The sequence below is a fragment of the Micromonospora sp. IBSANI012 genome (genome assembly GCF_052814045.1).
On the sequence record NZ_CP199933.1, the window covers coordinates 3562936 to 4024308 of the forward strand.

Here is a 461373-nt window from a genome sequence, read left to right on the forward strand (position 1 = left end):
CGGCGGACCGTGGCGCAGCGTTCGGCGTCGATGATGGTGAAGTCGAGGCCGAACTTCTCGGCCATCTCGTCGCGCCACTTGAGGGTCAGACCGGCCGGACAAACGATCATGATGCGCCGGGCCCGCTGGCGCAGCAGCAGCTCCTGGGCGACCAGACCAGCCTCGATGGTCTTACCCAGGCCGACGTCGTCGGCGAGCAGCAGGTTGACCCGGGGCGCGTCGACCGCGCGGGCCACCGGCTCCAGTTGGTAGTCCTCGATCGCGACACCGGAGCGGAACGGGGACTGCAACGTCTTCACGTCGGCGGAGGTGACCGCCGACCAGCGCACCGCGTCGAGGAAGGCGGCGAGCCGCTGCGGCGAGTCGAACTTTCCCTCGGTGACGTCGGGCAGCGAGCCGCTGGGCAGCACCTGGCGCCCCGGCTCGACCTCCCAGATGACGTCCAGGTGGTGGCCGTAGCGACCGTCCTCGACGCTCTGCAGGTTGACCAGGGTGCTGTGCTCACCCTCGTGCAGATCGCTGACCACCCACCGCTGACCGCGTACCGCGACCAAGGCGCCGATCGCCGGTACTGCCGTCGTCACGCTCGGCATCGTTCCCCCATTGTTGGTTCGCCCCACTCGAATCCGACCCGCACCGTACGCCCGTACTGACACGGCCGGAGTCCGCCGAAAGGTTTGTTTGTTCACTTCACAGACCGGCAGGACAGCAAGAGGATCATCCCGCCGGCTTCTCGTCAATTCGACTGGTCAGTCAGGTACGCGACACTGTTGGCCGCCGGGTCCGTCGCCAGGCTCGCCCCGGAAGAGCAGCAGCTCCACCAGCTCCGGCGTCCATCGCTCTCCCGACTCCGACAACTGCGCCGCGCCGCGACACATGAAGGCCAGGTAGACCTGATAGCGGCGGGGCGACCAGCGCGGTCCTCGCCAGAGCCACCGGGCCGCGGGACCGTTCACCGCATAAGCTTCGCCGGCGCGTCGCTCCCAGAAGCACCGCATCTGCCGCGCCAGCCGCTTGTCCAGAATCAGCGCCAGGCACCGCTCGTTCTCGGTCCTGCTGGCGAAGTAGAGGAACTTCGTGAAGAAGGCGGGCCCGAATCCGGGGATGGGTCTGCCTTTCAACAGCAACTGGTAGGCGGCACGGCCGCCCTGGTCGTCCAGCACCTGGACGGCAGCAGCCAGCCGGTTCTCGATCTCGCCAGGGGAATGACCGGGAAGAGGTCCTCTGCCGTTCAGGATCCAGGCGAGCCGGGCCGGGCCGAAACCCCGCTTGCCCCAGCCCCAGGCGAAGGAGGTGACCAGCAGCGGCAGCCAGGTTTCGTTCTCGCGACGACACCCTCGCGCAGCGTCCGTCACCGTGCCTCGACTCAGCGGCAAGCAGGCATGACTGCCGGCCCCGGAGGGCATGTACTCGGCGAACCTGGCCCAGCGGGACGGCACGACGTGGATCGTGTGACTGTCGACCAGTTCCTCAGGGCTGAGTGGCCCACCCCCGCACCGGGCCTCCCACTCGCGGCGCTGCCGCCTGAGCAAGTCCTGCTCCTCGGCGGTGAGGCCGCCCTCAACCACCCCCCTGTCGTAGTCCGACGCATCGCTGGGCAGCAACTTCCGCCAATCGCAGGGCTGCTCCCCTGCCGGGTCGTTCGGATGCGCGGTCACTGTGCACCATCCTCGGGCCGAAGGGTGCCGGCGGCCAGTCCATCCGCGGTGAGTCGCACCAGTTCGGCGCTGAGCGACCCCACCTCCGCGACCGCCGACTCGAACGTGACGAGACGCTGGAACGCCTCACCATGCGCCCGCTGCTCTGCCAGTGACAGCCGCCGGATCTGGGCCCGCCGGATGTCGATCCGGGTACCGGACAGGCTCGTCGTCTGCTTGTCATTGGTCGAGCTGCGCAGCTGCCCGGCCAGGAACCATGGATCCAGTGCGGCCGGGTTGGGCCGCAGCAGGTAGAGGTGGCCCCCCAGGAGCATCCCGTCCGAGGTGATCACCCGAGACATCAACTTCCGCGCCGCAACCGGCACGACCACGTCCCCGGCCATCAGCGGAACGCGTTCCGGCAGTGTGCCGTCGTCCCGCCCTGATGCTTCGACACCGGCGACCACGTCCCTACCCGTCAGCACCAGGCCACCTACCGGACCGCCCTCGACCGCACCGGATGCGGCACGGATTGGGCCGATCAGCTGTAGGGCGCCGGTGCGGGCAAGCTCGGCGACCGACAGAGTGTCTGCTGGCGGCGCGTCTGTGGGGGCTGCCGTGACCTGCGGCATCAGCGCCGACAGCTCCCCGACGACGGCGGCCAGCCGCTCCCTGGTGCGTACCAGATGCTCTCCCGAAGCCTCGCCCCCGACGGCGGGTTGCCGGCGCGCGGGGGTGAGATCGACCTCCTCGTCGAGCAGCTCGATGACCGGGACGGCGCGCGCGAAGCCGGCCTCCTCGACCTCGGCGTCGGGCGCGGCGGCGAAGGCCCGCCACGCGGCCAGCACGCGCGGGGCGGTCTCGGCCAGGTCGCCGCCGGCGGCGTCGACCAGCAACGCCCGCGCCGGTGGCGGCGCGTCGGCCGCGGCCCGCCGCAGCACCCACAGGTGCAGCGGTACGCCGTGCGGCGCGGCCACGCCTGGCGGAAGCGCGATGACGGCGCGCAGGTGGCCGCGGCGCAGCAGTTCGCTGCGGATCCGCTTGCCGGCCCGTCGGCTGGCCACCGTGGGCGGCATCAGCAGTACGGCGTGTCCGCCGACCCGCAGGCGGGCGAGCGCGTGCTGCGCCCAGGCCAGCTCCGGTTCGGTACGCGGGGTGGTGCCGACGATCCAGCGTGGGTCGTGACCAAGTTCCTCGTCGCCCCAGTTTGTGGCGCCGAACGGTGGATGGCAGACGACCGCGTCGAAGGCGCGACCTGCGAAGGCGTCCGCCCGCAGTGAGTCCCCGGCGACCACATCTCCCGGCACCTCGCGCAGGGCCAGCCAGAGTCGGGCGAGCGTCGCGAGGTCCTCGTCGAGCTCCTGCCCGTACGCGGAGGTGCAGCCGGCGCGGACGGCGGCCCGCAGGATGGCGCCAGAGCCGGCGGCGGGGTCGAGGACGGAGCCGCCGCCGACGTCGGCGAGCCCGACCATGAGGTCGGCCAGGTCGTCGGGGGTGGCGAACAGTCGGCCCGGGCCTGGTGCGGAGAACCGTTGCCACAACTCGTCGAAGGCGCCCTGCGGGCCCAGCTCGTCAGCCAGTGCGTCGACGTCGGGCAACAGGGGTGCCAGGTGCGGGTCGGCCCGGCGGGGACGGCCGCCGCGCTGGCGGGCCAGCAACAGGGCACCGACGGCGGCGAGGCCGGCGGCCGGGGATTCGCTGGCTGCCGCGAGGTGCCGCCAGAGCCGGTCGGCCATGGCGAGCTCGGGGAGCTTGCCCTGCGCGCGCAGCCACTGTTCGACCTGGATCAGGTCGAACTCTGGGCTGGCGGCGGTGCCGCCCACCGGGGCGGGGAAGTCGGCGTGCCGTTTGCGCCAGTTGCTGACAGCGGCCCGACCGACCCCGGCGAGCCGGGCGATCTCCGCCGCCGTGATGGTCGGGGTCTCCTGCACCTCCGAAGTGTGTCACACCTGTCAAGCATCATGCTTGTTGACAGTGTTCACGGATAGTGCTCTCATTGACGCCGCAACGTTCACATCAGGAGGACAACGATGCGCAAGACCACCACTCTCGCCCTGATCGCCACCGGCCTCGTCGCGCTGGGCTGCGGCTCCGGTGCCACCGACGACGCCGCCAGCAGCAAGGCCGACGCCGGGAGCGCCAAGGGCGAAGACAAGCCGGCGAAGACCGCGAAGATCGGCCAGGCGGCCCGGGACGGGAAGTTTGAGTTCACGGTGAAGTCGTCGAAGTGCGGCGTCGCGAAGGTCGGCACCTCGATGCTCGGCGACAAGGCCCAGGGCCAGTTCTGCCTGGTCACGATCAACGTCAAGAACATCGGCAAGGAGCCGCAGACCCTCGACGGCAGCAGCCAGAAGGCCTACGCGGCCGACGGCACCGAGTACTCGTCCGACACGGAGGCCGGCCTCTACGCCAACAAGGAGCAGAGCACCTTCTTCGAGGAGATCAACCCCGGCAACCAGGTGACCGGCGTGTTCGTCTTCGACATCCCGAAGAACGTGAAGCTCACCAAGCTCGAGCTCCACGACTCGATGTTCTCCGGCGGCATCGAGGTCGCCCTCAGCTGACCTCTCCTTCCGCACCGGGGCGGGCACCGATCCGCCCGCCCCGGCATGCCCGGCTGTTCACAGCACCACCTGTTCACAGAGGAGTCCTGCCGTGACCGACCCGACTACCCCGATGCCGCCGGGCGAGCCCGCCGACCCGTCGCAGCCCCCGTTCCCGCCCACTGGCGACCCGACGTCCACCACCCCTGCGGGCGGCATGCTGCTCGGCGCGCCTGTCCCGGCCACGCCTGGCAAGAGGTCCCACGTCCGGGCGTGGGCCGTGGGCGGTATCGCTCTGGTCATCGCCCTCTGCTGCGGCGGTGCGGTCATCGGGGCGGTCAGTAGCGATGACGGGAAACCCTCGACCGGCGCGAGCGGCCAGGACTCCAGCAGCCCCACCCCCGCTGCCACGACGGCGTCGCCGACCACCGCGGCCCCGACGACGGCGGCTCCGACCAGCGCCCCGCCGACGACGGCGGCTCCGACCACGACCCCGCCGGCGCCCAAGCCCAAGGTGATCAAGGGGCGAGGTGATGACGTGGTGCGGATTCCCGAGCTGACCGATCTGGCCGTCGTGAAGTTCACCTGTCGATGCAGCAGCAACACTGTCTTGCGCAGCGACGGGCCCGACGGCCTGCTGGTCAACGAGATCGGCTCGTACAGCGGCAAGCGCTGGATCAACCTTGAGGACGGCGCGCTCACCACTCAGTTCGAGGTCGAGGCGACGGGCAGTTGGACCCTGACCATCGGATCGGTCGACCAGATGGCCACCAAGGCCCTCTCGGGAAAGGCGTCGGGGAAGGGCGACAACGTCATCGTCCTCGGCGGAGACGCCACCGCGGTGAAGATCACCCACTCCCGGGGCAGCTCCAACTTCGTGGTGCACGCCTACTCCCTGGAGACCGGCGAGGGTGGCCTGCTGGTCAACGAGATCGGTGGCTACTCGGGAGTCCGTCCGCTGACGGCGCCCGCGCTCGTGCAGGTCACGGCCGACGGCAACTGGACCATCGCGCCCGCTTGATTCGTCTACGCCGTCAGCTCTGTAGCGCGCAACAAGCCCTCCCTCCCCCATCAGACGTCAGGAGGCGTCGTGCGTCCCGATGAGTTCCTCCGCACCCTGGCCCTGCTCCCCCCTCCCCTGCACGACCGCGCCCTCACCCTGCGCCCCTTCACCCGCCCCACCCGCTGCGACGACTGCCAGCGCATCGGCGACGCCGTCCGCCTGGCCCTCACCGCCGCCCACTACGACGAGCTGACCTCCGCCGGCGAACTGCTCGACACCGCCGACCGGCTCGCGGCCGACCACGGCATCCACAGCCGGTCCGGCGACGACCAGCAGCGCGGCCGCGGCCGGGTGGTCCGCTGGGCGACGACGTCCGCGCCGCTGGTGGCCGCGACCGACGCCAGCTGGAAGGGCCGCGTCGGCGGCATCGGGTACGTCGTCAGCGACGGCCACTACGGCCTGCTCGGCCGGGGCACCGGCCGGCTCGACCCGACCGGCGCCTCCCGGGTGCTGATCAACGAGCTGCGGGCGGTCGACTACCTGCTGACCGCGTACGACGAGCCGCCGGCGGGCATGACGGTGCTGCTGGACAACCTCACCGCCCTGCGCTACCTGCACCGCTGGCAGGCCGGCGAGACCGGCGCGATGCCGGCCGGCTACAGCCTGCGGCAGCGCCGCTGGTCGGACCAGCCCACCCTGGTCCGGCTCGCCGAGCAGGTGGCCCGCCGCCCCGACCTGATGTTCGCGCACGTCAAGGGGCACAGCGGCCACGCCCTGAACGAGGCCGCCGACGGCCTGTCGCACATGGCCCGCCGCCGGCGGGAGGAGTCCTTCGACCTGCGTCCTCGGGCGCACGCCCTGGTCGACGCGTTCCTGCGCGACTGGCACGCCACCGCCGTCGGCTGACCTGCTCGGCGGGGCAGCCGATCCGTCCACGTCATCAGCTCCACAGCGTCCCGGCAGCACCTCACCGTGCAACCCCGAGCGGACCGATGACCCGTCGGCCGTGCGGACCTCACCCGCCTGGAGATGACCATGACCGTCCCCCGTCAGGAGTTGACTCCCCCGCCCGCCGCCTGGGCCGGCCCCACCCACTGAGCCGCACCGCAGCCACGTCCACCGCTCATCCCGGGCGGGCCGCCCGGCCCGCGGACACCCTGCCCCTGGAGGCGACCATGACCGAGCCCGCACAGCCCTTGATCGAGCTGATCTTCGACCGGCTCGCCGCCGACAGCGACGTGAAGGCGGACACCGCCGAACTGGTCCTCGCCGCGCTCACCGGCGAGGATGACCTGACCGCCGCCCTCGCCGGCAACCCCACCCGGCTCGACCCGCGTTCCCCGGCGAACGACGAGCCGTCGGAGCGGATCTGGCTGAAGTCGGTGACCGTCGCCGGGTTCCGCGGCGTCGGCCCCGAGCGCACTCTCGACATCGCGCCCGGGCCGGGCCTCACCCTGGTCGTCGGCCGCAACGGCTCCGGCAAGTCGAGCTTCGCCGAGGCCGTCGAGCTCGCCCTCACCGGCGACAGCGCCCGCTGGGCCGACAAGACCAGCGTCTGGCGTACCGGGTGGCGCAACCTGCACGCCCCGGACCCGTGCCGGATCGGTGTGGAGCTGCGGGTCGACGGCGAGGCCGTGCCGACCCGGGTGGCGCGGGCCTGGCCCGCCGGGGGTGAGCTGGCCGACGCGGAGGTGACCGTGACCAGCGCGCGAGGGCGGCGCGACGGCCTCGCCGAGCTGGGCCTGACCCGCCCGCTGGAGCTGTACCGGCCGTTCCTCACCGCCGCCGAGCTGGGCCGACTCGCCGCCGGCACGCAGAGCCAGCTCTTCGACGCGCTCTTCGCCATCCTTGGCCTGGACGCCCTCACCGACGCCGACCAGCGGCTGATGCGCGCCGCCCGGCCGCACGACACGGCCGTCAAGGAGGTACGCGCACAGCGCGCCGCCCTGGCCGACCTGCTCGCCGAGGTCGCCGACGACCGGGCCCGGCGGGCCGCTGTGCTGCTGCGCGGCCGGGGCGCGGTCGACCTGCCGGCGTTGACGGCGATCCTCGACGAGCCGGACGAGGCGACCGCCGACGGGGCGGTGCTGCTGTGCCGGGAGCTCGCCGCCCTCGACCTGCCGCCGGTGGACGAGGTGACGCGGCTGGCCGGGCAGCTGCGGGAGGCGGCGACCGAGACCCTCCGGTACGACGGCGGTCGGTCCCGGGCGGCGCTGCGCAGCGCGGAACTGCTCCGCCTCGCGATCGAACACCACGAGGACCGGGGCGACGGGCCCTGTCCCGTCTGCGCCACCGGCGCCCTCGACGGTGGGTGGCGGGCCTCCGCCGCCGCGAGCCTGACCGAGTTGCGGCAGCGCAGCGTCGCCGCCCAGACCGCGGCGACCCGGCTCACCGCGCTGCTGCGCCAGGCGCACCACCTGATCGACGACCTGACCGTGCCCGACGGCCCCGGATCGCAGACGCCGACCGGGTCGCCGCTCAGGGGCATCGGCATGGAGGTGCCGCGCGCGGGTGACGGAGCGGAGGCGCTGCTCGGGGCGCTGCGGGAGGCCGTGGCCGCGCTGCGGGGCGTACCCGGGGAACCGGCCGACCTGGCGGACCACCTGGCCGCGCGGTACCCGGCGGTGGTGGCGGCGGCGGACGCGGCCCGTGCGTACGCCGAAGGGTTCCTGCGGCAGCGCGACACCGGGTGGCGGGCGGCGGCGGCCGAATTGCGCGAGTGGGTCGCCGCGGTCGGCGGGCTGGCGGCGCGGGAAGCGACGCTGGCCCGGGTGAAGGCCGCGCGCGCCTGGTTGCGGGAGACCGGCGCGGCGGTCCGCGACGAGCGGATCGCGCCGTTCGCCGCGCACTCGCAGCGGATCTGGAAGCAGCTGCGGCAGGAGAGCAACGTCGAGCTGGGCGCGATGGCCCTCGCCGGGACGAACACCCGGCGACGGGTGGTCTTCCCGGTGAGCGTGGACGGCGCCGACAACGGCACCGCGCTGGGCGTGATGAGCCAGGGTGAGATGCAGGCCCTCGGGCTGGCCACGTTCCTGCCGCGCAGTTGCGCCCCGGAGAGCCCGTTCCGGTTCATCGTCGTCGACGACCCGGTGCAGAGCATGGATCCGTCGAAGGTGGACGGGCTGGCCCGGGTGCTCGCCGAGTTGGCCGAGGACCGGCAGGTGGTGGTCTTCACCCACGACACCCGGCTGCCCGACGCGGTGGGCCGGCTCGACCTGGGGCGGGCGCGGATCGTGGAGGTGCAGCGCGCCGAGCGGTCCGTGGTGACCCTGCGGCCCGGCTCGGACCCGGTCACCCGCTACCTGGACGACGCGTACGCCCTGGCCCGCAACGACGAGCTGCCCGCCGACGTCCGCGGGCCGGTGGTGGCGGAGCTGTGCCGGTCGGCGATCGAGGCGGCCTGCCACCTGCGGGTGTGGCGGGTTCGGGTGACCCGGGGGGTGCCCCATGACGACATCGAGGCGGCGATCGTCGACGCGTCCCGCCGGCTGACCACGATCGTGGCGTTGGCCGTCTTCGACGACGCGGACCGCGGTGGCGACGTGCTCGGCTGGCTGGGACGCCACGGCGGCTGGGCGGTCGACGCGTACCGGGCCTGCCGGGAGGGCGTGCACGGGGCGTACCTGGCGGATCTGCCCGGCCTGGTCACGGACGCCCGCGCCCTGGCGAAGGTGCTGGCGTGACCGCGCCGACGCCCCGCCGCTGCCTGGCGGCGGCCGACCAGCTGCTGTGTGGCGCCGGCCCGCTCGGCGCGTCGGCGGTGACCGCCGGCTGGTGGCCGCGGGCCTGCGCCTGCCTGATCCGGCTCGCCCTCGAAGGCGGCATCGACGACTACTGGCGGCGGGTCCGGCCGGCCGTGGCGGCGTGCCGGCAGGGCCGGGCCAAGCAGCTGATGCTGCGCGGTCGGCTCGGGCCGGGCGCCGAGGTGGCCCGCCGGATCACCTACGCCTGGTCGACGCTGTCGGCCGCCACCCACCACCACTGCTACGAGCTCGCCCCGACGGCGGCGGAGCTGCGCCGCCTGCACAGCGAGGTCGCCGCCCTGCTCCACCGACTCGACCAAGGACAGGAATCCCGACGATGACCTACCCTCAGCCCGGCCACGAGCCGACCCGACCCCTGCCACCGGTCTCGGCCGTTCCCGCCGGCCCCTATCCGCCGGCCCGGCCCTACCCGCCGGCGGTGCCGTATCCGCCGGCCGTGCCGTATCCGGCGCCGCTGCTGATTGCGGCGCCGCCCACGTCCGGCAGCGCCACCGCCGCGATGGTGCTCGGCATCGTCGGCGTGCTCGGCGGATGGTGTGTGTTCGGCCTTCCCTGCCTGCTCGCCGTCATCCTCGGACACGTCGGCCTGCACGAGACCCGCGACGGCCTGAAGTCCGGGCGCGGCATGGCCGTCGCCGGGCTGGTGCTCGGCTACGTCTTCGTCGCACCCGCGATCGCGCTCACCGTCCTGGTCTTCTTCGGCGGCGTGATCGGCGCGGCCACCCCGACCCCTACCTCCACTCCATAAAAGGTGGATTCCTGATGACGTCCGACGAGACCGAGGTGCTCGCTGTCGACGCGTACCGGGTCATGGCGCGCAGGTACTTCGAGCAGCGCGTCGCCGAACTGCCCGACCCCGAGGGAGACGGTGAGGCGTACCGGCAGGGGCTGCGTGACATCCACGCTGACATCGCGGGGCGCGGCCATGCGGCGCCGCTCGACCTGCTGGCGAGGGTGGTGGGCGTACCGGTGCACACGCTCGCCGGGTGGCTGCGGACCACGGCCCGATCTGAGCCGACGTGAACGGGTGCTGATCCGCTACGGCCCGGTGGCGGTCGCCGTGACGCCACGGCGACCGCCACCGAAGGCTCAGTCCTCGGCCTGCCAGCGGTAGAACTCCTTGGCCACCGAGTCCTCCGGCCCACGCCACGTCTCCGGGTCGTACGGGCTGATGTACGGGCTCAGCTCCGCCATGATCTTGGCGAACACCGGCTGTTCGTGGTCCTGCCCCGCACCGTCGGCGGCCGCCGCGTCGGTGCGTTCCAACAGGTGCACGTAGACGTCGTCGATCGAGTACAGCCAGCGTCCGGTGACGCCGAGCTGGACCGGCAGCGACCCGGCGTCGGACTCGCCGAAGATGCGCGCGACGTCGGGCTCCGCGCCGGGCTTGATCCGTCCGATGATGACGGTGAGGTTCCGGCCTTCCGACTCCGGCGCCGGGTTCTCAGGGACCCAGCTGTAGAACTCCTTGGCGACGGAGTCGGAGGGGTTCTTCCAGTATTTCGGGTACGGCGTCACGTACGGGGCGATGGCTTCGGCGATCTTCTGAAACGCCGGCAGTCCCCGGGTCTGGCCGGAGATCCTCGGGTCCTCCCTGCGTTCGATCACGTGGATGTAGAGGTCGTGGAAGGACAGCAGCCGTCGCCCGATCACGCCGAGGTCCTGCGGTCGGGTCGACTTGTCGTAGTAGCCGAAGACATTGCCGACGATGTCATCACTGCCCGGAACCATGTGGCAGACGATCACGTTTCGGAAGACCATTACCGCTCCTCGGGTGTGTGGACGCGTGCTTGCGTGGACGGTGATCTCTGGCTGCCGATCGGGGGCGACGCTCCCGCGCCCCCGCCGATCGGGGGCGGCGCTCCGGCGCCCCCGGCGGTGAACTCGACCGGGAGTTCCAGCAGGCCACGGAACGGTGACCCGGCCGGCAGCCGGCGCAGCTCGGCGCCCGGCACCGCGAGTCGCAGCTCCGGTAGCCGGCTCAGCAGCGCCTCGATGGCGATCTGTGCCTCCATCCGGGCCAGCGAGACCCCGAGGCAGTAGTGGACGCCGTGGCCGAAGCCGATGTGCGGGCCCCGCACCCGGCGCAGGTCCAGCCGGTCCGGGTCGGCGAAGTGGGCCGGGTCGTGGTTCGCCGCGTTGATCACCACGCCGACGATCGACCCGCGCGGGATGGTGACGCCCTGGTACTCGACGTCCTCGGTGGCGATCCGGGGACTGGCGACCGGCAGCGGGCCGTCGAACCTCAGCAGCTCCTCGATCGCCGAGGGCAGCAGTTCCGGCTTGGCGCGCAGCAGGTCGAGCTGGTCGGGATTGGTCAGCAGTGCCACGGTCGCGTTGCCGAGGAAGTCCGCGGTGGTCTGGTGCCCGGCGAACAGCAGCAGGAACGTGGTGGTGACGAGTTCGGGTTCGGACAGCTGTCGGTCGTGTTCGCAGGCGTCGATCAGCGCGCTGATCATGTCGTCGCCGGGGTGCGCGCGTTTGGCCTGGATCAGGTCGACGAGATAGTGGTGCAGCCGCAGCTGGGCCTCCTGCACGGCCGCCCGGTCCTCCGCGGGGCTACGGCCGGACGACCCGGACGTCCTGATCACCTGGGTCCAGTCGAGGACCCGCTCGTGGTCGGTCTCCGGGATGCCGAGCAGTTGGCTGATCACCATCATCGGCAGCGGGATCGCGAAGTCGTGCATCAGCTCGGCCTGGCCCTGCGGGATGATCTTGTCGAGCAGGTTGTCCACGATCTCCGCCACCCGGGGCCGCAGGGCCTCCACCCGACGCGGCGCGAACGCCTGCGACACGATCCGGCGCAGCCTGGTGTGCTCCGGCGGGTCCGCGTTGAGCATGTTCTTGTTCAACGCCTCGGAGTTCGGCCCGAAGATCCGCAGGTACTCCTGACCCGGGCCGTAGAGGTCCTTGGACAGCCGGGGGTCGATCAGCGCGGCCTTGGCGTCGTCGAACCGGGTGATCAGGTACGAGTCGAACCGCGGCGAGCTGACCGGGCACACCGGCTTCTCCGCCCGCAGCCGGGCGAAGGCGGGATAGGGATTGGCGGCGAACTCGGGGGTGTAGAGCTCCGACGCGGGTACGGCATCCTCGGTCATCGCGACTCCTCGGGCTCGCTGCGTACGCTGTGCAGAACCTGGTAGGTGTGCCGCTGCGCGGATTCGCGAAGCTCGCGGATCATCTGCAGCAGGCGGTCCCGGTGCTCGCTGCGGCCGAAGGCGTCCAGCCGTTCGCGGTCCGCCCAGTCGCTGATGATCAGATAGCTGCGCGGGTCGTCGGCGTCGCGGACCAGGTCCTGGTTCAGGCACCCGTCCAGCGCGCGGATCTCCTCCGCCGCCGAGCGCCACTCCGCCTCGAACCGTTCCTCGCAGCCCTCCTTGGTACGCATGGCGAGCACGGTGCGTACCGTCGTCATCGCGCGCCTCCGAAGACCAGTTGCAGGTGCTTGCCGAGCGCGTCGGCGTCGATCGGCTGGCTGCGGAACCCGACGTGCCCGTCCGGGCGGATCAGGTAGAGGCCGCTGCCGTTGACGCCGTAGGTGGCGCGGAACCCGCCTTCGGCGTCGTGCACCACCGGCGGATCGAGCAGCGCCGGCACCGGGGCGTCCGGGCTGAGCAGCAGGTAGATGTCGACCTGCCCGGACGTCTGCCGGCGGACGTCGGCGCAGAGCTTCCCCAGGGCGGTCGACGCCGCCAGGTTGGCGGAGCCGTCGGCGTAGAGCAGCAGCGTGTGCCGGGTGCCGTGGGTCAGCTCGTGCAGGCGCAGCGGGTGTCCGACGCCCCGCCGGTGCAGGCCACCGACGTCGGGGGCGCGGTCGCCCGGCCCGGGGCCGTCGCGCAGGGCGTCGGGAGCGGACAGCGACTCGCCGACCAGCGGGCTGTCCGCGTAGCTGAGCAGCATGGACATCTCCTGGAGGAACTGCCGCTTCAGGTCGTCGCGGTCCAGCTCGTCGGTGAAGGCCAGCCGCACCGCGCGCCCGACGATCTCCTCGCCCTCCGGGCGCCGTTCGGTCTCGTAGCTGTCCAGCAGCCCGGGGGCGGCGATCCCGCGTACCGCCAGGGCCAGTTTCCACGCCAGGTTCCAGGCGTCCTGGATGCCGGTGTTCATGCCCTGGCCGCCCGCGGGTGGGTGCAGGTGGGCCGCGTCGCCGGCCACGAACACCCGGCCGTCGCCGTACCGGTCCACGATGCCGTGGCTGATCCGGAACACCGACGACCAGCGCAGGTTCGACGCGCGGGTGCCGGGCGGGGCCAGCCGGTCCAGCGCGACCTGGAGGTCGGCGAGGGTGGGTTCGGCGAGTTCCTCGCTGAATCCCGGCGGGGCGTCCTGCCCGCCGGTCTGCGCGAAGAACCGGGGCGGCGCGAGGGTGGCGATCCGGTACCGGGACTCGCCGCGCAGCGGCACGCAGACCAGCATCCCGTCCATCTGGCCGTCGGTCTCGTGCATGAACCGGAGCAGGTGGCCTTCCGGCATGTCCCAGTCCACGTCCACGTCGCAGAGCATGAACAGCTGCGGGAACCGGCCCAGTCCGCCGGAGAACGTCAACCCGAGCAGCTCGCGGACCTTGCTGTGCGCGCCGTCGCAGCCGACGAGGTACTTCGCGCGTACCGTCTCCTCGCCGGCGGCGGTCGCGAGCGTGGCCAGCACGCCGTCGTCGTCCTGGGTGAACGCGACCAGCTCGGCGCCGCGCTGCGGGCGTACGCCGAGGGTGGCCAGCCGTTCGGTGAGGATGCGCTCGGTCTCGTACTGGGGCAGGCCGAGGTGCGCGTAGGGCAGCTCGGGCAGCTCCCAGCTCATCTGGTGGGTCTGCACCCCGTTGACGAAGACCATGTTGCCGGTCAGCCAGATCCCGGCGTCCATCGCGTCGCGCACGATGCCCTGGCTCTCCCAGATCTCCATCGTCCGGCAGTGCACGCCGATCGCCTTGTCGGCCTGCCCCGGCGGGGTGGCCTGCTTCTCGACCACCCGGCACTCGATGCCGCGCCGGGCCAGCTCGACGGCGGCGGTCAGCCCGGTGGGCCCCGCTCCGACGATGAGTACGTCCGTTGTCGTGTGCACGTCGATCTCCTTGCCCGTACTCGGTTCTCGCCTGGTGTCGGGATGAGCCGCGCTGTGGAACAGGCGGCGCCGGAAGTCGAGGAGGAACGGCGCGATCGGGCCGGCCTCCTCCTGCGCGTGTGCGGGGTTGCCGATCCAGCGGAAGAACTCCGCTTCGCTGCGCCATTCGGCGAAGATGTGGTGGACGTCCGAGTCGGGCTCGCGCAGCAGGTCCTCGCGCAGGTAGCCGGGCACTTCCGCCATCCGTGCCTTCACCTCGGCGTAGCCGCGGGTGAACTCGGCGAGCCGGGCGGCCGGCACGGTGACCTCGACGTCCACGAAAATGCTCCGCCCCGGCCCGCCGGGGTCGCGCATCACCCGGTAGCTGTCGGCCGAGGGCGGCTCCCGCAGCGGGCGGACGGCGGCGGAGAAGCGCGCGGCGACGGGGCCGCTCTCGTAGCCGCGCAGCGCCGACTCGTCGGTCCACTCGGTGACGACGACGACCGAGCGCGGGTCGTCGGTGTCGAGGAGCAGGGCCTGCACGAGGTTGCCGGGCAGCTCGCCGACCTGCCCGGCGACCGTTCGCCACGCGGCTGCCACGGCACCCTCGCAGCCCGGCCGCGCGCGTATTCGGCACATCGCTCTGATCATGGAAGCTCCTTCGACGGCCTGCGCGGGACGGTGCGGCGGTGGCACCGTCGGGGACGGCGCACGTCGGCCGTTGTCGGGCGGGAGTCGCGAGCGGCGAGCGTTCTGCGGATCATCACGGATTCCTTCCTGGGCCCCGCGGAGGTGGTTCCTCGGCCGGTCCGCCGGCCTCACGGTCGGGACGACGGCCGACGCGCGTCCTTTCTCGACCGGTCGCCCGGACCGAACGGCGGCACTCCCGGCTGCGCCGGGTGACAGGTCCCGGCCAGCGGCGCCCGGACCGCGACGCCGTCGTCCTGCGACCTTGCCGGACCTCGCGTCACCCCGCCGTCACCGGCGACCGGCGCCGGGTCCGGCCAAGTTGACGGGGCGGGGACGGGCCCGCGGGGCAGTGGCGCCCGCGCCGGCGGGTGGCCCGCCGTGGGCGCGGGGAGGAGGTTCGCCGGGCCGGGGTGGGCGCGCACGGTGGCGCGGCCGCCGGCCGGGCCGGGGACGAGTCGCGGAACACCGCGTGCCGGCTGGGCGGGGGCCTGTCTCGGCCGGTCGTGCGACGTGAGCACCTCGCTGATGAGCGCGCGCATCGCCGCGGACGGTTCCAGCTGCAACTCGCGCCGCAGGAGGTCGCGGTAGACGAAGTAGGCGTGCAGCGCCTCGTACGCGTTGCCTTCCGCCAGGTGCGTCTGGACCACCAGCCGGTGCGGGGTCTCGCGCAACGGTTCGGCCGCCATCGCCTCGAGCGCGGCCTGCAACGCCTCCCCGTGCTCGCCGGCGCGCAGGTGGGCCCGGGCCATCTCGTCGAGCAGGTGCAGCCGCAACTGTCTGAGCCGTTCCCGCTCCAGCAGGACCCAGTCGTCGTACCAGCCGGGCAGCAGGTCGTGGCGCCCGGCGGCGAGGACCGCCGCCGCCGGCCGGGGATCGCCGCCCTGGCTCACCCGGGCGTCCGCCCGGGCCAGCTCGTCGACGTCCACGTCGACCCTCGGGTGCAGCCGGACCGTGTCGCCGTCGGTGATCACCGGGCAGGACGGGTCCCGGCGCAGCCGCCACAGCGCGGTCCGCAACGAGGACAGGGCGCGCTCCTCCGGCACCTCCGGCCAGAGCAGGCCGGCCAGGTGGGCGCGGGTCGCGCCCGGGCGCAGCCCGATCAGCGCGATGGTGCGTTGCAGGCCGCGCGGCACCACCACCGGCCGCCTGCCGTGCAGCAGCCGGAAGCCGCCGAGCAGCAGGAGGCGGACTGTCGGCTCGGCGTCGGACGCCGACTCTGGTGTGCTGCCCCCTGCCGTGGACAACCGTGTGCTCTTGTCACAGTTCACGATCGACTCCCTGCACCGGGGGACCATGGGCGGCGAAGGCCCTGTCGGAGCCGACCGACCGCCGGCTGGACCGGTGAATGGGGGCCTCGGGTGACCCGTGGATCGCTCGCCTCAGCTGGAAGTCTGCGCAATCGGCGTCACCCCAGCGTCACCGCGCGCCAGAATCTGTGCGTCTCCTGTGACAGTCCGGTGACACGGCATCTGCGCCGGCACGCCGGCGGCCCGGCTGGTCGTCAGCCGGGCTGCGCGGGGTCGTACGATCGGCCGCCGGGACCGGCGGCGCGCGGTCAGCCGCCGAGACTGGCGGCGGCCGAGGCGATCGACGAGGAGAAGTAGCTCACCTGGGTGTAGACGCCGGGGTAGTTGGGCCGGGCGCAGCCGTTGCCCCAGCTGACGATGCCGACCTGGATCCAGGCGTTGGTGGCATCGCGGCGGAACATCGGGCCGCCCGAGTCGCCCTGGCAGGTGTCCGTGCCGCCGCTCGCGTACCCGGCGCAGATCTCCTCGGCGGTGATGATCTGGCCGCCGTAGTTGGCGTCGCAGGTGGCGTCGCTCACGAACGGCACGGTCGCCTTGAGCAGGTACCGCTGCTGGGAGCCGCCCTCTCGGGCCGCGCCCCAGCCGGCGACGGTGAACGTGCCGTTGTCGTAGGCGGTCGTCGTGGCGATCGGCAGGGTGCTCAACCCGTTGACCGGGGTGGCCAGCCGGATCAGGGCCCAGTCCTTGCCGTTGCCGTTGTAGCCGGGCGCGCGGTAGACGTAGTTCGACCGGACGGTGATCCGGCTGGACGACTGCAGGTCGACCACCCCGAGCGTCGCGGTGATGCTGGTGTTGGTGCCCGTGCCGCCGACGCAGTGCGCGGCGGTGAGCACCAGTCGGGGGCTGTACAGCGCCCCGCCGCAGCCCATCGAGAGTCGCACCATGAACGGGAACTCCCCCTGGGCGGCGCGGGTGCCGCCGACGACGTACGGGGTCGGCGTGCGGTCGGCCGCGGCGGCGGGCGCGGCGAGGGTGAGGCTGCCCGCGGTCACCGCGGCCAACGCGGCGGCCAGCAGGCCGGTGAGGGTGCGCCAACGAAGCATGTGTTCCTCCGCATCAGGACCGGCACGCCTCGAGCGCACCTGATTCACCATTGCGGACATCATATTGATGGCAGTCGATTGACTGGCCCTACCCGCTGGGTCATACCCCGGCGGTATGGCTGCCACGGCGACCCGCCCAAAACGGGCGGGGCTCAGCTAAATCGGACCGTCGGGGTCAACCCTGGCCGGGCTCGCCGGTCTGCTCCCACATCGACTTCATCTCGTCGAACGCCTGCTCCATGATCCGCACCATGGCGTCCCGGGCCCGTTCGCCGTCCCGTCGCTGGATCGCCTGGGCGACGTCGGCGTGCAGTTGCAGAGCCTGCTCGTCCGGGTAGTGCGGCATCAGGTGGTAGTGGTGCCGGCCGGTGAGCACCTCGGCGACCAGTTCCTGGAGTTTCACGAACATCTCGTTGCCGGAAGCGACCAGCACCCGCCGGTGGAACTCGATGTCAAGGCTGAGGAAGCGCTCCTCGTCACCGGCCTTCCCGGCGGCCCACATCTTGGCGGCGAGCCCGACCAGTTCGCTCGCCTCGTCGTGGTCGACGCGGCCGGCGGCCAGCCACGCGGCGTGTGGCTCGACGGCGGTCCGCAGTTCGGTGATCGAGCGCATCTGCGCCATGCGGCCGGCCGAGGCGAGCCGCCAGCGGATCACCTGCGGATCGAAGACGTTCCACACCTCGGCCGGTCGGATCATGACCCCGACCCGGCGTCGGGTCTCGACGAATCCCATGGACGCGAGCACCCGCAGGACCTCGCGGATCACCGAGCGGGACACGGCGTACCGCTCGACGAGGTCGTCGATGTTGAGGACGGATCCGGCGGCCACCTCGCCGCCGCAGATGGCGGTGCCGAGGTGGTCGAGAACGCGGGCGTGCAGCCCGGCCTCGGCAGGGGCGGGCGGGATGCGTGCGACCCCTGGGGAGGACTGATCCACGGTTCGGAGCATATCAGTTGGAGATCACCTCTTGAATAAGTCGGCTTTTTCGGCCTAGCATCCGGTCGTTAAGCGGACGTTACAACGATGTGGCGCTCCTCCCCCGGGCGGCGGCCACGACAGAAGGAGAGATGGACGTGCGGCGTCGATCGATAATCGGAACTTCGCTGGCCGTGGTTGCCGCCATGGGCCTCAGCGCGTGCGGCGGTGGCGGTGAGGACAGCGGCGCCTCCAAGACCGTCCGCGTGACCCTGGCCAACCACGTGTGGACGGAGAACATCAAGAAGGCCCTGCCCGAGTTCGAGAAGCAGACCGGGCTCAAGGTCGAGCTCACCCAGCTCGGCGAGGACCAGCTCTCCGACCAGTACAACGTCAAGCTGAACGCCGGCTCCGGCGACATCGACGTGATGATGTACCGCCCCCTGCAGGAGGGGAAGCTGTTCGCCAAGAACAAGTACCTCGCCGACCTGTCCGACGAGGTGAAGTCCAACAAGGACTGGGACTTCAGCGACTTCCAGGCCGGCCCGGTGCAGGCCACCTCGTACGAGGGCAAGGCGGTCGGGGTTCCGATCATCACCGAGCAGGAGGTCCTGTACTACCGCAAGGACCTGCTGGCCAAGGCCGGCCTGACCGCCCCGCCGAAGACGCTCGACGAGCTCAAGGCGGCGGCCACGAAGATCAAGGCGGCCGATCCGAGCGTCGCCGGCTTCGTCGCCCGTACCGGCAAGTCGCCGGCGGTCACCCAGTTCTCCAGCTTCCTCTACAGCTTCGGCGGTGACTTCGTCGACAGCAGCGGCAAGGCCACCGTCAACACCGAGCAGGCCAAGCAGGCGTACGCGTACTACGGCGGGCTCATCAAGGACCAGGGCCCGGCGAACGTCAGCACCGACATGAGCTGGCCGGAGGCGATGGCCATCTTCACCCAGGGCAAGGCCGCCTTCTACACCGAGGCCAACTCGCTCTACAAGAACGCCACCGACCCGACCAAGTCGAAGGTCGCCGACACCGTCGGCTTCGCGCCGTTCCCGGCCGGCCCGGCCGGTTCGAAGCCCTACAACATCCCCTCCTGGGCGCTGGGCGTCAACGACGGCTCGAAGAACCAGAGCAACGCCTGGAAGTTCGTCGAGTGGGCGACCGGCAAGGAGCAGACGCTCGCGCAGCAGAAGGCCGGCGTGCCGAGCGCGCGTACCTCGGTCTGGGCCAACCCGGAGGGCACCGCGTCCTACCCGAAGGACCTCGTCGAGGCCATCGCGGCCAGCACCAAGGACGGCGTCGGTCACGACCGCCCGCTGGTCAACAAGGTCGCCCAGGCCCGGGAGATCGTCGGCCAGCCGATCGTCGACGCCATCGCCGGCAAGGACGCGGCGGCCGCGGCCGAGACCGCCAACACGGCGTTCCAGAAGTTCCTGGACGACGAGGCCAAGTAAGCCGAGCGCGGGGTGGCGGCGCCCTCCGGCTCCGCCACCCCACTCCCCCGTCCGGCCCGCCCACCCCGGAGATCTCATGGCAACAGTCACCACCCGCACCAGACCCCACGACGCCTCCGCCACGCCCGACACGCCCGGCTGGGCCCGCTGGGCCAATGACCATCGCAAGTGGCTCTTCGCGGCGCCCGCCATGGTGTTCGTCGCCGCGCTGATCGTCTTCCCGCTGGCCTGGACCGGGTATCTGAGCCTGACCGACGCCGAGGGTTCAGTGCGGGCCGAGTCGGAGTTCGTGGGCTTCCAGAACTACGTCGAGGTGCTCTCGGACACCGACCGGTTCTGGCCCGCCGTCGGACGGACCGCCGCGTTCACCGTCGTCGCGCTGCTGTTCGAGGTCGTCCTCGGCATGGCCGTCGCACTGCTGCTGTGGCGGCCGTTCCGGGGCCAGAAGTGGGTCCGGGTCGCCATCCTGATGCCGCTGGTCGCCACCCCGGTCGCGGTCGGCATGATGTGGCGGCTCATCTTCGACCCGAACATCGGTCTGGCCAACCAGGCGCTCGGCTGGATCGGCATCGGACCCCAGCCGTGGCTCGCCGGCCAGCACTCGGCGCTGCCCACGACGATCTTCATCGACGTCTGGCAGTGGACGCCGATGGTCGTGCTGATCCTGCTCGCCGGCCTGACCTCCCTCTCCGACGAGCCCCAGGAAGCGGCGCGCATCGACGGCGCCAGCAGCTGGCAGCGGTTCCGGCACGTCACCCTGCCGCTGGTGATGCCCACCGTGATCGTCGCGATCCTGCTGCGCGGCATCGACGCGCTGAAGACCTTCGACATCCTCTACGCCACCAAGGGCCGCGGCGGCGGCTCGTTCCACGAGGTCGAGACGCTCAACGTGTACGCCTACGGCCTGAGCTTCGACTACAACGAGTACGGCATTTCATCGACGGTCCTCATCATCTTCTTCCTGATCATCATCGGGTCGATGTGGGCCCTGACGTCCCGCAGGAAGGAGGCGCAGCGATGAAGGCCCGCTCCGCCTACCGGATCTTCCGCTTCGTGGCGCTCGCCGTCGTGGTGATCGCGCTGCTCGCACCGCTGTTCTGGATGATCGCCGCGTCGTTCAAGACCAACGTCGACATCTACGACACGGGCAAGGCGGTCGTCTTCTCGCCCACCGTGGACAACTACGCCAACGTCCTGAAGCAGGCGAACTACGTCCAGTTCATCGGCAACAGCCTCTGGGTGGCCTTCGCGGCCACCGCGCTCTCCCTGCTGCTCGGCGTGCCGGCGGCCTACTCGATGAGCCGCTTCAACATGCGCAAGTCGGCGCTGGTGGTGCTCATGGCGCGGGTCATCCCCGGCGTCTCGCTGCTGGTGCCCTGGTACTACGTCTTCTCCAACCTGCAGATGGTCGGCGGGTTCGGCGTGCTCATCCTCAGCCACATGTTCGTGTCGCTGCCGCTGGTGGTCTACATCATGATGGGCTACTTCGACGGCCTCCCCCTCGAACTCGAGGAGGCGGCGCTCGTGGACGGGCTGACCCACATCGGCGCGTTCCGCCGGATCACGCTGCCGCTCTCGGTGCCGGGCGTGGCCACCGCCGGCATCCTGTCCTTCATCTTCTCCTGGAACAACTTCATGTTCGCCCTGGTGCTCTCCGGCGCCGACACCAAGACCCTGCCCGTCGCGATCTTCGACTTCGTCGGCTACGCCAGCATCGACTGGGGCGGCTTGATGGCGGCGGCCACCGTCGTCACCCTGCCGATCATGCTGATCGCCCTGTTCGTGCAGAAGTACGTCGTCTCCGGGCTCACCGCCGGCGCGACGAAGGGCTGAGGACACCATGACGACAATCGCCCGCATCGAGACGTTCCTCGTCGCCCCCCGCTGGCTCTTCGTCCGCGTCGAGACCGAATCCGGGATCGTCGGCTGGGGCGAGGCGACCTGCGAGGGGCGCTCCGAAACCGTCCGGACCGCCGTCGAGCAGCTCGGTGAACTCCTGATCGGCCGGGACGCGCTGCGGATCGAGGACCACTGGCAGGTCATGACCAAGGGCTCGTTCTACCGGGGCGGCCCGATCCTGGCCAGCGCCGTGGCCGGCCTCGACCAGGCACTCTGGGACATCGCCGGCAAGCGGTACGGGGCACCGGTGCACCAACTGCTCGGTGGGCCCGTCCGGGACCGGATCCGGGTCTACGGCTGGGTCGGCGGCGACGAGCCGAACGAGGTCCGCGACCACATCGCCGCGCAGGTGGCGGCGGGCCTGACCGCCGTCAAGATGAACGCCTCCGGGCGGATGAGCCCGATCGCGTCGGTCGCCGAACTCGACGGGGTGGTCCAGCGGGTGGCTGCCGCCCGCGAGGTGCTCGGCGACGAGCGCGACGTCGCCGTCGACTTCCACGGCCGGTTCACCCTCGCCAACGCCCGCCGCCTCGCACCGCTGCTGGAGCCGTACCGGCCGCTGTTCCTCGAGGAGCCGGTCGTGCCGGAGAACTCCCACCTCATCGGCGACTTCGTCCGGTCCACCACCACCCCGGTGTCGACCGGCGAGCGGCTCTACAGCCGGCAGGAGTTCCTGCCCGTCCTCCAGGCCGGCATCGCGGTCGCCCAACCGGACCTCTCGCACGCCGGCGGCATCACCGAGGTACGCAAGATCGCCGCGCTCGCCGAGGTGTACGACGTGCAGCTCGCCCCGCACTGCCCGCTCGGGCCGATCGCCCTGGCGGCCTGCCTGCAGGTCGGCTTCGCCACGCCCAACTACCTGATCCAGGAACAGAGCATCGGCATCCACTACAACCTCGGCGCCGAGGTGCTCGACTACTGCCTGGACAAGACGCCGCTGACCTTCGTCGACGGGCACGTCGAGCGGCTCACCGCGCCGGGGCTGGGCATCGAGATCGACGAGCGGGCGGTACGCGCGGCCGACAAGCGCGGCCACGCCTGGCGCAGCCCCATGTGGCGGCACCGCGACGGCTCCTACGCGGAATGGTGACCATGACCCTCGACCTGACCACCGAACTCGCCGCGGCCCGCATCCTGGCGGTCATCCGCGGCACCGACACCGCCGCCGCGGTCGCCACCGGCATCGCGCTGCTGGAAGAGGGCGTACGCGTCGTCGAGGTGGCCCTCACGACGCCCGGCGCACTGCACGCCATCGAGGCCATCCGCTCGGCCGCGCCCGCCGAGGCCCTGGTCGGCGCGGGGACGGTGCTGACCGCCGGCGACGTCGCCGACGTGATCGCCGCCGGCGCGCAGTTCGTCGTCACCCCGGCCGTCGTCGAGTCCATCCCCGAGGCGGTCCGCCGCGGACTCCCGGTCGCCGCCGGGGCGCTCACCCCGACCGAGGCGTACACGGCCGTGCGGATGGGGGCGTCCGCCGTGAAGCTCTTCCCGGCGTCCCTCGGCGGCCCGGCGTACCTGAAGGCGCTGCGCGACCCGTTCCCGGACATCGCGTTCGTCGCGGTCGGCGGGGTGGGCCTGGCCGAGCTGCCCGCCTATCTGAGCGCCGGGGCGATCGCCGTCGGCCTCGGCGGCCCCCTGGTCGGGGACGCCGCCTCCGGCGGTGACCTCGACGGGCTGCGCCACCGGGCGCGGGCCTACCTGGCGGCGGCTGCCCGCCCGCCGGCCTCATGACCGCGGTCGATCTGCTCACCTTCGGCGAGGCGCTGGTGTCGCTGCGGGCGCCCGGCCCGCTGGCCGCCGGGGGCGCGCTGACCATGCACCTGGCCGGGGCGGAGTCCAACGTCGCGATCGGTCTGGCCCGGCTCGGGCACCGGGTCGCCTGGGTGGGCCGGGTCAGCGACGACGAGCTGGGCGAGTACGTGCTGCGGCAGTTGCGCGCCGAGGGCGTCGGCGTGGACGACGTGACCAGGGATGCCGACCGGCCCGCCGGTCTGCTGTTCCTGGAACGGCGCACCGCCGACCTGACCCGGGTGCGGTACCACCGGGCGGGCTCGGCCGGATCGGCCTTGCGCGTGGCAGACCTGCGCAGGCCGATCGGCGAGGGCGCCCGGGTGCTGCACCTGACCGGGATCACCCCGGCACTGTCCGACAGCGCCCGCGAGGCCACCCGGTGGGCGGCCGAGACCGGCTCCCGGTCCGGGATGCTCGTCAGCCTCGACGTCAACCACCGGAGCCGGCTCTGGACACGGGAAGCCGCCCGCGCCGTGCTGGCCCCGCTGGCCGCCCACGCGTCGGTCGTCATCGCCTCCGCCGACGAACTGGACCTCGTCGGCGAACCGGGGTCGGACGAGTCCACGGCCGTGGCGGGCCTGCTGGCGCGCGGCGTGGAGACCGTACTGGTCAAGCTGGGCGCCGACGGCGCCCGGGCGTACACCCGCGACGGCGTGCGGCAGGTCGCGGCGGTGCGCGTGACCGCGGTGGACACCGTCGGCGCGGGCGACGCGTTCACCGCCGGCTACCTCTCCGGGCACCTCGACGGACTCGACCTGGCCGGCCGCCTGCGCCGCGCGGTGACCCTCGGCGCCTTCGCGGTCGCCGGTCACGGCGACTGGGAGGGGCTGCCCCGCCGCGACGAACTGTCCCTTCTCGACGGCCACGAGACCGGAAACACCCTTCGCTGAGCACCACCTGAGAAAGGCACCCCGTGAAGATTGTCGCAGCGGACGTCATCGTCACCAGCCCCGACCGCAACTTCGTCACCCTGAAGATCACCACAGACGACGGGCTCACCGGCCTGGGCGACGGCACCCTCAACGGGCGGGAACTGGCGGTCGCCTCGTACCTGGCCGACCACGTCGTCCCGCTGCTCATCGGGCGGGACCCGCACCGCATCGAGGACACCTGGCAGTTCCTGTACCGCTCGGCGTACTGGCGGCGCGGACCGGTGACCATGGCGGCGATCGCGGCCGTCGACGTCGCCCTCTGGGACATCAAGGCGAAGGCCGCCGGAATGCCCCTCTACCAGTTGCTCGGCGGCGCGTCGCGGACCGGCGTCATGGCCTACGGGCACGCCTCCGGGCGGGACATCCCCGAGCTGTTCGACTCGATCCGCAACCACCTAGAGCTCGGCTACCGGTCGATCCGGGTGCAGACCTCCGTGCCGGGGATCAACGCCGTCTACGGGGTCGCCGCGCAGCCCGGCCCCGACGGCAAGCGGTACGACTACGAACCGGCGCAGCGCACCCCGCTGCCGGCCGAGGAGGACTGGGACACCCGGGCCTACCTGCGCCACCTCCCCGGCGTCTTCGAGGCGGTACGCAACGAGTTCGGCCCCGAACTGCCGCTGCTGCACGACGGCCATCACCGGATGACCCCGATCCAGGCCGCCCGGCTCGGCAAGGACCTCGAACCGTACGACCTGTTCTGGCTGGAGGACTGCACCCCGGCGGAGAACCAGGAGGCGCTGCGGCTGGTCCGCCAGCACACCACCACGCCGCTGGCCATCGGCGAGGTCTTCAACACGGTCTGGGACTACCAGACGCTCATCCGGGAACAGCTCATCGACTACGTACGGTCCGCCGTCACCCACACTGGGGGCATCACGGCCATGCGCAAGCTCCTCGACTTCGCCGCGCAGTACCAGATCAAGTCCGGTATCCACGGTCCGACGGACATCTCACCGGTCGGCATGGCGGCCGCGCTCCACCTCGACCTCGCCATCCACAACTTCGGCATCCAGGAGTACATGCAGCACGGGCCCCTGACCAACGAGGTGTTCCGGCAGTCGTTCACCTTCGCCGACGGCTACCTCCACCCCGGGGAGCAGCCGGGTCTCGGCGTGGAGCTCGACGAGCAGGCCGCCGCACGGTTCCCGTACACGGCGGCGTACCTGCCGTTCAACCGGCTCAAGGACGGCACCGTCCATGACTGGTGACGGGCGTCGCACCCACGGCAACCCGCGGCCGACCCGGCACGTCGTCGTGATGGGCGTGTCCGGTGCCGGCAAGACGACCGTGGCCAGGGGAATCAGCGAGCTGACCGGGCTGACGTTCGCCGAGGCGGACGAGTTCCACTCCGAGGCCAACGTGGCGCGGATGCGCTCGGGCGTACCGCTGGACGACGCGGCCCGCTGGCCCTGGCTACGCGACCTCGCCGCGTGGATGGCCGCCCGCCACGCCGAAGGAGTGTCGACGGTGCTGGCCTGCTCCGCGCTGAAGCGGTCCTACCGGGACCTGCTGCGGCAGGGGCCGCCGGACCTGGACTTCGTCCACCTGGACGGGCCGGCGCAGGTGATCCGGGACCGGATGTCCCGGCGCGCCGGGCACTACATGCCGGCGAGCCTGCTGGACTCCCAGACGGCGATCCTGGAGCCGCTGCGCCCGGACGAGTCCGGCGTGGTCCTCGACGTCTCGCTGCCGCCGGACGAACTCGTCACGGCGGCGGTCGCCCGGCTCGGCTTCGCCAGCACCGGAGCACCTGTCCCGCAGCTCGGGTAGGTCGGTCCGGACACCGCACCAGATCAAGGCCGTTACCCACCTGTACGCGGGTAACGGCCTTGATCGCGAAGATCAAACTGCCCGTCCCGCCGGCCTAGGCACGTGGCGGACCAGCAGCGGAAACACCTCTCGACACCTCACACCACTCCCCGCTGTCCGTCGACCACTGCCCGCTGCTCTGTGGCGACTATGATCCGGTAGGTAGTCTCCGCTCATGATCGCGCTGCCCCTCCCCCCACGTTCATGGCGACTCCGCGCGTTCATGGCGACTCCGCGCCGCAGCGGCTTTCGCCCCCGTTCTCGCGGGCTGCCTCGCGGTCCCGTTGGCTAGGCACGCCGTCAAGACGGTAGAAGCGGACCGGGGCGAGGCGACCCCTGTTGCTGTCGCCAACGCCTACCTTCTGGCGGTGGTCAGCGGCTGCTCCGTTCGGCGAGCCGCGCATCCTGTACCGCGACCGCGAATCGGAACTCCTGGCGGAAGTACTCGCGCCGAAGGCTGCCGCAGTAGATTCCGACTTCAAGGGGGAATCCGGATATTTTATTCGAAGGAGGATTAAGTGATGGAAGTCAATTCGAAGCTGCTAGGGCTGGTTATGAGCGTATTCTTCATCCCATTATCCTTGATTGGATGCACAGAGAACGGGGAGTCAAGCGGGGAAACAAAGGTTTTCGAAATCGCAAATACGGAAGAGATTGTCGGCAAGAAGGGCGAAGAAGTGTTGACGCTCAGGAAGCATTATATGATTCTGAATCCACCAGAAGATCTGATAGATTTGAAGGATTTAGCTGAAGGATACGTCAAGAATCATCCAGTCGAAAGCAAGGACAAATTCGTTGATCTGTCTTTCTACAGGGAAAGTAGCGATTTGCCAAGAAACTGGCAGCCTGATGAAAGTTACATGAATACCGATCGACTGGAACATCATAGAAGCGACCTCATTGCATCGATCACTTGGTCAGATACCCAACCGCAGAAAGAATACGATGTTTACGATAAAAGTAAGGAAGGGAAAATCCTGAAGCGGATGCGTTTCATTGAGGATCGGCTTGTTGAGTGAGTGCGCCAGACCGGCTCCGGCGGGTCTCATCCAAGCCCACAACCCACAACGGTTCCGGCTCCACGGGCAGCAACCGGACCACCGTCCGGCCACCATCACCGACCGCCGCCCCAGAAGACTGGTGAGATTCCACAACGCTCGCTGCTCGGCCTGGTCCTCGATTAGGTCGCCGAAGTCGTTGGTCAGTTCATCGGTGCGGGACAACCACTCGAACAGCACCAGCCCCTCATCGTGGCTGAGCCTGACCACAACCGCTTCCTGATCCACCCCGCAGTGTAGGTACCGCCAGTTTGGAAGAGCGTGCTCAACAGGCCGTGATGCCCGAAACGCCTGCGGGCCGGCGGCGGAGGTGCTTGCCCCTCGTGCCCGCTCATGACCGCTGCGCGCCACGGTTACTGGCCCGTGGATGGCCCACGGCGCCTCGGAGCTTGCCCAGCCTAAGGTGATGCAGATGAACGTCATCCCAACCCGCCTGGCCTTGGAGGTCGTCCGTGACGGTGGCGGGCGGTGGGATACGCGGACTGTCGATCTAGAACTCGGAAGGTGCGGCGCTCATATCGAGAGCGGGGTCATCGCGGATCTCCGTCGGCTCGCAGAGCGGAACTTGATTCAGGAAGACAACACCGACCCGCGCAACGTGATCGACCTCGGAAAACGGCGAAGCCCAGGCCGATGACCTGGGCTTCTGGACCGAGCCGCCTGACGGAATCGAACCGTCGACCTATGCATTACGAGTGCGCCGGGAACGGCTACCCGGACGCGCCCACCGCGGCGGGCAGGACGAGGACGTCGTCCAGGTTCGCGTACATCACCCGGTGGCCGAACTGGATCTGCACGTACCGGTTCGCGCCGCGGACCACCGTCCGGTCGCCCGGCGCCGAGCCGTCGAAGGAGACGGCGCGGTAGTACTCGCCCGGCAGGACCCCGCCGAGGGCGTACCGCTGGCCCGCCGCGAAGGTGTACTGCAACGGCGAGATCGGCTGGTACGGGATGGTGGACGGGTAGGCGGCCTGCTCGGGGTAGGCCCGCCCGTACACCGGGATGGTGGCCTTACCCGGCTTCGGGGTCACCACGAACCCCTGCGCCCACTTGGCCGTCGGCGCCGACGACGGGTTGAGGAACCAGGCCTTCTGCCCGAGGTACCAGATGGCGGTCCAGTCGCCCTGGACGCCGGCGAGGGCGTACGTCTGGCCGGCCGAGGCGCGGGCACCGTGGTCCTTGATGTACATGGTGTCCGGCGTGCCGTTCGGGCGCAGCCCACGGTCGTTGACCAGCGGGGCGTCCAGGCTGGGGGCGCTGTGCAGGATGACCGAGGACGAGCCGCGCAGCGGGCAGGGCTCGGCCGGCGGCGGCGGATCCGGGACGCCCGGCGGCTGCTGGTTGCAGCCGTAGAACGCCGGGCGGTTGGTGGCGAAGTCCGGGTCTATGGTGACCAGGCCGGTGTGCGGGGTGCCGGTCGACTGGAACGGCGCCTTCATCAGGTCGAAGTAGTGCGACCAGTCCCAGTAGGGGCCCGGGTCCCAGTGCATGCCGGCCACGTTCCCGGCCACCGTGCCGGGGACGTTGTCGTGGCCGAGGATGTGCTGGCGGTCCAGCGGAATCTGGAACCGCAGCGCCAGGTGCCGGACCAGCTTCGCCGAGGTCCGGTACATCGCCTCGGTGTACCAGGTGCCGTGGCCGGCGAAGCCCTCGTGCTCGATGCCGATGGACTTGGCGTTGACGTACCAGTTGCCCGCCTGCCAGCCGACGTTCTTCGCCTTGATGTGCTGGGCGACGTAGCCGTCCACCGAACGCAGCGTGTAGTGCCAGCCCAGGTAGGTCTTCGTCTGGACCAGCTTCACGCTCGGGCCGAAGTAGCCCTCGGTGTCGTGGATGATGATGTACTCGATCTTCTGCTGGGCCGGCCGGTCAGCGAGGTCGTGGTTGCCGTAGTCGCCCGGGTTCGGGCCGTACTTTTCGTAGGGGGCGGGGATCCACTCGCAGGCGAGGCGGACCGGGCACTCCAGGCCGTCCGGCCGCTCGGCGCGGCGCAGCCCGAGCCGGTGCAGCCCGGACTCGTCCGGCGTCACCGCCCGGGCGGCGAGGGTCACCCGGTGGCCGTCGTCGGTCGTCCGGCTCGCGCCGAGGCCGAGCTGGTCGTACACCTCGGCGGCGAAGGCCGCCGCCGCGTCCTCGGTGTCCGCGCCGGAGTACCGGGCCACCGCGCCGTACCAGGCCGCCGGGTCGCTGCCGGCACCGTCGGGCCCGCCGAGCTCCTGCTGGTACGACGCCAGCAGCGCCGCGCCACCACGGATGTTGGCGGCGGCGTCGGTGCGCAGCGCCTCCTCGGGTACGCCGGTGAGGGCCGCCGCCGCGTCGAGCGTCTGCAGGGAGGCCTGCGGCAGGGTGTCCCCGCTGGGCGCGGCCCCCAGCGCCGGGTCGACGGCCAGCGGGCGGGACTCGTCGCCCCGGGGGTCCTCGTTCTCGTCGACGTGACCGCTGGCGGGGGTCGACGCGACCTGCGCGGCGTCGGTCAGGTGCATCGGTCCGTAGCCGCCGCTGGTGCTCGGCTGCCCGGCGTGGGTGTCCCAACGGGACTCCAGGTACGACACGGCGAGCAGGACGCTCTCCGGCACGCCGTACTCGGCGGCAGCGGCGGCGTACTGCTGCTGCCGGTCGTCGGCCGCGGAGGTCCCCGCGGGGAGCGGATCGGCGGCGACCGGCCCGGTGGTGAGCAGGGCGGTGGCTGCGGCGACGGCGGCAGCCAGCAGGACACGTCTGCGTGGCACGGCGATGGGGCGCATCGAACCTCCAGGTGGGCGGGGGCCACTGCACGCCCACCCTCGCCCCGGGCAACGGCCGCTGTCAATAGCCTTCCTGCTAATCACGAGGCATGAAAAAAACCTTCACCGGCGGCTTCGGCCCGCGATCGGTCGTCGCGTCAGGATCAGCGGCGGTTGTACCGGTACATCGTCAGGGTGCCGAAGACCACGACGAACCCGGCGCTCCACAGCAGCGTCCACATCATGCTCGACGCGTCGGAGGACCCGGACATCGCCGCACGCACCGAGGCCACCAGCTGCGTGACCGGGTTGACCTTGACGAACGCCTGAAGCCAGCCGGGCATCGTGGCCGGCTCGACGAAAACGTTGCTCAGGAACGTCAGCGGGAACAGCACCATCATGCTGACTCCCATCACGGACTTCTCGCTGCGCAGGATCAGGCCGAAGAACGTCCACACCCAGGAGAACGCGAACGAGAAGACCACCAGCAGGCCGATCCCGGCCAGCACCCCGAGCAACCCGCCGCCGGGCCGGAACCCCAGCGCCAGCCCCACACCGAGGATGACCAGGGCTGCCAGGACGTAGCGCAGCACGTCGCCGAAGATCATGCCGACCAGCGCGGCCGGCCGCCAGACCGGCAGCGTACGGAAGCGGTCGAAGACGCCCTTCTCGATGTCGGTGTTGAGGCCGACGCCGGTGTACATGGTGATCATCACGACGCTGGTCACCATGATCCCGGGCAGGAAGAACTGCAGGTAGTCCCGCGGGCTGTCGGCGAGGGCGCCGCCGAACAGGTAGGTGAACATCAACACCATGATGATCGGGAACGCCGTCACGTCGAACAGTTGCTCCGGCACGTGCTTGATCTTCAACATGGCGCGCCAGCCGAAGGTGAGGGACGCTGACAGCGCCGTCGGCCGGGGCGGTCGCGCGCCCGGCGCGAGCACGGTTCCCAGGGCATCGGCGGACGGTACGTAGACGGCCGGGGCGGGCCCGGTCGTGGTGGTGGCGGTCTCGCTCATCGCGCTGCCTCCAGCTCGTTGTCCTGCTCGTCCACCGTGGCGGCGGGATGGTCGGTCAGGGCCAGGAAGACCTCGTCCAGGCTCGGCTGGCCGACGGAGAAGTCGTCCACGACGATGCCGGCGCTGGCCAGGTCACCGAGGGCGCGGGCGGCGTGCCGGCTCGCGTCGAGGTCGCTGCCGCCCTCACCGACCCGGGCCGTCATCGCGACCGGGTCGGCGTCGAGCTGGACCGGAACGCCCAGCGCCGCCTGCAGCACCTTCTCGGCCTCGGGCCGCTGCCCCGGGTCGCGCAGCCGCAGGTGGACGGTGCCGGATCCGACTGACGACTTCAGCTCACCCGGGGTACCCTCCGCGATCACCCGACCGTGGTCGATCACCGCGATCCGGCCGGCGAGATGGTCCGCCTCGTCCAGGTACTGGGTGGTCAGCAGCACCGTCGTGCCGTGCGCCACGACGGCCCGGATGATCTCCCAGACCTGGTTGCGGCTGCGGGGGTCCAGCCCGGTCGTCGGCTCGTCCAGGAACAGCAGGTCGGGAGTGTTCAGGATGCTCGCCGCGATGTCGATGCGCCGCCGCATGCCGCCCGAGTACTTCTTCACCTGGCGGTCGCCCGCCTCGGTCAGGCCGAACGCGGCGAGCAGGCTCTCGGCACGGTCGCGGGCCGCCGGCTTCTTCAGGCCCAGCAGGCGACCGAGCAGTACGAGGTTCTCCGTGCCGGTCAGGTCCTCGTCCACCGAGGCGTACTGGCCGGTCAGGCTGACCAGGGCGCGGACCGCGTCGGCGTCGGCGACCACGTCGTGACCGAAGACCCTCGCCGTGCCGCCATCGGGACGCAGCAGCGTCGCCAGCACCCGTACCGCCGTGGTCTTGCCGGCGCCGTTCGGGCCAAGCAGGCCGTAGACCGTACCGGCGGGGACCTGGAGATCGATGCCGTTGAGCGCCCGGGTCTCCCCGAACGTTTTGGTCAGGCCCTCGGCCTCGACGGCCGGGCCGGTGGTGCGTCTACTCATGATCTCAACCCTTCTCTCGCCCATTCCGGACAGCGCCTGCCGTCGCACCCCGCGGGCCTGACCATCGGGGCCGCTGTGCGGCGCCGTCACCGCGTTGAGGACCTGCGGAACCGGCCGACCGCGTGCAGGGCCGATTGAACGGCAGCCGTACGACACGAAATCGACCGCCGTGGCCGGCCACTCCGTCATACGCCTGGTGGATCGGCTTTTCAACGAGGCCGGGAGAGTGTGGTGGTACTCGGGGATCAGCCGGAAACCGCTGGGGCCACGTCCCCGGGTCGCGTCTCGCGGGTGCGCACCCACTCGGCGAGGGCGCGCTGACCGGTGATGTGGTCCAGCCCGACGATGGCGGCGCCGCGCAGCGAACCCTCGTCCCCGTGCGCGGCGTCCACGACGGACGGTGGGCGGGCGCGGTGCAGGGTCATCAGACCGTCGGTGTAGGCGGTGTCGAAGGCGTCGGCGGCGGCGTGCCGTAGGGCGGGGCCGAGTCCGCCGAGCGTGATCAGGTCGGGGTCGTGGATGTTGGCCAGACCCGCGATGCCGCTGCCGAGGGAGGTCGCGACGGCCCGGACCGCCTGCCGGGCGCGCGGGTCCACAGCGGAACGGTCGAGGACCTGCCCGGCGTAGCGCCGCGGGTCGGCGGGTGGGGGCTCGCCGAGGTGGCGGGCCAGGCCACGGCCGTCGACGTCGAGGTCCCAGCAGCCGCGGGCGCCACAGGGGCAACGCTGTTCCCGGTCGCCGAAGGGCAGGTGGCCGTACTCGCCGGCGGCGCCGTGCGCGCCCGTGACCGGCACCCCGGCGATGGTGAGCGTGCCGCCGATGCCGACCCCGACGATCAGGTGCAGGGCGGTGCCGGCCGCGACGGCGGCGCCGGTGCGGGCCTCGGCGACGCCGGCGAGGGTGGCGTCGTTGCCGAGCAGCAGCGGCAGGTCCGTGCCGGCGGTGATGGTGGTGAGGTCGACCGAGCGCCAGCCGAGGGTGGCGGCCTGTACGAGGTGGCCGTCATGGATGGTGCCGGCGACCGCCAGCGATACCGCGCGCAGGCGCGCGCCGTACCGCTTCCGGGTCGCCTCGACGTCGTGCCGTACGGCGGCCAGCACGGTGGCCGGCTCGCGGGTGCGGTGGGAGCGGCGCCGCACCTCGTGCAGCTGCCCGTCGATGGTCGCGACGGCGTGTCGCCAGTCCTCCTGCCGCAGGTCGACGGCGAGTACCACCGGCCCCTCGGGATGCGGTCGCAGGACGGTCGTGGGCCGGCCCCGCCCCCGTGCCGGCGCGGGTGTCTCGGTGAGCAGGCGCAGGTCGCGCAGCCGGGCGGTGATCTCGGTGGCGAAACCGCTGGTCAGCTGCAGCTCGGCGGCCATGGCGGCACGGGTGATGCCGGGACGCCGGTGCAGCGTGGCCAGCACCTGCGACGCGGTGAGCCAGCGCGCCGCCTCGGCGCGGTGTCGGGAAGGACTTGCCATGAGCGGGCCTCACCACCTTATCCTCGTCGTGCGAGTATATTACGGGAGGTGACCATGGACGTGTCGTCGGTCGGTGCGGTGCTGTTGGACATGGACGGCACTCTGGTGGACTCCGACGCCGCGGTGGAGCGGGCGTGGCGGGTGTGGGCGGCCGAGTACGGCGTCGACCCGGAGGCGGTGCTGGCGATCGCGCACGGCAGTCCTGCCGACCGCACGGTGCGTCGACTGCTGCCGGGCCTGGACGGCGCCGCGGTGGCCGCGGCAGCGGACTGGCAGCTGGCGTTGCAGTACGACGACCTGTCCGACGTGACCGCCACCCGTGGTGCGCCGACGCTGCTGGAGACGCTGGCGAGGCTCGGGCTGCCGTGGGCGGTGGTGACCAGCGCCGACAGCCGGCTGGCGAAGGCCCGGCTCGGCGCGGCGGGGATCGACGCGCCGGTGCTGGTCACCGTGGAGGACGTCACGGTGGGCAAGCCGGACCCGCAGGGCTACCTGCGCGCCGCCGAGCTGCTCGACGTGCCGCCGGCGCGTTGCCTGGTCGTGGAGGATGCCAACGTCGGCCTGCGGGCCGGGCGGGCCGCCGGCGCGATGACCGCCGCGCTGAAGGGGCTGGACGGCGACCTTCGCCTCGATGACCTGGGCCAGCTGGCGGAGCTGCTAGCCGGGGCGGGTCCGCGTCCGTAGTGGGGTGGACGCCGCTCGGACGGCTGCGCCGGGCCGTCGAGCGGGCAGCGGGATCGCCGCGGCGTCACGAGGGAAGCCAGCGGTCCAGGTAGGCCGTCAACCCCGCCAGGTCCGTGCCGCCCGACCGGTAGCCGACGTGGCCGTCGGGGCGGACCAGGTACGCAGCGCTGGCGCCGGGGGCGAGGCCGAGCCGGCGCAGCGCGCGAGCGGCGGGGACCGCTCCCCCCGTGCTGTCGGATTCGGTCAGCCGGTGCACGGTGAGCCGGCCCGGGTACCGCTGCGCCAGTCCGGCCGTCGCGCCCGTCGACCAGGCGGCCGGTGGCCCGCAGAGCAGCAGGTGCCACCCGGGCGCCGCCGTGAGCCGGTGGAGCGTGCCCCCGTCGGCGCCGGAGACCGGCGCGTCGGGCAGCCGGTCACCGGCCCGGGGGCCCTTGCGCGGCGGGCGAGGGCCGTCGGTCGACAGCGGGCTCCGCCGGTAGCCGATGCCCAGCTGCGACACCGTGCGGAAGGCGGTGGCCCGCACGAACCGGGGGGCGAGCACCGCGGGGATCAGCGCGGGGGCGACGCGGCCGCGGACGAAGCGGACGACCGGGTTGGTGGAGGTGGCCGCGGTGAACGCCCGGTCGGTGAAGCGCAGCACCATCCGGCCAACCGGCGCCCGCTCGGCCTGGTAGGTGTCCAGCAGGGTCGGATCGGCGCCGCCGTGCAGTGCGTGGGCGAGTTTCCAACCGAGGTTGACCGCGTCCTGGATGCCGGTGTTCATGCCCTGCGCGCCGGCCGGGCTGTGGATGTGCGCCGCGTCCCCGGCCAGGAACACCCGCCCGGCGCGGTAGCGGGTGGCGGCCCGGTGGTGCAACCGGAAGTTGGTCATCCAGACCGGGGCGTGCAGCCGCACCGTCGCGCCGGTGTAGGTGTCGGCGAGCGCCTGTACCTCCTCGAGGGTGACCGGCGACTCGGGCGGGGGCGCGTCGGCGGGTGGACGCATCACCAGGAGTCGCCAACTGGCCGGGTGCCGCAGTGGGAAGAGGAACAACGTCCCCTGTCCGGACACGAACGCGTGCGCCGCGCCGCCGGTGACGCCGTCGGCCTCCAGGTCGGCCAGGACGAACGTCTGCGGGTACGCGCCGCCCTCGAATCCGATCCCGGCGAGGTGGCGCACGGTGCTGTGCGCGCCGTCGCAGCCCACCACGTACCGTGCCGACACCGGTTCCTCGCGACCGTCGGCGTGCCGCAGGGTCGCCGCCACGTCGTCCCCGGGCTGGTTCATCCCCACCAGCTCGACGCCCCGCTCGACGCCGAGCCCCGCGGCCGCCAGGTGCTCACCCAGCATGCGTTCGGTCTCCGCCTGGGACAGGAACAGCAGATAGGGGTACGCCGTGTCCCCCAGGCCCAGGTCGAACAGCCGCACCGTCCGCACCCGGCGGTGGACGTGCAGGCACAGCCGTACCGCGGGGTTGCCGGCGGCCCGCAACTCGTCCGTCACCCCTAGGCCGGCGAGGACCTCCAGGGTGCGCGGTTGAATCGCCAGCGCCCGCGACTCGTGGGCCCGGTCGACCGCGCGGTCGACCACGCGGACCCGCACGCCGAGGGCGGCGAGCTGCGCCGCCATGGCCAGCCCGGTGGGCCCCGCCCCGACCACGAGCACGTCGACGTCGACGGCGGTCACGGGACGACGACCCGTCGGCGGCCGACGATCCCGGTCGATGGCGGCACGCGGTTGGTGGGGGCCCGGAGCCCGATCACGTACGAGATGGCGATCACCTCAGACCCTGGCGAATCCGGACTGCCCACGTCTCGCTCCGATCTCAAGCGCGCTGGCGCCGGTCGGGAACATCACTTCACAGAATAAAAACTTGCAGGCTCCGCAAGTTTCCTCGTAGCGTCGCCGGAGTGACCGTAACCGAACAGGCCGCCACCGGGCGTCGGGACCGCAAGAAGCGGCTGACGCGGGCAGCGCTGACCGCCGCCGCGCTGCGGCTGGTCGCCGAACGCGGCCTGGAGCACGTAACGGTGGAGGAGATCAGCGAAGCGGCGGACGTCTCCTCGCGTACCTTCTTCAACTACTTCACCTGCAAGGACGACGCGCTCATCGCCGACCTGGCGGTCGACCGCGACCGCGTCGTGGCCCGGCTGGTCGCCGCCGCGCCGCACGTGCCGGCGCTGCGGGCCGTCCGGATCGCCCTCGACGAGGCGATCGACACGATGGAGTCCGAGCGGGAGCTGTGGCGGCTGCGCCTGGCGGTCATCGCCCAGAATCCCGCGCTGCTGCCCCGCCTGATGGCCGGCAACATCGAGACCGAGCGGGCCATGATCCAGGCGATCGCCGCCCGCCTCGGTGTCGATCCCGATCACGGCCACCCGGCGCTGGTCACCGCGGTGGCCGGCGCCGCCTTCCGCACCGCGATGCTGCGCTGGGCCGCCGACACCGACGGCCGGCCACTGCGCGACTTCGTCGACGAGGCGTTCGCCGCGGTCGTCGCCGGCCTGCCGGATCCGTCGCCCACCTCCTGACCCACCAGTCCCCCGCCCCGGCGCGTCCGTTCCGGGGCCAGCCAATCCGGATCCACCCCGAAAGGGAGCAAGAATGACCACAACCGCCCCGCCCGCCGACCCGGCCGAGGTCGGCACGCGCATGTCGCGTCGGGAGGTTCTCCAGGCCCTCTCCGGCCTGATGGTGGGCATGTTCGTGTCCATCCTCGCCTCCACGGTGGTGGCGAACGCGCTGCCGCGGATCATCGCCGATCTGCAGGGCAGCCAGACCGTCTACACCTGGATCGTCACCAGCGAACTGCTCGCCATGACGGCGACCGTGCCGCTGTGGGGCAAGATGGCCGACCTCTACAGCAAGAAGCTGCTGATCCAGCTCTCGCTGGGGCTGTTCGTGGTGGGTTCGCTGATCGCGGGCTTCACGCCGAACGTGGAGGTGCTGCTGGTCAGCCGGGTCGTGCAGGGCATCGGCGCCGGTGGCATGACCGCGCTGGCCACGATCGTCATGGCGGCGATGATCCCGCCGCGCGAATTGGGCCGCTACGCCGGCATCTTCGGCGCGGTCTTCGGTGTCGGCACCATCGCCGGTCCGCTGATCGGCGGCCTGCTCGTCGACACGTCGTGGCTGGGCTGGCGGTGGTGCTTCCTGATCGGGGTGCCGTTCACCATCCTGTCCATCGTCCTGCTGCAGCGCACCCTGCACCTGCCGGTCGTCCGCCGCACGGTGAAGATCGACTGGTTGGGCGCGGTGCTGATCACCTCGGGCGTCTCCACGCTGCTGATCTGGTCGTCCCTGGCGGGCAACAAGTTCGCCTGGGCCTCGGGCTGGACGGCCGCGATGGTCGCCGGCGGCGTGGTCCTGCTGGCGCTGGCGGTCCGCGTCGAGTCGCGGGCGGCGGAGCCGATCGTCCCGCTGGACATCTTCCGCAACCGCACGGTCTCGCTGGCCACCGTCGCCAGCGTGCTGGTCGGTGTCGCGATGTTCGGCGGCACCGTCTTCCTGTCCCAGTACTTCCAGATCTCGCTGGGCAAGTCGCCGACCGTCGCGGGCCTGATGAGCCTCCCGATGATCTTCGGTCTGCTCGTCTCGTCGACGATCGCCGGCCAGCTCATCACGAAGTTCGGCCGGTGGAAGGCCTACCTGGTGGCCGGCGCCGCGGTGATGACCGTCGGGATGCTGCTCCTGGGCACCATCGACGCCCGCACCAGCGTGGTCGTCCTGTCGATCTACATGGCCGTGCTGGGCATCGGCGTCGGCATGCTCATGCAGAACCTCGTGCTCGCCGCGCAGAACGACGTGCCGGCCCACGAACTCGGCGCCGCCACCTCCGTGCTGACCTTCTTCCGCAGCATGGGCGGGGCCATCGGGGTCAGCGCGCTCGGCGCCGTCCTGGCCAACCGGGTGACCTCGCTGATGACCGAGAAGCTCGGCCCGGCCGCGGCGACCGGCGGCGGCTCCGCGGAGGTGCCCGACCTGTCCACCCTGCCCGAGCCGGTGCTGCGCATCGTGCAGGACGTGTACGGCATCGCCACCGCCGACCTGTTCCTGATCGGCGCGCCGATCGCGCTGCTCGCGCTGGTCGTCGTGCTGTTCATCAAGGAGAAGCCGCTGCACACCCTCAGCGGCGACGAGCGACGCGCTCAGGAGGAGGCGGCCGCGCAGGTGCCGGTGCACTGAGCGGTAGGACGGTGACGGGGGCGGGCCGGTCGGCCCGCCCCCGTTCCCTGTCCGCCGGCGGTCCGGCCGGAGCCGGGCGTGACCCATCCGTCCGACGGCACCCGCTCCCCCGGTCGATCGGGCTAGAGCGCCGCCAGGTCGGCCGAGGTGTCCACGTCGGCCGGCGAGCCGGCACCGTCGCACGGCACCGGGACGACCAGGTCGGGCCGGGCGCGCAGGAAGTCCCGGGCGCCCCGGTCGCCCACCGCGTGACGGGCGACCATCGGCCAGGTCGCCCGGGCCAGCAGCACCGGGTGCCCGGCCCGCCCGGCGTAGGTGGCCACCGCGACCGACGCTCCGGCCGCGTACGCCGCCCGGACCCGGCGGACCGCCCCCGGTTCGAGCGACGGCTGGTCCACCAGCACCACCACCACCGCGGCGGCGTACGCGGGCAGCGACGTCAGGCCGCAGCGCAGCGACGCCCCGAGTCCCGCACGCCACCGCCGGTTCAGCACCGGCACCGCCCCGGGCAGCGCCGGCAGTTCCTCCGCGCCCGCGCCGATCACGACGTGCACCGGCGTGCACCCCCCGGCCCGCAGCAGGCGCACCGCCCGCCGCACCAGCGGCTCCCCGTCGACCTCGACCAGCGCCTTCGGCCGACCGAAGCGGCTACCGGCTCCGGCGGCGAGCACCAGCCCGGCGACCGTCATCGCACCTCCACCGCCCGCCGGGGCGTGGCGGGCAGGCCGGTCCGGTGGATCGGGCCGGTCAGCCCGGTCAGCGGCCGCCCGCTCCCCCCACGCCGGAAGGCCACCAGCTCCGCCGCGATGGCCAGCGCGATCTCCACGGGGGTCCGGCCGTTGAGGTCCAGCCCGGCCGGCGCGGCCAGCCGGCTCAGCTGCGCCTCGGACACACCCTCGGCGCGCAGCCGGTCGACCCGCGCAGCGTGGGCGGCGCGGCTGCCCAGCACGCCGATGTAACCGGCCGGGGTGTCCAGCGCCGCGCGCAGCAGTGCGAGTTCGTGGCGGGGGTCGTGGCCGAGCAGGCAGAGGACCGTGCTGCTGTCCACCCCGACGGTGGGCAGCCATCGGTGTGGCCAGGCGCGGTGGACCTCGTGGGCGGCCGGGAAACGCCCGGCGCTGGCGAACGCCGGGCGCGGGTCGCAGACCGTGACCCGGTAGCCGAGGTCCACCCCGATCCGACCCAGCGCCGCGGCCACCGCGGTCGCGCCCACGAGCAGCATCCCCGGGGTCGCCGGGACGGCCTGGAGCAGCACTCGTACCGGCGGACGCCCGGCCCGCCGGAGCAGGACGGTCCCGCCCGTACGGAACAGGTCGGCAGCATGCCCGGCCACCCAGTCGTCCAGGACGGGGTCACCCAGCGTGCCGTCGCGGCGGTCGGGCCAGATCACGAGCTGGGCGGCGAACGGCGCCGGACCGCCGGTGACCGTGGCCACGCCGACCGGGCCGGCGCCGGCCAGGGCGCGCAGCACCCGCCCCGCCGGGTCGCCCGGGGCCACCCGCCGCACCAGCACCGACAGGCTCCCCGTGCAGCCGGGCCGGGACGGCCACGGGCCGTCCGCGCCCACGGCGTACCGGGCCAGCCGGGGTCGGCCGGTGCGCAGCGCCTCCGCCGCCGCGTCGAGCACCGCCGACTCGACGCAGCCGGCCGGGATCCCGCCACGCACCTCCCCTGCCGGGTCGACGGCCAGCAGGTCGCCCGGCGCCGGCAGGCCGGCGGTGCTGGACACCACGGTCGCCAGCCCGAACGGCACACCCCGTCGGTGCAGGTCGCAGAGCGAGGCGAGCAGATCCCGCATGCGCCGGTCACCCCTTCCACCTAGGAGCTATCTGCCCCGATTTGAAGGCCTATCCTACGGTTGTCGGTACGATGACCCGGTGCAGAACGGGCGCGCGGGCGTGGACCCGACCGACGAGTGGTCGTCCCCGGTCACCCTCACCGTCAACGGCACCACCCACGAGGTGACGCTCGACAACCGCACCACCCTGCTCGACGCGCTGCGGGAGCGGCTGGGGCTGACCGGGTCCAAGAAGGGCTGCGACCACGGCCAGTGCGGTTCGTGCACGGTGCTGCTCGACGGTCGCCGGGCGAAGAGCTGCCTGCTCCTGGCGGTGACCTTGGACGGCCGGGATGTGTCGACCGTGGAGGGGCTGGCCACCGGCGGGGAACTCTCCCCGCTCCAGGCGGCGTTCATCGCGCACGACGCGTTCCAGTGCGGATACTGCACCCCCGGGCAGCTCTGCTCCGCCCGGGCCATGCTCGACGAGGTCGCCGCCGGCTGGCCCAGCGCGGTCACCGCCGACCTGACGGGCCCGGTGGAGCTGACCGACGCCGAGATCCGGGAGCGGATGAGCGGCAACCTGTGCCGCTGCGCGGCATACCCCCACATCGTCGCCGCGGTCCGCGAAGCGGCGTCGGGATGAGACCGTTCCGCTACCACCGTCCGGCCGACGTCGCGGAGGCGGTCGCCCTGATCGACGCGGCCCCGGACGGAGCCTACCTCGCCGGCGGGACCAACCTGGTGGACCTGATGAAGCTCGGCGTGCAGCGGCCGGACCTGCTGGTGGACGTCAACCGGCTGGCGCTGGACACGGTGGACCCGCTGCCGGACGGCGGACTGCGGATCGGCGCCACCGTCCGCAACAGCGACCTCGCCGCCCACCCCCTGGTCCGGCAGCACCAGCCGATGCTCAGCCGCGCACTGCTCGCCGGGGCCTCGGGACAGCTGCGCAACATGGCCACCACGGCGGGGAACCTGCTGCAACGCACCCGCTGTGTCTACTTCCAGGACACCGGCCGGGCGTGCAACAAGCGGGAGCCGGGCACCGGGTGCGCCGCCCTGCACGGGCAGAACCGGGACCTGGCGATCCTCGACTGGTCCGAGGCGTGCGTGGCCACCCATCCGTCCGACCTGGCGGTCGCCATGGTCGCGCTGGACGCGGTGGTCGAGGCGTACGAGCCGGACGGGCCCCACGAGGTCCCGGTCACCGAACTGCACCGGTCACCCGGGGACCATCCCGAGCGGGAGACCACGCTCGCCCGGGGCGCGCTGATCACCGGCGTGCGGGTTCCACCGCTGCCGTTCGCGACGCGGTCGACGTATGTGAAGGTCCGGGACCGGGCGTCGTTCGCGTTCGCGGTCGGTTCGGTGGCCGCGGCACTGGACCTGGAGGGGGACATCGTCCGCGACGTCCGGCTGGCGTACGGGGCGGTGGCGCACCGGCCCTGGCGGGCGTACCGGGCGGAGGAGGCGCTGCGCGGCCGGCCGTTCACCGCCGAGCTGGCCGCGCGGGCCGCGGACGCCGAACTGGCCGCGGCCCGACCGCTGCACCACAACGCGTTCAAGGTCCCGCTGATCCGCAACATCACGGTCCGCGCCCTCACCGACCTGGCCGGCCCGGTGAACCGATGAACGCCACCGCAACGGGCGCGGTGGGGCGCGAGCACCCGCGGCTGGAGGGCCGGGACAAGGTGACCGGCGCTGCCCGCTACGCGGTCGAGTACCCGGCCGAGGCGGTGACCTACGGGTGGGTCGTACCCGCCGCCGCGACCCGCGGCCGGATCAGCCGGATCGACCCCGCCCCCGCGCTGGCCGTCCCGGGGGTGCTCGACGTGCTGCACCACGGCAACGCCCCCCGGCTCGCCCCCGACGTGGACCCGGAGCTGTTCCTGCTGCAGGACCCGACCGTGCACTACCGCGGCCAGTTCGTCGCGGTGGTGGTCGCGGAGAGCCTCGAGGCGGCGCGGGAGGGAGCCCGGCTGGTCCGAATCGACTACGACACCGTCGCGCACAGCACGGTGCTCTTCGAGCACCACCCCGGGCTGTACCGGCCGGACAAGGTCAATCCGAGCTACCCGACGGACACCGCGAGCGGTGACTTCGACGCCGGGTACTCGGCCGCCGAGGTCCAGGTGGATGTCACCTACCGCACCCCGGCCTACCACAACAACCCGATGGAGCCCCACGCCACCACAGCTCGGTGGCGGGACGGCCTGCTGCTGGTCCAGGACTCCACCCAGGGTTCGTCGCCGGTGCAGGCGACCCTCGCCCAGCTCTTCGGGCTGCCCGGGGAGGCGGTCCGGGTGGTGGCCGAGCACGTCGGCGGCGCTTTCGGCAGCAAGGGGAACCCGAAGGCCGCCGTGGTGCTCGCCGCGCTGGCGGCCCGCCAGGTGGACCGGCCGGTCCGGCTCGCCCTGACCCGGCAGCAGCTGTTCGGCCCGATCGGCTACCGCACACCCACCATCCAGCGGGTCCGGCTCGGCGCGGACGCCGAGGGCCGGATCGCCGCGATCTGCCACGACGCGATCAGCCAGACCTCGACGCTGACCGAGTTCGCCGAGCAGACCGCCGTCTACACCCGCAGCATGTACGCGGCGCCGCACCGACGCACCACCCACCGGCTGGTCCGGCTGGACGTGCCCACGCCGTTCTGGATGCGGGCGCCGGGCGAGTGCCCCGGCGCGTACGCGCTGGAGTCCGCGATGGACGAGCTGGCGATCGCCTGCGGCGTCGACCCGGTGGAGTTGCGCATCCGTAACGACCCGGCGGTCGACCCCGACGGCGGGCAGCCGTTCAGCAGCCGGAACCTGGTTGCCTGCCTGCGGGACGGGGCCCGCCGATTCGACTGGGCCGGACGTGACCCGACGCCGCGGGCCCGACGCGACGGGCGGTGGCTGATCGGCACCGGAATGGCCGGCGCCAGCTACCCGGCACGGAGCCGGGCCGCCGCCGCCGCGGTCACCGCCGCGCCGGACGGCAGCTTCGAGGTCCGGATCAACGCCACCGACATCGGCACCGGCGCCCGTACCGCGCTCTGGCAGGTGGCCGCCGACGCGCTGGCGGTGCCGCCGGAACGGGTCCGGATCCGGATCGGCGACAGCGATCTGCCACCGGCCGGCGTCGCCGGCGGCTCGATGGGCACCGCCTCGTGGAGCTGGGCGGTGATCCGGGCCTGCGAGACCCTGCGCGAGCGGCTCCGCGACACTCCCGGCGGGACGCTGCCGCCGGACGGGCTGACCGCCGAGGTGAGCACCGCCGACGAGGTACGGGCGCAGCACCCACTGCCCCGCTACGCGTACGGCGCGCACTTCGCGGAGGTCCGGGTCGACACGGACACCGGCGAGGTGCGAGTGGGGCGCCTGCTCGGGGTCTTCGCCGCCGGGCGGATCGTCAACCCGACCACCGCCCGCAGCCAGCTGATCGGCGGCATGACGATGGGACTGTCGATGGCGCTGCACGAGGAGGGCGTGCACGACGAGCGGTACGGCGACTGGGTGAACCACGACCTGGCGACCTATCACGTCACCGGCTGCGCGGACGTCGAGCGGATCGAGGCGTACTGGGTGGCCGAGGAGGACACCGATCTGAACCCGGCCGGGGTCAAGGGAATCGGCGAGATCGGGATCGTCGGTAGCGCCGCCGCCATCGCCAACGCCGTGCACCACGCCACGGGCGTCCGGGTACGCGACCTGCCGATCCGGCTGGAGAAGCTGCTCGGCCGGTGAGTCAGCCCGGACACCCGCTGCCGACGCCAACCAGCGGCATCAGCCGCCGTGGGTGAGGCGCGTCCGGTCGGCCCGCAGGCATGGATCAGCACAAGACACGCGGTCACGCGAGCTCGGCGAGGGCGTCGCGGGTCCCCGTATCAGGCTTGCGTTCACGAGGCGCTGACATGGGCGTCGCGGAGTTCCTCGTACGCCTGCATGATCGCCAGAGTCTGGTGTACCAGCTCGTCGGGCGTGCCGGGCCGGTCGTTGGTCGTCGAGGTGCCGGCGTTGGCCGGCGTCTGCTGCGGCTGCCGGGTGGCTTCGCGAGCCCGCTGTTCGCGGACGAACTCGTCGCCGGCGTTCGCGACCGCCGCCAGCCTGGTTCGCAGGTGGTCGATCTGGGTCCCGATGTCCTTCAGTTGCGCGGTGGCCCGATCCCGTTCGGCGGCGAGGTCGGCGGCGGCGGCGTCCGGCGACAGCTGGGTGCCGTCCTGACTCTTGAGGTCGTGGACCACCTGGCGGGTGTTCTGTTGCGACGCCACCAGGCGCGCCCCCTCCCAGAGGGCGCGCACCAGCGTCTCGTCGGCCTCGGCCCTCGGGACCACCTGCTGCAGGGCCCCGGCGTTGTCGTCGATCCGCCGCCCGAGGCGCTCCAGCTCGTTGAACTCCGCCCTGCTCTGCGGGGTCCGAAGGGTGACGTGCTCGTCGGGGAAGTCTGCGAGCCGCTGCAGGGTCACGCCACCCGAGGTGGAACGACCGAGCAGGACGAAGAGGAGAAGCACGAGCGCCAGGAGCCAGACTGTGACCGACCGACTGGCACCGCCGAAACAGGAGACGACCGTCGCGGCGATGGCGAGCAGCAGGAACGCGGCCATGACGTACTCCGGTCCGCTCCTGGGTTTCGTCCCGAGCGGTATGACGGTTCGGGACGGGCCCCCCGGCTTGGGATCCTTACCCTCCACGCTGCCGGGCACGATCATCGGTCGCAGCGCGACGACGGTTTGCTCCTCCAGCCGCCCAATCCACAGCGCGAGCGGCTGTTTCGTCCGGGACAAGGCTCTCCCCCTCAGGTTCATGTCGAGCCGGCGTGAAGACCACGCTCCACACCGGTGGTTGCTTCGCGTCGGGCGGTGCCATTGGGGCGGCCGGTCATCCGGTACGCGAACTGGTCGAGCGGCGAGCGCACGCGGCCGGACCGGGCGGCGCCGCGGTGTCGCGCGAGGCGCCGCCGCCCACCCCTCAGGCTTCGCCCAGCATGTGCCGGACCGACAGCAGCGCCGGGCCCTCCAGCACCCCCGTGACCCGCCCGTCCTTGTCCCACCTCTCCAGGGACCACCGCTCCTTGTCGCGGCGCACCGTCACCTGGACGTGCTTCCCGGCGCTGTGCCAGGCCGCCCCGCGCAGCGACACGCCGAACTTCCCCCGCTCCAGCAGCCCGACCTTCCGCAGGTGCGCGCACGCCGGGCAGCGGCCGTCCGGCGCGGCCACGCAGCTGCCACACAGGCGTCCGCCGCACAGGGCGCAGGGCCGTACGGCGTCGGGACACGCCGCGCAGGTGGCGGTCAGACACGTGCTGCACAGCTCCAGCCACTTGACGAGGTGGCGCCGGCGACACGCGGACGCCTCGTGCAACGGCTCGCCGGTCACCGCGTCGGGCAGGTGTCCCATGGTCTGTCCGGCTGGGACGACGTACCCGACGTCCACCAGGTCGCCGCTTGGCAACCGCCACTGCTCCTGCACGCCGAGGCCGACGGTGACGTCGACCTCGGTGAACCCGTGGGCCGCCGCCCTGGACCGCAGGTGATTCCGCAGTGGTTCGGGCAGTTCGGCGGTCGGTGCGGGGGCGGCCGGCCGGGCGTGGGGGATGATCGCGGCCACCGCTTCACTCGGCGACAGCGCCGTCCGGCGCGGCTGCCCGAACGGCTGTCGGCCCACCACCGGCGACGTACGACGGGACATCAGCTGCGCGCGCAGGATCATGGGGCCACGCAGCTGACTGACCGGCGTGTGCGCGACGACCGTGAGCAGCGCCTGCTCGCCCAGCAGGTCGGCGCCGAGCGCCGACCGCCACAGGTCCTGCCCGGTGTCGTCCGCGCTGAGCCCGCGCCAGACCGGCGGGTGGCCGTCCTGACAGATCCCCAGCAGCGCGTGTCTCCCCACCGCGGCGATGACGGCCGCGAAGCCATCCATGGTCGCCGCGGAGACGATCTGCGGCTGGGGAGACCAGCCGGCGACCGCCCAGGCCGGGGCCGCGTCGGGCACCTGCCATTCCGCCCGCTCCTCGAACACCTGGCGGCCGACCGCGCGACGGCGCACCAACCCGTCGGCCGTCAGGCCCAGTGCCGTCTCGGTGGGTTGCCAACGGCCGCTGGCCACGGTGCGCGCCCGCGTCGAGGTACGAGGGGCGGCCAGGCGTCGCACTGCCTGCCGTCGGGCCGGCGGCGCGGGCACCGGCACCGGCACGTCCGTCCCGGAGCGCAACGACGTGCCCAGGGTGGCGAGGAGCTCTGCGCCGGGGGTGCCCGCGCTCACCGCCCCCGCCAGGGCCGAGGTGTTGCCCGCGCGCCGGACCCCGTCGGTCTCCACCGACCACTGGAAGGTCCGGCCACGGTCGACGTCCAGCATCAGCCAGTCGTAGTGGGCGGGCACCGGCTCGGCGGCGGCGGCACGCAGGGCCACATCACCGTGCCCGGCCAGGCGCGCCGCACCGAGACGGACCCGGAGCACGTCCTCGTCGTCCTCGGTGACGGTCTCCCAGCGTTGCAGCCCGGCCGGCGTGACGACGGCAACCTCCGCACGCGTCGCGCCGTGCAGCACCGCCACCGTGCCCCCGTCGTCCACGCCGACGAGCACCGCGAGCCCCTCCGAGCACAGCTCGGCGGGCAGGCCACGGGCCTGCTCGTCGGTGGCCGGGGCCAGCTGCTGGCAGGTCAGGCACACCTTCTCCGGGCTGCAGGACCGGCAGACGTCACGGCCGCAGAGTTGGCAGGCGTGGACCGGAAGGTGCCGGGCGCAGTCGCCACACGACCGGTCACCGCAGCGGGCGCACCGGGTGGCGGTCACCGTGGCCGGGTCGGTACGCCGGCAGGCGCCGCACGCCGGTCGGGCACAGGACCGGCAGTCGCCGAAGGCGCCGTCGTCCCCGCAGCACGGACCGTACGCCCGGGCGCAGACCGGACAGCCGGCGACCTGCTCGTGGTCGACCAGGTGCCCGTGGCTGTCGACGTACACCTCACCGTCGAGGACGCGTCCGTCGTCGAGCGTCGCCGTGACGGTCCCACCAGAGGCGACCAGGGTGCGCCCGGCGAGCAGACCGGTGTCGAGCGGCGCCGCCGGGGCGAGCAGGTAGCGGCGTTCGGCGCTGCCGTGCGGCGACCGCCACCGTTCGTCGATGGTGACGCACTCGGCGGCGGCGACGCCGACCTCGGATCCGGTCAGCCCGCGGAGCACCGCCCGCAGGGCGCCGTCGTCCGTGCGCCGGGCGGCCCCGAACTCGCCGGCAGGCACGTCGTCGGCAAGGAACCCCGTCTCCGGGTCGCCCGTCTCCGCTGCGACCAGCGTCCGGATCGCGCCGACCGCGCGTTCCACGGTCACCTCCGGCGCGGCGGAGCTGTAGCCCCGCTCGGCCGCCGGCGGCGCGCTCCAGGGATGCCGCACGACGACCCGGTCCGGGGACAGGCCGGCCGCCGCCACCGTCCGGGCCAGGTGCTCTTCCGCCCGCGCCGTCGCGCCGGGCACTCCCGGTACGAACAGTGTGGTGCTGCGCGTGCCGTCGGTGAGCAGACAGAGGTACGAGCGGTGCAGCGCATCCACCTCCACGCTGACCGGTCCCACCACGGTCCCGGCGACCGGCCGGCAGTACGGCGCCACCTCGTGGCGGCTCTCCCGCAGGGGCTGGCTGTCCTCGTCGGCCAGCCGGGGCTCCCGGTCCCCGTCCTGCCACAGCTCGCGGTAGGCGAACTGTCCCTCGACCAGGTCGACCCGGCGCACCACGGCGAACGGCATCGCCGCGACCGAGGGCGCCGGCGGGGCCGGCTGGCGGCGGCGCAGATCGGTCAGGAGCGCGGCCAGGCCTGCCTCCTCCTCGCCGTCGACCGCCGGGGAGGTGAGTTTCGGCAGCAGATCGGTCAGTCCGGAATCGACGGCCGCGCCGGCACCGGACCGCCAGGTCCACCACGCCGACGGCGCAACGTCCGCCCATACGCTGCCGGCCGCGAGGTCGGCCGGCGCCACCCTGGGCGCTGCCGCCACCAGGCCCGCTCCGGCGGGCAGTCGCAACCGGTGGGCCAGCCCGCGCAGCCGCGCCCGGCTCGGGTCACGTACGTCGGCAGTGGGCACCACCGTCCGTCGCGCCCCGTCGGGATCGACGATTACCGCATGCCGTTCCCCGACGAGCAGGTGGGTGGTGCCGCCCAGGCGCCAGCCGATCTCCCACTCGCTGTCCAGCTCAGGAGCGCGTTCCGGCCGGGCGCAGCTGCCGCAGAGCGCACCGCCGGCGCGGCAGGTCCGGCAGGCGACCCGCCCGCAGCCGCGACACGCCCGCACCACCCGGTCGGGACCGCAGGCACCACACCAGTCGGCCTCACAGGTCTGGCAGGCCGACAGTGCCGACGGGTTGACCACGTGTCCCCCGCCGCACAGGCTCAGCGCGGTCAGCGGCCCGCCGGTGGCCTCGCACGTCAGGCCGTGCCGGGCGAGGCTGCCCGTCCACGGGTAGCGCAGCTCGCGGATGACGCCGCCGGTGTGTTCCCAGCGTTCGACCACGACCAACTGGTCGGAGCCGTGCATCTCGAGGGTGAGCAGCTCGGCCCGCAGCTCGGTGTCGGTGATCTGGGGCAGGGGTCGGCGGGCCGCCTCGATGGCGCGGGTGAGTTGGCGCTCCCGCTCGTGCATGTCGGCGTAGGACTCGGAGTCACGCCGCTTGCGCCAGGCCTTCTGCGCCGAGGCTAGCTGCTTCTCGAGGTTGGCGACGAGGGTCTCCTGCGCCTCCCGCTGCCGCCGCTGCTCGGCCTCCCTGGCCTCGCGGAGGTTGTGACGCAGTTGCCCGGCCGCCTGCCGGTCGACCACGTCGAGAACCGCCTTCTCCGGCAGGGCCGCCGGCATGGCCGCCCCGTCGGCCAGCGGCACCCGGTTCCGGTCGGTGACGACGGCCGGGCCGACGGCGACGGTCACCAGCTGCTGGTTGCCGCTGGTGGCACCCTCCTGCACCCGGTAGGTGGCGCGGGCGGCCCACTCGTCCGCGGGCTCGACGTGCCGTTTCACCAGCTGCACGTCCGGGCTGTGGGCGAAGGCCGGCTTCTGGTGCACGTCCGGGATGGCAGCCACCGTGCCCGCGAGGTCACCCCGCTCGCGGAGCACCTCCAGCAACTCGTCGAACAGCTCAGAGCCGACGACGCACAGCTGCGCCTCCGGATGATGGTCGAGGGCGGCGTTGGTGAAGGCGAGGATCAGCTCCCGACGGCCCCCCAGCGCGGCGGCGAGGTCGTCCGGGAGGCTGGCGACGGTGAGCCCCTCGGACGGCTGGGTCAGCGTCGCACCGGCCAGCGTCAGGAAGCGACCGATGAACCGTTCGAGGTCCTTCTGCCGACGGCGGGGACGTCCGGAAGCCTGCGGCAACAGCTCCCGCGCCTCCGGTTGCGCGGCGCGCTTGCGGCGCTCCTCCTGCCGTTGGGCCAGCCAGTCGCTGAGGCCCGCGTCGGCGCTCATCATGGTCATGGCTCGGCTGCGCGCCTGTTCCAGTTGGCTGCCCAGCTCGTCGAGCCGGCTCTGCATCGTGACGTCGCTCTTGGCGTAGAGAGCCTCCAGCACCCGGCTCTCCATGCTGGAGTCCTGGGTGCCCTCCAGCTCGCCGAGGACCGTGACCACCTGACCGAACAGCAGCTCGAACATGGCGAGTTTGTCGTGCAGCAGCCGGTAGACCGCCTCGTCGAGGGTGTCGCGGGCGAACAGGTTCGCGATGTGCACGTCCCGGGTCTGGGTGAGCCGGTGCACCCGGCCGATCCGCTGCTCGACCCGCATCGGGTTCCACGGCAGGTCGTAGTTGAGCACACAGTTGCTGACCTGGAGGTTCTGGCCCTCCGCACCGGCGTCCGTCGAGACGAGCACCTGCGCGCTGCCGGAACGGAAGTCGGCGACCGACGCGCTGCGGGCGGTGTGCGTCATGCCGCCGTGGAACGGCGCGGCGGTGATGCCGTCGGCGTCGAGCAGCCGAAGGATTCCGGTCAGCGTGTCGGTGTGCTGGGTGAACACGAGCACCCGTCCGTGCTCGTCGAGCCAACGTCTGACGACCTTGAGGGCGGTCTGTTCGCGGGAGGTGTGCCGAATGTCGCCGGCGAGGTGACCGATCTCGGTCAGGACCCGCCGCAACTGCCCGTCCGACTCTCGCTCGGCCATCCGCAGGGCGCTACGGGACACCGCCTGCGGCGAGGCGGTCAGCCGCAGGGCGAGTTGCCGCCGACGCATCGTGTCCGCCGGCCCGGTCATCCGGTGGCGCAGCGTGTGCAGCAGCATGTCGTACAGCTGGCGCTCCGGCGGGGTGAGCACGACACCGTGGTCCTGTGGGGGCATGCGGTGCACCCGATCGACCCCGGCCTGCTGACGGGTGGTCCGCACCACCACACTGCTGATCAGCTTGCGCAGCTCGACCGCGTTGACGGGCCGGCGCGGGTCATTCCGGTCGACGAAACGGCGGGAGAAGTCGTACTCGGAGTCGAACGTGCCCGGGCGCAGCAGCTCCACCAGTCGATAGAGCTCGAGCAGGTTGTTCTGTACCGGGGTGGCCGACAGGAACAGCGCGCGGGGCGCCTTGGCGATCAGGTCCCCCACCGTCTCCCGGGTACGCTTCGCGCCGGCGCCGGAGAGGCGGTGGGCCTCGTCGACGATGACCAGGTCGAAGCGCTTGCGGAACCGCTCCGCGTTACGCAGCACCAGTTGCAGGGTCATGATGACCCGGTCCTGGTCGAACGCCTTGGCGTTCAGTCCGCTGGCAACCACGGTGAAGTCCTCGTCGAACTTGTCGCGCAGCTCGTCGCGCCACTGGTCGCGCAGCGGCGCCGGGCAGATGATCAGGACCCGCTGGGCGAGCCCGCGCAGCATCAGCTCCTTGAGCACCAGGCCCGCCTCGACGGTCTTACCGAGGCCGACCTCGTCGGCGAGGATGCCGCGCCCGCCCATCCGGGTCAGCACGGTGCGGGCCGCGGCCTCCTGGTGGGGCATGTGCTCGATGTGCGCGGCGTCGATGGCCAGCAGCTCGTCGAACTGGTCCAGGGTCGCCAGCCGCTCCCCCTCCAGCCGCATCTCCACCGCCTCGGCCGGGTCCCAGCCGCGGTCCTTGAGGGCGCCGGAGACATGTGTGCGAGCGCTCTTGAGGAAGCCGATCTCGCCCTGCCAGGCGTACTCCTCGCGCTTGCGCAGGCGGTAACGCCCGCCGGTGCTGGCCCGACGCGGTGCCCGGGCGGTGGACCGTGCCGCGGCCGCTCCGACGGCGGCGGCGGCGGCAGCGGAGGTGAGAGTCACCGCGCCGGGCAGCCGCGCGGCGGACGACAACCGGGCTCCCGGTGCGGAGACCACGAGCCGCAGGGCGTCGCCGCCACGGCGCTCCAGCCGCAGCAACCCGCCCACCCGGGCCGTGTCCTGGAGGTACTCGGTCAGCGCCTCACCGTGCAGTCGGCGTCGTCCGGCGACCCACGCGACCGGCAGGGACTCGTCGTCGACCACGACCGTCAGGTCGGCGGAGTGGCTGGGCAGTCCCAGCCGGGTGTGTTCCACCGGCCCGAGGCTGATCTCCCCGTGCTCCAGCAGTTCGGCGGTGATGACCCGCTCGACGCTGACCGACTCAGCCACGACGGCCCCCCAACCTTTCGCGCCCGGCGTCGGTGATCGCCAGACTCGTGTAACTCCTGCTGTCCCTGCTGACCTCGTCGCGGACGAGCAGCCCGTCGGCGATCAGTCGGGCGGCCGCCTCGTCCCAACGCCGGTCGGCGGCGCGCACGTGGCGCAGCGCCCCGAACTGGGGGCAACGGCGCAGTCCCGCGCCGATCGGATGCCCACCGGCCAGCACCTCCGCCCCCAGCACGGCGGCCTTCAGGCCGACCGCGCCGTAGCGGCCCATGCGTAGCGTCGATGCCCAGGCCACCGCCTGCAGGACCGTCAGCTCCACGTTGACCAGCTGCTCCGGGTCCGGCACCGCCGAGGCGGGAAGATCATGCCACATCGACCGTCCGCCGCAGCCGTCGCAGGCGATCAGGTCGACGCCGCAGGTGTAGGCGGGAAAACCGAAGTAGCGGACGACGGCGGCGCGTCGGCATCCGGCGTCGCCGACGTAGGAGATGACCGCGTCCAACTGCTCGCGCTGCCAGACGTTCCACCGGTGGATCTCCCGGCTCAGCACCGCCGTGTCGACCTGGCGGGCCAACAGCCGCAGCCGTCGGTAGCGCTGCGACGAGGAGAAGGTGATGAGCCGTTCCAGCGACCAGGCGACCAGGTCGCGCTCCAGCTCGTCGGGGTCGATGCCGTGTTCCTGTTCGAGCCGGTCGAAGTCGATGCGGCTGCCGACCTGCGGCCGCATCCGCAGCAGCACCGACATGTGTCGGAACCGGCGCCGCTGCTGCTGGTCCTCCGGTTCCCGCACCCCGACGTGGACGGTGCCGCGCGCCGAGCAGTCCGGCAGCTGTTCCACCGCTTTGGCGCGTTCCAGCCAGCCCAGCAGCACGTTGAGTTCGTCGGCGTCCACGCCGGCCGCGGCGGCCAGTTCCTCCGGGTCGAAGACCACGTCCCCGCCGCGGCGGCGCTGCTCGCCCAGCAGCGCCAGCACCCGTCGGGTCTGCGCGAGTCGGTCACCGACGGCGGTGTCGGCAACCTGCGCCCGTCGGCGGGCGATGTCACCCCCGCTGTACAGCAGGAGGCACTCACCGCGAAGGTCCGGTGCGCGGGCCGCCCGGCCGGCCTCCTGCACGTAGGCGTCCAGCGAAGCGGGCAGGTCGTAGTGCACCACCCAGCCGACGTCCGGCTTGTTGACCCCCATGCCGAAGGCCTTGGTGGCGACGATGATCTGGGTGGTGCCGGCGAGGAAATCGTCCTGGACCGCTTCGCGCTGCTCCGGCACCATGCCCGCGTGGTAGTGCCGGGCCGCGATGCCGGCTCGTCGCAGCAGTGCCGCGATCTCCTCGGTGACGGCGCGCCGCGACGCGTAGACGATCCCTGGGGCGGACCCCATGGCGGTGGCGACGCGCAGCAGCTCGCGTGCCCGTTCGCGTTCACCGGCCACCTTCGTCACCTGGAAACGGAGGTTCGGCCGGTCGGAGGGTCGGCTGACCACCACCGGGTCACGCAGCTCAAGGGTGGCGATCAGGTCCTGCACCACCGGCGGGGTGGCGGTGGCCGTCAGGGCCATCCGCGGGGCCCGGTCGAGGTGGGCCACCGCCCGGGACACCTGGCGGAACTCCGGTCGGAAGTCGTGTCCCCAGTCGCTGACGCAGTGCGCCTCGTCGACGACGAGGCCGGCCAGGTCTTGTCGTTCCAGCGCCACCCGCAGGACGGGATCGCGCACCAGGCGCTCCGGCGACACGTACAACAGGCGCACCTTCCCCGCGGCGAGATCCCGGAGGATCTCGTTGCGGACGGTGGCCGGTGTACTGCCGGTAATGCCCTGCACGCCACGCAGCCCGCGACGACCGCGAAGATCGTCCAACTGGTCCTTGATCAGGGCTACCAGCGGGCTGACGACCACTGTCGCCCGGTTCTGCGGGCGCAGCAGGGCCGGCAGTTGGAAACAGAGCGACTTTCCGGTGCCGGTGGGCAGGATGCCGACCGTGTCGATACCGGCGAGGTTCGCCAGCATCAGCCGCAGTTGAGGCTCGCGCAGCTCCTCCACCCCGAACAGCAGGCGGGCCCCCTCACGCAGTTTCGGCTCCGGGTCTTCCCCGGGCACCAGGCGCAGACGCTCCACGATCGCGTCCACCTCGCTGCCCGCCAGGGCCAACGAGGCTGTCAGGTCCGGTTCCTCGCCGGTGACGAAGCGCAGGGCGAAGCGCCACGCGTCGTCCCGGTCGTCGGCGTGGTACATCGCAGGGCCGGGCAGCGTCGACAACAACAGCCGGTTGGCGCTGCTCGGTGACTGCATGCGCCGATCACAGATCAGCGCGACACCCCGGTCGCTCTCGGTGCGGATCAGCCGACCGAAGCCCTGCGCCAACAACACGGCCGTCTTGGGCACCACGTAGTCGAGGAACGGATCGCCACCGCGATCGGCGATGGCCCGCGCTCTGGCACTCACCACCGCGTCGTCCGGGTGCGGATAAGGCGGCTTCTCGATGACCAGGTAGCTCAAGGTGTCACCCGGCGCGTCGAAGCCCTGCCAGTAGGAGCGCAGGCCGTACACGACGCTGCCCGGATCGGCCCGGAACAGGTCGGAGATCTCGGCCCGTCCGGCCTCGCCCTGGACGAGCAGCCGCACGCCCCGCTCGGCCAGGGCGTCGCCCTGCTGCCGCACCAGGTCGGCAACGGCCCGCATGCGCCGGCGGGCCGCGAACAGCGTCATCGACCGGCCGCCGGTCAGGGAGAGCAGTCCGACCTGGTCGCGGGCGAGTTCCTCGACGAACTCGCGCTCCTGGCTGGGCACCGGGACCGGCAGGTGGTTGGTGAGCACCACGGCTGACTGCGTCGCGTAGCGGAAGGGGCTGGGCAGCTGACGACCGTCGAACACTCCGGGCTCACCGCTGCCCCGCTCGATGCGGATGCCCAGCCGGGCGGAGACGTAGTCGAAGGTGTCGCCCGTGGAAAGGGTGGCGCTGGTCAGGGTGACGCTGCGGGCGGGACGTACGACGGCGTCGGCGAAGGCCGGGCCGACGTCGATGGGGATGCACTCGAAAGTCCAGTCCGTGGGCGTCTCGTCGGTCTCCGACGCCGGTCCCGGGTCCGGCGTCGGGTCGGCGGACAGCCGGTAGACCCACAGATGTTCATCCGGCAGGTCTCGCAGCCGACCCAGCACATCTGCCGCGTCCCGGACCGCGTGGGCCAGCCCGGCGACCCGGGTGACCAATCCCTTCAGCAACAGGTGAGCGTGTCCGCCGGCCTCGGGCAGACACGCTCGGGCCGCCGTCTCCACCTCGGTCAGTACGGCGTCCAACTCCCGCAGGCGGCGGCCGATCTGGCGGACCTCCTCGACCAGCTGCCGGTACTCGGGGCGCGTGTGCACCACACCGCTGCGTGGCACCGCCGAGCGGGCTGCGCCCGCGTACTCGTGGAGGTACCGCAGTACCGCGCTGGTCAGGGTGTCGCAGTCAGCACGTAGCTGCCGGGCGAGGGCCGGCAGGTGACGTCCCACCCCCAGGTCCTTGCCGGAGGCAACGAGTCGGCGCAACTGACGGTCCAGTCCATGTCGTCCGTCCAGCCGCGCCGCCATGGCGAGCAGTTCGCGGCGGCCCACGACCTCCGTCCAGGCGGCCGTCAGCGAGTCCTCCAACTCATGGGCCTCGTCGAACACCAGGTCACCGGCGCCGTCGGCGAGCACATCCCCCGGGCTACGTTGCCCCTGCTGGGCGAGCTTGGCCCAGGTCGCGATCAGGGCGTGGTTGACCGCCAGAACGCCGGGCCGCTCCCGGATGTCGGCGAGCCGCTGGTACAGCGGGCACGTCGCCACCCAGGCGCACTGCTGCCGCTCGCAGGACCTCGCGTCGGTCCGGAGGGTGTCCCGGGTGGTTCGGTAGGAGGCTCGATCCCGGACCAGATCGGCGTCGGAGATGTCGTCCCACACCCCGGTCTCGCTGACGGCGAGCCCGCGGATCGCCACCGCCAGCGCAAGCCACTGATCCGGGTCCGTGGACTCGTCGGAACTGTCGAGGGCGGCGGCGACCTCCCGTGGGCAGATGTAGTTGGAGACCCCGAAGAGTTGGCGCAGCGGAGCGGAGAACAGCCCTTCGCTACGCAGGCGGGTGACGTCCCGCCGGAGCTGCTGCTGCAGGACCTTCGTGGCGGTGGCGACGAGCACCGGCCGGCCTCCGCCCGTGGCACGGCCCGCCGCCGGGGTGAGGTAGGCCAGGGACTTGCCGGTGCCGGTGGGCGCCTCGACCGCGAGCAGGCCGCCGCTGTCGAGAACCTCGCCGACCGCCCTGGCCATCTCCTGCTGCGACGGCCGGGCCGCGTAACCGCGTTCGGTGAGGCGGTCGAACACGTGACGTACCGCCTCGCCCGCGGACCGGTGTCCCTCGCCGACCGGCTCGAGGAGCGGATCCGGGGCACACCTCAACCCGTCCCGGACGCGCTGCGGCATGGCAGCATGCGGAAGCAGGCGCACCACGTCCGAGCCGGCGGCGGCCAGGCAGGCCCGGGTGAGCTGCCAGGACGCATCGGCCACATCCAGCTGGTCGGTGATGACACGCAGGCACTGGGCTGCCGCCAGAGCGTCTCCTCCGAGGTCGTCGCTTTCCCGGGCGACGCCCAGCGCCGCGCACAGTTCGCCGAGCCGGTCAGCCGGCCGCGTCGGCTCCTGCAGCAGCGCGAGCAGTCGCAGGTCGACCCGCGCGGACGGAAGGGCGGCGACGACCGGCAGCTGCCACCGGTCGACGTCGTGGCCCACCGCGCACGCCGCCCCAGCGGTGAACTCCCGCAACAGCGCGGCCTGGTCGACACCTGACGGGAACAGCCGGCACTGACCGTCGCTGAGCCGGACCACGGCGATGTTGCCGGCGGCCGTCGATGAGGCCTGGCCGTCGCCCACGGCCACGACGACACAGTCGGCGAGCGAAACGGGTGTCGCCGGCTCGGCCCGTCGCCACGCCGGAACTGACGCCGGACGCGGCTCGACCGGTCGGGTCTCCGCCACCGGGGCCGACTGGCGGGGCACGCCGATGCGGCCCTGTTCGTCGAGGACGAAGGCGTCCGGGAAACGCTCCGGTAGCTTCGCCAGCCTGGCGGCGGCGACCACGATGCCACCGTCGCGCAGAATCCTGGCGACTTCCTCCGGCGGCAGCGGACCCCGCTGCAGCAACAGATCACTCGCCGCCGTGAGATTCGGCGGCAACACCCGCGACACCATGTACCTGACCCCCCGTACCACGCCGACACCTCGGCGGCAGTGGGTCGAAGCGTCGGTCGGGTACGCCTCGGCGGGCCTCACCGTCCTCTGTTTCGGCCCCTGTCCGAAGCACCGCTCGCTGCCGATTCCTTACCCCAAGGGCCCGAATGAGGGGACCCCGGAGCCGCGAGCAGCACCAACCTAGTCATGCCGTCAGTGGGCCGGAACCCCCCGGACGGATCTTGTTCGTCGCCGCAGCGCTGTCGCGGAAAGGCCGAAGTGGTGACCGTCCCCGGGGGTGCGAGTCCGACTGCGTCCCCGCTGGTCACGCGGTGTTCGCGAGTTCAAACTCCGCCGTTGTCACGACTTCGGGGTGGGAAACTCACCGCCGATCGATGACTCATCGCACTTCGCACGCCTCTCGGCCGTCCGCAGGATGGACCTCAACCGATCAGGCGGCGGAGGCAGGCGACATGGACGAACGGTACGACTCGTACTGCGCGGTCGATCCGCTCTTCTACGACTCGTTGGCCAGCGCGAGCACCGTGGTCGCCGGCTACGCGACGGACCGCCCGGTGCCGGACGGCTGGGAGTGCGAGGTCAAGGACGACTGGCTGATCCACGGCCCGGTCGACGGCTCGCTCCCCCAGCAGGGTTGGAAGATCCACGTGTCGGCCCGGCTGGACAACGCCGAACGGGTGCTGACCCGGGTGATGGACTACTGCCAGCCGCGCGGCATCCCGTTCAAGCACCTGCGCGGGCCGCGGATGCTGCTCATGCGCAACAGCAAGTACGCCCGCCGTGCCGGCAGCGGCAAGTTCATCACGGTCTACCCGCGCGACGACGCCGAGCTGGAGCTGACCGCCAAGGAGCTCGCGGCGCTGCTCGACGGCGAGCAGGGGCCGTACATCCTCAGCGACCTGCGCTACGGTGACGGGCCGGTCTACCTGCGCTACGGCGGCTTCGCCGCCCGGTACTGCCTCTCCCCGGAAGGGCAGGTGGTGCCGGCCATCGAGGACGCGAGCGGCACCCTGGTGCCGGACCGCCGTGACCCGGTCTTCCACGTGCCGGAGTGGGTCACCCTGCCCGACTTCCTCGCCCCGCACCTGGCCGCGCGCAACGCGGCGAGCACCACCGAGCTGCCGTACCGGATCGAGAAGGTGATCCACTTCTCCAACGGCGGCGGCCTGTACGAGGCCCGGGACACCCGTACCGGGGAGCGGGTCGTGTTGAAGGAGGCCCGGCCGTACGCGGGACTGGACGCCACCGGCGCGGACGCGGTGACCCGGCTCCGGCGGGAGGCCGAGGTGCTGCGGCAGCTCGCGGACGTGCCGCACCTGGTGCGGGTGCACGACGAGTTCAGCTTCGGCGGGCACGAGTTCCTGGCCCTGGCGTTCGTCGAGGGCCGCCCGCTCAACCAACTGGTGGTGGAGCGCTACCCGCTGGTCCACCTCGACGCCGACCGGGCTGCCTACACCCGCTGGGCGTTGGACGTGCACCGGCAGGTGACCGAGGCGGTGGACGCCATCCACGCCCACGGGATCGTCTACGGCGACCTGCACATGTTCAACATCATGGTCGGCGACGACGGGACCGCCACGCTGGTCGATTTCGAGGTCGCCGCACCCGCCGACGCGGCGGGCCGGCCGGCGCTGCGCAACCAGGCCTTCGCCGCCCCGCGCGACCGCACCGGCTTCGCCGTCGACCGGTACGCCCTGGCCTGCCTGCGAGTGGCACTCTTCCTGCCGCTGACGGCGATGCTGCGGCTCGCCCCGGAGAAGGCGGCGCACCTGGCCGACGTGGTGGCCGAGAACTTCCCCGTGCCCCGCGAGCTGCTCGACGAGACCGTCGCCGTGATCGTCGGCGGCCGGGCCGAGGCGCCGGACGGCCACGCCGGGGCGCTGGAGGAACGGGCCGCGGTGCCGGACGAACAAGCCGCGGTGCCGGCGGGCACCAGCGGCGCCGTCCGGGTCGACCCGGACGACTGGCCGGGACTGCGCGACCGCCTCGCCGCCGCGATCGCCGCCAGCGCCACCCCGCACCGCGACGACCGGCTCTTCCCCGGCGACATCCGGCAGTTCTCGGGCAGCGACGGCGGGCTGAACCTCGCCCACGGCGCGGCCGGGGTGCTGTGGGCGTTGCACGCCAGCGGTGCGCCCACCGAAGCGGAGCACGAGCGGTGGCTGATCGACCGGGTACGCGAACCCGCCTCCGGCAGTCGGCTCGGCTTCTACGACGGGCTGCACGGCATCGCGTACGTCCTGGACCGGCTCGGGCACCGCGACGAGGCGCTGCGGCTGCTGGACCTCTGCCTGGAACAGCCGTGGACGGACCTTGGCAACGACCTGATGGGCGGCCTCTCGGGCGTCGCACTGAACCTGACCCACTTCGCCGGGCTCACCGGAGAGCGGCGGTACGCCGACGCCGCGCGGCAGGCGGTCGACCTGGTCATCGAGCGGCTCGGCGACGTCGACTCGGTCGCCGAGATCAGCGGCGGCCGACACCCGTACGCGGGGCTGACCCGGGGCGGGGCCGGGGTGGCGCTGATGCTGCTGCGCCGGTACGAGCTCGACCACGACCCGGTGCTGCTCGATCACGCCGCCACCGCGCTGCGGCAGGACCTGCGCCGGTGCGTGCAGCGCGACGCCGGCCACCTGGAGGTCAACGAGGGCTGGCGGACCATGCCGTACCTCGCCGAGGGCAGTGTCGGCATCGGGCTGGTGCTCGACCAGTACCTGCGCCACCGCCCGGACCAGCAGTTCGAGACCGCGGCGGCGGCGATCGGGCGCTGCGCCGACTTCCCGTTCTACGCCCAGTCCGGCCTCTTCGCCGGCCGGGCGGGGATCGTCACCTACCTGGCCGGACGGGGTGAGTACGACGCGGCACGGCAGCAGGCCCGGTTGCTGAGCTGGCACGCCCTGCCGTACCGGGGGCTGACCGCCTTCCCCGGTGACCAGTTGCTGCGGCTCTCCATGGACCTGGCCACCGGCACCGCCGGCGTGCTCACCGCCCTCGCGGCGACCCGCCCGGCGGAGGCGACCCGGCTGCCGTTCCTGACGCCGCTGCCGGAGGCGAGGCCACCGTCGGCGGCGGGGCCGCGGCAGGACCTGAGGCCCCTGCCGACCGCGACGCCGGCGGGATCGGCCGACTGACCGGCCCACGAAGCTCCCCGGGTCACCCCGGGGCCGACCGACCCGACTCATGTGGAAGGAGGTGCAACGACATGGCTCTGCTCGACCTCCAGGGGATGGAGCTGCCGGCCGCCGAGCGTACCGGTGGCGGCAGCCGCGCCAGCCTGCTGCTCTGCGGCGACAGCTCGCTGAGCGTCACGACCTGCAACTGAGGTGGCGGTCGTCGACCCGACGACCACCCGACCAGCCCGAATCCGCACCACGACAGAAAGAGGTACCGACATGGCTCTGCTCGACCTCCAGGGAATGGAACTGCCGGCCGCCGAGCGCACCGGTGGCGGCAGCCGCGCCAGCCTGCTGCTCTGCGGCGACAGCTCGCTGAGCGTCACGACCTGTAACTGACGATCAGTTCGCCTGGCCCCGGGCCGGTTCACACCGGTCCGGGGCCGCGCGTGAAAGAGGTGTGATGACCCCGGCCGACCGCCTCCTCCTGCGTGCCGTCGGGTCCGCCGGCTGGTGGACCCCGGTGCTGGCCGTGGTCGCCGTGGTCGGCGTGGCGGCCGAGCTGGCGCTGCCCGCGATCCTGGGCCGCGCCGTCGACGCCGCCGTCGGTACGGCGCCGGGCGCCTCGTCCGGCCACCTTCTCGCCGCGGTGGTCGGGCTGATCGCCGTACTGGTGGCCACCGACGCGGTATGGGACTACGGCACGGGCGCGGCCACCGCCCGTTCGGTGGCCGGGCTGCGGCACACGCTGGCCCGACACATCTTCGCCCTCGACCCACGGGTCGCGGCCCGCCGTCCGGTGGGTGACCTGGTGGGCCGGCTGGTGGGCCAGGTGGCCGACGCCGGGCAGGCCGCCCCGACCGTCATGCTCGCCGGCACGGTGCTGCTGCCGCCGCTGGGCAGCCTGGTGGCGCTCACCCTGATCGACCCGTGGCTCGGCCTGACCTTCGTGGTGGGGCTGCTGCTGCTCGGCGTGCTGCTGCGCGGCTTCGTCGCCGACGCCTCGGCCGCCGTCGCCGGCTACCAGCAGGCCCAGGGCGAACTCGCCGGCCGGATGGTGGAGGCGCTCGCCGGGGCGCGGACCATCGCCGCCGCCGGCACCGCCGACCGGGAGGTCGCGCGGGTGCTGACGCCGGTCGCGGCGCTGCGCGCGCACGGCGCGCGGACCTGGACCGTGCTGGCCGGCGCGGCGACCCGCGGGGCGGTGATCAACCCGTTGCTGCAACTGGCCGTCGTCGCCGTCGGCGGGCTGTCGCTGGCCGCCGGGCGGATGACCCCCGGCGAGCTGCTGGCCGCCCTCCAGTACGCAGCACTCGGCGCCGGCCTGGGCACCGTGGTCAGCACCCTGAACAAGGCGGTCCGGGTCCGGGCCGGCTGCCGGCGCGCGGCGGACGTGCTCGGTGAACCGGTCCGCCGGTACGGCACCCGGTCGCTGCCCCCCGGACCGGGCGAGCTGGAGCTGCGGGAGGTGACCGTGCGGGGCGACGGGGGGCGTCTGCTGCTCGACCGGGTCGACCTGCGGGTCCCCGGCGGGACGCTGCTCGTCGTCGTCGGGTCGTCCGGGGCGGGCAAGTCGCTGCTCGCCGCCGTCGCCGGTCGACTGCGGGACCCGGACTCCGGCGAGGTGCGCCTGGACGGCGTGCCGCTGCCCGAGCTGGCCCCGGCGGCGCTGCACGCGGCGGTGGGCTATGGGTTCGAGCGGCCGGTGCTGGTCGGTGACACGGTCGGCGAGGCGGTCGGGGGCGGCGCCGACCCGGTGCCGGTGAGCAGGGCGGCGGCCATCCACGACTTCGTCGAGCGACTGCCCGGGCGCTACCGCACGCCGCTGGCCGAGGTCGCCATGTCGGGCGGGGAACGGCAGCGGCTCGGGCTGGCCCGCGCGCTGCGCGCCGGACGGTTGCTGGTCCTCGACGACGCCACCTCCAGCCTGGACACCGTCACCGAGTACCGGGTGACCCGGACGCTGACCGGGCCGGGCGACCGGCGTACCCGGATCGTGGTCAGCCACCGGGTCGGCATGGCGGCACGGGCGGACCTGGTGGCCTGGATGGACGGTGGGCGTCTCCGCGCGGTCGGCCCGCACCGGGTGCTGTGGGACGACCCCGACTACCGGGCGGTGTTCCGGGCGTGAGCGCGGTCGGCGAGGTGACCCGGGCCGCGCTGCGGGCGCGCCGCGCCGAGCTGTGCCGGTTGGCGGGCTGGTCGGTGGCCGAGGCGTTGCCGGCGGGGCTGGCCGGGCTGCTCACCGCGCGGGCCGTCGACGACGGCTTCCTGGCCGGCCACCCGGCCACCGGGCTGCTCTGGTTGGGCCTGCTCGCGGCCGCCGTGCTCGTCGGCGCGGTGGGCACCAACCGGGCGTACGCGCTGCTGGGAGACGTGGTGGAGCCGTTCCGCGACGACCTGCTGCGCCGGGTGGTGGTCGGCGCGCTGGCCGGCGCGACGGGGGGTCGCGGCGACGACGCGGCGGTGGCCCGGCTGACCCATCAGGTGGAGATGGTGCGGGACACCTACGCCGGCCTGTTGATGGTGGTGCGCGGCTTCCTGTTCGCCGCCGGTGCCGCCGTCGTCGGCCTGTTCTCCCTGGCCGCGCCGGTCGCGTTGCTGGTGACGGTACCGGTGCTGGCCGGCCTGGCGCTGTTCGCGGCGGCCCTGCCGGCGATGATCGCCCGGCAGCGGCAGTACGTGCTGGCCGACGAGCGGCTGGGCCGGGTCGCGGTCACCGCCGTGGCCGGCCACCGCGACGTCACGGTCAGCGGCGCGCGGGACCGGACCACCCGGTGGGTCGGGGGGTACGTCGACGAGCAGGCGCGGGTGGAGCGACGGTTGGCCACCATGGCCGCCACCCGGGGATTGACGCTGGCCGTGGGCGGGTGGGTGCCGGTGCCGGTGGTGCTCCTGGCCACCCCGTGGCTGGTCCGGCAGGGTCTCGGGCCGGGCGCGGTGCTCGGCGCCCTGGTCTACGTCGTGCGTGGCGTGCAACCCGCCCTGCACACCCTGGTCCAGGGCGTGGCCGCCGGCGGGCTGCGCTTCGCCGTCACCCTCGACCGGCTGCTGCGCGCGGACGTCCCGGTGTGCACCCCGGCGCCGGCCACCGCCCGGGTCCCGCGACAGACCGGGCCGGCGCTGTCCCTGCGCGGGGTGACCTTCCGGTACGGCCCGCACGCCGACCCGGTGCTCGACGGACTCGACCTCGACGTGCCGGCCGGCGACCACCTGGTGATCGTGGGCGCGAGCGGAATCGGCAAGTCCACCCTGGCCGGGTTGATGGCCGGGGTGCTGTCGCCGCAGGCCGGCACGGTGCGCGTCGATGGGGTGCCGGTGGCCGGCGCCACGGCGGCGGAGTTGGCCGGCCGGCGCGTCCTGATCCCGCAGGAGGCGTACGTCTTCACCGGCACCGTGCGGGAGAACCTGACGTACCTCCGGCCCGACGTGCCGGATCCGGCGATCACCCGGGCGGCGACCCGGCTGGGGCTGACCGGGTTGGTGGACCGGCTCGGCGGCTACGACGCGACGCTGCGCCCGGCGGACCTCTCCGCCGGGGAACGTCAGCAGCTGGCCCTGCTGCGGGCCTGGCTCTCCCCCGCGCCCCTGATGATCCTCGACGAGGCGACCTGCCACCTGGACCCGGCGACCGAGGCGCGGCTGGAGGAGGCCTTCGCCGACCGGACCGGCACGCTGGTGGTCATCGCGCACCGGGTCAGCTCGGCGCTGCGCGCCCGCCGGGTGCTGCTGCTCGACGGGCGGGCCGCGCTGCTCGACAGCCACCGGGGCCTGCTGGACCGCTCAGCCGCGTACCGGGAACTGGTCGGCTACGGGGAGGCGGACCTGCTCAGATCCAGCCCGACTCCCGGGCGATCCGCACCGCTTCCAGCCGGGTACGCGCGCCGGTCTTCGCCATGATCCGGGACAGGTGGTTGCGGACCGTCCCGGCGGACAGGACCAGGCGCTCCGCGATGTCCCGCACCGGATGGCCCTCGGCCGCCACGTCGAGCACCTCCCGCTCGCGCGGGGTCAGCGGGCTGTCGGCGACCTCCAGCGCCGCGACCACCAGGTCGGGGTCGAGCACGACCTGACCGTCGGCGAGCTGCCGGACACCCTCGACGATCCGCCCGGGGGCCACGTCGTGGCTGAGGAAGCCGATCCGTCGACCGTGTTCGGCGAGCACGGGACCGAGCCGGGCGGCACGGCGCTGCTGGACCAGGACCAGCAGCCGCCCGGGCGGGCCGCCGTCCGGACAGCCGGCGGGCCCGGCGGACGCCAGGTCGCAGAGCTGGTTCGCCGTGACCAGGTCACCGTCCACGACGGCGACGTCGGGACGCTCCGCGCGCAGGGCGGACCGGAGCTCGTCCGGCGTGTCCGCCTCGCCGACGACATCGATGTCGTCCTCGGCGTCGAGCAGCTGGGCGAGCGCGCCACGGACCAGTGCGCCCTTCAGCGCGAGCAGGGTGCGGACCATGCAGACTCCCCGTCATCAACCCCCGTTGTTGACGTGCCGTGCGCGAACGATGACGCACGGTCAGGAATCCTATTGAAATCACCTCCGGCGCGACACCCCGGTCCGCGTGTCGTCAGATCCAGCCGGCGTCCTGGGCGCGCTGGATCGCGTCCCACCGGCTCCGCCCGCCCGTCTTGCGCAACAGTGTCGACACGTGGTTCCGGACCGTGCCCGGGGCCAGGTGGAGCCGGGCGGCGATCTCCTTCGTGCGCAGCCCGCGGGCGGCGGCGGCAGCGACCTCCCGTTCCCGCTCGCTGAGCGGGTTCACCGCCGCGTCGAGCGCGGCCAGCGCGGTTATCGGATCGATCATCAGCTGCCCGTCGGCGATCGCGCGGAGCTGGTCGATCAGCTCGTCCGGCGGCACGTCCTTGGCGATGACCCCGCGCACCCGGGCACCGAGCGCCCGGCGCAGCACCCGCGCGGTGCGCCGGGCGGTCAGCACGACCACGGCACATTCCGGCAACCGGGCGTGTAGGCGCCGAGTCAGGGCCGAGGCGTCCCGCACCGCGTCGAGGTCGACCAGGGCCAGGTCGGGCCGCCCGGCGGCGACCGCCTCCGCGACGCCCTCCGCCGGGTCGCACTCTGCCGCCAGCTCGAAACCGGGTGTGCCGGCCAGGACCGCCGCCACGGCGGTACGCAGCAGCCCCGGTTCCCCGACCACCACGACCCGGACCGTCGCCCGCTCCCCGACGTCCGCCGCCCAGGGCGTTGTCTCGTCCAGTACGTCGTCCACCGGGTCACAGTGCCCCCGGAGCCGCCCACCCATGCGTCCTTGACGGATCGCGGCGGACTGACGTTCGCCCAGGCGATTGACGCGGAACCCGCGTCTACGTGCCGATCCGGCGTGGTTCGAGCCGGGTGGCCGCCGGCCCGGTGAGCTGCCAGAACTCCTTCGGCAGTTGGGAGACGAAGTCCCCGTACTCCTTCTCGCTGACTGCCGCACGCAGCGTGTCCAGCACCGCGCGCGCACCGTCCGTCGCCGCCTGAAGATCCACCGCAGCCCGTGCCTGGATCCGCTCGAAGAATTCGGCGAGCCCGAACGGTACGGGCTCATCGGCCGGTTCGGACACGTAGACCTTCAGCTCCTCAGGAAGCTGCGAGGCGAGATCTCGTGCCTGGCCGCCACTGATCCGCTCCGCCAACGCCTCCAGCGTGGCACGGGTGATGGGCTCGGCCTGTGACGGTAAGACACCAGGTCGCGCCGCCACCGCCTGGATGAACTCCGCGTGGTTCACCTCGGACCCCCTCTCGCACCGGACCGTGCGGGTACCCGCGAGCGGATGGCTGAAACGCCCCGCGCGGGGCCGCCCGCCACCAGCGCCGCATCGCGGGCGGGGAAGCCCTCAGACCGAGGCCCGCGCCGCCGCGACGATGGCGCTGACCCCGATCCCCGCCTGGTCCATCAGCTCGGTCGGCGTCCCGGAGGTGGGCAGCCCGCGTACCGCCAGGTGGGTCAGCCGGATCGGTTCGGCGAGGTCGGCCAGCGATTCGAGGACGGCCGACCCCAGGCCACCCTCGGGGTAGTGGTCCTCGACGACCACCAGCCGGCCGCCGGTGTCCCGGACGGCGGCGAGCAACCGCTCCCGGTCCAGCGGCTTGACCGAGTAGAGGTCGATGACCCGGGCGTTGATCCCGGCGGAGGCCAGCTCGTCGGCGGCGGCCAGGCAGTTGTGCACGGTCACCCCGGCCCCGATCAGCGCGACCCGGTCGTCGTCGCCGCCGCGCAGCAGCTTGCTGCCGCCCACCGGGAAGGGTTCGTCGTTGTCGTAGAGCACGGGGTGCGCGCCCCGGGTGGTGCGCAGGTAGTTGACGCCCTTGCGGTCGACCATCTGGGCGACGAGAGCGGCGCAGGAGACGGCGTCGCTGGGATAGAGCACCGTGGAACCCTGGACGGCGCGCATGGCCGCCAGGTCCTCCAACCCCATCTGGGAGGGACCGTCCGCCCCGATCTCCACGCCCGAGTGTGACCCGGACAGGGCGATGTCGGCCCGGGAGATGCCGGCCATCCGGACGAAGTCGTAGGCACGGGAGAAGAACGCCGCGAACGTCGAGGCGAAGGGCCGGTACCCGCGCACCTGCAACCCGACCGCCGCGGCGACCATCTGCTGCTCGGAGATGAACATCTCGAAGTAGCGGTCGGGGTAGGCGTCGGTGAACCTGTCGGCGCGGGTGGAGTCGCTGACCTCACCGTCGAGGACGACCACGTCCGGCCGGACGCCCACCGCGCGCAGCGCGTCCCCGTACGCGTTGCGGGTGGCGACCTTCGCGCCCCGGTCGTATTGCGGCAACTGGAGCGGCTGAGCGGCGGGGGCGCCGGTGGGCGGGGCTGGCTCGGGCTGCGGCCCGGTGACGCGGATCTGGCGTACCCCGCCGAGAGCGTTGATGGCCCGCTCGGCGAGATCGGGTTTCAGCGGCTTGCCGTGCCAGTCCGGCTTGTTCTCGATCTCGGGTACGCCCTTGCCCTTGACGGTACGGGCGATCACGACGGTGGGACCGGTCGCCTGCCGGGCGCGGCCGAGCGCGTCGTCGATCGCGGCCAGGTCGTGACCGTCGACGACGAGCGCCTGGCAGCCGAACGCCTCGACCCGCCGCCGGTAGGTGTCCAGATCCCACTCCAGCTCCGTCGGCCCCCGCTGCCCCAACCGGTTCACGTCGACCAGCACGGTGAGGTTGCGCAGCCCGTAGTGGCCGGCCTTGTCCAGCGCCTCCCAGACCGAGCCCTCGGCCGTCTCGCTGTCGCCGCAGAGCACCCACACGTGGTACGGCAGCTGATCGAGGTACCGGCCGGCCAGCGCGATACCGACGCCGACCGGCAGTCCCTGACCGAGCGAACCGGTGGCGACGTCGACCCAGGGCAACGCCGGGGTGGGATGCCCCTGCAGACGCGACCCGAACTGGCGGTAGGTGTCGACCAGCTCCTGGTCGCTGATCGCGCCCACCGCCTTGAAGACGGCGTACAGCAGCGGCGAGGCGTGGCCCTTGGAGAAGATCAGGTGGTCGTTGACGCGATTGCGCGGCTCCGTCCAGTCGTAGCGCACGTGCCGGGAGATCAGCACCGCCAGCAGGTCGGCGGCGGAGAGGCTGGACGTCGGATGCCCAGACCCGGCCCTGGTGCTGCACCGGATCGCGTCCACCCGCAGTTGGGCGGCGACCTCAGCCAGCTGGGTGAGCTGTTCCTCGCCGAGAGTGCGCTCTGCTTCCATCGTCACCGCTGTCGCCTCCAGCGATCGGCTCCTTCGGCCAGCCCCTCGACGCCGGGCCGTCCGGCCGATCGACCGGGCCGCTCGCCGCTGACCGGCTCCGCACCTACGGTAGCCAGGAAACCGGTTCGCCATCCGGTAACCACCGATATGCCGGCCTGAGTCCCGAAGCTCACCTCGCGACCAGGCGGCGCGGGGCCGCCGGGGTGTCCGCGCGCGCAACGCCGTTTGCCGTGGTGGTGCACGGGTAGATGCCGCCATCGGCCAAGAGGAAGGCTCCGAACGTGGACAGCAACGACTTCATCGGCATGGTGGCGAAGCGGGCGAACACGTCATCGGCGCGAGCGACCGCCCTCACCCGGGCCACGCTGCGGACCTTGGCGGAACGGATAGACGGGGGCGAGGCCCGTGACCTCGCCACCCAGCTTCCCGAGGACCTCAAGGCGTACGCGTTCGCCTCCAGCGAGACCGGCGAGCGGTTCGGGCTCGACGTCTTCGTGCAACGGGTCAGTGGACGCGCCGAGGTGGAGCCGGCGCTGGCCGAGATCGGCATGCGGGCGGTGTTCGACACCCTCCGCGAGGCCATCCCACCCGGCGACTACGACGACGTCGTGGCCCAACTCCCGGCGGAACTCGAACAGGTCGCCGACCCGGTGGCGCCCTTCGACGGGCGGCGCGGCCGCGGTTAGGTGTGGCCTCCGGCGCGCGCCCGCGGCACCGTCCGTGGCGGCGGCTCAGCCGTCCAGTCGGCGGACCATGTTCATAATGGTCTCCACCTGCGCGCCACCCTTGATCGGGTAGTTGGTCGCGCCGAGGTAGCCCCACCAGTCCCAACAGCCGTTCGGGTTGCTGGCACTCGCGCTCGCCTGCGGGTAGAGCACGATCAGGTTGTTGGTGTCGGCGTACTGGTTGAGGTTGGCCCGGTCCACGAAGGCGGTGCCGATCTTGCCGTACCCCTGGAGACAGCCGTGCAGGGCGACCAGCAGCCGGCACGACTGCCCGGCCGCGCAGGACGACGGCACGTAGGCGAAGCCGTTGTCGTCCATGCTCAGGCCGGGCGCCCAGCCGTTGACCGCGTGGGTGTTCTGGCTGAACCGGATGAGGGTGCCCCCGAGCGGTCCGGTGTTCGGCGCGGAGACGCTGCCCAGCAGCTTGCGCAGCAGGCTGTTCTGCGGGTCGGTCCCACAGCTGTTGAGGAACGGCGACGCGGTCGCCGTGCACCCCACCGTCCCGTACGGCGAGACCCAGGCGTGCCCGGCCGACGAGGCGCTGTCGTACTGCACGCTGGCGCCGAAGTGCTGGTAGTAGCGGACCAGGTCGTCGGTGACCGACTTCTTCACCGTGTTGTCGTTGTTGCCGTGGAAGACGTACACGGGATCGCCGGAGAGGTTGCTCACCGGGTCGACCCAGCCGTAGGACGCCCAGGTCCGGGTGTACGTCTGCAGGGCGGACAGGTTGGTCGGGTACTGGTTGTCGCCACAGCCGTAGATCGCCTGGGACACGTTGTTCTGCGCGCAGTAGTACGGCCCGGCGGCGAAGATCGCTGCGCCCCGGATCCGGGACGAGTAGGCGACGTGCAGTTGGGTGGCCATGTAGCCACCGGAGGAGACGCCGGCGACGTAGACGCCGGAGACGTTGTAGGCGCGCAGCGACCCGGAGACCGGGGCCTTGGTGGACGGGGTGGCGGCCTGGGCGGGGGCGGCGGTGGTCAGGATCAGCAGCAGGACGGCGGCGAGGACGGTGGTGGTGGCCTTCAGCGGTGTCTTCAAGACGCTCTCCTCGTCCGGGAGCGCCGGCGGTGGTGTCGGCGTGCGCAGACGCTAACGTGACATAGACCTCACTGGATATGAGCGGGGCCGACATGTCGCGCGGTGCCGAGGTGTGGCCCGCACCTGTCTTCGGGCCGCCGACCGGTCCTTGGCATGGTGGCGCCGGGACAGGGAGCCGGGCGGCGCGGCTCCGCTGAGCCGTCAGCGCAGGAACGCGGCGAGCGTCCGCACGAACGACTCCGGGTCGTCGAGCCAGGGGTAGTGCCCGCCGCCCGGGTGCACGGCCAGTTCGCCCTGCGGGAACAGGCCGGCGTACTCGGCGGCGCGCTTCGGGGGGAGCGCCACGTCGTACTCGCCGGTGAGGAGGAGGACCGGCGCCTCGAGGCGGGTCAGGGCGGACCTGGTGGCATCCGGGTCGAGGGCGCCGGCGGCGTAGTACCCGGCCGCCGCGTCCGGGTTCCTGCCGCCCTCCTCCCGGGCCAGGTGGGCCTGCCGGGCGGCATCCCACCGGCCGTGGGTGAACGGGGTGATCGCCGCCCAGTCCTCGGCGGTGGGCGCACCGGACCAGATCCGTTCGAAGGCGGCGAAGGCCTCCGGGAACCACGGTTCCCCGCGGCGCAGTTCGGCGAGCTCACGGCGATCCAGGTCGGTGATCTCCAGACCGACGGGACGGGGGCTCGGGTTGACCAGCGCGAGCCGGGCCACCCGGTCCGGGTGGCGGGCGGCGTACAGCACGGCGAGGCTGCCGCCGGCCGAGTGCCCGAGCAGGTCGATCCGGTCCCGGCCCAGGTGCACGCGCAGCGCCTCGACGTCGTCGACCAGCCGGTCGCACCGGTAGGTCGCCGGGTCCGCCGGCACGGCCGACTCCCCGGTCCCCCGCAGGTCGAGGCGGACTAGCGACCGGTGCGCCGACAGTCCACCCAGGTCACCGAGGTACGCCGAGGCCAGCATCGGACCGCCGGGCAGACAGATCAGCGGATCGCCCGCGCCGACCCGGTGGTACGCCAGCCGGGTGCCGTCAGCGGTGTCGAATGTGGCCATGCGGAGATCATATCCGCGGGCAGTCCGGTCCAATAGCGACAGATTCCGGGGGTGGGTATACCAATCAGGGCCACCCCTTGAAAGGGGTGGCCCTGATCGAATGGTTGTCCGGCGGTGTCCTACTCTCCCACACCCTCCCGAGTGCAGTACCATCGGCGCTGGAGGGCTTAGCTTCCGGGTTCGGAATGTTACCGGGCGTTTCCCCTCCGCCATGACCGCCGTAACTCTATCGACATGTCAAACAACTCGACCAGCAATTGCTGGGTGTTGTTCGTTTGTCGGGAGTTGCACAGTGGACGCGTAGCAGCTTTGTAGTCAAGTCCTCGGCCTATTAGTACCGGTCAACTGAACCCGTTACCGGGCTTACATTTCCGGCCTATCAACCCAGTCGTCTAGCTGGGGGCCTTACCCATCCAAAGGATGGTGGGATACCTCATCTTGAAGCGAGCTTCCCGCTTAGATGCTTTCAGCGGTTATCCCTTCCGAACGTAGCTAACCAGCCGTGCCCCTGGCGGGACAACTGGCACACCAGAGGTTCGTCCGTCCCGGTCCTCTCGTACTAGGGACAGCCCTTCTCAAGTATCCTACGCGCACGGCGGATAGGGACCGAACTGTCTCACGACGTTCTAAACCCAGCTCGCGTACCGCTTTAATGGGCGAACAGCCCAACCCTTGGGACCTGCTACAGCCCCAGGATGCGACGAGCCGACATCGAGGTGCCAAACCATCCCGTCGATATGGACTCTTGGGGAAGATCAGCCTGTTATCCCCGGGGTACCTTTTATCCGTTGAGCGACACCGCTTCCACTCGCAAGTGCCGGATCACTAGTCCCGACTTTCGTCCCTGCTCGACCTGTCAGTCTCACAGTCAAGCTCCCTTGTGTACTTGCACTCAACACCTGATTGCCAACCAGGCTGAGGGAACCTTTGGGCGCCTCCGTTACCCTTTAGGAGGCAACCGCCCCAGTTAAACTACCCACCAGACACTGTCCCTGAACCGGATAACGGTCCGAAGTTAGATACCCAAATCAACCAGAGTGGTATTTCAAGATTGCCTCCACCCATACTGGCGTATGGACTTCACCGGCTCCCACCTATCCTACACAAGCTAATTCGGATACCAATGTCAAGCTATAGTAAAGGTCCCGGGGTCTTTCCGTCCTGCCGCGCGTAACGAGCATCTTTACTCGTAATGCAATTTCGCCGGGCCTGTGGTTGAGACAGTGGGGAAGTCGTTACGCCATTCGTGCAGGTCGGAACTTACCCGACAAGGAATTTCGCTACCTTAGGATGGTTATAGTTACCACCGCCGTTTACTGGCGCTTAAGTTCTCCGCTTCGCCCCGAAGAGCTAACAGGTCCCCTTAACGTTCCAGCACCGGGCAGGCGTCAGTCCATATACATCGAATTACTTCTTCGCATGGACCTGTGTTTTTAGTAAACAGTCGCTTCCCCCTGCTCTCTGCGGCCATACAACGCTCCACCCGCGTGGGGCTTCACGTCTCCGGCCCCCCTTCTCCCTAAGTTACGGGGGCAATTTGCCGAGTTCCTTAACCACAGTTCGCCCGATCGCCTCGGTATTCTCTACCTGACCACCTGTGTCGGTTTGGGGTACGGGCCGCTAAGAACTCGCTAGAGGCTTTTCTCGGCAGCATAGGATCACTGACTTCACCTGAATCGGCTCGGCATCACGTCTCAGCCTTCATGCACCACGGATTTGCCTATGGTGCGGCCTACACGCTTACCCCGGCACAACCACCGGCCGGGCTCAGCTACCTTCCTGCGTCACCCCATCGCTTGACTACTACCCGCCAGGTTCCCACGCTCACCAACATTGACCCGAAGGTCGCCGCCGGTTTGGGTGGTTAGCACAGCGAGGTTCGTCAGGGTCGCTCTTTCGCGGGTACGGGAATATCAACCCGTTGTCCATCGACTACGCCTCTCGGCCTCGCCTTAGGTCCCGACTCACCCAGGGCGGATTAGCCTGGCCCTGGAACCCTTGGTCATCCGGCGGAAGGGTTTCTCACCCTTCTTTCGCTACTCATGCCTGCATTCTCACTCGTGCCGCGTCCACAACTGGGTCACCCCGTTGCTTCACCCGCGGCACGACGCTCCCCTACCCATCCACACACCTGCACAAGGAATCAAGTCCAAGCGAGGTTGAAATGTGAATGCCACAGCTTCGGCGGTGTGCTTGAGCCCCGCTACATTGTCGGCGCGGAACCACTTGACCAGTGAGCTATTACGCACTCTTTAAAGGGTGGCTGCTTCTAAGCCAACCTCCTGGTTGTCTATGCGACCCCACATCCTTTTCCACTTAGCACACGCTTAGGGGCCTTAGCTGGTGATCTGGGCTGTTTCCCTCTCGACTACGAAGCTTATCCCCCGCAGTCTCACTGCCGCGCTCTCACTTACCGGCATTCGGAGTTTGGCTGATTTCGGTAAGCTTGTGGGCCCCCTAGACCATCCAGTGCTCTACCTCCGGCAAGAAACACGCGACGCTGCACCTAAATGCATTTCGGGGAGAACCAGCTATCACGGAGTTTGATTGGCCTTTCACCCCTAACCACAGGTCATCCCCCAACTTTTCAACGTTGGTGGGTTCGGCCCTCCACGCGGTCTTACCCGCGCTTCAGCCTGCCCATGGCTAGATCACTCCGCTTCGGGTCTAGAGCATGCGACTGAATCGCCCTATTCAGACTCGCTTTCGCTACGGCTCCCCCACACGGGTTAACCTCGCCACATGCCACTAACTCGCAGGCTCATTCTTCAAAAGGCACGCCGTCACCCCGCAAGGCTCCGACGGATTGTAGGCGAACGGTTTCAGGTACTATTTCACTCCCCTCCCGGGGTACTTTTCACCATTCCCTCACGGTACTCGTCCGCTATCGGTCACCAGGAAGTATTTAGGCTTACCAGGTGGTCCTGGCAGATTCACGGCAGATTTCAGGGGTCCGCCGCTACTCGGGAACACCCACAGAAGGTCAGCAACTTTCACGTACCGGACTATCACCGTCTACGGTTGGCTTTTCCACACCATTCGGCTAGCCACTGACTTTGTAACTCCTCGAGTGCATGTCAGTACACTCAGTAGGGTCCCACAACCCCGACCACGCAACCCCTGACAGGTATCACACGCAGCCGGTTTAGCCTCGATCCGCTTTCGCTCGCCACTACTCACGGAATCACTAAATTTGTTTTCTCTTCCTACGGGTACTGAGATGTTTCACTTCCCCGCGTTCCCTCCATACACCCTATGTGTTCAGGTGCAGGTGACACCACATGACTGGTGCCGGGTTTCCCCATTCGGACACCCTGGGATCACAGCTTGGTTGACAGCTCCCCCAGGCCTATCGCGGCCTCCCACGTCCTTCATCGGCTCCTGGTGCCAAGGCATCCACCGTTCGCCCTTGACAACTTGACCACAAAGATGCTCGCGTCCACTGTGCAATTCTCAACAAACGACCAACCCACAACCCGATCCGCCCCACACCTCGATCCCACAGGGATCCCGTTTGCAGGGCCAGGTCATGCCTGGCAACCGTCCCCCACCACAGGTGGGGTCATGGTTCTGAAAGACAACCGATGGTTGTTCTTTCAGGACCCAACAGGGTGCTTTGCGTTCCTCCTCAGCCGCACCAGGACTCCGTTCCCACCACCCGAGGGTGGCTGTACTAGGTGATCCCGGCCGTTGCCGAGCACGAACTCGCCAGTGTCTCCGCCATTGAGCACCCCACCATCGCATTCGGATGGCGCGGGCTCCTTGCACCCTTTCGGGTGAAGGTGCTCCTTAGAAAGGAGGTGATCCAGCCGCACCTTCCGGTACGGCTACCTTGTTACGACTTCGTCCCAATCGCCAGCCCCACCTTCGACGGCTCCCTCCCACAAGGGGTTGGGCCACCGGCTTCGGGTGTTGCCGACTTTCGTGACGTGACGGGCGGTGTGTACAAGGCCCGGGAACGTATTCACCGCAGCGTTGCTGATCTGCGATTACTAGCGACTCCGACTTCACGGGGTCGAGTTGCAGACCCCGATCCGAACTGAGACCGGCTTTTTGGGATTCGCTCCACCTCACGGTATCGCAGCCCATTGTACCGGCCATTGTAGCATGCGTGAAGCCCTGGACATAAGGGGCATGATGACTTGACGTCATCCCCACCTTCCTCCGAGTTGACCCCGGCAGTCTTCGATGAGTCCCCGCCATAACGCGCTGGCAACATCGAACGAGGGTTGCGCTCGTTGCGGGACTTAACCCAACATCTCACGACACGAGCTGACGACAGCCATGCACCACCTGTGACCGCCCCCGAAGGACCTCACATCTCTGTGAGTTTTGCGGCCATGTCAAACCCAGGTAAGGTTCTTCGCGTTGCATCGAATTAATCCGCATGCTCCGCCGCTTGTGCGGGCCCCCGTCAATTCCTTTGAGTTTTAGCCTTGCGGCCGTACTCCCCAGGCGGGGCGCTTAATGCGTTAGCTGCGGCACAGGGAACCGGAGAGGCCCCCCACACCTAGCGCCCAACGTTTACAGCGTGGACTACCAGGGTATCTAATCCTGTTCGCTCCCCACGCTTTCGCTCCTCAGCGTCAGTATCGGCCCAGAGACCCGCCTTCGCCACCGGTGTTCCTCCTGATATCTGCGCATTTCACCGCTACACCAGGAATTCCAGTCTCCCCTACCGAACTCTAGCCTGCCCGTATCGACCGCAGGCTTGGGGTTGAGCCCCAAGTTTTCACGGTCGACGCGACAAGCCGCCTACGAGCTCTTTACGCCCAATAAATCCGGACAACGCTCGCGCCCTACGTCTTACCGCGGCTGCTGGCACGTAGTTGGCCGGCGCTTCTTCTGCAGGTACCGTCACTTACGCTTCGTCCCTGCTGAAAGAGGTTTACAACCCGAAGGCCGTCATCCCTCACGCGGCGTCGCTGCATCAGGCTTCCGCCCATTGTGCAATATTCCCCACTGCTGCCTCCCGTAGGAGTCTGGGCCGTGTCTCAGTCCCAGTGTGGCCGGTCGCCCTCTCAGGCCGGCTACCCGTCGTCGCCTTGGTAGGCCATCACCCCACCAACAAGCTGATAGGCCGCGAGCCCATCCCAGGCCGAAAAACTTTCCACCCAGCCTCATGCGAGGCCAGGTCATATTCGGTATTAGCCCCGGTTTCCCGGGGTTATCCCAAAGCCTAGGGCAGGTTGCTCACGTGTTACTCACCCGTTCGCCGCTCGAGTACCCCGAAGGGCCTTTCCGCTCGACTTGCATGTGTTAAGCACGCCGCCAGCGTTCGTCCTGAGCCAGGATCAAACTCTCCAACAAAAACTTGTTGAAAACATGTCCTGACAACAAAAGTGTTGCCAAAGGAATCCCAACCAGCCAGACACAAAGCCTGACCAGTCCGGGGTATAAATCATAATTGGCACTGGCTTTTCAAGCACCCTGTTGAGTTCTCAAAGAACAACCACACACCGCCCGGAAACCCCCCGAAGAGGACCCCCGACCCGGGGCATTTTCGCTCTATCGTGACCGTCGCTTTCCGCGCCGGGCACTTTTACTACGTTACCCGCTGATATCCGCCGTGTCAAACCGCTCTGTCGCGATCCGCACCACTTCCACCACAATTACGGGCACCACAAAACCACCGGCTCTCACCGCTGTCCTCATGGCTTCCGACAGGCCGGCCGCTACGGTTTCCCGCACGCTCGCCCGGTTCCCTACCGGCGATGAACCATACCCGGTCGGTTCCGCCCCACCAAATCGACCCTCAGGCCGATCCGGGGCACCGCCCGGTCCCGGTTTCCGAGGAGTACCACCCCCAGAACCGGAAGCTCATTCCCGCGCCCGGCCTACCAGGTCTTTCGCCTGTTTCGTCCGTTCCGCGCTGGCAGAGAGAAAGCTACGCGGGCCGCGAGTTGATCGTCAAATTGGCGGCGTGCGTCCCCCGTCACATCGGCGCCGTCAGCCGTTTCCGCCGCTCCCCCGATCCCGGACGGGCCGGTCACCCAGAAACCAGGCCCTGCCCTTGCGACCTGAAGACGGCTCAGTCGAGGCCGAGGCCGCGTCGGCCGGTGGAGTTGAGGCTCTCGGCCGGGAAGCGGTCGGGCCAGCTGCGCTCGTAGTGCTCCTCGGGAAAGTCGGCGGGGCTGGACCCGGTGTGGAAGGCCTCCCGGACGCTGGCCGCATATCGCTCGTTGCGCGGGCACCAGGGGGCGGCGGGGATGTACATGACGTTGCCCCAGCCCTGCTGGTTCTGCACCGGCGCCACGCTGTGGATCATGTCGCAGTGCCACCAGACGGAGTCGCCGGCCCGGACGTCGGGGATGCCGACGAGAGCGCGCATCAGCAGCGGGTGCCAGGTCTGGTTGGCGGGGAAGACCTGGTTGACCGTCACCCCACACATGTCGTCCTCGGGCACGTCGGCCAGCAGCGGCCGGAGCATCAGGTACGCCATGGCCTCGGGGATCGGCACCGTGTGCAGCACCCCCTGGTCGTGGTCCATGTCGGACAGGGCGGTCCAGCCCTGGAAGGTGCGGAAGGCGGAGCACATGGTGGTGCCCGGGTACTGCGGTCCGGCGGTGCGGTAGGCGGCGTCCCAGGGGTCGTACCGCTCGACGGTGCCGTCGAAGAGGTGGCGGAAGGTCTGCTGGTAGGCCTCGGTCATCCACAGGTCGAGGGTGCCGGGGTCGAGGTGGGTGCCGAGGCCCTGGGAGTCCGCGCCCGGCGGCCGGCGGCGGATCCGGTCGGGGTAGAGCGAGTCGCGCTCCGGGTCGAACCACCGCACGCCCTCGGACTCGTGCTTCCACTGGCTGTTGAGGAACGCCTGCACCCGGGCCATCCGGTCGCTCTGGCGGGCCTGCATCTGCGCCGGCGACCAGTAGATCGGGTAGATCTCGGGCTTGGAACCCACGCTGCCGAAGAAGTCGTCGCCGGGGCCGCGGTAGGCGTCGAAGAAGCCGTTGCCCGCCACGTAGTCGACGATGTCGCGGTCCCAGCCGAGGGCCTGCTCCCGCTCGAAGTGGCCGCGCACGACGAGGCAGCCGCGCCGGCGCACCGCCCGCAGGGTCTCGGTCGACACCGTGCCGGCCTCGATGTCGGCGTACTCGATGACCGGCCAGACCAGCTCGCCGCGCTCACGCGCCGCGACGATCTCGTCGACCTCCGCCTGGATCCGCTGCTCGACGACGGCGAACACCTCCTCGACGGTCCGGCCGGAGGCCTCGATGCGGGCGCGCAGCGCCGCCTTGATCTCCCGGATGGCGCCGGGCAGATCGGTCGGGGTCGACTCCCAGTGCGGCAGCGGCGGGAGCGGGGCGGTGGTGAGGGCGGGCGGGGCGGTCATGGCAGGACTCCTTCTAGTTAAGGCTCCTTCTTTGAAACGACTGTAGGTCGCGGGACACTTTCTAGGCAAGACTCCTGACTAGAATCGTGCCGTGACCGCCGCCAAGCCCTCGCTGGAGCTGCTCCGCTCGCTGACCGACGAGCACGTACTCCGCGAGTTGATGCAGGCCAGGCGCCTGACCCGGGCCGACCTGGCGGCCCGCAGCGGCCTGTCCAAGCCGACGGTGGGCGAGAGCGTGCGCCGGCTGACCGAGGCGGGACTGGTCGTGGACACGGGAGAACGGACCCCGGGGGGACGCGGCCGGGGGCGCGTCGGCTCGTACTACGCGCTCGCCGACACGGTCGGCACCGCCCTGGTGATCGGCATCGCGCCCGACGGGGTGGTGGCCGAGTGCGTCGACGCCTACGGAGACACCCTGGCCCGGACGCACCACGAGATCAGCCGCCCGGCCCGGCCCGAGCAGGTCACGGCCGCCCTGCGCACCGCCGCCACGCAGGCCCAGCGGAGCACGGGACCGGCCACCCGACTGGCGGTCGTCAGCGCCGCCGACCCGGTGCAGCGCACCACCGGCCGGCTGATCCGGCTGCCCGACGCGCCGTTCCTGCTCGGCGAACTGGACCCGGTCGACGTGCTCGCGCCGCAGGTCCAGGGGCCGGTCGTCGTCGACAACGACGTCAACTGGGCGGCCCAGGCCGAGCGCGACACCGATCCGACCAGCCTCACCGACTTCGCGTACCTCTTCCTCGGCGAGGGACTGGGCTGCGCGGTGGTCAGCGACGGCCAGGTACGCCGAGGACACGGCGGCCTCGCCGGCGAGATCGCGCACCTGATCACCATCGGCCCGGACGGTCGGGCGGCCCGGTTCATCGAGGTGTTCGGTGATCTGGGGCTGCGCCGGCCCGGCAGCACGGCGATCGACGTCGACCGGCTCCGCCAGCAGGTTGACGCGTCGTCCGCCTCCCGCGAGGCGATCGGAGCGGCGGTGAGCGGCGTCCTCGCCGCCATCGTCGCGCTCACCGACCCGCAGGTGGTCGTCCTCGGCGGGCCGTGGGGCCCGGCGCTCCTCGACGCCGTCACCGCCGCCTTCGGCCGGCTGCCCCGACACGTCGACCTCCGCGCGGCCCGACTGACCCGGGAACCGTCCCTGACCGGCGCGCGCAACGACGCCCTGGCCCGCCTCCGCTCGGCCATCGTCGCGGCCCCTCGGCGAACACCCGCCTGACCCGACCGCCGAACCAGCACCCCGACCCCGCCCAAGGGACGAGCACCGTCGCCGACCGGACGACACTCCGACCGGGGCATCGCACTGCCGGCGCGGGAGCCACCCGCACCGGAGGCCGTGCCGCCGCGGGGCCACCGGCGGAACAGGGGCCCCTCACCGCGTCCCGATCACCGGGGCGGGCCTATTGTGCGGGGCCGGACGACGGTAGCGTTGCGCCACATCATGGCCCGTGGGCGTCCATCCGCGTGGCGTTCACACAGTACGGAGGGTGCGGCATGTCCAACGGCGAGGAGCCGTTCGCGCTGCGTGACGACGCGGCCGGACGGCCGCATTTCGAGACCGCCCTGCGCGGGTACGACAAGCGGCAGGTGGACCGGCACATCGAGCAGACCGACGGTCAGCTCGCGACGCTGTCGACCGAGCGGGACCAGGCGGCGAGCCAGGTGCACGGCCTCACCACGCACATCCAGCGCCTCCAGGCGGAGCTGACCGAGCTGCGGCAGCGCCCCGCCCAGGTGGACCGGGCGTCCTTCCGCGACCTGGGCCCGATGGTGGACCAGATCCTGGCGCTGGCCGAGAAGCAGGCCGGGATGATCACCGACACCGCGACGCAGCGGGCGACCAGCCTGCAGTCCGAGGCCGAGAAGGTGCTGACCGAGGCGCGGGAGCGGACCGTCCAGGCGCTGCGGGACCTCGACGAGGAACTGTCCGCGCGCCGGGCCGAGCAGGACAAGGTGTACGAGGAGCGCCGGTCGGCGGCCGAGCGGGAGCTGGCCGAGATCCACGAGCGGGCCGAGAAGCTGCGGGCGGAGGGTGAGGCCGCGCACGAGCGCGCCCAGCAGGAGGCGAAGCGGATCAGCGAGCAGACCGCCAAGCAGATCACCCAGACCCGTACGGCGGCGGAGGCGCTGACCAAGGCGGCTCGTACCCAGATCCAGCAGGAGATCCAGGCGGCGCGGGCGCAGAGCCAGCAGGAGCTGGCCCAGTGGCAGGCCACCGCCGAGAAGGAGATCGCCGAGCGGCGGGCCGCCGCCGAGCAGGAGCTGGCCGAGCACCGGGCGGCGGCCGAGCAGGAGCTGACCAACCAGCACAGCGCCGCGGAGCAGCAGATCCAGGCGCTGATTGCCGAGGCGCAGCAGTACGCCACCGAGGTGCGCCAGCGCGCCGACGAGCAGATGGCCGCGCAGCAGGAGCAGCTCACGGCGGTGCAGGAGGAGACCGCGGAGCGGCAGCAGGCGCTGGCGCAGGTGAGCGAGGAGTTGGAGACCGCCCGGCAGCAGCTCGCCGAGATCCAGCAGGAGGGCGACACCACCGAGCGGGACCTGGTGCAGACGCAGCGCCGGCTGGAGGAGACCCGCCGGAGCCTGGTCGCCGAGACCCGGCGGCTGGAGGAGGCGCGGCAGGCGGCCGAGTCGGTCGAGCGGCACGCCAAGGACGTCCGGGCGCGGGTGCAGCGGGAGGCCAAGCGGGTGGCGGACCTGGCGGCCGCCGCGGTGATGGCGGCCGCGGCCGGTGGCGGGGAGACCGCCGAGTACCCGATGCTGGCCGTCCGCCCCGGCGGGGAGCGGCCGACGAACGGGACGCCGGAGGAGCCGGAGACCGAGCAGCCGGCCGCCGAACCGCCGGTGGCGGTGCGGCCGGCGGCCGAGCGGCCGGCCCCCGAGCCGTACGTGCCGCCGGCGGCGCACCGGCCCGAGGTGGTCCCGAGCAGCTGAGCGGCGGCGGAGTGGCCGCGGGCGGTGCCGGGGGCACCGCCGGCGGTCGCTCCGGTCAGGGCAGGACGACGTTCTTGCCCCGGGCGTGGCCGCCGCGCAGGTGCCGGATCGCGTCGGCCGCCTCGGCCAGCGGCCAGCTCCGGTCGAGGACGGGCCGGAGCCGGCCGGCGTCGACCAGCGCGGTGAGGGCGTCGAGGTTCTCGCTGCTCTCCTTGGCCACCAGGGGGACCAGCCGCTGGCCGACCAGCGGGGAGAGCAGCAGCGCGCGCAGCTGCCGGTCGAAGCCCTGCAGCAGCTTGCCGGTGGCGGCCTCGCCGCCGACGAGGACCAGCGTGCCGGTCGGGGTGAGCGCGCGGCGCAGGTGGGTCAGGGTGCGGTTGCCGGCGGTGTCGACGATGACGTCGTATGTCACGCCCCGGTCGGTGATGTCCTCGCGGGTGTGGTCGATGACGTCGATCGCGCCGAGGGACGTCACGAGGTCGGGTTTGGTGGGTCCGCAGACGCCGGTGACGTGGGCGCCGGCCGCCGTGGCGAGCTGGACGGCGTACGAGCCGACGCCGCCGCCGGCGCCGATGACGAGCACCCGCTGGTCGGGGCGGACCGTCGCGGCGTCCCGGACGGCGGTGAGCGCCGTCTGGCCGGAGACCGGGATGGCGGCGGCCTCGGCGAAGGTGAGCGCGGCGGGCTTGCGGGCGAGCTTGTGCTGCGGCGCGAGGGCGTACTCGGCGTAGCTGCCGGCGCCGGTGCCGTAGACCTCGTCGCCGGGGGCGAAGCGGGTGACGTGGCGGCCGACGGCTTCGACGACGCCGGCGAGGTCCATGCCGGGGACGCGGTGGCGGGGGCGGCGCAGCCCGTAGCCGAGGCGGACCGGGTACGGCAGGCCGGTCATCAGGTGCCAGACGCCGGGGTCGACGCCGGCGGCGTGGACCCGGACGAGCACGTCGTCGTCGCCGACCCGGGGCGGGTCGATGTCCCGCAGTTCCCACACGTCGGCGGAGCCGTAGCGGTCCTGGACGATGGCTTTCATGAGCCCTCCCGGGGGTACTGGAACACGTCGGTGACGGGGACGTCGAACACGGCGGCGATCTGGAAGGCCATCTCCAGCGACGGCGAGTAGCGGCCCTGTTCGATGGCGATGACGGTCTGCCGGGTCACGCCGACGCGGCGGGCCAGTTCGGCCTGGGTCAGGTCGCCGTGCGCGGCGCGCAGGGCGCGGATGGAGTTGGTGATTCGGGTCGGTCTCACCACGACTGGAAGCCCCGCCGGTAGGCGACGATCTTGGCGGTGGAGCCGACCACGGCGGAGAGCACGAAGCACAGGTAGATGACGTTGGCGATCCAGAAGTGGTCCCAGCGGGCCAGCGCCATGCCGAGCGCGGCGACCGCGCCGACGACGACGAACGACTGGCCGATGTGCTCGCCGGTGCGGTGGATCTCCCGGTCGCGCTGGTCGGACTGGTTGGCGCCCTCGGGCGAGACGGTCGAGATGACGATGTGCGCGACGATCGACGCCGCGATCGCGCCGGCGACGGTCCAGAGCAGGGCGCCGGCGTACGGCACGTCGGCCAGCGGCCGGCCGTCGGCGCGGCCGAGGACGACGGCGGCGTACGTGGCGTAGCCGACGACCGCTACCACGGCCATCATCCAGGCGCGTTTCTCTTCGAACGCCACGGGCCCTCCCGGGTGTGTAAAGAATTCTTGACACCCGGACGGTATGCGCCGGCGACCAGGCATGTCAAGAATTCTTTACACGGCGGGACGGGGCGCACACGCAGACAAGGCGGGCCCGTGAGGACCCGCCTTGCCCTTGTTGAGCGACTACCAGAGGACTTGAACCTCTAGACCACATCCGCAATCCGCAACCGTGCTAAGTGGCAGTCACCGAAAGCGTAGGGCGGCGCGGAAGCCCACGCAGTCACCCATGTGACAGCTCAGCTCACGTTGCCCGCGTTCCGCGCTCCGCCCTCGACCCGGATCAGGCCGTCCATCGACACGTTGTCGGTCACCGACCAGAGGCGCTTCGCCGGGGCGCCCGACCAGAGCGGGTTGACCATGATGCCGGGGTTGCAGTTCTGCACCAGGTTGTCCCGCACGGCCAGGATCGGCCCCCCGGCGGCGAACGCCCAGATCCCCAGGCCGGTGCCGCCGGAGACGGAGATCCGGTTGTCCGAGACGAAGACGTTGCGCATGCTGCCGATCTTGATGCCGCGGATCGTGCCCTCCCCCCGCCACCAGGCCTTGACCAGGTGGATGTCGTTGCCGGTCACCCGGATCGTCCGGCCCTGGATGGGCGGACCGGGGTGGTACGACACCCCGATGTGGACGCCCTCGGCCACCTGGTCGAAGCGGCAGTCGGAGACCTCCACGTCGCCGACGGCCGTGCCGCCGCCGATCACCACCCCGCAGGCCCCGATCGACGCCTCGGCCGCGGCCGCCAGCTCCTTGCGGTACCCGGCGGCGTACCGGTCGCCGAACGCCGGCTCCAGCAGGATCCGGTCGGCGACCGAGCGCAGGTGCTTGGCCGCCGCCGACGGCGTCTGCACCGGACGCGACGGCGGCGACGCGGCCAGCGCCGCCTCCCAGGCGCCCTGGGCCAGGGCGGAGTCGAAACGCAGGCTCGCCCCGGGCGCCGGCAGGGCGACGTCCCGCCGGTCTCGCGCGATGTCGTCGGCCCGGCGCACGTTGACGCCCTCGCCGACCAGGTAGTCCCGCAGCGCCTTGCGACCCTCGTCGGTGTCGAAGATCCGCCCGGCGGCGTCGCCGAGGCGGCCCTTGAGCGAGGTGAGCTGCCGCTTGTAGCTGGGCAGCCGGCCCGGGTCCGCGGCGGCCAGGTCCGCCAGCCGGTGCAGGTACGCCCCGGCGCTCTGGTCCGAGCGCAGGTCCTCCGGCGTCGGCGGGTGCAGGGCGGCCAGGGTCTTCCACTCGCTCTCCGGCACCGTCGAGTTCATCCGCACGCCCCACTGCCCGACCCGGACCACGGTGTTGAAGTCGCCGCGTTCCAGCCGGTCCGCCCGGTCCAGCGCCAGCCGGCCGACCAGCTGGGTGGCCAGCTCGCCGCGGAACTTCTCGTCCTTGACCAGCTCCTGGAGGGTCAGCGAGAGCGGTCGGGGCGGGGTGCTGAACCGGCAGCGGGTGACGACGGCGTGGTCCGGGTTGACCAGGAGCACCCCCTGCTGGCCGTGACCGATCAGGAAGTCCGAGTCGAGCACCCGGACCCGGCCGGGCGGGGTGCCCTGGTCGTTCCGCACGGTCAGGCAGGTGCTGCGCGGGGCGGCGCCGGCGACCCCGGCCAGCCGGACGTGCTCGACGGTCACCTCCTTGCAGTTGATCGCGCTGATCGGACCGAGCCGCCCGGAGCTGTCGGCCGGCCCCGGGGTCTCCACGAACAGGTGCGACACCGACACCGAGCCGCAGTTGGCGAAGAACAGCGCGTACTCGTGGCCCTGCACCTGGATCCGGCTCGCGGGGCCGCTGCCGAGCAGCCGGATGTTCGCCCGGTTGCTGAAGGTCACCGGCGTGTTGCTGGTGTAGAGCCCGGGCGCGAAGCAGATCAGCGCGTCCCCGGCGGGCAGGGTGTTCAACGCCTGCACCCAGTCGATGCCCGGGCGGAGGGTCAGCGTCGCCCAGCCGCCCGTGGTGGCCGCGGCGAGCTGGTTGATGGCGGCCTGCACGGTGGTCGCCCCGGCCAGCGACGGCCGCCCGGTCGGGTCGTACGACACCCGGTCGGCTCGGGAGAGGCTGGCGGTGAAGGTGAGCGGCAGGTGGGCTGGCTGCTTGGCCTCGTTGAGGAGTTCGGCGGTGACCACCTGGGTGGCGGTGGCGGAGTCGAGCTGCCAGGCGCACCGGGCGCGGCCGTCCGTGCCGGTGTCCACCGTGACCGTGTTGTTGGTGATCGTGCCGGAGGTCAGCTTCCCCTGGCCCGTGGTGACGGTGAACCGCACCCGGGCCTTGGCCACCGGCTGGCCGCCGATGGAGACGCCGGCCACCAGGTCGTGGCCGAGCGGCACCAGCGTCGCCGGGCTGTTCGGCACCGGCACCGCCTCCTGGCCGTCCCCGCCGAGCAGGCTCAGGGTCAGTTGGCCGGTCAGCGGGGCGAAGACCGGGCGGCAGTCGCGCAGCACGCTCCACTGGCTGCCGTCGTACGCCAGGACGCCCAGCCGGCCGTGGGCCCGGCGCGGGCCGTGCGGGGTCTGCGGCACCGGCGTCGTGCCGGTCCGCGGCCACTCCACGTCGTGCACCGCCGAGCGGGCGGGGAAGGACCACCAGTCCCCCGTCCGGTAGCTGCCCGCCGCGCCGAACCGGATCTTGATGCCGAGTTCCAGGTCCAGCTCGGCGCCGCCGGCCGGGACGGTGCCCCGGCCGTCCCAGCGGCGCACCCGGGGCCGCCGGGGGAAGTCGGCGCGGTTCAGGCTGCCGGTGGCGGTGGTTGGGCGGATCACGATCCGGTCGCCCTCCACCCGGTCGACCTGCACCAGCGTGCCCGGCGTCGCGTTCTGCTCGCGGGTGTCGTCGGTCAGCTCCACCCAGGACCCGTTGGCGAAGCCCGCGCTGCCGTCGCGGCCGGGCACCTTCACCGTCAGCACGTCGACGTCGATGCTCTCCCAGGTCGCCACCGTGGAGCCGTTGTCCCGCGACCACACGTAGGTCGCGGCGCCGGGAGCGCCGCCGGCGAGGATCTCCACCCGGTAGCACTGGTTGTCCAGCCCGGTGTACGGGGAGCCGGTCGGGATGACGCAGTCGCCGCCCGGAGCGCCGGTGGGATCGGCACGGACCGCGAGGGTGCCGGTCGAGGTGGCGGTCAGCTCCGCCCAGCCGGGCGGGGTGTCGGCGCACCCCACCGGGGTGCTCGGCGGTCCGGCCTGCAGCAGCCGGACCTGCCAGACGGTGCGCAGCCGGGTGGCGGTGTCCGGGCCGCCCAGGGCCACCTCGCGCAGGCCGGCGTCCTCGATGGCGGTGACGTGCTGCGACCAGGCCTGGAGCCAGGCCACGTAGACCCCGGCGGGGACGGCGGCGCCGGCGGCCAGCCAGGTGCCGTCGAGCTTGCGCACGAACGGACCGGCGGCCGGCAGGTCGGGCTGGGCGAAGACGGAGACCTGCGCGTCGTTCTCGCAGAGCACCCCGTCGAGGTAGTAGCGGCCGGCCGACAGCTTCAGGTCGCCGCCCCCGGTCAGCGCGAACGCCCCGTTGGCCAGCGGCGCGCCGGCCGGGCCGACCAGGTCGGTCAGCGCGCTCGCCCGCAGGTGCGCCTGGATGTCCTGCTGCTCGTTCCAGTCCGCGTCCAGGTCCACCCGGCCCTGCTGTTTGCGCACGCTCGTCGCGTGCCGCCGCTGGTCGAACGTCGAGCGGCTGATGTCGCCCTTCATGGTGTGGTTCCTCCGGTCGGCAGCACGGGCAAGGGAGAGGCCACCCGCCCCAGCGGCAGGTACTCCCGCAGGGCGAGGGCCAGGTTGTTGAGTCGTTGCGGGGTGAGCGCGCGTCGGAACGCGCCCATCTCGGCACCGGACTCCGCGCCGGTGCGCAGCTCGGCGGCGGCGGTCTCGGCGAGCCGGCCGTACGTCGCGTCGCCGTACCGGGTGCTGGCGAAGGCCGGCCCCACCCGGGTGGCCACGTCCGGGTCGCCGGGGTGGGCCTGCACGGCCAGGTCCGGCTGGCAGCGGTAGCGGCGCGGGGTGACCGAGCCGGGCCGCAGGTAGCTGAACCGCACGTACCCCTGCTGCCGGCGGGCCACCGTGACCACCCCGTCGAGCAGGCAGTCCGTGGCGGTCAGCACCCGCGCGCCGGTCGCGCCGAGCACGGTCACCCCGGCCAGCTCGACCTCGGCGTCCGCGGCGCCGATCCCGCCGTGCACCAGGGTGTCGGTGACGGTGAGCGGGCCGTCGCCGACGGCCAGCGACCCGGTGACGCACCGGTGCAGCGCGACCTCGACCCGCTCGTTGCCGGCCGCCACGGTCAGCCCGGTCGCGCCGGGCCCGACCGTGCAGTGCCGCAGCTCCAGCCGTCCCAGCCCCGGGCCGCCGGCGGACGGCGCGGCCACCGTCACCGGGCCGGCCACCAGCAGGCCGTCGACGACCAGCCCGCCGGGACGGTCCCCCGCGCCGGCGCCGGTGACCGACAGGCCGCCCAGCAGGCAGGGCCGCACGCCGACCGGGTCCAGGTCGGTCTGCCGGCGGGGCCGGTCCGGCGGCCGGGGCCACTGGGCGGCCAGCAGGGTGAGCCGGCTGCCCTGCCCGATGCGCACCGCGACGGTCTCGGCGTAGCGGTGGCTGTCCAGCAGCACGATCCGGCCGGCGGTGCCGGGATGGGCCGCCTGCCAGTCGTGCCAGGCGGTGACGGCCTCGCCGAGCGAGGCGACCACCTCGCCCGCGCGGGGCGGCTCGGTTGCGCTCACCCCGAGCTGCCAGTCCACCGGGCCGTCGGCCGCGCCGAGGTCACCCCGGCGGGGGTACGGGCCGGCGCCGACGTCGGCGCTGAACGCGTACCACCAGGAGAGCGCCAGGCGGTGCACCGGCCGCCCGGCGGCGAGGGTGACCCGGCCGAGCACCGGGTCGACCCGGACCAGACTGCCGGTGGGCAGCTCCCACCCGGTCAGGTCGCAGATCCGCAGGTGCTCCAGGGGTACGGCGCGCAACTCGTCCGCCGCGGTCGGCTGGATCCACACCACGAACGAGGGGTCGTCCTCGCGGAACCAGCGCAGCTCCTCCGGGGCGGGCGGCGCGGCGGAACCCAGCGCGGCCAGCTCGTCGCGCAACGGGCGGCGGCGCAACGGGCCCGGCACGTTCGCCTCGTCGGCGCGGTGGTCGATGTCCGGCTCAGTCACGGTCGGCCCGGTCAACTGCCGGCCCACCCCGACCGGCTCGATCCACCACCGGCCGTCCGGCGGGTCGGCCGCCGGGGCGGCGGTGGCCCGGTCCAGCCGGTACGACGGCAGCGGCCACACGTACATGCCGATGTTGGGGATGTTCGGCCGGCCCTGGCCGGCGCCCATCGCCCGCACGTCGACCGTGCGGCAGACCGGTTCGAACGGCCCGCCGACCAGCTCCAGCGGCCCGGCGTCCCGGATCGCCGCGGTGGCCGGCGCGGTCTTCGGGTGGTTGACGTGCTGGGTGATCACCAGCCGCTCGAAGAACTCGACGGCGGCGGTGCTCCAGCCGGTGTTCGCCCGGGTCAGCTCCTCCAGCGCGGCGGCGGTGCCCTTGCGGCGCCGGAACCGGATGGTGTCGGCCACCCGGGCCCGGTCGGAGAAGGCGGCCGCGTCGGGCAGCGGGTGCAGCCGGCCCGCGCCCACCAGCTCGCCCAGGTAGGGCACCACCCACTCGGCGCAGGTCTCCACGAACCAGTCGTCGGAGAGCTGGTCGACGTCGGCGCCGAGCAGCGCGGCCTGCTCGGCCATCACCTCGACCAGGGCGCGCAGCACGCCCCCGGCGGCCTCGTCCTCACTGCGCAGCGCGGCGGGCAGCAGCCCCCAGATCTCCTCGGCCCTCACGATGCCTCCAGCAGGGTGACGTCGCCGGCGTCCGCGGTGAGCAGGTCGGCGGGGAGCAGCAGGTCGCCGGCGCGGCGAGCCGGCGCGGCCACGATCACGTCCGCCCGGCCCGGGGGCAGCTCCGCGTCGTGCAGGAGTTCCAGCACCACGCCGGCCACCCCGGGCACCCGGTGCAGCAGGGCCTGCACCTCGCTGGCGCGTACCGGTTGGGCGTAGTCCCGGGCGTCGAAGGACAGGCCGGCGACCAGGGCCGCGCGGGCCGCGGCGGCGACCGCGACGAAGCGGTGCCCGGGGGCGACCAGCAGCCGGGCGGTCACCGCGACCCGGCGGCGGCGGTGGCCGAGGATCCGGACCGGCACGGCGGGTTGCCGGGCGGCGTCCAGCGCGCGGAGCAGGTCCGTGCGCAGCTGCGCGCCGTCCGGGATCGCGGCGCCGTCCGGCCCGGCGACGGTGAGCAGGACGATCTGCCGCTCGCCGTCCCAGACCAGGTCCGCGCGGGCCTTGCCGACGCCGGCGAACGCCCGGGCGAAGTCGGCGTGGTCGTCGAGCGAGACGACCCGGCCGAGCGTACGCACCGCCAGCGGCGCGTTGCGCCGCGCCCGGTCCACGCCCTCCGGGTCGTCGGCGCCGGCCGCCGGGACCGGGTTGGTGACCTCCATCAGACCCAGCGGGCGGGACAGCGGGATGGTCAGCCGCCCCGCCGCCAGGTCGGCCGGCCGGCCGATGCCGGACCGGTAGGTGGCCACCACGTTGTCCTGCCCGGTGGGCAGCCGGGCGCCGGTGCGGCCGTCGCCGAAGGTGACGGTGACGGTGCCGTCGTCGGCCCGGCGGACGGTGTAGACCCGGGCGGTGGGAGCCTGGCCGAGCAGGGCGGGGACCTCCTGCCAGCGGACCCCGTCCACCCAGACGGCCAGGGTGGTACGCGCCCCGCTGGCGGTGGCGGCAGGCACGTGGGTCAGCGGCGCGTGCCGGAGGGTGAACCGCTGGAACGCCTGCCGGGCGTCGCCGCCGCCGAGCACCTCGGCCCGACTCTCCCCGTGGGTCGCCTTACCCACGTTGCCGAGGACGCGGACGCTGTCGCGCCGGTACGTGTGGGCGACGCTGCTCTCCAGGTCCACCGTGGACGGTCCGCGGACCCGCAGCACGGTGACCACCTCGGAGACCCCCGCGCCGGCCGGGTCGACGCCGGTGAGCACCAGCCGGCGGCCCGGCTCCAGGCCGGGAACCGGGCGGGCCAGCTCCAGGGTGGCGACCGTGGCCAGCGAGGCGGTCTCCGACCGCGGGGCGAGGGCGAGCTGCCGGCTGTCGCCGAGCACCGTGGTGTTCCGCCGGGAGAAGGTGTTGGAGTCGCCGCCGGTCACCGTGATCCGGGTGGTGCGGGCGGCGATGCCGAAGTCCGCCACCGGCATGTCGGCGACCGCGCTCACCCAGCGGACCTCCGCCGCCCCGGCAGTCTCCAGCACCACCCAGGACCCGGCGAGAATCGTCGGGTACGACTGGTCCAGGTGCAGGTCTCGGTCGGCGGCGGCGAGCGTGGCGTCGGCCCACGTGTTCTCCCGCTGCGCGTACGCGCCAGGGAGCACCTGGTTGGTGCCCGGGTTCAACTCGCCGACCCGCAGCGCCACGGGCAGCGCTTTCCACGGTTGGGCGTTGAACCCGAACAGCGCGGCCCGCTGGGCCAGCAGGTGCACCTGCACCCCGGTGACCTGGGGACGCAGCTCGGAGGGGAGGGCCTGGCCGTCCAGCGGCGCGTCCAGCGTCACCACCGTGTACGCGGGCACCACCTGCCGGCCGTCCCCGGCGGCCTGCGGCTCGGGCAGCACCGCCTCGGCGGCGCGGACCCGCCGCACGTCGAACCAGTCCGGGCCGAGCACCAGCAGCACGCTGCCGGCCGGCAGGACGGTGTCGGCGCCGGCCAGCGTCAGCGTCTCGTCGCCGGGGCGGGGCGGCCGGGGCTCGGTGACCCGCAGCCCCACCGCGTTGAGCTCCGGCCGGGCGAGCAGCGGCTCGACGGTCTCGAACACCTGCGGCAGCTCGCCCGGGCCGGGCACGCTCTGCGCCTGGCTGCCCGCCGGGATCGGCACCCCGTCCGGCGCGCCGGGGGTGGCGGTGACGGTGAACGACAACCAGGTTGTCGCGGCGACACCGGGGCGCAGCTCGTACCCGATGGCCCGGGCCAGCATCAGCACCGAGCCGCGCTCGGTGGCGGTGCCGAGGAAGCCCTCGTTGGCGATCCGCTCCTGATAGAAGGCGAGCACGTCCAGGGTGGTCGCCCAGGCGTGCAGCAGCGCCACGGCCGGGTCGTCGACCTCGCGGGTGGTCAGCCCGGCCAGCTCGGGACGGGTCCCGAGCCGGGCGAGCATGTCGGCGGCGAAGTCCGCCTGCCGGCCCAGCCGGTAGTTCACGCTGCCCCGGCCGGGCGGGTTGGGCCCACGGCCCGCTCGTGTCGTCACAGTCCACCCACCAGGTCGAGGTGCAGGATGCCGTGCTCGGGCACGCTGGGATCGTTGTCGAGGCGGATCACCTCGGTGTCGCCCGCGCGGAGCACCCGCGCGGTCAGCTCGCCGCCGGGCGCCACCCCGACCGGGTGCAGCTCGGTGACCCGTACGTCGGTGACGCCCGGGACGGTGACGGCGGCGGCGAGCAGCTGGCTGAGGTAGAGCGGCGTGCCGAAGCTGAACCGGTCCGGGTGGAAGAAGCCCCGGCTCCCGTCGGGCAGGTCCCGGTCGGAGAAGAGGTCCAGCAGGGCCCGCCGCACGTCGGAGCGGAACGCCCCGGGCGTGACGCACACCCACAGCCGCAGCTCGACCGGCAGGTCGACCGGGTCGCGCAGTTGCAGGTCGTACCCGGCCACCCGGAACCGGTCCAGCCGCCCGGCCAGCCGGCGGGCCAGCCCGGGCTCGCCGTCCAGCCGCTGCCCGCCGCGCAGGTCGAGGGTGAGGAACACCGTCCACCAGGAACCGGTCCAGCGGATCCGGGCGGTGGCGTTGTCCACCTCCGGCAGGCGCAGCGCCGCGGCCACCCAGTCGGCGGTGGTCACCGCCCGTTCCTGGGTGAGGAAGGCGACCGGGGCGTGCTGGCGGGCGTGCTCGGTGTCCTCCGGGTCGGTGCCGCCGACGGCGGGCAGCGGGTTGGTCACGGCGAGCACGCCGGAGCGGTCCGTGACCAGGGTGGTCAGCGCGTCGTGGCCGAGGTTGCCGGCCGCGCCGCCGCCGCGCCACCAGGTCACCTCGAACACCGTGCCGGCCGGCGGGCGGCGACCGGACACGTCGTCGCCGAAGCGCAGGACGACCCGGCCGTCGCCCTCGCGTTCGGGCACGAACCCCTGGTCGAACCGGTCGGCGTTGAGCAGGTCCCGGCGGGGCCGCCAACTGCCCTCGGTGGTCTCCAGCCGGATCAGCGGCAGCGCGGCGCGCGGGTCCTGGGTCAGCGCCTGGCTGGCCGGGGTGTCGGCCGGGAACGGGGTGGCCGCGGCCACCGGCTCGGCGGTCAGCAGCGGTCGCCAGCGGGTCTCCTCGGCGGGTGTGAGCTGGCCGCGTACCTGGATGGCGTGCTGGGCGGCCACCACGTTGGCCCGGGCGACCGCGCAGGTGACCAGGTGGTCGGTGCCGGAGCCGGCCACCGAGGCGGTCACGGTGAGCGGGAAGGCCAGCCGGTCGGCGGCGCTCCACCCGACCTCCAGCACGTTCACCCGCGCCACCGGGTCGGTGCCGGGGCGGACCGAGGTCAGGCGGACCACCTGCCGCCGCGTCGGGTCGGCGTCCGCCCGGCGACCGGTCGCCGGCGAGACCACCTCCTCCAGCAGCAGCAGGTCGCCGGGGGCCAGGCCGGTGGCCGGCTGGTCGAGCAGGGTCGCCCCGACCGCGCCGGCGGGCAGGCAGCAGTCCCGGCCGCCCCACACGTGCAGGGCGATCTCGTTGCGGCTGGCCCGCGGGGTGAGCGCGGTCAGCGTCTCGAACCCGGTGGCGCCGCCGGCCAGCAGCGCCACCGCGTCGGCGGCCGGCACCGCCGGGGTGGCCCGGTCGGCGGCCAGGACCGGGGTGCCCGCCGGGATGCCCTGGGTCTCGGCGTCCGACCCGGCGGTGACCCGCACGCTGAGCCAGGCGCGGGCGGCGCAGCCGTCGTGCACGGCGTAGTCGAGCAGCCGGGCGTGCCGGCGGACCGAGATCCGGCTGCGGGCGGTGCCCAGGTACGCCTCGGTGCCGGCGGCGTCCTGCCGGTAGGAGAGCCGGTCGGCGACGTGCGCCAACGCCTCCACCACGGTGATCAGCGGGTCGGCCGGGTTGCGTTCCGCCCAGCCGGGCAGGGCCGCCACCCGGTCCAGCATCAGCCGCCGGAACCCCGCGTAGTCCTTGGCGAGGTAGTCGGCCGGCGCGCCGGCCGGGCGGGGCGGCGGCCCGGCCCGGGCCGCCGGGGCCGGGTCCAGGTCGCTCGGGCAGTTCGCCTTGAAGGAGAACGTCGCCTCCGCCAGCACCGGGTCGAAACCGGCCGGCACCCGGTCGTCCACCGCCGAGCGCACCAGCCGCAGCGTGTACGGGGAGAAGTCGCCGGCCCGGTCCACCCGGACGGTCAGCTCCGCGCCGGCGGCGGAGACGCTGACCACCCGTACGCCGGTGATCCGCACTCCGCCCTCGACGACCACGTTGCCGGCGGCCAGCGCGGCGCCGGTGGGCACCCCGTCGGGCTGGCCCGGCAGCGGGTGCAGGAACCCCACCCGCAGCAGCTTCTGGTCGGCCGCGTCCACCTCGACCCAGTCGATGCCGTTGAACCCGCTGCCCGGTCGGGCCACCTCGGCCCGGCGCTCGTCGTCGGTGCACCGCACGGTCATCTGCTCCCCCTCACGATGGCGACCTCGGCCGGCCGGCCGGTGGCGCGCAGCCGGTAGCCGACGTGCACCCGGACCGTCGCCTCCGCCAGGTCGACCCGGACGTCGTCCACCTCGATCAGCTCGCCGAGCCAGCGCTGCAACGCGCTGCGGGCCTGCAACTCGGCCGCGCCGACCACCGCCTCGTCGACCGGGGCGAAGAGCAGCTGGCCCAGGCCGGCGCCGAAGTCCGGCCGGTTCACCCGCTCACCGGGCGCGGTGAACAGCACCGCCTCGACCAGGTCGGCGACGTGCCGCTGCGGGCTCGCCAGCCCGGAGCGGCCCCGGTTGTCGGGACGCCAGGGAAAGGCCGGGTAGGTCACGACGCCACCGCCCTGATCTGGAAGCCGGCCACCGTCGGTGGCCCCTGCGGGATGCCCTCGGCGCTCACGCCCAGCCCGACGCTGACGGCGAGCATCGCCGGCTGGCCGTTGACCAGCACCCGCGCCGCCGGGGTGGTCCACTGGATCCGGACGCAGGGCTGGGGTTTGGTGCCCGCGCCGACCGGCACCTGGAACGGGCAGCCGGTCACCGGGTACGCGTCGGCGACGGTCACCACCGGCAGGCCGCCCACCAGCACCCGGGAGTTGCCGGTCTGCGGGGTGACCGGCCCGGCGTGCGGGCAGGAGAGCACGGCGCCGACGTGCAGCAGCGGGCCGGGCATCAGGTCACCGTCAGCGCGGTCTGGTTGACGGCCACGGTCGGCCCGACCAGGGTGATCGAGGCGCCCTTGCCGTTGGAGATGACGATCCCGGTGTCGTTGATCGAGATCATCGCCCCGGTGAGCGTCTTGAGCAGGATGCCGCCCGCCGGCCCCGGGGCGTCGGAGACCATCACCGTGGCCTGCCCGGGGGTCTGCAGCACGATCGGCGGGGTCGGTGGTGGGGCGGCGGACACCAGGGCGGGGATCTCCGCCTTCGAGCCGTACCAGCAGCCGGTCCAGATCGGGTGGTCGGAGTCGCCCTGCTCGAACTCCACCCAGACCCCGGTGCCGGGCAGCGGCACCGCGTACATGCCGGACTGGATGCCGGCCAGCGGGAAGCAGGGCATCGCCCAGGTGGACGGCGGCAGCGTGACGTCGGGGACGGTCACCTGGATCCGGCCCTGCTGCAACGGGTCGATGTGGTTGACCACCGTGCCGCGATACTTGCCGTAGTACCTGGTCATGCGTCGACCCTTCCCGAGGTGGAGATCTGGGCGTTGCGGCTGAGGTTGAACCGCTGCTTGACCTCGCCGGCCTTGACCGTGGTGGTCACGCTCTTCACCACGTACTCGCCGTCGTAGGCGCGTCCGGCGCCGCGCACCCCGACCAGCCGGCGGCATTGCAGCAGGCGGCCGTAGCGCAGCACGTCCAGCGAGCCCGAGCCGGTGATCACGTTCGCCGACTGGGCGGCGCGGGCCAGGCCCCGGGCGAGGGTCTGCACCACGTCCATCCGGGCGGTGGCGTCGTCGGTGCGGCTCGGGTCCGCCCGGCCGATGTTCATCCGCCGGTACGACAGCGGGATCGGGATCTTGCGGCCCAGCGGCGGGTTCAGCGGGCTGACGTCCGGCACCGGCAGCGGGATCGGCACCCGGACCTGCTCCGGGAACGCGGTGAGCAGGTAGACGGTCTTCTGCACCCCGTCGAACGAGAAGGAGAGCGACTCCACGTTGGAGAAGGCGTCGGCGTTGACGGTCAGCGCCGGCTGCGCCTGCCCGGCCCGGACCTCCGGCCCCCAGTACGCGGTGTTCATCCCGGGCGTGGGACCCGGCTCCACGTAGAAGGTGTAGCCGACCTCGTCGGCCAGCTGCGACACGTACGCGAAGGTGGTGCCGCGCACGGCCGGGACCCGCTGGATCGGGTTCGGGGCGAACACCAGCACGCTGGGCACCAGCATCGGCACCACGCCGTACGCGGCGAACGGCGCCAGCAGGGTGAGCACCCGCGCCTCGGCGGGCATCGGCATGGGCAGGCCCGACAGGTCGATCAGGTCCATCATCTGGCTCACGTCGACCCCGGTCAGGGTCAGCGTCGACGCGCCGGCCTCGTTGCTGCGGGCCACGTCGTGGCGGGTCACCACGCCGTCGGAGAGCACCTGCGGGCGGCCGTCCAGGTGCAGGACCAGCAGCACCCGGGTCGGCGGGTCGAGGCTGCCGTCGGCGAGCATCCGCTCCACCAGCGAGCCCCGGCCGAGGGCGAACCGCAGCTGGAAGCCGGAACGCTGGCCGGCGTTCTGGGTCACCTGCGCCTCCTGCAACGCCTCGACGAGCTCGTACGGGGCGGGCCCGAAGGTCAGCGGTCCGACCAGCAGTTGCAGCCGCACTCCCCTAGGCATCGCCGGCTCCGGGGAACCCCTCGGGCAACGCGACCCGGACCACCCGGCCCGGCTGCTCCAACTCGGCCGGATCGAAGGCGCCGTTGGCGTCGCAGAGCTGCCAGAACGCGGTCGGGTCGCCGACCGTACGGGCGGCCAGCAGGTCGATCCGGTCGCCGTCGGCCACCTGCTCCCAGCCGGCGGTGGCGAGCCGCTCGGCGGGCGGTACGAACCGCCGGCGCAGGTGGACGACCTCCTGCCCGGTGTCCGGGTCCACGGTCACCGCGGTGCCCACCGTGGCGTACCGGCTCTCCGGCGCGATCGTGCCCGCCACCGGTACGCCGGCGGTGCTGCCGCCGTTGGCGGCGAGCAGCGTCTCGGCGACCCGGCTGCGGGCGGCGACCAGGGCCGGGTCGGTCTCGGGTGGCAGCGGCGCGGTCACGGCAGCCGGTCGATTCCGAGGTCGGTCAACCGGCCGCCGCGCGCCCGGCCGGCGAGCTGTTCGAGTTGCTGGTGGGCGGCCATGGCGAGGCCACCGGCCCGGCCGGCGGTGCCGACGTCGTTGACCGTCAGCACCCGCAGGCCCAGCCGGATCTTCGCGCGGATGGGGTTCAGCATCGGGTCGAACGCCTCCTCGGTGATGGTCAGCTCGGTGATCCGTACCGGCCAGAGCCGGCGCCGCCCGAAGGCCAGCAGCACCAGCGGCGCCGGTGGCGGCACCACCTCCAGGGTTCCGGCGGCCAGCAGCGCCGCGGCGTCCTGCACGGCGGTCAGGCTGGGATAGGCCAGCGACTCCAGGGCGGCCAGCTGCGCGGTGAGGCCGAGCTCCACCGCGTCGGCGTTGGACCGCGGTTCGGCGAGCTGGTCGGCGGCGTCCAGCTCGGCCTCCAGGGTGAGCGTCTGCACCGGCGGTCCGGTGATCCGCAGCGCCTCGCCCTTCGCGCCGCCCTCGGCGCCGCCGGTCTTGAGCTGGAAGCCCCGGGTCAGCGCGTCCGGGTTGTACTGCAGGGTGATCACCCGCCGGGTCCGGCCGCTGTCCGGGTCGAGGACCACCAGGCCGGCGCGGAGCAGTCGGGGGCTGAGCGGACTGGTCACGGGGTACCTCCTGTCGAGGGTCGCTGCCAGCGGATGTTTTCCGCGACGGCCCGGGTGATGCGGCCTTCGAGCAGTCCCGGGTTCAGCCCGTCGAAGGTGAGCGAGCAGTCGGTCAGGTCGGTGATCCGGATCTGGCCGGTGGACACGTTCAGGTCGCGGAAAAGCAGGTTCACCCGGGCCACTGTCGCGCTGCTCAGCCGGACCGGCCGCAGCGCACCGGGCAGGTCTTGGCCGCCGGCATCGCGGCCCATCCCGCCGAAGATCCGCAGACCCATCAGGGCGTCGGGGGCCAGGACGATCTCGTTGCCGCTGCCGAGGGGCAGGGTTATCTCGCGAGGGTTGTTCACCGACAGGTCGGCGTGGACGTTGCGGATCTCCATCTGGCCCGGGGCGGATGGCGTGTCGCTGCCGAAGTCGGCGATGGTGTGCAGCAGGTCGTCGCGGGACTCCGGGGTCGGCCGCAGTAGCCGGTTGAGCCGGATCAGGTGCTCTTCCCCGGCCTGCCGGACCTCGCCGGTGGGCAGTCGCCAGCGCAGCAGGTCGATGTCGGCCGGCGGCGGCGGGTTGGGATCCATCGGGTCTGCGGGAGCCGGGAGGGTCACCCGGTAGACCAGGTCCTCACCGTCGAGGGTGAAGCTGCCCGGTGTCCACCACGGCAGCGCGTCCGTCATCCGCCGGTAGTCCAGCGCGCCGTCGTGGAACGTCAGCCTGGCCTCCCAGGTCCGCTCGCCCCAGACGAACCCGGAGTGCACCACGTCGAAGTCGAGCCGGCCGTTGAGGCTGTCGAGGACCTCGCCCAGGTTGTAGGTGTTCAGGATGCGCAGCAGGGCGTCCCACTGCCGGGCCATGTCGTCGCGCCGTTCCCTGCTGGTGGTCCGGCCGGCCGGGGTGGGCGCGCCGAGCAGCGCGCCGACGTCCAGGGTGAAGCGGGCGTCGCGGATGTCCAGCCAGGGCAGTCGACCGGCGCCGGTGTTCAGGTCGTGGGTGACGTTGCCGAGCAGGCCTCGCTCGACGAAGACGTACAGCCCGAGGCCGGTGTCGGTGAAGGTGAGGCCCGTGACCTCTCCGCCGGCGGCGGTGACCCGACGTGCGGCCGGGGTCTGCTCCCCTTCGGGGCCCTGCTCGTAGCCGATCGAGGTGAACCGCAGCCCGTACTCCGGACGGCCTCCGGGTGCGCCGAGCAGCCGCAGCTCCCGGCCGGGATCGGCGGTGACCTGGGCCTGGATCGCGGTCAGGGTGGGCTCGCGCAGGTCGAGCCGCAGGCCGCCCTGGTCGAGGAAGTCCACGGCGAGCCCGGTGGCCGCGAAGTCGGCGGAGCCCCGGGACAGGAAGGTGCTGATGTCGAAACCGACCCGGGGAGCGCTGATCGCGCCGAGGTCCAGTCCGCCGAGCATCCGTACGTCCTCACCGCTCTGCTCGACGACGAAGCCCCCCTGGTCCGCGGCGGGGCGCACCCGCAGCTCACCGAGGACGGCCTCCTGCTCCGGGTCCAGCCGGATGGCGACGCCACCGGCGAGCGTCACCACCAGGCCGGTGGCGCGGGTCTCCGCGACGACCAGCTCGCGTAGCAGCAGCCGGCGCCGGCCGGGCGGGGTGAGGTCGATGCGGGCGCGGGCGGTGATGCCGCTCATGGTGATGGCGCCTTCGCCGGGCCGGATGAGCAGGCCGAGCGTGTCGTTGTGCCAGTTGAGGGCGTCCAGCGAGAGGATCGCCAGGGTCAAGCCGCGGGTGCCCTCCGGACCGATGTCGATCCGGTCGGGGCCGATGCGCACCACACCGGTGTCCAGGCCCTGGAAGCCCGCGTGGTAGGTGTGCTCGCCGGGATGCTCGCCGGCGCCGACGTGCCCCTCCGCCCCGGTCACCTCCGCCTCGATCCGGCCGCCCCGACCGAAGGCGAGACGCGTCCGATCCGCGCTCAGAGAGCCGTCGACACGCATCGCCGCGCTGACCCGTCCAGCGATCTCCGCACGGGAGGCGCCGGTGGTGAGCCGGCCCGCGACGATGCCGGCGCCGCGCGACCAGTGCAGCTTTTCCGCGTGGACGTTGAGGATCTCCAGCGGGGGCAGGTCCGGTTCCCCGGCCGGTACGGGCGTCGCGCGGCCGAGCCCGATGTCCAGGTCGCCCTGTCGGTAGCGCAGGTCACGGCCGGTGATCCGGTGGATGCGCAGGTCGGTGACATGCAGGTCGGCGGTGGCGGGGTGCTCGGTTCCGTGGTCGTCGCGCCGTGCCGGGGTGCTGTCCCAGCGTCCGGTGACGGTGACGCCGTCCAGGACGGTGGGGCCGCGGGAGACGATCCGCCCCGCCCCGGCCTGCCAGTCGATCGCGGCCAGCTCGATCCGGCTCGGGCCGACGTCCTCGAACCGCTGCCCGCCGCCCTGCTCGGTGACGATCCGGCCGCTCAGCCCGGCCCGGCGGATGGTGACCGCGCCGTCGGCCGTGCGGATGGTGGTGTCGGTCAGGGCGACCCCGTCGAGCTGGGTGCGGAACTCGTCGACTGGGTCGCTGATGATCCGGCCGGTGTCCGGGTCGACCTGGTGGTCGCCGACCTTTATCAGATCCACCGTGACGGAGGAGGCCGGTTCGCCCGACGCCCCGGGTGCCGGCCTGGTCGCGTGGCCGCCGAGCGTGCCGGTGATGGTGGTCGGCGGGCCCTGCAACGCCCGGGAGATCACGGTGAACCGCAACCGGTCGAGCTCGGTGATGCCGAGGCGTCCCGAGTAGACCATCTCCTCGCCGGTCAGATCCAGGTCGAGGTCGCGCATCCAGAAACCGATCAGCGAGCCGGAGACGGCCTCGACGGAGTAGCCGGGGGCGGGATCGACGACGTCCATGCCGAGCCGGTCGGCGTCGATCCGGTCGATGGTCACGGTGCGAATCCGCGCGCTGCGCACCCGCCGCTCGCTCGCCGCCCGCTCCGTATGCACCAGCACGGTCATGCTCAGCCGGCCGAGCCGGGTGCTGCCCCGGGTGTAGATGGTGCGTCTGGCCGAGCGGAAGGCGACCCCGCTCAGTTCGGTCTGTTCGACCACCAGGTCGGGCAGTTCCAGATCGTCGCCCCTGGGCACCACCCGGCCGTGAATCGCCTCTCCGGGGCTGCCGTCGACGCGGGTCGGGGCGGTGAAGGCGATCCGCCCGGCGGTCATTGCCGGACCGGACAGCCCGGTAACGGTGAGGTCGCCGATGCCGAAACCCGCAGCGGCCCGGTGAGCGGGCAGACCCGCCTCGGTGGCCCGGCCGGCCAGCTCGGCGGGAAGCGCGCGGTCGGCAGGCCGAACCGCCTCGGCGACGTCGGCGTCCAGCTCGGCGGGCGGCGCGGCGACGTCGATGTCCAGGTCGGCACGCACCCGCAGCCGGTGGGCCTGGACTCGGTCCACCGTGGTCGCGCCGGTGTGGACGTCCGTCGCGGTCACCTCGGCCAGCCGGATCTCGGCACCCAGCGTGGCCGGGGTCATCGCGGCGCTCAGGCCGGTGGCGGTCAGCCCGCCGATCGACAGCCCGAAGTAACGTCGGGCCCGTTCCCGCAGCTCCTGCAGTTCCTGCTCCTGGGCTGGGGTGCGGTGCCCGGGGATGTCCCGCCCGGCCGCGTCGACCGGCTCGGCGGGCAAGGATTCCAGCTCCCGCAGCCGGTCCAGGTCGGTCAGCCAGCGGGTCAGCTCGGCGCGACGGGCGGCCCACTGCGGCTCGTCGGGCAGGACGCGCAGCTGCGCGGCGATCTGCTCCCGGGTGGGCAGCTCGGCCGCGGTGACCCGCAGCGCGGGCTGCCCGTCCGCGGCGGGCAGCAGCCGTACGCCGGCGGCGGTGACCGAGGCGGTGCTAGCCCGCGCCAGGGTGGCGACGTCCGGTGCGGTGCGGTCCCGGCGGAACCGGGCGATCAGCTCGTCGTCGGGCAGGTACTCCCCGGAACGGGAGGGCACCGAGCCCTCGCCGTGGATCGGGTCGATCTCCAGGCCGGCCGCCTCGACCCGGCCGGTCAGTCCGGTCACCCGGATCCCACCGATGTCCAGGGTGCCGCCAGCCGACTGGCGCAGCTGGTCGGAGAGCTCGACCAGCCGGCGCCGCTCCGCCTCCGTGAGCGACTCGGCATGCCAGCGGTGCCGGCCCTCCAGCTGGTGCAACTCCTGCTCCAGCGGTTGCAGCCTGGTGAGCTCCGTGGTGACCATGGACAGTCGCTGTTCCAGGGCCGCCCGGCCCTCCCCGGTGGCCTGGCCGATTCGCAGCCGCAGCGACTCCTGCTCGGCGCGCAGCCGGGCCGGCAGGCTGTTGCCCAGGCCGATCAGGGTGCGGCCGACCTCGATCCGGCCGACCTGCTGCATCCCGGCGAAGGAGAGCCCCTCGGCGGTGGCGCTGGCGAAGCTGACCCGCAGCGAGTGCAGCATGGCCACGGCGTCGGTGGCCCGCTCCCCCACCGTGCGCGGCGGGCGGAACACCCCGTCGGTGAGCAGGCCGATGGTGGCGTTGGCCAGCGGGGTGAAGATCTCCCCGGCGGTGAGCGAGGTGAACTGCCGGGCCAGGAAGGGCGCGCCACCCGTCGCCGGGGCGAGCAGCGCGTCGCTGATCTTCGACAGGAACGGCAGGCCGCCGTAGAAGGAGATCACGTTGTGCAGCAGGTGGATCAGCGGATTGATCACCGGGATGCCGATCCAGCCCCGCCGGCTGGGCTCCTCGACGTCCTCCTGACCGGTCGCCCCGGTGCCGAAGGACAGGTGGGACAGTCCGAAGCGGGTCAGCCCGAGCAGCCCGCCTGGCAGGGAGTCGCTGGCGTAGACCACGTCGGAGACGTTGAGGGAGGTGACCCCGGCCTGCGCGCCCACCGGCCGCTCGTAGCCCCGGTCGGAGAAGGAGGCCACGATGTCCAGGCCGGTCAGGGTGACCCGGCCGGTGCGCAGGGAGCTGCCGGTGAACGTCCGGTTGACCCCGTCGAGCTCCAGTCGGGGCAGCCGGATGCGGAGGACGCCCTGCCGGGCGTCGACCGACATCGACAGCTCGTTGGTGTGCTCGCGGTCGGTGTCCCGCAGCCGGGCGCCGCCGAGGTCACCGCTGATCCACTGCGCGTCGTGCAGGTCGAACTCGCGGAGGGTGACCTCCTGGGTGAACATGCTCAGGGCCGTCCGGCTGAGGAAAATCAGTTTCAGGCCGACCAGGACCGCCCGGGCGAGCTCGCCGACCACGGTGGGGGCGCCGTCGGTGCGCAGCATCTCCGGGTCGAAGGACGGCCGGCGTTCGGCGTGGTAGAGGCGCAGGTCGTCAACGAGGGCGGCCAGCTCCGGGACCCGGTCGGCCCGCACGTCGCGGGAGCGCAGGAACACCCAGCGCCGGTCGTCCAGTGCGTACAGCTGGATGATCAGCGACCGCAGCTCGGTGGCACGCTCGGCCCGCCAGAGCCGGCTGTCGCGCAGCCGGTCGCGGAGCTGGTCGCGGGCCTCGATCCGGCGGGGACCGGAGATGGCGGTGACGGCGAGGGAGGTCCGCATCTCCGGGGTCATGCCCGAGCGCATCCGGGCCCAGCGGTCGGGGTCCTCGGCCTCCAGCCGGGCCTGGTCGGCGACCGGCAGGTTCCGGACGAGCTGGAAGGCCAGCCAGGCCTCGCGGGGGTTGACCGCCCAGTCGGTCAGCCCGATGTCGAGCAGCTGGCGGACCTGCCGTTCCAGGTGCGCGGGGTCACGCAGGGCGAGCAGCTCGAGCAGCTCCGTCCGCCGCAGCTCGTCGGTGAGGTACGCGTCGGGCAGCGCGTCGAGGATCCGGTCCAGGTCGCGCAGCGCGTCCAGGCGGTGGATCGCCGTGCGCAGCGCCTCCCGGCCGCGCCCGGTGGCGTCGGCGGGCGCGCCGACCGGCCGGTCGTACCCGATGAGCCGGCGGACCAGCTCGACGGAGGTGACGCCGTCGAGTTCGGTCCGCACGTTCTCGTGGATGTCGGCGACGAGCTGGTCGGCGTCGACCTGACCGGCGCTGCGGCGAGCCGGGTCGAGGGGCTCGGCGAGACCACCCACCCCGGTGTAGCGGCCGGCGAGGATGTCCTCGGCGGGGATGTTCTCCTCCAGCCGGTCGAACCAGCGGCCCTGCTCCAGCCGCCGCCACCGGTCCTGCGCCGGAAGGGGCAGGCTGCGCACCAGCAGGTACGCGAATCGGGCCTCGTGGTCACGGATCGCCCAGTCGAAGACCCCGTACGACAGAAGCCCCTCGATCCGGGTGAGGTTCTGGTGCTCCTCCCGGCCGGCGAGGACGACGAGCAGCCGGGGGCCGAGAGTGGCCCCGATCCGCTTCTCCTCCCAGGGCAGGTGGTCGAGGAGCGCGTCGATCCGGCCGGCCTCGTCGAGCCGGCGTACCACGTGCAGCAGCCGCGGTCCCGGCTCGGGCGGGCCGGCGCTGGCCGGGCCGGAGGCGGTGGGCGGGGCCGGGGCGAGGGCGGCGAGCAGGTCCAGCGCCTCGGCGGCCCGACGCTCGCCGATCAGGCGCTCGGCCCGGCGCAGCTGCTCCGCCAGGCCGGTGTCCCGGTCGAGCTCGACATCCCCGTCGTCCACTCCGCGCAGCGCCCTGACCTGCTCGCGCAGTGCGTCGGCGTCGGTGCCGCGCGGCGGCCGTCCGGTCAAAAGGCCGCGAAAGTACGCCTTGCGGTCGCCGGTGAGCAGTTCCCGCAGGACGCTGGTGCGCAGGGCGCGCAGCACGTTCAGCGCGGTGCGCTGCTCGACCGCGCCGAGCCCTTCGGTGCTGAACCCGTGCACGTTGCCGGCTTCAAGCACCCGCAGCAGGTAGGGCGTCTGTCCACCGAGCGCGGCGAGGGCGGCGCCCGGGTAGAGCCGGTGGTGGTCGTCGTCGAGGTTGCGGGCCAGGTCGGTGCGGCGGTTCGCGGGCAGGCTGTGCACCAGATTGCGGGCGACCAGGAAGGGCATCGTGTCGAGCACCCGCAGGCAGCCCCGCACGTCGTCGCCGGAGACCCACAACCCGTCGAGCAGGTCGATCAGGCGGGCCCGTTCCGCACGGTAGCGCCGGTCGACGATCTCGCTGAGCTGCGACTCCAGCAGTCCGGTCTCGGTCTCGGTCTCGCTCGCCGCCGCCGTGGTGGCCGGGGGCGACGGGGCGGTGCCGACGGCGCCGGTGTCGGCGGCGACCGCGCCGGTGGGCAGCCGCGCCGCCGGAGCCCACAGCGGCCGGCCGGCCGCGGCCGCCTCGGCGAGCTGCCGGGCCTCGGCCTCCGGGTCGGTCCGGTTCCGGTACGCCCCGGGCGCCGCGCTCGCCTGCGCCAGGTGCCCGAGTTCGTGGGCCAGCAGGGCCCGCCCGGCGGCCCGTTGCGGGTCGAAACCGGGGGCCAGGTAGAGCGCGCCGTCGGCGAAGAGGCCCCGGGCGCCGTGGTTGCCGGCCCGGCGCCCGGCGTCGCCGAGGTGCACCCGCACGGCGTCCGGCCGCAGGCCCAGCGCGGGAGCCCACCGGCCGACCAGGTCACTGGTCAGCGCGGCCAGCGCCTCGTCCCGCGCCGGGGCGTCGTCCCGGTCCGGGGCCGGCGCGGCGTGGAGCGCCGCCTCGCGCTCGGTCATCGGCCCGGCTCCGGGTGTCCGGGGCGGCCCAGCCCGGCCCAGATCGCCTCGGCCAGGGCGGCCGGCAGGTCGGCGTCGGGGCGGGCGCGCAGCGGCCCGGGCGCGGGGGCGGTCCTCGGCAGGCCCCGGTCGGTGAGCAGCCGGGTCAGCCGCGCGGTCACGGCGGCGGCGAGCGCGGCCGGGTCGGGCACCTCGACCCCGGTGAGGACCAGTTCGCGGACGTGCACCTCGATGTTCATGTCCACAGCCCCGGGTCCGCGGGCCGGTCGTGCTTGGCGTACTCGGCGGCGACCGCGTCGAGGACGTGTCGCATCCCCACCGGGGCGCCGTCACCGGACGCGACGAGCGCGGCGCGCAGGGCGATGGTGTGGATGTCCCCGCCGGTGAGGTCCAGCTCGGCGAGCCGAGCCAGGTCGAGGCCGTCGGTGGCCAGCCCGGGCGGGAAGGCCCGGCGCCACAGGTCGGCCCGCTCGGCCGGGCCGGGGTGTCCGAACGGGACCACCACCCGCAGCCGGCGCAGGAACGCCGGGTCGATCGCGGTGCGCATGTTGGTGGTCAGCACCGCCACGCCCCGGTACTGCTCCATCCGTTGCAGCAGGTACGACACCTCGATGTTGGCGTACCGGTCGTGGCTGTCCTTCACCTCCGAGCGCCGGCCGAACAGCGCGTCGGCCTCGTCGAAGAGCAGCACGGTGCCGCCGCGTTCGGCGGCGTCGAAGATCCGGCGCAGCTGCTTCTCGGTCTCCCCGATCCACTTGCTCACCACGGTGGCCAGGTCGATGCGGTGCAGGTCCAGGCCGAGCGCGCCGGCCACCACCTCGGCGGCGAGGGTCTTGCCGGTGCCGCTCGGCCCGGCGAACAGCGCGGTCACGCCCAACCCCCGGGCGGTGCGCTGTCCGAAGCCCCGCTCGGCGAGCAGCACCCGGCCCGCGGCGGCGGCGGTGAGCTGGCGCAGCTGCTCGCGCGCCGGCGCGGGCAGCACCAGGTCGTCCCAGCCGGCCCGGACTTCAATCCGCTCGGCGAGGCCGTCGAGGTCCCGGCGTACCCCGGCGCGGACCAGGTCGCGGGCGGCGGTGACCGGATCGGCGCCGGGCCGTCCGGCGGTGGCGAGGATGTCGCTGTGCGCCAGGTCGAACTCGCGGGCGAGTGCGGCGGCCGGCGCGCCGGCGCGGCCGGGCAGCACCCGCCGCCACAGCTCCCGCTGCTCGTCGCGGGTCGGCCGGTCCACGACGGGCCCGGCGCCGATTCCGTGCAGCGGCACAGCCCGTGGGGTGGAGACCAGGACGTCACCGACGATCCGGGTCAGCAGGTACTCCACGGTGGTCAGCAGCTCGGGCGGCTCGTCGCCCGCCAGCTCGACCACCAGGACCGGGTCGGCCAGGACCACCTCCCGGTTCCACAGCCGGGCGAAGGCGTCCCGGTCGGTGACGGCGCGGGGCAGGTCGGCGGCGGAGACCCGGTGACCGGTACGCCGCACCGTGGCGACGGCCAGCGCGACCACGTCGGTCCGGTCGGCCCGGTCCGGCCCGCAGATCCGCAGCGCGCGGCGGCCGGCCTGCCACGCCTCGGCCAGCTGGGTCGCGGCCCGCCGCCGGCTCGCCGGCAGGGTGGCCGGTGGGGCGGGCAGGTCCGCCAGGTACGGCCGGAGCCGCTCGTCGAGGCGGCCGGCCCCGCGCACCTCGTGCAGGATCCGCTCGTCGGGCCGGACCGGGGCGTGCGGCAGCGGCCCCTCGCCCAGCTCGACCAGGCGGGCGGCGCGCAAAGGCCGGTCGGCGGCCAGCGCGTCCCAGTGCGGGTTGGGCAGGGTGTCCAGGCACCAGGCGAAGCTGGGCGGGCGGTCCAGTAGCCCCAGTTCCCCGGCGACCGCGGCGACCAGCACGTCGCGTTCGAACCCGCTGAGCCCAAAGCCGGCGGCGATCCGGTCCAGCGCAGGGCAGCCGGCGGGCGGCGGGTCCGCCGGTTCGCCCTTGAGCAACAGCCGGATCCGGTCCACCTCGGCGGGCAGCCCGTCGTCGGCGGTGGCGGCGACCGGCGGGGCGGGCCAGCGGGCAGCGGGGCGCGGGGCGGGCATCACAGCACCACCGACGGTCCGGTGTACCGGCCGGAGGGGTCGGCGGTCAGCGGGCTGTCCACCCCGTCCACCCGCAGCCGGGCCAGGTACGTGCCGGCGGGCAGGTCGCGGAAGCCGAAGCGGATCCGGTCGGTGCTGTCGGCACCCGACGCGACGCCGTTGCCCGCCGGTGCGGGCAGCACGGTGCCGGTGCCGCCGGTCAGCGAGAGGGTCACCTGCTGGGTCGCGCCGACGCGCGGGTCGACGGTGACGGTGACCGCGCCGGTGCGCAGCGGCACCCCGTCGACGGTGCGGGTGGAGTCGATCACCACGTCGCCGGGCGCGACGGTGATCAGCGGGCGGTAGGTGACCGGCACGGCGTCGGAGCTGAGCGCCGGCCGAGGGCTGGGCGGGTCGCCGAGGTCGACCGCGTGCGTGACGACCAGGCCGGAGATCCCGGCCGGCACCGGCCGGTCGAAGGCGGCCAGCGGCACCCGCAGCTCCCCGGCGGTGGCGGACGCCGGGCTGGCGCTGGCCGCGCCGATCCGGATCCGGGTGTCCCGGCCGGACAGGTTGCGGCCGGTGACCACCAGGGTCGCCCCGGCGGTGACCGGGGTGCCGGTCGGGCCGTCCGCCCGCACCTGATCGACCTCGGGCCCGGCGACGTCGACGGTGCCGGCGGTGACCGCGCGGACCGGCAGTGGTTCCCGCGCGCCGCGCACCGGGTCGATCAGCACCACCGAGACGTCGAAGAAAACGCTGGTCCGGTACGGCGCGCTGAACGCCGACCAGAGCCGGAAGGTCTCCTCCCCGCCCGGGCTGTTGGTGGTGGCGATCCGCAACTGCTCGAACTGCTCGGCGAGGCGGGAGTCGGCGACCGGTGCGGGCAGGGTCGGGTCCGGCGGGTCGGGGGCGAGGGACCGGCGGATCGCCGTGCGGGTGAGCACCGGCGTCTCGTGCAGCATCGCCAGCAGGTGTCCGAGCAGGATCTCGCTGGTCAGCGGGTCGTGGCCGTAGACGCTCGCGACGTAGTGCAGGTCCACGCCGAGCGGCGGCGCGGCGACGTCGTCGCCGCCCGCGTCGCGCGGCGGCGGGCCGAGGTTGGCCCAGGACGGGTTGCGGGTGACCCGGTTCAGGAACAGGTTGACCTGGTTGCCCTCCTGGTTGCCCACGGTCACCCGGTCGGGCGGGCCGGCGGACACGGTGACCCCACCGACGGCCGAGGAGGCGCCGGTGGCGCGCAGGTAGGCCATCAGCTGGCCGCGCAGCACCGCGGTGACCGCGGCGAGGGCGTACGCGGTGCTCATCGTGGCCCTCCCGGGTCGCGCAGGTAGGCCTCCAGCTCGGGGGCCGGCCCCGGCTCGGCGGCGGGCGGCGGGGCGGCGGGCGGGACCGGCGACCCGGCGGCGGCGACCGGGCGCTGGCCGGGGGCGAGCCGGACGTCGATCCGGCCGATGTGGACGTGCACGGTGGGCCGCTCCGGTGCCCGGACGGCGGCCCGGGTCACCGGTGCGAGGCGCCCCGGCGGGACGGGCGGCGCGGGCCGTACCACGGTCGCCGTGACCGGGGGCGGTGCCGGCTGCGGCGGCGGGCCCGGCGCGGCGGGCGGGGGCGGCGGCTCCGCCGGCCCGGCCGGCGGGGGCCCGGTGACCACCCGGTCGAGGGTGACCTCCCGCAGCACCCGGGTCGTCTCCTCCCGGGTGACCGGTTGGGGCGCGGCCGGACGCGGCGACGCCGCCTCGCGCGAGGGGGCGGCGGACACGGCCGGCACGGCCGCCGGAACCGGCTCGACCGCCGGCGCGGTGGCCGCCGCCAGCCGCCCCACCGGCGGCACCGGCGCCGGCGCGGCGGCGGGCGGCACACTGCCGGGCGGCGCCGGCGGCGCGCCCGCCGGACGGGTCGCGGGGCGCGGTGGGACCGGGGCGTCCCGCTCGATGTCGTACGCCTCGAACCCGCCGCCCGCCTCGGGCTGCTCGGGTTCGAACCGGCCGAGGGTGCGCGGCTGGAGCCGGTGCGCGCTGCCCACGGCCAGGGCGGCCAGCGCGGCCAGGTAGCCGGTCATGGGACCTGCTCCAGGTACGCGGCCCGGCGGTGCGGGCCCAGGCCGAGCACCTCCGCCTCCGACCAGCCGTACGCGCGGGCCAGCCGGTGCACCTCGCCGAGCAGCCGCCGGACCCGGGCGTCGGCGGCCTGCCACGCCCAGGCGGGCAGGTCCAGCAGGGCCTCGGCGCCGGTGCCGCAGGCCGGGCAGGTCAGCGCCACGGCGACCACCCCGAGCGGGTCCCGTTCGGCCATCGCAGCCGACACGGCGGGCAGCAGCTCGGCCGGCTCGGCCACCGGCGGCTCGGCGGCGACCAGGCAGGCCTGGAGCAGCCGGCGCTCGGCGGCCGCCGGGTCACCCGCGCGTGCCGCCTCGGCCAGGTCGGCCGGGGTGGGCAGGCGCAGCGTCAGCCGGTGCCCCCGCCAGTCGAGGGTGAACGTACCGGTGGCCGGTTCCGGCGCGGCGGCCAGCAGCTCGGCCACGGTGAAGCCCACCTCGAGGCGTTCGGGGCAGGCCGGACAGTCCAGGATGGTCTCCACCCGCCCACCGGTCCAGTCCCCCGCGGTCCGCAGCAGCAGGGCCGCCACCGCACCCACCGGCAGCCGGTCGGCGTCGGGGCGGCCGAGCAGCACCAGCGGACGGTGTGCCGCCGGCCGGTCGAGCGCGTGGTCCCAGGCGGAGACCAGCTCCGCCTCGCTCAGCGGCCGCCCTCCGGTCACGACCCGAGCCGGGGCTCGGCCGGCTCGGCGACCGCCTCGTCGCGCTCCCAGCCCTCGTTCTCCAGCTTGATGTGCTCGATCGCCACCGCGTTGGCGTTGGCGTCCAGCTCCGGCAGCGCCTGGTACTCCGACACCCAGCACCGGAACAGCCGGTACGACTGGGCGACCTGGCCGGCCTCGTTGAGCAGCTCGATGGTGATGTCCCGGCGGAAGTCGGCCAGCGACACCTCGGAGCCGAGCCCGGCGTGCAGCGCCCAGATCTTCCCGGCCCACGCGGCGAACTCCGCGTCGTGGGTCAGCCCCCGCTCCAGCGTCACCGCCTCGAACTCGCTGCGCCCCGGCGACTTGCGGCTGGTGGACGGGTCACCGCCGTCGCGGTGCTTGACCACCTCGGTGGTCCGCTTCAACGCGCTGACCTTGCTCACCCCGGCCACGTACCTGCCGTCCCACTTGACCCGGAACTTGAAGTTCTTGTACGGGTCGAACCGGGTCGGGTTGACGGCGAACTGCACCATGACTCACACCTCTCAGGACGGGTTCTGGCCGGCGAGCTGCTGGATCCGGATGATCACGAACTCGGCGGGTTTGAGCGGGGCGAACCCGACGACCACGTTCACCACGCCGCGGTCCCGGTCGTCGCTGGTGGTCGTCTCCGCGTCGCAGCGCACCAGGTACGCCTCGCGCGGGGTCCGCCCGGCGAACGCGCCCTTGCGGAACAGGTCCTGCATGAACGACGTCAGGTTGAGCCGCAGCTGCGACCAGAGCGGCTCGTCGTTCGGCTCGAAGACGGCCCACTGGGTGCCCCGGAACACGCTCTCCTCGATGTAGAGCGCCAGCCGGCGGACCGGGGTGTACTTCCACTGGCTCGCCAGCACGTCCGCGCCGGCCGTCGTCCGGGCGCCCCAGTTGACCGTGCCGACCACCGGGAAGGTGCGCAGGCAGTTGAGCCCGAGCGGGTTGAGCACACCGTTCTCGGCGTCGGTCAGCGGGTACACCAGGGTGGTCACGCCGCGCAGCTGCGCCTCGGTGCCAGCCGGGGCCTTCCACACGCCCCGCTCGGCGTCCTGGCGGGCGTACAGGCCGGCGAGGGTGCCGCTCGGTGCCACGGTGCGCGGCTGGAAACCGTCGGCGGGGTCGGGGATACGCAGCCGGGGGAAGTGCGCGACCGCGTTCGGCCCCTTGACCCCGAGCTGGTTGATCCAGTCCAGGGCGCGGTCCGGGTCGTCCACCCCGGGCGGCGGGTCGACCAGCAGCATCGCCCGGCGCCGCTCGCACAGCTCGTATGCCGCCGACCAGATCGCCTCCGGGTCCACTCCACTGTCCACGGTGCTCGGATCGCCGTGCCGGGCCCGGGTGGCGTCGGGGATGCAGAGCAGGTTGAACAGGTCGGTCTTGAGCAGGGCGTAGAGGCCCGAGTAGGCGGCCTCGGAACCGACCAGCGCGCCGGTGCCGGGCAGCGTGCTGCCGTCGGCGCCGGTGACCAGGTCACCCTGGCCGAGCCGCTTCGCACCGACCGGCGTGTACCGGCCCACGTTGGCCGTCGCCCCGCCCAGGCCGAGCAGGGCGGCGCCGTCGGCGACGTCGCCGGAGGCGGTCACCCCGGCGACGGTGAAGGCGGCGTCCACGGCGGCCGGGGCGACCAGCGGGTCGACGTCGCCGAGCAGGCGTACCCCGCCGGCGGCGGTGGGCACGACCCGGACCCGCAGGCCGGCGGCCCCGTCGGCGGCGCCAAGCGCGGCGTTGACCTTGCGCTGCACCAGGGCGGCCACCCCGGCGGGCGAGGACGGCAGCCGCTCGCCCTTCTCCAGCACCGTGACCGTCACCGCCGCGACGGCCGGCACCGTCTTGGTGGCGTCGGCCGGGTCCGGCTTGGTCGGCCGGTCGGGCTGGACGGTGAGCCGGTAGTTCTTGCCGGCGTCGACGGTGGGGGTGCCGATCGCGGCCCCGACCGTGCCGCTGGGGACCGGCCGGCCGGCGCCGCTCGCGCCGGGGCGGGCCCGCACCAGCGAGGAGCCGCGGTCGGGATCGTTGAGCAGGGTGACGGCGTAGGCGGCGCTGGTCGGGTCGGCGGAGAGGCCGGTGAACCGCTCGGTGACACCGGTGGACCCGTCGCGCACGCTGAGGTTGAACACCTTGGGGTCGGCGGCGCCGTCGTGGTCGACGTCGACCAGCAGGCTGCTGCCCCACTGGCCGGTGCTGGCGGCGTCCAGCACGAGCGCCGACTTCGGGCCGGTGCCGACCTTGTCCAGCAGCGTCACCGACGCCGCGCGGGCGTCGCTCTTCGGCACCCGGACGACCAGGGCGGCCGAGCCGCCGTTGCGGAAGAACTGCTGCACGGCCAGGCTCAGCTCGGAATCCCGGTCCACCCCGCCGAAGCGGCGCTCGAACTCGCCGAAGCTGTCCACCCGGACGGCGCGGTTCTCCGGCCCGGTGCGGACGTATCCCACGAACGCGGTCACGCCGGTCGCCACACCGATCACGGGACGGACGCCGCTCGGGACTTCCTCGATGTAGACGCCGGGGTAGCTCGGAGTCACGGGCATGACTACCTCGTCTCGGAGTGCGGGGTGGGCTGGTCACACCCTCCGCCCCCGGGCCGGGCCGCTCTAGCGCGGAACCGACTGCGCCGAGACGCGTACCCGACACGCGGTGCCGATCCGGTCACTCCCCGCCGACCACACCGGCCGGCGTCGGACGCCGATCGTCGCGCGGCCCGGCACCGCCGGCCGATGCGCCGGCGTCGCGCTACCCGTGGTCGTAGACGGTGACCGCGATGTCGCGCGCGCAGAGGGCGCCGATGACCAGCGGCTCGACCCGGCTCCAGGTGCCGCCGGCCAGCCCGCAGCCGATGCGCGGCATGTGCACCGACGCCCCCAGCGCCTGGACCTCGTCGCCGAGGGCGGTCAGGCAGCGCTGCACCGCGTCGTAGCGGATCGGCGGACCGCCGCTGCCGGCCCGGATGCCCCGCTGGCCGACCATGTTCGCCACCCACACGTCCGGGGCGACCCGGACCAGGCGGACCGCCCCGAGCCCGAAGTCGTTGCCCGCCCGGTGCCGGTGCCAGTCGCGGTAGTCCCGTTCCGGCTCCGGCCAGCGACGGGACACGGCCAGCACGAAGCCCTTACCCCAGCCGCCGAGGTCGTTGCAGAGGTGCGCGATCACCTTGCGGCCCTTGGCCTGCGGGCTGGTCGCGTCGCCCTTGATGATCATCAACGGGGTCACGGCGGCCATGATGGCAACCGGGTACGACACCCGGACAGCCGTTTTCCCCGGCCGGGTCAGCTCCCGGCGGCGATCTCCGCCAGCACCCGCCGCTGGAAGGCCCGGGCCTCGGCGCCGCTGGGCGGGACGCCCCCGGCGCGCGCGGCGACACAGCGCCCGATCAGCTCGTCCTCGTAGCCGGCGTCGGCCAGCCGGCTGCCGGCGGCGACCTTCGACAGCCACACCCCGTCCCGGGCCTTCACCAACGAACGGCAGGCACCGAGCACCGCGTCCTCGGCACCCGGGGCGGGCGCGTCGTCGGCGGGGGTGGGCAGGGCGAGCCACCAGCGCAGCGCCTCGACGAGCAGCCGGCGCAGGTCGGCCGGGGCCAGGGCGGCGAAGACGTCGGCGGCGGGCGGGCCGAGCAGGGCGTACCCGTGCTCGTGCAGGATGTCGCGGTCCAGGCCGTACCAGAAGCGGCCGTCGGCGGCGGGCCGCTCGGCCGGGTCCCAGGTGGCGCGGAACGGCATCTGCGCCCCGGTGTTCAGCTCGACCTCGAAACCCGGTTCGGGGGTGCCGGAGCCGGCGACCGCGCGGGTGTAGGCGACCAGTTCCAGGCCGCGCGCCGGGCAGGGCAGCGCCTCGTGCCGCAGCCGGGCCACCAGGTCGCGCTTGCGTCGGGCATCCAGCGGTCCGGCGACGACCAGCGCCACGTCGACGTCGCTCCGGCCCGGCTGGTACGCCCCCATGCCCACCGAGCCGGCCGCGTACGCCCCCACCAGGTCGTCGTCGAGGACGTCGCGGGCCGCGTCGACCAGGTCGTCGAGATAGCGCCGTACGGTCGGGTCCATGGCGGTCATCCTGCCTCGGCCGGGTCGGCCGGCCGCATGCAACCCCGACGGGCACGGCGGGACCGCTCAGCTCGGGTCCGCGCCCACACCGCTGCCGTCTCGGATGATCGCCTCGCCCTTGACCAGCCACGCCACGCCGAAGGCGAGCACGGCGACCGTCTCGCACCAGAAGACCGGCTTCACCGCCTCCTGCACCGCCTCGGGAAGCAGGGTGCTCGCCGGCGCGAGCGCCACCGCCACGACGATGATCGCGCCGCAGACCCGGTAGACGCGGTTGCGGACCAGCTTCTCCGGGGTGACCGGGCCGGCGGCCGGGTCGGTCCGGGTGAACAGGAACAGGCAGAAGCCGGCCAGCAGCAGGAACAGCGCGGCAGCGCAGACCTGGTGCACCCGGCCGACCAGGATGTCGCTGGCGCTGACCGGGTCGTCGCGGGCGCCGGCGGCGGTGGGGAAGAGCGCGACCGTGACCGACAGCGCGCCGGCGACGCTGCTCAGCACGTCGTCGAGGGGTCGGTACCGGTAGCAGACGAGGAAGACGCCGATGGCGCACATGCTGCCGACGAAGACGTCCCGCATGGCCGTGTGGTACGCCCCGCTGATCGATTCGAGCAGCGTCAACCGGCCGGCGAACAGGGCGTTGCCGGCGGTCAGCACGATCGGCATCGCGATCCCGACGACGCCGATGCCCAGGCGCAGCCGACGGACGGTCAGGACGTCCTGTGCCGGGCCCATCGCCCCTCCCCCGGGTCGCCCGTCAACTGTCCGCCGCGGGGCAGCACACCGTCAACGCCCCCGGCACCACCCTGACCTTCAGCCGGGTCGTCTCGCCCCGCGCGCCGCCGTCCAGCTCGTACGTCTTCGGCACCGCGAAGCGGACCTTGACCCGGCGACCGCGGGTGATCCGGACGAACGGCGAGTCCTCGGAGCGGCCGGCGGCCATCCGGCCGAGGGTGCGCGCCCAGTCGATCGCGCCGCTGGCGGTGGAGACACCGATCTCCAGGGCCCCGTCGTCGGGGCGGGCGTCGTCGAAGGCGGGCACTCCCCCGGTGATCGTGCCGACGTTGCCGAAGAGCACGCAGCTCGCCTCGCCGTCGAACCAGTCGGACCCGTCGACCCGGATCCGGGTACGCACCAGCTCGCCCCGGACGTGGCGCAGGCCGCTCCACAGGTACGCGGCCCGGCCGAGTCGGCCCTTGAGGGTGCGGTCGGCCTCGCGGATCAGGTCCCCGTCGAAGCCGGCGCCGGCCATCACCGCGAAGTGCTCGCCGTTGAGCCGGCCCAGGTCCAGCCGGCGGCGGTGGCCGTGCAGGCCGACGCGGACCGCCTCGGCGAGGTCGGTGGGAATGCCGAGGTTGGCGGCGAAGAGGTTGGCGGTGCCGGCGGGCAGGATCGCCATGGCGGCGTCCGATCCGGCGAGGGCGTCGGCGCAGCGCTGCACCATGCCGTCACCGCCCCAGACGAAGACCAGCTCGGCGCCCTTCTTCAGCGCCTTCCGGGCCTTCTTGGGCGCCTTGCGGCTCTTGGGCACCTCGTACCAGAGCAGGTCCTCGACCCCGGCGGCGACGAGGGTCGCGCGCAGCTCGTCGAGGCCGCCGCCGAGGGTCTTCTTCCGGTGGGCGACGACCGCGACCGTGCCCACGTTCGCGCTGGTCGCCGGGCGCTCGTCGGTCGCCGTGCTGCTCGTGCTCATGACCAGAGGTGATACCCAGACGGCCGAACTCCCACGCGTCGCGCCCAGAGCCGGTGACCCAGGGCCGCGCGGCGGCGGTGTTGGCCGCTCGGTAACGCCCCGTTCACAGTTTCGACGCCAGCCGGCGGGACCTGCTGCCGGCCGGCGAGTCATGGCTGGCGCGGCCGCAACACCTGGGACACACTTGAGGCCCGACACCCAGGGACGGGGGCATGGACGGCTCCACACAGGACGATGCGGCCGCGGCTTTCGTACGGGAGCTCACGCACTGGCGACACCAGCGCCGACTGTCCAAGAAGGAACTGGCGGAGCGGACCGGCTTCGACCCCTCGTACGTCAGCCACATCGAGAACGGCCGGCACCAGCCGACCGAGGAGTTCGCCCGCCGCGTCGAGCTGGTGCTCGACAGCGGCAACCGGATCTGGCAGCGGTACGTTGAGTTCGCCGGCGCGCGCGGCGACGACCGGCTGCCCGCCCTGGGCCCCACCGCCGTGCCGCCGCCCGCCGGGCCGCACCTGGTGATCGACGACGAGCAGGCCACCCTCGCCCTCATCGACGGCTGGTACGAGTGCCGGTTCCGGCGCGTCCTGCACAGCGTCGGCACCGAGCCGATCATCCGGCACACCGTGCAGATCGACATCGACCGGTTCCCCGACGACCCGGCCCGCTCCACGGACTTCCACAGCCGCCACCCGCTCACCCTGGACGAGGTCGACTTCACCGCCGCCGTCGGCGCCGACCGACCCGAACCGATGCGCTGGCGGGTGACCCGCAGCCGGGACGCCTTCCTGAAGATCGCCCTGATGTTCGACACCGGCGGCGCGCCCGTGCCGCTCTACCCCGGGCAGCGCACCGTGCTCGCCTACGCCTACCGGGTGCCGGCGTGGAAGTTCGGCGACTGGTTGCAGCGCGACATCCGGCTGCCCACCCGCCGCCTCGCCATCCGGCTGGACCTGCCCGCCGCCGCCCGTCCCACGGTCTGGGGCAGCGAGACGTCGTTCACCTCCGAGACGACCGCCGACGTGGTCCCGCGCCGCCAGGAACGTGAGGGCGTCGTCGCGTACGAGTGGCAGGTGCCGCGGCCCCGGCTGCGCGCCCAGTACCGGCTGCACTGGCGCTACGGCGACCCGAGCGCCGCCGGCGCCGACCCGGACGCGGCCGGCGGGTGGGCCACCGACGCCTGGCCACAGGCGTGCGGCGCGGGCCGCCCGGGTGCCGACCGGTGACCCGTCGGGCGCCCGTACCGGCCGGTCAGGGCGTCGGCGGAAGTTTCAGGAGAAGGGACCGGACGGGTGTCGTTTCCGACAGATCCGGCCCCTTGTCGATGCTCTCCGTAGCGACGCGACCGGCCCGACCGTTAGGCTCGACTGCTGAGTGAGGTTGTCGCAGCCGGATCAGCGGCCTCACCCACCGGGTTACGCACGTTGGCTGAACGCAGCACCGGAAGGCAGGCTGGAGTGACCCGAGATGGCGAGCCAGGGGCCGAATTCGCCCACCGCGCGGACAACAAGCGCGTGGCGTACGAGGTCACCGGCGCGCCCGACGGGTTTCCGGTCTTCCTGCTCCACGGTACCCCCGGCAGCCGCCGTGGTCCGAAGCCACGCGGCATCGTTCTCTACCGGCTCGGCGTCCGGCTCATCGCGCACGACCGTCCCGGGTACGGCGACTCCGACCGGCGGGAGGGCCGCGACGTCGCCGACGCCGCCCGCGACGTCGAGGCGATCGCCGACCAACTCGGGCTGGAGCACTTTGCCGTCGCCGGCCGCTCCGGCGGCGGCCCGCACGCGCTGGCCTGCGCCGCCGACGGCGCGTTACGTGGCCGGGTGACCCGGGTCGCGGTGCTGGTCAGCTTCGCCCCGTCCGACGCCACCCAGCTCGACTGGTTCGCCGGGATGAACAGCGACAACGTGCGCGGCTTCGGCGGCGACGGCAACCGCGACACCGCCTCGGTGATCGAGCAGATCCGCCGCCGCGCCGCGCGGGCGGTCGAGGATCCACGGTTCCTGCTGGAAGAGCTGATGGTGGAGATGAGTGCGGCGGACCGGCGGGCGGTCAACGACGCGGCGCTGCGCCGGCTCATCACCGACACCTACGAGGAGGCGCTGCGCGCCGGCCCGTACGGGTGGATCGACGACGTGCTGGCGCTGCGGCGGAGCTGGAAGTTCGACCTCGGGGCGATCGACACCGCGGTGACGCCGGTGCGGCTGTGGCACGGCGCGGAGGACACCTTCGCCCCGGCCAGCCACGCACGGTGGCTGGCCGGTCAGATTCCGGGCGCCGAGGTGGAGGTCCAGCCCGGCGCGGCGCACTTCGACGCCGTCGAGGAGCTGCCGCGCATGCTGCGCTGGCTCACCGACGTCGGCGCGCCGGTGGGCCGGGACGTGCTGATCGGCAGCCGGCCCGATCAGTAGGGGTGCGGGTCGACGACCCGGCGCACCAGCCGGCCGTCGCGCAGCACCACCACGCTCGGATGCCGCTGACCGATCCGGTCGGCCAGCCGGTCGGCGATCCGGGTCCGGCCGATGCTCACCAGCCCACCCGACGCCATCTGGTGGACGACCTCCAGGTTGCCCAGGCCGCGCAGGGTGTCCGGGTGTTCGGGGCCGAGCACCTCGACCATCCGCTCCACGACGGTCCGCAGTCGCGCCCGGCCCTCCTCCAGCTCGCCGGAGTAGATGTCGAAGACCGCGGCGTTGTTCGCCGCCGCCATCGCGAACGGATGCCGCTCCTCCAGCGCCGCGCGCAGCGCCTCGGCCGCGGACTCGGCGAGCGTGCGGGCCGTGGCGTGCTCCCCCGCGTCCCAGGTCGCCACCGCGAGGTTGTTGCGGCAGACCAGCGCGTACGGGTGCTCGGCGCCGAACACCTGGGCGAACATCTGCCCGACCTCGGCCAGCTCGGCCCGGGCCCGGGCGCCCTGCCCCTGGAGCATCATGTTCGCCGTACGGCTCAGCCAGCTGAACAACGTGTCCGGGCTGGTCGGGCCGAAGCTGCTCCGCAGCCGCTCGTAGGCGACGTCGAGCAGCTCGGCCGCCTCGTCGATCTCCCCGGTGCTGCGCAGCGAGACGGCGAGGTTGGCCTGGGCGACGAGCGCGTCGCGGGAGTGCTCGCCGAAGAGCCGGCGGTAGCCCTCCACCACGCCCCGCAGCAGCGACACCGACCGCTCGTACTCGCCGACCTCGCGCAGGTCCCGGGCCAGGTTGCTGGCGGAGAAGAGGGTCCGCGGGTGCTCGGCGCCGAGCACCAACCGCAGCCGGCGGTAGGTGCTCTCGTCCAGCTCCCGGGACCGGGCGAACTGGCCCATCAGCTGGTAGGAGGCGGCCAGGTTGTTGGCGGCGACCAGGGTGCGCCGGTTGTCCTCGCCGAACACCTCCACCGAGGCGGAGTAGGTGCGCAGGTCCCGCTCCAGCGCCTCCCGGTAGCGGCCGAGGGCGCGCAGGTCGCCGGCGTAGCTGCCGGCCGTCATCAGCGTGTACGGGTGGCTGGCGCCGATCAGCTCCTCCTGCTGGCGCAGGGTGTCCTCGTCGAGCTGGCGGGCCTCCTCGAACCGGCCCAGGCCGCGCAGCAGGTTCGCCCAGTTGAACCGCAGATGCAGCAGCTGCACCCGCAGCGCCCGGTGCGGCGGCGAGTCCGGGGACAGCTCCTCCAGCCGCGCCGACCAGGTCTTGTCGGCCTGCCGCGCGTACTGCTCGCCCTGCTCGAAGCCGCCGTTGAGGTAGATGTACCGGATCCGGTCGATCACCAACTGGCGGACGTTGTCGTCCTGGCAGGAGACGGCGTCGGAGCCGTCCAGGTGCGGCCAGAGGATGCGGAACCGGTCCTGCACGGCCGGGTCCTCCACCTCGCCCGACGGGCGCGACCCGGCGAGGATCCGGTGCACGTCGTGCTTGATCTCGTTCAGCTCGGTGTCGGACATCCGGACCCGCAGCGCGGCCTGGAGCAGACGGTGCACCTGCACCCGCTGGGCGTGCAGGTCCACCTTGATCAACGCGAGCCGGTTGATCCGCTGCACCAGGGCCGCCGCGATGTCCCGCTCGGACACCCGGTCGGCGACCCGGGCCGCCACCACCGGATCGTGCGGCGCGATGACCCGGGCCACCTGGTCGCCGTAGAGCAGGTCCAGGGAGATCTCCGGCGCCAGCACCGAGGAGAGCTGCAGCAGCCGGTACGCGCCGGCGGACTGCTCCTTGAGCCGCTGCAGGGAGTGGCCCCACACGTCGGTCTCCGGGCCGGTGCGCTCCAGCCCGGCCAGGTAGTCGCCCACCGGGGTGCCGGTGTCGGCCAGCCAGGCGCCGGCCATCGCGACCAGGATCGGGATGTTCTCCACCGCCTCGGCGACCTGCTCGGCCTCGGCGACGCTCATCAGCTGCTCGCCGATGCGGGCGCGCAGGTGCGACACGCTCTCCGTCCGCTGGAACGCCTCCACGTCCACGGCCCGGGCCAGGTCTCCCCAGTCCGGGTTGCGGGTGGTGACCAGGACGTGCCCGTTGCCCTGCGGCAGGAAGTCCTTGACGTGCTCGTACTGGTCGGCGTTGTCGAACACCAGCAGCCACCGGGGTGGCTGGCCGCCGTCCTCGTGGCGCTCGGCGCGGCTGAGCCACTGCCGCACGGCCCGGGTCTTCTCCGGGATGGTCGGCAGCTCCGGCAGGCCGAGTTCGCGGCCGAGGTCGGACACCTGCACGTCGACGAACTGCGGCGGGTCCGCGTCGATCCACCAGACGATGTCGTACGCGCCGCGGAAGCGGTGCGCGTACTCGATGGCCAGCTGGGTCTTGCCGATGCCGGCGCCGCCGAGCAGCGCCACCGGGGTGCGCTCGTTGCCGCCGGCCTTCAGCTCCTCGCGCAGCCGGCGCAGCAGCTGCTCGCGCCCGGTGAAGCGGACGTTGCGGCCGGGCGGGTTGAACACCTCCGCCCCGACGGCCGGGAAACGGGCGCCCGGCAGGCCCCGTCCACCGTCGCCGGTGGGCCGCCCGACGAGCTTGAGCAGTTGCTCGGTGGCGGCCTCCACGCTCCGGTTGTGCACCGAGGTCCAGCTGCCGACGGGGACGTCCGGGGCGGGCGGGGTGTCGTCGAGGTGCACGGCCAGGGTGGCGCCGCCGCGCCCGACGACGTCCGGACCGAGCCGGTCCCGCGCGGCGACGTACGCCCGGGAGACCAGCCGCAGTTCGCGGGAGGCGGTGTCGGCCTTCACCGGCGCGACGGCGCCCGGCGCGACGGTCAGCACCCGCAGGTCCGCCCCGGTGAGCACCGCCTGCACCCACTCCGCCCAGGCCTGGTCCTCGGCGGCGTGCCGCAGCACGATCAGCTCGTCGGGGACGGCCGGCTTGCGCTCGAAGCGCTGGACGGTCTGCCGGCGCAGCGCCTCGTCGAGCCGGGGCAGCGAGCCGATCCGGCCGTTGGTGATGTGACTGGTCAACGTCTCGTACGCGGACAGCAGGGTGGTCCGGCCGCCCGGCTCGTCGCCGAAGGTCGCCAGCGTCTCCTCGTAGGCGTAGTACGCCCGGTAGGGCACCTCGACGGTCAGCCAGTACTCCTGGCGTTCGGCGTCGGTCATGCCGCTGGGCAGGCCGGCGAAGCGCTGCATCGCCAGCGTCCGGCCGGCGTCCCGCTTGCCCTTCTCCCCGTCGTCGACCCGCATCGGCACCGGCAGCACCCGCCGCGCGCGGCGTCCCTCGTAGCCGCGGACCCGGCGGGCGACCGCCGAGGCGCCGTCGATGCCCTGGTCGCTGAGGGTGAAGCAGTCCACCAGCACGTCCGGCAGGTGGATGGTGCAGATCTCGGCGACGTCGCTGATGCCGGTGCGGCTGTCGATCAGCGTGTAGTCGTAGTGCCGCTTCATGTCCTCGCGCAGGGCGTCGAAGAACTGCGCCCCGCCGAGACGGTTGTAGAAGTTGTCCCAGTTCAGGCCGGTGACGCTGGTGGCGTAGTCGGGGTTGTGCCGGCCGGCGAGCAGCAGGTCGAGGCTGCCGCCGCCGGGGAACTCCCAGTTCACCGAGAAGGCGTACTTGTGCACCCGGGCGAACTGGCGGTGCCAGTCACCGGGGCGGGCGGCGGCGTCGGACTCGGCGCGCCGCCGGGCGTTCTCCCACTCGTACTCCAGGATCAGGTCCATCACCCCGCCGGTGGAGGCGACCTGCTCCGGGTCGAGGAACGGCGCGTAGAACCGGTGCAGGCCGGGGGATTCCAGGTCCCAGTCGGCGACGAGCACCCGCTGCCCGTTCGCGGCCAGGATCCAGGCCGTGTTGGCCAGCGCCATCGTGCGGCCGGTGCCACCCTTGTATGAGTAGAAGGTGACGACCTGGCCATCGCGCGGTCCCGTCATCGGTCTTCCTTCCCTCGCCCTACGTCTGATGTGCCGGCCGGACGCAGGCTCGGCCGGGGCACGGCCGGGCCGTCGGGCGGATCGACCGGACCGTGTCGGAGGAACTGCTTACGGGCCTCGATCACCAACTGCGGCGCGCAGCGCTCGAACTCCGCGATGTCCCGCACCGGCAGCACCTGCGGAAAACGCGCGTCCTGCAACGTACCGGCGATCGCCTCGGGCGTCGTCTCGCCGCGCTCACCGTCGGCGGCGATGACCAGCGGCACCGCCCAGCGGGGCAGCCCGTCGACGGCGTCGCGCGCGGCCTCCGCGCCGATGGCGGCGTCCACCAGCACGACGGTGGGGCACTGCGGCGCCTGGGCGCGGGCGTCGGCGAAGGCGACCACCCGGGTGGACAGGCCCAGCCGCTCGGCGGTGGCCGCGACGTAGTCGGCGACGGCCAGCTCGTGCTGGTCGCCGTACGGCCGCCAGCGCGGGTCGTGCGGGGTGAGCGTGGTGACCACCAGCGCGGTCTCCCCGCTGTCGGTCACCGGGTTGCTGGTCACCGTCGCGGCGCGGGACGGGGCGAGCGGCTCGGTCTCCGCCACCGTGATGATCCGTTCGGCGAGCACGGACAGGATGCTCTCGTACTGCCGGCGGTAGGCGCTGAGCTTGCACAGCGCCCGCAGCCCGTTCTCGGCGTAGTCGGCCCGCTCGGCGCCGCCGCCGACCAGCTCCAGCGCCTGCGCCGTCTCGGGCCGCTCCTCCCAGGGCGACAGGGGCAGCCAGAGCACCGGCAGGATGTGCCGCGCGGCCCGGCCGGGCGCCAGCCGGGTGAGCCGGCTGCGGAACGAGTCCCGCTCGCCGACCGCCCAGGCGTTGCTGAAGTACTTGGGTGAGTAGAGCGGCACGAAGACGTGGGCGACGCTGAGCGCGTCGGTGAGCGTCTGCTTGAGGTCGGCGCCGGGGCTGACCAGCCCGTCGAAGAACCCCACGTCCAGCTCGCCGGTGCGGCGGGCGCCGCGTCGCACGGCGGCGCCGAGGTCCTGGAAGAACCGGTTGACCCAGAAGTCGGTGTCGGGGCGGGCCGACGCGGACAGCGGCACCGAGTGGGCGTAGCTGAGGAAGAAGTACGTCTGCCGCCCCGGCGGCGCGCCGGACGAGGAAGCGTCAGACCATGTCATGCCCGACCTCCTCGAACGTCGCGCGGAGCTGCTTCATGTCGGCGGGGACCTGGGCCTGCACCCAGTGCGTGTGGTACGCCCGGGCGACCCGTTGCGCCAGGCGCCACACCACCGCGTCGTAGGCGTCCTTGCCGTTCTTGCCGAGGCTGAGCAGGCCGTAGATGCCCTCGTCGTGGTACTGGGGGGCGATGTCCGAGGGTAACCGGGTGGGGGTGAACATCTGCCGCTGCGACACGACCGGCGGCACCCGCTGCCGTTCCACGACCGACCAGTTGACCGGGATGATCGGGGTCTCCCCCGGGGTGGCCGTCGCGCCCGGGCGCAGGGTGAACCGGCGGCGGGCGAAGGCGTCCCACTCGCGGGCGCACCAGGCGCTGTTGAGGTACTGCGGCGAGATCAGCGGGATGAAGATTTGGCTGTGGCCGGCGGCGAAAGCCAGGTCCTCCGTCCAGAGCTGCCCGCCGTCGATCAACCGGTCCATGAAGCCGGCCGGGCGCCCCGGCGGCAGGCCGAGCAGCTCGACCACGTGGTCGGAGAGGTCGACGAAGAGCTGGAACACCTTGCTGTTGGTGTCCCGCGGGGGCGCGGCGACGCGGTTCTTCGTCCGGGCGTAGCTGAGGAAGAACACGGGCGCCCCTGGGTCGACCCGGAACTCTTCCTCGGCCACCTGCCGCTCCCGCCCGACGTGGGACATCCTGAACCGTCCACAGTATCGGCGTACGCAATACCGGGGTGTCCCCGTCACCCGCGCCCGGGCCGGTCGGTGCCCGGAGCGGTGACCGCGGCGGCATCGGGGGTCACGACCAGCTGTCCAGTGTGTCGCGCATCCGGTGCGCGAACCGCTCGCCGGCGGCGGTCAGCGCACCGAGTTCGAGCAGCGCGTCCAAGGCGCCGTCGGTCCAGTCGCGGTAGCGGCGGAAGGTGGTCGCCGCCGCGCCGCCGGGCCGGCGACGCCACACGTCGGCGACGGCCAGGTGGGCGTACGTGCCGTGCAGGACGCCCTCCACCGGTCGCGGGTCCGCCCGCCAGGGCACGGTCAGCCGGCGCCGGTCGTGCCGGTCGAACAGGTCGCAGACGTCCAGCACCGCGTGCATCTTGAGGTGCTGCACCTCGTGCACCAGCAGCACCGCGAGCGCCGCGTCGTCTCCGACCGGCGCCACGGCCACCGCGCCGAAGGCGGCTCCAGCGGCGGCGCTGCGCTGCATCCCGCCCTCGTCGGCCCGCAGCGGCACCACCGCGCGCAGCAGCGTCCGCAGGCCCGGGGCGTACCCGCCGGCCTCGACGTCGACGCGGCGCAGCGCCCGGGTCAGCTGCCGGGTCCATCCGTCGGCGGCGGCCGCCGGCAGTCGGGCCGCGACCGGCACCGCGAAACAGTCCCGGTACGGGTCGGTGTCCTCCAGCAGGACGTGGTGCCCGTCGGCGACCGCCGCCCGCACCGGCCGCCAGCCGTCCGGGAGGTCCGGCCGGCCGGGCCGCACGGTGATCCGGCGCCCGCCGGCCCGCGCGGTGAACCCCCCGTCGTGGACGGACAGGAGCACCGCCTCCTCGTCGGCGTCCACGGTGAGCGCGCCGAGCGTGGGCAGGCTCAGCGCCCCGTCGCGGGCCGGCACGGTGAGCTCGGCGTCGGCTCCGGCGCGGATCGCGGCGGCGGCCGCCACGCAGGCCAGGTACGCCAGGTCCGCGGTCTCGTCGTCGCGGCACCGCTGCGCCCAGCGGCGGACGAACGGGTGCTCCAGCACGGCGCGGACGGCCTCGGGGGCGGTGAGGTCGAGGTCGACCAGCAGCTGCCAGCCGGCCGCGGCCCGCTCGTCGTGCGCCGCGCGGGGGCTGAGGTCGACCAGCAGCGCGCGGACCAGCCCGAGGTGGACCGACGCGAGGTGGCGGGCCGACTCCACGGTGCCGTAGCCGGTGCCGAGGTCGTCGAGCACCGTCGGGCTCAGCGCGTCGGTGGGCTGCCGCTGGGTGGGTACGTCGGCGGGCGTCATCGCGTGGATCAGTTCCTTGAGGTCTGCGCAGTAGGCCGAGGGGTTGTCGAAGCCGGTGTCGGGACGGTAGCGGTGGGCGAAGAGCCCGCCGCCGCACTGCCGCACTACCTCGCACTCCCGGCAGGTGGCGCAGAGGCCGGCGAGGCCGGTCTGCCGGATGGCGATCATGGGGTGGGCGGCGGCGTCGTCGACCCGGTGGCGGAAGATGTCCAGCCCGGTGGCCGGGGCGCCGTCGTAGGCCGACTTGAGGGAGTCGACCTGCTCGAAGGTCCCGTCCGTCTCGATGACGACCAGGTCGGCGAAGCCCAGCCCGACCGCCTCGGTGCGGGTGGCCCCGCCGGACGCGGTGGAGAGCAGGGATTCCAGCAGCCGGATCGGCACCGGCCGCCCGTCGGCCAGCCACCGCCGGTGGATCGCCAGCAGCCAGTCGGCGTACGGGGTGGGCACCCCCTCGGGGCGCACCGGCGGGCGCTCCCAGTTGGCGTGCGGGAGCAGGAAGTCGATCTGCGGCGGCTCCTGCGCCAGCAGCGCCTCGTAGACCGTGACCGGGTCGTTGGCCAGGTCGATGGTGCACAGGATGCCGGCGTAGCTGGGCCGGTATTCGGGGTGGCGCAGCAGCGCCAGGCCGCGCAGCACGGCGGCGTGGCTGCTCTGGCCGCTGGCGTAGCGGCGGTGCAGGTCGTTGGCCGCCAGGTCGCCGTCGAGCGAGATACCGACCTTCACGTCGTACGCGACCAGCACGTCGCAGATGCGCGGCGTGAGCAGCACGCCGTTGGACTGCATCCGCAGGTCGAGCCGCGCCACCGGGTCGATCCGGCGGCGCAGCTCGGCGGCGGCGGCGGCCAGTCCGTCCGCGCCGGCCAGCAGCGGCTCGCCGCCGTGCAGCACGACGCGGACGGTGTCGAGCCCGTGCGCGGCGGCGTGTTCGGCGATCCGGCGCGCCGCCTGGTCCAGTGTGGACGCCGCCATCACATGGGGCTGGTGGCGCCAGGACTGGTCGGGATGCTGGTAGACGTAGCAGTGGTCGCAGGCGAGGTCGCAGCGGCTGGTCAGCTTGAGCACGTACTGACTCAGCGGGCTGACCCGCCCGGGCGGCTTCCTGCCCGGCCCGCCAGCGTCAGATCGAAGAGCCGAAGCCTGCGACATCGACGCCGGTCGGGCGGTCGACCCTGCGGTCGTGGACACGGGCGACGGCACGCGCTCGGGAGAGGGAGATCTGACCGAGCGGCGTGTGCCGCAGGTCGTCCAGTGGCGGCGGGCTCGGGGTCGGGTCGGGACGGACTGCGATGCGATCCACGTCGGTTCCCCCATATGCGGTTGATGGCCGGTCGACATCCACAGTCGACGCACCATCGAAGATAATATATTGCACTCGCTGTGATGTCACTGCTGCGCTGCGCCATCTTCTTCGATCATCTTCGCCATCCAGCCCTCGTTGGAGAGCGAGATGATCCGCTCGGCCTCGGCGACGAACGCGTCGTCGTCGGTCCAGCCGTGCCCGGTCTCGCGGGTCGCGCACAGCCGGGTCAGCTGGTCGGCCGTCCGGGCGAACTCGATCTGCTGGGCCTCGTACTGCTGCGCGGCCTCGTAGCCGACCAGGGCGGTCGTCACGGTCGCCGCGACCCCGAGCCACGCGGTCAGGCCCAGCCCGTCGCCGAGCACCCCGACGGTCGCGGCGAGCAGGGCGCTGGCCACGGTCACCGCCGTCGCGGCCCACCGGACGCGCGCGGCCAGCCGGGCCATCCGCCGCGCCATCGGCGCGTAGTAGCCGGTCACCTGCCCCCGCACCCGGGCGGTGAGATAGCTCGGCACGTCCTGGACGTCGGGCAGCGGCCGGGCGACCGGCGCGAGGCCGACGGTCCGCCCGACCAGGTCACCCGAGTCGTCGAGCAGGGTGTCGGCGCGCCGCAGCAGCACCCGGTCGCGATCGGCGCCAGCGAACGGCGCCACCCCGGCCAGGTAGCGGTGGACGTCGGCCTTCAACGCCTCGGAGACCGACCGCAGCCGGGTCCACGCGTGCACCGTGTCCCGCGAGGTCCACCTCGCCGCCACCGGCACCAGCAGCAGCGCGGCGGCGGCGAGGATGGCCAGCGCGCGGCCGGCCGTCCGGTGCGGCTCGCCGAGCTGGGTGGCGAGGGAGCCGGCGACGGCGGCGCCGATGGTGAGGCCGGCCACCGTGCGCCGCGCGCGCACGACGCGCCGTTTCTCGGCCACCGCGGCCTGCGACCAGACGCTCTGCCGCTGCCAGACCATCGTGACCGCCGCCGACGCATCGAAGTTCGCCACGCCCGCATGGTAGGTCAGCCGCGCCCACGGCCCCGGGACACCGGGCGGCGGACGGCGGACGGCGGACGGGTCTAGGGAGTGTCTCCTGGATCTTTCGTGGCGACCGACAGATAGTCCGGCAGATCCTCCAGCGCGGGGTCCTGCGGCAGGCGCGCGGCGGCCCCGGCAACTGCGGGCAGCCCGGCCAGAGCGTCGCCGTCGAAGATGTCCCAGCCGCCGCTGCTGCGCTGCGGCTCGACACCGTCGACCGCATAGGCAGGGCGGGATCGTCGCAACCAGCTCATGACTCTCACGATCAAGCGACGTTGGAGTACCAGGGCCTAGCCGCGGGTCAGCCGCTCGAGGTGTTCCGCCTCCCGGGGCGACGGCTCGCTCGGTCCGCTCAGCCGCAGCCGCCACCGGGTCGTCGTACCGTCGGGACCACGCAGCTCGCCGCGCGCCAGGGCGCGGTCGATGTCCTGCCGCACCCGCTCCTCCAGCTGCGGTTCGGTGGCGAAGAGGATGTGCAGGCGTACCTCGTCACCGGACCGCTCGACGCGGGTGTGGTGGGACGCCACCGGACAGGGCGGCTCGTGTTCCCAGTGGCCGCACAGGACCGTGGTGATGGCCGCCCCGGGCGCGCCCGGATCGGCGTCCGGCGCCATGTCGAGAACCGCCTGGTGAGCGAACCCCTGCCGCATGGCCACCATTGTGCCCCTGCGGGGCGATGGTCGGGCCAGGTCAGGCGCTGCTCTGGTGATCTCCGCCACCATGACGGACAGGGCGAACATGACGGATTGCCGCCGCTCTGCACCTGTGCCCGCATCGTGCACCTAGCGGCAAAACGCGCGAGCCGGGCAGCGGTCGTCCCGAGGCCCCGGCAGAGATCACCTGTTCAGACCGCGACGGATCGATCCCTGTTCACCTGGCCGAAACAACCGGATGAGCCCCACCACCATCGGTTGCCTGAGTCAACCCATTGATATCAATGCTTGCGCGTGTGATCGTGCCTCCAGCACGTCGCCAACCCCCGGCGACGCGCGACGGCCGGTCGTCACTCCGGGCACGCCGGCAGCTCCGGAGACCGGCCGTCGCACCTGCTTTCGCTCGACCGGCGCGCCACCCCACCGGGCACCGGACGCGCCGACCCAGAACAGGAGCGCCCCTTTGAAGATCTCACCTCGCCTCGTCGCGCTCTCCGGCGCGGCAGCGGCCGGCCTGCTCGCCGCGGGAACCGCGGCGGCCGTCCAGGCCGCACCCCCGAGCCCGGCCCCGGCACCCGCCGAGGCCCGCGCGCTCGCCGCCAGCGCGGCCGGTTCGCTGGTGGCCAGCCGGCCGCAGTACCTGCACGCCGGCGCCAACGACGGGTTCGTCCAGAAGCCGGTCATCTCCTCCGACGGCACCCAGTACGTGCCGTACGAGCGCACCTACAAGGGCCTGCCGGTGGAGGGCGGCGACTTCGTCCTGGCCACGAACTCCGCCGGCCAGGTCACCTACGCCTCGGTGGCCCAGCAGCGGCCGCTCGGCGAGATCGCCACGACGCCGAAGCTCACCGCCGCGAGGGCGGAGAAGACGGCCCGCGCCCAGCTGCGCACGGTCGCCGGGGTCGAGGGCACCACCCTCGTCGTCTACAACCTCGCCGAGACGCCCACGCTGGCCTGGCAGACCACCCTCACCGGCACCTCGGCCGAGGGCCCGAGCCGGCTGACCGTGGACGTGGACGCCGCCACCGGAAAGGTGCTACGGACCCGGGAACGGGTCATGGACGGCACCGGCACCGGTTACTACAACGGGCCGAGCCCGCTGGCGCTCAACACCACCCTGTCCGGGAGCACGTACTCGCTGAAGGACCCGAACGTCACCAACCAGAGCTGCCAGGACGCGGCCACCAACACCACGTTCTCCGGCTCGGACGACGCGTGGGGCAACGGCAGCGGCACGAGCAGGGAGACCGGCTGCGTCGACGCGCTCTTCGCCGCGCAGACCCAGCACAAGATGCTCTCCCAGTGGCTGGGCCGCAACGGCGCCAACGGCACCGGCGGCGCCTGGCCGATCCGGGTCGGCCTCAACGACCAGAACGCCTACTACGACGGGACCCAGGTCCAGATCGGCAAGAACACCGCCGGTCAGTGGATCAGCTCGATCGACGTGGTCGCCCACGAGATCGGCCACGGCATCGACGACAAGACGCCGGGCGGCATCTCCGGCGGCAACACCCAGGAGTTCGTCGCGGACACCTTCGGCGCCGCCACCGAGTGGTTCGCCAACGAGCCGTCCACCTACGACGCCCCGGACTTCCTGGTCGGCGAGAAGATCAACCTGGTCGGTAACGGCCCGATCCGCAACATGTACAACCCGTCGGCGGTGGGTGACGCCAACTGCTACTCCAGCAGCATCCCGAGCCAGGAGGTGCACGCCGCGGCCGGCCCCGGCAACCACTGGTTCTACCTGCTGGCCATGGGCAGCAACCCGACCAACGGCCAGCCGACCAGCCCGACCTGCAACGGCAGCACCGTGACCGGCCTCGGCATCCAGAAGGCCATCAAGATCATGTACAACGCGATGCTGCTGAAGACGTCGTCCTCGTCGTACCTGAAGTACCGCACCTGGACGCTCCAGGCCGCCAAGAATCTCTACCCGGGCAGCTGCGCCGAGTTCGACACGGTCAAGGCCGCCTGGAACGCCGTCAGCGTCCCGGCGCAGACCGCCGACCCGACGTGCAGCACCAGCCCGACGCCGACCCCGACCACCACGACCACCCCGCCGTCGGGCAGCTGCTCCGGCCAGAAGCTGGCCAACCCCGGCTTCGAGTCCGGCGCCGTCAGCTGGACCGCCTCCTCGGGCGTGATCACCAACTCGACCAGCCAGGCCGCGCACGGCGGTTCCTACAAGGCCTGGCTGGACGGGTACGGCTCCACCCACACCGACACCCTGTCGCAGTCGGTGAGCATCCCGGCCGGGTGCCGCGCCACACTCAGCTTCTGGCTGCACATCGACACCGCCGAGTCGGGCACCACCGCGTACGACAAGCTGACCGTCAAGGCCGGCAGCACCACCCTGGCGACGTACTCCAACGTCAACGCCGCCGCCGGCTACGTGCAGAAGACCTTCGACGTCTCCTCGCTCGCCGGCACCACCGCGACCATCTCGTTCAGCGGGGTGGAGGACAGCTCGCTGCAGACGTCCTTCGTGGTGGACGACACCGCGCTCACCCTGAGCTGATCCGACCCGTACCACCGGCGGTCGGTCGTCGCGTCCCGCGGCGGCCGACCGCCGTCGTTCGCGCCGGCGCCCGTCGGGCACACGGCCGCACCCGCAGCTGCGGCCGTCCACCCGCCATCACCCTCGGGTACGCGAGGCAGATCGCCGCTTCCGCCACGCAGACGCGAGCCGCTAGGGTGACCCGGTGACCGTGTTCCGGATCAGCGAGGCCGCCGAGCTGTTGGGCGTCAGCACCGACACCGTGCGGCGCTGGGTGGACGCCGGACGCCTGCCGGCGACCCGGGACGAGCACGGCCACCGGCTGGTCGACGGCGTCGAGCTGGCCGGCTTCGTCCGGGCCCAGGCCGCCGAGCCGGACGGGCGCGCCGAGTTCTCCTCGGCCCGCAACCGGCTGCGCGGGATCGTCACCGCCGTCGTCCGGGACACGGTGATGGCGCAGGTCGACATCCAGGCCGGCCCGTTCCGGGTGGTCTCGCTGATGAGCCGGGAGGCGGTCGACGAGCTGGGCCTGACGGTCGGCTCGGTCGCGGTCGCCGTGATCAAGTCCACCACGGTCGTGGTCGAGCGGGCCGCGCCGCTGCGCGGGAGGAACAGCTGGTGACGAGGATCCGGGCCGTGCTGGCCGTCCTGCCGATGGTGGCCGCCCTCGGCCTCGCCGGCTGCGGCGACGCCGACGACGGCGACACGAGCGGGGTCACCGGCACGGTGACCGTCTTCGCCGCCGCGTCGCTGACCGAGTCCTTCACCACGCTGGGCCGCCAGTTCGAGGACGCGCACCCGGGCGTGCGGGTCATCTTCAACTTCGCCGGCAGCTCGGCCCTGGCCACCCAGATCACCCAGGGCGCCCCGGCGGACGTGTTCGCCTCGGCCGCCCCGAAGAACATGGCCACCGTCACCGACGCGGGCGCCACCGTCGGCTCCCCCACCGTCTTCGCCCGCAACCAGCTCGTCATCGCCGTGCCGAAGGGCAACCCCGCCGGGGTCGCCGGGTTGGCCGACCTGACCAGGCCGGGCGCCAAGGTGGCGCTCTGCGCCGAGCAGGTGCCCTGCGGCGCGGCCGCCACCAGGGTGCTCGGCGCGGCGGGCGTGAAGCTGACCCCGGTGACGCGGGAGCAGGACGTCAAGGGCGCCCTGTCCAAGGTGACCCTCGGCGAGGTCGACGCCGCGCTGGTCTACCGCACCGACGTCAGGTCCGCCGCCGCGAAGGTCGACGGCGTCGAGTTCCCCGAGTCCGCCGGCGCCATCAACGACTACCCGGTGGTGATGCTGAAGCACGCGCCGAACCCGACCGCCGGCCGCGCCTTCGTCGACCACATCCGCTCCGACCAGGGCCGGGCCGTGCTCACCAGCGCCGGCTTCCAGCCGCCCACGGGGTCGTGACCGCCCTACCGGACGCCCCGGCGCCGCGTGCCCGGCGGCGGCCCGGCCGGCGGGTGCCGGTCGCGCTGCTCGTACCGGCCGGGCTGGGGCTGCTCTTCCTGGTGCTGCCGCTGGCCGGGCTGCTGGCGCGTACCCCGTGGGCGACGCTGCCGCAGCGGCTGACCGCGCCGGGCGTGCTCACCGCGCTACGGCTGTCGGTGCAGTGCGCCACCCTGGCCACGCTGCTCTGCCTGGCCTGCGGCGTACCCCTGGCCTGGCTGCTGGCGCGGGTGGAGTTCCCCGGCCGCCGGGTGGTGCGGGCCCTGGTCACCGTGCCGCTGGTGCTGCCTCCGGTGGTCGGCGGCGTGGCGTTGCTGCTGGTGTTCGGCCGCAATGGGCTGCTCGGGCGGTGGCTGGACGGCGCCTTCGGCCTCACCCTGCCGTTCACCACCACCGGCGTGGTGCTCGCCGAGGCGTTCGTGGCGATGCCGTTCCTGATCATCGCCGTCGAGGGCGCGCTGCGCGGCGCGGACAGCCGATACGAGGAGGCGGCCGCCACCCTCGGTGCGGGCCGGTGGACCACCTTCACCCACGTGACCCTGCCGCTGATCGCTCCCGGGGTCGCCGCCGGCGCGGTGCTCTGCTGGGCCCGGGCGCTGGGCGAGTTCGGGGCGACCATCACCTTCGCCGGCAACTATCCGGGCCGCACCCAGACCATGCCGCTCGCCGTCTACCTGGCCCTGGAGACCGATCTGGACGCGGCGATCGTGCTCAGCCTGATCCTGCTCACCGTCTCGGTGGCGATCCTCGCCGGCCTGCGCGACCGCTGGATCACCAGCCCGTGAGCGCTCCGCTGCTGGACGGCCACCTGGTCGTCGACCGGGGCGCCTTCCGACTCGACGTCCGGCTGACCGTCGGCGCCGGCGAGGTGGTCGCGCTGCTCGGCCCGAACGGCGCCGGCAAGACCACCGCCCTGCGCGCCCTCGCCGGGCTCCAGCCGCTCACCGCCGGCCACGTCCTGCTCGACGGCGTCGACCTGGACCGGCCCGACCGGGCCAGCTGGATCCCGCCGGAGCGGCGCCGGGTCGGCGTGGTGTTCCAGGACTACCTGCTCTTCCCGCACCTGAGCGCGCTGGACAACGTCGCGTTCGGCCCCCGCCGGCAGGGCCTCGACCGGCGGGCCGCCCGCGAGCAGGCGGCCGGCTGGCTGGACCGGGTCGGGCTGTCCGGGCACGCCCGGAGCCGGCCGCGGCAGCTCTCCGGCGGGCAGGCCCAGCGGGTAGCCCTGGCCCGCGCGCTCGCCGTACGCCCGCGGTTGCTCCTGCTCGACGAGCCGCTGGCGGCGCTGGACGCCCGGACCCGCCTGGACACCCGGGCCCACCTGCACCGGCACCTGGCCGACCACGACGGCGCGACGCTGCTGGTCACCCACGACCCGCTGGACGCGCTCGCCCTCGCCCACCGGCTGGTCATCGTCGAGGACGGCCGGGTCGTGCAGGAGGGGGACGCCGCCACCGTCACCGCGCGGCCGCGCACCGACTACGTCGCCCGCCTCGTCGGGCTGAACCTCTACCGGGGCCACGCCGACGGTCACCGGGTCCGCCTCGGCGACGGCTTCGCCCTGGCCACCGCCGACCGGCTGGACGGCGACGCCTTCGTGGTCTTCCGACCCGCCGCCGTGGCCCTGCACCCGCGGCAGCCCGACGGCAGCCCCCGCAACACCTGGCCGGCCACCGTCGCCGGGGTGCAGCGGCACGGGGACAACCTGCGGGTGCAGCTCGCCGGCCCGGTCCCGGCCGCCGCCGACGTCACCCCGGCCGCCGCCGCCCAGCTGCGGCTGGAGCCCGGGCAGCGGGTGTGGGCGGCAGTCAAGGCCAGCGAGACCCGGGCGTACCCGGCCGGGCCAGCGCAGCCGGACGGCTAGCGGTCCGCCTTCGGCTCGAAGACGTCCGGGACGCCGTCGTGGTCCTCGTCGAGGGTCTCGATCTCGTGCACCCGCCGGTAGACCCGGGTGCGGGCGCGCAGGATCACCGTCGCCAGCAGCGCGGAGAGCAGCGAGCCGGTGAGCACCGCGACCTTGACGTGGTCGTCACGCGCGCTGCCCAGGCCGAAGGCCAGCTCGCCGATCAGCAGCGAGACGGTGAACCCGATCCCGCCGAGCAGCGCCAGGCCGAGCACGTCGAGCCAGTTCAGCCCCTCGTCGAGGTGGGCCCGGGTGAACCGGGACACCAGCCAGGTGGCGGCCAGGATGCCCACCGGCTTGCCGACCACCAGGCCGACCACGATGCCGGCCGCGACCCGGTCGGTCAGCGCGGTGGCCAGCCCGGCCAGGCCGCCGACCGTGACGCCGGCGGAGAGGAACGCGAAGATTGGCACCGCCACCCCGGCGGAGATCGGCCGGAACCGGTGCTCGAAGTGCTCGGCCAGGCCCGGCCCGGCGTTCGGCCCGCCAGCGGCCTCGCTGCGCAGCACCGGGACGGTGAAGGCGAGCAGCACCCCCGCCACCGTGGCGTGCACCCCCGAGGCGTGCACCAGCGTCCAGGTCACGGCGGCCAGCGGCAGCAGCAGCCACCAGGACCGGACCCGGCGCTGCACCAGCACGGCGAAAAGCGCGAGCGGCACCAGCGCGGCCAGCAGCGGCGGCACGGCGAGGCTGGAGGTGTAGAAGACGGCGATGATGACGATGGCGAGCAGGTCGTCGACGACCGCCAGGGTGAGCAGGAAGGTACGCAGCGCCGACGGCAGCAGCCGTCCCACCACCGCGAGCACCGCCAGGGCGAACGCGATGTCGGTGGCCGTGGGGATCGCCCACCCCCGGGCGCCGTCGACCCCGGCGATGAGGACGAACAGCACCGCGGGTACGGCCACCCCGCCGACCGCCGCCGCCACCGGCACCGCGGCCCGGCGCGGATCGCGCAGGTCGCCGGCGACGAACTCGCGCTTGAGTTCCAGCCCGGCGACGAAGAAGAAGACCGCCAGCAGCCCGTCGGCGGCCCAGGTGGCGAGGGTGAGATCGAGGTGCAGCGACGCCGGGCCGACGGTGAGGTCGCGCAGCGCCCGGTAGCCGTCCGCCCAGGGTGAGTTCGACCAGAGCAGCGCGAGCAGCGCCCCGACGAGCAGGAGCGCCCCGCCCACGGTCTCCTTGCGCAGGATGGCGGAGATGCGGCTGGTCTCGCCCCAGGAGCGGCGGGCGAACAGGCTGGTACGGCGCCGGGCGGCGTCGGTCACGGGATCTCCTCGTCGGCAAGGGTCGCGTCGTCCATCGCCGACCAGACTTCCCGGCACACCAGGACCAACCCTATCCCCGCGCCCCCGCCGCGGCCCCGACGACCGGCGACGCGGACGCGCCGGCGGGCCGGTCCACGTGCGCCCGGTACCCCGTCGCCGGCGGCCCGAACCCGCGCCGACCATGCCGCGGACGCGGCGACGCCCGGCCGGTCGTCCGGCCGGGCGTCGTCAGGGTGCCTGGGTGCTGGGTCAGAGGCTGAGCTTCTGACCGGGGAAGATCAGCCCCGGGTCGGCGCCGACCACGCGCTTGTTGCGCTCGTACAGCGCCTGCCAGCCACCGGCCAGGTCCAGGGCGTCGGCGATCTGCGACAGGGTGTCACCCAGCCGCACCACGTACACGTCGCCGGTCCCGGCCGGCGCGCTGCGCCGCTGGCTGCGGGTGCTGTGCTGCTCCCGCGAGGACCGCTCGGTGGAGGTGGCCTTCGACGAGCCGGAGCGCCGCTGCGACTTCTGCGACTTCTCCGACTTCTCGGAGGGGGTGGAGTAGCTCTTGGTGGAGCCGCCCTTCCGACCGCAGGTCGGCCAGGCCCCGATGCCCTGACCGTCGAGCACCTTCTCGGCGATCGCGATCTGCTCGCCACGGCTGGCCAGGTCGGCGCGGGAGGCGTACTTCTTGCCGCCGTAGCCGGACCAGGTGCCCTGCGAGAACTGCAGGCCGCCGTAGTAGCCGTTGCCGGTGTTGATGTGCCAGTTGCCGCCGGACTCGCACTGGGCGATCGCGTCCCAGTTGACGCTGGCGGCGCTCGCCGGCGACGCCGGCGCCAGGACGGCGGCGACCCCGGTGACCGCACCGACGGCGAGCGTGCCGACGGCGATGCGGCGCGAGCTGACCCGTCGATGACGGGCGGTGTATTCAGTTGCCATCTGGATTCCTCCACGCCGACGAGGTGAGCTGTCGGGTTCGGGCCGAGGAGCCCGGCCGCCCATGGGCGGCTTCACCCCGAGGTGACGTGCACCGAGGAACGTGTGGGTCCCCCGCTCCATGCCCGCTGAAAAGGTCCCACCGGCCGGCGGCATGGATTAGGCGTTACCGGCCGTGGTGTCCGCGATCGCGGACACGAACGACGTTACGAACTGTTTGGGGCGATTGCCCACTTCTTGTGAAGTTCTTCACCCGGCTGAGCGACGGCGCCGTCCTTCGAGTTGCGGGCCGGTCGGCGGTGCTCTACAAGGGCCGGTCGGGAATCTGTCACGACTGGGCCGAAAGCCTCGCCCCGAGCGGCGGATCAGGTGCGTCGCCTCCCCGTTTTCGCTGGTCAGGCGGCCTCGATCAGCGTTCCGCGCCGCCGGACGGTCAGCGTTGCCGCTGATTGGCGACTCATGTCTGGGCAGCCCGGCCGCCGACTCGGACGGTAGGGAGCAGAGCGCGCCGCGGCGTCGACGCTTCGGACCCGCCGACCGCCGGATGCCGGTCGCCGGCGCCCTGGCCGTCACGGTCCGCCCCGGTTCGCGGCGGCCGGCCATCCGCGAGAGGAAGGACCTTCATGGACACCGTCAGCATCGACACCGACTACCTCGTCGCCACCCTCGACGAGGACGACGACCCGGAGAGCCTGGCCGGCGACGAGGTCGACTTCGACCTGGCCGCCGCGCTGGAAGAGGAGGAGTGAGATGGGCGTGCACCTGGCGCCCGCGCTGCGGGTGCTGCGCGAGGAGATAGACACCCGCTGGCCGCAGCGGGACCGCAAGTCCGACGGCTGGTTGGGCGATGCCAGTCACCAGGCGCGCCGCTCGGACCATAATCCGGACAATGACGATCAGTCGGTGAACGCGGTGGACGTGGACGTCGACGGGATCGACCCGCTGCTGGTCGTCCGGCAGGCCGTCAACCATCCGTCCACCCAGTACGTCATCTACGACCGGAAGATCTGGAGCCGTACCCGCAGCTTCCGGCCGGCCCGGTACACCGGGCCGAACCCGCACGACAAGCACCTGCACGTCAGCGTCAGCCACCAGCGGAGCCTGGAGGACAGCCGCCACCCGTGGGGCATCGCCACCGCCACGACGGCCCGGCTGGGCGACCGGCTGCTGCGCGCCGGCTCCCGGGGCGGCGACGTCCGGGAGTTGCAGGCCGTCGCCAACCGCCTCGGGGCCCGACTGACGGCCGACGGGGTGTTCGGGCCGGCCGTGGCCGCCTGGGTACGGTCGTTCCAGACCGCCCGAAAGCTCACCCCCGACGGGGTGGTCGGCCCGCGTACCGTGGCGGCCCTGCGCGCGGCCGTCACGCCGGCCCCGTCGGTGCCCAGCGGCCGGCCGGCGTCGCCGGTGTCCGGGGGCAGACCGGGCTCGCGGACGCTGCGGCGCGGCAGCACGGGCGGGGACGTGGCCTTCGTCCAGCGGTTCGTCGGCGCGAAGCGGTGCGGCCCGGCGAGCGGCGCCTTCGACGCGAAGACCGAGGCCGGCGTCCGCTGGTACCAGGGCATGCGGGGGCTCACCGTGGACGGGGTGGTCGGCCCGGCCACCTGGGCGGCGATGGGCGTGCGGGTCGGTTCCTGAGCAGGCGCCCCCGGCCCGGTGCTCCCCCACCGGGCCGGGGCCGTCGTCGCGTCAGAGGGTGCGGGCCAGCCGGTCGGCGAGGACCCGGGCGAACCGGGCCGGGTCGGCCAGGTCGCCGCCCTCGGCGAGCAGCGCCATGCCGTACAGCAGCTCGGCGGTCTCGGTGAGGGCACCGGAGTCGCCGCCGCGCTCGTGCGCCGCGCGCAGGCCGGTGACCAGCGGGTGGGTCGGGTTGAGTTCGAGGATGCGCTTGACCTTCGGCACCTCCTGCCCCATCGCGCGGTACATCTTCTCCAGCGTGGGCGTGATGTCGTGCGCGTCGCCGACGATGCAGGCCGGCGAGGTGGTCAGGCGGGAGGAGAGGCGCACCTCCTTGACGCTGTCGGCCAGCGCACCGCCGAGGAAGGCGAGCAGGGCGGCGTACTCCTTGGTCTGCCGCTCCCGTTCCGCTTCCGCCTCCTCCCGTTCCTGCTCGGTGTCCAGGTCCACCTGGCCCTTGGCGATCGAGCGCAGCGGCCGGCCGTCGAACTGCGCGACCCGCTCCACCCACACCTCGTCGACCGGGTCGGTGAGCAGCAGCACCTCGTAGCCCTTGGCGCGGAAGGCCTCCATGTGCGGCGAGTTCTCCAGCATGGCCCGGGTCTCGCCGGTGGCGTAGTAGATCTCCTCCTGGCCGTCCTTCATCCGCTCGACGTACTCGCGCAGCGTGGTGGGCTCGGCGGCGTCGTGGGTGGAGGCAACCGAGACGATGTCGAGGATCGCCTGCTGGTTGTCCGGGTCCTCCAGCAGCCCCTCCTTGACCACCCGGCCGAACTCCGACCAGAAGGTCCGGTACCGGTCGGCGTGCTCGGTGCGCATCTCCTTGACGGTGGCGAGCACCTTGCGGACCAGCCGGCGACGCACGATCTGGATCTGCCGGTCCTGCTGGAGGATCTCCCGGGAGATGTTCAGCGACAGGTCGTGCGCGTCCACCACGCCCTTGACGAAGCGCAGGTAGTTGGGCATGAGCGCGGCGCAGTCGTCCATCACGAACACCCGCTTGACGTACAGCTGCACCCCGCGCCGGCCGTCGGCCATGAACAGGTCGAACGGGGCGTGCGTGGGGATGAAGAGCAGCGCCTCGTACTCGAAGACGCCCTCACCCCGCATGTGGATGGTCTCCAGCGGGTCGGCCCAGTCGTGGCTGACGTGCCGGTAGAAGTCGCGGTACTCCTCCTCGGCGACCTCGTCGCGCGGCCGGGCCCAGAGCGCCTTCATCGAGTTGAGGGTGACCGGCTCGGCGTCCGGCGTGACGAGCCGGATCGGCCAGGCGATGAAGTCGGAGTACCGCTTGACGATCTCGCGGATCTTGCCGTGGTCGGTGTAGTCGGCCAGGTTGTCCTCGCTGTCGGCCGGCTTCAGGTGCACGGTGACCGAGGTGCCCTGCGGGGCGTCGTCGACCGTCTCCACGACGTAGGTGCCCTCGCCGGTGGACTCCCAGCGGGTGCCCTCGGTCTGGCCGGCCCGGCGGGTCAGCAGGGTGACGGTGTCGGCCACCATGAACGTCGAGTAGAAGCCGACGCCGAACTGGCCGATCAGGTCCTGGGCGGCCGCCTCCCGGGACTCCTTCAGCTTGCGCAGCAGCTCGGCCGTGCCGGAGCGGGCGATGGTGCCGATCAGGGAGACGACGTCCTCGCGGGACATGCCGATGCCGTTGTCGCGCACGGTGAGGGTGCGGGCCGCCGGGTCGGTCTCGATCTCGATGTGCAGGTCGGCGGTGTCGACGTCGAGGTCGCCGTCGACCAGCGACTCCAGCCGCACCTTGTCCAGCGCGTCGGAGGCGTTGGAGACCAGCTCCCGCAGGAATACGTCCTTGTGCGAGTAGATCGAGTGCACCATCAACTGCAGCAGTTGACGCGTCTCGGCCTGGAACTCCAACGTCTCGGTCCGGCTGCTCACACCAACCTCCTCATCTCCTCGTCACGGGTCCCCGGTCGGAATCCGCGGGAGAAGGATACGAGCCGTCGTGGCCCTCCGGTCACCGCCGGTCGTCACTGGGGCGGCGGGCCAGCAGGCACGCCTGCGGCGTGGATTCCCGCCGCCCGTCCACCTCCCGCGGCTCGCGCCACAGCCGGGCGTGCACGTCCAGCCCGGCAGCGTGCAACAGCCGCGCCACCTCCTCGGGCCGGCGGCGGTGGAAGGTGAGGGAGACCGGGCGCCCCCACATGTCGGTGCGGTGCATCGGCTCGTCGCCGACCTGGAAGGCCAGCAGCAGGTGCCCACCGGGAGCGAGGACCCGGTGGAACTCGGCGAAGGCGGCCGGCAGCCGGTCGTCGGGCAGGTGGATGACCGAGTACCAGGCGACCAGGCCGGCGAGCGCGCCGTCGGCCAGGTCGAGCTCCAGCATGGACCCCTCGGTGAAGCGCAGGTCCGGGTACGCCCGCCGGGCCTGCGCGATCATGCCCGGCGACAGGTCCAGGCCGGCGGCGTCGAGGCCGAGGTCGTGCAGGTGCCGGGTGATCCGTCCGGGGCCGCAGCCCACCTCCAGCACCGGCCCGCCCCCGTCGGCCAGCACCAGCTCGGCGAAGGCCGCCAGCATGGCCCGGTCGAGCGGCAGGGCGGCCAGCTCGCCGCGGATGAACTCGGTGTAGTCGGCGGCCATCGTGTCGTACGAGGTGCGGGTGGCGGTGAGGAAGTCCGGTTCGGTCACGACCGCCGACCCTACCGGCGGGCGGGTGGCGGCAGGGTCCGGCTGGACCTGCCGCCCGTCCTCGTCGCGCCCCGCCGACCCGAGCGGCGCCGGCGGGTATTCTGCACCGGTCCGCAGCCCACCCGCAGGAGGTCGTCGTGTCCAGGGACACGGAGCGCAAGCTCATCGCCTCCAACAAGAAGGCCCGGCACGACTACACCGTCCTGAAGACGTACGAGGCGGGGATCGTGCTGGCCGGCACCGAGGTGAAGTCGCTGCGGGAGGGGCGGGTGTCCCTGGTCGACGCCTTCGCTCAGGAACGCGACGGCGAGATCATGCTCTACGGCCTGCACATCGCCGAGTACGGCTTCGGCACCTGGACCAACCACCAGCCCCGCCGGACCCGGAAGCTGCTGCTGCACCGGGTGGAGATTGCCCGGATCCTGGAGAAGCTGCGCGACGGGGGCGTGACGCTGGTGCCGCTGTCGATGTACTTCAGCAACGGCTGGGCCAAGGTCGAGCTGGGCCTGGCCCGCGGCCGCAAGTCGTACGACAAGCGGCAGGCGCTCGCCGAACGCGACGCCAACCGGGAGATCGCCCGCGAGCTGGGCCGCCGTCTCAAGGGCCGTCGCCCCGCCTGAACCACCCGCGCCGTCCACCGCGGCGACGTTCAACAAGACTTCTTGTACATCACATCTTGTACGTCTAGCCTGTCCCCATGTCCGAGGACGAGTCGACCCTGCACCTGACCGACCCGCGCGCCATGCGCGCGCTCGCCCACCCCACCCGCCTGCGGCTCCTCGGCGAGCTGCGGGTGCGCGGCCCGCAGAGCGTCGGCATGCTCAGCGAGCTGGTGGACGAGGCGGTCGGGTCGGTCAGCTACCACCTCGGCAAGCTCGCCGAGCACGGCTTCATCCGGGAGGCCCCCGAGCACGCCCGCAACCGCCGGGAACGGTGGTGGCGGGCGGCGCACGACCGCACCAACTGGGAACCGGTCGAGGTGCTGCACGACCCGGAGCGCAAGCTCGCCTCCGACCTGCTGCGCCGGGCCGCCTTCCAGCGCTACGTGGAACGGTTCCAGGCCTACCTCGACAGCGAGGCCACCCTCGACCCGGACTGGGTCCGGGGCACCACCAGCAGCGACCAGATCATGCACCTGACCCCCGACGAGCTGCTCGAGTTGCGCGCCGAGCTGGCGGAGCTGGGTGCCCGCTGGCGGGCCCGCAGCGACCCCGACCGGCCCGGCGCCCGCACCGTCACGCTGATCTGGCAGGCCTACCGGGGGCCGCAGTGAACGCCGCGCCCCGCCGCTGGGGCCCGCTGCTCGGCCTGCTGGTCGGCCACACGATCTCGCTCACCGGCAACATGCTCACCTACATCGCCCTGCCGCTCTACGTGCTGGCCGAGACCGGCTCACCGGCGGCGACCGGCCTGACCGGGGCGTTCGCCGCCGCACCGGTGGTGCTCGGCGGCGCCCTCGGCGGCGTGGTGGTCGACCGGATCGGCTACCGCCGGGCCAGCGTCGTGGCCGACCTGGTGTCCTGCGTGACGGTCGCCGCCATCCCGCTGCTCGACGCGACCGTCGGCCTGCCATTCTGGGCGCTGCTCGCGCTGGTCTTCGCCAGTGGGCTGCTCGACACGCCGGGGCAGACCGCCCGGACCGCGCTGCTGCCCGAGGCGGCGACCGCCGCCCGGGTGCCGATCGAACGGGCGATCGGCTGGTTCGAGGCCACCGAACGTGGCTCCCGACTGCTCGGCGCGCCCGTGGCCGGGCTGCTGGTCGCGGCCGTCGGCGCGCTGCCGGTGCTGGCCGTGGACGCCGCCACCTTCGCCGTCTCCGCGCTGGTGGTGGCGCTGCTGGTGCCCCGCGCCATGCGCCCGGCCGAGCCGGCGCCGGAGGAGTCCGGCGGATACTGGCGGAACTTCGCGGCCGGCGTGCGGTTCCTGGTCCGGGAGCCGCTGCTGCGCGCGGTGGTGCTGCTGGTGCTGATCACCAACTGCTTCGACGCGACGAAGAGCAGCGTCCTGCTGCCGGTGGTGGCGACCCGCGAGCTCGGCGGGGCCACCGCGTTCGGCCTGCTGGTCGGCGCGATGGGGGGCGGCGCGCTGGTCGGCTCGCTGCTGTTCAGCGCCGTCGGCCACCGGCTGCCCCGCCGCGCCACCTTCGTCACCACCTTCGCGGTCGCCGGCGGGCCACCCTTCTGGGCCCTGGCCGCCGCGCCGCCGCTGCCGGTGGTGGTCGCGATCTTCGCGGTCTCCGGTCTCGCCGCGGGTGCGATCAACCCGCTGATCGGCGCGGTCAAGCTGGAGCGGGTGCCCGCGCACATGCGGGCCCGGGTGTACGGGGTGGTCGGCGCCGGCGCCTGGGCCGCCATGCCGCTCGGCGCTCTCGGCGCCGGCCTGGCCGCCGACCGGTTCGGCACCACCGCCACCCTGGTCACGGTCGGCACCGCCTACGTCCTGGTCGTGCTCACCCCGCTGCTGGGCGGCCCGTGGCGCCGGATGGGCCGGCCGACGGCGGTGGACGAACGGCCGGCCGACCTGGCCAGCACACCCGGCTGAGCCCCCGGCCTACCGGCGGGGGCCGGTGCGGGGGCGGTCAGCCGGCCAGCGCGACGCTGATCGCGCGGACCTGCTCCGGCGCGACGGACGTCCAGAACCGGCCGTCGTGACAGCCCGTGGAGATCCGTACCACCTTCGGGTCGGGCAGCCGGTCCCGCCAGGCGCGTACCGCCGGGGTGAACGGGTCGGCCGCGCCGATCGCCACCCGCAGCGGCAGCCCGGCGAACTCCCGCGCCCGGGCCAGGACGTCGTAGCGGTCCCACTCCCCCGCCGAGTCGTACGCGCCGGGGTTGACCGCGCGGGCGTCGGCGTAGGAGTGGAAGATCGCCGGGGAGGTGGCGACGACGGCCCGGAACAGCTCGGGGCGGGTCAGCGCGCAGAGCAGCGCGCCGTAGCCGCCCATCGACCAGCCGGCCACCGCGACCCGGTCGGTCCGCAGCCCACGGCTGGCCAGCAGGGGCAGGAACTCCCCGGTCAGCATCGTCAACGGGTCGTCGTCCGGGTGCGGGTGCCAGTACCCGTCACCGCCGTCCACGGCGGCCAGCACGAACGGGGCGGCCCCGGCCCGGACCGCCCCGGCGATGAACGCGGGATAGTCGCCGTTGCGCACCGTGGCCGCGGCGTCGCTGGCGTACCCGTGCAGGGCGAGGCAGACCGGCAACCGCGCGCCCGGCGCGTACCCCGGCGGGTAGGACAGCGCGAAGGCGACCTCCCGGCGGCGCGCCGGCGAGCGGAAGGTGCCGCTCACCGACGGCCCCGGGGTGGCCCGCAGCTCCCGCGCCGGGTCGTCGGCCGCGCACCGGCCGAGGGCCTGGTTCAGCACGGACCTGCCGGGCAGCACCGCCGCGTCGACGAGGGCAGCTCCGCCGGCGCAGGTCGCGGCGGCGCCGAACGCGGCACCCAGCCAGGTGAGCGCGCGGCGTCGGGTGATCGGCATCGGGCCACGGTAGACGCCGTCGCCCGGGCGTGGGGCCCCGCGCGCGGCGGCCGGGCCGCGCGCACCCCGCCGCCGCGGCTTAGACTCCGGACATGAGGCGTAGAGCTTGACCAGCGAATCAGTGCGTTCCGTGCCGCCCGGACACGTCTGCTGGACCTTCGACGACACGACGGTCTTCGACGACCGGGCACAGCGGTTCCTCCTCGCCGGCCTCGACGCCGGCGAACGGGTCCGCTACGTCACCGCCGAGCCGGGGGACGTCGCCGTGGCCCGGTGGCAGGGCGTCCCGCGCCTGCGCGAGGCGCTGCGCGGTGGGGCGGCGGAGGTGGTGTCGGTGCGCGACACCTACGGCGAGCGGCATGTCGTCGACCCGGCCGCCCAGGTCGCCACCTACGCCGCGTTGACCGACGCGGCCCTGGCCGACGGTCACGCCGGCCTGCGGGTGGCCGCCGACGCGACGACGCTCGTGGTCACCGCGGAGCAGCGCGCCGCCTTCACCCGCTACGAGCACCTGGTCGACAGCTTCATGCGGGTCCGCCCGATGTCCGCCGTCTGCGGGTACGACCGGCGGGTGCTGGACGGGCGGGCGATCGAGGAGCTGGCCTGCCTGCACCCCGCGGCCGACCCGGGGACCACCCTGTTCCACCTGTACGCCGAGCGCGACGAGCTGATCCTCGCCGGGGAGTTGGACACTTCCAACCACGACGTCTTCGACACCGCGCTCACCCGCGCGAACGTCGACGACCCCACCGGGGAGCTGGTGGTCCGCGCCGACGAGCTGCGCTTCATCGACCACCGGAACCTGATCCACCTGCACCGACACGCCGCCCGTCGCGGCGGCACGGTGGTCCTGCACACCCCGCTGACCTCCGCCGCCCGGCTGGTCGAGCTGCTGGGGCTGTCCCGCGTCCGGGTCGCGGTGGTGGCACGATGAGGACCGGCGCGGCCGCCGAGCATCGCGGCTACTTCCACGAGGCAGTCTGCTACGGCTCCGACGACGATCTGCTCGCCGTCGTGGTGCCCTTCCTCACCGACGGGGTCGCCGCAGGTGAGCCGACACTGGTCGCCTTCGGCGAGCGCAACACCGCACTGGTGCGCGCGGCGCTCGGCCCGGACTCCGGGGTGTCGTACCTCGGCGGCGGCGACCTGTACGCGCGCCCGACCGCGGCGATCAGGTCGTACCGCCAACTGCTGGCCGACCACGTCGCCGCGGGGGCGGGGCAGATCCGCATCATCGGCGAGCTGCCTCCGTCGGCCTTCGGCGCGACCTGGGACTGGTGGGCCCGCTACGAGTCGGCGATCAACCACGCGTACGACGACTTCCCGCTGTGGAGCATGTGCGCGTACGACACCCGCACCACCCCGACCGCGATGCTGGCGGACGTGCTCCGCACCCACCCCCGCACGGCGATGCCGGACGGGCGGCACGTGCCGAACGAGGGCTACACCCCGCCGGAGACGTACCTGCTGGAGAACCGGCCGATCACGCCCGACCCGTTGCAGGCGAGCGCTCCGGCCGTCGAACTGCACGACCCGACACCGGCGCGGGCCCGCGAGGCGGTGCACGAGGCCGGTCGCGGCCGGCTGAAGGTCGACGACGTCGACGACCTGGCCGTGGCGGTGAGCGAGGTGGTGACCAACGCGCTGCGACACGGGCGGCCACCGGTGCGGTTCCGGCTCTGGACCGGCGAGGACCGGATCGTGGTGAGCGTCGACGACCGCGGCGCCGGGCCGAGCGACCCGTACGCCGGTCTGCTGCCTGCCGGGGGCGCGGCGCCGGGCGGGCTCGGGCTATGGATCACCCATCAGTCGTGCAATTACGTCGCGATGCACCGCGGCGCGGACGCCTTCACGCTGCGCCTGACCGCCGGCAACCCGCACGTCACACCCTGACGGGCCGCGGCCGGCCCGGCGGAGCCGGTCAGTCGCGGAGCAGGTCGGCGTGGACGGCGCGCAGCCGGTCGAGGGCCCGGTCGGTGCCCGGTGGGACGCGCTGGTCCAGCTCGGCCCAGACCTCGGCGAGGGCGGCGGTGACCGCGCGCAGCTCGGCGGCGTGCCGGCGGGCGCCCTGCCGGTGCGCCTCCTCCAGCCGGCGGGCCCAACCGGCGGTGACGGCGGCGAGGCGCTCACCGTCGGCCCGGGCCTGGGCGGCGGTGCGAGCCGCGGCGGCGGGGACGATCGCGGCGACCGGGCGGGAATCGCCGTCGCGGGTGACCAGGGTGACGGTGTCGGTCAGCTCGGCCATGGCGATCAACTGGGTCAGCCGGGTGCGCAGCTCGCGCAGCGGCAGGGAACGGGGTCGACCACTGTGGTCGGTCAGCGCGGGGGCAGCCATGCCGTCATGCTCAGCCGGGGGTATGACATTTATCGTCGTGACGCTCCAGCGGGCCGTTCGGGCGCGGGCCGTGGGGGGCGGGGCGGGCGGCGGCCCGCCCCGCCCCCGGTCGGTCAGCTCGCCTGCAGGGTCACGTCGTCGATGACGAAGCTGGTCTGCAGCGACGAGTCCTCGGTCCCGGTGAACTTGAGGGTGACGGTCTGGCCGGCGTACGCGCCCACGTTGAACGAGCGCAGCACGTAGCCGCTGGCGGCGTTGAGGTTGGAGTACGTCGCCAGGGTGGCGGTGCCGACCTGCACGGTCAGCTTGTCGTACGCGGTGCCGGTGGTGGTCTCGGCGGTGTCGATGTGCAGGTAGAAGGCGAGGGTGTACGTCGAGCACCCGGCCGGCACGGTCACCGACTGGGACAGCGTGTCGGTGTGGGTGCTGCCGTAGCCGTCGAGCCACGCCTTGTACGACCCGGTGCGGGCCGGCTGGCTGGCCGAGTTGGTGATCACGCCCGAGGTGGCGGTCCACGGGGTGGTGCCGGACTCGAAGCCACCGTTGCCGATCACCTGGCCGCCGGCGCACCCGCCGGTGCCGGTCACGGTGAGGCTGTAGGTGGCGGTGCGGGTGACCGACCCGGTGCCGGTGACCGTGATGGTGAAGGTGCCGGTGGTCGCGGTCGACGAGGCGCTGACGGTCATCGTGGCGGAGCCGCCGGAGGTGACCGACGCGGGACTGAACGACACCGTCACGCCGCTGGGCGCGCCGGTCGCGGAGAGCGCCACCGTCTGCGGGCTGCCGCTGGTGGTGGCGGTGCTGACGGTGGCGGTGGTGGACGCGCCCCGGGCCACGCTGCCGGAGGTCGGGCTCACCGACACCGAGAAGTTGTTGGTCGGGGTGCCGGTGCCGACCGCGAGCTGCCAGATGGCATACGCGACGCCGTCGGCGCTGCGGTTGAGCACGGTCGCGCTGATGTTGCTGGTGGTGTCGCAGGAGCGGTGGTAGCAGGGGTCGTACGCGGCGTTGGCGGTGCCGCCCCACTTGGTCGCCTGGGCGCTGGTCTTGCGGGCGCTGGCGCCGGCGGCGTACCCGGAGGTGGGGATGCCGCCCTGCTGGAACGAGTAGTCGTCGGAGCGGCCCTGTCCCTCGACGTTCTCCTCCGGCTGCAGGCCCAGCGAGTCCCAGTACGCCTTGAGCGGCGCGGCGGTGGTGGAGGTGAGCCGGTTGATGAAGTAGCCGCCGTTGGTCGAGCCGACCATGTCGAAGTTGTAGTAGCCCTTGATGTAGCCGCGCTGGGTGGCGTTGAGCGAGTTGACGTAGAACTCCGAGCCGTTGAGGCCCTGCTCCTCGTCGGTCCACCAGGCGAAGCGGACCCGCTTGGTCATTGACGGGTTCTGCTGGGCCAGCACCAGCGCGTTCTCCAGCAGGGTGGCCGAGCCGGAGCCGTTGTCGTTGATGCCCGGGCCGGCGGAGACGCTGTCCAGGTGCGCGCCGAACATGACGACCTGGTCGGCTGGGCCCTGCGGCCACTCGGCGATCAGGTTGTTCGACGGGTACGTGCAGGAGGAGCAGTACTGCTCGCTGACCGTGTAGCCGGCGGTCTGGAGCCTGGTCTTGAGGTAGTTCACCGACGCGGTGTAGCCGGCGGAGCCGGCCCGCCGGGTGCCGCCGTTGCTGGTGGCGATGCTGTTGAGCTGGGTCAGGTGGGCCTGGACGTTGGTCACCGAGATGTCCGGCGCCGCGAGGGCGGCGAGCGGGGCGGCGGCCGGCGGGACCGCCGTGGCCGGCTGCGCGGCCAGCGTCATCGTCACGGCGGCGAAGACGGCGAGGGCGAGGCCCTTCGTCGGCGTGCTACGTCTCATGCGAACTCCTCGTGGGGGTCGGCGGGCGTGCCCGGATCCCTGGCGCGGGTCAGGTCGGGGTGTGGGATCTCGCGGCCCGGGGGTGAGGTCGCGGCGGTCACGCCGGGGAATGAAACACTGACATGTATCAATCTCCCGGTCAACCGGCCGAACGGTGTCACAATCCCGGCCCGTCGACCGGCACGTCCCACCCCCGCGCCAGGAAAGCCCCGGCGACCTGCGGTGACGCCGCCGCCAGCCGAGTAGCCACCCCGCGTACACACCACGCGTATACTCGGTGTGTATAGTCGCCGCCATGTCCATCGGTCAGACCTTCCTCGGCCTGCTGGAGGAGACTCCCCGGCACGGCTACGACATCAAACGCCTCTACGACGAGCGCTTCGGCCACGCCCGCCCGCTGGCCTACGGCCAGGTCTACGCGACCCTGTCCCGGCTGCTGCGCAGCGGCCTGGTCCAGGTGGAGGCGGTCGAGCCCGGCGAGGGCCCCGATCGCAAGCGGTACGCGATCACCGAGGCGGGGGTGACCGACGTCCAGCGTTGGCTGGCCACGCCGGAGAAGCCCGAGCCCTACCTGCAGAGCACCCTCTACACCAAGGTGGTGCTGGCGCTGCTGACCGACCGCGGCGCGGCCGACCTGCTCGACGTGCAGCGCGCCGAGCACCTGCGGCTGATGCGGGAGCTCACCCGCCGCAAGCGCGACGGCGACCTCGCCGAGCAGCTGATCTGCGACCACGCCCTGTTCCACCTGGAGGCGGACCTGCGCTGGCTGGAGCTGACCGCCGCCCGCCTCGACGAGCTGGCCGCGGAGGTGCGCAAGTGAACCCGACCCCGCTGCTGGCCGCCGAGGACCTGCACCGTCGCTTCGGCGCCACCGTGGCGCTGGCCGGCGCGTCGCTGCGCGTCGACCCCGGCGAGGTGGTGGCCGTGATGGGCTCCTCCGGTTCCGGCAAGTCGACCCTGCTGCACTGCCTCGCCGGCATCGTCCGCCCGGACGGCGGTCGGGTCCGCTATGACGGGCGGGACCTGGCCGAGCTGTCCGACGCCGAGCGCAGCGCCCTGCGCCGGGAGAGCTTCGGGTTCGTGTTCCAGTTCGGCCAGCTGGTGCCCGAGCTGACCTGCCTGGAGAACGTGGCGCTGCCGCTGCGGCTGGCCCGGGTCGGCCGCCGGGAGGCCGAGCGCCGGGCGCTGGACTGGCTCACCCGGGTCGAGGTGGCCGAGGTGGCGGGCAAGCGGCCCGCCGAGGTCTCCGGCGGCCAGGGGCAGCGGGTCGCGGTGGCCCGGGCGCTGGTCGGCCGGCCCCGGGTGGTCTTCGCCGACGAGCCGACCGGCGCGCTGGACTCGCTCAACGGCGAACGGGTGATGCGGCTGCTCACCGGGGCCGCCCGGGAGACCGGCGCGGCCGTGGTGCTGGTGACCCACGAGGCGCGGGTGGCCGCGTACTCCGATCGGGAGGTCGTGGTGCGCGACGGCCGCACCCGCGATCTCGAGGCGGTCGCGTGAGCGCGGCGCGACGCTTCCGGGGCGGGGCGGCCGACCTGACGATGGGCGCCCGGATGGCGGTCGGCGGCGGCCGCGACGGGTGGACCCGCGCGGTGCTCACCGCGCTCGGCGTCGGCATCGGGGTGGCGCTGCTGCTGCTCGCCGCGTCGGTGCCCGGCGCGCTGGACGCCCGCCAGGCGCGCGGCGACGCCCGCGACGACCTGCGGATGGGCCAGGAGCTGGCGCCGGCGGCGAACACGCTGCTGGTGTCCATGGTGGAGACCGAGTTCCGGGGCCGCCCGGTGCGCGGCCGGCTGGTGCGTCCGGAGGGACCCGACGCGCCCGTCCCGCCGGGGTTGACCCGGCTGCCCGCGCCCGGCGAGGCGGTGGTCTCCCCCGCCCTGCGGGACCTGCTCGACTCCCCCGACGGCGCGCTCTTCGCGCCCCGCCTGGGCGGGGCCCGGGCCACCGGCACCATCGCCGACGACGGTCTGGCCGGCCCCGGCGAGTTCGCCTTCTTCGCTGGCGACGACCGGCTGAGCACCGACCGGGGCGCCACTCGGCTGGACCGCTTCGGCGGCGGGCTGCCCGGGGAGGGCTTCGAACCGGTACTGATCCTGCTCGTCGCGGTCATCTTCGTGGTGCTCCTGCTGCCCATCGCGGTCTTCCTCGGCGCCGCGGTGCGCTTCGGCGGCGAGCGCCGCGACCGGCGCCTGGCCGCGCTGCGCCTGGTCGGCGCGGACGCGGTGATGATCCGGCGGATCGCCGCCGGCGAGGCCGCCGCCGGCGCGCTGCTCGGGGTCGCCGTCGGGGGCGCGCTGTTCGCCCTCGGCCGCCAGCTCGTTCCGCTGGTCACCCTCTTCGACCTCAGCGTGTACGCCTCGGACGTGCGCCCGCCCCTGCCGCTGGTGGCGGTCGTCGCCGTCGCCGTGCCGACGCTGGCCGTGCTGGTGTCCATGGTGGCGCTGCGCGCGGTCGTGGTGGAGCCGCTCGGGGTGACCCGGCGCGGCGTGCCGGCGCGCCGTCGGCTGTGGTGGCGGCTGCTGCTGCCCGCCGTCGGGCTCGCCCTGCTCTACCCGCTCACCGGCATCCGGGACGACGGCTCCGCCACCACCCGCTACCAGGTGGCGGCGGGCGCCGTGCTGCTGCTCGTCGGCACGGTCACCCTGCTGCCCTGGGCGACGGAGCTGCTGGTCCGCCGGCTGCGCGGCGGGCCGGTCGGCTGGCAGCTCGCGGTGCGGCGGATGCAGCTGGACAGCGCCACCTCCGCCCGGCTGGTCAACGGAATCGCCGTGGCGGTGGCCGGCACCATCGGGCTGCAGATGCTCTTCGCCGGGGTGGCCCGGGAGTTCACCACCGCGACCGGGCAGGACACCTCCCGGGCGCAGGTCCAGGTACAGCTGCCGGCCGGCCCGGACACCGCCGCGGCGGTCCACCGGTTGGTCACCGCCGCCGGGGTCAGCGGCGCGATCAGCACCCTGACCACGGTGGCCGACGCCGGCGACCTGGTGCAGTTGCGCGTCGGCGACTGCGCCGCGCTGGCCGAGTTCGCCCGGCTCGACCGCTGCGCCGACGGCGACGTCTTCCTGGTCCAGGCGCCGGAGGCGGCCGCCGTCGCGCCGGGCGCGACGCTGACCGTCGACGGGGCGGCACGGTGGCGGGTGCCGGCCGACGCCCGCCACGTCCCGTCCCGGCCCACCCCGGCGGGATGGGAGCAGCGGGAGGTGCTGATCACCCCGGCCGCGCTGGCCGGGGCGAGCCTGGGCGAGCTGCGCGGCGAGGTGTTCCTCCGGCTCGACCCGGACGCGCCGGACGCGGTGGAGCACGTCCGCAACGCCGCCGCGACGATCGACCCGACCATGGCGGTCACCACGCTCACCGCGGTCAGGGAGAGCGACCGGTTCGCCGACGTCCGGCGCGGCCTCTACATCGGCGTGATGGTCACCCTGCTGCTGATCGCCGCGAGCATGCTCGTCGGCACCCTGGAACAGCTACGGGAACGCCGCCGGCTGCTGGCCATGCTGGTCGCCGTCGGCACCCGCCGTACCACCCTCGGCTGGTCGGTGCTCTGGCAGACCGCGGTGCCCGTGCTGGTCGGGCTGGCGCTCGCGGTGGTCTTCGGGCTCGGCCTCGGCGCCGCGCTGCTGCGCATGGTGCAGGCCCCGGTGACGGTGGCGTGGCCCGTCGTCGGGCTCTCCGTCGCGCTCGGCGCGCTGACCGTGCTGCTGGTCACCGGGCTGAGCCTGCCCGTGCTGTTCCGGCTGACCCGGCCGGACGGGCTGCGTACCGAGTGACCGCCTCCCCCGGGGCCGCACCGCGCCGCGCGGGCGGCCCAGGGCAGGATGGGGCCATGCGCCTGGTCTCCCTGCTGCCCTCCGCGACCGAGATCGTCTACGCCCTCGGCCTCGGCGGGGACCTGGTCGGGGTGACCTTCGAATGCGAGGTGCCGGCCGCCGACCGGGCCGGCAAGACCGTGGTCGTGGGCGGCACGGACACCCGGGGGATGACCCCGGGCGAGATCGACGCGCACGTCCGGGCCCGGCTCGCCGCCGGGGCCGACCTCTACACCCTGCACGCCGACGCGCTCGCCGGGCTGGACCCCGAGCTGATCCTCACCCAGGACCTGTGCCGGGTCTGCGCCCTGCCCTCCGGGCACGTCGCCGACGCCCTCGACCACCTGGGCTGCCGCGCCGACGTGCTCTCGCTCGACCCGTACACCCTGGACGAGGTGCTGGCGAGCATCCTCGCGGTGGGCGACGCCGCCGGCGTACCGGAGCGGGCGCGGGCGCTGGTGGACGGTCTACGCGACCGGCTCGCGGCGGTCGCGGCGGCGGTCGGCGACCGGCCGCGGCCCCGGGTGGCGGTGGTCGAGTGGACCGACCCGCCGTTCACCGCCGGGCACTGGATCCCCGACCTGGTACGCGCCGCCGGCGGCGAGCCGGTGGCCACCCGCCCCGGCGCCCGCTCGGTGCAGGTGCCCTGGTCCGAGCTGCGTGCCGCGGCACCGCAGGTCGTGCTGGTCACGCCCTGCGGTTTCCGCCTCGACGGCGCGGTCGGCCAGGCCGAGGCGGTGGCGGAGCACTTCCCGGGCACGCCGGTCTGGGCGGTCGACGCCGACGGACTGGTCGTCCGCCCCGGCCCGCGTCTGGTCGACGGCGTCGAGGCGATCGCCGCCGTCCTGCACCCCGACGCGGTGCCCGACCCACCCGCCGGCGCGGTGGCCCGGGTGGCCTGACGGCCCGGCCGGCGCGACCCCCGGTCAGCCCGCCCCCGCGAGCAGCGCCTCCGCCGAGGTGGTCCGCGCGTAGAGCAGGAACCGGCCGACCCGGTGCGTGCCCACCAGACCCGCGTCCCGCAGCGCGGTGAGGTGCTGCGAGACCGTGCCGGGGGCCAGCCCGCAGCGGCTCGCCAGCTCGGTCGTCGAGGACGGCACGGCCAGCTCGTGCAGCAGCATGGCCCGGGTACGGCCCAGCACCCGGCTCAACGCCTCCCCCGGCGGCAGCGCGGCGCGTTCCCAGAGCGTCGCCACCGCCCCCGCCGGGTAGCGCAGGGTCGGCTGCCCGGACGCCTCCACCAGGTTCGAGAACGGCCGCGGCCAGGTGAAGACCGACGGCACCAGCAGCACTCCGCGACCGTCCAGCCGCACCGACCCGGAGGTCGTCAGGTGCTCGACCAGGAGCGTGCCGTCGTCCCAGGAGACGTAGCGGTCGAGGTGGTTGAGCAGGCCCCGCACCCCGTCGACGGCCATCCGCCGGGCGCCGAGCAGCACCTCCCGCTCCAGCAGGGTCCGCATCCGCGGCCAGTACGGGGCGAGCGCGACGTCGGCGTAGGCGCGGATCTGCGCGGCGAGGTCGGCCAGCCCGGCCTCCGGGTCCGCGCGTAGGGCGGCCGTCCGGGACGTGCGCGGCACCGGATCCCGGTCGAGGCAGGCGCGGACCGCCTCCGGCGGGGTCGCGGCCAGCGCGGCCAGCTCCAGGTCGAGGGTGGGCCCGGTGGTGGTCGGCGGTGGACAGACGAACGACGGGATCACCACGGTGGGGACCGGCACCAGGTCGGCCAGGAGCCCCCACCGCACCGCCGCCAGCCGGGGCACCACCTGGCGCGCCCAGGGCAGGTGCGCGGGAAAGCCGGCCGGGTTCTTGACGATCCGTACGCTGGCCACCACCTCCCACAGCGGCGACACGGCGAACCTGGTGTTGGCCAGGTCCGCCACCGACAGCGCGGCGCGCAGCACCCCTCGACCCCCGTCCTTTCGTCGCACGCGGATTTGCCCTGGGCCGAATTCATCGACCCCGGACCGGGCGTCCGGGCACCGTGACCGGCATGATCACCGACCCGCGCCCGACCGCCCGCTGGTCCCGCGCCTTCCGTCAGTTGTACGCCGTCAGCGTCGTCGGTGGCATCGGCCAGCAGGTGGCCCTGCTGGCCGTCCCGGTGCTCGCCGTCGACGTCCTGCGCGCCACCCCCGGGCAGGTGGGCCTGCTGGGCGTGCTCGGCACCGCGGCCTTCCTGCTGATCGGCCTACCGGCCGGGGTGTGGGTGGACCGGGCCGACCGCCGGACCGTCATGATCTTCGCGGATCTCGTCCGGTCCGTGCTGTTCGCCTCGGTCCCGGTGGCCTGGTGGGCCGGTTGGCTGACCATCGGGCAGCTCTACCTCGTGGTCCTGCTCGCCGGGGCCGGCACGGTCTTCTTCGACGTCGCCGAGCAGAGCTACCTGCCGGCGGTGGTCGGCCGGGAGCGGCTGGTGGCGGCGAACTCGCTGCTGGTGAGCACCGGCGCGACCATCCAGATCGGTGGGCGGGCCCTCGGCGGATTCCTGGTGCAGCTGCTCAGCGCGCCGGTGGCATTGGTGCTCAACGCCCTCGCGTACCTGGTCTCCGCGCTGGTCCTGGCCCGGCTGCGACCGGACGCCGCGCCGGCGCGGCAGGCCGGCCGGCGCGACGGCTTCGGCCGCCAACTCGCCGAGGGGGTACGGCACGTGCTGGGCAACCCGCTGCTGCGGCCGCTGGTGCTCTCGCTGGCGAGCATCAACCTCACGGTCAACCTGATGACCACCATGCTGCCGGTGGTCTTCCTCCGCGAGCTGGGGCTCGGCGCCGGGGAGCTCGGGCTGTTCCTCGGCGCCGGCGGTGTCGGGGCGCTGCTCGGTGCGGTGACCGCCCGGCCGCTGGCGGACCGGATCGGCCACGGTCGGGCGCTCTGGCTGCCCGGGCTGATCGTGGCGCCGCTGGGCGCGCTGGTGCCGCTGCTGGACACCGGTCCGGCGCTCTGGCTGGCCGGGTTCGGCTGGCTGGCCATCGCCTGGCGCACCGGGATCGGCAACGTCATCGGGGTGAGCCTGCGCCAGCGCTGCACCCCGGACGCGCTGCTCGGGCGGATGAACGCGGTGTTCCGCTTCCTGCTGTTCGGCGCGATCGCGGTCGGCGCCGCCCTCTCCGGCCTGCTCGGCCAGTACGCCGGTGTCCGCACGGCGCTCTGGCTCGGCGCCGCGGGTGCCGCGCTGACCTGGCTGCCGATCTTCTGCTCCCCGCTGCGCGCCCTCGCCGAGCCGCCGACGCTGGCGTCACCGCAGGGCCCGGCGACCGTGGCGGACGCCTCCGCACCGCCGGCCCGGACCGGCCGTTGAGGACTGTTACCCCGCTGTTACGCCCCGGTGGGACGGCTGTGGCGGATCGGCCCGACCGTCGAACCCGAACCGGTCCACCGAACGGGCCGGGACGGAACAGGCAGGGAGGACACCATGCGATCCAAGAGGACACTGGGGGCGGTGGCGGCAGTCATGCTCGCCGTCCTGCTCACCGCCGCCACGGCGGCCACCGCGGGGGCGCGGCCCACGACCACCGGCACGCAGGTCGCGCCCCGGGCGGTCACCGGCGCGCCGTACTGCGGGATCACCTGGGGCAGCCTGGAGAAGACGACCGGCCCGCTCAGCAGCGCCCCGCTGACCCAGGTGCGTACCGGTCGGCACGACTGCTACGACCGGGTGGTGTTCGAGTTCGCCGGCCCGGTGAGCGGCTACTCGGTCGCCTACGGCGAGACCTGGACCGAGGGCGAGGGGCTGGCGCTGTCGCCGTACACCGCCGGGGACGCGCTGCTGCGGGTGTCGCTGCGGGCGCCGGCGTACAACGACCAGCACGTCGCCACCGTCCCGTACCGGGTCGGCGAGCACGCCGCGAACGTGCTGCGCTACTCGACGCTGCGCGACGTCGTCTTCGGCGGCAGCTTCGAGGGCTACACCACCTTCGCCGTCGGGGTGCGGGCCCGGCTGCCGTTCCGGGTGTTCGTGCTCGCCGGCCCCGGCACGCACAGCCGGATCGTGCTGGACGTCGCGCACCAGTGGCAGGAATGACCAGCCGTCGGGGCGGGGGTCCGGCGTCGACCGGCCCCCCGTCACCGGCCGTTGCGGCAGGACCGTCCGATGACCTCCCGGGGCTACCCTGAGGGCGTCATGGACGGCCGCGTGCTGCTGGTCGAGGACGATGCCTCCATCAGGGAGGTCACCGCCCTCGGTCTGCGGCGGGCCGGCTTCCGGGTCAGCACCGCGGTCGACGGCCGCGCCGCGCTGGCCGCCTGGCGGGCCCAGCCGGTCGACCTGGTGGTCCTCGACGTGATGCTGCCCGGCCTCGACGGGCTGGAGGTGTGCCGGGAGATCCGGCGCACCAGCTCGGTGCCGATCCTGATGCTCACCGCGCGCACCGACACCATCGACGTGGTCGTCGGGCTGGAGTGCGGCGCGGACGACTACCTGCGCAAGCCGTTCGACCTGCCGGAGCTCGTCGCGCGGGTACGCGCCGGGTTGCGCCGGGCCAGCGCCGTCGTCGAGGAGACCATCCTGACCGTCGGCGGGCTGGAGATCGACCCGAACCGGTTCGTCGTCCGCAAGGCCGGCCGGGAGCTGACCCTGACCGCCACCGAGTTCCGACTGCTGTTGGAGCTGGCCCGCCGGCCCGGCCAGGTGTTCACCCGCGAGCTGCTGCTGGACCGGGTGTGGAACCACTCCCACCTCGGCGACTCCCGACTGGTCGACGTGGCGGTGCAGCGGCTGCGGGCCAAGGTGGAGGACGATCCCGCCGAGCCCCGGCTGGTCCGCACGGTGCGCGGGGTCGGCTACAAGCTCGCCACGGCATGACGGGAGGATGGCGCGATGGCCACGGGCGCCGTACCGCCGGGTCGGCTCCGCCGCCGGTTGACGGTGGCGTTCGTGCTGGTCGCCGGGGTCTCCGCCGGGGTGCTCGCCGGCGGGTCGTACCTGATGCTGCGGCAGGCCCGGCTGGACGGCTCGGTGCAGCGGGCGGCGGCCGACGCCCGCTACCAGCTCGTCCTGGCCGGGCAGTTCGTGCCGCTGACCGACACCCGCCGCGCCGAACTGCTGACCAGCTTCGAGGGCAGCGGCCGGCACGTGCTGCTGGTCGCCGGTGACACCCGCGCCTCCCACCCCTCGTACGCCCCCACCCCCGGCCCGCAACTGCGGGCCGCCGTCGCCGACGGGCAGCTCGGCTACGAGCGGCTGGACGGCACCGGCGGACGGCACCTGCTGGTGGTCGGCGGACGGATCCCCGGCTCGACCGCCGAGCTGTACGCCGTCACCGACGAGAGCGACCTGGTCGGCGGGCTGGACCAGCTGCGCACCGCGCTGGCGGTCGGCTGGTTGGCGGTGGTGGCGCTCGCCGCGGGCGTCGGGCACTCCCTGGCCCGGCGCACCCTCGAACCGGTGGGCCGGGCCAGCCGGGCCGCCCGGGCCGTGGCGGAGGGACTGCTGGCGACCCGGCTGCCGGTGCGCGGCCGGGACGAGTTCAGCGACTGGGCCGCCGCGTTCAACGACATGGCGCAGGCGCTCCAGACGAAGATCGACGACCTGTCCCGGGCCGAGGCCCGGGAGCGGCGGTTCACCGCCGACGTCGCGCACGAGCTGCGTACCCCGGTCACCGCCCTGGTGGCGGCGGCCTCGCTGCTGGCCGACCGGCTCGACACGCTGCCCGACGACTCCCGCCGCGCCGCCGAGCTGCTGGTCGCCGACGTGGTACGGCTGCGCACGCTGGTCGAGGAGCTGATGGAGATCTCCCGGCTGGACGCCGGCCGGGAGGCGGTCAGCCTGACGTCGGTGACCGCCCTCGCCCCGCTGCGCGACCTGGTCGCGGCGCACGGCTGGGCCGGCCGGGTCGTCGTCACCGGCGACGAGGCCGTCCTGCGCACCGACCCGCGCCGGCTGGAACGGGTGCTGGCCAACCTGGTCGGCAACGCCGTCACGCACGGCCACGGCGAGGTCCGCGCGAGCGTGACCCGCGCCGGCCCGCTGCTCGTGTACGAGGTGAGCGACCAGGGGCCGGGGATCGCCGCCGAGCACCTGCCGCACGTGTTCGACCGCTTCTACAAGGCCGACCCGGCGCGCTCCGGTCGGGGCAGCGGGCTCGGCCTGGCCATCGCCCGGGAGAACGCCCGACTGCTCGGCGGCCGGCTCACGGTCCGCAGCACCCCCGGCGTCGGCACCACGTTCCAGCTGGCGCTGCCGGTGACCCCGCCCGACGCCGACCCGGGAGGAGACCCGTGAACCGGCTGCCCGCCCTGCTCGCCGCGCTCGCGCTGCTGCTCGCCGGCTGCGCCGACGCCCGCTCGGGCACCCTCGGACCGGCCCCCCGCGCCGCCGCGCCCGGCACCGCCACCGCCCCGGTGACCGCCCCCACCGCCTCGCCGGGCACCCCTACCGGCGTCCCCGGGCCCACCGCCACCCGGTCGACCGCTCCGGTGACACCGCCCCGGACCGGGACGCCGTCGCCGGCCGGCACCGGCAGTGTGACCGTGCAGCTCTGGTTCACCCGGGCCGGGGTGGTGGTGCCGACCCGGCGTACCCGACCCACCACCGTCGCCACCTCGCGGCTGGCGCTGACGGAACTGGCCGCCGGACCCACGTCCGCCGAGGCCGCCGCCGGCCTGGCCACCCTGGTTCCCGCCGGCGTCGAGATGGTCCGGATAGCCGAGGGCACCGCCACCGTCGCCCCGCCCCCGTCGTTCGCCGACACCGACGCCCGGACGCTGCGGTTGCGGCGGGCGCAGGTGGTCTGGACGCTCACCCAGTTCCCCACCGTGCGCCGGGTGGCCTTCGCCGGTAGCGGCGTCGTGCTGGCCCGCACCGACCTCGCCGACCTGCTGGCGCCGATCGTGGTCACCGAGCCGGCGATCGGCCAGCGGGTCGCCGGGCCGGTCACCGTCGCCGGCACCGCCGACGTGTACGAGGCGACCGTCTCGATCCGGATCCTCGACGGCGCCGGCCGGGTGGTCGGCACCGGCTTCACCACCGCCACCTGCGGCAGCGGCTGCCGCGGCGACTACCGCGGCGGGGTCGCCTACCGGTTGGCGACCGCCGGCCCCGGCACGGTCGAGGTGTACGAGGTGTCACCCCGCGACGGCTCCCGGACCCACGTGGTGGTCGTGCCGGTCCTGCTGGCCGCCACCACCTGACCTCGGCACGAAACGGGCTCGTTTCCCGGCCCGACTGCGAGACATCTCATAAAAGTGGATGGCAGCCGAGACCGAGACGGGATTTGAACCCGTGTGTACGGTTTTGCCCCCTGGCCACTCGGGCACTCGGTCGGGTTGGTGGAGCAGTGCCCCCGGCTGGATTCGAACCAGCGCCCCCCAGATTCGGAATCTGGTGCGCTCTCCACTGCGCCACGGGGGCATGAGCAGCGCGGACGGGATTCGAACCCGCAACGTGTCCCGGGTGAAAGCCGGGCGACTCTCCCACTTCGTCCACCGCGCCATTTCGCGTACCCGGGGTGCGATTCGAACGCACACTGTCGGTTTCCTGAAAACCGCGCCTCCTGCCTGATTGGGCTACCCGGGCCTGACCATTGATCAATTCGTGCCCTCGCCGCGATTCGAACGCGGAACCTGCGGCACCTCATGCCGCCGCCTCTTGCCAGTTGGGCCACGAGGGCTCATGCTGCGAGCGGAAGACTCGAACTTCCAACCTCCCGTTCCAGAGACGGGCGTGCTGCCTGTTGCACCAGCTCGCATGGGCTTCCGCTCCCGCTGTGCGGGATGCGGACCGTGCCCCGACCAGGATTCGAACCTGGGATCTTCGGCTTCGTAGACCGGCGCTCTCTCCGCTGAGCCATCGGGGCGTACGACCGGCGCCCGCCCCCCGCGGACGCCGGTCGTGGCCTAACCCTTCACGCAGACCACCTGCTTGAGGTGCGCCACCACCTCGACCAGGTCGTCCTGCTGCGCCATCACCTTGGTGATGTCCTTGTACGCGCCGGGAATCTCGTCAACCACCCCGGCGTCCTTGCGGCACTCCACCCCGGCGGTCTGCCGGACCAGGTCGGCGGTGCTGTACGTCCGCTTCGCCTGCCCCCGCGACATCCGCCGCCCGGCGCCGTGCGACGCCGAGCAGTACGCGTCCGGGTTCCCCTTGCCGCGCACGATGTACGAGCCGGTGCCCATCGACCCCGGGATGATCCCCAGGTCCCCCCGACCGGCCCGGATCGCGCCCTTGCGGGTCACCAGCACGTCCACCCCGTCGTAGCTCTCCTCCGCCACGTAGTTGTGGTGGCAGCTGATCGGCTCGCCGTAGGCGACCTGCGGGAACTGCTCCCGGACCACGCCGCAGAGCAGCGCCAGCATGACCGCCCGGTTGCGCCGCGCGTACTCCTGCGCCCACCAGAGGTCCCGACGGTAGGCGTCCATCTCCGGCGTGCCGGCGAGGAACACCGCCAGGTCGCGGTCGGGCAGGTCGGTGTTGTGCGGCAGCTTCCGCGCCACCCCGATGTGCCGCTCGGCGAGTTCCTTGCCGATGTTGCGGGAGCCGGAGTGCAGCATCAGCCAGACCTGGCCGGCGTCCGGCCCGCCCTGCTCGACGCAGACCTCGATGAAGTGGTTGCCCCCACCGAGGGTGCCCATCTGGTGCTGGGCCCGGCTCTCCAGCTGTGCCACCCGGCGGTCCAGCTCGCCGAACCGCTTCCAGAAGGCGTCCCAGCCGGCCTGCTCCAGGCCCCGGATCCGGCGCGGGTCGACCGGGTCGGCCCGCTTGGCGAAGCCGACCGGGACGGCCGCCTCGATCGCCGCGCGCAGCGGCGCCAGGTCGTCCGGCAGGTCGGCCGCGGTGAGCGAGGTACGCACCGCGGACATCCCGCAGCCGATGTCCACGCCGACCGCCGCGGGCGAGACGGCCTGCCGCATGGCGATGACGGAGCCGACCGTGGCGCCCTTGCCGAAGTGCACGTCGGGCATGACCGCGACGCCCTGCACCCAGGGCAGCGCGCCGATGTTGCGCAGCTGCTGCGCGGCCTGCGGCTCGATGCCGTACGGGTCGGTCCAGACCCGTACCGGCGCCCGGGTCCCCGGCAGCGGGGTGAATGCCATCGTCGTCTCCTGGTGTCGTGGGGTGCCGCCCCGGGTGGGGGCGGCGGAAAGCTCGTGGACCGCCCGGGAATCGAACCCGGCGGGAGTGGCTTGCAAGGCCTCTCTGCGCCCCAGCGCGCAGCCCGTGTCCAGCTCCGTGCCCGTGTCCCTGTGTGGGACGGGCGGCTTCCGAGCGGCTGGCCGGATTCGAACCGGCGATCTTCGCCATGGCAAGGCGACGCGCTACCACTGCGCCACAACCGCGTGTCGTCACTACGTAGGCCGTACGGGGCTCGAACCCGTAACCTCCCGGCTGAGAACCGGGTGAGCTGCCAGCTTGCTCCAACGGCCCGCGCGGGGTGCTGGTCGCACCCCGTGTCGTATCCCCGGCCGACGCGCTCGCGGCGCCGGCCGGGGTTCGTACTCATGCCATCCACTGTGGAGTTGAGAAGAAGCGACGTCGCCGGCGGTGCCGGGACATGAGGCAGGGGTGACAGGACTCGAACCTGCAACCGTCGGGTTTGGAATCCGGTGCTCTTCCGGTTGAGCTACACCCCTCGGACGGGCGCCGGGTGACGAAAAAGCCGCCCGGTCCCCGGTGGGGTGGGCGGCTGCGCTGTCGCGCTGGCGCTATCCGCGCCGCCACCCTCGTCGCCAGCCACACCGGCCCTGGAGCAGGCCCCGGGCTCGTTCGCCCGCGGGCAGCATGGCACCGCCGCGCGGCATGGACCGCGTGGTCTCGGTGCTGGTCTGCTGCTGCACGGCGGGCTCCCCGGAGTGATCGGTGTGACGTTGCGGCATTGACGGTAGGCGAGGCCTCCCGGGGCCCGCAACGGATATTCCGAGAATCCTTCGGCGGCTGCCGAACGATTCCGCCGCTACCGTCGCAGCCCGATGCGAGGAAGGGGACGTCGATGGGGCTGGCGGAGCAGGTGGCCGAACGCTTTCGGGAGGTCAACGGGGACCATCCGATGACTGCGGCCGACGACGCGTACGTCGACGCGCAGTTCGTCGTCCTCGAGGAGCTCTGCGCGGCGCACGGGCGCGACGTCGACGCCGTACGCCGGCTGATGCTGGACCGGCGGTTGCCGCTGCCGGGCTACCTGCGCTCGGACGGCGCACAGATGGTGCCGGCGGACCTGTTCTCGCTGGCCGACCGGGCGGGCGGGCCGGCGGCGCTGCGCGCCTGGTTCACCGCGCACTGGGCTGACCCGAGACAGGGCGCGGCGGAGTGGGACGCCTACCTCAGCGGCCGGTACGTGTGCCTGCGGTCGGTGACACCGGAGACGATCCGGCGCAAGGACGCGCTGACCGCGGCGATCCGCGCGACGGTGGACCGGCCGGAGCCCGGCGCGGGGTGGGCGCGACGGCTGCACGCGCTGGTGGACGAGTTGGACGCGCTGGAGCCGGCCTTCACCGGCTACGACCGGCTGCGCTTCGGCGGCCCGACCTCCCGGGACAGCTGTGTCGACGCGGTGCGGGCGCGCTTTCCCCGGCCGCCGGCCGGCGGGTGCGCGCCCGGCCCGGCCGGCTCAGCGGGGTGATCGCAGGACCTCGTCGCGGACGAGCCGGACCAGGCCGGGCTTCACGGCGGTGGTGGCCACCCCCATCGCCCGGCGCGGGAAGCGCCGCTCGTCCAACTCGCGCAGCATGGCGGCGGCAAGGTCGGCCCGGGCGGTGAACACACCGTCGGCGCTGCCGTCGGCGACGAGATGGTCGGTGACCGTGGGATGTTCGAAGAGGCCGGACGGGCGGACGACCGTCCAGTCCAGGTCGCTGGCCCGGACCACCTCCTCCATCCGCCGCATGTCCTGGTGCACCTGCCGGACCAGCACCCGGTTGACGTACGGGTCGAGGACGTGGTTGAAGAAGAACGCGTTGCTGGGTCGCCAGCCGGGGTCCAGCACGCTGGAGCTGACCACCATGAGCCGCCGTACGCCGTGGCGTCGCATCGCGGTGACGACGGCGGTGGCCGCCGCCGAGTAGGTGGTGACCGGTTTCCGGCTGGGCGTGACGCCGAGCGCGGAGAGCACGGCGTCGGCGCCGGCGACCGCCGGTGCGATCGCGGCGGGGTCGGTGGCGTCGGCGGCCACCACGGTGAGGTGGTCGTGCCGGGGCAGTCCCCGGGGGCGGCGGCTCACCGCCGTGACGTGATGGCCGGCGGCGAGGGCCTGGCCGGTGAGCTGCCGGCCGGTGGGTCCGCTGGCGCCGATGACGACGATGCGCATGTGTCCACTCCTCCTCCGGGACCCGGGCGGTCCGGGTCGCTCGGTACGCGTTGACACTGCGGGTCAAGGGCGGCATGTTCAACGGTGATGAATAAATCCCGAGGACGCCCACGCGGCAATCCGCCGACCCGCGCGCGCATCGCGGAGGCGGCGCGGACGCTGTTCCTGGAACGGGGCTACCAGGGCTCCACGCTGCGGGCGGTGGCCGCCGCGGCCGGCGTCGACCAGGCCCTCGTCAGTTACCACTTCGGTTCCAAGCAGGGCCTGTTCGGCGAGGTGATGCGGGTGCACTGCGCGCAGTCCCGGGCGCTGGCCGAGGCGCTGCCGGGCGACCCGGCCGGGCTGGCCGACCGGCTGCTGCAGGCGGTGGTGACCCTGTGGGACGACACCTCCGCCACGGACGAGCCGACGCCGGACGACCAACTGCTCGGCCTGGTGCGCGAGTACCTGGACCGGGAGGTGCTGGTCCGGCTCGCTGAATTCCTCGGCGGCCCCGACGCGACCGAACGCGCCACCGCGGCGGTCACCGTGATCGGCGGGCTGATCTACACGCGGTACCTCAATCCGCTCTCGGCCGCGTCCGGCCTGTCCGCCGCCGACGTTCGGCGGATCCTCGGTCCGGCACTGCGCGCGGCGCTGGCGCCCCGGCACCGGTCCGGCCGTCTCCGGCCGCCCGTGCGCGGCGCGACGGGGCACCCGCTCAGCCGGGAATCGCGTTCCCTGCCGGTGGGGTGAGCAGGCGGCGCATCACCGACGCCGGCAGTGCCGGGTTGGCCGCCGCGGCCTCCACCACCGCCGGGTGGTGGAGGTCGGTCCCGCAGGTCGACGGGGAGGGCCCGGTTACGGGCCAGCCCGGCCAGCGCCTCGTCCGTCACCCGTCACCCGTCACCCTTCGGTCATGATCGCTTCGCGAGCATCTCGAGGTAGTGCGGGTTGGTCATCACGCCCAGCACGTTTCCGAACGGGTCCACCACCGACGCCGTGACGAACCCGGCACCGCGCTCCCGGACCGGGTCGTGCTCGCGGGCACCGGCCGCCAGCAACCGGGCCACGGTGGCCGGCAGGTCGTCGACGTGCCAGTAGACGATCGCCCCGCCCGGCCCGGTCGTCGCGCCGGGCGGGGCGAATCGGCTGTCGATCAGGCCGAGTTCGTGCTGGTGGTCGCCGAGGCGGAACTCGTAGTACCCGGGCCGCCCGTCGGCGCCGGCCCGCTCGAAGTACGGCTCGACGCCGAGCAGGTCCGCGTACCAGGTCTTCGCGGCCGGCAGGTCGTCGGCCCAGAAGCTGACGGTGGCGATGCCTCGCAGCATGGTGGTTCCTCTCCTCGATCGGTTCCTCGCCACGCACGCTACGAGGGATTGCGGAAGGTGCGGTTCCGCAATGGCGGGCAGACTGTCCGGCATGGTGGAGACGTCGGTGCGGTTGCTGCGGTTGCTGTCGCTGCTCCAGTCCGGGCGGGACTGGCCCGGTGGCGAACTGGCCGCCCGGCTGGGCGTGACCACGCGGACGGTGCGCGCCGACATGGAGCGGCTGCGCGCCCTCGGCTACCGGGTGGACTCCCGGCCGGGGGCAGCGGGCGGCTACCGGCTCGGGCGGGGCAGCGCCCTGCCGCCGCTGCTGCTCGACGACGAGGAGGCGGTGGCGGTCGCCGTCGGCCTGCGGGCCGCCGCGGCGGGCACGGTCACCGGCATCGAGGAGATCTCGCTGCGGGCGTTGGCCAAGCTGGAGCAGTCGCTGCCGTCCCGGCTGCGGCACCGGGTGGACGCGCTGCGGACGGCCACGGTCTCGGCGGCCGGGGGCGGTCCGACGGTGCCGGCGGCGACGCTGACCGAGGTCGCGGCGGCGATCCACCGGCGGGAGCGGCTGCGCTTCGACTACGTCCGCCGCGACGGTGCCGACAGCCGGCGGGAGGTCGAGCCGCACCGGCTGGTCTACACCGGACACCGCTGGTACCTGCTGGCCTGGGACCCGCAGCGGGCCGACTGGCGGACGTTCCGCGCGGACCGGATCCGCCCGCGATCGCCCAACGGTCCGCGCTTCGCGCCCCGGGAGGTGCCCGAGGCCGAGGTCGACTGGCGGGTGCGGCGGGGCGTCGGCTCCGTCGCGTGGCGGCACCCCGCCCGGGTACGGCTGCACGCGCCGGCGGCCGTGGTCGCCGCGCTGCTCACCCCCGCGGCCGGCCTGCTGGAGCCGCTGGACGAGGGCACCTGTCTGCTGGAGACGGGCGGGAACTCGCTGCCCGAACTGGCCGGCTTCCTGGGCAGCCTGGACGTCGACTTCGACGTGCTCGACCCGCCGGAGCTGCGGGAACTGCTCGCCAGGCTGGCCGCCCGCTACGCGGCGGCGGCCGCCGGCGCCGGGCTGCTCCACGGCACTGTCGACACGAGCGACGGCGGCCGGCTCAGCGGACGATCTTGAACTGGAACCTCGGGGTGTTCAAGGTGCCCATCAGGCGCAGCCAGACCGGCAGCACCATCTCGGTGCCCCGGGCGCCGGTGATGTCGCCGAGATCGATGATGTCGGTGTGCCCGAAGCTCTCCAGCAGCGTGGTCACGGTCCGCTTGGCGTCCGCGTCGTTGCCGGCGACGAAGACGGTGTGCTCGCCACCGGCGAGCGCCTTCGGGTCGACCATCAGCTCGGCGGTGAGGGTGTTGAGGGCCTTGACCACCTTCAGCTCCGGGTACGCGGCCTGGATCCGCTCGCCGAGGGAGTCGGTGTCGAAGACGAACAGGCTGGGCGGGAAGCCCCGGGAGAAGTCGAGCGGGTTGGAGATGTCGAGCAGCACCTTGCCGGCCAGGCGCTCCGCGCCGGCGGCGGCGAGCGCGTCCAGCGACACCGCGCCGGAGGTGGCGTTGACGACCAGCTCGGCGCCGGCGACCGCCTCGGCGAAGGTGGTCAGGCCGACCTGCGGGTGGGCCTGCGCCCACCGGGGGTAGGGCGGGTTGCCCATGCCGTCGGGGTCGGTGCGGGCGAGGGTGGCGGCGACGTCCCGGGTGCCGACCGCGACCTCGTGGCCGAGCTGCGCCAGCCGTCCCGCCAAAGCCTGCCCGACCATGCCGGTGCCCAGTACCGCGATCTTCATCGTGCGCTCCTGCCGTTGTCGAAAGCCGGCCGCCCGGCCGATGACGAAGCTAACAGACAGGTCTGTCTACCCACAAGGGACCTCCGGACAAAGACCGCGCCGCCACCACACCGTCCGGGTGGACAGACCAGTCGGTATGCTGGCTGACCAGCAGCGACGGAGGTGGTGACGATGGCGGCGACCGGCTCGACGGCGGGGGCGCGGCAGTGCGCGCGCGACCGCATCCTGGACACTGCCTTCCGGCTCTTCTACGCCCACGGCCCGCGCGGCGTCGGGGTGGACACGGTGATCGCCGAGTCCGGGGTGGCCAAGGCGACCCTCTACAAGCACTTCCCGCGCAAGGACGACCTCGTCCTGGCGTACCTCGACAAGGTGGACCAGGCCTGGTTCGGCGCGCTGCGCGCCGCCGCCCGAGAAGCCGGCGACGACCCCCGCGACCAACTGGTCGGGATGTTCGACGCGCTGGGCTCGGCGTGCCGGCGGGAGGGATACCACGGCTGCGCGTTCATCAACACCGCCGCGGAGAGCCAGCCCGGCAGCGACGTGCACGCCCGCACGGTGGAGCACAAGGCCGTGGTCCGGGCCTGGGTCACCGACCTGGCCCGCCGGGCCGGCGCCGCCCACCCCGACCGACTGGCCCGGCAGCTAACCCTGCTGCTCGACGGCGGGCTGGCCGCCGGGGTCCTCGACGCCGACCCCGCCGCGCCGGCGGCGGCCCGGGCGGCCGCCGAGGCCGTCGTCGCGGCCGCCTGCCCGCCGCGTCGAGCCGACTGAGCCGGCCGACCGGGCGTCACCCACCACCGGGCCGACGGCCCCGGCACGTCGGGCGGCGGCGGTGGAATGGCCGGCGGCGGCGCGTAGCATCCACGCCCATGGCGCGGATCCGCTGTGACTTCTTCTCCGAGGCGCTGGGCATGGGTACGTCGATGACGGTGCTCCTGCCGGAGCGCACCTCGACGCAGATCGGCATGGACGGCGCCGCGCCGGCCGGCGATCCGCCGGTGCTCTACCTCCTGCACGGCCTGACCGACGACGACACCATCTGGACCCGGCGCACCGCGATCGAGCGGTACGTCGCGCCGCTCGGCCTGGCCGTGGTGATGCCCCAGGCGGGGCGGAGCTTCTACGCCGACGAGGAACACGGCAACCGCTACTGGACGTTCCTCACCGAGGAACTGCCGCAGGTGTGCCGGTCGTTCTTCCGGCTCTCCGAGCGCCGGGAGGACACCTTCGTCGCGGGCCTGTCGATGGGCGGGTACGGCGCGGTGAAGTGGGCGCTGCGCCGACCGGACCGGTTCGCCGCCGCCGCCAGCCTCTCCGGGGCGCTGAACGTGGCCCACCGGCGGGACCACCCGACCCGGCCGGTCGATCCGGGCGTGTGGCACACCGTCTGGGGTGACCGGGACGTGCCGGGCGGCGACGACGACACGGTGGCGCTGCTCGGCCGGGCCGGCGCCGACCTGCCGGCGCTCTACGTCGCCTGCGGCACCGAGGACTTCCTCCACGAGGACAACGTGCGCTTCGTCGAGGCGGCACGGGCCCGGGACGTCCCGGTCACCGTGGACTTCTCCCCCGGCGATCACGACTGGGCGTACTGGGACGACAAGATCCGCGACGTGCTGGCCTGGCTGCCGCTGCCCGGCGCGGCACCGACCGGTGCCGAGGCCCCGCCGGCGGGCAGCGCCCGGCACTGAGCCGGGACGCCGCACCGGCGACGGCGGGGCAGCAGGACGGTCACGCCCCGACGGAGCCGTCGATGCCCTCGCGGAGGAAGTCGGCGTGGCCGTTGTGCCGGGCGTACTCGTGGATCATGTGCAGCATCACCAGCCGCAGCGAGACGTCCTCACCCCACCGCGCCTGGTGCCCGGTGACGTCGAGAGACTCGGCCTCCCGCTCGATCCGGCGGGCGTGCTCCACCTCCCGCTGCCACACCTCGAACGCGTCCGCGCCGGTCGAGCCGGTCGGGTCGTACGCCTCCTGGAAGTCGCCCGTCTCCGACCAGATCAGCGGCACGTCCTCGGCGTCGATCACCCGCCGGAACCAGGTCCGCTCCACTTCGGCCAGGTGCCGCAGCAGGCCGAGCAGCGTCAGCGTCGAGGGCGGCATGGACCGACGCCGCAGTTCCTCGTCGGACAGCCCCTGGCACTTCATCACCAGGGTCGCCCGGTGGAAGTCGAGGAACGCGCGCAGCGTCTCCCGCTCCCCGGCGCGCAGCGGCGGGCCGATCCGTTCCATCTCCACAACGGCTCCTCGGACGCGGTCGACGGGGCGGCGGTGACCGGCCCGTCGAGGGTTGGCAGGGGTCGGCGGGAAGCCTAGTCTCGGCGGATCGATCCGCCCTCGAAGGGATCATGAGATGCCTCCCCACCTCGCCAGATCCGCGCTGGTCGCCTCGGCGGTCACCGCGGCGCTGGTCGCCGGCGGCACGACCGCCTCGGCCGCCGGCGACCCCTACGACCACACCGCCACCGCGACGGTCTTCGCACCCAACCCCGTGCAGCAGCTCGGCGACCAGTCGCTGACCGACCAGAAGGACGCCGACTACGCCGCGCTGGCCGGGGCGTACCGGTCGGTAAGGCTGACCAACCTGGACGGTTCCGGCACCCTCACCGGCCGGTACGTGGCGGTCAAGAGCAAGACCGGCACGCCCGCCCGCACGGTGGCCGGCGGCTACCCGGCCTGGCACCGTGACGCCGACCAGTTCGAGCAGGTGATGGGCTACCACTGGGTGAACACCGCCCAGGCGTACCTGCAGTCGCTGGGCTTCGGCAACACGCTGCGCCCGGTCAACCAGCGGCAGATCGAGCTGCGCATCGACCAGTTCGGCGGCGACAACTCGTTCTTCCGCGACGACAAGGCGAACATCACGCTGGGCAAGGGCGGGGTGGACGACGCCGAGGACGCCGAGGTGATCGTCCACGAGTACGGCCACTCGGTGCAGGACGGGCAGGTGCCGGGCTTCGGCACCACGCTGGAGTCCGGCTCGATCGGCGAGGGCTTCTCCGACTACCTGGCGGTGGTGGTGACCAGCTGGGCCACCGGCACCCCGACCCGCACCCCGGAGGCCTGCGTGGCCGACTGGGACGCGGTCTCCTACACCCGTACCGCGCCGCACTGCCTGCGCCGGCTCGACGAGGCGAAGGTCTACCCGGGCGACGTGCAGGGCGAGGTGCACGCCGACGGCGAGATCTGGTCCGGGGCGCTGTGGGACATCCGCGCCGCCCTGGGTGACCGCCGCGCCACCACCGCCATCGTCGAGGCGCAGTTCGACTTCGCCGCCGACACCACGTTCCGGGACGCGGCGCTGGCCACCGTCTCCGCCGCCGGGCGGCTTTACGGCGCCTCCGCCGCCGCCGCGACCCGCACGGTCTTCGAGGCCCGCGGCATCCTCTGAGCCGACCGGCCGGGGCGCCCGTCGAGGCGCCCCGGCCCGGGCTCAGCGCGGGCGCAGCGACGACACCGCCACCGGGAAGTCGAAGTACGTCTGCGGGTGCGGCTCGTCGGCGTACCGGTAGTGCCACCACTCCCGGTCGTAGTTGACGAACCCGGCCTGCTCCATCAGCCGGCGCAGCAGCTGCCGGTTCTGTCGGGGCGTGCCGGTGACGCGCGGGTCGGCGGTGTGCGCCCGGGGGTCGAAGCAGTCGAAGCCGGTGCCCATGTCGACGCCGCCGTCGGCGAAGCGTTGACCGGCCGGTGCGGTGCAGGCCACCAGCGGCTGCCCCGGGTGATACGTGGCCCCGGGCGACGCCGGCACCGGCTCCAGGGTCAGGTCGAGGGTGCTGCCGCTGCTGTGCGAGGTGGGCGCGCCGATGTAGCCGTCGTCGAAGAGCTTCGACTTGGCGACGTGGGGATAGAACTCGGCCTTCGTCTTCTCATCCGCGGGGTCCTTCGCCCAGCGGACGAAGTCGTCGGCCGCCCGCTGGGGTCGGTAGCAGTCGTACACCCGCAGGCTGCGGCCCTGCGCACGGGCGGCGGTCTGCACCCGGCGCAACGCCTCGGCCGCGGTGCGGGTGAGCAGGCAGAGCGGTTCGGGGTAGCCGTCGACCGGCCGGCCCACGAAGTTGTGCGCGGTGGCGTACCGGATGTCCACCGTGATGCTCGGGTCGACCTCGGAGAGCAGCACGAAGTCGGCCGGGGCGGGCGAGCCGCTCGGCGACGGCGTGACCGCGCTGGGCCGCGGCGCCGGGCCGGGAGGCCGCTGGCAGCCGGCGACCGCCGCCACCGCCAGCAGCAGGGCCAGCACCCGGGCGACCCGCCGCGCGCCGGACGGCGGCACCGCGCCGGGCCGCACCCGGGACGCGGGTGTCACCGCGCGGGTGCGGGCCCGGGCGGAAGTCACGCCCGACGCCCCGCGGCCGCCCGTCGGCGACGCCGCCCGGCCAACGCGCCGACGACCGTCGCCCCGACCAGCAGCAGCGCCGCCCCGGCGAGCGGCCCGGGCCGCGCCCACCGGTGTCCGAGCGGGTCCACCCGCGCCGGTCCGCCCGCCGCGGCCAGCGGCGGCGGGGTGCCGGTGGCCGTGGGCGGCGGCGAGGCCAGCTCACCGGGGCGGACCAGCCGGCCGACGGCGGCGGCGCGGGGCAGCGCGAAGCCCCAGTCCAGCAGCGCGGCACCCTGCTCCCAGCCGCGCCGGTCGGTCGCCTCCGCGCCGAGCAGGGTCACCACCAGCCGCCGCCCGTCGCGCTCCGCGGCGCCGACATAGGTGTGCCGGGCCAGGTCGGTGTAGCCGGTCTTGCCGCCGAGCGCGCCCGGATAGCGGTAGAGCAGCTGGTTGTCGTTCTGGATCTGGAACGCCTTCTCCCGCAGCGTCGGCTGCGCGGGCACGACCGCCTCCCGGGTGGCGTCGTAGCGGCGGAAGTTGGCGTCGGCGAAGCAGGCCCGGGCGATCAGGGCCAGGTCGTAGGCGCTGGTGAACTGGCCGGGCCCGTCCAGCCCGGACGGGGTCACCGCGTGGGTCTGCAACGCGCCCAGGCGGTGTGCCTCCGCGTTCATCGCCCGGATGCCGCCGGCCTGTCCGTCGGGGCCACCGCCGAGCCGGGCGAGCGCATTGGCCGCCTCGTTGCCGGACTTCAGCAGCAGCCCCAGCCAGATCGTCTCGATCCGGTAGCGACCGCCCTCGGCCAGCCCCACCGCGGAGCTGCCCGGTTCGATGTCGAGGTCCCCGGCGGTGACGGTGACGACCTGCCGGGGGTCGAGCCGGGGCAGCATGGTGGCGGCGAGCAGCAGCTTCTGCACGCTCGCCGGGGTGGCGTACTCGTGGGGCCCGCAGCCGCCGAGCACGGCGCCGCTGTCCAGGTCCGCGACCAGCCATGAGGTCGCCGGCACGGCCGGCGGCGCGGGCGACCCGGCGGGCGTCGCCAGGCCCGGGGTGGCCAGGGCGGCCCCGCCGACGGCCCGCTGCGCCGGGTCCGCCCGGGGTGGCGCCGGCCGGGGCGGCCGGGACCCCGACGGTACGGACGGGCACGGGCCGGTCCTGACGGCGCCGGTCCCGGTGGTGGCGACAGCGGTGCGGGCGGGGACGGCGACGGCCGGGGTGCCCGCCGGCGACAGCAGGACGGCGGCGACGGCGGCGACGATCCGACTGGTGACTCTCACTCTGTCGCACGGTAGTGAGGCGCGGCGGTCCGCTCCCCCCTTCCGCGCAATCACCGCCGGCGGGCGGGGCCGGGCCGCTAGGATCCCGGCCCCGCCGCGTCCGGGTCAGTGCCGCCGGGCGACCTTGCAGATCTCCACCGGCTGGGCGGGCGCCCCGTCGACCGGCGCCGGGTCCTCCGGGGTGGGCGCGATCCCGCCGGCGGCGATCCGGTCGAGCGTGGCCAGACCGGCCGCGTCGACCGAGCCGAAGACCGTGTAGTTGGGGCGCAGCGCCGAGTCGGCCTGCACCAGGAAGAACTGGCTGCCGTTGGTGTCCGGCCCGGCGTTGGCCATGGCGAGGGTGCCGCGCGCGTAGAGCCGGCGGACGCCGGTCGGGTCGGTCGGCGCCGGCGGCAGGTCGGTGGGCAGTTCGTCGGCGTACCGGTAGCCGGGGCCGCCCTCGCCGGTGCCGGACGGGTCACCGCACTGGAGCACCTTGAGCGTCGGGTACGCGGTCAGCCGGTGGCAGGGCGTGCGGTCGTAGAACCGGTGCCGGGCCAGGTGCAGGAAGCTCTGCACTGTGCACGGGGCCTGCTCCCGGTCCAGCGTCAGCCCGATCGGGCCCTGGTTGGTGCGCAGGGTGACCCGCACGGTGCCCCGGTCCGGCGTGCGCCGGGGGTCCGGGGGCAACGGCACCGGCCGGGCCGCGGGCTCGTCGGGCGTCTCGGTGTACGCGCACGGCCCGTTGGTCGTCCGCGGCGGCGCGGACGCGTCGGTGCCCGGCGCGGCGACCGCGGCGGTGCCGCCGGCGACGACCAGCGCGGCCGAGGCCAGCGTCACGCCGGCGAGGCGGCGCAGCGTCGGGGCCACGGACAGCCGCGGCGGGGTGGCGGGCGGTCGGGGTTCGCTCGACACGTGGGGTCCTCCCTGGACTCGTGGTACCAGAAAGACCGGAGTCTATGGAGGTGTCGGCCGGTTGTCGACGCCGGTCAATCCCACTGGACCGCGCGCCGCCGGGGCCGGCGACGCCGTCGCCCGACCGCCAGCAGCGCGGCGAGCAGCCCGACCAGCCCCGCCGAGCCGCCGACCACCGCCCCGCCGAGCCACTCCGGGGCGCCACCGGACGACCGGCCGGCGGCCACGGCCGCCCCGGCGTCCGGGCCCGCCGACGGGGTCGCAGCGGCGCCGTCCCCGGTGACCTCCCCCGGCTGCACCAGCCGGCCCACCGAGGAGTCCGGCGGCAGCGAGAAGCCCCAGTCGAGCAGCCGGGCGCCCTGCTCCCAGGCCCGTACCGGCCGTCGTTCGGCGTTGAGCAGGGTGACCACCAGCCGCCGGCCGTTCCGCTCGGCGGCGCCGACGTAGGTGTGCCGGGCCAGGTCGGTGAAGCCGGTCTTGCCACCGAGCGCACCCGGGTAGTCGTGGATCAGCGGGTTCTCGTTCTGGATCTGGAAGCCGCGCTTGCGCAGGGCGGGCTGGGCGGGGATCTGGGCGCGTTCGGTCAGCGCGTACCGCTGGAAGGTGGGGTTGGCGAAGCAGACCCGGGCGATCAGCGCCAGGTCGTAGGCGCTGGTGAACTGGCCCGGGCCGTCCAGGCCGGAGGGGGTCACCGCGTGGGTCTGCAACGCGCCGAGCCGGCGCGCCTCGGCGTTCATCTCCCGCACCCCGGCCTCCGCGCTGCCGGCGCCGAGCCGGGCCAGCAGGTTCGCCGCCTCGTTGCCGGACTGGAGCAGCAGCCCGAGCCAGACCGTCTCCACCGGGTACCGGCCGCCCACCAGCAGGCCCACCGCGGAGCTGCCGGGCTCGATGTCCAGGTCGTCGCGGGTCACCGTGGCCACCTGCTTCGGGTCCAGCTTCGGCAGCATGGTGGCGGCCAGCAGCAGCTTCTGCACGCTCGCCGGGGTGGCGTACTCGTGCGGGCCGCAGCCGCCGAGCACCTCGCCGCTGTCCAGGTCCGCGACCAGCCAGGAGGTGGCGGTGACCGGCGGCGGCGCGGGCGTGCCGGGCGGCACGACCAGGCCGGGGGTGGCCAGCGCCTCCCCGCCCACCGCACGTTGCGCGGGCACCGGCTCCGGTGGGGTCGGACGGGGCGGACGGGTCACCGCCGGCGTCGGCAGCTTCGGGCAGGGCGCGGTCACGCCGGGAGCCAGGGCCGTCGGCGGCGCGGCGTCCGCCGGGACGGCGGTCCCGGTGCTGAGGAGTACGGCGACGGTGGCGGCGGCCAGGACCCGGGCTCTCATGGTCAGGCACCCTACCGAGGCCGGCCGGCGGGCCCGGCGCGGCTCACCCCCGCCGCCCGGGGCCGGCGAGCCCGGTCTCGGCGAGGTAGTCGTACAGGGTGGCCGAGGCGCGCAGCCGCCGCAGGCTGCGCCGGTGCAGGTCCTGCTCGCGCCGGGCCAGCTCGGCGTGCACCCGTTGGGGCCGGCCGCTGGTGCGCATCTCGTCGAGGACCGCCGTCACGATCTCGAAGGGGTAGCCGCCCCGGCGCAGCAGCGCGACGACCTGCGCGGCGCGCAGCTCCGCCGCGTCGTACAGCCGGTAGCTCGTGCCCGGTTCGCGCGCCGGCCGCAGCAACCCCCGCTCCTCCCACAGCCGGAGCTGCGAGGTGCGGACGCCGACCAGGTCAGCGACCTCGCCGATCCGGGCGCCGCGCCGGGGCGCGGGCACCACGACCGGCGGGCTGACCACCACCGTCTCGAAGGCGCCCAGGACGCGGCGGATCTCGGTCCGCTCGCGGTCCAGTTCGGCGTGGCCGGCGTCCAGCGCCGTCAGCGCCGCCGCCAGGTCGCCCCGGTGGACCGCGAGCATCACCTCCCGGGTACGCGCCCAGCCGTGCCCCTCGGCCATCCGGCGCAGCACGGCGAGCGCCCGCACGTGCGCGACGGTGAGCACCCGGTAGCCGCTCGGGGTGCGCTCGACCGGAGGCAGGACCCCCTCGTCGAGATAGTTGCGCACCTGCTGGGTGGAGATCCCGGCGGTGGCCGCGACGTCGACCACCCGCAACCGCCCGTCCTTCACCGGGTCAGCCTATCGCCTGCTACGTGGTTTGAGACTTTCCCGCCCACATCGCGCGGCGCTGCTCGGGGAGCCGGCGTCAAAGCTTGCATAGGAACTTGAATGAGACGATCGAATCCATGGAACAGCCAGCGCGGAACGCCGCCGACAGCCACGACGTCATCGAGGTACGAGGCGCCCGGGAGAACAACCTCACCGGGGTCTCGGTCGACATCCCCAAGCGCCGACTCACCGTCTTCACCGGGGTCTCCGGATCCGGGAAGTCGTCCCTGGTCTTCGGCACCATCGCCGCCGAGTCGCAACGCCTGATCAACGAGACGTACAGCGCCTTCCTGCAGAGCTTCATGCCGAGCCTGAGCCGGCCGGACGTGGACGCGCTGCGCAACCTGAGCGCGGCGATCGTCGTCGACCAGGAGCGGATGGGCGCCAACTCCCGCTCGACGGTCGGCACCGCGACCGACGCGTACGCGATGCTGCGGATCGTGTTCAGCCGGCTCGGGCAGCCGCACGTCGGGCCGGCCGGCGCGTTCAGCTTCAACCTCGCCGAGGGGATGTGCCCGACCTGCGAGGGGCTGGGCCGGGTCTCCGACCTCGACGTGCAGGCGATGGTCGACGTGGAGCGGTCGCTCAACGACGGGGCGATCCTGGTCCCGAACTTCGCCGTCGACTCCTGGTACTGGCAGACCATCGTCGGCTCCGGCCTGTTCGACCCCGACGCCAAGCTGCAGGACTACACCCCGCAGCAGTGGCAGGACTTCCTGCACAAGCCGGCCACGAAGATCAAGATGGGCAGCAACAACTGGACGTACGAGGGGCTGGCGGTGAAGGTGCGCCGGCTCTACCTGGCCAAGGACCGCGAGTCGATGCAGCCGCACATCCGGGCGTTCGTGGACCGGGCGGTCACCTTCTCCACCTGCGCCGACTGCGGCGGCGCCCGGCTCAACCCGGCGGCGCTCTCCTCGCGGATCGCCGGGCGCAACATCGCCGAGTGCTCCGCCATGCAGATCAGTGACCTGGCGGAGTTCGTCCGCGCCGTGGACGACCCGTCGGTGGCTCCGCTGGTGGCCACCCTGCGCGAGACGCTGGACTCGCTGGTGGAGATCGGTCTCGGCTACCTCAGCCTCGACCGCGAGTCGGCGACCCTCTCCGGTGGCGAGGCGCAGCGGGTCAAGATGGTCCGGCACCTGGGCTCCAGCCTCTCCGACGTGACGTACGTCTTCGACGAACCGACCGTCGGGCTGCACCCGCACGACATCGCCCGGATGAACGACCTGCTGCTGCGCCTGCGCGACAAGGGCAACACGGTGCTGGTCGTGGAGCACAAGCCGGAGACCATCGCGATCGCCGACCACGTCGTCGACCTCGGGCCCGGCGCCGGCTCGGCCGGCGGCCGCATCTGCTACACCGGTGACGTCGCCGGCCTGCGCCGCTCCGACACCCTCACCGGGCGCCACCTCGACCACCGGGTCACCCTCCGCCACCCGGTACGCCGTCCGACCGGGCAGCTGCCGATCCGCGGCGCCGACCTGCACAACCTGCGCGACGTCGACGTCGACATCCCGCTCGGGGTGCTCACCGTGGTCACCGGGGTCGCCGGCTCGGGCAAGAGCTCACTGATCCACGGCTCGCTGCCGCGCCGCGGCGGGGTGGTCGTGGTGGACCAGTCCCCCATCCGCGGTTCCCGACGCAGCAACCCGGCCACCTACACCGGGCTGCTCGACCCGATCCGTACCGCCTTCGCCAAGGCCAACGGGGTCAAGGCGGCCCTGTTCAGCGCCAACTCCGAGGGCGCCTGCCCGACCTGCAAGGGCATTGGGCTGGTCTACACCGATCTGGCGATGATGGCCGGCGTCGCCTCGGTGTGCGAGAGCTGCGAGGGGCGCCGCTACACCGACGAGGTGCTGACGTACACGCTGCGCGGGAAGAACATCAGCGAGGTCCTCGCGATGTCGGTCACCGAGGCCCGGGAGTTCTTCCCCGGCGGCCAGCCCCGCGTCGTGCTGGACCGGCTGGCCGACGTCGGCCTGGGCTACCTCAGCCTCGGTCAGCCGCTGACCACCCTCTCCGGTGGCGAGCGGCAACGGCTGAAGCTGGCCATCCGGATGGCCGAGAAGTCGAGCACGTACGTGCTGGACGAGCCCACCACCGGCCTGCACCTGGCCGACGTCGACCAGCTGCTGGCCCTGCTGGACCGGCTCGTCGACGACGGCAACACGGTGATCGTCATCGAGCACCACCAGGCGGTGATGGCGCACGCCGACTGGATCATCGACCTCGGCCCCGGGGCCGGGCACGACGGCGGCCGGATCGTGTTCACCGGCACCCCCGCGGAACTGGTCGCGCAGGGCGACACCCTCACCGCTCGCCACCTGCGCGAGTACCTCGGCGGGTAGCGCGGCGGCCGGACCGGCTCAGCCGGTGGTCACCGGCTCCTCGGGACCGGCCCGGTCCCGCCACCGCTGCACGACAAGCACCACCGGGCCGACCATCAGCATGGACAGCGCGGCGGTCACCAGGAAGACGTCCAGGAAGAGCGTCGCCAGCACGCTGAGCACGGCCAGCGAGAGGGTGATCCGTCCGAGGTGGCCGGGGGTGGACAGCGGGCGGCGGTGCGTACCCCGGTAGTGGGGGTCGGCTGCGGCCATGGTGGTACCTGCCTTGCGTGGAGAGCGACCGGGGACGGCGACCGTCGCCGGCCGCCGGCCCTGGTGCCGCGCCGACCGGCGGCGCGGCCGATCATCGTGGCCGGGTTGTACCCGTTCTGAGCTGCGGGAACCGCCGAGGTAACCAGTACCACAGCCGGTGCACCGCCCGCCGGGTCACGCGCCGACGTCATCCAGCCGGCGCAGCCAGCGCCGCTGCCAGGGCGTCTCCACCGCCCGCGGGTGGTACCGCTCGCGTATCCAGCCCACCGCCCGGTCCGGCGGGAGGCCGTCCAGGATCGCCAGGGCGGCCAGCGCCGTCCCGGTCCGGCCGACGCCGCCCCGGCACGCCACCTCGACCCGCGCGCCGTCGTGCGCCCGGCGTAGGGCCTCCCCCAGCGCGTCGAGGGCGTCGGCGCGGTCGAGCGGCAACCAGAAGTCGGGCCACCGGATCCGGCGGTGCGGCCAGGCCGGGACCGGGCCCGCGGCCAGGAGCAGGGCGAAGTCGGCGGGCGAGGCGGGATCGCCGACGCGGCGACCGCGCACGGTCGCGCCGCTGGGCAGTACGACCACCCCGGTCGTCTCGGACCAGTCCACGCCGGTGATTCTGCCGCCCGAGGCGTACGAAACAGCGCCGCCCCCGGCCCTGGTGGGTCGGGGGCGGCGCTGGGGTGTCGGTGTGCAGGTCGCCTCTCGGCGAGTGGCACGACGCGGCTCCAGCCGAACGGTATTCCGCGAAGGCAATTTAGGTGAGGCCCGGGGACACTGGACACACCGACACCTGACTCAACAGGCTACCCGCTCCGGGTCTTCCACCCGCTCTGGTGACGCGTGCCACTGGTTGTTCCGGTCCGTGGGTTGCGCTGGTCGGTGGGTGGGGTGTGGCCCGCCGTGCCCGGCTCCGGGCGGTCAGGCTTGATCGCTGCGCCGGGCACGGCGGGCCACACCCCCGTCGTGGGCGAGCGCCACGCGGGCCCTCACCGCCCCGAACCCCACCCTCTCCTTGTTGGTTCGCGGGCCAAACACCGCTGGCCGGCACCCCGTTCGGGGTGCCGGCCAGCGTGATGGTTCAGGTGCGGGTCAGCTGTTCCAGTGCTTGGCGACCAGGTCGGCGGCCTGCTGCTCCCACTGGGCGTAGTGGTCCGGGTAGGCCGACACCTGCACGGTCTGCGCGGCCTCGGTCAGCGGCATGTCCTTCCAACCGTCGACCTGCTTCAGACCCTTCAGAAACGCCATCGTGGAGTACTCGGGGTCGGTGATCTGCTCGACCGTGCCCCAACCCGAGGACGGACGCTGCTGGAACAGACCCTGCGAGTCGTAGTCGTTGCGCTCACCCAGGTGACCCAGGTTCTCCAGCTTCGACTCCTGCAGGCTGGTCGCGATGGCCACGACGGCGGCCCGCTCGTCCATGCCCGACTTCTTCGTCGCCGCGATGATCGCCTTCACGTTCTTCGTCTGCTCGCCGCCCACGTCGATGCGGGACTGCTTGCCCTGCACACCGTGCGGGATCAGCTTGCCCTTGTCCACACCCGGCTTGTCGGCCTGCACCACGGCAACCGGCTTGGCGTCCATGGCCGGGGCGGCGTGGGCCTCGGTGACCGGGCCGGCGAAGACGCCACCGGCGAAGGCCAGACCAGCGATACCCAGCACGCTCTTACGCAGAATGGTGGTGTTCATGAGGGTGGCTCCATTCGGGGGTTGGCACCCAGGCTCGATGGGGGTCGAGCGGGCACAAGCACTACGACGGCGCTCAAAAGATCAAGGGAAAGTCTTCGCCCGGCAGGCTTCACGAGCGGGGGGCTCGGCGCCGGGTCCATGTGTAACGACCGGCGGCCCGCCATCATTCCGGGGGCCCATCCCCGGGCCGGCCACGTGATGGGGCCAGGCCAGCGGGGTTGCTGCTGCGATCGTCCAGGTGATGTAACGACCCCGGCCCGGCCATCATTCCGGCGTGCGGGTGCCGCCGGTCACGGGACGACCCGACACTGGCTGACCCAGACCCGGACATCCGGGCACGCCCAGCGGACCCGATAACCGGACATCCGGCACGCGGATGCCAAACCGGGAGCCAGACAACCGGGCACGCCGATCCGGCCGGAACCGGACATCCCGACACGGCGAGCCGACGGATCGGATCGGGACAACCCCGCGCGATGCCGCCCTCAGTTCGCAGCTCCGCCCGCAGGTCGCGGCCCGCCCTCAGGTCGCCGGCCGCCTGCACTCACGGCAAACCGGCGCCGGGCCACCTATAGGGGCGCACGGTTTGCGGCGTGTCCCGGGATCCCGCGCCCATGTCTCCGCAACACACCGCAAATCGCGGAGGCGACGAGTCGGCGGCGGGCTGGGGCCCGGGCGGGGCGATTCGCTTATCCGGGGGCAAGGGGTGGCCGGGCGGCGCGGACCTGCGGGGCGGGCGGGTCAGGAGGTGCGGGCGCGGACCTTGGCGGCGCACTCGGCGACCACCGACCGGGCGTCCAGGCCGAGACTCTCGATGGCGACCAGCGCGGTGAAGACCACGTCGGCGAGTTCGGCGGCGACGTCCTCGCGGGTGTGGGTGACCCCCTTGCGCGGATTCTGGCCGAGCACGCCGATCCAGGCGCCGGCCGCCTCGCCGGCCTCCTCGGTGAGCTTGAGGATGCGGCAGGTCAGCTCCGCCTGCCCGGTGCCGTTGGCGGCGTCCAGCCAGCCCCGCGAGGCCCGTACGGCGTTCCAGATCGACTCGTCCATCTGATCAGTGAACCGGACAGGGGTGACGATCCGTATCCGGGGACGGTCGGCGGGATGACGCCGGCCCGGTGGTGGCGACGATGCCGCCAGCTGGACCGGAAGGGACGTGCGGTGTGATGCCGGAGGCCGTCGAGTCGGTGTTCGCCAGTGTGGTCAGCCGGAACCCGGGCGAACCGGAGTTCCACCAGGCGGTACGGGAGGTGCTGGAGAGCATCGGCCCCGCCCTGGCCCGTCACCCCGAGTACGCGCGGGCGCGGATCATCGAGCGGATCTGCGAGCCGGAGCGGCAGGTCATCTTCCGGGTGCCGTGGGAGGACGACCACGGCCGGGTCCAAGTCAACCGGGGATTCCGGGTGGAGTTCAACAGCGCGCTCGGCCCGTTCAAGGGTGGCCTGCGCTTCCACCCGTCGGTCTACCTGGGGATCGTCAAGTTCCTCGGCTTCGAGCAGATCTTCAAGAACGCGCTGACCGGCCTGCCGATCGGCGGCGGCAAGGGCGGCGCGGACTTCGACCCGAAGGGCCGCTCGGACCGCGAGGTGATGCGCTTCTGTCAGAGCTTCATGACCGAGCTGTACCGGCACATCGGCGAGCAGACCGACGTGCCCGCCGGGGACATCGGGGTGGGCAGCCGGGAGATCGGCTACCTGTTCGGGCAGTACAAGCGGATCACCAACCGGTACGAGTCGGGGGTGCTGACCGGCAAGGGCCTGTCGTACGGGGGTGCGCAGGTGCGCACCGAGGCGACCGGGTACGGCGCGGTGTTCTTCGCCGAGGAGATGCTCGCGCAGACCGGGGACAGCCTGGACGGCAAGCGGGTGGTCGTCTCCGGGTCGGGCAACGTGGCGACGTACGCGATCGAGAAGGTGCACCAGCTCGGCGGGACGGTGGTGGCCTGCTCCGACTCGGACGGCTACGTGCTGGACGAGAAGGGCATCGACCTGGAGCTGCTGCGGGAGCTGAAGGAGCAGCGCCGGGTCCGGCTGGACGACTACGTGCGGCACGTGCCGCACGCGGTGGCGGTTTCCGGCCGTACCGTCTGGGAGGTGCCCTGCGACCTGGCCCTGCCCTGCGCGACGCAGAACGAGATCGGCGGCGCGGAGGCCGCGGCGCTGGTCGCCGGCGGCTGCGTGGCGGTGGTCGAGGGGGCGAACATGCCGACCACCCCGGAGGCGGTGCGCATCCTCGGCCGGGCCGGGGTGAGGTTCGCCCCGGGCAAGGCGGCCAACGCCGGCGGCGTGGCGGTGAGCGCGCTGGAGATGCAGCAGAACGCCAGCCGGGACTCGTGGACGTTCGCCCAGTCGGAGCAGCGGTTGCGGGAGACCATGCGGGACATCCACGCCCGCTGCTGGGCCACCGCCGAGGAGTACGGCCTGCCGGGCGACTACGTGGCCGGCGCCAACATCAACGGCTTCCGCCGGGTCGCCGAGGCGATGCTCGCGCACGGCCTGGTCTGAGCCCACCGTCCTGACCGGGCGGTCAGTCGGTATCGGCTGACCGTTCGGTCAGGAGGGCATTGACAGCGTTCGACGGCGGGGCCTAGCTTCAGGGCGCTACCGGCCGGTAGGCACCGTCCCGCCTGGCCGCCCGCGCACTGGGGCGGCACCGTCCCCGGGGGAGCATCGATGCTGTCCTCATCCACCCGACTCGTCCGCCGCCTGCTCGCCGCCGGCGCCACCCTCGCCCTGACCGTCGGGCTCGCCGGCGCGGCGCCCGCCGCCGCCGCCGACCGTGACGGCGACGGCTCCCAGCCACTGCCCGGCTACACCATCAGCAACCCGCCGCTCGCGCCGCTCGACGTGCGGGGCACCCCGTCGACCGTCCGGCAGGGCGTGCACCGGCACGCCGGCTACATCATCGAGATCCCCCCGGCGTGGAACGGCGAGCTGGTCATGTGGGCGCACGGCTACCGGGGGCAGACCACCGTGCTCTCCCCGGAGACCCCCAACTACGGCCTGCGGCAACGCCTGCTGGACCAGGGGTACGCCTGGGCGGCGTCGTCGTACTCCACCAACGGCTTCGACATCCGCTCCGGCGTGGTCAGCACCCGGGAGCTGGCCGATCTCTTCGCCGGGACCGTGCGGCGGCCACACCGGACGTACCTGACCGGGGTGTCGATGGGCGGCTACATCATCGGCCGCTCGCTGGAGCAGTACCCCGGCTACTACGACGGGGCGCTGCCGATGTGCGGCGTCCTGGGCGACCACCAGCTGCTGGACTTCTTCCTCGACTACAACCTGGTCGCGCAGGCCCTCGCCGGGGTGCCCGCCTACCCCACGCCGGCGGACTACCTGACCAACGCGGTGCCGCGGATCCAGGTCGCGCTCGGCCTCGCCGGGCTCACCCCGACCGGGCCGGACACCACCAACGAGCGCGGCAAGCAGCTCCGGGAGATCGTCATCAACCGCTCCGGCGGCCCGCGTCCGGGCGCCGACCGGGCCTTCGCGGTCTGGAAGGACTTCCTCTTCGGGATCAGCACCACCAACGGCGGCGACTCCCCCGCCCAGCGGCCGGGGCAGCTCGCCACCAATCTGCTCACCCGCTACACGCCGAACACGCCGGTGGACGTCAACGCCGCCGTCCAGCGGGTCGCGCCGGAGAACGTCCGGCAGCGGCTCTCCCCCACGTTGACCGAGGTGCCGCGGATCGCCGGGCGGCCCACCGCCCCGGTGCTCAGCCTGCACGACCTGGGTGACCTGTTCGTGCCGTTCTCGATGGAGCAGGCGTACGCCCGCGACGCGGCGTGGCACGGCCGCAGCCGGCTGGTCGTGCAGCGGGCCATCCGGGCCAGCCAGCACTGCGAGTTCACCCCGGCCGAGGCCGGCGCCGCCTGGGACGACCTGGTGTCCTGGGTACGCACCGGCGCCCGCCCCGGCGGTGACGCGGTCGCCGACCCGAAGGCGGTCGCGGCGGCGGACTTCGGCTGCCGGTTCAGCGACCGGGCCGCGTACGCCACCGGCGTGGGCACCCGTCGGCTCTACTCCGCGTGCCCCTGACCGGACCCGGACACGCCGCTGGCCGGCACCCCGCTCGGGGGTGCCGGCCAGCGCGTCGTTCAGGTGGGGTCAGCTGTTCCAGTGCTCGGCGACCAGGTCGGCAGCCTGCCGCTCCCACTGCGCGTAGTGGTCCGGGTAGGCCGAGACCTGCACGGTCTGCGCGGCCTCGGTCAGCGGCATGTCCTGCCAGCCGTCGACCTGCTTCAGGCCCTTGAGGAACGCCATCGTGCTGTACTCCGGGTCGGTGATCTGCTCAACGGTGCCCCAACCCGAGGACGGGCGCTGCTGGAACAGGCCCTGCGAGTCGTGGTCGTTGCGGTCACCCAGGTGACCCAGGTTCTCCAGCTTCGACTCCTGCAGGCTCGTGGCGATCGCGACGACGGCGGCCCGCTCGTCCATGCCCGACTTCTTCGTCGCGGCGATGATCGCCTTGGCGTTGGCGGTCTGCTCGTCGCCCAGGTCGATACGGGACTGCTTGCCCTGCACGCCGTGCGGGATCAGCTTGCCCTTGTCCGCGGCCGGCTTGTCCGCCCGCACCGCGACGGCGGCGGCCCGGGTGTCGACCGTGTCGGTGGTGCCGTGGTTCAGCGGACCGGCGGCGAGACCACCGGCGACGGCCAGACCAGCGATACCGAGAACGCTCTTACGCATCATCGTGTTCATGGGGTAGCTCCTTCGGGGGTTGGCGCCACGACTCGACGGGGGTCGAGCACGCGCGCAGGCACCACGACAGGGCGCTCAAAAGATCACAGGGGAAAGTCTCTGCCCGGCAGGTCATCGCGAGCGGGGGGCTCGTGGCGCCGGGACCATGTGTAACGACCGGCGGCCCACCATCATTCCGGGGGCCCCGCATCCCGCGGCGGCCACATCATCGGGCCAGGCCAGCGGGGTTGCTGCTGCGGTCGTACGGAGGATGTAACGACGCCGGCCCCGCCGCCATTCCGTCGCCGGGGTGCCGGCGGTCACGGGACACCGCGCACGGTCACCCGGATACCGGACATCGCTTACGAGCGGACCCGGACATCCCGCACCTGACGGGACATCGCGTCCGGCGACGACGAGGCCGCAGGGGACGCCCGCCCGTACCGAACGCGCCCGGTAAGGGACAGGCCGCAGTCGGCTTACCTCTCGTGCCGCCCGTGACCGCCCAGGCCCGTGGCGACGTTCTGCGGGCCGCTTGTCGTCGGGGATACCGAGGGAGGCTCGGCCACGTCGGCGCCCACCGCTGCGGCCGGCGATCGGTCGTCGGGCGGCTGCGGCGGTGAGATCCAGGTGACCAGCACCACCGAGATGATCATGAGGAGGAACCACGACGCGAGCTTCGTCGCCGAGACCGGGTGCCAACCGCCCACCTGGCTGGGATACAGCCAGGCATGCGACCAGGTGGCGATGTTCTCCGCGAGCCAGATGAAGACGGCGACGAGGAAGAAGGCCAGCAGGAGCGGCATGCGCCACCGGAACCGGAAGATCCGGAACTGCATGACACAGCGCCCGAACACCAGAGCGACGACGGCGACGAGCAGCCACCGCACGTCCCGGACGTAGTGGTTGGTGAAGAAGTTGGCATAGATCGCGGCGGCCACGACAGCCGTCACCCAGCGCCTCGGGTAGCGCACGAAACGCAGGTCGAACAGCCGGTTGACCCGGACCATGTAGGAGCCCACCGCGGCATACATGAAGCCGCTGAACAGCGGCACCGAGCCGAGCCGCAGGACGCCGTCGGGCGCGTAGGACCACGAGCCGATGTGCGTCTTGAACAGCTCCATCGCCGTGCCGACGAGGTGGAACAGCACCACCACCCGCAGTTCGCGCAGGGTTTCCAGGCGTCCGGCCACCATCGCGATCTGGATGACGACCGCGGCGAGAGTCAGGACGTCGTTGCGGGCGAACGGCGCGTCCTGCGGGAACCACAGATGCGCCGCGAAGGTGACCGCCAGCATCGCCCCACCGAACACGCACGCCCAGGCCTGTTTGAGCCCGAAGACCGCGAACTCGGTCAGCCAGCCGGCCGGGCCGCGCCGGGGCAGCCGGGCCAGGATCGCGCGCAAGCGGGCATCGATCGCGCGTTCGGCCGTGGTCAGGGTGGCCGGTCCGGAAGGGGTACGCATCGCCGCGACGCTATCGTGCCGGCGCAGCTCAACCGGCACCGACGGGGTGCAGCGGAGGCATCACGCCCGGCACGGTCGGCAGAGTCACGGCGAACCCGGTGGAGGAGGCGCCCACCCCGCCACTACGGTGCGGGGATGCCGCTGCACCCCGACCCCGAACCATCCGCCGGACACCTGCTGAGCACCGACGACGGCACACCGCTGGCCCGGCTGCGGCTGCGCGACGACGACGGTGAACGCGTGGCCGGGGAGGTGACACCGCTGCCGGGAGCGGACGTGCGGGTGCTCGCCGCCCAGGCGCGCCGGGACCTCGCCGGCGCGCGGCTGGAGACGCCGGACGACGCCCTGACCGCCGCGCTGGTCGCCGGGGGTCTGACGCTGCGCCGGGCCGCCACGGACATGCGGCACGACCTGACCGACGTACCGGAGCCGGTGCCGCTGCCCGCCGGCTGGTCCTGGGCACCCGCCGGGTGGGACGACGACCTGGCCGAGGGGCTGGCGGCGGCGTACGGGCCGGACCACCCGGACGGGCGGTGGCAACCGAGCGACACCGCCGAGGTGCGCGGGATGTTCGAGCGGGCCGAGCCGGTCCCACCGCTGCTGCCGGCCTCGGCGCGGGTGGTCGGTCCGGACGGGCGCAGCGCCGGTCACGTGCTCGCCGCCGGGCCGGTGCCGTGGACCGAGGACCTCTGCGCCTGGATCCTCAACCTCGGGGTGGCGCCGGCGGCGCAGCGGCGGGGGCTGGGGCGGGCGCTGCTCGGCCACGCGCTGCGCGGGGCGCATGCGGCCGGGCTGCCCCGGGTGGGGCTGTCGGTTGCCGACGGCAATCCGGCCCGCCGGATGTACGACGAGGCCGGCTTCCGCCCGGTGGCCCGGGTGCTCACGGTGCCACTGCCGGGCGACGACGAGTCGCCGGACGCGCAGCCCTAACCGGGCGCACCGGCATGCGCCCGTGAGCGCCGGAACACGTGCGGGCGCCCGCCGGAATCCTCCGACGGGCGCCCGCCCTCACTGTTCCGGGCCCTGCCCGGCGTGCGGGATCAGCGTGTCGACCCCATGCCGAAGCGGTTGCGCCGGCGCCACACCAGGCTGCCCAGCATCAGGACCGCCCCCGCGCCGACGAGACCGCCGCCGACCTTGAGCGGGGTGCCCATGCTGTCACCGGTGACGGGGAGCTGGTTCCCGCCGTGCTTCTTCGGCAGCACCGTGATGGTCACGCTGGCCGTCCGGTGGGAGTCGCGACCGGTCGCGGTGAAGGTGAGCTGGCCGACCTCGGTCGGCCGGTAGCTCTTGGTGTACCGGCCCGCCTCGTTGGTGTACGCGGTGAAGTGCCGCGGCGCCGGCTGCGGGTAGGCGACCGCCGCCATCGCGACGGTGCTGCCGTCGCTGCGGCGCGCCGGCTGACCGGGGACGGAGGCGGCGAGGGGCGTCACGCTCACGTCGATGTCGACGGTCTCGGTGCGACCGAAGTTGGTGCCGGTGAGCACCACGGTCTGGCCGATGACGATCGTCGTCCGGTTCGCCGTCAGGGCTGCCGGCTGCGGCACGTAGTCGGGCGGTGGCTCGGGCACGCCAGGGGTCGGCTGCGGCTGCGCCGCCCCCGCCGCGGTCGGCGCCAGCACGACGGCCAGGCCGGCCGTGAGCGCCATGATGATGCGGGATAGCCGCATGGTGGTCTCCTCCTACTGGTTGCAGCTTGGTGCGGAAACAACTTGGGTGGTCCATGGGGTGGCTGTGGGGGTGAGCCAGAGCTCGGGCGTACCGGCGGTGTTCCTCCCGGTCAGCAGGTCGACGTCGAGCGTCCGGGTGGCCCCGGGCGGGACCTCGACGTTCGCCACGCCCACCTGCCGGCGCCGCTCCGTGCCGCTGCCCAGGGCAGCGTCCGCCCCGTCGATCCGGGCGCCCATCACGGCGCCGCCGGCGGGGCTGAAGATGTACACCAACGTGCGGATGGTGTACGGGTCGCCGGCCTTCCCGGCGCCCAGCACCGACCTGGTCAGGCCGGACGTCGGCGCCGAGGAACGCAGGCTGAACCGCAGGCGCAGCTGACGGCGCCCCTCGCCCTGGCACTCACCGACGGTCAGTTGCGCCGCCGGCTTCAGGTAGTAGCCGAGCTTCGCGCCGCTGCCGTCGTTGAGGAACACCCCGACGCTGGGCACCGTCTCGCGCTCGGGCAGGATTCCGCTCACCCGGCCTTCGCCGAAGATGCGCTGTTCCTCTGACCGGGCACTCCAGAACAATATCCTTCTTTCCGCTATAGAGCGGTCGAAAGCGGACAAAACAGCCTTTGGGTCGACTTTCGCCGCGAGAAACGCGTCGAACACGGCGGCGGCGGCCGCCGCGTAGTAGGCGTCCTGCTCCTTCAGGCCCATGCTCCGGTAGGTGTCGGAGAGCAACGTGCGGACGACGGTGTCGGCGGCGAGCTTCGGCCCGCCCGGCACCGCGACCGGGCCGGTCGCGGCCAGCAGGTACGACAGCGCCACCGGGTCGACCGCCAGCACACCGTCCACGGTGGTGCCGGTACGGAGCCGGACCATCTCCCGGTAGAGCTTCGCCGCGGTCGGGAAGTGCGGGGTCAGGTTGACGTCCGCCGGATAGATCGCGGGCAGGTCGGTGTAGAGCCGGCGCATCTCAGCCGAGAGCGTGGCGACGGGCGGATCGAACCGCCGCAGGTCCACCGCACTGCCCTGCGTCACGATCTCGACCCGGCCGTTGTCGGCGCGGATCACCGCGTACGCCCCGAGCATCCCGCCGGTGGCGCGCAGCTCCGCCGGATTCTGCGAGACCAGCAGGTAGGTGCGGCGCCCGTCGGCCCCGAGCAGCGCCGGGAGCACCTTCGCCCCCTGGTCGGCCGCTCCGGTCAGGCCGGCCAGCCGGTCGATCTCCGCCCGCAGGTCGGTCAGCGCCGTGCGCACCTGTCCGACCAGGTCGGTGGTCGGCACCGCGTCGAGGCGGGTACGGGTCTCCCGCACCGCGGTGTTCACGTCGGCCAACTCGGTCGAGACGGCCCGCAGCCGCGCCACGTCCAGCCGCCCCTCCCTCGGCACCAGGGTGGCGAGGTCGGTACGCACCAGCGTGGGGAACGCGCGCCGGGCGAGGTCGTCGATGGCGACCGCGATCTGGCGTACCGCTCCCAGGTCGTCACCGGCGTACGGGGAGCGCTGCCCCAGCCACCAGCTCGGGTCGCCGGTGGCGTCCCGGGCGGCCCCGGCCTGCTCCTGGAGCGCGGCGAGGGTGCGCTGGGCCCGCGCGGCGTCCCCGCCGACGATCTGGGCGCTCAGCTCCCGGGCGAGACCGGCGGCGTTGAGCAGGTGGGCCCGCGCCTGCCAGCCCCGGAAGGCGACCCATCCGGAGCCGGCCAGGAGCAGGGACCCGACCACGAGTCCGACGAGCAGCGCCCGCCGGATGCGTGCCCTGGTCCGTCGCCGCAGGCGCCTGCGGCCGCGACGCGACACACCGCTCTCGGTCACACCGGTCTCCACTTCGAAACGGACACTAATGACGATTCATCCGTTTTCTAGCATGAATAACCACGCGGACCTGCGGCTTTCGCCGCTTTACGGCCTTAAAAAGCGTTCTGCGAGGATCGTTCGAGTGCTCAGCGGCTGCGGCGGGCCAGCGCCACCTGGTTGAGCAGGTCCTCGACCCGGTCCACCCCCGCCCGCAGCGACATTTCCCGCAGGTACGTCTCGCGCCCCCGCCGCCCCATTTCCGAGCGCGCGGCGGCCGGGATGGTCGAGGCGAGCCAGAACCGGTCGGCCAGCGTGGCCCAGTCCTCGGGCGGGCAGGACAGTCCCGCCCGGGCCCGCTCCACCAGCTCCGCGGTGTCCCCACCGGCCGAGGCGATCACCGGCGCGGCGCAGGCCAACGCGGCCTGCAACTTGCCGGGCACCGTGCCGCGCAGCTCGGGCAGGTCCCGGAGCATGACCAGCTGGTAGTCAGCGGCCGCGTACAGCTCGGGCATGTCCAGCGGCGACCGGCGCTCCACGAAGCGGACGTTCTCCGCCCGCAGCTCGGCGGCGAGCCCCCGCACCCGCCGCTCCTCCGCGCCCGAGCCCACCAGCACCAGGTCCATCCGTCCGTCCAGCGCCGCCGCCGCGCGCACCGCCGTCTCCAGCCCCTGCCGTACCCCGATCGTGCCGGCGTGCATCACCACGCACCGCCCGTCGCGTCGGACGAATCCCTGCGCGGCGCGGCTGGGCCGGACCGGCTGGAAGATCCGCTCGTCGGTCCAGTTGAGCACCACCCGCACCCGGTCGGGGTCGACGCCGTCGGCGAGCACCAGGTCCCGCATGGACGGCGCGGTGACCGCCAGGGCGTCCGCCTCGCGCAGCACCCGGCGCATCGTGATGGCGAGCCGTCCCGGCCCGCGTTGCCGCTGCGCGCCGTCGCCGGTCACCTCCTCCTCCGGCCAGAGGTCCTGCACGTGCAGCACGGTCGGCACCCGGCCGAGCATCCGCAGCAGCGCGGCGGTGGCGAACGTCGTCGCGGGCAGCTGGAAGACGTAGAGCACGTCAACGTCGGCCAGGTAGCGGCGCCCGACCATCGCCACGCTGCCGGCGAAGGAGAGGTGACTGGCCATCCGGGCGCCGGTGGAGCCGTCACCGCCGGCGTAGCGGGGCACCCGTCGTACGGTCAGCCGCTCGCTGCGGGTCAGGTGCCGCCAGCGCTGCCGCCAGCCCGGATAGACGTGCCCGCCGGGATAGTCCGGGAAGCCGGTCAGCACCCGCACCTCGTGCCCCCGGGCGGCCAGCTCCTCGGCGAGGCTGCCCGGGATGAAGGCCGGTTCGGGCGGGAAGTGGTAGGACAGGATGCCGACCCTCATCAGCGGGTCCCCCTCGGCGGGGCGGCCGACCCGCTGCCGGAGCGGGTCGACACGCTGCGGCGCGCCGCAGTGCGGGCCGCCGCCCGCGCCCGGGGACGGCGGCAACCAGCCGCCCCCGGCGCGGACGATCCCGGCGCTCCCAGCGGCATGCACCCGGCCGTACGACCAGCGGTGGCGCTCATCGGCGCAGCCGGGTGAGTTCCTGCGTGCGATCGGTGACCCCGTCGACCCCGTTCGACTCGCCGTGGCGGGCCACCGGTGCCCGGTCCGCGGGAACCTTGGTCTTGCCGGTGGTGGCGATCCGGTACGCCTCGTACTGGTAGGCGTCGGCCTTGGCCACCTTGGTCATGTTCAGCACGCAACCGAGCAGGCGCACCGAGACCGAGTGCAGCGACCGGGACGCCGCGGCGACCTGGGTCCGCGAGGTACGCCCCTGCTGGGTGACCAGCAGCGCGCCGTCGGCCTGCACCGCCACGACCACGCCGTCGGTGACGGCCAGCAGCGGCGCGGTGTCGATGACCACGATGTCCGCCGACTCGCGCAACGCGAGCAGCAGGTCCGCCATCGCCTTGGAGCCGAGCAGCTCGCTCGGGTTCGGCGGCGCCGATCCGCTCGGGAGCACCAGCAGCGACTTGTCGCCCCAGCGCTGCACCACGTCTCCGACCTGCACGTCGCCGACCAGCACGTCGGTCAGGCCGACACCGCCGTCGAGGCCCAGGTAGTCGGCGATCTTCGGCCGGCGCAGGTCGGCGTCGACCAGCAGCACCCGCCAGCCCGCCTCGGCCAGCGCGATGGCCAGGTTGCAGGAGAGGGTCGTCTTGCCCTCGCCCTGCAGCGCGCTGGTGACAGCGATGACCCGGGCGGGCTCGTGCACGTCCACGAACCGCAGGTTGGTCCGCAGCTTGCGGACCGCCTCGGCCCGGGCGGAGGTCGCCGCGTCGCCGACGATCAGCGGTGCCGCCTTCGCGCCGGCCTCGAACGGGATCTCGCCCAGCAGCGGGCTGCCGGTGACCCGTTGCAGCGCGGCGGCGTCGCGCATCCGGACGTCGAGCAGCCCGCGCAGCACGGCCAGCGCGGCGCCGAGCAGCAGACCGACCAGGCCGCCGACGATCAGGTTGCGGGTGGGCTGCGGCGAGACCGGGCTGGAACTCACCCGGGGACCACTGACCACCTCGATCTTGATGGGAGCGGCCTGCCCCTCGGCCGGCGTCTCGACCTTCTGCACCAGCTCCACGAACTTCGCCGCGAGCGTCTCGGTCACCCGCATCGCCCGGGTCTGGTCCGTGTCGGTGACGGTGGCGCGCAGCAGCACGGTGCCGGTCTCGGTGGAGGTGCTGAGGCGGCGCTGCACGTCGTCGGCGGTGAGGCCGACCTGCGTCTCGGCCACCACGCTCTGCGCCAGGCGGTCGCTGCGCAGCAGGTCCGCGTAGGACTTCACCCGTTGCTGGAGGAAGAGCCCGCCCTGGTAGGCGTCGGTGACGCCCTGGCTGGGCGTGGTCACGAAGAAGGTCACGGAGGCCACGTACCGGGGTGGCGTGCGAACGGTGATGAGGGCGGCTGAGCCGACCGCCACCATCAGCGTGACCAGGACGATCCACCAGTGTCGGCGGATCAGGCGCAGGCAGGTGCGTACGTCCATCACGCTCTCCGTTCCGCCGGGACAACTAGCCGGTGAAACTGCACGAAATCCCCCAATACTTCCCAAACGGCATGACAAGATCTATACGCCGCAAGATAGCCGTGACTCAACCAAACGAATGTAAGCCATCGAACATCCCCAGAGACCTGAATCCTCGCAATCAGGCAACAAACGCAGAGGACACCAATGGACGATGCAGCCTCCCCGGCCGGCACGAACATCCCGCGACGTGACTGGGTCACCCGACGTGCGAAGACCCTGTCTGTGCTAACGCTCGACACCGGCGCATGGTGCGCCGGATTTCTGGTCGCCGCCTGGGCCAGGTACGAATTCGGCCTCACGCCCGGGCAGTGCGCCCTCGCGCTGGGCACCGCCGCCGTGTGCGCGGTCGTCCACGCCGCCATCGAGCAGGTGCGCTTCACCGCCCGTGGCCGCCACCCGATCGGCAGCATCGGGGAGGCCCGTGACCTGGCCCTGACCACCCTCCTCGCCGCAGGGGTGATGCTGGCCGCCCTGGCGACGCTCACCGAACGCCCGGTGCCGGCCAGCGTCCCGGTGACCGGCGGGGCGGTGGCCCTGCTGGTGATGGCCGGCGGGCGGGCCGGCTACCGGTGGCGGCGCGACCGCGACGACCGCCCGGTCCGGGGCGCGGAGCGGGCCCTGATCTACGGCGTCGACGCCGCGAGCGAACGCCTCGTACGGGTGCTGGTCGGCGACCCGGGCGGCAGCTACCTGCCGGTCGGCCTGCTCGACGACGACCGCGAGCGGCAGGGGCTGCGCCTGGAGGGACTCCGGGTGCTGGGCGGCCGCGAGCAGATCGAGCAGGCGGTACGCCGCACCGGGGCCACCACGGTCATCTTCTCCATCGACGGCTCGGACGCCGAGCTGATGCGCGACGTACGCCGCCGCACCTTGCAGGCCGGCGCCGCCTTCAAGGTGCTCCCCCCGGTCCGGGAACTGCTCGACCGGCCGGTGCGGGCCACCGACGTCCGGGACCTGCAACTCACCGACCTGCTGGGGCGGGCGCAGCGGGTGGCCGAGCTGATGATCGAGCGCAACGGCCTGGCCGGCCGGCGGGTGCTGGTCACCGGGGCGGGCGGTTCGATCGGCTCGGAGCTGTGCCGGCAGATCGCCCGCTGCGAGCCGGGCGAGCTGATGATGCTGGACCGGGACGAGTCGGCCCTGCACGCCCTGCAGATGTCGCTGCACGGCCGGGCGCTGCTGGACGGGCCGGAGCTCATCCTCGCCGACATCCGCGACGCCGACGGCATCGCCCGGATCGTCGCCGACCGGCAGCCGGACATCGTCTTCCACGCCGCCGCCCTCAAGCACCTGACCCTGCTGCAACGGCACCCCGGGGAAGCGGTCAAGACCAACGTCCGCGGCACCCTGAACGTGCTGGAGGCGTGCCGGGACGTGAGCGAGTTCGTCAACATCTCCACCGACAAGGCGGCCAACCCGGTCAGCGTGCTCGGCTACTCGAAGCGGATCACCGAGCGGCTGACCGCCTACTACGCCGAGCAGGTCGGCGGGGCGTTCCTCAGCGTGCGCTTCGGCAACGTGCTCAGCAGCCGCGGTTCGGTGCTGACCGCGTTCCAGGCGCAGGTCGAGGCGGGGTTGCCGATCACGGTGACCCATCCCGAGGTGACCCGCTACTTCATGACCGTGCAGGAGGCGGTGCACCTGGTGCTCCAGGCGGCGACCATCGGGCGCGGCGGGGAGGCGCTGGTGCTCGACATGGGCGAGCCGGTGCGCATCGCCGACGTGGCGCGCCGGCTCGCCGCCGAGGCGGACCGCCCGACGGAGATCGTCTTCACCGGGCTGCGCCCCGGCGAGAAGCTGCACGAGGACCTGTTCGGCGTCGACGAGGTCGACAGCCGGCCGCTGCACCCGCTCATCTCGCACGTGCGGGTGCCCTCGCTGCACCCGGAGGACGTCCGCGGACTCGACCCGTACTCCGACGCGGACGAGCTGATCAAGTGGATGGCGGCGTACTGCGAGGACCTGCCGGTGCGGTCCTCGATGCTGCCCTCACCCCGCTGACGACGACGCCGCGGCGGCGGAGCCCGGTGGGGCCCGCCGCGGCGGTGTCAGGGTCGTACGGCGGGCTCAGCGCCGCTCGCGGGCCCGCTCCCCGTCTTCGCCCTCGGTCTCCTCCAGCGCGTCGGTGAACGGCTCGGTCAGGTCGTCGCCCGGCACGGCGACCGCCTCGGCGCGGTCCTGCTCGTCGGCCCGGCCGCCCGGCGGCGGCTGGGGAGCGGTGGCGTCACCGGCGAAGCCGTACTCGTTGGGCTCGTCATGCCTGCTCATGGGGTTATCCTCCCGCTATGTTCGCTTTGCGTCCTGCCGCTCACGGTAGGCGGTGATCGTCTTACCCGCAGCGCGCCTGCGATAGTCGGTGCCGGGGGCGGGCGGGGCGGCGGCGAGCCCGGCCCAGAGGAGCTGGCGCAGCAGAATGATCGCCGCGGCGGTCGCCAGCGCGGCCCAGCCGCTGCCCACGGAGAGCCGGAGCAGGCCGGCGGCGACGAGCAGGTCCAGCAGCACCCGCAGCGCGGTACGCCCGGAACGGACGGTGAGCAGGACGACCGCACCGCTGCCCAGCGCGAGGGCGGTCGCCACGCCGGCGAGGCCCTCCCTCACGTCGAGCTCCCCTGGTCCGGCTCGGCCTCGCCGACCTGCCGCTGTTCCTGGGCGATCTCCCGGCGCAGGAAGAAGTTCAGCGCGGTCCGGATGGTGGCGATGGCCGCCAGCTGCCCGATCTGGTCGAACGTCGGGGACACGGCGGTCCGCAGGATGTCCGCGGCGAGCTGGAACTCGAGTCCGAGCGTGAGGAACCGGCCGAGGGAGAGCCGGATCGGGGTGAAGACGGCGGCGCTGCGGTGTCGCAGTCCCTCGACCACGAACCGCAGCGCCGCCCAGAGCGCGCCGACGAAGATCACCACGGCCCCGGCCGTCTCCACCACGGCCACCGCGATCCGGTCGCCCTCGCGCAGGAGCTCGTCCAGGTCCACCCGGGGGCGTTACCCGCCCCCGCCGGCGCTAGTCGGCGCCGGGTCAGAGCTGGTCGACCGCCCCCAGGATCAGCCAGAGACCGCAGATGGCGAAGAGCACGGCGGCGCCGTACCGGATGGCCTTTTCCGGCAGGTGCCGGCCCAGCATCCGGCCCACCAGGATGGCCAGCGCGTCGGCGGCCACCATGCCCAGCGTCGAGCCGAGCCAGGTGCCAAACCAGCCGTACTTGGTGGCCAGCGTGATGGTCGCGAGCATCGTCTTGTCGCCCAGCTCGGCCAGGAAGAACGCGACACCGACCGCGATGACGGCCGACTTGCCGGTCTTCTCCGCCTTGCGCTTCTCCTCCTCGGTGAGCTTGTCGCCGCGCAGCGTCCAGACGCCGAAGCCGAGGAACGCCAGGCCGGCGATCAGCGAGATCCAGCCGGTGGGCAGGGCCGCGTTGAGCCCGTAGCCGATGGCCACCGAGGCCAGGTGGACGATCGCGGTGGCGATGGTGATGCCGATCAGCACCGGGACCGGCTTGAAGCGGGTGGCGAAGGTCAACGCCATCAGCTGGGACTTGTCCCCCAACTCGGCGACGAAGATGACGCCGAAGCTGATCACCAGCGCGGCAAGAAAACCGTCCATGAGAACCTTCCCGATCATGCCGGGAGGAGGTACGGGGCGCCCTCGACCCGGCTGCTACAGCCTGAGTCGAAGGTCTCGCCCGCCCCACCGGAGTGGGGCCGCGTGGCCGGATGCGGAACGCACCAGTGTGTCGACCACGACATTGGGGGCTACTCCCCTTCGCGCCCTCACCCTAGCCGATCACGCCGGCCGCCGGCCGGGTCGGGTGCCGCAGGTCACCGCGCGCCGGGCCGCCGAGGTCGCCCGGCGGGCCGGCGCGGCGGCCGCCGGTCAGTCGGCCCGGGCGAGGTTCACCCCGAACAGGCCGTCCGGATCGGTCCAGAACTCGCGTACGGTGAAGCCGGCCGCCGCCAGCTCCCGGGCGATCCCCTCCGGCCGGAACTTCGCCGACACCTCCGTGCGCAGCTCCTCGCCCGGGGCGAAGTCGACCGTCAGGTCCAGCACCCGGACCCGCATCGCCCGGTCGGCCCGCAGCCGCATCTCGATCCACTCCCGGTCCGGATCCCAGCGCGCCACGTGGGTGAACGCCTCCGGGTCGAAGTCCGCGCCCAGCTCCCGGTTGACCACCCGCAGCACGTTGCGGTTGAACTCGGCGGTGACCCCGGCCGCGTCGTCGTACGCCGGCACGATCACCGCCGGGTCCTTGACCAGGTCGGTGCCGATGAGCAGCCAGTCGCCCGCCTCCAACGTCGCGCGCATCGCGGACAGGAACGCGGCCCGCTCGGCCGGCAGCAGGTTGCCGATGGTGCCGCCGAGGAAGACCACCAGCCGCCGCCCGCCGGTGGGCAGCCGGTCGAGCTGGCGGGTGAAGTCGCCGACGATGCCGCGTACCCGCAGACCCGGATAGTCGGTGGCGATCTGCTCGGTGGACTGGCGCAGCGCGCTGACCGACACGTCCAGCGGCACGAAGGTGCCGAGCCCGCCCCGGCGGGTGAAGGCGTCCAACAGCAGCCGGGTCTTCTCCGACGATCCGGAGCCCAGCTCGATCAGCGTCTTCGCCCCGGTCAGCTCGGCGATGTCGGCGGCCCGTTCGGCCAGCACGGCCCGCTCCGCCCGGGTCGGGTAGTACTCGGGCAGTCGGGTGATCTCCTCGAACAGCTCGCTGCCCCGGGCGTCGTAGAACCACTTCGGTGGCAGCCACTTCTCCTCGGCGGTCAGCCCGACCCGTACGTCCTCCCGCAGGCTGCGCCCCAGGTCCTGTTCCTCGAGGTAGATCTCCAACGGCTCCGCGCCCATGAGGTGTCCCTTCTCCTTCGGCGAACGTCCCTGTCTCCACCTGCGACCCCGCTGCGGCGTCACGCTCCCGCCAGGGCGCGCACGCGCACCGAGGTCGAGGTCGCCACCACCAGGTGCCGGTCCGGCAACGACCGCCAGCCCGGGTCGTCGTCGTGCGGCTCGGAGGCCAGCAGCACCGAGTCCGGCGTCGCGAGGACGGACATCGCGTGTCCCGCCACGGTGGCCACCATCGTCCGGCCATCGGTCAGCAGCAGGTTCAGCCGCGACTCGGGCGCGGCCTCCGACACCACCGCGACCGTCTCCGCGACCGCCTCCGCCGGGTCGGCCCCGGCCCGCAACCGGTGCCGGACCAGCGCCCAGAGCAGGGCGGAGTCGGTCGGGGCGTCGAGGGTGAGCAGGTCACGGACGGGAAGGGTGTCGGCGAGCGGCACCAGCGCGTCGGGCCAGCCCCGCACGACACCGTTGTGGCTGAACAGCCACCGGCCCTCGGTGAACGGCGCGGCGGCGGACTCCTGCACCGGCATGCCGACGGTGCCGGAGCGGACGGCGGCCAGCACCGCGCCGGCAAGGGTCACCCCGGCCAGCGCCGGCAGCGTCACGTCGCTCCAGATGGGCTGGGCCCGCCGGTAGCGCACCGGATCGCCCTCGTCGGGGTACCACCCGACGCCGAAGCCGTCGGCGTTGACGGTCCCGCCGCCGCACATGTCCCGGGGTGCCCAGGACTGCCGGACCAGCGAGTCCGGCGGGTCGTACAGCAGGGCGCGCAGGCTCAGCGGAGGCCCCAGGTAGGCCAGGTGCCGGCACATCAGGCGGTGCCACCGATCACCCGTGCGCCTCCTCGGGCCGGGCGTCGCGGGCGCAGCGGAAGCCGCTGAAGATCTGCCGCCGGATCGGGTAGTCCCAGTTGCGGAACGTGCCCCGGCAGGCCGCCCGGTCGGTGCCGAACGAGCCGCCGCGCAGCACCCGGTAGTCGTCGCCGAAGAACACCTCGGAGTACTCCCGGTACGGGAAGGCCGTGAACCCGGGGTGGCCCCGGAAGGTGCTCGACGTCCACTCCCAGACGTCGCCGATCAGCTGGTGCACGCCCAGCGGCGAGGCGCCCGACGGGTACGCGCCCACCGGCGCCGGCCACAGGTGCCGCTGCCCCAGGTTGGCGTGCTCGCCGGTCGGGTCCTCGTCGCCCCACGGGTACCGGCGGGAGCGGCCGGTGCCCGGGTCCCAGCGGGCCGCCTTCTCCCACTCCGTCTCGGTGGGCAGCCGCCGCCCCGCCCAGGCCGCGAAGGCCTCCGCCTCGTACCAGCAGACGTGCACCACCGGCTCGTCGTCGCGGACCGGTGACCACCGCCCGAACCGCCGGTACGCCCAGCCGTCGCCGTCGCGCCGCCAGTGCATCGGCGCGGTCAGTCCCGCCTCGGTGCGGTGCCGCCAGCCGGGCCCGCTCCACCAGCGCGGGTCGTCGTACCCGCCGGCGGCGATGAACTCGCGGTACCGGCCGTTGGTGACCGGCCCCGCGTCGATGACGTACGCGGGCAGCTCGACGGTGTGCGCGGGGCGCTCGTTGTCCAGCGCCCACGGGTCGGTGGAGGTGCCCATGGTGAACGGGCCCGCCGGCACCAGCACCTCGTCGGCGACCCGTACCCGCGGCTCGGGCGGCGGGGGCGCGTCCAGGACCGCGGGCCCGGCGCGCAGTTGGTGGGTGGCGAGCATCGTCTCGTCGTGCTGCTGCTCGTGCTGCACGATCATCCCGAAGGCGAAGCCCTCGGCGACCAGCGGACGGTCGGTGAACCGGATGCCGTCCAGCAGGTCGAACACCTTGTCCCGGACCGTCGACACGTAGGCGCGCGCCTCGGCGGGAGGCAGCAGCGGCAGCGACGGGCGGTCCTTGCGGGGCTGCTTGAACGCGTCGTACAGGTCGTCGATGTCGTGGCGGACCGGCTCGCGCCGGCCGACGTCGCGCACCAGCCAGAGCTCCTCCTGGTTGCCCACGTGGGCGAGGTCCCAGACCAGCGGGGACATCAGCGGGGAGTGCTGGCGGGTCAGGTCGTCGTCGTCCACCGCCTCGGTGAGCAGGGCCGTCCGGGCCCGGGTCCGCTCCAGCTCCGCCGCGATCCGGCTGCGCAGCACCTCCGCCTGCGTTTCCGGCTGTTCGGTGGTGGTCACCGGTGCCCCCTCTCCGCGGCGGCCCGTCGCCGCCGGATTCCTCGGCTCGTCTCGTCGTGGGTGCCCGGCGGCAGGTCCAGCCGGGGCAGCGCCTCCAGCGCCAGGTCGAGCAGGGCGGCGGCCGCCGCGGCCAGCGGTGGGTCGGCCAGGCCGTACCGGGCGGCGGCGTGCCAGCGGTCGGCCACCGGCGCGGCGATCGCGCGGGCGGACCGCGCGGTGTCGGCGCGGTCGAGCAGCGCGGTCAGCACGGCGAGCGGGAGGATCCAGCCCGGACCGGGCTGGGCGTCCAGGTAGCGCACCTCCAGGTAGCCCCTCGGGCGGACCGGCGGGAACAGGGTGCTGACGTGGTATTCCAGGTCGTCCGTGGTCGGCGGGCGGGGCAGCGCCCCGTCGATCCAGTCGGCGAAGGTGATCCCCGGTGGCGGGGTCCAGTCCGGGCCGTCGTGGCGCAGGCAGAGCAGGGGCGCGGCCAGCGCGTACTCCGTCCAGGCGGCGACCGGGTCCTCGTCGGGCCGGCGCGGCGACCAGACCGGCCGGGTGCGGGCCGGGTCGATACCCAGCCAGGCGGCCATCCGCGCGGACGCCCAGCCGGTCCGCCGGCCGGCATGCCGGTCGGCGGTGGCGAACGCGGCCACCAGCGGCGGCCCGACCAGGTGCACGGTGGCCCAGCGGGCGGCCAGCTCGGCCGGTTCGCCGGCGTCCAGGCAGACCTGGAGGCCGGCGGTGCTGTACATCATGGTCCGCCCGGCGGGGCCCCGCCGGTCGAAGACGCAGCGCATCGCGCGGTAGCGGGAGGTCTCGACCACCGGCTGCGGGGGCCGCCACGGGTCGATGCCGCTGCAGCCGAGCACCAGCCCGGCGCGCTCCAGCAGCGCGCTCAGCTCGGCGATGTCGGCCTCGGTGGCCAGGATCAGCGCGGCGACCGACGGTCGGGGCGCGGTGGACACCTCCACCTGCCCGCCGGGCTCCACGGTCACGCTGCTGCCGTGCCGGAGCGGTTGGGCGGGGCTGGTGTCGTCCAGGGTGACGGGGCTGTGCCGCCCCAGCGCCGCCCGCAGCCGCTCCCGGTCAACCGGTCGGGCGGGGTCGGCGGCGTCGTGCACGGTCCATTCCAGTTCGACGCCGGTGTAGACCGGTGGCCCGGTCTTGAAGCAGATCCGGCCCAGGTGCGCCGCGGCGGCGGCCTTCTCGCCCAGCACGGTCGTCCGGTCGAGCTCCGGGGACGTCACCACGAGATGGTCTCCTCCCGACCCGGGGACCCGGCGGCACTGCCGGCGCGGGCGGCGTCGACCGTCACCGGCCGGCCGCCGCGTCTCACCATCTTCTGTCTAGCAGATGGAATCCGCCGCCCCGGGCGGGAAGAAATTTTTGTGAAGCCTTTTCGACTACTTCTTCCGACTTTGGCGGGCGTCCGGAGTCGGCGCGGCCGGGGCCGCGGGTGAGCGGGACGGCTTCACCTTCTGCGATTCCTCCACGTCCGGGGCCTGCTCCGGAAGCAGCTCCCGGCAGTACGCCTCGACCTTGTCCGCACTGCCGGCGGCGGCCACCAGATCGGCGAACGCGGGGCTGCGCAGCGCCTTCTCGCGCTGCGCCGGCGGCTTCGCCAGGTACGCCCGGCACTGCCCCGCCAGCTTCCCCTCCGAGGCCGGCTTGCCGGAGGCGCCGGGCCGGCCGGAGGGGGACCCGGCGGAGGGGCCGGCACCCGGCGTGGGCGCGCCGGTCGTCGGCCCGCCACCGGACGAGGACGGCGCCGCCGGATCGGAACCGGATCCGCCCGGCACGGAGGCGGGCGGCCGGGGCGCCCGGTCCGGCTCGTCGCCGCGGTCGAGGGTGACCGCGGCGAAGGCGGCGCCGGCCGTGGCGGTGGCGGCGATGCCGGCGATCCAGGCGACCACGCCCGTGGTCACCCGTCGCCGGCGCCAGGACGACGGCGCGGGCGCCGGGGCGGACGCGCCCGCCGCGCGGGCGGCCCGGAACGCGGCCAACGCGGCCTCCTCGCCGGCCAGCTCACCCGGGCGGGCCGGGGCGGCCGCGGCGGAGAGCAGCCGGGCGAGCGGGTCGTCGCCCGCGGGCGGCGCGTCGGCGGACCGGGCGGCGTCGAGCAACCGCTCGGCCTCGGCCCGGTCGGCGGGCCGCTCGGCGCCGTCGGAGCGGCGGAAGTTCATCCAGTTTCCCCTCACGTCATCCGTCCGCCGGCTCGGCGTGGGACGTGCTCGGCGTCTGCCGGCCCCGCCGCGGGTGGGGCGGGCCGGTCCGCTCGTCGCCACCGGACGGTTGGGGCAGGTCCTGACGTTCCAGCAGCGCGGCGAGCCGGCGCAGGCCGCGGTGCGCGGCGGTGCGGACGGCACCCGGGCGACGCCCGAGCACCCGACCGGCGGTCTCGGCGTCGAGCCCGATCACCGCCCGCAGCAGCACCGCCTCGGCCTCCCGGGGCGGCAGCGTCGCGATCAGCGCCAGCGCGGCCTCCGTACCGATGGTCTCGCCGGCCCGTTCGGCCGTGTCGGCGTCCCCGGCCAGTTCGCTCAACGCCTGCACCGGCACCGGCAGCGAGGGACGGCGACGCTGGCGGCGCAGGTGGTCCATCGCCCGGTTCCGGGCGATCGTCACCGTCCAGGCCCGGAACTCCCCGCCGGTGAAGCTGGGCAGGTCCCGGGAGATCTGCAACCAGGTCTCCGAGGCGACGTCCTCGGCGTCGGCGCCGACGAGGGCGGTGAGATACCGCAACAGGCCCGGCTGGAGGCTGCGGTACAGGAAGCGGAAGGCCTCCTCGTCGCCGGCCTGCGCCGCGGCCACCGCCTCGCTCAGCTCAGCGGTCATGCGTCCGCCGCCCCCGCCGTGACCGACAGGCCATGCGTGCCGCACCCCCGATGCGGCAGCTGGACCCCCTCGCGCACCAACAGCCCCCCGCTGACCCCGTCGCACCCTGCCGAGCGGCCGGGCGGCATGTCTGACACACGCCGCGACAATACGGCGGTCGGCCGAATGCCGCAGCGGCACCATGGGCTGGCCCGAGTCGCGCTAACGATAGGAGTCAATGGACGGGTGGACAAGTCAGCGCCTGGCGGGGAAAGAGTGAGATATATCTAGCTGAACAACCGGCGAGTCCGCGTGACGGAAAACGGCTGCGGGACGCTCCCGGCCAGGACATCGTGGTGCGGGCGTCCCCGGTGGGCCCGTACGCCCGGCTTGCTGCCGCCACCCGCGGCCATTGTGACAGTCGGTCCGGGTCTCGTCACCCCCCGTCAGCCGGGCCGTCGTGGCGGCGGCTCCGGTGCCGCCCGGCGCCGGACGCGAGCGGGGAGATCGCCATGAGTTCTTTTCTGCTCCTCTGGGTACGGTATTCGGGTGTTGTCATCGGAAGTCGTGCTCAGCGGTCGGTACCGCCTCGACGAACGTGTCGCCACCGGCGGCATGGGCGACGTCTGGCGTGCCACGGACCTGGTCCTGGGCCGCCAGGTCGCGGTGAAGGTGCTGCTGCCGGCGCTGGTCTCCGACCCCGACTTCATCGCCCGGTTCCGCGCCGAGGCGCGGATCATGGCCGCCCTGCGCAACCCGGGCATCGTGCAGGTCTTCGACTGCGGGGAGGACCGGCTCGCCGACGGCGGGCGCGCCGACTACCTGGTCATGGAGTTCGTCGAGGGCGAGCCGCTGTCCCGGCGGATCGAGGCCGCCGGCCACCTGGACGTCGCCGAGACGATGTCGATCGTCGCGCAGGCCGCCCAGGCGTTGCACGCCGCGCACGCCGGCGGGATCGTGCACCGCGACGTGAAGCCGAGCAACCTGCTGGTGCAGGAGGACGGCACCGTGGTGCTGGTCGACTTCGGCGTCGCCCGGTCCACCAACGTCACCAGCATCACCAGCACCAACGCGGTGCCGGGGACGGCGCTCTACATGGCGCCGGAGCAGGCGTCGGGCCGTCCCGTCTCCGCCGGCACCGACATCTACGCGCTCGGCGCGGTGGCGTACTGCTGCCTCACCGGCGAACCGCCATTCACCGGCGACAACCCGCTCCAGGTCGCGGTGCGGCACCTGGACGACGAGCCGCCGGCGCTGCCGGAGGAGATCCCGGCGACGGTGCACGCGCTGGTGTCGCGGGCCCTGGCCAAGGACCCGGCCGACCGGTTCGCCACCGGGGCCGAGATGGCCGCCGCGGCCCGGGCCGCGCTGAGCGACGGCGCCGCGGCGACCGCGTTCGTCCCCCCGGCGCTGCGGGGCGCGGCGGGCCCGGCGACCACCACCCGGGGCGACGTGCCGGTGCTCCCGGCGGCCGCCACCGTGGCGCCCACGCGGGGCCGCGGTCGGCGCGGCTCGCTGGTCGGCGCGCTCGCGGCGGTGCTGGTGGCACTCACCGCGCTGGGCGCGGCGCTCGGCGCCGCCAAGGAGACCGGCGACGGGGCGACCAACATCAAGAGCACCTCGCCGGCCGTGGCGCCCAGCGACCAGGGGGAACTGCCGGCGAGTCCCGAGGAGACCGGCGTGGACCAGCCGAGCCGGCCGGACCGCACCTGGAACCCGGGCAACCGGCCGTCGGCCACCGCCACGGTGACGCCGTCGCCGGGGCCGAGCGGGTCGGCCGATCCGCAGCCCACCTCGGCGCCGACGAGCACGCCGGCGAACCCGCCGACCACCACCACCGCGCCGGCCGACCCGCCGACCACCACCACCGCGCCGGCGGACCCGCCGACCACCACGACGGCGCCGCCGGGCGAGGGCCCGCCGCCGGCCGGCACCTGACCGGATCCTGACACCGCCGCCACCATTAGCCGCAAAATCGGACTTTAGACCTCATACAGGCCCTAAGCTCCCGGCCAGGAGTCACTTACTGCCACGGGAGCGAACGTGCGCGTTGAGAAGCTGGTCGTCATCGGTCAGGGGTACGTCGGTCTGCCACTGGCGATGCGTGCCGTCGAGGCGGGGCTGGACGTGGTCGGCCTCGACGTCGACGCCGACCGGGTCAAGCGGCTCGCCACCGGCGAGTCGTTCGTCGAGGACATCACCGCCGAACGGCTCGGCCGGGCGCTGGGCAGCGGCCGCTACCGGCCGAGCACGGAGTACACCGACGCCGAGGGCTTCGACATCTGCGTGATCACCGTCCCGACCCCGCTGCGCGACGGCGCTCCCGACCTCAGCTACGTCGAGCAGGCCGGCCACGGCATCGGCCGGTACGTCCGGGCCGGCTGCACGGTGGTCCTGGAGTCGACCACCTACCCCGGCACCACCGAGGACGTGCTCCGGCCGCTCCTGGAGTCGGCCAGCGGCCTGCGCAGCCCCGGCGACTTCCACCTCGGCTACAGCCCGGAGCGGATCGACCCGGGCAACCGCACCTGGCGGCTGGAGAACACCCCGAAGGTGGTCTCCGGCGTCGACGGCGCCTCGCTGCGCCGGGTCGACGACTTCTACCGGCGACTGGTGGAGCGGACCGTGCCGGTGGACTCGACCCGGGTCGCCGAGCTGACCAAGCTGATCGAGAACACCTTCCGGCAGGTCAACATCGCGCTGATCAACGAGCTGGCGATCGCCTCGCACCACCTGGGGATCGACGTCTGGCAGGCGATCGACGCCGCCTCCTCCAAGCCGTTCGGCTTCATGCCGTTCCGGCCCGGCCCGGGTGTGGGCGGGCACTGCCTGCCGATCGACCCGTGCTACCTGTCCTGGCAGGTGAAGCGGACGATGGGCCGGCAGTTCCGGTTCATCGAGCTGGCCGACGACATCAACCACCAGATGCCCGAGCACGTGGCCCAGCGGGTGATGGCCGGGCTGAACCGGGTGGGCCGCTCGGTGAACGGGGCCCGGCTGCTGCTGCTGGGCCTGGCGTACAAGAAGAACACCGGCGACATGCGCGACTCCCCCGCCGTGGACGTGGCCCGGCGGCTCAACGACCTCGGCGCCGACGTGCGCGCCGTCGAGCCGTACGCCGAGCCGCAGCACATCCCCGGCGGGGTGACGGTGGTCGACCTGACCGAGCGGGAGGTCGCCGAGGCCGACGCCGTGGTCGTGGTGACCGACCACGACAGCTTCGACTACGACCTGGTGGACCGGCACGCCCGGTACGTCTTCGACACCCGCGACCGCTGCCGGGGCGCGGTGGTGGAGCGGCTCTGACCCGTACGGCGGTGGCCGGTCCCGCCCGGGACCGGCCACCGCCGGGTCACTCCGCGCCGAGTGCCTCGACCACCGGCCGGCCCAACGCCCGGCGGGCCGGCAGCACGGAGGCGAGCAGCGCGGCCAGCACCGCCACCGCGAGCATCAGCCCGAGCCGCCCCCAGGGCAGCACCAGGGTGAAGTCCCCGCCGATCTTCGCCACGAAGGCCATCGCCCCGGCGCTGACCCCGGTGCCCAGCGCCATCCCGAGCACCGCCCCGACCAGCGCCATCAGCACCGCCTCGACGGCCAGCATGGCCCGCATCCGGCCCCGGGTGAGGCCGACCGCCCGCAGCACGGCGTTCTCCCGGGTCCGCTCCACCACCGAGAGGCTGAGCGTGTTCGCCACGCCGACCAGGGCGATCACCACGGCCAGTCCGAGCAGCGCGGTGACGAAGGCCAGCAGCATGTCGACCGTGCCGGTGAGCATCTTCTTGTAGGCGGCCTGGTCCATCAGGTTGACCGTCGGGTACCGCACGACGACGGCCTCGACCGCCGCCCGGGCCTGCTCGGCGGGGACCCCGGCGGCGGGGTCCACCTCGGCGAGGAAGCCCCGCTGCGTCGGGAAGAGCCGGGCGAAGTCGGCGTCGACCATGTCGACCACGTGTCCCTCGGCCACCCCGGGATCGGCCTGGGCGGCCTCGTCGGCGGTCACCACCGCGGCCACCCGGAAGGACCGGCCGGCGAGGGTCACCGGGGTGCCGACAGTCCAGCCACGCGCCTCGGCGAGCTGCCGGTGCACCAGCACCGCACCCGGGCCCAGGTCGCCGCCGTCGCCGGCCACCGTGCCGGTCAGGGTACGGCCGACCAGCGCCGGATGCGCGGCGCGGATCTCCACCCCGTCGACGACCCGGCTGCGCCGCTCGTGCACCACCCCCAGCTCCGGCCGGGCGGCCAGCTCGTCGGCGAGTGCCGCCGGCAGGTCGCTGCCGACGCCGGTGACCAGGTAGTCGACGCCGATCTGGGCGTCCACGGCGCGTTCGATGCCGACCTTGACGCTCCCGGCGCCGACCACGAACGCCGACACCAGACCGATCCCGATCACCAGCGCGGTGGCGGTCGCCGAGACTCGGCGCGGATTGCGGACGGCGTTGGCCACGGCCAGCCCGGCGGTGGCGCCGAGGAGCAGCCGGGCGGGCGCGCCGAAGAGCCGGACCAGGGCGGGCACCAGCACCGGGCCGTAGAGCACGATGCCGAAAAAGGTCAGCATCCCGCCGAGGGCGACCAGCGCGATCTGGCCGACGCTTGCGGCCACCGCGAGCGCGGCGACCCCGGCGGCGAAGACCAGCGCGCCGATCGTCAACCGGACCCGGCCGGCGCGGCGGGTCACCTGCACGGCGGCGTCGGTCAGCGCGGCCACCGGGGCGACCCGGGTGCCCTGCCAGGCGGGTACGCAGGCGGCGGCCACGGTGATCGCGGTGCCCAGCGCCACGCAGAGCAGCACCGTCGAGCGGGTCAGCGCGACCTCGCCGGTGAACGGCAGGTCCAGCGTGGACAGCCCCGCCGCCAGGCCGGCGGCCAGGCCGGCGCCGGCCAGCACCCCCAGCGCCGAGGCGGTCAGTCCGAGCACCGCCGACTCCAGCAGGGTGGCCCGGAAGACCTGCCCCCGGGTGGCGCCGACCAGCCGGAGCAGGGCGGTACGCCGGGTCCGCTGGGCGAGCACGATGGCGAAGGTGTTGGCGATGACGAACCCGGCCACCACCACCGCGACCCCGGCGAAGGTCAGCAGGATCATGCCGAACTGCTTCAGGTCGCGGACCGCGTCGTTCACCGCGTCGTCGAGGATCTGCTGACGGGACTTCACGGCGGCGCCGGCGGCGGTCACCCCGGCCAGCCGCTCGGCCACCGCCTCGCGGGACGTGCCCGGGGCGACGGCCACCATGATCCGGCCGTACCCCCGCTCCCCGGTCACCGCCAGGGCGTCGGCGTCGACCAGGCCGATGAAGGGTCCGCCGACGTCGCGGGCGGTGCCGGCCACGTCGACGGCGCCGACCAGGGTGTACGCCCGGGCCGCCCCGGTGGAGCCGCCCACCTGGACCGGCGCGCCGAGGGTGAAGCCCTCCTCGCGCACGGTGGACGCGTCGAGGACGACCTCGCCGGGGCGGTCCGGCAGCCGGCCGGCGGTCAGGTCGTACGAGCGCAGGGCCGGGTCGGTGGGGATCGCGGCGAGCACCCCGTAGCCGAGCACCGGGCGGCCGTCGGAGCCGACCACCCCGCCGGTACCGGTCAGCTCCCCCTCGGCGGCGGCCACCCCGTCGACCGCGCGCACCCGGTCGACCAGGGCGGGCGGGAGGGGATCCGTGCCGGCGTACACGCCGAGGTCGGTGTGCCGGTCGAAGGCGCCGGCCCGGTCGTACGCGCCGGCCCGCATGCCGTCGGTGAGCATCAGGGTGCCGGCGACGAAGGCCACGCCGAGCACGATCGCCAGAGAGGAGAGCAGCAGCCGCAGCGCGTCGGCCCGCAACGAGCGCAGGGTCAACCGGATCATCGCGGTCACCGCCCCCGCGCCGGGGTGACCGGATCGAGGCCGGCGAGCGCGTCCAGGATCCGCTCGGCGGTCGGCGCGGCCAGCTCGCGGACCAGCCGGCCGTCGGAGAGGAAGACCACCCGGTCGGCGTACGCGGCGGCCACCGGGTCGTGGGTCACCATGACCACGGTCTGCCCGAGGGTGTCCACGGCCTCCCGGAGCAGCCCCAGCACCTCGGCGCCCGAGCGGGAGTCCAGGTTGCCGGTCGGCTCGTCGGCGAAGACCACCCAGGGGCGGGTGACCAGCGCCCGGGCGACGGCCACCCGCTGCTGCTGCCCGCCGGAGAGCTCCGCCGGCCGGTGCCCCAGCCGGTCGGCCAGGCCGACCGCCGCCACGACCTGCCGCAGCCAGGCCGGGTCCGCCCGCCGGCCCGCGATGGCCAGCGGCAGGAGGATGTTCTCCTCGGCGGTCAGCGCCGGCAGCAGGTTGAACTTCTGGAAGACGAAGCCGATCCGGTCCCGGCGCAGCAGGGTGAGCCGCTTGTCGTCGAGGCGGGCGGTCTCGGTGTCGCCGAGCCGGACGGTGCCCGCCGTCGGACTGTCGAGGCCGGCCAGGCAGTGCATCAACGTCGACTTGCCCGAGCCGGACGGGCCCATGATGGCGGTGAACCGGCCGGCGGCGAAGTCGACGTCGACGCCGTCGAGGGCGACCACGCGGGCGGCGTCGCGCCCGTACTCCTTGCGCAGGCCGCGGGCGGTGACCGCGACACCGGTACGGGCCGGGACGGGTGGGGCGAGGGACATGCGGAGGCTCCCCGTGCAGTCGGTGACCAGGACGTCTCCGACGCTATGGAGCGCCGCCCGCGGTGGCGTCCGCCCACGCGGTCGAGGCCGGTACGCCCCAGGTCGCCCCCGACCGGGTGGACCCGTACGACCCAGGTCGTAGCGCCGGTCAGCCTCCCGGCGTGACCAGCCCGCTCTCGTAGGCCAGCACCACCGCCTGCACCCGGTCGCGGAGCTGGAGCTTGGCCAGGATCCGGCCGACGTGGGTCTTCACGGTCGCCTCGGCGACGTGCACCCGGCCGGCGATCTCGGCGTTGGACAGTCCCTGCGCGACGAGCAGCAGGATCTCCCGCTCCCGGTCGGTGAGCTGGGCCAGCCGGGGGTCCTCGGTGGGCCCCGGCCCCAACCGGTCGGCGAACCGGTCCAGCAGCCGGCGGGTGATCGACGGCGCGACCACCGAGTCACCGGCGGCGACCACCCGGATCGCGGCGAGCAACTCCTCCGGAGGCACGTTCTTGAGCAGGAAGCCGCTCGCCCCGGCGCGCAGCGCGGCGAACGCGTCGGCCTCGGTGTCGAAGGTGGTGAGCACCAGCACCCGGGGCGGGCCGGCCGGGCGGTCCTGGCAGATCCGGCGGGTCGCCTCCACCCCGTCCATGGTGGGCATCCGGACGTCCATCACCACCACGTCCGCCTCGGTGCGGGCGAGCAGTCGCAGCGCGTCCGCGCCGTCGATGGCCTCGCCGACCACCTCCAGGTCCGGCTGGGAGTCGAGCACCATCCGGAACCCGGCGCGCACCAGCGCCTGGTCGTCCACGATCACCACGCGGACCGTCATGCGGCCACCACCTCCGTCCCGGGGGTCGACGGTAGCGGCAGCCGCGCCTCGACCCGCCAGCCCCCGGCCAGCCGGGGGCCGGCGACGAGGCTGCCGTCGTACACGCCGACCCGCTCGCGCATGCCGACCAGGCCGTGCCCGCCGGAGGGCGCGGGACCGACCGGCGGGCGGCCGTGCCCGTCGTCGACCACCCGGACCACGACGGCGTCCGGGACGTGCTCCAGGGTGACGGTGACACTCGCGCCGACCCCGGCGTGCTTGAGCGCGTTGGTCAGCGCCTCCTGCACCACCCGGTAGACGGTGAGGTCCAGGCCCGGGGGCAGCGCGGCCGGTTCGCCGGTGACCGTGTGCCGCACCCGCAGCCCGGCGTCGCGGAACCGGTCCAGCAGCGCGGGCAGTTCGGCGACCGCCGCCCGCCGGTGCTCCGGGTCGGCGGCGACCCCGGCGTCGTCCGAGGCCTCCGCCGTGGTGGGCGGCTCCGCCGGGCTGGGCTCCCGCAGGACGTCCACCAGCCGGCGCATCTCCTCCAGCGCCTGCCGGCCGGTGTCCGCGACCACCTTGACCGCAGCGCGGGCGGTCTCCGGGTCCTGGTCGAGCATGTACCGGGCCCCGTCCGCCTGGACGATCATCACGGCCATGCTGTGCGCCACCACGTCGTGCAGCTCGCGGGCGATCCGGGCCCGCTCCCCCGCCACCGCGGCGCGGGCCTCGGCCTCCCGCTCGCGCTCCAGGGTGGCGGCGCGTTCCTCCAGGCTGAGCACGTAGAGGCGGCGGGTGCGCACGTTCAGGGCGGCGAGCCACACCCCGCCGGTGACCAGCGCGAAGTAGATGGCGGTGGCCCACCAGGCGGCGTTGCCGACGGTCTGCGAGGCGGCCAGCAGCACGCCGATCGCCGCGACGATCCCGGCCAGCACGCCGTCGCGCAGCCGCTCGGCGTACTTCACGACGCTGTAGAGGGCGATCAGCACGCCGATGTCGTAGGCCAGCGGCCCCCAGCCGGCGATCACCTGCACCATGGCGAGCCCGGCCACCACGGCGGCCACCGCCGACGGGTGGACCCGGCGCCACAGCAGGGCGACCGCCATGGCGCAACCGACCAGCGTGGCGGGCACGCCGCCGGGCTGGCTCACCACGGCGGCCACGGCGAGCAGCGCCACCACGCCGGCGACGAGGACGTCGAAGGCGAGCGAGCGCAGCGGGCGGCCGAAGACGGTGCGGTTCACGGTCACCCAGCGTACGGGGCAGGTCGCCGTCGATGGCGCTCGCCGACGGCCGGTCGCGGCCCGGGGCCGCGCGGCACCGAGGGTGGTCAGGCGGGCGGCCGGACCAGGTCGCGCATCCGGTCGATCTCGATCGACTGTTCGGTGGCCACCGAGTTGGCGAACTCGTTGAGCTGCTGGTCGGCGCCGACCGAGAGCAGGTCGGTGGCCATCGTGACGGCGCCCTGGTGGTGCGCGGTCATCATCTGCACGAAGAGCCGGTCGAACTCCGCCCCCCGGGCGTCGGTCAGCCGGCGGATCGCCTCCGGCGACTGCATGCCGCGCATGGTGCCGTGGTCGTGGCCGGGCACCTCGGCCGGCAGGCCGCGGGCGCTCAGCCAGCCGCGCATCATGCCGATCTCCGGCCCCTGCGCGCCCCGGATCCGGTCGGCCACCGCCCTGACCCGTGGGCTGCCCGCCCGCCCCTCGGCCAGCTCGGCCATCGTCAGGGCCTGCTGGTGGTGCGGGATCATCATCCGCACGAACCAGACGTCGAGGGAGTTGTAGCGCGGCGGGGCGGTGTCGCGGACCTCACCGGCCGGGCGGGCGACGGCCGACTCGCCGGGACGGCCGGGGACGATGACGGCGGGGCCGTCCGCCGGCGCCGGGGTGGGTGACGCGACGGCGGTCGATCCGGCGGTCGCCGGGGCGGGGCGGTCGGTGGGCCGCAGCGCGAGCCCGAGCGCCACCAGCACCACGGCCGCGACTGTGACGACGAGCAGGGTCCGTCCACGTCGGGCGGTCATGCGACTCCCCCTCCGGTCGAGGTCGCAGCGATCGTATCCATTGACGGAGGGCCTTTAATGTGACGTAGATCACATCGACGGTCCTCGCAGGACGGTAAGGTGTCCACAATCATCAACCCCTGTCGAAGGGCTCTGCCGATGATCAGATTCCCCCTTCCTCGACGACGCCAGCTGAGGATCGTGAGCCTGGCCGCGGCCGGCCTCCTGGTGGCGAGCGTGGCCACCGCCCCGGCCGGCAACGCCGCCGTGACGCCCGACGCGGAGGCGGTCGCCACGGCCACCACCGCACAGGCCGCCACGGCCACCCCCACGCTCGGCGTGGACGAAATCTCCAGCAGCCCCAACCTGCGACAGATCGCCAACCTGCCGAAGCAGGCGCCGTTCGACACCCTGGCCTCGCTCGGGACGGACATGGCCTTCCAGGGCCGGTACGCCTTCGTCGGCAACTACAACGGGTTCGTCATCTACGACATCGGCCAGCCCAGCGCGCCGAAGATCGTGTCGCAGGTGCTCTGCCCCGGCTCGCAGAACGACATCTCCATCTACGGCGACCTGCTCTTCCTCTCCACCGACTCCTCCCGCACCGACGACTCCTGCGCGAGCGCCGCGCAGCCGGCCTCGGTCAAGGAGTCCTGGGAGGGCATCAAGGTCTTCGACATCAGCGACAAGGCCAACCCGCGCTACGTCAAGGCCGTCGAGACCGCCTGCGGCTCGCACACCCACACCCTGGTCCCCGCCAAGGACCGCCGCTCGGTCTACCTGTACGTCTCGTCGTACAGCCCGCGGGCCGAGTTCCCGGACTGCCAGCCGCCGCACGACTCCATCTCCATCGTCAAGGTCCCGGTGAAGGACCCGACCGCCGCCGCCGTGGTGGCCACCCCGAACCTCTTCCCGGACGGCGGGTACGGAGGCATCCCGGGGCAGACCTCGGCGACCAGCGGCTGCCACGACATCACCGCGTTCCCGGCGAAGGACCTGGCGGCCGGCGCCTGCATGGGTGACGGCATCCTGATGGACATCTCCAACCGCGAGGCGCCCCGGGTGATCAACCGGGTGCGCGACACGGTGAACTTCGCCTTCTGGCACTCGGCGACGTTCAACAACACCGGCACCAAGGTCGTCTTCACCGACGAGCTGGGCGGCGGCGGCGCGGCCACCTGCAACGAGGTCGTCGGGCCGAACCGTGGCGCGGACGCCATCTACGACATCACCGGTCGCGGCGACGCCCGGACGATGGTCTTCCGCAGCTACTACAAGATCCCGCGGGTCAACGCGGACACCGAGAACTGCGTGGCGCACAACGGCTCGCTGATCCCGGTGCTCGGCCGCGACATCATGGTTCAGGCGTGGTACCAGGGCGGCATCTCGGTCTGGGACTTCACCGACTCGACCAAGCCGAAGGAGATCGGGTTCTGGGAGCGGGGCCCGCTGTCGGACACCCAGCTCGTGACGGGTGGCGCCTGGTCGACGTACTACTACAACGGGCACATCTACTCCAGCGACATCCAGAAGGGCCTGGACGTGCTGGAGCTGAACGACTGGCGGACCTGGACGGCCAACCTGGTCCGGTTCCGCGAGCTGAACGTGCAGACCCAGGCCGGCTACCTGAGCTGGTAGGGCCACGTCGGAAGGGCCCGGTCCCCGTCGGGGGGCCGGGCCCTTGCGCGTACGGCGCGGTCAGTCCATCGGCAGCTGGTAGCGCCGCTCCTTGCCGGTCGCGGTGACCAGGCGCACCTCGCCGCTGCGCAGCCCGTACGTCACCGACCAGCGGGTGTGGCCCTGCCGCACCTGGTCGAGGATCCGCAGCGCCGCCGGGGCGTCCACCCGGGCGCCGGCGCTCTCCAGCGCGGCCGCGATCGCCCCGTACCGGCGGTCGGCGCGCCGCTCCTTCTCGGACACCCCGACCACCGGCACGTTGGTCAGCGCCTGCCAGCGGCCCTCGCCGCGTTGGACCCGCATCGTCCCGTCCACGAACTCCACCACGGCCGAGCGGCCGGTCGCGTCGGCGAGCAGGTAGTGCAGCGGCGGCCCGCCGTCGAAGTCCAGGTTGTACCGGCCGAAGACGGCCACCGCCTCGTCCACCGTGGCGGCCCGGTCGAGCACCAGCCGCAGGATGCGCACCGAGCCGACCGTGGGGCGGCCCGGCACCGGCTTGACGGTCGCGTGGTCGTCGGCGGCCAGGCCGACCGCGAGCCCGCGCTCGTTCATGCCGTCGAAGGGCAGCAGCGGTGCGTCCAGCAGCCGCCGGTCACCGGTCGGGTCCGCGCCGATCCCGAGGTACGACAGGTCCACCAGGGACACCGAGGCGTAGCCGTCCGGCGGGTCGGTACGCAGCACCATCGCCGGATTGGCTTCCCAGTCGAAGTTGCGGGCGAACAGCGGCCGGGCCGGGTCCCCGCTGGCGGCGAAGAGCGAGCAGCCGAACGGGCTCGCCTCGGGCTCCGCGTCGGTGCCGACCGTCGCGTCGTACCGGCCGACGTAGGTCATCTCGTACAACGGCAGTTTGTCGACCCGGCGCAGGCTGGCCAGGGTGCGCCCGACCTCGTCGGCGTCCTGTCGGGAGGCGGCCGGCACCCGGTCGCCGGCCGGCGCGGGCGGCGTGTCGTCGGTGCCGGCGCAGCCGGTGGTGGCGAGCAACAGGGCGAGCCCGGCGCCCAGGAGAGTCCTCCGCATATCTCCGGAACGCTATGGGAGGGGCCGGGGGTTGTCCACCGGCCGAAGGCGACACCGGTTTTCCGTTTCGGGTATCCGGGTACCTGGATCCAGACGGACGAGAGGAGAGCGCCCATGAAGCGTAACGAATACCACGTGGTGCCGAACGACGGCTCCTGGAAGGTCGAGCAGGGCAGCCGGAGCCTCGGCTCGTACGACACCAAGCACCGCGCGGTCGAGGAGGGCCGCAAGGTGGCGCACGCCAACGAGCCCAGCCAACTCGTCGTGCACACGGCCGACGGGAAGATCGAGACCGAGTACACGTACCAGAACGACCCGTTCCCGCCCGCCGGCTGACCGGCGCTCCCCCTCCGGCGGCCTGCCGGGACCACCTGATCACAGGCGGTCTCGGCAGGCCGCCGTCGGCTGTCCGCCGGGGGCGCGACGATCAGCGTGTTCGGATACCGCGACCCCGGTTGCGGCGGGTCGCGGCATCGCCGTTCCCGGACACCGCGACACGCCGCAACCGGAGACGATCACGGGTCCCCACCCGTTGGGCGGGCGGCGGGTTGGGCCGGCCGGGCTCAGCGGACCGGCGCCCCGCGGGTGGGACGCGGCCCGACCAGCCGGCGGACCAGCGGGGCGGCGTTCCACTTCGCCGCCCCGACCAGGTCCCGGGCGTGCTCCAGCACGGTGTAGTCGGGTCGGGCCAGCCCGTCGGCGATGGCCCGGTCCAGGTCGTTGCCACAGCGGGTGAGCACGCTGTCGAAGTCCCGGCGGACCGGCTCCAGCAGGTCGTAGTCGAACCGCCGGTGCAGCCGGGAGAAGAACGGCTTGTAGAGCCGGGCCCGCTCGTGCAGACCCGAGGAGTACGACATCGGGGTCTTCGGTCGCCACCGGATGTAGTCGGGCAGCACGTCGGCGAACGCCCGCCGGACGATCCACTTCTCCTGCCCGTCGCGCATCTTGAGCGCCAGCGGCAACCGCATCGCCAGCTCCACCACGCTGAGGTCGAGAAAGGGCACCCGGGCCTCCACCCCGTGGCCCATGCTGGCGCGGTCGACCCGCTGCAACTCCGTACGGCATAGGTTGCGGATCCTGTGGAGGAAGAGCCGGCGGGCCCGGTCGGGGCCGACCTGGCGGTACATCGGGTAGCCGCCGAACAGCTCGTCGGAGCCGTCGCCGGTGAGCACCACCTTGATCCCCATCTCGCGCAGTCGCCGGAAGATCGGCACGGAGACCACCGCGTTGATGATGTCGCCGTACTCGGTCAGCTCGGAGATCCGGATCGCCTCTCGGACCTCGGCCAGCCGGATGTCGCGCGGGTGCAGCTGGACCACCTCGTGCGGTACGCCGAGGTCGGCGGCGAGGCGCCGCGCGTACACCACGTCGGGGCTGTCCGGTACCCCGACGGTCACCGCCACGCAGTCCGGGTGCAGCTCGCGGACGTGCAGCAGCGCCAGCGAGCTGTCCAGGCCGCCGGAGAGCACCACCCCGACGGTGAGGTCGGTGTCCACCCGCATCCGGATGCTGTCGCTGATCGCGGCCCGGACGAGCCGGGCGGCCTCGTCCGGGTCGTCCACCTCGGGCAGTCCCTCGCCGAGGGCGAGCAGGTCGAGGTACGCCGCCAGCTCCACCCGCCCGTCCGGGTCGGCCCAGCCGTGGTGCCCGGGCGGCACCTCGTCGACCGGGGCGCGCAGCCCCACCAGTGCCTTGACCTCCGAGGCGACGTGCAGGCAGCCGGGCGTGCGGGCCCAGTAGAGCGGCTTGACGCCGAGCGGGTCCCGGGCCAGGTAGACCCGGCCGGTGACGCGTTCGGCGACGGCGAAGGCCCACTCCCCGCGCAGCCGGTGCACCGCTCGCTCACCCCAGCGCAGGAACGCGGCGAACACCACCTCGGTGTCGCTCGCGGTGCGGAACGGGTGCCCGGCCCGGGTCAGCTCGGCGCGCAGCTCGTGGTGGTTGAAGACCTCGCCGTTGTAGCAGAGGACGTACCGGCCGTCGGCGGAGGTGAACGGCTGCACGGCCCGGTCCCGGTCGACGATCCGCAGCCGCCGTACGCCGGCGAGCAGGCCGGCCTCCTGCCGGGTCTCGGTGACCTCGCCCCGGGGGGTGAGGACGGCGAGCATCCGGCGGAAGATCGCCGGGTCGGCCTCGGGGCCGGCGCTGAGCGCGATGCCGCACATCCGCCTCAGGCCCCCATCTCCGCCTCGTAGGCCGAGCGCAGCCGCGCGCGGGCACCGGGTGCCAGGCACACGTGCCAGGCCTGTCCCTCGTCGACCACGTTGATCTCACCGGCGGCCTGCCGGGCGAGCAGGATCTCGGCCAGCGTGTCCCGGACGCCGAAGCGGGTGAACCAGGCCATCTCGACGTCCACCGCCCAGCCGAGGCAGTGCCCGCTGGGCACCATGGCGGCGTACCCGAGACGGCGCAGCTGGTACTGGTGTTCGGCGCTGCGCACCAGGCTGGTCACCCAGAGCGGCGGGGTGGCCGGCGGGGTGGCCCGGGCCAGCTCGCGGGCCAGGTCGTTGAGGAGTGCCACCACCTCGCGCCGGGTGCGCCGGAACTTCACCCCGGCGGTGCGCGGGGTGGCGTCCGGGCGGAGCTTGCGGCGCACCGCCCGTACGCCCCGGCCGAGCACGGTGGCGGGCTGCTCCTGGTAGCGGAAGGCGAGCAGCCCGCGCCGGCGCAGCCACTCCAGGTCGACCAGGTCCGGATGGGTGTCGACCTGGTCGTCGGTGAGGAAGGTGGTGGTGTCGCGCCACCACATCACGTCGATGCGGGAGAGCAGGTAGATCCGGACCAGCGCGGCGAGGTCGCTCGCCGAGGTCCGCTCGTTGGGCTGGTAGCGGGCCATCTCCAGCAGCAGCGTCTCGCGGGCGCCGATGAACCCCTGCGGGGTCGCGTCGAGCACCGCGGCGATCGCGGGCTCCCGCAACCGCTGGTCGAGCAGCACCTGGCGGGCCGCGCTGGAACTCGCGTCGGCGAGCGCCCCCACCTCCACCAGCAGCTCCGCCACGGCGTCGCGGTACGCGTCGAGGTCGGGCGGGGCGGTCGGCACCACGCGGGCCCGGCCCGACGCGGGCGACCGGCGTGCCGGGGCGGGCGAGGAGACGGACGGGCCGGGCTGGGGGCCGGAACTTCGGCTGGGCACGCGCATGGTCGGGTCCTCTCCCGGTACGACACGGTGCGGATGAACCTGAAACACACCGTAAGCACCCGGAACAGGGAAAGTACGAGCAATCCTCCCATCTACCCCTAAGGGCGACGACCGGTCGCTGTCATCCGCTGCACGTCCGCGTAGGACGGCAGCGCCGGATCCGGCTCGACCGTCCCCGCGCGGACGGCGTCGGCGGTGCGGACGACGGCGGCCAGCGCCGCCCGGAACAGCAGCGAGCCGGTGCTGACCCGGGCCACCCCGAGACGGCCGAGCGCCGCCGGCGACGGCCCGCCCGGCTGGGCCAGGACGTTCAGCGGCGCGTCGACCGCGTCGGCCAGCCGCCGGACGACGTCCGGGTCGCCGACCCCCGGCACGAAGACGCCGTCCGCCCCGGCCCGCCGGTAGGCCCGCGCCCGCGGCAGCGCCTGCTCCAGCGGGTCGGGCAGGCCGAGCCACCAGGCGTCGGTGCGGGCGTTGACGAAGAGCCCGGGCACCCGGGCCCGGACCGCCTCGATCTTCGCCACCACCAGGGCCGGATCGGCGAGGCCGCCGTCGGGCCGGCCGTCCTCCAGGTTGATCCCGACCACGCCGAGCGCCGCCAGCTCGGCGGCGTACCCGGCGACGGCCGACGGGTCGTCGCTGAAGCCGGCCTCGACGTCCACGGTCACCAGCACCGGCAGCCGGACCAGCAGCTCGGCGAGGCGGAGGGTCTCCTCGGCGGTGGCCGCCAGCCCGTCCGGCCGGCCGGCGGCCGCGGCCACGCCGAGGCTGGTGGTGCCCACCGCCGGGTGGCCGGCGGCGGCCAGGGCGGCGCCGGAGGCGTGATCCCAGGCGTTGGGCAGCACCAGCGGCCGACCGGGGCGGTGCAGGGCGCGGAAGGCGGCGTGGCGGTCGCTCATCGGGACACCGCCGGTCGGGTGCGCGCGGGTCCGAGTTCCGGTCGGGTCACCGTGTCGGCCCGGCGTTCGCGCAGCACGTCCACCACCCCGGTAGCCAGGGCCAGCGCGTGCCGTTCGCCCGGGCAGCCGTGCGGCCCGGCACCGAAGGTCAGCACCGACCGGCCCGGCGCGAACCGCTCCGGCGCGGTGACCACCGCCGGGTCCCGGTTGGCAGCGTCGAAACGCAGCACCAGCTCCGCGCCGGCCGGGACCGGCTGGCCGCCCACCCGGGCCGGGCGGACGGCGATCCGGCGGGTGGCGCGTACCGGCGGGTCGAGGCGCAGCACCTCGGCCAGCAGCGTCGCGGTGGGCACCGACGGGGGCACCGCCGGGGCGTACCGGGCGGCGGTGTCGATCAGCGCGGCGGTGGCGGCGCAGGCCTGCACCAGCAGCCCGATCCGGTTGGCCAGCGCCTCGGAGGGCCCCGCCGGGGACATCGCCACCAGCGCCGCCACCGCGCGGTCCGCGCGGCGCACCGCGGCCGGCCCGGCGCCGGGCTGGTAGGCGGCGGCCACCACGGTCACCGCCGGGACCGCCACCACCGGATCGGCCAGGCCGAGCCGGCCCGCCAGCACCCGCAGCGGTACGCCCCGAGCCAGCCCCGCCGACCCGGCGCGCGGGTCGCGGTCGAGTTCCTCGGCGGTCAGCCGGGCGGCGTCGCGCCGCAGCCCGTCCGGCGCGCAGTCGGCGAGCGCGGCGACGGCGGCGGCCCGCCGGGCGGGATGCCGGCCCGGCCCGCTGAACCGGGCGACGGTGCCGCGCAGCCAGGCGAGGGTGCCGGGCGGTCCCGGCGCCGCCTCGGGCACCTGGAAGTCCGGATCGGCGAGCACCGCGCAGACGTCCGCGTGGCGGGTCACCGACCAGACGCCGCCGTCGAGAGTCGGCGGGCCGCAGGCCGGGGTGTCGGGGCCGGGCGGGATCAGGGGTGTCGGGTCGCTCATTTGCCCGACGCTAGGGGCGGATCGCTTCGGCGCCGGCCGAACTCTGCCGGGCCGACGCCGGCCTCGGTGGCAGTTTCCGGGGCGGTGATGTCGGCCTCGTCCGGCTCAAGCGCGTCGGGGCGGCCCCGGTTCCGGCGCGACGACCGCGCGGCTCGGGCGTGACGACCGCGCGGCTCGGGCGTGACGACCGCGCGGGTCGGGCCGGCTGCCCCGGTTCGGGCGCGACGACCGGGCGGATCGGGCCGGCTGCCGCGGCTCGGGCGCGACGACCGCCCGGGTCGGGCCGGCTGCGCTGGTCAGGCGCGTCCGCCGCCACCACCGTCGCGGCGGGGCGGCACCAGCTCGCCGGCGTCGATCCCCAGCACCTCGGGCAGCGCCGCGACGCCGGCCGGGGTGACCCGCACGCTGCGCCCGGTGCCGCGCGTCGTCCAGCCCAGCTCGGTGAAGCGGTCGCACAGCGCGGCGCCGAGCGCGCCGGCCAGGTGGGGGCGGCGCTCCGTCCAGTCCAGGCAGTCCCGCACCAGGGGCCGCCGGCCGCCGGACAGCGGCGCGACGCCGAGGTCGGTCAGCCAGTCCCGGCCGGCCGGGGTCACCGCGAGACCGTCCGCGCCGTCGAGCAGACCGCGGGTCAGCAGGGCGTCGCGCAGCCGGACGCCGAGCCGCCCGGCGAGGTGGTCGTAGCAGGTCCGGGCGTGGGCCAGGGCGGCGTCGGCGGTGGCCACGCGCAGCGATCCGGCCGGGCGCGGCGCCGGCGACGCGTGCCCGGCCAGGTCCTCGATCAGCTGGGCCACCGCCGGGCCCGCCAGTCGCAGGTAGCGGTGCCGCCCCTGGCGCTCCTCCACCAGCAGGCCGCCCCGGACCAGTCGGGTGAGGTGTTCGCTGGCGGTGGAGGGCGCCACCCCGGCAGCGCGCGCCAGCTCACCCGCTGTCCACGCCCGCCCGTCGAGCAGGGCCAGGCAGATGCCGGCCCGGGTGTCGTCGGCGAGCAGGGCGGCCAGGTCGGCGAGGCGGCGGCCGTCGGTGGGCGCAGCGGTCATCCGCCGATGGTGCCACGGCGACGGTTCGGTGGGCACCGACCCGTGCCAACGTCTTTACAACGTTGTATTCATCGTTGTAGAAATGGACGGAATGACGCACCGACCACCAATCACCCCAACCGAGGCAGGTCTGATGGGTCAACTCCGCCGCGGCGGCGCGCTCGCCGCCGTACTCGGTCTGCTCCTGGCGGCGGTCGCCTCCGCGCCCGCCACCGCCGGAGCCGACACCCCCGACCGCTACCGCAACCCGGTCTCCGCCGGGTTCGCCGACACCTTCGCCGACCCCGTCGTCGTCCGCGGCGACGACGGCTTCTGGTACGCCTACGGCACCACCGACCCGCTGCGCGAGGGCGAGAAGCGGTTCCACCGGGTGCCCACCGCCCGCTCCGCCGACCTGGTCGACTGGACCTACCTCGGCGACGCCTTCGGCCCCGACCAACGCCCCCCGTACGCCACGGCCGACGCCGGCCTCTGGGCCCCCGACGTGCGCCGGGTCGGCGACCGGTGGGTCATGTACGTGACCGTCACCGACACCACCGTCTCCCCCGACGGCGGCGACTTCGCCATCGGCGCGGCGACCGCCCCCACCCCGACCGGCCCGTGGACCTTCGCCGACCAGCCCGTCGTGGCGCCCCGTCCCGGCGGCGGCGGTGGCTGGCTCTGGACCATCGACCCGTCGGAGTTCACCGACGTCGACGGGAAGCACTACCTCTACTACGGCAGCTACTACGGCGGCATCTCGGTCACCGAGCTCTCCGCCGACGGGCTGCGCGCGGTCGGCCCGCCCACCCTGGTCGCCATCGACAACAAGTTCGAGGGCAGCTACGTGCTGCGCAACGACGGCTGGTACTACCTCTTCGCCTCCACCGCCAACTGCTGCGCCGGCCCGGCCACCGGCTACTCGGTCCAGGTGGGCCGCGCGACGAGCCCGCGCGGGCCGTTCGTCGACCGCGACGGCATCCCGCTGACCGCCTCCCGGGCCGGCGGCACGCCGGTGCTCACCCAGAACGGCAACCGCTGGATCGGCACCGGGCACAACGGCTTCCTCACCGACCTGTCCGGGCAGGACTGGATCGTCTACCACGCCATCGACCGCGCCGACCCGTACCTGGACGAGCCGTTCGGCATCAACGAGCGGCCGATGCTGATCGACCGCCTCGACTGGATCGACGGCTGGCCGCGGGTCAACGCCGGCGCCGGCCCGTCCGACGGCGATCGCCGGGCGCCGGTGACCACCGCCGGGCTCGACGCCCGCTTCGACTCCCCCGGTCTGACCGGCTGGACCGGCAGCGGCGCGTGGCGGGTCACCGACGGCCGCCTCACCGGCACCGGCGCGCTGACCAGCCGCACGGTGACCGGCGGCGACCTGCGGGCGGAGGCCGACCTGCGGCTCACCGGCGCGGCGGCGGCCGGACTGACCGTCGGCCGGGTCGAGGTACGCCTCGACGCCGCCGCCGGCCGGCTCGTCGCCCGGGAGGCGGGCGGTGCGACGGCGAGCGCGCCCCTGCCCGCCGCTCTCGATCCCGCCGACCCGCACCACCTCGCCGTCGAGGTGCGCGGCCGGCAGCTCGTCGCCGAGCTGAGCCCGGCCCGGCTCGGTGACCAGCTCGCCGTGGTGTCGCTGCGACTGAGCCGGCCGACGGTCGGCCGGCTCACCGTCACCGCGACCGGCGGCGCGGCGGAGTTCGACAACGTCAGCGTCGCCCGGCTGCACCGGCCCGCCCCCCGGGCGGTGCCGGAGCCCCGCGTCGGCGGGGTGCTGCCGGCGTACTCCGACGAGTTCGCCGACGGCCTCGACCCGGCCTGGCGCTGGGTCCGCGAGGATCCGGCGGCAACCGTCTCCGGTGGCGCGCTGCGCTGGCCGGTGCAGGCGGCGGACCTCACCGGCACCGGCAACACCGCCGGGGTGCTGCTGCGCGACGCGCCAACCGGCGACTACGTGGTCGAGACGAAGGTGACCCTCGACCTGGGCGAGGAGACGGTCCGCAACTACCAGCAGGCCGGCCTGGTCGCGTACGTCGACGACGACCGGTTCGCCCGGCTGGCCCAGGTGGCGATCTGGAACACCCGCCAGGTCGAGTACGGCTACGAGCTGCCCTTCGCCGGCCAGCCCGTCTACGGCGGGAACATCGTCGGCACCCCGGCCACCACCACCTGGCTGCGGCTGGCCCACCGGGTCGACCCGGCCACCGGCGAGCACGAGTTCCGGGCCGGGTCTAGCCGGGACGGGACGCGCTGGACGTGGGGCGGGGTGTGGACGTTCCCGGCGGACGCGACTCCACGGATCGGCCTGGTCGCGCACGGCGGCGCGCAGCCGCCGGTGACCGCGGTCTTCGACTACGTCCGCTTCCACGAATGAGTCCCCGGGCGGGTGCGCGCCGACGTCGCGCCGCACCCGCCCGGCCGGCCCCTGCCCGGAGGCGGGCGCGCTTCGAGTCGGATTCGAGTCCGGTCTGGAATCCTGCATCGCGCCACAGCCGGTCCCGACTCGGCTAGAACGGAAGATGTCCACCGGCCCCGTGGGCCCGGCCAGCCGCCCCGGGCAGGCGTCGACCGGTGCCGTGATCGCAGCGCGCCGACGCACCCGACACGGCCCGCCGCGACGGCTCGACATCCAGGACTCTCGAGGTGAACATGACGCAGAACTCCCCCGGCACGATCCGGACGGCACCGACGCCCGACGAGGAACTCGTCGCGCTCCGGCGTGAACTCCGGGCACTCACCGACCACCGCGAGATCTCCGAGCTGGTGGCCCGGCTCGGCAGGTGGCTGGACGGCCGCTGCCTCGGCGACGCGGAGGCGCTGTTCACGCCGGAAGCGGTCGCCGTGACGCCGGGCGGCACCGACGAGGGCCGTACCCGCCTGGTCGAGCAGGCGCAGCAGCACCACGCCCACTACCACCGGCTCCAGCACTCGATGGCGCACCTGCTCGTCGAGCAGGACGGCGACCGGGCTTCGGGGCAGGCGAACCTGACCGCCGTCTTCGTCGAGAACGACCCGCCCGCCGTCCGGGTCCTCGCCGGCGACTACCGCTTCCGCTTCGTCCGCACCGCCGACGGCTGGCGATTCTCCCGCATCGAGATCCGACCCACGTGGATGTCGACCGCATCGCAGGTCGTGCTCATCCCCCAGCCCGCCGGGGCCTGACCGGTCTGGCCGCCCGGGCGATGGCACGTACGGCGCCGTCGCCCGGGCGGCCTGGCCGCCCCGCCCGGGCCGAGTGCGCCGGGCGACCGGCACGTCGCCGGTTCAGAAGAGCTGGTCGTGCTCGACCTTGCGGGAGCGCAGCAGCAGACCGCCGTCCTCGCCGCGCACGATCACGTCCCGGACGACGCAGCTCGGCGCGATGTCCGGCTTACCACCCGGGCGCGTCGTGATCACCAGCGCGTAGCAGGTCGAGCGGATGCTCCCGTCGTCCTGCGGTTCGAGGTCGATCATGTTGAACCAGTGCCGGCGCTGCACCGGGTCGTTCTCGAACCGCTTGTGGAACTCGTGCAGGTCGGCGGCGATGCCGGCCCGGGTCCGGGCGGGTTCGCGTCCGGGCGTGTGACCGAACTCCGCGTCCTCGGTGAACGTCTCGGCGTAGGCCTCCAACTTGCGTTCGTCGAGCTGGCGCATCTGCCGCGCGTAGAACTGCTGGACCTCCGTGTACAGCTCGGTGAACGAGGTGGACGTCGGCATGGGTGACCTCCGGGATGGCTGACCTGACAGGGGCACCGGAGGGCGGGCCCCGGCGGCACCACGATGACCGTCCGGACTCGAATCCGGCTCGAAGGCCGGGCGCGCGGCCCGGCCGCGACGCCCGGCTCTCCAGGCACCCTCGACCGGTGTTCGAGGACGGACGGTGATCCTCGGCGGCGTCACAGTCAGCCGTGCGGTGAAGGGAAGCCAATGTCGGAGCAGAGCCAGCGGGTGGCGATCGTGTCTGGGGCCACCAGCGGAATCGGGCTGGCGGTCGCCCGGTCGATCGCTCGCAGCGGGGCACGGGTCTACATCTGTTCCCGCCGCGAGTCGGCGGTCGCGGACACCGTCAAGAGCCTCCAGTCGGAGGGGCTCGACGTCGACGGCCGCAGCTGCGACGTGCGGTCCTCGGAGGACGTCGCGCGGTTCGTGGGCGCGGCGGTGGAGCGGTACGGGCCGATCGACGTCCTGGTCAACAACGCCGGACGCCCGGGCGGCGGCACCACCGCCGAGATCGACGACGAACTCTGGTTCGACGTCATCAACACCAACCTCAACAGCGTGTTCCTGATGACCAAGCAGGTCCTCACCACCGGCGGCATGTTGGCGCGCGGCTGGGGTCGCGTCATCAACATCGCCTCCACCGGCGGCAAGCAGGGTGTGGTCCACGCCGCTCCCTACTCGGCCTCGAAGCACGGCGTGGTGGGTTTCAGCAAGGCCCTCGGCCTGGAGCTGGCGAAGACCGGCATCACCGTCAACGCGGTGTGCCCCGGGTTCGTGGAGACCCCCATGGCCGAACGGGTGCGGGAGCACTACGCGGACATCTGGGGCGTCGACGAGGCCGAGACCCACGCCCGGATCACCGGACGGGTCCCGATCGGCCGCTACGTCGAGGTGGAGGAGGTCGCTGCGATGGTGTCGTACCTGATGGGTGACGGCGCCGCCGCGGTGACCGCGCAGGCGATGAACGTCTGCGGTGGGCTCGGCAACTACTGATGGGTCACGGGACACCGGCCCGGCCGGAGCCGGGTCGAGCAGCCGGAGCCGGCACGGTTTCGAGGAGAGGCACCGTCATGACGAGTGACACCACCCGGGCGCCGCACCGGGCGCCGGAGGAGACGCCCGACGACCACGACCCCCGGGCGATGCGGGACATGCAGGCCGCGCTGGACCTGGTCCGCAGCAGCACACTGGAACTGCTGACGGGGTTCGGCCGTACCCCGAGCGCCCTGCGCGTGCGGGCCGGCGGCGTGACGGTCGAGGCCGAATGGCCGGTGGAACCGACGACCCCCCACGCCGTCACCGACGCTCCCGTGGCGGTGACGGTGGCGGCGGCCCGTGGCTCCACACCCCTCGCCGTCGAGCCGGACGGCCACCAGGTCCGCTCACCGGCGGTCGGGATCCTGTTCCACGCGCCGTCACCCGGCGCCCCGCCGTTCGTCTCGGTGGGCGACACGGTGGCCCCGGGCCAGCAGCTGGCGATCGTGGAGGTGATGAAGTTGATGATCCCGGTCGAGTCCACGGTGCACGGCACGGTCAGCGCGGTGCTGCACGACAACGGCGAGCCGGTGGAGTACGACGACCCGCTCTTCCTCATCACCGTCACCGAGGGCTCCTGACCGGTCCGGCCCGCCCGGTCGTCGACGGCATCGTCGACGGCCGGGCGGGCCGGCTGGTCACCGGGAGGCCAGTCCGGCCAGCCGGCTGTCCTTTCCCTGCAGGACGGTCAGCTGCAAGCGTTGCACCTGGACGGTCGGCTCGACCCCGAGCTCACGGGCAAGAATGCCGCGCAGGTTCTGATATGCCTGCAACGCCTCCGCCCGGCGACCCGACTCGTAGAGCACTTCGATCAACTGAGCGTGGAAGGACTCATTGAGCGGATGGGCGGCGACGAGGGCACGCAGTTCCGCCACGAGTTCCAGGTGGCGGCCGAGCCGGCGCTCCGCGGTGATCCGCAGGTGGGTCGCCTGGAGTCGCACCTCGTCGAGGTGGGCGATATGCGCGGCCAGCACCTCCCCGACCGCCAGACCGGCGAACGCCGGGCCCCGCCAGAGGTCGAGTGCCGTGCGGAGTTCACGCAGCGCCGCCTCCGGCTCGTCGCCAACCAACAATTCACGCGCCCGCTGCACGAGTCGTTCGAAGACATTCACGTCCACGTCATGCGCCGCGATCCGCATGGCATAACCGGGCGCCCTGGTCGACACCAGGTCCTGACCGAGCGGTGACAACTCGCGCGCCAACATCCGCCGGCCGTGGTAGATGTACGTCTGAAGGGTGGTGACCGCGCTGCGCGGCGGCTTCTCGCCCCACAATTCCCTAATGAGGGTGTCGACCGCTACCGCATCGGGGCACCGGGCGATCAGCAACGCCAGCACCTGCCCGGTTTTCGACGGGCTCACATCGATCGACCTGTCGTCATCCGTGACGATTTCCAGTGGGCCCAGAACGTTGAACCTCATACGTCATTCCCCCGTCGCTCACGGTGCTTCTGCCGTCGGTCTCGACCGACCGGAAGGACAGCCGGAAAGCGGTCTGATCCGCACCGCCCCCACGCCGGTGAGAAGTCGGGACGTACAGCCGATCCCCCTTGTCACGGCCATGGCCACCCCCTCGGACCAGCAAAGTGGAGGACCCTCCACTTCCCGCTACTGGCGCCAGTTTACACATGCTCGCCACTCCTCAGCGCCATCTGTTTCCCGGTCGCCGAGGGCCCATCGGGGGACTGTTTTCGCAGGAAGAGGCGCGATTTCCCGGCCACCGGCGGGGTGATTGCGCAACTGTGACGAAGCGCACTGTCACATCGATGTCTGTGTCCATCGTATATCGCGTCCCGACATACGTAAAGAAGGGGAGGATTCGGACACCAGAATTGCTTTCATCGTCAGCTATTCACCACATCAACGAAGTGATGACGGAAAATCAACAGGACTCCTCCATTCGGGTGATCACATCGGACCTTCCGACGCTGTTTCGGAATTGACGTCGCGAATACCGTATTCCTAGCGGCTCAGTGTTCCGTCAGCACCCGATGCACACGGGACCGGGCGAGCATCCACGGGGGTGGAATTCGGCACTCGCTCTCGGCCCGATCGGGCCGACGGGCCACACGTGCGCCGGAAATCACACGCGAAATCCGCGTCTCTTCCCGAACGGTCCGCCCGACGCGACTTCCGGTCCCGCCGGACACGTCCGCGCACCCGAGAAATGCGAATGGGAAGGAACGGCATGGCACACATCAGCAGGAGAAGCCTGCTCAGCGGGACCGCCGCGGTCGCGGGCACCGCCGTGGCGGGCATGGCCACGGCAGCACCCGCGCAGGCCACCACGACCACCACGACGCCCGCGCTGACCGTCACCCCGGGCGACCCGCGCTACCCCGACCTCGTCGTCGGCAACAACCAGCGGTGGGTCGCGACGCCCGACGCCGTACGGCTGGTCACCTCGTCCGCCCAGGTGCTGCAGGCCGTGCAGGAGGCGGTCGACGCCGGCAAGCGGGTCTCCGTGCGCAGCGGCGGGCACTGCTACGCGGACTTCGTCTACCACTCCGCCAGCAAGGTCGTCATCGACATGTCGGCGATGAACCGGATCTCCTACGACCAGAACCGCCAGGCCTTCGCGGTGGAGCCCGGGGCCCTGCTCATCGCCGTGTACGAGACGCTGCAGAAGGGCTGGAACGTCACCCTGCCCGCCGGCGTCTGCCCGACCGTGGGCGTCGGCGGACACGCCACCGGCGGCGGCTACGGGCTGCTCTCCCGCAGCCACGGCGTGGTCGCCGACCACATCGAGGCGGTCGAGATGGTCGTCGTCGACGCGAACCGGGTCGCCCGGCTCGTGGTCGCCTCCCGCGCCTCCACCGACCCGAACCGGGATCTGTGGTGGGCGTGCGCGGGCGGCGGAGGCGGCAACTTCGGCATCATCACCCGCTACTGGTTCCGCTCGCCGAACGCCTCCGGCACCATCCCCGGTCAGCAGTTGCCCCGTCCGCCGCGCGAGGTGCTCGTCAGCAACGTGCCGGTGCCCTGGGTGGCCCTCGACCAGGCCAGGTTCACCACCCTCGTGCGCAACTTCGGCACCTGGTACGCGCAGAACAGCGCCGTCGACTCCCCGTACACCGCGCTGTCCGGGGTGGCGTTCATTCCGCACCGGTCCGCCGGGGGCATGGGGCTGCTGACCCAGATCGACGCGGCCGTGCCCGACGCCGAGAAGCTGCTGGCCGACTACCTCGCCGCCGTCACCCGGGACACCGGCATCACCGCCCCGTACCCGCCCCGGCGGCTGCGGTGGCTGGCGGCCACCCGGCTCATCGGCACCAGCAACCCGGCCACCATGCTGGACCCGACGATGCGCAGCGCGGTGAAGTCGGCGTACCTGCGCCGCAGCTTCACCGACACCCAGATCGCGGCCCTCTGGCGGAACCTGACCCGCCAGGACTACGCGAACCCCAACGCGACCCTCCAGCTCACCGGGGTCGCCGGCGGCAAGGTCAACAAGGTGCCCACCACCGCCACCGCGTACCCGCACCGCAACTCGGCGTTCCTGGCCCTCTACGAGAACTTCTGGATCAACCCGGCGGAGGACGCCCAGCACGTCGGCTGGCTCCGCGACATCTACGGCCAGACGTTCGCCGCCACCGGCGGTTACCCGGTGCCGAACGACCAGACCGACGGCTGCTACATCAACTCGCCGGACATGGACATCCGCGACCCCGAGATCAACCGCTCCGGCGTACCGTGGTCGACCCTGTACTACAAGGAGAACTACCCCCGGTTGCAGCAGGTGAAGGCCCGCTGGGATCCGACGAACTTCTTCCGGCACTCGCAGTCGATCACGCTGCCCTGACGCGATCGGCGCCGGCCCCGAGAGGGGCCGGCGCCGAGAGCCGCGCCAGGTAACGGCGGCGCCGGACCCCGGTCCGGCGCCGCCGTTACCGTCGGTCCATCAGCTGGTCGACAAGGGCCGTGGTGTGCGTGGCGGTCCGGAACCGGGGATCGTCGAGCACCTGACGCAGGAAATCCACCGTGGTGTGCAGGCGGGGCCCGGAGATGCGGAACTCGGCCAGGGACCGGAGCATGCGCGCGATGGCCTCGTCGCGGCGAGGCGCCCAGACCACCAGCTTGGCCAGGAGCGAGTCGTAGTTCGGCGGCACCTCGTAGCCGGCGTGCACATGGGAATCGACCCGGACGAACGGGCCGCCGGGTGGCACGAACTCCGTCACCAGGCCGGGCGCCGGGGCGAAGTCCCGCGCCGGGTCCTCCGCGTTGATCCGGCACTCGATCGCCACCCCGCGGGGCTGGACGTCGTCCTGCGTGAACGCGAGCGGCTCACCCGCGGCGATCTTGATCTGCTCCCGCACCAGGTCGATGCCGGTCGCCATCTCCGTCACCGGGTGCTCCACCTGGATGCGGCAGTTGACCTCCATGAAGTAGTAGCTGCCGTCCGGGTCGACCAGGAACTCGAAGGTGCCGGCGCCGACGTAACCGGCCGCGAGCGCGCCGTCGACGGCGGACCGTCCCATCCGCTCGGTGAGGTCGACGGGCAGCTCCGGCGCCGGCGTCTCCTCCACCAGTTTCTGGTGGCGTCGCTGCACGGTGCAGTCCCGCTCCCCCAGGTGCACGGCGCGACCGTACCGGTCGCAGAGCACCTGGATCTCCACGTGCCGGGCGTCGCGGAGGTACTTCTCGACATACACCCGGCCGTCGCCGAAGAGCATCTGGGCCGTGGCCTGGGTCCTGCGGTACTCGTCGAGGAAGCTGTCCCGGTCGTGGACGACCTGCATGCCGCGGCCGCCACCGCCCGCGGCGGCCTTGACGATGACGGGGAATCCGATCGTCGCCGCCAGCTCCTCGGCCGCCTCGGGGCTCAGCGGGTGGACGCTGCCCGGCAGCAGCGGCAGGCCGGCGCGGGTCATCAGGGCCCGGGCCGAGGTCTTGTCGCCCAGCTCCGCCATCACGGAGGCGGGCGGACCGATCAGGGTGACGCCGAGCGATTCGCACGCGTCGGCGAAGTCCGGTGACTCGGAGAGGAACCCGTACCCGGGATGGATGGCGTCGGCGCCCGACTGCTCGGCGGCCTGAAGCACGGCGGCCGCGTTCAGGTAGCTGCGGGTGGGCGGTGCCGGACCGATCTGCACCGCCTGGTCGGCGACCTGGACGACGGCCGAGTCACGGTCCCGGGTGGAGTGCACGGCGACCGTCGGGATCCCGAGCTCCCGGCAGCAACGGGCGATCCGCAGGGCGATCTCGCCCCGGTTGGCGATCAGGATCTTCTTGAACATGCTCAGTGCACCTCTCCGCTGATCGTCAACAGCTCCGCCTCAACCGTCACGGCCGAGCCGAACTGGCGGAAGCGGGCCCGCCGGTCGGCGCCGAGCTGGTCGGGGGCGAGCGCGCCCAGCTCGTGCAGGCTCGCCCGCAGGGCTGCGCCGAGCAGCTCGGCCGCACGCAGCGGGTCCGCCCCCGTGCCGCCCTCCGGCTCGACCAGTACGCCGTCGACCACACCAAGGCGCAGCAGCTCCCGGGCGTCCAGCCCGAGCGCCGCGGCGGCACGCGGGGCCGCGGCGAGATCCTTCCAGACGATCGCGGCGCAGCCCTCCGGGCTGATCACCGAGTAGACGCTGCTCGAGAACATCAGCACCCGGTTGGCCACCGCGAGGCCGAGCGCACCACCGCTGCCACCCTCCCCGATGATCACCGTCACCACCGGCACCGACAGGAAGGCCATCAGGCGCAGGTTCTCGGCGATCGCCACGGCCTGGCCCTGCTCCTCGGCGTCCGCTCCGGGATAGGCGCCAGGGGTGTCCACGAGCGTGACGATCGGCAGGTCCAGCTTCTCGGCCAGACGCATCAACCGGGCCGCCTTCCGGTAGCCGGCCGGCACCGGCATGCCGAAGTTGCGGCGCATCAGCTCGGCCGGATCGTGCCCCTTCTGTTGGCCGAGCACCAGCACCGGCCGGCCGTCCAGCCACGCGGTTCCACCCACCACCGCTGGACAGTCGCCGGAGATCCGGTCCCCGTGCAGTTCCTGGAAGTCGGTGAAGGCGAGGGACAGGTAGTCCAGCGTCGTCGGCCGGGTGAGGTCCCGCGCCTGGGAGACGTGCCGCCACGGGTCCGGCTCGGGCAGCGCACGGTGGTCACGGACGACCGGGTCCGCCGGCGCGGGGCCTCCGGAACGTACGCCGGTGAAGGTGGCCGCGCGCAGCAGCCGGCCCAGTTCCTGGCGCAGTCGCCCGCGCTCGACGATCATGTCGATCATGCCGCGGGCCAGCAGGAACTCGGCGGTCTGGAACCCCTCGGGCAGGACCTGGCGGATGGTCTGCTCGATGACCCGGCGACCGGCGAAGCCCAGCCGGGCCCCCGGCTCGGCGACGATCACGTCGGTGAGCGTCGCGAAGGAGGCCGCCACCCCGCCGTACGTCGGGTCGGTGATCACCGAGACGGTCAGCACGCCGGCCCGGTCCAGGGCGCCCAGCGCGGCGCTGGTCTTGGCCATCTGCATGAGCGACAGCGCCCCCTCCTGCATCCGCGCGCCGCCCGAGGCCGTCACGATGATCAGCGGCGTGTGCTCGGCCAGCGCCGTCTCGGCGGCGATGGTGATCAGCTCGCCGACGGCGCTGCCGAGGCTGCCGCCGAGGAAGCGGAAGTCCATCACCGCCATGATCGCCGGCACACCCGCCACCGTGGCCCGGGCGCAGAGCACCGCCTCGTTCAGTCCGGTGCGGGCGCGGGCGTCGGCGAGCCGGTCGGCGTAGGGCACCCGGTCGACGAAGCGCAGCGGGTCACTGCTGGTCACCGTGACGGCCAGCGGCTCGTAGCGCCCCTCGTCGGCCAGCATCCCGAGCCGCTGCTCGGCGGTGAGCGGCAGGTGCAGGCCGCATTCGGGGCAGACCCGGTGGTTGCGGATCAGGCGCTTGCCGTAGACCGGGGTGCGGCAACCCCGGCACAGCAGCCAGTCGGTGTCGGTGGAAACAGCTGTGGTGCGGGACATGGGGTTCTCCTCGCGACGGAAGCCGATCGGCGGGCGCAGGGCTCAGATCTTGAACACCTGGTCCGCGTAGGCGCTGGCGGCGGGCGGGAACTGCAGCGCCACGTGACTGCTGGCGGTGTTGACGTCACGCCAGGCGCGCTGCATCGGGCTGCTGGTCGCGTGCCCGGACGTGCCGGCCGCCCGGAACAGCCGGTTGACCGCCTCGACGAGCAGGTCCAGGGCGAGGGAGCAGTCCCGCAGGTTGCGGCTGGTCTCCAGCGGGGTGATGCCGGCGCCCTGGTCGGCGGCGGCGGCCGCCCGTTCCAGCAGCAGTTCCGCGGCGTCGATCTCGCCGGCGGTCCGGGCGAGGGTGACGTCCTGCTCGACGCGCCGGGGCGGCGCCGGGGTGGGCCCGGCGGCGGAGCGGATCTTCTCGGCGACGTGGCCGGTCCAGGCCCGTTCCATCCCGCGCGCCGCGCCGAGCACGGGGGCGACGAACGACAGCCCGTTGACCGCCGGCAGCGGCACCACGTGACAGGGCTCGGTGGAGGCGGCCGCGGCGCCGGTGAACAGGTGCGCGCGGTCGAAGGACCTGGCGTCCGGGACGAGGACGTCCCGTACGACGACGGTGTTGCTCCCGGTCGCGCCCATTCCCACGTTGAACCAGGTGTCGGTGATCTCGTAGGCGGCGCGCGGCACGGCGAACACCCGCGCCGCCGGCGGGCCGTCGGAGGGGACCTGGCCGCAGAGCAGCGCCCAGTCCGCGAAGCCCACGGCACTGATGTAGGCCCACCGCCCGGAGAGCCGCCAGCCACCGGAGACCGGCTCGGCACGGCCGGTCGGACTCAGCGACCCCACCACCACCGCGTCGGGACCGTCCGCCCACACCTCGGCCTGGCCCTCGGCCGGGAGCAGCCCCGCCATCCGGCCCAGGTTCGCCACCAGGGAGGCGCACCAGGCCGTCGCCGTGCAGGCCTCGCCGATCCGGGCGACGGCGCGGGTCAGGTCGGTGAACGTGCCGGCGTCGCCGCCGTGCCGAATCGGCGCGAAGTGACGCGCGAACCCGACGTCGATCAGGGCGTGCACGACGTCCGGGTCGAGCCGGCGGTCGGCCTCGGACGCGGCGGCGCAGCGCGCCGCCACCGCGGCGAGGTCCGCCACCGCGGTGGGCGTGAGACGCGTGGCCGGTGAACTCTGCTCGCGCATGGTGGATGCCTCCTCGGTCCGGGCGGGACATCCGACGGCACGGGCGGCGGGAGCGGTTGGTCCCGTCGCCGTGTCGTGTCCCGCTCCGGACCATCGCCGGGGTCGGTCGAAGACGACTCGACCCCGGCTGGAGCACCGACTACAGGCCCAGGCCCAGAAGGTCGTCGAGGCCGGCCTTGACCGCGTCGACCGCGAACCCGCGCTCCCGCCGCTGGAAGGTCAGGAACGTGGCGGAGAGGGGGGCCAGCAGCGCCGCGGCCACGAAGTGGGCGTCCACCCCGGGCCGGGCGAGGCCGAGCAGCGTGACCAGGTGGATGTGGTAGATGGTGTACGGGCCACTGGTGAACCGGGCCGTCGGCGAGCTGGTCTCCGCGGCGACCAGCAGTTCCCGCTGTGCCTCGACCCGGTCGACGAGCGCGTGCAGGAACGCGCGGACGCGTTCGGCGGGCGGGCCGCCGGGGCCCAGCGGCGGCGGGCCCTGCATGAAGGCGGACTGGAACTGCCGCTCCTCCTCGTCCAGCAGGGCGAAGATCAGCCCGGCCCGGTCACCGAACCTGCGGTAGACCGTGCCCACGCCTACCCCGGCCACCCGGGCCACCTCGTCGAGCGACAGGGCGGTGATGCCGGCCCGGGACACGATCCCCGTCGCCGCCGCCAGGATCTTGCGCCGGTTCCGCGCGGCGTCGGCGCGCTCGACCGGTCGACCGGCGATCGGCAGGCTGAGCGCCACGGGCGTCCGCTCGGCCGGAGGTTGTTCCACCTTTTGGCCCCTCCCTCGGTCGGCGCCGACCGGTGCCACCCGGGGCGCGGGTCGCTCCATTGTGCCGGTGCTGCGGGAAAACCACCCGCAGGACCCGACCACCGCCGATCGGAGGACGCCCGATCGGGCGACGGACGGGACGGCAGGACGAGGGTCGTTGCACCCACGCGCCACGACGGTTACTCTCGGCGCAAACGGAGGAGGTTCCGCTTAGCCTCGCGTGCTCCCCGCCCTCCTCTTCCCTCGCGTCGACAGCGGAAGGACGCCCATGACCACGAAGGTCGCCGTCATCTACTACTCCTCCACCGGCAACGTGCACGCCCTCGCGCAGGCCGTCGCCGAGGGCGCCACCAAGGCCGGTGCGGAGGTACGCCTCCGCCGGGTCCCCGAGCTGGCCCCGGACGCCGCGATCGACAGCAACCCGGCGTGGCGGGCGCACCTCACCGCCACCGCCGACGTCGAGGTCGCCACCCACGACGACCTGCGCTGGGCGGACGCCTACGCCTTCGGCACCCCGACCCGTTACGGCAACGTCTCCGCGCAGCTCAAGCAGTTCCTGGACGGCACCGGTCAGCTCTGGGCCGCCGGTGAGCTGTCCGGGAAGGCCGCGACGGCCTTCACCAGCGCGGGCAACATGCAGGGCGGCAACGAGTCGACCCTGCTCGCGCTCTACAACACGATGTACCACTGGGGCTGCCTGATCGTCCCGCCCGGCTACACCGACCCGAGCATCTACGCCGCCCACGGCAATCCGTACGGCACGGGCCACGCCGGCGGCAGCGGCCTACCGGGCGAGCAGGTGCTCGCCGCCGCCAACTACCAGGGGCACCGGCTGGCGACGGTCAGCGCCCGGCTGCTCGGCTCCGCCGTCTGACCCACGCCGCCCGCACGTCGCACGGTTCACCGTCGACGGACACCCCCGGCACGAGGGAGCACCCATGACAGACGTGGCACCGGCCCGGTCCATCGCGGAGGTTCCGCCTGTCCGCCTCTTCCACGACGAGTTCCACGACGGATTCCGCACCACCGGGCCGGACGCGCGGTGGTTCCACACCACCGCCGGCCCGCACGTCGCCGACGACGGCACGGTGCACACCTCGGCCGAGGGGCTGCGGGTGGTTTCCGGAGGGCCCGAGGGGCGCCCGGTCTTCACCCGCACCGTCGCCCAGGACACCACGCCAGGCGCCGTCCCCGGCGTCCTCGACCACGTCAAGTGGCTCGTCTACACGACCCACCGGACGGCGGACGGCACCCCGGGCTTCGAGGTACCGGCCGGCCAGGTCCTCACCGGCACCGCCGTGGTGTCCGGACGCACCCACGGCACCACCGGGCACCCCTTCGGTGACCAGGTCACCGACCCGGAGGACGACCTCCGGCTCGCCTCGACGGGGATCAACGCCGTCGATCCGGAGACGTACGTCATCTTCGACTTCCTGCTGACGAACCGGCGGGTGTACGCCTTCTACGAACGCCTCCCGTTCGCCCGCGCCGAGCTGGGCCGCTACGCGGCGTTCTCGTACGGCGTGCCGGTGGCCGACCGGTCACCGGAGGACGAGCACGAGCTCGTCCTCTCGTACGACCGGGACGCGGGCGTCGCCCGCTGGCTCCTCGACGGGCGGGAAGTGTTCCGGGTCGACCGGATCGGTCACCACCTGCCCGGCCGGGAGCACCTGATGCTCGACCACGGCGGCACCGAGGCCCTGGTCGTGCCCCGTCAGCTGAACTTCGGCATGGGGATGCTCACCCTGCTCGACGGCGCCCTGCCCGGGCACTCCCCCGTCGGCCTGGTCCGGCTCGTGGGTGACCCCGGCTTCTACGTCGATCCGGTGGCCGGCGAGCCGACCCCCCAGCGCTTCGTCGACGAGGCGAGCCGCCCGGGCAGTCGGCTCTTCGGTCAGGGGGCGGAGCTGTCGGTCCGTCGCTACACGGTGCAGCGCGGTCCGGCCCGATGACCGGGGCCGACACCGCCTCCCGGCCGGCGCCGGTCGCGGTGGGGAGGTTGGCGGGCGTGTGGCATCTCGTCTCCTACTTCGACCTGGACGACGAGGGACGCCGGTCGCCGGGCCCGCTGGGCGCAGCGCCGGCCGGCTTCCTCGTCTACACCGCTGACGGGCACATGTCGGTCAGCATGATGCGCACCGAGCGTCGCCCCGCCGGTCCCCCGTCCGGGGTGGCCGGGCGGGACGAGACGTTCATGGGGTACGCCGGCAGCTGGCGGCTGGTGGGCGACGAGATCCGCCACACCGTCCTGGTCAGCGCCCACCCGCACATGGTCGGCACCGAACTCGTCCGCGAGGCGGCCCTGGAGGGCGACCTGCTGGTCCTGCACGGCACGTCGCTGATCTCGGGACGCGCGCAGCGACGCGTACTCACCTGGCGGCGCGCCGCGCCGCCGCATCCGCCCGCCCGGCCGGTGCGGGCGACAACCACCGGTGCCACCGGCACCTCGGAAGGAAGCCGATCGACATGAAGGCCCTCATCGCACAGTCCTACGGACCCGTCGACCAGCTCGTGGTCGCCGAACTGCCGAAGCCCGACCCCGCACCCGGCCAGATCCTGATCCGGTTGCGGGCGGCGGCGCTCAACCCGCTCGACGTCAAGCTCGCCACCGGCGCCATGAAGGAGATCATGCCGGTCCGGCACCCTTTCGTGCTCGGCCTGGACGCGGCCGGCACCGTCGAGGCGGTCGGCGACGGGGTGACCCGTTTCCGCCCCGGCGACGAGGTGATCGCCTTCACCCACCCGGTCGGCGGCGCCGTCGCGGAGTACGCGTTGGCGCTGGACGGGCCCGAGGTGGTGGCCCGGCCGAAGGCGCTGAGCCCGGTCGCCGCCGCGGCGCTGCCGGTCGCCGCGATGACCGCGGCGAACATCGTCGAACTGGCCGATCCGGCCCCGGATTCCACGATGCTCGTCGTCGGCGCCACCGGCGGGGTGGGTTCGTTCGTCGTGCAGCTCGCCGCGCAGGCCGGCGTCCGGGTGCTGGCCACCGCCCGGCCGGACGAGGTCGACTACGTCCGCGGTCTCGGCGCCGCGGAGGCGATCGACTACACCGCCGCGGACACCGTGGAGGAGACCCTCCGGGCGCAGCCCGGCGGGGTGGACGTCGTGGTCGACCTGATCAACGCCGGGCCGGGGCTCGCCGCCACGGCGGCGGCGGTCCGGCCGGGTGGGCGCCTGGTGTCGCCGGCCGGCGGCCCGCCCGCCTTCGAGCGGGACGTCACGGCGGCCTACGCGCACATCGAGGCGAGCGAGGGGCTGCTGCAGCGCCTCGTCGACCGGGCGGCCGACGGCGGGCTCGCGGTGGAGGTCGGCGCGACGTACCCGTTCGCCGAGGCGCAGCAGGCGGTGGCCGACTTCGTCGGCAAGCACACCCGGGGCAAGTTCGTCGTCACCTTCTGAGCGACCACGCTCCCCACGCCGTCCACCGGGCCCACCCGGGTGCCGGTGGACGGCGCTTCCGGAACCGACCCGAGAGGCGGTAGGACGTGTACGCCTTCGATCCCGAGCTGACCGAGCCGGCCAGCCGGTTGCCGAGAGTCGACTACGCCGACCTCGGGACGGCGCGGGCAGCCGCCCGCGCCATCGCGGCCCACCAGCAGCCGTACCTGCCGGCGGTGCCGGTGCGGGTCACGGACACCCGGGCGCCCGGTCCACCGGGCGCGCCCGACGTGCCCGTACGGCTCTACCGCCCCGCCGCCGCCGGGCCGGTCCCGGCGCTGCTCTACCTGCACTGGGGCGGCTTCGTCATCGGTGGCGTGGACGGCGTGCACCACACCTGTGTCCGGATCGCCGACCAGGTGAGGGCGCTCGTCGTCTCGGTCGACTACCGGCTGGCCCCGGAACACCCGTTCCCGGCCGCGCTGGACGACTGTCACGCGGTACTCGACTGGGTAGCCAAGGAGGCCACCGAGCTGGGTGTCGACGCCGACCGGATCGGCGTCGGCGGGGAGAGCGCCGGCGGCGGCCTCGCCGCCGCGCTCTGCCTGGCCGTACGCGACCGTGGCGGTCCGGCCCTGCGGCACCAGTGCCTGCTCTTCCCCGCCCTGGACGACCGGCTCGACACCGTGTCGGCGCGGGCCTTCACCGACACCCCGATGTGGGACCGGGCCAACGCCCTGGTGAGCTGGGGTCACTACCTGCGGGGGCGGGCCGGCGCCGCCGACGTGCCGGCGCTGGCCGCGCCCGCCCGCGCCACCGACCTGTCCGGACTTCCCCCGGCCTTCGTGGTGGCCTGCGAGTTCGACCCGCTGCGCGACGAGGCGATCGACTACGCCCACCGGCTCATCCAGGCGGGGGTCCGCACGGAGCTTCGTTACTACCCCGGCACCTTCCACGCCTCGATCGCGGTCGCCGAGGCGGCCGTCTCCCGGCGGATCCTCGCCGACCAGGTGGCCGCCCTTCGTGCGGGCCTGGCCGCCTGACCGCGACGCCCTGCCGGTCGTCCCGGCCTCCACCCCTCCCTCGGTCCCACCGGTCGCGCGCCGACCGGGGTTAGGAGCACATCCGTGACCACCGTGTCGAACGCCGGCGTCCAGACCGTCGGCGAGGAGCCGTACCGGATCGTCTGGGACGACTTCCGGGACGGGTTCCAGTGCACCGGGCCGGACGCCCGGTGGAGCCTCTACGGTTTCGGCCCGCACGTCGGCGACGACGCGGAGGTCACCACCTCCGCCGACGGCCTGCGGGCGGTTTCCTCCGGCGTGCACCCGACCACCGGGGAGCCGGCCTTCGTCCGCACCCTCGGACAGGAGGCGCAGCACGGGCCGGTGGTGCCCGGCGCGCTGGACCACGTCAAGTGGCTGGCCTACCCGCAGCACCTGGCCGGTACGGGCGTGCAGGGCTTCGACGCCGTACCGGGGCGGGTGCTGTCGTTCGAGACGTGGCTCTCGGGGCGCACCTACGGCACGTCCGGCCACCCCTTCGGTGACCAGGTCACGGACTTCGAGGACGACCTGCGGCTGGCCTCCGTCGCGATGCCGGTCCTCGACCACGAGACCGCGATGGTCTTCGACTTCTTCCTCACCAACAAGCGGGTGTACGTGTTCTACGAGCGCCTGCCGCACGCGCGCGGTCAGCTCGGCGACTACGCCGCCTTCCTGCACACGGTGCCGGTGGCCGACCGGACCGTCGACGACGAGCACCACGCGGTGATCTCCTACGACCGGGCGGCCGGCACGGTGCGCTGGTTCCTCGACGGGGAGGAGGTCTTCTCCGTGGACCGCATCGGCCATCCCCTGCCGTCCCGCGAGCACCTGATGCTCGACCACGGCGGCGAGCCGACGACCGTCGCCCCCCGGCAGCTCGCCGGAGGGATGGGCATGTTCACCATCCTCGACGGCGCGCTCCCGGGCCGCAGCGCCAGAGGACTGGTCCGACTCACCACCGCGGACGCCCACTACGTCGACCCGGTCGCCGGCGCGCCGCGTCCGCAGGCCTTCGTCGACGGGAGCAGCCTGCCCGGCAACCGGTTGTTCGGCCAGGGCGCCGAACTGCGGCTGCGCCGCTACGTGATCTCCAGCCAGCCGTCACGACCGTGACGGTCACCGGAACCGAAGGGAAGACCCTGATGCAGAGCAGGACGCTCGGCGAGCGCCTCGTCACCTCCGCGCTCGGCCTCGGCTGCATGGGCATGAGCGAGTTCTACGGCGGCCGCGACGACGCCGAATCCGTCGCCACCATCCGTCGGGCCCTGGACCTCGGCGTGACCATGCTGGACACCTCCGACATGTACGGGCCGTTCACCAACGAGGAGCTGCTCGGGAAGGCCATCGCCGGGCGGCGGGACGAGGTGGTGGTGGCCACCAAGTTCGGCGTGGAGCGCCGCCCGGACGACGGCTACTTCGGCCTGAACAGCCGCCCGGAGTACGTGCGGCGGGCCTGCGACGCGTCGCTGCGCCGGCTGGGGGTCGACCACATCGACCTGTACTACCAGCACCGGGTGGACCCGACGGTGCCGGTCGAGGAGACCTGGGGCGCGCTGGCCGAGCTGGTGGCGGCGGGCAAGGTGGGGCACCTCGGAATCTCGGAGGCGTCGGCCGACGTGGTGCGCCGCGCCCACGCCGTGCACCCCGTCACCGCAGGCCAGTACGAGTACTCGCTGTTCAGCCGGGAGCCGGAGGCGGACCTGCTGCCGACGCTGCGGGAGTTGAAGATCGGTCTGGTCGCGTACAGCCCGCTGGGCCGGGGGATGCTGACCGGGTCGATCGCGAGCCTCGACCAGCTCGAGCAGGACGACTACCGGCGCGAGACCCCGCGCTTCCAGGGCGACAACCTCGACCACAACCTCGCCCTGGTGGCCCGGGTGCGAAAGCTGGCCGCCGAGCGGGAGGTGACCCCGGGTCAGCTCGCGCTGGCCTGGGTGCTGGCGCAGGGGCCGGACGTCGTGCCGATCCCGGGCACCAAGCGCCGCCGGTACCTGGAGGAGAACGTCGCCGCCCTGGACGTCCGGCTCTCCCCCGCCGACCTCGCCGCGATCGAGGCGTCGACCCCGCCCGGCGCCGCCGCCGGCGAGCGTTACCCGTCCCGCCCGCCGGTCGGTCACCGCTGACCCCGCGGCGGCGGCCGACCGGCCGCCGCCGCGCGGGGCGGTCAGCGGATGAGGTATTCCGACGGGTCGAACCGGCGGGTGCGACGCCAGTACTCCTGGGCCGGGAAGGGCCAGTTCTGGGCGGAGCGCCCGGCCCGGTTGACGAACCAGCTGCTCACCTTCGACCAGCCCCAGGCCCGCAGCGCGTTGGCCTCGTCGACCCAGGCGTTGTGCCGCTCGAAGACCTCCGGCCGGACCTCCACGGCGCGGTGTCCGCCGGCGAGCAGCTGACGGACCGCGTCAACCAGGTAGGTCACGCCGCACTCGGAGAAGTAGATGATGCTGCCGCCCTGCCCCGACAGGTTGGTGTTCGGCCCGTACAGGCTGAACAGGTTAGGAAACCCGGGCACGGTCAGACCGAGGTAGGCCCGGGCGTCGCCGTTCCACGTCTCGTGCAGGTCCCGACCGTCCCGGCCGGTGACCCGCATCGGGGCGAGGAACTGCGACGCCTGGAAGCCGGTGCCGTAGATGAGGACGTCGACGGAGTGCTCCGTGCCGTCCGCCGTGCGGACGCCCCGCGGCGTCAGCCGCTCGATCGGGTCGGTGACCAGGCGCACGTGGTCTTGCTTGAGCGTCGACAGCCAGGCGCCGTTGTCCCGCAGCACCCGCTTCGCGCCGACGGGGTAGCGGGGGATCACCCGGTCGCGCAGGTCCGGTCGGTCGGCGAGCTGGCCCTCCAGGTACGTCGCCAGGGTGGCCCGCAACTCCTCGTTGACCGCGGAGATTGCCCGCTCGGTGGGCGGGTAGTCCGGGTCGACGACCCACCCCTCCAGCACCCCGTGCAACCCCGGCGCCAGCAGCCAGAACCGTTGCCAGGCGGCGTAGTACGGCAGGTGCTCGTAGAGCCAGCGGGCGCCTTCGGGCACCGCGTGGTGGTAGTGCGGCGTGGGCCGCAACCACGGCGCGTTGCGCTGGAAGACGACCAGTTCCCGGGCCTGCGCGGCCACCTCGGGGATGAACTGGAAGGCGCTGGCGCCGGTGCCGATCACCCCGACCCGCTGACCGGTGAGGTCCACCGAGTGGTCCCAGCGCGCGGAGTGGAAGGCCGGGCCGGTGAAGTCGGTCCGCCCCGGAAGGTCGGGCACGTTCGGCCGGTTCAGTTGCCCCACCGCGGTGACCAGCACGGCGCATTCGGTGGTACGCGGACCGTCGGGGGTGTCGAGGTGGAGCCGCCAGCGGCCGGTCGCCTCGTCCCACTCGGCGCCGCGCACCTCGGTGTCGAACCGGATGCGCTCGTGCACCCCGGTCTGCTTCGCGAAGTCCCGGAAGTAGTCCAGCACCGCCTCGTGGGTGGCGAAGTGGTCCGTCCAGTCGAGCCGGGGCGCGAAGGAGTAGCTGTAGAGGTGGCTCGGCACGTCGACCCGGCAGCCCGGGTAGTGGTTCTCGAACCAGGTGCCGCCGACGTCGCTGTTCTTCTCGTAGACGGTGACCGGCACCCCGACCTGGCTGAGCCGGTACGCGGCGAGCAGGCCGCTCATGCCGGCGCCGACGACGGCGACCTCGACGTCGTGCCCGGGTGCCAGCTCGTCGCCGTGCCACTGCGGCGCCTTCGGGTCCTCCCCGGGCAGGACGACCTCCTGGGCGAGCAGGGGAAGCAGGTCGCTGGTGTCTCGGCCCATCGCCCAGCTGGTGATGTGCCGCAGGGCGGCCGGGTCGAGCGGCGGCACGGGGGCGCCGTCGCGCAGGCGGCGCAGCGCCCCGAACGCCAGCTCCCGGGCATGCGCCTGCTGCTCGGCGAAGAGCCCGCCCTGCGGCAGGAAGAGCCAGCCGTTGGGGCGCAGGTCGTCGCGGAGCACGGACAGGTCGCCGGTCAGGTGGGCCACGGTCATCAGCAGCGCGGGCGCCTCCCCGTCGCGCAGGTGGGCCCGCAACGTCTCGTCGTCGACGGTGACGGGTTTGATCGCCGAGGTGAACGTCATGGCAGGCGCCTTCCGGAAGAAAGTTCGGAGCGGATGAGTCAGGGCCGGCTCGCCCCGTCGGCCGGACGGCCGGAGCCGGGCTCCGCCGGGTGGGGGCACTCGCCGCCGCAGAGTGCGCGGAAGCCGCGGTCGAAGTAGACGACCGGCGACCCCTCGTCGGGCAGGACGACCCGCTGGACACCGCCGACCAGGATCACGTGGTCCCCGGCCACGTGGCGGCTGTCGATGACGCACTCGACGGCGGCGAGCGCCTCGCGCAGCACGCTCGCCCCGCCGGCGGTGCGGACGAAGCCGCCGGCGCCGAACTTGTCCGGGCTCTTGCTGGCGAACCGCTTGGCCAGGTCGACGTGGTGGGAACGCAGGAAGCTCACCGCGAAGTGGCGGCTGCGCTGGAAGACGGGGAACGAGTTGGCCGACCGGGCCAGGCAGACCAGCACCAGGGGCGGGTCGAGGGACACCGAGCAGAACGAGCTCGCGGTGAAGCCGTACGGGGTGCCGTCCTCGTCGTGCGTGGTCACGATCGCCACGCCGGTCGGGAAGCGCGCCATCGCCTCCCGGTAGGCCGCCGGATCGACCGGGCGGACTCCGTTGTCGCTGATGGTGGAATCAGTTGAGCGCATCGGAATCTCCCGGTCGTCCGCAGAATGGAGGGGTCAGGAGGCGGGCCGCGACACGAAGTCGGTCAGCGAGACGGTGATCTCCTGCCGGTTGGCCCGGTACGACATGCAGTAGCTGGTCGGGTACCAGCCGGCCTCCTTCCAGGCCGCGGGGAGCTTGAGCGGCCGGCAGGACGGCTCCACCCGCCCGGCGGCGAGGTCCGCCAGCCAGGCCCTCGTGATCATCGGCTCGTAGAAGGTGATGTCGCCGCCGTAGGCGCCGTACATGAAGGTGTGGGTGAACGGCTGGCCGTTGAACTCGGGGGCCGTGGGGTCACCGAGGTGGTTGCCCATGCCCGGCACCACGGCGTCGATGTCGAGGTAGTCGGCGGGCAGGTAGCGGGCCGGCACCGGCAGCCGCGCCTCGGCGTAGTCCGCGCAGTCGACCAGGTTGCCGCCGCCGCACGGCCCGGTGCCGATGGCCGCCGTCTCCGCCCGGTCCTGGAGGTAGAGGTGCAGGTCGAAGTGGGGGGTGCCGTAGATCTCGGCCGGGGCGTGCCCGCGCGGGTCCCAGTTCAGCATGGCCCACTGGAATGGGCCGCCGACCACGTCCCGGAAGCGCTGCGGCAGGTCGAGCAGGTACTCGTGCTCGTGGACGCACTCGGTGGCCGGGTCGGTCGTACCGTCGCCGTCGACGTCGTAGCAGTGCGCGCCGTCGGTCGGCTCGGTCGGCAGGCCGCCGAGCGCCCGACGGTCGAGGACGAAGCCGAGGCTCACCGGCCGGTCACCGGCGAGCTGGGAGTAGATCCGCACCGTCCCGTCGCCGAGCCGCTTCGGCGGCCCGTAGTCGGCGCACGGGCCGGGGTACGAGCGGGTGGCGCGGTATAGCCGCTCGGCCGCGGCGGGCGGCAGCTTCACCGTCCGCTCCTGCTCCGGTCGCCCGAGGACCAGGCAGACGTCCAGCGGAGCGTCCCCCTTCGCGCCGGACCGCTGCGGGCCGGCGACGAACGCGACCGGCACGGTCCGCGGGTCCAGCGGTGGCGGGGCGACCGTCGTCCGGGACGGCTCCCCGGTGGCGTGGCGGTGGGCGGCGCGGGCGGGCGCCGCCGCGGGGGCGGCGGACGATCCGCCGTCGGGCAGTTGGGCGGCGAGGGTGAGCAGACCGGCGACGGCTGCGGCTGCCGCGAACACCCGGCGGGCGCGCGGTGCGGTTGTCATGGACACAGCGACCGTTCCTAACGTGAGGGGTGCGGGTGGCGTGGGCGCCGGGTCAGGCCCGGCAGGTCGGCAACCGGCCGTCGTTGTAGGCGACCATCTCGCCGAAGATCGCGACGACGTCCAGCGGCCGGCCCGGCGGGCCACCGGCGATCTCGGCGTACGCGCGGTGCAGGTTGCCCACGATGCGCTCGCCGTCGAGCAGGTGCGCGAACGGCGCGAGGTCCGCCGACCGCGCGGCCGCCAACGGGGTGAGGCCCTCCGCGTGTGCCGTCGCGGCCAGGTCCCGGACCCAGCGCAGGTAGGCGATGTTGTCCTCGATGGCCTGCGGCCCGGTCACGGGCCCGTGTCCGCAGACCACGGTGCGCGGCTCCAGCTTCCGGAGCCGTTCGAGTGCGGTGAGCGCCCCGGAGACCGAGCCCATGAGGTTGAACGGGGCGGCCCCGGAGAGGACCACGTCCCCGGCGAACAGGACGCGCTCGTCGGGCAGCCACACCACCACGTCGTTGGTGGTGTGCGCCGGCCCGACGTGGACCAGCTCGGCGCGCCGGTCACCGATGTGTACGGTGAGCCGGTCGGCGAACGTCACCGCGGGCAGGGTGACCCGCACGTCGCCCCAGTCGACGTCGGGCCAGAGGCCGGTCAGGGCGAGCCCGGTGTCGGCCATCTCGGTACGGGCCAGTTCGTGCGCGACGACGGTGGCGCCCGGGCCGAAGACGTGGTTGCCGAAGTTGTGGTCGCCGTGATGGTGCGTGTTGACCACCAGGCGTCCGGGTCCCCCGCCGATCCCGTCGACGGCCGCCCGGAGGCGCCGGGCGCGTCGCTCGGTGGCCAGGGTGTCGATCACCAGGACACCGTCGGACCCGACGACGACGCCGGCGTTGCTGACGCACCAGCCGCCGGGCAGCTGGGTGTACGCGAAGACGCCGTCGGCCACCTCGGTCAGCGCGCCGTCCGCGTCACCGGTCGCCGGGGCGGCGACCACCGAGGGGACGCTCACCGGGACACACCCGCCCCGGTGTGCGGGGCCGGCTGCTCCCGCGCGTACCGGCCGGCGTGCTCGAGCGTGGCCCGGCTGTTGCGGCCGAGCACGTCCCGCAGGTGGCGGCGGGCGTCCGCCGGGGTGCTGCCGGCGCCGAGGACGGCGTCGATCGCCTCCGGGTCGACCGCCACGCTGTGTCGGGCGTGGACCTCCGCGCCGCCCGGACCGTCGGCGAACTCCCACGACCCGGCGTGCCCGAGGAGCATTCCCGGCGGGACGACCTGCTTGTAGACGATCTGCCCGGGCAGGCAGAGCCGGATCGAGCGGGTGGTGTGCGACCGGCCCTCGGCGGTCACCGTGTCCATCTCCATGTCCTGCACGTCCGGCTGCGGTTCGCTCAGCGACACCCGGCCGACGTGCGGCAGCCGCTGCGGCCACAGGTCGCTGCGCCGCACGAAGGCGTACACGTCGGCGGCGCTGACACCGGGCAGCACGACCCGGTCGGTGAAGGAGAAGACCAGATCGTCCACCGGGTGCCCGAGTTCGGCGACGCGGGCCAGCGCGGCCAGTTCCCGGGCGCTGTTGGTGTCCAGCGCCTGGTTCATCCACGCCAGCTGCTCCTCGCCGCCGTCGACGGTGAACCGGTGGGTCAGCACGACCTCGGTCCGCCCGCCGCCTACCGGCCGGAACGTCCAGTCGCCGCCCATCGAGGTCAACGGTGCCTGGCTGCGCTCCTGCCGGAAGGTGACCCGCAGGCCGGCCGGATCGAGGTCGCGCCGGGACGCCCAGGTGTTCACCCGACCGTTGACCTGCGCCCAGAGCTCGAACCGTTCGACGTCCGAGGTGCGCTCCAGGTGCCGTACGTGCACGGTCGGCTCGAAGATCACGGGCCACCGGCGTACGTCGGCGACCAGCTCGTAGACCACCTCCGGGGGCGCGGCCACGACGCGGGTGTGGACGGTCTGGTGCGGCCGGGACGGGCTCATCGGCTCTCCGACGGCCGGGGTCATGACGTCCGGGCCGCGGCGCCGTTGACGAGGTCGACCAGCTCGCGGGGGGTACGCAGGTCGGCGACGCGCTCGTCGGGGATGCGCACCCCGTACTCCTGCTCAATCCGCGCGGCGGTCTCCATCAGCGCCAGCGAGTCGTACCCCAGTTCCTCGAATTCGACGCCGTCGATGTCGCCGTCGAAGGCCGCCGCGTCCGTCTCGCCGGCGCAGGCGACGAGGATGCGGCGCACGTCGTCGATGGTCATCGTGCTCATGGATGGCTCCTTTGTGGTCGGGGTGTGCGAAAGCGGGCCGATCATCCGGCGGCGCGGACGACGACGGCGGAGTTGAACCCCCACCGGCCCCGGGCGAGCACGAGGGCGGTGGCGACCGGGGCCGGTCGGGGCTGGTCCAGGACCAGGTCGAGGGCGTACCGCTCGGGCACCTGGGTGGTGCCGGTGGTCGGCGGGATCACCCCGTCGCGGATGGCGAGCAGGGCGGCGACCAGGTCGGTGGGGCCGCCCCCGGCGTAGAGCCGGCCGAACATGGCCTTGGGCGCGGTCACCGGCACGCCGCGCGGGCCGAACAGACCGCTGATCGCCTCGGCCTCCACCCGGTCCAGCTCGGGCAGGCCCGCGGCGTCGGCGAACACCACGTCGACGGCATCTGGGGCGATCCCCGCGTCGGCGAGGGCCAGCTCGGCGGCCCGGCGCAGGGCGGGCGGGCGCGGCGACCCGGGGGGCGGGTCGAAGGTGGAGGCGTAGCCGGCGATCTCCCCGTACCGCTGCGGCACGCCGCGTTCGCGCGCCGCCGCGGGGTCCTCCAGCACCATGATCGCGCCGCCCTCGCCGGGAACGTAGCCGGCGGCCCGCCCGTCGAAGGGCAGGTAGGCCCGGTCCGGGTCGGTGGCGGCGCTGACCCGGCCGCTGGACACCTGAGACGTCCAGCCCCACGGGTCGAGCGCCGAGTCCACCCCGCCGGTGACCACGAGCGAGGTGCCGCGGCGTACGGTCCGGCGCGCGTGCCCCACCGCGTCGAGGCCACCGGCCTGCTCGGCGACCAGGGCGCTGCTCGGGCCGCGCATCCTGTTGCGGATGGAGATCTGACCGGTGTTCACCGCGTAGAACCAGGCGAACGACTCGTAGACGCTGACCGCCTGCGGTCCCTGCGACCAGAGCTTGTGGAACTCACGGTGGGTGAACTCGAAGCCGCCGGAGGCGTTCGAGGTGACGACGCCCATGTCGTAGTCGGTCAGCGTGGCCGGGTCGACCTTCGCGTCGGCGATCGCCCAGTCGGCGGTGGCCAGGGCGAGCCGGGTGGAGACGTCGGTCTGCGGCAGCAGCCGGCTCGGCAGGTGCTCCTCCGGCCGGAAGTCGAGGATCTGCCCGGCCAGCGCGGCCGGGTACGCGGAGACGTCGAAGCGGGTGATCCGGCTGATCCCGTTCCGGCCGGCGAGGACGTTGGTCCAGAACCGTTCGAGTCCCAGCCCGACCGGGGTCGCCACGCTCATGCCGGTGACCACCACCGTGCCCGTCATGCCCGCACCTCCGGCCGTCGCAGCACCATCGCGCTCTGGAAACCGCCGAAGCCGCTGCCGACCGTCAGCACGGTGTCGACGTCCTGCTCCCGGGCGACCAGCGGCACGTAGTCGAGGTCGCACTCCGGGTCGGCCTCGTGCAGGTTGGCTGTGGGCGGTACGACACCGTGCTCGATCGCCAAGAGCGAGGCGGCGATCTCGACGGACCCGATGGCGCCGAGCGAGTGCCCGACCATCGACTTGATCGAGCTGACCGGCACCTCGTACGCGTGCTGGCCGAGGCTGCGCTTGTAGGCAGCCGTCTCGTGCCGGTCGTTCTGCCGGGTGCCCGAGCCGTGCGCGTTGACGTAGTCGATCGCCGTGGGGTCCAGCCGGGACTCGTCCAGCGCCACCCGGATCGCCTCGGCCATCTCCCGGCCGTCGGCCTTGAGCCCCGTCATGTGGTACGCGTTGCACCGGGTGGCGTACCCGGAGACCTCGGCGTAGACGTGCGCGCCGCGGCGGCGGGCGCTCGCGTACTCCTCGAGCACGAACATCGCCGACCCCTCAGCGAGGACGAACCCGTTGCGGGAGCCGTCGAAGGGCCGGGACGCGTGCTCCGGGTCGTCGTTGCGGGAGGTGGTGGCCTTGATGGCGTCGAAGCAGGCCGCCACGATCGGCGTGACCGGCGCGTCCGAGGCGCCGGCCAGCATCACGTCCGCGCTGCCCTCACGGATCAGTTGGACGGCGTGGCCCACCGAGTCCAGGCCGGAGGTGCAGCCGTTGGAGATCATCGCCACCGGCCCCTCGGCCGCCACCGTCCAGGCCACCTCCGCCGGCATGACGCTGGGAATCAGGTAGTCGAACATGTGCGGCGAGACGTAGTCGGCGTCGACCTCCCACCGCCGTCCGCTGTCGGAGAGCACCAGGTACTCCCGCTCCAGGCTGGTGGCCGCGGCGACCGCGCTGCCCAGGCTCACGCCGACCCGGTGCGGGTCCAGCGCGCCGAAGTCCAGGCCACTGTCGGCGACCGCCTCCCGGGCGCAGACCACGGCGAACTGCGACGCCCGGTCCATCCGCCGGACCTCACGCGGCGTCAGCCCCTCCCGGGCCGGGTCGAAGTCGGCCTCCCCGGCGACCTGGGACCGGTACGGCGACGGGTCGAAGAAGGAGATCCGCCGGGTCGCCGTCCGGCCCGCGGTCAACAGGTCCCAGAATTCCTTGGTGCCGTTGCCACCGGGGGCGCGTACGCCTATCCCGGTGATGACGACGCGCCGCGTCACCGGACACCGTCCGGGCACGTGCAGGCCCTCGAACTCAACATCGCAGTACGTCCCTCACTGCCGGTCGACTACTACCGCGTCCGTGTTCAGCCGCGATGACGAGGGACAGCGTGCGTGGGCGTACTTGAGGCCGGCTTGAAGATCGATGGGGTCGGGGCGCCGGGCGGCGATGGCCCGGCGCCCCACCCGGTCGGTCAGTCGAAGGACGGGCCGAGGTCGCGGCTGCGCTTGAGCTCGTAGAAGCCGGACGTGCCGGCGACGAGGAGCACCCCGTCCCAGAGGCGACCGGCCGCCTCGCCGCGCGGCGCCGGCGTGACCACCGGGCCGAAGAACGCCACGGTCTCCCCGGCCACCGGGCCCGGGGCGTGGATGACCGGGGTGCCGACGTCCGTGCCGACCGGCTTCATCCCCGCGTCGTGACTGGCCCGGACCGCGTCGTCGTGCGTGGTGCTGTCCGCCGCGGCGGCGAGGGCCGGGTCGAGGCCGGCGTCGGCCAGCGCCGCCCGGTTGAGCGCGTCGCCGAGCGGCTGCCCACCCGGGTGGATCCGGGTGCCGAAGGCGGTGTAGAGGTCGCGGAGCACGCCCTGTCCGTGGGCCTGGGCGGCGGCGACGCAGATCCGCACCGGCCCCCAGGAGCGGCGGCGCAGTTCGAAGTACTCGTCGGGTCGGTCCCGGTACGGCTCGGGCACATCGTCGTTGCCCTCGTTGAGCACCGCCAGGCTCATCACGTTGAACCGGACGTCGACCGGGCGGACCCGCTCCACCTCCAGCAGCCAGCGGGAGCTCACCCACGCCCAGGGGCAGACCGGGTCGAACCACATGTCCACGGTTCCGCGGTCGTTCATGCTGATCCTTCCTGCACCGTCGCGGGCCCTTCAGCCCGTCCCTGTGGTGATCCTCCCCCGCCGGGTCGATCGCGCCGGACCCTCGTGGACCGCACGGCGGGTGACGTCGATCACCACGCTCGGTCATCGGCGATCGCGGGCCGGCCCGCCGTCCGCGCCGTCGCCGAGCGGGTACGCGCGCTGGCCGAGGGGCTGCCCGCCGGTCGCGGCGGGCGGTCGCCGCATATCGGCCCAGCGGACCGTGCGGGCCGTCCCGTCCACGGCGAAGCCGGCCGCGGTGGGGTTGTCGAAGTGGTGGCAGCGGCCGCCGGCGACGGGTCCAGGCCGGCGGGAGCGCTGGGGCAACCACGGACCGGCGTCAGTTTGCCGGAGAGCCCCTTCCCAGCGGGCTGACCGTCCGGGTGTCGCCGTCGTAGCTGCGGGCGGCCACGAACTCCCCCGCCGGCCGGTCGACGCAGGCCAGGGCCCGGGCCAGCCGCCGGTCGTTGTCGCGAAAGCGCAGCGCGAGACTCAGGTGGGGGATCCACCGCCCCGGGGCGTGCCACGGGTTCTGCCCGTCGGCGCCGGCGAGCACGTCCCACACCGCGGCGTGCAGGGCGGTCAGCTCGGGGGTGGGGCGGACCAGCCAGACCAACGGGGCGCTGCCGTCGAGCACCTCGACCCGGTCCAGGCGGACCGGCTGAGGCAGCGCGGCGTCGACGAGATCCGCGAGGCGGGCGGCGGCGCCGGGCGGGAACGCCTCGACCGAGGCCAGGGTCAGGTGCGGCCGGTTGCTGGGATGGGTGTTGCGGGCCAGGCTGGGCAGTCCGGCGGCGGCCAGCCGGTCCCAGGCGGCGCGCACCGCCTGCTCCAGGGGCGGGGAGCAGAGCAGTTCGACGGTACGCACGCCCGCCAGGCTAGTTGGCGTGTGGCGGCCGCCCCGGCGGGGAACCCGGCCGGGATGAGCGTGCTGACCGAGACCGACGAACGACACCTGCGCCGGGCCATCGCGCTGGCCGGCACGGCCCGGGCGGCCGGGGACGGCCCGTTCGGGTCGCTGCTGGTCTCCGCCGACGGGCAGGTGCTGGCCGAGGAGGTCAACACCGAGCGGACCGACGACGACATCACCGCGCACCCGGAGTTGAAGCTGGCCCGCTGGGCGGCCCGGCGGCTGGCCGCCGACGAGGCGGGCCGCGCCACCATGTACACCAGCTGCCAGCCGTGCGGGATGTGCGCCACCGCCATCGAACGCTCCGGCCTGGGCCGGGTGGTTTACGCGCTCAGCGCCGAGCAGCTGGCCGGGCTGCGACCGGCGGACGCGGCGCCGCCGGTGGCGTACGCCGGGCCGGCGCTGTTCGACGAGGCGCGGGCAGCGGTCGAGCCGGCCTAGAGCCAGCCGGCCTCGCGGGCGATCCGCACCGCCTCGGCCCGGTCCGCCGCGCCGAGCTTCTGCACGCTCGCCGACAGGTGGTTGCGGACCGTCCCGGCGGCCAGCCCGGTACGCCGGGCGATCACCGCGACCGGGGCGCCGTACTCGGCCAGCCGCAGCGTCTCCAGCTCCCGTGGGGTCAGCGGGCAGGGCGGCAGGGTGAGCGCGTCGGCGGCCAGCGCCGGGTCGACGTACCGGGAGCCGGCGTGGACCCGGCGGATCACGTCGGCGAGCGCGCCGCCCGGGGCGCCCTTGGGCAGGAAGCCGCGGGCCCCGGCGGTGAGCGCCTGCCGCAGGTGGCCGGGGCGGCCGTGGCCGGTGAGGATCACCACCGCGCACGAGGGCAGGGCGCGGCCCAGTTCCGCCGCGAGTTCGATCCCGCCCGGCGCCGGCATCTCCAAGTCGACCACCGCGACGTCCGGCCGGTGCGCCCGGGCCGCGTCGAGCGCGGTACGCCCGTCGGCGGCCTGCGCCACCACCTCGAGGTCGTCCTCCAGGCCGAGCAGGGCGGCGAGGGCCTGCCGGATCAGCTCCTCGTCGTCGGCGAGCAGAACCCGGATCACGCCGCCACCGGCACGGTCGCCCGGAGGGTGAAGACGCCGCCCGCCCGGTCGGTACGCAGCCCGCCACCGACCGCCGCCAGCCGCTCGGTCAGGCCGCGCAGCCCGTGGCTGTGCCGGTCCGGCCCGGCGTCCGCGCCGACCCCGTCGTTGCGCACCGTCATCGTGGCCACGTCGCCCTCCCGGGTGATCTCGATCCGGCACCAGCCGGCCCGGCTGTGCCGCAGCACGTTGGTGCCCGCCTCGCGCAGCACCGCGGCCAGGTCGGTGGCGGCGCCCGCCGGCAGGTCGGCCGGTGGCGGCACGACGTCGCACCGCACCCCGCAGGAGCGCAGCACCTCGGCCACCGCGGCGAGCTGCTCGGCGAGGTCGACCGCTCGGTAGCCGTGCACCGCCGCGCGGACCCGGTGCAGCGCCGTGCCGGCGAGCCGCTGCACCTCGGCGGCCTCCCGGCCGGCCCGGCCGGCGTCGACCGGGGCGAGCCGGGCGGCCAGTTCGGCCTTGAGCGCGATGACGGTCAGGTCGTGCCCGAGCAGGTCGTGCACGTCCCGGGCGAAGCGCAGCCGCTCCTCGGCGGCGGCGAGCCGGGCCCGGGCCGCCTGCCCCTGTCGGGCCTCGACGAGCAGGTCCCAGAACCAGACCTGTACCCGGTTGACGGCGGCGGTCCCGCCGCCGACCAGGCCGGTGACGAGCAGCGTGGTGCCGAGCGCGCCGCCGGTCCAGGCGGCCACGCCCAGCGCGACCGCCACGGTGGAGGCGGCGGCGGCCAGCGCGGCGACCGGCCGCAGCAGCAGCGGCGTCATGCCGATCAGCGAGGCGCCGAGCCAGGCCCAGGTCGGCCAGGCGCCGGCCGCCACCGGGCCGACCAGCGGCACGCTGAGCGCCGCGACGACGGCGAACGCGACCTCGGCCCGGCGACGCCGCCGCTGGTGCAGCCAGGGGGTGACCGCCGCGTGCAGCACCGCGCCCTGGGCGAGGGCGAACGCGACCACGCCCACCGCGCCGCACGCCAGCCGGACCGGGTCGGGCTCGCGGAGCAGGCCGATGCCGGGCAGCAGCAGGCTGGTCCAGAGGCTGGTGGCCAGCGACCCGAGGGTCACGACGCGGGCCCGGCGCAGCCGCCGGTCCGTCACCGCCGCGCCGACCGTCATGTCCGCCGATCCTAGGGCGTGTCTCCCGGATCTCGTCGTGCCGAGACGAGGCCCAGGCGGCGATCCGGCAAGGCGGCGGTTCGTTCGGATACCGGTGTCGTATCCGAACGAACCGCCAACGCCGCCGGGCGCCGTCTGGGTCCGTCGCAGGCCGGCGAAGATCCGGGAGACACTCCCTGGGGCGTGGCCGGCCCCGGCCACCCCTGCGGAACGTCACGGTCGGGCCGTGCGCCCCGCACGGGTTTTCCGTGACGGTCACGCCTGTCGCCCGGGTGCCGGTCGGCGGCAGGGTCGAGGCATGTCCGAGACGCTCGCCGTACCCTCGTCCCCGCCGACCCCCACGGACCGGCCCGGCCGCCGCCTGCTGCGGCACCTGGTCGAGATGACCGTCGCCATGGTGGTCGGGATGCTGCTGCTCGGTCCGCTCTGGCGCACGGCCGGCGCCGCGCTGGGCCTCGCCGGCACGCTGGCCCGGCCCGAGGTCGCCGCCCTGGTGATGGCCACCGACATGTCGATCGGGATGGCCGCGTGGATGTGGCACCGGGGCCACTCGGCGCGCGCCACCGCCGAGATGGTCGCCGCCATGTACCTGCCGTTCCTGCTGCTGCTGGTGCCCTTCGCCGCCGGTCTGGTCGGCGCGGACGCGCTGATGCTCGGCGGGCACCTGCTCATGGTCCCGGCGATGGTGCTGGTGGCGGTGCGGCACCGGCACGAGCACCCGGCGCCGGCGCCCCGGCACCCGGTGGTCGCCGCGCTGGCGCGCCGCTGGCCGACCTGGCTGGCGCTGCTGATGACGGTCGACAACTGGGTCTCCCCCACGGTCCCGCCGCCGGTGATGCTGCTCGTCCTGCCGGCCGGCTACCTGCTGATCGGCACCGCCCGCCGGCAGTGGCGCACTCCCGGCACGCTGCCGGTGCAGTTGGCCGGCCTGGCCGGCTGGACCGCGCTGGCCGGGCTCGCGGCGGTCGCGGAGGACGGCCCGGCGCGCTGGCTGGTGGCCGCCGGCTGGCTCGGGCACGCCGCCTGGGACATCGCGCACCACCGGGCCGGGCGGGTGGTGCCGCGCGGGTACGCCGAGTGGTGCGCCGTCCTCGACACCGTCGTCGGGGTCGCCGTGGTGCTGGCCATCCTCTGAGTGGCCCGTACGACGGTTGTGCCGGTCGCCGGAGCGGACCGGGGCCGGTGATGAAAAGCTTTGCCCATGAGTTCCGCACCCGCACCGACCGACCCGACCAACCCTGACAGCACCGACGAGGCGACCGCCTTCGCGGATCTCGGGCTGCGCACTGAACTGCTCGGCGCGCTCTCGGCCCTCGGCTACGAGGAGCCGACCCCGATCCAGCGGGAGGCGATCCCGCCGCTGCTGGCCGGTCAGGACCTGCTCGGTCAGGCGGCGACCGGCACGGGCAAGACGGCCGCGTTCGCGCTGCCGCTGCTGCAGCGGATGCCGGACGGGCGCGGCGGCGGCGACCCGGTGTCGCTGGTGCTGGTGCCCACCCGGGAGCTGGCGGTGCAGGTGTCGGAGGCGTTCCACCGCTACGGCAAGGACCTGGGCACCCGGGTGCTGCCGATCTACGGTGGCCAGCCGATCGGCCGGCAGCTGCGGGCGCTGGACGCCGGCGTGGACGTGGTGGTGGCCACCCCGGGCCGGGCCCTGGACCACATCGCCCGGGGCACGCTGCGCCTGGGTGAGCTGGCCACGGTGGTGCTGGACGAGGCGGACGAGATGCTCGACATGGGCTTCGCCGAGGACATCGAGGCGATCCTGGAGCACGCCCCGGCGCAGCGGCAGACGGTGCTCTTCTCGGCCACCATGCCGTCCCGGATCGACGGGATGGCCCGCCAGCACCTGACCGACCCGGTACGCATCCAGATCGGTCGGGAGCAGCCGGTCGCCGGCGAGGCGCCGCGGGTGCGGCAGAGCGCGTACATCGTCGCCCGGGGGCACAAGCCGGCCGCGCTGGGCCGGGTGCTCGACGTGGAGTCCCCCACCGCGGCGATCGTCTTCTGCCGCAGCCGGGAGGAGGTGGACCGGCTCACCGAGACGATGAACGGTCGCGGTTACCGGGCCGAGGCGCTGCACGGCGGGATGAGCCAGGAGCAGCGCGACCGGGTGATGGGCCGGCTGCGCGCGGGCACGGCGGACCTGCTGGTCGCCACGGACGTGGCCGCCCGGGGCCTGGACGTGGAGCAGCTCACCCACGTGGTCAACTACGACGTGCCGTCGGCGCCGGAGTCGTACGTGCACCGGATCGGCCGGGTGGGCCGGGCCGGGCGGGAGGGCGTGGCGATCACCCTCGCCGAGCCGCGCGAGCACCGGATGCTCAAGACCATCGAGCGGGTGACCGGTCAGCGGATCGGCATCGACAAGATCCCGACGGTGGCCGACCTGCGCACCCGCCGGCTGGAACTGACCCAGGCCGCACTGCGCGAGTCGCTGCTCGAGGACGACCTGGACCCGTTCCGGGTGATCGTCGAGACGCTCAGCGACGAGTTCGACCTGATGGAGGTCGCGCTGGCGGCGGTGAAGCTGGCGCACGAGGCGGCCGGCCCGACCAGCGAGGACGAGGAGGAGATCCCGCAGGTCGCGGTCCGGGCCCCGCGGGAGGGCCGGCCGGAGACCGGGGGCCGGGGTGAGCGGCGCGGCGGCGCCCGGCCGCGCACCGGCGGCACCACGCAGGTCTTCATCGGGCTGGGCCGGCGCGCCGGCGTGCGGCCGCAGGACCTGGTGGGGGCGATCACCGGGGAGACCGGGCTGAACGGTCGGGACATCGGTTCGATCGAGATCGCGGACCGGTTCTCGCTGGTGGAGATCCCGGTCGGCGTCGCCGACGAGGTGATCGCGGGGCTGCGCGGCAGCACCATCAAGGGCCGCAAGGCCACCGTACGGCGGGATCGTGACGGCGGCGAGGGCGGCGGCGAGCGCCGCTTCGACGGCGGTGACCGGCGCGAGCGCCGGGACTTCGCCGGCGAGCGCCGCCGCGACCGGCACTGAGGTACGCCGAGGCCCCCGGTCGGTCGGACCGGGGGCCTCGTCGTGTCCCGCCGCCTCGGGCGGCGCCGGTCAGGCGGCGGCGAGCGCCGGACCGGTGAGGGTGTCGGCGTCGGCCGGGCGCAGCGCCAGGGCGAGCACGTCGGCGACGTCGGCGAGGGTGTGCACGGTCAGCGCCTCGCGGACCTCGGTGGGCAGGTCGTCCAGGTCCGGCTCGTTGCGGGCCGGGATGATCACCTCGGTCAGGCCGGCCCGGTGGGCGGCGAGCAGCTTCTGCTTCACGCCGCCGATGGGCAGCACCCGGCCGGAGAGGGTCACCTCGCCGGTCATCCCGAACTCGGGCCGCACCGGCCGGCCGGTCACCAGGGACGCCAGCGCGGTGACCATGGTGATGCCGGCGCTGGGGCCGTCCTTGGGCACCGCGCCCGCCGGCACGTGCAGGTGGATCCGCCGCCCGGCGAGGGCGTTCGGGTCCAGCCCGTACCGGCGCCCGTTGGAGCGCAGGTACGACCAGGCGATGTGCGCGGACTCCTTCATCACGTCGCCGAGTTGGCCGGTGAGGGTCAGCCCCGGCTCGCCCTCCATGCTGGTCGCCTCGATGAAGAGCACGTCCCCGCCGGCGCCGGTGACCGCCAGGCCGGTGGCCACGCCGGGCACCGCGGTGCGCTCGGCCGACTCCGGGGTGAACTTCGGCCGGCCCAGGTAGCGGGCCAGGTTGCCGGTGTCCACCCGGACGGGGGCCGGGTCGGTGGCCAGCTCGACGGCGACCTTGCGCAGGATCTTCGCCAGGGCGCGTTCGAGCTGCCGTACGCCGGCCTCCCGGGTGTGCTCCCCCGCGATCCGGGCGAGGGCCTCGTCGGCCACGGTGACCTCGTCGGCGGTCAGGCCGGCCCGTTCCCGCTGCCGGGGCAGCAGGTGGTCCCGGGCGATGGCCACCTTCTCCTCCTCGGTGTAGCCGTCCAGGGTGACCAGCTCCATCCGGTCCAGCAGCGGGCCGGGGATGGTCTCCACCACGTTGGCGGTGGCCAGGAAGAGCACGTCGGAAAGGTCGAGGTCGACCTCCAGGTAGTGGTCCCGGAAGGTGTGGTTCTGCGCCGGGTCGAGCACCTCCAGCAGCGCGGCGGCGGGGTCGCCCGCGTAGCCGGCGGCCAGCTTGTCGACCTCGTCGAGGAGCACGACCGGGTTCATCGAGCCGGCCTCCCGCAGCGCGCGGACGATCCGGCCGGGCAGCGCGCCGACGTAGGTGCGCCGGTGACCGCGGATCTCCGCCTCGTCGCGGACGCCGCCGAGCGACACCCGGACGAAGTTGCGCCCGAGCGCCCGGGCGATCGACTCGCCGAGGCTGGTCTTGCCGACGCCGGGCGGGCCGGCGAGGGCGAGGACCGCGCCGGAGCCGCGACCGCCGACCACGCCGAGGTTGCGCTCGGCCCGCCGGTTGCGCACCGCCAGGTATTCCAGGATGCGGTCCTTCACGTCGGCCAGGCCGGCGTGGTCGGCGTCGAGCACGGCGCGGGCCGCGGCCAGGTCGGTGTTGTCCTGGGTACGCGTGGTCCACGGCATCTCCAGCACCGTGTCGAGCCAGGTACGGATCCAGCCCGCCTCCGGGGAGGCGTCACTGGCCCGCTCCAGCTTGCCGACCTCGCGCAGCGCCGCCTCGCGTACCTTCTCGGGCAGCTCGGCGGTCTCGACCCGGGCCCGGTAGTCGGCGGAGCCGTCGGGCTCGTCCTCGCCCAGCTCCTTGCGGATGGCGGCGAGCTGCTGGCGGAGCAGGAACTCCCGCTGGGACTTCTCCAGCCCCTCGCGGACGTCGCTGTTGATCCGCTCGGTGACCTCCTGCTCGGCGAGGTGGTCCTTCACCCAGCCGACGAGCAGTTCCAGCCGGGCGACGACGTCCGGCGCGGCGAGCAGTTCGGTCTTCTGCGCCAGGGTGAGCCAGGGCGCGTAGCCGGCCGCGTCGGCCAGCTCGGAGACGTCGGTCATCCGCTCCATGGCGTCGATGACCTGCCAGGCGCCGCGCTGCTGGAGGACCGAGGTCATCAGCGCGCGGTACTCGCGGGCGAGTTCCCGGGCCCGGCCGGCCGGGGCCGGTTCGTCGAGTTCGGTCGCCTCGACCCAGAGGGCGGCGCCGGGTCCGGGCACGCCGGAGCCGATCCGGGCCCGGGCGAGGCCGCGGATCACGGCGGCGGGCTCGCCGTCGGGCAGCCGGCCCACCTTCTCGATGGTGGCGATCGTGCCGACGGAGCCGTACTCGCCGTCGATGCGGGGCACGGCGAGCAGCTGCTTGTCTCCGGTGGCGCGGGCCGCGTCGACCGCGGCCTGGGTGGTCGGGTCGAGGGTCACCGGGATGACCATGCCGGGCAGCAGGACGGCGTCGGTCAGCGGAAGTACCGGAAGAGTTGCCATCGAACACCTGCTATCGCGTTGAGTTGAGCGTGACAGGCTCAAGTCACAAAGCGTTCCCCTTGTTCCTGGGTGTGACCCAGGCCACCCCGCCGACGGGACGGGACGGGACGGGAGCAGGTCGCGGGGTCGCCCACCGGCGAGGGCGACGGCCACCGGCACGGCGAGGCCGGTCAGCGCCAGCGCCGCGACGGTCGGGGCGGGCAGGCCGGACAGCAGCGCGACGACGGTCAGGCCAAGCTGCGGGTGTCCAGCCGCGCGGAGGCCGCCGCGCTGGCCGGACACGCCGGACTGCTCAGCGACTGACGCCGCCCGCCCATTGGCCGCGCGGATTTTCCACGATTCGCGCGACGCGTCAAATGAAAGCCACGCATATTGTTGCGGATTAGCCGGCCGATACGTCAAACTCTTGACCACACCCCGCCCGACACAGGGAGCAATGGCGATGGCAAGGAAAGTAATCACCGTTCTGAGCGACGACCTGGACGGCGGAAAGGCCGACCGGACCGTCGAGTTCAGCCTGGACGGGGTGGCGTACACCATCGACCTCTCCGACGAGAACGCGGGGGTGCTGCGCAAGGCGCTCGACCCGTACATCAGCGCTGGCAGGCGAATGGGGCGGGGCAACGTGGACGCCGGCCGCCCGGTCCGCCGCCCGGCCCGCGCCGCGGTCTCGGGAATGGACCGCGAGCAGAACCGGGCCATCCGGGAATGGGCCGCCAAGAACGGCTACGAGATTTCCGAGCGCGGCCGCATCCCGGTCAACGTCGTGGAGGCGTGGAAGAACCGCTGACCGGCATCGCCGGGGCATCACGATCCGCCGCGTAGGGGTCACGCTGAGAAATCAGCGTGACCCCTACGCTTTCCGCCACGTTCACAATTTCCACCCGGTGGTGCGCCCCGGTCGGTGCGGGAGCCCGGTCACTCGCCGGTGACCCCGTCCAGCAACTGCCGGGCCACGTCGAGCTGACCCAGGTGCCGGGCGTACTCCTGAAGCAGGTGGAACAGGATCCGGCCCAGCGACGGCGCGTCCGCGGCGGCGTGGAACCGGCCGCCGAGCGCGGCCCGCCGCGACAGCGGCACCCCGGCGACGATCCGGCGGGTGTGCGCCACCTCCGCCCGGTACGCCCGCCACACCTGCTCCAACGACAGGGCGTCCACCCGCCACTCGGCGTCGTCCTCGCCCGGCGGGCACGGCGCGACCTGCTCCGCGGCGAAGCCCCACCGGATCCAGCGCCGCTCCACCCAGCCCAGGTGCCGCACCAGCCCGAGCGGCGCCCAGCCGACCCCGTCGACGGGCCTGCGCAACTGCTCCTCCGACAGGCCGGCGGTCTTGCGGGCCAGCGCCTCCCGGTACCAGTCGAGATAGCCGACCAGCAGCTCCCGGGGGTCGTCGACATGGTTGCCCGGACCGTCGAGCAGGGGCCGGGAAGCGGCTGTCCGACATCCACCGACCCTACGGCCGGGCCGCGCCCCTCGCCACGGTCACGATCGGCCGGTGGACCGGGGCCGCCGGACCGCCTCGGGGCGCCGCTGCATTGCGCTACCCGCCAGCCGGTCGCGACGCTGGTCCGGGCGTACGGCCGCGGGCCGCCCGGATCTCTCCGGACGGCCCGCGGCGGTGTCGTACGACGGTCTAGTTGACCTCGATCCGCACCACGTCGAAGGCGGGGGTCTGGTTGGCCCGCTCCATCATCGGCACCCGGTGCGAGCCGTCACCGGCCCAGACCGCGCACTGCGCCGTGCCCGATTGCGGCAGGCCCGGGATCTGGATGGTCACCTCGTCGGCCTGGCCACTGCCCCGACCGTCCTCGGTGGCGACGAAGAACGCCGGCACGTCCTGCGGGTTCGACGGCGCCTCGCTGGTGCTCTGCAGCATCCGGCAGGCGGTGTGGAAGTGACCGCGGGTCAGCCCCTGGTCGTTGAGGACCGAGCTCTCCAGGTAGTAGCCGCCCTGGCCGGCGGCGAGGAACCGGTCGCGGATCAGGTTCCGGGTGGAGATCCGCAGCGCGAACGCCTGGTTGCGCTGCACCTGCTCCGGGAACTGGGTGATCAGCAGGGACGGGTTGTTGGCGGCCGCGCCGACCTCACCGAAGGCGGTGCTCACGCAGCGGTTGCCGTTCTGGAAACCGTCGTGGGGCTGCAGCCTGCTGTTGGTGCAGTCCTTGGCCAGCACGCCGAGGTTGTTCCCGCCGTTGTTGTTCCCGCCATTGTTCTGGCCGCCGTTCTGGCCGCCGTTGGTCGGGGCGGCGGTCGGAGCACCGGTCTGACCGCCGTTCTGGCCGCCGTTCTGACCGCCATTGGCGCCGCCGTTGTTGTTGTTAGCGGCGACGGTGCATTTCGCGAGCTGGTCCAGACCCTGCGGGCGGGGACCCACCCGGTCGATAGCGGTCGTGATCCGGTTCAACGTCGCCCGCCGCTTGTCCTCCAGCGGACGCAAAATGGCGTTGTCGATAAAGGCCTGACCGTTGCGGCCCTCGGCGGCGAGGCGCCGGTCGGCCTCGGCGATCTGGGTCTGCAACAGCGCGAGGTTCCGGTCGACCTCAGCCCGGGCACGGTCCGGGACCCGGGGCAGCTTGCCGGCGACGTCCGGGCAGGTCACGCCGGAGGCGACGGTGTTCACCGGCGCGTTGCCGTCCTTGACGGCCTGGCACTCGGCGACGGACATCTGGCCGTCGCCCCAGTGGTTGCGGACCCAGCGCCCGTTCTGCCACGTCTGGGTGGTGCTGCCGCGTCCGCTCGGCGAGGTGGCGCCGGGACTCGGCGCCACGCAGGCGGACGAGACGTTGCGGGTCGTCGTCCGCCGATTCTCGTGGGCCGACGAGATCTGGGTAACCGCGGCGATACCGCCGAAGACCGCGAGCGCGCCGACCGCCGCCAGCAGCCGCTTGCTCCGCGCGTTACCGGATGACCGGCGCGCCCCTGTGGACCTGCGCATCGAATTGCTCTCCTTCTCGATCCGGTACCTGACTCGTGACCCGTCGAGCGAACGGAATTCGGGGTGGGACGCCCTTCGGGATCACTGCGACGTTCCGGTCGCGCGTCGATGGCCGACGATGCCCTTTCCGCACCGTCCGCCGCGTCGGGTGGCGCGGCTGGGAAGATCTGTGTCCATTCCCGCTTAGGTACGGAGCGCCGCGGGCGATGGTTCAACGCGGATCGAGGAATTCGGAACGGGCTGGTGACGACGGCCCGATCGGGGTTCCGGAAAGACGCGGAGTCACCGCGCGGCGACGCTGCGGTCGGTTGTCAGTCGACGCAGAGGTGGTCGAAGGCGAAGCCGCCGACCAGCTCGTCCCGGCGGGCGCGCAGCCCCCGGATCTCCCGCCGCAGCTCGGCCCGGTCCACCAGCGGCGGTTCGTCGGTCTCCAGCGCCCGCAGCCGGTCCCCCACCGCGACGGCGGCCAGATCCTCGGCCAGCCGGGCGGCGTCCACCCCGCACCAGAAGCGGTGCTCCCGGAGGGTCACCCGCTCGACCAGGCAGCGACCGGGCCGCACCTCGACCCAGCTCCAGCCCTCGGCCGCCCCGTCCCGCCACCGCACGTGCAGCCCGCGCACGATGGGGTCGGCCAGCCGCCGGGACACGTACGCGTCGACGGCGGCGGCGCGGGTCAGCGCCCCGAGGTCGTTGACCGGGCCGGTGCGACCGTCGGGCAGCCGACCGACGATGTCGCGGAAGGCCACCGCCGTGTCGTACCCGTCGCCGTCCTGGCCGGCGGACGGGCCCGGACCGGCGTACGCGCGGGCGTCGATGACGTACCCGACGATCCGCGGGCCGTGCGCGGCGGACCGCAACGTCGGCGACTCGATCCGCAGCACGGGCAGGTCGACCGCGGCGCAGACGGCGTCGCGCATCCGCTCGGCGCGCTGCCGGGCCGAGCCGGGCGGCGCCGGCGCGCCGAGCACGACGGCGAAGAGCGGCCGACCGGTGTCGGCGGCGCAGACCACGTGGTCGAACTCCTCGCGGGTCGCCGAACTCCACTGGTGCCCGGTGATGCCCTCCGGGCGCCGGGCCACCAGGTCGCCGAGCCGGCGACCGGCGTGCACCACCTGATTGGCCCGGACGGGCAGCGCGGCACCGTCGAGCGGCAGCGGCCGCAGCCGGGAACCGTCGTCGGTGGCGGTACGCGTCATGGTGGTGCCGGATCCTCACGTGGTCGGTCGACCGGCCGAGTCTAGGGCGTCGATCCTGCTCGCCGCCTCGCCGGTGCGGTCGGATCCGGGGGCCGGCCCGACGGGACCGGCGACCGCGGGGACGATGGGTCGGACCGGCGCGGTCCGCGCCGGGGAGGGAGGTACGCCGTGCGGGTGGTCTCGCTGGTGCCGTCGCTGACCGAAGCGGTGGCGGTGACCGTGCCGGAGGTGCTGGTCGGCGCGACCGACTGGTGCACGCACCCCGCCGGGCTCGACGTGGCGCGGGTGGGCGGCAGCAAGTACCCGGACCTGGACCGGGTGCTCGCCCTGCGCCCGGACCTGGTGCTGCTCAACGTGGAGGAGAACCGGCTTGCCGACGCCGACGCGCTGGTCGCGGCCGGGGTGCCGGTCCGGGTCACCTACCCGCGTACCGTGCCGCAGGCGCTGACCGAGCTGGCCGACCTGCTCGCCGCGCTCGGCGTGACCGCCGAACCGGACTGGCTCACCGCCGCCCGCCGCGCCTGGGCCGCCCCAGTCACGCCGCCGGTGCCGCGCCGGGCCGTCGTACCGGTGTGGCGCCGGCCCTGGGTGGTGCTCGGCGGCGACACCTTCGCCGGGGACGTGCTGCGCCGGCTCGGCGTGGCGAACCTGTACGCCGACGACGCCGAGCGGTACCCGCGCCCGGACCTCGACGCGCTGCGCGCCCGGGAACCCGACCTGGTCGTGCTTCCCGACGAGCCGTACGCGTTCACCGCCGCCGACGGCCCGGAGGCGTTCCCCGGCACGCCCTGCGCGCTGGTCTCCGGCCGCCACCTCACCTGGTACGGCCCGTCGCTGGCGGAGGCGACCGGGCTGCTGGCCGCCCAGCTCGCCGACCCGGTGACCCACCCGGCCTAGACCCGGGGCGGGGCCCCGGGCGCGGCGGTTCAGGCGACCGGGGTGGCCCGGCCCGGCGGCAGCTCGACCAGGACGGTGTCGTCCACGTCGTACCCCATGAGGTCGACCACCCGGACCACGCCGCTGACCTGCCCGGCGAGCCGGACCGCGAGGTCGGCGGCGCTGCGCCGGTCCAGCCGGCCGTCCAGGGTCACCTCACCGTCGCGGACCCGCACGGTGACCAGCCCGTCCCGCACGGCGAGCACCCGCCGCAGCACCTCCTGCACCACGTCCTCGCGGATCTCCGCGTCGCTGCGCAGGTGCACCCGGAGCAGGTCGCCGCGGGTCACGATGCCGACCAGCCGGCCGAGGTCGTCGAGCACGGGCAGCCGCTTGACGTCCTCCCGGTCCATCAGCCGGGCCGCGGCCGGCAACGGCGACTCCGGGTACGTGGTGACCGCCGGCGCGGTCATCAGCTCCTTCGCGACCAGCGCGTCGGCCTTCTCCCGCGCCACCCGCCGGCGCCGGCCCTCGAAGACCCGGCGCTCGTCCGGGTTGCCCGCCCGCTCCACCTTGTGCAGCAGGTCGGCCTCGGACACCACGCCCAGCACCCGCCGGAACCCGTCCACCACCGGCACCGCGCTGATCCCGCGTCGGATCAGCACGTCGACGATGTCGCGGTACGGGGTCTCCTCCCCCACCGTCGCGACGTCCCGGGTCATCACGTCGCCCACCTGCCACGTCCTCATCACGACCTCCTCGGCTGTCTGCATCCGCACGGTATGGCGGCGCCGACCAGCGGGGGCAGAGGCGGAGGACCGGGTCGGCCGGGGGCCGAAGGTCCCTCCGGCGGGCCCGCGTTCGGGGTCCAAGGTCCCGGTCCCCGACGGCCCGACCGGCCCTGCCCGCGACCGCCGCGCGGCGGTGCAATGGATGTGCCACCGGAAAGCGCGGTGCCAGGCAGAGAAGGGACGTGGACACCATGACCGCGACGATCGAGCGGACCACCACCGCCACCACCATCGCTCCGGCGGCCGAAACCCCCCGTGAGCGCGCCGCCCGGTTCGTCTGGGCCGGCACCCGGATCGCCCTCGGCTGGATCTTCCTCTGGGCGTTCCTGGACAAGGCCTTCGGCCTCGGGCACGAGACCGCGGCGAAGAACGCCTGGATCAACGGCGGCAGCCCGACCAAGGGGTTCCTCACCTTCGGCGCGACCGGCCCGTTCAAGGGCATCTACCAGGACATCGCCGGCGCGACCTGGGCCGACTGGCTGTTCATGGTCGGTCTCGCCGGGATCGGCGTGGCGCTGCTGCTCGGCATCGGGATGCGAGTCGCCGCCACGACCGGCGCGCTGCTGATGGTGCTCATGTGGACCGCCGTCCTGCCTCCCGAGAACAACCTCTTCATGGACGACCACCTGATCTACGCCGCGGTGCTCGCCGGTCTGGCCCTGGTGGGCGCGGGCAACACCCTCGGCCTCGGTCGGGTCTGGACGAACCTCCCCGTCGTCCGGAAGTACGGCTGGCTGAAGTGACCGCACCGACCCGTAGGGGGCGCCACCGACCGGTGGCGCCCCCTACGGCGTGTCCGGGTCCGCGACGGCGCGCCCGGCGCGTCGTCGTCGGGACTGCCGGGGATCGGTGGGTCACGATCCGGCAGGATCGGAACCGACCGGACGATCGAGCCAGAACGGCAGGAGATCAGCAGATGAACATGCCCCAGGCAGGCAAGCCCGAGATCGGCCCGATCGAGGGCGCGCCCCCGGCCGACCTCGTCATCGAGGACATCACCGTGGGCGACGGCCCGGAGGCCCAGCCCGGCCAGCTCGCCAACGTCCACTACGTCGGGGTGTCCCACTCCACCGGGCGCGAGTTCGACGCGTCCTGGAACCGGGGCGAGGCGTTCGAGTTCCCGCTCGGCGGCGGCCAGGTCATCGCCGGCTGGGACCAGGGCGTGGTGGGCATGAAGGTCGGCGGCCGTCGCCGGCTGACCATCCCGCCGCACCTGGGCTACGGCAGCCGTGGCGCCGGCGGCGTCATCAAGCCGAACGAGACGCTGGTCTTCGTCGTCGACCTGCTCGGCGTCCGCTGACCGGAGGCGGGGTCGTCGGCGCAGTGCCGACGGCCCCGCACCATCGGGTGCGGGGTCGGTGCCGTGCCGGCGGGGTCGCGGCTCAGGCGCAGGCGACCAGCTCGCTGCGGGGGCAGGGCGGTGCGGGCATGCTCTGCACGACGGGGACGACCCGGTGCAGGCCGGTGGCCCGCAGCACCCGGGCGACCACCGGATCGGGGTCGGCCAGCACGAGCTCGCCGCCCCGGGCCCGCACCCGCAGGTGCGCGGCGACCAGCGCGCGGACCCCGGCGGCGGAGAGCAGCCGGACACCGGAGAGGTCGACCCGCAGCACCGGCCGCGCCGGCGCGGCCCACAGCGCAGCACGCAGCACACCGACCGAGGCGACGTCGACCTCGCCGACCACTCGCACCCCGACCACGTCGTCGCCCACGCTGAGCTGCACGTGGAGCCGGTCACCCCGCTGTCCCATACGGACGAATCTAGCCCCGGCCACCGACATTTCCGCCGTCCGACGGACCGAATCCGGGTACGCCCAGGGTCCCCCCCGGGGGAGTCCCCGATCCGTCTCAGGGACGAGGCGCCGTCGGCGCGACACGCCCGGCGGGGGGACGGGACCGGGATCGGCGGGTGACAATGACCCGATGGTCGTCCCGCGCCAGCGCCCCCGCCCGCCCCGCCTGATCCGGCCCGTCCGCGAGCCGGCCACCGTCCCGCCGCCGCTGACCGGGGTGTGGGCGGCCACCGACCGGCGGCTCGACGCGGTCGAGCTGCTGCCCCTGCCGCCCGGCGCGCACGGGCCGGAGGATGTGCTGGTGGCCCCGGACGGGCGGGTGGTCAGCGGCGACGAGGACGGCCGGCTCTGGTGGTGGCCCGCCGACGCGCCCAACGGCACGGCGCCCCGGCTGCTCGCCGAGACCGGCGGGCGACCGCTCGGCATCGAGCTGGACCCCCGCGACGGCAGCCTGGTGGTCTGCGACGCGTACCGGGGGTTGCTGCGGGTCACCCCCGACGGCGCGGTGCGCGAGCTGACCGGCACCGCGCCGCCGGTGCACCTGGCCGACAACGCCACGGTGGCCCGCGACGGCACGGTCTACTTCACCGACTCCTCCGACCGCTATCCGCTCTCGCACTGGAAGCACGACCTGCTGGAACACCGCCCCAACGGGCGGGTGCTGGCGTACGACCCGGGCTCGGGGCGCACCGAGGTGGTGACCGACGGGCTCTACTTCCCCAACGGGATCGCGCTGACCCCGGACGAGTCGGCGCTGATGCTGGTGGAGACCAGCACCCACCGGCTGGTGCGGGTGGCCCTGCCCGACGGGGCGGTCACCGTGCTCACCGACCTGCCGGCGTACCCGGACAACCTCACGGCGGTCGGCGACGGGACGTACTGGATCGCGTTGCCCAGCCCCCGGCTGCCGGTCGTCGAGCGGCTGCTGCCGCACCCTCGGCTACGCCAGCTGGTGGCGCTGCTGCCCGACGCGGTACGACCGCAGCCGCAGAAGTACGGCCTGGTCGCCCTCGTCGACGGCGAGGGGACGGTGCTGCGCACGCTGCACGGCCCCGACGGCGCCTACTGGATGATCACCGGGGTCCGGCAGCACGGCGACCGGCTCTGGCTGGGCAGCCTGATCGGCACCGGCATCGCCCGCGTCGACCTCACCTGACGTCCGCGTCACCGACCCCGACCGTCGCCGGCCGTGGCGGCGCACGGCAGAGGGCTCGGGAACACTACGGATCTGATGACGTCGATGACTCACGGGTGCACCGGTGAGTCGTTGGCGACATCAGATCCTCAGCATCTCTCGGGAGCCCTTCGGGGCGGCCATCGAAGCTGCCGGGTGCCCACCTCGATCGCGCACCGGCTCCGAGCCTGCCCGGACTGACGTACGACCGGCCCGCCGCGCGGCGGGCCGGTCGTACCCCGGTCGTTCCTCCCTCTGGTCTCAGCCGCCGCTGGCGGACGGCGCGGGTGCGGGCGACGATCCCCCGGCCACCGCCCCCGGGTGCCCCGGGCTCAGGGTGGGCGCCGGCTTCAGGCCGGGCGGCACGGGCAGCGCACTGCCCTTGGCGAACTCGTCCCAGCTGACGTTCCAGGCGGTCCAGCCGTTGCCCTGGTCCAACTGCACCTCGGTGCCCTTGACGGTCACCAGGTCGCCGACCTTGGTGATGCCCATCAGCCATTCCGCCGCCGCCACCGACACGTTGGTGCAGCCGTGCGAGACGTTGATGTTGCCCTGATCCCCCTCCGACCACGGCGCGGCGTGGATGAACTCGCCGCCCCAGGTGAGCCGCTGGGCGTCCTCGACGTCGACCACATAAGGGTCGGCCGAACCCCGGGTGTCGAACGTGGTGACGTCGTGCTTCTCCATGATCACCATCTTGCCGCTCGAGGTCGGGGTGCTCGACTTGCCGAGACTCACCGGGATCTTGCGGAGCAGCTTGCCCTCCTGGAGGACCGACATCTGCTTGGTGGCGTTGTCGATCTCGAGGGCCACCTGCCGGCCGATCTTCGAGGTGGACCGGTGGTCCTCGTCACCGATGAACTCCTTGCCGATCGGGAGTCCCGCCAGTCCCGACCGCACGCTGATCTTCGTGCCGGGCTTCCAGAAATCCGGCGCCCGGTATTCGACCTGCTTGCCGTCCTCCACCCATGACCAGGTACCCGGCTGCGGCGGGTCGGTCTTCACGAACAATCGCCGTTGCACGACCGCCCGGGCCTCTTTGGGAATAGGCGGATCGAATGCGACGCTAACCGGCATCGCGGTGCCGTACGTCTGATTTCCGGCGAAATACAACGTGGTCTTTATCGCCTGTCTGGTCGATTTGGGCGACGTGGTGAAGGTCGTCCGCCCGACGATGGTCCGCCCCTTCTTCCCGGTGGCGGTCACCTCCGCGGTGTAGGTCCGGCCGTTCTCCAGCGGGGTGCTCGGCACCCAGCTGGATCCGTCCTCGCGCGGCTCCCCCGCGACCTGCTTCCCCTTGTCGTCGGTGAGCTTGACGCCGGTGACCTTCCCGTGGCTCACGCTCGTCCCGACCTCCGCGCTGACCGGGACGTCCTTCGCCCGGTCGGCGGGGGTCAGCGTGACCGCGGGGTCCGCAGCCCTGCCCGGCGCCGAGCCGGTGGCGTCCTTCCGGTCCGCCGTGCACCCGCCGAGGATCAACGGTGTGGCTGCGATGGTCACCGCCATTAGCGTCAGTCGCCGCCTCACATCCATATTCAGCCCCCCGTTTCCATTTCCCTTGGCCATATTCTGTACGGCGCTTCTCGGGCCGTGGCGCACTTTCGCGGGAAATGCTCGGAAACGGCTGGGCTTTTGGACGCCGATGTGCTCGGCCGCGAATTCGCGGCCCGACCGTCCCGGAACAGGAGGCCTGGGTGGTCCGTGTCCCCGGCGTACCGACTCGGGTCGTTCAGTCCCAGTCGTGGTCGCCGTGGTTGCGGTCCCACCGGCCGCCGACCGGCGGGGTGTCCAACCGGGTGGCGCTCCCGGCGTTGCCGGCGAGGTCGTTGTCCTCGACCCGGCAGCCCACGCAGCTGCCCCGCTCGGTGATCCACAGCCCGTGGGTCTGGGTGCTCGGGTCGTGGTTGTCCCAGACGCGGTTGCCCCGGATCGTCGCCGAGTCGAAGGGCGCGTTGATGGTGATCCCGGCCCGGGTGCCCGGCGCGGCGGGCAGCTCGTACGCCGTCCCGGGCAGCGGGGTGTCACCGCTCCAGGCGCTGTGGGAGTCGGGGCGTACCGGGGCGAGGGTGAGTTCGGAGGCGGTGTTGGCGGCCACCACGGCCACCCGCTCGCCCACCCGCAGCACCTTGCCCCGGTGCCCGTCCGGCGGCCAGGTCGCCGAGCGGTCCACCAGCGCCTTGTCGCTGTACCGGACCGTCTCGCCGCCGCCGGCGCAGGCGCCGCCGCACTGCCGCCCGTTGTTGCGGATCCGGTTGTTGAGCAGCACCGTGTCGGTCATCGGGCGGTCGACGCGGATCCCGTCCAGGCCGTTGCCCCAGAACTCGTTGCTCTCGATCACCACGTCCATCGCCGGGTCCTGGTAGCCCCGGCCCAGGTTGTGCTCGTGGTAGCCGTACGCGCCGTTGCCGCTGATCCGGTTGCCCCGCACCGTGTACGGGCCGGGGGTGTTGCCCATGCTGATCCCGTCGCGGAGGTTGCCGTCGATCACGCAGTCGGTCAGCAGCCCACCCCGGCCGGCCACCCCCGATGTGCCGTTGGCCGAGACGTCGAAGCCCGCCTCCAAGTTGCCGGTCATCGTGCAGCCGGTGACGATCAGCCCGTCGGCGCCCCAGTCGGAGATGCCGAACCGGTTGCCCTGGCTGTGGCAGCCGACGATCCGGTAGCCGCGCGGCGGCGGCCAGTAGTCCTTCTGCAACTCCAGGAAGATGCCGTTGGTGCCGTTGCCCAGGGCGGTGCAGTTGGCGATGATGAGCCGCTCGACGGTGCCCCAGCCGCCGATGCCGATGCCGATGCCGGCCCCGCCCATCTCCTCGCCGTTGTCCAGCCGGCCGCAGCCGACCACCACCACGCCGTCGATGATGCCGTCCTGGAGGAAGTCGCAGCCGAGCCCGCTCGCCGCGGTGTGGTGGATGTAGAGGTTGCGGAACACCCCGCGCACCACGTACTGCAGGCCCAGCCCCTTGGCCAGGTAGTTGTACTCGGCCATGGCCACGCCGGAGCCGTCGATCTCGAAGTCGGCGAAGGTGCAGTCGGCGATGTGCCGGTCCCGGTCCGCGCCGTGCTGCAGGGTGGTCCAGAAGGCCAGCGGCGTCGGGTCCGACCGGTTGCCCTCGTTGCTGAGCAGGAACCGGGTCGCCGCCGAGCCGGCCCCGATCAGCGACACCCCGCTGCGCCACACCGTGCCGGCGTCGCGGATCGAGTAGATCCCCGGCGGGCAGTAGATCACCCGGGCCCGCCCGTCGGCGGCGTACCCGTCGCCGAGCCGGTCCACCAGGGCCGCCAGCGCCGGCTGGTCGTTGGTCACCCCGTCGCCGGTCAGCCCGTACTCGTGCGCGTCGCACCACAACGGCGCACCGGCGACGGACGGGCGACGGTCCCGCACGGTGGCGGGCAGGCCCTGGTACGGCACAGGGGCTCCTCTCGGCGGTCCGGTCGTTTCCCCGGCCGCCGATTTCCCGGCCCACCGACCGGAAAACGCCGTGCCCACGCCCCCGCCGCCCGCACCGATGGGCGGACGAAGCGGACAGCACGCCGTCCGGCGGCGGAGCCGGCCAGCGCGGCCGGCTCCGCCCGTACCGCTCAGACGTTGGCGACCAGCAGCGCCGGCTGCTCGACGCAGTCGGCGACGTGCCGCAGGAAGCCGCCCGCCACGCCACCGTCGCAGACCCGGTGGTCGAAGGTGAGGCTGAGCTGGGTCACCTTGCGCACCGCGAGCTGGCCGTCGACCACCCAGGGCTTGTCCACGATCCGGCCCACCCCGAGCAGGGCGGCCTCCGGGTGGTTGATGATCGGCGTCGAGCCGTCCACGCCGAATACCCCGTAGTTGTTGAGGGTGAAGGTGCCGCCAGTCAGCCGGGCCGGCGGCAGCGTGCCGGCCCGGGCCGCGGCGGTGGTCTCCGCCAGCGCGGCGGCCAGCTCCCGGGTGGTGAGCCGCTGGGCGTCGCGCAGCACCGGGACGACCAGGCCCCGGTCGGTCTGCGCGGCGATGCCCAGGTGCACCCCGGCCGACTGGACGATCCGCTGCCCCTCGGTGTCGACGTAAGCGTTGAGCTGCGGGAACCGCCGCAGCCCGCTGAGGCAGATCCGGGCCAGCAGGGCCAGGATGCTCACCGGCGCGCCCGGGGTGGCGGCGTTGATGGCCGCCCGGGTCTCCAGCAGCCCGGTGGCGTCCACGTCCACCCAGATGGTCACCTCGGGGATCTCCCGCCGGCTGCGGGAGAGCTTGTCGGCGATCACCTTGCGGATGCCGGTGAGCGGGATGACCACGTCCTGCCCCTCGGCCGGGGCGAGCCCGACGTGCGCGGCGGGCTGTTCCGGCACCGCCGCGAGCCGGGTGGCCGGCGCGGCGGCGGCCGCCTCCACGTCGGCGCGGCGGATCACGCCGCCGGTGCCGGTGCCCCGCACCGAGGCCAGGTCCACCCCGCTTTCCCTGGCCAGCCGGCGCACGATCGGCGAGATGACCAGCGCCGCCGTCGGCGTCCGCCCGGCCGCCGGGTCGGTCGGTGCCGCGGCCGGCTCCGGGGCGTTCTTCCCGTCGGAGGCGCCGGTCGCGCCGGCGGTGGGCTCGGGGGCCAGCGCCAGCCGGGGGCGGCGCCGGCGTCGGCCGGCGCCGGCGTGCCCGGTGCCGTACCCGATCAGCACGTTGCCGGAGCCGGCCCGCTCCTCCTCGCGGTAGGTGGCGTGGCCGGCGGGCTCGCCGCCGCCGTCGCCGTCGAGCGGCGCGATGGTGATCAGGGGTTGGCCGACCGGGCGCACCTCACCCGCCGCGCCGTGCAGGGCGACCACCCGGCCGGCGTACGGGCAGGGCACGTCGACGACCGCCTTGGCGGTCTCCACCTCGACCACGCTCTGGTCCACCGTGACCACGTCGCCCACGGCGACCCGCCACTCCACGATCTCGGCCTCGCTCAGCCCCTCGCCCAGGTCGGGCAGGAGGAAGACCTGCGTCCGGTCCACCGTGGTCACGCCGCGCTCCCCTGGGGCAGCCAGCGCGTGTCGGGCTGGTCGTCCCACTGGAGGCGGGCCACCGTGTCCAGCACCCGGTCCACCGAGGGCAGGTGGGTGTGCTCCAGCATCGGCGCCGGGTACGGGATGTCCAGGCCGGAGACCCGCAGCACCGGGGCGTGCAGGGCGTGGAAGCAGCGCTCCTGCACCCGGGCGGCGATCTCCGCGCCGACTCCGGCGAAGCCCTGCGCCTCCTGGATCACCACGCACCGGCCGGTCTTGCGCACCGACGCGGTGATGGTGGCGTCGTCGAACGGCACGATGGTGCGCACGTCGACGACCTCCAGGTCCCAGCCCTCCTCGCGGGCGGCCTCGGCGGCCTCCAGCGCGACCGGCACCGCCGGGCCGTACGCGACCAGGGTGGCGTCGGTGCCGGGCCGGCGCACGACCGCCCGGCCGAACGGCGCGGTGGTCGCGGGCAGTTCCGCCTCGGCGCTGGAGAAGTAGAGCTTCTTGGGCTCCATGAACACGACCGGGTCGGGGTCGTCGATCGCCTGGCGCAGCAGCGAGTACGCGTCCTCGACGGTGGCCGGGGTGACCACCTTCAGGCCCGGGGTGTGCGCGTAGTACGCCTCGGACGAGTCGCAGTGGTGCTCCACCCCGCCGATGCCGCCGGCGTAGGGCACCCGGATCACGATCGGCACGCTCAGCGCGCCGCGGGTGCGGTTGCGCAGCTTCGCCACGTGCGAGGCGATCTGCTCGAAGGCCGGGTACGCGAACGCGTCGAACTGCATCTCCACCACCGGGCGCAGCCCGGACATGGCCAGCCCGACGGCGAAGCCGACAATGCCGGCCTCGGCCAGCGGGGTGTCGAAGCAGCGCTTGTCGCCGAAGCGGGCCTGGAGCCCGTCGGTGATCCGGAAGACGCCGCCGAGCTGCCCGACGTCCTCGCCGAAGACGACCACCCGGTCGTCGTCGAGCATCGCGTCGGCGAGCGCGGCGTTGAGCGCCTTCGCCATGGTCATGGTGGCCATCAGGCGTCCCCCTCCTCGTCGCGGGCGGCGGCCAGCTCGGCGCGGACCTGCTCGCGCTGCTCGACCAGCTGCGGGGTCGGCTCGGCGTAGACGTGGTCGAAGAGGCTGAGCGGGTCGACCGTGGGCTGGGCGTTCATCCGGTCGCGGAGGTCGGCGGCGTACGCCTCGGCCTCCTCGGCGATCGCGGCCACCGCCGCGTCGTCGAGCGCGCCCCGGTTGCGCAGGTACGTCTCCAGCCGGGCCACCGGGTCGCGGTCGCGCCAGGCCTCGACCTCGTCGGCGTCGCGGTACCGGGTGGCGTCGTCGGCGTTGGTGTGCGGCTCCATCCGGTAGGTGTGCGCCTCGACCAGGAACGGCCCGTGACCGGCCCGGGCGTGCGCCACCGCGCGGGTGAGCACCGCCAGCACCGCCACCGGGTCGTTGCCGTCGACCTGCTCGCTGGGCACGCCGTAGCCGACACCCTTGTACGCCAGGCTCGGCGCGGCGGTCTGCCGGGACAGCGGCACGCTGATCGCGTACTTGTTGTTCTGCACGAAGTAGACGACCGGGGCCTTGAACACGGCGGCGAAGTTGACCCCCTCGTGGAAGTCGCCCTCGCTGGTGGCGCCGTCACCGATGAAGGCCAGCGCCACGGTGTCCCGGCCCTGGTACGACTCGCCGTAGGCCAGCCCGGCGGCGTGCACGCACTGGGTCGCCAGCGGGGTGCACTGCGGCGCGGTGTGCACCCGCGTCGGGTCGTACCCGCAGTGCCAGTCGCCGCGCAGCAGGGTGAGCACCTCGACCGGGTCGATGCCCCGGCTGACCAGCGCCATCGACTCGCGGTAGGTGGGGAAGACCCAGTCGGTGTCGCGCACGGCGAGGGTCGCCCCGACCTGGCAGGCCTCCTGGCCGCGCGAGGACGGGTAGACGGCGAGCCGGCCCTGCTTGGTCAGGGCGGTGGCCTGGGTGTCGAAGCGGCGACCGACCACCATCCGGCGGTACATCTCGCGCAGCGCCTCGACGGGCGGCTCGGGGTAGTCGGCGCGGGACGGCAGCGGCGTGCCGTCCGGGTCGAGCAGTCGGACCGGCTCGGCCTGCGGGAGCAGGCCGGCGGACGGGTCGGGCGCGGCCGGGGTGGCCGGCCGGCGGGTGCGCGGGGATGCCCTGCGGACCGCCTGGGGTGTGGTCGTCACGGCGGGGACCTCCTGGACGTGTGGTGGCCTTATGCTCCTGCTGTCGGATGATTGACTCAAGATGCGCGGTGAACGTGGGATGAATGGCATCCCGAGGGGGCTGATGTGAGCCAGGAGACCAGTCCGGAGGCGGGCCTGCCCGGTGGAACGGGACGTTCGGCCGGTCCGCTGGACGAGGTGGACCGGCGCATCCTCGACGAGCTGGTCCGCGACGGCCGGCTCTCCGTCCGTACGCTGGCCGAACGCGTGCACGTCTCCCGCACCAACGCGTACGCCCGGGTGGAGCGGCTGCTGCGCGACGGGGTGATCACCGGGTTCCGGGCGCAGGTGGCGCCCGAGCCGGCCGGGCTGGGCACCTCGGCGTACATCGCCCTGACGATCGAGCAGAACACCTGGCGGGAGGTGTCGGCGGAGCTGGCCCGGGTGCGCTACGTCGAGCACGTGGCGCTGCTCAGCGGCGAACACGACGTGCTGGCCCTGGTCCGCGCGCCGGACAACGCCACCCTGCGCGACGTGGTGCTGGAGCGGGTGCAGGGCATCGCCGGGGTGCTGTCCACCCGCAGTTGGCTGGTCTTCGAGGAGTTCACCGGCGCGCAGAGCCCCTGGCAGTGACCCCGCAGCGCCCCGGGAGTGATCGTCAGCGTTCCGGCGGGGCCGCCAACCCCTCCCGGTCGGCCAGCTCCAGCAGCGGCTCCAGCGAGAAGCGCCGCTCGTCCAGGCCGGCGTGCGGGTCGCCGCGCCCGGCGAACCGGGCCGGCATGCTCACCACGTCGAAGTCCTCGGGCCGGGCGTCGTCCAGCTCCGACCAGTCCAGCGGCGCGGAGACCAGCGCCGCCGGCGTCGGCCGGATCGAGTACGCCGAGGTCATGGTGTGGTCGCGGGCCATCTGGTTGTAGTCGACGAAGACCGGCCGGTCCCGCTGCTCGCGCCACCAGGTGGTGGTGACCAGGTCGGGGCGGCGCCGCTGCATCTCCTGGCCCAGCGCCAGCACCGCGCGCCGGCACTCGCCGAAGCTCCACCTCGGCTCGATCGACAGGTAGACGTGCAGGCCCCGCCCGCCGGTGGTCTTCGGGTAACCCACCAGGCCCAGCTCGTCGAGGAAGGCACGGACCTCGTGCGCCACCGGCACCACCTGGTCGAAGCCGACGCCCGGCATCGGGTCGAGGTCGATGCGGAGCTGATCGGGGCGTTCCACGTCCGCCGCCGAGACCGGCCAGGGGTGGAACCGCAGCGTCCCCAGGTTGGCCGCCCAGATGACCACGGCCAGCTCGCTCGGCGCGACCTCGTCGGCCGTCCGCCCGCTGGGGAACGTGATGTGCGCGGTGCGGACCCAGTCGGGCGCGCCGGCCGGCAGCCGCTTCTGGTAGAAGGCGTCGCCGCGGTTGTCCTGCCGGGTAGCGATCTTCGCGCCCTCGAAGACACCGCGCGGCCAGCGTTCCAGCATGGTCGGCCGGTCCCGCAGCGCGCGCAGGATGCCGTCGCCGACGGCGAGGAAGTAGCGCACCACGTCCAGCTTGGTCAGGCCTCGCTCCGGGAAGTAGGGCTTGTCCGGGCTGGAGACCCGGACCATCCGCTCCCCGACCCGGATCTCCTCCGCCGCCGTCGCCACGCTCACACGGTAACGGCAGCGGCCGACTCCCGCGCCCGGCTCACCGGCACCGCCCGGTGCAAGGGTGGACCCGGCCGACGAGAGGTCGGCGATGGCGACCGGCGGTTCCGGGTGGCGGGGCCCCGGCCTAGGCTTCCGGCATGGCGACGTACCTCGACGTGCACCCGGACAACCCGCAACCACGGACGATCAGCCGGGTGGTGGACGTCGTCCGCGGCAACGGACTGATCGCCTACCCGACGGACTCGTGCTTCGCCCTCGGCTGCCAGCTGGGCAACCGGGAGGGCATCGATCGCATCCGGGACATCCGCCAGCTCGACAGCCGGCACCACTTCACCCTGGTGTGCCGGGACTTCGCGCAGCTCGGCCAGTTCGTGCAGATCAACAACGCCCTGTTCCGGTCGTTGAAGGCGGCGACCCCGGGCAGCTACACCTTCATCCTGCCGGCGACCAAGGAGGTGCCGCGCCGGTTGCTGCACCCGAAGAAGAAGACCGTGGGGGTCCGCATCCCCGATCACGTCGTGACGCAGGCGTTGCTGGCCGAGCTGGGCGAGCCGCTGGTGTCGAGCACCCTGCTGATGCCCGGCGACACCGAACCGATGACGCAGGGCTGGGAGATCAAGGAGCGGCTCGACCACGTCGTCGACGCGGTGATCGACTCCGGCGAGTGCGGCACCCTGCCCACGACCGTGATCGACTTCTCGGAGGGCGAAGCGGAGATCCTCCGTCGCGGCGCCGGCGATCCGTCCCGCTTCGAGTAGGCCGTCGCAAACGGTGCCGGGCGCGCCCGGCGGTGGGTCAGGGCGTCTCGTCGTCCAACGACGGCAGCGGCAGCAGCACGGCGGTGCTGCCGGCGCCCCGCTCGGAGTGCGCGGGTGGCGGCCGGTCGCCGCCCGGTGCCCGGCTGTGCAGCCGGCCCGCCCCGGCCGGCCCGGCGCGGCGGGAGACCTCGCAGGTCACCTGATGGATCGGCGCGGGCGCGGTGCCGAACCGCCCCGGTCCCCAGCGCACCCAGATCGCGACGCGGCCGGCTGCCGCCTCGGCCGCCAGCTTGTCCCAGGTACGCCGCCGGTCCGTGTGGTCGACCTCGATGACCACGGGCGGCCCGTCCGGCCGGGCACACGCGACGTCGAGTACCGACTGCTGCCGGGACAGCGGCGGCGGTAGGGGCAGCACGCTCGGCGCCCGACGATAGACGCGCCAGCCCTGCTCACCCGCCCAGGCGACCACGGAATCGATGATCCGCGCCGTCACCGCGTCCGTGGTCAGGTCGACGAAGGTGAGCCGGGCGAGCGCGCGCCCGAGCGACGCCGCCAGCCGTTCGCCGTCCGCCACGCCGTCCATGGGCGCAGGGTAGCGGCTCACCGGGCCTCCGCCGTGACCGGCGGCCGCGGCCGGGCGTCCCCGCCAGCCGCGGACCGCCGCGACGGCCCGTGGTGCCGGCACCGCCAACCGCGTCGGGCCCGTCGTGCCGGCGCCATGACCGCGTCCACCGACAGGCTGCGGGAGCGGTCAGACGAGCAGCAGGATGCCCACCACGACGAGCGGAACGGAGACGAAGAGAGAGATGCCGATCCCGGTGAGCACCCGCCCACCGCCGGCGTCCTCCCGCTCCGGCGCCAGCCCGAACGTCGACCGGGCGTCCAGCATGCCGATCCGGCTCAGGGTGAGGTCGCCGGTGACCGCCAGCAGGAGACCGACCACCACCAGCGCGATGCCCAGCCGGTGGAGGAAGTCCCCACCGCTGACCGCCACCCAGATCCCCACCCCGACCGCGGCGACCGCCACCGCGATCACGATGAGCACCAGCGCCTCGCCCAGACCCTTGAGGACTGTCATCCGGCGTCACCCTCCCCGTCGTGGTCGACCGATTGACATCCTTCCCGGTCGATCGGCCCGCCGCTGCCCCGTAGGCGGCGGGCCGGTCGACAGCCGCCGTCAGGAGCGGTCCGGCAGCTGACGGTTGTCGGGCGGGGCGGCGCGGCCGGCCGACGGGGCGGCGGGAGCGGTGACCACGTCCGGCGCGACCGTGGCCGACGGCAGGGTGGCGCGGCCGGTGACGGGCAGGGTCAGCGTGCTGCGCCCGAGGTCCACCGAGACGGTGGCGTCCCGGTCGTCGGTCTCGGTGAAGCCCGGGTCGCTCTGGGCGAGGACGAGACCGAGCACGTGGCCGGCCGGCAGCACCGCGTCGTACGCGTTGAGCGGCAGGGTGACCGTGTACCAGCGGTCCGGGCGCAGCGGACTGGTGAACCGCAGGGACCGGTGGTGCGCCGCGTCGAGCCAGCCGCGGGTGAGGACGCCGTGATCGGTGACCGCGGTGATCTCGGCCGTGTCCCGGTAGCAGGCGTCGTCGGCCACGGTGGACTCCCCCCAGCACGACTCGGTGGCCAGCGTCCGGACCCCCTCCGAGCTGCGGTACTGGATCCGTTCCGCGGTGCCGTAGTCGACGAGTCGCGCACTCAGCGCGGTGGTCGGCCGGTCGACCTTGATCCGCAGGCGCACCGACGGCGTCCCGGAGATCCGCAGCGGCGCGGTCAGCGCGCCGGAGAGGAACACCAGCCGTCCGGCGCGGGCGGTCGTCGGCTCGGTGACCACCTGCGGCTCCGTCAGCGACTCGTCGGTGTACGCCCGCACCACGCCCGGCCGGGCGCCGGGACCGCCGAGCGTGCCGGTCGTGCCGTCGCCGGCGCCCAGGGCCACCGGGACGTTCCGGGTGCCCGGGGCCGGCCAGTCCCGCTGCTCGGTCCAGACCCCCGGGGCGGTCTCCAGGGTGGCCCGGGGCTCCCGCATGACGCCGCTGGGCAGGCCCTGCAGCCAGTAGTCGAACCAGCGGTGCAGGGTGGCGACCCACTCGGCCCGGCGGACGTCGAACGGATCCTCGTGCCCGGCCTGGTAGAGCCAGAGCTTGCGCGGCACCTGCCGGTCGGCGAGCGCGTCCCACCAGCGGGCGAACTGGCCGGTGGTGACGTTCAGGTCGTTGACGCCGTGCGCGACCAGCACGCTCGCCCGGACCTGCTCGACCGAGCGGCGGTAGTCCCGCTCCGCCCAGTACGCGTTGTAGTCGCCGGTGTCCTCCGCGCTGTCCGCGCGCAGCCGGGCGAGCACGGCGGCGCACGCTTCGGCGGGCCGGCCGTTGACCACCTGGTGCAGGTAGGCGGGATAGTCCGACGCCCGCAGCAGGCCCCGGTAACGCTGGTAGTCGTACCAGCTGGAGATCGCGGAGATCGGCACGATGGTCTCCAGGCCCCGGACGCCGGTGGCCGCCACGCCGTTGGCGACCGAGCCGTCCCACGACTTGCCGATCATGCCGACCCGGCCGGTGCTCCAGGTTGCGGTGACCGGCCGGCCGTCCAGGGTGAAGCCGCGGGCCCGGCCGTTCAGCCAGTCCACCACCGCCTTCGCCCCGGCCACTTCGGCCCGGCCGCCGACGTCCTCGCAGCCGGTGGCGCGGGCGGTGCCGCTGAGGTCGACCGTGGCGAAGGCGTACCCGCGGGGGACGAACCAGTTGTCGTAGAAGAGCGGGGCCTTGGCGATCACGCCGTTCGCGTCGTACGTCTTGCGTTCGCTCTCGTTGCCCCGGCCGCAGCAGTGGTAGTACGGCGAGGCGTCCATGATGACCGGCACCCGGACGCCGGCCTGCGCCGCCTCCCGGGGCCGGACGAGGTCGACCATGACCCGGTCCCGCACGCCGTCGCCGTCGGCGTCGGTCGGCGTCTCGACCTGGACGCTCTCCCGGACGGCGTAGGAGTAGGAGTAGACCGGCACGGTGTGGTCGCCGGCGAGGTGCGGCGGGGCGGCCGGCCGGGCGGGCGCGGCGTGGGTGGGGGCGGCGGGGGCGGCCGTGAGCAGCAGCGCCGTGAGGGTGGCGGCGGCCAGCGCCCGGCTTCGGGCAGGCGTCATCGTGGTCCTTCCGACGGGTACGGCAGGCCAGGCCATTCCATCCCATCGATATGGTTCCTGCCTAGTGTCTGGTGTCGATCCGGTCACCTTCGGCGACATCGGAGGGTTGACCATCGACATCCATCTTCGTAACGTTCGGCGGGACCGTCGACCCTCCCTCCACCGGCGAAGGGACCTCCGTGGCACGACGACGTACTCTCTCCCTGATCCTGGCCGCGACGCTGCTCTCCGGCGGCACCGTGGCCCTCTCCCCCACCGGCGCCGGCGCCTCACCGCCGCGTCCCGAGGACGAGTACCGGCCGGTGCGCGGGCCCTCCGCCCCCGCCGAGTACCGCTATCTCCAGAAGACCGTGCGCGGCGAGGCGCTGCCCCGGCACGCGTACGACACGGCGGCGAAGGCCGGGGCCCGGCTGCCCACGGTCGGCGGCCGGTGGACCTCGGTCGGACCGACGAACATCGGCGGCCGGATCACCTCGCTCGCGCTGGACCCGCACCGCCCCGACACCGTCTACGCGGCCGCGGCCAGCGGCGGGGTCTGGGTGAGCCGGGACGCCGGCAACCGCTTCGAGCCGGCCTGGCCGGACGGCTGGACCCAGGCGATGGGCGCGGTGGCGACCGGGCCGGACGGCACCCTGTACGCGGGCACCGGCGAGGTCAATCCGGGTGGTGGCAGCGTCACCTACGAGGGCACCGGCCTGTACGCCTCCCGCGACGGCGGCCGGAACTGGCAGTCGCTGGGCCTGCGTGACTCGGGCGCGATCGGCGCGATCACCGTCGACCCGGCCGACCCGAAGCGGATCTTCGTGGCCGCCGCCGGATCGCTCTACAACGGCGGCGGCGACCGGGGCGTCTACCGCTCCACCGACGGCGGTGTGACCTGGCAGCGGATCCTCGCCGGGGCCAACGAGTTCACCGGCGCGACCGAGGTGCTGATCGACCCGCGCGGCGCCGAACGGCTCTACGCCGTGCTCTGGGACCACCGCCGCACCCCGGACCTGCGCACCTACGGCGGTGTCGGCTCAGGGGTCTACCGCTCCGTCGACGGCGGAGCGACCTGGGCGCGCCTGGCGGGCGGGCTGCCGGCGGCCGGGCCGGAGGTGGGCCGGATCGGCCTGGGCCAGTCCGTCTCGGACCCGGACCGGCTCTACGCGATCGTCAACTCCACCGCCGGCCCGTTCGCCGGATTCTACGGCAGCAGCGACGGCGGGGACGCCTGGACGCGGCTGCCGGACACCCCGGAGCTGACGACCTCGCAGTCCACCTTCGGCTGGTGGTTCGGCAAGGTCTGGGTCGACCCGGACGAGCCGCAGCACGTGCACGTCGCGGGCGTGCCGCTGCTGACCACCAAGGACGGTGGGCGGACCTGGACGGCGGACAGCAGTTCCACCCACGTCGACCACCACGCGATGATCTGGGACCCGCGTCATCCGCAGCGGGTCTACCTCGGCAACGACGGTGGGACGTACCGCTCGGACGCCGACGGGGACGGCGGCTGGGTGAAGGCCACCCACGAGCCGTACACCCAGTTCTACAGCGTGGCGATCACGCCGCAGGACGTCAGCCGGATCTCCGGCGGCGCCCAGGACAACGGCTCGCTGCGCTCGTGGGGCGGCCCCGCCTTCAACGAGTACCTCGGCGGGGACGGCGAGGAGAACCTGATCAACCCGACCGACAAGGAGAACGTCTACGCCTGCTACCAGTACGGCAACTGCTTCTGGTCGACCGACGGCGGCGAGACGATGACGTACTTCGGTAACAAGGTCACCGCGGCCCGGCGCAACTGGTTCACCCCGGTGGTCTTCGACCCGCGCGACCCGACGGTGATGTACTACGGCGCCAACGTGCTCAACCGGTCGACCGACGGCGGCCGGACCTGGACGGCGATCAGCGGCGACCTGACCGGTGGACCGGGCCGCGACCCGATCTACACCAACTACGGCACCATCACCACGGTCGCCCCGGCCGGGGACGGTCGGACCGTCTACGTCGGCACCGACGACGGGCGGGTCTGGGTGACCCGGGACCTGGGCGCCTCCTGGCAGCTGCTGCTCTCCGGGCAACCGTGGGTCACCCGCGTCGTGGTCGACCCGCAGCGGGCCGACCGGGTGTACGTGACGCTGTCCGCGTACCGGTCGGGCTCCCACCGGCCGTACGTGCTCGGCTCGCTCGACGGGGGCCGGCACTTCCACGACCTCAGCGGCACCCTGCCCCAGGCACCGGTCAACGACCTGGCCATCGGCAAGGGGCTGACCCTCTACGTCGCCACCGACCAAGGGGTGTTCGTCAGCCCGACCGGCGGCGGGGTCTGGCTGCGCCAGGGCCGGGGCCTGCCGTTGGTCCCGGTCGACGACATCGAGTACGACGGCACCAGCCACCGCCTCGTGGCGGGGACCTTCGGCCGGGGCATCTACGCCGTCCAGGTCCCCTGAGTCTCGCGGCTGCCGGGGCCGGACGCGGCGAGCGGTCTGCGTCCGGCCCCGGCAGCGCCGGTGTCAGTGTCAGCGCCCTTCCTGCTGCAGCCGCGCCATGAGCATCTGCTTGGCCTGGTCACCCGCCTTGCGGTTGTTCTCCTGAATCTTGCGGAACCAGGTGGCCAGTTCCGAATCGCCCCGCTGCTCCGCGTCCGCGATGTAGGTGTCCATCCGGTAGATGTTGTCCAGCGACATCTGCAGAATGTGGATCAGGTCGTAGTTCTTGTCCTTCACCGGGCTGATCTGTTCCTTCACCATGGTCGCCACGGCGTACCTCCCCCTGTCTCGGCTTCCGAACGCGCCAGCGCTTACCCCGCCTCGATCCGTTCACGCCGGCAGCGCGCCGGGAGCTGCCCACCGGCCGGAACGGTTACCGGGCGGCCGGGTCGGGTACGGGGGGCCGCATGGCGGAACTGGCAGCCCTCTGGATCGTCCGACACGGCGAGAGCACCGCGAACGTCGCCGCGACGGCCGCGGAGACGTCCGGCGCCGAGCTGATCGACCTGACCCACCGGGACGCCGACGTGCCGCTGTCGGACACCGGCGAGGAGCAGGCCCGGGCCACCGCCCGCTGGCTCGCCGGCCTGCCGGCCGAACGCCGGCCCGACGTGGCGGTGGTCTCGCCGTACCTGCGGGCGGTGCGCACGGCCGAGCTGGCGCTGGCCGGCACCGGCATCCCGGCCAGCCGGGACGAGCGGCTGCGCGACCGGGAACTGGGCATCCTCGACGGCCTGACCGGGCACGGCGTGCAGCGCCGCTTCCCCGAGGAGGCCACCCGCCGCCGCCGGCTCGGCAAGTTCTACTACCGCCCACCGGGCGGCGAGTCCTGGACCGACCTGGCGCTGCGGCTGCGGGCGCTCCTGGGCGACCTGCGCCGCGACCACGAGGGACAGCGGGTGCTGCTGTTCGGCCACGACGCGCTGGTCTTCATGCTCCGCTACCTGGTGGACGGGTTGACCGAGGCGGAGCTGATGGCGCTCACCCGGGAGCACGTGATCGCCAACTGCTCGGTGACCGGCTGGTCGGCCGACCCCGAGGGCCGCCTCGTCCTGGACACCTTCAACGACGTGACGCACCTGCGCCGGCAGGGCGCCCGACCGACCAGGGAGGACGAGGTCCATGCCGAACCGGTCTGAGACGCGGGTGATCACCCCGGCGCTGCTGCGCGACTGGGCGCTGCCGGTGCCCACCGGCGGCAAGGAGCACCGGGGCACCGTGCTGGTGGTCGGAGGTTCCCGATCCACCCCCGGCGCGGTGCTGCTGGCCGGCGTGGCCGCCCTGCGCGCCGGCGCCGGGGTGCTCCAGCTGGCCGCCGCCGAGTCGACCGCCGCCGCGCTGAGCATCCAGGTGCCGGAGGCGCTGGTGATCGGCCTGCCCGAGACCGGGGACGGGGCGGTCGCCGGCGATCCGGGCGACCGGCTCGGCGAGCTGGTCGGGCAGGCCGACGTGGTGGCGGTCGGCCCCGGCCTCAACGACATCGACGAGACCCGGGCGCTGCTGCGCCTGGTCCTGGACGCCGCCGCGCCGGAGACGCCGCTGGTGCTGGACGCGTACGCGCTGGGCGCGCTCAGCTACCAGCCGGACCTGCTGGTCGGCGCGGGCCGGCCGGTGGTGCTCACCCCCAACGTGACCGAGGCGCGGCACCTGCTGGGCCGCGAGCCCGGCGAGGACCTGGACGCAGAGGCGCGCGAGCTGGCCCGCCGGTACGACGCGGTGGTCTCGCTCTACGGCCACATCGCCACCCCCGACGGCGAGTGCTGGCGGGAGGAGAGCGGCGACGCGGGCCTGGGCACCTCGGGCAGCGGCGACGTCCGCTCCGGGCTGCTGGCCGGGCTGCTGTCCCGGGGGGCGACGCCGGCGCAGGGCGCCTGCTGGGCCGCCTGGGCGCACGCGGTCAGCGGCCAGCGGCTGGTCCCCCGGTTCGGGCGGATCGGTTTCCTCGCCCGGGAGCTGCTGGACGAGATCCCGCACACCCTGGCCACCGTATGACGGTCAGCGACCGGCCGAACGGATGTGTGTAACGACACACCACCCTCCTACGCTGTTGGTTCGGAAGCGGGCATCCCGCCCTCTTCCCGCCGGCCGCTCCCCACCAGGGAGCGCAACCCGGCTGGAAACAGCCCCTGGGAGTCTGTGTGAAGAACCTTCGTCGCAAGACACTGGCTGCCGCGTCCGCCATGACCCTCGGTGTCGGCCTCGCCGTCGCCGGCGGGCTGGCCCCGGCCACGGCCGCCGGCCCGGACACCACGTTCCTGGTCCTGGCCCCGCAGGGCGCCACCACCGGGAAGGCGGCGGCCCGGGTGGCCGCGGCCAAGGGCACCGTGGTGGCCACGTACGACCAGATCGGCGTGCTCGTCGTCCGCTCGACCAACCCCGCCTTCGCCACCGACGTGGCGGGTGCGGGCGTCGAGTCGGTCGCGTCCACCGCCGGCCTGGGCACCGCGCTCGAAGACAGCGAGACCGTCGAGGTCTCCGCGGCCGAGGCGGCGAACATCACCGCCGACCCGACCAAGGAGCCCCTCTACGGTCAGCAGTGGGACATGCCGATGATCGACCTCCCGCAGGCCCACGCCGTCAACGCCGGCAACTCCGGCGTGGTGGTGGGCGTGCTGGACAGCGGCATCTCCAGCAGCCACCCCGACCTGGCCACCCAGATCGCCAAGGACAAGAGCACGTCCTGCATCGGCGGCACGGTGGACACGGCCGAGGCGGCCTGGAACCCGACCACCTCCGACCACGGCACCCACGTGGCCGGCACCATCGCCGCCGCCGTCAACGGCGTCGGCGTGGCGGGCATCGCGCCGGGCGTCAAGCTCGCCGCGGTGAAGGTGGTCAACGACGACGGCTACATCTTCCCGGAGGCCGCGGTCTGCGGGTTCATCTGGGCCGCCGAGCACGGGTTCCAGCTGACCAACAACAGCTACTACATCGACCCGTGGGAGCTGAACTGCCGCAACGACGCACGCCAGCGTCCGGTGTGGCAGGCGGTCCAGCGGGCCATCCGTTACTCCGCGAACAAGGGCGTGCTGAACGTGGCGTCCGCGGGTAACTCGAACTACGACCTCGCGCACAAGCTCAACGACTTCGGCAGCCCGAACAACGGGACGCCGGAGGAGCGCGAGAACCTCACCAACGCCTGCCTCGACCTGCCGGCCGAGGCGCCGGGCGTGGTGACCGTGTCGGCGGTCGGCCCGACCGGGCAGAAGAGCTACTACTCCTCGTACGGCCAGGGGGTCATCGACGTGACGGCGCCGGGTGGCGACACCCGTTACCGCACGCAGGGCGTCCGCTCCACGCTCACCGACGGCATTCTGTCGACCACCTTCAACACGGCGACGAAGACCAACGGTTGGGGCTACAAGCAGGGCACCTCGATGTCCGGCCCGCACGCCACCGGCGTGGCGGCGCTGGCGGCGTCGGCGCACCCGGGCATGAGCGCGGGCCAGCTCGCCTCGTTCCTGGAGCGCACCGCCGTGGCGCAGTCCTGCCCGGACGGCGTCTACAACCCGGTTCCGCTGATCTCGACCGGCCCGCACGCCTACGACGCGACCTGCTCCGGCGGCGAGCGCAACGGCTTCTACGGCGCCGGCATGGTCAACGCGTACAACGTGGTGAAGTAGCAGTAAGCACGACCAGTGGTGGGGCCCGGCGGAACACGCCGGGCCCCATCCGTTTTCGCAGCTCACCCTCGGGGTACCGGGGCAGACGTCAGTCGAACCAAGGAGGTCTGCCGGTGTCCACCGATGCCATCGTCCTGCTCAAAGAGGACCACAAGGAGATGCGCCGCCTCTTCAAGGAGTTCCAGAAGGCCGAGGAGGGCCCGGCCAGCAAGCGCCAGCAGCTGGTGAACCAGATCCTCGAAGCCCTGACGGTGCACACCTACCTGGAGAACGAGGTGATGTACCCGGAGGTCCGCAAGCTCCTGCCCGACCTGGAGGACGACATCCTCGAGTCGTACGAGGAGCACCACGTGGCCGACCTGCTCTGCGCGGAGCTGGCCGCGATGGACGCCTCCGACGAGCGCTTCGTCGCCAAGACCACGGTGCTGATCGAGAACGTCGAGCACCACATGGAGGAAGAGGAGCAGGAGTGGTTCCCGAAGGTGCGCGAGGCTCTCGGCCGCAACCAGCTCCAGGAGATCGGTGAGCGGATGATCGCGATGCGCAAGGACGCGCCGCGTACCCCCACCGCCCCCAAGGCGATCAAGAAGGCCGTCGACGCGGTGACCGCCTGAGCGCTTCCCGCACGGGGCCCGGCCGTCGGCCGGGCCCCGGCGCGCGTCACCAGGCGGTCGGCGGCACCCCGTCCGGCGCCGGCAGGATCTGCCGCACCCGCCCCGGGGGTACGCCCCGACGCCGCCACTCCCGGGGATAGCCCACCGAGACCTCCTCGAAGCGGACCCCGTCGTGCCAGGTGGTCCGGGGAATGTGCAGATGCCCGTAGACCACGGCGGCGGCGTCGAAGCGGCGGTGCCAGTCGGCAGTGGCCTCGGTGCCGCACCACTGGGCGAAGATCGGGTAGCGCAGCACCCGGGTCGGTTCCCGTACCAGCGGCCAGTGGTTGACCAGCACGGTCGGCAGGGCCGGATCCCGCTCGGCGAGGCGGCGGGCGGTCTCGGCGACCCGGGCCGCGCACCACTCGTGGCGGCTCGGGTACGGGTCGGGGTGCAGCAGGAACTCGTCGGTGCAGACGATTCCCGTCCGGTACGCCTCGGCCAGGGCGGCCTCGCGGGTGTCGAAGCCCTCCGGCCGCCAGCTGTAGTCGTAGAGCAGGAACAGCGGCGCCACCAGCACCGGCCCGCCCGGCCCCCGCCACACCGGGTACGGGTCCTCCGGGGTGAGCACGCCCAGCTCCCGACACCGTCGCACCAGATGCTGGTAGCGGGCCACGCCCCGCAGGGTGACCGGGTCGCCCTGCGGGGTCCACAGCTCGTGGTTGCCGGGCGCCCACACCACCGTGTCGAACCGCTCGGCCAGCAGACCCAGCGCCCACTCGACGTCGGCGGCGGTGTCGCCCACGTCCCCGGCGACGATCAGCCAGTCCCGGGGCGAGGCCGGGCGCAACGCCTCGACCAGCGCCCGGTTCTCCGCGTACCCGACGTGCAGGTCGCTGATGGCGACCAGGCTGCCGCCGGCGTCCTCGGATGGCATCCGCCGATCGTACGCAGAGCGCGCCGCGGGCGTGGGGGCCGCGCGGCGGCGGCGCGTCAGTCCGCCGAGCCCGGGCCCGGCCGCCGCCGCCCGCCCAACCACCCCCGTCCGGCGAGGTCGGGCGGGCCCCGCCACGGCGACCCGGTAGGATCGGCGCGGGCCGTGACTGGCGCGTGGGGATGGAGCACCATCGGGAAGCGGTCCCGTCATGAGGACGCACGCCGAGCGCCTGGGCCTTCCGCACGTCTGTAGGAGGTCGCATGTCGCTGAACGCCGAATCCACCGCATTCCGCAGCGCGCTCGAGGTGATCCGCGCCGTCGAGCCCCGGGTGGCCGACGCCATCGGCGCCGAGCTGGCCGACCAGCGCGAGTCGCTCAAGCTCATCGCCAGCGAGAACTACGCCTCCCCGGCCACCCTGCTGGCCATGGGCAACTGGTTCAGCGACAAGTACGCCGAGGGCACCGTCGGCCGCCGCTTCTACGCCGGCTGCCAGAACGTGGACACCGTCGAGGCGCTCGCCGCCGAGCACGCCCGGGAGCTGTTCGGCGCCGCGCACGCGTACGTGCAGCCGCACTCCGGCATCGACGCCAACCTGGTGGCGTTCTGGGCGATCCTGGCCGACCGGGTGGAATCGCCGGCGTTGAAGAAGGCCCAGGTACGCCAGGTCAACGACCTCACCGAGACGGACTGGTTCGCGCTGCGCCGGGAGCTGGGCAACCAGCGGATGCTCGGCATGTCGCTGGACGCGGGCGGCCACCTCACCCACGGCTTCCGGCCGAACATCTCCGGCAAGATGTTCGACCAGCGCAGCTACGGCACCGACCCGGCCACCGGCCTGATCGACTACGACCGGGTGGCCGAGGCGGCCCGGGAGTTCAAGCCGCTGATCCTGGTCGCCGGCTACTCGGCGTACCCGCGGAAGGTGAACTTCCGGATCATGCGGGAGATCGCCGACTCGGTCGGCGCCACCTTCATGGTCGACATGGCGCACTTCGCCGGCCTGGTCGCGGGCAAGGTCTTCACCGGCGACTTCGACCCGGTGCCGCACGCGCACATCGTCACCACCACCACCCACAAGTCGCTGCGCGGCCCGCGCGGCGGCATGGTGCTCTGCGGCCCGGAGCTGGCCGACCAGGTGGACCGGGGCTGCCCGATGGTGCTCGGCGGTCCGCTGCCGCACGTGATGGGGGCCAAGGCCGTCGCCCTGGCCGAGGCCCGCCGCCCCGACTTCGCCGACTACGCCCAGCGCATCGTCGACAACGCCCAGGCGCTCGCCGAGGGTCTGCTGCGCCGGGGTACGAAGCTGGTCACCGGCGGCACCGACAACCACCTGGTGCTGCTCGACGTCTCCGGCTACGGCCTGACCGGCCGGCAGGCCGAGCAGGCGCTGCTGGACTCCGGCATCGTCACCAACCGCAACGCGGTCCCGCAGGACCCGAACGGCGCCTGGTACACCTCGGGCATCCGGATCGGCACCCCGGCGCTGACCACCCGGGGCCTCGGCGTCGCCGAGATGGACGCCACGGCCGAGCTGATCCACACCGTGCTCAGCCAGACGCAGGCCGGCAGCAACCCCGACGGCACCCCGTCGAAGGCGAAGTACGTCCTCGACCCGGCGCTGGCCGACAAGATCAGCAAGCAGGCCAGCGAGCTGCTCACCGGCTTCCCCCTCTACCCCGCCGTCGACCTGGGCTGACCCCCACCCGCACCCCCGACGCCCCGCCCGGCCCCGCCCGGCGGGGCGTCGCCGTCCCTCCCCCCTTTCCGGCCCGCCCCGGCCCGGTGATCAAGAAGTTTGGGTCATGGGAATGCGCTCTCCCCGACGCAAAGCTCTTGATCACCGAGGGCGCCCGGCGGGGTGGGCGCGGGCCGGGCCGGGTCAGGGGGTGGGGTGGGCGCGGTTGCGGAGGGCGCGGAGGCGGTGCAGGACGTCGGTGCCGCCCCGGCCGAAGTGGTCGTGCAGGGCGCGGTACTCGGCGTACAACTCGTCGTAGGCGGCGGCGCGGGCCGGGTCCGGGTGGAACGTCTCGCGGTGCGGCGCACCCATCGCCTCCGACGCGGTCGACACGTCCGGGTACGCCCCGCCGGCCACCGCCGCGTGGATGGCCGCGCCCAGCGCCGCCGGCTGCGCCGCGTCCAGCACGTGCAGCGGCCGGCCGAGCACGTCGGCGTAGATCCGCAGCAGCAGCCGGTTGGCGGTGAGGCCACCGGCGGCGGTCAGCTCGCGCACCGGCACCCCGGCGGCGGTGAACGCCTCGACCACGGTCCGCGCCCCGAACGCGGTCGCCTCCAGCAGCGCCCGCCAGATCTCCTCCGGCCGGGTGGCCAGGGTCAGCCCGACCAGCACCCCGCTCAGCTCGTGGTCCATCAGCACCGAGCGGTTGCCGCTGTGCCAGTCCAGCGCGAGCAGCCCGTGCCCGCCGACCGGCTGCTCGGCCGCGAGCGAGTCCAGCAGCTCGTACGGGCTGACGCCCCGCCGCCGCACCTGTTCGGCGTACGACGCGGGCAGCGCCCGGTCGACGTACCAGGCGAAGATGTCGCCCACCCCGCTCTGCCCGGCCTCGTACCCCCAACTGCCGGCGCTCACCCCGCCGTCGACCACCCCGCAGACGCCGGGCACCTCGTGACAGTCGTCCGCGTTCATGATCAGGCAGGTGGAGGTGCCCAGCACCGCCAGCATCCGCCCGGGCGCGACGCAGCGGGCGGCCGCGGCGGTGACGTGGGCGTCGATGGCGCCGACCGCCACCGGCGTTCCCTCCGGCAGGCCGGTCCAGCCGGCCGCCTCGGCGGTGAGCGTCCCCGCCCGGGCGCCCAGCGCGGCCAGCGGCCCGTCGACCTTGGCCAGCAGCCCGGGCAGCGCCGGGTGCAGCGCGGCGAGGAACTGCGGGGACGGCTCGCGGTCGTCCTGGCGCAGCCCCTTGAAGCCGGCGGCGGAGACGTTGCGGGTCTCGCGCCCGCAGAGCCGCCACACGATCCAGTCGGCGGCCTCGATCCAGCGTTCCGCGGCGTCGAAGATTTCCGGGTCGGCCTCCAGCAGCTCCAGCGCCTTGGCCAGCTGCCACTCGGCCGAGACCCGGCCGCCGTAGCGACCCAGCCAGGTCTCGCCGCGTTCCCGGGCGACGGCGTTGATCCGGTCGGCCTGGGGTTGGGCGGCGTGGTGCTTCCACAGCTTGGGCCAGGCGTGCGGCCGGTCCCGCAGCCCGGGCAGCGTGCAGAGCGGGGTGCCGTCGGCGAGCGTCGGCAGCACCGTGCAGGAGGTGGCGTCCACGCCGACGCCGACCACGTCGCGCGGGTCGACCCCGGCGGCGGCCAGCGCGGCGGGCACCGCGACCCGCAGCACCGCCAGGTGATCGGTCGGGTCCTGCAGGGCCCAGTCCGGGGGCAGCGGCGGGCCCTCGGGCAGCCGGTCGGTGAGCACCCCGTGCCGGTACGGGTGCACCGCGCTGCCCAGCTCGGCGCCGTCCTCGACGGCGACCACCACCGCCCGGCCGGAGAGCGTGCCGAAGTCCACGCCGACGGCGTACCGCTTGCTCACCGCTGCCCCTCCCCCGGCGGATGCTCCCGCCTCCGGGGGCCACGCTAGCAACGAGGCCCGATCAGGCGAGCGGGCGCTTCAGGTGGTAGCGGTGCACCTCGGTGCTGCCCTGCACGTTGTTCACGTCCTCGACGGCGGAGACCAGTTCCCAGCCCTCCCGGCCGGCCCGGTTGAGGTGCGCGATCGCCGTGTCGCCGTACGCCGTGATGTCGGTGCGCGACCCGTCCGGGGCGTACCAGACGAACGAGACGTGGAAATTGCGTCCCTGCCCCTGGTAGCGGCGGACCAGCAGGGCGTACTCCCAAGCGACCATGGGTCCATTATGGTGGCCCGCGCCGGTCGTCGGAACAGCGGCCGGCCGCTGCTCCCGGAACGGTCAGCCCACGGCCGGGGATGCGGCGACGGCGGACCGGTCGGCCGCCAGGTCCGCCCGGGTGGGCGGGTCCGCGCCCCGTCGGCCGCAGGTCCAGGCGGCGACCCGAGCCGCCTCCCGGAGCACGGCCGCGACGATGTCGGGACGGACGGCGCGCAGTGCCGACCGCCGCGTCGCACCGAGCAGGTCCCGTTCCGCCAGCGCCGCCAGCAGCCCCGCCGTGAACGCGTCGCCCGCCCCGACGGTGTCCACCACGGCGACCGGCAGCGCGTCCACCCGCACCGCACACCGGCGGGTGGCGGCCCACGCCCCGCCGTCGCCCTGGGTGACCACCACCAGGGAGGGACCCGCCTCCAGCCAGTCATGTCCCACCCGCTCGTGCCGGCGGCCGGGACAGAGCCAGGCCAGGTCCTCCAGACTCACCTTCACGATGTCGCTCGCCGCCACCAGCTCCTCGACCCGCCGCCGCGCCGTGACCTGGTCGCCCATCAGCGATGGCCGGCAGTTCGGGTCGTAGCTGATCATGGTGGTGGCGCGCCGGTTCCGCACCAGCGCCAGTACGTCGTCGGCGCCCGGCTGCAGCACGGCGGCGAGGGAGCCGGTATGCAGGCAGACGCTCGGGGTGCCCGCGCCGGTGAGCACCCCGTCCGGAAAGGACCGCCACGTGATGTCGAAGTCGTAGCCGGCCTGTCCGTCCAGGCCCACCCGGGTCCGGGCCACGCTGGTGCGTGGCAGGTCGGACACCGACGCGGGGTCCAGCCGTACGCCGCTGCCGCTCAAGTGCTCACGCAGCGTCCGCCCGTGGGCGTCGTCACCGAGCTGGGTCAGCAGGGTGGTGGGCTGACCCAGCCGCGCGAGCGCGACGGCGACGTTCGCCGGGCTTCCCCCGGGACGTGCCACCACGTCCCGGGTCGCGTGCTCGATCAGGTCCACCAGAGCCTCGCCCACTACCGTGATCACGATGTTCCTTTCCTCCCGGGGCGCCGTCGGATTCCGTTCCCGTCTGCCACCGGCTCAGCCGGCCGCCCGCCCCGGGGTCTCCTCGAGGGTGGTCGCCCCGGTCATGATCGCTACCGCCTCCGGCATCGTGTGCGACCTCGGGGTGACCACCCCGGCGCAGCGGCCCAGCCGCTGGATGTGGATGCGGTCGGCGACCTCGAACACGTGCGGCATGTTGTGGCTGATGAGGATCACCGGCAGGCCCCGCGAGCGGACCTCCTCGATCATCCTCAGCACCTGGTTGGACTCCTTGACGCCCAGCGCGGCGGTCGGCTCGTCCAGCACGATCACCTTGCTGCCGAAGGCCGCCGCCCGCGCCACCGCCACCGCCTGCCGCTGGCCGCCGGAGAGGGTCTCCACCGCCTGTGCCACGTTCTGCAGCGTGCCGATCCCGAGGTCGGCGAGGGCCTGCGTGGCCTCGCGCCGCATGCCCTTCTGGTCGAGCATCCGGAACACCGCACCGAGCACCCCGCGCCGGCGCTTCTCCCGGCCCAGGAAGAGGTTGCTCGCGATGTCCAGCGCCGGCGCCACGGCCAACGTCTGGTAGACGGTCTCGATACCGGCGTCACGAGCGTCCTGCGGCCGCTTGAACTGCGCCGGCCTGCCCTCCAGGAACAGGTGTCCGGCATCGGGGGTCAGCGCGCCGGTCAGGCATTTGATCAGCGTCGACTTGCCGGCGCCGTTGTCGCCGATGACGGCGAGCACCTCACCCGGGTACAGGTCGAGGTCCACTCCATCGAGCCCGACGACCTTGCCGAACGTCTTGACCAGGCCGCGGGCCGAGAGCACCGGGGAGCGCTGGTCGCTGTCGGGGGCGTCCGGCCGGCTGGCGGGAACGTGCGTGGTGGCGGTCATGACCTCACCTTCCTGATCCACTGGTCGACGGCCACGGCGAGGATCACCAGCAGACCGACGGCGAGCACGCGGTACTGGTCGTCGACGCCGGCGAGGGAGAGGCCGCTGCGGAAGAAACCGACGATCAGCGCGCCGAGCAGGGTGCCCAGCACCGCACCCCGGCCGCCGAAGAGACTGGTGCCGCCGATGACCACGGCCGTGATGCTCTCCAGGTTGGCGTCGGTGATGGCGTTCGGGCTGGCCGCGCCGGCGCGTCCGATCAGGATCCAGGCGGTGACGCCGTAGATGGCGCCGGCGACGACGTACACGCTCAGCAGGACCCGGTCGACCCGGATGCCGGCGAGCCGGGCGGCCTCCTTGTCGTCACCCACGGCGTAGACGTGCCGGCCCCAGGCGGTCTTGGCCAGGGCGAAGCCCACCGCGAGGTAGAGGATGACGACCGCGACCACGCCGAAGGTGATCCGGAACCGGCCCAGCGGGAAGGATTCACCGGTCCAGCTGAGCACCGCCGGGAGGTCGGTGGCCTGGACGCTCTGGCCGCCGGAGTAGAGCAGCCCGATGGCGGTGAATACGCTGAGCGTGCCGAGCGTGACGATGAACGGCGGTAGCTTCAGCCGGGTCACCAGCGCCCCGTTGAGGGCTCCGGCGGCGGCGCCGACCGCCACGGCCAGGACGATGGCGAGGACGCCGGGCAGTCCCTGCCCCTCGGCCAGCTTGGCCGAGAGCATCATGGCCAGGATGACGATCGCGCCGACCGACAGGTCGATACCGGCGGTCAGGATGATCAGGGTCTGCCCGACGGCCAGCGCGCCGATGACGGCCACCTGCTGCAGCACCAGCGACAGCGAGTTGGGCGAGGCGAAGCGCGGGTTGAGCGTGGAGAAGACGACGAACGATCCGACCAGCACGAGGAACGGGCTGATCGCGGGGTGCGCGTGCAGCAGGTGCTGGACGCGTTGCAGCGGCGAGTGCCGGCGCAGGGCGAACTGCTGCGCGGCGGTGGTGGGTGGGGTCGTGGTGGTCACGGCGGGCTCCCTGCCGTTGTCGACGGTGGCGGACGAACCGCCCGGTCGAGGGCCCGGGGCGAGGTGTCCCGGGCGCCTCGACCGTGGCGGCGGTGGATCAGCCCCAGCAGCGCTGCGCGCCGTCGGTGCTGGTGATGCTCTCGACCCCGGCGGCCGCCTTGTCGGTGACCAGGGTGACGCCAGTGTCGAAGAAGTCGAGGCCCGCGGAGGCCTTCGGCTTCTCCCCGTCGTTCGCGATCTTCTTGATCGCCTGCACGCCCAGCTCCGCCATCTTCAGCGGGTACTGCTGCGAGGTGGCGCCGATGACGCCGTCCTTGACCTGCCGGACGCCGTCGCAGCCACCGTCGACGGAGACGACCAGCACGCCCTGCGTCTTTCCGGCCGCCTGAAGAGCCTTGTGCGCACCGACGGCGGCGGGCTCGTTGATGGTGTAGACCACGTTGATGTCCGGGTTCCTGGTCAGGCAGTTCTCCATCGCCGTACGGCCGCCGTCCTCGGCGCCGTTGGTCGGCTCGTTGCAGGCGATCGTGTAGGTGCCGCCCGAGTAGCTGCCGGTCTTCGCCTCGTCGCCGTTCTTCTTCCGGTCGGCGGTGCCGATGCCCATCCCGGTCAGGAAACCCTGGTCGCGGTCGTAGTCGACGGAAACCACCTTGTCATTGAACAGGTCCAGCAGGGCGATGGTCGCGGGCTTGCCGGCGAGCTGGTTCGCCGTCCACTTACCGATCAGCTCGCCGGCCTTGAAGTTGTCGGTGGCGAAGGTGATGTCCACGGTGTTCGCCGGGTCGGGCGGGGTGTCCAGCGCGATGACGTAGAGCCCGGCGTCCCGGGCCTTCTTGATGGCGGGGTTGACGCCCGGGCCGTTCGGGGTGATCAGGATGCCATCGTCACCGCGGGCGATCGCGTCCTCGATGGCCTGCACCTGGCCGGCCTCGTCGCCGTCCTCCTTGCCGGCGGCGAGGGTCAGCTTGACGCCCTCCGCCTCGGCGGCCTTCCTCGCGCCCTGCTGCATGGTGACGAAGAACGGGTTCGTGGAGTTCTTGGTGATCAGCGAAACGGCGACGCTCTTGTCACCGTCCGCGGAGCCCGAGCTGTCACCGCACCCGCTGACGACCATGCCGGTTGCCGCCGCGACGGCGACCAGCAGGGCCGCGCGCCGGCGGACGATGCGCTGAATCATGTGTTCTCCCTCAATGACTCCCCGTCGGAACCGTGGGGGGTGATGACAACGATGTCAGCGCAGTTTCGACTCAGGGCCAGAGAGATGTCAATGGTTCCTTGCTCGCTTTTTCCTAACCACGACGTAACTCCCGGGTAACCCTTGACATCGATGTCAGCGGCCGCGCAGGATGCGCCCACGTTCGGACGGCCGGCGCCGGGAGGGTGTGCGGACGTCCTCGACGGACGGAGGATGGGATGAGGATCCGCCGATGGCTGGCCGCGTGTGCGGCCGCGGCCCTCGTGACGGTGGCGCCGGGCGCGGCCGGGGCATCGACCGCGACCAGGGACGAGCCCTACCGACCGCAGATCCACTTCAGCCCCGAGCGCAACTGGATGAACGATCCGAACGGCCTGGTGTGGTACCAGGGCGAGTGGCACCTCTTCTACCAGTACAACCCAGCGGGCGCGCAGTGGGGCAACATGTCCTGGGGGCACGCGGTCAGCCGGGACCTGCAGCACTGGGAGGAGCTGCCCGTCGCCATTCCGTACTCGTCGGACGAGCACATCTTCTCCGGCTCGGTCGTGGTCGACGAGCGCAACACCTCCGGCTTCGGCAGCCCGGGCGCACCCGCGATGGTGGCCGTCTACACCAGCTGGTACCCGGGCACCGGCATCCAGGCGCAGTCGCTGGCGTACAGCACCGACCGCGGACGCCGGTGGACGAAGTACGCGGGCAACCCCGTGCTCGACCTCGGTTCCCGCGAGTTCCGCGATCCGAAGGTCTTCTGGGACACCAGATCCGGGCAGTGGACCATGGCGGTCGTGCTCGCCACCGAGCACAAGGTCAGCTTCTACGGCTCGGCCGATCTCCGATCCTGGCGCCACCTGAGCGACTTCGGGCCGGCCAACGCCGTCGGCGGGGTATGGGAGGTGCCGGACCTGTTCGAGCTGCCGGTGGACGGCGACCCGCACCACACGAAATGGGTCCTGGTCGTCAACCTGAACCCCGGGGCGGTGGCCGGCGGGTCGGGCGCGCAGTACTTCATCGGCGACTGGGACGGCACCAGGTTCACCGCCGAGAACGTGGTCACCGGCGAGCCGGCACCGCCGGCCGGAAGGCTCTTCGCCGACTTCGAGGGCGACTACGCCGGATGGACGGTCGAGAACGACCCGGCGCTGGGGCCCGGCCCGTTCGGAGCCGGCCCGTACCCCGGCACCGTGCCCGGTCAGCAGCAGGTCAGCGGCTTCCAGGGCCGGTCCCTGGTCAACAGCTTCCTGGGCTTCGACGCACCCAGGGGGCGGATGGTCTCCGCCGACTTCACCGTCGACCAGGACTACGTGAACCTGCTCGTCGGCGGGGGCGGGCACCCGCATCTGCCCGGCACCACCACCGCCTTCGTGCCGGCCGGGGCCGAACCGGTGCTCGACTTCGAGCTGCCCGACGGCCAGACGTACGAGCACGCCGGTTGGAGCGCGACCGGCGGGCTGCGTGACCGGGCGCCGGTGGTCGGACCGGCGCGGTCGGAGCGCGGGCACGTCGGCGACAAGCTGCTCACCACCTTCTTCGAGGCCGACTCGACGACCGGCACCCTGACCTCCCCCGGCTTCACCATCGACCGGAACCACCTGAGCCTGCTCGTCGGCGCCGGCGGCCACGTGGACGACGGCGCGGGCCGTACGGTCGTCGAGCTGCTGGTGGACGGGCGGGTGGTGCGCAGCGCCACCGGCAACTTCTCCGGCTTCATGAACTGGCGCGGTTGGGACGTGAGCGAATTCCGGGGTCGTAGCGCCCAACTCCGGATCGTCGACGAGAACACCGGAGGGTGGGGGCATCTGCTGGTCGACCACCTGATCGCCACCGACGAACCTGTGCTGCCCCGGTCGGTGGAGACCGCGGTCAACCTCGTCGTGGACGGGCAGGTGGTCCGGACCGCCACCGGCAAGGACAGCGAACACCTGGACTGGGTGGCCTGGGACGTACGCGACCTCGCCGGCCGGCGCGCCCACCTGGAGATCAACGACTTCAACTCCGGTGGCTGGGGACACCTCCTCGTCGACCAGGTCACGTTCGCCGACCGGCCGGCGCAAAGCGAGCTGGAGCGCTTCGACTGGGTCGACCACGGCAAGGACTTCTACGCGGCCGTCTCGTACGACAACGTTCCCGGTGGCAGGCGGATCGTGGTCGGCTGGATGAACAACTGGCAGTACGCCGGCAGCACCCCGACCTCACCCTGGCGCGGCGCGATGGCGCTGCCCCGGGAGTTCGCGCTGACCACCGTCGCCGGCAGGGTCCGGCTGGTGCAGCGTCCGGCGGCCCAGCCCGCCGGCCTCCGGGGCGACGGTCCGGCGTTCACGCTGCACCACGCCACGGTGCGGCCCGGGGTGCTCGACCTGCCCCCCGCCGCCGACGGCACCGTGCTGGAGATCCAGGCCGAGTTCGAACTCCGCGACGCCGATCGCTTCGGCATCCAGGTACGCGGCAGCGACGAGGAACGCACGCTGATCGGGTACGACACCGGGGCGCGGCGCCTCTTCGTGGACCGGACCCGCTCGGGCGAGGCCGAGGTCCACCCGCTCTTCCCGGGCGTGCACTCCGGTCCGCTGTCGGTCGACGGAAACCGGGTACGGATGAGCATCTACGTGGATCGATCATCGGTCGAGGTCTTCGGCGGCGGCGGCGAGACCACGATCACCGACCTGATCTTCCCGGCGCCCGGCAGCGATCAGACCCGCCTCTTCAGCGAGGGTGGGGACGTCGTGGTGCGTTCCCTCACCGTCCGGCCGTTGCGGTCGGTGTGGGGATAGCCTGGCGGTCGATCATCGGCGGTCGGGGGTGGCGCCTGTCGTCCCCGATCACCACCTCCGCACCTGCCCGGTAGGAGCGCCCATGCCCACCGCCGCCACCGAAACGGCGAGCAACGCCAAGGCACGCCCGACCCTTCGGGACGTCGCGATGCTCGCCGGTGTCAGCCCGAAGACCGTCTCCCGGGTCGTGAACGGCGAGGCGGGCGTGTCCGCGCCGAAGACGGCCGCGGTACAGCGGGCGATCGCTCAACTGGACTACCGACCCAATTTCACCGCCAGCAGCCTCCGGCGCTCCAGCGGTCGCAGCGCCGCGATCGCCGCGGTGCTGGAGGATCTGGCCAACCCCTTCTCGGCGGCGCTGCACCGGGCCATCGAGGACGCCGCGCGGGACCGGGGTGTGCTGATCTTCGCGGGCAGCGTGGACGAGAATCCGGAGCGGGAGCGGGAGCTCGTCCGAGCCTTCACCATGCGGCAGGCCGACGCCCTGGTCGTCGTGCCCGCCAGCGACGACCAGAGTTACCTCGCCAACGAGGTCAGCACCGGAACCCCGGTGGTGTTCGTCGACCGACCGCCGGTCGGTCTGCCGGTGGACGCCGTCCTCACCGACAACCACGACGGCGCGGCGGCGGCCGTGCACCATCTCGTCCGGCACGGGCACCGTGACATCGCCTACCTGGGCGACCTGCGCAACATCCCGACGGCCCGCCAACGGTTCCAGGGCTTCAAGGAGGCGCTCAGCGACCACGGCATCCGACCGTCGACCGCCGCCATCGTGCACGACCTGCACACCGAGCGCGCGTCCGAGGAGGCGGTGCGCAGGCTGCTGTCGGCCGGGTCACCGCCCACCGCTCTCTTCACCGCGCAGAACCTGGTCACCGTCGGGGCGATCCGGGCGCTGCAGCAGCTTGGTCGGCAGCACGAGGTCGCCCTCGTCGGCTTCGACGACTTCCCGCTCGCCGATCTTCTCCAGCCGGCGGTCACGGTCGTCGCGCAGGACCCGTCGGAGATGGGGCGCGTGGCCGCGTCGCTGATCTTCCGGCGGCTCGACGGGGAGCAGTGGCGGCCGACGACCCACCTGGTGGCGAGCCGGCTGATCCCGCGCGGTTCGGGCGAGATCACGGGGCCGCACCGGGGCTGACCAGCGTCCCGTCGGGGCCGGCGGAACCACCGGGTGCAACGGGCGAGCGCCAGCTCCACTGGTTCGTCCACGGCTCAACCTCCGGTCAGGGTACGCAGGTCGCGGGCCGCCGCCGGATCGGCGCAGCCGGCGAGGGTGAGCGCGTCGCGCAGTTCGGTGGCGAGCAGCGCCAGCGCGGTCTCCGCGCCGGCCCGCCCGCCGGCCGCCAGGGCCCAGAGCATCGGCCGGCCCAGCAGCACCCCGGTCGCGCCGAGGGCGAGCGCGCGCAGCACGTCGGTGCCGCTGCGGATGCCGCTGTCCAGCAGCACCTCGGCGCGGCCGTCGACGGCGGCGACCACCTCGGGCAGCACGGTGGCGGTGGCGGGGGCGCCGTCGAGCTGCCGGCCGCCGTGGTTCGAGACCACCACGGCGTCCGCGCCGACCTGCACCGCCCGCACCGCGTCGCGCGGGTCGAGGATGCCCTTGACCAGCAGGGGCAGCGGGGTACGGTCCCGCAGCCAGTCGAGGTCGGCCCAGGTCAGCGCGGGGGCGAAGACCGCGCCGGTGTGCGCGGCGATCGCCGACACCCCGGGCGTGCCGGTGTGGGCGAGGTCGTCCCGCCCGCCGGGCAGGTTCGCCGCGGTGACGTCCGGCGGCAGCGCGAAGCCGTTGCGCACGTCGCGCCGCCGCCGGCCGAGCACCGGCACGTCGACGGTCACCATCAGCGCGGCGCAGCCGGCGGTGTGCGCCCGGTCCAGCAGGTCGGCGACCAGCCCCCGGTCGCGCAGCCAGTAGAGCTGGAACCAGACCGGTCCGTCGCCGGCGGCGATCACCTCCTCGATGCTGGTGCTGCTCAGCGTGCTGAGCGCGTAGGGCACCCCGGCCGCGCCGGCGGCCGCCGCCAGCGCCGACTCGCCGTCGGGGTGCAGCAGTCGCTGGTACGCCATCGGCGCCACCGCCACCGGCATCGCCTGCTCCCGGCCCAGCAGCGTCGCCGCCGTGCGGGGATCGTCCACCCCGGTGAGCATCCGGGGCAGCACGGCCACCCGGTCGAGGGCGGCCCGGTTGGCGGCGAGGGTCGTCTCGGCGCCGCTGCCGCCGTCGACGTAGTCCCAGACACCCGGCGGCACCGCCGCCCGGGCCAGCTCGGCGAAGTCCCCGAGGCAGACCGGCGGCCGGTCGTCGGTGAGTCCCGTCGGGGCGGGCCGGGGGGCAGGCAGGTCGGAGCGCACCGGGTCAGCCATCGGCCGGCCCACCCGTTCCCGCCACGGCACGCGCGCCGGCCGGCCGGGCGCCGTCGGTCGGCGATCCCGCCGGCGCGAAGCGGTCCCGGAGAAACGCGGCGGCCTGGTCCTGCGCCCGCCGGCGGGCGTCGAAGACGCCGGGCATCGCGAAGAACCCGTGGACCATCCCGGGATACCGGCTGAGCGTGACCGGCACGCCCGCCTCGCGCAGCCGCTCGGCGTACCGCTCCCCCTCCGCGCGCAGCGGGTCGTACTCGGCGGTGACGACCAGCGCCGGTGGGAGGCCGGCGAGGTCGGCGGCGAGCAGCGGGGAGGCGAGCGGGTCGGCCGCGTCGGCCGGGTCGGGCAGGTAGTGCCGCCGGTACCAGTCGACGGAGTGCCGGTTGAACAGCAGCGGGTCCTCGTCGCCGGAGGGCGCGCGGTCGGCCCGCTGGTCGGTGTTCGGATAGACCAGCAGCTGCCCGGCGAGCCGGGGGCCGGTGGCGCGGGCCAGCAGGGTCACCGCCGCCAGGTTGCCGCCGGCGCTGTCGCCGCCGCCGAAGAAGTACAGCAGGGTGGGCAGCGGGCCGTCGCCGGCCGGCCGGTACACCCGTACCGGAAGGTCGCCGGCGGGGCCGGGAAGGTGCGTGTCGCGTACCTCGTTGACCGGCTCGACGTCGCCGCCGCCGGCGCGGATCGCGGTGGGGTCGGCGGCGCGGGCCTCGGCGAGGGTCTGGGTGTAGAGCGGCGGCGTGTCGGCCGCGGCCCGCACGGACCGGTACGCCACCACCTGGGGGTCGAGCGGCATGCCGTGTCTCCTATCCGCCGGTCGAGACGAAGAGCTTGTCGATGCCACGCAAGAAGAGGCTCCCACTGTAGGTCAGCGTCCGGGTGACCGTCAGCCGCGGGAAGCGGGCCAGCAGCCGGGGCAGGGCGAGCCGCCCCTCCAAACGGGACACCGCGGCGCCGAGGCAGAAGTGCGGGCCGACGCCGAAGGCGAGCGAGGGCGGCCCGTTGCGGCGCGGGTCGAACCGGTCGGGGTCGGGGAAGCGGGCCGGGTCGCGGTTGGCGCCGGCGATCATCAGCAGCACGTTCTCGTCGCGCCGGACCGCGTACCCGGCGGCGACCGCGGTGATCGTGCGGTGTTCGGCGCGGGCCGGCACGGTGCTGATCGGTCCGTGCCCGTGCAGGGCCGCGTACCACGGGTAGGGGTTCTGCCGACCCTGCTCGCAGTAGAGGCCGGTCAGGATCTCGTCGACGTCCACGGTGGTGCTTTCCTCCCCAGGATGGACGGTGGGGCGGCGGGTCACCCCGCCGCCCCACGCCGCCCGGGGCCGCGGCCGGAGGCGGGAGTCAGTCCAGGTCGTCGCAGACGTTGTGCGTCGTGCCGTGGACCATCGTGAGGGTCTTGTAGAACGTCGGGCTGAACTCGATGCGGTACACCCCGTCGACGAGCCAGTAGCCGCGCGGCAGCGTGCCGCCGTCCTGCCGGAAGCCGAAGAGCGCCGGGCCGTTGGCGTACCAGGTCTGCGACCCGTCCGGGTGGTACTCGATCATGGCAGTGCCGCTGGCGTCCACCTGGGTGCTCGCCCCGCTGTCGGTGTTGGTCACCTCGACGATCAGGTCCCCCGCGTACAGCTCGCGGCGGGGCGAGCCGTCTGGGTTGGTGTCCAGCACCAGCTTGCGGACCTCGTCGCGCACCGGCTCACTGTGGATGGCGAAGTCGCACCGGGCCCCGGCCGGCTGGTCGAAGGCTCCCTGCGGGGCGGGCACCCAGCCGCGCGTACCCCCGGTGGTCTCCGCGGACGCCGGGCTCGCCCCGGCCGCGACGACCGCGACCATGGCGGCCACGGCGGCGACGCTCGTTCTCCTACGCATCTCTGCTCCTCCATCGGTGTCAGAACGCCCCCACCCTCACCCCCTCCCCTCACCACTGCCTGACCATCCCGCTCCCTCGCGGTGACAACCGGGGTGGGGGGTCAGGGGGTCAGGACGGGTATGGAGTTTCTTCTGCTCGGGGCGTTCGAGGCGCGGCGGGACGGGGAGCCGGTCGAGTTGGGCTGTCGGCGGCAGGAGCGGTGCGTCCTCGCGGTGCTGCTGCTCGACGTCGGCCACCGGGTCGGCACGGACCGGCTCATCGACCTGCTGTGGAACGGCGACCCACCGGCCTCGGCCCGGGGCGCCGTGCACACCTACATCGGGCGGTTGCGGGCGTCGCTGGCCCCGTACCAGGTCCGGATCACCACCCGGGGCGACGGCTACCTGGTGGAGCCGGACGGGCACCGGGTGGACGCGGTGGAGTTCGTCCAACTGGTGGACCGGGCGGCCGCCACCACCGACCCCGCCGAGCGGGTCCGGCTGCTGGACCGGGCGCTGGCGCTGCGGCGGGGCCCCCTGCTCGCCGGCACGGCCGACGACGTGCTGCGGGAACGGCTGGACGGGCCGCTGGAGGAGCGCCGGCTCACCGGCGTCGAGCTGCGCGCCGAGGCGCGGCTCGCGCTGGGCCAGCACGCCCGCGTGGTGACCGAGCTGACCCCGGTGGTCGGCCGGCACCCGACCCGGGAGCACCTGGTCGCCACCCTGATGACCGCGCTGTACCGGGGCGACCGGCAGGCCGACGCGCTGCGGCTGTACCGGCGCACCCGCCGGACGCTGGTGGACGACCTGGGGGTCGAGCCGGGCGACCGGCTGCGGGAGGTGCACCGGCGGATCCTGCGCGCCGACCACCGCCTGGAGCGGACCGGCCGACCGGTGTACGAGGTGCGGGTCCGCGGCGAGTCCCTGCCGTGGAGCGTCGGCGGCCATCCGGCGCTGGAGTTCTGCAACACCTTCGCCGGCTGGGGCCACCAGCCGCCGATGCCGGGCGCGGAGTGGCTGCGCGGCTACCGCACCCTGGCGGTCTGGACCGGCCACGTGGGGCTGGCCGACGAGGTGACCGTGGGCCGCCTGCTCGACCTCGCCCGCCGGAATCCGGTCGGGGCGAACGCCGCCCTCGACGAGGCCCGCGCGCTGCGCGCCCGGCTGTACGCCTGCCTGACCGACCCCGAGGACCGGCGCGCCTTCGACGCCGTCGCCCGGTACGCCGAGGAGGCCGCGAAGACACTGGTCTTCCGGCGCGACGCCGACGGTCGCGGCCGGTGGTGGCCGGACCTGACCGCCGGTCTGCGGCTGCCCGTGCACGCGGTCGCCTGGAGCGCCGCCGAACTGCTGGCCGACCCGCGCCGGCTCACCGTGCGGGCGTGCCCGGACGAGCGGTGCGGGTGGCTGTTCCTCGACGAGAGCGGCCTGCGGCGGTGGTGCAGCCTCGCCACCTGCGGCCGGTCCGCCGCGGACGCCCCCTGCCAGGGCGCGTCGATACCCGCTGGCAGGCTGGCCGGGTGGACGCAGACGAGGTGACCGCCCTGCTGACCGAGTTCGCCGCGCACGGGCTGCGGGCCTGGGTGGCCGGCGGCTGGGCGGTCGACGCGGTGGTCGGCCGGCAGACCCGGCCGCACGGCGATCTCGACCTCGCCGTCGACGCGGCCCAGCAGGCGGAGGTCCTCGCCCTGCTGGACCGGCTCGGCTTCGCCGTGACCGTCGACTGGCTGCCGGTCCGCGCCGAGCTGACCGCGCCGGACGGCCGGCGGGTCGACCTGCACCCGGTGGCGTTCCGGCCGGACGGCAGCGGGGTCCAGGAGGGGCTGGACGGCGCCAGCTTCGGCTACGCCGCGGACGGCTTCGCCGAGGGCGCCATCGACGGGCGGCCGGTGCGCTGCCTGTCGGTGGCCCAGCAGCTGCGCTTCCGGGAGGGCTACCCGCCGCGCGCCGTCGACCAGCACGACATCGCCCTGCTCCGGGCAGCGGTGGGCTGAGTCAGCCCACCGCGCCCTGGCGCTCGTCGCCGGTGTCGAAGAACCGGGTCAGGTACTCGCCGGGCGGCAGGTCGCTGTCCCGCATCAGCGAGTACACCTCCGCGCCGTGGCCCGGCTCGTCGAACAGGTGGAACGCCTGAGCGAGCCCGGAGTAGGTGAAGGAGGCGCCGTCGGTGTACTCGACGGCCTCCGCCTCGGCCAGCGCGATCGCCTCGTCGAAGCTGCCCGCCCGCCAGATCGTGATGCGTTCCTCGTAGACGATCGGCTCCCCGGCGGCGTTGTGGAACACGCAGCGGACCGCGTACCACTGCCCGTCGGCATTCTCGTCCACCGGGCCAGTCTGCCACCGCGCCGCGACACCCCCGGGCCGGGAGTCAGAGGTACGCCCCGCCCTCCTCGGTGACGCGGGCGACCAGCAGACCGATCCGGGCGGGGCCGGGCAGCCAGGGGTCGACGCCGCCCACCTCGGCGCGCAGGTGCTCACCCTCGACCCGCGCACCGTCGCTCCAGGGTGCCGGCCAGCTGGCGAACCGCCGCACCTCCACCAGACCGTCGGCGGTCAGGCTCACCAGCGCCCCGGCGAGCGCCGGCACGGTCTCCTCGACCGTCGGGGACCTCGCCCCGTTGTCGAACCAGGCGTCGGCGATCTCGGGCAGGGGCGCGTCGCCGTCGCACTCGTGCAGTACGAAGTACTCCACCTGGGTCAGGCCGGTCCGCTCCCTCATTCGTCCATTTTCTCCTGTTCGCCGCCGCATCCGCAGTCGGCCCCACCCCGGCGGATCGCGGGGCTTCTGCACGTTGTGATCACCGGGATCAGCACGAGGATGGTGTACAGGCCGAGCGTGAGCGGCAGGAACTGGGACGGCCGGGCCCAGACTCCCGCGCGGATGATGGCCACGCCGGCGGTGACCAGGCCGGCCCCGGTCAGGATCGGGGAGACGCTGAACAGCACGTCGCCGAGGTCCCGGTTGCTCGGCCAGATCACCTCGGCCGCGGCGATGATGAGCTGACCGACGATCGCGCTGGCCAAGCCCACCCGCGCGACGCGGCCGTGGCCACCGGCGTCGGAGAGTGCCAGGGCGCTGCGGCGGTCGTGGGGGTCCGGCACCCGCCGGAGGTACCCGGCACGCTCCAGGCGGTCGAAGGATCTCAGCCCGCGGCGGACGACAAAACAAAAGGCAAGGAGATCTCACTCCTCGCCACTTCTAACGTATAGCGCACAGGGGGGCTTGCGGCAAGACCCGGGACTTGCCGCAGAATCGGCGGCCGGACACCGACGAGGACATGGGGGACACGACGTGGGTGTGTTGTCGATGTACGGGGGACGCGGCCACCTCGAACCGCTGATGAGATTGGCGGTGCAGTTGCGGGCGCTTGACGCGGAGGTGCGGGGGTGCGCGCCGCCCGAGGCGCCGGTGATTCGATCGGCCAGTGCAGTGCAAGGGAGCACGGCCGCCTCGGAGGTATCGCAATGATCGAGCAGTACGTGTTGGATCTTCAAGAGGTTGACGAGACGCAGGTCGCGGTCGTTGGCGGCAAGGCCGCGCACCTGGGCGGGCTGTCGCGGATCGAAGGCCTCCGCGTGCCGGCTGGGTTTTGCGTGACGACGGCCGCCTTCCGGCGGATCATGGCGGAAGCGCCGTCGATCGACGATCGGCTCGATCAGCTGTCGCGCCTGAACCCGGATGACCGGGAGGCGATCCGCACGCTCGGCGCGGAGATCCGCCGGACCATCGAAGGGATTGCCATCCCGGGCGATCTGGCGGCGGCGATCACCCGCGCGCTCGCCCAGCTCGGCGAGCAAGGCGCCTACGCCGTGCGATCCAGCGCGACGGCAGAGGACCTGCCGACGGCATCCTTCGCCGGCCAGCAGGACACGTACCTGAACGTCGTGGGGCCGGCGGCGATCCTCCAGCACGTCAGCCGGTGCTGGGCGTCGCTGTTCACCGAGCGGGCCGTGACCTACCGCCTGCACAACGGCATCGACCACCGTACGGTCCACATGGCCGTGGTCGTGCAGCAGATGGTCTTCCCGGATGCGGCCGGCATCCTGTTCACGGCCGACCCCGTCACGGGCAACCGGAAGGTCGCCACCGTGGACGCCAGCTTCGGCCTCGGCGAGGCCCTGGTTTCCGGCCTGGTGAACCCGGACGTCTTCAAGGTGCGCGACGGCGAGGTCGTCGCCGAGGCGGTCGCCGCCAAACAGCGTGCCGTTCACCCCCTGCCGGCTGGCGGGACGCAGGAAGTGGCGATCGACCCGCAGCGGCAGGAGCAGCCGGCGCTGACGGATGCGCAGGTCGTGCGGCTCGTGCAGCTCGGGCGGCGGATCGAAGCGCATTTCGGCCGCCCGCAGGACATCGAATGGTGCCTGGTCGACGATGACTTCCAGATCGTGCAGAGCCGGCCAATCACCACGCTGTTCCCCATCCCCGCAGCCCGCGACCGGGAGAACCACGTCTACGTCTCCGTCGGTCATCAGCAGATGATGACCGACCCCATGAAGCCACTGGGCGTCTCCGTGTGGCAGCTGACGGCCATGGCGCCGATGCACGAGGCCGGCGGGAGGCTGTTCGTCGACGTCACCCGGCGCCTGGCCTCGCCCGCGAGCCGCGCCGGCATCCTGGAGGTGGTGGGGAGGGGCGATCCGCTGATCAGGGACGCGCTGGAGACCGTCCTCGACCGCGGCGACTTCGTCCCGACGCTCCCGGAGGCTGGTCCCGGCGGGCCGCCGGCCAGCGGCGCGTCCGCCCCGATCGAGACCGATCCGGCCATCGTCACCGAGCTGATCGAGCGCAGCCAGGCCTCCATCGCCGCCCTGCGGCGCGACATCGCGACGTTGACCGGACCGGCGCTGTTCGACTTCCTGCTGGAGGCCTTCCAGGAGCACAAGCGAGTCCTCAGTGATCCATTGAGCATGCAGGCGATCATGGCGGGGATGGAGGCCACCTGGTGGCTCAACGACCAGCTGCAGGAATGGCTGGGCGAGAAGAACGCGGCCGACACGCTCACGCTGTCCGCCCCCGGCAACGTCACGTCAGAGATGGGACTGGCGCTGCTCGACGTCGCTGACGTGATCCGGCCGCACCCGGAGGTGGTGACGTTCCTGCAGGGCGTCGAGGACGACGGCTTCCTGGACGAGCTGCCGAAGCTCGCGGGCGGGACCGAAGCGCGCGACGCCATCGAGGCCTACCTCGACCGGTACGGCATGCGCTGCGCCGGCGAGATCGACATCACGAGGCCGCGCTGGAGCGAACGCCCCACCACGCTCGTGCCCCTGATCCTCGACAACATCAAGCTCTTCGAGCCGGGCGCCGCCGAGCGGCGCTTCGAGCAAGGGCGACAGGAGGCGCAGAAGAAGCAAGAGGACCTGCTGGAACGCCTGCGGGCCCTGCCGGACGGGGAGCAGAAAGCCGACGAGGCCAAGCGGATGATCGACCGGGTCCGGACCTTCATCGGCTACCGGGAGTACCCGAAGTACGGCATCGTCAGCCGCTACTTCGTCTACAAGCAGGCCCTGCTGGAAGAGGCCGAGCGCCTCGTGCAGGCCAACGTGCTCGCTGAGAAGGAGGACATCTTCTACCTCACGTTCCAGGAGCTCCACGACGTCGTGCGCTCGAACCAGGTGGATGACCAGCTCATCCAGCAGCGCAAGGACGCGTTCCGGTCGTACCACGCGCTCACGCCGCCCCGGGTGCTGACATCGGATGGCGAGGCCATCGCCGGGGCGTACCGACGCGACGACGTGCCGACCGGCGCCCTGATCGGCCTACCGGTCTCCGCCGGGACCATCGAAGGGCGCGCCCGCGTCATCCTGGACATGGCCCAGGCTGATCTCGAACCGGGTGACATCCTCGTCACGGCCCACACGGACCCGAGCTGGACGCCTCTCTTCGTCGCCATCACAGGCCTGGTGACGGAGGTCGGAGGATTGATGACACACGGCGCAGTGATCGCACGGGAGTACGGCCTGCCGGCTGTCGTCGGTGTGGTAGATGCCACCCGGCTGATTGCCGATGGGCAGCGGATCCGCGTGCACGGAAGCGACGGGTACGTCGAGATTCTGCCTTGACCGTCAGGATCGTCATCCCACGGCTCAAGGTCCCACTCAGCTTCAAGAGTCGGCCACATGCGCCACAACCCAGCCAGGGGCGGGGCCCGTGGAGACGACGAAGGACCCCGCCTCTAGGGTGGACCGATGGCGTCGGTCAAGCAGATCCAAGTCACCTTCGACTGCGCAGAACCTGAGCGCGTCGCTCGTTTCTGGTGCGAGGTGTTGGGGTACGTCGTACCGCCGCCACCGGAGGGGTTTGCTACTTGGGACGATTTCGATCGCGCGCTGCCGCCTGAGCATCAGGGTTCAGCGTTCGCATGCATTGATCCCTCAGGTGTGGGCCCGCGGCTGTTCTTCCAGCGCGTTCCCGAAGGCAAGGTCGTCAAGAATCGGCTGCATCTTGACGTGCGGGTCGGCACCGGGCTCGTGGGTGAAGAGCGCCTGGCCGCACTTGAGGCCGAATGCGCACGACTGGTCCCGCTCGGCGCGGTACGCGTGCGGCTACTGCCTGCCGATGGCGACAACGAGTCGTGCCTCGTGATGCAGGACGTCGAGGGCAACGAGTTCTGTCTCGACTGAGTGGCCGCGAACGTGGCACCTTCGCGAGTCGACTGGTGCAGTTCGCCATCACGAGGGTCGCCGTCCCGCGGCGCGCGATCGACGATTGACCGCGGGGGCCGAGACCGCCACGTCAGACGGCGGTGTCCGCACGCGCCGCCCGGAGACCGGCCCCGCCGTGCGGGCGTTCAGTGGGGAAACGCGCGGGGGACGCGTGCGCTGAGGAGTTCGTCGCGGAACGCTTGGATGCGCGTGATGACCTGTCGCCTGCCGATGGTGTTCTCGATGCGGTCGAGGTACAGGCATCGGGCGGCGAGTTTGTCGAGGTCGACGGTGAAGTAGATCGCCATCAGCGGGTTGATGAACAGGTCGCCGCCGTCGGTGCGCCGGGTGAACCGGACGTCTCCGAACGCGCCGCTGGTGGCGGCGGCGATCTGTCCTTGGACGATGCTCGGCCGGTCCGGGGTGGCGGCCTGAGCGTCGGCGACAGCATCGCGGTACAGCGCCGCCTCCCGGCTCGATCCGGGGATGGACAGGGCACCGAGGTAGCCGCCGTCGCGGTCGAGCGCGGCGAGGTTCTCCAGCACCTGGACGTGGTTGACGCCGTCGTAGGCGTCGATGCCGAAGCCGAGACTGGTCACCAGCTTGACCGGTACGTCCAGCGCGGCCACGGCGGCCAGGCTGGTGATGTCCTCCACCGGGGTGCCGAGATCGCTTTCGTCGCCGCGCAGCAGGACATCGGTGCCACCATCGACCAGCACCACCGCATCGATGTCGAGGTGTTCGACCAGGTGCCGGTACGCCGCCCGTAACGGCTGGACACCGAGCGGCGGAAAGGCGTACACGGTTGACGGCAGCTCCTGAGCCGCCAGCCACCGGGCGAGCGTCCGTTCGGGGAAGTACCAGTCCGGGCTGGTGGTGTCCGGTTGCACCGCCGCGACGTCCTTCGCTACCCACGCGTCCCGGTCGATCAACTCGAGCTGGGAGAAGGACAGGCTGGCCAGGTGCACCTGTGCGCCGCCGCGCCACAGGGCGAACGCCAAGGGCAGGCCGGCGTACACGTCGAACCCCCCGCCCGCTCCGGCGATGAGGATGCTCCGCGCCGGAGCCAGCGCGGCAAACAGCGGCGGAACGGCCAACGAGAACGCACCGGGGTCGGCCGGCAGCACGGCAGGGTTCATCACCGCTCAATGATCAGCCACGCCCGTGCTGTCCAAGCCACGTGGCCCATCGCGACGGGCAGCAACGATCGGGGTGTACGCACATGGCGCGATTGAGGCCGACGACCGATCGGTGGCCTCGTGGATCCGCTGCGCTGTCGAGCACGAGCTCAACCGGACGGCGTGACCGAGGACCACACGCCGAACCACTGCTCGGCGCCGTAGCCCTCGTACCGCTCCACCTCGGTGAACCCCAGCTTTGCCGCGAGGCGCATCGAGCGCTCGTTGGCGGTCTGGGTGCGCAGCACCACCCGCTCGCCGGGAAGCGCGTCGGCGAACCAGTCGAGTGCCGCTGCGCACGCCTCGGCGCCGTACCCGCATCCCCACGCCTCCGGCAGGAACAGGTAGCCGAGCTCGGCCTCCCCGACATCCGGACGGACGTGCCCCGGACTCTCCGCGTCGTGCCGATCGAGCTTGACCATGCCGATCATCGCTCCGTCGAGATCGATCACGAAAAGGCCAGGCCGCCCTTCGGATATCTCGGGCACCCCGTGCTCGAGCTCATCACGCGGTCGAGGGCCACCGAGGTAGGTATGCACCTCCGGTGAGGCGAGCAACTCGATGAACGCCGCACGGTCCCGGGCCTCGGGCTCACGGAGCACGAGCCGCTCGGTCCTGATCGGGGCAGGTGGCCAAGCGACGGGTCCGAGCTCAGTCATGGCGGGCAACCTACCAATGGATCTCCCGATCCGGCGCTCTCGTGCTCGGGGTCGGTCAGGCCCGCTCGGCCACCCGGGCGACGAACGCCCGCCAGGCGGCCGGCGAGAAGGTCAGCGCCGGACCGGCCGGGTCCTTGGAATCCCGCACCCCGACGACGCCGGGCACGTTGTCGGCGACCTCGACACACGCGCCGCCGTTGGTGGAAGAGCGGGATGACTTCCGCCAATTGGCACCGGTCATGTCCATGTCTTTGCCGCTTCCGTGAGAACGTCGAGAGTCAGGCCGAGCGGGAGGGCCTCGCCCCGGACCGCGTCCCAGGACAGCCCAAGGCTAGCAACCTCCTCGGCCTGTCCCACGATCTGCGCCGCAAGCTGGTTGTCGACGTAGCCGGCCCGAGACCCGTCCGGCAGGTCGGCGATGATGAACGCCCCGGCCAGGCCCGAGTACATGCCAGCCGACGTCGGGACGATGTGCAACTGGATATGCGGCTGTTCGGCGCATGCGATGAGGTGCTGCAACTGCTCGGCCATCACGTCCGCGCCGCCGCATGCCCGTCGGACGACCATCTCGTCCAGGACCACGAACAGCTGCGGGGCGGGTTCGCGGGCGAGGACGGCTTGCCGCTCCATGCGCGCCGCGACCCGCTGGTCGAGTTCCGAGGTGGGCACCCGTGCCGCCCGGAACGTTGCACGGGCATACCCCTCGGTCTGCAGGAGGCCGGGCACGAAAGCGTGCTCGTACCAGCGCAACGCGGTCGCCTCGCGCTCGATCTCGATCCACTCGCGTAGCCAGATCGGCGCGGCGTCGCCCGTGACCAACTCATCCCAGAGGGTCGCGAAGTAGCCGTCCGCGCCCAGCGCGTCGTCGACCGCTGTCAGGTAGGGCCGAGTGGGCGGCTTCGTACCGGTTTCGATCGCGCTCACCTGGGAGTCGGAGCAGAAGACGCGCTCGCCCAGCTGGGCTTGAGTCAGCCCCGCAGCCGTCCGCCGTCGCCGCAGCTCGCGCAGAAGGTACTCCGACGGCGAGATTCCCACGGCTTCCACGCCCTTCCACTGTCTCCCACGGGGTTCCTCACCCGCCTCCAACTGACCGCCACGCTCCGCGATCCTGCGGTCACTGTTTCGAGCGTATGGGGCGGCCGTCCAGGGTGGAAGCCAGGACGGCGCGGCCGGTGGAGGAGACGAAACCCGGCGGTCGCGTCCGTGGCGGGGCCGCCCCGGCGAGGGCGGGGTGGCCCCATCTCCAACGCCGACAGACAGGGGAGAACCGTGCCCAAGGACAAGCCGCAGCCCGAGCAGAAGCCGAGCCGGCCATCAGCACCGCCACCGCCACGCGTACCGGGTCCGATCGGTCCACTCGTCCCGCCGTTCCGAGGGCCCGGCCGGGTGAACGCAACACCCGGGGCACCGCTCGCTGCTGTCCTGGGACCGGCCATGAGGCCTGGAGCCACCATCACGGTCCCGGAGGCCGACTACGCCTTCGGTGCGGGCCCGTTGCGCATGCGCGTCGAGGAGGTGATCGGCCAGGCCACGCACGGCGGCGAGCGCTGGGCCGAGTTGCGTGGGCACGACGTACGGTCGGACGGGTCGGTGGACCCCCGCGAGCGGTACGCCTCCGTGCGGGTCGACCGGGTCACGGTGATCGCATGATCGAGCAGGCGACCCGGCACGTTCCCCTGCGGCCGATGTGGCTGTGTCGCGTCGACGCCCATCCCTGGCCGTGCGCCTCGGCGAAGCTCGACCTGCTCGACGCGTACGCGGACAACCGGCACGGGCTGCGGCACCACCTGTCGGAGCTGAAGGACGAGGCCGAGGACGACATCGCCCAGCTCGACAGCGGCAATCGCCCCCACCTGACCGACCGTTTCCTGTCCTGGGTCCGCCCGCACGGCTGACCCTCCACAGCCCCGTGAACGGTGGCACGGGACGGGTCTCGGGCCGGGGCGGTGCCGACGACGGCACGACCCGTCGACGTCAGGCGCCGGGGTCGTGGTCCACGTCGGAGCGGAAGTAGACGACACCGCTGGCCCGATCCAGCCAGTACCAGGCCGACGCGTCGTCCGCCCCCGCGTCGAAGCGCGCGTCCAGCGCCGGCCCCCACCACCAGTCGGGGCGGGACGGCAGCCACGGCGACAGCCGCGCGTCGGGCGCGACGGGATCCCCGGCGTCCGGTGCCGTCAGTCGTGTCAACGCGGCCACGTCGGCGACCCGGGCGACACCCTCGCGGGCCAGTCGCAGGGCACCCGGGCTGAGGTCGCAGAGGCCGCCGTCGACCCGCTGCACCCAGTGCACCTCCAGGATCGCGCCGAGCGGTGCCACCTCCCGGGCGACCGGCGCGACGTCGGTGTGTAGCGGCGCGGCGACCGCCGCCTCCCGCTCGGCGCAGCTCGCCCCCGAGAACGACGGGCCGAGTCCGACCGCGCAGAGCCCGACCATGACGACGGTCCAGAGCGCGACCGGCCACGCGCCACGGGCCCACCGCCTCACCGACACGGCCGCCGGGGAATCGCCGACCGACAACACCTGATCATGGGAGGAGGCTACGCCCGACGCGCCGGACCGGACTCGCCGTCGCCGGGCCGGTCCGCCAGCGCCACACCGACCGCCTCCTCCGGCGTGTCGACGTGGCGTGGGCCGGACACCGGCGCCCCGGTGGCGTCCACCACCCGCCAGCCGCCGAGCACCACCACCGGCACCCCGCTCCGGCGCATCGCCAGCGCCACCTCGCTGAGGGTGCCCCAGGAGCCGCCCACCGCGATCACCGCGTCGGCGCTCCACACCAGGACGGCGTTGCGGGCCTGTCCCAGGTTGGTCAGCAGCGTCGCCGACGCGTCGGCGACCGGGCCGGGGGCGGTGCCGTCGTCGGGGCGTACCGCGATGACCAGGCCGTGGTGGGCCCGGGCGCCGGCGGCGACCGCGGCCATCACCCCGCCGCCACCTCCGCAGAGGACGGTCGCGCCGCACGCGGCGAGCAGCTCCCCCACCCGGCGGGCGTGGGCCAGCTCGGCCGGCGTCGCCGACGCCGGGCCGCAGACCGCCACCTGCACCACCCGGCCTCACCCCCACGGCGAGATTAGCGCCGGGCGCGGCCACCCCGCCGGTACGCCACGAGAACGCCGACCGTAGACCGGCACTCGTACCATCCCCGGGCATGGGGCGTGACCTGGCGGAAACACCAGCACAACGGCGACGCGGTGGCTTCGATTGGCAGCTGTTCCTCATCGTCGGCGGGTTCGCCGGATTCCTCGGAGTGCTCGGCCTACTGCTGCTCGTGCAGGGGGTGGGCGCCACCCTCGCCGAATACGCCGGGTCGCCCGGCCAGGTGCGGGTCACCCGGTGTGTCCCGTTCGAAGGAAAGAACGAGGGGTGGACCTGCACCGGGGAGTTCGTGGCCGACGGCGGAGAGTTCCGCATCGCCGAGGTGACGATTGAGCCGTACCTGGAGGAACGCCCGGTCGGCCCGGTCCCGGCGCGAGTCGTCGACCAGAACTCCGACGATGCCTGGATCCCGAGCCTGGTGCCGCTCACCGCCGGCGGCGGCGGCCTCGCGTTCCTGGGTATGGCCGGGTGGGTCGTCTGGGGGGTGTTCCGTCCCGACGACCCGGAGGAGAACCTGTCGAAGCGGGCCCGCCGGCGTCTGGAACGGCAGCGGCGCGGCGCGGCCGGCCCGCCGCAGCTGGGCAACCGGGCCCGCAGCCGACGCCGCAGGCGACGCCGGTCCGCCACGTGAGGTGGCTCCCCGGTGTGCACACCGGGGAGCCACCTGGGCCGGGGTCAGAAGACGGCGACGCCGTACTTGCTCAGGGCCTCCTTGACCGGCTGGAAGAAGGTCTGGCCGCCGGTGCGGCAGTTGCCACTCCCGCCGGAGGTCAGGCCGAGCGCCGTGCTGCCGGCGTAGAGCGGACCGCCGCTGTCGCCCGGCTCGGCGCAGACGTTGGTGGCGATCATGCCGCGCACGGTGCCCTCGGCGTACCGGACGGTGGCGTTGAGGCCGGTCACCGTGCCGCTGTGGGTGCCGGTGGTGCTGCCGCGGCGGGTCACCGACTGGCCGACGTACGCGTCACCGGCGGCGGTGATGTCCTGCGAGCCGACGGAGCCGTCGATGGCGATCGAGGTGTTGGTGTAGCGGACGATGCCGTAGTCGTTGCCGGGGAAGCTGCTTCCGGTCCGGTCGCCGAGCTTGGTGCTCAGCGCCGAGTTGGCGTACCAGCTCGCCGACAGGTTGGTGCAGTGCCCGGCGGTGAGGAAGTAGTAGGTGCTGCCGCTGCGCACGTTGAAGCCGAGCGAGCAGCGGTAGCCGCCGCCGTAGATGGCGTCGCCGCCGGAGATCCGCATGCTCAGCGTCCCGGCCAGGTCGGTCGTGCGCGCGCTGCCGCCGGAGGCGGCCACGGCGGCCCCGATGCGGGCCCGGTCGGCGGCGCTGACCGTGCTGTCCACGCCGACCACGACCTGGTTGGTCACCGGGTCGACGTACGTCGCGGTGCCGGTGACGCCGAGGTCCACCCGGGACTGCGCGCGCTCCAGCGCGGCGGTGCTGCGGGTGACCAGGCGGGCCTGCCCGCCGGCGGCCCGGACCGTGGCGGCGGCCCGCGCGTCGGTCACGGCGACGACGGTACGCCCGGAGGCGTCGACGTAGGAGCCGGCGGTGCGGTCGGCGCCGAGCGCGGCCGTGAGGGTGGCGGCCCGGTCGGCGGACAGGGGTGCCGGGGCGGCGTGCGCCGGTGCCGCGGCGACGGCGCCGGTGAGCAGGGCGACGGTGACGGCGGACATCACGCCACGTCGAGTGAGTTCCACGCGTTCCTCCCGGGGAGGGCTGGACGGCCGGGTCGGCCGATCGATGACTGCACATGTTTCTCGCGGGTGCCGGGTCGGATCCAGGCTGCCGGCGCGGTTGTTCACCCGGGGTCGGACCGGACGTGGCCGCGTAACGCGCAAAAATCGATGGACGCTGTTGGAAGGGGTCCCTGCCGGATCCCGCGTGGAATTGATGAGCACATGACGACAGCCAGTGAGAGCCGGCATGAATGATTGCCGGGGTGCGGTGACACGAGCAGGCACATTGGGCTTGTCAGAGATAGTTGTGGCGCGGATGATGTGAGGCCACCACATGCCGTACCCACGGGGGGAGGTGGTGGGGATGGTAGCCGCGGCGGCATCTGTCGCACACCGCGCCATGGACGGCCGGCGGTTCCGGCTCAGCGGCCCACTCGATTTCAGCGCGCCGTTCACCTCGGTGGTCGAGCTGACCATCGCCGGCCGGCGGCACGAGTTCACGGCCGGCTCGGTCGGCCTGGCCGACGAAGTGGCACAGGCGCTCGGCGTCGACGACTTCGACGAGAAGCTGACCTATCAGGGCGGCACCCTGTTGACGGCGCGCGCCCGGTCGTACGACGCGCAGATCCGGCTGACCGAGGACCGGCTGGTGGCGGCGTGGCGAGGGCGCCGATACTGCTTCGTCACCCAGTTGTACGGCGCCTCGACCACGCAGCTGCTCGCGATGCTGCGGACACTGCGGATCACGGAGCACGACGACGGCGTCATCGTGCGCCCCGACACCAGGGCCGGCAGCCGGTTCGCGGTGCCGGCGACCGTGATCAAGCAGGTGCCCGGGCTCGGCCTGCTGGACATGACGCCGCTCACCGCGGAGCGCACGCGACAGTTGCCGTCGTGGCGAGGGTTGCGGACCCAGGCGGGAGAACTCTTCCGGGACACCCTCTCGGACGGCAGGCCCTACTTCGTGCTCGCCGCCTCGGACACCTGGGTGACTGTGCTGCCACTGGCCGACACGGTGCTCGACCGGGTACCGGACCTGGTGGGCCGGCTACGCGTCCAGTCGGCCGAGTAGGTCGTCGTGTCCGCTCTGGTGGCCAGCGTCGCGGCGTACACCGTGCTGCTCACCCTGCTCCTCGCCTGCGGTGAGCACCTCTCGAAGCCGGCGGCGCTGTCGACAGCGCTGGCCGCCCACCGGGTGGTTCCCGCGCCGTCCACCGTCGCGGCGGTGGTCATCGCGGCCGAGGGCCTGCTCGGCGTGGCCGGAGTCGTCGCCCTGCTCCGCGACGACGGTGGCCGGCTGCTGGGCGTGGTCCTGGCCGGCAGCGTCGCACTGCTCGCCACATACGCGGGTTACGGCTGGTACGTCCGGTCGACCGGGCGGGCCGTCCCCTGCGGGTGCTCACGGGTCGAAGTGCCGATGACCGGCTGGGTGGTGGCGCGCGCGTCCACGCTCGCCGGCCTGGCTCTGCTCGGATCACTTCTCTCCGGCGCGGTCGTGCCGGTGGGCCGAGCCGGCGCCTCACTCACCATCGTCCTGCTCGCCGCGGCGACGTTCACCGCGCTCCTGGCGCACCTGCCCGCCGCCATGCACGACCCGACCCCGGACCGGCCGGCGGCCGGGGTGACCCGAGGAGGCGTACCCGGATGAGTTTCCAGACGAGCGCGCTGATCCTGAGCTGGATCGCGATCCTGCTGCTGGCCCTCGTGGTGTCCGGCCTGGTACGTCAGGTGCACGCCCTGTCCACCGGCACCGTCGGCCGCCCCGGGTCCGTCGGCCTGCGGCCCGGCTCGCCGGCGCCCCGGTTCCGCGACCTGGCGCCGCCGTCCCCGGCCACCCTGGTCCTGCTCTTTCTGGATCCCGGCTGCACGACCTGCGACCAGCTGCTCGACGCGGCCGCCGAACACGTCCGACGGACCGACGTCGTGCTTCGGGTCCTCTACCGCGACACCGTCCCGCCACGAGCGGCGGACCTGCCGATGACCGTCCTCGGCGAGCAGGCGGACCTGTTCGACCGGTACGACGCGATCGCCACCCCGTTCGCGGTCGTGATCGACGCGACCGGCCGGATCCGACGGTCCGAGCCCGTCGGCTCCGGGGTGGCGCTGCGCCACCTGCTCGACGAGGTCGACAACCTGTCCGGCGACGACACCGTCCACTCGATCCGACGGGGAGGCACGCGATGACCACCCTCGACGCGGTGCCCGCGCTGCGGGGAACGGACCCGGGTACCGGCACCGCGTCCCGGCGGCGGCCGTCGGCGAGCCGGACCAGGAGTGGTCTGACCATGTCCTGGGCGTTGTCCCGCCGCACGCTGCTGCAGGCCGGCACCGCGCTGGGGATGGCCGCGCTGAGCATCTTCCCGGCGGCACGCCGCGCCTACGCCGACGGATACGACATCTACGGCAGCTGCCCGAGCTACGCCAGCGACCACAACTGTTCCCCCGGCTGCGGTCCGAGCCCGATCTTCGCCGCCGCCTGCAACACCAGCGGGACGAACACGGGCTTCCACAAGAACGACGGCACGACCTGGATCCTGCGGCCGAACCAGTGCTACGCCGGCACGTACGACGGCTGGCTGTGGCGCTACCAGGGCGCGTGCGGCGCGTGCGCCTGCTCGGTGGAGCGCCGCTGCCACGACGGGTACCGGCAGACCAGCTCGGGCTGGGTGCGGTCGATCTGCCGCTGGAACACCGACTGCGGGTGCCTCACCTCGGTCAGCTGGCCCACCACCAGGCGTGGCCAGGCCGGCCCGAACGTCTACACGGTGCAGCACCTGCTGACCGCGTGGCACTACTCCACCACGGTGGACGGCAGCTTCGGCAGCAGTACCGAGACCAGGGTGAAGCAGTTCCAGTCGGCCAGGGGAATCCCGGCGACCGGCGTCGTCGACGCCCAGACCTGGCCCGTCCTCGTGGCCACCGTGTCCACCGGCGGAATCACGGTGAGCCGGGTGGTCGACCCCCGGCCGCGGATGCCCATCCGCGGGGCCACCGTGCACCATCCGTACGCCGGACACGTCGTGCGTGGCGTGCAGCGGCAACTCAACAAGCACGCGTACGGGCTGGCTGTCGACGGGGTCTTCGGATCGGGGACGGAATCCGCGGTACGCGACTTCCAGCGGCAGAACGGGCTCGAGGTCAACGGCGTCGTGGGACAGAGCACCTGGCGTACGCTCACCGGCGGCGCCGTATGACGGGTCAGCCGCCACCCGTACGACCCGTTCGGCGGCTGCGCCGCTGGGCCACCGACCCGCTCGTACCCGTCCTGCTGCTCACCGCCGGCGCGATGCTCGCCGCCACCTCCGGGCACGTGCTCACCTGGGCGGTGCTCGGCGGGCTGGCCGGCTACACGCTCTCCGGCTCGGTTTGAACCCGCAACAGCGCGTACGCGCTAGCCTCGCCCGGGCGGCGAGATCGGCATCCGCAGGGGAAGCTCCTCACCCTGTTCGTCCTGGGGCTGCTCGCCGGTGGCCTGCTCAGCGGGGTGGTCCTCGGGGCGCTCTCCGGGCTGTCGGCGCCGCTGCCGGTGTCCTGGCGGTATGCGGCCGTCGTGGCGGTGGCGCTGCTGGGAGTGCTCCGGGACGCCAAGGTGGTGAGCATCCCCCTGCCGCAGAATGCCCGTCAGGTGCCGCAGGACGTGCTGCGGCCCAGCCCGCGGCGCGGAGCGCTGCGATTCGGATTCGAACTCGGCACCGGCGTGCGGACGTACCTGTCCGCCACCGCCCCGTACGTGCTCGCGGTCGCGGTCCTCCTCGCCGGTCAGCGCCTGGAGCTCGCCGCACTCGCCGGCATCGGTTTCGGCGCGGGACGCGCCGCCACCCCGCTCATCCGCCGCGCCTCCGGGGCGGTCGAGGGCTGGGACGGCGACCTGCCCGCACGACTCCGCACCATCACCGTCACCGGGTGCGCCGCGCTCGCCGCCGCCTTCGGCCTGCTCTTCCTGCACCAGGTGTAGCACCACCGCCGCCGCCTCCGGCAACTCACCCTTCACCGCTGAGCGTTGAGAAATCCGACGGCGGTGGCGGTCCACCAGCCGGCCTGGGAGATCACCATGACCAGGGTCGCCGTCAGCAGGACCCCGCGCGGTGGATCGTTTCCGTTCAGTTCCGCCAACCGCTCCTGCACCTGCCGCGCGAAGAGACCATTGATCGCCACGGCCAACACCGCGACCAGTTTGACGACGGTCCACGGTGCGGACGTGTCGGGGGCGAGAACCACACCGCTGGCCGTCAGGCCGCCCAGGCCGAGCCAGACCGGCGTGTGGACGCCGTACGCGACCTGCACGACGGTCGCCAGCTCCCGGCGTCGTAGCAGCCACATCAGAGCGAACCAGTCCAGCGTCAACACCGCGCCGAAGCCCAGCACCAGCGCGGCGAGGTGGACGAAGAGCGCGACCTGCCGAACGCTCGCACTCGTGCGCAGGTGCGGGGCGACAAGGAACACCGCCGCCCAGACAACCAACAGCGCCAGCGCCAGGAGACCCCACGTGGTCCGGCGCCAGGGCCGGGAGCGGCGCAACCGGGTGGCGGGGGCGCTCCCATCCAGAGCTGACATGGCACTCTCCGCAGGTCGGAACCGTCGTACAGGGCAAGGGTTGGTGGCTGACGCCGGAGGGGCATGGGCGGGCCGTGTACCGCGCCGGCCCGCCCACCCGAGGTCGGTCGATCGCGCCGTCAGCCCTTCGCGATCCAGCCGGTCATGATGCCCATGACGTTCTCGTGGGGATGGTCGGCGACGTAGTGGGCCGCGACCTCCAGGACATCACCCCGGTGGATGGTCGTGATCGGAGAGCCGGCGCAGGGTGGGGCGCTGGAGATCTCCGGGTTGCCGTGGGGGTCGATGAACTCCGGTGAGCCACCTGACACCACGGTGACCGCGCATATTCGTTGACCCGTGGTGACGTTGGTGGTCGTGATGGTCCTGCCGCCGTGGTGCAGGTGACCCTTCATGTAGACGATCCGACCGTTCACCGTCGACGTCCACCGTGAGGTTCGGGTGACACTGCCGGCGGGGACGTCGAAGGTGGGGTTGAGGCAGCTGACCACGTCCAACCACATCGGGGTGACCGGCGTCAGTCGCCGCGCGGCCTCGCCGGTGACATAGGTGTACTCAAGGGAGATGTAGACGCTCTTCTTCTCGTGGGCATGGTTCATCAGGTCGTACACCATGCTCCAGCGGTCGCCCGAGTCGATCCGCATGCCGTAGCCGGCGGGCAACGTCACCGGGGTCCGTTCGTTGCCCGTCGAGAACACGCGCTTCGGACCCAGTCCGCCGAGACGGCACACCAGGTCCGGCTCGCCGAGCTGGCCGATGACCGCGTGGTGCAGCATCGGACCGGTGTTGACGTTCGCGTTCCGGCCGTCCTCGTACACCAGGTTCGGCTTGATCGCCGTCACCATGCACTGCACGCACGGCTTGGCGATGTCGAGGGTCAGTCGGTTCCCGGTGGTGCCCATCTCGTCGTGGGTGTGGCCGGTGGCGGCGGGAAGAGTCCACGGGCCGTACCGGATGGTCCTCGTCTCAGTCGCGCCGACCTGCTGCTCGCGACTGTCCCCGGCGCTCGCCACCGGGATGTCGACGACCGCGGTACCGGCGACGGCGACCGCGAGAGCCACTGTCAATGTCAGCCTACGCACAGACACCATGTCCTCCTTTGGATGGCTCCACCCGAACGGCCCATATACGGACATACATGGCTACTAACCGTTCGGTAACTGCCTTCTGCCAGGATGGCCACCACAACGATTGATGTCAATGGATGGCGAGGTGCCGACACGGCGGAGGGAACCGCTGGGGCCCAGGGCTCGACGTCATGCGGGACCAGGTGACGACGGGCGGGAGGCGCTGGGAGGCGAGGACGGCGAGCCGGAAGTCCTGCCTGCCTACGCCCGATCCTCGTCCACCGGCAGCCCGTGATGGCGGGCGAGCGCCAGCAGGGCGACGCACAGCTGTTGTACGGGCAGCGGCGTCACCGGACCGTCGAACCAGCGCGCCATCGCGGTCCCGCCGACCACGCTCAGCATGAAGCGGGCGAGTTCGTCGGCGACGGCCGGGCGGTCGGCGAGGCCGAAGACGTGGCCGAGCGAATCGATGGCCCACTGCCGCAGGGCCAACCGGTACTGCCGCAGCTCCGCGATGGCCGCGGCACCCATGCCCTCCTCGAGCATGCCGAGACCGAGCAGCAGCCGTAGGTCGTGTGGATGATGCTCGAACGCGGCGCTGGCGCCGTCGAGGAACGCGGTGAGCCGCTCCCCCACCGTGTCGCCGGGCGGCCGGGCCCCCGGGAGCGAGCCGACGAGGTGCTGGCGGGCACGGCGGAGCACGGCGAGGTAGATCCCGTCCTTGCTGCCGAAGTGCCAGTAGATCGAGCTGACCGGTGCCCCGGAGGCGGCGGAGATCTTCGAGATGGAGGTACCGGCGTAGCCGAGCCGCGCCATCAGTGCCGTGGCGGCGTCGAGGATCGCGTCGCGGGAGGGCACCTGGGCGCCGTGGAGGGCGGCGTCCTGCATGGCCTCGAGCCTAGTGCCGCGGCCTTTCACCGGCCTGCTCCGCCGAGGTTCACCTGATCCAGATCCGCGATCGACGGCACCGTCCTCAGTGCGCGCCGCCGAGGTTGAGCACCACCACCCCGGCGATGACCAGGCCGACGCCGACCACCTTGGTCACGCTCAGCGGCTCGCCGAGGAAGACCGCGCCGATGGCCACGATCGCCGCGGTGCCGAGCCCGGACCACACGGCGTACGCCACCCCGACCGGGATGTCCCGCACCGCCAAGGCGAGCAGCAGGAACGCCGCCAGGTACGACCCGGCGAGGCCGAGCGTCGGCCAGAGCCGGGTGAATCCGTCGGTGGCCTTGAGCAGGCTGGTGCCGAACACCTCGGCGGAGATCGCGAGCAGCAGGAACAGGTACGCCATGCCCGCGATCCTCCGCCATCCCGGTCGGCGGCGGGTCACCTCGGGGCGCGGCCCTGGTGCCCTACTCCCCCGACTCTCTCGGCGCCGGTGGCGCCCCGCGCAGCACCAGCGCGCTGTTGAACCCGTCGAAGCCGCGCGCGCCCACCAGGGCGACCCGGTGGCGCGGCTGCCGGGGCATACGCAGGAAGTCCAGCTCGCAGCCGGGCGCCGGCTCCCGGGGCCCGGCCGACGCGGGCAGCTCGTCGTGCCGGAAGGCGAGCAGCGCGGTGGCCACGTCCAGCGCCGACCCGCCCTGGTGGGCCCGGCCGGTCAGCGGCTTCTGGGTGGTTACCGGCGGCGGCCGGTCGCCGAAGACGGCGCGCAGCGCCTCGGCCTCGCCGCGGTCGTAGCGGGGCACCCCCAGCGCGTCGGGCAGCACCACGTCCACCTCGTCGGCGGTGACGCCGGCCCGGTCCAGGGCCAGCCGCATCGCCCGGGCGTACTGGTCCGGGTCGCCGGCGGTGTCGGGGCCGGTGTGCGCGGCGTCGTGGGTGGCCGCCCACCCGCTGACCTCGCCGTAGATCCGGGCACCCCGGGCCAGCGCGTGGCCCAGCTCCTCCACCACGAAGACCGCCCCGCCCTCGGAGGGCACGTACCCACCGGCCGAGCGGTCGAACGGCCGGTACGCCTCCGGGTCGGCGCCGTCGCTGAGCAGCCCGGAGCGGAGCTGGCAGGCCAGCGCGTACGGGCTCAGCGGGCACTCGGTCGCCCCGGCGATCACCACCGGGGTGCCCCGGCGCACGGTGCGCACCGCGTGGGCGAGGCTGTCCAGGCCGCCGGCGGTCTCGGCGACCAGCACCCCGCACGGTCCCTTGAACTGGTGGTGGATGGAGAGCTGCCCGACGCTGGCGGCGTAGAACCAGGCGATCGACTGGTACGCCCCGACGGTGCGGGTCGACCCGCCCCAGAGCCGTTGCAGCTCCCGCTGCCCGAACAGGTTGCCCCCCGACGAGCTGGCCAGGGTGACCGCCCACCCGTACGGATCGGGGGCCCGCTCGGGCAGGCCGGCGTCGGCCAGCGCCAGCCGGGTGGCGGCGAAGCCGAGGTGGGTCCACCGGTCGGTCTGCACCAGCTGCCGGTTGTCGGCGTACGCCGCCGCGTCGAAGTCGGCGACCTCGCCGGCGACCCGGGTCGGGTAGCTCGCCGGGTCGAACAGGGTGATCGGGCCGGTGCGCCGGATGCCGTCGCGCACCGTGCGCCAGTGCGCGTCGACGCCGATGCCGCTGGGCGCCACCACCCCGATGCCGGTGACCACCGCCCGGGCGCTCACCCCGCCCGGGCCGGTCACGCCGCCACCGCCAGCCGGCGGAAGAGCATCGCCGACTGGAAGCCGCCGAAGCCGCTACCCACCGAGAGCGCCACGTCCACCGGCGTCTCCCGGGCCACGTTGGGCACGTAGTCCAGGTCGCACTCCGGGTCCCGGGTGGCCCAGTTGGCGGTGGGCGGCACCACGCCGTACTCGATCGCCAGGGCGCAGGCGGCCATCTCGATCGAGCCGATCGCGCCGAGCGAGTGCCCGACCATACTCTTGATCGAGCTGACCGGCACCCGGTACGCAGCCTCGCCGAGCGCCCGCTTGAACGCCGCCGTCTCGTGCCGGTCGTTCTGCCGGGTGCCGGAGCCGTGCGCGCTGATGTAGGAGACGTCCGACGGGGACAGCCGCGCCTGCCACAGCGTGTCGCTGATGGCCAGCGCCATCTCGACCCCGTCGGGCCGCAGCCCGGTCATGTGGAAGCCGTTGCTGCGGCTGGCATACCCGGCCAGTTCGCAGTAGACGTGCGCGCCGCGCCGGCGGGCGTGTTCCCACTCCTCCAGCACCAGCACCGCGGCGCCCTCGGCGAGGACGAAGCCGTGCCGGTCGGCGTCGAACGGCCGGGAGGCGTGCGCCGGGTCGTCGTTGTCCGGGCTGGTCGCCTTGATCGCGTCGAACGAGGCGACGGTGACCGGGGAGATGGGCGAGTCGGCGGCACCGGCGAGCACCACGTCGGCCTCGCCGTCGACGATCAGCTGGTGGGCGTACCCGATGGCGTCGATGCCGGAGGTGCAGCCGGTGGAGATCACCTGGGCGGGGCCGTGCAGCCCGTGCCGGCAGGCCACGTCGGCGGCCAGGCTGCTCGGCACCAGGGCCTGGTAGAGGTACGGCCCGCCGAGGGCGTGGTCGACCAGCCAGTGCCGGCCGGAGTCGCTGACCCGGACGTACTCCTGTTCCAGGGCCATGGTGCCGCCGACGGCGCTGCCGAGCACCACCCCGGTCACCTGCCGGTCGGCGTCGGTGAGGTCCAGGCCGCTGTCGGCCAGGGCCTCGGCGGAGCAGGCCAGGGCGAACTGCACGTACCGGTCGGCGCGCTGCCGCTCGGCGAGGGTGAGCCCGGCGGCGTCGGCGTCGAAGTCGCACTCGGCGGCGATCTGGGAGCGGAACGGCGACGGGTCGAAGAAGCTGATCCGCCGGGTCGCCGTCCGCCCCTCGGTGATGGTCTTCCAGAACCTGTCCCGGGTGGCGCCGCCCGGCGCGACCACCCCGACGCCGGTGACGACCGTGCGGCGCCCGGTCACGACGCGCCCCGCTGCTCGACCAGTTCGGTGTCGACGTGGCCGAGTTCCGGACGGGGCGCGAGGGGGCCGAGGTGGAAGACCACCTCGGCGGGCTCGTCGCCGGTGTTGCGCAGCCGGTGCCGGACGTTGCGGGGCACGAACAGCGCCTCGCCGGCCGCCAGCTCCACCGGCTCGTCGTCCAGGTCGACGGTGATGGCACCCCGCGCGACGTACAGGAACTCCTCGCTGTAGGGGTGGTAGTGCTCGGCGATCCGTTCCCCGGAGGCGAGCGCCGCCACCCCCATGAAGCCCGACGTGCTGCCGACGGTCTTCGGGCCGAGCAGCACCCGCAGTTCCCCGCCGCGGCGCCGGTCGGCGGTCACGTCGCGGGCGGCGACCAGTCCGGTGGTGATCTCACTCATCGTCGCCTCCCGCGTACGCCCGCTCGATCCGCTCCTTGATGACGGCCAGCTGCACCCGGCTGTTGGCGTTGATCCGGGCGGTCATGCCGGCGTTGTCCACCGGCGCGGTCGGCTTCATCGCGAAGTCCTGCACCCAGGTCATCCGGACGCCCTCGGGTTCCTCGGTGTAGCGCCAGTGGATCCGCATGTACTCGAACGGCCCGGTCTCCACCCGGTGCGCCCGCACCTGGCGGCTGGCCGGATCGGTGGTGCGTTCGCTGACCCAGCTCCAGGCGATCCCGTTCTCGTCCGGGTGCATGGTGAGCCGGAAGCGGACGGTGTCGCCCTCTTGGTGCAGGATCTCCACCGCGGCGTACTCGGTGAACAGGTCGGTCCAGTGCGCCACGTCGTTGGTGATCTCCCAGACCAGCGGCAGGGGCGCGGCGATGACGATGCTGTTCTCGGTGTGGCCGGGTGGCTGGGCGCGGCGGGCGACCAGGTCGGCGACGGCGGGGATGCTGAGCTGCCCGGCCTGCTCGGGGATCTGCACCCGCCACCGGTCGGCCACCACGGCGGAGAGTTCCAGCAGGGCCAGCGAGTCCATGCCCAGCTCCTCCAGTGAGGCGGCGGGGGCGCGGGCGGCCGCGTCGGCGTCCAGGCCGCAGTGCGCCACCAGGATGTCGGTGATCTCGGTGGTGAGCGGCTGGCCGTGGGTGACGGTCATCGGGGTCCTCCTCGGAAGCGGTCAGGACTGGTCGGTGGCCGGTGCCGCGGTGGCGGCGACCGGACGGGCGGTAGGGCGGGGTCCGGGTACGGTCCCGCCGGGTCGGGCCGGGAGCGCGGCCCCGACGACGGCGGGACGCGTGGCGGGGTGCGCCGGGGGTGGTGGCGCGGCCGGTGCCGCCGGTGCGCCGGCCTCGGACCGCGGCGCGCCGGCTCCGGCCGACGATGCCGCTGGCGGGCAAGCCTCGGGCGGAACGGCGACCGTGGGCGGTGGTGGGGTGGTCCCGGCCGGGTGCCGTTCGGCGAGCAGGCGGTCGACCAGGGAGGTGGTGTAGCGGCCCTTGCGGAAGGCGGGGTCGTCGAGCACCCGCCGGACGAACGGGATGGTGGTGCGCACTCCCGGCCCGGCGATGTCGAACTCCTCCAGGGCGCGTTCCAGCCGGTTCAACGCCAGCTCCCGGTCCGGCGCCCAGACCGCCACCTTGGCCAGCAAGGAGTCGTAGTACGGCCCGACCAGGTAGCCGGGGTGCCCGTGGGTGTCGACCCGGGTGAACGGGCCGCCGGGCGGCAGGAAGCGCTCCAGCCGGCCCGGGGTGGGGGCGAAGTCGCGGTCGGGGTCCTCGACGTTGACCCGGCACTCCACCGCCACCCCGTGCGGCCGGACGTCCTCCTGCCGCAGCCGCAACGGCAACCCGGCGGCGATGTGCAGCTGCTCGTGGACCAGGTCGATGCCGGTGATCATCTCGGTGACCGGGTGTTCGACCTGGATCCGGCAGTTGATCTCCAGGAAGTGGAACGCCTCCTCGGCGTCCACCAGGAACTCCATCGTGCCGGCGCCGGTGAAACCGACCTCGAGCGCGCCGCGCAGGGCGGTCTCCGCGATCGTCTCCAGCGTCCGGGCGGACAGCGCCGGCGCGGGGGCCTCCTCCACCAGCTTCTGGTGCCGCCGCTGCACCGAGCAGTCCCGGGTGCCCAGGTGCACGCCGTTGCCGTGCCCGTCGCAGAGCAGTTGCACCTCGACGTGCCGGGCCTCGGTCAGGTAGCGCTCGACGTACACCCGGTCGTCGCCGAAGGCGGCCTGCGCCGCCGCGCGGGTCCGGGCGTACGCCCGGGGCAGCTCGGCCGGGCACCGGACCACGGTCATCCCCCGGCCGCCGCCGCCGGCCGCCGCCTTCACGATCACCGGGTAGCCCACCTCGGCGGCGACCTCGGCCGCCCGTTCGGCGGTCGGCACCGGGCTGACGCTGCCCGGCGGCAACGGCAGCCCCGCCCGGCTCATCAGCGCCCGGGCCGAGGACTTGTCGCCGAGCGCGGCCATCACCTGCGGCGGCGGGCCGATGAAGACCAGCCCGTTGTCGGCGCAGATCTCGGCGAAGTCGGCGTCCTCGGAGAGGAACCCGTAGCCGGGGTGCACGGCCTGCGCCCCGACCAGGCGGGCGGCCTCCACGATGGCCGCGGCGTTGAGGTAGCTGCGCCGGCTCGCCGCCGGTCCGATCAGGACCGCCTCGTCGGCCAGCCGGACCGGGGCCGAGTCGGCGTCCGCGGTGGAGTAGACCACCGCCGTCCGCACGCCCAGCTCCCGGCAGGCGCGCAGCACCCGCAGCGCGATCTCACCCCGGTTGGCGATGAGCACCTTCTCGAACATCCCCACCACCTCAGACCGGGTCCAGCGCGACCAGCGGCTGGTCGTACTCCACCGGTCGACCGTCGTCGACCAGGACCTCGGCCACCCGGCCGGCCCGCTCGGCGGTCACCTCGTTCATCAGCTTCATCGCCTCGACGATCCCGACCACCTGCCCGGGCCGGACCAGGTCACCGACGGTGACGAAGGGCGCGGCGCCCGGCTCGGGCGCCCGGTAGAAGGTGCCGACCATCGGCGAGCGCACCTCGATCCGGCCGGCCGGCGGGGCGGGCCGGGGGGCCGGCGGCGGGGCGACGGGGGCCACCGCTGGGGCGTCGGGGGCGCGGCCGGTCTCCGTCACCGCGACCCCCTGCCCCGCCGCAGCGGCGTCGTGCCACTCCACCTCCAGCACCGTGTCGCCGCTGCGCAGCCGCACCCGGCGTACCGGGCCGGCGACCTCGGCGACGAGCTGCCGGGCGTGCCGGCGCAGGCCGGCCAGCACGGCGTCCACCTCGTGCGCCGCCTCCGCGCCGTCGGCGGCCGACGGTGCGCCGGCCGGGACCGTCCCGGCGCTCACCGGGCACCCGCCCGGGCGCCGGCACGGGCCGCGCCGAAGCGCCGGAAGCGCTGGCGACGGCGGCGCACCAGGGTGGCGGGCGGCACGTCGAGCAGCGGCAGCAGGTGCGCCAGCACCGCCTCCCGCAGCGCGCGGGCGGCCGCTTCCGGGTCGTGGTGCGCCGCCGGGACCGGCTCGGGGACGAGGTCGTCGACGACGCCGAGCCGGCACAGGTCGGGGGCGGTGAGGCGCAGCGCGCGGGCGGCCTGCGGAGCGGCCCCCCGGTCCGGCCAGAGGATGGCCGCGCAGCCCTCCGGGCTGATCACCGAGTAGACGGCGTGCTGGAGCATCAGCACCCGGTCGGCGACGGCCAGCGCGAGGGCCCCGCCGCTGCCGCCCTCGCCGGTGATCACCGCGACCACCGGGGTGGGCAGCATGCTGAGGGAGAGGATGTTCTCCGCGATCGCCGCCGCCTGGCCCTGCTCCTCCGCGCTCACGCCCGGGTCGGCCCCAGGAGTGTCCACCAGGGTGACCACGGGCAGGCCGAGGCGGGCGGCGAGCCGCATCAGCCGCAGCGCCTTGCGGTGCCCGGCGGGGCTGGCCATGCCGAAGTTGCGGGCCACCAGCTCGCCGGTGGTGTGGCCCTTCTGGTGGCCGATCACCATCAGGTACCGACCGTCGAGGCGGGCCAGGCCGCCGACCACCGCCGGACAGTCCCCGCCCAGCCGGTCGCCGTGCAGCTCGACGAACCCGTCGAACGTGGTGTCCAGATAGTCCAGTGTGGTGGGCCGGCCGGGGTGCCGGGCCAGCCGTACCGTCTCCCAGGCGTCGGCCGGCGCCGCGTCGACCACCGGCGGATCCGCGACGGCGGCCGGGCGCGCGGCGGGGGCGGGCTCCTGCCGGGGTACGGCGGGACGGCACCCCGGACGGCGGCCGGCCCGGGCGGCGGCGAGCAACGCCACCAGCCGCCCGCGCAGGGCGTGCCGGGGCACCACCATGTCCACCTGGCCGTGCCGCAGCAGGAAGGCCGCGGTCTGGAAGCCCTCCGGCAGTTCCCGGCCGGTGACCTGGCGGATGACCCGGGGACCGGCGAAGCCCATCCGGGCGCCGCTCTCGGCGAGCACCACGTCGGTGTTGGTGGCGAACGAGGCCGCCACTCCCCCGTACGTGGGATCGGTGAGCACGCTGACGGTGAGCAACCCGGCCTCGCGCAGCGCGGCGATCGCCTGGCTGACCGTGGCCATCTGCATCAGCGACAGCGCACCCTCCTGCATCCGCGCCCCGCCGGAGGCGGTCACCAGGACCAGTGGGACAGCCTCCTCCAGCGCCCGCTCCGCCGCCCGCGTGATCAGCTCACCGACGGCGGCACCGAGGCTGCCGCCGAGGAACCGGAAGTCCATCACGGCCAGCGCGCACGGGTGCCGGCCGATGGTCGCGGTGCCGCAGACCACCGCCTCGGCCAGCCCGGTGCCGGCCCGGGCCGCGCTGAGCCGGTGCGGGTACGACAGCACGTCGACGAAGTCGATCGGGTCCACCTCGGCCGCCCGGTCCGGCAGCGGGGTGAACGACTCCGGGTCCACCAACTGGCGCAGCCGCTCGGGTGCGGCGAGCCGGGCGTGCTCCCCGCACTCCGGACAGACGTCCAGGTTGCGGCGCAGCCGCTTGCGGTACAGCAGCGAGGCGCAGCCGGCGCAGCGGGACCACAGCTCCCCCTCGCGGGGGGCGGTGGCGGTCACGGCCGCCGCCCGACGGGCGCGCCCGCGTCGAAGCGGTAGAAGCAGTGGGCCATCGCGTCGCGGGGCTCCCGCCAGGTCGGCAGGTACGGCGAGATGTACGGGCGCAGCCGCGCGCTGACCCGCTCGAACTCCGGATGCCCCCGGGCCGCTTCGACCGCGCCCGGCGCCGGTGACTCCGTCTCCAACAGGTGCACGTAGAGGTCGTGCAGCCGGTAGAGCGAACGGTGCCGGACACCGACCAGGCGCGGCAGCTCCGTCGCGTCGGACTCGGCGAAGATCTCGGCGACGTGCGCCTCGGCGCTGGGTACCACCTTCGCGACGATCAGCGAACGGTCCATGGATGGGCCTCCCCCCACGGCCGCCGGCGCGGTGTGGACCGCGCCGCGAGCCGGACGACTGCCGACACGATGCGCGCGGCGGCGTCACGCCGGCGTCACCAGCCGGCACCGAAGGGCGCTGCCGCATCGTGACGGTGCGTTGACGCAAGCTGTGTAACCGCTGTGCGACGCAAGGCGGTGACCACGGCGTGCGCACAGTTCAGAAGGGGTTTCATGGTTGAGCGTGGCGAACGCCGGACGAAACCTCGACATTGACCGAGAGTGACCACAATTGATAATCTTCGTCACGGTCAGCCCGGTGGCCGTGGCGACACCGCCACGGCGCAGCGACCCGACAGTGCGGTCACGGGCGCCGCACCGGGACACACGAGGAGTCGGGACGCGCGTTCCGCCAGGGGGTGCCGCCGTGGCCGCTGATTCGTCCATGCCGACGACCGGGCGCCCACCCGGCACGGACATCTCGCTGCACCTGCTCGGCGGCTTCCGGCTGCTGCACGGCGACACCCCGATCGTGGTCCCCCGCGGGCTGCAACGGGTCATCGCGCTGATCGCGCTGCGCCAGGGCGCCACCCGCAGCCACCTCGCGGGCCTGCTCTGGCCGGACGCGCCGGAGGACCGGGCGTTGTCCTCCCTGCGCACCGCCCTCTGGCGGCTGCGCCAGGACCCGTGCTGCCCCTTCACCACCGCCGGCGACACGGTACGACTGGACCCGGTCGTCCGGGTCGACGTCGACGCGCTGGTCGGCACGGCCGCCCGGGTCCGCCACGGCGAGGACCCGTCCGCCGCGCTCGCCGCCGGCCGGCACGACCTGCTCCCCGGCTGGTACGACGACTGGGTCCTCGCCGACCGCGAGCGGCTGCGCCAGCTGCGCCTGCACATGCTGGAGGACCTGGCCGGCCACCACCTGGCGGCCGGCCGGCACGGGGAGGCGCTGCAGGCCGCGTTGGAGGCGATGGCCGCCGAGCCGCTGCGGGAGACGCCGCACCGGCTGGTGGTGCGCATCCACCTCGCCGAGGGCAACGCCTTCGAGGCGGTGCACGCCTTCTACGTCTACCGCGACCTGCTGCTGCGGGAGCTGCGGCTGGAACCCTCCGCGGCGATGACCGCGCTGCTCGACGAGACCCTCGCGCCGATCCGCGACGCCACCCGGGAGCGACCCGACCCGCCCGGTCGACCGCCGGCCGCCCGGGTCGCGCCCCAGGGCGGCTGACCGCCGTCACCATCGGCGCGGCACGCGTGACGGCCAGGTGACAGCCACCCCGGCAGGGTGGGCCGCACAGCAGTCCGTGGGCTCCGACCTCGACGGAGCGCCACCGGCGAGAGGGGTCCCATGAGCCGTCTACTGATCGTCAGCAGGATCCTCCCGGGCTCGGAGGGCCGGGTGGCGCAGATCTTCGCCGAATCCGACGCCACCGAACTGCCCGCCCTGACCGGCGTCCGACACCGGTCCCTGTACTGCCTGCACGACCTGTGCGTCCACCTGATGGAGACGGAGGACGTGGACCCGGACGCGCTGGCCGGCGCCCGCAACCACCCGCTGTATCTCCAGGTCAACGAGCGGCTCTCGGCGCACACCTCCCCGTACCTGCCGACCTGGCATTCCCCCCGGGACGCGATCGCCTGCTGCTTCTACCGCTGGGACGCCGCCGACGTCCCGGCGCCGCGCCCGGCCGGGTGAACGGGCGGACGCCGAAGAGGACCGAACCGCCCGGCCGGGTCGGACGACGGCACCTCGTCGCGGCCCGGCCGGGTCCACCCGCTTTCCGTACCGTCGGTCATCCCGCCGCCACCCGCCGACACCGTGCATCCCACCTGCGTCGCGATGACCCATCCTCCCTGTCGTCCGCCATACGCGTGTGCGAAGCTGCCGGCGAGTTTTCTTCGTGACTTTCACCGACATATGCAAGAGGGAGGTTTGCCGTGCCGTCGACTTTCGGGCAGTGGCTGATCGTGATCCTGGCCCTGGTGCTGGGCGGAGCCGGGGGCTGGGTGGCCCGCGGCCGGCAGGCCGCGGCGACCGCCGAGCGGCCGGAGCCCATGGTGGAGGGTGACCCGGTCGTCGGGCTCTCCGAGGAGGAGAAGGCCGCCGCCACGGTGACCGCCACCGTCGACACGCCCCAGCCGGCGGCCACCGTCGACGTCTCGCCGGCGCCCGCCGCCGTGCTCGACGCGCCCACCCCGCACGACCTCGACGCTCCGCCCGCCGCCGCGTCCCTGGCCGCCAGCCACACCCCGCTGACCGCCGACGACGACACCGCTGCGTCGGACACCGTCGCTTCGGTCGACCTGGACGCCGCCGGGGCCGACGTGGCGGCCGACCGCACCGACGCGCTCGACGCGGACGACGACCGGACCGACGCCGCCGTCGAGGCCGACGAGGAGCGGACGGTGGAGCCGGTCAGCGTCGCGCCGAGCGACTCCGACACCACCGCCACCGGCCACGAGGTGGACGCCGAGGCCGCGCCGGTTGAGGCCGTCGCCCCCGTCGCGCCGGTCGAGGCCGCGGAGCCGGTCAGCCCGGTGATCCCCGCTCCCCGTCGCGCGCTGGATGACGAGGCGCCGATCGCGTCCGACGAGCCGGCGACCGCCGACGCGGACGTCGTGGCCACGCCGGGCGCCGAGGCGCCGGACGACTTCCGCCGGATTCAGGGCGTCGGGCCGAAGATGGCCGCCGCGTTGCAGGCGGCGGGGATCCGCACCTACCGCCAGCTGGCCGAGCTGGACGAGGCGGCGCTGCGCGAGACCATCCGGGCCGCCGGGCTGCGTGCCGCGCCGAGCCTGGCGACCTGGCCGCAGCAGGCGAAGCTGCTAGCTGGTGCCGGCGCCGAGGCCGGTGCGGTGCTGCCCGAGCCGGCCGCCGACCAGGTCTGAGCACCACGTGGGCCGGTGTCCGCGCCGAGGCGCGGCCACCGGCCCACACCGTTTCCCCGGACCGTCACCGACCCGGGGCGGCGTACTCCTCGACGATGGCGGCGAGCGTGTGCCGGGCCTCCGCCGCGCGAGCCGGGTCGGTGTCGTCGAGCGTGATCAGCGCCTTCCACAGCGCCCAGCCGCGGCCCCGGTTCCAGGTCGCCTCGTCGACGGCGACCCCGGCGCGGAACGCGGCCCGGCTGCCGGCGGTGAGCAGCGTCCAGGCGACCGTCAGGTCACAGGCCGGATCCCCCACCCCGCAACAGCCGAAGTCGATCACCGCAGCCAGCCGGCCGTCACGGACCAGCAGGTTGCCGAAGGCGACGTCGCCGTGGAACCAGACCGGTGGGCCGGACCAGGTGCAGCGCAGCGCCAGCTCCCAGATCCCGGTGACCAGCTCACCCGGAACCCGGTCACCCAGGGCGGCGATCGCGGCCCGGGTTTCGGCGTCGTACGTCCGAAGTGGTCCCCCGCGCCAGGCGCTGTGCTCTCCGGCGGCCGGACCGGACGTGGCGTCGATCCGGTGCAGGGCCGCGAGGAAGCCGGCGAGGCCGGTGGCGAACGCGGTCAGGTCGGCGATCCGCTCCATCCGGGCCGGTCGGCCCTCGATCCACCGGTACACCGACCACGCGAACGGGTAGCCCTCGGCGGGTTCCCCCTGCGCGAGCGGGATCGGCACGGGCAGCGGCAGCTGGGGGGCGAGCACCGGCAGCCAGCGCTGCTCCTTGGCCACCTGCGCGGCGTAGCCGGGCGCGCTGGGCAGCCGTACCGTCATCTCGTCGCCGAGGTGGAAGGTGCGGTTGTCCCAGCCGCCCGCCGCCACCGGGCGGACCGGCAGGTCGGCCCAGTGCGGGAACTGCCCCGCGACCAGGCGGCGCACCAGCGCGACGTCGATGCGCGGCAGCGGCGCCGGTCGCCCGGCAGGGGCGGGGTGCGGGTCCATCCGGTCCAGGCTGCGTGGCCGGCCCCGGACGGGCAACCGGGATTCGCCGGGAAAGCGCCGAACCGGACACGGCGCCCGACGGCCGTCGCTACGGTCGGTGAGCGGGCCGACGGCGGCCCGCCGCGCCGACAACCCGGTACGCAGGAGCAGCACGTGCAGCCACTCATGCCGGAGCCGCCCGCCCGGCAGGCCGGCGTGCCGTTGCGTGACCCCGAGGGTCCCCGCCGGGTGACCCTGCTGGAGCTCTTCTTCGACCTGGTCTACGTCGTCGCGCTCGCCCTCATCTCCAATGGCCTGGTCACCGACCTGACCTGGCAGCACGCCGGCCAGTCCCTGATCATCCTGATGGCGCTCTGGTGGACCTGGGCGATCACCACCCTGGTCACCGACATGTACGACCCGCAGCGCACCGAGATCAAGCTGCTGATCACGGCGGTGATGTTCGGCGCGCTGCTGATGACCACGGCCATCCCGCACGCCTTCACCGACCGGGGCATGGTCTTCGCCGGCACCTACGTGGCGATCCACCTCGGCCGGGGCCTGTTCCTGATGCCCACGGTGCGCGGACACCGACCCACCCAGCGCCGGGCGGCACGGATCTTCATCTGGTTCGGCGTCTCCGCCATCCCCTGGATCATCGGCGGCACGGTGAGCGGGCACGCCCGGGAGGCGTTCTGGGCGCTGGCGCTCGCCATCGACTACGGCGGCTTCCGGCTGGCGTACCCGGTGCCCGGGCTGGGGATGGTCCCCGAGCGGCAGCGCAACGTCACCGCCGAACACCTGTCGGAGCGCTTCCAGCAGTTCTTCATCATCGCGCTCGGCGACGCCATCCTGGTCATCGGCACCATGTTCAGCCTCCAGCACTCGGAGGCGGAGAACCTCGGCGCGTTCGCCATCGCCTTCGCCACCACCCTGCTGCTCTGGCGGATCTACGTGCACCGCTCGGGTGAGCTGCTGCCGCACGCGATCCAGGCGGCGAAGGCGCCGAGCAGGTTCCTGCTGACCGCGCCGTACACCCACCTGACGCTGGTGGCCGGGGTGGTGACCACGGCGGCCGGATTCGACCTGGTGCTGCACGAGCCGCTGGGGCACACCCCGCCGTCGTGGGCGGCGGTCATCCTCGGCGGGCCGGCGCTCTTCCTGGTCGGCCGGTCCGCCTTCGAGTACGAGGTGTTCAGCCGGGTCTCGCTGTCGCGCACCGGTGGGCTGCTGGCGCTGCTGACCCTCGCCCCGGCGGTGCTCTTCCTGCCGCCGCTCTTCGCCGCCGCGGGCGCGATGGTGATACTCGCCGGCGTGGCGGTCGCGGACACCCTGCGCAGCCGGGGCAAGCCGCCGGAGACCCCTTCCCCGCCGCACTGATCCGGCCGGTGCGCCGGTGACCGTTCCGGATGTCGTTTATCCGCTCGTCGCCTCTGGGTACAAGTGCGTCACCTCGACCCACCACGACTCTGGAGGCACCCCATGCGCGGCACGTCGATTTTCGGAGTTCTCGTCGTCATCTGGTTGCTCATCGGCGCGATCGCCGCCGGGCAGCGCGGCTACTACAGCAACGACGACACCAACTGCGCCGAGGCCGGCACGATCCTGGTGACCATCGTGGCCGGGCCGCTGAACTACGTCGGCGCCAATCCCAAGGTCGACTGCAAGCTGCCCGAGCCGTCCAAGTAGGCCCACCGACCCCGGCCCGCGCCCGCACCCCCGGGGCGCGGGCCGGTTCGTGTCCGCTCCCGATCACCTCCGTCACCACTGCTACGGCGTCCTAGGAGGCTGGGTCGAGAGGGTGTGTTTGCCGGCGGACGGGCCGGGAAGGGCAGCGGCCCAGCGCCGGAGGGGACGGAGACGCCGCATGCAGATCGGCTACAAGCTGGCCTCGGAGGGGTACGGCCCGCAGGAGATCATCCGCCAGGCGGTCCGCGCCGAGCAGGCCGGCTTCGACTTCGTGGAGATGAGCGACCACTTCCACCCCTGGCTCGACGTGCAGGGCCACTCGTCCTTCACCTGGAGCGTGCTGGGCGCGATCGCCGCGAGGACGAGCAGCCTGGGCCTGGCGACCGGGGTCACCTGCCCCACCGTGCGGTACCACCCGGCGATCATCGCGCAGGCCGCGGCGACCATGGCGCTGATCTCCGACGGCCGGTTCACCCTCGGCGTCGGCGCCGGGGAACGCCTCAACGAGCACGTGGTGGGACAGGGCTTCCCGAGCGTACGGGGGCGACACGAGCGGCTGCGCGAGGCGCTGGAGATCATCCGCCTGCTCTGGCAGGGCGGCTACCACTCGTACGAGGGCAGGCACCTCCAGCTGGAGGACGCCCGGGTCTTCGACCTGCCGGACACCCCGCCGGTGATCGCCGTGGCGGCCGGCGGCAGATCCTCGGCCACCTTGGCGGCCGAGCTGGGCGACGGGCTGTTCGCCACCGAGCCGAAGTCGTCCATCGTCGAGCACTACCGGGCGGCCGGCGGCGCCGGACCCCGCTACGCCGAGGTCCCGCTCGCCTGGGCCGGCGACGAGGAACAGGCGGTGCGGGCCGCGTGGGAGACCAGCCGATGGGCGATCACCGGGTGGAAGGTGATGAGCGAGCTGCCCAACCCGGTGAACTTCGACGCGGCGACCTCCTGGGTGGAGGACCACCACATCCGGCGCCAGTTCGCCGTCGGCCCGGATCCGCAGGTGCACGTGGCGGCGGTCAAGGCGTTCGTCGACGCCGGCTACGACCACATCGTCCTGCAGAACGCCGGCCCCGACCCGGACGGCTTCCTCGACTTCTTCGCCGGCGACCTGGCCGGGCGGCTGCGGTCCCTGGGCTGAGCCGCGGCCCGGGCTAACCAGCGGCCGCGGGTGCCCTCAGCCGCCGACGTGGATGCCGGGTCGGCGCGACGGGTCCGGCTCACTCTTGCGGATGATCTCCCGGACCACCGGCGGCGTGTCGCCCCGGCCGAGGATGAGGTAGCGCAGCAGGTGGGCGAGCGGGTTGCCCTCGGACCACTCGAAGTGCGCGTGCGGGCGTACGCCGGTGCCGTCGCGCAGGGCGAGCAGGATGGCCGCGATGGCGTTCGGGACGGCCGGGCTGCTGGCCCGCAGCACCCGGTAACCGCCGACCTCGACGCCGTGCACCCGCAGCACCTGGCTGAACTGGGACGGGTCCACCACGTCGATCTCCAGGAACAGCACGTCGGCCGCGCCGGGCACCGGGTTCATGCCGCGCTGCGCCCGCTCCTTGACCCGGTACTCCTTGAGCGCCCCACTGTCGCGCTTGTTGGCGATCAGGTGCAGCCGGCCGTCGTGGGTCAGCGAGTCGGCGATGAACCGCCGGGCGGCCGGGTCGAACTCGATCCGCTCCGCCCGCAGCTCGGTGGTGCGGGACACCCGGGAGATCAGCGAGACGGCGATGATCCCGGCGATGAACAGGGCCGAGATGGCGATGCCGTCCGGCTTCTCGATCACGTTCTCGGCGAGCGCGTAGAGCAGGACGGCGGTGAGCAGGCCGAAGCCGGCCCCGGCGATCCGGTGGTGGGCCCGCACGGCCGCGATGGTCACCGCCACCGCGCCGGAGACCATCATCGCCAGGATCCCGGTGGCGTACGCGCCGGCCTGGGCGTTGACGTCCGCCCGGAAGGCGACCGTGATGGCGATGCTGATCAGCGTGTAGACGATCACCACCGGCCGGACCGCCCGGCCCCACTCCGGCGCCATCCCGTAGGACGGCAGGTAGCGCGGCACGATGTTGATCAGGCCGGCCATCGCCGAGGCGCCGGCGAACCAGAGGATCAGCACGCTGCTGATGTCGTAGACGGTGCCGAACGCCTCGCCGAGGTGTTCGTGCGCCAGCCAGGCCAGGGCCCGTCCGTTGGCGGCGCCGCCCGGCCGGAACTCCTCCGCCGGGATCAGCACCGTGGTGACGAACGTGGTGGCGATCAGGTACACCGACATGATCAGCGAGGCGACGGTGAGCAGCTTGCGGGTGTTGCGGATCCGCGCCTCCAGGCGCTGCGGGGAGTCCGCCCCCGCCCCCTTCACCAACGGCATCATGCTGACCCCGGTCTCGAAACCGGACAGGCCCAGCACCAGCAGCGGGAAGGCCAGCACCGCGGGCCCGAGCAGGTCGCCGAGACCGGTGCCGCCGGCGGTCAGCGCCTGCGTCCAGTCGCCCACCAGGGACGGGTTCGCGGCCACGTCGGCCAGCCCGACCACGACGATCACCGCGTTCAGCCCGAGGAAGACCGCGACCAGCGGGATGGCCACGCTGACCGCCTCGCTGAACCCCAGCAGGAACACCCCGCCGAGGACCAGCAGCAGCAGCACGGTCACCACCACGGCGGCGGCCGCGCCGTGCGGGAAGGACGCCGGCAGGTACGGGTTCTCCAGCAGGTGGACCGTCGCGTCGGCGGCGGAGAGGGTGATCGTGATGATCCACGAGGTGGCGACGAAGCCGAGCAGCACCAGGACGAAGATCTTGCCGCGCCAGAACGGCAGCAGCCGTTCCAGCATCGCCACCGAGCCCTGCCCGTGCGGGCTCTCCCGGGCCACCCGCCGGTACATCGGCAGCATCCCGAACAGGGTCAGCGCCACGATGAGCAGGGTGGCCAGCGGGGAGAGCGCCCCGGCCGCCAGCGCCGCGATGCCGGGCAGGTACGACAGGGTGGAGAAGTAGTCGACGCCGGTCAGGCACATCACCTGCCACCAGGGGTGGCGCTTCTGCTTACCCTCCTCCGCCTCGGGGCCGACCGGCTGCACCTGGTGGGCGAAGAGCCAGCGCCGCAGCGGGTCGGCCGCCGGGCGGGGGCGGGCGTGGCTCTCCACGCACTCCGGGACCGTCACCGCCCCCGACCGGGTGCGCTCCCCGTGCAGCGGATCGCGGGCCGCCCGCACCTCAGGCCCGAGACCCGCCGGCGTGCCACGCCGCCCCCGGGTACGCCGTGGCGTCGCCCCGTCCCGCCCGTCCACCATGCCCGTCCCACTCTCTACGGTCCTGCACCGACCGTAGGCGGTACCCACAGCACCGCTCGGCGGAACCGGTAAGCCGGGAGATCATCGCGGGCGCCGACCGCGTGGGCGGCTCGCCTCAGCCCGGCGGCGTCCGCAGGGCGTCCCGCAGGGCCTCCGGGTCGGAGACGGTGACCGTGGCGCCGGGATGGCGCGGCCACGGTCCCGGCACCAGGGCCGCGACGGGCTCGGCGAACCGCACGCACACCCCGGCGGCGGTGCTGCTGCCGAAGGTGACCCCGCCGTCGGCGAGCGACAGGTGCGGGCCGATCGCCCGCCACCACCGGTACGGCCCGCCGAGCTCCGCCCCGGTGACGTTGGCCCGGGAGGTGCGCAGCCGCCAGGGTCCGTACCGGATCTCCAGCGCCTCGTCGTCGACGAGCACCCAGGACGTCTCCGGGCGTACGCCGAGCAGCGCCAGCGGGGCCCGGAAGGCCGGGTCGAAGCGGAACGCGGAGCGGTGTACGGGCATGACCGGCGCGTACCCGGTGCCGGCCGGCCGACACCCCGGCTCACTCCAGCGCGCGGGTCCAGTCCTCGACGTGCGCGTCCAGGTGGGCGGCGGTGGCCCGCCAGTACGGGCCGTCGACGGTGAAGATCCGGGCCCAGGGCTGCACCCCGTCGCGGGCGCCGTCGCGCAGCAGCGCGTACATCGCCCGGGCCCGGCGGCCCAGGGTGGCGGCCAGCGCCGGGCGGTCCGCGCCGGCCAGGCCGTACCCGTCGACCAGGGCGCGCAGCCGGCGCGCGGACTCGGCGACCGGCCGGTCCGGCCGCATCCCCGCCATGGCCTGCGCGGCGTACGCCAACTCCCAGCGCCGGGTGCCGGGGCCGGCGCCGTCCCAGTCGATCAGCACCCAGCCGCGGTCGGCGCGGATCAGGTTCCAGGGCGCGGCGTCGTGGTGGCAGACGAGGTCGGCGCCGTCCGGGGCGATCGGCACCCGCCAGCCGGCCGGCTCCGGGGGCACGAACCCCGCCACCGCGTCGTGCAGGTCGGCCAGCAGGCGGCCGATCGAGGCCAGCTCCGCCAGCGGGTACGTCCCGGCCTCCGGCCCGCACTCCCCCGGCACGTACTCCAGCACCTGGCGGCCCTGCGCGTCGCGGCCCAGCGGCCGGGGCGCGCCGGTGAAGCCCACCGCGTGCAGGTGCGTCAGCAGCGCGTCGACGCTGTCGGTCCACGGGCCGACCGGCCGGCGCACCGTGTCGCCGACCCGGACGACGCCGGTGGTGACGTTGCCGGGCAGGGGCTGTTCGGTCAGCGGCATCGGGCCATCCTGCCCGGCGGGGACGCGTCCCCGCGCCCCGGTTTCCCGGAGCGCGGGGACCCCCCGTCCCCGGCTACTGCAGGAACGCCCCCAGCGGCGACAGCAGTAGCCGGCCGAGTGCCGCGGCGTTGTCGTCCAGCCGCGTGCGCTCGCAGTCGCGAGCGTGCGGGTCGTGCCGGCACCGCCAGATCTTCTGGGCGTTGCGCCAGGCCACGTCCCGGGTGTATTCCACCAGTTCGCCCTGGTACCAGTCGTCGACGTCCCCGTTGAGCATGTCGATCAGCAGCTGCCACCGCTCCAGGTAGCCGCGCCGCAGCGAGGGGATCTTGTCGGCGAAGATGTCGTTGATCTTGAGATAGTCGCGGTGCTGCTCGCTGCCGTCGACCGGCTCGGACTCCAGGTGGTCGAAGGTCGTCACCAGCGCGAACGGCAGGTCGAAGTTGATGTGCGCGTTCACCCCCGCCGCCGCCGACGGCAGCGGCCGGGCGTCCGGGCCGCGCATCCGCTTGAACAGGCACGACCAGGCCTTCGGGGTGGTCGGGCTGGACTCCGACCACAGCCGCAGCGCGTCGAAGTAGCGGGTGGCGAACTCCACGTCGAGCCGGGACAGGAAGACCGGGTCGGCGAAGAAGTCGTCGTACAGCCCCTCCAGCACGCTGGTGGTGATGGTCAGGTACAGCTCGTTGAAGTCGGCCAGCGGGCAGCTGCGCTCCAGCGGAGGCAGCCGCACCAGCAGGTCCTGGAGCTTGGTGAGGTGGTCCACCACCGCCGGCACGTCACCCGGGTGGTCCGCCAGGAGCCCGACGATGTCGGCGTGGACCGGGCCCCAGACCGGTTCCGTCATGTCTCCTCCACAGTGGTCGGGGCACCCCCGTGCCGTCGGCGTCGCTGGACAGCCTTCCAGCGACGCCGACGTACGGGATCAGTAGAACGACGTATTCGTGGCGGACCGGTGTGTGCGTCAGTCGAGGCGGTTGCGCAGGTGGATCGCGCTGGCCTGGACCCGGGTGCGCACCTGGAGCTTGTCGAAGATGTGCGAGACGTGCACGCCGATGGTCCGCTCGCTGATGAACAACCGCTGGCCGATCTCCTTGTTGGTCAACCCCTCGGCCACCGCGGCGAGCACCTCGCGCTCCCGGGCGGTCAGCACCGCCAACTCGTCGCTGACCGGCTCGCTGCGGGCCGCCCCCGGGCCGCCGGCCGGCTGGGCGCGCTCCTCCAGCTCCACCCGGGCCCGCCCGGCGAGGGTCTTGATCTCGCTGGTCAGCGGCACGGCACCCAGCCCCTGCGCCATCTCGTACGCCCGGCGCAGCAGCTTGGCCGCGGTCGCGCTGCGGCTGCGCCGGGCGAGCAGCGCCTCGGCCTGCCGCAGCCGCGAGTAGGCCGCCGGATACGGGTGGTTGCGCCGGTCCCACTCGGCGGCCGACCGGGCCCACAGGTCGGGGTCGCCCCGCCCGTCGAGCCGACTCAGCTCGGCCGTGCACAGCACCAGGAAGCCCTCCGCGCCCAGGCGCACCGGCCGGGCGGCGTGGCCGCTCTTGCGGGCCACCCGGTCGACCACCTCGCGCAGCCGCCGGACCACGGTCTCGTCGATCGGCACCGTCCGGCTGGCGTGCGCCTCCGCCTCGGCGCGCAGGCCGTGCCAGGCGAGGGTGGCCAGCAGCACCACGTCGTCCGAGCGGCTCTCGGTGAGGCCGCGCTGCACGGCCTGCCGGGCCACGTCGTGCCGGCCCTGCCACATCGCCAGCCCGGCCCGCAGGATCAGCATCGGCAGCACGTGCCGCGCCCCGCCACCGGCCAGCACCGTGGCCACCGCCTCCAGGTCGCGGTCGGAGGCCTCCACGTCGCCGTAGCCGACGGAGAGGCGGCACCGGGCCAGCAGCAGCTCGACCGCGTCCGCGCCGGACGGGCGGTGCCGCAGCGCCGCCGCGACGACCTTCTCCGCCTCGGCCCACTGCCCCACCCGGAACAGCCCGTTGGTGGCGATGGCCAGCAGCCGGGTCTCGTAGGTGCGCCCCAGGCCCAGCTCGGCGACCCGCTCGGCGCCCCGGCGGGCCACCACCACCCCCTCCTCGAGGATGTTCAGCGGCCCGGTGAGCAGCTCCGCCAGGTGCAGGTACGCGCAGGCCACGTCCTCGGGCCGGCCGGCCCGCTCGGCGATCTCCAGCGCCCGCCGCACCACGGCCAGGCCGGCGTCCGGGTCCTCCAGGAACGCCTCGCTGAAGCCGAGCGCCGAGCTGGCCAGCACCACCTCGGTGGTGCTGCCGTCGACCTCGGCCGCCAGCGCCAGCGCCTCCCGGGCCCGGGCGCCGGCGTCGGCGTACCGGCCCAGGTGCAGCAGCAGCTCGGCGAGGTGGGCGGCGGCGGTGGCCCGTTCCCGGGAGGTGCAGTCGGCGGCGTCCAGCACGCGCTGGTACTCGGCCTCGGCGGGGGCGGAGCGCCCAGCGGCGGCGAGGTAGCGGGCCCGCCGGATGCGCAGCCCGCAGGACGGCTCGGCGTCGTCGCCGCCGGCCAGCTCGGCCAGCAGGGAGAGCGCCCGGGCGTGCTCGCCGCACTGGTGGGCGGTCTCGGCCGCGTGCTCCAGCAGCGCCGCCCGGTCGACCTCCACCGGCGCCGCCTCAATCGGCCCGGCGGGCGGGGTGTCGGCGAGTTGCAACGCCACCGACCAGTGCCGATGCGCCTCGGCGAAACCGTGCAGCCGCTCGGCCTCGCGGGCGGCGGCCATCGCCGCCGGCAAGGCCCGGCCGGGCTCGCCGGCCAACCGCCAGTGGTGCGCCAACCGGGCCTGGTGCAGCTCCGCCGGCGCCCGGGTGAGCGCCTCGGCGTAGCGCCGGTGCAGGGCGGAGCGCTCGGCGGGCAGCAGCTCGTGGGCGAGCACCTCGGCGACCAGGCGGTGCCGGAGCCGGTAGCCGTCGTCGGCGCCGACCAGCAGCCGGTGCGCCACCGCGGCGCGGACCGCCTCGATCAGCTCCTGCTCGGGCAGGCCGAGCACCTCGGCCAGCAGCCAGTGCTCGACCGGCTCCACCCCGGCGGCCACGGCGTGCACCACCGCGTGCGCGTGCTGGGGCAGCGCGTCGACCCGGGACAGGAAGATCTCGCGCAGCGTGTCGGAGAGCCCGTCGCGGCCGTCGCGCAGGTCGCGGGCGAGTTCCTCGACCACGAAGGGGTTGCCGCCGCTGCGCTGCCAGACCTGCTCGGCGGCCTCCGGCGTCGGCGGCGTGCCGACGATCGCGGCGACCAGCCGGTCGGTGTCCGCGCGGTCCAGCGGGGCCAGGTCGACCACCCGGACCGAGCGCAGCCGGCGCAGCTCGGTGAGCACCCGGCGCAGCGGGTGGGCGCCCTGCAACGACTCGGCCCGCACCGCGGCGAGCACGGAGAGCTGGAGGTCGCCCAGGCCGGCGAGGAGGTAGAGCAGCAGCTGCCGGGTGCTCCGGTCGACCCACTGCAGGTCGTCGAGGACCAGCACCAACGGACGGCCCTCGGCGATCAGGCTCAGCCCACGGGACACCCGCTCCAGCAGCGCGCCGCCGTCGGCCGTGGCCGTCTCCTCGGCGAACGTCCGCAGCAGGCCGCGTACGGCCGACGAGGTCCGCGCCTGGGTGGCGGTCAGCTCGGCGTCGAAGCGGCGCAGCGCCTGGATCACCGGGTGCAGCGGCGAGGCGTCGCCGATGTCCAGGCAGGTGCCGGTCAGCACGACGGCTCCCCCGTCGCGCAGCCGTGCCCCGACCTCGTGCAGCAGCCGGGTCTTGCCCACCCCGCTCTCACCGCTGACGAAGACCGCCGCCGTCTGCCCGGGCCCGAGCTCGTCGAGCAGCGCGGAACGCAGCGCAGTCAGCTGGTCGGCACGGCCGACGAGCGGTGCATTGTCCACATCGCTGGCCATGTCCGCAGCCTAGTCACAGGTCCCCGCACCGTTCTACGGGCTTGATCCCGCTGTGGTACTCCTCGCGTCGACATTGCGACTAAAGGTTGCGACCGGCCGACATACGTCGTTCTGCAGATCCCCCGACGGCCCGGTGGTGACAGTGTCCGGATGTCGTAAGGCACCGCTGCTGGGGGGAAAGGTGGGTGCGATGCCACTGTCCACGGTCGCCACCGGTCGGGAGGACGTCACGTCGCCCTGGCCGGTCCGGGAGGAACGGCGCGTGGTCAGCGTGCTGTTCGCCGACATCGTCGGTTCGACGGCGCTGACCGAACGGCTCGACCCGGAGGACGTCCGCGCGCTGCAACGCGCGTACTTCGACACCGTCGCCGGGGTACTGCGGCACTGGCACGGCGTGGTCGAGAAGTACGTCGGCGACGCGGTGATGGCGTTGTTCGGCGCGCGCCACTCCGACGGGCTCGACGCGTACCGGGCGGTCCGGGCCGCGCTGGAGATCCAGCGTGCCCTGGACCGGCGGCCCATGCCGGGGGGCGTGCGGCTGCGGGTCCGGGTCGGGGTGGCCACCGGTGAGGCGGTGGTCGACCTGGCCGCCGCCCGCGACGGCGGCCACGGCGCGGCCAGCGGCGCGGTGACCACGACCGCCGCCCGGTTGCAGGAGTACGCCCCGGCGGGTGGGGTGGTGGTCTGCGCGGCCACCCACCGGGCCACCGCCGACCTGGTCGACCAGCGGGCGCTCGCCCCGGTGGCGCTGGCCGGCAAGGCGCTGCCGCTCGACGTCTGGCGGGTCACCTCGCCGGCCCGGCCGCGACGGCCCCGGCACGAGGGCCCGCTGGTGGGCCGGCGCCGGGAGCTGGCCACCGCCCAGGACCAGCTCGTCCGGGCCGCCCGCGAGCACCGTCCACGATGGGTGTCGCTGGTCGGGCCGGACGGCATCGGCCGCAGCCGGCTGCTGCACGAGCTGCGCCACGCGCTGCGGGAGGTCGACGGGGTGGCGGTCCGCTGGTGCGTGACGCACTGCCCGCCGTACCCGCAGGGGGCGCTCGGGCCGGTCGCCGAGCTGGTGCGCGACCTGGCCGGGGTGCGCGACAGCGACCCGCCGGCGGTGGTTTACCGGCGACTGGCCGCCCTGGTCGACGGGCTGGTCGCACCGGCCCGGGCCACCCGGACGGTCGCCGCGCTGGCGGCGCTGCTCGCCGCGCCGGAGGGCACGGCCACGGCGACCGGTGGCCCGGCTGCCTGCCGCCAGGTGCTGCTGGCCCTCGCCGCCCGGCAGCCGGTGGTGGTCGCGGTCGACGACCTGGACCGGGCCGGGCCGGAGCTGGACCGCTTCCTGCGGGCCCTCTTCGCGGCGGCCACCCTGCGCGGACTGCCGCTGGCCGTGGTCGCCACCCACCGGCCGCAGCTGGCCGACCCACTGCCCGTGCCCGACGACCGCCGCTGCCGGGTGGCGCTGGCGCCGCTGGGCGCGGTCGACAGCGGGCGGCTGCTGCGCCGGCTGCTCGGCCGCGCCGGCCGGCCGGCCGCGCTCGCCGGCCGCCTGCTGCCGCTGGTCGGCGGCATGCCCGGGTACGCCGGCGCGTACGTCGCGGCGAGCGGCGACGGGGAGCCCGGACTGCCGGAGGCGGTGCGCCGCACGGCCTCCGCCCGGCTGGACCTGCTCGACGACGCGCGGCGGGCGGTGCTGACGGCCGGCGCGGCGCTCGGCGTCGGCTTCACCGCGCCGGCCGTCGACCGGCTGCTCGGCTGGGCGCCCGGGCGGGCGGCGGCGCTGCTGCGCCGGCTCGCCACCGCCGACGCCCTGCTCCGGTGCGACCGGCACGGACGGTACGAGATCGTGGACCCGGCCCTGCGCCGGACCGCGTACGACCGGCTGCCCCGGGCCGTCCGCGCCGAGTTCGGCCGGCGAGCCGAGCAGTGGCGTGCGACGGCATCCGGACGGGTGGCGCCCACCGGCTCGGGTACGGCCGCTCCCCGCCTCGCCACGCCCCGCCCGGCCGACGCCGAGCCGACTCCCGCCCTCGCTGCCGAGCAGGTGTCCGCCCTCGCCGCCGAACAGCTTGCCGCCGTCGCCTCGGAGCCGGTTGCCGCCCTCGCCGCCTCGGCGGCAGCCTCCGACGGCGGGCGGGACCACCACATCGCCGGAACACGCCGCAACCTGATCGCGCCCGACCTCCGGTCCACCGTGGATGGCTCGGGGCGGTGGTCGATGCCACCGGCGTCGTCGGCCCGGAACCGGGCCCGGGACGGGGGCACCCGGGTAGCCGACGGCCTCCGCCCTGACCTGGGGTGGGGTCCGCGCTCCGGCGGTGGCCACGAGGGCCCTGTCGTGCCGATCCTCCCCCGGCTCGCCGCCGGGCCGCGCCGAGCCTCCGACGCCGTCGCGCGCCACGACCGGCCCCTGCGCAGCACTCCGGACGGGCGCGCGCCCCAGCCGCCGTCGCCGCCCGCTCCCACCGGCCGGGGCAGCGCCGCCGTCGTGCTGGCACTGCATCAGGCGGCAGCGGAACGCGCCGGTCAGACGCCGCCCCGCGGTGGCCCGCCGCTGAGACGGGTGGCCTGAACCGGTCCCCGCACGCGGGACGGCCGGCGGACCGGCACGCGCGGCGCGGTGGACGGCCCGGGTCAGTCGGCCGACGGGCCGGGCAGCCCGGCGAGGAAGGTCAGTGCCCGCTCCCAGGTCTGCTCGGCGGCCCGCGGATCGTGGTCCGGCACGTCCGGGTCGGTGAAGAGGTGCCCGGCCCCCGGGTAGCGGAACACCTCCAGCCGCGCCCCCGCCCCGGTCATCGCCCGCTGCCACTCGGCGACCTCCTCCGGCGTCTCGTACTCGTCGGGGTCGGCGAGGTGCAGTTGCACCGGCAGGCCCGGGCGGACCGCGGCCGGGTCGGCGCCGGTGCCGTGCAGGAGCAGCAGCGCGGCCGCGTCGGGCCGCTCGGCCAGCAGCGCCCCGGCCACCCCCGCGCCCATCGACCAGCCGGCCAGCACGGTCTCTGGCGGCAACGGGGCCAGCGCGGCGCGGCCCCGCCGCAGCACCTCGTCGCGGCCGATCTTGTCGAACAGCGCGAAGCCCGCCGCCACGGTGTCGGTGGGCGGCTCACCGTAGAGGTCGGGGGTGACGACCCGGTGCCCGGCCGCGCGCAACCGCTCGGCCTGGGCCAGCGCGGCCGGCCGGAGCCCGTACACGGAATGGAAGAGCACGATGTGTGTCATCCGGTCATCGTGCCGGAGACCGCCGACAGCGGCCGCGCGCCGCGCGGTCAGCCCCCGGTGCCGCGGGCCAGCGTCCGGCTGCGGCCCCGGAACTCGGCGACCACCTCGTCGCCCCGCGAGACGGTGACGTCGTAGATCCCGCTGCGGCCGTAGCGGGTCCGTTCGGTGGCCCGGGCGGTCAGCAGGTCACCCTCGCGGACCGGGCGCAGGAAGCTGATCTCGCCGCCGGCGGCGACCGTGGCCGGGCCGTGGCTGTTGCAGGCCAGCGCGAAGGCCGTGTCGGCGAGCAGGAAGACGAAGCCGCCGTGGCCGATGGCGTGCCCGTTGAGCATCGTCGCGGTCACCCGCATCCGGGCCACCGCGGCGCCGTCGCCGGCGGAGACCAGCTCGATGCCCAGGGCGCGGGAGGCCACGTCCGCGTCGAACATGTCGTGCGCGGCGGTACGCCCCGCCGCGACCCGGCCGTTCTCCGCCATCTCAGCCCACCCGCCGCTGGTCGACGATCCGCCGCATCTTGCCCATCGAGCGCTCCACCCCGTCCGGCGCGATGACCTCCACCGCCACGCTGACCCCGATGGTGTTCTTCACCTGCTCGACCAGGGCCCGGCCGGCGCGGGCGGCCTCCTCGACGCCCGCCCCGGCGCGCCGCTCCACCTTGACCGTCAGGGTGTCCATCCGCTCCTCGCGGGCCAGCACGCACTGGAAGTGCGGCGACAGCGCGGGGGTACGCAGGATCAGCTCCTCGATCTGGGTCGGGAAGACGTTCACCCCGCGCACGATCATCATGTCGTCGGTCCGACCGGTGATCTTCTCGATCCGGCGCATCGGCCGGGCGGTGCCGGGCAGCAGGCGGGTGAGGTCGCGGGTGCGGTAGCGGACCACCGGCATCGCCTCCTTGGTCAGCGAGGTGAGCACCAGCTCGCCCTGCTCGCCGTCGGGCAGCACCTCACCGGTGACCGGGTCGATGATCTCCGGGTAGAAGTGGTCCTCCCACAGGTGCAGGCCGTCCTTGGTGTCCACGCACTCGATGGCCACCCCGGGCCCCATCACCTCGGACAGCCCGTAGATGTCGACCGCGTGCATGTCGAGGCGCTGCTCCATCTCGCGGCGCATGTCCTCGGTCCACGGCTCGGCGCCGAAGATGCCGACCTTGAGCGAGGTGGACCGGGGGTCGACGCCCTGCCGTTCCATCTCGTCCACGATGGCCAGCATGTAGCTGGGCGTGACCATGATGACGTCCGGCTCGAAGTCGCGGATCAGCATCACCTGCCGCTCGGTCATGCCGCCGGAGACCGGGATGACCGTGCAGCCCAGCTCCTCGGCGCCGTAGTGCGCGCCGAGTCCACCGGTGAAGAGCCCGTACCCGTACGCCACGTGCACTCGGTCGCCGGGGCGGCCGCCGGAGGCCCGGATGGAGCGGGCCATCAGCTTCGCCCAGGTGCGGACGTCGTTGCCGGTGTAGCCGACCACCGTGGGGCGGCCGGTGGTGCCGGAGGAGGCGTGCAGCCGGGCGATCCGCTCCCGGGGCACCGCGAACATCCCGAACGGGTAGTTCTCCCGCAGCTCGGCCTTGCCGGTGAACGGGAACCGGGCCAGGTCGGCCAGCTCGCGCAGGTCGTCCGGGTGCACGCCGGCGGCGGTGAACGCCTGGCGGTAGTGCGGCACGTTGTCGTACGCGTGCCGCATCGACCAGCGCAGCCGGTCCAACTGCAGCGCCCGCAGCTCGTCCACGGACGCCCGCTCGATCGGCTCCAGCTCCTCCGGCCGTGGAGTCCGCTCCTGCACTGTGCCCTCCTCGGATGTGTCGGCGACGGCGCCGCAACCGCCGGCGACCAGCTCGTCGCGACGTACCGTACGCCTCGGAATTTCCGCTCGACCAGCGGCCTCAGCCGAGCCGTCCGGCGACGGCGGCGGCCGCCCCGATGACCCGTTTGCCCAGGTCGTCGGGGTCGCTCTGCGCCCCGACATAGACCACGGCCACGGCGGCGGCCACCTCGCCGCGGTCGTCGACCACCGGGGCGGCCACCGACCGCATCCCGGAGAGCACCTCGCCCTCCGAGGACGCCCAGCCGCGCTCGCGCGCCAGGGTGACCCGCTCCGCCTCGCCGGGCTGAGCGGGCCGCCCCGCGAGGACGGCGATGCCCGGGGCGCCCAGCTGCACCGAGTGCCGCACCCCCGGGCGGTAGGCGACGTGCACGTCGGTCCCGCGCGGCTCCACGCTGGCCAGGGTCACCACCTCGTCGCCGTCGGGGACCACCACGAACGCGGTCATGCCGACGTCGTCGGCCAGCGCGGACAGCGCCGGCAGCGCCGCGGACTGCACGGCGGGACGCACCGTGCGAGCCATGGCCGACAGCCCCAGGCCCAGCTCGTACCGGCCGTCCGGTCGCCGGCCGACCAGGCGATGATCTTCGAGTGTCCGCACCATGCGGTAGACGATCGAGCGATGTACGTCGATGACCTGGGTGAGTTCGGCGATCGACAGGGGGCCCTCGGCGGCGGCGAGCGCCTCCAGAATGCGCAGGCCACGATCCAACGTCTGCGAGTGCGTCACCGACGAAGAGCCCTTTCTCGTTCGGGCCCTTGTGTGCCCGGCCACATCATAATAGCCTCTCGACTCAATATCAGAACAGGGTGTTCGATTATCGGACGCCCTCGTGGCGGCGCAGCCCGGTGGACCCCCCGACCGGAGCCGCGACCAGAGGGAGCGAGTGATGGCCAGGACCCGCAGGGTCGGTGTCATGACAGCGGCGGCGGCGCTGCTGCTCACCATCGCCGGGTGTGCCGAGAAGGACGCCACCGGAGGCGGCGGCGACAGCAGCGGCCCGATCAGGATCGGCGCGGTGCTCGACATCACCGGCGCCGGCGCGAGCCTCGGCGTACCCGAGCGCAAGACGCTGGAGCTGCTGACCAGGCAGGTGAACGAGGCCGGCGGCATCAACGGCCGCAAGGTCGAGCTGATCGTCGAGGACAACCAGTCCACCGAGGACGGCGCCGCCAAGGCGATGAACGAGATGGTCGGCAAGAAGGTCGACATCGTGCTCGGCGCCAGCCGTACCGGCCCGAGCCTGGCGATGCGGCCGGTGGCGGAGTCGAGCAAGACCCCGATGATCTCGCTCGCGGCGAACGTCAAGGTCACCAAGGATGCCACCTGGGTCTTCAAGACGGCACAGAACGACGCCGTCGTGCTGGAGAACATCGTCGACCACGCCAGGTCCAAGGGCTGGAAGACCATCGGCCTGCTGCGGGACGCGTCCGGATACGGCGAGGGCGTGGCGGAGACCCTCACGGAGCTCGGCAAGGCCGACGGGATCTCGGTGGTGAAGGTCGAGAAGTTCGCCCCGGACGCCACCGACTTCACCGCCCAGATGATCAACATCCGCAACGCCAAGGCGGACATGAACCTCATCTGGGGCATCCCCCCGGCGGCCGGGCTCGCCCAGAAGGCCTACCGGCAGCTCAACATCAGCGCTCCCGTCGTGCAGAGCCACGGCATCGGCAACCAGATCTTCCTGGACAGCGCCGGTAGCACGGCGGACGGCCTGGTGGCCCCGCTGGGCCGGCTCCTGATCGCCGACCAGCTGCCCGATAGCGACCCGCAGAAGCCGGTGCTCACCAAGTTCCTGGCCGACTACCAGCAGGCCTACCAGGAAAAGCCGTCCACCTTCGCCGGGCACGCGTACGACTCCTTCCAGCTCGCGGTGGACGCGTTCAAGACGGTCGGCACCGACAAGCAGAAGGTCCGCGACCACCTGGAGAAGGTCGACGGATTCGTCGGCATCACCGGCGTCTACAAGATGACGCCGGAGGACCACTCCGGCCTGACCAAGCAGGCCCTGGAGCTGGTCACCGTCTCCGGGGGCAAGTGGCAGATCCTGCAGGACAAGTAGCCCCCCGACGATGAGCGATCTACTCCAACTCCTCCTGGCTGGCGCCTCCATGGGCGCCGTCTACGCCCTGATCGCGATGGGCTTCGTCGCGATCTACACGGTCAGCGAAGTCATCAACCTGGCCCAGGGCGAACTCGTGGCACTGGCGGGGCTGGTCGCGATCAGCGCGACGGGCAGCGGGATGCCGCTGCCCGTCGCCATCGTGCTGGCCGTCGTCACCGTCGTGATCGTGGGCGCGCTGCTGCAGCGGCTGGTGATCGCCCCGGTCAAGCGCATGACCACGCTGCTGTCGATCATCCTGACGCTGGGCGTCTCCACCGCGCTCAAGGCCGCCATGCTGCTGGTCTGGGGGCCGGAGGCGCGTGGCCTCACCCCGTTCCCCGGCAGCGACTTCACCGTCTTCGGCGTCGCGGTGCGCGCCCAGTACCTGTGGATCCTCGCCGTCACCGCCGTCGCCGCGGTCGCCGTGAGCTGGTTCTACGAGCGGACCCTCGCCGGCAAGGCGTTGCGGGCGTGCGCCGAGCAGGCAACCGCCGCGCGGCTGGTCGGCATCTCCATCTCCCGGGCGTCGCTGGTCTCCTTCGGCATCGCCGGGCTGCTCGCCGGGGTCGCCGGAGTGCTCGCCAGCCCGGTCTACTTCAGCGCCTGGGACTCCGGTCTCACGCTCGGGCTCAAGGGCTTCGTCGCGGCCACGCTCGGCGGGCTGACCTCGATCCGGGGCGCGATCGCCGGCGCCCTCCTGCTCGGGATCCTCGAGTCGCTGGTCGCCGGCTACGTCGACTCCGGCCTGCGCGACGCGGTCGCGTTCATCGTCCTGATCGTCGTCCTGGTGGTGCGCCCAGGCGGCATCCTCCGGCAGCGCGCCGTGGCGAGGGTGTGATGACGGTACGCGTACCGCGTCCCCGCGGTGGGACCCCGAGCACCCGGGCGCGCTCCCGGGGCCTCGGCCGAGGAGAACTGACCGGCTTCCTCGTCCTGGCGCTGCTGCTGGCGGCCTTCCCGCTGCTGGCCTCCGAGTCGCTGGTCAACGTCGGGGTGTACGCGCTGATCTACGGGCTCGCCGGGATCGGTCTGACCCTGCTCATGGGGCTGGCCGGGCAGGTCAGCCTCGGGCAGGCCGCCTTCTTCGCCATCGGCGCGTACGGGCAGGCGGTGCTGGTCACCCGGTACCACCTGCCGATGGTGGCCGCGGCGGTCATCGCGGTGGGCCTGGCCATGCTCGCGGCGCTGTTGGTGGGCCTGCCGCTGCTGCGACTGCGCGGGCACTACCTGGCACTGGCCACGCTGGGGCTGGGCATCATCGTCACCGTCGCCGCCACCGAATCCGAGTTCCTCGGCGCCACCTCGGGCATTTACGGCATCGACAAGCCGACCTTCGGCGGGCGCCGCTACGACAGTCCCGCCGAGTACTTCTGGCTGCTCGCCCCGGTCGTCTTCCTGGCGCTGCTGCTGGCCCGCAACATCGTCGCCGGGCGGATCGGCCGCGCCCTCGGCGCGGTCAACGACTCCGAGGTCGCCGCCGAGTGCCTGGGTGTCGACACGTTCCGCCTGCGGTTGCAGGTCTTCGTGCTCTCCGCCGGCTTCGCCGGCCTGGCCGGCGTCGCGTACGTGCACTGGATCGGGGTGGTCAACCCGAACGCGGCGAACTTCCCGCTGTCGGTGGAGTTCCTGCTGATGTCCGTGCTCGGCGGCCTGGGCAGCGTGTGGGGCGCGATCATCGGCGCGTTCTCGGTCGAACTGCTCGACGAGGGGCTGCGCAGCCTCATCCCCACGCTGCTCCCCGGCGCGCAGGGCGAGGTGCAGCTGATCGGGTTCGGCGTGGTGCTCACCGCGGTGATCCTGTTCGTACCGGGCGGCATCCACGACGTGTGGCGGCGGCTGCTCGCCCGCTTCCGGCGTCCGGCGCCGGCCACCGGCGAACCGGCCGCGGTCGGGGCCGACGTCGAGGTGGACACCTCGCCACTGCTCGCCCGGGAGGGCCGGCCCGCCGCGGGTGAGCCGCTGCTGGAGGTCCGCGACCTGACCCGCCGCTTCGGCGGCGTGACCGCCGTGGACGGGGTGTCCTTCGACGTGCGGGCCGGCGAGATCTTCGCCCTGATCGGCCCGAACGGCGCCGGGAAGACCACCTGCTTCAACATGATCAGCGGGGTCCTGGCGCCGTCAGCGGGCTCGGTGCGACTCGGCGACACCCGCATCGACGGGCGGAAGCCCCACGTCTTCGCCCAGGCCAGGGCGACGCGGACCTTCCAGAACCTGCAGATCTTCCGCTCCACCACGGTACGCGGCAACGTGTCGGTCGGTCGCCACCTGCGCAGCGGCGCGGGCATACTGCGCGCCGCGCTGTCCTTCCCGGCCCGCGCCGAGGAACGCGAGATCCGGCGTTCCGTCGACGACCTGCTCGCCCTCACCGGCCTGGCGGCGGACGCCGACCGGCCGGCGGCGGACCTGCCGTTCGGCCGGCAGCGGCAACTCGAGATCGCCCGGGCCCTCGCCGTCGAACCGGATCTGCTGCTGCTCGACGAGCCGATGGCCGGCCTGTCCGGCGCGGAGCGGCACGACCTGGTCCGGTTGCTGCGCCGGCTGCGCGCCGGCGGCATGGCGATCGTGCTGGTCGAGCACGACGTGGAGGCGGTGCTCGCCCTCGCCGACCGGGTCGCGGTGCTCGACGACGGACAGCTGATCGCCCTCGGGACGCCGGACGAGGTGCGGCAGGATCCGGCGGTGCTGGCCGCCTACCTCGGGGTGGACGACGATCAGGAGGAGCCGGTGCCGGCGGCGACCGGCGACGGCGAACGGGCCCGAAAGGACGGTGCGTGATGCTGGAGATCTCCGGGCTGTGCGCGGGATACGACAAACTCCAGGTCCTGCACGAGATCGACCTCGCCGTCGCCGACGGTCGACTGCTCGCCGTCATCGGGTCCAACGGCGCGGGCAAGAGCACGCTGCTGCGGGCGCTCTCCGGGCTGCTGCGCCCCACGGCCGGCCGGATCACCCTGGCCGGGCGGGACCTCACCGGGCTGAGCGCCGAGGCGATCGCCGCGGCCGGGTTGGCCCACGTACCCGAGAACCGCCTGGTCTTCCCGTCGCTCACGGTGTCGGACAATCTCGCGCTGGGCGGCTGGACCCGGCGCCGCGACGGGAAGGCCGTCGCCGCCCGCCGGGCCCGGGTGCTGGAGCTGTTTCCGCGGCTGGCCACCCGGCTCGACCAGCCGGCCGGCACGCTCAGCGGCGGCGAGCAGCAGATGGTGGCGATCGGGCGGGGCCTGATGGCCGGGCCGAAGGTGCTCGTCCTCGACGAGCCGAGCCTCGGGCTGGCGCCCCGGCTGGTCGGGGAGATCTTCGCCGCGCTCGCCCGGCTGAAGACCGAGCACGAGCTCGCCATCGTGCTGGTGGAGCAGAACGCCCGGGCCGCGTTCCGGGTCGCCGACGAGGTGGTCGTCATGGACCGGGGACGGGTGGTCGCCACCGGCTCGCCCGCCGCGCTCGCCGACGACGACCGGGTCCGCTCCGCGTACCTCGGTGGCAACTACTCGACCGCGACGTCCTGACGTCGACCGACAAAAAGGAGAGCCCGTGACTTCCGTGGCCAAGCCGTTCGCCTCGTCGGCGGATGTGCAGGAGAAGACCGAGACCCTCGAGGTGATCGCCGACGGGGTGTACGCCCTCACCGCCGAGGGCGACCCGAACGTCGGCGCGATCGAGGGCGAGGACTTCGTCGTCGCGTTCGAGGCCCGGGCCACGCCGGTGATGGCCCGCCGGTGGCTGGACCAGCTCCGCGAGCACACCGACAAGCCCGTCAAGTACCTGGTGCTCTCCCACTACCACGCGGTACGGGTGCTCGGCGCGTCCGCGTTCGACGCCGACGTGGTCATCGCCCACGACCAGACCCGGCGGCTCATCGCCGAGCGCGGCCGTGCGGACTGGGAGTCCGAGCGGGGCCGGATGCCGCGGCTCTTCACCGGGGAGGCGAGCATTCCCGGTCTGACCTGGCCGGACCTCACCTTCACCGACCAGCTCACCATCGACCTCGGCGGCGACCGCGGCGAGGTGGTGCTGCAGTACTGCGGCCGGGGGCACACCGCCGGTGACATCGTGCTGTGGCTGCCCCGGCAGCGGGTGCTGTTCGCCGGTGACCTCGTCGAGGCGCAGGCGGCGCTCTACACCGGGGACGCCTTCCACGCCGACTGGTCCACCGGCACCCTGGACCGGGTACGCGAGCTCGGGGCGGAGGCCCTGGTCGGCGGCCGGGGCGCGGTGGCGCTCGGGCGGGCGGCCGTCGACGCCGCCATCGACCAGACCCGGGACTTCCTGCTGGTGATGCGGGAGAAGGTGGGCGAGGTGCACGCCGCCGGCGGCTCACTCAGGGACGCCTTCCAGGCCACCCACGCCGCGCTGGCTCCCCGGTACGGGCGGTGGCCCATCTTCGAGCACTGCCTGCCGTTCAACGTGCAGCGGCTGTGGGACGAACTGGACGGTGTCGACTGGCCGCGGGTCTGGACGGCCGAGCGGGACCGTGAGGTGTGGAACGAGCTGCAGGGATGAGCAGCCTGGAGGTGGACCGGGTCGTCGTGATCGGCGCCGGCCCGGTCGGCCAGACGGCCGCCCTGCTGCTGGCCCGGTGGGGCGTACCGGTCACCGTGCTCGACGCGCGCCCGAGCCGGGACGAGGTCGGGTCGAAGGCGATCTGCCAGCAGCGCGACGTGCTGGACGTGTGGGAGGCGGTGGGCGCGGGCCGGTCGATCGCCGAGGCGGGCGTCACCTGGGAACGCGCCCGCACGTACCACCGGGACGCGGAACTGTTCTGCCTGACCTTCGCCGACCGTGGCCGGTCCCCGTTCCCGCCGTTCGTCAACGTCTCGCAGTGCTACACCGAGCGGGTCCTCGACCAGCGGATCGCTGCGACCCCGGCGATCGAGGTGCGCTGGGGGCACGAGGTCACCGGGATCAGCCAGGACGCGAACGGGGTGACGGTGACCTGCCGTACCGGGGACGGGGAGCGGCGGGTGCGAACGCCGTACGTCCTGGCCTGCGCCGGTGCCCGGGGGGACGCGGTCCGGCGGATGTTGGGGGTGACCTTCGCGGGCCGGTCCTTCGACGACCAGTTCCTGATCTGCGACATCCGGGCCGACCTCGGCGAGTGGGCGAACGAGCGGCGGTTCTACTTCGACCCGGCGTGGAACCCGGGCCGCCAGGTGCTCATCCACCCCTGCCCGGACTCGACGTACCGGATCGACTGGCAGGTGCCGGCGGACTTCGACCTGGACCGGGAACGGCGCAGCGGCGCGCTCGACCGGCGGATCCGGCAGGTGATCGGCGACCAGCCGTACGAGGTGGTGTGGTCGTCGGTCTACCGGTTTCATTCCCGGCTGGTCGACCGGATGCGGGTCAGGCGGGTGCTGCTCGCCGGTGACTGCGCCCACCTGGTGGCCCCGTTCGGCGCGCGGGGGCTGAACTCGGGCGTGCAGGACGCCGAGAACGCGGCCTGGAAGGTCGCCTTCGTGCTGCGTGGCTGGGCGCCACCGGCGCTGCTGGCGACCTACGAGGCGGAACGGCGCGCGGCTGCGGCGGAGAACCTCGCCGTCACCAGCGCCACCATGGACTTCCTGGTCCCGCAGGACGAGCCGGCGCGGCAGCGGCGGCAGGACGTGCTGGAGCGGGCGCTGACCGATCCGGCGGTCCGCGGCGAGGTCGATTCCGGCCGGCTGGCCGAGCCCTACTGGTACGTAAACTCTCCCCTCACCACCCCACACCCGGGCCGGCCCTTCCCCGGCCGGCCACCGCGCGGGGAGGCGCCGCCGGTCGTCCCCGGGGTGCTGGTCCCCGACGCGCCGGTGACCGTCCCCGACCGACCCGAGGTGACCCGGCTGCGCGAGCTCGTCCGCGACGGCGTGCTGGTGCTCACCACCGCGCCGGACCGGCTCGACGCCGTGCCGGACGCGGCGCGGCCGGCGCCGGTGCGGGTGCTGGCGATTCCGGAGATCGACCCCACCGGGCTGCTCGCCGAAGCGCTGGCGGCGCGGGCCGGGGAGGCGCTGGTGATCCGGCCGGACGGGCACCTCGCCGCCGTGGTCCGGTCCGACGACGTGGCGGCGGTCACCGCCGCGGTACGCCGTGCGCTCGGGCGCACCCTGCCCCGGCAGCGGGTCGTGCCGTCCCGCGCGGGCGACGAGGCACCGGCCGGTTAGCGGCCGCTCCCGCCGGGCGGCGGCTATGCTCGGCGCCGACCATGACACCACCCGAGTTCCGCGTCGACCCCGACGTCGACCTGCGCGTACCCGCCGACCGGGGCGAGCTGGCCGCCCATCCGGCGGCGGTGCTCGCCGCCATCGCTGCCGGGGGCGTGCTCGGCGCGCTGGCCCGGACCGGCCTGCAGGCGGCGTTCCCGCACCCGCCCACCGGATTCCCGTGGGCCACCTTCGGCATCAACGTGGCCGGCTGCCTGCTGATCGGCCTGCTGATGGCGGTGATCACCGCCCGCCCGACCGGCCCGCTGGTCCGGCCGTTCCTCGGTGTCGGGGTGCTCGGCGGCTTCACCACCTTCTCCACGTACGTGGTGGACGCGCAGCGGGCGGTGGCCGCCGGGGCGCCGGGCACCGCGCTGGCGTATCTGGCGGCGACCCTGGTCGGGGCGCTGCTGGCGGCCTGGACCGGGGACGCGGTGGCCGGCCGGCTGCTGGCCCGGGCCGGGCGCGGGGAGCCCCGATGACCGTCCTGCTGATCGCGATCGGGGCCGCGCTGGGCGCCCCGCTGCGCTACCTGACCGACCGGGCGGTGCAGGCCCGGCACGGCTCCCCCTTCCCGTGGGGCACGCTGACCGTCAACGTGGTCGGGTCCCTGCTGCTCGGCGCGGTGGCCGCGGTGCCGGCCGCCCCGGCGGTGACCGCGCTGCTGGGCACCGGCTTCTGCGGCGCGCTGACCACCTGGTCCACCTTCGGCTACGAGACGCTGCGGCTGGCCCGCGCCGGCGCCCGGCGGCACGCGCTGGCCAACGTGCTGCTCAGCGTGGCCGCCGGGCTGGCCGCCGCGACCCTCGGCTATGCGGTGGGCCGGGCGCTGGCGGGCTGACACCGACGGGGCCCCGTTGGGTAGACCACGGCGACCCGGCCCACCCGGTTCGGGGCAGCCGGTCGGGTGGGCCACGGCGACCCCGGCCCAGCCGGTCGGGCCGCCGGTCCGGGACTACGGAGCCGGCCGGGCGGGCCGGTCCAGCCCGACCACCGGGCCCACCACGAAGACGGCCGGCGGCCGGACGTCCTCCCGGGCCGCCAGCTCGCCCACCTCGTCCAGCCGGGACGACAGCGACCGCTGACCCGGCTGGCCGGCGTCCTGCACCAGCAGGACCGGGGTGTGGGCCGCCCGGCCGTGCTCGACCAGCACCGCCGCGATCTTCGGCACCGTGTCGACCGCCATCAGCAGCACCAGGGTGCCCCGGGCCCGGCCCAGCGCCGCCCAGTCCACCAGGGACTCCGGGTGCCCGGGCGGCAGGTGGCCGGAGACGACGGTGAACTCGTGCGCGACCCCCCGGTGGGTGACCGGCACACCGGCCAGGGCCGGCGCGGCGACCGCGCTGCTCACCCCGGGCACCAGCACCGTCTGCACCCCGGCCGCCGCGCAGGCCTGGACCTCCTCGTGACCCCGGCCGAAGACGTACGGGTCGCCGCCCTTGAGCCGGACCACCCGCCGGCCGGCGCGGGCGTGCGCGATCAGGGTGTCGTTGATGCTGTCCTGCCCCATCGACGGCCCGCGCGGCATCTTCGCCGCGTCGACCACCAGCACCCCGGGGCGCAGCCCGGCGAGCAGGCCCTGCGGGGCCAGCCGGTCGGCCACCACCACGTCCGCGGCGTCCAGCAGCGCCCGCCCCCGTACCGTGATCAGGTCGTCCGGGCCGGGCCCGCCGCCCACCACGGCGACCTGCCCCGGGCGCAGGCTGGGGCCCTGGCCGTGCTGGTGGTGCCCGTGGTGCTGGTGCCCGTCGTGGTGGTGGTGATGGTGGCCGCCCACCGGGTCGTCGGGGTGGTCGTGCGGGGTCTGCGGCCGGCCCACCTTGTCGGCGAAGCCCGGCATCAGCACCCGGTACGCGCAGGTGTCGCAGTTCATCCGGATGTCCCCGCGCAGCGCCTCGGCGTGCCGTTCCAGCACCAGGTCGGCCAGCGCGTCGCAGTCGCCGATCAGGTCGGCCACCCGCACGTCCAGGTCGGGGTGGGCGGCGGCGAACTCGGTCGACCGGGCGACGATCCGGTCCGGCAGCACCCCGGCGAAGAGGAAGTACGGGGCGACCACGATCCGCCGGGCGCCGAGCCGGCGCAGCCGCTCCAGCACCGCCGGCACGGACGGCTCGGCCAGGGAGACGAAGCCCGGTTCGACCCCGGCGTAGCCGCGCCCCTCCCAGAGCAGCCGGGCCACCTTCGCCACCTCGGCGTTGGCGTCCGGGTCGGTGGAGCCCCGGCCGATCAGCGCCACCCAGGTGCCGGCCCGGTCGGCCCCGGCCAGGGCGGCGTCGATCCGCTCCGCCAGGGCGGTGAGCAGCAGCGGGTGCGGCCCGAGCGGCCGCCCGTAGCGGTAGGTCAGGCCGGGGTGGCGCTCCTGCTCGCGGGCCATCGCGGCGGGGATGTCGCCCTTGCCGTGCCCGGCGGCGGTGAGCACCAGCGGCAGCGCCACCAGCGACCGGTGGCCCCGGCCGGCCAGCGCGCCGACCGCGTCGGTCAGCGGCGGGCGGGACAGCTCGATGAAGCCGCCCTCGACGTCGCCGACGCTGCTGGCGGCGCGCCGCCGGACCCGGTCGACGAGCGCGGTGAACTGGTCGACCCCGGCCGCGCTGCGCGTGCCGTGCCCGACGATGACCAGCGCGGTCATGGCGCCTCCTCCTGGTACAGCAGGGCGTTGAGCGCGGCGGCGGCGACCGCCGAGCCGCCCTTCTCGCCGACGTTGGACACGGCGGGCAGGCCGCTGGCCCGCAGCGCCGCCTTGCTCTCGGCCGCGCCGACGAAGCCGACCGGCAGCCCGACCACCAGGGCGGGCGCCGCGTCGAGGGTGATCAGTTCGGCCAGCGCGGTCGGCGCGCAGCCGACCACCCAGACGGCGCCCGGCCCGACCCGGTCCAGGGCGATGCGCACCGCCGCCGCGGAGCGGGTCAGGCCGGTGTCGCGGGCCAGCGCGGCGGCGGCCGGCTCGGCGACCGGGCAGACGATGTCCCGACCGGCCCCGGTGATCCCGGCGGCGACCATCCAGACGTCGGCCACGATGGGCGCGCCGGCGCGCAGCGCGGCCAGCCCGCCTTCCAGCGCCGCCTCGTCGCAGACCAGCTCGGTGACGTAGTCGAGGTCGGCGCTGGCGTGCACCACCCGCTCGGTGACCGCCCGGCTCAGCGGTGGCAGGTGGCGCAGGTCGACCCGGTCCCGCAGGATGCGGTACGACTCCTGCTCGATGGGGTGCACGACGCGGGTCACAGGTGCTCCTCGGCCGCGCCGCCGTAGCGCCGGTCGTGGCCGCGCAGCTTCCACAGCACCACCGCGCCGACCCAGGCCAGCACGAAGAGCAGCACCACCGCGTAGCCGAGCTGTTCGAAGTGGTCGCCCAGCGCGGCGTACCCGGACAGCGCGGTCAGCCCGAGCTGGTCGACCAGCAGGCTGGCCAGGTAGACGCTGGCGACCAGCGCGCCGACCAGCACGGTCATCCCGGTGGTGGCCAGGTTGTACCAGAGCCGCCGGGCCGGATGCCGGTACGCCCACGAGTACGCGCGGGCCATCAGCAGGCTGTCGGCGGTGTCCATGGCGGACATCCCGGCGGCGAAGAGCAGCGGCAGGGTGAGCAGGGCCAGCACCGGCAGGCCACCGCCGGCGGCGGTGCTCGCCGACAGCGACAGCAGGGTGACCTCGCTGGCGGTCTCCAGCCCCAGGCCGAAGAGGAAGCCGACCGGGGCCATGTGCCAGGAGGAGCGGACCAGCGACCGGGCGCGGGAGCCGAGGATCCGGTGCACCAGGCCCCGGTTGAGCAGCAGCAGGTCCAGTTCGGACTCGTCCAGCGCGCCGGCGCGCAGCCGCCGCCACAGCTTCGCCATCCCGGCCAGTACCGCCGCGTTGAGCACCGCCACCAGCAGCAGGAACGCGGTGGCGGTGGCCGCCGCGACCACGGCGCCGACCTCGCGGATCCCGGCCAGGCCGCCGTCGGTCATGGTGGCCGAGGCGAGCCCGATCACCAGGGCGAGCAGCAGCACCACCGCGCTGTGCCCGAGGGCGAAGAAGAAGCCGACGCCGACCGCCCGGCGGCCACGCAGCAGCATCAGCCGGGTGGTGTCGTCGATCGCGGCGATGTGGTCGGCGTCGAAGGCGTGCCGCACCCCGAGCAGGTACGCGAGGGCGCCGGCGCCGGCCAGCCCGCCGGCCGCCGCCGGCTGGTCGTTCCAGTACAGGTAGAGGCTCCACCCGGCGACGTGCAGGGCGGCGACGGCGGCCACCACGCCGCCGAGGCGTACCCGCTCGGCGCGACTCCACCGGCCGACGGGCGGGGCGGCGGTCGAGGTCGAAGTCATCGGTCTCCTCGTGGTTCGGCGGTGGCGCGGATCGCGTCCACCGGGCAGATCTCCAGGCACTCCAGGCAGCCGGTGCAGCGGTCGTCGCGGACGGTGAGGCCGCCGGGCGTCGGCCGGATGGCGTGCGTCGGGCAGGTGAGCAGGCAGGCGCCGCAGCCCTGGCAGGCGCCGATAATCACCGCCGCCACCGGTACCCCCTGGGCGTGACCATCCGGCCGGCGACCAGCCGGGTCTGGGTGCTGCCGACGACCACCACGCCGTACATGTCGACCACGGCCGGGTCGAAGGTGGCCAGGGTGGCCAGGTGGACCCGTTCGCCGGCGCGGCTGGCGTTGCGCACCACGCCGACCGGGGTGCCCGGCGGGCGGTGCGCGGCGAACAGCTCCAGCGCCGCGCCGAGCTGCCAGTCCCGGGCCCGGCTGCGCGGGTTGTAGAGCAGCGCCACCAGGTCCGCCTCGGCGGCGGCGGTGATCCGCCGGACGATGACCTCCCACGGGGTGTGCAGGTCGGACAGGCTCACATAGACGTGGTCGTGCCCGAGCGGCGCGCCGAGCAGCGCGGAGGCGGCCAGCCCGGCGGTCACCCCGGGCACGCCGACCACGTCGACGCGGGCGTCGGCGTACTCCAGGGCGGGGCTGGCCATCGCGTACACCCCGGCGTCGCCGGAGCCGATCAGCGCGACCGCGTGACCGGCGGTGGCCTCGGCGACGGCGGCGCGGGCCCGCTCCTCCTCCGCGCCGAGCCCGCTGGCGAGCACCCGGGTGCCCGGCCGCAGCAGGTCGCGGACCTGCGCGACGTACTGGTCGAGGCCGACGACCACGGCGGCCCGGCGCAGCTCGGCCACCGCGCGCGGGGTGCGCAGGTCGGGCGCGCCGGGGCCGAGCCCGACGATCGCCAGCCGGCCGCGCGGGGCGTGCCGTGCGACGGCGACCGTCGCCATCGCCGAGGCGGTCTTCGGCACCAGCAGGGTGGCGTCGCCGCCGCGCAGCGCCGCGGCCTCCGCGACGCTGGGCGTGCCGACGGCGGCGCGGACCACCTCGCTGGGGTGCGGCACGTCGACGGCGGCCAGCTCGGCCGCCGGCCAGGTCCGCAGGGGTACGCCGAGCGCGCGGGCGGTGTCCACGATGCCCGCCTCGTCGGCCTTGAGGTCGACGCTGGCCAGGCAGCGCAGGCTGGCCTCGGCCAGCCCGGCCCCGGCGAGCGCCCGGCGCAGCAGCCCGGCCACCTCGGCGGCGGCCACGCCCCGGCTGGAGCCGATCCCGGCGACCAGGGACGGCGGGCGCAGCACGGCGGTCCGCCCATCCAGCGGAACGACCCGGTCGGTGACCAGCAGCCGGTACCCGCCGTCCGGCGCGTCGGCGCGCACGTTGTCGGGCAGCGGCGGCAGCGGCCAGGTGGCGTCGGCGTCGAGGCGGACCGGCTCGCCGTCGAGGATCGCCCGGGAGACGGCGGCCACCGCCCCCTCGACCGGCCAGCCGAGGGTGTCCAGGCCGGGCAGGCCGACCGCGTCGGTGGCGGTGGTGACCACCGGGCGGGCGGCGAGCAGCGCGGCCACCTCGGCGGCGAGGGCGTTGGCGCCGCCGGCGTGCCCGCCGAGCAGCGCGACGGCGTGCCGGGCGGCCTCGTCGACGACCACCACGGCCGGGTCGGTGCGCTTGTCGCCGAGCAGCGGCGCGAGGATCCGGACCACCGCCCCGGTGGCCAGGAACGCCACCACCGCGTCGCACTGCGCCCAGGCCGTCCGCAGCGCGTCGGCGACTGTCTCTCCCGGGATCTCTTGGGCGTGCGGCCAGGCCTCGGCGAGGGTCCGGGCGTGCCGCCGCCCGGCGGCGGTGGCGGCGACCAGCCCGACGGTGCCGGGGCCGGTCGGGGGGCCTGCCGTCGCACTCGCGGTGGCGGCATCGGTCGCGGCCCCGGCCATGCCGGGCGCTGTGTCCGTCAGGTCGGGCGCGGTGGCCGTCAGGTCGGGCGTGGTGGCCGTCAGGTCGGGCGCGGTGGCACCCGAGCCGGTAGCGGTGGCGGGGCCGGTCGGGGCGGTGTCGGGTGGTGCGGTCTGGTGCACGTGCGCTCCCCGCGAGGGTCCGGTGTGGTGGGTGGGTGGTCTGGTCACCGGCGCTCCCCGGTCAGCACGACCACCGGGTTGGTGGCGGCCAGCCGCAGTGAGCCGCCGGGCAGGTCGGCGAGGCGGGCGGCGGCGAGCTGGCTGCCCTCGACCGCGTAGCCGGCGTCGCGCAGCAGGTGCACGGCCGGGGCGACCCGGTCCAGCGCGGCGAGGGTGACCACCACCCGGTCCGGCTGGCGGGCGGCCACCGCGGCGAGCACGTCCGTGCCCCCGCCGCCGACGAAGACGGCGTCCGGGTCGGGCAGCCCGCGCAGCGCCTCGGGGGCGTGACCGGTCACCAGCCGGACGTCGACGCCGTGCCGGGCGGCGTTGGCCCGCACGGGTGCCTGCGGGTCGCGTTCCACCGCGATCACGGCCGCGCCGAGCAGGGCGCACTCGATGCCCACCGAGCCGCTGCCGGCGCCCACGTCCCAGACCAGCCGGCCGAGCCGAGGGCGCAGCCGGGCCACCGCGAGGGCGCGTACCTCCGCCTTGGTGATCATCGAGTCGCGGTGGGCGTAGGCGGACTCCGGCAGCGCCCAGCCGCCGGCCGGCGCGGCGGCCGGCTGGTTGTCCGTGCGCATCCCGGCCCCGGCGTCCGCGTCACCGGCAGTCGGGGCGAGGCTGAGCAGGACGTGGGGGTCGGCCCAGCGGCGGCCGGCCGCCTCCTCCGGTCTGGTCCAGGTCACCCGCTCGTCGGGCGTGCCCAGGTGCTCGGCCACCATGAGCCGGCGGGACCAGCCGACCAGGCCCGCCCCGAGCTCGGCCGCCCCGGCGCCGGGCGCGGTGAGCACCGCGACGGCGGGCAGCGCGCGGCAGGCGTTGAGCGCCGGCCGGGGGTCGCGCCCGTGGGCGGTGACCACCGCCGCGCCGTCCCAGGGCAGTCCGGCCCGGGCGAACGCGGCAGCCACGCTGGAGACCGCGGGCAGCACCCGCAGCGGCAGCCCGGCCGCCCGTAGCCGCCGGACGATGCCGAAGAAGCCGGGGTCGCCACTGGCCAGCACGACGGCGTGCTCGCCGGCGGCGACGGCGGCGCGCAGCCGGTCCAGGGCGGGGGCGAGCGGCCCGAGGGTCACGGTCGGGCAGCCGGGCGGCACCGGCACGGCGGCGAGGTGCCGGGCCGCCCCGACCACCAGCCCGGCCGCGGCGAGCGCCTCGGCCAGCCCGGGGTGCGCCGGCCGACCGGCGGCGTCGATCCCCACCACGGTCACGGCTGCGCCGGAAGAAAGGTCTTCGGTGAGCGGTATTCCTGTCAGGCATAAATATGACTGGGAGTCATATCGGTCGCCGGTGGATCGCCGGGGCCGGCCACCACCCTGAGTGACCGGCTCACCGTTCCGCGACGGCATGGCGCTCATGCCGCCCACCGGCCCGAGGAGGCGACGACCCGGGAGCCGGCGAAGTCGACCATGGCCACGTCGACGGTGACCGCCCGCTCGGCGAAGCGGAGCAGCACCTGCCGGACCCGGTGGCAGAGCAGGTCCCCGGCGGGACCGAGCAGGCCGGCGGCCTCCCACAGCTCGTACGCGTGCCGCCCGGTGTTCGCCGCGGTGACCGCCGCGACCAGGTCGGCGTCGCCGCCGGCCTCGGCGGTGACCGCGCCGAGCAGCGACAGGTCCACCTTGGAGCGGGTGTAGTGGGTCATCAGGATGCCGGCGGCGAGCTTGGCCAGCTTGCCGGCCATCCCGACGAAGACCACCCCGGTCATTCCGTCGCCGACGGCGGCGGTGACCGCGGCGCCGGTGAAGTCGCCGACCTCGACGAAGCACACCTCGGGCAGCTCCGGCAGCAGGTCCCGGGCGGCCCGCTCGGTCCGCCCGCCGGTGCAGAGCACCACGGTGGACTCGCCCTGGGCGGCCATCACGTGCACCGCCTGCACCACGCTGGCCCGCCAGGAGGCGGTGGAGAAGGGCCGGACGATCCCGGTGGTGCCGAGAATCGAGATGCCGCCGAGGATGCCGAGCCGCCGGTTGGTGGTCTTGCGGGCCATCACCTCGCCGCCCGGCACGCTGATCACCACCCGGACGCCGACCTCGGTCAGGTCGACCACCTCGGCCACCGCCTGGCCGATCATCCGGCGCGGGGTCTCGTTGATCGCCGGGCCGCCGACGGCGAGGCCGAGCCCCGGCTTGGTGACGGTGCCGACGCCGGGGCCGCCGGCGAGGTCCAGGCCGGGCTCGGCGCGCCAGCCGACGGTGGCGGTGAGGTGCGCGCCGTGGGTGACGTCGGGGTCGTCGCCGGCGTCCTTGACCACCACCGCCTCGGCGCGCGCCTGGGGCGCCGGAGTGAGGTCGCACCGGGCGACCGGGAAGCTGACCCGCCGGCCGCCGGGCAGCCCGATCTCCACCTCCGGCTGCGGCACGCCGGTGACCAGGGCGGTCACCGCTGCCTTGGCCGCCGCCGTCGCGCAGGCGCCGGTGGTCCAGCCGGTACGCAGCGCGGTGGGCCGGACCTTCGCGGTACGCGGCAGGTCCGGCTCACGCAGCGGGGGCTCGGCGTACGTCACCGGGTGCCGTCCCCCGACCCGGCGGCGCGGGCGCGGCGCAGCGCGGCGCGGGCGGCCGGCTCGGCCCGGCGGAAGGTGTGGAAGTGCCCGGGGTGGTAGAGGTGCGAGCGGGTGCCGGTGGCGGCGAGCGCGGGCCCGACCAGGAAGAGGGTGTGCTTCCAGAGCCGGTGCTCCTTGACGGTGGCCTCCAGGTCGGCCAGCGCGCAGCGCACCACCAGCTCGTCCGGCCAGGTCGCCTGGTACGCCACCACGACCGGGGTGTCCGCCGGGTAGCCGCCGGCGAGCAGCTCGGCCTGCGCCTGCCCGGAGCGGGCGGCGGAGAGGAACAGCGCCATGGTGGTGCCGTGCCGGGCGAAGTCGCGGACCCGCTCCCCCGGCGGCATCGGCGTCTTGCCGCCTTCGAGGCGGGTGAGGATCACCGACTGGGCCACCTCGGGGATGGTCAGCTCCCGGCCGACGATGGCCGCCACGGCGGTGAACGAGGACACCCCGGGCACGATCTCGACGGCCAGGTCGAGCGCCCGGCAAAGGTCGAGCTGCTCCTGCACCGCGCCCCAGAGCGCCGGGTCGCCGGAGTGGATCCGGGCCACGCTCAGCCCCTCGGCGGCGGCCCGCCGGTACAGCGGCAGCACCCCCTCGATGGGCAGCTGCGAGGAGTCGACGATCTCGGCGTCGGCGCGGGCGTGGGCGAGGACGTCGGCGTGCACCAGGCTGGCCGCCCAGATCACCACGTCGGCGGCGCCGATCACCCGGGCGGCGCGCAGGGTGAGCAGGTCGGCCGCGCCGGGTCCGGCCCCGACGAACCAGACCTTTCCGGTGCTCGTCACAGTTTTCCTCCCCGGCGATCCCGGCGCGCCGGGACCAGCAGTGTCGACAGGTACGGCAGGTCGTCGGCGGCGGTGTCGACCGGCCCGATCCGCTCCCCGGGCAGGCCGACCGACCGGCCGAGCACGGCGTCCGGCAACCGGTCGTGGCGGCGCAGCTCGTCGACCAGCTCGGGGTGCCGCCGCCAGCCCTTGTAGACGACGACGGTGCCCGGCCCGGCCAGTGCGTCGGAGACGAGCGCCAGCCCGGCGGTGGCCGGCAGCAGGGTGAGCGGTTCGCGGCCCTCGCAGAGCGGCACGCCGCTGCGCGCGGCCAGCTCCTGCATGGCGGTGACCCCGGGCACGGTGCGCACCTCGACGGCCGGCCGCAGCGCCCGGACGCTCTGCGCCAGGTAGCCGAAGGTGGAGTAGACGTTCGGGTCGCCGATGGTGGCGAAGGCGATCGAGGCGGCGCCGCCGTCGAGGGCGGCCACCACGGCCCGGGCGGCGGCGTCCCAGGCCCGCTCCCGACGGGCGGTCACCCCGCCCCGGTCGTCCAGGGCGAACGGCAGCCGGCGCAGCCGGTCCGCGTCGACGTGCGCGAGCACGGTGGTCTCGGCCCGGCCCGGGGGCGCGTCGCCGTCCGCGGCCAGCCGGTCCATCACCGGTACGACCACCAGGTCGGCCTCGCGCAGCACCCGCACCGCCTTGAGGGTGAGCAGTTCGGGGTCGCCGGGGCCGACACCCACCCCGGTCAGCGTCGGCGCGCTCACCGGGCGGCCGCCTCGACCAGGCGGCGGGCGGCCGACGGGTGCGCCGCCCAGTGGGTGTGCAGGTAGGAGGCGTGCACCCGGCCGTCGACGAAGCCGTGCCGGCCGCCGTCCCAGCGCCACGCCGCCCGCTCCCCGTGGCCGGGGTCGGTGGCGGTGCGGTGGAACTCGTGGCCGCGGACCGGCTCGCCGGCCCGGTGCGGCGGGGAGTCGGCGGCGGCCACGGCCTCCCGGTAGCCGAGGGTGAGCGTGCCGGTCATCCGGGCGGCGTGCGGCAGCCGCCCGCACATCGGCACCCCGTCGAGGGAGCGCCCGAGGTAGAGCAGGCCGGCGCACTCGGCGACGATCGGCCCGTCGAAGTCGGCCAGTTCGGCGCGGAGCGCGGAGTTGGCCGCGAGGGCCTCGACGTGCACCTCGGGAAAGCCGCCGCCGACGACCACGGCACGGGTGCCGGCGGGCAGGGCGGGGTCCCGCAGCGGGTCGAAGCGGACCACGGTGGCGCCGGCCGCGGCGAGCAGTTCGGTGGTCTCGGCGTACGAGAAGGTGAAGGCCGGGCCGCCGGCCACCGCGACGACCGGACGGTCCCGGCCGGCGGGGCCGCCGACGGCCTTGGCCGGGTCCCAGGCGGGGACGGTCAGCGGCGGCGCGGTCCGGGCGAGGGCGAGCACCGCGTCGAGGTCCACGGTGGACTCGACCAGTTCGGCTAGGGCGTCGACGACGGCGAGCGACTCGGGGGCCCGTTCGGCGACCGGCACCAGCCCGAGGTGCCGCGACGGGGCGGTCACCTCGGCGGCTCGGGTGACCGCCCCGAGCACCGGTACGCCGACCTCGGCGAGGGCGTCGCGCAGCAGGGTCTCGTGCCGGGGCGAGCCGACCCGGTTGAGCACCACTCCGCCGATGCGCACGCCGGGGTCGAAGGCGCGCATGCCGAGCACCAGCGCGGCGGTCGAGCGGCCCTGCGTGGTGGTGTCGAGGACCAGCAGCACGGGCGCGGCGATCAGCCGGGCGACGTGCGCGGTGGAGGCGTACGACCGGCGGCCGACCGCGCCGTCGTGCAGCCCCATCACGCCCTCGACGACCGCCACGTCGGCGGGGGTGGGGACGCTCGCGCCGTGCCGCAGGAGCGGCGCGATCCGCTCCTCGCCGACCAGCCAGGGGTCGAGGTTGCGGCCGGGCCGGCCGGCGGCGAGGGCGTGGTAGCCGGGGTCGATGTAGTCGGGGCCGACCTTGTGCGGGCTGACGGTCAGGCCGCGCCGGCGCAGCGCGGCGAGCAGGCCGGTGGCAATGGTGGTCTTGCCGTGCCCGCTGGCCGGGGCGGCCACCACCAGCCGGGGCAGCGGCCACGGCGCGTCCGGGCTCACCACTCGATGCCCTTCTGACCCTTCTGGCCCGCGTCCATCGGGTGCTTGATCTTGGTCAGCTCGGCGACGAGGTCGGCGGCGGCGACCAGCCGCGGGTCGGCGTCCCGGCCGGTGATCACCACGTGCTGGAAGCCGGGGCGGGTGGCGAGGGTGTCGACGACCTCGTCGACGTCGACCCAGCCCCACTTCATCGGGTAGGTGAATTCGTCGAGCACGTACAGGCCATGGCGTTCGGCGGCCAGGTCGCGCTGGATCTGTCGCCAGCCCTCCAGGGCGTCGGCGGCGTGGTCGGCCTCGCCGCCGCGCTGGATCCACGACCAGCCCTCGCCCATCTTGTGCCAGGCGACCGGGGCGCCCTGGCCGGTGCGCTCGTGCACCTCGCCGAGGGCGCGGAAGGCGTTCTCCTCGCCGACCCGCCACTTGGCGCTCTTGACGAACTGGAACACCCCGATGGGCAGTCCGGCGGTCCAGGCGCGCAGCGCCAGCCCGAACGCGGCGGTGGACTTGCCCTTCATCTGTCCGGTGTGCACGATCAGCAGCGGGCGGTGGCGCCGCTGCCGGGTGGTCAGCCCGTCGGCGGGCACGGTGGACGGTTTGCCCTGCGGCATCAGGCGCTCCTTCTCGTCGTGGTGGCGGGTGCGGCCGCCGCGGTCGCGCAGTCGTGGTGGGTGCCGCCACGGCAGCCGCAGGCCGGACCGGTGGCGAGCTTCAGGAGGGGATCGGTGGCGACCGCGTCGAGGCGGTGGTGGTCGGCGCCGAGCTGGGCGGCGAGGCGACGGCCGAGGCCGAGCCGGACCGGGCCGGACTCGCAGTCGACGACCACGCTGGGCGCGCCGGTGGCGGCGAGCACCGCCGCGGCCCGGGCCGCCCGGTCCAGCGGGCGGTCCCCGGCGGTGGCCCGCCCGTCGGTGACGACCAGCACCAGCGGACGGCGCTTCGGGTCGCGCAGCCGCTCCACCCGCAGCAGCTCGGCGGCGGCGAGCAGCCCCTCCGCCAGCGGGGTGCGCCCGCCGGTGGGCAGCTCGGCCAGCCGGGTCGAGGCGGCCAGCACCGAGGAGGTGGCCGGCAGCAGGGTACGCGCGCCGGCGCCCCGGAAGGCGATCACGGCGACCTTGTCCCGGCGCTGGTAGGCGTCGGTGAGCAGGGCGAGCACCGCGCCCTTGACGGCGGACATCCGCTGCCGGGCGCCCATCGACCCGCTGGCGTCGACCACGAACAGCACGAGGTTGCCCTCGCGTCCCTCCCGGACCGCCTCACGCAGGTCGTCGGGGCGCAGCAGCAGCGGGCCGCCGCGCCGGCCCCGGCCCGGCTGGTGCGGGGCGGCGGCCCGCAGCGTCGCCGGCAGGTGCAGCGCCCCCGGCCGACCGGCCGGCACCCGCGCGCCGGTGGTCCGGCCGCGCCCGGTCCGGGCCCGGGAGCGCCGGCCCGGCACGCCGTCCCCGATCCCGGGCGCGGTGAGCAGCCGGGCCCGCAACCCACCCTGGGGTACGGCCACCGGCTGCGCCCCGCTCGCCGGCCGGCCCGCGCTCCGGCCCTCTCCCGCGTCGCCGTGGCCGTCGTCCGGCCCGCCGCCGTCGAGACCGCCGTCGAGACCGCCGTCGGGACCGCCGTCGGTACGGTCCGGCCACCGGTCGTCGTCCGCCGGCCAGCCGCCGTCACTGCGGCCGGCCGGGTCGGGGCGGTCGTTCCGTTCGCCGGAGCGTCCGTCGTCGTCGGTCTCGGTCGACCCGGGTTCGCCGCGCTCTGCCGGGCCCGAACCGCCGGGACCGTGGTCGTCGGCGTGGCCGCCGGCCGGCTGGCCTCCCCCGCCCCCGCCCGCGACGGGGCCGTCTGGACCGTCGTCGGGGCCGGGACCGCCGGGCGGGTCGTCGTCGGGCGGGTCGTCGTCCGGGTGCTCGTCCTGAGCCCGCCGCAACGCCTCGTCCAAGCGCTTCTCGTCCAGGTCGGGGCTGTCGAACGGGTCGCGGCGGCGGCGGTGCGGCAGCGCGAGCCGGGCGGCGACCCGGACGTCCTCGGCGCCCACCCGGTCCCGGCCCTGCCAGGCGGCGTGCGCGAGCGCGGTGCGGGCGGTGACGATGTCGGCGCGCATCCCGTCCACGTCGAACGCGGCGCACACCTCGGCGATCTGGCGCAGCGCGGCGTCGGGCAGCCGTACCCGGTCCAGCCGCCGCCGGGCGGCGGCGACCCGGCGGGCGATCTCGGCGTCGGCGTCGGCCCACCGGGCGGCGAACCCGACCGGGTTGGCGTCGGCGGCGAGCCGGCGGCGGACCACCTCGACGCGGACGGCCGGGTCGCGGCTGGCGCCCACGGCGACGGTGAGCCCGAACCGGTCGAGCAGCTGCGGGCGCAGCTCCCCCTCCTCCGGGTTCATCGTGCCGACCAGCAGGAACCGGGCGGCATGGCTGACCGAGACGCCTTCCCGCTCGACGTGGCAGCGGCCCATCGCGGCGGCGTCGAGCAGCAGATCGACCAGGTGGTCGTGGAGCAGGTTCACCTCGTCGACGTAGAGCACGCCGCGGTGGGCGGCGGCGAGCAGGCCCGGCTCGAAGGCGCGTACCCCCTCGCCGAGGGCCTTCTCCAGGTCGAGCGAGCCGACCACCCGGTCCTCGGCGGCGCCGACCGGCAGTTCGACCAGGCGGGCCGGGCGGCGCTCGGCCGCCGGCTCGGCCGGGTGCGGCCCGTCCGGGCAGGCGGGGTCGGCGGCGGCCGGGTCGCAGGCGAAGCGGCAGCCGGCGACCCGGTCGACCGGGGGCAGCAGCGACGCGAGGGCCCGCACGGCGGTGGACTTGGCGGTGCCCTTCTCGCCCCGCACCAGCACCCCGCCGATGGCCGGGGAGACGGCGTTGAGCAGCAGGGCCAGGCGCATGTCGTCCATGCCGAGCACCGCGCTGAACGGGTAGGCACTCACTGCGCCTCCTCCGATCGCGACTGCGGGGCTCGCAAGACCGGCTCACTCCTCGCGCTCACTGCGCCTCCTGCGATCGCGACTGCGGGGCTCGCAGACCCGGCTCACTCCTCGCGCTCACTGCCGGTCCTCCAGATCGCCCTCGCTGGCCAGGTACGTCTCGCGGAGCCGGTCGAGGGTGGCCGGTTCGGGCGCGGCCCACAGGCCCCGGTCGGCGGCCTCCAGCAGCCGTTCGGTGATGCCGCGCAGCGCCCACGGGTTGGACTGCTCCAGGAACTCCCGGGTGGTCTCCTCGAAGACGTACGCGGCGGCCAGGTGCTCGTACATCCAGTCGTCGACGACGCCGGCGGTGGCGTCGTAGCCGAACAGGTAGTCCACGGTGGCGGCCAGCTCGAACGCCCCCTTGTAGCCGTGCCGGCGCATCGCGGCGATCCACTTCGGGTTGACCACCCGGGCCCGGAACACCCGCCGGGTCTCCTCGCCGAGGGTGCGGGTGCGTACGTCGTGCGGCATCGCCGAGTCGCCCACGTACGCGGCCGGCGCGGCGCCGGTGAGGTGGCGGACCATCGCCACCATCCCGCCGTGGTACTGGAAGTAGTCGTCGGAGTCCACGATGTCGTGTTCGCGGGTGTCCTGGTTCTTGACGGCGACGGCGATGCGGGCGAAGGACCGTTCCATGTCGGCGCGCGCCTCCCGCCCGTCCAGGTCCCGGCCGTAGGCGTAGCCGCCCCAGACGGCGTACACCTCGGCGAGGTCGGCGTCGGTGCGCCAGTTCCGGGCGTCGATCAGCGGCAGCAGCCCCGCCCCGTACGCCCCCGGCTTGGAGCCGAAGATCCGGGCGGTGGCCCGGCGGGCGTCGCCGTGTTCGGCGAGGTCGGCGTCCACGTGGGCCCGGACGAAGTTCTCCCCGGCCGGCTCGTCGAGGGCGGCGACCCGGCGTACCGCGTCGTCGAGCAGCGCCACGACGTGCGGGAAGGCGTCGCGGAAGAAGCCGGAGATGCGGACGGTGACGTCCACCCGGGGGCGGCCCAGCTCCGCCAGCGGCACCACCTCGACGCCGGTGACCCGCCGCGACCGGTCGTCCCAGGTCGGCCGGCAGCCGAGCAGGGCCAGCACCTCGGCGATGTCGTCACCCTGGGTACGCATGGCGCTGGTGCCCCAGACGGTGAGCCCGACCGAGCGGGGGTACCCGCCGGTGTCGGCGAGGTGCCGGGCGAGCAGCGAGTCCGCCAGCGCCACCCCGACGTCCCAGGCGTTGCGCGACGGGATGGCCTTGGGGTCGACGGAGTAGAAGTTGCGGCCGGTGGGCAGCACGTTGACGAGGCCGCGGGTGGGTGAGCCGGAGGGGCCGGGCGGCACGAACCGGCCGTCGAGCGCGCCGAGCACCCGGTCGATCTCGTCGGTGGTCCGGGCCAGCCGGGGCACCACCTCGCGGGCGGCGAAGCGCAGCACGAGGGCGGCGTCGCCGATCGCCCGGCCGGTGACCTCCTCGACCACCGCGTCGACCTTGTCGGCGTCCCAGCCGAGGGTCTCCATGCCGACGACCAGCCGGCGGGCCAGGGCCTCGACCAGGTCGACGGCGTCGGCGGCGGTGGCGGCCGGCCCGTCCGCCGCCTCGGTCAGCGGCTCCGGCACGGCGATCCGCCGTCCCGGCTCGGCGAGCAGCTCCTGCTCGTCCAGCCCGTACGCGGTGGCGAGCGCCTGCCGCAGGCCGGGCAGGGCGCGGGTGCCGCCCCAGACCTGGGGGGCGCGCAGCACGGCGAGGACGAGGTTGACCCGGGCCTCGCCGGTGGGCGCCTCGGCGAGGATGTGCAGCCCGTCGCGGATCTGCACGTCCTTGACCTCGCAGAGGTATCCGTCGAGGTGCAGCACGAAGTCGTCGAAGTCGTCGGCGGCCGGCATGTCCGCGGTGTGCAGGTCGTGGTGCAGCTCGGCGGCCCGGACCAGCTCCCAGATCTGCGCCCGCACGGTCGGCACCTTGGCCGGGTCGAGCGCCTGGACGGTGGCGTACTCGTCGAGGAGCTGTTCGAGTTTGGCCAGGTCGCCGTACGTCTCGGCGCGGGCCATCGGCGGGACGAGGTGGTCGACGACGACGGCGTGCGCCCGGCGCTTGGCCTGGGTGCCCTCGCCGGGATCGTTGACGATGAACGGGTAGACCAGCGGCAGGTCGCCCAGGACGGCGTCGGGGGCGCAGTCGGCGGCGAGCCCGAGCCCCTTGCCGGGCAGCCATTCCAGCGTGCCGTGCTTGCCGAGGTGCACCACCGCGTCGGCGCCGAAGCCGCCGTCGGCCACCGGCGCGGCCAGCCAGCGGTACGCGGCCAGGTAGTGGTGGCTGGGCGGCAGGTCGGGGTCGTGGTAGATGGCGATCGGGTTCTCGCCGAAGCCGCGCGGCGGCTGGATCATCAGCACCACGTTGCCGAAGCGCAGCCCGGCCAGGACCAGGTCGCCGCCGTCGGCGTACAGCTCGCCGGGCGGCTCGCCCCAGTGGGTGCGCATCCGGTCCCGCAGCGGCGTCGGCACCCGGGCGAACCAGCGCCGGTAGGTCGGCCCGGGTACCCGCGCCTCGGCGGCGGCGAGCTGCTCGGGGGTGAGCCATTCGACGTCGTGCCCGCCGGCGGCGATCAGCGCGTGGATCAGCGCGTCCCCGTCGGTGGGGACCGGCTCGTCGCCGAGGTGGTAGCCGGCGTCGGCGAGGGCGGCGAGCAGTCGTACCGCCGAGGCGGGGGTGTCCAGACCGACCGCGTTGCCGACCCGGGCGTGCTTGGTCGGGTACGAGCTGAGCACCACGGCGAGGCGCTTGTCGGCGTTGGGCACGTGCCGCAGCCGGGCCTGGCGGACGGCGATGCCGGCCACCCGGGCGGCCCGCTCCGCATCGGCGGCGTAGACCGAGAGCCCGTCGGCGTCGATGCGCTTGAACGAGAACGGCACGCTGACGATCCGCCCGTCGAACTCGGGGATGGCCACCTGCATCGCGGCGTCCAACGGGGAGAGTCCGGCGTCGCTGCCGGCCCACTGCTCCCGGGTGCTGGTGAGGCAGAGCGCCTGCACGATCGGCACGTCGAGGGCGGCGAGCGCGCCGACGTCCCAGGCGTCCTCGTCGCCCCCGCCGGCGGCGTCCGCCGCGACGGCGCCGCCGGCGGCGAGGACGGTGACGACCAGGGCGTCGCAGCGGGCGAAGAGAGGCAGCGGCCCATCGCCGGGGGTGAGCCCGCGCAGCGAGCCGCAGAAGATCGGCAGCGGGTCGCCGCCGGCCGCCTCGACCGCGTCGGCGAGCACGTCGACGAAGCCGGTGTTCCCGGCGAGGGCGTGCGCCCGGTAGAAGACGATCCCGACGGTGGGGCGGGCCGCCGTGGCCGCTCCGGCCGCCGTCGACACCGCGGCGGCCCGGTCGCCGTGCACCCCGTACGCCGGGGTCGGTGCGGGCGGGTCGAAGCCCTCGCCGGTGAGCAGCACCGTGTCCGAGAGGAACCGGGCCAGCTCGGCCAGGTTCGCCGGACCCCCCTCGACCAGGTAGGACAACGCCTGGGTGGCCACCCCGGAGGCCACCGTGGAGGCCCCCATCAGCTCCGCGTCGGGCACCGCCTCGCCGCCGAGCACCACCGTGGGCACGCCCGAGCCGAGCACGGCGGCCAGCCCGTCCGGCCACGCCTGCCGGCCGCCGAGCAGCCGTACGACGGCGAGGTCGACGCCCTCGAGCAGCGCCGGCACGGCGTCGGCGGCGACCCGGGCGGGGTTGGCCAGCCGGTAGTCGGCGCCGCTGGCGCGGGCGGCGAGCAGGTCGGTGTCGGCGGTGGAGAGCAGCAGGATGCGCACGGACGGCTCCGGAGAGTGACGCTCGGACCGGCGCGGGGCCGGTCGGGCGAGGCGAGGGGACGGGCGCGGTTCAGCGGGTACGGCGGGCCGCCGGGCGGATCACCGGCGGTGAACCGGTGGGCGGCACGGTGCGGCGGTCAGCGGTGAACGGCGGAACGCGGGGCGCGGGCGCCGGACGGGGTGTCCGGGCGGTCGGCCGGCGCGACGGCGCGGCCGGGCAGGGGCGCGTCAGCGCGCCCGGAACGGGTACGACGGAGCTCGTCGACGGTGGGGACGCTGCGCGTCATCGGGGTCCTCCTCGGGTGTCCACGCCCTGGGGTCGCTCCGACGGCCGAAGTATCCTGGCTTCCGGATCAACGCTCTCCCCCGGCCTTCCAACCGCAGGAACACGGCCGTGACTCGCGAGGGGGGATCGCTCCCCGGTGACAGTGGCGGGACCGCGCCGGAATCGCACCGACTTCCTTCACTGCCGTCAGGGGGCGAATGCTGCCACACCCCTCGGCGCCGGGTCAACGCCGCCCCGGGTCGCGCCGAGCGGGCCAGCCCATCGAAGCCTGACGATCATCGGCGACCGTCCCCGCACTTCGGACAATGTCCGACCTCGATGCCGCCCCCGCTTTGCTCTGCTGCCCCGGAGGCAACACTGGGAGCGCTCCGCTGTTGCCGGGGCGGCAGCAGAGCAAAGGGGACGGCGCGGGCAGGTATCCGCCGGTCAGCGCCGACGGCGGGGCCATCGGCCGGGGACCGAACGCCTACGATCGGTCCTGCCGACCGAAGAGTCGCCGGTCGATCGGGAAAGGACCCAGCCATCGCCGAGCCCACGTTCCACCACCTCGCCGGACAGGTCTGGCTCTACCCGGGCGATCCCGACCCGGAGGCCATCCGGCCGAGCGTGGCGTTGATCACCGACGAGCGCGGCGGCGTGCTGGTCGACGCCGGGCACAGCCCGGGCCACGCCCGGGAGATCCGGGCCGCCCTGGTCGCGGCGGGGCTGCCGGAGCCGCGCTGGCTGGTCTACACCCACCACCACTGGGACCACGTCTGGGGCGCCTGCGCCTGGCCGGGCGTGGAAATCGTCGGTCACGCCGCCGGGGAGCCACTGCTGCGCGCCGAGGCGGCCCGCCCGTGGAGTCACCGCTACCTGCGCGAGCAGGTCCGTGCCGAGCCGCGACTCGGCCCCAGCTTCCGGGCCCGCGCCCTGGCCATGGACTCCTGGGACGACTTCGCGGTGCTGCCGCCCACCCGCACCTTCACCGATGAGCTGGAACTGCCCACCGGCGTACGGCTGCGCCACGTCGGCGGCCGGCACGCCCCCGACTCGACCGTGGTGCTGGTGCCCGACTCGGCGGTGATGCTGCTCGGCGACTGCTTCTACCCGCCGCCGGTGCACCTGCGCCAGGACGGGGACGGCCCCGACCTGGCGCTGGTCCGCCGGCTGCTCGACGACCGCTACCACTGGTACGTCTCCAGCCACGCCGACCCGATGACCCTCGACGAGGCCCGCGCCGCCGTCGAGGGGTGAGCGGTCAGCGCATCCGGCGTTCCGGGTGGGCCCGGTTCCAGACCCGCATCCGCTCCGGGTAGCCGGTCCGCGCCGCGTCGTAGAGCGGCACGGCGTGCCGGCCGGCCAGCTTCGCCGCCACCTGCGGCGAGCCGGTCCGGCGGCGGATCCACTCACCGTCGTGGGCGATCGCCACCACCGTGGTGTCCGTGGCGGTGGTCTCCGGCTCCAGGTAGAACTCCACGCCCTGCCGGCTCCTCACGAACTCCTCCAGCGCGGCCAGGTCCTCGCGGGTGGCCTCCCGGTCGAGCTTGGTCGGGGTGGGGACGGCGGCCCGGGACCGCCGGCTGAACCAGCCCATCTGCCCGCTCCTCTCCTCGGCGTCCCTCCAGTGGAGCACCGTCACCTGACAGTCGGCTGCGAGGACGGTGAGCGTGAGCTGACCGGGGGTGCTCAGTCGAGCGCGGCCAACTCCTCGGCGGAGAGCCGCAGCGCGCCGGCCGCGACGTTCTGGATCAGGTGCGCCTCGTCGCCGGTGCCGGGGATGGCCAGCACGTGCGGCCCCTGGTGCAGGGTCCAGGCGAGGCGTACCTGGTGCGGGGTGGCGCCGTGGGCCCGCGCGATCTGGTGGACGGCGGCGGCGTGCTCGGCCGCCGCGCCCGCCTCCCGCCGGGCGCCGGCGAGGGCGAAGAACGGCACGTACGCCACCCCGCGCGCGCCGCACTCGCGCAGCAGCGCGTCCTGGTCGCCCCGGTTGTCGACGGCGTAGCTGTTCTGCACGCAGACCACCGGGGCGATGGCCTGCGCCTCGTCGAGGTGGTCCAGGCGGACGTTGGACAGGCCGAGGTGCCGGATCAGCCCGGCGTCGCGCAGCTCGGCCAGCGCGCCGAAGAACTCCGCCACCGAGTCCCGACCCGGCCGCTTCACGATCCGCAGGTTCACCACGTCGAGGTGGTCGCGGCCCAGCCGGCGCAGGTTCTCCTCGACCTGGGCACGGAGCTGGGCCGGCGTGGCCTCCTCGCGCAGGCCGGTCGCCGGGTCGTACCCGAAGCCGACCTTGGTGGCGATCACCAGGTCCTCCGGGTACGGGGCGAGCGCGGCGCGGATCAGCTCGGTGGCGTATCGGGCGGGGCCGGTGCCCACGTTCAGGGTGCCGCCGGGCGAGACGTAGAAGGCGGCGGTGTCGATGTGGTTCACGCCCAGCTCGACGGCGCGGCGCAGCACCCGCACCGCGCGGTCCGGGTCGGGGTCGACGGTGGTCCGCATCGAGCCGAACCCCATCCGGCGGACGGCGCGGTCACCCAGGGTCCAGCCGCCCGCGGCGGCAGCGGTGATCTCTTCGGTAGGCATCCGGCGACCCTAGCCAGCACGGCTGGGCTGCGCAGTCGGCCGCGCACCCGATACCGCGCGCGTTCGACCGCTGTTAGGTTCTATGTGCTGGCGGGGTGCGCCGGCGGCCGGGTCACCGGCACCAGCGCCAAGGTGGGCAGCAGCAGCAGCGGCACCACCAGCAGCGCGTGCAGCGTGCCCACCCGGTCGCCGAGCAGGCCGAGCAGGGGCGGCCCGGCCAGGAACGACGTGTAGCCCAGCACCGCCACCACGCTGACCCGCGCCGGCGCCCGGTCCTCGTCGTCCGCGGCGGCGCTCATCCCCACCGGGAAGCCCAGCGAGGCGCCGAGCCCCCAGAGCGCCACCCCGGCGATCGCGACCGGCCCGGAGCCGGCCAGCACCGCCACCGCCGCGCCGAAGGCGGCGAGCAGGATGGTGGCGAACAGGACGGGCACCCGCCCCCAGCGGTCGAGGGCGACGGTGCCGGCGGTCCGCCCGATCGTCATGCCGGTGACGAAGACCCCGAAGACGGCGGCGCCGACGGCCTCGCTCGTGTCGTACCCGTCGACGAAGGCGACCGCGAGCCAGTCGTTCGCGCTGCCCTCGGCGAACGCCATCACCAGCACCAGCAGGCCGAGCAGCAGGGTGCGCGGCTCCCGCCAGGCGGCGAGCAGGCCACCGCGCCGGGTGGCGGCGGTGTCCGGTGCCGGCTGGGCGGGCAGGAAGGCCCGGGCGCCGAGGATGGTGCCGCCGAGCACGACCGCCGCCAGCACCGCCAGGTGCACGCCGATCGGCAGCCCGACGCGGGCCGCCCCCGCGCCGATGCCCGCGCCGGCCACCGAGCCGAGGCTCCAGGCGGCGTGGAAGCGCGGCAGGATGGTGCGCCCCAGCCGCTTCTCGACGGCGGCGCCCTCGACGTTCATCGCCACGTCGCAGGTGCCGGAGCCGTAGCCGAGGGCGAACAGGGCCACCGCCACGCCGGGCAGCGAGCCGGCCACCCCCGCGGCCACCCCGACGCCGGCCATCCCGACCGCCACCAGCACGGTGGACGCCACCACCGTGCGGGCCGCGCCGAGGCGCTGGGTGACCAGCCCGGCGGTGGTCAGGGCGAGCACCGCGCCACCGGACATGGCCAGTAGCAGCAGGCCGAGCCGGCCGGCGCTGAGCCCGAGCGCCTCGCGGACCGCGGGGACCCGGGAGAACCAGGACGCCACGGCGAGGCCGTTGAGGGCGAAGACCACCGCGACGCCGGTGCGGGCGGCCAGCACCTGCCGGGATACGGCGGGGCTCGGCGCGGTGACGAGTGGGCTCACGGCGGGCGGTCCTTCCGGTGGTACGGCGTCTCGCCGTCGATCACACACCGGTTTCGTCACGACCACAAGCCAGATGCGCTCCTTACCACATGCTGGTCAGAGCGCGGGCAGCCCGAGCGCCTCGTCGACCCGGGCCAGCACCGCCGCGTCGTCGTCGGCCCGTACGCCGCGCAGCAGGTCGATGGCGGTGGCCCGGACCTGCCCGACGATTATCGCCAGTGGCAGGGTCTGGCCGGGGGTGAAGAGCCGCCCGGCGACGCGTACCGCCGTCAGGGCGGCGGCCTCGGCGCGGGCGGCGTGCCGGTCGCCGGCCTCCTCCGCGCCGTCGAGGTCGGCGGCGAGCGCCTCGCCCGCCGCCCGGACCGCCTCGGCCAGCTCCCGCAGGGCCGCGCCCAGCTCGGGCGGCACCGGGGTGGGCAGCCGGTTGAACGTCACGCCGGCCCGGGCGAGGACCCGCACGCTGCGGACCGCGTAGTCGAGCTGGCCGACCGTGGCGTCGACGGTGCGCAGCCGGCCGATGTGCCGCCGGCGCCGGACGTTGAGCCGGACCGCCTCACCGGCGGCGAGCACCGCGGTGCGCAGCCGCTCCACCGCGGCGTCGAGGTGGCGGGCCCGGTCCAGGGCGGCCAACGCGGCGGGCTCGTCCCGGGCGTCGAGGGCCGCGGCGACCTCCTCCAGCACCTCGGCCATCCCCTGGTAGGTGCGGCGGAACTCGGCGACCAGCGGGGCGAGCGGCCGCCGGACGTCGATCAGCTGGCTGGCCACCACCGCGACCCCGCCGCCGATGAGCGCGTCGACGAACCGGAACGGCACCAGCGACTCGGTCGGTGGCGAGACCACCACCAGGTAGAGCGCGGAGACCGCAGCCTGCACCACGGCGACCGTGCTCGCCCCGACCGCCACCGCGAGCGCGATGGTGAGCAGGATGACCGTGAATACCGTCCAGCTGGTGCGCGGCCCGAGCGCCTGCACCACCAGGTCGGCGACGAGGACGCCGGCGGCGACCCCGAGCAGCACCTCGACCGCCCGGCGGACCCGCTGGCCCCGGGCCTGGCCGAGGACGATCAGCGCGGCGGCGGGGGCGAAGAACGGCTGCGGGTGGCCGACCAGCCGGGTGGCCAGGATCCACGCCACCGTCGCGGCCAGGGTCGTCTCGACCACCGGCAGCCAGCCCTGTCGCAGCCGCCCGGCGGCTTCCCGGAACGAGCCCCACCGGACCATCGCCGCCTCCTCGCCCCGTTCGGGCCCCACCGTAGCCCGGCCGGCGGGTCAGGGCCGCCAGGCCCCGGCCGCCTCCGCCGCGTACGCCCGGAAGTCGCGCGGCGACCCCGTTGACCGGTCCTGCCGGTGCCGCCGAGGACGGATGTCGTCAGGTGCTGGAGGCAGTCGACCGATCGGCGGTGAGACGCTGAATGGTTCGCCGTCGTGCGGGCATACGCGGGCGTCTACGCTCGCCACTGTGGATCTGCTGACCGGTCTGCTCGACGGCCCCCGCGCCCGGGGCGCGTTCCTGCTCCGCTCGCTGCTGGATCCACCGTTCGCGCTGCGGATCGAGGACCGCGCGCCGCTGACCGTGGTGGCCGTGGTGCGCGGCACCGCCCGGGTGGTGCCCGACGACAGCTCCGCCGAGCTGCTGCACCCCGGGGACGTGGCGGTGCTGCGCGGCCCGGACGCGTACACCGTCGCCGACGACCCGGCCACCGCGCCGCAGGTGGTCATCCACCCCGGCCAGCGGTGCACCACGCTGCGGGGCGAGCCGCTGACCACCACCCCGGCGGCCGGGGTGCGCACCTGGGGCACCGGCACGCCGGGCCACACGGCGCTGCTGACCGGGACGTACCAGTTGCCGGGCGAGGTCAACCCGCGGCTGCTCGCCGCGCTGCCCGCGTTGCTGGTGGTCCGGGCCGACGAGTGGCACAGCCCGCTGGTCGGGCTGCTCGCCGACGAGGTGGTGCGGGACTCCCCCGGCCAGGAGGCCGTCCTCGACCGGCTGCTCGACCTGCTGCTGATCGCCGTGCTGCGGACCTGGTTCGACCGGCCCGGCGCCACCCCCTCCTGGTACGCGGCGGCGGCCGACCCGGTGGTCGGACCGGCCCTGCGCCTGCTGCGCGACGATCCGGCGCGCCCCTGGACGGTGGCGTCGCTGGCCGCCGAGGTCGGGGTGTCCCGGGCGGCGCTGGCCCGCCGCTTCACCGAGCTGGTCGGCGAGCCGCCGATGGCCTACCTGACCGGGTGGCGGCTGAGCCTCGCGGCGGACCTGCTGCGCCAACCGGACGCCACCCTCGGCGCGGTCGCCCGCCGGGTCGGCTACGGCAGCGCGTTCGCGCTGAGCACCGCCTTCCGCCGGGTACGCGGCATCAGCCCCCGCGACCACCGCACCCACACCCCGGTCGCCTGACCGAACCTCACCGCCGGGCCGTCGCTCCACTGAGGACTCTCACGCGACCCGACCGTCATGGCCGGCCGAGACCGGACACTCGGCCGGTCGGACAGGTCAGGCGCCGGTGAAGGCGCGGAGCAGGGCGCGGATGGCCGAGCGCAGGTCCTCGCGGCTCTCCGGGCTGCCGGGCGGCGGCGCGCTGAGCGCACCGGCGCCGACGAGGCGGTCGAAGAGCAGCCCGTCGACGAAGGCGACGAACTGGTCGCCCTGCCGCCGTGGGTCCGACGCGCCGGCGCCCGCCAGCAGCGCCCGGGCCTGCTCGCGCAGCACGGTGCCGTGGGCCAGGATCGGCCGCAGCTCGGGTCGGTGCACGGCTTCCAGCAGGCAGGCGTAGCGGGCGAGGCTGCGGTCCCGGCCGGTGGTGAGCCAGCGGTCCAGCACCTGCGCCGTGGCCACCGCGAGCTGGTCGAGGTCGGCCGGGGTGAGCCGCGGCGGCGGCCCGGGGGGCGGCGCGTCGGTGGGCAGCTCGCGGTCCACCAGGTCGGCGCGGTCCAGGTCGACCAGGCGGCGTACCACCGCTTCGATCAGCGCCTGCCGGGTCCGCAGGTACGCCGACGTGGTGCCGACCGGCACCCCGGCCCGGGCGTCGACGGCCCGGTGCGTCAACGCCCGCATCCCGCCCTCGGCGAGCAGCGCGATCGCCGCGTCGGCCAACGCCGCCACCCGCGCGGACCGACCGTTCATCCGGGCCTCCTCGTCGGCGTTCTACAGCTGTAGTATGAACTTCTACAGTTGTAGAAGGGCGGTCGGGATGGACGGACACGCGGTGGTGGTCGGCGGCGGGATCGGTGGCCTGGCCGCCGCCCTCGCCCTGCACCGGGCGGGCTGGCGGGTCACCGTGCTCGAACGCGCGCCGGAACTCGGCGAGGTGGGCGCCGGGCTCACCCTGATGTCCAACGCGCTGCGGGGGCTGGACGCGCTCGGCGTCGGCGCGGCCGTCCGCGCGCACGGCCGGGCCGAGGCCCCCGGCGGGCTGCGCACCCGGAGCGGACGCTGGCTGTCCTGGGTGGACGGCGCCGACCTGACCCGGCAGCTCGGCACCGCCGCGCTCGGCGTCCACCGGGGCAGGCTGCACGGCGTCCTGCGCGACGCCCTGCCGGCGGCCGCACTGCGCACCGACGCCGAGGTGGTCGACGTGACGACCGGCCCGGACGGCGCCCGGGTGCAGCACCGCTGGCGCGGGGAGCCCGCCGAGCTCGCCGCCGACCTGGTGGTGGGCGCCGACGGGCTGCGCTCGGCCGTGCGCTCCCGGCTCTGGCCGGAGCACCCCGGACCCACGTACGCCGGAACGACGGCGTGGCGGGCGGCGATCCGCTGGGACGGCCCGCTGCCGACCGCGGTGAGCTGGGGCCCGGGCGCCGAGTTCGGCATGGTCCCGCTCGGCGCCGACCAGGTCTACTGGTACGCCGCGGTGACCGCCCCACCCGGCGGGCGGGCCCCCGACGAGCTGACCGCCGTGCGGGAGCGCTTCGGCGACTGGCACGAACCGGTCCCGGCGCTGCTCGCCGCCACCCGGCCCGAGCAGGTGCTCCGGCACGACCTGCACCACCTGGGCACGCCACTGCCGTCCTACGTGCGCGGCCGGGTGGCGCTGCTGGGCGACGCGGCGCACGCGATGACCCCGTACCTCGGTCAGGGCGCCTGCCAGGCGATCGAGGACGCGGTCACGCTCGGCGCGGCCTGCGCCGGCGGGCCGGCGAACCTCGACGCCGCGCTCGCCCGCTACGACCGGGAGCGCCGCCCGCGCAGCCAGGCGGTGGCCCGGGCCTCGGCCCGCGCCGGCCGCTTCGGCCAGCAGCTGCGCCACCCGGTGGCGGTCCCGCTCCGCGACACCCTGATCCGGCTCACCCCGTCCCGCGTCGCGCTGCGCCAGGCGGCCCGGTACGCCGACTGGCACCCGCCCCGCGACTGAGCGGACCGGCCCCGGCCCCGACCTACCCGGCGGCCTGAACCGGGCCCGGCGGTCAGCGAGTGACGGCGGCCAGGCCGGCGTATTCGGGCGAGGCCAGGAAGCGGGTCAACACCTCGACGGTGCCGGGGGTGTACGGGCGACCGTCGAGCACCTCGCCGGGCGGGACGAAGAGCATCGCCGCGCCCTCGCCGAGCACCACGTCCTCCTGCCGCGCCCGGGTGGCGGCGCAGAAGTAGTGCTTCACCCGGTCCAGCTCCGGCAGCTCCTGGCTGGCGAAGAGCCGCAGCTCGCCGTCGGGGCGCAGCCCGGTCTCCTCGTACAGCTCGCGGCTCGCGGTCTCCGCAACCGTCTCCCCCGGCTCCCGGTGCCCGCCCGGCAGGCCCCAGACGTGCGGGTGGTACGCGGCCTGCCCGTCCCGTAGCTGCAACAGCAGGCGGCCGGCCGGGTCGACGAGCAGCACGCAGGCGATGAGATGCACCCGCTCAGCCTAGTCGCCGGGCCCATGTCCAGGATTTGCTCGGCAAGCGTTCCGCGCAGCCGGGTGCCCGTGCCGGCCCCCGTCGTCGGGTCGGCCCGTCGGCGGCGCGTCGCGGGCCACCCGTCCACCCTGGCCGAATTCCGTCCCCGAGGCGGCGAGTTGAAATTGCGTCGGGCCAACCCTTCAGAATATCGATCGCGCCCATTTACGGCGTCAGCCGAAAGGGAGAACGGGCCGGTAAGATCGGTGACACCGTTGTGACTGATCGCTGACTGCGGATAGTGAGGGCGATCACACACACTGCTGGCATGAATACGAGACTCGACCGCGGCAGGGCATTCCGCCTCGCGGTGTGTCTCGCCCTGGTGGCGACGCTCACCGGGTGCATGCAGCTCAACATCGGCCTGACCGTCAACGCCGACGACACGATCGACGGGCAACTGCTCCTGACCGCCGACAAACGGTTCCTGACCACCGACAACAGGACCGTCCAGGTCGGCTTCGCCGAACTCCGGCAGAACATCCCCACGTTGCCACAGGGCGAGGAGCGCGTCTACGAGAACGAGGGCTTCTACGGCTCCCTGATCGCCTACCACCACACTCCGCTGAAGGAATTCACCAGCGAGAGCGTGAAACTGGTCCGGGAGGACGATCTCTACCGGTTCAGCCTCTCGCTCGACCCGAAGAAATACGGCGGGAAGGTGGCCGAACAGGATCCGTTGAACCAGGCGAGGTTCATGCAGTTGATGTCGTTCGAGATTTCGGTGACCTTTCCCGGTCGCGTGATCGACACGAACGGCACGATCACCGGTCGCTCGGTCACCTGGAAGGTCGGCTCCAACCGCGACAAGCCGACCGAACTGCGGGCGGTGGCCGAGGCGCCGGCCAAGCCATCGCCGTCCGCCACCGGAGCCGCCGCCACGGGCGGCGACACCGACGGCGGGTTCCCCTGGCTCCTGGTCGTCGGGGCCGTGGTCGTCCTGCTCCTGGTCGGCGGGGTCGTCGCCGTACTCCTGCTGCGCCGGCGCGGGCGTCCCGCGGCCGCCGCCACGACGCCGACGGGTCCGGCCGGCACGCCGGCGCCGACCCCGTCGGCGGAGCATCCGGGGCCGGTCTGACCCGCCTCGGGTCGGACCGCGCCACCACCCCGGGCGGCCGGCCCCGGGCCCGCCCTACCGGCCGCCGTACCTCACCACCACCACACCACCCTCCCGGCACCACCCCGAAGGGAGATCGCCGTGAACGATCTCTTCACCTGGCCCGCCCTCGGCAGCCTCACCGGCGCCAGCGCCGCCACCCTGCTGACCGCCAACGTCGTCGGCGGCCTGCTCGGACCCTCCGGCGACAAGGCCCGCAAGTGGATCGCGTTGGGCGTCGCCCTGGCGCTGTCCTACCTGACCGCGGCGTTCGCCACGGACGCCGGCGCCGAGAAGTGGATCATCGCCTTCTTCAACGGGCTGATCATCTTCTCTGCCGCCCTCGGCATCAACCAGCTGCCGCCGGGCAACCGGCAGGCGACGCAGGCGTCGCCGAGCCGGATCGCCCAGGGCGGTGGCGAGCCCCGCTACATCCGCTCCTGGGTCTGAGAGAGGTGAGCGTCATGGTCTTCGGAATCATCAGCGCCGCCGTCCACATCGTCCTCGGCGCCGCGCTCGGCGGCTGGGCCGGCGGCACCCTCGGCCTGCTGATCGGCGCCGTCGTCGGGCTGCTCGTCGGCGCCCCGTTCGGCTGGGCCGTCGCCTCCGCCCGGGTGTACGGCCCGGACGCCCGCGGCGTCTGGCTCTTCCTCGTGGACCACACCTGGAGCCTGCTGAACACCGCCGTCGGCGCGGTCTACCTCGCCGTACACCTGATCTTCGGCCACCAGCTCGACCGGACCACCTCGCAGCACAGCTGCCGGGTCAACGTCGTGGAGGGCGTCTCCCCGCGGTACGCCACCACCATCGGCACGGTCTGCGCCGGCTCCAGCCCCGGCATCCAGCGGCACGAGGACGTGCACATCTTCCAGGGCCGGCTGCTCGGCCCGCTCTACATCCCGCTGGTGCTGCTCAACTACGTGCTCTTCACCATCGCCCCGGTCTGGTGGCTCTGGCACGACCACACCAACGCGCCGATCAACGCCTTCACCCGGTACTTCGAGATCGGCGTCTACCCGCACGTCTGGAACGAGGCCATCGCGTACCGGATCCAGGGGAGCCCGCCGCGATGACCGACGACGGGCGTGGACCGGTCGAGGCGGCCACCGCCGACCTGGCGGCGTGGCTGGCCACCGCCGCGGGCGAGGTCGTCCCGGTCGGCCCGCCCGCCGACGGCGGACCCGCCGACGGGCTGACGGTCTGGCCGCTGGAGCTGCGGCCCGGCCGGCAGACCCGCGGCACCGGCAACCGGGAGCCGTACCGCTTCACGGTCCGCTACCTGCTCAGCGCCGCCGGCCCGGCGGCGCTGCCCCGGCTGGACCGGGTGCTCGCCGCCGCGGTCGTCGACGGGGAGCCGGAGGTGCTGCTGGAGGCCGGCGACCCGCAGCTGTGGCGGGCGTTCGGCGTGCCACCCCGGCCGGCGCTGCTGATCGACGTACCCGCGCAGGTGGCCCGGCCGCTGCCGGCGGCGCCGCCGGTGCTGCGCCCGCTGCGGCTGCGGCAGCTGCCGATGCGCACCCTCGACGGCCGGGTGGTCGGCCCGCAGGAGCAGCCCCTCGCCGCGATGCGGGTCGAACTGGTCGGCACCTCGCACGCCACGCACACCGACCCGGCCGGCCGGTTCCGGCTCACCGGCGTACCGGACGACCCCGAGCAGCCCGGCCCGGTCCGGCTGCGCCTGGTCGGCCGCGGCCACACCCTCACCGCCGACGTCGACCCCGCCGACACCGACCTCGTCATCGTCTGCGAACCCCCGGCCCGCTGACCCGGACCGCCCCGCGCACCAGGAGGACCGATGCCCAACTACTTCTCCCCCGGCATCTACGTCGAGGAGGTGCCGAGCGGGGCCCACCCGATCGGGCCGGTCGGCATGAGCACCGCCGCGTTCGTCGGCATCGCCCCGGACCGCGGCGCCCACGTGGACCGGGCGATGCCGGTGAACAGCTGGTCGGAGTTCCTGCGGTTCTACGCCGGCGGCGAACGCCCGGAGAGCACCCCGCTGGCCCGCGCCGTCTTCGGCTTCCTCGACAACGGCGGCACCCGGTGCTGGGTGGTCAACGTCGGCGAGGGCGGCCAGCTCACCGGCGGCGGCCAGCGCCGCGCCGGCCTGCAACTGCTGGAGGCCGTGGACGAGGTCTCCATCCTCGCCGCCCCCGGCTTCCACGACCCGGTCTCGCACGAGGCGCTGCTGAGCATGGCCGAGCGGCTGCGCACGATGGTGGCGATCTGCGACCCGCCCCCGGGCATCGACGACATCTCGGCGCTGACCCGGGTCGCCACCCCCAGCTCCGCCCGCGCCCCCCGCGCCGCCGACGGCAAACCCGCCGAGGGTACGGCGAAGCCGGCCGACGACGACGGCGGCACCGTCGCGTACCGGCCCCGGCAGTCGGACTTCGGCACCTGCTACTTCCCCTGGCTGCGCGTGCGCGACCCGCTCAGCGGCGAGCTGGTGCTCACCCCGCCGAGCGGGCACATGGCCGGCATCTGGGCCCGCACCGACGGGCTGCGCGGGGTGCACAAGGCCCCGGCCAACGAGCCGGTACGCGGCGCCGTCGACCTGGAGTACCTGGTCACCCGCCCGGAGCACGACGTGCTCAACCCCAAGGGCGTCAACGTGATCCGCTACTTCGCCGGCGAGGGCATCCGGGTGTGGGGCGCCCGTACGCTCGCCGCCGAGGCCAGCGAGTGGCGCTACCTCAACGTGCGGCGGCTCTCCATCTCCATCGAGCAGGCCATCGCCAACGGCACCCGGTGGATGGTCTTCGAGCCGAACGACTTCTCGCTGTGGCGCTCCATCCGGCGCGACATCGGCGCCTTCCTCACCCGGGTCTGGCGCGACGGCGCCCTGCTCGGGCGTACGCCCGAGGAGGCGTTCTTCGTCAAGTGCGACGAGGAGACCAACCCGGCCGACGTGCGCGACGCCGGCATGGTGGTCGCCCACATCGGCATCGCGGTGGTCAAGCCCGCGGAGTTCGTGGTGTTCAAGCTCAGCCAGTGGGCCGGTGGCACCGAGACCGAGACGATCGGAGGCTGACATGACGACCCCCGCCACGCCGCAACCGGGCGCGCCGGTCGACCCGTACCGGGCCTACAACTTCAAGCTGCTCATCAACGGCATCACCAACGGGCACTTCACCGAGGTCAGCGGCCTGGAGGTGACGATCGCCCGGCGGGCGTACCGGGAGGCCGGCAACGACCGGATCCGGGCCGTGCCCTGCCAGGTCGACTACGCCCCGGTGACCCTGCACTTCGGGCTCACCTCCTCCCGCGAGCTGTGGGACTGGGTGCAGGCCGCGGCCCGGGGGACGGTGAACCGCCGCAACGTCTCGGTGGTGCTGCTCGACGCCGCCGGCACCAGCGAGGCGCTGCGCTGGAACATGATCAACGCGTGGCCGATGCGGTGGCGGGGCGCGCACCTGCACACCCTCTCCCAGGAGATCGCCATCGAGGCGCTCACCCTGGCGTACGAGGGCCTGGAGCTGGAGTCGGGCAGTGCCGCCGCCGCGCCCAGGACCGCGTAGCTGGCTGGCCCGGCGGCTCCGCGACGCCGCCGACGCCGCCGAGCGATGGTCGGACGATGCCGCCTCGACCGCCGGTGGCTCGCCGGCCGGGACGACACCGGACCTGCCGCCGGCCCACGCGTCGCCGGGTCTGCCCGAGGCGAGGCCGGAGGTGCCGTCGGCCGAAGTGACGCGGGACGTGCCGCGCCGGCCGGGCCAGCCGCCGGAGCAATGGCTGCGCCTGGTCGCCGCGCACGCCCCCGGCCTGCTGCGCGGCCTCGACGTCGACCCGGACGCCCTGCCGGACGCCGGGCCGTCGCGGGTTGCGCGCGGCCCCCGGGGCGGGCCCGCCGACGGGATGGGTGGCAACCGGCCGGCCGCCCGCTCCGGTACGCCGGCGCTGCCCCCGACCGGCTCGGTCCCGCCGGGAATGGCCGAGGGCTCGTGGCCCCGCAACTCCGACGGGGTTCTGGGTTCGTGGCCTAGTGACGCCGACGCCACCGTGGACTCATGGCGCGGCGACCCCGACGGAGCACTGAGCTCATCGCACGGCTACCCCGACGGGACCGTGGGCACGTGGCCCCGTGACCCCAGCACAGGGGTGGGCTCCCGGCCCAGCGACCCCGGCACGAGTGTGGGCTCGTGGGCGAGCGACTCCGAGGCGGGCCTCCGTCCCAGGTCCACAACTGCGGGCTACTGGCCCGACGGCGTCAACGGCACAACCGGGCCGAGTTCTCCGGCTGCCGGCAGGTTGCCCGGCGTCCCCGACCCGAGCGGCCGGCCGGGAGCTGCAGCGCTGGACTCCCGGCCGGGACCGCCGCCCGCGCATTCCTCGCCCGGCCGGCCGGAACACCACCGGTCCCGACAATCTGAGCGACGGGTCAGGCAGCCCGCCGACGACGTCGACCGGTCACCGGGGCATAGCGCCGGCGCTCACCCCGGGCCGGGAGCTTGGCGGATCCGTCCGGCGGTACCCGGCCCCGCCGCCGGATTCGACGACCTGTCGCACACCGGACCGGGCGACGGCGGCACGCACCGGCACCGGGAGCCGCTGCCGCCCGCCGGTCCCGGCGAGCCCCGCGTCGGCCAGTCCAGGCCGCCCATTGGCCAGGATCCGGCGACCGTATCCGCCGAGGGGACGACAGCCGATGGGCGGGCGCGCACCGCCACCGACCCGGCGCACCGACGAGGCACGACCGGCGGAGACGACGTCGGTGCGCTCCGGTTCCCCGCCCCCTGGTCCGTCCCGACGGGAGCGCGGGCGGCCACCGGCCACCCCGGACCGCCGGCCGGCCCCGGGGCGGACCGGGTGCGCGGGGGGTACCCGGGTGACCTCGCCCGGACGGCCGAGCACCCCGGCGTCGCCACACCGACGCGCACCGGCCTCGACAGCGGATCCTGGTCCGCCGACCGGTGGCCGCCGGCACAGCCCGGCGATAAGTGGCCCGACGCCGCCCCGGCACCCGACCCGTGGCCGGTCCTGCCGGACGGGCCGGCGGGCGGCGGCGCCGGGGGCGTACCCCCGACGGGAGCGACCACGACGGGGCCGGCGGCGCGGTGGGCCGGGGATCCGTGGCCGGCGCTGCCCGACGACCCGGCGTGGCGGCCGGCCACCGGCGACGGTGACGGCGAGCGGCTGCGCCGCCTCGACCTTGAGCAGCGGGGGGCCTGATGGAACGGGTGGCCTTCCTGGTGGACTCCTCCGGCGCCCGGGTGGACTGCCTGCTCAACCCGGAGACCGTGCAGGTGACCCGGCTGGCCGGGGTACGCCCGCGCGGCGTCGGCGACGGGCAGCTCACCGGCGCCGGCCTCGCCGACGACCCACTGGTCTTCACCGGCGGCGGCCGCACCGAGCTGGTGCTCGACCTGCTCTTCGACACCGACCTGGTGGACGCGCCGACCCGCCCGGAGGACGTGCGCGCCCTCACCCGTCCACTGTGGATATTGGCGGAGAACTCCGCCACCGCGCATGGCTGGCTGCGACCGCCGCTGGTCCGGCTGGTCTGGGGCAAGACCTGGAACGTCCCCGGCGTGATCGTCGCGATCGCCGAACGGTTCGACGCGTTCACCCTCACCGGCTCGCCCCGCCGGTCCTGGCTGCGGCTGAAGCTGGTGCGGGTGGCGGAGTCCGCCGACGAGGCCCAGGAGGGCTTCGACGAGGAGCTGGCCGCCGCCTCCACCCCGGTGGCCGCACCCGGTTCGGCGGTGGTGGCCGCCGGAGACGGCTCCGCCGTGCCCGGGTACTCCGGGGTCCGCTTCGACCTGCTCGCCCACGACGCGCTCGGCTCGCCGCTGCGCTGGCGGCTGCTCGCCGAGCACAACCGGATCACCGATCCGCTGACCGTGCCGGCCGGCACCGCCCTCGCGGTGCCCCCGCTGACCGCCGCGACCACCCCGATCCCGCCGGGAGGTGCCCCGTGACCGCCTGGCCGACCGTGCTGCTCGACGGGGTACCGCTGGACGCCCGCCGGCTCCGGTCGGTGCGGATCGCCGGGCGGCTGGACCAGCCGACCCAGTGCGAGATCGGCTACGCCGCCGGCCCCGGCCCCGCCGCGCTGGACCTCGGCCCCGGCCCGGCGGTGCCGACCGGCGCGACCCTCGACGTCCGGCTGGACGACGCCGGCCTGTTCACCGGGGAGGTGACCTGCGTCGAGGTGGAGTACGCCGCCGACGGCGCCGCCCTGGTCCGGGTACGTGGCTACCAGTCGCTGCACCGGCTGCGCAAGCGGCAGCAGTTGCGGGTGTTCGAGTCGGTGACCGCCGCCGACCTGGCCCGGGACCTCTGCGCCGAGGTGGGCCTCGACGTCGACGCCGAGGAGGACGGCCCGCGCCTGGAACGGGTGCTCCAGCACCGGCACAGCGACCTCGACCTGCTGCTGGAGGTGGCCGGCCGGGCCGGGCTGCACCTCGCCGACGACGAGGACCGGCTGCGGCTGGTCACCCTGGACGGGCACGGCGAACCGGTCACCCTGACCCTCGGCCACACCCTGCACTCGCTGCGGATCGCGGCCAACCTGGACCGGGCCGCCGGGCAGAGCGCGGCGCTGGGCTGGCATCCGCAGCGCGCCGAGCCGATCAGCCAGCGGGCCGACGCGGCGCGCACCGGCCGGCGCATCCCGCTCGACCCGGACCCGGCCGCCGTCGGCGCGGACGGGGTGCGCACCGCCGTGGACCAGCCCGGCCGCAGCGACGACGAGCTGGCCGCCATCGCCCAGGCCGGCCTGGACGCCCGGGTGGCCGCGCTGGTCACCGCCGAGGGGGTCGCCGAGGGCGACCCGGCGCTGCGGCCCGGCCGCCGTGTCGAGCTGGCGGGCATCGCCGACCCGGTCGCCGGGGTGTACGTGCTGACCGAGGTGGTGCACACCATCGACGCCAACGGCCACCTCACCCGGTTCAGCACCGCCCCGCCGCCGGCCCCGGCACCCGCCCCGGTCGCCGGCGCGGCGGTCACCCTCGGCACGGTCACCGACGTCGACGACCCGGACCGGCTGGGCCGGGTCCGGCTCACCCTCCCCGCCTACGGGGACCTGGACGCCGGCTGGCTGGCCGTGCTCTGCCCCGGCGCCGGGGCCGGCAAGGGGATCGTGGCGCTGCCCGACCCGGACGACACCGTGCTGGTGGCGCTGCCCGGGGGCGAACCGGCCGCCGGGATCGTCCTCGGCTCGCTCTTCGGCGCGGTCGAGCCGTACGACGCGGGCATCGCCGACGGGCGGTCCGGCCGGTGGTCGGTGCGTACCGGCAGTGGCCAGACGATCGTGGTGGACGACGCGGCGCGCAGCCTGAGGCTCGCCACCGACGCCGGCAGCTTCCTGGAGCTGACGCCGGAGCTGACCACCCTGCACGCCGCCACCGACCTGGTGCTCTCCGCGCCGGGCCGGGCGATGGTGGTACGCGCCCGCAGCGTCGACTTCCTGCACGCCGAGACGACCGAGGACGCGCCGACCGCGCGGGAGCGGGCCGCCGCGCTCGCCCGCCAGAGCTCAGGAGGCGGCTGATGCGCTGGATCCACCTGCAATCCGTGATCACCTGCGACCACGACGGGCGGGTGACCAACCGGGCGTCGCAGCGCTGGGTGACCGTCACCGGCGTACCGGTCCTGGTCGACGACGACCCGCAGGGGCGGGACATCGTGGCCTGCCCGAACTACGGGCCGACGGTGAAGCCCTGCACGAAGACGCTGCCGGTGCGGGTCGGCTACAGCGACTGGCTGCGCGTCGACGGGCACCGGATCGTCCTGTCGCACCTGGACGGGCTCACCGACGGCACCCCGCCGGGCCTGGTCCACCACACCGTCCGCGACCCGCGGCAGAGCCTGGTGGAGGCGGACCGATGAGGGCGTTCCGCTTCGTGGGGGCCGGCTTCGACGCCGGCCGCACCGGGGGTCTGGCGTTGACCGCGGCCGGCGGGCTCGCGATGACCGAGGGCGACGAGACGGTACGCCAGGCGCTGTACCTGCTGCTCTCCACCACCCCGGGCGAGCGGCTGATGCGCCCCGGGTACGGCTCCCGGCTGCACCGGCTGGTCTTCGCGCCCAACGACGACACCACCGCCGGCCTGGCCATCCACTACGTCCGGCAGGCGATCCGGCGCTGGGAGCCGCGGGTCGAGGTGATCGACGTCGACGCCGGACCGGACCCGGACGACCCGTGGCGGCTGGTGATCCGGCTCGACTACCGGGTCCGGGCCAGCCTCTCCCCCGGCCAGCTGGTCTTCTCCGTCGACCTGCTCCCCGACGACGAGGAGACCGACGGGCCGGTCCGCGACCACGCCGAGGGAGACCCGTCATGACGCTGCCCGTGCCGCACCTCGACGACCGTGCCTTCCTCGACCTCGTCGCCGAGGCCCGGGAGCGGATCCGGCAGTCCTGTCCGGCCTGGACGGACCTGTCCGCGCACGACCCGGGAATCGCCCTGGTGGAGGCGTTCGCGCACCTCACCGAGGTGATGATCTACCGGCTGAACCAACTGCCGGAGAAGGCGTACGTGCAGTTCCTCAACCTGCTCGGGGTGGCCCGGCACCCCCCGTCGGCGGCCTGGGCGGACGTGCGGTTCACCCGTACCGGGGGCGAGCACGGCGCGGTGCGCATCCCCGCCGGCACCCGGGTCGCCGCGGCCCGGGGCGCCGACCCGAGACCGGTCGTCTTCGTCACCACCGAGCCGGCGACGCTGGCCGCCGGGCAGGCCGAGGTGACCGTGCGGATGCACCACTGCGAGCCGGTCGAGGCGGAACTGCTCGGCACCGGCACCGGGCAGCCGGGGCAGGCGCTGCGCGCCGCCCGGGCGCCGCTGGCCCGGACGGCGGAGCCGCTGGACCTGCTGCTCGGGGTGGAGGTGCCGCCGGGCTCGGTCGAGCTGGGCGCGGCCGCCCGGGAGCACGAAGGACGGACGTACGAGATCTGGCGGCCGGTGGACAGCTTCGCCGGGGTCGGCCCGCAGGCCAAGGTGTACCTGGTGGACCGCTGCTCCGGGGTGGTCACCTTCGCCCCCGCCCTGGACCTGCGCCCGCCCGGCGACGGGCCGGCCGGGGCGGCGGCGACCGGCGCGGCCGGCTCCGGACTGGTCACGGTGGCGGCCGTGCCCCCGGCCGGCGCGGGCATCCGGCTCTGGTACCGGGCCGGCGGCGGGCGCACCGGCAACGTCGCCGCCGGCACGCTGACCAGCCTGCGCGACCCGCTGCCCGGGGTACGGGCGGAGAACCCCGAGCCGGCCAGCGGCGGGCGGGACATGGAGACGCTGGACTCGGCGCTGGTCCGCGGGCCGTACGAGTTCTTCGCCCAGCAGCGGGCGGTGACCGCCCGGGACTTCGAGATCCTCGCCGCCGGCTCCGGGGCGGTGGCCCGGGCGCGGGCCTTCACCCGGGCCGCGGTCTACAGCTTCGCCCGGCCGGGCGAGGTCGAGGTGGTGCTGGTGCCGTACGTGCCGGACGAGGCGCGGCCCGGCGGCCGGCTGCCGGTATCGGTGCTGCGCGAGCACGAGGTGGAGGAGGCGCGCCGCCGGGTCGAGGCGGACCTGGACCGCCGCCGCGCCCTCGGCACGAGCTGCCGGGCCGGTTGGGCCCGCTACAAGGCGGTCTCCATCCGGGCCCGGGTGGTGGTGCGCCGGGAGGAGGACGCCGAGGCGGTGCGGCGGCGCATCCACGACCGGCTGCACCAGACGCTGAGCCCGCTGCCCACCACGCTGAACCCGGCCGGCTGGGCGTTCGGCGAGCCGCTGCGGGCCTCCAACGTGTACCGGATGCTGGAGCACGCCGAGCCGGGCGTGCGCTACGTGGAGTCGGTGCGCTTCGTGGTCGACGAGGCCCCCGACGCCGAGGTACGCACCCTCGCCGTCGACCAGTACCAGGCCCGCACCTGGTACGCGGGCCGCGGCGAGGTGCTGTTCCGCTCCACCAACGCCGGCGCGGGCTGGGAGCCGGCCGGCCGGTTCGAGGGCGAGACGGTGGTCCGGGTGTCCCCCGCCCCCGCCCCGGTACGCCCCGGCGTGACCGCCCGCCCCGGCTCGGTGGCGGCGGTGACGGTCCGGGCCGCCGGTGGCTCCCGGGTGCACCTGAGCACCGACCTCGGGGAGAACTGGTCGCTCCTGACCGACCTGGACTCCCGCATCTCCGACGTGGCCTGGATCGACCGGGACGGCGCGGGCGCGCTGCTGCTGGCCACCGACACCGGCCTGTACGAGGTCTCCCTGCTGCCCGGCTCGGTGCCGTTGCAGATCCTGGTCGACCCGGCCGACGCCGACCGCGGCTTCTACGCCGTGCGCGCCTTCGTCTCGGAGCGGGGCGCGCCCGGGGTGGCGGTCGCCGCGCAGGCCGGGTTCGGCGTCTACCTCTCCACCGCCGCCGGCCGCCCGGGCAGCTTCACCCACGTCGGCCTGGCCAACGTGGACAACCGGGTCCTCGCCGTGCAGTACGACGGCCCGGCCACCCTGCTCTGGTCGGGCGCCGGCGAGCCGGACCCGAAGAAGCCCGGGCAGGGCTGCCACCGCACCCGGCTGTTCGAGTCGGACGTGAAGTGGCAGTCGGTGCAGGCCGGCTGGATCGGCGGCACCTGCCGCGACCTGGCCTTCGCCGGCACCCTCGCGCTGGCGGCCACCCAGAGCGGCGGGGTGGTGCGACTGGACACCCTCGCCGTGCAGCCGCAGTGGCAGCCGGTGATGGTCAACTGCGGGCTGCCGCTGCGGGACCGGTCCCGGTTCGTACCGGTCGACGCGATCGCCGCCACCGGCGGCACCGACCGGCTGATCCTGGCCGGCGGCGAGCGCGGGGTGTACCGCAGCGGCGACGCCGTCGACTGGACGCCCAGCGCCAACCAGGCCACCGCCGACGTGGTGACCGTCCCCGACACCTGGCTGCTCTGCTCCGGCGAGCACGACATCGAGGTGGTGCGGCAGGATGCGCCGAGCGGCGATTGAGCGGCTGCTGCCCGCCGCGTACCAGCGGGCCAGCGTCCCCGGCAGCGTGCTGTTCGCGCTGCTGGAGGTGATGGAGGCGCTGCACGCCCCGGACGAGGCGGTGCTCGCCGACGTCGACGCCCTGTTCGCCCCGTACCGGGCGCCGGACGGGTTCGTCGGGTACCTGACCCGGTGGGTGGCGATGGACCACGTGCTCGCCTCGCCCCGCCCGGACGCGCCGCCGGCGCTGCCGGTGGGGCGGCTGCGGGACCTGGTGGCGCACGGCGCGCACCTGGCCCGCTGGCGGGGCACCCCGTACGGGATGCGGAGCGCCCTGGAGCTGGCCACCGGGGTGACCGGGTTCGTCCTGGACGAACCGGTCGACCGACCCTTCCACCTGGTGGTCCGGGTGCCGCCGGCCGCCGCCGGCTCCCTCGCCCTGATCAGCCGGATCGTGGCGGCGGAGAAGCCGGCCGCGGTGACCGCCGAGGTCGTCCTGCTCGGCGACGCCGACTCCGCCGACCCGCCGGCCGACCCGTCCCCGGACCAGCCGGCCCCCGGGCCCGCCACCGGTCAGCACGGACACGCCGCCGACCCGCCGGCCGGGGCCGTCGGTCGGCATCCGGTCGACCCGGAGCCCGACCACCCGGCCGACCCCGATCCGCCCGTCGACCCGCCGCCGCTGCCCACCGGGCCGGCGGTCGGCCGGGCCGCCGTCCCGCCCCCACGCACCCTTCCACCTCCGGGACCGTCCGCAGAGGAGCCGTCATGACCACCGAATGGGCCGTCGTCGCCGCCGCCGAGCAGTTCACCCTCGACACCGGCAACCACGGCGAACTCACCTTCACCGTCTCGAACCCCGGCGCGGCCCCGGACACGGTGGTCTTCGACGTCGCCCCCGGGGAGGGCAGCCAGCGGTCCTGGTTCACCGTCGCCGAGCCGCAGCGGGTGGTGCCGGGCCAGGGCTCGGTCTCCTTCCTGGTCCGCCTCGCCGTGCCGCCCGGCACCGCGCCCCGCCGCTACGACATGACCGGCTTCGCCTACTCGGCGAACACCGCGCCGGAGGAGAGTTCCCGCTCCAGCGGCCGGGTGACATATGAGGTCCGCGCCGTCGCCCCGCCCCGCCGCGCCCCCTGGCCGTGGATCGCCGCGGCCGTGGCGCTGGTGCTGCTGGTCGGGGCGGTGGTGGGCTGGCTGGTGACCCGACCGGAGGACGCGCCCGCCCCGGGCGAGCCGCAGGTGGTCACGCTGGAGGCGGAGAGCCTGGTGGCGCAGGCAAAGGTGGAGTCGCCGACCGGCGCCGCGGCGAAGGTGGTGGTCCAGCCGAACTGCTGCGGGGTCACCTGGTCGCAGGACAAGCAGCTGTGGTTCCAGGGCCTGGCGGTCGGCGACCAGGTGACGGTGACCGTCGACCTGCCGAAGGACGCCGTCTGGCGGTTCTCCGCCGCCCGCACCACCTCGTTCGACTACGCCAACACCATCTTCCAGATCGACGGCGTCCAGGTCGGCGGGACCTTCCTCGGCTTCACCCCGAACGTGGTCCGCACCGACTTCGAGGACGTGGGCACGCTGCGGCTCGGCAAGGGGCCGCACCAGGTGACCCTGGTGGCGGTGAGCAAGACGCAGGCCTTCGACCGGTACTTCGCCGGGATCGACCAGATCCGGTTCACCGAGGTCGGCGGGGCGGCGGCGGCCCGGCGATGAGCGGGCGGCGCAAGCTGTTGCTGGTGGGGCTGGCCGTCCTGCTGGTGGTGCTCTTCGTGGTGGCCGTCGGCGCGGGTCGGGGCGACCGGGGCGGCCCGGACGACGACGGCGCCGTCCGCTGGCTGGGCCGGCTGGTCGGCGACAGCGCCACGGTCGACCCGGCGACGGTGCGGGCCGGCTGCGACCGTACCGGGGACACCCTGACCGTGGTCGGCGGCTGCGTGCTGCGCGTCGCCGACCCGGACGGGCTGCGCACCCTGGTGCTGCGCAGCCCGGGCCGGTTCCGGGTCACCGCGCCGGCGCCCCGGGACGCCGGCTTCACCGTGGACGACGAGGTGGAGCCGGCCGAGGACGGCACGGCCGTGGCGAAGATCGCCGTCGACCGGGCCAGCGAGATCACCGTGAGCTGTGCGGGAGGTGTGGCGTGCGCGGTCATGATCGGATCCTGAGCCGCCGGGCGGCCGGGCCCGTGCCCTCGCCCCGTCGCGGCGGCCCGACCCGCGAGGAGGCCCGTCGTGGGTGAGCTGCGCAAGCCGTTCCTGCTGCTGGCGCTGCTGGCCGTGGCGCTGGTGGTCGGGGTGGAACTGGGCTCGTCGCTGCTCACCGGCGGCGGGGACGCGGGCGGCTCACTGCGGGCCAGCGCGCAGGACCTGGGGGTGGACGTCGGCGAGGTGGGCCGGGTCGACGAGCCCTCCGGTCGGGGCACCGGCTATCTGGCGCTGATCGACGTGGTGGCGCTCTGGACGACGGGGCTGTTCTGCCTGAGCCTGGTGGTGCCGGACCGGATCCAGGGGCGGGTGCAGGGCGTGGCGACACTGATCTTCTCGATCGTGCTGATCCTGGTGTCGCTGCTGATGCTGGTGCTCGCCTTCGTGGAGCTGTCCATCATGGTCTCGCTCTTCCTGGCCGCGCCCTTCGGCACGCTGGCGTACCTGGCATTGTGGGGCTTCTTCCCGGTCGGCGAGGCGAGCCTGCTGCTCGGCCTGGTGCTGCTGCTCAAGCTGGTCTGGGTGGTGCTGCTGCTGCTCGCCCAGCCCCGCTTCCTGCAGAACAAGGGCCTGGTGCTGCTGGCGCTGACCACGCTGCTCTGCACCGTGCTGCTGGAGTTCCTGCACAACCTGGTGCCGGTCGTCGTGGTGAGCATCCTCGACGACGTGGGGGCGCTGGTCTTCGCGGTGGTTGCGATCGTCTGGGGCCTGGTCCTCCTGATCGGCTCGATCCCCGCCATCGTCAAGGCGGTCCGGGTGACCGCCGCCCTCCCCACCCGCTGACCCGGACCCCGCCCACCCCCACCCCCAACGCGGTTGATCATGGACCGATCCTCAGGCCGTCTCACGCCGTCTCCCGCCGCCGGACCGAGCCCTCCCGGCGCGCCAACCTCCGGTAGCGCCAGATCCGCGCCAGCACCACCACGACCAGCGCCCCCAGCAGTGCCTCCCCGCCGAGCCCGAGCCGCCGCTCCACCACCTGGTACGACGCGCCGGCCAGGTAGCCGAGCACGCCGACCGCCACCGCCCAGAGCGCGCCCCCGGCGAGGTTCGCCAGGGTGAAGGTGCGCTGCGGGATGCCGCTGAGCCCGGCCAGGCCCGGAACCAGCGCCCGCAGCGCCGCCGCCCAGCGGCCGACGACCACCGCCGCCGCGCCACGCCTACGGAGCAGGTCGAGGGCTCGGCGCAGTTGCCCGGAGCGGACCAGCCGGCGCGGGGCCCGGGCCAGCAGCCGGCGGCCGTACCGGCGGCCGACGAGGTAGCCGACCTGGTCGCCGAGGGCGGCGCCGGCCAGCGCCGCCACCACCACCGCCCAGAGCGGAAGCCGCCCCTCGTGGGCCAGCACGCCGCCGACCAGGACGGCGACCTCTCCGGGCACGAGCAGGCCGAGGAAGGTCGATGCCTCCAGCGCGGGCAGCAGGAAGACCAGCGCCAGCACCAGGGCGGGCGGCAGCGCCAGCAACACCCCCAGCACCCGGTCCACCCGCCGATTGTCACCCCGGAGCGGCCGCAAGATCGCGGCACTTCCGGGAAGTGGTGGCCGACCGGTGACCGGCGGCCGTGACCGGCGGATCGAGCCCGATAACGGCCGGTATGTCACGACGCATCAACGCCCGTTCAGGTCACACCCGGGTCGAGGTTCGGATCCGCCGCCGAGCGGGGATACGGGGCCACCCGGGTGACGGCACAGCTTCCCGGGCGCCGGTTGACGAGGGACGGGAGGTGACCGTAGGTGACGGGTGGACCAGGTCCCGACGCGAGCGCAGACGACGCCGCGGCACGCCTGTGCCCGGGCGCCGATCCGACCAGCGCCGCGCACCGGGCGACCGATCGGTGTGCGCCCGCCCGAGCCCCGTGGCGGCTGGCCCTAGGATCGATGCCATGCGTGTCCTGGTGGTCTCCGCGCCGATGGTCGGTCACGTCTTCCCGCTCGTGCCGCTCGCCGCCGCGCTGCGCGACGCCGGCCACGAGGTGCTGCTCGCCACCGGGGGCGGGGGCCTGGCCGTCGAGCGCGCCGGCCTGCCGGTGCGGGACGTCGCGCCCGGGTTCGACCTCGGACGGATCGCCCTGCCCATCATGCTGCGCCACCCTCTGATCGCCCGCGCCGAGTTGGCCGGCACCGCCGGCACCCGCGGCGCCGGCCTGCTCTTCGGCGCGCTCAACGACCAGCTCACCGACCGGGTGGTCGCGCTGGCCACCGAGTGGCGACCCGACCTGGTGCTGCACGAGCCGTTCGCGGTGGCCGGCGCGGTGGCCGCCGCCCGGCTGGGCGTGCCGGCGGTCCGCCAGGAGAACGCCCTCTTCGACGGCCGGGACCTGGTCCGCGCCACCACCGACCGGCTCGGCGGCACGCTGCGCCGGCGCGGCCTGACCGAGCTGCCGCCGCCCGCCGCCGCCCTCGCCGTCGCCCCGCCCAGCGTGACCCACCAGGACGGCTGGCCGATGCGGTACGCCTCCTACGTCGGCGGCGGTGAGCTGCCGGACTGGTTGCGCGAGCCGGGCGCGCGGCCCCGGGTCCTGGTCAGCCGCAGCACCCTGACCGGCCCGGGCGACGAGGGGCCGATGCCCGCCGTGGTGGCGGCCGCCGCCCAGGTGGACGCGGAGTTCGTGCTGGTCCGGCCGGACCGCCGGTCGGCCCGCGCGCTGCCCGGCAACGTACGGGTGGTCGACTGGATCCCCCTCGACGCGGCCCTGCCGGCAAGCGCGGCCCTGGTCCATCACGGCGGGGCGGGCAGCGTCCTCGGCGCCCTCGTCGCCGGGCTGCCGCAGCTGGCCACGGTGGGGGCGGGCGACCGGCGGCACAACGCCGAGCTGGTGGCCCGCCGCGGCGCCGGCCTGGCGCTGCGCCCCCGGGACATCACCGCCGAGACGCTGACCCGCCTGGTCACCGACGCCGACCTGCGGACCGCGGCCGGTCAGGTCAGCCGGGAGATCGCCGCGATGCCGGCGCCGGCGGAGCTGGTGCCCCGGCTGGCCGCGCTGGTCTGACGCCGCCCACCGCCGACCAGCCCGCGCACGCGGTCCGGCGACCGGGTGACCGGTAGGGGGCGGCCCGCAGCACAGGCAAGATCACGTGCCGGAAGATGCCGAACGGGCTGGCGCGGTGGCCGACACCGGCGGGTGGCGGGAGGCCGGCGCAAACGGCGGGGAGCGGGGCCGGGGCCGGGGCCGGGGACGGGGCCGGGGACGGGGACGGGGCCGACTGATCATGGCTCGGCTGATGGACGAGGCGGTCGTCGACGGCACGCCGCAGGGGACGGTCGTCCGGCTGGCCAAGCGGCTCTCCGGCACCGCCTGAGCGGTCGCGTACGCGACGGCCGGGTCGGGCCGGTAGTGAAGATCGGCTATAAGTGGTGCATGGAGTTCCCGCCGTACCTCGCCACCATGCCGATGCACGCGATCACCGAGATCCACGGCGAACCCGGCCTGCTGGAACGGTTCCGGCTGGAGATCCGGGCGTTCGACCCGGCCGCGCGGGAGCGGCTCGGCGCCGCCCTCGACCTCGCCGCCGAGCTGCACCGCGACGACCGGCGGGTGCGCGAGCCGTACCTCAACCACCTGCTGCGGGTGGCGATCCGGATGATGCACCACTACCAGGTACGCGACGTGGACGTGATCGTCGCCGGCCTGCTGCACGACGCGGTGGAGGACCATCCCGGCGAGCTGGCCGGCACCGACGTCGCCGACCCGACGGCGGCGGCGCTGGCCACGCTGGCCGCGCGCTTCGGCCCGCGGGTCGCCCGGCTGGTCGCCGCGGTCACCAACCCGGAGTACGACCCGGACCGCGACCGCAACGCCCAGTACCGGGAGCACGTGGCGGCCAGCCTGGACCGGGAGCCGTGGGCGCGGGTGATCAAGGTGTCCGACTTCACCGACAACGGGGTGGGCGTGGTCTACACCATCGGGCCGAAGGTGGCCCGGTCGGCGGCGAAGTACCGGCCGCTGGTGCCCGTCTTCCGTGACCTGATCAGCCGGCCGGACACCCCGCTGTCGGCGCCGGTGAAGCGACACATCTTCGCCCAGCTGGACCTGGCCGAGGAGCGGTTCAGCGCGATCCTCGACCAGCCCAACTAGGGGCGGCGCAGGGCCCGGGTGGTGCCGGCGGCGATGGTGGTGACCAGGATCAGCCCGGCGGCGACCAACCCGTACGCCACCCACACCGTCTCCCCCGCCGGCGCGAAGGCCGACTCCTGGCGCAGGTCCACCAGCGGCAGCAGCAGGTCGATCGTGTAGACGGGTGCCAGGAACCGCACCGGACTCGTCGGGTCCAGCGGCGTCGGCGGTACGGCCGCGAAGACCGCGGTGCCGACGACGACCAGCGCCACCAGCCACATCGCGGCCAGGGCGGGCCGGTACCCGTACCCGACGGTGACGTCCTGGAGCAGGCCCCAGAACCGGTTGACCGGGGACTGCCCCGATCGTCGGTGCCGCTGCCCCTGCAACAGCACCGTGCGCGCGGCGTCCTCCTCGCCGCGCCGCCGGTACGTCCCCGCCAACTGCTCGTACGCCTGGGGTGAGTAGCCGTCCTCGTCGCGGCCGAGCCAGGCGAGGCGCTGGCGGACCTCGGCCCGGGAGTGGATGCTCTCGTAGACCAGGCCGTCGAGCCGCAGCGCCGCCGGCCAGCTCTCGGGGGCGTCGCGCAGCACCCCCAGCCGGGCGTGCCGGAGGTCCACCCGCCCCTCGACCGGCCCGTCGGTGGCGAGGACCAGTTCGGTCGTCTGGAGCTGCCGGCAGTCCAGCCTCGGCGTGCGCAGGCGGGCGTGCTCGAAGCAGACCTGACTGCCGACCCGGGCGAAGGAGATGTTGATCCGGCCCTCGGCCGTGAAGCCGTTGCAGCAGCTCAACGTGCCGCCGACGGCGAGGCCGATGGCGGCGAGGGCCTTCCCCTGCGGATCGGCCAGGGCGGCGCCGTGCATCCGTACCGATCCCCGGATGTCGGCGTGGTGCAGCGTGACCTCCCCGGTGCACCGCAGGCCGTCGCCCCGGACGTCGTGCCCGACCGAGAGCAGCCGGGCGTCGAGCGCCGGCGCGCCGGCCAACCGCGCCCGGTCGAGGACGAGCGCACCGTCTATTTTGGCCGCCGCGAGTCGGACGCCGTCGGCGCACCGGGCGTCGGTCAGTCGCAGATTGCCCTCCACGACCGCCTTGTCGGCCCAGACCCCGGCCAACCGCGAACCGGCGAGGTCGATCTCCCGGGTACGCGCGCCCACCAGCTCGAAGCGGTCGGTGAACACGCAGCGGGTCATCCGCACGGCTTACGGGATCTCCGCGTACGACAGGTCGAGGGTGCCGGTAATCTCCGCGCCCACCAGCGTCACGGCGGCCAGCTCACCCGGCTCGGGCGGCACCGCCCCGAGCAGCAGGGCCCGGATGACCGCCGCGCGGACGACCCGGTCCTCGGCGTCGGTCAGGTCCACCAGGCCGCGGCGCGGGAACGCCGTCCACAGCGCTCTCTCCGGGACGGTCAGCTCCAAGTCCACCCCGCCATGGTGCCCGCCGACCGCAACCGGCGCCGGGCCGCCCGCCCGGCGGGGGCCCCGACGCCGGCCCCGCCGGATCAGGCCGTCGCGGCGGCGACGCGGCGGTGCAGCGCGGGCAGCCGCTCGCCGGTGGTGCGCAGGACGAGCCGGAACGAATACCGGCCGTGCGACCACACGTCGTCGCAGAGCTGGAGCAGGGTGGCGAACTGCGCGGGCGGCTCGTCGGCGAGGAGCTGCTCGGCGTCCTCGACGCGCAGGGCGAGGCCGCCGTCCCGGTCGAGCAGGCAGTCGGCCAGCGCGTCCCAGTTGCGCCCGAACCACTCGGGCAGGTCGAGGGCCTGTGCCAGCAGCCCGAACAGGTCCGCGCGGCTGCGGGCGTCGGCGCCCGGCACGACCACCGTGCCGGCGGTCGGGTCGGCGATGGGGTCAGTGGTCAGCTCCAGCCACGGTGGCAGGTCGGGCGCGTCCATCTGGTCATCCTCCCCGCTCCGGTCGGGCCGGCTGGTCCCCGGCCCGACTGTTGCCGGCTCAGAGTCGGTAGAAGTTCGCGTAGTGATCCGGCGAGAACCAGGTCACCCCGGTGCTCCGGTTGACCACGATCCGGTACGCGTCCCGGGAGGCCCCGTACGCCCGGGGGTAGACGTCGTACTCGTGGTAGGTGGCGTTGGCGGGGAGCTGGCCCTCCCGGTTGTAGAACGGGCCGCCGGCGAAGTTGTAGAGCCCGCCGCTCCAGGTGTACCAGCCCCGGCTGGTCGGGAAGCCCTTGGCGGCCCAGCCGGACCGGGCGGTGCGGGCGTCCGCGCAGCGGGTCATCGTGCACGAGCTGTAGACCGCGGCGGACGCGGAGTCGGTGAGCGACGGGGTCACCACGGACGGGCCGACGAGCGCCGCGGCGACCATGGCGGTGAGCAGGGCGAACGTCCCGACCAGGCGGCGCAGGCGGGTGAGCGGGGCGGGCGGGGTGGCGATTGTGGTCAACGGGCCCTCCAGTCAACGGGGGATCGATCGGCGTCGACATCCAGTGTTGGCCCGGTGGGCCGGGACGAGAAGGCCCCGGAACCCGAATTGGCGCACAACCGTCGATGAATTTCCCGTGCCCTGGGCCGGCCGGTGGCGGTCCGCCCATGCCAGATTGGCTGCGTGGGCGGACCGCCGGGGTAGAGCGAGGGCGTCCTCCGCTGCGCCCGCTCCACCGTCGTACCGTCCGGTCAGCCGAGCACGCTGATCGACGAGTGGGAACCGGCCGTGCCGAAGACGGTGCCCTGGAACGGGGCTGGCCGGTTCCCGTCACTGACCAGTCGCACCGACATGTAGTCCGGGTTGCCGTCGAGGTAGAGCGCCCAGCGCATGCCGTTCGCACCGAGCCACGACGCGCCACCACCGGACCTCTGGTACGAGCACCCCTCGATGTTCACCACCGAGGTGTCGACGTAGAACCCGGCCGAATAGCGGTCATAGCCCGCGGTACCGACGCCGGTCGAGTCGGCGGTGCAGCCGGAGAGCGTGCTGCCCCGTCCGGAGACCTCGAAGCCGCAGCCGTAGGTGTCCTGCGCCTCGCAGCCGACGATGGTCGCCCGCGACGACGCGACCTTGAAGGCGGGACCGGGCGTCGGCCCGGTACCCGTTCCGTAAGCCTTGCAGCCCCACATCTTGATGTTGCCGCCGCCGACCAGGAAGCCCCCCGAGGCGCCACCCTGGGCGGAGCAGCCACTGACGAAGCCGTCCGACGACTGGAGGTTGTACGCCCAGCCGCCGGCCTTCTCCACCCGGCAGTCGGTCAGCTTGAACTCGCGCTGGCCGCCGACGTAACTGCCGCCGAGGTAGATGCCGTCCGAGGTGGTGTTCGCGACGAACACCCGGCACAGCCAGGGCGCCGGGTCCGGGGCGTACGGGGCGGGCTTGGTGGCGATCTCGAGGTTCACCCCGTTCTCCGCCAGGCCCGCCCCGTCCAGTCCGATGTCGCGGACACACATCCGCGCGTTGTTGCTCGTGGCCTGCGTGGTGACCATGGCGCCACCGGTGAAGCCGCTCGCCGCCTTCAGCAGCGTCGACAGCGGACCGGCGCCGACCAGGGTCTGCTTGTCCAGCAGCACGATCGGCGCCTTGACGTAGTAGGTGCCGGCCGCCACGAAGACCGCCCCCTGCGGGCCGACCGCGTTCAGCGCCGTGTTGATCGCCCCCTGGGCCCCGGTGGTGGTGTTCACCTCCCAGGTGGCACCGGAGCCGGCCGGGCCGACCCACGGCAGGCCGCTGGTGGCGGCCGCCTCGGCGGCCGACGCCGCACCGACAAACGGCGCGGCGACCGCCGCGGTCGCGGCCACGGCCGTGCCCCGCAGCAGGGCGCGACGGCCCGTGTTCTTCTCCTGCACCTGTCCTCCTCAGATCGCGACACCTGGGGCGTCGACCCGGTCCGCCGTACGGGCGGTCGGGCGCGGAGGACGGACACCGACCGGGGGACGCGCGCGGCGGCCACCCGGCGACGGACGGCGCCCCCGTACGGGTCTCCCCGCAACGCTCGTCGATGCCTGGCGCAGGCCAGCATGGACGGTCGGATCAGCCGTGTCCACCGCCGAGACCGGATTCTCGCCGAGGGCGCGCGCGCCGGCGGTACGGGGCAGCGCGGCGGTGCGCTCGCCCATAGAATCGCCGCCCGGCTCGATCTTGGCTGCTACCCCCGGGATGGCACGATGTCCGGCATGGACTGGATGCCGTTGCTGAGCACGGGAGCGGGTGCCCTCATCGCGCTCTCTGGCAGCTTCCTGGTCGACGTGCGGCGGGAACGGGACACCCGGGACCGGGACCGGGACCTCGACCGGTGGCGCACCTGCATCGACTTCGCGCTCGCCCTGGGCACCGCGCACAGCATGCTGCGCAACACCGCCGCCGGTGACCGCGCCGCGACCACCCGGGCGATGAGCGAGTCCGGGGCCTACCAGGAACGCGAACGGCTGCTGATGTCCGGCACGCCGGAGCTGGTGGTGGCGGGCGAGGACGCGTTCCACCGGCTGGTCGACATGCAGCGGCTGATCCGCGCCGGTGAGGACCTGCGCACCGCCGACGGACACGAGGCGTACCACCGGTTCGCCGAGAAGCTGTGGACGTTCCGGATGGCGGTGCGCCGGCACTTCGGGCACCGGGCGATCGATCCGGGAACGCTGGACCGCAAGGACTGGTCCGAGCGCAACGAGTGCGTGTACTGCGGCGCCGCCGCCTAGCGGGTGCTCGGTGAAGCGAGAGTTCGGCAGTTCGTCGCCGAGCCAGCCGCCAGCACCCCCGGGCTTTGACCGGCAGATCAGAGATAGGCGAACTGCACGGGTTCCCTGAGGACCGCGGCGGCTGCCTCGACGTCGGCGAGCCGCACAGCAAGCGTGGCGGCAGCCAGGCGCGGCGGTAGGGCGGCGCTGAACTTGAGTCCGGCGAGCGCCTTCTCGGTCACGTCAGGCAGGCAGATCCGCTGGCCAGCGTCCGCCGTCGCCACCCGCCACATCTCCCGATCCAGATCGGAGCGGAGTCGGATGCTGGCGTCGTCGTATCGCTGCGTCGGGTCAGCCAGGTCGCTCAGGGTGGCGATCAGGGTCGCGTTGGCCCGGAATCCGGCCCAGGTCCACCAGCGGACCTCGCCCTCTCTGTCCCGGACCACCACGGAGCCCCCCGGGTGCACCGTGGCGGCTGCGTCATCGCGAAGCGCCGCCAATCTCGTCGTGGCGCGAGCGGTGAGGGCGACCTTCGGATCGGCACCGAGGAGCACATCCCGCATAGCCCGGGTCATCCGGTACGACAGGCCCTGCGGCGAGGCTCCGCTCATCCACAACGCCTTGCCACCGCCGTCCGCCGGCTCGACGAAGCAGCGGCGCCGCTTCCAGTCGATGTGGGTGACCCGCCAACTGCGTCCGCCGAGCAGGAGCAGGCGGGGTCCCTGCACCTTCGCGGTCAGCAGGGCCGGATCTGTCCGGCCGATCTCGGCGCGCCCCGACAGCACGGTGAACTCCGGCGGTGCGGTGAAGACCGCGAGCATCTCCATGAAGTGACGCCGTCCGAACCGCGATTCGGTTTCCGGGCCGATGAACAGCATGCCGGAGTCCGAGTCGAGGAATCCGTGCTCGACCAGATGCCGCACGATGACCTCGGCGCTCCTGTCGAACGGTGGGAGTCCGTTCCATTCCTCCGGCCACAGCTGGTCGCCGACCCGGTGCTGCTGCAGCGACAGGGCGAGCATCTGCTGGGCCACGATGTGCCGCGGCTCCGGCGGCGGCACTACGGCCTCGACCCAGCCTTCCTGCCACAGGTTGAGCAATCCGGCCGCGTGCAGCAGCCCGTCACCGTCCAAGGCGAGGAAGAGGCAGTTACGGACGGTCCCGGGCCGCCGACCGGTCCGACCGATGCGCTGCAGGAACGCGGCGACGCTGCGTGGAGCACCGATCTGGATGACGCGATCGAGGTCGCCGACGTCGATGCCCAGTTCCAACGTGCTCGTCGCCACGATGACGCAGTCGCGTTCCTGCGCGAACGCCTCCTCGGCGCGGCGTCTCTCCTCGACGGAGAGGGACGCGTGGGAGAGAAACGTCTTCACCTGCATCTCGCGCAGCTTCTGACCGAGTTCCTCGACCAGCGCCCGCGAGTCGCAGAACACCAGGCGCTTCTCGCCCCGGTGCAGCGTTGCGATCACTTTGGCGGCGTTGTGCACGGAACCGACGTAGTCCAATTCCACGTCGCCGGCCGGAGCGGAGGCGGTGGTCACGGCGACGGGCGACACCACGCGGGCTGGCCGACGAGCTTGGCCGGAGCCCTGCAGCCAGCTCAACAGCTCGTCCGGGTTTCCGACGGTCGCGGAGAGCCCGATCCGCTGGACGGGCCGACCCGCCACCCGGCTGAGCCGCTCCAGCACGGCCAGCAGGTGCCAGCCCCGGTCATCGCCGGCGAAGGCGTGGACCTCATCCACGACGACCGTACGGAGGTGGCGGAAGAACTCACGCTCGTCGACCGCGGCGCTGACCAGCATCGACTCCAACGACTCGGGTGTCGTCAACAGCACGTCGGGACGCTCGCGGAGGATCGTGCGACGGCGCCCCATCGTGGTGTCCCCGTGCCACAACGCCGCCCGCCGACCGAGCCAGCCGGTGTACGCCTCCAGCCTCGGCAGGAGATTGTTGAGCAGCGCCTTGAGCGGGCAAATGTAGAGCACCGACGTGCCCGACCAGTTCTCCTGCGCCATCCGCGACAGCAGCGGGAACACCGCCGCCTCGGTCTTGCCGCCGGCGGTGGGCGCGAGGAGCAGTGCATCGTCTCCGTCGAGCAGTGGCTGGACGGCGGCCTCCTGCAGGGGTCTCAGTCCGGGCCACTGCAGCGAGTTCACCACGTGGTGGAGCACGACCGGGTGCAGCAGGTCTGCGCCGGCCATCAGCGGTCCGCGGAGAGGTCGAGCGAAATCTCGTCGGCCCTGGTCGCGTTGCGCTCGACGTCGGTCATCTCGGCGGTCGACAGGGTGAGCGCGTAGTGCTGTCGAGGGTCGAAGCTGTCGAACTGGTCGACCCGGTCGAGCACCTCCCCGACCAGCTTCTTGAGGAACAGCCGCGGTGCGACCCCCACCTTGCCACCCAGCCCACCGGCGACGGCTTGCGCCAACTGGCCGAGGTAGGCGTCGTCGACGAGGTCGCGTACCCGGTCTGGCGCGGCGGAGCCGTCGGCGTAGAGGTCCCGCACCCGGCCACCGAGTTCCACCAGGGAGTCGACGCTGAAGCCGGCGAGCCGGATCTGCACCGCCCGCGGGTTGTCGAACCGAGCGTCGGTGGTGAAGTCAACCGCAAGTCGCTGCGCCAGCGGTGCGAGCCGCTGCACGCCCTGCGGCCCGTCGTAGAACGCCGGCGTGCCGGTGATGACGAGGTAGAGCCCGGGGAACCGGCCGGAGTGCACCTCGTCGATGAGCTGGCGCAGCGCGTTGAGCGCCTTGTCCCGCGCGTCCGAGCGGACCCGTTGCAGCGTCTCCACCTCGTCGAGGACCAGCAGCAGCCCGGGATGGCCGCTGTCGCGCAGCACCGCGAGCAGACCCTGCAGAAAGCTGAGCGCCGCGAAGTGGTCGAGGTCGCCCCGTACCCCGGCGACCCGGCGGGCGGACGCGGCGACGTGCGGCTGTCCGCCCAGCCAGGCCAGCACCGCGTCGGCGGTCGCCTGGTCACCGGCGAGTGCGGCGGTCCGATACCCGCGGAGCGCGGCGGCGAAGGCTGGGGCGGTGCGGCTGACCGCGGCGAGCCGCTGGTCGAGCAGGACGCCGACCGCCCGGTCGAGGGCATCCGCGTCCTCGGCCGCCACGTCCCCCGCCGCGAGGACGTCCTCCTCCAACGCGTAGAACCAGCCGTCCACCACGGGTCGCAGGGCGCTCGGCGGGAAGGTCGAGGTGGTGAGCCGCTCAGTCAGCCGCCGGTACACCGTCTCGAGCTTGTGCAGCGGGGTCTCGTTCTCGGAGACCTGCACCTCGGCGGTGGCGAAGTTGGCCCGCTTCGCCCGCTCGGCGATCCAGCGGGTGAAGAAGGTCTTGCCAGAGCCGTACTCACCCCGGACGGCCTTGAACACCGAACCGCCGCCGGTGACCGTGTCGAGGTCCTCCCCCACCGCGACGGTGAACCGGTCGAGCCCGACGGCGAAGAGGTCGAGGCCCGCCGACGGGACGGCACCCCGGCGCAACGCGTCGATGACCTCTCGCCGCCGGGCCGGACTGACGGCGGTCACGGAGCACGCCCCGGCAGGCCGAACTGCGTCCGCAGCAACGCGATGTCCAGTTTGACCGTGCGTCCCTCGTCGATCTGCGACAGCACGGGATAGTTGTCGACGTTGAAGATCCGCTGCAGGGTGTTGACGAATCCACCCACCCGACCGGGCAGCTCACCGGCCCGCTGGCCGAGCACGGCCAGCGGCAGCACGCCCTTGGCGTCGACGAGCGCGCGCAACGCCGCCTCGATCTTCTTGCGGTCCACCTTGCGCGGGGTCAGGCCGTGCTGTGCCTCGAACAGCTCGGTGGCCAGCACCGCGGTCACCAGATCGCCGTCTCCCGCCGGCGGTGCCGCGGCGGGGGCGCTGGGCACCTCCGGTACGTCGAACAGCGCGTCCCCGGTGACAGCCGGCGCCTTGCGGCGCGGCCGGGGTGCGGGCGCCGGAGCCGTGGGTGCAGCCGGAACCGGAGCGGTCGCGGACGCCTGCCACCAGTCCGGTCGGCTGCTCTCGACGGGAGCCCAGCCGGCCGGCGGCTGCGTCGCGTTCGGCATCAGGTACGCCAGCAGCGGGATGGTGACCTCGGCGAGTGAGGCGCCGCCGTGGTAGCCGGCCTTGCTGGGGCGGTAGCGCAGCATCGGGTCCCACAGCGCGATGATCCGTTTGCCTTCGGCCACCACCCGGGGGCCGGTCAGCTCCACCTCCCCGGGGGCGGTCGGACCGGTTCCGGTGCGGTGCCGGGCGGAGGCGGCGTCAGCGGCCTTGACGTGCTGCCCGCCCCGCTCCAGCACATGCCCGTGGTCGCTGGTGATGACGACGGCGCGTCCGGAGGAGCGCGCCTGGTCGAGCAGGCTGCGCAGGAAGCCGAGGTCATCGAGCTGCCAGCCGGGTTCGTCGCCCTCGCGGCCGTGGGTCAGCGACTCGTCCACGGTGTTGATCACGACGGCCACCACGGGCGCCGTGCCGGCCACCGCGTCGGCCAGTCCGCCCGCGTACGCCCAGCCGGCCCCACCCTTGGCCGGCCCCTTGTGGAAGATGCGGGAACCCTTGCCCCACCGACCGTCGGCGAAGTGCTTCTTCTCGTTGTCCTGGTTGCCGGTGCGCAGAGCGCCGGCGAAGAGCGAGGTCCGGGACACCGCGGTCAGGGTGGGCAGGGCGGCAACGATGCCCCGTCGGCGGCCCGAGGCGGCACCGGCGAGCGGGTCGTACTCGACCCAGTGCTGGGAGAGCTCGTCCGCGAGTTGCACGGCGACGGCGGCGCTCATCCCGTCGAGGACGACGAGCAGCACTGGCCGGTCGGCCTTGACCAGCGGGTCGATGACCCGCGGCAGCAGGTTCTCCACGGTGAGCAGGCCGCCGTCGTTGCCGGGGCCGGCGGTGGCCCACGCCGCGAGGCGCCCGGCGAACGCCTGGTCCAGGTCCCGCCGCCGCTGCTGCGCCCGGTCGTGGATCTCCCGGAACGCGGTCTGGAGTTCCGGGTTGGCGTCGTCGCCGGCCCAGACGTGGTTGAGGGCCACGTCGACCCAGCCCCACTGGCCGATCTGCTGGTCCACCCCGTCGGCCACACTCGCCGGGGGCTCCTGCTCGGTGCCGAGCCACCGCACGAGCCGCTGGCCCATCCGGATCCGGTTGACCCGGGTAGCTTCGACGTCGGCCAGCCGGTGCCCGGCGAGCGCGTCGACCGCGTCGTCGAGCGCGCGGTCGGCCGGGTCGCGGAGCGCGGCCCGCAGTGCCTGCGCGGCGGCGGTGATCCGCCGGGTGAAGCCGGTGCGGAGGATCGGGCTGTGGCCGGCGCTGGCCGTCGCGTTGAACTGGATGAGTAGTTCCTCGGCCCGGTCCAGCACCGCGTTTCCCTGCAGCCGCGTCTCCCGCTCGCGGGCGGTCAGCATCGCGCTCACCACCTGCACCGCCGCGTCGGCGAAGCCGTGCACGGTGGCATCGTCGTTGAGGTTGCCGAAGTACTGGTCGATCCGCCCCTGCGCCCGCACCGCCTCCGCGCTGTCCGTGGTCCACAGGGCGTCGCAGACGAGACCGAGTGGCAGGGCGTCCGCGCCGTGGCCGGCGCCGATGAGGGCGAAGAGCGCCCGGGCGGGCCGGCCGAACTGCTCGACCAGCCACCCGGCCAGGCCGTCCCGCTCCTCCTGCCCGAGCAGCGCGTACGCGTCGACGGCCGACGGCTCGGCGCTCCAGCGCAGCAGGGCCGCCACGTCGAGGTCGTCCGGGCTCCCGCCGCGGCGGTCCAGACCTAGGCGTACGGCGGCAAGGTGCCGCAACGCCACGTCGCGGGTCAGCACCGCGGTGGTCAGCTTCGGCCAGCCCGCCGGCGGCATGGCGTCGAGCAGAGCCGGGCCGGCCCAACGTTCCCGCTCCAGCGCGCTGTCGGGCAGCTGGGCGCCGAAGGCGTCCACGACCAGGTCCCACGGCTCGATGGTGTGGACCTTCTGCCGGAAGATCCGGCTGCGCACCCCGTGTCCGAGATCGGATTCCGGGATGTCGGTGAGCAGCACCAGCACCTCGTCGCCACGGTCGGCGACGAGGTGCTCCCAGATGGCCAGCGGGGACACGCACGGCACGACCCGGACCTGGCGTCCGTCGGGCAACAGGATCGCCGGGTCGTGCGGCCAGGCCGGCTCGGCGCGCACGACCATCACCGGGTACGCCTCGCCGTTGCGGTGCCGGCCGAGCTGTTGCGCCACCTTCTGCGCCAGGGCTACGGGGTTGATCCGCAGCGCCTGCGCTGGTGCGGGTGCCTGAGTCACGGCACGATTCTCCAGGTCACCTCGATCGTGGTGTCGCCATGGTCGTTGGCGAACCCACGGAGTTGCTCAACGACCCGGTCGAGTTCTCCTGCGGGAACCGCGAGGCGGCCGGTCGGCGTCACGCCACCGCCCTGCGGTCCGTGAGGCCCGTCCTCGTCACGCCTCGGCGCGACAACGGTGCCGGACCGCCCCTCGTCACCACCCGGCCGGTAAACGATTTCGGGCTTCCGGGTGGCCCGGCGGATCAGGGCGGTGGCGTCGGTCTGGGCCCGGCGCAGTGCCGGAGCGAGCGGGGCGGTCAGCTCGTCAGCGTGGGCCACGCGGCGCAGCTCGCCGAGGATCGCCGACGCCTCGGCCGCGTACGGCTCGGGCAATCCGGCGACGATCTCGAAGGTGTCCCACGGCGCGGCGGCGAGGGCGGCGGAGACCTGGGCGGCGCTGGTGATGCTCTTGCCGGTCCGGTCGGCGGGGCCGGCGAGTTCGGCGAGGGCGAGCCGTTCCACGGTCTCGACCGCCGAGCGGCCGTTGACCAGGGACTCCAGCAGGTCGGCGGCGGCGCGGGCGGTGGCCAGCCGGCCGCCGGTGGACTCCTTGTCGATGCCGAGCCAGGTCGCGTGCTGGTCCAGTCGTGCGACCAGTCCGTGCGCGGCCTCCCGGTGGCGGTTGGCCTGCGCGGTGAGGTCGCGACCGAAGAGGGCGACCAGCCGGCCGCGACGAAGGTCGACGGGTTGGAAGCCGAAGATCGCGGCGGACCGGGCCCGCGCCGCCTGCCAGTCCTCCTCGCTGGGCAGCCGCTCCTCGCGCAGGGTGTGATCCGCGCTGATCTTGCCCAGCTCGGGAGCCGGGATCACCTCGCTGCCGTGGAGGTAGAACGCCCGGTCGGTCTGCTCGGCGAAGGTCGCCACGACAAGCTGCGCGACGATCGGGTCGAGGCCCCGGGGCTTCGGGTCGTCGATCCAGCGCAGCAGGTCGGCCACCCGAAGTTCGCCGGTGATGCCCTCGCTGGCCGCCCGGTGCTGGAAGTGCTGGGCCCACTCCCCCTCGATGACGAACGCCGCCTCGTGCATGGTGCCCAGGCCGAGCGGGTTGGCGATCCGTCGGAGCGTCTGCCGGTGCGTCCGCTCGACCTCGACCCGGCCCTCCGGCGACTCGACGGCCCGGCGGACGTGGTCGAGCACCACCTTCACGTCCTGCGGGCGTAACGGGTCGCCCTTGCGGTCGGGGTCGAAGTCGGGGTGGGCGGGGAACTGCTGGCTGAGCATCTGGTCGCCGATGCTGCGCAGAGCGTCGTTGAAGGTGGCGCCCATGGGCAGCTTCGGCTCCAGCGCCCGGGTCAGCGACTGAAGGTGGTCGTCGAAGCCGAGCACGACGTCGGTGGCCTGCTTGCCGGCCAGCCCGTACGCCTGGCGCAGCACCGCCTGCATCTTGGCCAGCAGCGCACTGCGCTGGTTGGTCAGCGCGCCATGCGCGCGGCGCCGGTCGTCCGGGTTGAGGTGCTCGGCGTGGCTGTCGAAGCGCTGCCCCTCGAGCAGCTTGTCGATGATGACCAGCTTGCCCAGCTCGGTGAGGCGTTCCACGGTGAGGGCCGCCGGGATCCAACACACGGTGCGGGAGGTGGTCCGGCTGATCAGGTCCTGCACCCGCTGCCGGTCGTCGGCCGGTCCGTGACTGCCGTCGTCGAACGGGTAGTCGATGATCATTCGCCATCCGGCCGGGTCGTTCGGGTGGAACGCCTCGTCGCGGATGTCGTTCGCGTCGCGCACGTTGCCGTAGACCAGCTCGATGACGCGGCGGCTGCCCCGCCAATTCAGCCCGGCCTCGGCGAAGAACGAGTCGCTCCACTGCACGCCGAGCTGCTGCCAGAGCAGCCGCTGGACGATGTGCTTGCGGGCGCCCTCGTTGTCGTAGTGCTTGGCGGTAGCGAGCACGCTGTCGACGTCCACGCCGACCAGCTCCAGCGACACCACCGGGTCGTCGCCCTCACCGATGCGGATCTCGGCGAACTGGCCGGCCCAGTCGGCGAGCTTCCGGTTGACCTGCGCGACCTCCCCGCCGGGGATCGGGCTGGTGATGCTGCCGTGGTTGAGGGCGGAGAGACGACGGGCGGTGAGATTTCGCAGCGCCGGGACGCTGGGTGCCAGGGCGGCCAGCAGCAGCGTCTTGACCAGTCGGTCGTCGCCCGTGAAGGCGCGGATACGCCCAGTCGCCTCGGCGGGCAGCGCGTCCCCGCGGCGGGCAGCGTCGAGGTCATCCTCGGTAAGGCCGTACTGCCCCAGGAGGTAGGGGCGCAGCTTCAGATCGTAGAGCTTCTGGGCCATCTCGAACTCGGCCTTGAGCTTCTCGGTGAACGGCTGGTCGCCACCGCCGCTGATCACGTCGTAGAGGTCGCCGAGCGGCACGAGCTGGCCGAGACGCAGGGTCTCCCGCCGGTCCACCAACAGCTGCCGCATCAGCTTCAGCGCGGTCCGGGAGCGCTGCAGCGCGCTGGAGACGTGCACGAGGGTGGAGAGGAACGCCGGGCTGAACGGGTACGTCGACCGGAAGGCGTCGATGTCGGCGCCGCTGCCGGAGTCGGTGCCGAGCAAAGTGTCGAACACCTCCCGCCGTACCTTGGTGGTGGCGTCGAAGGCCTTGCGGATCTCCTCGGCGGCCGTGGTATCGAGGGGTTTGAGCAGGCGGCGGCGGGCGATCTCCGGGAGGTTGCGGTCCTCCAGCTTGATCACGTCGAACCGGCCGCTGGCCAGGTTGAGGGTGTCCTGGTAGCTCAGCTCGTTGGCGCCGGTGACCTCCTCGCCGACGAGTTCGCGCAGGTCACGCTGGCGGGCGATGAAGCTGATCACCGGGATGGGCCGACGGGTGTCGCCGCCCTCGACGAAGTTGGTGATCTTCTGGATCTCGCGGGAGACGAACTGCTGGTCGCCGATCGAGTTGGCCAGCCAGAGGATCAGCTCGTCGAGGAAGAGGATCAGGCCGTGGTAGCCGAGTTCCTTGGCGTGCCGGCTGATCTCGGTAAGGCCCCGGTCGAGCGAGACGAACGCCTCGGCGTCCTCCCGGGCGTTGCTGAAGAATCCCACGTTCCAGCTGGTCAGCAGGTCGTTGACCAGCTTGCGGCGCAGCTCGTCGTTGTACGCGCCGGCGAACGCCTGGTCCAGCCGCTCGGTGGTCCAGAACGTCTCGCTGTCGCCCCACTCGTCCTCGACGTCGCCGCCGGGCAACTCGGCGATGAACTTCGCGTCCCCGACCTTCTCCCGCGTTGATGCGGCCTGGTCCAGCAGCGAGTCGGTGCGGTGCACCGCCGGGATCGGCGCCTCGGGGTGCAGGGCGCGGACCCGGTCGACGTAGCCGCCGAGGACGCGCTGCTCCAGCGAGCGGGCGTCGAGCAGGTGGTACGGGATGAGCAGGAACTTGCGCCCGTCCAGCCAGACGCTGTGCTTGGCGACCAGCGGGGCCAGCTCGTCGCGGCCGCGGGCGGCAGACTCGCCGCGCAGCAGCGCGTGCAGCACCGCCATGAAGTGCGACTTACCGGAGCCGAAGGAGCCGTGCAGGTAGGCGGCCTTGGAGGAGTGCCCTTCGACCGCGGAGCGGATCAGCCCGAGCGCCTCGTCGAAGTTCGCCAGCAACCGGTCCGTGACCACGTAGTCGCGGAGGGTGGCGTCGGCGTCGGCGACACTGTCGGCGAGCTTGAGCACGAAGTCGCTCGTGCTCGTGCGCTCCGGGATGTCGATGTAGTCCCGGAGCAGCGGCGCAGGGGTGGGCGAAGACATGCTGCATACCGTACCGATCGAGGCACCGATCACATCCATCGCGTGGCCAGGCGTAGTCGAGACGGGCACCGGCATACAACGACCGTCGTTGGCACTCCAAGCGCCCGACTCTCCTTCAGACGACCAGCACGCGACTCCCGCCCACCTCTCCCGGCGACGTGATGAGTGGACGAGCCATGTCAGGATCGCCACGAGAGACGTGAACAGGAGGAGCCCATGCTTCGCCCTACAGGACACAGCGCGTTGGCGGTCTGCTCCGTCGTCATCGGCTCGATCGCCGGACTGCTAGGTAACTATCTTGTCGGGGGTTTCCGACGGTCCTTGCTGATCGGATTCATCGCTCTGGTCGTCATCTGGGCCATTCTCGAAGGGATTCGCGCCATGACTACGAGCAGCACGCACCGCAAGACCGCCCGGGCGAAGCAGGTCCTAGGCGTCGTGGCCGGCGAGGCGATCGGCGCCGACGGCCTTCCGGAAGAGACCGACGTGACGGTCGAACAGTCCGCCGTCCGCGTGGACAAGGGCGGTCGTCTCGTCGGCTTGCGAATTGATGCCCAGACACCCACCCGGCAGGAAAAACCCGGTCACGGGAACAACGTCTCGTGAGCCCGCCTGGCGTCATGCCCGCCCGACGCCTGCCTGACCACGTCCACTCCGTCCACCTGTCGAGCAAGCCGCCGCAGTGCAGGGAGTAGCGCGACTGCGGCCTCTTGGACGTCGGCTACCGACGTGGCGATCTGTCGCGCCTTGAGAAGTGTCGCGCCGGGCAGGTCGTTGACGTGCCCAAGCAAGTGCAGGTTAGCCAACTGCACGAGCCGGTTCGCCAACTCGGCGTCTCCGTCGGGTGTGAGGTCAACTGCCTTGCCTGCGGCGACCAATGCCTTGCGGAGATGGCTTTTCTGGTCTGGCTCGCGCCTCCACCGCTCCAGTTGCCAGGTAGCGTAGATCGCCTCAGCGGATGCAGGATCCTGCAGGTCGTGCCGTGCCACGATGTCCGCCTGCAACGAGAGGAGGTGGTCGAGGTCACCCGCCTGCTCGTAGACCTGCTCATCGACAGCTGGACGTCCGCGGAGGCGGCCGATCAAGGCATTGGCCAGGCTGAAGAGACGGTCGGTACGGTGGGGATCGTCATTCGGAGTGCCTTCCACGGCTCGAACCCCGGCTTCTACGGCCGCATGTATGTCCAAGGCCGTGCCATCACCGCCGCGATTCCATCGGAGCCTCAATGAGTAGCTGTGCGCGCCGTAGGCGGAGGCGCGGTCGTGCAGATCCGGACGAGTGGTGATGTCCGCCTGCAACGCGATCAGACGATCCAGGTCGTCCGGCTGCTCACCCTCGGTATCGATCCGATCCGTGTAGGCGTTCGCCAAGCCGATCATCCGGTCGGTGAGCTCCTCGTGGTCGTCCGGGGTGAGCTCTATCGCTCGCTGGTAGGCCGCCACCGCACCATCGAGGTCGGCCGCGTGGCTGGCCGGATCACGCTGCCACCGTCGCCGCCGAAAGAATCCGTGCGCCGCCAGCGCCGAGGCCGGGTCGTGCAGATCCGGACGAGTGGTGATGTCCGCCTGCAACGCGATCAGACGATCCAGGTCGTCCGGCTGCTCACCCTCGGTATCGATCCGATCCGTGTAGGCGTTCGCCAAGCCGATCATCCGGTCGGTGAGCTCCTCGTGGCCGTCCGGGGTGAGCTCTATCGCTCGCTGGTAGGCCGCCACCGCACCATCGAGGTCGGCCGCGTGGCTGGCCGGATCACGCTGCCACCGTCGCCGCCGAAAGAATCCGTGCACCGCCAGCGCCGAGGCCGGGTCGTGCAGATCCGGACGAGTGGTGATGTCCGCCTGCAACGCGATCAGACGATCCAGGTCGTCCGGCTGCTCACCCTCGGTATCGATCCGATCCGCGCAGGCGTTCGCCAAGCCGATCATCCGTGCGGTGAGGCGGGCGTCGTCCGGGGTGAGCTCTATCGCTCGCTGGTAGGCCGCCACCGCACCATCGAGGTCGGCCGCGCGGCTGGCCGGATCACGCTGCCACCGTCGCCGCAGCCATAATCCGTGCACCGCCAGCGCCGAGGCCGGGTCGTGCAGATCCGGACGAGTGGTGATGTCCGCCTGCAACGCGATCAGACGATCCAGGTCGTCCGGCTGCTCACCCTCGGTATCGATCCGATCCGCGCAGGCGTTCGCCAAGCCGATCGTCCGTGCGGTGAGCTCCTCGTGGTCGTCCGGGGTGAGCTCTATCGCTCGCTGGTAGGCCGCCACCGCACCATCGAGGTCGGCCGCGCGGCTGGCCGGATCACGCTGCCACCGTCGCCGCAGCCATAATCCGTGCACCGCCAGCGCCGCGGCCGGGTCGTGCAGATCCGGACGAGTGGTGATGTCCGCCTGCAACGCGATCAGACGATCCAGGTCGTCCGGCTGCTCACCCTCGGTATCGATCCGATCCGCGCAGGCGTTCGCCAAGCCGATCATCCGTGCGGTGAGCTCCTCGTGGTCGTCCGGGGTGAGCTCTATCGCTCGCTGGTAGGCCGCCACCGCACCATCGAGGTCGGCCGCGTGGCTGGCCGGATCACGCTGCCACCGTCGCCGCAGCCATAATCCGTGCACCGCCAGCGCCGCGGCCGGGTCGTGCAGATCCGGACGAGTGGTGATGTCCGCCTGCAACGCGATCAGACGATCCAGGTCGTCCGGCTGCTCACCCTCGGTATCGATCCGATCCGTGCAGGCGTTCGCCAAGCCGATCATCCGTGCGGTGAGGCGGGCGTCGTCCGGGGTGAGCTCTATCGCTCGCTGGTAGGCCGCCACCGCACCATCGAGGTCGGCCGCGTGGCTGGCCGGATCACGCTGCCACCGTCGCCGCCGAAAGAATCCCTGCACCGCCAGCGCCGAGGCCGGGTCGTGCAGATCCGGACGAGTGGTGATGTCCGCCTGCAACGCGATCAGACGATCCAGGTCGTCCGGCTGCTCACCCTCGGTATCGATCCGATCCGCGCAGGCGTTCGCCAAGCCGATCATCCGGTCGGTGAGCTCCTCGTGGTCGTCCGGGGTGAGCTCTATCGCTCGCTGGTAGGCCGCCACCGCACCATCGAGGTCGGCCGCGTGGCTGGCCGGATCACGCTGCCACCGTCGCCGCAGCCATAATCCGTGCACCGCCAGCGCCGAGGCCGGGTCGTGCAGATCCGGACGAGTGGTGATGTCCGCCTGCAACGCGATCAGACGATCCAGGTCGTCCGGCTGCTCACCCTCGTTACCGATCCGATCCACGTAGGCGTTGGCAAGACTGATCATACGGCTGGTGTAAAGGAGATCTTCCTGGCTGGTGAGATCGAGAGCTCGCAGGTAGGCGTCGATGGCCCGAGTGAGTAGGTCGGTCGATCTGCTCGCCCTCCATTGCTCTGCCAACGCGAAGCCCATGTCGAACAGACCTGCTGTTGTGTCGTTCTCCGGTCGCCAGCCGCTCAGCACGCGCTCCCAGATGAGTCGTAGCTCTTCCGCCACCGTCAACCAGGACGACGGCTGGACGGCTTTGATCAACTCCAGAGCGCCGTGCTCGTCGCGCTGCCTCTGCAGGCTCTCGAACTCATCAAGCTGGGCTTCGGTCATCATGCCCGCCAGCCGCCTACCGACGCGGCGCTGAAGCTCCTTGTACAGCAGGGACGACAGGCCGGTCAGCGGCACGGAGCCGGCGATCCGGGTGTTCGCCGGAGCCAAGTGGCTCAATCGTTCGATGTAGTCGAGCCAGTGGCGGACGCCGTCAGCCCCCTCGTCAAGGCCGGCTGTCTTAAGGAGCTCGATCTCCGCCGCCAGCCGAAGGCACCGTTGCAGGCTGCTGGACAGTCGCACCGTGCCGAGGTCAAGCTCAGCGGTGGCGAGCGCGTGCGGCATGACGTAGTTGACCCCGTAGGACCCGGCCAGGGACCAGCGGTCGCGCCCGAGCCTGAGAGCCATCTCGGTGAGGCGATCATGCGCGTCCCGCAGGTTCGCCAGCTCGTAACCGCCGTCGGCAATCCAGCGCCCGAAATCGCCGTGCCAGAACTGGTATTTGCCGTCCACGCCATAGGCAATGAGTGCCTTCAGGTCACCAAGCAGTCGCGCCAGACTTGCCCCGTCGGTCTCAAGGGCCGCCGTTGCGATGTCCTTCGGCAGCGTGGTGCCGACATCCTGTGCAGCGGCGATGAGCGCGATGAGGCTTGCCGCAGTCTGCCATCGATCGCCCAACCGGCCACGGGCGCGGTCCAGTGCCTCTCGGTAGACCACGGCGAGGGTCCGCGGGGACGTGAGGGTCAGCGGCGACTGCTTGCCATTGGCGAAATCCTCTTTGATCGCCAGCCCGACGTAAAAGGCCCACACCCAGACGCCGGCCGCGCTTCTCGCGATCTGTCTGGCTAGGCGTTCCCGGTCTTCTTCCGGCAAGTCAACCAGCAGGGTGGAACAATACCCGGCTAGGTCGTCCTCATCGGACTTATCCGGCTGCGCCAGGTCGACGATGACGGGCCGGCGAATCGGCGTGACGTCGATCGGAACCTCGGGCTGGCTGGCGACCACGAGACGTAGCCGGCCCACGCCCCGATCGCCGTGTGGCGCACGACTAATGGCATCGGCGAGCCGCGACACGACGGTGAGGAAGTCCAGGGCATGGTCGCGGAACGCCTCGTCGAGGCCGTCCACCACGACCACCAGGGGTGGCCCCGCCGGGAGGGCCGCAAGTTGAGGGAGCACTGTCTCGCGAAGATCTCCCACCGGATCCTGGTTCAGCAGGTATGCGGTGATCATCTGGCCGACGGCCTGGGCACCGGGGGCCAGCAACCCCACCTTCTGATTGACCACAGCGGAGGGCGTGATCACGGCTGGTGGCGGGTTACCAACTAGTTCGAGTAGTTCCTTCTTGAGCGAACTCCATGACAGCTCTCCGCAGCGGTTGCCGCGCAGATCCCGCAGGATCGCTCCACCGAGCCTTGCGCCACTGTCGTCGCGGCTCTCCGCCAGCCGCAGGCACACCTGATGGAGGAATCGACTCTTGCCCGTGCCCGGTCCACCGGAGATCACGAGCACCCTCTCGCCATCCTGGGTTGATAGCCAGCCGTCAATCTTGGCTTGCAACCACGGTCGCGATGTGAAGAATGTGGGGTCCTTCGAGGCGGCGGTCATGTGTAAAGGGTCCGTTCCGACTGCGACTCCCACCGATGCATGTTCGGAGCGTAACTATATTGTTGCCTAGAGCGCCATCCTGCATCGAGACCTTCCCCACGGTCGGACATAGGATGCGCGGCAGTCGAATGTTGCGGTTGATCTGCCACAAAGGACGAGTACCGCACGCCGCAGGTGGCACGCCATGAAGGCCCGCTGCGGCTCACCACTCCCCCTATGCCTTGGGCTTGCGGCCGGGGGTGGCCTTCGGCGGGCGCCACGAGGTCAGCGCCTCATCGGTGAGGTGCAGCCGGTTGGTGGTCTCGGCGAGCAAGCCGGCGTAGATGTCCGCCGGCGAGGCACCCCATTCCGCGTCGAACTCGCCGTGCCACTGGCGTACCCAGGGCAGGATCTCGCGCAACCCCGCGACCAACGGCAGCAGCCGGGGCGGCCCAGCCGTCCTCGTGCTCGCGAGCGAGGATCAGGGTGGCCAGGGCTTGGGCCTGCTCGCGGTGGCCCCAGCCCGCCCAGCCGACCAGCAGCGACGGGTCACCGTCACGGCTGGCACCCGGGTACGAGACGAACCGCTCCTTGGGCACGTCCAGCTTGCCCCGGTGCCGCCAGAAGCTGCCCTTGAGGAAGTCCGCCGAGGTGTACTTCGGCGGCACTGGGATGTCCTTGCGGAACTCCCGCTTCGCCGCCTCGTCGGGCAGCGCGCTCTCCGGCCGCCGCATCGCCAGATCGCCCAAGCCATCACGAGCGCCGTGCGCGCCGACATGAATGTCATCGTTCGCGGCGGGGCTGGGCGCGCAACACGCCGGTCGAGGCGCGTCGCAGCGGTGGAGATGAGGCCGACGGCCTCCAGCGGCCTGCAAGGTTTGCACCTTTTGCCGACAAGCGACAGCCCATGGCAGCACGGACACTAGAAGGACGGTTGCAGCGAAGTTACCGCCGAGTGATGGCGGCGGACCTGTCGGCGCTCCCCGAGGACGAGTGCACGCTGTTCAATGCGCTGCCCACCGACGGGTCCTCAGTCAGCAACCCGTCCCTGCGCCAGTACCTGCAGTGGAACAGAAACCGGTACTTCCTGGCGCGTGACGGGCTCGTTGACAAGGGGCTGGTGACCCGGGGCCGCGGCCGCGGCGGAGTGGTCCGCCGCTCACAACGCGAAACCACGGCGGCTGGCCACGTGGTCGCCCCCGAGGGCGGCACGCCGGACATCGCGACCATGGAAGCAGCCATCACCAACGAGCCGGCCCTGTACGAGCCGATGCGCGCCGTGATCGAGCGTGACTGGGCTCAGGAGCATCGGCAGCACCTGCTCGCCGTGGAGATCACCGCCTTCGGTGGCAGCCGCCCGACGGGCATCTGGTCCCGGCCCGACATCACCACCGTCGAGGTACGGACCTTCGAGTACGTGCCGGGAAAGCACCTGGACGTCAACACCTTCGAGATCAAATCTCCGGACGCGGTCAACGTCCAAGCCGTCTACGAGGCGCTGCACACCGTCGTGCGGCGACGCGGGCGTACGTGCTGTTCTACATCCCTCCCGAGAAGGCGGCAGCGCTCAAGCCGGATGTCGAGGACGTCGCCGCAGCCGCCCGGATGCACGGCATCGGGGTGGTGACGGCAGGCGACCCGTGCAACTACGACACCTGGGAAGAACTCGAAGAGGCCCACCGGACCGTGCCTGACCCGGAGAAACTCAAGGACTTCATCGGGGAGCAGCTCAGCGAGCGGACCCGCATCCTGATCTCGCGACGACTGCGTTGAGCCTCTTGGTTTCGTCGCACGGCTCACGCACGATGCGCTGATGGACCTCTCCCTCGCTTCTCGGGCCAACCGGGACCCCGAGATCGTCAAGACGGAGCTCGCTCGTCTTCACGAGCCGCACATCGCGCCGATCACCGATCTCGTCGAGGAGATTCGCAAGGAGCGAGGCCAGCAGGGCGTGCCGTACGTTGACCCGACGCTGGGCGGGGTTCAAGCCCAGGTGCTCTTTCTCCTGGAGACGCCCGCTCGGGCCGCGGCGCTCGGTAGCGCGATGCTCTCACCCGACAACGACGACTGGCCGCCGCACACGTGTGGGAGTTCTACCGCGAGTCCGGACTGATGCGGGGGCGCTGCGTGCACTGGAACGCTGTCCCATGGTTCATGGGCGACGAGAAGAAGAACAAGAACGCCACGCGATCGGACATCGAGCCGGGTTTGCCCTGGCTGGCCCGGTTCATTGCCCTGCTGCCCGACCTCAAGCTGGTGGTGACGATGGGAGGGATCGCCCGCCAAGCCTTCGCGCTCTACCTGCTACGCGAGGACGCCCACCTGGTCCCGTGGCTGGCCGTCGCCCATCCGAGCCCACGCGTCCGCAACACCAACCCGCTGCTCTGGCAGGACATCCCACGAGCGTTCCCCATCGCGGCGCGGCTGACCGCCTGAGCAACAGGCCCGGCACTCGCCTTCTATCGGCAGCAGGATCAGGGAACGACCAGAATCAGGAGCAGTTGTGCCTCGCACCCGGCGAACCATCACCGTTCAGCTCGACCCGAGCATCTCCGACGAGGACTATGCCAAGCTGGCCAACGTGATTTGGTTGGTGGCCACCATGAGCGACAGCTTCCATGGCGTCCAACAGGACGACAAGGCGAACCGCGACTACCTCAACGACTGGTATGACGACGACGGACGCAGCGCCCGCTGGAGCTGACTGGGGGCAAGCAGCACCCCGCCCTTTCTGGACTTCGCACGTCAGCCGTCGCGCGGGGACCAGGGCTGACGTTGTGATGAGCGGGGTCAGCCCACGACGATCCCCGTCGTGGGCCTCCCCGTCCACACCCACGTCTCGAGTGCGTGCCGGTCGATCAGCGTGATGTTGAGCCGCCGCCATTTGGATGCCAAGGGCGTCCCGCCACCTCCGATCGGAAAGAGTGTGTGACGATGGTGTCTGCCGAGATCAACCACCAACCGCGCAAACCACGGTTGGAAGAACCTCCGAGATGTTTACCTAACTCGTCGAGGCAAGGGCTTCTACCGGCTGATCCTGCCCAGGTCAAGACTGCCAACGGTCGGTGGCAACGACCTGATGACCGCGACGAGTAAGGTGGTCGCCGAACTCCCGTTGCGGCCCGGGCAAACCATGGACCAGCATCACCTGGGTTGCTGCGACATCGTCGGTGATGGAGGCCAGTCCTTTCCGGTCGGCGTGCGCGGACAGACCGAATTTCGCTACCCGCGCTTTGACCTCGATGTCCTGCGAATCGAGCGCGAAGGTCGAGTTGAGGCCTTCAGCCAGATGGAGCAGGGCCGCCCCGGGCGACTCCTCGTCCTGGTGACCGGCGAGCAACAGGGCAGAACTCGGATCAGGCAGGATTGATCGAGCCCATTGGACTGCGGGGCCGGCGGTGAGCATCCCAGACGTCGTGACAATGACGCCCCGTCGGAATGACGTGATGAGCTGACGGCGTTGATCTGGCGGCACTTCTCGGACCTGGTCCCCGTAGATCTGCAGTGGGCGTTGCCCACCGGAGGTCTGCTGCTCATAGATGCGGGTGATCTGCTTGGCCATGCCATCGAGGAATACCGGGACGTCGGGCAGACGGTTGCGCAGCGTCATGGCCACCTCCTGCGCCCGGCCCAGCGCGAATGCCGGCACAAGCACCCGCCCACCGGAGGTGACCGTCTCGAGCACCGTGGCGAGAAAGCTCTCCACCTCCACGTCCCGGTGGGACCGCCGCTGACAGTACGTGGACTCGATGACAAGCAGGTCTGATCCCCGAGCGGACTGGGGAACAACGAGGCCCGGCACCGTTGCCTGAGCAAGGTCGGACACATCGCCCGTCACCGTGACGCGGGTCGAGCCAGCCGCAACCACGACACCGGCCGCGCCGAGAATGTGGCCTGCCGGGAAGAGTTCGATGGTGACGCCATCGGCGACCTCAACAACTCTGCCGCACGGGATTGACCGGAGACGGTGCTGGGCGGCGACGACGTCGGTCTGACCGTACGGCGGTGTCGGGGCCGACTGGCTGTACGGCAAACGCTCACGGGCGGCTCGATCGAACACCTTGACTGAGTCCGCCCACATCGTGGGCAACAACGCCGCGGTCTCTGGCGTGCAGAACACGGACAGGTCGGCAAATTCGGCAGTCAGCGCCGGCACGTATCCGGCGTGGTCGTTGTGGGCATGCGTCACCACGATCGCGTCGAGGTGACCGCAACGCGCGATGTCGATATCCGGCGGCCCAGCGCGATCGAGCGGCTGTCTGGGGCGCATGCCGGCGTCGACGAGGATACGCACGTCGCCAACCTCGACGAGCATGCACGAGCCACCGATCTCGGTGCCGCCGCCCAGTGGGGTGAGCGACATCTCCCGCTGACGGGTGGTCGCCGACCGAACAGGCACCGGCTGCACAGGCGACCGGATCACGTCCAGCACGTTGAGGAACGCCTCAACCGTGATGCCGGCGTCGGCCAGCGCCGCGCTCAGGCTGTTGAGGCGCGGATCGAGGGTCGATGTGTCAGCAGACTCGCCTGCCAGCTGCATCTCCCGTTCCCTGGGGTCGGCGTCCGGCGACACGACCGCATCCATCGGCCGCAACGCGCTGGCGAGGAGTTCGGCGGCGCGCACCACATCCGTCGCGAGGGTGGCCGAGCGTTGGCGCTCAGCGGCGAGCTCCGCGCGCAATGATTCGATGACCGCAAGCGCCTCGTCCCGGTCGGTGGTGGCCGCGCTCAGCTCCTGGAGGGCGGCGTCGCGCTCCCGAACAGCCCAGTCGACCTGCCCGCGGGCCCGGTCGCGAGCCGTACGTGCCTCGGCCAGATCCCGTGCCGCCCGCCCCGCGCGGCGCTCCTCCACGCTCGCCGCCGGCTTGGGGATGCGCTGAGCTCTCGTCACGGACCGTCTGCCCCTTGACGGCTCCTGACCGAGAATCGTGGCAGCTGTCTCGGCAACTGCCTCATCCGGGTCGACGAGCTGTCGCACCAGGGCGACGTCACCGGCGAGTTCGGTCTTGTACCGCTGCGCCAGCTCGGCGCGCAGCGGAGCGAACCGGGCTATGAACAGGAGTGTCTGCGCGACGTTCGCGGAGGCGAACCGGGCCACGTCGATGTCCTGCCCCGCATACGGAGGGGACTGGAGAATGACTCGTGCCGCCTCACTGACCAGGACGTCGAGGAGTTGCCGCGGCGCCTTCGTCATCCCTGCGCGGTCCTCGTGGCGGCGGCCATCACCGGCTCGACGAGCAGTTGACCGTCCTCCGTGTTGCTCACGAGCAGCCCCAGGGTACGCATCACCTCGACGACGTCCAACGCCGACTGGTAACCCGCTTCTTGAAGGCGGGGTGAGGCAAGCCATTCGCTTCCGGCCTCGCCCGAATCACCGTGCATGGCCAGGTAGTCGGCAACGGTGTCGGCGTCGGCGCGATCGGCACCGAACTCGGTGACCAGGAATCGCCACGCCTCCCGCAGCACCCTGTCGGAGCGCACCCCGGAAGACACAACGAGCGCCTCGGCGTTGGCCGGGTCGGCCAGTTGAGCGCGCAGCTGCCTGAGTGGATCATGACGCGTGTAGGCGTCCTGGTCTCGGGAGAGGTCCTCGACGACCTTGTTGACATTGATCGGCCAACCACCCGTCACCGCGAGCAGTTCGCTTCGGGATGCGTCGTCCTGGAACGGCAAGGTGGTGTCGGTGAGCCACAGTCGCAGATCTGTGCGGTCATACCGGCGCAGACCCGTGATCCCCGAGGATGCATCGGACTCACGTGCCGCGACGGGCCACAGGGGCGCCTGCGCGGGCGAGGTCACCAGAACGATCCCGAGTGAGCCGCCGGAGTGCGCGGCGATCAGCTCCCGTGCCGTCCGCCAAGCGTCATGGGCGCTGTCGAGCGATGCTGTCGTCAGATCAACGAGTACCACGGCGTGTCCCCCGGCCGCCCGTAGTGTTGCTCGCTGGCAGGCGGTGCGCAGAGAGGCCGCCGTCGCCTCTCGGATGTGGCTGCGACGGCTGCCGGACGCAGCGTTGTCGTTCTCAGCCTTCAACGCGCTGATGCAGCGCTCCACGGTCAGCGCCGCAGACCCGGCGATCAAACGGACCTTGCTGCGGGCCGCGAGCAGGTCCGCGATCTGCTGTGAGTTCAGTGGGGCGCGCGTCGCACTCCTGCCGAAAGCCGGCCGCATCAAACTGCCGTCGAAGCTCTCCGGGAGCGGCGTGGACTCCGCCTGTTCCAGGAACTCGTCAACCTCGTCACGGGATCCGAGCAGGTCCAGCACGTTCGGCGTCCGCAGGCGGTAAGCACCATTGGCGTACGCCAGGACCCCCAGGTCGACACACTCGTCGAGCAGCGCCCGGAACTCGCCGGTGCGGACGTCTTCGGCAGCGAAGCCCTTGGGCCACCACTGCTCGCACTCGGAGCGCAGCTGGGCAGGGGTCAGGGAGGCTGCGGCACCGTGAGCGTGCGCGTGGAACGCGACACTGTAGGCGATGATCTTGTATCGCGGGTCGAGGTTGAGGGTCCAGTCGAATCGCTTCCGGAACGAGTTGCGCAGGGAGCTGTCAGCCCAGACCGCTTCCACGTCGTCCCGCGTCACCTTCTGAGGCGGGGCGCCGGCGGGCAGCGGCGTACGCCGCAGGTCACGCAGCAATTGTGCCCCGAACAGCTGGATCAGTGCCGGCTGGTTGTTCGCAAGCGCCAGGACGCGCGAGGCGTCGTCGTGGTTGACGAACTGGTAGCCGAGGGCTTGCAGGGGCCGGCTGAGCAGGTCGTAGGCGGGCTGAGGCGCGAGAGGTCCGACGCAGACCGGGTCGCCGAAGTGCGCGAGCGGATGGTTGGCGAGCCGTTCGAACCGAGCCGTCTGATGCAGCCCCGCGAACACCACCTTCACCGCCCGCCCGGTCACCTCCATCAGTTCCTTGAAGTGCGTGACGTGCGTGAAACGGCCGTCAGTGGCATCGGCGTCGAGGAACGAGTCCGACTCGTCCAGCAGCACCAGCAGCTGTCGCCCGGACCTGCCGGATATCCATCTGGCGACGTGCTGGGTGAGGACTGGAGCGACATCGCCGGACGGGATGTCCCGGGGGACGATGCCCTTGTCCGCCAGTTGCGGCCAGAGGGCGGTCCACACCGCGTCGACCGGGTTCGCCTGCCCGACGCGGTAGATGGATTGATAGACGGCGTGCCGAACTTCTCCGTCGTCGAACTCGCGGGCGGCAGCCCGCAGCAGCGCCGACTTGCCCAGTTGGCGCCCCCCGTAGACGATGCAGGAACCCATCATGTCCACGACCTTGTCGCGCTCCTCGGCGCGCCCGTAGAACATCTCCTGTGGCACCAGACCGGCGACGTCCGGCGTGAACGGCGTCGCGGACGTGAACGGCAGTGTGATCGCCATGGTGATGTCGCGGCCGGGCTCCGGCTGCGCGACGAGATACGCGAACGCGGCCTCGTCCACGACGGCAGTCACCGGGAGTTTGCGGCCGTTGCGGAACTCGTGTGCCAACTCGCGACGCGCCGTCAGGTCGAGCGCACCGAAGTACAGCACGACGACCGAGTGGTCGGCTGGTTCAGCTCGCAGCAACTCGACCAGTTCCGGCGCCGTCGGTGAACGCCACACCGCGAGCACTCGAAGGCTGTTGCCGGACGGGCTGATCGCGCTACCGAAGGCGGGGATCAAGGCCCGTCCCGCGGTGGCTCGGACTCCACTCAAGTGCATCCAGGAGGATCGGCCGTAGGCCTGGCCGCGCCGGGTGCTCGGCGTGTCGGCGATGTCGACGAAAAAGCCGAGTTGCTCCAGAACCGCCTTGACGTTGCCGAGCTTGGCGTCCAATGATTTCGACTCGGACAGAGCGGTCCACTGCCCTATCCGACTGGCCGCGTTCTTGAGCCGGCCGTTCTGGGACAGGTCGATCCTCGCGGCGGTCAGAGCCTCGGCGAGTGCTCCTTCGGCCGGGTTCCGACCGTCGTCCATGGCCCGCCGCAACTCGACCAGGGGTGAGGTTCGCGCGTTGCCGGAGGACCTGGCGAACAAAGTAGGGAACGTTGGGTAGAACAGGTGCAGGTGCTGGGCGTCGTCGCGCGGTCCTGGCAGGCTCCGTCCGCTGCGAACGGTCTCCAGGTATTCGTTGGCGGTGGTCAGGTCACCCTCGTTGATGCGGCCGGCGATGCGGGAGTGCACTCCCTCGGCCAGCGTGTGCCCTTCGAGCTGCTGCCGCGCCGAGGCGATAGCCGCGTGGACCACCTCCGCCCGCTCCTGTTCGAGCTCTGCGACGTCTTGGAGCATGACGTCGAAGTCCCGTCGCAGCCCCCGCGCTCCCGTGGTGTACGCACGGGCACGCGCCGAGAGATCTGCCCACTGGTCAGCCGTCATCCGCCCGAACCGCCGGTCGGAGTCGATGGATCCGGCCAGCTTCGCGACGCGTGCGTCGAGCTGCTCCGTGGACTCGATGACAGCGCGGTCCCGGGCAGCCGAGAGCCGCTGGGCCAGTTGCGGGTCGGACGGGCGTAGAGCGTCGATGAGGACCTGTGTTCCGACCTGGTCGTGCCGTGAGGCGCGCCGGTCAAACACCTCGGTCCAACCAGCGGCTCCCCGCTGGAGGGCCTCAACGGCAGCGGCGACGTCGCCGACCGTGACCTCACGGGCCGGCTCGAGCGTCGCCGTGAGCGGAAGGTCCGGGGCCAACGCGAGCGCGCTCCCGATGAGGCGGTCGGCCGGCACCTCCGCCCCGCTGAGGGTGATGGACCCGTCGAGGAGCGCGAGCGACTCGGTCAACAACGCCAGCCCGGTCTCGATGGCGGCGTCCCTGATCACGTCTCCAGACCTGGCTCGCGCCCGCAGCTGCTCGACGGCCTGGCTGCGGACCCCATTGACCCGCACCCTCAGGTCGGCCATCGGATCAGCCATCCAGGTGCCGGCTGCCGTCTCGGTCAGGCTCTCGGTTGCTTCGACCCAGCGGGTGAGCAGGTCGGTGACGTCATTGGTCCAGTCGAGGATCTTGTCCCGTGCGCGCGCCTCAATTCCACGGTTGCGTTTCCCGGCGGCAACGCGGCGGGTGTCCCGGTCGAGGGCAGCCGACAGACTCGATTTCGAACGCAGCTCGCGGACCCGATCCCGCACGAGGTTCACCTGTTCAGGGCTCCGGGACCCATCGGCCACGGCCGTCAGGGGCGCGCCGAGGTAACCGTTGGGAGCCATCCACGCCTGCCACAGTTCGGTGGCCGCCTGATATCGGATCGTTCGCGAGGGCGCGGACTGGAGCATGGCGCGGGCCTCACGAGCGAGCGACTCGTGGATCTGCTCGGCCTCGGCGGCTTCCGCGATGGCGTCGGTACTGCGCGCGGTCAGGTAGGCGCCGTTGTAGATGGCCCCGAGCAGCGCCTCGGTGAGTTCCTCGACGGCGGGACCGGACTTCACGATGCTGTTGGTCAGGTCGCGCAGTGGTCCGGCCGCACCCGCGGTCGGCGACAGCAGTCCCGCACGGACCGAGGCAGCATAGACCAGCATCTGGATGTCGTGGCGATCGCGGAGCGCAGCGGCATCGAGCTGACGCACGGTATCGGCGAAGGCAGCGGCATTGGCTCCGGCCGACGTCCGCATCGCGGCTGCGTACGCGACGAGCCGGTGTGCGGCGATGATCGGTGCCGGTGCGTCGAGCGCCGTCAGCAGCCAGGAAGCGAGTGCGAGGTGCCGGTCGCGCAGCAGTGACGCGTACAGGACGTCAGCCTCCCCCTCCGGAACTGACTCGCCCCTGTCGTTCGAGTCGGTGTCGACACCAGCGTCTGCGCCTGCAACGACCTCCAGGGGTGCCATGCGCTCAGGGGTGGAGTCGACGCCGGCCGGAGCAGGCACTGTCAGATTGAGCCCGGCGATGACCTCCTCGAGGCTTGTCGCGTCCGGCTCATCCGGCTCATCCACAGGCTCATGAACCGGAGGCGGCGAAAGGTCGAATGGCGGCGGATCCGGCGGCGACTCGTCCTGTTCGGGTCCGTGCTCGTCGGCCTCGTCGTCGCGGTGTCCGTCGACTTCCTGGCTCTTGTCACTGAACGTCAGCGCGCCCGACATCGCGACCATGACCAGGACGGACAGATGGGGAAGTGCGGTCTGGACGATTCGTGCCTGCTCGGCGCTGCCCGCTGGATCGCTCCGCCCGATCTCGATCGCGCTGACCAGTGCGTCGAGACCAGCCAGGACAGCGCTGTCGGTGTCAGCGTCGACCGTCGAAGCGAGATGAGAGGCCTGAGCAGCCTCGGCGCTCGCGTACTCCGGCGCGCTGAGCGAGGTGAGCCGACGAATCCGGGTCAGCAGATCCTGCGTCGACGCCGCCGCGAGTCTGTCGTCGAGGCGCGTCCGCGCCTCCTCGAGGGTGACCGGAACAGCGCCGCCGGTGATGGCAACCACCTGCTCGAAGAGGGCCTTGATGGTCTGCGCAAGCCGGACGATGCGATCGAGTCCAGCATCCGGCGGCACCGCACCGGCTTCGAGCGCCTGCACCAGCGCCGGAAGGTCGTCACGCCGAACGTCCTCCAGTTCGGCTTCGACGGCATCACACTGCTCGGCCGTGACGGTCAGCTCTTCCGGTGGCGCCGCGACCTCGTCACCGGGGACACTCGGGCTCGACGGGTCGCCCTCCGGGAAGTCAACCTCGTCGGCTTCGTCCGTCGACACCGACACATCCGGCGCGGTCAGGTCCAAGTCACCGTCCCACTGCAGTACGGCCGCGACATCAATGAGACGGCTGAGCGGCGCGGGTTGCTCCGGCAACAGCGGAAGGCGTTGCCGGACCTGCTGCCACCCCTTGACCAGCAGCTGTCGCTGGGCATCACTCCAGGCCGCCGGCGGTTCGGCGATGAGCCAGCCCAACGCTGCGACCGAGCCCGCATGTCCAGTGCTCACCATGGACGACCAGATGGCGGCGCGTACCCTCGCGGTCGATCCGAATTGTCCGCTGTCGAGCAAGGGATGCCGGATCTCGGCATCGCTCAGGAACCCCAGCTGGGACGGCTCTGCTTCCAGCAGCCCGGCGAGTTCCCTCTCGGTCAGCTCGGCGGTGAGCGCGGTGGCGCCAACCCCATGGAGCAGCGCATTGTGAAGAGCGTTCGCCGCGTCATACTCGTTCGCACGTGCCAGCCAGGTCCGCATTGACTGCGCCACCACAGTCATGGGCGCACCGAGACGCACCTTCAACATGCGCTGAAGGTGCGGCAACCCCGGCCCGGAGAGCCGACGGAGTTCGGCAGCGAGTTCGTCCGTCCGGAGGTCGCTCGCCGCCGACTTCGCCAGGTGGGCGCGACGGAACTCCCGCACCTCACCCTCGCTGAGCGACTGGTGCGCTCCGGTGTCCTCGTCCGTGCGCTCGTCGAAGGCGTGATCACCTTGGCCCGAGGTCGTCAGCAAGGCCTCTCCTCGTCCGCGCCGAACAGGCAACAAATGTCCAGCCCCGGCGCGGCAGGTGCGCTGCGCGGGAGATATGTGAAGACACCTTTGCACTTCCCGACATGACGGTCCACCCCGGAGGCGAACAAGATCGCGCGCGACCAGGTTCCGATCATGGAATTGGTCCGTTCGGCGCTGATGCCCTGGCCTTACGGCTGCGGCGAGGCCTTCGGTCAGCCGGCAACCACGCCGAGCGCCTCCGTCCATCTCCGCTCGTCGTCGCCGGGCAGGAGGATGACGCCGCTGTCGCCGCAGACGTCCCGCCATGTCGGGTCGCTGCACGTCGACACCAGCAAGGCCGCCGTAACCGGCACGCCGCGCGCCGCCAAGCGGTGCCGGTACTCGAGAACCTGGCCGAGGCCGAGTCGAAGTTGCTCGACCTGGTTGCCGGCATACACGCTCTTAACCTCGGCGATGAACTGCCGTCCGTCGGCGTTCCGCCACGCCAGGTCGACGTTCACTCCGGCGAGACCGGCGCCGGCCCGGACACCCGACGCGGCCAGGTGGGCGATCAGCGAGCGGCAGAGCCGGTCGTGGTCGCCGACGCCGGCCCGGTAGGCGTCCGCGTCGAACGACCGCTGCGCTGGCAGGTCGGCGGTCACCGTCGCACCGGTGTACGGCCGGTCAAAACCCACCTCAGCGTCCGACGCTTCCTGGGAGCCGTCGGTGGGCATGTACTCGGACGCCCGCCATGCCCGTCCCACGATCTCCGGCCGGTAGCGGCCCTCGAAGGAGTACGGCCCCGCCGCCACCCAACAGCTCAGCAGCCGCAGACCGGCTATGACCGGCGGCTGCCGCAACAGCCAGCGAGCGGTGTCGAGGTCGGGACAGCGCAGGAGGAGCTTCTCGTCGGCGAGGGTCTTCGTACCGTCCTCCAGCACCTCGACGCCGCGCCGCCCCCACTCTTCGAGGTCTGCCGCACCGGTCTCCATGGCGAGGCCGACGGGTGCCGCGTGCACGCGCAGCCAGACGGCCTCACCGGACTCGTACAGGCCGAGGATCTCCAGCACCCCGACCGTCAGGCGCAGCACACTGGAAGAGACGTCGTCCAACTGGGACAGGATCCAGTACCTGCCCGCCGTGTCCGCCGCCTCCGGCACCACTGTCCGCGCCACCCAGCCGGCCAGCGCCCATGCCTGGCGTCCCGACTCGTCCAGGCCGCTCGACCAGTCGCCGTCGAAATCGACCGGCGGCGGGTCCAGTGGCGCCGGAGCAGAGTCGGCGAAGACCCAGGCGGCCAGATCCGCGGGTGCGACGAGCTGCCAGAGTCGTGACCGACGGGACGCCAGCATCTCCGTCACCTCGTCGATGTCGGCCTCGGTCCACCAGGTTGTGCCGGGCCCCGCCTCAGTCAATTCGGACACGGTTCCTACTCCCAACTCGTTTTGTCAACGGGCGCGGTGATGCCGCCGCACGTACGTGTAGGCCTCGGGTAGCGCCCGGTCCACGATCTCGGCGGCCCTGACGGCGAAAGCCCTTCCGGCCACTCCACGGCGTGCAGCTCCATCTGCTCGTCGTAGCTTCAGCGTTTGCGCTGGTGGGGCTTCACGTAGGTGTGGCCCTTGGGAAGACCACTTTCCACAATTCTTGCGTCTCGGACCGCCTCCCGGTATGCGTCCTCCTGCTCGGCAGATGCCTCCGCGCCCGGCGGCAGGCGTCGGAGGAATCCAGCCACCGGGTGCGCGCGTCGGTGCGGATTCCACTCACTGAGGGTGTCGCGCGGTGCCGTTACCGCCTCCACCCGCGGAACGTAGCGCAGCAACGGCACTCGGCGGGATCCCGGACGAGGCGGGTACCACGGGTGCCCATCGGGATCGAGGCTGCCGTTGACCCGGGACAGGGAACCAGCGCGAATGAGCTGCGCCACCGCCTTCGGGATGCGGTTCGCGCGCCGGGATGGCAAGCCCAGTCTCAGGCAGTTCTGTACGAGTGCGTTCTCAGCAAGGATTGCCTCCCCGTCCTCGGTCAGATAGCCGAGCTTGCGCAGCGTGTGCAGGACCCAGCTCGTGTCGGTGAGATCAGGCACGCGGCCGTACTGGTCGACTCCAGGAGCGGTCTCCCTGGTCACGATTCGCGGGTCATACCGGTGGGTGAAATCGACGCCATCGATACGCTCCGGCTGGAGTAGCGGCGTGGTGTAGGCGGTGGCGAAGTCCCGGTCGGGGTGCATGGTGATGGTGACCAAGGTGCCGGGGCCAATGTCCGTCGGCCAGTCGAGGTTGGCAAGCTCCCACCGGCCGTTGCGGCGTCGCAGTGCCACACGCTGCACCGGCGCGAAGGTGGACTGACGGTGCGCCTCGTGGTTGAGGTGTAGGCGGAGCTGCCGCCCTGGTGATTCGTCCGACAGGCGACCGTCCGGCAGCGGACACCACTTCCCGTCGAGGTGCACCCGGTGCAGGGCGACGCGCCACGACATCGCTGCTTTCTCGGGTGCGTCCAGGTTCAGCCATCGGGCCGGGCCGTTCTCGTCCTCCGGCCCGGTGAGCCGGTCGCCGACAGGAGCAGCCGGCGACGGGACGACGACGCCGCCTGCCAAGTGCTGCTCTTCCGTGGTGTGCTCGGAGTCTATGGTGCGCCGAGCCAGTGCCTCCGCCTGCACGGAGCCCTGGTGGCGACGAACGCACGCCTCCGCCGATATGGAGACGTGCCGCCGTCGGCGGGTGAGCCGGTCCAACTGCTTCCGAGTGTCATCGGACAGCGGCGCGTCCAATGCAGTGAACACCTGACCGGCGCGAAGCGCGAGCTGCACGACGTTGACCGCCCTCTGGTGCCGGCTGACAAGATGCAGGCTGGGCGCTTCCTCGCTGAGGCGCAGGGCGGTCCGGCACAACGCCTGCACCGCCTCATCCAGGTCGTTGACCGCCTGACCGCTCCCGTGGCCCTTTTGTCCGCTCTGGTCCACCCAGCCGTAGCCAAACGAGCCGCCCTGCCGAGTGAAGGTCTCGACGGCCACGACCATCAGCTTGGTCCTGGTGGGTGTCTGCTTGAGGACTCTCGGACAGATGGTGTGGCCGTCGGGTGACTGCTCGACCGGGTCCTTCGCCGGGCGTGGCTCGTTTTTGGCAGGTTTTGACGGCTGCTCGCGCTCCTCCTGCGGCTCCGGCTCCCGCTCCGGTTCCGGCTCCGGCTCCGGTGGCGCCTCCTTCCTGCGCTCCCGCACCACCTGCCTGACCGCCGAAGCGCATGCGATGAACGGGTGGCGGACACCTGCGTCAGCGCAGCCCGCTAGATGCTCTTGACAAGCCGCTGCCACCAGACCACTGAGCACGGGATGACTCTTAGCCAGCGCCGTCACCGTCTCGGCGAGGCACTCGGCTCGGAGCCGCCGTACGGAGTCGTCCCGACACACCTGCGCAACCCGTAGGTGGAAGCCGCCGACGATCAACCTCGCCTCCAGGCACCGGGCGCTTCCCCGCGCCAATGCCTCCCCGGCCCGGCGCAGGCGTGCAGCCAGATCGGCCCGAGCGGAGGGAACTGCTCGTCGAAGCTCGCTCTCCGCCGAGTCCCGGGCCTCCTGCAAGGCCGACAGGATGGCGCCAGCACAAGCCACCCACTGCTCCGCCACCGCGACATGAGCCAAACCCGCCTCGAGCTGCCGCCCTTCGAGGTCGTCAAGCGCACAGCGAACGAACGCGGGGGCGTCCATCTGACGTAGACCGGGCACCGAGTCGGGCAGAGCTTCCCCGCTTGCTTTCTGGTAGGCATTCAGCCACGCCCAGAGGTCGCGGGTCGGCCGTTCCCACACGTGTGGAGGCAACTCTCGCCGCTTGAGCACGCCGGCCCAGGCAGCATCGAACAGGTCGGCGGCGACCTCCCGCATGACTCGCGTCTCCAGCGGGTCAGGGGCCAGGGTGGGAGCTTCTGCCGCCGTCAGTTCCCGCTGGTACGTGTTCTTGAAGGTCAAGGCCGCTGCCTGACACACACCGCTCAGGGCGTCCCGGGTCAGGATCAATCGCTCTGCGGTCTCATCGTCACCGGACAGCCGAGCGAGACGCGCCTGCGTGTCGACGAGCAGTTCGGCGTAGCGCGCGGCGGCGATCCCCGCCGGTTCACCGTTTCTCCTTCGGAGCAGGTCCGCCTCGGCCGGCGACAGCGTTCCACCCTCGGCCTCTCCGCGGTGCAGCGAGCGAGCCACATCATGTCCCGAGGCAGCGGACTGACGACCGGCAGCGGTGACTCGGTTGACTGTCGCGCGGCCGGCGCCAAGTTCTTCTTCGCGGGTGTCGCCTTCTTCTTGACGGAGGGCGGCGTTCTCGCAGGACGCATCTTGGCCGCGGGCGCGTCCCGCGCGGAGCCCGGCCGGCTGTAACACCGGATGCACAGCAACTTGGACCACTTGCCGGCGACGGTCACCACTGAGTTGGACATGCTCGTCTGCTGACATTGCGAGCAGCGCAGCGTCATCGGTCGATCGAGGATGAACCGCTGCAGTTCTCCCTGTGGCGGGAATGCCCGCACAATGCGGTATTCGGAGGGACCCCGCGACGCCATCCTGCCTCCCGTAGCACCAACCTGTCAGTAACAAGCTTCGCCACTCCCGGGTCGCGCCGCAGGCGGCGCGACCCCGGTCCAAGCCCGTGCCGGTCAAGCAGCCGGCCGGCACGCCCTGCTCCCTGATTACTGGTGGGTCTTCCGGCCGCGGGTCACCTTCGCCGGGCGCCAGGACGTCAGCGCCTCATCGGTGAGGTGCAGGCGGTTGGTGGTCTCGGCGAGGATGCCGGCGTAGATGTCCGCCGGCGAGGCGCCCCACTCCGGGTCGAACTCGCCGTGCCACTGGCGTACCCAGGGAAGGATCTCGCGCAACCCCGCGACCAGCGGCAGCAGCCGGTCGGCGGCCCAGCCGTCTTCCTGCTCGCGGGCGACGATCAGGGTGGCCAGGGCCTGGGCCTGCTCGCGGTGGTCCCAGCCCGCCCAACCGACCAGCAGCGACGGGTCACCGTCGCGGCTGGCACCCGGGTACGACACGAACCGCTCCTTGGGCACGTCGAGCTGAAGTCCGCCGAGGTGTACTTCGGCGGCACAGGGATCTGCTTGCGGAACTACCGCTTCGCCGCCTCGTCGGGCAGCGCGTCCTCCTGCCGTTGCAGGTCCCACATCGCGCTTACCGCAAGCGATGGTGCGGGCGGAGCCTGCAGTCCCATCGGAGAGCCCGCGTGGCTGACGGTCGGCGCCCACTCACTCTTCCTTGTCGTCCCCGCGCTGGCGGAGCGCTCGCTCGGCGATCCGGCTGGAGAGCTTGCCCGTCGCCCATTTGGCTCGGCCGAGGGTCTCGTCGCCGAGGCGCCTGGCGGCACCAACGCCATCTGCTCCCGTCTCGAGCGCCTTGTCCCTCGCCTCCTTGGCCGCGTCCGTCCATCGTCTCGCCTCCGATGACTGTCGATCGCCCTCGATCCCGAGCCGCCCGTGGAACTCGACGATGGCGATCGAGACATGGTTGCTCGACTTCACCACAGCCGGGGAGTCCATCGGATTCAGCAGCACCTTGGCGTTGGCTCTGCCCGCAGCCGCGTCCATCCGGGCCAGCAGGCGCTCGGTGCACCGGGAGATGAGTTCCAGCCGGTTCTGCCGGGCAGCCCTCAGCCCGAGGCGATGCCCGTCCAACTCCCCCGGCGACGCGTCCAGCACCCGGTCGAGTTCAAGCACAGCGATCGCGTCCTGCAGCTGGAAGCAGCGAGCCAAGACGACGAGCCACTCCTGTCCCTTGGACTCTGCTTCCTTGGCCGCCTTGGCGAGATCACCGATCGTGGTCTTGCGCTCCAGCTTCTCCGCGAGTGCATCGAGTTGACGCAACGCGTACGCCTGGGTTTCCGCGATCGTCGCCGGCGCACCCTGCACCTTCGACCACGTGACTTCGTCGACCCGGCCCCGCTGCTCCCGGATGGTCATCGACTCCTCGATGACGAAGCCCACGCCGATCATGCGGGCCAACACGGCGTCCTTCTGGGCGCGGAGCACATCGTCGACCTTCTCGTCGATCGTGGCGAGATAGTCGGTGATCTCCTTCATGCTCTGTTGCATCGCAACCTGCGCCATGAGCCCCGCTGCGCCAGCCAGGAGCGCAGGGTTGGTCAGATGCGATCCCTTCACGAACTGGAGGTTCTTGACGAATTGGCCATTCTGCGCCCTCAGAGTGGCATGGGCGTTGCCGGAGACCGAGTTCGTGACCATCGGGAACTTGTCCGCGACCTTCGCGGACTCCGCAGTCAATTTCATCCAGCGACCCGAGTTGGCGGCGATCTCGGAACCTGCCTGTGCGACTCCCGCCGCCTTACCAAGGGCAGGTCCGAGCCGATGTAGTCCGAGGTCCTTCGACTGCAGCCCCTCGGAGACGAGGAAGCGTTCGACGGCCGTCGGATCTCCGATGACCGCCAGCCCATCGCCGTCACTAATCAGCTGAATCTCGTTATCCATCATCGACTCCTGAGGTGCGGGCACGGGTACACAGCGACGATCGCTGCTCTGTTCACTGCTTTGCTCTGCGGCCACGGGTGGCCTTGGCCGGGCGCCACGAGGTCAGCGCGTCGTCGGCGAGGTGGAGGCGGTTGGTGGTTTCGGCGAGGAAGCCGGCGTAGATGTCCGCCGGCGAAGCACCCCACTCCGGGTCGAACTCGCCGTGCCACTGGCGTACCCAGGGCAGGATCTCGCGCAACCCCGCGACCAGCGGCAACAGCCGGTCGGCGGCCCAGCCGTCCTCCTGCTCGCGGGCGACGATCAGGGTGGCTAGGGCCTGGGCCTGCTCGCGGTGGTCCCAGCCGGCCCAGCCGACCAGCAGCGACGGGTCACCGTCGCGGCTGACACCTGGGTACGAGACGAACCGCTCCTTGGGTACGTCGAGCTTGCCCCGGTGCTTCCAGTAGCTGCCCTTGAGGAAGTCCGCCGAGGTGTACTTCGGCGGCACCGGGATTTGCTTGCGGAACTCCCGCTTCGCCGCCTCGTCGGGCAGCGCGTCCTCCTGCCGTTGCAGATCCCACACCTGCTCCCAGTCGGCGCGCTTGGCCAGCCCGGAGTCCTTGTAGCGCAACGCGGCCAGGTGCGGCACGTGCTCGTCGGCGACCAGGTCGGCGATCACCTTGCCCAGATCCTGACCGGGCGCGTAGACGTTGGCGACGGTGAGCACGTCGTCGTCGCGGCGCAGCTCATCGGCCAGCTGGGCGGTGGTCAGCGGACGCGGCTGCTCCAACCCGTCGACGTGCTGGTACCACAGCTCGCGCGCCTCGCACCGGTCGAGCAGCCAGTCGCGCAGCGCCTTCGCCTGCATCGCGTCCCAGCCCTCGCTGGCCCAGCGCCGCTTGCACTCCGGCCGCTCGATCAGCCCGATGTTGCGGTTGCCCTCGATGACCGCGATCCGCCGCTCCACCACCGCCCGGTACTCGTCCGACCAGTGCGCCGGCAGCTCCGTGATCGGCGTCGACCCGTGCCGGGCGAACCACTGCGTCTCCGCCTCACCGGCGGCAACGTTGCGGGCGAGCACGATCTCGAACGCCCGCTCCCCCAGCTTCAACTCTGGCACCGACTCGGCCGGCGCGGTCAACTCCTCGTCCAGCAGCCCGTAGAGCGAGTAGACCTGCCAGTCCAACTCCTCCTGCAACGCGATCATCCGCGCCCGAACCGCATGCCACTCGTCGCGAGCGGCAACCAGCCGATCACGGGTGGGAACCCCAGAACCCGCGACCGCCGCCGGCCTCACCGCAGCGAGCCGCTGCGCCAGCCCATCGATCGTCCGGCTCAGGTCGAAGGGGTACGCGTCCGGTAGCGGAAGTCGTTGAACGTTAGTGGCAGTGAACTGATAGCGATCATGCCATTGTTCCGCGCTAACACGCGCTCCATCATCTCCAATTGGATCCCCGCCCTTCGGATAACAGAGCTGCTTGAGCCAATAGCAAACCGAAGAACTGTTCAGGATCCCCAACAAGCCTAGATAGGCATCCTCTTCAGCGCCCCGAGGCAGCTTGATCGCGGGTGCCGTTCTGTCAAATAGACTCCCACCAGGATTGAATGCGAAGTGACCATGGGACGCTAGATCGGTAAAACACACCGATAGCGAGGCAGCATACCGTGAAGCAAAGAACATGCTGTGCTCGAACCACCGCAAGCCGCGTTCCTCGGGCGTCTTTCCGAAGTCAACCCGCCTCCGCAGTACGGTCCTATTAGACCACATCATCCGGGAGGCAGCCTCACCGAAATCGGCGCGATTACCCGCCTCGTCATACGGGAAGACAGCCACCGTGTCCGATTCCGCCACGTAGTCGCGAACACCCGGACCGCGAATCAAGGGTGCAGATTCAGGGGCGACTCCAGTCGTCCGCGCAGCAGCAGGCGGAAGGAAGAAGGCATCATCCAAGCCGGTGTGGGTAGTCCTACCGATAACATCTACAACATCCACCAACCGTCGGGCTGACGCTGCTCCAATCTCTTCGACCAGCTCAAGACCGCCGTCTTGCAATATCCAAGGAAAGCGCCGGAAGTATCGTTGACGATCAAGGTCGTCCGCAGTAACCCATTCGCTAGAGGAACCGGGCGAGAAGACTTGCTGAACGATGGCGCGCCACACAAGGCCTCTTGCCGCATCAGCCGGCGGCTTCGGCTCGCCTCGGACACTCCGGACGGTTCGCACGACAGATCTTTGGCCGACGCTTCTGCTCCGGCCTCCCAAAATTACAGTGGGTGTACCGTGGCCAGGAAGATAGACGCCGGATGTGTCAATGACATGCGTCAGTTCGATCTTGTGACCGAAAAACTCTTTGATCAGATTTTCGCCGTACTCGCGCTTCATGAAGGCATTCGAGGTGATCTGACACACGTAGCCTGCGCCAGATTGATCAGGTTGTGCCTGTCTACCCAGTTCAAAGAAGCGTTGCGCGAAGGGCACAGCAAGAGTGTAGGTAGAGACACAGGTTGAATAGATCTGACGGTACAGTTCCTTCAGGTTCTTATCGGTCACCGCAATGTAGGGCGGATTACCTACCACGACGTGATAGCGACCATCTTCGAGGATGCCGCGGTGCTCATGCACATCCTCGGTCGCGTAGTGGAAGCCAGCCAAGCTATCCGTTTCGGCAAAGAGGTCGAGTTGCCGATCCTTGATAAGGGAGTCACCTACGGCCAAGTGCAGAGGAAAGGCATAGCCAGCCGTGTCCGCAAGAGTTTTAATGCCGCAGGCGCGGAGGGCGGCGACCAGGAGGCGGAAGCGGGCAATGGCTACCGCAAAGGGGTTGATATCGACGCCGTTCACGGCGTCCAGGGCGAGGCGTACCCGCTCGTGAGGGTCGCGGTTGGGGGCGCGCTCCTCCCACTCCTCTAACAGCCGGTGGAACGCGCCGAGGACGAAGTGGCCCGATCCACACGTTGGGTCGATCATCTTCACCACGTCGTGGCCGAACTCGTCGATCGCCGGGGTGAGCGTCAGGTCGAGGATGAACTCCTCGATGAACTCCGGCGTCTGGAGCAGCGCATACGTCTTCTTCGCGTACTCGGACAGGTCCTGGTAGAGGTCGCCGAGAAAGCGGGTGTCCCACTTCGGGTCGGTGAAGTCGTGCACCAGGCCGCCGCTCTCGCTACGCCGGCGCCAGAAGCCGATAAGCTCTTTGGCCGCGTCATGTGACAGCGGGATCTGAAAAAGCGGGTTGTGTCGCCGGTCGAAGAGCGACCGGCCGGCCTGGGTGCTGGCGATTCCGTCGAAGCCTTCGAGCAGCCAGCCACGCAGCGTCTCGTCCGGCCGGTCCCGGAAGAACTGCGCCTCGGCCTCCTCGGCCAGCACTAGCCGGTCCCCCGGCCCCGCGACGTACGGCTCGGCCAGCAGCCCGTTGTCCTCGCAGAAGCGTACAAAGACGGTGCCGAGCACCCATGCGACGGCGACCTGGGTGACCCGCTCGTCCCGCCATGCCGCCCAGGTGGCGGCGGTACGCCCGACCTTGAATGCTTGGTCGTACTCGCCACGCAGCCGGAGGCGCACCTCCTCGACCGACTCGGCCTGCTCCCGCAGGTCCTTTTCCAGGTTCTTGACCTGCTTCTGCAGGTCGGATAAGAGCAGCTTCCGGTCGATCACGCGATGACTCTAGTCGTCCCGTCGACGGGACGGGAGGTACCCGTAAGGCCCGTTCTGGCCGACGGGTCGCTACCTACGGCTCCCGCATCCAGAGCTTTGGATCGTTGACGAAGATGCCCTTGCCCTGGTGTCGCCAGATCACGCGCAGCGCTTCGAGCCGGACGTAGACCTGCTTCACCGTCGACGGACTGACCTTGTGCGTCGCGGCGAGCTGAGCGATCGAGGGCAGCTTGTCCCCCGGCTTGAGCTTCTTCGCCCTGATGTCGGCGACGATCTCGTCGGCAATACGGATGTAGTCGGCGGTAATCGGCATGACTCCCCCTGCGTGGCATGCCAATTCGATCACGCAAGGACACCCGCCAACAACTCTACGTTTGACTAAGACGACTGGGACAGCTAAGTTGGCTTCTGCCTCTCCCCTTGCGTGGCAACAAGGCACAGAGGTGATCCCCCTGGTCGGGGCGGGTGCGCGTGCCCGTCCCGACCCACCGGACTGCTCCGCTGTCGTACCGCTGATCAGAGCTGCGGCGGCGGAGCGGGCGGGCCGCCCGCGGCCGGCGTGCGGACGGCCCGCCCTTCCAGACCCACCGCAAGGACCTTCCCCGCTCCCGCCTGTACAGGAGAGGATCGACGTGGCCCAGGTGTATCGAGGTGGCCAGCTCTGCGGGACCGGTCGCCCGGCCCGGTTGACCCCACACGAGGTGCGGACCCGCACCTTCGACCCGCGCCGCCGTGGCGCCGACCCCGATCAGGTACGCGAGTTCCAGGCCCTGGTCGCCGACGAGCTGACCGACCTGCACCAGCAGGTACGCCTGCTCAGCCAGGAGAACGACCGGATCAAGCGGGCGCTGCGCGACTGGCAGACGATGCACGCCCGGGAGTGCCGGCCGTCGCAGGAGTACCACACCAACGAGGGCCGCTGGTAGCCGTGCGCCCCTCCCCCGGAGACCTGCTGATCATCGACGGCCGGGCCTCGGTGCAGTTCGCCGGCGACCGTGCCCTGACGTTCCGCGTCGTGTCAGTCTGCGACCGGCCGACGTATGCCGGCTGGGTCTGGCTGACCGGCTACGTCATCAACCGGCGCGGCCAGGCGACCGCCAAGCGAGAGGTCTACGTCCAGCTCGCCGGCCTCCGCCCCACCACCAGCACCTCGGCCCCGAAACGCTCCAGTGCTACCCGCCCCTATGATTCGCGAAATGACCAAGGTGACGGCAGAACAGCTCGCAACCGCTCGGGGCTGCGTGCTCGGGCTGATGCTCGGTGACGCGATCGGCGCGACGGGCGGCAACGTGCCTGTCAGCGGAACCCTGCGGGCCACCAGCGCCGGCCAACTCGCCTGCTTCACCATCGACGGCCTGATCCGCGCTCACGTACGCGGCATGCACAAGGGGATCTCCTCTCCACCCATCGTTGTCTGGCGCTCCTACACCCGCTGGGCTGCCATTCAGCAGATTCCCGGCGTCAAGCTGTGGGACGAGGCGGATTGGCCGAACGGCTGGCTGACGAAGGTGCCGGCGTTGGCGGAGCGGCGCGGATCCGCGCCAGCCACAGTCGCGGCATTGCAGGGCCAGACCATGGGCACCATCGACAAGCCTGTCGGCAAGAGCATCGGGGCACACGCTCTCACCCGTACCCTGCCGGTCGCCCTGGGCCCTCCGCTGGACCCCGCGGCCATCGCCGCACTCACCCACGGCGGAGAAGCGTTGGCCGCTGCCAGGCTCGGCGTGGAAATCGTTCGCCTGGTGGCTTCAGGTGAGCACCTCGATGCCGCCGTTGACCGGGTGCTTCTGGCTGACGAGGACCGATCTGAGGGGGCGGTTCGGTCGCTGGCTCTGGCACTGGCTGCCGCCCGGTCGCGGCCCGGCCAGCGGGCGGAGCTGGCTGGCCTCGCGCCCGACGCAAAGGCGGTGTCCGCACTGGCCGGTGGGGTCTACGTGGCCCTGTCCTTCCCCGATCGGAGGTCGATCCGCGACGCGCTCTTGTTGGCTGCCTCGGCCGACGACGGCGGCCAGGTGGCGACGGTGGCTGGCACGCTGCTGGGTACGACGCACGGGCCCGACGCGCTTCCGGTCGACTGGCTGTCCCGGCTGGAGTTGGCCTGGGCGGCCGACACCCTGGCCCGCGACTTCGTCACCGAAATCGAGGACAGCCCGTCCGGAGGCGATTACGTTCCGGCGACCGACCCGCACTGGTGGAGCCGCTACCCCGGCGGCTGACCGTCGATGCCCCCTGATCTCCGTTGCGGTCGATATTGCCGGTCGAAACGGCTCGCCTCGTTACCAGCGCAGCGCGGCCTTGATCGTCGGAACGACCGTTCCGTACAGGTACGGCGCGCTGGTCAGCCGCCCCCAGTGGTCGGTCAACCTCATGGCCGACGGATGAGTGAATGCGGCGACGAGCGTGTCGACGCCGGCGATTCGCGCCTGCTCAAGGTGCGGTGCAATCTGACGGCGGCGGCTCATGAGCGCGGTGAGCGCCTTGTAGACCTCGACGCCCTGGACGATGCACAGGGTCGGCTCGAGGATCGTGATCGTCGCTGCCATGTGAGGGGCACAGTTCCGGCTCATCGTCGCGTTACCCAGCGACTTGGTCGTGCCGTTGACAACGGCGGAGCACAGCCGCATGTTTGCCATGGCATAGGCATCGAAGAGGTGTATTGGGGAACGGGCGCCTTCCAGGCGGAGGTGTTCGCCGTCCCGATCGGCCCCAGGGTCACGCCCGACGGCGAGCCGCAAGGCGCTGGTGACACCGCGCATATGCGGGTTCCGTGCGGTGAACGCCAGGCTGGCGGACTGCATCACTTCGGCGTGGCGCTCCTTGAGCGTCACGCCCTCTCGCGTACGTCCGGTCTCCATAGCGATGACCAGGGTGCGCGTCGGCACCCCGTTGATCATCAGGTCGAAGTGGTGACCGACGTGCGACAGCTGCCCCGCGGCGAACGCAGCGTCCGGTCGGGAAGCCGCGTGGCGTCCGCCCAGGACGCTCTGCCGGCAGCTGCCGAGCCTCGGGCAGACGCACTGTCCGGATGGTCCCAAGACATGCTCAGCCATGTACTGACCGAGCTTGTCGATCCGCCTGGCGGTGACGACGGTGTCGCTGGCGATGGTCATGTCGACGGTTGCTCCGGAGAGGCCGGAGTGAGGGGCGGATCGCTGGAGGCCCCCGCTCTGGGACGGGGCGTCATTCCTTCGCTCTGGCCGTCGCCCGACGGCCCGACGAGTGCGGCGCGAAGGAGGGCAGTCTCCTTTGCGCTCGGCGGCCCAGCCGAGCCGGCGTGCCACTCAACGACCAGCCGCTGCCCCGAGGGTAGCCGGTACGTTCGCACCGCCCGGCTGGGCACCTTCGACCCGTAGTCGGTGCCGCCGCATCCCAGCTCTCCCGTTATCCGAAGGTCGAGCGCGCCCGCCAGAGCATCCCATGGCTTGCCGAAGGCGAAGACGTCCTGCACCGGCAGCTCCGCGATCGGCTGCCACACGAACTCCTCAATGTCCTTGGGCGGCGGCCGCAGGGGCGCCGTGATGGATCTCGAGTGCCAGGGGTAGCACTCGAAGATCAACAGGTCGCGATGGTCGGCGCCCGGCTCCTGGAGCCAGTTGCGGGTGAACTGGAGGCGCGCCTGGTAGTAACGGTTACGGCCCATCTCGTCTGGGCGCGTCCAGGGCGGGCGGTTGTAGGGGCACGTCGTCGCCCACTTGCTGTACGAGCCGTGCTGCTCGATCTCTCTCGCGAAGATGCCGTCCCGCGCCTGAAAGCGGGAGCGAAACTCGCCGGGGTTCAGCCCGAGCACCACCATCCGCGGTGTGTGCTCCAGGCCGAGGAGGTCACCGTGATACGGCTCCGGGAAACCCTCACGGGTCACTTCGCCGGGACCGACGCCCACATAGGAGCCGAACCAGTCCGACAGCCGTGGCGGTAGTTGGTCTTCACCTTTGAGCCACGCCGCGATGTGGGCGTCCCAGAAGGCGGCAACCCGCTCCCGTGCAGAGGTCGTCATGACGAAAACCTAGCGATGGGGCACTGGCGAAGCCAATGCGAAACGCGAAGAATCAGCGGCGTGACCGGTGACCTGCATCAGCTCGCGGCGTTGTTGCGCGCCCGCGACGACCTTGACGCCAGGATCGCGAAGCTGACCGGGCGATCGGTCCGGCAGGGCGACATCGGCGAGTTCATCGCCGCGCAGGTGTTCGGCATCGACCTCGCCGGCATCGCGACCCAGGCCGGCCACGACGGCACATTCAGGTCCGGGCCTTTCGCCGGCCAAACGGTCAACGTCAAGACCTACGGGGACGCGTTCACAGGCATCGACATCAGCCCGCATCCGTGCAACCTCCACCTGGTCCTCAGCGGGCCACGACGACCGCTCGGCGCAGTCCAGCACCATCAGTGGCGGATATCCGCGGCGTACCTGTTCAACACCCGCCGCCTACTGGAGACCCTGAACGGCAGGGGCGTCAAGGTTGGCACGGCGACGAGCATCCGCAGGAACGACCTCGAAGCCGCTCAGATCTTCCCGACCGCCGGCTCGGATTCGCCGCTGCGCCTGACACCGGAGCAGACAGCGCTGATGTCGCTGTTCGCTTGACGCCCATCGAAAGGAAGCGACTGATGCGGCCGGACCCTTTGGTGGCGCAGCAGGTCAACTGGGCACAGTACGAGCCAGGCCAGCTCGCCGGTCACTACGAGAGCTTCTACCAGCGGGCCAACCATCCCACGCGGCCGTTGGCGTTCTGGATCCGCTACACGATCTTCAGCCCGGCAGGTCGTCCGGCCGACGCGATCGGCGAGTTGTGGTTCGTCCTGTTCGACGGTGAGACCGGGCAGCACGTCGTGGGGAAACAGGAACGCCCGATTGCCGAATGCGACTTCGATCGGCGCGCGTTCTCGGTGCGGATCGGGGACGCGACGTTGGGACCTGAGGCGTTGGCAGGCGCGGCGGACGACGTGCGTTGGCAGTTGACGTTTGCCAGTGACCAGCCCTCGCTCTACCTCTTGCCGCCACGGCTGTACCGCGGCGGCTTTCCGAAGGCGAAGAGCCTTGTGGGCAACCCACTAGCCCGCTACGACGGCGAACTGGTCGTAGGCGAGCGCCGGATCAAGGTGGACGGCTGGGTGGGCAGTCAGAACCACAACTGGGGCACCCGCCACACCGACCGGTACGCCTTCGGTCAGGTCGCCGGCTTCGACGACGCGCCGGACAGCTTCCTGGAGGTGGCCACCGCGAGTAACCGAATCGGCCCGCTGAACCCGCCGATGGTGACCCTGCTGGTGTTGCGCCACCGAGGCCAGGAGCATTCCCTGGTCTCGCTGTGGCAAGGGATCCGGGCGACCGGCCGCTTCCGGTATTTCGCCTGGGACTTCGCCTCACAATCCCGTTCGACGCGGATTCGGGGGCGTATCGAGGCACCGGCCGAGGCGTTCGTCAGCCTGGCGTACTCGAATCCACCGGGCGGGGTGAAGCACTGCCTCAACACCAAAATTGCGCGTTGCGAGTTGGAGGTGACCGACCGCCTCACGGGCGCTCAGGAGACCCTGCTCGCCGAAAACCGCGCCCTCTTCGAGATCCTCACGGACGACCGCGGGCACGCCATTGCGATTCGGGCATAGGTCACGGTGTGACGAGGGCGCTGCGGTGAGCGTTGACGACCCAGGCGTCTGGTAGGGCGATCCACTCGTTGTCGCCCACCCGCACCACCGCACCGTCCAGCATGGGCAGCAGCGACGGGTCCTCCATCGGGCAGAGCAGCCACACGTCACCGGCCCCACCACGCGCCGCGTCGGCCAGCTCATAGAGCCGGTCAATCGCCCGGTACCGCGCCAGCACCGCCGCGTCGTTCAGCAGCACCGGCCCCGCCTCGGCCGACAGCTCGGCGCGCAGCTCCGGCCTTCCGCGTCATCTCGGTCTGCGACCGTCCGACGTACGCCGGTTGGGCCTGGCTGACCGGCTACGTCATCAACCGACGCTGCCAAGCGACTGTGAAGCGAGGAGTTTACGTCCGAATCGCCGGTCTTCGTGCACTCCGACCAGCCGGCGACCAGCACGGCGGAGTGCGGGCCCGCAGGGAGAGACTTGGTGAGGCCACTGATCTACGCAACATCGCGTCGGCTATACGACAACCCGCTGGCACAGATTGTGACTCCACACTAGCTTCCGGCGGAACGCTTCACGGCGCTAGAACGCCTCCGACGCGATGCGTGCCGCTGGGCACCAAATTAAAATGAGGGAGTTCGGTGGATTTCGACCCTTCCCGAATGCCGACCCGAGCGCCGGCCGCAATTTGGCGGGCAATTCGCTTTCTTGAATGGCGCAAGGCACGACGCCAGATAGTGAAGACACTCATGGAGGAGTCCCTCCAGATCGCCATCTACCCGCATGCCCACGAATCCCGGGAAGCTCAACTAGCCGCCTGCGAGCTCTGGGAAATTATGCAGGAGATACGAGTACCGGGCGAGGCCTCGCCGAAAGGACTTCTTTCGAGCGGCAGCGCCAGGACAGAGGACTTCATATACGGAAAGTTCCCGAGATTCGGAATATCCTCGGTCGACATCAAGACGCGTATAGCGCATTGGGTACGCAAGGCGGCACTTTCAGAGAAAGGGCGTGACCTTTTCGAGGCCTTGGACGCAGATGAACTCAAGCCTCTAGACGCGAAGCAGCTCGGATTGATGGTGGCGGAGCTATTTCTGCAGAGGCTGGAAGTGAGTCGATCCCGGGAGCGGGATCTTGAGTTGGCACGACTGTGGCTCAGAGAGGAAATCAGAAAGCACGAGGAAAACGCGCTCGATCTCCACCGACGAGGTGTGGAGACGGAGGCAGCGCGCGCCATCGAGGTCTCCAGCGCTCTAGCACTCGGCGGTACAGTCTCATACTTGCTTGACAACGTCGGCGTGCACGGCATACCTACGGTGGTCGCAGGATATAGTACAGCCATCGTGGTCGCACTCGGAAGCAGGTATGTCGTAAGGCGAAGGCCACTGTTGCCACGCCAGGTTGAGTATCGCCTTTATGTGCTGGAGGTAATCTGCGCCTTCCTGCAAGGAATCTTCCGCATGCCTGTCATGCGGTCGGTTCCGGTGGCTAGGTCAATCGTGCAGCAAGCCCTTTCTTTCCAGCCCGTAGCTAGGTCTGCCATACCGGCACTAGAGGGTTCCAGAATTCCTGAAAGCCGGGGTTCGCCTGAGCCCTACAATGTAGACCGAAGCCTTCCATGGCAGGGCGACCTGGTTGTTAACGAACAACCTTCGACCGCAGCTTTCGAGGATGCTTTGACGCAGTTGCGCACCGACGCAAGTCGCCTCAACGATCTGGGTGCGGCTGTCACCGACCCCCTTGTGCAGGCCGCTGTTATGCGGCTGGAGAAGGTCGCCGCAACCGCTACGCATCCGGAGGACGTATATGGCGCCGTCATCCACGTCCTCGACGCGCTTTCACGTTGACGAAGGCGCCGATGAGCGAGCGAGGTTCAGGTGCTGACGACGGCGCCGCGGTGGGCGTTGACGACCCAGGCGTCCGGCAGGGAGATCCACTCGTTGTCGCCCACCCGCACCACCGCACCGTCCAGCTTGGGCAGCAGCGCCGGGTCCTCCATCGGGCAGAGCATCCACACGCCTCCCGCCCCACCGCGCGCCGCGTCGGCCAGCTCGTAGAGCCGGTCCATCGCCCGGTACCGCGCCAGCACCGCCGCATAGTGCAGCAGCACCGGCCCCGCCTCGGCCGACAGCTCGGCGCGCAGCTCCGGCGCGGCCAACTGCCACGCCCGCTCGACGTACTCGCCCAGCTTGATCGCCCCCCGGGAGCCGGGCGGCGCGATGTCCGCCCCGACCACCGTCTCCCAGGTCGGCTTGGGGTGCGCGTCGACCAGGGCATGCAGGTGGTCGAGGAAGCGGGCCGCCACGTTGACCGGCCGGGCGTCGAATCGCCGGGCCAGCTCCTCCCGCGCCAGTCCGTACCGCGACAGTCGTACCGTCAGCGCCCGGAACCCGCCCGCGGACCTCGCGCCGGTCAGCCGCTCCTCGGCCCGCATCGCCGCCGCCAGCTCCGGCGACTCGGCCGTCCACCGGCTCGGCGCGACGGTCACCGACGGGCGCCGCTGCATGATCGACATGGAGGACGAGGCGTTGCGGGGCGGCAACGGGATGTACCGGTCGCGGTCCCAGCGCAGCTCGAAGCCGGCCTCGGCGAGCAGCCGGTCCAGCTTCGGGTGCGGGGGCAGCGGGTCCAGCTCCGGGAAGCGCGTCCGCACCCGCTGGGTCACCTGCTCCGGCGTCAGCCCGCGGCCCCCTTCCGGCGAGGTCGCCGGCGGCACCACGCCGGCCTGGGCCAGCCGCAGTGCGCGGACCGGATCGAGGTCGCGCGGGTAGAGCTCCAGCCGCGCGGTCGCGGCGGCGCGCTCCGAGGCCGCCGCGGCGAGCAGCACCCGTCGCCGCTCGTCGATGACGTCGGCGGCGCCGCCGGGCGCGGTCACCGCCGCGAGGGTACGCAGCACCGTCGCGGGACTGGGCAGCACCTCGCTGGCGGCGAGCTTGTCGGCGGCCCTGCCGAGCGCGTCGGCGTAGTCGAGCAGCGCCGGCGCGGCCGGGGTGTCCGGTGCGTCGTCCTCGCCCGCTTCCAGGGCCACCAGCAGCCGGTCACCGCGCGGGTGCGGCGTGCCGTTGATGTCGGCGCGGGCATGCCGGCGCAGCAGCAGGCGCGGCTCGTCGGCGAGCGCGTCGACCTCCACGGCGGCCCGCACCGCGGCGACCGCCACCGCGAGCCGCAGCGCATCCCCGGTACGCACCGAGCCACGGCTGATGAGCAGCGCCGCAGCCAGTTCGGCGACTCCCGTCACCCGCCCGCCGTCGCGCAGCAGCTCGATGATCTGGGTACGCACACTGCCCACGACCGGCAGCTCGTGCCAGCGCTTGCGCTGCTTGCCGAGGATCTGCGCGATCCGGCCGGGGGTCACCCCGACGGCGGCGGCGACCTGCGGCTGCTGCGGCCAGAGCGGCAGCGCGGGCAGCCCGCCGGACTCGTCGGGCAGGTTCAGCAGCAGCCGAGTGGCCTCCACCTCGGCGGCGTTGCGGCTGTTCTTGACCGGTACGAGCAGGGTGGCGATCGCGTCGAGGCCGACGCGTACCAGATCAGTGTCGCGGTCGCCGGCGGTGGTCTCGGTGGCGACCTCGGCGGTGGCCTCCTTGTGGGCGGCGGCCGAGGTGGGAATGGCCTCCCGCTCGCCCAGCCGGGTGCGCCAATCCTTGACCCGGCGCTGCAGCTCCTTGCGCGTCCTGGCGCCAAGGCCGGGCAGCGTGGCGAACGTGTTGTTGCCGACGGCGAGCAGCTCGCCGACGGTGGTGGCCTGCACCCGGTGCGCGGCGGAGACCGCCCGCGGGGTGAGCCCGGCGGCCTCCAAAGCGGTGGCGCGGGTGGCCTTGCCGGCGGCCTCCTCCCGGGCCTTCTCGGCGGCCTTCTCGTCCGGCTCGTCGGCCTCGATCTCGGGGTGGTCGGTGCCCACCGGGGCGCTCGCGTCGGAGCGGCGGAACACCTGCTGCCAGGCGTCACGCATGTCCTTGAGCGAGGCGAACCGCTGGCGGTGGTCGCGGTGCAGCGCGCGCTGGAAGAAGTCCACCAGGCCGTCGCGGATCGCCGGGTCGAACGCCTCGACGGCCAGCACCGGCGGACCCTCGGTCAGTTGCGGCTCGGTGCCGCCGTCACCCCAGACGGGCAGCTCACCGGAGGCCATCTCGTGCAGGGTGACCCCGAGGGCGTACCACTCGGCGTGCTTGTCGTAGCCGGGGCGGGTGGCGGTGCCGAGGAACGGGTCGAGGTAGCGGGGGGTGCCGGCAGTGATCTCCTTGACCGAGACGCCGGCCAGGGAGAAGTCGAAGAGCACCAGCTGCTTGGTGCGGTTGGGGCGCACCCGGATGGCGATGTTGTCCGGCTTGATGTCCCGGTGGTAGACGCCCTCCCCCTCCAGGTAGTCCAGGGCGCCGAACAGGTAGTCGCTGTAGGTCTCCAGCTCGTCGACCGTGAGCCGGCCGTCGTCGCGCAGCTTGCGGGCCAGGGTGCGGTCACCGGCATGCTCGAGCACCACGACCGTGCGGTTGCCGATCTGCAGCGGCTCCGGCCGGGCCAGCCGGATCACCCGCGAGTCGGTGAGCGGCCCGAGCACCCGCGCCTCGTGCGCCAGGCGGGCGCCCTTCTCGTCGGAGAGCCCGACCTTGAGCACCTCCTCCCGGCGGGTGCGCTCGTTAAAGCCGAGGAACGCCCGGCAGGTCGAGCCGGTGCCGAGGCTGCGGACGATCTTCCACTCGCCGACCCGGTCGCCGCCGCGCGCCTCGAGGGGGTCGACCTGCTCGGGCTCCGGCTCCTCCGGGTGCACCGACTGCGGCGGCGGGGCGGTCAGCTCCTCCTCGACCACCTGGAGCATCTCGACGAACTCGGCCACGGTGGTGAGGCGCTGGGTCGGCACCGGGGCGGTGGCCGCCTGGATCAGCTCGTCGGCGAACTCGGTGATTCCGTCGGCGATCGCGGAGGCGCGCAGCCCGTTGTCCCGCGCGAGCCGGGTCAGCAGCTCGGCACGCTTCGCGGCCGGCGGCTGGCCGGTCAGGATCAGGTAGCTCAACGCCCCCAGGCCGAAGACGTCCATCGCGACCGCGTCCGGCTTCGGCGCGGTCAGCTCCGGCGCGAGGTACGCCTCGGCCGAACGCTCGATGTGCGAGGCCGCGTGCGTGGACAGGGTGACCGGGTCGCCGCTGCTGCCCCCGCCGCTCCCGTCGACACCCCGGGTCGCCGCCTGCCAGTCGCTGATCTGCAGCTGCGGAGTCAGCCACGCCTCGTCCTCGCTACCACCCCGCCGCTGACGTCCCGGGCTGACCAGAACGCTGCGCGCCGACAGGGCGCGATGGTGCAACCGCCGGCGGTGCGCGTACGCGACCGTCTCAGCGAGCTGGCGGATCATCGCCAGGCGGCTCAACGCGTCGAGGCGGTCGCCGTACTGGGCCATGTAGTGGTCGAGGCGGATCGAGCGGGGGTCGTACCGGAAGATCAGCGCCGGCCCGGCCTCGTGCGACTCCATCGAGTCGACCTGGACGATGCCGGGGTGGTTGATGCCGTGCAGCACCTGCATCTCGCGCTTGGCGGCGCGTTCGATGCTGGCCCGCTCGGCCTGCACCGCGTTGCGCTCGACCAGGTAGATCCGGACCCGGCGGCGCTCCCGCTCCAGGTCACTGTGCCGGGCCTGGTGGTCCTGCCAGGTCGGGCCGACATCGAATGGACGGGGCTCCAGCTCCCACGCGCCGATCTGGTAGTGCCGCCGGCTGCGGGCGATGCCGACCTCTTCCAGCAGGTCCGGCAACGCCGCCGACATCTCCTTGGTGACCCGCTGCTGCTCGTCCTGCGGCGGGCGCTGCAGGAACGAGCCGATGGTCGGCAACTGGCCCGGCTGGTGGCCGGGCGCCGGTTCGGGCCCGTAGATGCCGTGCAGGTGGTGATCGGAGAGCCCGATGTGCAGCCCCGGCTTGGACAGGAACACCGCCGCCTGCACGAACGGGATCCTGACCTTCGCCCCCTTCCGGCGTCCGGCGGCGACCTGGAGCAGCGACTTGAGCTTCTTCGCCTTTGCGTCGGCCAGGTGCAGGGGGTTTTCGAAGACCCGGGTCTTGCTCGGCCCGTTCAGGATCCAGTTGGAGCCGCTGGAGATCAGCCGTCCGGTCAGGCTTTTGATCTCGATCAGGTAGAGCCCGCCCGGGCCGGCGACCAGCAGGTCAACCTCGTAGGGATGACCGGTTTGCGCGGTGAAGGTGAAGTTCGACCAGGCTCGGTAGGGCTCGGTGTCCGGCAGCAGCGCCTGGACGTGCGCCAGCGCCTCCCGCTCGTGCGCAAACTGCGACGGCGTGATCGTCGTCCACCGGCCCTCCTGCATGCGGAAGATCCTAAGCCCAGCTCAGCAGGAGTCACACGGGCCGCTCATCGGAAGCTGAACAAAGCAGGTCGGGCAGACGGGCCGGGGAGGCTGCGGGGCCTGCGCGCGACGACGCTGCACAACTACCTGAAGCCTCGGCGCCAGCGCTGGCACGCCGCCACCCGCCGGCAGCGCCGCGCCGAATTGGCGGTAGCAGGCCAGTCGGGAGACGGCAGCGTGCTCCTCCCGCGCCATCTCGTTCTCCGGCGCTGCTTCGCCGGTGACCCTGAGTACCTCCTCGTACCCGCCGCCTACCATGCCGTCCTCGAGTCGAACGACGAGCGCGGACAGCGGGGGGTCACCACGACGTCGCGCTTCGCGAATCACCCGGTTGAGGACCTCTCCGATCCAGTTCTGCAGAAGCGCGGACGTCCGGATACCGGAGGCAGCAAAGAGCCTGTCGCGAAGTTCGCCGTAGGTGATCGTCGCGTGGTATGTCCGGGCGACATCGATCAGAAGGGGATAGGCATGGCGTGCCCAGATGTCCCATGCCTCCCGGGCGCTGATCGGCTCGCCGTCTTCCCGCCAGTACCCACGCTGCTCCGTCACGTCTGTCCCTCCCGGCCACGGTCGCGCGACACTTGCGAGAGAGTACGGCCGCGGTACGACCATGTGACGGCTCGAGTTCGGTATCGGCGCCGGCCTCCCTGAACGTGAACTGCGGGCCGCCGTTCATGCCGACGAACCGCTGGCCGTCCAACTCGAACTCCACCGTCATCACCGTGCCGGCCGGTCCCGGACCGGCCTGGGTGCAGTTCTCTGCGATAGCAGCCCGTGGCCTCGGCGCAGCCGACGACACGGGGAGCGCCGCTCAGCTCACCGGCCTGGGCCGGCACGCCGCCACGGATGCCCCAGCGACAATCCGTGGCGGGCCGGATCAGCAGAACCGGGTCGGGCAGAGCCACCCCGGCACGTTGACGTCGTCGTCACCGTCCCGTGGCACCGTGGGGAGACGTCCACCGTCGTCGCCGTACCGGGTCCTGGTCGGTGGTTTGTCCTTCACCGTCACGACGATCATCCGGCCGATCCGCAGGTCCTGGCCCGCCGGTGGCACGCTGCCGACCACGAGTGAGCTGTACTCGTATGCCATCTTCAGCCCGGCCCGGGCCTTGGTCTCCTCGGCCGGTTCCCAACCGTCGATCGAATACTCGTCGTGGGTTCGCTCGCGTCCTTCGGTGTCGCTGTCCGGTCGTAGCGGACCAGTACAAGTTCGTTCATCCCGCCGAGGATCCCGCCGCGCTCTGTCAGCGTGTCGGTCGGCTTGCCCTTCGGCAGGCGGGGCATCGTCGGGTGCGCGGCGAACCAGGCCGCTTCCTCGTTCTTCAGCACCAGGATCGTCACCTCGCTGCTCGGCGCGACGGGTGTCCCGGCGGGCGGCTCCGTCGCGACGACGGTCCAGTTCTTCTGGATGTACATGTCGCGGGCGAGGGGTGAGGCGTCCTGCATGGTCCACCGCAGGCCCGCCGCCGTGATCAGCCCGGTGGCGGCAAAGGGGGCGCTCCCCACCGCATCTGGCACGGTGGGCCGAACGAAGGGGGACGACGTCACCGGCGGCGTGGGAGGGGTCGGCGACGCCACCGCCGACACGGACGACGCGGACACCGGGTCCCGTTCGGCGAAGACCGACGGGTAGACGGCCGCACCGAACGCGACGGAGGCCAGGGCGACGCACGCGGCTCCGACCGCCTTACCGGCCGACGGTGCCTCTTCCCCGCCCCGGCGCAGCAGCCAGGTGGCGACCACCCACAGTCCCCAGACCGCCCCGATGACCGGCGCCAGGAACAGCGCCAGCAATACTCCGAGGACGGTTACGACGGCCTGCGCACCCTTCGACACCGGATCCACTCCTCCCGCCTGTCCTGCGCAGCGGAACAGATCGCGCCCACGCAAGATCATCCTGCCATGCGCTCTCCAGGGGCGGGACGGTGGTGTGGCCGCTGCCCGGGCAGGGCTCAGTTCTGTGCGGCCCGCTCCGCCTGAGCCTGCCGGGCCTACAGGAACCGCCCCAACCCCGTCCCGTCCTCGCTGGCCAGGGACGCCCCTCGCACGGTCAACAGCGTCTCGTCGGCGTGCGCCAGGCAGCCCCACACCGTGTCGCCCCACGAGTGGGCGAGCTTCACCTCGGCCGGCTCCGGGCAGGCCTCGCCGCAGGAGCCGCCGATCTGGCAGCGAGCCGGCGCACCGCCGCGCCGGCTGACCGCCTCGGCGGCATCCCGGCCCCGCCCCCGACCAGCGCTAGAGCCGCGACAGGATCTCCGCCTTCTTCGCGGCGAACTCCTCCTCGGTGAGGATGCCCGCGTCGCGCAGCTCACCGAGCTGGCGGAGCTGCGCGATGGGGTCGACCGGCGCGGGCGCCGCCGTCGGCACCGGGGCGGCAGGCGGCACCGGGGCGGCGGGCGGCACCGGGGCGGCGGGCGGCACCGGCGTGCCGGGCAGGCCGGAGTAGTGCCGGGTGTTGCTCCGCTGCTGCTGAGCCAACCGCGCGGCGTGGGCGGTGTCGTTGATGACCGCCACCGCCTCGCGCGGCTGCGGGATGTCCTCCAGGACCACCAGCTCGATACCGTTGGAACGCTGCACCTTGACCACCACGCTGCCGAGGCCACGGGCCTTCTGGGTGATGGACTGCCGCAGGTCCACGTCGATCACGTCGCCGATCGGCACCTGCTGCGCGTTGGTCGAGAGGAATCCCCGCTCGAAGTACAACATGGTCTCGGTCAGCTTGTACCGGCCGCCGCCGATCCCGGTGAGCGGCTGTCCGACCGCGGCCCAGAGCACGCCGGGCTCCAGCGGGGCGGGCGCCTGCGGCGGGGGCGACACCGGCACCGTGCTCACCGGCACCGGGGTCATCGGCACCGTCGTCACCGGCACCGGGGTCACCGGTTGCGGCTCCATCAGCTCGGCGGGGCTCTGCGCCACGACGGCGTCGGCCGCTGCGCGCATGGCGGGCAGGTTCGCCGGGCCCTGCGCCACGGCGTCGTCGACGTAGAGCTGCCACCCCGCGGGGGGCGGCGGCCACGTCGGATCCGGCTGCCAACCGGCCGGCGGCAGCCAGCCCTCGGGTGCCGGCGGCCAACCCGGTGGAGTATTGAATCGCAACGCCATGACGATGCCGCACCTCGTTGAATCGCTGTTCAGGACCGGTAGAGACTAGCCGGGCCGGCACCCGCGCAGCTCCGCCGAACGACTGATCATTTTCGGCGTCCGCCGTGCAGCCCCACACCGTGTCGCCCCAGGACTTCTCGCCCCCCACGGGGGCGCCGGCGCCCCTACGATGCGGCCATGCCCCCCTCAGCCGCACCAAGCCCCGGTACCACCGCCCACTGGACGCCGCCGCGACGGCCGGAGTGCTCCTGCCCGGAGCACGCCGAGGAACTCGCCGAGCTGGTGCTGCCCTCCACCGAGCCCGGCGAGCCGCCGATGACGCTGCCGGATCTAGTCGCCGCGAACGCCCTCGGCGTCCTGCCCGCCGAGCCACGCGACCGCTGGTTGGAGGTCCACGACGAGTCGGACTCGGGGCCGGCGCGTCTCGGCCCCTTCCACTGGGGTCTGTGGCTCGGCGACGAGGCCCGGTCGTGCTACGACGACGACTCGGAGCGCTCGCTGGACCAGGCGCTGCTGGACCGTCCGGGCGTCGAGCGGGTCGAGTGGATGGAACGCGAGGAGTTCCTGGTCGGCGCCCCCACCCTGTGCGCGAGCGGGCTGATCGCCGCCATGGCGCGCGCCCTGGCCGACCCCCGGGTACGCGCCGCCGGCCCGCCGACCGCCTAGGCGAGGCCGCAAGACCGCGTCGACGCCGCCGGACTGCCGTCGACGCGCCGGGTCAGCGGGCGAGCGCCGCGTAGCGCCCGTCGCGGTCGATCAGCATGTCGTGGGTGCCGGACTCGACGATGCGCCCGTGGTCGACCACGGCGATCTGATCGGCGTCGCGCACGGTGGAGAGCCGGTGCGCGATGGTGATGACGGTACGACCCCGGACGAGCTGGTCGAAGGCCCGCTGCACCGCCCGTTCGGTCTCGGTGTCCAGGGCGCTCGTGGCCTCGTCCAGCACGAGGATGCGCGGGTCGCGCAGCAGCGTGCGGGCGATCGCCAGGCGCTGCTTCTCCCCGCCGGAGAAGCGGTGCCCTCGGGAGCCCACCACGGTGTCGTACCCGTCGGGGAGGCCGGCGATGAGGTCGTGGATCTGCGCGGCGCGGGCCGCGTCCTCGATCTCGGCGTCGGTGGCGTCGGGCCGGGCGTACCGGAGGTTCTCCCGCACGGTGGTGTGCAGCAGGTAGGTCTCCTGGCTGACCACGCCCACCACGGCCGCGAGGTCGGTCAGCCGCAGGTCGCGCAGGTCGACGCCGTCGATGGTGATCCGGCCGCTGCCGGGGTCGTGCAGGCGGCTGACCAGGGCGGCCAGCGTGCTCTTGCCGGAGCCGGTCTCGCCGACGAGCGCCAGGCTGGTGCCGGCCGGTACGTCCAGGGTGATCCCGGCGACGGCGGCGGTGTCGCTGCCCGGGTAGCTGAAGGTGACGTCCTCGAGGCGCAGGTGGCCGTGGACCCGGGCCGGGTCGATCTCGACCGGGTGCGCCGGGTCGTCCACCTCGACCGGGAGGTCCAGGTACTCGAAGATCCGGGCGAAGAGCGCCAGCGACGCGGTCAGCGAGACGCCGACGTTGAGCAGCCCCATCAGGGGGCGGAACAGCCCGCCCTGCAGGGCGGTGAAGGCGACCAGGGTGCCGATGCTGAGGGTGCCGGCGGTGCCGGGCAGGCCGGCGCTGAGGTAGATCACCGCCGGGATGGCGGCGAAGATGACCGTCATCGTGGCCATCCGCCAGCGTCCGGCCAGCTCGGAGCGGAGTTCGAGGTCGACCAGGCGGGCCGACGAGGTGGCGAACCGGTCGATCAGCGCGGCGCCGGCGCCGAGGGTCTTGCTGAGCTGCACGCCGCTGATCGACAGCCCCTCCTCGATGGTGACGTTGAGGTCGGCCAGCTCGCGCTGGCGCTGCGCGGTGATCTCGCGGCGCATCCGGGCCACCTTGCGGGTCAGCCAGATCGCCGGGGGCAGCACCAGGAGCGAGACCAGGGAGAGCCGCCAGGAGAGCGCCACCATGGCGACCGCGGTGGCCACCACCGTGGTCAGGTTGGCCGCGATCGAGGTGGCGGTGGAGGTGACGACGGTCTGCATGCCGCCGATGTCGTTGGTGATGCGGGACTGCACCTCGCCGGTGCGGGTGCGGGTGAAGAACGCGATCGACTGGCGGTGCAGGTGGGTGAAGACGTCGGTGCGCAGCCGGTGCATCACCAGCTGGCCGACGCGGGTGGAGATCCAGGTCTGCACGACGCCGAGCACGGAGGTCACGGCCGCGACCGCGACCATGCCGACGACCAGCCAGACCAGCAGGGTCAGGTCGCGCTCGGGCAGCGCGCGGTCGATCACGGTACGCAGCAGGAACGGCGTGGCCATCGCCAGCACCGAGGAGACCACGATGATCACGGTGATGGTGGCCAACTGCCAGCGGTACGCGGTGAAGAGCCGGCCGATGCGGCGCAGCGACACGTCGCGGGCCTGGGCCTTCTCGGCGGCGGAGACGGTACGGGGGGCGCCGCCGCGGCCCTCCCGGTGGGTGGGGGTCGGGTCCAAGGAGTGCCTCTATCCTGTCGGGGTCATTGCTGAGGTTACCTCATCATGAGGGAACAACAGGAGTTTCTGCTACCGTATTCCCGTGGACGCCGACGAGCGCGAGGCGCACGACGAGAGCCTGGCCGAGCTGTTCTGGGCGGTGGCCCGCCGGCTGCGCCACCAGTCCCGGCAGACCCTCGAACCGTGGGAGATCAACCCCGGCCACGCCCGCGCCCTCGCCGTGCTCGGTCGGCACGGGCCCATGCGGCTCAGCGCGCTCGCCGACCACCTGCACATCGCGCCCCGCTCCACCACCGAGGTCGTCGACGGTCTGGAGGAACGCGGGCTCGTCGCGCGCCACCCCGACCCGGCCGACCGGCGCGCGACCCTGGTCACGTTGACCGACGAGGGTACGCGGATCGGCGCGGCCATCCGCGCGGCCCGTACCGCCGAGGCGGACCGCTTCTTCGGTCACCTCTCCCCCGCCGACCACGCGCACCTGACCCGCATCCTCCGCACCCTCCGCGACTGACCTCGTCCGTCCGCGCTTCATCCGTCCGCGCTTCATCCATCCGGGCGGCGGCTGGCCAGGATCGCCAGCACCTCGCGGCGTACCGCGTCGGTCTCGTGCACCAGGCGGCGGTGGGCGAAGCGCACCACGAGGATCCCGGCGGTGGCGAGCAGCGCGTCCCGCCGCAGGTCGACCTCGCGTTGTCGCCGATCGGCGTGCGTGCTCGCGCCGTCGAGTTCGAAGTCGACCCGCTCCCGCTCGGCCCAGACGTCCAGGTACATCGTCCGACGACCGATGACGATCCGGGTCTGCCGTTGGAACGGCGGCATCCCCGGGCCGGTGAAGACGTGGTCGTGACCCCAGATCTCCAACGGGCTGCGGCAGCCGGCATCGAGCCTTGCCAGCAGAGCCCGCAGCTCGGCGCGGCCAGGCAGTCGCGGGGTCACACTCAGGGCGGCGCCGAGCCGCTGCGGTGTGGTCAGGCGATCGTTCACCGCGCGGATCACCGCGTCGGGTCTTTCCACCGACGGCAACAGCGGCCACGCGTCGACCAGCGCCCGCTC

At 73.2% G+C, this 461373-nt stretch carries 393 protein-coding genes, 10 tRNA genes, 3 rRNA genes, 5 pseudogenes and 3 riboswitches (2 of these 414 cut by a window edge); of the genes and pseudogenes, 162 read left to right on the plus strand and 249 right to left on the minus strand.

Going from position 1 to position 461373, the window contains the following annotated elements:
- The 3 genes from drmD to ACTWM8_RS16510 form a co-directional block, all read right to left on the minus strand.
- Positions 1-584, minus strand: the 5' portion of a protein-coding gene (gene drmD / locus ACTWM8_RS16500; RefSeq protein ID WP_446209803.1) for a DISARM system SNF2-like helicase DrmD. It extends 2542 nt beyond the left edge of the window; the window shows 584 of its 3126 coding nt (coding positions 1-584); it begins with the start codon at positions 582-584; its stop codon lies beyond the left edge, outside the window.
- Between the two features lie 165 nt (positions 585-749).
- Complete coding sequence (locus ACTWM8_RS16505; protein ID WP_446209804.1) at positions 750-1658, minus strand: 8-oxoguanine DNA glycosylase OGG fold protein; 909 nt, start codon at positions 1656-1658, stop codon at positions 750-752.
- Complete coding sequence (locus ACTWM8_RS16510; RefSeq protein ID WP_446209805.1) at positions 1655-3568, minus strand: N-6 DNA methylase; 1914 nt, start codon at positions 3566-3568, stop codon at positions 1655-1657. Before ACTWM8_RS16510 ends, ACTWM8_RS16505 begins: the two co-directional genes overlap by 4 nt.
- A 99-nt stretch (positions 3569-3667) precedes the next feature.
- Between ACTWM8_RS16510 and ACTWM8_RS16515 the strand changes: the two genes are divergently transcribed.
- The 7 genes from ACTWM8_RS16515 to ACTWM8_RS16545 all read left to right on the plus strand — a co-directional run bounded on the left by ACTWM8_RS16515 (position 3668) and on the right by ACTWM8_RS16545 (position 9970).
- Positions 3668-4201 carry a DUF4352 domain-containing protein gene (locus tag ACTWM8_RS16515; protein WP_446209806.1) on the plus strand — a complete coding sequence of 178 codons (534 nt, stop codon included), beginning with the start codon at positions 3668-3670 and terminating at the stop codon, positions 4199-4201.
- A gap of 91 nt (positions 4202-4292) precedes the next feature.
- A complete protein-coding gene (locus ACTWM8_RS16520) occupies positions 4293-5201 on the plus strand; it encodes a hypothetical protein (RefSeq protein ID WP_446209807.1) in 909 nt (302 codons plus the stop codon).
- A gap of 69 nt (positions 5202-5270) precedes the next feature.
- A complete protein-coding gene (locus ACTWM8_RS16525) occupies positions 5271-6089 on the plus strand; it encodes a hypothetical protein (RefSeq protein ID WP_446209808.1) in 819 nt (272 codons plus the stop codon).
- A 269-nt stretch (positions 6090-6358) separates the two neighbouring features.
- Positions 6359-8866, plus strand: coding sequence for an AAA family ATPase (locus ACTWM8_RS16530; protein ID WP_446209809.1), 2508 nt, complete (start codon positions 6359-6361; stop codon positions 8864-8866).
- Positions 8863-9267, plus strand: a complete 405-nt coding sequence (locus ACTWM8_RS16535) for a hypothetical protein (protein ID WP_446209810.1) — start codon at positions 8863-8865, stop codon at positions 9265-9267. Before ACTWM8_RS16530 ends, ACTWM8_RS16535 begins: the two co-directional genes overlap by 4 nt.
- A complete protein-coding gene (locus ACTWM8_RS16540; RefSeq protein WP_446209811.1) occupies positions 9264-9695 on the plus strand; it encodes a DUF4190 domain-containing protein in 432 nt (143 codons plus the stop codon). Before ACTWM8_RS16535 ends, ACTWM8_RS16540 begins: the two co-directional genes overlap by 4 nt.
- Positions 9696-9709: 14 nt before the next feature.
- Complete coding sequence (locus ACTWM8_RS16545; RefSeq protein WP_446209812.1) at positions 9710-9970, plus strand: hypothetical protein; 261 nt, start codon at positions 9710-9712, stop codon at positions 9968-9970.
- 66 nt (positions 9971-10036) lie between these two features.
- Here ACTWM8_RS16545 and ACTWM8_RS16550 read toward each other — a convergent pair whose 3' ends face one another.
- The 7 genes and pseudogenes from ACTWM8_RS16550 to ACTWM8_RS16580 all read right to left on the minus strand — a co-directional run bounded on the left by ACTWM8_RS16550 (position 10037) and on the right by ACTWM8_RS16580 (position 17961).
- Positions 10037-10708: a TcmI family type II polyketide cyclase gene (locus ACTWM8_RS16550; RefSeq protein WP_446209813.1), complete on the minus strand. Its 672-nt coding sequence runs from the start codon at positions 10706-10708 to the stop codon at positions 10037-10039.
- Positions 10708-12045 (minus strand): cytochrome P450 family protein, encoded by a 1338-nt coding sequence (locus ACTWM8_RS16555; protein WP_446209814.1) that lies wholly within the window; start codon positions 12043-12045, stop codon positions 10708-10710. The genes ACTWM8_RS16550 and ACTWM8_RS16555 overlap by 1 nt, the downstream gene beginning before the upstream one ends.
- Positions 12042-12362 (minus strand): putative quinol monooxygenase, encoded by a 321-nt coding sequence (locus ACTWM8_RS16560; RefSeq protein WP_210774658.1) that lies wholly within the window; start codon positions 12360-12362, stop codon positions 12042-12044. The genes ACTWM8_RS16555 and ACTWM8_RS16560 overlap by 4 nt, the downstream gene beginning before the upstream one ends.
- Entirely contained in the window at positions 12359-14584 is a 2226-nt protein-coding gene (locus ACTWM8_RS16565; RefSeq protein ID WP_446209815.1) for an FAD-dependent oxidoreductase, read from the minus strand. The genes ACTWM8_RS16560 and ACTWM8_RS16565 overlap by 4 nt, the downstream gene beginning before the upstream one ends.
- Positions 14585-15147: 563 nt before the next feature.
- A pseudogene (locus ACTWM8_RS16570) lies at positions 15148-15969 on the minus strand (AfsR/SARP family transcriptional regulator); the annotation flags it as partial.
- 260 nt (positions 15970-16229) lie between these two features.
- Positions 16230-17024, minus strand: a complete 795-nt coding sequence (locus tag ACTWM8_RS16575) for a S1 family peptidase (protein ID WP_446209816.1) — start codon at positions 17022-17024, stop codon at positions 16230-16232.
- A 175-nt stretch (positions 17025-17199) separates the two neighbouring features.
- Positions 17200-17961, minus strand: a complete 762-nt coding sequence (locus ACTWM8_RS16580) for a FadR/GntR family transcriptional regulator (protein ID WP_446209817.1) — start codon at positions 17959-17961, stop codon at positions 17200-17202.
- Positions 17962-18146: 185 nt separating this feature from the next.
- Between ACTWM8_RS16580 and ACTWM8_RS16585 the strand changes: the two genes are divergently transcribed.
- The 10 genes from ACTWM8_RS16585 (at position 18147) to ACTWM8_RS16630 (ending at position 27517) form a co-directional block, all read left to right on the plus strand.
- Positions 18147-19388 carry an ABC transporter substrate-binding protein gene (locus ACTWM8_RS16585; protein WP_446209818.1) on the plus strand — a complete coding sequence of 414 codons (1242 nt, stop codon included), beginning with the start codon at positions 18147-18149 and terminating at the stop codon, positions 19386-19388.
- A 76-nt stretch (positions 19389-19464) separates the two neighbouring features.
- On the plus strand, positions 19465-20409 hold the full coding sequence (locus ACTWM8_RS16590; protein WP_446209819.1) for a carbohydrate ABC transporter permease: 945 nt from the start codon (positions 19465-19467) through the stop codon (positions 20407-20409).
- Entirely contained in the window at positions 20406-21221 is an 816-nt protein-coding gene (locus ACTWM8_RS16595) for a carbohydrate ABC transporter permease (RefSeq protein WP_088961909.1), read from the plus strand. The genes ACTWM8_RS16590 and ACTWM8_RS16595 overlap by 4 nt, the downstream gene beginning before the upstream one ends.
- 7 nt (positions 21222-21228) lie before the next feature.
- Complete coding sequence (gene dgoD / locus ACTWM8_RS16600; protein ID WP_446209820.1) at positions 21229-22377, plus strand: galactonate dehydratase; 1149 nt, start codon at positions 21229-21231, stop codon at positions 22375-22377.
- A gap of 2 nt (positions 22378-22379) precedes the next feature.
- Positions 22380-23018 carry a bifunctional 4-hydroxy-2-oxoglutarate aldolase/2-dehydro-3-deoxy-phosphogluconate aldolase gene (locus ACTWM8_RS16605; protein ID WP_446209821.1) on the plus strand — a complete coding sequence of 213 codons (639 nt, stop codon included), beginning with the start codon at positions 22380-22382 and terminating at the stop codon, positions 23016-23018.
- On the plus strand, positions 23015-23968 hold the full coding sequence (locus ACTWM8_RS16610) for a sugar kinase (protein ID WP_446209822.1): 954 nt from the start codon (positions 23015-23017) through the stop codon (positions 23966-23968). Before ACTWM8_RS16605 ends, ACTWM8_RS16610 begins: the two co-directional genes overlap by 4 nt.
- A 23-nt stretch (positions 23969-23991) precedes the next feature.
- Positions 23992-25221, plus strand: a complete 1230-nt coding sequence (gene manD / locus ACTWM8_RS16615; RefSeq protein ID WP_154936669.1) for a D-mannonate dehydratase ManD — start codon at positions 23992-23994, stop codon at positions 25219-25221.
- Entirely contained in the window at positions 25211-25783 is a 573-nt protein-coding gene (locus tag ACTWM8_RS16620) for a gluconokinase (protein WP_377607032.1), read from the plus strand. Before manD ends, ACTWM8_RS16620 begins: the two co-directional genes overlap by 11 nt.
- A gap of 557 nt (positions 25784-26340) precedes the next feature.
- Positions 26341-26841, plus strand: a complete 501-nt coding sequence (locus ACTWM8_RS16625) for a hypothetical protein (protein WP_446209823.1) — start codon at positions 26341-26343, stop codon at positions 26839-26841.
- Positions 26842-27286: 445 nt separating this feature from the next.
- Complete coding sequence (locus tag ACTWM8_RS16630) at positions 27287-27517, plus strand: hypothetical protein (RefSeq protein ID WP_446209824.1); 231 nt, start codon at positions 27287-27289, stop codon at positions 27515-27517.
- Between the two features lie 73 nt (positions 27518-27590).
- On the opposite strand, the gene ACTWM8_RS16635 is transcribed toward ACTWM8_RS16630, so the two are convergent.
- The 4 genes from ACTWM8_RS16635 to ACTWM8_RS16650 all read right to left on the minus strand — a co-directional run bounded on the left by ACTWM8_RS16635 (position 27591) and on the right by ACTWM8_RS16650 (position 33098).
- Positions 27591-29624, minus strand: coding sequence for an N-acetylmuramoyl-L-alanine amidase (locus ACTWM8_RS16635; protein WP_446209825.1), 2034 nt, complete (start codon positions 29622-29624; stop codon positions 27591-27593).
- A gap of 143 nt (positions 29625-29767) precedes the next feature.
- Positions 29768-30625 (minus strand): ABC transporter permease, encoded by an 858-nt coding sequence (locus ACTWM8_RS16640; protein WP_446209826.1) that lies wholly within the window; start codon positions 30623-30625, stop codon positions 29768-29770.
- The gene (locus ACTWM8_RS16645; RefSeq protein ID WP_446209827.1) at positions 30622-31635 is read right to left on the minus strand and encodes an ATP-binding cassette domain-containing protein; all 1014 of its coding nucleotides are present in this window, start codon (positions 31633-31635) and stop codon (positions 30622-30624) included. Before ACTWM8_RS16645 ends, ACTWM8_RS16640 begins: the two co-directional genes overlap by 4 nt.
- Positions 31636-31880: 245 nt before the next feature.
- On the minus strand, positions 31881-33098 hold the full coding sequence (locus ACTWM8_RS16650) for an ROK family transcriptional regulator (protein WP_446209828.1): 1218 nt from the start codon (positions 33096-33098) through the stop codon (positions 31881-31883).
- A 54-nt stretch (positions 33099-33152) separates the two neighbouring features.
- Between ACTWM8_RS16650 and ACTWM8_RS16655 the strand changes: the two genes are divergently transcribed.
- A complete protein-coding gene (locus ACTWM8_RS16655; RefSeq protein ID WP_446214576.1) occupies positions 33153-33782 on the plus strand; it encodes an HAD-IA family hydrolase in 630 nt (209 codons plus the stop codon).
- Between the two features lie 64 nt (positions 33783-33846).
- Here the strand turns inward: ACTWM8_RS16655 and ACTWM8_RS16660 are convergent, their stop codons facing one another.
- Positions 33847-35448: an FAD-dependent monooxygenase gene (locus ACTWM8_RS16660; RefSeq protein WP_446209829.1), complete on the minus strand. Its 1602-nt coding sequence runs from the start codon at positions 35446-35448 to the stop codon at positions 33847-33849.
- Between the two features lie 224 nt (positions 35449-35672).
- Between ACTWM8_RS16660 and ACTWM8_RS16665 the strand changes: the two genes are divergently transcribed.
- Positions 35673-36293 (plus strand): acyl-CoA-like ligand-binding transcription factor, encoded by a 621-nt coding sequence (locus tag ACTWM8_RS16665; RefSeq protein WP_446209830.1) that lies wholly within the window; start codon positions 35673-35675, stop codon positions 36291-36293.
- A 73-nt stretch (positions 36294-36366) separates the two neighbouring features.
- Positions 36367-37947, plus strand: a complete 1581-nt coding sequence (locus tag ACTWM8_RS16670; RefSeq protein WP_446209831.1) for an MDR family MFS transporter — start codon at positions 36367-36369, stop codon at positions 37945-37947.
- Between the two features lie 122 nt (positions 37948-38069).
- On the opposite strand, the gene ACTWM8_RS16675 is transcribed toward ACTWM8_RS16670, so the two are convergent.
- Positions 38070-38636: a nucleotidyltransferase family protein gene (locus ACTWM8_RS16675; RefSeq protein WP_446209832.1), complete on the minus strand. Its 567-nt coding sequence runs from the start codon at positions 38634-38636 to the stop codon at positions 38070-38072.
- Entirely contained in the window at positions 38633-39745 is a 1113-nt protein-coding gene (locus ACTWM8_RS16680) for an XdhC family protein (protein ID WP_446209833.1), read from the minus strand. The genes ACTWM8_RS16675 and ACTWM8_RS16680 overlap by 4 nt, the downstream gene beginning before the upstream one ends.
- A 79-nt stretch (positions 39746-39824) precedes the next feature.
- On the opposite strand from ACTWM8_RS16680, the gene ACTWM8_RS16685 reads away from it, so the two are divergent.
- Genes ACTWM8_RS16685 through ACTWM8_RS16695 form a run of 3 tightly spaced genes read left to right on the plus strand, consistent with a single transcriptional unit; the run spans position 39825 to position 43452 of the window.
- A complete protein-coding gene (locus ACTWM8_RS16685; RefSeq protein WP_446209834.1) occupies positions 39825-40370 on the plus strand; it encodes a 2Fe-2S iron-sulfur cluster-binding protein in 546 nt (181 codons plus the stop codon).
- A complete protein-coding gene (locus ACTWM8_RS16690) occupies positions 40367-41359 on the plus strand; it encodes an FAD binding domain-containing protein (protein WP_446209835.1) in 993 nt (330 codons plus the stop codon). The genes ACTWM8_RS16685 and ACTWM8_RS16690 overlap by 4 nt, the downstream gene beginning before the upstream one ends.
- Complete coding sequence (locus ACTWM8_RS16695) at positions 41356-43452, plus strand: xanthine dehydrogenase family protein molybdopterin-binding subunit (protein WP_446209836.1); 2097 nt, start codon at positions 41356-41358, stop codon at positions 43450-43452. The genes ACTWM8_RS16690 and ACTWM8_RS16695 overlap by 4 nt, the downstream gene beginning before the upstream one ends.
- Positions 43453-43604: 152 nt before the next feature.
- On the opposite strand, the gene ACTWM8_RS16700 is transcribed toward ACTWM8_RS16695, so the two are convergent.
- The 3 genes from ACTWM8_RS16700 to ACTWM8_RS16710 all read right to left on the minus strand — a co-directional run bounded on the left by ACTWM8_RS16700 (position 43605) and on the right by ACTWM8_RS16710 (position 56455).
- Positions 43605-44309 (minus strand): hypothetical protein, encoded by a 705-nt coding sequence (locus ACTWM8_RS16700; RefSeq protein WP_446209837.1) that lies wholly within the window; start codon positions 44307-44309, stop codon positions 43605-43607.
- 364 nt (positions 44310-44673) lie between these two features.
- Positions 44674-51276, minus strand: coding sequence for an SNF2-related protein (locus ACTWM8_RS16705; protein ID WP_446209838.1), 6603 nt, complete (start codon positions 51274-51276; stop codon positions 44674-44676).
- Positions 51269-56455 (minus strand): RecQ family ATP-dependent DNA helicase, encoded by a 5187-nt coding sequence (locus tag ACTWM8_RS16710; protein WP_446209839.1) that lies wholly within the window; start codon positions 56453-56455, stop codon positions 51269-51271. Before ACTWM8_RS16710 ends, ACTWM8_RS16705 begins: the two co-directional genes overlap by 8 nt.
- Positions 56456-56919: 464 nt before the next feature.
- On the opposite strand from ACTWM8_RS16710, the gene lanKC reads away from it, so the two are divergent.
- From lanKC to ACTWM8_RS16735, 5 genes are all read left to right on the plus strand, one after another.
- Entirely contained in the window at positions 56920-59598 is a 2679-nt protein-coding gene (gene lanKC / locus ACTWM8_RS16715) for a class III lanthionine synthetase LanKC (RefSeq protein WP_446209840.1), read from the plus strand.
- A gap of 71 nt (positions 59599-59669) precedes the next feature.
- Positions 59670-59789: a SapB/AmfS family lanthipeptide gene (locus tag ACTWM8_RS16720; RefSeq protein ID WP_088647629.1), complete on the plus strand. Its 120-nt coding sequence runs from the start codon at positions 59670-59672 to the stop codon at positions 59787-59789.
- Positions 59790-59859: 70 nt separating this feature from the next.
- Entirely contained in the window at positions 59860-59979 is a 120-nt protein-coding gene (locus ACTWM8_RS16725; RefSeq protein ID WP_088647629.1) for a SapB/AmfS family lanthipeptide, read from the plus strand.
- Between the two features lie 64 nt (positions 59980-60043).
- On the plus strand, positions 60044-61711 hold the full coding sequence (locus tag ACTWM8_RS16730; protein WP_446209841.1) for an ABC transporter ATP-binding protein: 1668 nt from the start codon (positions 60044-60046) through the stop codon (positions 61709-61711).
- Positions 61708-63480: an ATP-binding cassette domain-containing protein gene (locus ACTWM8_RS16735; RefSeq protein WP_446209842.1), complete on the plus strand. Its 1773-nt coding sequence runs from the start codon at positions 61708-61710 to the stop codon at positions 63478-63480. Before ACTWM8_RS16730 ends, ACTWM8_RS16735 begins: the two co-directional genes overlap by 4 nt.
- Here ACTWM8_RS16735 and ACTWM8_RS16740 read toward each other — a convergent pair.
- The 4 genes from ACTWM8_RS16740 to ACTWM8_RS16755 form a co-directional block, all read right to left on the minus strand.
- Positions 63410-64036 (minus strand): response regulator transcription factor, encoded by a 627-nt coding sequence (locus ACTWM8_RS16740; RefSeq protein WP_446209843.1) that lies wholly within the window; start codon positions 64034-64036, stop codon positions 63410-63412. The two genes, ACTWM8_RS16735 and ACTWM8_RS16740, sit on opposite strands and share 71 nt — an antisense overlap.
- A 112-nt stretch (positions 64037-64148) precedes the next feature.
- Positions 64149-64808 carry a LuxR C-terminal-related transcriptional regulator gene (locus ACTWM8_RS16745; protein WP_446209844.1) on the minus strand — a complete coding sequence of 220 codons (660 nt, stop codon included), beginning with the start codon at positions 64806-64808 and terminating at the stop codon, positions 64149-64151.
- Positions 64809-64902: 94 nt separating this feature from the next.
- A complete protein-coding gene (locus ACTWM8_RS16750) occupies positions 64903-65310 on the minus strand; it encodes a DUF2267 domain-containing protein (RefSeq protein WP_446209845.1) in 408 nt (135 codons plus the stop codon).
- A gap of 108 nt (positions 65311-65418) precedes the next feature.
- A complete protein-coding gene (locus ACTWM8_RS16755; RefSeq protein WP_446214577.1) occupies positions 65419-67278 on the minus strand; it encodes a transketolase in 1860 nt (619 codons plus the stop codon).
- A 281-nt stretch (positions 67279-67559) separates the two neighbouring features.
- Here ACTWM8_RS16755 and ACTWM8_RS16760 point away from each other — a divergent pair, with 281 nt between their 5' ends.
- On the plus strand, positions 67560-67964 hold the full coding sequence (locus tag ACTWM8_RS16760) for a DUF2267 domain-containing protein (protein ID WP_446209846.1): 405 nt from the start codon (positions 67560-67562) through the stop codon (positions 67962-67964).
- Positions 67965-68009: 45 nt separating this feature from the next.
- On the opposite strand, the gene ACTWM8_RS16765 is transcribed toward ACTWM8_RS16760, so the two are convergent.
- The 6 genes from ACTWM8_RS16765 to ACTWM8_RS16790 form a co-directional block, all read right to left on the minus strand.
- On the minus strand, positions 68010-69044 hold the full coding sequence (locus ACTWM8_RS16765) for an extracellular catalytic domain type 2 short-chain-length polyhydroxyalkanoate depolymerase (protein WP_446209847.1): 1035 nt from the start codon (positions 69042-69044) through the stop codon (positions 68010-68012).
- 201 nt (positions 69045-69245) lie between these two features.
- The gene (locus ACTWM8_RS16770) at positions 69246-70085 is read right to left on the minus strand and encodes an alpha/beta fold hydrolase (RefSeq protein WP_446209848.1); all 840 of its coding nucleotides are present in this window, start codon (positions 70083-70085) and stop codon (positions 69246-69248) included.
- A 106-nt stretch (positions 70086-70191) separates the two neighbouring features.
- A 5S ribosomal RNA gene (rrf, locus tag ACTWM8_RS16775) occupies positions 70192-70308 on the minus strand.
- A gap of 88 nt (positions 70309-70396) precedes the next feature.
- Positions 70397-73508: ribosomal RNA gene (locus ACTWM8_RS16780) — 23S ribosomal RNA — on the minus strand.
- 370 nt (positions 73509-73878) lie between these two features.
- Positions 73879-75395: ribosomal RNA gene (locus tag ACTWM8_RS16785) — 16S ribosomal RNA — on the minus strand.
- The 16S, 23S and 5S rRNA genes sit together here, the layout of an rRNA operon.
- 721 nt (positions 75396-76116) lie before the next feature.
- Complete coding sequence (locus ACTWM8_RS16790; protein WP_446209849.1) at positions 76117-77415, minus strand: DUF1479 domain-containing protein; 1299 nt, start codon at positions 77413-77415, stop codon at positions 76117-76119.
- 91 nt (positions 77416-77506) lie between these two features.
- On the opposite strand from ACTWM8_RS16790, the gene ACTWM8_RS16795 reads away from it, so the two are divergent.
- Together ACTWM8_RS16795 and ACTWM8_RS16800 are read left to right on the plus strand one after the other, a co-directional pair.
- Positions 77507-78637, plus strand: a complete 1131-nt coding sequence (locus ACTWM8_RS16795) for an ROK family transcriptional regulator (RefSeq protein ID WP_446209850.1) — start codon at positions 77507-77509, stop codon at positions 78635-78637.
- 275 nt (positions 78638-78912) lie between these two features.
- Positions 78913-80352, plus strand: coding sequence for a hypothetical protein (locus ACTWM8_RS16800; protein ID WP_446209851.1), 1440 nt, complete (start codon positions 78913-78915; stop codon positions 80350-80352).
- A 55-nt stretch (positions 80353-80407) separates the two neighbouring features.
- Here the strand turns inward: ACTWM8_RS16800 and ACTWM8_RS16805 are convergent, their stop codons facing one another.
- The 25 genes from ACTWM8_RS16805 to ACTWM8_RS16925 form a co-directional block, all read right to left on the minus strand.
- Entirely contained in the window at positions 80408-81379 is a 972-nt protein-coding gene (locus ACTWM8_RS16805; protein ID WP_446209852.1) for an NAD(P)-dependent alcohol dehydrogenase, read from the minus strand.
- On the minus strand, positions 81376-81600 hold the full coding sequence (locus tag ACTWM8_RS16810) for a helix-turn-helix transcriptional regulator (protein WP_446209853.1): 225 nt from the start codon (positions 81598-81600) through the stop codon (positions 81376-81378). The genes ACTWM8_RS16805 and ACTWM8_RS16810 overlap by 4 nt, the downstream gene beginning before the upstream one ends.
- Entirely contained in the window at positions 81594-82022 is a 429-nt protein-coding gene (locus ACTWM8_RS16815) for a hypothetical protein (RefSeq protein WP_446209854.1), read from the minus strand. Before ACTWM8_RS16815 ends, ACTWM8_RS16810 begins: the two co-directional genes overlap by 7 nt.
- A gap of 260 nt (positions 82023-82282) precedes the next feature.
- Positions 82283-85714 (minus strand): DUF6519 domain-containing protein, encoded by a 3432-nt coding sequence (locus ACTWM8_RS16820; RefSeq protein WP_446209855.1) that lies wholly within the window; start codon positions 85712-85714, stop codon positions 82283-82285.
- The gene (locus ACTWM8_RS16825; protein WP_446209856.1) at positions 85711-87834 is read right to left on the minus strand and encodes a hypothetical protein; all 2124 of its coding nucleotides are present in this window, start codon (positions 87832-87834) and stop codon (positions 85711-85713) included. Before ACTWM8_RS16825 ends, ACTWM8_RS16820 begins: the two co-directional genes overlap by 4 nt.
- Entirely contained in the window at positions 87831-90287 is a 2457-nt protein-coding gene (locus tag ACTWM8_RS16830; RefSeq protein WP_446209857.1) for a putative baseplate assembly protein, read from the minus strand. Before ACTWM8_RS16830 ends, ACTWM8_RS16825 begins: the two co-directional genes overlap by 4 nt.
- A complete protein-coding gene (locus ACTWM8_RS16835; protein WP_446209858.1) occupies positions 90284-92662 on the minus strand; it encodes a baseplate J/gp47 family protein in 2379 nt (792 codons plus the stop codon). Before ACTWM8_RS16835 ends, ACTWM8_RS16830 begins: the two co-directional genes overlap by 4 nt.
- Entirely contained in the window at positions 92659-93021 is a 363-nt protein-coding gene (locus ACTWM8_RS16840; RefSeq protein ID WP_446209859.1) for a GPW/gp25 family protein, read from the minus strand. Before ACTWM8_RS16840 ends, ACTWM8_RS16835 begins: the two co-directional genes overlap by 4 nt.
- On the minus strand, positions 93018-93362 hold the full coding sequence (locus ACTWM8_RS16845; protein ID WP_446209860.1) for a hypothetical protein: 345 nt from the start codon (positions 93360-93362) through the stop codon (positions 93018-93020). Before ACTWM8_RS16845 ends, ACTWM8_RS16840 begins: the two co-directional genes overlap by 4 nt.
- The gene (locus tag ACTWM8_RS16850; protein WP_179805109.1) at positions 93362-93865 is read right to left on the minus strand and encodes a phage baseplate assembly protein V; all 504 of its coding nucleotides are present in this window, start codon (positions 93863-93865) and stop codon (positions 93362-93364) included. Before ACTWM8_RS16850 ends, ACTWM8_RS16845 begins: the two co-directional genes overlap by 1 nt.
- Positions 93862-95013, minus strand: a complete 1152-nt coding sequence (locus tag ACTWM8_RS16855; protein ID WP_446209861.1) for a hypothetical protein — start codon at positions 95011-95013, stop codon at positions 93862-93864. The genes ACTWM8_RS16850 and ACTWM8_RS16855 overlap by 4 nt, the downstream gene beginning before the upstream one ends.
- Positions 95006-95434 (minus strand): hypothetical protein, encoded by a 429-nt coding sequence (locus ACTWM8_RS16860; protein WP_446209862.1) that lies wholly within the window; start codon positions 95432-95434, stop codon positions 95006-95008. The genes ACTWM8_RS16855 and ACTWM8_RS16860 overlap by 8 nt, the downstream gene beginning before the upstream one ends.
- Positions 95431-96087 (minus strand): hypothetical protein, encoded by a 657-nt coding sequence (locus tag ACTWM8_RS16865; protein WP_154936630.1) that lies wholly within the window; start codon positions 96085-96087, stop codon positions 95431-95433. The genes ACTWM8_RS16860 and ACTWM8_RS16865 overlap by 4 nt, the downstream gene beginning before the upstream one ends.
- Entirely contained in the window at positions 96084-103616 is a 7533-nt protein-coding gene (locus ACTWM8_RS16870) for an eCIS core domain-containing protein (RefSeq protein ID WP_446209863.1), read from the minus strand. The genes ACTWM8_RS16865 and ACTWM8_RS16870 overlap by 4 nt, the downstream gene beginning before the upstream one ends.
- Positions 103613-103855: a hypothetical protein gene (locus ACTWM8_RS16875; protein ID WP_446209864.1), complete on the minus strand. Its 243-nt coding sequence runs from the start codon at positions 103853-103855 to the stop codon at positions 103613-103615. Before ACTWM8_RS16875 ends, ACTWM8_RS16870 begins: the two co-directional genes overlap by 4 nt.
- Positions 103852-105687, minus strand: coding sequence for an ATP-binding protein (locus ACTWM8_RS16880; RefSeq protein WP_446209865.1), 1836 nt, complete (start codon positions 105685-105687; stop codon positions 103852-103854). Before ACTWM8_RS16880 ends, ACTWM8_RS16875 begins: the two co-directional genes overlap by 4 nt.
- On the minus strand, positions 105687-106973 hold the full coding sequence (locus tag ACTWM8_RS16885) for a DUF4255 domain-containing protein (protein ID WP_446209866.1): 1287 nt from the start codon (positions 106971-106973) through the stop codon (positions 105687-105689). The genes ACTWM8_RS16880 and ACTWM8_RS16885 overlap by 1 nt, the downstream gene beginning before the upstream one ends.
- Positions 106970-107728, minus strand: coding sequence for a hypothetical protein (locus ACTWM8_RS16890; RefSeq protein ID WP_446209867.1), 759 nt, complete (start codon positions 107726-107728; stop codon positions 106970-106972). The genes ACTWM8_RS16885 and ACTWM8_RS16890 overlap by 4 nt, the downstream gene beginning before the upstream one ends.
- The gene (locus ACTWM8_RS16895) at positions 107725-108426 is read right to left on the minus strand and encodes a hypothetical protein (RefSeq protein WP_446209868.1); all 702 of its coding nucleotides are present in this window, start codon (positions 108424-108426) and stop codon (positions 107725-107727) included. The genes ACTWM8_RS16890 and ACTWM8_RS16895 overlap by 4 nt, the downstream gene beginning before the upstream one ends.
- On the minus strand, positions 108423-108941 hold the full coding sequence (locus ACTWM8_RS16900; RefSeq protein ID WP_088961863.1) for a phage tail protein: 519 nt from the start codon (positions 108939-108941) through the stop codon (positions 108423-108425). Before ACTWM8_RS16900 ends, ACTWM8_RS16895 begins: the two co-directional genes overlap by 4 nt.
- A 12-nt stretch (positions 108942-108953) precedes the next feature.
- Positions 108954-110969, minus strand: coding sequence for a phage tail sheath family protein (locus ACTWM8_RS16905; protein ID WP_446209869.1), 2016 nt, complete (start codon positions 110967-110969; stop codon positions 108954-108956).
- A gap of 202 nt (positions 110970-111171) precedes the next feature.
- Positions 111172-111657 carry a macro domain-containing protein gene (locus tag ACTWM8_RS16910; protein ID WP_446214578.1) on the minus strand — a complete coding sequence of 162 codons (486 nt, stop codon included), beginning with the start codon at positions 111655-111657 and terminating at the stop codon, positions 111172-111174.
- Positions 111658-111704: 47 nt separating this feature from the next.
- Complete coding sequence (locus ACTWM8_RS16915) at positions 111705-112478, minus strand: nucleotidyltransferase domain-containing protein (RefSeq protein WP_446209870.1); 774 nt, start codon at positions 112476-112478, stop codon at positions 111705-111707.
- Positions 112479-112544: 66 nt separating this feature from the next.
- Positions 112545-113210 (minus strand): hypothetical protein, encoded by a 666-nt coding sequence (locus ACTWM8_RS16920; RefSeq protein ID WP_446209871.1) that lies wholly within the window; start codon positions 113208-113210, stop codon positions 112545-112547.
- A gap of 22 nt (positions 113211-113232) precedes the next feature.
- On the minus strand, positions 113233-114168 hold the full coding sequence (locus ACTWM8_RS16925) for a diacylglycerol/lipid kinase family protein (protein WP_446209872.1): 936 nt from the start codon (positions 114166-114168) through the stop codon (positions 113233-113235).
- Between the two features lie 212 nt (positions 114169-114380).
- On the opposite strand from ACTWM8_RS16925, the gene ACTWM8_RS16930 reads away from it, so the two are divergent.
- Positions 114381-115394 carry a helix-turn-helix domain-containing protein gene (locus ACTWM8_RS16930; protein ID WP_446209873.1) on the plus strand — a complete coding sequence of 338 codons (1014 nt, stop codon included), beginning with the start codon at positions 114381-114383 and terminating at the stop codon, positions 115392-115394.
- Positions 115395-115625: 231 nt separating this feature from the next.
- Positions 115626-116579 (plus strand): alpha/beta fold hydrolase, encoded by a 954-nt coding sequence (locus ACTWM8_RS16935; RefSeq protein ID WP_441148601.1) that lies wholly within the window; start codon positions 115626-115628, stop codon positions 116577-116579.
- On the opposite strand, the gene fxsT is transcribed toward ACTWM8_RS16935, so the two are convergent.
- From fxsT to ACTWM8_RS16970, 7 genes are all read right to left on the minus strand, one after another.
- Positions 116573-120487 carry an FxSxx-COOH system tetratricopeptide repeat protein gene (gene fxsT, locus ACTWM8_RS16940; protein ID WP_446209874.1) on the minus strand — a complete coding sequence of 1305 codons (3915 nt, stop codon included), beginning with the start codon at positions 120485-120487 and terminating at the stop codon, positions 116573-116575. The two genes, ACTWM8_RS16935 and fxsT, sit on opposite strands and share 7 nt — an antisense overlap.
- On the minus strand, positions 120484-121650 hold the full coding sequence (locus tag ACTWM8_RS16945; RefSeq protein ID WP_446209875.1) for a TIR-like protein FxsC: 1167 nt from the start codon (positions 121648-121650) through the stop codon (positions 120484-120486). Before ACTWM8_RS16945 ends, fxsT begins: the two co-directional genes overlap by 4 nt.
- A complete protein-coding gene (locus ACTWM8_RS16950) occupies positions 121637-122344 on the minus strand; it encodes a TIR-like protein FxsC (protein ID WP_446209876.1) in 708 nt (235 codons plus the stop codon). The genes ACTWM8_RS16945 and ACTWM8_RS16950 overlap by 14 nt, the downstream gene beginning before the upstream one ends.
- A gap of 103 nt (positions 122345-122447) precedes the next feature.
- Positions 122448-124781, minus strand: coding sequence for an FxsB family cyclophane-forming radical SAM/SPASM peptide maturase (locus ACTWM8_RS16955; RefSeq protein WP_446209877.1), 2334 nt, complete (start codon positions 124779-124781; stop codon positions 122448-122450).
- A gap of 237 nt (positions 124782-125018) precedes the next feature.
- The gene (locus tag ACTWM8_RS16960) at positions 125019-125921 is read right to left on the minus strand and encodes a DUF4231 domain-containing protein (RefSeq protein WP_446209878.1); all 903 of its coding nucleotides are present in this window, start codon (positions 125919-125921) and stop codon (positions 125019-125021) included.
- A 71-nt stretch (positions 125922-125992) separates the two neighbouring features.
- Positions 125993-126205: a hypothetical protein gene (locus ACTWM8_RS16965; RefSeq protein ID WP_446209879.1), complete on the minus strand. Its 213-nt coding sequence runs from the start codon at positions 126203-126205 to the stop codon at positions 125993-125995.
- 36 nt (positions 126206-126241) lie between these two features.
- The gene (locus tag ACTWM8_RS16970; RefSeq protein ID WP_446209880.1) at positions 126242-126601 is read right to left on the minus strand and encodes a hypothetical protein; all 360 of its coding nucleotides are present in this window, start codon (positions 126599-126601) and stop codon (positions 126242-126244) included.
- Positions 126602-127067: 466 nt separating this feature from the next.
- On the opposite strand from ACTWM8_RS16970, the gene ACTWM8_RS16975 reads away from it, so the two are divergent.
- From ACTWM8_RS16975 to ACTWM8_RS16995, 5 genes are all read left to right on the plus strand, one after another.
- The gene (locus ACTWM8_RS16975; protein ID WP_446209881.1) at positions 127068-129122 is read left to right on the plus strand and encodes a M4 family metallopeptidase; all 2055 of its coding nucleotides are present in this window, start codon (positions 127068-127070) and stop codon (positions 129120-129122) included.
- Between the two features lie 184 nt (positions 129123-129306).
- A complete protein-coding gene (locus ACTWM8_RS16980; protein WP_088961849.1) occupies positions 129307-129723 on the plus strand; it encodes a TOBE domain-containing protein in 417 nt (138 codons plus the stop codon).
- Positions 129724-129728: 5 nt separating this feature from the next.
- Complete coding sequence (gene modA / locus ACTWM8_RS16985; RefSeq protein WP_446214579.1) at positions 129729-130502, plus strand: molybdate ABC transporter substrate-binding protein; 774 nt, start codon at positions 129729-129731, stop codon at positions 130500-130502.
- Complete coding sequence (locus ACTWM8_RS16990; RefSeq protein ID WP_446209882.1) at positions 130499-131326, plus strand: ABC transporter permease; 828 nt, start codon at positions 130499-130501, stop codon at positions 131324-131326. Before modA ends, ACTWM8_RS16990 begins: the two co-directional genes overlap by 4 nt.
- Positions 131323-132405: an ABC transporter ATP-binding protein gene (locus ACTWM8_RS16995; RefSeq protein WP_446209883.1), complete on the plus strand. Its 1083-nt coding sequence runs from the start codon at positions 131323-131325 to the stop codon at positions 132403-132405. The genes ACTWM8_RS16990 and ACTWM8_RS16995 overlap by 4 nt, the downstream gene beginning before the upstream one ends.
- On the opposite strand, the gene nhaA is transcribed toward ACTWM8_RS16995, so the two are convergent.
- Together nhaA and ACTWM8_RS17005 are read right to left on the minus strand one after the other, a co-directional pair.
- A complete protein-coding gene (nhaA, locus tag ACTWM8_RS17000; RefSeq protein ID WP_446209884.1) occupies positions 132402-133709 on the minus strand; it encodes a Na+/H+ antiporter NhaA in 1308 nt (435 codons plus the stop codon). The genes ACTWM8_RS16995 and nhaA overlap by 4 nt on opposite strands.
- A 249-nt stretch (positions 133710-133958) precedes the next feature.
- Entirely contained in the window at positions 133959-134633 is a 675-nt protein-coding gene (locus tag ACTWM8_RS17005; protein ID WP_446209885.1) for a transglycosylase family protein, read from the minus strand.
- Positions 134632-134806, minus strand: a riboswitch (cyclic di-AMP (ydaO/yuaA leader). (Overlaps the previous gene by 2 nt.)
- A gap of 447 nt (positions 134807-135253) precedes the next feature.
- Here ACTWM8_RS17005 and ACTWM8_RS17010 point away from each other — a divergent pair.
- Both ACTWM8_RS17010 and ACTWM8_RS17015 read left to right on the plus strand, forming a co-directional pair.
- On the plus strand, positions 135254-135379 hold the full coding sequence (locus ACTWM8_RS17010) for a hypothetical protein (protein ID WP_255540690.1): 126 nt from the start codon (positions 135254-135256) through the stop codon (positions 135377-135379).
- Position 135380: 1 nt separating this feature from the next.
- The gene (locus tag ACTWM8_RS17015; RefSeq protein WP_446209886.1) at positions 135381-136265 is read left to right on the plus strand and encodes a peptidoglycan-binding domain-containing protein; all 885 of its coding nucleotides are present in this window, start codon (positions 135381-135383) and stop codon (positions 136263-136265) included.
- A gap of 51 nt (positions 136266-136316) precedes the next feature.
- Here ACTWM8_RS17015 and htpG read toward each other — a convergent pair whose 3' ends face one another.
- Entirely contained in the window at positions 136317-138143 is a 1827-nt protein-coding gene (htpG, locus tag ACTWM8_RS17020; RefSeq protein WP_446214580.1) for a molecular chaperone HtpG, read from the minus strand.
- A gap of 139 nt (positions 138144-138282) precedes the next feature.
- Entirely contained in the window at positions 138283-138954 is a 672-nt protein-coding gene (locus ACTWM8_RS17025; RefSeq protein WP_446209887.1) for a class I SAM-dependent DNA methyltransferase, read from the minus strand.
- 137 nt (positions 138955-139091) lie between these two features.
- On the opposite strand from ACTWM8_RS17025, the gene smpB reads away from it, so the two are divergent.
- The 3 genes from smpB to ACTWM8_RS17040 all read left to right on the plus strand — a co-directional run bounded on the left by smpB (position 139092) and on the right by ACTWM8_RS17040 (position 141495).
- The gene (gene smpB, locus ACTWM8_RS17030; protein WP_238448868.1) at positions 139092-139574 is read left to right on the plus strand and encodes an SsrA-binding protein SmpB; all 483 of its coding nucleotides are present in this window, start codon (positions 139092-139094) and stop codon (positions 139572-139574) included.
- Between the two features lie 77 nt (positions 139575-139651).
- Positions 139652-140227, plus strand: a complete 576-nt coding sequence (locus tag ACTWM8_RS17035) for an ArsR/SmtB family transcription factor (protein ID WP_446209888.1) — start codon at positions 139652-139654, stop codon at positions 140225-140227.
- Positions 140224-141495, plus strand: a complete 1272-nt coding sequence (locus tag ACTWM8_RS17040) for an MFS transporter (protein ID WP_446209889.1) — start codon at positions 140224-140226, stop codon at positions 141493-141495. The genes ACTWM8_RS17035 and ACTWM8_RS17040 overlap by 4 nt, the downstream gene beginning before the upstream one ends.
- A gap of 37 nt (positions 141496-141532) precedes the next feature.
- Here the strand turns inward: ACTWM8_RS17040 and ACTWM8_RS17045 are convergent, their stop codons facing one another.
- Positions 141533-142432 carry an alpha/beta hydrolase gene (locus ACTWM8_RS17045; protein ID WP_446209890.1) on the minus strand — a complete coding sequence of 300 codons (900 nt, stop codon included), beginning with the start codon at positions 142430-142432 and terminating at the stop codon, positions 141533-141535.
- A gap of 106 nt (positions 142433-142538) precedes the next feature.
- Between ACTWM8_RS17045 and ACTWM8_RS17050 the strand changes: the two genes are divergently transcribed.
- Together ACTWM8_RS17050 and ACTWM8_RS17055 are read left to right on the plus strand one after the other, a co-directional pair.
- Complete coding sequence (locus tag ACTWM8_RS17050) at positions 142539-143366, plus strand: MEDS domain-containing protein (protein ID WP_446209891.1); 828 nt, start codon at positions 142539-142541, stop codon at positions 143364-143366.
- Positions 143363-144325 (plus strand): anti-sigma factor RsbA family regulatory protein, encoded by a 963-nt coding sequence (locus tag ACTWM8_RS17055; RefSeq protein ID WP_446209892.1) that lies wholly within the window; start codon positions 143363-143365, stop codon positions 144323-144325. Before ACTWM8_RS17050 ends, ACTWM8_RS17055 begins: the two co-directional genes overlap by 4 nt.
- Before the next feature lie 28 nt (positions 144326-144353).
- Here ACTWM8_RS17055 and ACTWM8_RS17060 read toward each other — a convergent pair whose 3' ends face one another.
- Complete coding sequence (locus ACTWM8_RS17060) at positions 144354-144767, minus strand: type II toxin-antitoxin system Phd/YefM family antitoxin (protein WP_446209893.1); 414 nt, start codon at positions 144765-144767, stop codon at positions 144354-144356.
- A 113-nt stretch (positions 144768-144880) separates the two neighbouring features.
- Complete coding sequence (locus ACTWM8_RS17065; protein ID WP_446209894.1) at positions 144881-146614, minus strand: M28 family peptidase; 1734 nt, start codon at positions 146612-146614, stop codon at positions 144881-144883.
- A 295-nt stretch (positions 146615-146909) separates the two neighbouring features.
- On the opposite strand from ACTWM8_RS17065, the gene ACTWM8_RS17070 reads away from it, so the two are divergent.
- Genes ACTWM8_RS17070 through ACTWM8_RS17085 form a run of 4 tightly spaced genes read left to right on the plus strand, consistent with a single transcriptional unit; the run spans position 146910 to position 151328 of the window.
- Entirely contained in the window at positions 146910-147434 is a 525-nt protein-coding gene (locus ACTWM8_RS17070) for a PadR family transcriptional regulator (RefSeq protein WP_280836780.1), read from the plus strand.
- Positions 147431-148114 (plus strand): ABC transporter ATP-binding protein, encoded by a 684-nt coding sequence (locus ACTWM8_RS17075; RefSeq protein ID WP_154936592.1) that lies wholly within the window; start codon positions 147431-147433, stop codon positions 148112-148114. Before ACTWM8_RS17070 ends, ACTWM8_RS17075 begins: the two co-directional genes overlap by 4 nt.
- On the plus strand, positions 148111-150387 hold the full coding sequence (locus ACTWM8_RS17080; protein WP_446209895.1) for an FtsX-like permease family protein: 2277 nt from the start codon (positions 148111-148113) through the stop codon (positions 150385-150387). Before ACTWM8_RS17075 ends, ACTWM8_RS17080 begins: the two co-directional genes overlap by 4 nt.
- 56 nt (positions 150388-150443) lie before the next feature.
- Positions 150444-151328, plus strand: a complete 885-nt coding sequence (locus tag ACTWM8_RS17085) for an ABC transporter substrate-binding protein (protein ID WP_446209896.1) — start codon at positions 150444-150446, stop codon at positions 151326-151328.
- 24 nt (positions 151329-151352) lie between these two features.
- Here the strand turns inward: ACTWM8_RS17085 and ACTWM8_RS17090 are convergent, their stop codons facing one another.
- Complete coding sequence (locus tag ACTWM8_RS17090) at positions 151353-152354, minus strand: ArsR/SmtB family transcription factor (protein ID WP_446209897.1); 1002 nt, start codon at positions 152352-152354, stop codon at positions 151353-151355.
- Positions 152355-152416: 62 nt separating this feature from the next.
- On the opposite strand from ACTWM8_RS17090, the gene ACTWM8_RS17095 reads away from it, so the two are divergent.
- The 5 genes from ACTWM8_RS17095 (at position 152417) to ACTWM8_RS17115 (ending at position 157551) form a co-directional block, all read left to right on the plus strand.
- Positions 152417-153721: an MFS transporter gene (locus ACTWM8_RS17095; RefSeq protein WP_446209898.1), complete on the plus strand. Its 1305-nt coding sequence runs from the start codon at positions 152417-152419 to the stop codon at positions 153719-153721.
- Positions 153722-153835: 114 nt separating this feature from the next.
- A complete protein-coding gene (locus ACTWM8_RS17100; protein WP_446209899.1) occupies positions 153836-154444 on the plus strand; it encodes an AMIN-like domain-containing (lipo)protein in 609 nt (202 codons plus the stop codon).
- Between the two features lie 99 nt (positions 154445-154543).
- Positions 154544-155224, plus strand: a complete 681-nt coding sequence (locus tag ACTWM8_RS17105; protein ID WP_446209900.1) for a response regulator — start codon at positions 154544-154546, stop codon at positions 155222-155224.
- A gap of 15 nt (positions 155225-155239) precedes the next feature.
- Complete coding sequence (locus ACTWM8_RS17110) at positions 155240-156643, plus strand: ATP-binding protein (RefSeq protein ID WP_446209901.1); 1404 nt, start codon at positions 155240-155242, stop codon at positions 156641-156643.
- Positions 156640-157551, plus strand: coding sequence for a Gmad2 immunoglobulin-like domain-containing protein (locus tag ACTWM8_RS17115; protein WP_446209902.1), 912 nt, complete (start codon positions 156640-156642; stop codon positions 157549-157551). Before ACTWM8_RS17110 ends, ACTWM8_RS17115 begins: the two co-directional genes overlap by 4 nt.
- A gap of 68 nt (positions 157552-157619) precedes the next feature.
- Here ACTWM8_RS17115 and ACTWM8_RS17120 read toward each other — a convergent pair.
- From ACTWM8_RS17120 to ACTWM8_RS17170, 11 genes are all read right to left on the minus strand, one after another.
- A tRNA-OTHER gene (locus ACTWM8_RS17120) sits at positions 157620-157683 on the minus strand.
- Between the two features lie 15 nt (positions 157684-157698).
- Positions 157699-157771, minus strand: a tRNA-Arg gene (locus ACTWM8_RS17125).
- A gap of 5 nt (positions 157772-157776) precedes the next feature.
- A tRNA-Glu gene (locus ACTWM8_RS17130) sits at positions 157777-157852 on the minus strand.
- An 8-nt stretch (positions 157853-157860) separates the two neighbouring features.
- A tRNA-Leu gene (locus ACTWM8_RS17135) sits at positions 157861-157936 on the minus strand.
- Between the two features lie 19 nt (positions 157937-157955).
- Positions 157956-158030: transfer RNA gene (locus tag ACTWM8_RS17140), tRNA-Leu, on the minus strand.
- A gap of 5 nt (positions 158031-158035) precedes the next feature.
- Positions 158036-158108 (minus strand) — tRNA-Gln (locus ACTWM8_RS17145).
- Between the two features lie 35 nt (positions 158109-158143).
- Positions 158144-158216 (minus strand) — tRNA-Arg (locus ACTWM8_RS17150).
- Between the two features lie 40 nt (positions 158217-158256).
- Positions 158257-159456, minus strand: a complete 1200-nt coding sequence (locus ACTWM8_RS17155) for an RtcB family protein (RefSeq protein ID WP_154936584.1) — start codon at positions 159454-159456, stop codon at positions 158257-158259.
- A 171-nt stretch (positions 159457-159627) separates the two neighbouring features.
- Positions 159628-159699: transfer RNA gene (locus tag ACTWM8_RS17160), tRNA-Gly, on the minus strand.
- Between the two features lie 14 nt (positions 159700-159713).
- A tRNA-Glu gene (locus ACTWM8_RS17165) sits at positions 159714-159787 on the minus strand.
- Between the two features lie 133 nt (positions 159788-159920).
- Positions 159921-159993, minus strand: a tRNA-Trp gene (locus ACTWM8_RS17170).
- 356 nt (positions 159994-160349) lie between these two features.
- Here ACTWM8_RS17170 and ACTWM8_RS17175 point away from each other — a divergent pair.
- A complete protein-coding gene (locus ACTWM8_RS17175; RefSeq protein ID WP_446209903.1) occupies positions 160350-160979 on the plus strand; it encodes a DUF6058 family natural product biosynthesis protein in 630 nt (209 codons plus the stop codon).
- Here the strand turns inward: ACTWM8_RS17175 and ACTWM8_RS17180 are convergent.
- Positions 160968-161663 (minus strand): NAD(P)-dependent oxidoreductase, encoded by a 696-nt coding sequence (locus ACTWM8_RS17180; protein ID WP_446209904.1) that lies wholly within the window; start codon positions 161661-161663, stop codon positions 160968-160970. The genes ACTWM8_RS17175 and ACTWM8_RS17180 overlap by 12 nt on opposite strands.
- 87 nt (positions 161664-161750) lie before the next feature.
- On the opposite strand from ACTWM8_RS17180, the gene ACTWM8_RS17185 reads away from it, so the two are divergent.
- The gene (locus ACTWM8_RS17185; protein WP_446209905.1) at positions 161751-162398 is read left to right on the plus strand and encodes a TetR/AcrR family transcriptional regulator; all 648 of its coding nucleotides are present in this window, start codon (positions 161751-161753) and stop codon (positions 162396-162398) included.
- A 161-nt stretch (positions 162399-162559) separates the two neighbouring features.
- Here ACTWM8_RS17185 and ACTWM8_RS17190 read toward each other — a convergent pair whose 3' ends face one another.
- Positions 162560-162973 (minus strand): VOC family protein, encoded by a 414-nt coding sequence (locus tag ACTWM8_RS17190; protein WP_446209906.1) that lies wholly within the window; start codon positions 162971-162973, stop codon positions 162560-162562.
- A 91-nt stretch (positions 162974-163064) separates the two neighbouring features.
- Between ACTWM8_RS17190 and ACTWM8_RS17195 the strand changes: the two genes are divergently transcribed.
- A complete protein-coding gene (locus ACTWM8_RS17195; RefSeq protein WP_446214581.1) occupies positions 163065-164081 on the plus strand; it encodes a helix-turn-helix transcriptional regulator in 1017 nt (338 codons plus the stop codon).
- Here ACTWM8_RS17195 and ACTWM8_RS17200 read toward each other — a convergent pair.
- A complete protein-coding gene (locus ACTWM8_RS17200; protein WP_446209907.1) occupies positions 164065-164745 on the minus strand; it encodes an NADPH-dependent F420 reductase in 681 nt (226 codons plus the stop codon). The genes ACTWM8_RS17195 and ACTWM8_RS17200 overlap by 17 nt on opposite strands.
- 171 nt (positions 164746-164916) lie before the next feature.
- On the opposite strand from ACTWM8_RS17200, the gene ACTWM8_RS17205 reads away from it, so the two are divergent.
- Positions 164917-165519, plus strand: a complete 603-nt coding sequence (locus ACTWM8_RS17205; RefSeq protein WP_446209908.1) for a TetR/AcrR family transcriptional regulator — start codon at positions 164917-164919, stop codon at positions 165517-165519.
- A 98-nt stretch (positions 165520-165617) separates the two neighbouring features.
- Positions 165618-166439 (plus strand): alpha/beta hydrolase, encoded by an 822-nt coding sequence (locus tag ACTWM8_RS17210; RefSeq protein ID WP_446209909.1) that lies wholly within the window; start codon positions 165618-165620, stop codon positions 166437-166439.
- Positions 166440-166479: 40 nt separating this feature from the next.
- On the opposite strand, the gene ACTWM8_RS17215 is transcribed toward ACTWM8_RS17210, so the two are convergent.
- A complete protein-coding gene (locus tag ACTWM8_RS17215; RefSeq protein WP_446214582.1) occupies positions 166480-166980 on the minus strand; it encodes a DinB family protein in 501 nt (166 codons plus the stop codon).
- A 121-nt stretch (positions 166981-167101) separates the two neighbouring features.
- On the opposite strand from ACTWM8_RS17215, the gene ACTWM8_RS17220 reads away from it, so the two are divergent.
- The gene (locus ACTWM8_RS17220) at positions 167102-168139 is read left to right on the plus strand and encodes a M36 family metallopeptidase (protein WP_446209910.1); all 1038 of its coding nucleotides are present in this window, start codon (positions 167102-167104) and stop codon (positions 168137-168139) included.
- A 42-nt stretch (positions 168140-168181) separates the two neighbouring features.
- Here ACTWM8_RS17220 and ACTWM8_RS17225 read toward each other — a convergent pair whose 3' ends face one another.
- The 5 genes from ACTWM8_RS17225 to ACTWM8_RS17245 all read right to left on the minus strand — a co-directional run bounded on the left by ACTWM8_RS17225 (position 168182) and on the right by ACTWM8_RS17245 (position 173334).
- Positions 168182-169084 carry a M15 family metallopeptidase gene (locus ACTWM8_RS17225; protein WP_446209911.1) on the minus strand — a complete coding sequence of 301 codons (903 nt, stop codon included), beginning with the start codon at positions 169082-169084 and terminating at the stop codon, positions 168182-168184.
- Positions 169081-170340: a D-alanyl-D-alanine carboxypeptidase family protein gene (locus ACTWM8_RS17230; protein ID WP_446209912.1), complete on the minus strand. Its 1260-nt coding sequence runs from the start codon at positions 170338-170340 to the stop codon at positions 169081-169083. The genes ACTWM8_RS17225 and ACTWM8_RS17230 overlap by 4 nt, the downstream gene beginning before the upstream one ends.
- Positions 170341-170445: 105 nt before the next feature.
- Positions 170446-171234, minus strand: a complete 789-nt coding sequence (locus ACTWM8_RS17235) for a peptidylprolyl isomerase (RefSeq protein WP_377611616.1) — start codon at positions 171232-171234, stop codon at positions 170446-170448.
- A 74-nt stretch (positions 171235-171308) separates the two neighbouring features.
- Entirely contained in the window at positions 171309-172556 is a 1248-nt protein-coding gene (locus ACTWM8_RS17240) for a D-alanyl-D-alanine carboxypeptidase family protein (RefSeq protein ID WP_446209913.1), read from the minus strand.
- A 43-nt stretch (positions 172557-172599) separates the two neighbouring features.
- Positions 172600-173334, minus strand: coding sequence for a MerR family transcriptional regulator (locus ACTWM8_RS17245; protein WP_446209914.1), 735 nt, complete (start codon positions 173332-173334; stop codon positions 172600-172602).
- A gap of 116 nt (positions 173335-173450) precedes the next feature.
- Between ACTWM8_RS17245 and ACTWM8_RS17250 the strand changes: the two genes are divergently transcribed.
- On the plus strand, positions 173451-175724 hold the full coding sequence (locus ACTWM8_RS17250) for an ATP-binding cassette domain-containing protein (protein ID WP_446209915.1): 2274 nt from the start codon (positions 173451-173453) through the stop codon (positions 175722-175724).
- 18 nt (positions 175725-175742) lie between these two features.
- Here the strand turns inward: ACTWM8_RS17250 and ACTWM8_RS17255 are convergent, their stop codons facing one another.
- From ACTWM8_RS17255 to ACTWM8_RS17270, 4 genes are all read right to left on the minus strand, one after another.
- Positions 175743-175976 (minus strand): hypothetical protein, encoded by a 234-nt coding sequence (locus ACTWM8_RS17255; protein WP_446209916.1) that lies wholly within the window; start codon positions 175974-175976, stop codon positions 175743-175745.
- Positions 175977-176150: 174 nt separating this feature from the next.
- Positions 176151-176570, minus strand: a complete 420-nt coding sequence (locus ACTWM8_RS17260) for a protein-tyrosine phosphatase family protein (protein ID WP_446209917.1) — start codon at positions 176568-176570, stop codon at positions 176151-176153.
- A gap of 483 nt (positions 176571-177053) precedes the next feature.
- The gene (locus tag ACTWM8_RS17265; protein WP_446209918.1) at positions 177054-177650 is read right to left on the minus strand and encodes a hypothetical protein; all 597 of its coding nucleotides are present in this window, start codon (positions 177648-177650) and stop codon (positions 177054-177056) included.
- Between the two features lie 741 nt (positions 177651-178391).
- On the minus strand, positions 178392-178700 hold the full coding sequence (locus tag ACTWM8_RS17270; protein WP_088961804.1) for a MazG-like family protein: 309 nt from the start codon (positions 178698-178700) through the stop codon (positions 178392-178394).
- Positions 178701-178816: 116 nt separating this feature from the next.
- Between ACTWM8_RS17270 and gdhA the strand changes: the two genes are divergently transcribed.
- On the plus strand, positions 178817-180154 hold the full coding sequence (gene gdhA, locus ACTWM8_RS17275; protein ID WP_446209919.1) for an NADP-specific glutamate dehydrogenase: 1338 nt from the start codon (positions 178817-178819) through the stop codon (positions 180152-180154).
- 168 nt (positions 180155-180322) lie between these two features.
- Complete coding sequence (locus tag ACTWM8_RS17280) at positions 180323-181693, plus strand: alpha/beta hydrolase family protein (protein WP_446209920.1); 1371 nt, start codon at positions 180323-180325, stop codon at positions 181691-181693.
- A gap of 69 nt (positions 181694-181762) precedes the next feature.
- Here the strand turns inward: ACTWM8_RS17280 and ACTWM8_RS17285 are convergent, their stop codons facing one another.
- A complete protein-coding gene (locus tag ACTWM8_RS17285; RefSeq protein ID WP_446209921.1) occupies positions 181763-182356 on the minus strand; it encodes a hypothetical protein in 594 nt (197 codons plus the stop codon).
- A gap of 458 nt (positions 182357-182814) precedes the next feature.
- Complete coding sequence (locus ACTWM8_RS17290) at positions 182815-183840, minus strand: DUF817 domain-containing protein (RefSeq protein WP_446209922.1); 1026 nt, start codon at positions 183838-183840, stop codon at positions 182815-182817.
- A gap of 96 nt (positions 183841-183936) precedes the next feature.
- Here ACTWM8_RS17290 and ACTWM8_RS17295 point away from each other — a divergent pair, with 96 nt between their 5' ends.
- Positions 183937-184731 (plus strand): GNAT family N-acetyltransferase, encoded by a 795-nt coding sequence (locus ACTWM8_RS17295; protein ID WP_446209923.1) that lies wholly within the window; start codon positions 183937-183939, stop codon positions 184729-184731.
- A gap of 110 nt (positions 184732-184841) precedes the next feature.
- Here the strand turns inward: ACTWM8_RS17295 and ACTWM8_RS17300 are convergent, their stop codons facing one another.
- The 4 genes from ACTWM8_RS17300 to ACTWM8_RS17315 all read right to left on the minus strand — a co-directional run bounded on the left by ACTWM8_RS17300 (position 184842) and on the right by ACTWM8_RS17315 (position 190265).
- Positions 184842-185471 carry a hypothetical protein gene (locus tag ACTWM8_RS17300; RefSeq protein WP_446209924.1) on the minus strand — a complete coding sequence of 210 codons (630 nt, stop codon included), beginning with the start codon at positions 185469-185471 and terminating at the stop codon, positions 184842-184844.
- Positions 185472-185483: 12 nt separating this feature from the next.
- Positions 185484-187271 (minus strand): DUF4012 domain-containing protein, encoded by a 1788-nt coding sequence (locus tag ACTWM8_RS17305; protein WP_446209925.1) that lies wholly within the window; start codon positions 187269-187271, stop codon positions 185484-185486.
- A gap of 128 nt (positions 187272-187399) precedes the next feature.
- Positions 187400-188626, minus strand: a complete 1227-nt coding sequence (locus tag ACTWM8_RS17310) for a glycosyltransferase family 4 protein (protein WP_446209926.1) — start codon at positions 188624-188626, stop codon at positions 187400-187402.
- A gap of 178 nt (positions 188627-188804) precedes the next feature.
- Positions 188805-190265: a polysaccharide biosynthesis tyrosine autokinase gene (locus ACTWM8_RS17315; protein WP_446209927.1), complete on the minus strand. Its 1461-nt coding sequence runs from the start codon at positions 190263-190265 to the stop codon at positions 188805-188807.
- A 264-nt stretch (positions 190266-190529) separates the two neighbouring features.
- Between ACTWM8_RS17315 and ACTWM8_RS17320 the strand changes: the two genes are divergently transcribed.
- Positions 190530-192308, plus strand: a complete 1779-nt coding sequence (locus tag ACTWM8_RS17320) for a polysaccharide biosynthesis protein (RefSeq protein ID WP_446209928.1) — start codon at positions 190530-190532, stop codon at positions 192306-192308.
- Between the two features lie 66 nt (positions 192309-192374).
- Here ACTWM8_RS17320 and ACTWM8_RS17325 read toward each other — a convergent pair whose 3' ends face one another.
- From ACTWM8_RS17325 to ACTWM8_RS17370, 10 genes are all read right to left on the minus strand, one after another.
- The gene (locus ACTWM8_RS17325; RefSeq protein WP_446209929.1) at positions 192375-192575 is read right to left on the minus strand and encodes a hypothetical protein; all 201 of its coding nucleotides are present in this window, start codon (positions 192573-192575) and stop codon (positions 192375-192377) included.
- 15 nt (positions 192576-192590) lie between these two features.
- Positions 192591-192905, minus strand: coding sequence for a hypothetical protein (locus ACTWM8_RS17330; RefSeq protein ID WP_446209930.1), 315 nt, complete (start codon positions 192903-192905; stop codon positions 192591-192593).
- Positions 192902-193276, minus strand: coding sequence for a DUF1622 domain-containing protein (locus ACTWM8_RS17335; protein WP_446209931.1), 375 nt, complete (start codon positions 193274-193276; stop codon positions 192902-192904). Before ACTWM8_RS17335 ends, ACTWM8_RS17330 begins: the two co-directional genes overlap by 4 nt.
- Positions 193277-193319: 43 nt before the next feature.
- Complete coding sequence (locus ACTWM8_RS17340) at positions 193320-193904, minus strand: TMEM165/GDT1 family protein (RefSeq protein ID WP_446209932.1); 585 nt, start codon at positions 193902-193904, stop codon at positions 193320-193322.
- Positions 193905-194174: 270 nt separating this feature from the next.
- Entirely contained in the window at positions 194175-195140 is a 966-nt protein-coding gene (gene egtD / locus ACTWM8_RS17345) for an L-histidine N(alpha)-methyltransferase (protein ID WP_446209933.1), read from the minus strand.
- A gap of 59 nt (positions 195141-195199) precedes the next feature.
- Positions 195200-195946: an ergothioneine biosynthesis protein EgtC gene (gene egtC / locus ACTWM8_RS17350; RefSeq protein WP_446209934.1), complete on the minus strand. Its 747-nt coding sequence runs from the start codon at positions 195944-195946 to the stop codon at positions 195200-195202.
- Positions 195947-195962: 16 nt separating this feature from the next.
- A complete protein-coding gene (gene egtB / locus ACTWM8_RS17355) occupies positions 195963-197300 on the minus strand; it encodes an ergothioneine biosynthesis protein EgtB (RefSeq protein ID WP_446209935.1) in 1338 nt (445 codons plus the stop codon).
- Positions 197297-198532, minus strand: a complete 1236-nt coding sequence (gene egtA / locus ACTWM8_RS17360; RefSeq protein ID WP_446209936.1) for an ergothioneine biosynthesis glutamate--cysteine ligase EgtA — start codon at positions 198530-198532, stop codon at positions 197297-197299. Before egtA ends, egtB begins: the two co-directional genes overlap by 4 nt.
- A 153-nt stretch (positions 198533-198685) precedes the next feature.
- Positions 198686-199465 carry a hypothetical protein gene (locus ACTWM8_RS17365; protein WP_446209937.1) on the minus strand — a complete coding sequence of 260 codons (780 nt, stop codon included), beginning with the start codon at positions 199463-199465 and terminating at the stop codon, positions 198686-198688.
- 16 nt (positions 199466-199481) lie between these two features.
- Positions 199482-200117, minus strand: coding sequence for an RNA polymerase sigma factor (locus ACTWM8_RS17370; protein ID WP_446209938.1), 636 nt, complete (start codon positions 200115-200117; stop codon positions 199482-199484).
- A gap of 528 nt (positions 200118-200645) precedes the next feature.
- Between ACTWM8_RS17370 and ACTWM8_RS17375 the strand changes: the two genes are divergently transcribed.
- Together ACTWM8_RS17375 and ACTWM8_RS17380 are read left to right on the plus strand one after the other, a co-directional pair.
- A complete protein-coding gene (locus tag ACTWM8_RS17375) occupies positions 200646-202034 on the plus strand; it encodes a serine/threonine-protein kinase (RefSeq protein WP_446209939.1) in 1389 nt (462 codons plus the stop codon).
- A 105-nt stretch (positions 202035-202139) separates the two neighbouring features.
- On the plus strand, positions 202140-203402 hold the full coding sequence (locus ACTWM8_RS17380; protein WP_446209940.1) for a nucleotide sugar dehydrogenase: 1263 nt from the start codon (positions 202140-202142) through the stop codon (positions 203400-203402).
- 46 nt (positions 203403-203448) lie between these two features.
- Here the strand turns inward: ACTWM8_RS17380 and ACTWM8_RS17385 are convergent, their stop codons facing one another.
- From ACTWM8_RS17385 to ACTWM8_RS17405, 5 genes are all read right to left on the minus strand, one after another.
- Entirely contained in the window at positions 203449-205929 is a 2481-nt protein-coding gene (locus ACTWM8_RS17385) for an ABC transporter permease (protein WP_446209941.1), read from the minus strand.
- 5 nt (positions 205930-205934) lie between these two features.
- The gene (locus tag ACTWM8_RS17390) at positions 205935-206711 is read right to left on the minus strand and encodes an ABC transporter ATP-binding protein (RefSeq protein ID WP_446209942.1); all 777 of its coding nucleotides are present in this window, start codon (positions 206709-206711) and stop codon (positions 205935-205937) included.
- A 148-nt stretch (positions 206712-206859) separates the two neighbouring features.
- Positions 206860-207525, minus strand: a complete 666-nt coding sequence (locus ACTWM8_RS17395; protein WP_446209943.1) for a response regulator — start codon at positions 207523-207525, stop codon at positions 206860-206862.
- Positions 207522-208754 carry a sensor histidine kinase gene (locus ACTWM8_RS17400; protein ID WP_446209944.1) on the minus strand — a complete coding sequence of 411 codons (1233 nt, stop codon included), beginning with the start codon at positions 208752-208754 and terminating at the stop codon, positions 207522-207524. The genes ACTWM8_RS17395 and ACTWM8_RS17400 overlap by 4 nt, the downstream gene beginning before the upstream one ends.
- A gap of 80 nt (positions 208755-208834) precedes the next feature.
- Positions 208835-209530 carry a DUF305 domain-containing protein gene (locus tag ACTWM8_RS17405; RefSeq protein WP_446209945.1) on the minus strand — a complete coding sequence of 232 codons (696 nt, stop codon included), beginning with the start codon at positions 209528-209530 and terminating at the stop codon, positions 208835-208837.
- Between the two features lie 138 nt (positions 209531-209668).
- On the opposite strand from ACTWM8_RS17405, the gene ACTWM8_RS17410 reads away from it, so the two are divergent.
- The gene (locus tag ACTWM8_RS17410; RefSeq protein WP_446209946.1) at positions 209669-211147 is read left to right on the plus strand and encodes an LVIVD repeat-containing protein; all 1479 of its coding nucleotides are present in this window, start codon (positions 209669-209671) and stop codon (positions 211145-211147) included.
- A gap of 60 nt (positions 211148-211207) precedes the next feature.
- Here the strand turns inward: ACTWM8_RS17410 and ACTWM8_RS17415 are convergent, their stop codons facing one another.
- A complete protein-coding gene (locus tag ACTWM8_RS17415) occupies positions 211208-212203 on the minus strand; it encodes a linear amide C-N hydrolase (protein WP_446209947.1) in 996 nt (331 codons plus the stop codon).
- A gap of 114 nt (positions 212204-212317) precedes the next feature.
- On the opposite strand from ACTWM8_RS17415, the gene ACTWM8_RS17420 reads away from it, so the two are divergent.
- The gene (locus ACTWM8_RS17420) at positions 212318-212539 is read left to right on the plus strand and encodes a DUF2188 domain-containing protein (RefSeq protein WP_154936541.1); all 222 of its coding nucleotides are present in this window, start codon (positions 212318-212320) and stop codon (positions 212537-212539) included.
- A 227-nt stretch (positions 212540-212766) separates the two neighbouring features.
- On the opposite strand, the gene ACTWM8_RS17425 is transcribed toward ACTWM8_RS17420, so the two are convergent.
- The 5 genes from ACTWM8_RS17425 to ACTWM8_RS17445 all read right to left on the minus strand — a co-directional run bounded on the left by ACTWM8_RS17425 (position 212767) and on the right by ACTWM8_RS17445 (position 218258).
- Entirely contained in the window at positions 212767-214368 is a 1602-nt protein-coding gene (locus ACTWM8_RS17425; RefSeq protein WP_446209948.1) for an asparagine synthetase B family protein, read from the minus strand.
- Positions 214369-214373: 5 nt separating this feature from the next.
- Positions 214374-215342, minus strand: coding sequence for a hypothetical protein (locus ACTWM8_RS17430; RefSeq protein ID WP_446209949.1), 969 nt, complete (start codon positions 215340-215342; stop codon positions 214374-214376).
- Between the two features lie 98 nt (positions 215343-215440).
- Positions 215441-216241: an isocitrate lyase/PEP mutase family protein gene (locus ACTWM8_RS17435; RefSeq protein WP_446209950.1), complete on the minus strand. Its 801-nt coding sequence runs from the start codon at positions 216239-216241 to the stop codon at positions 215441-215443.
- Positions 216238-217221, minus strand: a complete 984-nt coding sequence (locus ACTWM8_RS17440; protein WP_446209951.1) for a cytochrome P450 — start codon at positions 217219-217221, stop codon at positions 216238-216240. The genes ACTWM8_RS17435 and ACTWM8_RS17440 overlap by 4 nt, the downstream gene beginning before the upstream one ends.
- Positions 217222-217517: 296 nt before the next feature.
- Positions 217518-218258 (minus strand): ArsR/SmtB family transcription factor, encoded by a 741-nt coding sequence (locus tag ACTWM8_RS17445; protein ID WP_446209952.1) that lies wholly within the window; start codon positions 218256-218258, stop codon positions 217518-217520.
- Between the two features lie 133 nt (positions 218259-218391).
- Here ACTWM8_RS17445 and ACTWM8_RS17450 point away from each other — a divergent pair, with 133 nt between their 5' ends.
- Positions 218392-220617: a family 43 glycosylhydrolase gene (locus ACTWM8_RS17450; RefSeq protein WP_446209953.1), complete on the plus strand. Its 2226-nt coding sequence runs from the start codon at positions 218392-218394 to the stop codon at positions 220615-220617.
- A gap of 275 nt (positions 220618-220892) precedes the next feature.
- Positions 220893-221405, plus strand: coding sequence for a nuclear transport factor 2 family protein (locus tag ACTWM8_RS17455; protein ID WP_446214583.1), 513 nt, complete (start codon positions 220893-220895; stop codon positions 221403-221405).
- Between the two features lie 102 nt (positions 221406-221507).
- Here ACTWM8_RS17455 and ACTWM8_RS17460 read toward each other — a convergent pair whose 3' ends face one another.
- On the minus strand, positions 221508-221939 hold the full coding sequence (locus ACTWM8_RS17460; RefSeq protein ID WP_210777993.1) for a nuclear transport factor 2 family protein: 432 nt from the start codon (positions 221937-221939) through the stop codon (positions 221508-221510).
- Between the two features lie 210 nt (positions 221940-222149).
- Between ACTWM8_RS17460 and ACTWM8_RS17465 the strand changes: the two genes are divergently transcribed.
- Positions 222150-222935 carry an SDR family NAD(P)-dependent oxidoreductase gene (locus ACTWM8_RS17465; protein WP_446209954.1) on the plus strand — a complete coding sequence of 262 codons (786 nt, stop codon included), beginning with the start codon at positions 222150-222152 and terminating at the stop codon, positions 222933-222935.
- Between the two features lie 77 nt (positions 222936-223012).
- The gene (locus tag ACTWM8_RS17470) at positions 223013-223558 is read left to right on the plus strand and encodes an acetyl-CoA carboxylase biotin carboxyl carrier protein (RefSeq protein ID WP_446209955.1); all 546 of its coding nucleotides are present in this window, start codon (positions 223013-223015) and stop codon (positions 223556-223558) included.
- A 57-nt stretch (positions 223559-223615) separates the two neighbouring features.
- Here ACTWM8_RS17470 and ACTWM8_RS17475 read toward each other — a convergent pair whose 3' ends face one another.
- Positions 223616-224398, minus strand: a complete 783-nt coding sequence (locus ACTWM8_RS17475; RefSeq protein ID WP_446209956.1) for an AfsR/SARP family transcriptional regulator — start codon at positions 224396-224398, stop codon at positions 223616-223618.
- 766 nt (positions 224399-225164) lie between these two features.
- On the opposite strand from ACTWM8_RS17475, the gene ACTWM8_RS17480 reads away from it, so the two are divergent.
- A complete protein-coding gene (locus ACTWM8_RS17480; protein WP_446209957.1) occupies positions 225165-226778 on the plus strand; it encodes an FAD-binding oxidoreductase in 1614 nt (537 codons plus the stop codon).
- Between the two features lie 85 nt (positions 226779-226863).
- On the opposite strand, the gene ACTWM8_RS17485 is transcribed toward ACTWM8_RS17480, so the two are convergent.
- The 4 genes from ACTWM8_RS17485 to ACTWM8_RS17500 form a co-directional block, all read right to left on the minus strand.
- Positions 226864-228213, minus strand: a complete 1350-nt coding sequence (locus tag ACTWM8_RS17485; RefSeq protein WP_446209958.1) for an acetyl-CoA carboxylase biotin carboxylase subunit — start codon at positions 228211-228213, stop codon at positions 226864-226866.
- 2 nt (positions 228214-228215) lie between these two features.
- Positions 228216-229922 (minus strand): acetyl-CoA carboxylase, carboxyltransferase subunit beta, encoded by a 1707-nt coding sequence (gene accD / locus ACTWM8_RS17490; protein ID WP_446209959.1) that lies wholly within the window; start codon positions 229920-229922, stop codon positions 228216-228218.
- Between the two features lie 42 nt (positions 229923-229964).
- Positions 229965-231107, minus strand: a complete 1143-nt coding sequence (locus ACTWM8_RS17495) for a hydrolase (RefSeq protein WP_446209960.1) — start codon at positions 231105-231107, stop codon at positions 229965-229967.
- A gap of 139 nt (positions 231108-231246) precedes the next feature.
- Positions 231247-231867, minus strand: coding sequence for a TetR/AcrR family transcriptional regulator (locus ACTWM8_RS17500; RefSeq protein WP_446209961.1), 621 nt, complete (start codon positions 231865-231867; stop codon positions 231247-231249).
- Between the two features lie 268 nt (positions 231868-232135).
- On the opposite strand from ACTWM8_RS17500, the gene wrbA reads away from it, so the two are divergent.
- The 7 genes from wrbA to ACTWM8_RS17535 all read left to right on the plus strand — a co-directional run bounded on the left by wrbA (position 232136) and on the right by ACTWM8_RS17535 (position 238414).
- Entirely contained in the window at positions 232136-232741 is a 606-nt protein-coding gene (gene wrbA / locus ACTWM8_RS17505; protein WP_357916349.1) for an NAD(P)H:quinone oxidoreductase, read from the plus strand.
- Positions 232742-232805: 64 nt separating this feature from the next.
- A complete protein-coding gene (locus ACTWM8_RS17510; RefSeq protein WP_446209962.1) occupies positions 232806-233819 on the plus strand; it encodes a DUF6081 family protein in 1014 nt (337 codons plus the stop codon).
- Positions 233816-234337: a lipocalin-like domain-containing protein gene (locus ACTWM8_RS17515; protein ID WP_446209963.1), complete on the plus strand. Its 522-nt coding sequence runs from the start codon at positions 233816-233818 to the stop codon at positions 234335-234337. Before ACTWM8_RS17510 ends, ACTWM8_RS17515 begins: the two co-directional genes overlap by 4 nt.
- A complete protein-coding gene (locus ACTWM8_RS17520; protein ID WP_446209964.1) occupies positions 234334-235266 on the plus strand; it encodes an NADP-dependent oxidoreductase in 933 nt (310 codons plus the stop codon). Before ACTWM8_RS17515 ends, ACTWM8_RS17520 begins: the two co-directional genes overlap by 4 nt.
- A gap of 86 nt (positions 235267-235352) precedes the next feature.
- Complete coding sequence (locus tag ACTWM8_RS17525) at positions 235353-236288, plus strand: alpha/beta hydrolase (protein ID WP_446209965.1); 936 nt, start codon at positions 235353-235355, stop codon at positions 236286-236288.
- 84 nt (positions 236289-236372) lie between these two features.
- Entirely contained in the window at positions 236373-237404 is a 1032-nt protein-coding gene (locus tag ACTWM8_RS17530; RefSeq protein WP_446209966.1) for a DUF6081 family protein, read from the plus strand.
- Between the two features lie 29 nt (positions 237405-237433).
- Positions 237434-238414 (plus strand): aldo/keto reductase, encoded by a 981-nt coding sequence (locus ACTWM8_RS17535; protein ID WP_446209967.1) that lies wholly within the window; start codon positions 237434-237436, stop codon positions 238412-238414.
- Between the two features lie 41 nt (positions 238415-238455).
- Here ACTWM8_RS17535 and ACTWM8_RS17540 read toward each other — a convergent pair whose 3' ends face one another.
- From ACTWM8_RS17540 to ACTWM8_RS17585, 10 genes are all read right to left on the minus strand, one after another.
- Positions 238456-240372: a flavin-containing monooxygenase gene (locus ACTWM8_RS17540; protein WP_446209968.1), complete on the minus strand. Its 1917-nt coding sequence runs from the start codon at positions 240370-240372 to the stop codon at positions 238456-238458.
- A gap of 38 nt (positions 240373-240410) precedes the next feature.
- Positions 240411-240992: a flavin reductase family protein gene (locus tag ACTWM8_RS17545; RefSeq protein WP_446209969.1), complete on the minus strand. Its 582-nt coding sequence runs from the start codon at positions 240990-240992 to the stop codon at positions 240411-240413.
- Positions 240993-241025: 33 nt separating this feature from the next.
- A complete protein-coding gene (locus ACTWM8_RS17550; protein WP_446209970.1) occupies positions 241026-242186 on the minus strand; it encodes a hypothetical protein in 1161 nt (386 codons plus the stop codon).
- A 52-nt stretch (positions 242187-242238) separates the two neighbouring features.
- Positions 242239-243183 (minus strand): MBL fold metallo-hydrolase, encoded by a 945-nt coding sequence (locus ACTWM8_RS17555; RefSeq protein WP_446209971.1) that lies wholly within the window; start codon positions 243181-243183, stop codon positions 242239-242241.
- The gene (locus tag ACTWM8_RS17560; RefSeq protein WP_446209972.1) at positions 243180-244151 is read right to left on the minus strand and encodes an aromatase/cyclase; all 972 of its coding nucleotides are present in this window, start codon (positions 244149-244151) and stop codon (positions 243180-243182) included. The genes ACTWM8_RS17555 and ACTWM8_RS17560 overlap by 4 nt, the downstream gene beginning before the upstream one ends.
- 20 nt (positions 244152-244171) lie before the next feature.
- Complete coding sequence (locus ACTWM8_RS17565; RefSeq protein WP_377610726.1) at positions 244172-244429, minus strand: acyl carrier protein; 258 nt, start codon at positions 244427-244429, stop codon at positions 244172-244174.
- 41 nt (positions 244430-244470) lie between these two features.
- Positions 244471-245691 carry a ketosynthase chain-length factor gene (locus tag ACTWM8_RS17570; RefSeq protein ID WP_446209973.1) on the minus strand — a complete coding sequence of 407 codons (1221 nt, stop codon included), beginning with the start codon at positions 245689-245691 and terminating at the stop codon, positions 244471-244473.
- Positions 245688-246953 carry a beta-ketoacyl-[acyl-carrier-protein] synthase family protein gene (locus tag ACTWM8_RS17575; RefSeq protein ID WP_357916390.1) on the minus strand — a complete coding sequence of 422 codons (1266 nt, stop codon included), beginning with the start codon at positions 246951-246953 and terminating at the stop codon, positions 245688-245690. Before ACTWM8_RS17575 ends, ACTWM8_RS17570 begins: the two co-directional genes overlap by 4 nt.
- 194 nt (positions 246954-247147) lie before the next feature.
- Positions 247148-247798: a mycothiol-dependent nitroreductase Rv2466c family protein gene (locus ACTWM8_RS17580; RefSeq protein ID WP_446209974.1), complete on the minus strand. Its 651-nt coding sequence runs from the start codon at positions 247796-247798 to the stop codon at positions 247148-247150.
- A 358-nt stretch (positions 247799-248156) separates the two neighbouring features.
- Positions 248157-248684, minus strand: coding sequence for a 2'-5' RNA ligase family protein (locus tag ACTWM8_RS17585; protein WP_446209975.1), 528 nt, complete (start codon positions 248682-248684; stop codon positions 248157-248159).
- 54 nt (positions 248685-248738) lie between these two features.
- Here ACTWM8_RS17585 and ACTWM8_RS17590 point away from each other — a divergent pair, with 54 nt between their 5' ends.
- Complete coding sequence (locus ACTWM8_RS17590) at positions 248739-249167, plus strand: nucleoside deaminase (protein ID WP_446209976.1); 429 nt, start codon at positions 248739-248741, stop codon at positions 249165-249167.
- Here the strand turns inward: ACTWM8_RS17590 and ACTWM8_RS17595 are convergent.
- Complete coding sequence (locus ACTWM8_RS17595) at positions 249164-249769, minus strand: response regulator transcription factor (protein ID WP_334575235.1); 606 nt, start codon at positions 249767-249769, stop codon at positions 249164-249166. The genes ACTWM8_RS17590 and ACTWM8_RS17595 overlap by 4 nt on opposite strands.
- Positions 249766-250917, minus strand: coding sequence for a sensor histidine kinase (locus ACTWM8_RS17600; RefSeq protein ID WP_446209977.1), 1152 nt, complete (start codon positions 250915-250917; stop codon positions 249766-249768). Before ACTWM8_RS17600 ends, ACTWM8_RS17595 begins: the two co-directional genes overlap by 4 nt.
- 298 nt (positions 250918-251215) lie before the next feature.
- Here ACTWM8_RS17600 and ACTWM8_RS17605 point away from each other — a divergent pair, with 298 nt between their 5' ends.
- Positions 251216-252052 carry a hypothetical protein gene (locus ACTWM8_RS17605; RefSeq protein ID WP_446209978.1) on the plus strand — a complete coding sequence of 279 codons (837 nt, stop codon included), beginning with the start codon at positions 251216-251218 and terminating at the stop codon, positions 252050-252052.
- Between the two features lie 66 nt (positions 252053-252118).
- Positions 252119-253912 carry a DEAD/DEAH box helicase gene (locus ACTWM8_RS17610; RefSeq protein ID WP_446209979.1) on the plus strand — a complete coding sequence of 598 codons (1794 nt, stop codon included), beginning with the start codon at positions 252119-252121 and terminating at the stop codon, positions 253910-253912.
- A gap of 69 nt (positions 253913-253981) precedes the next feature.
- On the opposite strand, the gene lon is transcribed toward ACTWM8_RS17610, so the two are convergent.
- Positions 253982-256312: an endopeptidase La gene (gene lon / locus ACTWM8_RS17615; protein WP_446209980.1), complete on the minus strand. Its 2331-nt coding sequence runs from the start codon at positions 256310-256312 to the stop codon at positions 253982-253984.
- Positions 256313-256754: 442 nt separating this feature from the next.
- Between lon and ACTWM8_RS17620 the strand changes: the two genes are divergently transcribed.
- A complete protein-coding gene (locus ACTWM8_RS17620) occupies positions 256755-257102 on the plus strand; it encodes a histone-like nucleoid-structuring protein Lsr2 (RefSeq protein ID WP_088964589.1) in 348 nt (115 codons plus the stop codon).
- Between the two features lie 128 nt (positions 257103-257230).
- Here ACTWM8_RS17620 and ACTWM8_RS17625 read toward each other — a convergent pair whose 3' ends face one another.
- The 3 genes from ACTWM8_RS17625 to ACTWM8_RS17635 form a co-directional block, all read right to left on the minus strand.
- Positions 257231-257731: a DinB family protein gene (locus ACTWM8_RS17625; RefSeq protein WP_446214584.1), complete on the minus strand. Its 501-nt coding sequence runs from the start codon at positions 257729-257731 to the stop codon at positions 257231-257233.
- A gap of 214 nt (positions 257732-257945) precedes the next feature.
- A complete protein-coding gene (locus ACTWM8_RS17630; RefSeq protein WP_446209981.1) occupies positions 257946-259247 on the minus strand; it encodes a hypothetical protein in 1302 nt (433 codons plus the stop codon).
- A gap of 311 nt (positions 259248-259558) precedes the next feature.
- On the minus strand, positions 259559-260443 hold the full coding sequence (locus ACTWM8_RS17635; RefSeq protein ID WP_446209982.1) for a hypothetical protein: 885 nt from the start codon (positions 260441-260443) through the stop codon (positions 259559-259561).
- A gap of 168 nt (positions 260444-260611) precedes the next feature.
- On the opposite strand from ACTWM8_RS17635, the gene ACTWM8_RS17640 reads away from it, so the two are divergent.
- Positions 260612-261340 carry a helical backbone metal receptor gene (locus ACTWM8_RS17640; RefSeq protein ID WP_446209983.1) on the plus strand — a complete coding sequence of 243 codons (729 nt, stop codon included), beginning with the start codon at positions 260612-260614 and terminating at the stop codon, positions 261338-261340.
- Positions 261341-261369: 29 nt separating this feature from the next.
- Here the strand turns inward: ACTWM8_RS17640 and ACTWM8_RS17645 are convergent, their stop codons facing one another.
- On the minus strand, positions 261370-262068 hold the full coding sequence (locus ACTWM8_RS17645; protein WP_446209984.1) for a CBS domain-containing protein: 699 nt from the start codon (positions 262066-262068) through the stop codon (positions 261370-261372).
- A gap of 233 nt (positions 262069-262301) precedes the next feature.
- On the opposite strand from ACTWM8_RS17645, the gene ACTWM8_RS17650 reads away from it, so the two are divergent.
- Entirely contained in the window at positions 262302-262853 is a 552-nt protein-coding gene (locus ACTWM8_RS17650) for a hypothetical protein (RefSeq protein ID WP_446209985.1), read from the plus strand.
- Between the two features lie 179 nt (positions 262854-263032).
- Positions 263033-263410, plus strand: coding sequence for an FKBP-type peptidyl-prolyl cis-trans isomerase (locus tag ACTWM8_RS17655; protein ID WP_238452105.1), 378 nt, complete (start codon positions 263033-263035; stop codon positions 263408-263410).
- 82 nt (positions 263411-263492) lie between these two features.
- Here ACTWM8_RS17655 and ACTWM8_RS17660 read toward each other — a convergent pair whose 3' ends face one another.
- Positions 263493-263861 carry an STAS domain-containing protein gene (locus ACTWM8_RS17660; protein ID WP_446209986.1) on the minus strand — a complete coding sequence of 123 codons (369 nt, stop codon included), beginning with the start codon at positions 263859-263861 and terminating at the stop codon, positions 263493-263495.
- A 172-nt stretch (positions 263862-264033) separates the two neighbouring features.
- Between ACTWM8_RS17660 and ACTWM8_RS17665 the strand changes: the two genes are divergently transcribed.
- Positions 264034-265059, plus strand: a complete 1026-nt coding sequence (locus tag ACTWM8_RS17665; RefSeq protein ID WP_446209987.1) for an SMP-30/gluconolactonase/LRE family protein — start codon at positions 264034-264036, stop codon at positions 265057-265059.
- 279 nt (positions 265060-265338) lie between these two features.
- Here ACTWM8_RS17665 and ACTWM8_RS17670 read toward each other — a convergent pair whose 3' ends face one another.
- The 5 genes from ACTWM8_RS17670 to pdhA all read right to left on the minus strand — a co-directional run bounded on the left by ACTWM8_RS17670 (position 265339) and on the right by pdhA (position 272260).
- Positions 265339-266610, minus strand: a complete 1272-nt coding sequence (locus ACTWM8_RS17670) for an Ig-like domain-containing protein (RefSeq protein WP_446214585.1) — start codon at positions 266608-266610, stop codon at positions 265339-265341.
- Between the two features lie 196 nt (positions 266611-266806).
- A complete protein-coding gene (locus ACTWM8_RS17675) occupies positions 266807-268486 on the minus strand; it encodes a right-handed parallel beta-helix repeat-containing protein (RefSeq protein ID WP_446209988.1) in 1680 nt (559 codons plus the stop codon).
- Between the two features lie 170 nt (positions 268487-268656).
- On the minus strand, positions 268657-270042 hold the full coding sequence (locus tag ACTWM8_RS17680; protein WP_446209989.1) for a dihydrolipoamide acetyltransferase family protein: 1386 nt from the start codon (positions 270040-270042) through the stop codon (positions 268657-268659).
- Positions 270039-271055: an alpha-ketoacid dehydrogenase subunit beta gene (locus ACTWM8_RS17685; RefSeq protein ID WP_446209990.1), complete on the minus strand. Its 1017-nt coding sequence runs from the start codon at positions 271053-271055 to the stop codon at positions 270039-270041. Before ACTWM8_RS17685 ends, ACTWM8_RS17680 begins: the two co-directional genes overlap by 4 nt.
- The gene (gene pdhA / locus ACTWM8_RS17690) at positions 271055-272260 is read right to left on the minus strand and encodes a pyruvate dehydrogenase (acetyl-transferring) E1 component subunit alpha (protein WP_154938711.1); all 1206 of its coding nucleotides are present in this window, start codon (positions 272258-272260) and stop codon (positions 271055-271057) included. Before pdhA ends, ACTWM8_RS17685 begins: the two co-directional genes overlap by 1 nt.
- Positions 272261-272332: 72 nt before the next feature.
- Between pdhA and ACTWM8_RS17695 the strand changes: the two genes are divergently transcribed.
- Positions 272333-272839 (plus strand): Lrp/AsnC family transcriptional regulator, encoded by a 507-nt coding sequence (locus tag ACTWM8_RS17695; protein WP_280836669.1) that lies wholly within the window; start codon positions 272333-272335, stop codon positions 272837-272839.
- A gap of 25 nt (positions 272840-272864) precedes the next feature.
- Here ACTWM8_RS17695 and ACTWM8_RS17700 read toward each other — a convergent pair whose 3' ends face one another.
- Positions 272865-273836, minus strand: a complete 972-nt coding sequence (locus tag ACTWM8_RS17700; protein WP_446209991.1) for a DNA polymerase domain-containing protein — start codon at positions 273834-273836, stop codon at positions 272865-272867.
- 140 nt (positions 273837-273976) lie between these two features.
- Here ACTWM8_RS17700 and ACTWM8_RS17705 point away from each other — a divergent pair, with 140 nt between their 5' ends.
- On the plus strand, positions 273977-274597 hold the full coding sequence (locus tag ACTWM8_RS17705) for an L-threonylcarbamoyladenylate synthase (RefSeq protein ID WP_154936484.1): 621 nt from the start codon (positions 273977-273979) through the stop codon (positions 274595-274597).
- Positions 274598-274634: 37 nt separating this feature from the next.
- On the opposite strand, the gene ACTWM8_RS17710 is transcribed toward ACTWM8_RS17705, so the two are convergent.
- The 3 genes from ACTWM8_RS17710 to ACTWM8_RS17720 form a co-directional block, all read right to left on the minus strand.
- On the minus strand, positions 274635-275180 hold the full coding sequence (locus tag ACTWM8_RS17710; protein ID WP_446209992.1) for a hypothetical protein: 546 nt from the start codon (positions 275178-275180) through the stop codon (positions 274635-274637).
- 168 nt (positions 275181-275348) lie between these two features.
- A complete protein-coding gene (locus ACTWM8_RS17715) occupies positions 275349-275675 on the minus strand; it encodes a hypothetical protein (protein ID WP_446209993.1) in 327 nt (108 codons plus the stop codon).
- 99 nt (positions 275676-275774) lie between these two features.
- A complete protein-coding gene (locus ACTWM8_RS17720) occupies positions 275775-277736 on the minus strand; it encodes a Xaa-Pro dipeptidyl-peptidase (protein ID WP_446209994.1) in 1962 nt (653 codons plus the stop codon).
- Between the two features lie 179 nt (positions 277737-277915).
- On the opposite strand from ACTWM8_RS17720, the gene ACTWM8_RS17725 reads away from it, so the two are divergent.
- Positions 277916-280165: a glycosyl hydrolase gene (locus ACTWM8_RS17725; protein WP_446209995.1), complete on the plus strand. Its 2250-nt coding sequence runs from the start codon at positions 277916-277918 to the stop codon at positions 280163-280165.
- Between the two features lie 69 nt (positions 280166-280234).
- On the opposite strand, the gene ACTWM8_RS17730 is transcribed toward ACTWM8_RS17725, so the two are convergent.
- On the minus strand, positions 280235-280465 hold the full coding sequence (locus ACTWM8_RS17730; RefSeq protein WP_446214586.1) for a hypothetical protein: 231 nt from the start codon (positions 280463-280465) through the stop codon (positions 280235-280237).
- Positions 280466-280611: 146 nt separating this feature from the next.
- Between ACTWM8_RS17730 and ACTWM8_RS17735 the strand changes: the two genes are divergently transcribed.
- The 4 genes from ACTWM8_RS17735 (at position 280612) to ACTWM8_RS17750 (ending at position 284441) form a co-directional block, all read left to right on the plus strand.
- Positions 280612-281343 carry a histidine phosphatase family protein gene (locus ACTWM8_RS17735; RefSeq protein WP_377610787.1) on the plus strand — a complete coding sequence of 244 codons (732 nt, stop codon included), beginning with the start codon at positions 280612-280614 and terminating at the stop codon, positions 281341-281343.
- Positions 281327-282196, plus strand: a complete 870-nt coding sequence (locus ACTWM8_RS17740; protein WP_446209996.1) for an NAD(P)H-hydrate dehydratase — start codon at positions 281327-281329, stop codon at positions 282194-282196. Before ACTWM8_RS17735 ends, ACTWM8_RS17740 begins: the two co-directional genes overlap by 17 nt.
- Before the next feature lie 146 nt (positions 282197-282342).
- Positions 282343-283827 (plus strand): S8 family peptidase, encoded by a 1485-nt coding sequence (locus tag ACTWM8_RS17745; RefSeq protein WP_446209997.1) that lies wholly within the window; start codon positions 282343-282345, stop codon positions 283825-283827.
- Positions 283828-283940: 113 nt separating this feature from the next.
- The gene (locus tag ACTWM8_RS17750; protein WP_446209998.1) at positions 283941-284441 is read left to right on the plus strand and encodes a hemerythrin domain-containing protein; all 501 of its coding nucleotides are present in this window, start codon (positions 283941-283943) and stop codon (positions 284439-284441) included.
- A gap of 46 nt (positions 284442-284487) precedes the next feature.
- Here the strand turns inward: ACTWM8_RS17750 and ACTWM8_RS17755 are convergent, their stop codons facing one another.
- Positions 284488-285357 (minus strand): metallophosphoesterase family protein, encoded by an 870-nt coding sequence (locus tag ACTWM8_RS17755; RefSeq protein WP_446209999.1) that lies wholly within the window; start codon positions 285355-285357, stop codon positions 284488-284490.
- Positions 285358-285509: 152 nt separating this feature from the next.
- A riboswitch (ZMP/ZTP riboswitch) is annotated at positions 285510-285599 on the plus strand.
- Between the two features lie 18 nt (positions 285600-285617).
- Between ACTWM8_RS17755 and ACTWM8_RS17760 the strand changes: the two genes are divergently transcribed.
- Positions 285618-287054 carry a glycine hydroxymethyltransferase gene (locus ACTWM8_RS17760; RefSeq protein WP_446210000.1) on the plus strand — a complete coding sequence of 479 codons (1437 nt, stop codon included), beginning with the start codon at positions 285618-285620 and terminating at the stop codon, positions 287052-287054.
- 183 nt (positions 287055-287237) lie between these two features.
- Here ACTWM8_RS17760 and araB read toward each other — a convergent pair whose 3' ends face one another.
- From araB to ACTWM8_RS17790, 6 genes are all read right to left on the minus strand, one after another.
- Complete coding sequence (araB, locus tag ACTWM8_RS17765; RefSeq protein ID WP_446210001.1) at positions 287238-288893, minus strand: ribulokinase; 1656 nt, start codon at positions 288891-288893, stop codon at positions 287238-287240.
- A gap of 61 nt (positions 288894-288954) precedes the next feature.
- Entirely contained in the window at positions 288955-289206 is a 252-nt protein-coding gene (locus ACTWM8_RS17770; RefSeq protein WP_446210002.1) for a hypothetical protein, read from the minus strand.
- 63 nt (positions 289207-289269) lie between these two features.
- Complete coding sequence (locus tag ACTWM8_RS17775; protein WP_446210003.1) at positions 289270-290226, minus strand: carbohydrate kinase family protein; 957 nt, start codon at positions 290224-290226, stop codon at positions 289270-289272.
- A gap of 54 nt (positions 290227-290280) precedes the next feature.
- Complete coding sequence (locus ACTWM8_RS17780; RefSeq protein WP_334575091.1) at positions 290281-291120, minus strand: ATP-binding cassette domain-containing protein; 840 nt, start codon at positions 291118-291120, stop codon at positions 290281-290283.
- A complete protein-coding gene (locus ACTWM8_RS17785; protein ID WP_357609033.1) occupies positions 291117-292145 on the minus strand; it encodes an ABC transporter permease in 1029 nt (342 codons plus the stop codon). The genes ACTWM8_RS17780 and ACTWM8_RS17785 overlap by 4 nt, the downstream gene beginning before the upstream one ends.
- Before the next feature lie 97 nt (positions 292146-292242).
- Positions 292243-293322: a substrate-binding domain-containing protein gene (locus ACTWM8_RS17790; RefSeq protein ID WP_446210004.1), complete on the minus strand. Its 1080-nt coding sequence runs from the start codon at positions 293320-293322 to the stop codon at positions 292243-292245.
- A gap of 236 nt (positions 293323-293558) precedes the next feature.
- Here ACTWM8_RS17790 and ACTWM8_RS17795 point away from each other — a divergent pair, with 236 nt between their 5' ends.
- Both ACTWM8_RS17795 and ACTWM8_RS17800 read left to right on the plus strand, forming a co-directional pair.
- Complete coding sequence (locus tag ACTWM8_RS17795; protein WP_446210005.1) at positions 293559-296108, plus strand: GH32 C-terminal domain-containing protein; 2550 nt, start codon at positions 293559-293561, stop codon at positions 296106-296108.
- A gap of 82 nt (positions 296109-296190) precedes the next feature.
- Positions 296191-297246 carry a LacI family DNA-binding transcriptional regulator gene (locus tag ACTWM8_RS17800; RefSeq protein WP_179805270.1) on the plus strand — a complete coding sequence of 352 codons (1056 nt, stop codon included), beginning with the start codon at positions 296191-296193 and terminating at the stop codon, positions 297244-297246.
- A gap of 74 nt (positions 297247-297320) precedes the next feature.
- Here ACTWM8_RS17800 and ACTWM8_RS17805 read toward each other — a convergent pair whose 3' ends face one another.
- The 4 genes and pseudogenes from ACTWM8_RS17805 to ACTWM8_RS17820 all read right to left on the minus strand — a co-directional run bounded on the left by ACTWM8_RS17805 (position 297321) and on the right by ACTWM8_RS17820 (position 300326).
- Positions 297321-298469 carry an alpha-hydroxy acid oxidase gene (locus tag ACTWM8_RS17805; RefSeq protein ID WP_446210006.1) on the minus strand — a complete coding sequence of 383 codons (1149 nt, stop codon included), beginning with the start codon at positions 298467-298469 and terminating at the stop codon, positions 297321-297323.
- Entirely contained in the window at positions 298462-299256 is a 795-nt protein-coding gene (locus ACTWM8_RS17810; protein ID WP_446210007.1) for an alpha/beta hydrolase, read from the minus strand. Before ACTWM8_RS17810 ends, ACTWM8_RS17805 begins: the two co-directional genes overlap by 8 nt.
- Positions 299257-299266: 10 nt before the next feature.
- Positions 299267-299605 (minus strand): annotated as a pseudogene (locus tag ACTWM8_RS17815) (cytochrome P450); the annotation flags it as partial.
- A 196-nt stretch (positions 299606-299801) separates the two neighbouring features.
- Positions 299802-300326, minus strand: coding sequence for a hypothetical protein (locus tag ACTWM8_RS17820; protein ID WP_446210008.1), 525 nt, complete (start codon positions 300324-300326; stop codon positions 299802-299804).
- Positions 300327-300446: 120 nt separating this feature from the next.
- On the opposite strand from ACTWM8_RS17820, the gene ACTWM8_RS17825 reads away from it, so the two are divergent.
- Both ACTWM8_RS17825 and ACTWM8_RS17830 read left to right on the plus strand, forming a co-directional pair.
- Positions 300447-301844: a BTAD domain-containing putative transcriptional regulator gene (locus tag ACTWM8_RS17825; RefSeq protein ID WP_446210009.1), complete on the plus strand. Its 1398-nt coding sequence runs from the start codon at positions 300447-300449 to the stop codon at positions 301842-301844.
- The gene (locus ACTWM8_RS17830; protein ID WP_446210010.1) at positions 301826-302299 is read left to right on the plus strand and encodes a nucleotidyltransferase domain-containing protein; all 474 of its coding nucleotides are present in this window, start codon (positions 301826-301828) and stop codon (positions 302297-302299) included. Before ACTWM8_RS17825 ends, ACTWM8_RS17830 begins: the two co-directional genes overlap by 19 nt.
- 1 nt (position 302300) lies before the next feature.
- Here the strand turns inward: ACTWM8_RS17830 and ACTWM8_RS17835 are convergent, their stop codons facing one another.
- Genes ACTWM8_RS17835 through ACTWM8_RS17845 form a run of 3 tightly spaced genes read right to left on the minus strand, consistent with a single transcriptional unit; the run spans position 302301 to position 303407 of the window.
- Entirely contained in the window at positions 302301-302630 is a 330-nt protein-coding gene (locus ACTWM8_RS17835) for a hypothetical protein (RefSeq protein WP_446210011.1), read from the minus strand.
- Positions 302631-302673: 43 nt separating this feature from the next.
- Positions 302674-303024 carry a hypothetical protein gene (locus ACTWM8_RS17840; RefSeq protein ID WP_446210012.1) on the minus strand — a complete coding sequence of 117 codons (351 nt, stop codon included), beginning with the start codon at positions 303022-303024 and terminating at the stop codon, positions 302674-302676.
- Entirely contained in the window at positions 303021-303407 is a 387-nt protein-coding gene (locus tag ACTWM8_RS17845) for a hypothetical protein (protein WP_446210013.1), read from the minus strand. Before ACTWM8_RS17845 ends, ACTWM8_RS17840 begins: the two co-directional genes overlap by 4 nt.
- A 363-nt stretch (positions 303408-303770) precedes the next feature.
- Between ACTWM8_RS17845 and rph the strand changes: the two genes are divergently transcribed.
- Entirely contained in the window at positions 303771-306368 is a 2598-nt protein-coding gene (gene rph, locus ACTWM8_RS17850; RefSeq protein WP_446210014.1) for a rifamycin-inactivating phosphotransferase, read from the plus strand.
- Between the two features lie 126 nt (positions 306369-306494).
- Positions 306495-306929 (plus strand): VOC family protein, encoded by a 435-nt coding sequence (locus ACTWM8_RS17855; protein ID WP_446210015.1) that lies wholly within the window; start codon positions 306495-306497, stop codon positions 306927-306929.
- Positions 306930-307096: 167 nt separating this feature from the next.
- Here ACTWM8_RS17855 and ACTWM8_RS17860 read toward each other — a convergent pair whose 3' ends face one another.
- The 4 genes from ACTWM8_RS17860 to ACTWM8_RS17875 all read right to left on the minus strand — a co-directional run bounded on the left by ACTWM8_RS17860 (position 307097) and on the right by ACTWM8_RS17875 (position 309831).
- Complete coding sequence (locus tag ACTWM8_RS17860) at positions 307097-308089, minus strand: DUF1152 domain-containing protein (RefSeq protein WP_446214587.1); 993 nt, start codon at positions 308087-308089, stop codon at positions 307097-307099.
- A 149-nt stretch (positions 308090-308238) separates the two neighbouring features.
- A complete protein-coding gene (locus ACTWM8_RS17865; protein WP_446210016.1) occupies positions 308239-308787 on the minus strand; it encodes a GNAT family N-acetyltransferase in 549 nt (182 codons plus the stop codon).
- A 55-nt stretch (positions 308788-308842) separates the two neighbouring features.
- Positions 308843-309034, minus strand: a complete 192-nt coding sequence (locus ACTWM8_RS17870; protein WP_446210017.1) for a DUF397 domain-containing protein — start codon at positions 309032-309034, stop codon at positions 308843-308845.
- Positions 309025-309831, minus strand: coding sequence for a helix-turn-helix domain-containing protein (locus ACTWM8_RS17875; RefSeq protein ID WP_446210018.1), 807 nt, complete (start codon positions 309829-309831; stop codon positions 309025-309027). The genes ACTWM8_RS17870 and ACTWM8_RS17875 overlap by 10 nt, the downstream gene beginning before the upstream one ends.
- A gap of 390 nt (positions 309832-310221) precedes the next feature.
- Here ACTWM8_RS17875 and ACTWM8_RS17880 point away from each other — a divergent pair, with 390 nt between their 5' ends.
- Together ACTWM8_RS17880 and ACTWM8_RS17885 are read left to right on the plus strand one after the other, a co-directional pair.
- The gene (locus tag ACTWM8_RS17880; protein ID WP_446210019.1) at positions 310222-310437 is read left to right on the plus strand and encodes a hypothetical protein; all 216 of its coding nucleotides are present in this window, start codon (positions 310222-310224) and stop codon (positions 310435-310437) included.
- Complete coding sequence (locus ACTWM8_RS17885) at positions 310434-310682, plus strand: flavin reductase (protein ID WP_446210020.1); 249 nt, start codon at positions 310434-310436, stop codon at positions 310680-310682. The genes ACTWM8_RS17880 and ACTWM8_RS17885 overlap by 4 nt, the downstream gene beginning before the upstream one ends.
- 79 nt (positions 310683-310761) lie before the next feature.
- On the opposite strand, the gene ACTWM8_RS17890 is transcribed toward ACTWM8_RS17885, so the two are convergent.
- Both ACTWM8_RS17890 and ACTWM8_RS17895 read right to left on the minus strand, forming a co-directional pair.
- Positions 310762-311280, minus strand: a complete 519-nt coding sequence (locus ACTWM8_RS17890; RefSeq protein ID WP_446210021.1) for a hypothetical protein — start codon at positions 311278-311280, stop codon at positions 310762-310764.
- 47 nt (positions 311281-311327) lie between these two features.
- Entirely contained in the window at positions 311328-311837 is a 510-nt protein-coding gene (locus tag ACTWM8_RS17895; protein WP_446210022.1) for an SLOG cluster 4 domain-containing protein, read from the minus strand.
- Between the two features lie 101 nt (positions 311838-311938).
- Between ACTWM8_RS17895 and ACTWM8_RS17900 the strand changes: the two genes are divergently transcribed.
- Positions 311939-312517, plus strand: a complete 579-nt coding sequence (locus ACTWM8_RS17900) for a hypothetical protein (RefSeq protein WP_446210023.1) — start codon at positions 311939-311941, stop codon at positions 312515-312517.
- A gap of 44 nt (positions 312518-312561) precedes the next feature.
- Here ACTWM8_RS17900 and ACTWM8_RS17905 read toward each other — a convergent pair whose 3' ends face one another.
- Complete coding sequence (locus tag ACTWM8_RS17905) at positions 312562-313581, minus strand: S1 family peptidase (RefSeq protein WP_446210024.1); 1020 nt, start codon at positions 313579-313581, stop codon at positions 312562-312564.
- A 379-nt stretch (positions 313582-313960) separates the two neighbouring features.
- Between ACTWM8_RS17905 and ACTWM8_RS17910 the strand changes: the two genes are divergently transcribed.
- The 6 genes from ACTWM8_RS17910 to ACTWM8_RS17935 all read left to right on the plus strand — a co-directional run bounded on the left by ACTWM8_RS17910 (position 313961) and on the right by ACTWM8_RS17935 (position 317515).
- Entirely contained in the window at positions 313961-314632 is a 672-nt protein-coding gene (locus tag ACTWM8_RS17910) for a hypothetical protein (protein ID WP_446210025.1), read from the plus strand.
- Between the two features lie 6 nt (positions 314633-314638).
- Complete coding sequence (locus ACTWM8_RS17915) at positions 314639-315208, plus strand: MauE/DoxX family redox-associated membrane protein (protein ID WP_446210026.1); 570 nt, start codon at positions 314639-314641, stop codon at positions 315206-315208.
- Entirely contained in the window at positions 315205-315744 is a 540-nt protein-coding gene (locus ACTWM8_RS17920; RefSeq protein ID WP_446210027.1) for a hypothetical protein, read from the plus strand. The genes ACTWM8_RS17915 and ACTWM8_RS17920 overlap by 4 nt, the downstream gene beginning before the upstream one ends.
- Entirely contained in the window at positions 315741-316754 is a 1014-nt protein-coding gene (locus ACTWM8_RS17925) for a peptidoglycan-binding domain-containing protein (protein ID WP_446210028.1), read from the plus strand. Before ACTWM8_RS17920 ends, ACTWM8_RS17925 begins: the two co-directional genes overlap by 4 nt.
- Positions 316751-316930, plus strand: a complete 180-nt coding sequence (locus ACTWM8_RS17930) for a hypothetical protein (RefSeq protein WP_446210029.1) — start codon at positions 316751-316753, stop codon at positions 316928-316930. The genes ACTWM8_RS17925 and ACTWM8_RS17930 overlap by 4 nt, the downstream gene beginning before the upstream one ends.
- 114 nt (positions 316931-317044) lie before the next feature.
- Positions 317045-317515 (plus strand): hypothetical protein, encoded by a 471-nt coding sequence (locus ACTWM8_RS17935; protein ID WP_446210030.1) that lies wholly within the window; start codon positions 317045-317047, stop codon positions 317513-317515.
- Between the two features lie 32 nt (positions 317516-317547).
- On the opposite strand, the gene ACTWM8_RS17940 is transcribed toward ACTWM8_RS17935, so the two are convergent.
- The 12 genes and pseudogenes from ACTWM8_RS17940 to ACTWM8_RS17995 all read right to left on the minus strand — a co-directional run bounded on the left by ACTWM8_RS17940 (position 317548) and on the right by ACTWM8_RS17995 (position 328421).
- The gene (locus ACTWM8_RS17940; RefSeq protein WP_446210031.1) at positions 317548-318114 is read right to left on the minus strand and encodes a hypothetical protein; all 567 of its coding nucleotides are present in this window, start codon (positions 318112-318114) and stop codon (positions 317548-317550) included.
- A gap of 119 nt (positions 318115-318233) precedes the next feature.
- The gene (locus ACTWM8_RS17945) at positions 318234-319202 is read right to left on the minus strand and encodes a hypothetical protein (RefSeq protein ID WP_446210032.1); all 969 of its coding nucleotides are present in this window, start codon (positions 319200-319202) and stop codon (positions 318234-318236) included.
- 240 nt (positions 319203-319442) lie between these two features.
- Positions 319443-320069 (minus strand): TetR/AcrR family transcriptional regulator, encoded by a 627-nt coding sequence (locus ACTWM8_RS17950; protein ID WP_446210033.1) that lies wholly within the window; start codon positions 320067-320069, stop codon positions 319443-319445.
- A gap of 85 nt (positions 320070-320154) precedes the next feature.
- Positions 320155-320475 (minus strand): DMT family transporter, encoded by a 321-nt coding sequence (locus tag ACTWM8_RS17955; protein ID WP_154936427.1) that lies wholly within the window; start codon positions 320473-320475, stop codon positions 320155-320157.
- A 61-nt stretch (positions 320476-320536) separates the two neighbouring features.
- Positions 320537-321784: a beta-ketoacyl synthase N-terminal-like domain-containing protein gene (locus tag ACTWM8_RS17960; protein WP_446214588.1), complete on the minus strand. Its 1248-nt coding sequence runs from the start codon at positions 321782-321784 to the stop codon at positions 320537-320539.
- Between the two features lie 14 nt (positions 321785-321798).
- Positions 321799-323067, minus strand: a complete 1269-nt coding sequence (locus tag ACTWM8_RS17965) for a beta-ketoacyl-[acyl-carrier-protein] synthase family protein (RefSeq protein WP_446210034.1) — start codon at positions 323065-323067, stop codon at positions 321799-321801.
- Positions 323064-323468 (minus strand): cupin domain-containing protein, encoded by a 405-nt coding sequence (locus ACTWM8_RS17970; RefSeq protein WP_154936425.1) that lies wholly within the window; start codon positions 323466-323468, stop codon positions 323064-323066. Before ACTWM8_RS17970 ends, ACTWM8_RS17965 begins: the two co-directional genes overlap by 4 nt.
- Positions 323461-324171 carry an SRPBCC family protein gene (locus ACTWM8_RS17975; RefSeq protein ID WP_446210035.1) on the minus strand — a complete coding sequence of 237 codons (711 nt, stop codon included), beginning with the start codon at positions 324169-324171 and terminating at the stop codon, positions 323461-323463. Before ACTWM8_RS17975 ends, ACTWM8_RS17970 begins: the two co-directional genes overlap by 8 nt.
- A 297-nt stretch (positions 324172-324468) precedes the next feature.
- Positions 324469-325815 (minus strand): annotated as a pseudogene (locus ACTWM8_RS17980) (acetyl-CoA carboxylase biotin carboxylase subunit); the annotation flags it as partial.
- Between the two features lie 10 nt (positions 325816-325825).
- Positions 325826-326368 (minus strand): acetyl-CoA carboxylase biotin carboxyl carrier protein, encoded by a 543-nt coding sequence (accB, locus tag ACTWM8_RS17985; RefSeq protein ID WP_446210036.1) that lies wholly within the window; start codon positions 326366-326368, stop codon positions 325826-325828.
- The gene (locus ACTWM8_RS17990; protein ID WP_446210037.1) at positions 326365-328083 is read right to left on the minus strand and encodes an acetyl-CoA carboxylase carboxyltransferase subunit alpha; all 1719 of its coding nucleotides are present in this window, start codon (positions 328081-328083) and stop codon (positions 326365-326367) included. The genes accB and ACTWM8_RS17990 overlap by 4 nt, the downstream gene beginning before the upstream one ends.
- Positions 328080-328421: a TcmI family type II polyketide cyclase gene (locus tag ACTWM8_RS17995; RefSeq protein WP_446210038.1), complete on the minus strand. Its 342-nt coding sequence runs from the start codon at positions 328419-328421 to the stop codon at positions 328080-328082. The genes ACTWM8_RS17990 and ACTWM8_RS17995 overlap by 4 nt, the downstream gene beginning before the upstream one ends.
- A 406-nt stretch (positions 328422-328827) precedes the next feature.
- On the opposite strand from ACTWM8_RS17995, the gene ACTWM8_RS18000 reads away from it, so the two are divergent.
- The 3 genes from ACTWM8_RS18000 to ACTWM8_RS18010 all read left to right on the plus strand — a co-directional run bounded on the left by ACTWM8_RS18000 (position 328828) and on the right by ACTWM8_RS18010 (position 331292).
- A complete protein-coding gene (locus tag ACTWM8_RS18000; RefSeq protein ID WP_446210039.1) occupies positions 328828-329631 on the plus strand; it encodes an AfsR/SARP family transcriptional regulator in 804 nt (267 codons plus the stop codon).
- A 120-nt stretch (positions 329632-329751) separates the two neighbouring features.
- Positions 329752-330099 carry a TcmI family type II polyketide cyclase gene (locus tag ACTWM8_RS18005; RefSeq protein WP_446210040.1) on the plus strand — a complete coding sequence of 116 codons (348 nt, stop codon included), beginning with the start codon at positions 329752-329754 and terminating at the stop codon, positions 330097-330099.
- A gap of 242 nt (positions 330100-330341) precedes the next feature.
- A complete protein-coding gene (locus tag ACTWM8_RS18010) occupies positions 330342-331292 on the plus strand; it encodes a helix-hairpin-helix domain-containing protein (RefSeq protein ID WP_446210041.1) in 951 nt (316 codons plus the stop codon).
- Between the two features lie 64 nt (positions 331293-331356).
- Here ACTWM8_RS18010 and ACTWM8_RS18015 read toward each other — a convergent pair whose 3' ends face one another.
- Entirely contained in the window at positions 331357-332274 is a 918-nt protein-coding gene (locus tag ACTWM8_RS18015; RefSeq protein ID WP_446210042.1) for an aminoglycoside phosphotransferase family protein, read from the minus strand.
- A gap of 153 nt (positions 332275-332427) precedes the next feature.
- Here ACTWM8_RS18015 and ACTWM8_RS18020 point away from each other — a divergent pair, with 153 nt between their 5' ends.
- The 3 genes from ACTWM8_RS18020 to ACTWM8_RS18030 all read left to right on the plus strand — a co-directional run bounded on the left by ACTWM8_RS18020 (position 332428) and on the right by ACTWM8_RS18030 (position 335080).
- Positions 332428-333633, plus strand: coding sequence for a low temperature requirement protein A (locus ACTWM8_RS18020; protein ID WP_446210043.1), 1206 nt, complete (start codon positions 332428-332430; stop codon positions 333631-333633).
- Positions 333634-333735: 102 nt separating this feature from the next.
- Positions 333736-333942 (plus strand): hypothetical protein, encoded by a 207-nt coding sequence (locus ACTWM8_RS18025; RefSeq protein ID WP_334452733.1) that lies wholly within the window; start codon positions 333736-333738, stop codon positions 333940-333942.
- 178 nt (positions 333943-334120) lie between these two features.
- On the plus strand, positions 334121-335080 hold the full coding sequence (locus ACTWM8_RS18030; protein ID WP_446210044.1) for a TIGR03557 family F420-dependent LLM class oxidoreductase: 960 nt from the start codon (positions 334121-334123) through the stop codon (positions 335078-335080).
- Between the two features lie 36 nt (positions 335081-335116).
- Here ACTWM8_RS18030 and ACTWM8_RS18035 read toward each other — a convergent pair whose 3' ends face one another.
- The 5 genes from ACTWM8_RS18035 to ACTWM8_RS18055 all read right to left on the minus strand — a co-directional run bounded on the left by ACTWM8_RS18035 (position 335117) and on the right by ACTWM8_RS18055 (position 342400).
- Positions 335117-337219 carry an amino acid transporter gene (locus tag ACTWM8_RS18035; protein WP_446210045.1) on the minus strand — a complete coding sequence of 701 codons (2103 nt, stop codon included), beginning with the start codon at positions 337217-337219 and terminating at the stop codon, positions 335117-335119.
- A gap of 115 nt (positions 337220-337334) precedes the next feature.
- Positions 337335-337727, minus strand: a complete 393-nt coding sequence (locus ACTWM8_RS18040; protein ID WP_446210046.1) for a hypothetical protein — start codon at positions 337725-337727, stop codon at positions 337335-337337.
- Between the two features lie 40 nt (positions 337728-337767).
- Positions 337768-338517, minus strand: a complete 750-nt coding sequence (locus ACTWM8_RS18045; RefSeq protein WP_446210047.1) for a phosphotransferase — start codon at positions 338515-338517, stop codon at positions 337768-337770.
- Positions 338518-338590: 73 nt separating this feature from the next.
- A complete protein-coding gene (locus ACTWM8_RS18050; protein WP_334452739.1) occupies positions 338591-339361 on the minus strand; it encodes a DUF5995 family protein in 771 nt (256 codons plus the stop codon).
- A 117-nt stretch (positions 339362-339478) separates the two neighbouring features.
- Positions 339479-342400 carry a helix-turn-helix transcriptional regulator gene (locus ACTWM8_RS18055; RefSeq protein ID WP_446210048.1) on the minus strand — a complete coding sequence of 974 codons (2922 nt, stop codon included), beginning with the start codon at positions 342398-342400 and terminating at the stop codon, positions 339479-339481.
- A gap of 190 nt (positions 342401-342590) precedes the next feature.
- Between ACTWM8_RS18055 and ACTWM8_RS18060 the strand changes: the two genes are divergently transcribed.
- Positions 342591-344960: an AAA family ATPase gene (locus ACTWM8_RS18060; protein WP_446210049.1), complete on the plus strand. Its 2370-nt coding sequence runs from the start codon at positions 342591-342593 to the stop codon at positions 344958-344960.
- Between the two features lie 62 nt (positions 344961-345022).
- Here the strand turns inward: ACTWM8_RS18060 and ACTWM8_RS18065 are convergent, their stop codons facing one another.
- From ACTWM8_RS18065 to ACTWM8_RS18080, 4 genes are all read right to left on the minus strand, one after another.
- Complete coding sequence (locus ACTWM8_RS18065; protein ID WP_446210050.1) at positions 345023-345607, minus strand: dienelactone hydrolase family protein; 585 nt, start codon at positions 345605-345607, stop codon at positions 345023-345025.
- Positions 345608-345654: 47 nt separating this feature from the next.
- Positions 345655-346083 carry a hydroxyphenylacetyl-CoA thioesterase PaaI gene (gene paaI, locus ACTWM8_RS18070; protein WP_446210051.1) on the minus strand — a complete coding sequence of 143 codons (429 nt, stop codon included), beginning with the start codon at positions 346081-346083 and terminating at the stop codon, positions 345655-345657.
- Position 346084: 1 nt separating this feature from the next.
- Positions 346085-347392: a phenylacetate--CoA ligase PaaK gene (gene paaK / locus ACTWM8_RS18075; RefSeq protein ID WP_446210052.1), complete on the minus strand. Its 1308-nt coding sequence runs from the start codon at positions 347390-347392 to the stop codon at positions 346085-346087.
- A gap of 100 nt (positions 347393-347492) precedes the next feature.
- Positions 347493-348161 (minus strand): IclR family transcriptional regulator, encoded by a 669-nt coding sequence (locus ACTWM8_RS18080; RefSeq protein ID WP_446210053.1) that lies wholly within the window; start codon positions 348159-348161, stop codon positions 347493-347495.
- A gap of 187 nt (positions 348162-348348) precedes the next feature.
- On the opposite strand from ACTWM8_RS18080, the gene ACTWM8_RS18085 reads away from it, so the two are divergent.
- From ACTWM8_RS18085 to crcB, 8 genes are read left to right on the plus strand one after another with little or no spacing between them, the layout of a single operon-like run.
- On the plus strand, positions 348349-349497 hold the full coding sequence (locus tag ACTWM8_RS18085; RefSeq protein WP_446210054.1) for an ABC transporter substrate-binding protein: 1149 nt from the start codon (positions 348349-348351) through the stop codon (positions 349495-349497).
- Between the two features lie 10 nt (positions 349498-349507).
- Positions 349508-350377: a branched-chain amino acid ABC transporter permease gene (locus ACTWM8_RS18090; RefSeq protein ID WP_446210055.1), complete on the plus strand. Its 870-nt coding sequence runs from the start codon at positions 349508-349510 to the stop codon at positions 350375-350377.
- Positions 350377-352314 carry a branched-chain amino acid ABC transporter ATP-binding protein/permease gene (locus ACTWM8_RS18095; RefSeq protein WP_446210056.1) on the plus strand — a complete coding sequence of 646 codons (1938 nt, stop codon included), beginning with the start codon at positions 350377-350379 and terminating at the stop codon, positions 352312-352314. Before ACTWM8_RS18090 ends, ACTWM8_RS18095 begins: the two co-directional genes overlap by 1 nt.
- Positions 352314-353045, plus strand: a complete 732-nt coding sequence (locus tag ACTWM8_RS18100) for an ABC transporter ATP-binding protein (protein WP_446210057.1) — start codon at positions 352314-352316, stop codon at positions 353043-353045. Before ACTWM8_RS18095 ends, ACTWM8_RS18100 begins: the two co-directional genes overlap by 1 nt.
- Before the next feature lie 25 nt (positions 353046-353070).
- Positions 353071-354039 (plus strand): MBL fold metallo-hydrolase, encoded by a 969-nt coding sequence (locus tag ACTWM8_RS18105; protein WP_446210058.1) that lies wholly within the window; start codon positions 353071-353073, stop codon positions 354037-354039.
- Positions 354036-355682 (plus strand): FAD-dependent monooxygenase, encoded by a 1647-nt coding sequence (locus ACTWM8_RS18110; RefSeq protein WP_446210059.1) that lies wholly within the window; start codon positions 354036-354038, stop codon positions 355680-355682. The genes ACTWM8_RS18105 and ACTWM8_RS18110 overlap by 4 nt, the downstream gene beginning before the upstream one ends.
- A gap of 41 nt (positions 355683-355723) precedes the next feature.
- Positions 355724-356203: a FluC/FEX family fluoride channel gene (locus tag ACTWM8_RS18115; RefSeq protein WP_446210060.1), complete on the plus strand. Its 480-nt coding sequence runs from the start codon at positions 355724-355726 to the stop codon at positions 356201-356203.
- Complete coding sequence (gene crcB, locus ACTWM8_RS18120) at positions 356200-356562, plus strand: fluoride efflux transporter CrcB (protein WP_446210061.1); 363 nt, start codon at positions 356200-356202, stop codon at positions 356560-356562. Before ACTWM8_RS18115 ends, crcB begins: the two co-directional genes overlap by 4 nt.
- A gap of 114 nt (positions 356563-356676) precedes the next feature.
- On the opposite strand, the gene cobA is transcribed toward crcB, so the two are convergent.
- From cobA to ACTWM8_RS18190, 14 genes and pseudogenes are all read right to left on the minus strand, one after another.
- Complete coding sequence (cobA, locus tag ACTWM8_RS18125) at positions 356677-358350, minus strand: uroporphyrinogen-III C-methyltransferase (RefSeq protein ID WP_446210062.1); 1674 nt, start codon at positions 358348-358350, stop codon at positions 356677-356679.
- The gene (locus ACTWM8_RS18130; protein ID WP_446210063.1) at positions 358347-358943 is read right to left on the minus strand and encodes a precorrin-8X methylmutase; all 597 of its coding nucleotides are present in this window, start codon (positions 358941-358943) and stop codon (positions 358347-358349) included. Before ACTWM8_RS18130 ends, cobA begins: the two co-directional genes overlap by 4 nt.
- Complete coding sequence (locus ACTWM8_RS18135; protein ID WP_446210064.1) at positions 358940-360025, minus strand: HoxN/HupN/NixA family nickel/cobalt transporter; 1086 nt, start codon at positions 360023-360025, stop codon at positions 358940-358942. Before ACTWM8_RS18135 ends, ACTWM8_RS18130 begins: the two co-directional genes overlap by 4 nt.
- Positions 360022-360213: a 4Fe-4S binding protein gene (locus ACTWM8_RS18140; RefSeq protein WP_446210065.1), complete on the minus strand. Its 192-nt coding sequence runs from the start codon at positions 360211-360213 to the stop codon at positions 360022-360024. Before ACTWM8_RS18140 ends, ACTWM8_RS18135 begins: the two co-directional genes overlap by 4 nt.
- Positions 360201-361946, minus strand: coding sequence for a precorrin-3B C(17)-methyltransferase (cobJ, locus tag ACTWM8_RS18145; RefSeq protein WP_446214589.1), 1746 nt, complete (start codon positions 361944-361946; stop codon positions 360201-360203). Before cobJ ends, ACTWM8_RS18140 begins: the two co-directional genes overlap by 13 nt.
- A 185-nt stretch (positions 361947-362131) precedes the next feature.
- A complete protein-coding gene (gene cbiE, locus ACTWM8_RS18150; protein WP_446214590.1) occupies positions 362132-363475 on the minus strand; it encodes a precorrin-6y C5,15-methyltransferase (decarboxylating) subunit CbiE in 1344 nt (447 codons plus the stop codon).
- Positions 363476-363480: 5 nt separating this feature from the next.
- Entirely contained in the window at positions 363481-364632 is a 1152-nt protein-coding gene (locus ACTWM8_RS18155) for a cobalt-precorrin-5B (C(1))-methyltransferase (RefSeq protein WP_446210066.1), read from the minus strand.
- Positions 364629-365459, minus strand: coding sequence for a precorrin-4 C(11)-methyltransferase (gene cobM / locus ACTWM8_RS18160; protein ID WP_446210067.1), 831 nt, complete (start codon positions 365457-365459; stop codon positions 364629-364631). The genes ACTWM8_RS18155 and cobM overlap by 4 nt, the downstream gene beginning before the upstream one ends.
- Positions 365456-366208, minus strand: coding sequence for a precorrin-2 C(20)-methyltransferase (gene cobI / locus ACTWM8_RS18165; RefSeq protein WP_446210068.1), 753 nt, complete (start codon positions 366206-366208; stop codon positions 365456-365458). The genes cobM and cobI overlap by 4 nt, the downstream gene beginning before the upstream one ends.
- On the minus strand, positions 366205-367566 hold the full coding sequence (locus ACTWM8_RS18170) for a cobyrinate a,c-diamide synthase (protein WP_446210069.1): 1362 nt from the start codon (positions 367564-367566) through the stop codon (positions 366205-366207). Before ACTWM8_RS18170 ends, cobI begins: the two co-directional genes overlap by 4 nt.
- A complete protein-coding gene (gene cobO / locus ACTWM8_RS18175; protein ID WP_446210070.1) occupies positions 367563-368174 on the minus strand; it encodes a cob(I)yrinic acid a,c-diamide adenosyltransferase in 612 nt (203 codons plus the stop codon). Before cobO ends, ACTWM8_RS18170 begins: the two co-directional genes overlap by 4 nt.
- A gap of 89 nt (positions 368175-368263) precedes the next feature.
- A pseudogene (locus tag ACTWM8_RS18180) lies at positions 368264-370533 on the minus strand (putative cobaltochelatase); the annotation flags it as partial.
- Between the two features lie 55 nt (positions 370534-370588).
- Positions 370589-374284, minus strand: a complete 3696-nt coding sequence (cobN, locus tag ACTWM8_RS18185; protein ID WP_446210071.1) for a cobaltochelatase subunit CobN — start codon at positions 374282-374284, stop codon at positions 370589-370591.
- 137 nt (positions 374285-374421) lie between these two features.
- Positions 374422-374571, minus strand: coding sequence for a hypothetical protein (locus ACTWM8_RS18190; RefSeq protein ID WP_170285271.1), 150 nt, complete (start codon positions 374569-374571; stop codon positions 374422-374424).
- 25 nt (positions 374572-374596) lie between these two features.
- Positions 374597-374773: riboswitch (cobalamin riboswitch) on the minus strand.
- Positions 374774-375176: 403 nt separating this feature from the next.
- Between ACTWM8_RS18190 and ACTWM8_RS18195 the strand changes: the two genes are divergently transcribed.
- Positions 375177-375806, plus strand: a complete 630-nt coding sequence (locus tag ACTWM8_RS18195) for an MBL fold metallo-hydrolase (RefSeq protein ID WP_446210072.1) — start codon at positions 375177-375179, stop codon at positions 375804-375806.
- A 4-nt stretch (positions 375807-375810) separates the two neighbouring features.
- Here the strand turns inward: ACTWM8_RS18195 and ACTWM8_RS18200 are convergent, their stop codons facing one another.
- The 4 genes from ACTWM8_RS18200 to ACTWM8_RS18215 form a co-directional block, all read right to left on the minus strand.
- Positions 375811-376146, minus strand: a complete 336-nt coding sequence (locus ACTWM8_RS18200; RefSeq protein WP_446210073.1) for a hypothetical protein — start codon at positions 376144-376146, stop codon at positions 375811-375813.
- Between the two features lie 92 nt (positions 376147-376238).
- Positions 376239-377135 carry an aldo/keto reductase gene (locus ACTWM8_RS18205; RefSeq protein ID WP_446210074.1) on the minus strand — a complete coding sequence of 299 codons (897 nt, stop codon included), beginning with the start codon at positions 377133-377135 and terminating at the stop codon, positions 376239-376241.
- A gap of 80 nt (positions 377136-377215) precedes the next feature.
- Positions 377216-378427 carry an MFS transporter gene (locus ACTWM8_RS18210; RefSeq protein ID WP_446210075.1) on the minus strand — a complete coding sequence of 404 codons (1212 nt, stop codon included), beginning with the start codon at positions 378425-378427 and terminating at the stop codon, positions 377216-377218.
- A gap of 96 nt (positions 378428-378523) precedes the next feature.
- Positions 378524-379648: an FUSC family protein gene (locus tag ACTWM8_RS18215; protein WP_446210076.1), complete on the minus strand. Its 1125-nt coding sequence runs from the start codon at positions 379646-379648 to the stop codon at positions 378524-378526.
- Positions 379649-379886: 238 nt separating this feature from the next.
- Between ACTWM8_RS18215 and ACTWM8_RS18220 the strand changes: the two genes are divergently transcribed.
- Complete coding sequence (locus ACTWM8_RS18220; RefSeq protein ID WP_446210077.1) at positions 379887-380825, plus strand: AraC family transcriptional regulator; 939 nt, start codon at positions 379887-379889, stop codon at positions 380823-380825.
- A gap of 96 nt (positions 380826-380921) precedes the next feature.
- Here the strand turns inward: ACTWM8_RS18220 and ACTWM8_RS18225 are convergent, their stop codons facing one another.
- Positions 380922-381551, minus strand: coding sequence for a TetR/AcrR family transcriptional regulator (locus ACTWM8_RS18225; protein WP_446210078.1), 630 nt, complete (start codon positions 381549-381551; stop codon positions 380922-380924).
- A 67-nt stretch (positions 381552-381618) separates the two neighbouring features.
- Here ACTWM8_RS18225 and ACTWM8_RS18230 point away from each other — a divergent pair, with 67 nt between their 5' ends.
- Positions 381619-382779 (plus strand): FAD-dependent oxidoreductase, encoded by a 1161-nt coding sequence (locus ACTWM8_RS18230; RefSeq protein WP_446210079.1) that lies wholly within the window; start codon positions 381619-381621, stop codon positions 382777-382779.
- Positions 382780-382831: 52 nt separating this feature from the next.
- Here the strand turns inward: ACTWM8_RS18230 and ACTWM8_RS18235 are convergent, their stop codons facing one another.
- Positions 382832-383257, minus strand: a complete 426-nt coding sequence (locus tag ACTWM8_RS18235; RefSeq protein WP_446210080.1) for an NUDIX domain-containing protein — start codon at positions 383255-383257, stop codon at positions 382832-382834.
- A 308-nt stretch (positions 383258-383565) separates the two neighbouring features.
- Here ACTWM8_RS18235 and ACTWM8_RS18240 point away from each other — a divergent pair, with 308 nt between their 5' ends.
- The 16 genes from ACTWM8_RS18240 (at position 383566) to ACTWM8_RS18315 (ending at position 398253) form a co-directional block, all read left to right on the plus strand.
- Positions 383566-384375 (plus strand): LppM family (lipo)protein, encoded by an 810-nt coding sequence (locus ACTWM8_RS18240; protein ID WP_446210081.1) that lies wholly within the window; start codon positions 383566-383568, stop codon positions 384373-384375.
- A 120-nt stretch (positions 384376-384495) separates the two neighbouring features.
- Positions 384496-384843: a hypothetical protein gene (locus ACTWM8_RS18245; protein WP_377608657.1), complete on the plus strand. Its 348-nt coding sequence runs from the start codon at positions 384496-384498 to the stop codon at positions 384841-384843.
- Positions 384844-384857: 14 nt separating this feature from the next.
- A complete protein-coding gene (locus ACTWM8_RS18250; protein WP_446210082.1) occupies positions 384858-385466 on the plus strand; it encodes a glycine zipper family protein in 609 nt (202 codons plus the stop codon).
- Positions 385463-386158, plus strand: coding sequence for a carboxypeptidase-like regulatory domain-containing protein (locus tag ACTWM8_RS18255; RefSeq protein ID WP_446210083.1), 696 nt, complete (start codon positions 385463-385465; stop codon positions 386156-386158). The genes ACTWM8_RS18250 and ACTWM8_RS18255 overlap by 4 nt, the downstream gene beginning before the upstream one ends.
- 30 nt (positions 386159-386188) lie before the next feature.
- A complete protein-coding gene (locus tag ACTWM8_RS18260) occupies positions 386189-387427 on the plus strand; it encodes a phage tail sheath family protein (RefSeq protein WP_446210084.1) in 1239 nt (412 codons plus the stop codon).
- A gap of 1 nt (position 387428) precedes the next feature.
- On the plus strand, positions 387429-387914 hold the full coding sequence (locus ACTWM8_RS18265; protein ID WP_179805383.1) for a phage tail protein: 486 nt from the start codon (positions 387429-387431) through the stop codon (positions 387912-387914).
- 1288 nt (positions 387915-389202) lie between these two features.
- Entirely contained in the window at positions 389203-389565 is a 363-nt protein-coding gene (locus ACTWM8_RS18270; protein ID WP_446210085.1) for a hypothetical protein, read from the plus strand.
- A complete protein-coding gene (locus ACTWM8_RS18275) occupies positions 389565-390314 on the plus strand; it encodes a CIS tube protein (RefSeq protein WP_446210086.1) in 750 nt (249 codons plus the stop codon). The genes ACTWM8_RS18270 and ACTWM8_RS18275 overlap by 1 nt, the downstream gene beginning before the upstream one ends.
- Positions 390311-391888, plus strand: coding sequence for a phage baseplate assembly protein V (locus ACTWM8_RS18280; RefSeq protein ID WP_446210087.1), 1578 nt, complete (start codon positions 390311-390313; stop codon positions 391886-391888). The genes ACTWM8_RS18275 and ACTWM8_RS18280 overlap by 4 nt, the downstream gene beginning before the upstream one ends.
- A complete protein-coding gene (locus tag ACTWM8_RS18285) occupies positions 391888-392226 on the plus strand; it encodes a hypothetical protein (RefSeq protein ID WP_179805387.1) in 339 nt (112 codons plus the stop codon). The genes ACTWM8_RS18280 and ACTWM8_RS18285 overlap by 1 nt, the downstream gene beginning before the upstream one ends.
- Positions 392223-392681: a GPW/gp25 family protein gene (locus ACTWM8_RS18290; protein WP_446210088.1), complete on the plus strand. Its 459-nt coding sequence runs from the start codon at positions 392223-392225 to the stop codon at positions 392679-392681. The genes ACTWM8_RS18285 and ACTWM8_RS18290 overlap by 4 nt, the downstream gene beginning before the upstream one ends.
- Positions 392678-395299 (plus strand): putative baseplate assembly protein, encoded by a 2622-nt coding sequence (locus ACTWM8_RS18295; RefSeq protein ID WP_446210089.1) that lies wholly within the window; start codon positions 392678-392680, stop codon positions 395297-395299. The genes ACTWM8_RS18290 and ACTWM8_RS18295 overlap by 4 nt, the downstream gene beginning before the upstream one ends.
- Entirely contained in the window at positions 395280-396050 is a 771-nt protein-coding gene (locus tag ACTWM8_RS18300) for a phage tail protein (RefSeq protein WP_446210090.1), read from the plus strand. The genes ACTWM8_RS18295 and ACTWM8_RS18300 overlap by 20 nt, the downstream gene beginning before the upstream one ends.
- Positions 396047-396982 (plus strand): hypothetical protein, encoded by a 936-nt coding sequence (locus ACTWM8_RS18305; protein ID WP_446210091.1) that lies wholly within the window; start codon positions 396047-396049, stop codon positions 396980-396982. Before ACTWM8_RS18300 ends, ACTWM8_RS18305 begins: the two co-directional genes overlap by 4 nt.
- Positions 396979-397431: a hypothetical protein gene (locus ACTWM8_RS18310; RefSeq protein ID WP_446210092.1), complete on the plus strand. Its 453-nt coding sequence runs from the start codon at positions 396979-396981 to the stop codon at positions 397429-397431. The genes ACTWM8_RS18305 and ACTWM8_RS18310 overlap by 4 nt, the downstream gene beginning before the upstream one ends.
- Before the next feature lie 66 nt (positions 397432-397497).
- Positions 397498-398253, plus strand: coding sequence for a hypothetical protein (locus ACTWM8_RS18315; RefSeq protein ID WP_446210093.1), 756 nt, complete (start codon positions 397498-397500; stop codon positions 398251-398253).
- Positions 398254-398314: 61 nt separating this feature from the next.
- On the opposite strand, the gene ACTWM8_RS18320 is transcribed toward ACTWM8_RS18315, so the two are convergent.
- The gene (locus ACTWM8_RS18320; RefSeq protein WP_446210094.1) at positions 398315-398953 is read right to left on the minus strand and encodes a DedA family protein; all 639 of its coding nucleotides are present in this window, start codon (positions 398951-398953) and stop codon (positions 398315-398317) included.
- 398 nt (positions 398954-399351) lie between these two features.
- Between ACTWM8_RS18320 and ACTWM8_RS18325 the strand changes: the two genes are divergently transcribed.
- Together ACTWM8_RS18325 and ACTWM8_RS18330 are read left to right on the plus strand one after the other, a co-directional pair.
- Positions 399352-400458 carry a nucleotide disphospho-sugar-binding domain-containing protein gene (locus ACTWM8_RS18325; protein WP_446210095.1) on the plus strand — a complete coding sequence of 369 codons (1107 nt, stop codon included), beginning with the start codon at positions 399352-399354 and terminating at the stop codon, positions 400456-400458.
- Between the two features lie 369 nt (positions 400459-400827).
- Positions 400828-401544 (plus strand): HD domain-containing protein, encoded by a 717-nt coding sequence (locus tag ACTWM8_RS18330; RefSeq protein WP_357610744.1) that lies wholly within the window; start codon positions 400828-400830, stop codon positions 401542-401544.
- On the opposite strand, the gene ACTWM8_RS18335 is transcribed toward ACTWM8_RS18330, so the two are convergent.
- From ACTWM8_RS18335 to ACTWM8_RS18355, 5 genes are all read right to left on the minus strand, one after another.
- Positions 401541-402716, minus strand: a complete 1176-nt coding sequence (locus ACTWM8_RS18335; protein WP_446210096.1) for a hypothetical protein — start codon at positions 402714-402716, stop codon at positions 401541-401543. The two genes, ACTWM8_RS18330 and ACTWM8_RS18335, sit on opposite strands and share 4 nt — an antisense overlap.
- Positions 402717-402725: 9 nt before the next feature.
- Positions 402726-402950 carry a hypothetical protein gene (locus tag ACTWM8_RS18340; RefSeq protein ID WP_446210097.1) on the minus strand — a complete coding sequence of 75 codons (225 nt, stop codon included), beginning with the start codon at positions 402948-402950 and terminating at the stop codon, positions 402726-402728.
- A gap of 77 nt (positions 402951-403027) precedes the next feature.
- Complete coding sequence (locus ACTWM8_RS18345; RefSeq protein WP_446210098.1) at positions 403028-403420, minus strand: barstar family protein; 393 nt, start codon at positions 403418-403420, stop codon at positions 403028-403030.
- Between the two features lie 58 nt (positions 403421-403478).
- Positions 403479-403850: a ribonuclease domain-containing protein gene (locus tag ACTWM8_RS18350; RefSeq protein ID WP_446214591.1), complete on the minus strand. Its 372-nt coding sequence runs from the start codon at positions 403848-403850 to the stop codon at positions 403479-403481.
- 308 nt (positions 403851-404158) lie between these two features.
- Positions 404159-405319 (minus strand): right-handed parallel beta-helix repeat-containing protein, encoded by a 1161-nt coding sequence (locus ACTWM8_RS18355; RefSeq protein WP_446210099.1) that lies wholly within the window; start codon positions 405317-405319, stop codon positions 404159-404161.
- Between the two features lie 327 nt (positions 405320-405646).
- Here ACTWM8_RS18355 and ACTWM8_RS18360 point away from each other — a divergent pair, with 327 nt between their 5' ends.
- Positions 405647-406165, plus strand: coding sequence for a hypothetical protein (locus ACTWM8_RS18360; RefSeq protein ID WP_446210100.1), 519 nt, complete (start codon positions 405647-405649; stop codon positions 406163-406165).
- Positions 406166-406242: 77 nt separating this feature from the next.
- On the opposite strand, the gene ACTWM8_RS18365 is transcribed toward ACTWM8_RS18360, so the two are convergent.
- The 4 genes from ACTWM8_RS18365 to pglY are packed head-to-tail and all read right to left on the minus strand — an operon-like array spanning position 406243 to position 416175.
- A complete protein-coding gene (locus tag ACTWM8_RS18365; RefSeq protein ID WP_446210101.1) occupies positions 406243-408348 on the minus strand; it encodes a DEAD/DEAH box helicase in 2106 nt (701 codons plus the stop codon).
- Entirely contained in the window at positions 408348-409673 is a 1326-nt protein-coding gene (gene brxD / locus ACTWM8_RS18370; protein WP_446210102.1) for a BREX system ATP-binding protein BrxD, read from the minus strand. The genes ACTWM8_RS18365 and brxD overlap by 1 nt, the downstream gene beginning before the upstream one ends.
- Positions 409670-412411 (minus strand): BREX-2 system phosphatase PglZ, encoded by a 2742-nt coding sequence (gene pglZ / locus ACTWM8_RS18375; RefSeq protein ID WP_446210103.1) that lies wholly within the window; start codon positions 412409-412411, stop codon positions 409670-409672. The genes brxD and pglZ overlap by 4 nt, the downstream gene beginning before the upstream one ends.
- The gene (gene pglY, locus ACTWM8_RS18380; protein WP_446210104.1) at positions 412408-416175 is read right to left on the minus strand and encodes a BREX-2 system ATPase PglY; all 3768 of its coding nucleotides are present in this window, start codon (positions 416173-416175) and stop codon (positions 412408-412410) included. The genes pglZ and pglY overlap by 4 nt, the downstream gene beginning before the upstream one ends.
- Positions 416176-416418: 243 nt before the next feature.
- Between pglY and ACTWM8_RS18385 the strand changes: the two genes are divergently transcribed.
- Complete coding sequence (locus ACTWM8_RS18385) at positions 416419-416781, plus strand: hypothetical protein (protein WP_446210105.1); 363 nt, start codon at positions 416419-416421, stop codon at positions 416779-416781.
- Here ACTWM8_RS18385 and ACTWM8_RS18390 read toward each other — a convergent pair.
- Both ACTWM8_RS18390 and ACTWM8_RS18395 read right to left on the minus strand, forming a co-directional pair.
- Positions 416760-421319, minus strand: coding sequence for a DUF5663 domain-containing protein (locus tag ACTWM8_RS18390; protein ID WP_446210106.1), 4560 nt, complete (start codon positions 421317-421319; stop codon positions 416760-416762). The two genes, ACTWM8_RS18385 and ACTWM8_RS18390, sit on opposite strands and share 22 nt — an antisense overlap.
- A 214-nt stretch (positions 421320-421533) precedes the next feature.
- Positions 421534-422032 (minus strand): annotated as a pseudogene (locus ACTWM8_RS18395) (DUF7008 domain-containing protein).
- A 224-nt stretch (positions 422033-422256) separates the two neighbouring features.
- On the opposite strand from ACTWM8_RS18395, the gene ACTWM8_RS18400 reads away from it, so the two are divergent.
- The 5 genes from ACTWM8_RS18400 to ACTWM8_RS18420 all read left to right on the plus strand — a co-directional run bounded on the left by ACTWM8_RS18400 (position 422257) and on the right by ACTWM8_RS18420 (position 424002).
- Complete coding sequence (locus tag ACTWM8_RS18400; protein WP_446210107.1) at positions 422257-422925, plus strand: hypothetical protein; 669 nt, start codon at positions 422257-422259, stop codon at positions 422923-422925.
- Positions 422922-423071: a hypothetical protein gene (locus tag ACTWM8_RS18405; RefSeq protein WP_446210108.1), complete on the plus strand. Its 150-nt coding sequence runs from the start codon at positions 422922-422924 to the stop codon at positions 423069-423071. Before ACTWM8_RS18400 ends, ACTWM8_RS18405 begins: the two co-directional genes overlap by 4 nt.
- Positions 423072-423111: 40 nt before the next feature.
- The gene (locus tag ACTWM8_RS18410) at positions 423112-423411 is read left to right on the plus strand and encodes a hypothetical protein (RefSeq protein WP_446210109.1); all 300 of its coding nucleotides are present in this window, start codon (positions 423112-423114) and stop codon (positions 423409-423411) included.
- Entirely contained in the window at positions 423411-423734 is a 324-nt protein-coding gene (locus ACTWM8_RS18415; protein WP_446214592.1) for a uracil-DNA glycosylase family protein, read from the plus strand. Before ACTWM8_RS18410 ends, ACTWM8_RS18415 begins: the two co-directional genes overlap by 1 nt.
- 67 nt (positions 423735-423801) lie before the next feature.
- A complete protein-coding gene (locus ACTWM8_RS18420; protein WP_446210110.1) occupies positions 423802-424002 on the plus strand; it encodes a hypothetical protein in 201 nt (66 codons plus the stop codon).
- 342 nt (positions 424003-424344) lie between these two features.
- Here ACTWM8_RS18420 and ACTWM8_RS18425 read toward each other — a convergent pair whose 3' ends face one another.
- The 8 genes from ACTWM8_RS18425 to ACTWM8_RS18460 all read right to left on the minus strand — a co-directional run bounded on the left by ACTWM8_RS18425 (position 424345) and on the right by ACTWM8_RS18460 (position 443074).
- Positions 424345-426492, minus strand: coding sequence for an MBL fold metallo-hydrolase (locus tag ACTWM8_RS18425; protein WP_446210111.1), 2148 nt, complete (start codon positions 426490-426492; stop codon positions 424345-424347).
- Positions 426489-432677, minus strand: coding sequence for a hypothetical protein (locus tag ACTWM8_RS18430; RefSeq protein WP_446210112.1), 6189 nt, complete (start codon positions 432675-432677; stop codon positions 426489-426491). The genes ACTWM8_RS18425 and ACTWM8_RS18430 overlap by 4 nt, the downstream gene beginning before the upstream one ends.
- Positions 432678-432889: 212 nt before the next feature.
- On the minus strand, positions 432890-434080 hold the full coding sequence (locus ACTWM8_RS18435; RefSeq protein WP_446210113.1) for a hypothetical protein: 1191 nt from the start codon (positions 434078-434080) through the stop codon (positions 432890-432892).
- Between the two features lie 158 nt (positions 434081-434238).
- A complete protein-coding gene (locus ACTWM8_RS18440) occupies positions 434239-437100 on the minus strand; it encodes a hypothetical protein (protein ID WP_446210114.1) in 2862 nt (953 codons plus the stop codon).
- Positions 437101-437333: 233 nt separating this feature from the next.
- Positions 437334-437681 (minus strand): DUF7008 domain-containing protein, encoded by a 348-nt coding sequence (locus ACTWM8_RS18445; RefSeq protein ID WP_446210115.1) that lies wholly within the window; start codon positions 437679-437681, stop codon positions 437334-437336.
- A gap of 210 nt (positions 437682-437891) precedes the next feature.
- Entirely contained in the window at positions 437892-439127 is a 1236-nt protein-coding gene (locus ACTWM8_RS18450) for a hypothetical protein (protein ID WP_446210116.1), read from the minus strand.
- 52 nt (positions 439128-439179) lie between these two features.
- On the minus strand, positions 439180-442761 hold the full coding sequence (gene pglX / locus ACTWM8_RS18455) for a BREX-2 system adenine-specific DNA-methyltransferase PglX (protein ID WP_446210117.1): 3582 nt from the start codon (positions 442759-442761) through the stop codon (positions 439180-439182).
- A 73-nt stretch (positions 442762-442834) separates the two neighbouring features.
- Entirely contained in the window at positions 442835-443074 is a 240-nt protein-coding gene (locus ACTWM8_RS18460) for a winged helix-turn-helix domain-containing protein (protein ID WP_441165054.1), read from the minus strand.
- Positions 443075-443393: 319 nt separating this feature from the next.
- Here ACTWM8_RS18460 and ACTWM8_RS18465 point away from each other — a divergent pair, with 319 nt between their 5' ends.
- Complete coding sequence (locus tag ACTWM8_RS18465; RefSeq protein WP_446210118.1) at positions 443394-443687, plus strand: DivIVA domain-containing protein; 294 nt, start codon at positions 443394-443396, stop codon at positions 443685-443687.
- 270 nt (positions 443688-443957) lie between these two features.
- The gene (locus ACTWM8_RS18470; RefSeq protein ID WP_446210119.1) at positions 443958-444977 is read left to right on the plus strand and encodes an ADP-ribosylglycohydrolase family protein; all 1020 of its coding nucleotides are present in this window, start codon (positions 443958-443960) and stop codon (positions 444975-444977) included.
- A 60-nt stretch (positions 444978-445037) separates the two neighbouring features.
- On the opposite strand, the gene ACTWM8_RS18475 is transcribed toward ACTWM8_RS18470, so the two are convergent.
- Positions 445038-445871 (minus strand): hypothetical protein, encoded by an 834-nt coding sequence (locus ACTWM8_RS18475; RefSeq protein WP_446210120.1) that lies wholly within the window; start codon positions 445869-445871, stop codon positions 445038-445040.
- Positions 445868-446755, minus strand: coding sequence for an anti-phage DNA glycosylase Brig1 (gene brig1, locus ACTWM8_RS18480; protein ID WP_446210121.1), 888 nt, complete (start codon positions 446753-446755; stop codon positions 445868-445870). Before brig1 ends, ACTWM8_RS18475 begins: the two co-directional genes overlap by 4 nt.
- Before the next feature lie 60 nt (positions 446756-446815).
- Here brig1 and ACTWM8_RS18485 point away from each other — a divergent pair, with 60 nt between their 5' ends.
- A complete protein-coding gene (locus tag ACTWM8_RS18485; protein WP_446210122.1) occupies positions 446816-447343 on the plus strand; it encodes a hypothetical protein in 528 nt (175 codons plus the stop codon).
- Between the two features lie 41 nt (positions 447344-447384).
- Positions 447385-448365: a hypothetical protein gene (locus ACTWM8_RS18490; protein ID WP_446210123.1), complete on the plus strand. Its 981-nt coding sequence runs from the start codon at positions 447385-447387 to the stop codon at positions 448363-448365.
- Between the two features lies 1 nt (position 448366).
- On the opposite strand, the gene ACTWM8_RS18495 is transcribed toward ACTWM8_RS18490, so the two are convergent.
- Positions 448367-448603 (minus strand): hypothetical protein, encoded by a 237-nt coding sequence (locus ACTWM8_RS18495; protein WP_446210124.1) that lies wholly within the window; start codon positions 448601-448603, stop codon positions 448367-448369.
- A gap of 494 nt (positions 448604-449097) precedes the next feature.
- Here ACTWM8_RS18495 and ACTWM8_RS18500 point away from each other — a divergent pair, with 494 nt between their 5' ends.
- Positions 449098-450195 carry a hypothetical protein gene (locus ACTWM8_RS18500; RefSeq protein WP_446210125.1) on the plus strand — a complete coding sequence of 366 codons (1098 nt, stop codon included), beginning with the start codon at positions 449098-449100 and terminating at the stop codon, positions 450193-450195.
- 26 nt (positions 450196-450221) lie between these two features.
- On the opposite strand, the gene pglW is transcribed toward ACTWM8_RS18500, so the two are convergent.
- From pglW to ACTWM8_RS18530, 6 genes are all read right to left on the minus strand, one after another.
- Positions 450222-454658 carry a BREX system serine/threonine kinase PglW gene (gene pglW, locus ACTWM8_RS18505; protein WP_446210126.1) on the minus strand — a complete coding sequence of 1479 codons (4437 nt, stop codon included), beginning with the start codon at positions 454656-454658 and terminating at the stop codon, positions 450222-450224.
- A gap of 21 nt (positions 454659-454679) precedes the next feature.
- The gene (locus ACTWM8_RS18510) at positions 454680-455246 is read right to left on the minus strand and encodes a hypothetical protein (RefSeq protein WP_446214728.1); all 567 of its coding nucleotides are present in this window, start codon (positions 455244-455246) and stop codon (positions 454680-454682) included.
- Between the two features lie 328 nt (positions 455247-455574).
- Positions 455575-455787, minus strand: coding sequence for a hypothetical protein (locus ACTWM8_RS18515; protein ID WP_446210127.1), 213 nt, complete (start codon positions 455785-455787; stop codon positions 455575-455577).
- Positions 455788-455789: 2 nt separating this feature from the next.
- Positions 455790-456533, minus strand: a complete 744-nt coding sequence (locus ACTWM8_RS18520) for a PASTA domain-containing protein (protein WP_446210128.1) — start codon at positions 456531-456533, stop codon at positions 455790-455792.
- Positions 456534-456688: 155 nt separating this feature from the next.
- A complete protein-coding gene (locus tag ACTWM8_RS18525; protein ID WP_446210129.1) occupies positions 456689-456817 on the minus strand; it encodes a hypothetical protein in 129 nt (42 codons plus the stop codon).
- A gap of 115 nt (positions 456818-456932) precedes the next feature.
- Entirely contained in the window at positions 456933-457799 is an 867-nt protein-coding gene (locus tag ACTWM8_RS18530; protein ID WP_446210130.1) for a PH domain-containing protein, read from the minus strand.
- Positions 457800-457976: 177 nt separating this feature from the next.
- Here ACTWM8_RS18530 and ACTWM8_RS18535 point away from each other — a divergent pair, with 177 nt between their 5' ends.
- Positions 457977-458465: a hypothetical protein gene (locus ACTWM8_RS18535; RefSeq protein WP_446210131.1), complete on the plus strand. Its 489-nt coding sequence runs from the start codon at positions 457977-457979 to the stop codon at positions 458463-458465.
- Positions 458466-458517: 52 nt separating this feature from the next.
- On the opposite strand, the gene ACTWM8_RS18540 is transcribed toward ACTWM8_RS18535, so the two are convergent.
- Entirely contained in the window at positions 458518-460320 is a 1803-nt protein-coding gene (locus tag ACTWM8_RS18540) for an ABC transporter ATP-binding protein (protein ID WP_446210132.1), read from the minus strand.
- Between the two features lie 82 nt (positions 460321-460402).
- Between ACTWM8_RS18540 and ACTWM8_RS18545 the strand changes: the two genes are divergently transcribed.
- Complete coding sequence (locus tag ACTWM8_RS18545) at positions 460403-460831, plus strand: MarR family winged helix-turn-helix transcriptional regulator (RefSeq protein ID WP_154936353.1); 429 nt, start codon at positions 460403-460405, stop codon at positions 460829-460831.
- Positions 460832-460863: 32 nt separating this feature from the next.
- On the opposite strand, the gene ACTWM8_RS18550 is transcribed toward ACTWM8_RS18545, so the two are convergent.
- On the minus strand, positions 460864-461373 hold the 3' portion of the coding sequence (locus ACTWM8_RS18550; RefSeq protein ID WP_446210133.1) for a DUF559 domain-containing protein. It continues 444 nt past the right edge of the window; only the last 510 of its 954 coding nucleotides appear in the window; its start codon lies beyond the right edge, outside the window — the gene reads right to left on this strand; its stop codon occupies positions 460864-460866.

Excerpts from the sequence above, each read along its gene's own strand:
- ACTWM8_RS16515 (WP_446209806.1), top strand. The coding sequence starts at position 3,668 with ATGCGCAAGACCACCACTCTCGCCCTGATCGCCACCGGCCTCGTCGCG.
- ACTWM8_RS16530 (WP_446209809.1), top strand. The coding sequence starts at position 6,359 with ATGACCGAGCCCGCACAGCCCTTGATCGAGCTGATCTTCGACCGGCTC.
- ACTWM8_RS16540 (WP_446209811.1), top strand. The coding sequence starts at position 9,264 with ATGACCTACCCTCAGCCCGGCCACGAGCCGACCCGACCCCTGCCACCG.
- ACTWM8_RS16545 (WP_446209812.1), top strand. The coding sequence starts at position 9,710 with ATGACGTCCGACGAGACCGAGGTGCTCGCTGTCGACGCGTACCGGGTC.
- ACTWM8_RS16550 (WP_446209813.1), bottom strand. The coding sequence starts at position 10,708 with ATGGTCTTCCGAAACGTGATCGTCTGCCACATGGTTCCGGGCAGTGAT.
- ACTWM8_RS16555 (WP_446209814.1), bottom strand. The coding sequence starts at position 12,045 with ATGACCGAGGATGCCGTACCCGCGTCGGAGCTCTACACCCCCGAGTTC.
- ACTWM8_RS16560 (WP_210774658.1), bottom strand. The coding sequence starts at position 12,362 with ATGACGACGGTACGCACCGTGCTCGCCATGCGTACCAAGGAGGGCTGC.
- ACTWM8_RS16575 (WP_446209816.1), bottom strand. The coding sequence starts at position 17,024 with ATGCTTCGTTGGCGCACCCTCACCGGCCTGCTGGCCGCCGCGTTGGCC.
- ACTWM8_RS16585 (WP_446209818.1), top strand. The coding sequence starts at position 18,147 with ATGGGCCTCAGCGCGTGCGGCGGTGGCGGTGAGGACAGCGGCGCCTCC.
- ACTWM8_RS16590 (WP_446209819.1), top strand. The coding sequence starts at position 19,465 with ATGGCAACAGTCACCACCCGCACCAGACCCCACGACGCCTCCGCCACG.
- ACTWM8_RS16595 (WP_088961909.1), top strand. The coding sequence starts at position 20,406 with ATGAAGGCCCGCTCCGCCTACCGGATCTTCCGCTTCGTGGCGCTCGCC.
- dgoD (WP_446209820.1), top strand. The coding sequence starts at position 21,229 with ATGACGACAATCGCCCGCATCGAGACGTTCCTCGTCGCCCCCCGCTGG.
- ACTWM8_RS16605 (WP_446209821.1), top strand. The coding sequence starts at position 22,380 with ATGACCCTCGACCTGACCACCGAACTCGCCGCGGCCCGCATCCTGGCG.
- ACTWM8_RS16610 (WP_446209822.1), top strand. The coding sequence starts at position 23,015 with ATGACCGCGGTCGATCTGCTCACCTTCGGCGAGGCGCTGGTGTCGCTG.
- ACTWM8_RS16620 (WP_377607032.1), top strand. The coding sequence starts at position 25,211 with ATGACTGGTGACGGGCGTCGCACCCACGGCAACCCGCGGCCGACCCGG.
- ACTWM8_RS16630 (WP_446209824.1), top strand. The coding sequence starts at position 27,287 with ATGCAGATGAACGTCATCCCAACCCGCCTGGCCTTGGAGGTCGTCCGT.
- ACTWM8_RS16635 (WP_446209825.1), bottom strand. The coding sequence starts at position 29,624 with ATGCGCCCCATCGCCGTGCCACGCAGACGTGTCCTGCTGGCTGCCGCC.
- ACTWM8_RS16640 (WP_446209826.1), bottom strand. The coding sequence starts at position 30,625 with ATGAGCGAGACCGCCACCACCACGACCGGGCCCGCCCCGGCCGTCTAC.
- ACTWM8_RS16645 (WP_446209827.1), bottom strand. The coding sequence starts at position 31,635 with ATGAGTAGACGCACCACCGGCCCGGCCGTCGAGGCCGAGGGCCTGACC.
- ACTWM8_RS16650 (WP_446209828.1), bottom strand. The coding sequence starts at position 33,098 with ATGGCAAGTCCTTCCCGACACCGCGCCGAGGCGGCGCGCTGGCTCACC.
- ACTWM8_RS16655 (WP_446214576.1), top strand. The coding sequence starts at position 33,153 with ATGGACGTGTCGTCGGTCGGTGCGGTGCTGTTGGACATGGACGGCACT.
- ACTWM8_RS16670 (WP_446209831.1), top strand. The coding sequence starts at position 36,367 with ATGACCACAACCGCCCCGCCCGCCGACCCGGCCGAGGTCGGCACGCGC.
- ACTWM8_RS16675 (WP_446209832.1), bottom strand. The coding sequence starts at position 38,636 with ATGACGGTCGCCGGGCTGGTGCTCGCCGCCGGAGCCGGTAGCCGCTTC.
- ACTWM8_RS16680 (WP_446209833.1), bottom strand. The coding sequence starts at position 39,745 with ATGCGGGATCTGCTCGCCTCGCTCTGCGACCTGCACCGACGGGGTGTG.
- ACTWM8_RS16690 (WP_446209835.1), top strand. The coding sequence starts at position 40,367 with ATGAGACCGTTCCGCTACCACCGTCCGGCCGACGTCGCGGAGGCGGTC.
- ACTWM8_RS16695 (WP_446209836.1), top strand. The coding sequence starts at position 41,356 with ATGAACGCCACCGCAACGGGCGCGGTGGGGCGCGAGCACCCGCGGCTG.
- ACTWM8_RS16700 (WP_446209837.1), bottom strand. The coding sequence starts at position 44,309 with ATGGCCGCGTTCCTGCTGCTCGCCATCGCCGCGACGGTCGTCTCCTGT.
- lanKC (WP_446209840.1), top strand. The coding sequence starts at position 56,920 with ATGGACGAACGGTACGACTCGTACTGCGCGGTCGATCCGCTCTTCTAC.
- ACTWM8_RS16720 (WP_088647629.1), top strand. The coding sequence starts at position 59,670 with ATGGCTCTGCTCGACCTCCAGGGGATGGAGCTGCCGGCCGCCGAGCGT.
- ACTWM8_RS16725 (WP_088647629.1), top strand. The coding sequence starts at position 59,860 with ATGGCTCTGCTCGACCTCCAGGGAATGGAACTGCCGGCCGCCGAGCGC.
- ACTWM8_RS16730 (WP_446209841.1), top strand. The coding sequence starts at position 60,044 with ATGACCCCGGCCGACCGCCTCCTCCTGCGTGCCGTCGGGTCCGCCGGC.
- ACTWM8_RS16740 (WP_446209843.1), bottom strand. The coding sequence starts at position 64,036 with ATGGTCCGCACCCTGCTCGCGCTGAAGGGCGCACTGGTCCGTGGCGCG.
- ACTWM8_RS16755 (WP_446214577.1), bottom strand. The coding sequence starts at position 67,278 with ATGGAAGCAGAGCGCACTCTCGGCGAGGAACAGCTCACCCAGCTGGCT.
- ACTWM8_RS16770 (WP_446209848.1), bottom strand. The coding sequence starts at position 70,085 with ATGGCCACATTCGACACCGCTGACGGCACCCGGCTGGCGTACCACCGG.
- ACTWM8_RS16790 (WP_446209849.1), bottom strand. The coding sequence starts at position 77,415 with ATGACCGCCCCGCCCGCCCTCACCACCGCCCCGCTCCCGCCGCTGCCG.
- ACTWM8_RS16800 (WP_446209851.1), top strand. The coding sequence starts at position 78,913 with ATGTCCAACGGCGAGGAGCCGTTCGCGCTGCGTGACGACGCGGCCGGA.
- ACTWM8_RS16805 (WP_446209852.1), bottom strand. The coding sequence starts at position 81,379 with ATGAAAGCCATCGTCCAGGACCGCTACGGCTCCGCCGACGTGTGGGAA.
- ACTWM8_RS16820 (WP_446209855.1), bottom strand. The coding sequence starts at position 85,714 with ATGAAGGGCGACATCAGCCGCTCGACGTTCGACCAGCGGCGGCACGCG.
- ACTWM8_RS16835 (WP_446209858.1), bottom strand. The coding sequence starts at position 92,662 with ATGACCGTGCGGTGCACCGACGACGAGCGCCGGGCCGAGGTGGCCCGA.
- ACTWM8_RS16845 (WP_446209860.1), bottom strand. The coding sequence starts at position 93,362 with ATGCCCGGCCCGCTGCTGCACGTCGGCGCCGTGCTCTCCTGCCCGCAC.
- ACTWM8_RS16850 (WP_179805109.1), bottom strand. The coding sequence starts at position 93,865 with ATGACCAGGTACTACGGCAAGTATCGCGGCACGGTGGTCAACCACATC.
- ACTWM8_RS16855 (WP_446209861.1), bottom strand. The coding sequence starts at position 95,013 with ATGCCTAGGGGAGTGCGGCTGCAACTGCTGGTCGGACCGCTGACCTTC.
- ACTWM8_RS16870 (WP_446209863.1), bottom strand. The coding sequence starts at position 103,616 with ATGACCGAGCGCGAGGCGGCGCTCCACGCCGCGCCGGCCCCGGACCGG.
- ACTWM8_RS16875 (WP_446209864.1), bottom strand. The coding sequence starts at position 103,855 with ATGAACATCGAGGTGCACGTCCGCGAACTGGTCCTCACCGGGGTCGAG.
- ACTWM8_RS16880 (WP_446209865.1), bottom strand. The coding sequence starts at position 105,687 with ATGCCCGCCCCGCGCCCCGCTGCCCGCTGGCCCGCCCCGCCGGTCGCC.
- ACTWM8_RS16885 (WP_446209866.1), bottom strand. The coding sequence starts at position 106,973 with ATGAGCACCGCGTACGCCCTCGCCGCGGTCACCGCGGTGCTGCGCGGC.
- ACTWM8_RS16890 (WP_446209867.1), bottom strand. The coding sequence starts at position 107,728 with ATGACCGGCTACCTGGCCGCGCTGGCCGCCCTGGCCGTGGGCAGCGCG.
- ACTWM8_RS16900 (WP_088961863.1), bottom strand. The coding sequence starts at position 108,941 with ATGGTGCAGTTCGCCGTCAACCCGACCCGGTTCGACCCGTACAAGAAC.
- ACTWM8_RS16905 (WP_446209869.1), bottom strand. The coding sequence starts at position 110,969 with ATGCCCGTGACTCCGAGCTACCCCGGCGTCTACATCGAGGAAGTCCCG.
- ACTWM8_RS16910 (WP_446214578.1), bottom strand. The coding sequence starts at position 111,657 with ATGGCCGCCGTGACCCCGTTGATGATCATCAAGGGCGACGCGACCAGC.
- ACTWM8_RS16915 (WP_446209870.1), bottom strand. The coding sequence starts at position 112,478 with ATGGACCCGACCGTACGGCGCTATCTCGACGACCTGGTCGACGCGGCC.
- ACTWM8_RS16920 (WP_446209871.1), bottom strand. The coding sequence starts at position 113,210 with ATGGGCCCGGCACAGGACGTCCTGACCGTCCGTCGGCTGCGCCTGGGC.
- ACTWM8_RS16925 (WP_446209872.1), bottom strand. The coding sequence starts at position 114,168 with ATGAGCACGAGCAGCACGGCGACCGACGAGCGCCCGGCGACCAGCGCG.
- ACTWM8_RS16930 (WP_446209873.1), top strand. The coding sequence starts at position 114,381 with ATGGACGGCTCCACACAGGACGATGCGGCCGCGGCTTTCGTACGGGAG.
- fxsT (WP_446209874.1), bottom strand. The coding sequence starts at position 120,487 with ATGACGGGACCGCGCGATGGCCAGGTCGTCACCTTCTACTCATACAAG.
- ACTWM8_RS16945 (WP_446209875.1), bottom strand. The coding sequence starts at position 121,650 with ATGACATGGTCTGACGCTTCCTCGTCCGGCGCGCCGCCGGGGCGGCAG.
- ACTWM8_RS16950 (WP_446209876.1), bottom strand. The coding sequence starts at position 122,344 with ATGTCCCACGTCGGGCGGGAGCGGCAGGTGGCCGAGGAAGAGTTCCGG.
- ACTWM8_RS16955 (WP_446209877.1), bottom strand. The coding sequence starts at position 124,781 with ATGTCGCAGGCTTCGGCTCTTCGATCTGACGCTGGCGGGCCGGGCAGG.
- ACTWM8_RS16965 (WP_446209879.1), bottom strand. The coding sequence starts at position 126,205 with ATGAGCTGGTTGCGACGATCCCGCCCTGCCTATGCGGTCGACGGTGTC.
- ACTWM8_RS16970 (WP_446209880.1), bottom strand. The coding sequence starts at position 126,601 with ATGCGGCAGGGGTTCGCTCACCAGGCGGTTCTCGACATGGCGCCGGAC.
- ACTWM8_RS17005 (WP_446209885.1), bottom strand. The coding sequence starts at position 134,633 with ATGGCAACTGAATACACCGCCCGTCATCGACGGGTCAGCTCGCGCCGC.
- ACTWM8_RS17010 (WP_255540690.1), top strand. The coding sequence starts at position 135,254 with ATGGACACCGTCAGCATCGACACCGACTACCTCGTCGCCACCCTCGAC.
- ACTWM8_RS17015 (WP_446209886.1), top strand. The coding sequence starts at position 135,381 with ATGGGCGTGCACCTGGCGCCCGCGCTGCGGGTGCTGCGCGAGGAGATA.
- htpG (WP_446214580.1), bottom strand. The coding sequence starts at position 138,143 with ATGGTGCACTCGATCTACTCGCACAAGGACGTATTCCTGCGGGAGCTG.
- ACTWM8_RS17035 (WP_446209888.1), top strand. The coding sequence starts at position 139,652 with ATGTCCGAGGACGAGTCGACCCTGCACCTGACCGACCCGCGCGCCATG.
- ACTWM8_RS17045 (WP_446209890.1), bottom strand. The coding sequence starts at position 142,432 with ATGCCGATCACCCGACGCCGCGCGCTCACCTGGCTGGGTGCCGCGTTC.
- ACTWM8_RS17055 (WP_446209892.1), top strand. The coding sequence starts at position 143,363 with ATGAGGACCGGCGCGGCCGCCGAGCATCGCGGCTACTTCCACGAGGCA.
- ACTWM8_RS17060 (WP_446209893.1), bottom strand. The coding sequence starts at position 144,767 with ATGGCTGCCCCCGCGCTGACCGACCACAGTGGTCGACCCCGTTCCCTG.
- ACTWM8_RS17065 (WP_446209894.1), bottom strand. The coding sequence starts at position 146,614 with ATGAGACGTAGCACGCCGACGAAGGGCCTCGCCCTCGCCGTCTTCGCC.
- ACTWM8_RS17070 (WP_280836780.1), top strand. The coding sequence starts at position 146,910 with ATGTCCATCGGTCAGACCTTCCTCGGCCTGCTGGAGGAGACTCCCCGG.
- ACTWM8_RS17085 (WP_446209896.1), top strand. The coding sequence starts at position 150,444 with ATGCGCCTGGTCTCCCTGCTGCCCTCCGCGACCGAGATCGTCTACGCC.
- ACTWM8_RS17095 (WP_446209898.1), top strand. The coding sequence starts at position 152,417 with ATGATCACCGACCCGCGCCCGACCGCCCGCTGGTCCCGCGCCTTCCGT.
- ACTWM8_RS17100 (WP_446209899.1), top strand. The coding sequence starts at position 153,836 with ATGCGATCCAAGAGGACACTGGGGGCGGTGGCGGCAGTCATGCTCGCC.
- ACTWM8_RS17105 (WP_446209900.1), top strand. The coding sequence starts at position 154,544 with ATGGACGGCCGCGTGCTGCTGGTCGAGGACGATGCCTCCATCAGGGAG.
- ACTWM8_RS17110 (WP_446209901.1), top strand. The coding sequence starts at position 155,240 with ATGGCCACGGGCGCCGTACCGCCGGGTCGGCTCCGCCGCCGGTTGACG.
- ACTWM8_RS17155 (WP_154936584.1), bottom strand. The coding sequence starts at position 159,456 with ATGGCATTCACCCCGCTGCCGGGGACCCGGGCGCCGGTACGGGTCTGG.
- ACTWM8_RS17175 (WP_446209903.1), top strand. The coding sequence starts at position 160,350 with ATGGGGCTGGCGGAGCAGGTGGCCGAACGCTTTCGGGAGGTCAACGGG.
- ACTWM8_RS17180 (WP_446209904.1), bottom strand. The coding sequence starts at position 161,663 with ATGCGCATCGTCGTCATCGGCGCCAGCGGACCCACCGGCCGGCAGCTC.
- ACTWM8_RS17185 (WP_446209905.1), top strand. The coding sequence starts at position 161,751 with ATGAATAAATCCCGAGGACGCCCACGCGGCAATCCGCCGACCCGCGCG.
- ACTWM8_RS17190 (WP_446209906.1), bottom strand. The coding sequence starts at position 162,973 with ATGCTGCGAGGCATCGCCACCGTCAGCTTCTGGGCCGACGACCTGCCG.
- ACTWM8_RS17195 (WP_446214581.1), top strand. The coding sequence starts at position 163,065 with ATGGTGGAGACGTCGGTGCGGTTGCTGCGGTTGCTGTCGCTGCTCCAG.
- ACTWM8_RS17200 (WP_446209907.1), bottom strand. The coding sequence starts at position 164,745 with ATGAAGATCGCGGTACTGGGCACCGGCATGGTCGGGCAGGCTTTGGCG.
- ACTWM8_RS17205 (WP_446209908.1), top strand. The coding sequence starts at position 164,917 with ATGGCGGCGACCGGCTCGACGGCGGGGGCGCGGCAGTGCGCGCGCGAC.
- ACTWM8_RS17210 (WP_446209909.1), top strand. The coding sequence starts at position 165,618 with ATGGCGCGGATCCGCTGTGACTTCTTCTCCGAGGCGCTGGGCATGGGT.
- ACTWM8_RS17215 (WP_446214582.1), bottom strand. The coding sequence starts at position 166,980 with ATGGAACGGATCGGCCCGCCGCTGCGCGCCGGGGAGCGGGAGACGCTG.
- ACTWM8_RS17220 (WP_446209910.1), top strand. The coding sequence starts at position 167,102 with ATGCCTCCCCACCTCGCCAGATCCGCGCTGGTCGCCTCGGCGGTCACC.
- ACTWM8_RS17240 (WP_446209913.1), bottom strand. The coding sequence starts at position 172,556 with ATGAGAGCCCGGGTCCTGGCCGCCGCCACCGTCGCCGTACTCCTCAGC.
- ACTWM8_RS17250 (WP_446209915.1), top strand. The coding sequence starts at position 173,451 with ATGGAACAGCCAGCGCGGAACGCCGCCGACAGCCACGACGTCATCGAG.
- ACTWM8_RS17255 (WP_446209916.1), bottom strand. The coding sequence starts at position 175,976 with ATGGCCGCAGCCGACCCCCACTACCGGGGTACGCACCGCCGCCCGCTG.
- ACTWM8_RS17265 (WP_446209918.1), bottom strand. The coding sequence starts at position 177,650 with ATGAACACCACCATTCTGCGTAAGAGCGTGCTGGGTATCGCTGGTCTG.
- ACTWM8_RS17270 (WP_088961804.1), bottom strand. The coding sequence starts at position 178,700 with ATGGACGAGTCGATCTGGAACGCCGTACGGGCCTCGCGGGGCTGGCTG.
- gdhA (WP_446209919.1), top strand. The coding sequence starts at position 178,817 with ATGCCGGAGGCCGTCGAGTCGGTGTTCGCCAGTGTGGTCAGCCGGAAC.
- ACTWM8_RS17280 (WP_446209920.1), top strand. The coding sequence starts at position 180,323 with ATGCTGTCCTCATCCACCCGACTCGTCCGCCGCCTGCTCGCCGCCGGC.
- ACTWM8_RS17285 (WP_446209921.1), bottom strand. The coding sequence starts at position 182,356 with ATGAACACGATGATGCGTAAGAGCGTTCTCGGTATCGCTGGTCTGGCC.
- ACTWM8_RS17295 (WP_446209923.1), top strand. The coding sequence starts at position 183,937 with ATGCCGCTGCACCCCGACCCCGAACCATCCGCCGGACACCTGCTGAGC.
- ACTWM8_RS17300 (WP_446209924.1), bottom strand. The coding sequence starts at position 185,471 with ATGCGGCTATCCCGCATCATCATGGCGCTCACGGCCGGCCTGGCCGTC.
- ACTWM8_RS17310 (WP_446209926.1), bottom strand. The coding sequence starts at position 188,626 with ATGAGGGTCGGCATCCTGTCCTACCACTTCCCGCCCGAACCGGCCTTC.
- ACTWM8_RS17315 (WP_446209927.1), bottom strand. The coding sequence starts at position 190,265 with ATGGACGTACGCACCTGCCTGCGCCTGATCCGCCGACACTGGTGGATC.
- ACTWM8_RS17325 (WP_446209929.1), bottom strand. The coding sequence starts at position 192,575 with ATGAGCAGGCATGACGAGCCCAACGAGTACGGCTTCGCCGGTGACGCC.
- ACTWM8_RS17340 (WP_446209932.1), bottom strand. The coding sequence starts at position 193,904 with ATGGACGGTTTTCTTGCCGCGCTGGTGATCAGCTTCGGCGTCATCTTC.
- egtD (WP_446209933.1), bottom strand. The coding sequence starts at position 195,140 with ATGGGCGCGGAGCCGTTGGAGATCTACCTCGAGGAACAGGACCTGGGG.
- egtC (WP_446209934.1), bottom strand. The coding sequence starts at position 195,946 with ATGTGCCGGCACCTGGCCTACCTGGGGCCTCCGCTGAGCCTGCGCGCC.
- ACTWM8_RS17365 (WP_446209937.1), bottom strand. The coding sequence starts at position 199,465 with ATGAACTTCCGCCGCTCCGACGGCGCCGAGCGGCCCGCCGACCGGGCC.
- ACTWM8_RS17370 (WP_446209938.1), bottom strand. The coding sequence starts at position 200,117 with ATGACCGCTGAGCTGAGCGAGGCGGTGGCCGCGGCGCAGGCCGGCGAC.
- ACTWM8_RS17385 (WP_446209941.1), bottom strand. The coding sequence starts at position 205,929 with ATGATCCGGTTGACCCTGCGCTCGTTGCGGGCCGACGCGCTGCGGCTG.
- ACTWM8_RS17390 (WP_446209942.1), bottom strand. The coding sequence starts at position 206,711 with ATGTCCCTCGCCCCACCCGTCCCGGCCCGTACCGGTGTCGCGGTCACC.
- ACTWM8_RS17395 (WP_446209943.1), bottom strand. The coding sequence starts at position 207,525 with ATGACGGTCCGCGTGGTGATCGTGGACGACCAGGCGCTGGTGCGCGCC.
- ACTWM8_RS17405 (WP_446209945.1), bottom strand. The coding sequence starts at position 209,530 with ATGACCGCCCGACGTGGACGGACCCTGCTCGTCGTCACAGTCGCGGCC.
- ACTWM8_RS17410 (WP_446209946.1), top strand. The coding sequence starts at position 209,669 with ATGATCAGATTCCCCCTTCCTCGACGACGCCAGCTGAGGATCGTGAGC.
- ACTWM8_RS17415 (WP_446209947.1), bottom strand. The coding sequence starts at position 212,203 with ATGCGGAGGACTCTCCTGGGCGCCGGGCTCGCCCTGTTGCTCGCCACC.
- ACTWM8_RS17420 (WP_154936541.1), top strand. The coding sequence starts at position 212,318 with ATGAAGCGTAACGAATACCACGTGGTGCCGAACGACGGCTCCTGGAAG.
- ACTWM8_RS17425 (WP_446209948.1), bottom strand. The coding sequence starts at position 214,368 with ATGTGCGGCATCGCGCTCAGCGCCGGCCCCGAGGCCGACCCGGCGATC.
- ACTWM8_RS17430 (WP_446209949.1), bottom strand. The coding sequence starts at position 215,342 with ATGCGCGTGCCCAGCCGAAGTTCCGGCCCCCAGCCCGGCCCGTCCGTC.
- ACTWM8_RS17435 (WP_446209950.1), bottom strand. The coding sequence starts at position 216,241 with ATGAGCGACCGCCACGCCGCCTTCCGCGCCCTGCACCGCCCCGGTCGG.
- ACTWM8_RS17440 (WP_446209951.1), bottom strand. The coding sequence starts at position 217,221 with ATGAGCGACCCGACACCCCTGATCCCGCCCGGCCCCGACACCCCGGCC.
- ACTWM8_RS17445 (WP_446209952.1), bottom strand. The coding sequence starts at position 218,258 with ATGACCGCTGCGCCCACCGACGGCCGCCGCCTCGCCGACCTGGCCGCC.
- ACTWM8_RS17450 (WP_446209953.1), top strand. The coding sequence starts at position 218,392 with ATGGGTCAACTCCGCCGCGGCGGCGCGCTCGCCGCCGTACTCGGTCTG.
- ACTWM8_RS17455 (WP_446214583.1), top strand. The coding sequence starts at position 220,893 with ATGACGCAGAACTCCCCCGGCACGATCCGGACGGCACCGACGCCCGAC.
- ACTWM8_RS17460 (WP_210777993.1), bottom strand. The coding sequence starts at position 221,939 with ATGCCGACGTCCACCTCGTTCACCGAGCTGTACACGGAGGTCCAGCAG.
- ACTWM8_RS17465 (WP_446209954.1), top strand. The coding sequence starts at position 222,150 with ATGTCGGAGCAGAGCCAGCGGGTGGCGATCGTGTCTGGGGCCACCAGC.
- ACTWM8_RS17470 (WP_446209955.1), top strand. The coding sequence starts at position 223,013 with ATGACGAGTGACACCACCCGGGCGCCGCACCGGGCGCCGGAGGAGACG.
- ACTWM8_RS17475 (WP_446209956.1), bottom strand. The coding sequence starts at position 224,398 with ATGAGGTTCAACGTTCTGGGCCCACTGGAAATCGTCACGGATGACGAC.
- ACTWM8_RS17480 (WP_446209957.1), top strand. The coding sequence starts at position 225,165 with ATGGCACACATCAGCAGGAGAAGCCTGCTCAGCGGGACCGCCGCGGTC.
- ACTWM8_RS17485 (WP_446209958.1), bottom strand. The coding sequence starts at position 228,213 with ATGTTCAAGAAGATCCTGATCGCCAACCGGGGCGAGATCGCCCTGCGG.
- accD (WP_446209959.1), bottom strand. The coding sequence starts at position 229,922 with ATGTCCCGCACCACAGCTGTTTCCACCGACACCGACTGGCTGCTGTGC.
- ACTWM8_RS17495 (WP_446209960.1), bottom strand. The coding sequence starts at position 231,107 with ATGCGCGAGCAGAGTTCACCGGCCACGCGTCTCACGCCCACCGCGGTG.
- wrbA (WP_357916349.1), top strand. The coding sequence starts at position 232,136 with ATGACCACGAAGGTCGCCGTCATCTACTACTCCTCCACCGGCAACGTG.
- ACTWM8_RS17510 (WP_446209962.1), top strand. The coding sequence starts at position 232,806 with ATGACAGACGTGGCACCGGCCCGGTCCATCGCGGAGGTTCCGCCTGTC.
- ACTWM8_RS17515 (WP_446209963.1), top strand. The coding sequence starts at position 233,816 with ATGACCGGGGCCGACACCGCCTCCCGGCCGGCGCCGGTCGCGGTGGGG.
- ACTWM8_RS17520 (WP_446209964.1), top strand. The coding sequence starts at position 234,334 with ATGAAGGCCCTCATCGCACAGTCCTACGGACCCGTCGACCAGCTCGTG.
- ACTWM8_RS17535 (WP_446209967.1), top strand. The coding sequence starts at position 237,434 with ATGCAGAGCAGGACGCTCGGCGAGCGCCTCGTCACCTCCGCGCTCGGC.
- ACTWM8_RS17540 (WP_446209968.1), bottom strand. The coding sequence starts at position 240,372 with ATGACGTTCACCTCGGCGATCAAACCCGTCACCGTCGACGACGAGACG.
- ACTWM8_RS17545 (WP_446209969.1), bottom strand. The coding sequence starts at position 240,992 with ATGCGCTCAACTGATTCCACCATCAGCGACAACGGAGTCCGCCCGGTC.
- ACTWM8_RS17550 (WP_446209970.1), bottom strand. The coding sequence starts at position 242,186 with ATGACAACCGCACCGCGCGCCCGCCGGGTGTTCGCGGCAGCCGCAGCC.
- ACTWM8_RS17560 (WP_446209972.1), bottom strand. The coding sequence starts at position 244,151 with ATGAGCCCGTCCCGGCCGCACCAGACCGTCCACACCCGCGTCGTGGCC.
- ACTWM8_RS17565 (WP_377610726.1), bottom strand. The coding sequence starts at position 244,429 with ATGAGCACGATGACCATCGACGACGTGCGCCGCATCCTCGTCGCCTGC.
- ACTWM8_RS17570 (WP_446209973.1), bottom strand. The coding sequence starts at position 245,691 with ATGACGGGCACGGTGGTGGTCACCGGCATGAGCGTGGCGACCCCGGTC.
- ACTWM8_RS17580 (WP_446209974.1), bottom strand. The coding sequence starts at position 247,798 with ATGAACGACCGCGGAACCGTGGACATGTGGTTCGACCCGGTCTGCCCC.
- ACTWM8_RS17590 (WP_446209976.1), top strand. The coding sequence starts at position 248,739 with ATGAGCGTGCTGACCGAGACCGACGAACGACACCTGCGCCGGGCCATC.
- ACTWM8_RS17600 (WP_446209977.1), bottom strand. The coding sequence starts at position 250,917 with ATGACGGTCGGCGCGGCGGTGACGGACCGGCGGCTGCGCCGGGCCCGC.
- ACTWM8_RS17605 (WP_446209978.1), top strand. The coding sequence starts at position 251,216 with ATGTCCGAGACGCTCGCCGTACCCTCGTCCCCGCCGACCCCCACGGAC.
- ACTWM8_RS17610 (WP_446209979.1), top strand. The coding sequence starts at position 252,119 with ATGAGTTCCGCACCCGCACCGACCGACCCGACCAACCCTGACAGCACC.
- lon (WP_446209980.1), bottom strand. The coding sequence starts at position 256,312 with ATGGCAACTCTTCCGGTACTTCCGCTGACCGACGCCGTCCTGCTGCCC.
- ACTWM8_RS17620 (WP_088964589.1), top strand. The coding sequence starts at position 256,755 with ATGGCAAGGAAAGTAATCACCGTTCTGAGCGACGACCTGGACGGCGGA.
- ACTWM8_RS17630 (WP_446209981.1), bottom strand. The coding sequence starts at position 259,247 with ATGCGCAGGTCCACAGGGGCGCGCCGGTCATCCGGTAACGCGCGGAGC.
- ACTWM8_RS17635 (WP_446209982.1), bottom strand. The coding sequence starts at position 260,443 with ATGACGCGTACCGCCACCGACGACGGTTCCCGGCTGCGGCCGCTGCCG.
- ACTWM8_RS17645 (WP_446209984.1), bottom strand. The coding sequence starts at position 262,068 with ATGAGGACGTGGCAGGTGGGCGACGTGATGACCCGGGACGTCGCGACG.
- ACTWM8_RS17650 (WP_446209985.1), top strand. The coding sequence starts at position 262,302 with ATGACCGCGACGATCGAGCGGACCACCACCGCCACCACCATCGCTCCG.
- ACTWM8_RS17655 (WP_238452105.1), top strand. The coding sequence starts at position 263,033 with ATGCCCCAGGCAGGCAAGCCCGAGATCGGCCCGATCGAGGGCGCGCCC.
- ACTWM8_RS17660 (WP_446209986.1), bottom strand. The coding sequence starts at position 263,861 with ATGGGACAGCGGGGTGACCGGCTCCACGTGCAGCTCAGCGTGGGCGAC.
- ACTWM8_RS17665 (WP_446209987.1), top strand. The coding sequence starts at position 264,034 with ATGGTCGTCCCGCGCCAGCGCCCCCGCCCGCCCCGCCTGATCCGGCCC.
- ACTWM8_RS17670 (WP_446214585.1), bottom strand. The coding sequence starts at position 266,610 with ATGGATGTGAGGCGGCGACTGACGCTAATGGCGGTGACCATCGCAGCC.
- ACTWM8_RS17685 (WP_446209990.1), bottom strand. The coding sequence starts at position 271,055 with ATGGCCACCATGACCATGGCGAAGGCGCTCAACGCCGCGCTCGCCGAC.
- ACTWM8_RS17705 (WP_154936484.1), top strand. The coding sequence starts at position 273,977 with ATGGCGACGTACCTCGACGTGCACCCGGACAACCCGCAACCACGGACG.
- ACTWM8_RS17710 (WP_446209992.1), bottom strand. The coding sequence starts at position 275,180 with ATGGACGGCGTGGCGGACGGCGAACGGCTGGCGGCGTCGCTCGGGCGC.
- ACTWM8_RS17715 (WP_446209993.1), bottom strand. The coding sequence starts at position 275,675 with ATGACAGTCCTCAAGGGTCTGGGCGAGGCGCTGGTGCTCATCGTGATC.
- ACTWM8_RS17720 (WP_446209994.1), bottom strand. The coding sequence starts at position 277,736 with ATGACGCCTGCCCGAAGCCGGGCGCTGGCCGCCGCCACCCTCACGGCG.
- ACTWM8_RS17730 (WP_446214586.1), bottom strand. The coding sequence starts at position 280,465 with ATGGTGAAGGAACAGATCAGCCCGGTGAAGGACAAGAACTACGACCTG.
- ACTWM8_RS17735 (WP_377610787.1), top strand. The coding sequence starts at position 280,612 with ATGGCGGAACTGGCAGCCCTCTGGATCGTCCGACACGGCGAGAGCACC.
- ACTWM8_RS17740 (WP_446209996.1), top strand. The coding sequence starts at position 281,327 with ATGCCGAACCGGTCTGAGACGCGGGTGATCACCCCGGCGCTGCTGCGC.
- ACTWM8_RS17755 (WP_446209999.1), bottom strand. The coding sequence starts at position 285,357 with ATGCCATCCGAGGACGCCGGCGGCAGCCTGGTCGCCATCAGCGACCTG.
- ACTWM8_RS17760 (WP_446210000.1), top strand. The coding sequence starts at position 285,618 with ATGTCGCTGAACGCCGAATCCACCGCATTCCGCAGCGCGCTCGAGGTG.
- ACTWM8_RS17770 (WP_446210002.1), bottom strand. The coding sequence starts at position 289,206 with ATGGTCGCTTGGGAGTACGCCCTGCTGGTCCGCCGCTACCAGGGGCAG.
- ACTWM8_RS17780 (WP_334575091.1), bottom strand. The coding sequence starts at position 291,120 with ATGACCGCCACCACGCACGTTCCCGCCAGCCGGCCGGACGCCCCCGAC.
- ACTWM8_RS17790 (WP_446210004.1), bottom strand. The coding sequence starts at position 293,322 with ATGATTCAGCGCATCGTCCGCCGGCGCGCGGCCCTGCTGGTCGCCGTC.
- ACTWM8_RS17795 (WP_446210005.1), top strand. The coding sequence starts at position 293,559 with ATGAGGATCCGCCGATGGCTGGCCGCGTGTGCGGCCGCGGCCCTCGTG.
- ACTWM8_RS17800 (WP_179805270.1), top strand. The coding sequence starts at position 296,191 with ATGCCCACCGCCGCCACCGAAACGGCGAGCAACGCCAAGGCACGCCCG.
- ACTWM8_RS17805 (WP_446210006.1), bottom strand. The coding sequence starts at position 298,469 with ATGGCTGACCCGGTGCGCTCCGACCTGCCTGCCCCCCGGCCCGCCCCG.
- ACTWM8_RS17810 (WP_446210007.1), bottom strand. The coding sequence starts at position 299,256 with ATGCCGCTCGACCCCCAGGTGGTGGCGTACCGGTCCGTGCGGGCCGCG.
- ACTWM8_RS17820 (WP_446210008.1), bottom strand. The coding sequence starts at position 300,326 with ATGCGTAGGAGAACGAGCGTCGCCGCCGTGGCCGCCATGGTCGCGGTC.
- ACTWM8_RS17825 (WP_446210009.1), top strand. The coding sequence starts at position 300,447 with ATGGAGTTTCTTCTGCTCGGGGCGTTCGAGGCGCGGCGGGACGGGGAG.
- ACTWM8_RS17840 (WP_446210012.1), bottom strand. The coding sequence starts at position 303,024 with ATGAGGGAGCGGACCGGCCTGACCCAGGTGGAGTACTTCGTACTGCAC.
- rph (WP_446210014.1), top strand. The coding sequence starts at position 303,771 with ATGATCGAGCAGTACGTGTTGGATCTTCAAGAGGTTGACGAGACGCAG.
- ACTWM8_RS17855 (WP_446210015.1), top strand. The coding sequence starts at position 306,495 with ATGGCGTCGGTCAAGCAGATCCAAGTCACCTTCGACTGCGCAGAACCT.
- ACTWM8_RS17860 (WP_446214587.1), bottom strand. The coding sequence starts at position 308,089 with ATGAACCCTGCCGTGCTGCCGGCCGACCCCGGTGCGTTCTCGTTGGCC.
- ACTWM8_RS17865 (WP_446210016.1), bottom strand. The coding sequence starts at position 308,787 with ATGACTGAGCTCGGACCCGTCGCTTGGCCACCTGCCCCGATCAGGACC.
- ACTWM8_RS17870 (WP_446210017.1), bottom strand. The coding sequence starts at position 309,034 with ATGGACATGACCGGTGCCAATTGGCGGAAGTCATCCCGCTCTTCCACC.
- ACTWM8_RS17880 (WP_446210019.1), top strand. The coding sequence starts at position 310,222 with ATGAGGCCTGGAGCCACCATCACGGTCCCGGAGGCCGACTACGCCTTC.
- ACTWM8_RS17885 (WP_446210020.1), top strand. The coding sequence starts at position 310,434 with ATGATCGAGCAGGCGACCCGGCACGTTCCCCTGCGGCCGATGTGGCTG.
- ACTWM8_RS17900 (WP_446210023.1), top strand. The coding sequence starts at position 311,939 with ATGGGGCGTGACCTGGCGGAAACACCAGCACAACGGCGACGCGGTGGC.
- ACTWM8_RS17910 (WP_446210025.1), top strand. The coding sequence starts at position 313,961 with ATGGACGGCCGGCGGTTCCGGCTCAGCGGCCCACTCGATTTCAGCGCG.
- ACTWM8_RS17920 (WP_446210027.1), top strand. The coding sequence starts at position 315,205 with ATGAGTTTCCAGACGAGCGCGCTGATCCTGAGCTGGATCGCGATCCTG.
- ACTWM8_RS17925 (WP_446210028.1), top strand. The coding sequence starts at position 315,741 with ATGACCACCCTCGACGCGGTGCCCGCGCTGCGGGGAACGGACCCGGGT.
- ACTWM8_RS17930 (WP_446210029.1), top strand. The coding sequence starts at position 316,751 with ATGACGGGTCAGCCGCCACCCGTACGACCCGTTCGGCGGCTGCGCCGC.
- ACTWM8_RS17940 (WP_446210031.1), bottom strand. The coding sequence starts at position 318,114 with ATGTCAGCTCTGGATGGGAGCGCCCCCGCCACCCGGTTGCGCCGCTCC.
- ACTWM8_RS17950 (WP_446210033.1), bottom strand. The coding sequence starts at position 320,069 with ATGCAGGACGCCGCCCTCCACGGCGCCCAGGTGCCCTCCCGCGACGCG.
- ACTWM8_RS17955 (WP_154936427.1), bottom strand. The coding sequence starts at position 320,475 with ATGGCGTACCTGTTCCTGCTGCTCGCGATCTCCGCCGAGGTGTTCGGC.
- ACTWM8_RS17970 (WP_154936425.1), bottom strand. The coding sequence starts at position 323,468 with ATGAGTGAGATCACCACCGGACTGGTCGCCGCCCGCGACGTGACCGCC.
- ACTWM8_RS17975 (WP_446210035.1), bottom strand. The coding sequence starts at position 324,171 with ATGACCGTCACCCACGGCCAGCCGCTCACCACCGAGATCACCGACATC.
- ACTWM8_RS17995 (WP_446210038.1), bottom strand. The coding sequence starts at position 328,421 with ATGGACCGTTCGCTGATCGTCGCGAAGGTGGTACCCAGCGCCGAGGCG.
- ACTWM8_RS18005 (WP_446210040.1), top strand. The coding sequence starts at position 329,752 with ATGAGCCGTCTACTGATCGTCAGCAGGATCCTCCCGGGCTCGGAGGGC.
- ACTWM8_RS18015 (WP_446210042.1), bottom strand. The coding sequence starts at position 332,274 with ATGGACCCGCACCCCGCCCCTGCCGGGCGACCGGCGCCGCTGCCGCGC.
- ACTWM8_RS18025 (WP_334452733.1), top strand. The coding sequence starts at position 333,736 with ATGCGCGGCACGTCGATTTTCGGAGTTCTCGTCGTCATCTGGTTGCTC.
- ACTWM8_RS18030 (WP_446210044.1), top strand. The coding sequence starts at position 334,121 with ATGCAGATCGGCTACAAGCTGGCCTCGGAGGGGTACGGCCCGCAGGAG.
- ACTWM8_RS18035 (WP_446210045.1), bottom strand. The coding sequence starts at position 337,219 with ATGGTGGACGGGCGGGACGGGGCGACGCCACGGCGTACCCGGGGGCGG.
- ACTWM8_RS18040 (WP_446210046.1), bottom strand. The coding sequence starts at position 337,727 with ATGCCCGTACACCGCTCCGCGTTCCGCTTCGACCCGGCCTTCCGGGCC.
- ACTWM8_RS18045 (WP_446210047.1), bottom strand. The coding sequence starts at position 338,517 with ATGCCGCTGACCGAACAGCCCCTGCCCGGCAACGTCACCACCGGCGTC.
- ACTWM8_RS18050 (WP_334452739.1), bottom strand. The coding sequence starts at position 339,361 with ATGACGGAACCGGTCTGGGGCCCGGTCCACGCCGACATCGTCGGGCTC.
- ACTWM8_RS18055 (WP_446210048.1), bottom strand. The coding sequence starts at position 342,400 with ATGGCCAGCGATGTGGACAATGCACCGCTCGTCGGCCGTGCCGACCAG.
- ACTWM8_RS18060 (WP_446210049.1), top strand. The coding sequence starts at position 342,591 with ATGCCACTGTCCACGGTCGCCACCGGTCGGGAGGACGTCACGTCGCCC.
- ACTWM8_RS18065 (WP_446210050.1), bottom strand. The coding sequence starts at position 345,607 with ATGACACACATCGTGCTCTTCCATTCCGTGTACGGGCTCCGGCCGGCC.
- paaI (WP_446210051.1), bottom strand. The coding sequence starts at position 346,083 with ATGGCGGAGAACGGCCGGGTCGCGGCGGGGCGTACCGCCGCGCACGAC.
- ACTWM8_RS18085 (WP_446210054.1), top strand. The coding sequence starts at position 348,349 with ATGACAGCGGCGGCGGCGCTGCTGCTCACCATCGCCGGGTGTGCCGAG.
- ACTWM8_RS18090 (WP_446210055.1), top strand. The coding sequence starts at position 349,508 with ATGAGCGATCTACTCCAACTCCTCCTGGCTGGCGCCTCCATGGGCGCC.
- ACTWM8_RS18095 (WP_446210056.1), top strand. The coding sequence starts at position 350,377 with ATGACGGTACGCGTACCGCGTCCCCGCGGTGGGACCCCGAGCACCCGG.
- ACTWM8_RS18100 (WP_446210057.1), top strand. The coding sequence starts at position 352,314 with ATGCTGGAGATCTCCGGGCTGTGCGCGGGATACGACAAACTCCAGGTC.
- ACTWM8_RS18110 (WP_446210059.1), top strand. The coding sequence starts at position 354,036 with ATGAGCAGCCTGGAGGTGGACCGGGTCGTCGTGATCGGCGCCGGCCCG.
- ACTWM8_RS18115 (WP_446210060.1), top strand. The coding sequence starts at position 355,724 with ATGACACCACCCGAGTTCCGCGTCGACCCCGACGTCGACCTGCGCGTA.
- crcB (WP_446210061.1), top strand. The coding sequence starts at position 356,200 with ATGACCGTCCTGCTGATCGCGATCGGGGCCGCGCTGGGCGCCCCGCTG.
- cobA (WP_446210062.1), bottom strand. The coding sequence starts at position 358,350 with ATGACCGCGCTGGTCATCGTCGGGCACGGCACGCGCAGCGCGGCCGGG.
- ACTWM8_RS18135 (WP_446210064.1), bottom strand. The coding sequence starts at position 360,025 with ATGACTTCGACCTCGACCGCCGCCCCGCCCGTCGGCCGGTGGAGTCGC.
- cobJ (WP_446214589.1), bottom strand. The coding sequence starts at position 361,946 with ATGGCCGGGGCCGCGACCGATGCCGCCACCGCGAGTGCGACGGCAGGC.
- cbiE (WP_446214590.1), bottom strand. The coding sequence starts at position 363,475 with ATGCCGTCGCGGAACGGTGAGCCGGTCACTCAGGGTGGTGGCCGGCCC.
- cobO (WP_446210070.1), bottom strand. The coding sequence starts at position 368,174 with ATGCCGCAGGGCAAACCGTCCACCGTGCCCGCCGACGGGCTGACCACC.
- ACTWM8_RS18190 (WP_170285271.1), bottom strand. The coding sequence starts at position 374,571 with ATGACGCGCAGCGTCCCCACCGTCGACGAGCTCCGTCGTACCCGTTCC.
- ACTWM8_RS18200 (WP_446210073.1), bottom strand. The coding sequence starts at position 376,146 with ATGGGCTGGTTCAGCCGGCGGTCCCGGGCCGCCGTCCCCACCCCGACC.
- ACTWM8_RS18205 (WP_446210074.1), bottom strand. The coding sequence starts at position 377,135 with ATGCCTACCGAAGAGATCACCGCTGCCGCCGCGGGCGGCTGGACCCTG.
- ACTWM8_RS18215 (WP_446210076.1), bottom strand. The coding sequence starts at position 379,648 with ATGGTCCGGTGGGGCTCGTTCCGGGAAGCCGCCGGGCGGCTGCGACAG.
- ACTWM8_RS18225 (WP_446210078.1), bottom strand. The coding sequence starts at position 381,551 with ATGAACGGTCGGTCCGCGCGGGTGGCGGCGTTGGCCGACGCGGCGATC.
- ACTWM8_RS18230 (WP_446210079.1), top strand. The coding sequence starts at position 381,619 with ATGGACGGACACGCGGTGGTGGTCGGCGGCGGGATCGGTGGCCTGGCC.
- ACTWM8_RS18240 (WP_446210081.1), top strand. The coding sequence starts at position 383,566 with ATGAATACGAGACTCGACCGCGGCAGGGCATTCCGCCTCGCGGTGTGT.
- ACTWM8_RS18250 (WP_446210082.1), top strand. The coding sequence starts at position 384,858 with ATGGTCTTCGGAATCATCAGCGCCGCCGTCCACATCGTCCTCGGCGCC.
- ACTWM8_RS18255 (WP_446210083.1), top strand. The coding sequence starts at position 385,463 with ATGACCGACGACGGGCGTGGACCGGTCGAGGCGGCCACCGCCGACCTG.
- ACTWM8_RS18260 (WP_446210084.1), top strand. The coding sequence starts at position 386,189 with ATGCCCAACTACTTCTCCCCCGGCATCTACGTCGAGGAGGTGCCGAGC.
- ACTWM8_RS18265 (WP_179805383.1), top strand. The coding sequence starts at position 387,429 with ATGACGACCCCCGCCACGCCGCAACCGGGCGCGCCGGTCGACCCGTAC.
- ACTWM8_RS18275 (WP_446210086.1), top strand. The coding sequence starts at position 389,565 with ATGGAACGGGTGGCCTTCCTGGTGGACTCCTCCGGCGCCCGGGTGGAC.
- ACTWM8_RS18285 (WP_179805387.1), top strand. The coding sequence starts at position 391,888 with ATGCGCTGGATCCACCTGCAATCCGTGATCACCTGCGACCACGACGGG.
- ACTWM8_RS18290 (WP_446210088.1), top strand. The coding sequence starts at position 392,223 with ATGAGGGCGTTCCGCTTCGTGGGGGCCGGCTTCGACGCCGGCCGCACC.
- ACTWM8_RS18295 (WP_446210089.1), top strand. The coding sequence starts at position 392,678 with ATGACGCTGCCCGTGCCGCACCTCGACGACCGTGCCTTCCTCGACCTC.
- ACTWM8_RS18300 (WP_446210090.1), top strand. The coding sequence starts at position 395,280 with ATGCGCCGAGCGGCGATTGAGCGGCTGCTGCCCGCCGCGTACCAGCGG.
- ACTWM8_RS18305 (WP_446210091.1), top strand. The coding sequence starts at position 396,047 with ATGACCACCGAATGGGCCGTCGTCGCCGCCGCCGAGCAGTTCACCCTC.
- ACTWM8_RS18310 (WP_446210092.1), top strand. The coding sequence starts at position 396,979 with ATGAGCGGGCGGCGCAAGCTGTTGCTGGTGGGGCTGGCCGTCCTGCTG.
- ACTWM8_RS18325 (WP_446210095.1), top strand. The coding sequence starts at position 399,352 with ATGCGTGTCCTGGTGGTCTCCGCGCCGATGGTCGGTCACGTCTTCCCG.
- ACTWM8_RS18330 (WP_357610744.1), top strand. The coding sequence starts at position 400,828 with ATGGAGTTCCCGCCGTACCTCGCCACCATGCCGATGCACGCGATCACC.
- ACTWM8_RS18335 (WP_446210096.1), bottom strand. The coding sequence starts at position 402,716 with ATGACCCGCTGCGTGTTCACCGACCGCTTCGAGCTGGTGGGCGCGCGT.
- ACTWM8_RS18345 (WP_446210098.1), bottom strand. The coding sequence starts at position 403,420 with ATGGACGCGCCCGACCTGCCACCGTGGCTGGAGCTGACCACTGACCCC.
- ACTWM8_RS18350 (WP_446214591.1), bottom strand. The coding sequence starts at position 403,850 with ATGGTCGCCGCGGCGCTCGTCGGCCCGTCCGTGGTGACCCCGTCGCTC.
- ACTWM8_RS18360 (WP_446210100.1), top strand. The coding sequence starts at position 405,647 with ATGGACTGGATGCCGTTGCTGAGCACGGGAGCGGGTGCCCTCATCGCG.
- ACTWM8_RS18365 (WP_446210101.1), bottom strand. The coding sequence starts at position 408,348 with ATGGCCGGCGCAGACCTGCTGCACCCGGTCGTGCTCCACCACGTGGTG.
- pglY (WP_446210104.1), bottom strand. The coding sequence starts at position 416,175 with ATGTCTTCGCCCACCCCTGCGCCGCTGCTCCGGGACTACATCGACATC.
- ACTWM8_RS18390 (WP_446210106.1), bottom strand. The coding sequence starts at position 421,319 with ATGACCGCCGCCTCGAAGGACCCCACATTCTTCACATCGCGACCGTGG.
- ACTWM8_RS18400 (WP_446210107.1), top strand. The coding sequence starts at position 422,257 with ATGGCGGCGGACCTGTCGGCGCTCCCCGAGGACGAGTGCACGCTGTTC.
- ACTWM8_RS18410 (WP_446210109.1), top strand. The coding sequence starts at position 423,112 with ATGGACCTCTCCCTCGCTTCTCGGGCCAACCGGGACCCCGAGATCGTC.
- ACTWM8_RS18415 (WP_446214592.1), top strand. The coding sequence starts at position 423,411 with ATGCGGGGGCGCTGCGTGCACTGGAACGCTGTCCCATGGTTCATGGGC.
- ACTWM8_RS18425 (WP_446210111.1), bottom strand. The coding sequence starts at position 426,492 with ATGACGAAGGCGCCGCGGCAACTCCTCGACGTCCTGGTCAGTGAGGCG.
- ACTWM8_RS18440 (WP_446210114.1), bottom strand. The coding sequence starts at position 437,100 with ATGTCAGCAGACGAGCATGTCCAACTCAGTGGTGACCGTCGCCGGCAA.
- ACTWM8_RS18450 (WP_446210116.1), bottom strand. The coding sequence starts at position 439,127 with ATGGATAACGAGATTCAGCTGATTAGTGACGGCGATGGGCTGGCGGTC.
- ACTWM8_RS18460 (WP_441165054.1), bottom strand. The coding sequence starts at position 443,074 with ATGCCGATTACCGCCGACTACATCCGTATTGCCGACGAGATCGTCGCC.
- ACTWM8_RS18470 (WP_446210119.1), top strand. The coding sequence starts at position 443,958 with ATGACCAAGGTGACGGCAGAACAGCTCGCAACCGCTCGGGGCTGCGTG.
- ACTWM8_RS18475 (WP_446210120.1), bottom strand. The coding sequence starts at position 445,871 with ATGACCATCGCCAGCGACACCGTCGTCACCGCCAGGCGGATCGACAAG.
- brig1 (WP_446210121.1), bottom strand. The coding sequence starts at position 446,755 with ATGACGACCTCTGCACGGGAGCGGGTTGCCGCCTTCTGGGACGCCCAC.
- ACTWM8_RS18500 (WP_446210125.1), top strand. The coding sequence starts at position 449,098 with ATGGAGGAGTCCCTCCAGATCGCCATCTACCCGCATGCCCACGAATCC.
- pglW (WP_446210126.1), bottom strand. The coding sequence starts at position 454,658 with ATGCAGGAGGGCCGGTGGACGACGATCACGCCGTCGCAGTTTGCGCAC.
- ACTWM8_RS18515 (WP_446210127.1), bottom strand. The coding sequence starts at position 455,787 with ATGGCATACGAGTACAGCTCACTCGTGGTCGGCAGCGTGCCACCGGCG.
- ACTWM8_RS18530 (WP_446210130.1), bottom strand. The coding sequence starts at position 457,799 with ATGGCGTTGCGATTCAATACTCCACCGGGTTGGCCGCCGGCACCCGAG.
- ACTWM8_RS18535 (WP_446210131.1), top strand. The coding sequence starts at position 457,977 with ATGCCCCCCTCAGCCGCACCAAGCCCCGGTACCACCGCCCACTGGACG.